At 68.6% G+C, this 444911-nt stretch carries 441 protein-coding genes, 11 tRNA genes, 2 pseudogenes and 1 riboswitch; of the genes and pseudogenes, 263 read left to right on the top strand and 191 right to left on the bottom strand.

Going from position 1 to position 444911, the window contains the following annotated elements; translation table 11 throughout:
* Positions 1–11: 11 nt before the first annotated feature.
* Complete coding sequence (locus tag ACGFH6_RS19905; protein WP_393385646.1) at positions 12–1088, bottom strand: ABC transporter ATP-binding protein; 1077 nt, start codon at positions 1086–1088, stop codon at positions 12–14.
* Positions 1089–1280: 192 nt separating this feature from the next.
* Between ACGFH6_RS19905 and ACGFH6_RS19900 the strand changes: the two genes are divergently transcribed.
* The 3 genes from ACGFH6_RS19900 to ACGFH6_RS19890 all read left to right on the top strand — a co-directional run bounded on the left by ACGFH6_RS19900 (position 1281) and on the right by ACGFH6_RS19890 (position 4005).
* Positions 1281–1847 (top strand): transcriptional regulator, encoded by a 567-nt coding sequence (locus ACGFH6_RS19900; RefSeq protein WP_238164455.1) that lies wholly within the window; start codon positions 1281–1283, stop codon positions 1845–1847.
* The gene (locus ACGFH6_RS19895; protein WP_393385643.1) at positions 1840–2673 is read left to right on the top strand and encodes an SRPBCC family protein; all 834 of its coding nucleotides are present in this window, start codon (positions 1840–1842) and stop codon (positions 2671–2673) included. Before ACGFH6_RS19900 ends, ACGFH6_RS19895 begins: the two co-directional genes overlap by 8 nt.
* 114 nt (positions 2674–2787) lie before the next feature.
* On the top strand, positions 2788–4005 hold the full coding sequence (locus ACGFH6_RS19890; protein WP_393385640.1) for an MFS transporter: 1218 nt from the start codon (positions 2788–2790) through the stop codon (positions 4003–4005).
* Between the two features lies 1 nt (position 4006).
* On the opposite strand, the gene ACGFH6_RS19885 is transcribed toward ACGFH6_RS19890, so the two are convergent.
* From ACGFH6_RS19885 to eboE, 3 genes are read right to left on the bottom strand one after another with little or no spacing between them, the layout of a single operon-like run.
* Positions 4007–4783: a helix-turn-helix domain-containing protein gene (locus ACGFH6_RS19885; protein ID WP_393385637.1), complete on the bottom strand. Its 777-nt coding sequence runs from the start codon at positions 4781–4783 to the stop codon at positions 4007–4009.
* Positions 4780–5565, bottom strand: coding sequence for an SDR family NAD(P)-dependent oxidoreductase (locus ACGFH6_RS19880; protein ID WP_393385635.1), 786 nt, complete (start codon positions 5563–5565; stop codon positions 4780–4782). Before ACGFH6_RS19880 ends, ACGFH6_RS19885 begins: the two co-directional genes overlap by 4 nt.
* 19 nt (positions 5566–5584) lie before the next feature.
* A complete protein-coding gene (gene eboE / locus ACGFH6_RS19875) occupies positions 5585–6790 on the bottom strand; it encodes a metabolite traffic protein EboE (protein ID WP_393385632.1) in 1206 nt (401 codons plus the stop codon).
* Between the two features lie 197 nt (positions 6791–6987).
* On the opposite strand from eboE, the gene ACGFH6_RS19870 reads away from it, so the two are divergent.
* From ACGFH6_RS19870 to ACGFH6_RS19805, 14 genes are read left to right on the top strand one after another with little or no spacing between them, the layout of a single operon-like run.
* Positions 6988–8031 (top strand): ABC transporter permease, encoded by a 1044-nt coding sequence (locus tag ACGFH6_RS19870; RefSeq protein ID WP_393385629.1) that lies wholly within the window; start codon positions 6988–6990, stop codon positions 8029–8031.
* Positions 8028–9134: a substrate-binding domain-containing protein gene (locus ACGFH6_RS19865; RefSeq protein WP_393385626.1), complete on the top strand. Its 1107-nt coding sequence runs from the start codon at positions 8028–8030 to the stop codon at positions 9132–9134. Before ACGFH6_RS19870 ends, ACGFH6_RS19865 begins: the two co-directional genes overlap by 4 nt.
* Positions 9131–11716 (top strand): ATP-binding cassette domain-containing protein, encoded by a 2586-nt coding sequence (locus ACGFH6_RS19860; protein ID WP_393385623.1) that lies wholly within the window; start codon positions 9131–9133, stop codon positions 11714–11716. Before ACGFH6_RS19865 ends, ACGFH6_RS19860 begins: the two co-directional genes overlap by 4 nt.
* A gap of 42 nt (positions 11717–11758) precedes the next feature.
* Positions 11759–12823, top strand: coding sequence for an alcohol dehydrogenase catalytic domain-containing protein (locus ACGFH6_RS19855; RefSeq protein ID WP_393385620.1), 1065 nt, complete (start codon positions 11759–11761; stop codon positions 12821–12823).
* 24 nt (positions 12824–12847) lie between these two features.
* Entirely contained in the window at positions 12848–13300 is a 453-nt protein-coding gene (locus tag ACGFH6_RS19850; protein WP_393385617.1) for a VOC family protein, read from the top strand.
* Positions 13301–13321: 21 nt separating this feature from the next.
* Positions 13322–14398: an SDR family oxidoreductase gene (locus ACGFH6_RS19845; RefSeq protein ID WP_393385614.1), complete on the top strand. Its 1077-nt coding sequence runs from the start codon at positions 13322–13324 to the stop codon at positions 14396–14398.
* Complete coding sequence (locus ACGFH6_RS19840; protein ID WP_393385611.1) at positions 14395–15375, top strand: zinc-binding dehydrogenase; 981 nt, start codon at positions 14395–14397, stop codon at positions 15373–15375. Before ACGFH6_RS19845 ends, ACGFH6_RS19840 begins: the two co-directional genes overlap by 4 nt.
* Complete coding sequence (locus ACGFH6_RS19835) at positions 15372–16430, top strand: zinc-binding dehydrogenase (RefSeq protein ID WP_393385608.1); 1059 nt, start codon at positions 15372–15374, stop codon at positions 16428–16430. The genes ACGFH6_RS19840 and ACGFH6_RS19835 overlap by 4 nt, the downstream gene beginning before the upstream one ends.
* Entirely contained in the window at positions 16427–17320 is an 894-nt protein-coding gene (locus ACGFH6_RS19830; protein WP_393385605.1) for an NAD(P)-dependent oxidoreductase, read from the top strand. Before ACGFH6_RS19835 ends, ACGFH6_RS19830 begins: the two co-directional genes overlap by 4 nt.
* 1 nt (position 17321) lies before the next feature.
* On the top strand, positions 17322–18695 hold the full coding sequence (locus ACGFH6_RS19825) for a M24 family metallopeptidase (protein ID WP_393385602.1): 1374 nt from the start codon (positions 17322–17324) through the stop codon (positions 18693–18695).
* The gene (locus tag ACGFH6_RS19820; RefSeq protein WP_393385599.1) at positions 18692–19756 is read left to right on the top strand and encodes a thiamine pyrophosphate-dependent dehydrogenase E1 component subunit alpha; all 1065 of its coding nucleotides are present in this window, start codon (positions 18692–18694) and stop codon (positions 19754–19756) included. Before ACGFH6_RS19825 ends, ACGFH6_RS19820 begins: the two co-directional genes overlap by 4 nt.
* Positions 19744–20721, top strand: a complete 978-nt coding sequence (locus ACGFH6_RS19815) for an alpha-ketoacid dehydrogenase subunit beta (RefSeq protein ID WP_393385596.1) — start codon at positions 19744–19746, stop codon at positions 20719–20721. Before ACGFH6_RS19820 ends, ACGFH6_RS19815 begins: the two co-directional genes overlap by 13 nt.
* Complete coding sequence (locus tag ACGFH6_RS19810; protein WP_393385593.1) at positions 20718–21674, top strand: 2-oxo acid dehydrogenase subunit E2; 957 nt, start codon at positions 20718–20720, stop codon at positions 21672–21674. The genes ACGFH6_RS19815 and ACGFH6_RS19810 overlap by 4 nt, the downstream gene beginning before the upstream one ends.
* On the top strand, positions 21671–23137 hold the full coding sequence (locus ACGFH6_RS19805; protein WP_393385591.1) for an NAD-dependent succinate-semialdehyde dehydrogenase: 1467 nt from the start codon (positions 21671–21673) through the stop codon (positions 23135–23137). Before ACGFH6_RS19810 ends, ACGFH6_RS19805 begins: the two co-directional genes overlap by 4 nt.
* Positions 23138–23140: 3 nt before the next feature.
* Here ACGFH6_RS19805 and ACGFH6_RS19800 read toward each other — a convergent pair whose 3' ends face one another.
* Positions 23141–23512 (bottom strand): hypothetical protein, encoded by a 372-nt coding sequence (locus ACGFH6_RS19800; RefSeq protein ID WP_393385588.1) that lies wholly within the window; start codon positions 23510–23512, stop codon positions 23141–23143.
* A gap of 99 nt (positions 23513–23611) precedes the next feature.
* Here ACGFH6_RS19800 and ACGFH6_RS19795 point away from each other — a divergent pair, with 99 nt between their 5' ends.
* Together ACGFH6_RS19795 and ACGFH6_RS19790 are read left to right on the top strand one after the other, a co-directional pair.
* Entirely contained in the window at positions 23612–24457 is an 846-nt protein-coding gene (locus ACGFH6_RS19795) for a phosphotransferase enzyme family protein (RefSeq protein ID WP_393385585.1), read from the top strand.
* Between the two features lie 38 nt (positions 24458–24495).
* Complete coding sequence (locus ACGFH6_RS19790; RefSeq protein ID WP_393385582.1) at positions 24496–25185, top strand: dienelactone hydrolase family protein; 690 nt, start codon at positions 24496–24498, stop codon at positions 25183–25185.
* Between the two features lies 1 nt (position 25186).
* On the opposite strand, the gene ACGFH6_RS19785 is transcribed toward ACGFH6_RS19790, so the two are convergent.
* The gene (locus ACGFH6_RS19785; RefSeq protein WP_393385579.1) at positions 25187–26119 is read right to left on the bottom strand and encodes an AraC family transcriptional regulator; all 933 of its coding nucleotides are present in this window, start codon (positions 26117–26119) and stop codon (positions 25187–25189) included.
* 90 nt (positions 26120–26209) lie between these two features.
* On the opposite strand from ACGFH6_RS19785, the gene ACGFH6_RS19780 reads away from it, so the two are divergent.
* Positions 26210–27055 (top strand): NAD(P)H-binding protein, encoded by an 846-nt coding sequence (locus ACGFH6_RS19780; RefSeq protein WP_393385576.1) that lies wholly within the window; start codon positions 26210–26212, stop codon positions 27053–27055.
* Positions 27056–27146: 91 nt separating this feature from the next.
* Here ACGFH6_RS19780 and ACGFH6_RS19775 read toward each other — a convergent pair whose 3' ends face one another.
* The 3 genes from ACGFH6_RS19775 to ACGFH6_RS19765 all read right to left on the bottom strand — a co-directional run bounded on the left by ACGFH6_RS19775 (position 27147) and on the right by ACGFH6_RS19765 (position 30194).
* The gene (locus ACGFH6_RS19775; protein ID WP_393385574.1) at positions 27147–28304 is read right to left on the bottom strand and encodes a hypothetical protein; all 1158 of its coding nucleotides are present in this window, start codon (positions 28302–28304) and stop codon (positions 27147–27149) included.
* 103 nt (positions 28305–28407) lie between these two features.
* Positions 28408–29223, bottom strand: coding sequence for an ABC transporter permease (locus tag ACGFH6_RS19770; RefSeq protein WP_393385571.1), 816 nt, complete (start codon positions 29221–29223; stop codon positions 28408–28410).
* Positions 29223–30194: an ATP-binding cassette domain-containing protein gene (locus ACGFH6_RS19765; RefSeq protein ID WP_393385568.1), complete on the bottom strand. Its 972-nt coding sequence runs from the start codon at positions 30192–30194 to the stop codon at positions 29223–29225. Before ACGFH6_RS19765 ends, ACGFH6_RS19770 begins: the two co-directional genes overlap by 1 nt.
* Before the next feature lie 88 nt (positions 30195–30282).
* Between ACGFH6_RS19765 and ACGFH6_RS19760 the strand changes: the two genes are divergently transcribed.
* Both ACGFH6_RS19760 and ACGFH6_RS19755 read left to right on the top strand, forming a co-directional pair.
* Positions 30283–31248, top strand: a complete 966-nt coding sequence (locus ACGFH6_RS19760) for a helix-turn-helix transcriptional regulator (RefSeq protein WP_393385565.1) — start codon at positions 30283–30285, stop codon at positions 31246–31248.
* The gene (locus tag ACGFH6_RS19755) at positions 31245–31829 is read left to right on the top strand and encodes a YdeI family protein (protein ID WP_393385563.1); all 585 of its coding nucleotides are present in this window, start codon (positions 31245–31247) and stop codon (positions 31827–31829) included. The genes ACGFH6_RS19760 and ACGFH6_RS19755 overlap by 4 nt, the downstream gene beginning before the upstream one ends.
* Here the strand turns inward: ACGFH6_RS19755 and ACGFH6_RS19750 are convergent.
* The 3 genes from ACGFH6_RS19750 to pip form a co-directional block, all read right to left on the bottom strand.
* Positions 31826–32551 carry a cupin domain-containing protein gene (locus ACGFH6_RS19750; protein ID WP_393385561.1) on the bottom strand — a complete coding sequence of 242 codons (726 nt, stop codon included), beginning with the start codon at positions 32549–32551 and terminating at the stop codon, positions 31826–31828. The genes ACGFH6_RS19755 and ACGFH6_RS19750 overlap by 4 nt on opposite strands.
* A 69-nt stretch (positions 32552–32620) precedes the next feature.
* Positions 32621–33430 (bottom strand): phytanoyl-CoA dioxygenase family protein, encoded by an 810-nt coding sequence (locus tag ACGFH6_RS19745; protein WP_393385558.1) that lies wholly within the window; start codon positions 33428–33430, stop codon positions 32621–32623.
* 46 nt (positions 33431–33476) lie between these two features.
* Positions 33477–34457: a prolyl aminopeptidase gene (gene pip / locus ACGFH6_RS19740; RefSeq protein WP_393385555.1), complete on the bottom strand. Its 981-nt coding sequence runs from the start codon at positions 34455–34457 to the stop codon at positions 33477–33479.
* A gap of 164 nt (positions 34458–34621) precedes the next feature.
* Here pip and ACGFH6_RS19735 point away from each other — a divergent pair, with 164 nt between their 5' ends.
* A complete protein-coding gene (locus tag ACGFH6_RS19735; RefSeq protein WP_393385554.1) occupies positions 34622–35530 on the top strand; it encodes a UbiA prenyltransferase family protein in 909 nt (302 codons plus the stop codon).
* Here the strand turns inward: ACGFH6_RS19735 and ACGFH6_RS19730 are convergent.
* Positions 35512–36384: a virginiamycin B lyase gene (locus tag ACGFH6_RS19730; protein ID WP_393385553.1), complete on the bottom strand. Its 873-nt coding sequence runs from the start codon at positions 36382–36384 to the stop codon at positions 35512–35514. The two genes, ACGFH6_RS19735 and ACGFH6_RS19730, sit on opposite strands and share 19 nt — an antisense overlap.
* A gap of 73 nt (positions 36385–36457) precedes the next feature.
* Between ACGFH6_RS19730 and ACGFH6_RS19725 the strand changes: the two genes are divergently transcribed.
* Together ACGFH6_RS19725 and ACGFH6_RS19720 are read left to right on the top strand one after the other, a co-directional pair.
* The gene (locus ACGFH6_RS19725; RefSeq protein WP_393385552.1) at positions 36458–37066 is read left to right on the top strand and encodes a TetR/AcrR family transcriptional regulator; all 609 of its coding nucleotides are present in this window, start codon (positions 36458–36460) and stop codon (positions 37064–37066) included.
* A 10-nt stretch (positions 37067–37076) separates the two neighbouring features.
* Complete coding sequence (locus ACGFH6_RS19720) at positions 37077–37844, top strand: SDR family NAD(P)-dependent oxidoreductase (protein WP_131511824.1); 768 nt, start codon at positions 37077–37079, stop codon at positions 37842–37844.
* A 10-nt stretch (positions 37845–37854) separates the two neighbouring features.
* Here the strand turns inward: ACGFH6_RS19720 and ACGFH6_RS19715 are convergent, their stop codons facing one another.
* Positions 37855–39372, bottom strand: a complete 1518-nt coding sequence (locus tag ACGFH6_RS19715; protein WP_393385550.1) for an LCP family protein — start codon at positions 39370–39372, stop codon at positions 37855–37857.
* Between the two features lie 104 nt (positions 39373–39476).
* On the opposite strand from ACGFH6_RS19715, the gene ACGFH6_RS19710 reads away from it, so the two are divergent.
* Both ACGFH6_RS19710 and ACGFH6_RS19705 read left to right on the top strand, forming a co-directional pair.
* Positions 39477–39959 (top strand): GNAT family N-acetyltransferase, encoded by a 483-nt coding sequence (locus tag ACGFH6_RS19710; RefSeq protein WP_393385548.1) that lies wholly within the window; start codon positions 39477–39479, stop codon positions 39957–39959.
* Positions 39960–40077: 118 nt separating this feature from the next.
* On the top strand, positions 40078–40893 hold the full coding sequence (locus ACGFH6_RS19705) for a DUF3152 domain-containing protein (RefSeq protein ID WP_393385546.1): 816 nt from the start codon (positions 40078–40080) through the stop codon (positions 40891–40893).
* Here the strand turns inward: ACGFH6_RS19705 and ACGFH6_RS19700 are convergent.
* Both ACGFH6_RS19700 and ACGFH6_RS19695 read right to left on the bottom strand, forming a co-directional pair.
* Complete coding sequence (locus tag ACGFH6_RS19700) at positions 40884–41249, bottom strand: VOC family protein (protein WP_393385544.1); 366 nt, start codon at positions 41247–41249, stop codon at positions 40884–40886. The genes ACGFH6_RS19705 and ACGFH6_RS19700 overlap by 10 nt on opposite strands.
* A gap of 74 nt (positions 41250–41323) precedes the next feature.
* The gene (locus tag ACGFH6_RS19695; protein ID WP_393385542.1) at positions 41324–41905 is read right to left on the bottom strand and encodes a MarR family transcriptional regulator; all 582 of its coding nucleotides are present in this window, start codon (positions 41903–41905) and stop codon (positions 41324–41326) included.
* 94 nt (positions 41906–41999) lie between these two features.
* On the opposite strand from ACGFH6_RS19695, the gene ACGFH6_RS19690 reads away from it, so the two are divergent.
* Positions 42000–42764: an SDR family NAD(P)-dependent oxidoreductase gene (locus ACGFH6_RS19690; RefSeq protein ID WP_393385540.1), complete on the top strand. Its 765-nt coding sequence runs from the start codon at positions 42000–42002 to the stop codon at positions 42762–42764.
* 209 nt (positions 42765–42973) lie between these two features.
* Positions 42974–43204, top strand: a complete 231-nt coding sequence (locus tag ACGFH6_RS19685; RefSeq protein WP_012924486.1) for a hypothetical protein — start codon at positions 42974–42976, stop codon at positions 43202–43204.
* A 243-nt stretch (positions 43205–43447) separates the two neighbouring features.
* Here ACGFH6_RS19685 and ACGFH6_RS19680 read toward each other — a convergent pair whose 3' ends face one another.
* Both ACGFH6_RS19680 and ACGFH6_RS19675 read right to left on the bottom strand, forming a co-directional pair.
* Positions 43448–43813 (bottom strand): VOC family protein, encoded by a 366-nt coding sequence (locus ACGFH6_RS19680; RefSeq protein WP_393385538.1) that lies wholly within the window; start codon positions 43811–43813, stop codon positions 43448–43450.
* Between the two features lie 79 nt (positions 43814–43892).
* Positions 43893–46550 carry an alpha/beta fold hydrolase gene (locus tag ACGFH6_RS19675; protein WP_393385537.1) on the bottom strand — a complete coding sequence of 886 codons (2658 nt, stop codon included), beginning with the start codon at positions 46548–46550 and terminating at the stop codon, positions 43893–43895.
* A 59-nt stretch (positions 46551–46609) separates the two neighbouring features.
* Between ACGFH6_RS19675 and ACGFH6_RS19670 the strand changes: the two genes are divergently transcribed.
* The 7 genes from ACGFH6_RS19670 (at position 46610) to ACGFH6_RS19640 (ending at position 51509) form a co-directional block, all read left to right on the top strand.
* The gene (locus ACGFH6_RS19670) at positions 46610–47251 is read left to right on the top strand and encodes a DUF998 domain-containing protein (protein ID WP_393385535.1); all 642 of its coding nucleotides are present in this window, start codon (positions 46610–46612) and stop codon (positions 47249–47251) included.
* Positions 47248–47697, top strand: coding sequence for a YdeI/OmpD-associated family protein (locus tag ACGFH6_RS19665; RefSeq protein ID WP_393385533.1), 450 nt, complete (start codon positions 47248–47250; stop codon positions 47695–47697). The genes ACGFH6_RS19670 and ACGFH6_RS19665 overlap by 4 nt, the downstream gene beginning before the upstream one ends.
* Positions 47697–48053, top strand: coding sequence for a YciI family protein (locus ACGFH6_RS19660; RefSeq protein WP_393385531.1), 357 nt, complete (start codon positions 47697–47699; stop codon positions 48051–48053). Before ACGFH6_RS19665 ends, ACGFH6_RS19660 begins: the two co-directional genes overlap by 1 nt.
* A 17-nt stretch (positions 48054–48070) precedes the next feature.
* The gene (locus ACGFH6_RS19655; protein ID WP_393385529.1) at positions 48071–49024 is read left to right on the top strand and encodes a GNAT family N-acetyltransferase; all 954 of its coding nucleotides are present in this window, start codon (positions 48071–48073) and stop codon (positions 49022–49024) included.
* 52 nt (positions 49025–49076) lie between these two features.
* Positions 49077–50189 (top strand): sensor histidine kinase, encoded by a 1113-nt coding sequence (locus ACGFH6_RS19650; protein ID WP_393385528.1) that lies wholly within the window; start codon positions 49077–49079, stop codon positions 50187–50189.
* Positions 50186–50839, top strand: coding sequence for a response regulator (locus tag ACGFH6_RS19645; protein WP_393385526.1), 654 nt, complete (start codon positions 50186–50188; stop codon positions 50837–50839). Before ACGFH6_RS19650 ends, ACGFH6_RS19645 begins: the two co-directional genes overlap by 4 nt.
* 61 nt (positions 50840–50900) lie before the next feature.
* Positions 50901–51509 (top strand): hypothetical protein, encoded by a 609-nt coding sequence (locus ACGFH6_RS19640; RefSeq protein ID WP_393385524.1) that lies wholly within the window; start codon positions 50901–50903, stop codon positions 51507–51509.
* Here ACGFH6_RS19640 and ACGFH6_RS19635 read toward each other — a convergent pair.
* Positions 51438–51944, bottom strand: a complete 507-nt coding sequence (locus ACGFH6_RS19635; RefSeq protein WP_393385522.1) for a M23 family metallopeptidase — start codon at positions 51942–51944, stop codon at positions 51438–51440. The two genes, ACGFH6_RS19640 and ACGFH6_RS19635, sit on opposite strands and share 72 nt — an antisense overlap.
* 364 nt (positions 51945–52308) lie before the next feature.
* On the opposite strand from ACGFH6_RS19635, the gene ACGFH6_RS19630 reads away from it, so the two are divergent.
* Genes ACGFH6_RS19630 through ACGFH6_RS19620 form a run of 3 tightly spaced genes read left to right on the top strand, consistent with a single transcriptional unit; the run spans position 52309 to position 54821 of the window.
* Entirely contained in the window at positions 52309–54048 is a 1740-nt protein-coding gene (locus ACGFH6_RS19630) for a histidinol-phosphatase (protein WP_393385520.1), read from the top strand.
* On the top strand, positions 54045–54617 hold the full coding sequence (locus ACGFH6_RS19625) for a hypothetical protein (RefSeq protein WP_393385518.1): 573 nt from the start codon (positions 54045–54047) through the stop codon (positions 54615–54617). Before ACGFH6_RS19630 ends, ACGFH6_RS19625 begins: the two co-directional genes overlap by 4 nt.
* Positions 54618–54638: 21 nt before the next feature.
* Complete coding sequence (locus ACGFH6_RS19620; protein WP_393385516.1) at positions 54639–54821, top strand: DUF5808 domain-containing protein; 183 nt, start codon at positions 54639–54641, stop codon at positions 54819–54821.
* Between the two features lie 6 nt (positions 54822–54827).
* Here the strand turns inward: ACGFH6_RS19620 and ACGFH6_RS19615 are convergent, their stop codons facing one another.
* On the bottom strand, positions 54828–57077 hold the full coding sequence (locus ACGFH6_RS19615; protein WP_393385514.1) for a HelD family protein: 2250 nt from the start codon (positions 57075–57077) through the stop codon (positions 54828–54830).
* Positions 57078–57248: 171 nt separating this feature from the next.
* On the opposite strand from ACGFH6_RS19615, the gene ACGFH6_RS19610 reads away from it, so the two are divergent.
* From ACGFH6_RS19610 to ACGFH6_RS19600, 3 genes are all read left to right on the top strand, one after another.
* On the top strand, positions 57249–58424 hold the full coding sequence (locus ACGFH6_RS19610; protein WP_393385513.1) for a M4 family metallopeptidase: 1176 nt from the start codon (positions 57249–57251) through the stop codon (positions 58422–58424).
* 45 nt (positions 58425–58469) lie between these two features.
* Entirely contained in the window at positions 58470–58997 is a 528-nt protein-coding gene (locus ACGFH6_RS19605) for an NADPH-dependent FMN reductase (protein WP_393385511.1), read from the top strand.
* 187 nt (positions 58998–59184) lie between these two features.
* The gene (locus tag ACGFH6_RS19600; RefSeq protein ID WP_393385509.1) at positions 59185–60189 is read left to right on the top strand and encodes an LLM class flavin-dependent oxidoreductase; all 1005 of its coding nucleotides are present in this window, start codon (positions 59185–59187) and stop codon (positions 60187–60189) included.
* Between the two features lies 1 nt (position 60190).
* On the opposite strand, the gene ACGFH6_RS19595 is transcribed toward ACGFH6_RS19600, so the two are convergent.
* Positions 60191–60697: an Lrp/AsnC family transcriptional regulator gene (locus tag ACGFH6_RS19595; protein WP_393385507.1), complete on the bottom strand. Its 507-nt coding sequence runs from the start codon at positions 60695–60697 to the stop codon at positions 60191–60193.
* A 133-nt stretch (positions 60698–60830) separates the two neighbouring features.
* On the opposite strand from ACGFH6_RS19595, the gene ACGFH6_RS19590 reads away from it, so the two are divergent.
* Positions 60831–61991 (top strand): trans-sulfuration enzyme family protein, encoded by a 1161-nt coding sequence (locus tag ACGFH6_RS19590; RefSeq protein ID WP_393385505.1) that lies wholly within the window; start codon positions 60831–60833, stop codon positions 61989–61991.
* Between the two features lie 49 nt (positions 61992–62040).
* Here ACGFH6_RS19590 and ACGFH6_RS19585 read toward each other — a convergent pair whose 3' ends face one another.
* The gene (locus ACGFH6_RS19585) at positions 62041–62619 is read right to left on the bottom strand and encodes a ClpP family protease (protein WP_393385503.1); all 579 of its coding nucleotides are present in this window, start codon (positions 62617–62619) and stop codon (positions 62041–62043) included.
* A 126-nt stretch (positions 62620–62745) separates the two neighbouring features.
* On the opposite strand from ACGFH6_RS19585, the gene ACGFH6_RS19580 reads away from it, so the two are divergent.
* The 4 genes from ACGFH6_RS19580 to ACGFH6_RS19565 are packed head-to-tail and all read left to right on the top strand — an operon-like array spanning position 62746 to position 65301.
* Positions 62746–63102, top strand: coding sequence for a helix-turn-helix domain-containing protein (locus tag ACGFH6_RS19580; RefSeq protein WP_393385501.1), 357 nt, complete (start codon positions 62746–62748; stop codon positions 63100–63102).
* 3 nt (positions 63103–63105) lie between these two features.
* Positions 63106–64089, top strand: a complete 984-nt coding sequence (locus ACGFH6_RS19575; protein WP_393385499.1) for a pyridoxal-phosphate dependent enzyme — start codon at positions 63106–63108, stop codon at positions 64087–64089.
* Between the two features lie 40 nt (positions 64090–64129).
* Entirely contained in the window at positions 64130–64903 is a 774-nt protein-coding gene (locus ACGFH6_RS19570) for a phosphotransferase family protein (protein ID WP_393385497.1), read from the top strand.
* A complete protein-coding gene (locus tag ACGFH6_RS19565; RefSeq protein WP_393385495.1) occupies positions 64900–65301 on the top strand; it encodes a GNAT family N-acetyltransferase in 402 nt (133 codons plus the stop codon). Before ACGFH6_RS19570 ends, ACGFH6_RS19565 begins: the two co-directional genes overlap by 4 nt.
* On the opposite strand, the gene ACGFH6_RS19560 is transcribed toward ACGFH6_RS19565, so the two are convergent.
* Positions 65285–66166 carry a hypothetical protein gene (locus tag ACGFH6_RS19560; RefSeq protein WP_393385493.1) on the bottom strand — a complete coding sequence of 294 codons (882 nt, stop codon included), beginning with the start codon at positions 66164–66166 and terminating at the stop codon, positions 65285–65287. The two genes, ACGFH6_RS19565 and ACGFH6_RS19560, sit on opposite strands and share 17 nt — an antisense overlap.
* A gap of 162 nt (positions 66167–66328) precedes the next feature.
* Between ACGFH6_RS19560 and ACGFH6_RS19555 the strand changes: the two genes are divergently transcribed.
* Positions 66329–67543 carry an MFS transporter gene (locus ACGFH6_RS19555; RefSeq protein WP_393386726.1) on the top strand — a complete coding sequence of 405 codons (1215 nt, stop codon included), beginning with the start codon at positions 66329–66331 and terminating at the stop codon, positions 67541–67543.
* 10 nt (positions 67544–67553) lie between these two features.
* Positions 67554–68480, top strand: a complete 927-nt coding sequence (locus tag ACGFH6_RS19550) for a DMT family transporter (protein ID WP_393385491.1) — start codon at positions 67554–67556, stop codon at positions 68478–68480.
* Here the strand turns inward: ACGFH6_RS19550 and ACGFH6_RS19545 are convergent.
* Positions 68405–69094: a TetR/AcrR family transcriptional regulator C-terminal domain-containing protein gene (locus ACGFH6_RS19545; protein WP_393385489.1), complete on the bottom strand. Its 690-nt coding sequence runs from the start codon at positions 69092–69094 to the stop codon at positions 68405–68407. The two genes, ACGFH6_RS19550 and ACGFH6_RS19545, sit on opposite strands and share 76 nt — an antisense overlap.
* A 50-nt stretch (positions 69095–69144) precedes the next feature.
* Between ACGFH6_RS19545 and ACGFH6_RS19540 the strand changes: the two genes are divergently transcribed.
* Positions 69145–70056, top strand: coding sequence for an SDR family oxidoreductase (locus tag ACGFH6_RS19540; protein WP_393385487.1), 912 nt, complete (start codon positions 69145–69147; stop codon positions 70054–70056).
* Here ACGFH6_RS19540 and ACGFH6_RS19535 read toward each other — a convergent pair.
* Both ACGFH6_RS19535 and ACGFH6_RS19530 read right to left on the bottom strand, forming a co-directional pair.
* Positions 70053–70853, bottom strand: coding sequence for an MBL fold metallo-hydrolase (locus tag ACGFH6_RS19535; protein WP_393385485.1), 801 nt, complete (start codon positions 70851–70853; stop codon positions 70053–70055). The genes ACGFH6_RS19540 and ACGFH6_RS19535 overlap by 4 nt on opposite strands.
* A 105-nt stretch (positions 70854–70958) precedes the next feature.
* Positions 70959–71555 (bottom strand): LysE/ArgO family amino acid transporter, encoded by a 597-nt coding sequence (locus ACGFH6_RS19530; RefSeq protein ID WP_393385483.1) that lies wholly within the window; start codon positions 71553–71555, stop codon positions 70959–70961.
* A 73-nt stretch (positions 71556–71628) separates the two neighbouring features.
* Here ACGFH6_RS19530 and ACGFH6_RS19525 point away from each other — a divergent pair, with 73 nt between their 5' ends.
* A complete protein-coding gene (locus ACGFH6_RS19525) occupies positions 71629–72516 on the top strand; it encodes a LysR family transcriptional regulator ArgP (RefSeq protein WP_393385481.1) in 888 nt (295 codons plus the stop codon).
* On the opposite strand, the gene ACGFH6_RS19520 is transcribed toward ACGFH6_RS19525, so the two are convergent.
* Positions 72467–73672: an FAD-dependent monooxygenase gene (locus ACGFH6_RS19520; protein WP_393385479.1), complete on the bottom strand. Its 1206-nt coding sequence runs from the start codon at positions 73670–73672 to the stop codon at positions 72467–72469. The genes ACGFH6_RS19525 and ACGFH6_RS19520 overlap by 50 nt on opposite strands.
* Positions 73673–73769: 97 nt before the next feature.
* Between ACGFH6_RS19520 and ACGFH6_RS19515 the strand changes: the two genes are divergently transcribed.
* Positions 73770–74354: a TetR/AcrR family transcriptional regulator gene (locus tag ACGFH6_RS19515; RefSeq protein ID WP_393385477.1), complete on the top strand. Its 585-nt coding sequence runs from the start codon at positions 73770–73772 to the stop codon at positions 74352–74354.
* A 1-nt stretch (position 74355) separates the two neighbouring features.
* Here ACGFH6_RS19515 and ACGFH6_RS19510 read toward each other — a convergent pair whose 3' ends face one another.
* Positions 74356–74859 (bottom strand): GNAT family N-acetyltransferase, encoded by a 504-nt coding sequence (locus tag ACGFH6_RS19510; protein ID WP_393385475.1) that lies wholly within the window; start codon positions 74857–74859, stop codon positions 74356–74358.
* Between the two features lie 72 nt (positions 74860–74931).
* Between ACGFH6_RS19510 and ACGFH6_RS19505 the strand changes: the two genes are divergently transcribed.
* The gene (locus ACGFH6_RS19505; protein ID WP_393385473.1) at positions 74932–76050 is read left to right on the top strand and encodes a calcium:proton antiporter; all 1119 of its coding nucleotides are present in this window, start codon (positions 74932–74934) and stop codon (positions 76048–76050) included.
* Here ACGFH6_RS19505 and ACGFH6_RS19500 read toward each other — a convergent pair.
* Together ACGFH6_RS19500 and ACGFH6_RS19495 are read right to left on the bottom strand one after the other, a co-directional pair.
* Complete coding sequence (locus ACGFH6_RS19500) at positions 76016–77482, bottom strand: ankyrin repeat domain-containing protein (protein WP_393385471.1); 1467 nt, start codon at positions 77480–77482, stop codon at positions 76016–76018. The two genes, ACGFH6_RS19505 and ACGFH6_RS19500, sit on opposite strands and share 35 nt — an antisense overlap.
* A gap of 144 nt (positions 77483–77626) precedes the next feature.
* Positions 77627–77983 carry a YybH family protein gene (locus ACGFH6_RS19495; RefSeq protein WP_393385469.1) on the bottom strand — a complete coding sequence of 119 codons (357 nt, stop codon included), beginning with the start codon at positions 77981–77983 and terminating at the stop codon, positions 77627–77629.
* Positions 77984–78130: 147 nt separating this feature from the next.
* Here ACGFH6_RS19495 and ACGFH6_RS19490 point away from each other — a divergent pair, with 147 nt between their 5' ends.
* Genes ACGFH6_RS19490 through ACGFH6_RS19480 form a run of 3 tightly spaced genes read left to right on the top strand, consistent with a single transcriptional unit; the run spans position 78131 to position 79627 of the window.
* Positions 78131–78562 (top strand): hypothetical protein, encoded by a 432-nt coding sequence (locus ACGFH6_RS19490; RefSeq protein WP_393385468.1) that lies wholly within the window; start codon positions 78131–78133, stop codon positions 78560–78562.
* A 2-nt stretch (positions 78563–78564) separates the two neighbouring features.
* The gene (locus ACGFH6_RS19485; RefSeq protein ID WP_393385466.1) at positions 78565–78987 is read left to right on the top strand and encodes a thiol-disulfide oxidoreductase DCC family protein; all 423 of its coding nucleotides are present in this window, start codon (positions 78565–78567) and stop codon (positions 78985–78987) included.
* Complete coding sequence (locus tag ACGFH6_RS19480; protein ID WP_393385464.1) at positions 78959–79627, top strand: TetR family transcriptional regulator; 669 nt, start codon at positions 78959–78961, stop codon at positions 79625–79627. The genes ACGFH6_RS19485 and ACGFH6_RS19480 overlap by 29 nt, the downstream gene beginning before the upstream one ends.
* Here ACGFH6_RS19480 and ACGFH6_RS19475 read toward each other — a convergent pair whose 3' ends face one another.
* Positions 79628–80134, bottom strand: a complete 507-nt coding sequence (locus ACGFH6_RS19475) for a DinB family protein (RefSeq protein WP_393385462.1) — start codon at positions 80132–80134, stop codon at positions 79628–79630.
* Positions 80135–80515: 381 nt separating this feature from the next.
* Here ACGFH6_RS19475 and ACGFH6_RS19470 point away from each other — a divergent pair, with 381 nt between their 5' ends.
* A complete protein-coding gene (locus ACGFH6_RS19470) occupies positions 80516–81961 on the top strand; it encodes a DEAD/DEAH box helicase (RefSeq protein WP_393385460.1) in 1446 nt (481 codons plus the stop codon).
* A 66-nt stretch (positions 81962–82027) separates the two neighbouring features.
* Here the strand turns inward: ACGFH6_RS19470 and ACGFH6_RS19465 are convergent, their stop codons facing one another.
* The gene (locus ACGFH6_RS19465) at positions 82028–82594 is read right to left on the bottom strand and encodes a CGNR zinc finger domain-containing protein (RefSeq protein ID WP_393385458.1); all 567 of its coding nucleotides are present in this window, start codon (positions 82592–82594) and stop codon (positions 82028–82030) included.
* A 69-nt stretch (positions 82595–82663) separates the two neighbouring features.
* On the opposite strand from ACGFH6_RS19465, the gene ACGFH6_RS19460 reads away from it, so the two are divergent.
* The 3 genes from ACGFH6_RS19460 to ACGFH6_RS19450 are packed head-to-tail and all read left to right on the top strand — an operon-like array spanning position 82664 to position 85380.
* On the top strand, positions 82664–83566 hold the full coding sequence (locus ACGFH6_RS19460) for a phosphotriesterase (protein WP_393385456.1): 903 nt from the start codon (positions 82664–82666) through the stop codon (positions 83564–83566).
* 20 nt (positions 83567–83586) lie between these two features.
* Positions 83587–83955: a DUF1304 domain-containing protein gene (locus ACGFH6_RS19455; protein WP_393385454.1), complete on the top strand. Its 369-nt coding sequence runs from the start codon at positions 83587–83589 to the stop codon at positions 83953–83955.
* Positions 83956–84000: 45 nt separating this feature from the next.
* On the top strand, positions 84001–85380 hold the full coding sequence (locus ACGFH6_RS19450; RefSeq protein ID WP_393385452.1) for an MFS transporter: 1380 nt from the start codon (positions 84001–84003) through the stop codon (positions 85378–85380).
* Here the strand turns inward: ACGFH6_RS19450 and ACGFH6_RS19445 are convergent.
* Positions 85370–86011 (bottom strand): LysE family translocator, encoded by a 642-nt coding sequence (locus ACGFH6_RS19445; protein WP_393385450.1) that lies wholly within the window; start codon positions 86009–86011, stop codon positions 85370–85372. The two genes, ACGFH6_RS19450 and ACGFH6_RS19445, sit on opposite strands and share 11 nt — an antisense overlap.
* Before the next feature lie 108 nt (positions 86012–86119).
* Positions 86120–86185, top strand: a riboswitch (cobalamin riboswitch).
* A 52-nt stretch (positions 86186–86237) separates the two neighbouring features.
* Here ACGFH6_RS19445 and ACGFH6_RS19440 point away from each other — a divergent pair.
* From ACGFH6_RS19440 to ACGFH6_RS19425, 4 genes are read left to right on the top strand one after another with little or no spacing between them, the layout of a single operon-like run.
* Positions 86238–86435 (top strand): CbtB-domain containing protein, encoded by a 198-nt coding sequence (locus tag ACGFH6_RS19440; RefSeq protein WP_393385448.1) that lies wholly within the window; start codon positions 86238–86240, stop codon positions 86433–86435.
* A 4-nt stretch (positions 86436–86439) separates the two neighbouring features.
* Positions 86440–87189: a CbtA family protein gene (locus tag ACGFH6_RS19435; protein WP_393385446.1), complete on the top strand. Its 750-nt coding sequence runs from the start codon at positions 86440–86442 to the stop codon at positions 87187–87189.
* Positions 87186–87755 (top strand): histidine phosphatase family protein, encoded by a 570-nt coding sequence (locus ACGFH6_RS19430; RefSeq protein WP_393385445.1) that lies wholly within the window; start codon positions 87186–87188, stop codon positions 87753–87755. Before ACGFH6_RS19435 ends, ACGFH6_RS19430 begins: the two co-directional genes overlap by 4 nt.
* Positions 87756–87811: 56 nt before the next feature.
* Positions 87812–88195 carry a hypothetical protein gene (locus tag ACGFH6_RS19425; protein WP_393385443.1) on the top strand — a complete coding sequence of 128 codons (384 nt, stop codon included), beginning with the start codon at positions 87812–87814 and terminating at the stop codon, positions 88193–88195.
* 23 nt (positions 88196–88218) lie between these two features.
* Here ACGFH6_RS19425 and ACGFH6_RS19420 read toward each other — a convergent pair whose 3' ends face one another.
* The 4 genes from ACGFH6_RS19420 to ACGFH6_RS19405 are packed head-to-tail and all read right to left on the bottom strand — an operon-like array spanning position 88219 to position 90837.
* Positions 88219–88596: a VOC family protein gene (locus ACGFH6_RS19420; protein ID WP_393385441.1), complete on the bottom strand. Its 378-nt coding sequence runs from the start codon at positions 88594–88596 to the stop codon at positions 88219–88221.
* A 40-nt stretch (positions 88597–88636) separates the two neighbouring features.
* Entirely contained in the window at positions 88637–89233 is a 597-nt protein-coding gene (locus tag ACGFH6_RS19415) for a methyltransferase domain-containing protein (protein ID WP_393385439.1), read from the bottom strand.
* Between the two features lie 37 nt (positions 89234–89270).
* A complete protein-coding gene (locus tag ACGFH6_RS19410; RefSeq protein WP_393385438.1) occupies positions 89271–90122 on the bottom strand; it encodes a fumarylacetoacetate hydrolase family protein in 852 nt (283 codons plus the stop codon).
* Between the two features lie 19 nt (positions 90123–90141).
* Positions 90142–90837, bottom strand: coding sequence for a GntR family transcriptional regulator (locus ACGFH6_RS19405; RefSeq protein ID WP_393385436.1), 696 nt, complete (start codon positions 90835–90837; stop codon positions 90142–90144).
* Positions 90838–90983: 146 nt separating this feature from the next.
* Here ACGFH6_RS19405 and ACGFH6_RS19400 point away from each other — a divergent pair, with 146 nt between their 5' ends.
* Positions 90984–92117: a mandelate racemase/muconate lactonizing enzyme family protein gene (locus tag ACGFH6_RS19400; RefSeq protein WP_393385434.1), complete on the top strand. Its 1134-nt coding sequence runs from the start codon at positions 90984–90986 to the stop codon at positions 92115–92117.
* On the top strand, positions 92114–92956 hold the full coding sequence (locus ACGFH6_RS19395; protein ID WP_393385432.1) for an amidohydrolase family protein: 843 nt from the start codon (positions 92114–92116) through the stop codon (positions 92954–92956). The genes ACGFH6_RS19400 and ACGFH6_RS19395 overlap by 4 nt, the downstream gene beginning before the upstream one ends.
* On the opposite strand, the gene ACGFH6_RS19390 is transcribed toward ACGFH6_RS19395, so the two are convergent.
* On the bottom strand, positions 92941–94050 hold the full coding sequence (locus ACGFH6_RS19390) for a DNA polymerase IV (RefSeq protein ID WP_393385430.1): 1110 nt from the start codon (positions 94048–94050) through the stop codon (positions 92941–92943). The two genes, ACGFH6_RS19395 and ACGFH6_RS19390, sit on opposite strands and share 16 nt — an antisense overlap.
* 12 nt (positions 94051–94062) lie before the next feature.
* Positions 94063–94527: a GNAT family N-acetyltransferase gene (locus ACGFH6_RS19385; protein ID WP_393385428.1), complete on the bottom strand. Its 465-nt coding sequence runs from the start codon at positions 94525–94527 to the stop codon at positions 94063–94065.
* Between the two features lie 127 nt (positions 94528–94654).
* On the opposite strand from ACGFH6_RS19385, the gene ACGFH6_RS19380 reads away from it, so the two are divergent.
* A complete protein-coding gene (locus tag ACGFH6_RS19380; RefSeq protein WP_393385426.1) occupies positions 94655–94969 on the top strand; it encodes a WhiB family transcriptional regulator in 315 nt (104 codons plus the stop codon).
* 284 nt (positions 94970–95253) lie between these two features.
* Here ACGFH6_RS19380 and ACGFH6_RS19375 read toward each other — a convergent pair whose 3' ends face one another.
* Positions 95254–96030 carry a phytanoyl-CoA dioxygenase family protein gene (locus ACGFH6_RS19375; RefSeq protein WP_393385424.1) on the bottom strand — a complete coding sequence of 259 codons (777 nt, stop codon included), beginning with the start codon at positions 96028–96030 and terminating at the stop codon, positions 95254–95256.
* A 62-nt stretch (positions 96031–96092) separates the two neighbouring features.
* Here ACGFH6_RS19375 and ACGFH6_RS19370 point away from each other — a divergent pair, with 62 nt between their 5' ends.
* Positions 96093–97019 carry a helix-turn-helix domain-containing protein gene (locus tag ACGFH6_RS19370; RefSeq protein WP_393385422.1) on the top strand — a complete coding sequence of 309 codons (927 nt, stop codon included), beginning with the start codon at positions 96093–96095 and terminating at the stop codon, positions 97017–97019.
* Between the two features lie 9 nt (positions 97020–97028).
* Positions 97029–97442, top strand: coding sequence for a PaaI family thioesterase (locus ACGFH6_RS19365; protein WP_360454014.1), 414 nt, complete (start codon positions 97029–97031; stop codon positions 97440–97442).
* 6 nt (positions 97443–97448) lie between these two features.
* On the opposite strand, the gene ACGFH6_RS19360 is transcribed toward ACGFH6_RS19365, so the two are convergent.
* The 3 genes from ACGFH6_RS19360 to ACGFH6_RS19350 all read right to left on the bottom strand — a co-directional run bounded on the left by ACGFH6_RS19360 (position 97449) and on the right by ACGFH6_RS19350 (position 100520).
* Positions 97449–97790: a zf-TFIIB domain-containing protein gene (locus ACGFH6_RS19360; protein WP_131511916.1), complete on the bottom strand. Its 342-nt coding sequence runs from the start codon at positions 97788–97790 to the stop codon at positions 97449–97451.
* Positions 97791–97865: 75 nt separating this feature from the next.
* Entirely contained in the window at positions 97866–98270 is a 405-nt protein-coding gene (locus ACGFH6_RS19355) for a nuclear transport factor 2 family protein (protein WP_393385419.1), read from the bottom strand.
* A 342-nt stretch (positions 98271–98612) separates the two neighbouring features.
* Positions 98613–100520, bottom strand: a complete 1908-nt coding sequence (locus ACGFH6_RS19350; protein ID WP_393385417.1) for a penicillin-binding transpeptidase domain-containing protein — start codon at positions 100518–100520, stop codon at positions 98613–98615.
* A 274-nt stretch (positions 100521–100794) separates the two neighbouring features.
* On the opposite strand from ACGFH6_RS19350, the gene ACGFH6_RS19345 reads away from it, so the two are divergent.
* A complete protein-coding gene (locus ACGFH6_RS19345; protein ID WP_393385415.1) occupies positions 100795–101124 on the top strand; it encodes an L-rhamnose mutarotase in 330 nt (109 codons plus the stop codon).
* Here ACGFH6_RS19345 and ACGFH6_RS19340 read toward each other — a convergent pair.
* The 6 genes from ACGFH6_RS19340 to ACGFH6_RS19315 form a co-directional block, all read right to left on the bottom strand.
* Positions 101121–102029, bottom strand: coding sequence for a TIGR03620 family F420-dependent LLM class oxidoreductase (locus tag ACGFH6_RS19340; RefSeq protein ID WP_393385413.1), 909 nt, complete (start codon positions 102027–102029; stop codon positions 101121–101123). The two genes, ACGFH6_RS19345 and ACGFH6_RS19340, sit on opposite strands and share 4 nt — an antisense overlap.
* Positions 102030–102063: 34 nt before the next feature.
* Positions 102064–102762, bottom strand: a complete 699-nt coding sequence (locus ACGFH6_RS19335; RefSeq protein ID WP_393385411.1) for a pirin family protein — start codon at positions 102760–102762, stop codon at positions 102064–102066.
* Between the two features lie 11 nt (positions 102763–102773).
* Positions 102774–103280: a DinB family protein gene (locus ACGFH6_RS19330; protein WP_393385409.1), complete on the bottom strand. Its 507-nt coding sequence runs from the start codon at positions 103278–103280 to the stop codon at positions 102774–102776.
* 112 nt (positions 103281–103392) lie between these two features.
* Positions 103393–104781 carry a S1C family serine protease gene (locus ACGFH6_RS19325; protein ID WP_393385407.1) on the bottom strand — a complete coding sequence of 463 codons (1389 nt, stop codon included), beginning with the start codon at positions 104779–104781 and terminating at the stop codon, positions 103393–103395.
* A gap of 101 nt (positions 104782–104882) precedes the next feature.
* Positions 104883–106559 carry a sensor histidine kinase gene (locus ACGFH6_RS19320; protein ID WP_393385405.1) on the bottom strand — a complete coding sequence of 559 codons (1677 nt, stop codon included), beginning with the start codon at positions 106557–106559 and terminating at the stop codon, positions 104883–104885.
* On the bottom strand, positions 106556–107248 hold the full coding sequence (locus ACGFH6_RS19315) for a response regulator transcription factor (protein ID WP_131364960.1): 693 nt from the start codon (positions 107246–107248) through the stop codon (positions 106556–106558). The genes ACGFH6_RS19320 and ACGFH6_RS19315 overlap by 4 nt, the downstream gene beginning before the upstream one ends.
* A 138-nt stretch (positions 107249–107386) precedes the next feature.
* Between ACGFH6_RS19315 and ACGFH6_RS19310 the strand changes: the two genes are divergently transcribed.
* Entirely contained in the window at positions 107387–108388 is a 1002-nt protein-coding gene (locus ACGFH6_RS19310) for an acetamidase/formamidase family protein (protein ID WP_393385402.1), read from the top strand.
* Here the strand turns inward: ACGFH6_RS19310 and ACGFH6_RS19305 are convergent.
* Together ACGFH6_RS19305 and ACGFH6_RS19300 are read right to left on the bottom strand one after the other, a co-directional pair.
* The gene (locus ACGFH6_RS19305) at positions 108381–109358 is read right to left on the bottom strand and encodes an LLM class F420-dependent oxidoreductase (RefSeq protein ID WP_393385400.1); all 978 of its coding nucleotides are present in this window, start codon (positions 109356–109358) and stop codon (positions 108381–108383) included. The two genes, ACGFH6_RS19310 and ACGFH6_RS19305, sit on opposite strands and share 8 nt — an antisense overlap.
* Complete coding sequence (locus ACGFH6_RS19300) at positions 109355–110263, bottom strand: DMT family transporter (RefSeq protein ID WP_393385398.1); 909 nt, start codon at positions 110261–110263, stop codon at positions 109355–109357. Before ACGFH6_RS19300 ends, ACGFH6_RS19305 begins: the two co-directional genes overlap by 4 nt.
* Before the next feature lie 62 nt (positions 110264–110325).
* Between ACGFH6_RS19300 and ACGFH6_RS19295 the strand changes: the two genes are divergently transcribed.
* Positions 110326–110817, top strand: a complete 492-nt coding sequence (locus tag ACGFH6_RS19295) for an Lrp/AsnC family transcriptional regulator (RefSeq protein WP_131364966.1) — start codon at positions 110326–110328, stop codon at positions 110815–110817.
* A 76-nt stretch (positions 110818–110893) separates the two neighbouring features.
* On the top strand, positions 110894–112105 hold the full coding sequence (locus tag ACGFH6_RS19290) for a pyrophosphate--fructose-6-phosphate 1-phosphotransferase (RefSeq protein WP_393385396.1): 1212 nt from the start codon (positions 110894–110896) through the stop codon (positions 112103–112105).
* Position 112106: 1 nt separating this feature from the next.
* Here the strand turns inward: ACGFH6_RS19290 and ACGFH6_RS19285 are convergent, their stop codons facing one another.
* Together ACGFH6_RS19285 and ACGFH6_RS19280 are read right to left on the bottom strand one after the other, a co-directional pair.
* A complete protein-coding gene (locus ACGFH6_RS19285) occupies positions 112107–112547 on the bottom strand; it encodes a low molecular weight protein-tyrosine-phosphatase (RefSeq protein ID WP_393385394.1) in 441 nt (146 codons plus the stop codon).
* 164 nt (positions 112548–112711) lie between these two features.
* The gene (locus ACGFH6_RS19280) at positions 112712–113098 is read right to left on the bottom strand and encodes a phage holin family protein (protein ID WP_393385392.1); all 387 of its coding nucleotides are present in this window, start codon (positions 113096–113098) and stop codon (positions 112712–112714) included.
* Between the two features lie 204 nt (positions 113099–113302).
* On the opposite strand from ACGFH6_RS19280, the gene ACGFH6_RS19275 reads away from it, so the two are divergent.
* The 8 genes from ACGFH6_RS19275 to ACGFH6_RS19240 are packed head-to-tail and all read left to right on the top strand — an operon-like array spanning position 113303 to position 122189.
* A complete protein-coding gene (locus tag ACGFH6_RS19275; RefSeq protein ID WP_393385390.1) occupies positions 113303–114343 on the top strand; it encodes a DUF4185 domain-containing protein in 1041 nt (346 codons plus the stop codon).
* On the top strand, positions 114340–115065 hold the full coding sequence (locus ACGFH6_RS19270; RefSeq protein WP_393385388.1) for a FadR/GntR family transcriptional regulator: 726 nt from the start codon (positions 114340–114342) through the stop codon (positions 115063–115065). Before ACGFH6_RS19275 ends, ACGFH6_RS19270 begins: the two co-directional genes overlap by 4 nt.
* Positions 115066–115086: 21 nt before the next feature.
* Positions 115087–116370 carry an ABC transporter substrate-binding protein gene (locus tag ACGFH6_RS19265; protein WP_393385386.1) on the top strand — a complete coding sequence of 428 codons (1284 nt, stop codon included), beginning with the start codon at positions 115087–115089 and terminating at the stop codon, positions 116368–116370.
* The gene (locus ACGFH6_RS19260; RefSeq protein ID WP_393385384.1) at positions 116367–117296 is read left to right on the top strand and encodes a carbohydrate ABC transporter permease; all 930 of its coding nucleotides are present in this window, start codon (positions 116367–116369) and stop codon (positions 117294–117296) included. The genes ACGFH6_RS19265 and ACGFH6_RS19260 overlap by 4 nt, the downstream gene beginning before the upstream one ends.
* The gene (locus tag ACGFH6_RS19255) at positions 117283–118092 is read left to right on the top strand and encodes a carbohydrate ABC transporter permease (RefSeq protein WP_393385382.1); all 810 of its coding nucleotides are present in this window, start codon (positions 117283–117285) and stop codon (positions 118090–118092) included. The genes ACGFH6_RS19260 and ACGFH6_RS19255 overlap by 14 nt, the downstream gene beginning before the upstream one ends.
* Positions 118093–118138: 46 nt before the next feature.
* Positions 118139–118930, top strand: a complete 792-nt coding sequence (locus tag ACGFH6_RS19250; protein WP_393386723.1) for an SDR family NAD(P)-dependent oxidoreductase — start codon at positions 118139–118141, stop codon at positions 118928–118930.
* Positions 118927–120141 carry an enolase C-terminal domain-like protein gene (locus ACGFH6_RS19245; protein ID WP_393385380.1) on the top strand — a complete coding sequence of 405 codons (1215 nt, stop codon included), beginning with the start codon at positions 118927–118929 and terminating at the stop codon, positions 120139–120141. Before ACGFH6_RS19250 ends, ACGFH6_RS19245 begins: the two co-directional genes overlap by 4 nt.
* The gene (locus ACGFH6_RS19240) at positions 120138–122189 is read left to right on the top strand and encodes a hypothetical protein (RefSeq protein ID WP_393385378.1); all 2052 of its coding nucleotides are present in this window, start codon (positions 120138–120140) and stop codon (positions 122187–122189) included. Before ACGFH6_RS19245 ends, ACGFH6_RS19240 begins: the two co-directional genes overlap by 4 nt.
* A 398-nt stretch (positions 122190–122587) precedes the next feature.
* Here ACGFH6_RS19240 and ACGFH6_RS19235 read toward each other — a convergent pair whose 3' ends face one another.
* Positions 122588–123256, bottom strand: a complete 669-nt coding sequence (locus tag ACGFH6_RS19235; RefSeq protein WP_393385376.1) for a GntR family transcriptional regulator — start codon at positions 123254–123256, stop codon at positions 122588–122590.
* A gap of 98 nt (positions 123257–123354) precedes the next feature.
* On the opposite strand from ACGFH6_RS19235, the gene ACGFH6_RS19230 reads away from it, so the two are divergent.
* Both ACGFH6_RS19230 and ACGFH6_RS19225 read left to right on the top strand, forming a co-directional pair.
* On the top strand, positions 123355–124479 hold the full coding sequence (locus tag ACGFH6_RS19230; protein WP_393385374.1) for a phage tail tip lysozyme: 1125 nt from the start codon (positions 123355–123357) through the stop codon (positions 124477–124479).
* Entirely contained in the window at positions 124472–125068 is a 597-nt protein-coding gene (locus tag ACGFH6_RS19225) for a PEGA domain-containing protein (RefSeq protein ID WP_393385372.1), read from the top strand. Before ACGFH6_RS19230 ends, ACGFH6_RS19225 begins: the two co-directional genes overlap by 8 nt.
* On the opposite strand, the gene ACGFH6_RS19220 is transcribed toward ACGFH6_RS19225, so the two are convergent.
* Entirely contained in the window at positions 125052–125924 is an 873-nt protein-coding gene (locus tag ACGFH6_RS19220) for a dimethylarginine dimethylaminohydrolase family protein (RefSeq protein WP_393385370.1), read from the bottom strand. The two genes, ACGFH6_RS19225 and ACGFH6_RS19220, sit on opposite strands and share 17 nt — an antisense overlap.
* Positions 125925–126090: 166 nt before the next feature.
* On the opposite strand from ACGFH6_RS19220, the gene hisC reads away from it, so the two are divergent.
* Positions 126091–127170 (top strand): histidinol-phosphate transaminase, encoded by a 1080-nt coding sequence (gene hisC / locus ACGFH6_RS19215; RefSeq protein WP_393385368.1) that lies wholly within the window; start codon positions 126091–126093, stop codon positions 127168–127170.
* The gene (locus ACGFH6_RS19210; protein ID WP_393385366.1) at positions 127167–127892 is read left to right on the top strand and encodes an SDR family NAD(P)-dependent oxidoreductase; all 726 of its coding nucleotides are present in this window, start codon (positions 127167–127169) and stop codon (positions 127890–127892) included. Before hisC ends, ACGFH6_RS19210 begins: the two co-directional genes overlap by 4 nt.
* Positions 127893–128046: 154 nt before the next feature.
* On the opposite strand, the gene ACGFH6_RS19205 is transcribed toward ACGFH6_RS19210, so the two are convergent.
* Positions 128047–128637 carry a hypothetical protein gene (locus ACGFH6_RS19205; protein WP_131364996.1) on the bottom strand — a complete coding sequence of 197 codons (591 nt, stop codon included), beginning with the start codon at positions 128635–128637 and terminating at the stop codon, positions 128047–128049.
* A 491-nt stretch (positions 128638–129128) separates the two neighbouring features.
* Entirely contained in the window at positions 129129–130070 is a 942-nt protein-coding gene (locus tag ACGFH6_RS19200; RefSeq protein WP_393385364.1) for an EamA family transporter, read from the bottom strand.
* 164 nt (positions 130071–130234) lie between these two features.
* On the opposite strand from ACGFH6_RS19200, the gene ACGFH6_RS19195 reads away from it, so the two are divergent.
* The 4 genes from ACGFH6_RS19195 to ACGFH6_RS19180 all read left to right on the top strand — a co-directional run bounded on the left by ACGFH6_RS19195 (position 130235) and on the right by ACGFH6_RS19180 (position 135451).
* Positions 130235–131434 carry a phytase gene (locus tag ACGFH6_RS19195; RefSeq protein WP_393385362.1) on the top strand — a complete coding sequence of 400 codons (1200 nt, stop codon included), beginning with the start codon at positions 130235–130237 and terminating at the stop codon, positions 131432–131434.
* Positions 131435–131775: 341 nt separating this feature from the next.
* Complete coding sequence (pdhA, locus tag ACGFH6_RS19190; protein WP_393385360.1) at positions 131776–132942, top strand: pyruvate dehydrogenase (acetyl-transferring) E1 component subunit alpha; 1167 nt, start codon at positions 131776–131778, stop codon at positions 132940–132942.
* A complete protein-coding gene (locus ACGFH6_RS19185; protein WP_393385358.1) occupies positions 132942–133919 on the top strand; it encodes an alpha-ketoacid dehydrogenase subunit beta in 978 nt (325 codons plus the stop codon). Before pdhA ends, ACGFH6_RS19185 begins: the two co-directional genes overlap by 1 nt.
* On the top strand, positions 133919–135451 hold the full coding sequence (locus ACGFH6_RS19180) for a dihydrolipoamide acetyltransferase family protein (RefSeq protein ID WP_393385356.1): 1533 nt from the start codon (positions 133919–133921) through the stop codon (positions 135449–135451). Before ACGFH6_RS19185 ends, ACGFH6_RS19180 begins: the two co-directional genes overlap by 1 nt.
* Positions 135452–135497: 46 nt before the next feature.
* On the opposite strand, the gene ACGFH6_RS19175 is transcribed toward ACGFH6_RS19180, so the two are convergent.
* Positions 135498–136424: an NADP-dependent oxidoreductase gene (locus tag ACGFH6_RS19175; RefSeq protein ID WP_393385354.1), complete on the bottom strand. Its 927-nt coding sequence runs from the start codon at positions 136422–136424 to the stop codon at positions 135498–135500.
* A 61-nt stretch (positions 136425–136485) separates the two neighbouring features.
* Here ACGFH6_RS19175 and ACGFH6_RS19170 point away from each other — a divergent pair, with 61 nt between their 5' ends.
* Positions 136486–137316: an EamA family transporter gene (locus tag ACGFH6_RS19170; RefSeq protein ID WP_393385352.1), complete on the top strand. Its 831-nt coding sequence runs from the start codon at positions 136486–136488 to the stop codon at positions 137314–137316.
* A 372-nt stretch (positions 137317–137688) separates the two neighbouring features.
* Here ACGFH6_RS19170 and ACGFH6_RS19165 read toward each other — a convergent pair whose 3' ends face one another.
* The gene (locus ACGFH6_RS19165) at positions 137689–139125 is read right to left on the bottom strand and encodes a S8 family serine peptidase (RefSeq protein WP_393385350.1); all 1437 of its coding nucleotides are present in this window, start codon (positions 139123–139125) and stop codon (positions 137689–137691) included.
* A gap of 285 nt (positions 139126–139410) precedes the next feature.
* On the opposite strand from ACGFH6_RS19165, the gene ACGFH6_RS19160 reads away from it, so the two are divergent.
* The 5 genes from ACGFH6_RS19160 (at position 139411) to ACGFH6_RS19140 (ending at position 144211) form a co-directional block, all read left to right on the top strand.
* On the top strand, positions 139411–140160 hold the full coding sequence (locus ACGFH6_RS19160; RefSeq protein WP_393385348.1) for a GntR family transcriptional regulator: 750 nt from the start codon (positions 139411–139413) through the stop codon (positions 140158–140160).
* Complete coding sequence (locus tag ACGFH6_RS19155; RefSeq protein WP_393385346.1) at positions 140157–141473, top strand: nitrate/nitrite transporter; 1317 nt, start codon at positions 140157–140159, stop codon at positions 141471–141473. Before ACGFH6_RS19160 ends, ACGFH6_RS19155 begins: the two co-directional genes overlap by 4 nt.
* Before the next feature lie 139 nt (positions 141474–141612).
* Positions 141613–142602, top strand: coding sequence for an ATP-binding cassette domain-containing protein (locus tag ACGFH6_RS19150; protein ID WP_393385344.1), 990 nt, complete (start codon positions 141613–141615; stop codon positions 142600–142602).
* A complete protein-coding gene (locus ACGFH6_RS19145) occupies positions 142599–143414 on the top strand; it encodes an ABC transporter permease (protein WP_393385342.1) in 816 nt (271 codons plus the stop codon). Before ACGFH6_RS19150 ends, ACGFH6_RS19145 begins: the two co-directional genes overlap by 4 nt.
* Positions 143415–143581: 167 nt before the next feature.
* Positions 143582–144211 (top strand): NYN domain-containing protein, encoded by a 630-nt coding sequence (locus ACGFH6_RS19140; RefSeq protein WP_393385340.1) that lies wholly within the window; start codon positions 143582–143584, stop codon positions 144209–144211.
* A 101-nt stretch (positions 144212–144312) separates the two neighbouring features.
* Here the strand turns inward: ACGFH6_RS19140 and ACGFH6_RS19135 are convergent, their stop codons facing one another.
* Entirely contained in the window at positions 144313–145665 is a 1353-nt protein-coding gene (locus ACGFH6_RS19135) for a serine hydrolase domain-containing protein (RefSeq protein ID WP_393385339.1), read from the bottom strand.
* An 86-nt stretch (positions 145666–145751) separates the two neighbouring features.
* Between ACGFH6_RS19135 and ACGFH6_RS19130 the strand changes: the two genes are divergently transcribed.
* The gene (locus tag ACGFH6_RS19130) at positions 145752–148991 is read left to right on the top strand and encodes a BTAD domain-containing putative transcriptional regulator (RefSeq protein ID WP_393385337.1); all 3240 of its coding nucleotides are present in this window, start codon (positions 145752–145754) and stop codon (positions 148989–148991) included.
* Here ACGFH6_RS19130 and ACGFH6_RS19125 read toward each other — a convergent pair.
* The 3 genes from ACGFH6_RS19125 to ACGFH6_RS19115 form a co-directional block, all read right to left on the bottom strand.
* Entirely contained in the window at positions 148978–149604 is a 627-nt protein-coding gene (locus ACGFH6_RS19125; protein ID WP_393385335.1) for a TetR/AcrR family transcriptional regulator, read from the bottom strand. The genes ACGFH6_RS19130 and ACGFH6_RS19125 overlap by 14 nt on opposite strands.
* Positions 149605–149728: 124 nt before the next feature.
* Positions 149729–150241 carry a DinB family protein gene (locus ACGFH6_RS19120; RefSeq protein ID WP_393385333.1) on the bottom strand — a complete coding sequence of 171 codons (513 nt, stop codon included), beginning with the start codon at positions 150239–150241 and terminating at the stop codon, positions 149729–149731.
* The gene (locus tag ACGFH6_RS19115) at positions 150238–150777 is read right to left on the bottom strand and encodes a DinB family protein (protein ID WP_393385331.1); all 540 of its coding nucleotides are present in this window, start codon (positions 150775–150777) and stop codon (positions 150238–150240) included. The genes ACGFH6_RS19120 and ACGFH6_RS19115 overlap by 4 nt, the downstream gene beginning before the upstream one ends.
* A gap of 223 nt (positions 150778–151000) precedes the next feature.
* Between ACGFH6_RS19115 and ACGFH6_RS19110 the strand changes: the two genes are divergently transcribed.
* On the top strand, positions 151001–151690 hold the full coding sequence (locus ACGFH6_RS19110; protein ID WP_393385329.1) for a DUF433 domain-containing protein: 690 nt from the start codon (positions 151001–151003) through the stop codon (positions 151688–151690).
* Between the two features lie 105 nt (positions 151691–151795).
* On the opposite strand, the gene paaK is transcribed toward ACGFH6_RS19110, so the two are convergent.
* Genes paaK through paaI form a run of 3 tightly spaced genes read right to left on the bottom strand, consistent with a single transcriptional unit; the run spans position 151796 to position 154740 of the window.
* On the bottom strand, positions 151796–153091 hold the full coding sequence (gene paaK / locus ACGFH6_RS19105; protein WP_393385327.1) for a phenylacetate--CoA ligase PaaK: 1296 nt from the start codon (positions 153089–153091) through the stop codon (positions 151796–151798).
* Between the two features lie 15 nt (positions 153092–153106).
* Complete coding sequence (gene pcaF / locus ACGFH6_RS19100) at positions 153107–154312, bottom strand: 3-oxoadipyl-CoA thiolase (RefSeq protein ID WP_393385325.1); 1206 nt, start codon at positions 154310–154312, stop codon at positions 153107–153109.
* Positions 154309–154740: a hydroxyphenylacetyl-CoA thioesterase PaaI gene (paaI, locus tag ACGFH6_RS19095; protein ID WP_393385323.1), complete on the bottom strand. Its 432-nt coding sequence runs from the start codon at positions 154738–154740 to the stop codon at positions 154309–154311. The genes pcaF and paaI overlap by 4 nt, the downstream gene beginning before the upstream one ends.
* A 73-nt stretch (positions 154741–154813) precedes the next feature.
* Between paaI and paaN the strand changes: the two genes are divergently transcribed.
* The 10 genes from paaN to ACGFH6_RS19045 all read left to right on the top strand — a co-directional run bounded on the left by paaN (position 154814) and on the right by ACGFH6_RS19045 (position 166904).
* Positions 154814–156493, top strand: a complete 1680-nt coding sequence (gene paaN, locus ACGFH6_RS19090; RefSeq protein ID WP_393385321.1) for a phenylacetic acid degradation protein PaaN — start codon at positions 154814–154816, stop codon at positions 156491–156493.
* Positions 156486–157871 (top strand): serine hydrolase, encoded by a 1386-nt coding sequence (locus ACGFH6_RS19085; RefSeq protein ID WP_393385319.1) that lies wholly within the window; start codon positions 156486–156488, stop codon positions 157869–157871. The genes paaN and ACGFH6_RS19085 overlap by 8 nt, the downstream gene beginning before the upstream one ends.
* Positions 157872–157884: 13 nt before the next feature.
* Positions 157885–158403, top strand: coding sequence for a flavin reductase family protein (locus ACGFH6_RS19080; RefSeq protein ID WP_393385317.1), 519 nt, complete (start codon positions 157885–157887; stop codon positions 158401–158403).
* Positions 158404–158412: 9 nt separating this feature from the next.
* On the top strand, positions 158413–159444 hold the full coding sequence (locus ACGFH6_RS19075) for a zinc-dependent alcohol dehydrogenase family protein (protein WP_393385315.1): 1032 nt from the start codon (positions 158413–158415) through the stop codon (positions 159442–159444).
* A gap of 205 nt (positions 159445–159649) precedes the next feature.
* A complete protein-coding gene (locus ACGFH6_RS19070) occupies positions 159650–160927 on the top strand; it encodes an ABC transporter substrate-binding protein (RefSeq protein WP_393385313.1) in 1278 nt (425 codons plus the stop codon).
* A 43-nt stretch (positions 160928–160970) separates the two neighbouring features.
* The gene (locus ACGFH6_RS19065) at positions 160971–161870 is read left to right on the top strand and encodes a carbohydrate ABC transporter permease (protein ID WP_393385311.1); all 900 of its coding nucleotides are present in this window, start codon (positions 160971–160973) and stop codon (positions 161868–161870) included.
* Positions 161871–161935: 65 nt separating this feature from the next.
* Positions 161936–162769, top strand: a complete 834-nt coding sequence (locus ACGFH6_RS19060; RefSeq protein WP_393386720.1) for a carbohydrate ABC transporter permease — start codon at positions 161936–161938, stop codon at positions 162767–162769.
* Between the two features lie 141 nt (positions 162770–162910).
* Complete coding sequence (locus tag ACGFH6_RS19055; protein ID WP_393385309.1) at positions 162911–164545, top strand: hypothetical protein; 1635 nt, start codon at positions 162911–162913, stop codon at positions 164543–164545.
* Positions 164546–164814: 269 nt separating this feature from the next.
* On the top strand, positions 164815–164958 hold the full coding sequence (locus ACGFH6_RS19050) for a hypothetical protein (RefSeq protein WP_393385307.1): 144 nt from the start codon (positions 164815–164817) through the stop codon (positions 164956–164958).
* A gap of 167 nt (positions 164959–165125) precedes the next feature.
* Positions 165126–166904, top strand: a complete 1779-nt coding sequence (locus ACGFH6_RS19045) for an NHL domain-containing thioredoxin family protein (protein ID WP_393385305.1) — start codon at positions 165126–165128, stop codon at positions 166902–166904.
* Positions 166905–166943: 39 nt separating this feature from the next.
* On the opposite strand, the gene ACGFH6_RS19040 is transcribed toward ACGFH6_RS19045, so the two are convergent.
* The 3 genes from ACGFH6_RS19040 to ACGFH6_RS19030 form a co-directional block, all read right to left on the bottom strand.
* Positions 166944–167192 carry a DUF6458 family protein gene (locus tag ACGFH6_RS19040; RefSeq protein WP_393385303.1) on the bottom strand — a complete coding sequence of 83 codons (249 nt, stop codon included), beginning with the start codon at positions 167190–167192 and terminating at the stop codon, positions 166944–166946.
* Positions 167193–167314: 122 nt separating this feature from the next.
* Complete coding sequence (locus ACGFH6_RS19035) at positions 167315–168085, bottom strand: DUF4097 family beta strand repeat-containing protein (RefSeq protein ID WP_393385301.1); 771 nt, start codon at positions 168083–168085, stop codon at positions 167315–167317.
* A 257-nt stretch (positions 168086–168342) separates the two neighbouring features.
* Positions 168343–170202, bottom strand: a complete 1860-nt coding sequence (locus ACGFH6_RS19030) for an acyl-CoA dehydrogenase (RefSeq protein ID WP_393385299.1) — start codon at positions 170200–170202, stop codon at positions 168343–168345.
* 93 nt (positions 170203–170295) lie between these two features.
* On the opposite strand from ACGFH6_RS19030, the gene ACGFH6_RS19025 reads away from it, so the two are divergent.
* Positions 170296–170817: a histidine phosphatase family protein gene (locus ACGFH6_RS19025; protein WP_393385297.1), complete on the top strand. Its 522-nt coding sequence runs from the start codon at positions 170296–170298 to the stop codon at positions 170815–170817.
* 1 nt (position 170818) lies between these two features.
* Here the strand turns inward: ACGFH6_RS19025 and ACGFH6_RS19020 are convergent, their stop codons facing one another.
* A complete protein-coding gene (locus tag ACGFH6_RS19020; protein WP_393385295.1) occupies positions 170819–171733 on the bottom strand; it encodes an endo-beta-N-acetylglucosaminidase H in 915 nt (304 codons plus the stop codon).
* A 310-nt stretch (positions 171734–172043) separates the two neighbouring features.
* Between ACGFH6_RS19020 and ACGFH6_RS19015 the strand changes: the two genes are divergently transcribed.
* From ACGFH6_RS19015 to ACGFH6_RS18980, 8 genes are read left to right on the top strand one after another with little or no spacing between them, the layout of a single operon-like run.
* Positions 172044–173342 carry an MFS transporter gene (locus ACGFH6_RS19015; protein ID WP_393385293.1) on the top strand — a complete coding sequence of 433 codons (1299 nt, stop codon included), beginning with the start codon at positions 172044–172046 and terminating at the stop codon, positions 173340–173342.
* Position 173343: 1 nt separating this feature from the next.
* On the top strand, positions 173344–174504 hold the full coding sequence (locus tag ACGFH6_RS19010) for an anhydro-N-acetylmuramic acid kinase (protein ID WP_393385291.1): 1161 nt from the start codon (positions 173344–173346) through the stop codon (positions 174502–174504).
* 15 nt (positions 174505–174519) lie between these two features.
* Positions 174520–175038: an AAA family ATPase gene (locus tag ACGFH6_RS19005; RefSeq protein WP_393385289.1), complete on the top strand. Its 519-nt coding sequence runs from the start codon at positions 174520–174522 to the stop codon at positions 175036–175038.
* 33 nt (positions 175039–175071) lie between these two features.
* Complete coding sequence (locus ACGFH6_RS19000) at positions 175072–176124, top strand: MerR family transcriptional regulator (protein WP_393385287.1); 1053 nt, start codon at positions 175072–175074, stop codon at positions 176122–176124.
* The gene (locus ACGFH6_RS18995; RefSeq protein WP_393385285.1) at positions 176121–177296 is read left to right on the top strand and encodes an MFS transporter; all 1176 of its coding nucleotides are present in this window, start codon (positions 176121–176123) and stop codon (positions 177294–177296) included. The genes ACGFH6_RS19000 and ACGFH6_RS18995 overlap by 4 nt, the downstream gene beginning before the upstream one ends.
* Positions 177293–177817 (top strand): AAA family ATPase, encoded by a 525-nt coding sequence (locus ACGFH6_RS18990; RefSeq protein WP_393385283.1) that lies wholly within the window; start codon positions 177293–177295, stop codon positions 177815–177817. Before ACGFH6_RS18995 ends, ACGFH6_RS18990 begins: the two co-directional genes overlap by 4 nt.
* A gap of 24 nt (positions 177818–177841) precedes the next feature.
* Positions 177842–178078 carry a hypothetical protein gene (locus tag ACGFH6_RS18985; RefSeq protein WP_393385282.1) on the top strand — a complete coding sequence of 79 codons (237 nt, stop codon included), beginning with the start codon at positions 177842–177844 and terminating at the stop codon, positions 178076–178078.
* Entirely contained in the window at positions 178075–178467 is a 393-nt protein-coding gene (locus tag ACGFH6_RS18980) for a type II toxin-antitoxin system VapC family toxin (RefSeq protein ID WP_393385280.1), read from the top strand. The genes ACGFH6_RS18985 and ACGFH6_RS18980 overlap by 4 nt, the downstream gene beginning before the upstream one ends.
* Positions 178468–178469: 2 nt before the next feature.
* On the opposite strand, the gene ACGFH6_RS18975 is transcribed toward ACGFH6_RS18980, so the two are convergent.
* Positions 178470–179159 (bottom strand): hypothetical protein, encoded by a 690-nt coding sequence (locus tag ACGFH6_RS18975; RefSeq protein ID WP_393385278.1) that lies wholly within the window; start codon positions 179157–179159, stop codon positions 178470–178472.
* A 92-nt stretch (positions 179160–179251) separates the two neighbouring features.
* Between ACGFH6_RS18975 and ACGFH6_RS18970 the strand changes: the two genes are divergently transcribed.
* Together ACGFH6_RS18970 and ACGFH6_RS18965 are read left to right on the top strand one after the other, a co-directional pair.
* The gene (locus ACGFH6_RS18970; RefSeq protein WP_393385277.1) at positions 179252–179851 is read left to right on the top strand and encodes a DJ-1/PfpI family protein; all 600 of its coding nucleotides are present in this window, start codon (positions 179252–179254) and stop codon (positions 179849–179851) included.
* Positions 179848–180324, top strand: a complete 477-nt coding sequence (locus tag ACGFH6_RS18965) for a MarR family winged helix-turn-helix transcriptional regulator (protein WP_393385275.1) — start codon at positions 179848–179850, stop codon at positions 180322–180324. Before ACGFH6_RS18970 ends, ACGFH6_RS18965 begins: the two co-directional genes overlap by 4 nt.
* Here ACGFH6_RS18965 and ACGFH6_RS18960 read toward each other — a convergent pair.
* On the bottom strand, positions 180302–182821 hold the full coding sequence (locus ACGFH6_RS18960) for a polysaccharide lyase family 8 super-sandwich domain-containing protein (protein WP_393385273.1): 2520 nt from the start codon (positions 182819–182821) through the stop codon (positions 180302–180304). The genes ACGFH6_RS18965 and ACGFH6_RS18960 overlap by 23 nt on opposite strands.
* A 99-nt stretch (positions 182822–182920) precedes the next feature.
* Complete coding sequence (locus tag ACGFH6_RS18955; protein WP_393385271.1) at positions 182921–185029, bottom strand: hypothetical protein; 2109 nt, start codon at positions 185027–185029, stop codon at positions 182921–182923.
* A 182-nt stretch (positions 185030–185211) separates the two neighbouring features.
* Between ACGFH6_RS18955 and ACGFH6_RS18950 the strand changes: the two genes are divergently transcribed.
* Positions 185212–185802: a TetR/AcrR family transcriptional regulator gene (locus ACGFH6_RS18950; RefSeq protein ID WP_393385269.1), complete on the top strand. Its 591-nt coding sequence runs from the start codon at positions 185212–185214 to the stop codon at positions 185800–185802.
* A gap of 2 nt (positions 185803–185804) precedes the next feature.
* Positions 185805–186557, top strand: a complete 753-nt coding sequence (locus ACGFH6_RS18945; RefSeq protein ID WP_393385267.1) for a CPBP family intramembrane glutamic endopeptidase — start codon at positions 185805–185807, stop codon at positions 186555–186557.
* Between the two features lie 76 nt (positions 186558–186633).
* On the opposite strand, the gene ACGFH6_RS18940 is transcribed toward ACGFH6_RS18945, so the two are convergent.
* Positions 186634–186707: transfer RNA gene (locus ACGFH6_RS18940), tRNA-Gly, on the bottom strand.
* A 331-nt stretch (positions 186708–187038) separates the two neighbouring features.
* Between ACGFH6_RS18940 and ACGFH6_RS18935 the strand changes: the two genes are divergently transcribed.
* Positions 187039–187482, top strand: a complete 444-nt coding sequence (locus ACGFH6_RS18935) for a MarR family winged helix-turn-helix transcriptional regulator (protein WP_393385266.1) — start codon at positions 187039–187041, stop codon at positions 187480–187482.
* A gap of 173 nt (positions 187483–187655) precedes the next feature.
* Entirely contained in the window at positions 187656–188231 is a 576-nt protein-coding gene (gene dcd, locus ACGFH6_RS18930; RefSeq protein ID WP_393385265.1) for a dCTP deaminase, read from the top strand.
* Positions 188232–188280: 49 nt separating this feature from the next.
* On the opposite strand, the gene ACGFH6_RS18925 is transcribed toward dcd, so the two are convergent.
* The 4 genes from ACGFH6_RS18925 to ACGFH6_RS18910 form a co-directional block, all read right to left on the bottom strand.
* Positions 188281–189762 carry a hypothetical protein gene (locus ACGFH6_RS18925; RefSeq protein ID WP_393385263.1) on the bottom strand — a complete coding sequence of 494 codons (1482 nt, stop codon included), beginning with the start codon at positions 189760–189762 and terminating at the stop codon, positions 188281–188283.
* Positions 189763–189900: 138 nt separating this feature from the next.
* A complete protein-coding gene (locus ACGFH6_RS18920; RefSeq protein WP_393385261.1) occupies positions 189901–190149 on the bottom strand; it encodes a hypothetical protein in 249 nt (82 codons plus the stop codon).
* Between the two features lie 88 nt (positions 190150–190237).
* Positions 190238–191068, bottom strand: coding sequence for a DUF4097 domain-containing protein (locus tag ACGFH6_RS18915; protein ID WP_393385259.1), 831 nt, complete (start codon positions 191066–191068; stop codon positions 190238–190240).
* Positions 191065–191811, bottom strand: coding sequence for a hypothetical protein (locus tag ACGFH6_RS18910; RefSeq protein ID WP_393385258.1), 747 nt, complete (start codon positions 191809–191811; stop codon positions 191065–191067). The genes ACGFH6_RS18915 and ACGFH6_RS18910 overlap by 4 nt, the downstream gene beginning before the upstream one ends.
* A 111-nt stretch (positions 191812–191922) precedes the next feature.
* Here ACGFH6_RS18910 and ACGFH6_RS18905 point away from each other — a divergent pair, with 111 nt between their 5' ends.
* Positions 191923–192717 carry an SDR family NAD(P)-dependent oxidoreductase gene (locus tag ACGFH6_RS18905; protein ID WP_393385256.1) on the top strand — a complete coding sequence of 265 codons (795 nt, stop codon included), beginning with the start codon at positions 191923–191925 and terminating at the stop codon, positions 192715–192717.
* Here ACGFH6_RS18905 and ACGFH6_RS18900 read toward each other — a convergent pair.
* The 5 genes from ACGFH6_RS18900 to ACGFH6_RS18880 all read right to left on the bottom strand — a co-directional run bounded on the left by ACGFH6_RS18900 (position 192714) and on the right by ACGFH6_RS18880 (position 199860).
* Positions 192714–193568, bottom strand: a complete 855-nt coding sequence (locus ACGFH6_RS18900) for a discoidin domain-containing protein (RefSeq protein ID WP_393385254.1) — start codon at positions 193566–193568, stop codon at positions 192714–192716. The two genes, ACGFH6_RS18905 and ACGFH6_RS18900, sit on opposite strands and share 4 nt — an antisense overlap.
* Positions 193565–195106, bottom strand: a complete 1542-nt coding sequence (locus ACGFH6_RS18895; RefSeq protein ID WP_393385252.1) for an alkaline phosphatase D family protein — start codon at positions 195104–195106, stop codon at positions 193565–193567. The genes ACGFH6_RS18900 and ACGFH6_RS18895 overlap by 4 nt, the downstream gene beginning before the upstream one ends.
* A 162-nt stretch (positions 195107–195268) precedes the next feature.
* Entirely contained in the window at positions 195269–196060 is a 792-nt protein-coding gene (locus ACGFH6_RS18890) for a hypothetical protein (protein WP_393385250.1), read from the bottom strand.
* 79 nt (positions 196061–196139) lie between these two features.
* Complete coding sequence (locus ACGFH6_RS18885) at positions 196140–198305, bottom strand: (Fe-S)-binding protein (RefSeq protein WP_393385248.1); 2166 nt, start codon at positions 198303–198305, stop codon at positions 196140–196142.
* A 103-nt stretch (positions 198306–198408) separates the two neighbouring features.
* On the bottom strand, positions 198409–199860 hold the full coding sequence (locus ACGFH6_RS18880) for a GAF domain-containing protein (RefSeq protein WP_393385246.1): 1452 nt from the start codon (positions 199858–199860) through the stop codon (positions 198409–198411).
* An 82-nt stretch (positions 199861–199942) separates the two neighbouring features.
* On the opposite strand from ACGFH6_RS18880, the gene adh reads away from it, so the two are divergent.
* Together adh and ACGFH6_RS18870 are read left to right on the top strand one after the other, a co-directional pair.
* On the top strand, positions 199943–201466 hold the full coding sequence (gene adh / locus ACGFH6_RS18875) for an aldehyde dehydrogenase (protein ID WP_393385244.1): 1524 nt from the start codon (positions 199943–199945) through the stop codon (positions 201464–201466).
* Between the two features lie 4 nt (positions 201467–201470).
* Positions 201471–201848: a DUF779 domain-containing protein gene (locus ACGFH6_RS18870; protein ID WP_393385242.1), complete on the top strand. Its 378-nt coding sequence runs from the start codon at positions 201471–201473 to the stop codon at positions 201846–201848.
* A gap of 45 nt (positions 201849–201893) precedes the next feature.
* Here ACGFH6_RS18870 and ACGFH6_RS18865 read toward each other — a convergent pair whose 3' ends face one another.
* The 6 genes from ACGFH6_RS18865 to ACGFH6_RS18840 are packed head-to-tail and all read right to left on the bottom strand — an operon-like array spanning position 201894 to position 208456.
* The gene (locus ACGFH6_RS18865; RefSeq protein ID WP_393385240.1) at positions 201894–202379 is read right to left on the bottom strand and encodes a hypothetical protein; all 486 of its coding nucleotides are present in this window, start codon (positions 202377–202379) and stop codon (positions 201894–201896) included.
* A gap of 16 nt (positions 202380–202395) precedes the next feature.
* Positions 202396–204876, bottom strand: coding sequence for a GH116 family glycosyl-hydrolase (locus tag ACGFH6_RS18860; protein ID WP_393385238.1), 2481 nt, complete (start codon positions 204874–204876; stop codon positions 202396–202398).
* Positions 204860–205492: a hypothetical protein gene (locus tag ACGFH6_RS18855; RefSeq protein ID WP_393385236.1), complete on the bottom strand. Its 633-nt coding sequence runs from the start codon at positions 205490–205492 to the stop codon at positions 204860–204862. The genes ACGFH6_RS18860 and ACGFH6_RS18855 overlap by 17 nt, the downstream gene beginning before the upstream one ends.
* On the bottom strand, positions 205489–206301 hold the full coding sequence (locus ACGFH6_RS18850; protein WP_393385234.1) for a carbohydrate ABC transporter permease: 813 nt from the start codon (positions 206299–206301) through the stop codon (positions 205489–205491). Before ACGFH6_RS18850 ends, ACGFH6_RS18855 begins: the two co-directional genes overlap by 4 nt.
* Positions 206298–207164, bottom strand: a complete 867-nt coding sequence (locus tag ACGFH6_RS18845) for a carbohydrate ABC transporter permease (RefSeq protein WP_393385232.1) — start codon at positions 207162–207164, stop codon at positions 206298–206300. Before ACGFH6_RS18845 ends, ACGFH6_RS18850 begins: the two co-directional genes overlap by 4 nt.
* A complete protein-coding gene (locus tag ACGFH6_RS18840; protein WP_393385230.1) occupies positions 207161–208456 on the bottom strand; it encodes an ABC transporter substrate-binding protein in 1296 nt (431 codons plus the stop codon). The genes ACGFH6_RS18845 and ACGFH6_RS18840 overlap by 4 nt, the downstream gene beginning before the upstream one ends.
* Positions 208457–208756: 300 nt before the next feature.
* Here ACGFH6_RS18840 and ACGFH6_RS18835 point away from each other — a divergent pair, with 300 nt between their 5' ends.
* From ACGFH6_RS18835 to ACGFH6_RS18825, 3 genes are all read left to right on the top strand, one after another.
* Positions 208757–209953 carry a hypothetical protein gene (locus ACGFH6_RS18835; protein WP_393385228.1) on the top strand — a complete coding sequence of 399 codons (1197 nt, stop codon included), beginning with the start codon at positions 208757–208759 and terminating at the stop codon, positions 209951–209953.
* Between the two features lie 88 nt (positions 209954–210041).
* A complete protein-coding gene (locus ACGFH6_RS18830) occupies positions 210042–211040 on the top strand; it encodes a hypothetical protein (RefSeq protein ID WP_393385227.1) in 999 nt (332 codons plus the stop codon).
* 93 nt (positions 211041–211133) lie between these two features.
* Positions 211134–214064, top strand: coding sequence for a M36 family metallopeptidase (locus tag ACGFH6_RS18825; protein ID WP_393385225.1), 2931 nt, complete (start codon positions 211134–211136; stop codon positions 214062–214064).
* 57 nt (positions 214065–214121) lie between these two features.
* On the opposite strand, the gene ACGFH6_RS18820 is transcribed toward ACGFH6_RS18825, so the two are convergent.
* Positions 214122–214664 (bottom strand): helix-turn-helix transcriptional regulator, encoded by a 543-nt coding sequence (locus ACGFH6_RS18820; protein WP_393385223.1) that lies wholly within the window; start codon positions 214662–214664, stop codon positions 214122–214124.
* A gap of 116 nt (positions 214665–214780) precedes the next feature.
* On the opposite strand from ACGFH6_RS18820, the gene ACGFH6_RS18815 reads away from it, so the two are divergent.
* Both ACGFH6_RS18815 and ACGFH6_RS18810 read left to right on the top strand, forming a co-directional pair.
* The gene (locus ACGFH6_RS18815; protein ID WP_393385221.1) at positions 214781–215611 is read left to right on the top strand and encodes an SDR family NAD(P)-dependent oxidoreductase; all 831 of its coding nucleotides are present in this window, start codon (positions 214781–214783) and stop codon (positions 215609–215611) included.
* Positions 215608–216438, top strand: a complete 831-nt coding sequence (locus tag ACGFH6_RS18810; protein ID WP_393385219.1) for an SDR family NAD(P)-dependent oxidoreductase — start codon at positions 215608–215610, stop codon at positions 216436–216438. The genes ACGFH6_RS18815 and ACGFH6_RS18810 overlap by 4 nt, the downstream gene beginning before the upstream one ends.
* A 69-nt stretch (positions 216439–216507) precedes the next feature.
* Here ACGFH6_RS18810 and ACGFH6_RS18805 read toward each other — a convergent pair whose 3' ends face one another.
* Positions 216508–217515, bottom strand: coding sequence for a LacI family DNA-binding transcriptional regulator (locus ACGFH6_RS18805; RefSeq protein ID WP_393385217.1), 1008 nt, complete (start codon positions 217513–217515; stop codon positions 216508–216510).
* A gap of 116 nt (positions 217516–217631) precedes the next feature.
* Between ACGFH6_RS18805 and ACGFH6_RS18800 the strand changes: the two genes are divergently transcribed.
* Genes ACGFH6_RS18800 through ACGFH6_RS18790 form a run of 3 tightly spaced genes read left to right on the top strand, consistent with a single transcriptional unit; the run spans position 217632 to position 220016 of the window.
* Entirely contained in the window at positions 217632–218549 is a 918-nt protein-coding gene (locus ACGFH6_RS18800) for an amidohydrolase family protein (protein ID WP_393385215.1), read from the top strand.
* A complete protein-coding gene (locus tag ACGFH6_RS18795; RefSeq protein WP_393385213.1) occupies positions 218546–219109 on the top strand; it encodes a cysteine dioxygenase in 564 nt (187 codons plus the stop codon). The genes ACGFH6_RS18800 and ACGFH6_RS18795 overlap by 4 nt, the downstream gene beginning before the upstream one ends.
* Positions 219110–219137: 28 nt before the next feature.
* Positions 219138–220016, top strand: coding sequence for a GNAT family N-acetyltransferase (locus ACGFH6_RS18790; protein ID WP_393385211.1), 879 nt, complete (start codon positions 219138–219140; stop codon positions 220014–220016).
* A 61-nt stretch (positions 220017–220077) separates the two neighbouring features.
* Here the strand turns inward: ACGFH6_RS18790 and ACGFH6_RS18785 are convergent, their stop codons facing one another.
* Entirely contained in the window at positions 220078–221190 is a 1113-nt protein-coding gene (locus ACGFH6_RS18785) for a TIGR03118 family protein (protein WP_393385209.1), read from the bottom strand.
* 118 nt (positions 221191–221308) lie between these two features.
* Here ACGFH6_RS18785 and ACGFH6_RS18780 point away from each other — a divergent pair, with 118 nt between their 5' ends.
* Positions 221309–221704 (top strand): RidA family protein, encoded by a 396-nt coding sequence (locus ACGFH6_RS18780; protein WP_393385207.1) that lies wholly within the window; start codon positions 221309–221311, stop codon positions 221702–221704.
* A 438-nt stretch (positions 221705–222142) separates the two neighbouring features.
* Here the strand turns inward: ACGFH6_RS18780 and ACGFH6_RS18775 are convergent, their stop codons facing one another.
* Positions 222143–222766: a hypothetical protein gene (locus ACGFH6_RS18775; protein ID WP_393385205.1), complete on the bottom strand. Its 624-nt coding sequence runs from the start codon at positions 222764–222766 to the stop codon at positions 222143–222145.
* A gap of 305 nt (positions 222767–223071) precedes the next feature.
* On the opposite strand from ACGFH6_RS18775, the gene kdpF reads away from it, so the two are divergent.
* From kdpF to ACGFH6_RS18745, 6 genes are read left to right on the top strand one after another with little or no spacing between them, the layout of a single operon-like run.
* The gene (gene kdpF / locus ACGFH6_RS18770) at positions 223072–223161 is read left to right on the top strand and encodes a K(+)-transporting ATPase subunit F (protein WP_130442715.1); all 90 of its coding nucleotides are present in this window, start codon (positions 223072–223074) and stop codon (positions 223159–223161) included.
* On the top strand, positions 223161–224822 hold the full coding sequence (gene kdpA, locus ACGFH6_RS18765; RefSeq protein ID WP_393385203.1) for a potassium-transporting ATPase subunit KdpA: 1662 nt from the start codon (positions 223161–223163) through the stop codon (positions 224820–224822). The genes kdpF and kdpA overlap by 1 nt, the downstream gene beginning before the upstream one ends.
* Before the next feature lie 50 nt (positions 224823–224872).
* Entirely contained in the window at positions 224873–226909 is a 2037-nt protein-coding gene (kdpB, locus tag ACGFH6_RS18760; protein WP_393386717.1) for a potassium-transporting ATPase subunit KdpB, read from the top strand.
* A gap of 13 nt (positions 226910–226922) precedes the next feature.
* Positions 226923–227552 (top strand): K(+)-transporting ATPase subunit C, encoded by a 630-nt coding sequence (gene kdpC / locus ACGFH6_RS18755; protein ID WP_360449977.1) that lies wholly within the window; start codon positions 226923–226925, stop codon positions 227550–227552.
* 12 nt (positions 227553–227564) lie between these two features.
* Complete coding sequence (locus tag ACGFH6_RS18750; RefSeq protein WP_393385200.1) at positions 227565–230138, top strand: DUF4118 domain-containing protein; 2574 nt, start codon at positions 227565–227567, stop codon at positions 230136–230138.
* Positions 230135–230812, top strand: coding sequence for a response regulator (locus ACGFH6_RS18745; RefSeq protein WP_393385198.1), 678 nt, complete (start codon positions 230135–230137; stop codon positions 230810–230812). The genes ACGFH6_RS18750 and ACGFH6_RS18745 overlap by 4 nt, the downstream gene beginning before the upstream one ends.
* A 106-nt stretch (positions 230813–230918) precedes the next feature.
* Here ACGFH6_RS18745 and ACGFH6_RS18740 read toward each other — a convergent pair whose 3' ends face one another.
* Entirely contained in the window at positions 230919–232754 is a 1836-nt protein-coding gene (locus ACGFH6_RS18740; protein WP_393385196.1) for an APC family permease, read from the bottom strand.
* A gap of 93 nt (positions 232755–232847) precedes the next feature.
* Entirely contained in the window at positions 232848–234077 is a 1230-nt protein-coding gene (locus ACGFH6_RS18735) for a hypothetical protein (RefSeq protein ID WP_393385195.1), read from the bottom strand.
* 108 nt (positions 234078–234185) lie between these two features.
* Here ACGFH6_RS18735 and ACGFH6_RS18730 point away from each other — a divergent pair, with 108 nt between their 5' ends.
* Positions 234186–235028: a hypothetical protein gene (locus ACGFH6_RS18730; RefSeq protein ID WP_393385193.1), complete on the top strand. Its 843-nt coding sequence runs from the start codon at positions 234186–234188 to the stop codon at positions 235026–235028.
* Positions 235029–235091: 63 nt separating this feature from the next.
* Here ACGFH6_RS18730 and rpmG read toward each other — a convergent pair whose 3' ends face one another.
* Positions 235092–235259, bottom strand: a complete 168-nt coding sequence (gene rpmG / locus ACGFH6_RS18725; RefSeq protein ID WP_131363661.1) for a 50S ribosomal protein L33 — start codon at positions 235257–235259, stop codon at positions 235092–235094.
* A 108-nt stretch (positions 235260–235367) separates the two neighbouring features.
* Here rpmG and ACGFH6_RS18720 point away from each other — a divergent pair, with 108 nt between their 5' ends.
* The 3 genes from ACGFH6_RS18720 to ACGFH6_RS18710 all read left to right on the top strand — a co-directional run bounded on the left by ACGFH6_RS18720 (position 235368) and on the right by ACGFH6_RS18710 (position 238491).
* Positions 235368–236471, top strand: coding sequence for a CobW family GTP-binding protein (locus tag ACGFH6_RS18720; RefSeq protein WP_393385191.1), 1104 nt, complete (start codon positions 235368–235370; stop codon positions 236469–236471).
* Positions 236468–236713, top strand: a complete 246-nt coding sequence (locus ACGFH6_RS18715) for a type B 50S ribosomal protein L31 (protein ID WP_393385190.1) — start codon at positions 236468–236470, stop codon at positions 236711–236713. The genes ACGFH6_RS18720 and ACGFH6_RS18715 overlap by 4 nt, the downstream gene beginning before the upstream one ends.
* Positions 236714–237069: 356 nt before the next feature.
* Positions 237070–238491, top strand: coding sequence for an aromatic amino acid lyase (locus ACGFH6_RS18710; protein ID WP_393385189.1), 1422 nt, complete (start codon positions 237070–237072; stop codon positions 238489–238491).
* An 88-nt stretch (positions 238492–238579) separates the two neighbouring features.
* On the opposite strand, the gene ACGFH6_RS18705 is transcribed toward ACGFH6_RS18710, so the two are convergent.
* From ACGFH6_RS18705 to ACGFH6_RS18695, 3 genes are read right to left on the bottom strand one after another with little or no spacing between them, the layout of a single operon-like run.
* Positions 238580–239338 carry an IclR family transcriptional regulator gene (locus ACGFH6_RS18705; RefSeq protein ID WP_393385187.1) on the bottom strand — a complete coding sequence of 253 codons (759 nt, stop codon included), beginning with the start codon at positions 239336–239338 and terminating at the stop codon, positions 238580–238582.
* 24 nt (positions 239339–239362) lie between these two features.
* On the bottom strand, positions 239363–239557 hold the full coding sequence (locus tag ACGFH6_RS18700; protein WP_393385185.1) for a hypothetical protein: 195 nt from the start codon (positions 239555–239557) through the stop codon (positions 239363–239365).
* On the bottom strand, positions 239554–240450 hold the full coding sequence (locus ACGFH6_RS18695) for a GNAT family N-acetyltransferase (protein WP_393385183.1): 897 nt from the start codon (positions 240448–240450) through the stop codon (positions 239554–239556). Before ACGFH6_RS18695 ends, ACGFH6_RS18700 begins: the two co-directional genes overlap by 4 nt.
* 104 nt (positions 240451–240554) lie before the next feature.
* Between ACGFH6_RS18695 and hutH the strand changes: the two genes are divergently transcribed.
* From hutH to ACGFH6_RS18645, 10 genes are all read left to right on the top strand, one after another.
* On the top strand, positions 240555–242111 hold the full coding sequence (gene hutH / locus ACGFH6_RS18690) for a histidine ammonia-lyase (protein ID WP_393385182.1): 1557 nt from the start codon (positions 240555–240557) through the stop codon (positions 242109–242111).
* A 16-nt stretch (positions 242112–242127) separates the two neighbouring features.
* The gene (gene hutU, locus ACGFH6_RS18685) at positions 242128–243783 is read left to right on the top strand and encodes a urocanate hydratase (RefSeq protein WP_393385181.1); all 1656 of its coding nucleotides are present in this window, start codon (positions 242128–242130) and stop codon (positions 243781–243783) included.
* Between the two features lie 149 nt (positions 243784–243932).
* Positions 243933–244934: an ABC transporter ATP-binding protein gene (locus ACGFH6_RS18680; protein ID WP_393385180.1), complete on the top strand. Its 1002-nt coding sequence runs from the start codon at positions 243933–243935 to the stop codon at positions 244932–244934.
* Entirely contained in the window at positions 244931–245587 is a 657-nt protein-coding gene (locus ACGFH6_RS18675; protein WP_393385179.1) for an ABC transporter permease, read from the top strand. The genes ACGFH6_RS18680 and ACGFH6_RS18675 overlap by 4 nt, the downstream gene beginning before the upstream one ends.
* Before the next feature lies 1 nt (position 245588).
* Positions 245589–246239, top strand: a complete 651-nt coding sequence (locus ACGFH6_RS18670; RefSeq protein WP_393385178.1) for an ABC transporter permease — start codon at positions 245589–245591, stop codon at positions 246237–246239.
* Positions 246240–246337: 98 nt separating this feature from the next.
* Positions 246338–247267 (top strand): ABC transporter substrate-binding protein, encoded by a 930-nt coding sequence (locus ACGFH6_RS18665; RefSeq protein ID WP_393385176.1) that lies wholly within the window; start codon positions 246338–246340, stop codon positions 247265–247267.
* A gap of 17 nt (positions 247268–247284) precedes the next feature.
* Entirely contained in the window at positions 247285–248457 is a 1173-nt protein-coding gene (locus tag ACGFH6_RS18660) for an allantoate amidohydrolase (protein WP_393386715.1), read from the top strand.
* Positions 248454–249764, top strand: coding sequence for a formimidoylglutamate deiminase (locus ACGFH6_RS18655; RefSeq protein WP_393385174.1), 1311 nt, complete (start codon positions 248454–248456; stop codon positions 249762–249764). The genes ACGFH6_RS18660 and ACGFH6_RS18655 overlap by 4 nt, the downstream gene beginning before the upstream one ends.
* On the top strand, positions 249761–250924 hold the full coding sequence (gene hutI / locus ACGFH6_RS18650) for an imidazolonepropionase (protein ID WP_393385173.1): 1164 nt from the start codon (positions 249761–249763) through the stop codon (positions 250922–250924). Before ACGFH6_RS18655 ends, hutI begins: the two co-directional genes overlap by 4 nt.
* Positions 250925–251134: 210 nt before the next feature.
* Positions 251135–251527 (top strand): phosphoribosyltransferase family protein, encoded by a 393-nt coding sequence (locus ACGFH6_RS18645; RefSeq protein WP_393385171.1) that lies wholly within the window; start codon positions 251135–251137, stop codon positions 251525–251527.
* Here the strand turns inward: ACGFH6_RS18645 and ACGFH6_RS18640 are convergent, their stop codons facing one another.
* Positions 251528–251992 (bottom strand): GNAT family N-acetyltransferase, encoded by a 465-nt coding sequence (locus ACGFH6_RS18640; RefSeq protein ID WP_393385169.1) that lies wholly within the window; start codon positions 251990–251992, stop codon positions 251528–251530. It abuts the gene before it with no gap.
* A 244-nt stretch (positions 251993–252236) separates the two neighbouring features.
* Here ACGFH6_RS18640 and dnaK point away from each other — a divergent pair, with 244 nt between their 5' ends.
* The 5 genes from dnaK (at position 252237) to ACGFH6_RS18615 (ending at position 257298) form a co-directional block, all read left to right on the top strand.
* Positions 252237–254102, top strand: coding sequence for a molecular chaperone DnaK (gene dnaK, locus ACGFH6_RS18635; protein ID WP_393385168.1), 1866 nt, complete (start codon positions 252237–252239; stop codon positions 254100–254102).
* A complete protein-coding gene (grpE, locus tag ACGFH6_RS18630; protein ID WP_393385166.1) occupies positions 254099–254815 on the top strand; it encodes a nucleotide exchange factor GrpE in 717 nt (238 codons plus the stop codon). Before dnaK ends, grpE begins: the two co-directional genes overlap by 4 nt.
* Before the next feature lie 27 nt (positions 254816–254842).
* Positions 254843–256012 carry a molecular chaperone DnaJ gene (dnaJ, locus tag ACGFH6_RS18625; RefSeq protein WP_393385164.1) on the top strand — a complete coding sequence of 390 codons (1170 nt, stop codon included), beginning with the start codon at positions 254843–254845 and terminating at the stop codon, positions 256010–256012.
* Positions 256012–256467, top strand: a complete 456-nt coding sequence (locus ACGFH6_RS18620) for a heat shock protein transcriptional repressor HspR (protein WP_131363688.1) — start codon at positions 256012–256014, stop codon at positions 256465–256467. Before dnaJ ends, ACGFH6_RS18620 begins: the two co-directional genes overlap by 1 nt.
* A 294-nt stretch (positions 256468–256761) precedes the next feature.
* Positions 256762–257298, top strand: a complete 537-nt coding sequence (locus ACGFH6_RS18615; RefSeq protein WP_393385162.1) for a GNAT family N-acetyltransferase — start codon at positions 256762–256764, stop codon at positions 257296–257298.
* Positions 257299–257367: 69 nt separating this feature from the next.
* Here the strand turns inward: ACGFH6_RS18615 and ACGFH6_RS18610 are convergent, their stop codons facing one another.
* Positions 257368–260988, bottom strand: a complete 3621-nt coding sequence (locus ACGFH6_RS18610; RefSeq protein ID WP_393385161.1) for a S8 family serine peptidase — start codon at positions 260986–260988, stop codon at positions 257368–257370.
* A 186-nt stretch (positions 260989–261174) separates the two neighbouring features.
* Between ACGFH6_RS18610 and clpB the strand changes: the two genes are divergently transcribed.
* Positions 261175–263757 (top strand): ATP-dependent chaperone ClpB, encoded by a 2583-nt coding sequence (gene clpB, locus ACGFH6_RS18605; RefSeq protein ID WP_393385159.1) that lies wholly within the window; start codon positions 261175–261177, stop codon positions 263755–263757.
* Between the two features lie 38 nt (positions 263758–263795).
* Here clpB and ACGFH6_RS18600 read toward each other — a convergent pair whose 3' ends face one another.
* Positions 263796–264356 carry a dihydrofolate reductase family protein gene (locus ACGFH6_RS18600; RefSeq protein ID WP_393385157.1) on the bottom strand — a complete coding sequence of 187 codons (561 nt, stop codon included), beginning with the start codon at positions 264354–264356 and terminating at the stop codon, positions 263796–263798.
* A 76-nt stretch (positions 264357–264432) separates the two neighbouring features.
* Here ACGFH6_RS18600 and ACGFH6_RS18595 point away from each other — a divergent pair, with 76 nt between their 5' ends.
* A complete protein-coding gene (locus ACGFH6_RS18595) occupies positions 264433–265032 on the top strand; it encodes a hypothetical protein (RefSeq protein WP_393385156.1) in 600 nt (199 codons plus the stop codon).
* A 13-nt stretch (positions 265033–265045) separates the two neighbouring features.
* Here ACGFH6_RS18595 and ACGFH6_RS18590 read toward each other — a convergent pair whose 3' ends face one another.
* A complete protein-coding gene (locus tag ACGFH6_RS18590) occupies positions 265046–265501 on the bottom strand; it encodes a GNAT family N-acetyltransferase (protein WP_393385154.1) in 456 nt (151 codons plus the stop codon).
* Positions 265502–265598: 97 nt separating this feature from the next.
* On the opposite strand from ACGFH6_RS18590, the gene ACGFH6_RS18585 reads away from it, so the two are divergent.
* The 3 genes from ACGFH6_RS18585 (at position 265599) to ACGFH6_RS18575 (ending at position 267246) form a co-directional block, all read left to right on the top strand.
* A complete protein-coding gene (locus tag ACGFH6_RS18585; RefSeq protein WP_393385152.1) occupies positions 265599–266171 on the top strand; it encodes a hypothetical protein in 573 nt (190 codons plus the stop codon).
* A 36-nt stretch (positions 266172–266207) separates the two neighbouring features.
* Complete coding sequence (locus ACGFH6_RS18580) at positions 266208–266558, top strand: ArsC/Spx/MgsR family protein (protein WP_393385150.1); 351 nt, start codon at positions 266208–266210, stop codon at positions 266556–266558.
* A gap of 88 nt (positions 266559–266646) precedes the next feature.
* Positions 266647–267246, top strand: coding sequence for a hypothetical protein (locus tag ACGFH6_RS18575; RefSeq protein ID WP_393385148.1), 600 nt, complete (start codon positions 266647–266649; stop codon positions 267244–267246).
* Positions 267247–267384: 138 nt separating this feature from the next.
* On the opposite strand, the gene ACGFH6_RS18570 is transcribed toward ACGFH6_RS18575, so the two are convergent.
* Entirely contained in the window at positions 267385–268536 is a 1152-nt protein-coding gene (locus ACGFH6_RS18570) for a pyridoxal phosphate-dependent aminotransferase (RefSeq protein WP_393385146.1), read from the bottom strand.
* Positions 268537–268575: 39 nt separating this feature from the next.
* Here ACGFH6_RS18570 and ACGFH6_RS18565 point away from each other — a divergent pair, with 39 nt between their 5' ends.
* On the top strand, positions 268576–269124 hold the full coding sequence (locus ACGFH6_RS18565) for a TIGR03086 family metal-binding protein (RefSeq protein WP_393385144.1): 549 nt from the start codon (positions 268576–268578) through the stop codon (positions 269122–269124).
* Here ACGFH6_RS18565 and ACGFH6_RS18560 read toward each other — a convergent pair.
* Positions 269121–269549: a MarR family winged helix-turn-helix transcriptional regulator gene (locus ACGFH6_RS18560; protein WP_393385142.1), complete on the bottom strand. Its 429-nt coding sequence runs from the start codon at positions 269547–269549 to the stop codon at positions 269121–269123. The two genes, ACGFH6_RS18565 and ACGFH6_RS18560, sit on opposite strands and share 4 nt — an antisense overlap.
* 95 nt (positions 269550–269644) lie before the next feature.
* Here ACGFH6_RS18560 and ACGFH6_RS18555 point away from each other — a divergent pair, with 95 nt between their 5' ends.
* Positions 269645–271180 (top strand): MFS transporter, encoded by a 1536-nt coding sequence (locus tag ACGFH6_RS18555; RefSeq protein WP_393385140.1) that lies wholly within the window; start codon positions 269645–269647, stop codon positions 271178–271180.
* Here the strand turns inward: ACGFH6_RS18555 and ACGFH6_RS18550 are convergent.
* From ACGFH6_RS18550 to ACGFH6_RS18540, 3 genes are all read right to left on the bottom strand, one after another.
* A complete protein-coding gene (locus ACGFH6_RS18550; protein WP_393385138.1) occupies positions 271140–273098 on the bottom strand; it encodes a glycosyl hydrolase family 28-related protein in 1959 nt (652 codons plus the stop codon). The genes ACGFH6_RS18555 and ACGFH6_RS18550 overlap by 41 nt on opposite strands.
* A gap of 78 nt (positions 273099–273176) precedes the next feature.
* Positions 273177–273881 (bottom strand): FadR/GntR family transcriptional regulator, encoded by a 705-nt coding sequence (locus ACGFH6_RS18545; protein ID WP_393385136.1) that lies wholly within the window; start codon positions 273879–273881, stop codon positions 273177–273179.
* 111 nt (positions 273882–273992) lie between these two features.
* On the bottom strand, positions 273993–274661 hold the full coding sequence (locus ACGFH6_RS18540; protein ID WP_393385134.1) for a pyrimidine 5'-nucleotidase: 669 nt from the start codon (positions 274659–274661) through the stop codon (positions 273993–273995).
* A gap of 50 nt (positions 274662–274711) precedes the next feature.
* On the opposite strand from ACGFH6_RS18540, the gene ACGFH6_RS18535 reads away from it, so the two are divergent.
* On the top strand, positions 274712–275476 hold the full coding sequence (locus tag ACGFH6_RS18535) for an SDR family NAD(P)-dependent oxidoreductase (RefSeq protein WP_393385132.1): 765 nt from the start codon (positions 274712–274714) through the stop codon (positions 275474–275476).
* 32 nt (positions 275477–275508) lie between these two features.
* Here the strand turns inward: ACGFH6_RS18535 and ACGFH6_RS18530 are convergent, their stop codons facing one another.
* Both ACGFH6_RS18530 and ACGFH6_RS18525 read right to left on the bottom strand, forming a co-directional pair.
* Positions 275509–276408, bottom strand: a complete 900-nt coding sequence (locus ACGFH6_RS18530; protein WP_393385130.1) for a LysR family transcriptional regulator — start codon at positions 276406–276408, stop codon at positions 275509–275511.
* Positions 276365–276685 (bottom strand): hypothetical protein, encoded by a 321-nt coding sequence (locus ACGFH6_RS18525; RefSeq protein ID WP_393385128.1) that lies wholly within the window; start codon positions 276683–276685, stop codon positions 276365–276367. The genes ACGFH6_RS18530 and ACGFH6_RS18525 overlap by 44 nt, the downstream gene beginning before the upstream one ends.
* Before the next feature lie 99 nt (positions 276686–276784).
* Between ACGFH6_RS18525 and ACGFH6_RS18520 the strand changes: the two genes are divergently transcribed.
* Positions 276785–277720: a LysR family transcriptional regulator gene (locus tag ACGFH6_RS18520; protein ID WP_393385126.1), complete on the top strand. Its 936-nt coding sequence runs from the start codon at positions 276785–276787 to the stop codon at positions 277718–277720.
* 8 nt (positions 277721–277728) lie between these two features.
* Here the strand turns inward: ACGFH6_RS18520 and ACGFH6_RS18515 are convergent, their stop codons facing one another.
* Both ACGFH6_RS18515 and ACGFH6_RS18510 read right to left on the bottom strand, forming a co-directional pair.
* The gene (locus ACGFH6_RS18515) at positions 277729–278553 is read right to left on the bottom strand and encodes an aldo/keto reductase (RefSeq protein ID WP_393385125.1); all 825 of its coding nucleotides are present in this window, start codon (positions 278551–278553) and stop codon (positions 277729–277731) included.
* Positions 278554–278612: 59 nt separating this feature from the next.
* Positions 278613–279692 (bottom strand): winged helix DNA-binding domain-containing protein, encoded by a 1080-nt coding sequence (locus tag ACGFH6_RS18510; protein ID WP_393385123.1) that lies wholly within the window; start codon positions 279690–279692, stop codon positions 278613–278615.
* A gap of 45 nt (positions 279693–279737) precedes the next feature.
* On the opposite strand from ACGFH6_RS18510, the gene ACGFH6_RS18505 reads away from it, so the two are divergent.
* Positions 279738–280739 carry a hypothetical protein gene (locus ACGFH6_RS18505; RefSeq protein WP_393385121.1) on the top strand — a complete coding sequence of 334 codons (1002 nt, stop codon included), beginning with the start codon at positions 279738–279740 and terminating at the stop codon, positions 280737–280739.
* 2 nt (positions 280740–280741) lie between these two features.
* Here ACGFH6_RS18505 and ACGFH6_RS18500 read toward each other — a convergent pair whose 3' ends face one another.
* The 3 genes from ACGFH6_RS18500 to tdh form a co-directional block, all read right to left on the bottom strand.
* Positions 280742–281575 carry an SAM-dependent methyltransferase gene (locus ACGFH6_RS18500; RefSeq protein ID WP_393385119.1) on the bottom strand — a complete coding sequence of 278 codons (834 nt, stop codon included), beginning with the start codon at positions 281573–281575 and terminating at the stop codon, positions 280742–280744.
* 107 nt (positions 281576–281682) lie between these two features.
* Positions 281683–282864, bottom strand: coding sequence for a glycine C-acetyltransferase (locus ACGFH6_RS18495; RefSeq protein WP_393385117.1), 1182 nt, complete (start codon positions 282862–282864; stop codon positions 281683–281685).
* A complete protein-coding gene (tdh, locus tag ACGFH6_RS18490; protein WP_393385115.1) occupies positions 282864–283913 on the bottom strand; it encodes an L-threonine 3-dehydrogenase in 1050 nt (349 codons plus the stop codon). The genes ACGFH6_RS18495 and tdh overlap by 1 nt, the downstream gene beginning before the upstream one ends.
* Positions 283914–284020: 107 nt before the next feature.
* Here tdh and ACGFH6_RS18485 point away from each other — a divergent pair, with 107 nt between their 5' ends.
* From ACGFH6_RS18485 to ACGFH6_RS18455, 7 genes are all read left to right on the top strand, one after another.
* Positions 284021–284641 carry a class E sortase gene (locus ACGFH6_RS18485; RefSeq protein ID WP_393385113.1) on the top strand — a complete coding sequence of 207 codons (621 nt, stop codon included), beginning with the start codon at positions 284021–284023 and terminating at the stop codon, positions 284639–284641.
* 28 nt (positions 284642–284669) lie between these two features.
* A complete protein-coding gene (gene pyrE, locus ACGFH6_RS18480; protein WP_393385111.1) occupies positions 284670–285215 on the top strand; it encodes an orotate phosphoribosyltransferase in 546 nt (181 codons plus the stop codon).
* Positions 285215–285931 (top strand): DUF3137 domain-containing protein, encoded by a 717-nt coding sequence (locus ACGFH6_RS18475; protein ID WP_393385109.1) that lies wholly within the window; start codon positions 285215–285217, stop codon positions 285929–285931. The genes pyrE and ACGFH6_RS18475 overlap by 1 nt, the downstream gene beginning before the upstream one ends.
* Positions 285932–285995: 64 nt before the next feature.
* Positions 285996–286811 (top strand): LemA family protein, encoded by an 816-nt coding sequence (locus tag ACGFH6_RS18470; protein ID WP_393385107.1) that lies wholly within the window; start codon positions 285996–285998, stop codon positions 286809–286811.
* A 216-nt stretch (positions 286812–287027) separates the two neighbouring features.
* On the top strand, positions 287028–290003 hold the full coding sequence (locus ACGFH6_RS18465) for a BTAD domain-containing putative transcriptional regulator (protein ID WP_393385105.1): 2976 nt from the start codon (positions 287028–287030) through the stop codon (positions 290001–290003).
* 79 nt (positions 290004–290082) lie between these two features.
* Positions 290083–290502 carry a hypothetical protein gene (locus ACGFH6_RS18460; RefSeq protein WP_393385103.1) on the top strand — a complete coding sequence of 140 codons (420 nt, stop codon included), beginning with the start codon at positions 290083–290085 and terminating at the stop codon, positions 290500–290502.
* An 86-nt stretch (positions 290503–290588) separates the two neighbouring features.
* Positions 290589–291440: a hypothetical protein gene (locus tag ACGFH6_RS18455; protein ID WP_393385101.1), complete on the top strand. Its 852-nt coding sequence runs from the start codon at positions 290589–290591 to the stop codon at positions 291438–291440.
* On the opposite strand, the gene ACGFH6_RS18450 is transcribed toward ACGFH6_RS18455, so the two are convergent.
* The gene (locus tag ACGFH6_RS18450) at positions 291430–292122 is read right to left on the bottom strand and encodes a DedA family protein (protein ID WP_393385099.1); all 693 of its coding nucleotides are present in this window, start codon (positions 292120–292122) and stop codon (positions 291430–291432) included. The genes ACGFH6_RS18455 and ACGFH6_RS18450 overlap by 11 nt on opposite strands.
* 33 nt (positions 292123–292155) lie before the next feature.
* Between ACGFH6_RS18450 and ACGFH6_RS18445 the strand changes: the two genes are divergently transcribed.
* The 3 genes from ACGFH6_RS18445 (at position 292156) to ACGFH6_RS18435 (ending at position 294339) form a co-directional block, all read left to right on the top strand.
* The gene (locus ACGFH6_RS18445; protein WP_393386714.1) at positions 292156–292815 is read left to right on the top strand and encodes a TrmH family RNA methyltransferase; all 660 of its coding nucleotides are present in this window, start codon (positions 292156–292158) and stop codon (positions 292813–292815) included.
* On the top strand, positions 292815–294050 hold the full coding sequence (locus ACGFH6_RS18440; RefSeq protein WP_393385097.1) for an alpha-amylase family protein: 1236 nt from the start codon (positions 292815–292817) through the stop codon (positions 294048–294050). Before ACGFH6_RS18445 ends, ACGFH6_RS18440 begins: the two co-directional genes overlap by 1 nt.
* A gap of 100 nt (positions 294051–294150) precedes the next feature.
* Positions 294151–294339 carry a hypothetical protein gene (locus ACGFH6_RS18435; RefSeq protein WP_131363744.1) on the top strand — a complete coding sequence of 63 codons (189 nt, stop codon included), beginning with the start codon at positions 294151–294153 and terminating at the stop codon, positions 294337–294339.
* 150 nt (positions 294340–294489) lie between these two features.
* Here ACGFH6_RS18435 and ACGFH6_RS18430 read toward each other — a convergent pair whose 3' ends face one another.
* From ACGFH6_RS18430 to ACGFH6_RS18405, 6 genes are all read right to left on the bottom strand, one after another.
* Positions 294490–296220, bottom strand: a complete 1731-nt coding sequence (locus ACGFH6_RS18430) for an FAD-dependent oxidoreductase (protein WP_393385095.1) — start codon at positions 296218–296220, stop codon at positions 294490–294492.
* Positions 296217–297086, bottom strand: coding sequence for an intradiol ring-cleavage dioxygenase (locus ACGFH6_RS18425; protein ID WP_393385093.1), 870 nt, complete (start codon positions 297084–297086; stop codon positions 296217–296219). Before ACGFH6_RS18425 ends, ACGFH6_RS18430 begins: the two co-directional genes overlap by 4 nt.
* An 11-nt stretch (positions 297087–297097) precedes the next feature.
* Entirely contained in the window at positions 297098–298294 is a 1197-nt protein-coding gene (locus tag ACGFH6_RS18420; RefSeq protein ID WP_393385091.1) for a thiolase family protein, read from the bottom strand.
* Positions 298291–299340, bottom strand: coding sequence for a maleylacetate reductase (locus ACGFH6_RS18415; protein ID WP_393385089.1), 1050 nt, complete (start codon positions 299338–299340; stop codon positions 298291–298293). The genes ACGFH6_RS18420 and ACGFH6_RS18415 overlap by 4 nt, the downstream gene beginning before the upstream one ends.
* A 63-nt stretch (positions 299341–299403) precedes the next feature.
* A complete protein-coding gene (locus ACGFH6_RS18410; RefSeq protein ID WP_393385087.1) occupies positions 299404–300183 on the bottom strand; it encodes a CoA-transferase subunit beta in 780 nt (259 codons plus the stop codon).
* On the bottom strand, positions 300176–301009 hold the full coding sequence (locus ACGFH6_RS18405; protein WP_393385086.1) for a CoA transferase subunit A: 834 nt from the start codon (positions 301007–301009) through the stop codon (positions 300176–300178). The genes ACGFH6_RS18410 and ACGFH6_RS18405 overlap by 8 nt, the downstream gene beginning before the upstream one ends.
* 63 nt (positions 301010–301072) lie before the next feature.
* On the opposite strand from ACGFH6_RS18405, the gene ACGFH6_RS18400 reads away from it, so the two are divergent.
* Positions 301073–301855 (top strand): IclR family transcriptional regulator C-terminal domain-containing protein, encoded by a 783-nt coding sequence (locus ACGFH6_RS18400; protein ID WP_393385084.1) that lies wholly within the window; start codon positions 301073–301075, stop codon positions 301853–301855.
* 102 nt (positions 301856–301957) lie between these two features.
* Here the strand turns inward: ACGFH6_RS18400 and ACGFH6_RS18395 are convergent, their stop codons facing one another.
* Both ACGFH6_RS18395 and ACGFH6_RS18390 read right to left on the bottom strand, forming a co-directional pair.
* On the bottom strand, positions 301958–302356 hold the full coding sequence (locus ACGFH6_RS18395; protein WP_393385082.1) for a VOC family protein: 399 nt from the start codon (positions 302354–302356) through the stop codon (positions 301958–301960).
* A gap of 142 nt (positions 302357–302498) precedes the next feature.
* Positions 302499–303518, bottom strand: a complete 1020-nt coding sequence (locus ACGFH6_RS18390; RefSeq protein ID WP_393385081.1) for an SIS domain-containing protein — start codon at positions 303516–303518, stop codon at positions 302499–302501.
* 139 nt (positions 303519–303657) lie between these two features.
* Between ACGFH6_RS18390 and ACGFH6_RS18385 the strand changes: the two genes are divergently transcribed.
* Together ACGFH6_RS18385 and fbaA are read left to right on the top strand one after the other, a co-directional pair.
* Positions 303658–304377: a GntR family transcriptional regulator gene (locus ACGFH6_RS18385; RefSeq protein ID WP_132156117.1), complete on the top strand. Its 720-nt coding sequence runs from the start codon at positions 303658–303660 to the stop codon at positions 304375–304377.
* Between the two features lie 201 nt (positions 304378–304578).
* Complete coding sequence (gene fbaA / locus ACGFH6_RS18380; RefSeq protein ID WP_393385079.1) at positions 304579–305604, top strand: class II fructose-bisphosphate aldolase; 1026 nt, start codon at positions 304579–304581, stop codon at positions 305602–305604.
* An 87-nt stretch (positions 305605–305691) separates the two neighbouring features.
* On the opposite strand, the gene ACGFH6_RS18375 is transcribed toward fbaA, so the two are convergent.
* From ACGFH6_RS18375 to ACGFH6_RS18365, 3 genes are all read right to left on the bottom strand, one after another.
* Entirely contained in the window at positions 305692–306666 is a 975-nt protein-coding gene (locus ACGFH6_RS18375) for a type IV toxin-antitoxin system AbiEi family antitoxin domain-containing protein (RefSeq protein ID WP_393385077.1), read from the bottom strand.
* A gap of 68 nt (positions 306667–306734) precedes the next feature.
* Complete coding sequence (locus ACGFH6_RS18370; RefSeq protein ID WP_393385075.1) at positions 306735–307493, bottom strand: GNAT family N-acetyltransferase; 759 nt, start codon at positions 307491–307493, stop codon at positions 306735–306737.
* A 12-nt stretch (positions 307494–307505) separates the two neighbouring features.
* Positions 307506–307955: an HNH endonuclease gene (locus tag ACGFH6_RS18365; RefSeq protein ID WP_131512166.1), complete on the bottom strand. Its 450-nt coding sequence runs from the start codon at positions 307953–307955 to the stop codon at positions 307506–307508.
* Between the two features lie 145 nt (positions 307956–308100).
* Between ACGFH6_RS18365 and ACGFH6_RS18360 the strand changes: the two genes are divergently transcribed.
* From ACGFH6_RS18360 to ACGFH6_RS18350, 3 genes are all read left to right on the top strand, one after another.
* On the top strand, positions 308101–308508 hold the full coding sequence (locus ACGFH6_RS18360; RefSeq protein ID WP_393385074.1) for a DUF3151 domain-containing protein: 408 nt from the start codon (positions 308101–308103) through the stop codon (positions 308506–308508).
* Between the two features lie 43 nt (positions 308509–308551).
* Positions 308552–309298, top strand: a complete 747-nt coding sequence (locus tag ACGFH6_RS18355; protein ID WP_393385072.1) for a 2-phosphosulfolactate phosphatase — start codon at positions 308552–308554, stop codon at positions 309296–309298.
* A 155-nt stretch (positions 309299–309453) separates the two neighbouring features.
* Positions 309454–310656: an MFS transporter gene (locus tag ACGFH6_RS18350; RefSeq protein WP_393385070.1), complete on the top strand. Its 1203-nt coding sequence runs from the start codon at positions 309454–309456 to the stop codon at positions 310654–310656.
* Here ACGFH6_RS18350 and ACGFH6_RS18345 read toward each other — a convergent pair.
* On the bottom strand, positions 310640–311461 hold the full coding sequence (locus tag ACGFH6_RS18345) for a DUF6597 domain-containing transcriptional factor (protein WP_393385068.1): 822 nt from the start codon (positions 311459–311461) through the stop codon (positions 310640–310642). The genes ACGFH6_RS18350 and ACGFH6_RS18345 overlap by 17 nt on opposite strands.
* Positions 311462–311518: 57 nt before the next feature.
* Between ACGFH6_RS18345 and ACGFH6_RS18340 the strand changes: the two genes are divergently transcribed.
* The 3 genes from ACGFH6_RS18340 to ACGFH6_RS18330 all read left to right on the top strand — a co-directional run bounded on the left by ACGFH6_RS18340 (position 311519) and on the right by ACGFH6_RS18330 (position 313502).
* Complete coding sequence (locus ACGFH6_RS18340) at positions 311519–312004, top strand: VOC family protein (protein ID WP_393385066.1); 486 nt, start codon at positions 311519–311521, stop codon at positions 312002–312004.
* A 95-nt stretch (positions 312005–312099) separates the two neighbouring features.
* Positions 312100–312795: a phosphatase PAP2 family protein gene (locus tag ACGFH6_RS18335; RefSeq protein ID WP_393385064.1), complete on the top strand. Its 696-nt coding sequence runs from the start codon at positions 312100–312102 to the stop codon at positions 312793–312795.
* A complete protein-coding gene (locus ACGFH6_RS18330; protein ID WP_393385063.1) occupies positions 312795–313502 on the top strand; it encodes a phosphatase PAP2 family protein in 708 nt (235 codons plus the stop codon). The genes ACGFH6_RS18335 and ACGFH6_RS18330 overlap by 1 nt, the downstream gene beginning before the upstream one ends.
* On the opposite strand, the gene ACGFH6_RS18325 is transcribed toward ACGFH6_RS18330, so the two are convergent.
* Entirely contained in the window at positions 313487–314299 is an 813-nt protein-coding gene (locus ACGFH6_RS18325; protein ID WP_393385061.1) for a DUF1206 domain-containing protein, read from the bottom strand. The two genes, ACGFH6_RS18330 and ACGFH6_RS18325, sit on opposite strands and share 16 nt — an antisense overlap.
* 74 nt (positions 314300–314373) lie before the next feature.
* Here ACGFH6_RS18325 and ACGFH6_RS18320 point away from each other — a divergent pair, with 74 nt between their 5' ends.
* The 4 genes from ACGFH6_RS18320 (at position 314374) to ACGFH6_RS18305 (ending at position 317728) form a co-directional block, all read left to right on the top strand.
* Complete coding sequence (locus ACGFH6_RS18320; protein WP_393385059.1) at positions 314374–315327, top strand: diacylglycerol/lipid kinase family protein; 954 nt, start codon at positions 314374–314376, stop codon at positions 315325–315327.
* A gap of 367 nt (positions 315328–315694) precedes the next feature.
* Complete coding sequence (locus ACGFH6_RS18315) at positions 315695–316975, top strand: adenylosuccinate synthase (protein WP_393385057.1); 1281 nt, start codon at positions 315695–315697, stop codon at positions 316973–316975.
* A gap of 67 nt (positions 316976–317042) precedes the next feature.
* Positions 317043–317324 (top strand): hypothetical protein, encoded by a 282-nt coding sequence (locus ACGFH6_RS18310; protein WP_393385055.1) that lies wholly within the window; start codon positions 317043–317045, stop codon positions 317322–317324.
* Complete coding sequence (locus tag ACGFH6_RS18305; RefSeq protein ID WP_393385053.1) at positions 317321–317728, top strand: PIN domain-containing protein; 408 nt, start codon at positions 317321–317323, stop codon at positions 317726–317728. Before ACGFH6_RS18310 ends, ACGFH6_RS18305 begins: the two co-directional genes overlap by 4 nt.
* Positions 317729–317737: 9 nt before the next feature.
* Here the strand turns inward: ACGFH6_RS18305 and ACGFH6_RS18300 are convergent, their stop codons facing one another.
* A complete protein-coding gene (locus ACGFH6_RS18300; protein WP_393385051.1) occupies positions 317738–319678 on the bottom strand; it encodes a protein kinase in 1941 nt (646 codons plus the stop codon).
* A gap of 126 nt (positions 319679–319804) precedes the next feature.
* Between ACGFH6_RS18300 and ACGFH6_RS18295 the strand changes: the two genes are divergently transcribed.
* Both ACGFH6_RS18295 and ACGFH6_RS18290 read left to right on the top strand, forming a co-directional pair.
* Positions 319805–320125, top strand: a complete 321-nt coding sequence (locus tag ACGFH6_RS18295; protein ID WP_393385049.1) for a DUF1330 domain-containing protein — start codon at positions 319805–319807, stop codon at positions 320123–320125.
* A 77-nt stretch (positions 320126–320202) separates the two neighbouring features.
* Complete coding sequence (locus ACGFH6_RS18290) at positions 320203–320802, top strand: DJ-1/PfpI family protein (RefSeq protein WP_393385047.1); 600 nt, start codon at positions 320203–320205, stop codon at positions 320800–320802.
* On the opposite strand, the gene ACGFH6_RS18285 is transcribed toward ACGFH6_RS18290, so the two are convergent.
* Positions 320799–321503: an SDR family oxidoreductase gene (locus tag ACGFH6_RS18285; RefSeq protein WP_393385046.1), complete on the bottom strand. Its 705-nt coding sequence runs from the start codon at positions 321501–321503 to the stop codon at positions 320799–320801. The two genes, ACGFH6_RS18290 and ACGFH6_RS18285, sit on opposite strands and share 4 nt — an antisense overlap.
* Before the next feature lie 91 nt (positions 321504–321594).
* Between ACGFH6_RS18285 and ACGFH6_RS18280 the strand changes: the two genes are divergently transcribed.
* Together ACGFH6_RS18280 and ACGFH6_RS18275 are read left to right on the top strand one after the other, a co-directional pair.
* On the top strand, positions 321595–322182 hold the full coding sequence (locus ACGFH6_RS18280) for a TetR/AcrR family transcriptional regulator (protein ID WP_393385045.1): 588 nt from the start codon (positions 321595–321597) through the stop codon (positions 322180–322182).
* A gap of 268 nt (positions 322183–322450) precedes the next feature.
* Entirely contained in the window at positions 322451–323650 is a 1200-nt protein-coding gene (locus tag ACGFH6_RS18275; protein ID WP_393385043.1) for an alginate lyase family protein, read from the top strand.
* A gap of 95 nt (positions 323651–323745) precedes the next feature.
* Here the strand turns inward: ACGFH6_RS18275 and ACGFH6_RS18270 are convergent, their stop codons facing one another.
* Positions 323746–324561 (bottom strand): siderophore-interacting protein, encoded by an 816-nt coding sequence (locus ACGFH6_RS18270; RefSeq protein WP_393385041.1) that lies wholly within the window; start codon positions 324559–324561, stop codon positions 323746–323748.
* 112 nt (positions 324562–324673) lie between these two features.
* On the opposite strand from ACGFH6_RS18270, the gene ACGFH6_RS18265 reads away from it, so the two are divergent.
* From ACGFH6_RS18265 to ACGFH6_RS18255, 3 genes are read left to right on the top strand one after another with little or no spacing between them, the layout of a single operon-like run.
* On the top strand, positions 324674–325750 hold the full coding sequence (locus ACGFH6_RS18265; protein WP_393385040.1) for a FecCD family ABC transporter permease: 1077 nt from the start codon (positions 324674–324676) through the stop codon (positions 325748–325750).
* The gene (locus tag ACGFH6_RS18260) at positions 325750–326790 is read left to right on the top strand and encodes a FecCD family ABC transporter permease (protein WP_393385038.1); all 1041 of its coding nucleotides are present in this window, start codon (positions 325750–325752) and stop codon (positions 326788–326790) included. The genes ACGFH6_RS18265 and ACGFH6_RS18260 overlap by 1 nt, the downstream gene beginning before the upstream one ends.
* A 3-nt stretch (positions 326791–326793) precedes the next feature.
* Entirely contained in the window at positions 326794–327723 is a 930-nt protein-coding gene (locus tag ACGFH6_RS18255; protein WP_393385036.1) for an ABC transporter ATP-binding protein, read from the top strand.
* Here the strand turns inward: ACGFH6_RS18255 and ACGFH6_RS18250 are convergent, their stop codons facing one another.
* From ACGFH6_RS18250 to ACGFH6_RS18235, 4 genes are all read right to left on the bottom strand, one after another.
* On the bottom strand, positions 327724–328236 hold the full coding sequence (locus ACGFH6_RS18250) for an MBL fold metallo-hydrolase (protein ID WP_393385034.1): 513 nt from the start codon (positions 328234–328236) through the stop codon (positions 327724–327726).
* 39 nt (positions 328237–328275) lie between these two features.
* Entirely contained in the window at positions 328276–328896 is a 621-nt protein-coding gene (locus ACGFH6_RS18245) for a hypothetical protein (RefSeq protein WP_393385033.1), read from the bottom strand.
* Between the two features lie 166 nt (positions 328897–329062).
* Positions 329063–329434 carry an FKBP-type peptidyl-prolyl cis-trans isomerase gene (locus ACGFH6_RS18240; protein ID WP_393385031.1) on the bottom strand — a complete coding sequence of 124 codons (372 nt, stop codon included), beginning with the start codon at positions 329432–329434 and terminating at the stop codon, positions 329063–329065.
* A gap of 105 nt (positions 329435–329539) precedes the next feature.
* Positions 329540–330409, bottom strand: a complete 870-nt coding sequence (locus ACGFH6_RS18235; RefSeq protein WP_393385030.1) for an alpha/beta fold hydrolase — start codon at positions 330407–330409, stop codon at positions 329540–329542.
* A 678-nt stretch (positions 330410–331087) separates the two neighbouring features.
* Between ACGFH6_RS18235 and ACGFH6_RS18230 the strand changes: the two genes are divergently transcribed.
* Positions 331088–331729 carry a hypothetical protein gene (locus ACGFH6_RS18230; protein WP_393385028.1) on the top strand — a complete coding sequence of 214 codons (642 nt, stop codon included), beginning with the start codon at positions 331088–331090 and terminating at the stop codon, positions 331727–331729.
* Between the two features lie 6 nt (positions 331730–331735).
* Here the strand turns inward: ACGFH6_RS18230 and ACGFH6_RS18225 are convergent, their stop codons facing one another.
* Positions 331736–332587: an SMP-30/gluconolactonase/LRE family protein gene (locus tag ACGFH6_RS18225; protein WP_393385026.1), complete on the bottom strand. Its 852-nt coding sequence runs from the start codon at positions 332585–332587 to the stop codon at positions 331736–331738.
* A gap of 307 nt (positions 332588–332894) precedes the next feature.
* Here ACGFH6_RS18225 and ACGFH6_RS18220 point away from each other — a divergent pair, with 307 nt between their 5' ends.
* Positions 332895–333410, top strand: a complete 516-nt coding sequence (locus ACGFH6_RS18220) for a hypothetical protein (protein WP_393385024.1) — start codon at positions 332895–332897, stop codon at positions 333408–333410.
* A 313-nt stretch (positions 333411–333723) separates the two neighbouring features.
* On the opposite strand, the gene ACGFH6_RS18215 is transcribed toward ACGFH6_RS18220, so the two are convergent.
* The 3 genes from ACGFH6_RS18215 to ACGFH6_RS18205 are packed head-to-tail and all read right to left on the bottom strand — an operon-like array spanning position 333724 to position 336955.
* Positions 333724–335136, bottom strand: coding sequence for an ABC transporter substrate-binding protein (locus ACGFH6_RS18215; RefSeq protein WP_393385023.1), 1413 nt, complete (start codon positions 335134–335136; stop codon positions 333724–333726).
* Between the two features lie 20 nt (positions 335137–335156).
* On the bottom strand, positions 335157–336008 hold the full coding sequence (locus ACGFH6_RS18210; RefSeq protein ID WP_393385021.1) for a carbohydrate ABC transporter permease: 852 nt from the start codon (positions 336006–336008) through the stop codon (positions 335157–335159).
* Positions 336005–336955, bottom strand: a complete 951-nt coding sequence (locus ACGFH6_RS18205; RefSeq protein WP_393385019.1) for a carbohydrate ABC transporter permease — start codon at positions 336953–336955, stop codon at positions 336005–336007. The genes ACGFH6_RS18210 and ACGFH6_RS18205 overlap by 4 nt, the downstream gene beginning before the upstream one ends.
* A gap of 77 nt (positions 336956–337032) precedes the next feature.
* Between ACGFH6_RS18205 and purD the strand changes: the two genes are divergently transcribed.
* The 10 genes from purD (at position 337033) to ACGFH6_RS18155 (ending at position 347194) form a co-directional block, all read left to right on the top strand.
* Positions 337033–338310, top strand: a complete 1278-nt coding sequence (gene purD / locus ACGFH6_RS18200) for a phosphoribosylamine--glycine ligase (RefSeq protein ID WP_393385017.1) — start codon at positions 337033–337035, stop codon at positions 338308–338310.
* 76 nt (positions 338311–338386) lie between these two features.
* On the top strand, positions 338387–338986 hold the full coding sequence (locus tag ACGFH6_RS18195; RefSeq protein ID WP_393385015.1) for an RNA polymerase sigma factor: 600 nt from the start codon (positions 338387–338389) through the stop codon (positions 338984–338986).
* On the top strand, positions 338983–339891 hold the full coding sequence (locus ACGFH6_RS18190) for a hypothetical protein (RefSeq protein ID WP_393385013.1): 909 nt from the start codon (positions 338983–338985) through the stop codon (positions 339889–339891). The genes ACGFH6_RS18195 and ACGFH6_RS18190 overlap by 4 nt, the downstream gene beginning before the upstream one ends.
* 19 nt (positions 339892–339910) lie before the next feature.
* On the top strand, positions 339911–340342 hold the full coding sequence (locus tag ACGFH6_RS18185; RefSeq protein WP_393385011.1) for a glutaredoxin domain-containing protein: 432 nt from the start codon (positions 339911–339913) through the stop codon (positions 340340–340342).
* Positions 340343–340356: 14 nt separating this feature from the next.
* Positions 340357–341793: an adenylosuccinate lyase gene (purB, locus tag ACGFH6_RS18180; protein WP_393385009.1), complete on the top strand. Its 1437-nt coding sequence runs from the start codon at positions 340357–340359 to the stop codon at positions 341791–341793.
* A 3-nt stretch (positions 341794–341796) separates the two neighbouring features.
* Entirely contained in the window at positions 341797–342153 is a 357-nt protein-coding gene (locus ACGFH6_RS18175) for a hypothetical protein (protein ID WP_393385008.1), read from the top strand.
* 1 nt (position 342154) lies between these two features.
* Positions 342155–342568, top strand: coding sequence for a hypothetical protein (locus ACGFH6_RS18170; RefSeq protein WP_393385006.1), 414 nt, complete (start codon positions 342155–342157; stop codon positions 342566–342568).
* A 67-nt stretch (positions 342569–342635) separates the two neighbouring features.
* Positions 342636–343868, top strand: coding sequence for a glycosyltransferase (locus tag ACGFH6_RS18165; protein ID WP_393385004.1), 1233 nt, complete (start codon positions 342636–342638; stop codon positions 343866–343868).
* Between the two features lies 1 nt (position 343869).
* Entirely contained in the window at positions 343870–345849 is a 1980-nt protein-coding gene (locus ACGFH6_RS18160) for an ArnT family glycosyltransferase (RefSeq protein ID WP_393385002.1), read from the top strand.
* A 922-nt stretch (positions 345850–346771) separates the two neighbouring features.
* Positions 346772–347194 (top strand): hypothetical protein, encoded by a 423-nt coding sequence (locus tag ACGFH6_RS18155; RefSeq protein WP_393385000.1) that lies wholly within the window; start codon positions 346772–346774, stop codon positions 347192–347194.
* On the opposite strand, the gene ACGFH6_RS18150 is transcribed toward ACGFH6_RS18155, so the two are convergent.
* The gene (locus ACGFH6_RS18150) at positions 347172–347759 is read right to left on the bottom strand and encodes a TetR/AcrR family transcriptional regulator (RefSeq protein ID WP_393384998.1); all 588 of its coding nucleotides are present in this window, start codon (positions 347757–347759) and stop codon (positions 347172–347174) included. The two genes, ACGFH6_RS18155 and ACGFH6_RS18150, sit on opposite strands and share 23 nt — an antisense overlap.
* Before the next feature lie 51 nt (positions 347760–347810).
* Between ACGFH6_RS18150 and ACGFH6_RS18145 the strand changes: the two genes are divergently transcribed.
* A complete protein-coding gene (locus ACGFH6_RS18145; RefSeq protein ID WP_393384997.1) occupies positions 347811–348884 on the top strand; it encodes an FAD-dependent monooxygenase in 1074 nt (357 codons plus the stop codon).
* A 32-nt stretch (positions 348885–348916) separates the two neighbouring features.
* Positions 348917–349792, top strand: coding sequence for a phosphoribosylaminoimidazolesuccinocarboxamide synthase (locus tag ACGFH6_RS18140; RefSeq protein WP_393384995.1), 876 nt, complete (start codon positions 348917–348919; stop codon positions 349790–349792).
* A 96-nt stretch (positions 349793–349888) separates the two neighbouring features.
* On the opposite strand, the gene ACGFH6_RS18135 is transcribed toward ACGFH6_RS18140, so the two are convergent.
* The 4 genes from ACGFH6_RS18135 to ACGFH6_RS18120 all read right to left on the bottom strand — a co-directional run bounded on the left by ACGFH6_RS18135 (position 349889) and on the right by ACGFH6_RS18120 (position 352996).
* On the bottom strand, positions 349889–350377 hold the full coding sequence (locus ACGFH6_RS18135; protein WP_393384994.1) for a hypothetical protein: 489 nt from the start codon (positions 350375–350377) through the stop codon (positions 349889–349891).
* A 98-nt stretch (positions 350378–350475) separates the two neighbouring features.
* A complete protein-coding gene (locus ACGFH6_RS18130; protein ID WP_393384992.1) occupies positions 350476–351804 on the bottom strand; it encodes an FtsX-like permease family protein in 1329 nt (442 codons plus the stop codon).
* The gene (locus ACGFH6_RS18125; protein WP_393384990.1) at positions 351801–352478 is read right to left on the bottom strand and encodes an ABC transporter ATP-binding protein; all 678 of its coding nucleotides are present in this window, start codon (positions 352476–352478) and stop codon (positions 351801–351803) included. Before ACGFH6_RS18125 ends, ACGFH6_RS18130 begins: the two co-directional genes overlap by 4 nt.
* Positions 352475–352996: a PadR family transcriptional regulator gene (locus ACGFH6_RS18120; RefSeq protein ID WP_393384988.1), complete on the bottom strand. Its 522-nt coding sequence runs from the start codon at positions 352994–352996 to the stop codon at positions 352475–352477. The genes ACGFH6_RS18125 and ACGFH6_RS18120 overlap by 4 nt, the downstream gene beginning before the upstream one ends.
* 114 nt (positions 352997–353110) lie before the next feature.
* On the opposite strand from ACGFH6_RS18120, the gene purS reads away from it, so the two are divergent.
* From purS to ACGFH6_RS18095, 5 genes are all read left to right on the top strand, one after another.
* Positions 353111–353365, top strand: coding sequence for a phosphoribosylformylglycinamidine synthase subunit PurS (gene purS / locus ACGFH6_RS18115; RefSeq protein WP_131359615.1), 255 nt, complete (start codon positions 353111–353113; stop codon positions 353363–353365).
* Positions 353362–354033 (top strand): phosphoribosylformylglycinamidine synthase subunit PurQ, encoded by a 672-nt coding sequence (gene purQ / locus ACGFH6_RS18110; RefSeq protein WP_393384986.1) that lies wholly within the window; start codon positions 353362–353364, stop codon positions 354031–354033. The genes purS and purQ overlap by 4 nt, the downstream gene beginning before the upstream one ends.
* Positions 354033–356090 (top strand): hypothetical protein, encoded by a 2058-nt coding sequence (locus ACGFH6_RS18105; RefSeq protein WP_393384984.1) that lies wholly within the window; start codon positions 354033–354035, stop codon positions 356088–356090. The genes purQ and ACGFH6_RS18105 overlap by 1 nt, the downstream gene beginning before the upstream one ends.
* A gap of 1 nt (position 356091) precedes the next feature.
* Positions 356092–358353 (top strand): phosphoribosylformylglycinamidine synthase subunit PurL, encoded by a 2262-nt coding sequence (gene purL, locus ACGFH6_RS18100; RefSeq protein WP_393384983.1) that lies wholly within the window; start codon positions 356092–356094, stop codon positions 358351–358353.
* A 70-nt stretch (positions 358354–358423) separates the two neighbouring features.
* Positions 358424–358915 carry a DUF1707 domain-containing protein gene (locus ACGFH6_RS18095; RefSeq protein WP_393384981.1) on the top strand — a complete coding sequence of 164 codons (492 nt, stop codon included), beginning with the start codon at positions 358424–358426 and terminating at the stop codon, positions 358913–358915.
* A gap of 21 nt (positions 358916–358936) precedes the next feature.
* Here ACGFH6_RS18095 and ACGFH6_RS18090 read toward each other — a convergent pair whose 3' ends face one another.
* Together ACGFH6_RS18090 and ACGFH6_RS18085 are read right to left on the bottom strand one after the other, a co-directional pair.
* Positions 358937–359788 carry a hypothetical protein gene (locus tag ACGFH6_RS18090; protein ID WP_393384979.1) on the bottom strand — a complete coding sequence of 284 codons (852 nt, stop codon included), beginning with the start codon at positions 359786–359788 and terminating at the stop codon, positions 358937–358939.
* Positions 359775–360383, bottom strand: a complete 609-nt coding sequence (locus ACGFH6_RS18085; RefSeq protein WP_393384977.1) for an RNA polymerase sigma factor — start codon at positions 360381–360383, stop codon at positions 359775–359777. The genes ACGFH6_RS18090 and ACGFH6_RS18085 overlap by 14 nt, the downstream gene beginning before the upstream one ends.
* A gap of 70 nt (positions 360384–360453) precedes the next feature.
* On the opposite strand from ACGFH6_RS18085, the gene ACGFH6_RS18080 reads away from it, so the two are divergent.
* Both ACGFH6_RS18080 and ACGFH6_RS18075 read left to right on the top strand, forming a co-directional pair.
* A complete protein-coding gene (locus ACGFH6_RS18080; RefSeq protein WP_393384976.1) occupies positions 360454–361011 on the top strand; it encodes a GNAT family N-acetyltransferase in 558 nt (185 codons plus the stop codon).
* A complete protein-coding gene (locus ACGFH6_RS18075; protein ID WP_393384974.1) occupies positions 361008–361664 on the top strand; it encodes a hypothetical protein in 657 nt (218 codons plus the stop codon). Before ACGFH6_RS18080 ends, ACGFH6_RS18075 begins: the two co-directional genes overlap by 4 nt.
* Here the strand turns inward: ACGFH6_RS18075 and ptsP are convergent.
* From ptsP to ACGFH6_RS18040, 7 genes and pseudogenes are all read right to left on the bottom strand, one after another.
* Positions 361643–363244, bottom strand: a complete 1602-nt coding sequence (gene ptsP / locus ACGFH6_RS18070; protein WP_393386711.1) for a phosphoenolpyruvate--protein phosphotransferase — start codon at positions 363242–363244, stop codon at positions 361643–361645. The two genes, ACGFH6_RS18075 and ptsP, sit on opposite strands and share 22 nt — an antisense overlap.
* Before the next feature lie 66 nt (positions 363245–363310).
* Positions 363311–363532: pseudogene (locus tag ACGFH6_RS18065) on the bottom strand (HPr family phosphocarrier protein); the annotation flags it as partial.
* Positions 363533–363583: 51 nt separating this feature from the next.
* Positions 363584–363994: pseudogene (gene dhaM, locus ACGFH6_RS18060) on the bottom strand (dihydroxyacetone kinase phosphoryl donor subunit DhaM); the annotation flags it as partial.
* Positions 363991–364611 carry a dihydroxyacetone kinase subunit DhaL gene (gene dhaL, locus ACGFH6_RS18055; protein ID WP_393386709.1) on the bottom strand — a complete coding sequence of 207 codons (621 nt, stop codon included), beginning with the start codon at positions 364609–364611 and terminating at the stop codon, positions 363991–363993. The pseudogene dhaM and the gene dhaL, both read right to left, overlap by 4 nt.
* Positions 364612–364613: 2 nt before the next feature.
* On the bottom strand, positions 364614–365618 hold the full coding sequence (gene dhaK, locus ACGFH6_RS18050; RefSeq protein WP_393384973.1) for a dihydroxyacetone kinase subunit DhaK: 1005 nt from the start codon (positions 365616–365618) through the stop codon (positions 364614–364616).
* Between the two features lie 45 nt (positions 365619–365663).
* Positions 365664–366902 (bottom strand): MFS transporter, encoded by a 1239-nt coding sequence (locus ACGFH6_RS18045; protein WP_393384972.1) that lies wholly within the window; start codon positions 366900–366902, stop codon positions 365664–365666.
* A 57-nt stretch (positions 366903–366959) separates the two neighbouring features.
* Positions 366960–367520, bottom strand: coding sequence for an RNA polymerase sigma factor (locus ACGFH6_RS18040; protein ID WP_393384971.1), 561 nt, complete (start codon positions 367518–367520; stop codon positions 366960–366962).
* Between the two features lie 61 nt (positions 367521–367581).
* Between ACGFH6_RS18040 and ACGFH6_RS18035 the strand changes: the two genes are divergently transcribed.
* Positions 367582–369129: a protein kinase gene (locus ACGFH6_RS18035; RefSeq protein ID WP_393384969.1), complete on the top strand. Its 1548-nt coding sequence runs from the start codon at positions 367582–367584 to the stop codon at positions 369127–369129.
* A 107-nt stretch (positions 369130–369236) separates the two neighbouring features.
* On the opposite strand, the gene ACGFH6_RS18030 is transcribed toward ACGFH6_RS18035, so the two are convergent.
* Positions 369237–370439, bottom strand: a complete 1203-nt coding sequence (locus ACGFH6_RS18030; protein ID WP_393384968.1) for an MFS transporter — start codon at positions 370437–370439, stop codon at positions 369237–369239.
* A gap of 65 nt (positions 370440–370504) precedes the next feature.
* On the opposite strand from ACGFH6_RS18030, the gene ACGFH6_RS18025 reads away from it, so the two are divergent.
* Positions 370505–371242 (top strand): ArsR/SmtB family transcription factor, encoded by a 738-nt coding sequence (locus ACGFH6_RS18025; RefSeq protein WP_393384966.1) that lies wholly within the window; start codon positions 370505–370507, stop codon positions 371240–371242.
* Here ACGFH6_RS18025 and ACGFH6_RS18020 read toward each other — a convergent pair.
* Together ACGFH6_RS18020 and ACGFH6_RS18015 are read right to left on the bottom strand one after the other, a co-directional pair.
* Positions 371239–371949: a hypothetical protein gene (locus ACGFH6_RS18020; protein WP_393384964.1), complete on the bottom strand. Its 711-nt coding sequence runs from the start codon at positions 371947–371949 to the stop codon at positions 371239–371241. The two genes, ACGFH6_RS18025 and ACGFH6_RS18020, sit on opposite strands and share 4 nt — an antisense overlap.
* Positions 371950–372079: 130 nt before the next feature.
* The gene (locus ACGFH6_RS18015; RefSeq protein WP_393384962.1) at positions 372080–372802 is read right to left on the bottom strand and encodes a hypothetical protein; all 723 of its coding nucleotides are present in this window, start codon (positions 372800–372802) and stop codon (positions 372080–372082) included.
* Positions 372803–373179: 377 nt separating this feature from the next.
* Here ACGFH6_RS18015 and ACGFH6_RS18010 point away from each other — a divergent pair, with 377 nt between their 5' ends.
* From ACGFH6_RS18010 to ACGFH6_RS17995, 4 genes are all read left to right on the top strand, one after another.
* Positions 373180–374466, top strand: coding sequence for an ABC transporter substrate-binding protein (locus tag ACGFH6_RS18010; protein WP_393384961.1), 1287 nt, complete (start codon positions 373180–373182; stop codon positions 374464–374466).
* A 115-nt stretch (positions 374467–374581) separates the two neighbouring features.
* Positions 374582–375523: a carbohydrate ABC transporter permease gene (locus ACGFH6_RS18005; RefSeq protein WP_393384959.1), complete on the top strand. Its 942-nt coding sequence runs from the start codon at positions 374582–374584 to the stop codon at positions 375521–375523.
* Positions 375520–376347, top strand: a complete 828-nt coding sequence (locus ACGFH6_RS18000; protein WP_360456407.1) for a carbohydrate ABC transporter permease — start codon at positions 375520–375522, stop codon at positions 376345–376347. Before ACGFH6_RS18005 ends, ACGFH6_RS18000 begins: the two co-directional genes overlap by 4 nt.
* Before the next feature lie 2 nt (positions 376348–376349).
* Positions 376350–380189, top strand: a complete 3840-nt coding sequence (locus ACGFH6_RS17995; RefSeq protein ID WP_393384957.1) for a hypothetical protein — start codon at positions 376350–376352, stop codon at positions 380187–380189.
* A gap of 20 nt (positions 380190–380209) precedes the next feature.
* Here the strand turns inward: ACGFH6_RS17995 and ACGFH6_RS17990 are convergent, their stop codons facing one another.
* The 7 genes from ACGFH6_RS17990 to ACGFH6_RS17960 all read right to left on the bottom strand — a co-directional run bounded on the left by ACGFH6_RS17990 (position 380210) and on the right by ACGFH6_RS17960 (position 385344).
* Positions 380210–381046 (bottom strand): GNAT family N-acetyltransferase, encoded by an 837-nt coding sequence (locus ACGFH6_RS17990; RefSeq protein WP_393384956.1) that lies wholly within the window; start codon positions 381044–381046, stop codon positions 380210–380212.
* 59 nt (positions 381047–381105) lie between these two features.
* Positions 381106–381540, bottom strand: coding sequence for an ester cyclase (locus ACGFH6_RS17985; protein ID WP_393384955.1), 435 nt, complete (start codon positions 381538–381540; stop codon positions 381106–381108).
* Positions 381541–381557: 17 nt separating this feature from the next.
* Entirely contained in the window at positions 381558–382130 is a 573-nt protein-coding gene (locus tag ACGFH6_RS17980) for a YceI family protein (RefSeq protein ID WP_393384953.1), read from the bottom strand.
* Positions 382131–382172: 42 nt separating this feature from the next.
* Positions 382173–383336: an RNA polymerase sigma factor gene (locus ACGFH6_RS17975; protein WP_393384951.1), complete on the bottom strand. Its 1164-nt coding sequence runs from the start codon at positions 383334–383336 to the stop codon at positions 382173–382175.
* Positions 383333–383659, bottom strand: coding sequence for a YciI family protein (locus ACGFH6_RS17970; RefSeq protein WP_393384949.1), 327 nt, complete (start codon positions 383657–383659; stop codon positions 383333–383335). The genes ACGFH6_RS17975 and ACGFH6_RS17970 overlap by 4 nt, the downstream gene beginning before the upstream one ends.
* 64 nt (positions 383660–383723) lie before the next feature.
* Positions 383724–384239 carry an NADAR family protein gene (locus ACGFH6_RS17965; protein WP_393386702.1) on the bottom strand — a complete coding sequence of 172 codons (516 nt, stop codon included), beginning with the start codon at positions 384237–384239 and terminating at the stop codon, positions 383724–383726.
* Positions 384240–384318: 79 nt separating this feature from the next.
* Positions 384319–385344: a phosphotransferase enzyme family protein gene (locus tag ACGFH6_RS17960; protein WP_393384947.1), complete on the bottom strand. Its 1026-nt coding sequence runs from the start codon at positions 385342–385344 to the stop codon at positions 384319–384321.
* Between the two features lie 40 nt (positions 385345–385384).
* Between ACGFH6_RS17960 and ACGFH6_RS17955 the strand changes: the two genes are divergently transcribed.
* Positions 385385–386242 (top strand): phosphotransferase family protein, encoded by an 858-nt coding sequence (locus tag ACGFH6_RS17955; RefSeq protein ID WP_393384945.1) that lies wholly within the window; start codon positions 385385–385387, stop codon positions 386240–386242.
* Between the two features lie 4 nt (positions 386243–386246).
* Here ACGFH6_RS17955 and ACGFH6_RS17950 read toward each other — a convergent pair whose 3' ends face one another.
* Complete coding sequence (locus tag ACGFH6_RS17950) at positions 386247–386894, bottom strand: alpha/beta hydrolase (protein ID WP_393384944.1); 648 nt, start codon at positions 386892–386894, stop codon at positions 386247–386249.
* Positions 386895–386980: 86 nt separating this feature from the next.
* Between ACGFH6_RS17950 and ACGFH6_RS17945 the strand changes: the two genes are divergently transcribed.
* The gene (locus tag ACGFH6_RS17945) at positions 386981–387472 is read left to right on the top strand and encodes a DinB family protein (protein WP_393384942.1); all 492 of its coding nucleotides are present in this window, start codon (positions 386981–386983) and stop codon (positions 387470–387472) included.
* Positions 387473–387480: 8 nt separating this feature from the next.
* Here ACGFH6_RS17945 and ACGFH6_RS17940 read toward each other — a convergent pair whose 3' ends face one another.
* Positions 387481–388908 carry a family 43 glycosylhydrolase gene (locus ACGFH6_RS17940; protein WP_393384940.1) on the bottom strand — a complete coding sequence of 476 codons (1428 nt, stop codon included), beginning with the start codon at positions 388906–388908 and terminating at the stop codon, positions 387481–387483.
* A gap of 127 nt (positions 388909–389035) precedes the next feature.
* Here ACGFH6_RS17940 and ACGFH6_RS17935 point away from each other — a divergent pair, with 127 nt between their 5' ends.
* From ACGFH6_RS17935 to ACGFH6_RS17865, 15 genes are all read left to right on the top strand, one after another.
* Positions 389036–389278 carry a hypothetical protein gene (locus ACGFH6_RS17935; protein WP_393384938.1) on the top strand — a complete coding sequence of 81 codons (243 nt, stop codon included), beginning with the start codon at positions 389036–389038 and terminating at the stop codon, positions 389276–389278.
* Positions 389279–389353: 75 nt separating this feature from the next.
* Positions 389354–391996 carry a hypothetical protein gene (locus ACGFH6_RS17930; RefSeq protein ID WP_393384936.1) on the top strand — a complete coding sequence of 881 codons (2643 nt, stop codon included), beginning with the start codon at positions 389354–389356 and terminating at the stop codon, positions 391994–391996.
* A 47-nt stretch (positions 391997–392043) separates the two neighbouring features.
* A complete protein-coding gene (locus ACGFH6_RS17925) occupies positions 392044–392667 on the top strand; it encodes an excalibur calcium-binding domain-containing protein (RefSeq protein WP_393384935.1) in 624 nt (207 codons plus the stop codon).
* A gap of 260 nt (positions 392668–392927) precedes the next feature.
* Positions 392928–393161, top strand: a complete 234-nt coding sequence (locus ACGFH6_RS17920) for a hypothetical protein (protein WP_360445576.1) — start codon at positions 392928–392930, stop codon at positions 393159–393161.
* 184 nt (positions 393162–393345) lie between these two features.
* Positions 393346–394719: an FGGY-family carbohydrate kinase gene (locus ACGFH6_RS17915; protein WP_393384933.1), complete on the top strand. Its 1374-nt coding sequence runs from the start codon at positions 393346–393348 to the stop codon at positions 394717–394719.
* Positions 394716–395333: a histidine phosphatase family protein gene (locus tag ACGFH6_RS17910; protein ID WP_393384930.1), complete on the top strand. Its 618-nt coding sequence runs from the start codon at positions 394716–394718 to the stop codon at positions 395331–395333. The genes ACGFH6_RS17915 and ACGFH6_RS17910 overlap by 4 nt, the downstream gene beginning before the upstream one ends.
* Positions 395330–396130: a DeoR/GlpR family DNA-binding transcription regulator gene (locus tag ACGFH6_RS17905; RefSeq protein ID WP_393384928.1), complete on the top strand. Its 801-nt coding sequence runs from the start codon at positions 395330–395332 to the stop codon at positions 396128–396130. Before ACGFH6_RS17910 ends, ACGFH6_RS17905 begins: the two co-directional genes overlap by 4 nt.
* A gap of 11 nt (positions 396131–396141) precedes the next feature.
* The gene (locus ACGFH6_RS17900; protein WP_393384926.1) at positions 396142–397602 is read left to right on the top strand and encodes an FGGY family carbohydrate kinase; all 1461 of its coding nucleotides are present in this window, start codon (positions 396142–396144) and stop codon (positions 397600–397602) included.
* Positions 397599–398624 carry a 2-hydroxyacid dehydrogenase gene (locus ACGFH6_RS17895; protein WP_393384925.1) on the top strand — a complete coding sequence of 342 codons (1026 nt, stop codon included), beginning with the start codon at positions 397599–397601 and terminating at the stop codon, positions 398622–398624. The genes ACGFH6_RS17900 and ACGFH6_RS17895 overlap by 4 nt, the downstream gene beginning before the upstream one ends.
* Before the next feature lie 19 nt (positions 398625–398643).
* Positions 398644–399339, top strand: coding sequence for an MgtC/SapB family protein (locus ACGFH6_RS17890; RefSeq protein ID WP_393384923.1), 696 nt, complete (start codon positions 398644–398646; stop codon positions 399337–399339).
* 81 nt (positions 399340–399420) lie between these two features.
* Positions 399421–400260, top strand: a complete 840-nt coding sequence (locus tag ACGFH6_RS17885; protein ID WP_393384921.1) for an inositol monophosphatase family protein — start codon at positions 399421–399423, stop codon at positions 400258–400260.
* Positions 400257–401210, top strand: a complete 954-nt coding sequence (locus ACGFH6_RS17880; protein WP_393384919.1) for a carbohydrate ABC transporter permease — start codon at positions 400257–400259, stop codon at positions 401208–401210. The genes ACGFH6_RS17885 and ACGFH6_RS17880 overlap by 4 nt, the downstream gene beginning before the upstream one ends.
* The gene (locus tag ACGFH6_RS17875) at positions 401207–402022 is read left to right on the top strand and encodes a carbohydrate ABC transporter permease (RefSeq protein ID WP_393384917.1); all 816 of its coding nucleotides are present in this window, start codon (positions 401207–401209) and stop codon (positions 402020–402022) included. The genes ACGFH6_RS17880 and ACGFH6_RS17875 overlap by 4 nt, the downstream gene beginning before the upstream one ends.
* Positions 402019–403353, top strand: coding sequence for an ABC transporter substrate-binding protein (locus ACGFH6_RS17870; protein WP_393384916.1), 1335 nt, complete (start codon positions 402019–402021; stop codon positions 403351–403353). The genes ACGFH6_RS17875 and ACGFH6_RS17870 overlap by 4 nt, the downstream gene beginning before the upstream one ends.
* Positions 403350–404027, top strand: a complete 678-nt coding sequence (locus ACGFH6_RS17865) for a glycerophosphodiester phosphodiesterase (protein WP_393384914.1) — start codon at positions 403350–403352, stop codon at positions 404025–404027. The genes ACGFH6_RS17870 and ACGFH6_RS17865 overlap by 4 nt, the downstream gene beginning before the upstream one ends.
* Before the next feature lie 49 nt (positions 404028–404076).
* Here the strand turns inward: ACGFH6_RS17865 and ACGFH6_RS17860 are convergent, their stop codons facing one another.
* Complete coding sequence (locus tag ACGFH6_RS17860) at positions 404077–404400, bottom strand: hypothetical protein (protein ID WP_393384913.1); 324 nt, start codon at positions 404398–404400, stop codon at positions 404077–404079.
* A 208-nt stretch (positions 404401–404608) separates the two neighbouring features.
* Here ACGFH6_RS17860 and ACGFH6_RS17855 point away from each other — a divergent pair, with 208 nt between their 5' ends.
* Entirely contained in the window at positions 404609–405904 is a 1296-nt protein-coding gene (locus tag ACGFH6_RS17855) for a Gfo/Idh/MocA family protein (RefSeq protein WP_393384911.1), read from the top strand.
* 1136 nt (positions 405905–407040) lie between these two features.
* Here the strand turns inward: ACGFH6_RS17855 and ACGFH6_RS17850 are convergent.
* Positions 407041–407421 (bottom strand): VOC family protein, encoded by a 381-nt coding sequence (locus ACGFH6_RS17850; protein WP_393384909.1) that lies wholly within the window; start codon positions 407419–407421, stop codon positions 407041–407043.
* A 28-nt stretch (positions 407422–407449) separates the two neighbouring features.
* Between ACGFH6_RS17850 and ACGFH6_RS17845 the strand changes: the two genes are divergently transcribed.
* Positions 407450–407794 carry a VOC family protein gene (locus ACGFH6_RS17845; protein WP_393384907.1) on the top strand — a complete coding sequence of 115 codons (345 nt, stop codon included), beginning with the start codon at positions 407450–407452 and terminating at the stop codon, positions 407792–407794.
* 10 nt (positions 407795–407804) lie between these two features.
* Here the strand turns inward: ACGFH6_RS17845 and ACGFH6_RS17840 are convergent, their stop codons facing one another.
* The 3 genes from ACGFH6_RS17840 to ACGFH6_RS17830 are packed head-to-tail and all read right to left on the bottom strand — an operon-like array spanning position 407805 to position 409588.
* Positions 407805–408437: a hypothetical protein gene (locus ACGFH6_RS17840; RefSeq protein ID WP_393384906.1), complete on the bottom strand. Its 633-nt coding sequence runs from the start codon at positions 408435–408437 to the stop codon at positions 407805–407807.
* 45 nt (positions 408438–408482) lie between these two features.
* Positions 408483–408899 carry a hypothetical protein gene (locus ACGFH6_RS17835; RefSeq protein ID WP_393384904.1) on the bottom strand — a complete coding sequence of 139 codons (417 nt, stop codon included), beginning with the start codon at positions 408897–408899 and terminating at the stop codon, positions 408483–408485.
* Positions 408896–409588 (bottom strand): GntR family transcriptional regulator, encoded by a 693-nt coding sequence (locus ACGFH6_RS17830; protein WP_393384902.1) that lies wholly within the window; start codon positions 409586–409588, stop codon positions 408896–408898. The genes ACGFH6_RS17835 and ACGFH6_RS17830 overlap by 4 nt, the downstream gene beginning before the upstream one ends.
* Before the next feature lie 120 nt (positions 409589–409708).
* Between ACGFH6_RS17830 and ACGFH6_RS17825 the strand changes: the two genes are divergently transcribed.
* From ACGFH6_RS17825 to ACGFH6_RS17795, 7 genes are all read left to right on the top strand, one after another.
* The gene (locus ACGFH6_RS17825; protein ID WP_393384900.1) at positions 409709–412423 is read left to right on the top strand and encodes a UxaA family hydrolase; all 2715 of its coding nucleotides are present in this window, start codon (positions 409709–409711) and stop codon (positions 412421–412423) included.
* An 11-nt stretch (positions 412424–412434) separates the two neighbouring features.
* The gene (locus ACGFH6_RS17820) at positions 412435–413325 is read left to right on the top strand and encodes a fumarylacetoacetate hydrolase family protein (protein WP_393384898.1); all 891 of its coding nucleotides are present in this window, start codon (positions 412435–412437) and stop codon (positions 413323–413325) included.
* On the top strand, positions 413322–414773 hold the full coding sequence (locus tag ACGFH6_RS17815) for an aldehyde dehydrogenase (NADP(+)) (protein WP_393384896.1): 1452 nt from the start codon (positions 413322–413324) through the stop codon (positions 414771–414773). The genes ACGFH6_RS17820 and ACGFH6_RS17815 overlap by 4 nt, the downstream gene beginning before the upstream one ends.
* The gene (locus ACGFH6_RS17810) at positions 414770–416626 is read left to right on the top strand and encodes an IlvD/Edd family dehydratase (protein WP_393384894.1); all 1857 of its coding nucleotides are present in this window, start codon (positions 414770–414772) and stop codon (positions 416624–416626) included. The genes ACGFH6_RS17815 and ACGFH6_RS17810 overlap by 4 nt, the downstream gene beginning before the upstream one ends.
* Before the next feature lie 86 nt (positions 416627–416712).
* Positions 416713–417969 (top strand): DUF2088 domain-containing protein, encoded by a 1257-nt coding sequence (locus ACGFH6_RS17805; RefSeq protein WP_393384892.1) that lies wholly within the window; start codon positions 416713–416715, stop codon positions 417967–417969.
* Positions 417966–418832 (top strand): U32 family peptidase, encoded by an 867-nt coding sequence (locus ACGFH6_RS17800; RefSeq protein WP_393384890.1) that lies wholly within the window; start codon positions 417966–417968, stop codon positions 418830–418832. The genes ACGFH6_RS17805 and ACGFH6_RS17800 overlap by 4 nt, the downstream gene beginning before the upstream one ends.
* The gene (locus tag ACGFH6_RS17795) at positions 418829–420208 is read left to right on the top strand and encodes an FAD-binding oxidoreductase (protein ID WP_393384888.1); all 1380 of its coding nucleotides are present in this window, start codon (positions 418829–418831) and stop codon (positions 420206–420208) included. Before ACGFH6_RS17800 ends, ACGFH6_RS17795 begins: the two co-directional genes overlap by 4 nt.
* Before the next feature lie 360 nt (positions 420209–420568).
* Here ACGFH6_RS17795 and ACGFH6_RS17790 read toward each other — a convergent pair.
* The 13 genes from ACGFH6_RS17790 to ACGFH6_RS17730 all read right to left on the bottom strand — a co-directional run bounded on the left by ACGFH6_RS17790 (position 420569) and on the right by ACGFH6_RS17730 (position 425266).
* A tRNA-Tyr gene (locus tag ACGFH6_RS17790) sits at positions 420569–420652 on the bottom strand.
* A complete protein-coding gene (locus ACGFH6_RS17785) occupies positions 420649–421056 on the bottom strand; it encodes a methyltransferase family protein (protein ID WP_393384886.1) in 408 nt (135 codons plus the stop codon). The genes ACGFH6_RS17790 and ACGFH6_RS17785 overlap by 4 nt, the downstream gene beginning before the upstream one ends.
* 17 nt (positions 421057–421073) lie before the next feature.
* Entirely contained in the window at positions 421074–421910 is an 837-nt protein-coding gene (locus ACGFH6_RS17780; RefSeq protein ID WP_393384884.1) for an alpha/beta fold hydrolase, read from the bottom strand.
* Positions 421911–422003: 93 nt separating this feature from the next.
* Positions 422004–422076: transfer RNA gene (locus ACGFH6_RS17775), tRNA-Glu, on the bottom strand.
* A gap of 36 nt (positions 422077–422112) precedes the next feature.
* Positions 422113–422201 (bottom strand) — tRNA-Ser (locus ACGFH6_RS17770).
* Positions 422202–422852: 651 nt separating this feature from the next.
* Positions 422853–424049 carry an RtcB family protein gene (locus ACGFH6_RS17765; protein WP_393384882.1) on the bottom strand — a complete coding sequence of 399 codons (1197 nt, stop codon included), beginning with the start codon at positions 424047–424049 and terminating at the stop codon, positions 422853–422855.
* Positions 424050–424077: 28 nt separating this feature from the next.
* A tRNA-Ser gene (locus ACGFH6_RS17760) sits at positions 424078–424169 on the bottom strand.
* 6 nt (positions 424170–424175) lie between these two features.
* Positions 424176–424248 (bottom strand) — tRNA-Gln (locus tag ACGFH6_RS17755).
* Between the two features lie 36 nt (positions 424249–424284).
* Positions 424285–424731 carry an HNH endonuclease gene (locus ACGFH6_RS17750; RefSeq protein WP_131359720.1) on the bottom strand — a complete coding sequence of 149 codons (447 nt, stop codon included), beginning with the start codon at positions 424729–424731 and terminating at the stop codon, positions 424285–424287.
* A 70-nt stretch (positions 424732–424801) separates the two neighbouring features.
* A tRNA-Leu gene (locus tag ACGFH6_RS17745) sits at positions 424802–424878 on the bottom strand.
* 70 nt (positions 424879–424948) lie between these two features.
* Positions 424949–425022 (bottom strand) — tRNA-His (locus ACGFH6_RS17740).
* Between the two features lie 2 nt (positions 425023–425024).
* Positions 425025–425098 (bottom strand) — tRNA-Arg (locus tag ACGFH6_RS17735).
* A gap of 92 nt (positions 425099–425190) precedes the next feature.
* Positions 425191–425266: transfer RNA gene (locus ACGFH6_RS17730), tRNA-Pro, on the bottom strand.
* 840 nt (positions 425267–426106) lie between these two features.
* Here ACGFH6_RS17730 and ACGFH6_RS17725 point away from each other — a divergent pair.
* Both ACGFH6_RS17725 and ACGFH6_RS17720 read left to right on the top strand, forming a co-directional pair.
* Positions 426107–426179, top strand: a tRNA-Thr gene (locus ACGFH6_RS17725).
* A 224-nt stretch (positions 426180–426403) separates the two neighbouring features.
* Positions 426404–428065 carry a tyrosine-type recombinase/integrase gene (locus ACGFH6_RS17720; protein ID WP_393384879.1) on the top strand — a complete coding sequence of 554 codons (1662 nt, stop codon included), beginning with the start codon at positions 426404–426406 and terminating at the stop codon, positions 428063–428065.
* Positions 428066–428738: 673 nt separating this feature from the next.
* Here ACGFH6_RS17720 and ACGFH6_RS17715 read toward each other — a convergent pair.
* A complete protein-coding gene (locus ACGFH6_RS17715; RefSeq protein WP_393384877.1) occupies positions 428739–428867 on the bottom strand; it encodes a hypothetical protein in 129 nt (42 codons plus the stop codon).
* 716 nt (positions 428868–429583) lie between these two features.
* Between ACGFH6_RS17715 and ACGFH6_RS17710 the strand changes: the two genes are divergently transcribed.
* The 4 genes from ACGFH6_RS17710 to ACGFH6_RS17695 all read left to right on the top strand — a co-directional run bounded on the left by ACGFH6_RS17710 (position 429584) and on the right by ACGFH6_RS17695 (position 432946).
* Positions 429584–430477, top strand: a complete 894-nt coding sequence (locus tag ACGFH6_RS17710) for a hypothetical protein (protein ID WP_393384876.1) — start codon at positions 429584–429586, stop codon at positions 430475–430477.
* A gap of 347 nt (positions 430478–430824) precedes the next feature.
* The gene (locus ACGFH6_RS17705) at positions 430825–431220 is read left to right on the top strand and encodes a hypothetical protein (RefSeq protein ID WP_393384874.1); all 396 of its coding nucleotides are present in this window, start codon (positions 430825–430827) and stop codon (positions 431218–431220) included.
* A gap of 254 nt (positions 431221–431474) precedes the next feature.
* Positions 431475–432002, top strand: coding sequence for a hypothetical protein (locus tag ACGFH6_RS17700; RefSeq protein ID WP_393384872.1), 528 nt, complete (start codon positions 431475–431477; stop codon positions 432000–432002).
* Between the two features lie 797 nt (positions 432003–432799).
* The gene (locus tag ACGFH6_RS17695) at positions 432800–432946 is read left to right on the top strand and encodes a hypothetical protein (protein WP_393384870.1); all 147 of its coding nucleotides are present in this window, start codon (positions 432800–432802) and stop codon (positions 432944–432946) included.
* A 209-nt stretch (positions 432947–433155) separates the two neighbouring features.
* Here ACGFH6_RS17695 and ACGFH6_RS17690 read toward each other — a convergent pair whose 3' ends face one another.
* From ACGFH6_RS17690 to ACGFH6_RS17680, 3 genes are all read right to left on the bottom strand, one after another.
* Complete coding sequence (locus tag ACGFH6_RS17690) at positions 433156–433719, bottom strand: hypothetical protein (protein ID WP_393384869.1); 564 nt, start codon at positions 433717–433719, stop codon at positions 433156–433158.
* A gap of 313 nt (positions 433720–434032) precedes the next feature.
* Positions 434033–434410, bottom strand: coding sequence for a PH domain-containing protein (locus ACGFH6_RS17685; RefSeq protein WP_393384867.1), 378 nt, complete (start codon positions 434408–434410; stop codon positions 434033–434035).
* Between the two features lie 434 nt (positions 434411–434844).
* Entirely contained in the window at positions 434845–435105 is a 261-nt protein-coding gene (locus ACGFH6_RS17680) for a hypothetical protein (protein WP_393384865.1), read from the bottom strand.
* A gap of 590 nt (positions 435106–435695) precedes the next feature.
* Here ACGFH6_RS17680 and ACGFH6_RS17675 point away from each other — a divergent pair.
* Positions 435696–438683 (top strand): NACHT domain-containing protein, encoded by a 2988-nt coding sequence (locus ACGFH6_RS17675; protein ID WP_393384863.1) that lies wholly within the window; start codon positions 435696–435698, stop codon positions 438681–438683.
* Between the two features lie 524 nt (positions 438684–439207).
* Here the strand turns inward: ACGFH6_RS17675 and ACGFH6_RS17670 are convergent.
* From ACGFH6_RS17670 to ACGFH6_RS17660, 3 genes are read right to left on the bottom strand one after another with little or no spacing between them, the layout of a single operon-like run.
* Positions 439208–439828, bottom strand: a complete 621-nt coding sequence (locus ACGFH6_RS17670) for a DUF6000 family protein (RefSeq protein ID WP_393384861.1) — start codon at positions 439826–439828, stop codon at positions 439208–439210.
* Between the two features lie 48 nt (positions 439829–439876).
* A complete protein-coding gene (locus ACGFH6_RS17665) occupies positions 439877–441952 on the bottom strand; it encodes a tyrosine-type recombinase/integrase (RefSeq protein WP_393384859.1) in 2076 nt (691 codons plus the stop codon).
* Complete coding sequence (locus tag ACGFH6_RS17660) at positions 441949–443094, bottom strand: tyrosine-type recombinase/integrase (protein WP_393384857.1); 1146 nt, start codon at positions 443092–443094, stop codon at positions 441949–441951. Before ACGFH6_RS17660 ends, ACGFH6_RS17665 begins: the two co-directional genes overlap by 4 nt.
* Before the next feature lie 90 nt (positions 443095–443184).
* Between ACGFH6_RS17660 and ACGFH6_RS17655 the strand changes: the two genes are divergently transcribed.
* The 4 genes from ACGFH6_RS17655 to ACGFH6_RS17640 all read left to right on the top strand — a co-directional run bounded on the left by ACGFH6_RS17655 (position 443185) and on the right by ACGFH6_RS17640 (position 444850).
* Positions 443185–443658, top strand: a complete 474-nt coding sequence (locus ACGFH6_RS17655) for a hypothetical protein (RefSeq protein ID WP_393384855.1) — start codon at positions 443185–443187, stop codon at positions 443656–443658.
* Complete coding sequence (locus tag ACGFH6_RS17650; protein WP_393384854.1) at positions 443658–444185, top strand: DNA cytosine methyltransferase; 528 nt, start codon at positions 443658–443660, stop codon at positions 444183–444185. Before ACGFH6_RS17655 ends, ACGFH6_RS17650 begins: the two co-directional genes overlap by 1 nt.
* A 139-nt stretch (positions 444186–444324) precedes the next feature.
* Positions 444325–444621, top strand: a complete 297-nt coding sequence (locus ACGFH6_RS17645) for a hypothetical protein (RefSeq protein WP_393384852.1) — start codon at positions 444325–444327, stop codon at positions 444619–444621.
* Positions 444622–444625: 4 nt separating this feature from the next.
* Positions 444626–444850 (top strand): DUF3970 family protein, encoded by a 225-nt coding sequence (locus ACGFH6_RS17640; protein WP_393384850.1) that lies wholly within the window; start codon positions 444626–444628, stop codon positions 444848–444850.
* Positions 444851–444911 lie beyond the last annotated feature (61 nt).

The following is a 444911-nucleotide window of genomic DNA, read 5'->3' as shown; positions in this document are numbered from 1 at the left end:
CAGCACGGTGATCAGGCGTTCAGCCGCTCCTCGGTGGAGGACGAGAACAGGTGCAGCTTCTCCGGGTCCGGAGCCAGGTGAATCAGGCTGCCCTTCTCGGCGTTCTGGCGGGTGCTGATCCGGGCGATGATCTGCTGGTTCCCGGTGTGCTCCGCGGTGCCGTACAGGAACGCGTCGGAGCCGAGCTCCTCGACCACCGCGACCGTCACCGGCAGCCCCTCGTCGGCGAAGTGGAGCGCCTCCGGCCGGACGCCGATGGTCAGCGTCTTGTCGTCGCCGGCCTTGGCCAGCAGTGCGCGGTCGATCGGCACCAGGTAGTCACCGATCAGCGCACCGCCGTCGGTGATCTTGGCCTCGATCAGGTTCATCGCCGGCGATCCCATGAAGCCGGCCACGAACTTGTTCCGCGGCTTGTCGTACAGGTTCAGCGGGGTGTCGACCTGCTGCAGTACGCCGTCCTTCAGTACGGCGACCCGGTCGCCCATGGTCATGGCCTCGACCTGGTCGTGGGTGACGTACACCGTGGTGACGCCGAGGCGGTGCTGCAGCTCGGCGATCTGCGTGCGGGTCTGGACCCGGAGCTTGGCGTCGAGGTTCGACAGCGGCTCGTCCATCAGGAAGACCTGCGGGTCACGGACGATCGCGCGGCCCATCGCGACGCGCTGACGCTGACCGCCGGACAGCGCCTTCGGCTTGCGGTCGAGGTACTCCTCGAGGCCGAGCAGTTTGGCCGCCTCGGCGACGCGCTTGGCCCGCTCGTCCTTGTGCAGGCCCTGCATCTTCAGGGCGAAGCCCATGTTGTCGGCGACCGACATATGTGGGTACAGCGCGTAGTTCTGGAACACCATCGCGATGTCGCGCTCTTTCGGCGGGCTGTTCGTGACGTCGCGATCGCCGATGTAGATGGATCCCTCGTTGACCTCTTCGAGCCCGGCCAGCATCCGCAGTGCGGTCGACTTCCCCGAACCGGATGGTCCGACCAGCACCATGAACTCCCCGTCCTCGATGTCGAGGTCGAGCTTGTCCACGGCGGCGATGTCGGTGCCCGGGTAGACCCGGGTGGCTCCCTTGAACGAGACAGTTGCCATGTCGCGCTTCCTTCCTTCGCCGGCAGGAACGTGCCGGACGATCCGTAGCAAAGGCCCCAGGTCTGGGGTGGCTTGCCTTGGTGACGCATCACCGAGGCACTCAGTAGAACGAGCAAGTACTCGTTTACATTCCCGGCCGATGGATTCGCAACACCATTGACAAGCAAGTTTTTTACGTACAAACTTTTTTGTGTGATCAGAGACGTGATGCACCTGGAGCAGCTCGAACAGGCCGAGGCGCTGTTCAAGCCGCAGCGGATCGAGGTGTTGCGGCGGCTGGCCGAGCCGCACACCTGCGGCGAGGTGGCCGAACAGCTCGGGCAGACTCCGCAGCGCGTCTACTACCACGTCAAGCGCCTCGTCGAGGCGGGGCTGGTGACGCAGGTGGACGAGCGCAAGGTGCGTGGCGTCCACGAGGGCATCTACCAGGCGACCGCGCGCTCGTACTGGCTGTCCCCGCGGCTCGTCGGCCGGATCGGCGGCCTCCGCCGGACCCAGGACGAACTGAGCCTCGGCTACCTACTGGACCTGATGGAAGAGGTCCAGACCGACATCGCCGCGCTGGACCGGACAGCTCCGGAGCTGCCGTCCATCGGGGTTTCCGGTGAGATCCGGGTCCCACCGGACCAGCGGCGCGAGTTCTTCCAGGACCTGCGCAGCACGCTGCAGGACCTGTTCGAGCGCTACGGCGGCTCCGAAGGCGATGCCTTCAAGCTGGCCGTGGCGTGCTACCCCAAGGGAGACCAAGACCATGACTGAACCGCTCATCCTCAAGGTTCGCGCCCAGGCCGGCATCGACGACGTACGGCAGGCGCTGACCGACCCGAAGGCCCTCGACCTCTGGCTCGGCGAGCACTCGAACGTCGACCTGCCCGCGACCTTCGAGTTCTGGGGCCGCTACATCCCCGAGGGCGACGCCCCGCACCAGCGTGTCCTCGGGTACGACGGCCGGACGCTGAAGCTGGCGTGGACACTCGGCGGTGAGGAGACCACCACCGAGATCGCGCTGACGGCCGAGTCCGACGACGCCACGCTGATCCAACTGACTCAGAGTCACTTCGACTTCGCCGACGCAATCAGCCGGGCGTCGATCCGCGGCGTACTGCAGACGTTCTGGTCCCTCGCGCTGGCCAACCTGGTCGACCACCTGGAAGGGCGCGCACTCACCACCCGGCCGGACTTCACCTCGGCCGAGTTCACCGGGGAGGCGCTGATCGACGCGCCGGTCGCCCAGGTGTACGAGTCGCTGACCACCTCCGAGAAGGCGTCGGCGTGGTTCGGCTACCCGGTCGGGATCGAGCCGCACGCCGGCGGCCGGTTCGCGATGGGCGGCTTCGACGCGGGACCCGGCGCCACGGTCGTCGGAGTCGTCGAGGGTCGCAGCATGTCCGTCGACTGGGGTGACTCCGGCATCAGTACGTGGGAACTGGCCGAGTCCGACGGCAAGACCCGGCTCACCTTCGTGATGAGCGGGTTCGACGAGGGCAACCCGCCGTACGCTGCGTGGCTCGGCTGGCTCAGCGGGGTCGCCGCGCTGCGCCGCTTCAACGAGCAGAAGGACTGGCAGTCCATCTGGGTCGCCTAGAAGACCTGGAACAGACGAAAGTTCCGAACCGACGATCGAGCAGGGCGGTCAGCGCCCTGCTCGATCGCGTTTGAATCGGCCGATGGCGAGCGTGAGGCTGGGAGCATGTCCGTTATGACCAGTTCGGGGGCGTCCAGCGGCGCCCGCGTCCGGTTCGCGCATGCGCCCGGGTTCTGGGTGATCGCCGCGGCGTTCCTCATCGCCTTGGCGTTCTCCACCGTGCCCACTCCGCTCTACGCCATCTACCAGCACCGCGACGGGTTCCCGACGTACGTGATCACGGTGATCTTCGCCAGCTACGCGATCGGGGTGATGGCGGCGCTGTATCTGGCCGGGCATGTCAGCGACTGGCTCGGCCGGCGCCGCATCGCGCTGCTCGCCGTACTGGTCGAGGTGGTGTCGGCGGTGATCTTCCTGATCTGGCAGGACGTGCCCGGTCTGCTGATCGCTCGCTTCATCTGCGGGATCGGTATCGGTGTGCTCACCGCGACCGCGACCGCGCATATGTCCGAGCTGCGGCAGATCGCTCGTCCCGCGGAGGACCCGAGCCGGTCGGCGCTCATCTCGAGCATGGTGAACCTCGGTGGGCTCGCGTTCGGTCCGTTGGTGGGTGGACTGTTGGCGCAGTACGTGGCGTCACCGCTCGAGCGCCCGTACGAGGTGTTCCTGCTGCTGTTGCTGCTCAGTGCGGTGGGGATCGCGTTGGTGCCGGAGACCGTCGAGCGGCCGGAAGTCCGGCCGGCTTATCGGCCGCAGCGGGTGGCTGTGCCGTCCGCCGCGAAGCCTTTGTTCTTCGCGTCGGCGATCGGGGCGTTCGCAGCGTTCGCGGTCTTCGGGCTGTTCACCTCGCTGGCTCCGACGTTCCTCGGCGGGGTGTTGCACCACAGGGCGCCGTTGCTGGCCGGGGTGGTGACGTTCGTGGTCTTCACCGCCGGCGCGGTCAGCCAGGCTGTGTTCGTCCGGTTCGAGCGCGGCCGCCAGCTCCGGATCGGTCTCGGCCTGATGTCGTTCGGGCTGATCGGCGTCGCGATCGGCGGCCTGATCCCCAACCTCGCGGTGTTCGTCGCCGGCGGCGTGATCGCCGGGGCCGGTGCCGGCCTCGTCTTCCGCGGTGCCGTAGCCACCGCCGCCTCGCTTGCGGGCCCCACCTCCCGCGGCGAAGTCCTCGCCGCCCTCTTCCTCATCGCGTACGTCGGCCTCGCGGTCCCCGTTCTCGCCATCGGCCTGGGCATCGCTCTCCTGCCGGCCCAGGTCGCCCTGCTGGTCTTCTCCGCGATCATTCTGCTCCTGGTCAACGCCGCCGTACTCCGGATGCTCGCGGCCACCAGGTAGGTCAGTTGTGGTCGTGGTGGACGAACCAGATGCCGCGCGCCGGGACGCTTCCGAGGTTCCGGAACAGGTGCGGGACGCTCGAGTTCAGCCCCAGTGACTCACCGGCGTGCAGCATGAAGGTCTCGAAGCCGAAGGTCACCTCGAGCTCGCCTTCGATCAGGTAGCCGTACTCGAACCCGTCGTGGCGCAGCATGCGTTCGTCGTTCGTCGAGCTGGACCCCGGTGGGTAGACGATCTCGATGAAGTCCAGTTGGTGGGCGGTGTTCGTGGCCAGCTGCTCCCAGACCACCCCGGTGTCCATCACCAGCCGGGTCCGGTTGCCCGGTGACGTCACAGACAACCGGCCCATGCTCCCGCTGTCCTCCCAGACGTGGTCGAGCGAACCCAGGTCCGAACGCCGGATCGGCTCCGGCTCCTCATCGGCCGGAGTCGGTCCGCTCTCCTCTTCCGGCGTCGCGACGTCCGGCTCCGCCGGGGCGGGCGCGGAGGAGGTGCCCTCGAAGAGGTGGTCGATGGAGACGTCGAGGGTCTGCGCCATCGAGTACAGCGTCGCCACCGACGGCTGCGACTTGCCGTTCTCGATCTGCGACAGGAACGACGGGGAGACGCCCAGCCGCCGGGCCAGCTCGCGCAGGGTCATGCCCGACTTCTGCCGTGCCGTCCGCAGCCGGAGCCCGAGGTTCACCGCCGTCGCGTCGTCCGGACTTCGCGGTACGAGAGGTGAGGTCACTGCGGCTCCTTCGGTGATGGTGGTGGGGTCGTTCTCGGTCGTGCTCACACCAGCACCATGCCTCCGTCGATCATGATCACCTGGCCGGTCAGGTAGTCGGAGTCGGCCGAGGCGAGGTACAGCGCGGTGCCGAGGATGTCCTCGCCGGTGGCGACCCGTCCGCGCAGGATGCCGGCGGCGAAGTCGGCCATCGCCTGACCGGGCTTGTCCGCGTCGCCGATTTTCATCAGATCCTCGTCCAGCTTCGTCCACAGCGGGGTGTCCACCACGCCCGGGGCGAAGGCGTTGCAGGTGATGTTGTGCTCGGCCAGTGCCCGGGCCGCCGCCTGGGTCAACGCATTCACCGCGAACTTGCTCGCGCAGTACGGGGCGAACGAGGGAAATCCCTGCCGACCCGCGATGGAGGACGTGTTCACGATCTTGCCCTGCCGGAGGGGCACCATCCTGCGGGCCCCCTCCTGGATGCCGATCAGCGTGCCGAGCGCGTTCACGTCCATGATGGCGTGCCAGTTCTCCTCGGTCACATCCATCAGGTGCATGGGCTGGTTGAAGCCGGCGTTGTTGAAAAGCACGTCCAGTCGCCCGGTCTGCTCGACGAACGCATCGAAGGCGGCGCTGAACTGGTCGCGCTTGCTCACGTCAGCGGTGAGCGGGATTCCGGTCGACCCGGCCGCGGACAGCTCGGCGCAGACCGCCTTCGCTGCCTCGGTACTGCGGTCGAGGACTCCGATCGTGGCGCCCTCGCGTGCCAGGCCCAGGGCGAAGACGCGGCCCATGCCGCTGCCCGCACCGGTGATGACGATGTTCTTGCCGGCCACTCTTCCGGACATGCGCTGCTCCTCGTTCCTGTCAGTTCGCGCCGAGAGTGTCGCGGACCCAGTCGATCTCGCGGCTGACGTACTCGTCGATGTCCCCGGTCTTCAGGTGCTCCGGCAGCACGTCCCAGGTGTAGGTCTCGATCTCCAGGTGGTCCGACAGCGGCGTACGCCGGTGCAGGTCCAGCGCGGCCTCGATGGACGAGCGGGTGGTCCGGAAGCCACCGATCTCGTCGAGGAAGACGGGTACGTGGAAGTGGGTCCGCCACTCCCGCCGGCCACCCGGGGCGTCGTACCAGGCCTCGATCGCGTCGCCGAGGTTGAGGAATCGGGTGAGCTGCCCGTCGCGGCGCTCGGTGGTCTGGCTGAGGTAGATCGTGTCGGTGAACTGCTTCAGGTCCTGCACGGTCTCGGCCGTGACCTCGGGGACCCAGAGCGCCGCGGCCTCCTGCAGCTTGAAGATCGGGATGCCGGCCGCGACCAGTGACTCCAGCGCGGCCGGGATGTCCTCGAACTCCACCGACTGGTGTCCGATGTCGAAGACAACACCGAGATGGCGCCGGACCAGTCCGACCGCAGCCGATACCGGGACCGACGCGAGCTTGGCCAGTTCCTCGGTGCCGGCGCGGGAGTAGATCCGTTCCTCGAAGTAGCGCACCGTCTCCTCGGTGGTCTCCAGGAAGCAGAACGGTTCCGGTTCGAGCGACAACTTCACCAGGCGACCGGTACGTCGTTCCACGTCGACCAGATGGGCGACAACGCGGAGTAGGTTCGTGGTGAAGCGGTCGATGAACGCGGGCCCGTCGACGTTCGGGCGGAACGCCAGCGGAGCGGTCTGGATCGACGGCTCGACGTCCGGCTCGGTGATGTCCACCAGTACGTCGGCGACGCCCATCGTGTAGCGGGTGCGGTCCTCGGTGGCCCAGTCCGGCTCGTACACCTGCTCCATCACCGACCGGCCTTTGAAGGGGCCGTGCGGGAACGCGTTGACGGTATAGACGTACAGGTCCTGTGAGCGAAGGAAGCCGAGGAAGTCGGCCCGCTCAGCAGGTTCGGCCAACAGGGTCGCGACCGAGGCGCCGGACAGCCGCAGCGACAGTCCCATCGGTGCATCCGGCGACACCCTCGCCTTCACCGCCGGAACGTGCCGGGTGACGCTGTCCCGCATCTCGGCCCAGGTGTCGCCGGGGTGGACGAGGGTCGAGTAGGTCAGGTGGCCGAGCCGGTCGCTGAGCTTCATGGGGTCGCTTTCGGGCCGAATGGATGATCAGTAACACTGAACAGCAAGCGATGTAACGGCGTCAAGATAGGCCCGCTTGTTCACTAATTGTCAGTTTTGACGGTGTTTCAGGAAGTTTTCACCGACATCTTGTGAACACATCGAGCCATATGTACAGTCCCAGCAAACATCGGCCCTGGAGACTGTGAGGTGGGAGTATGGCCGTCGAGGCACCCGAGCACCGCGCGATCGACGCCGGGCCCCGGTTCCGCGTCTCTCGCGGACTGCTGACCGTCAGCGCGGCGCTGATCCTGCTCGCCGTCGCCAGCGCTGTGCTGGCTCCCACGAGCGTGGACCACAGTGCGCTGCTCGGCATGCTGCCGTTCGCGGCCGTGCTGGCCATCGTCGGTATCGGGCAGACGCTGGTGGTTCAGCAAGGCGGCATCGATCTGTCGGTTCCCGGCGCGGTCTCGCTGGCAGTCGTCATCACCACTCATCGGCCGGCCGGGGACGACGGCAAGCTGCTCGGCGCGCTGGTCTTCGGGCTGGTGGTCGCGATCGGGTTCGGCATCCTCAACGGGGTGCTGGTCGGCTGGCGCCGGCTCAACCCCATCGTCGCCACTCTCGGTGTGAACGCCCTGATGTACGCCGCCGTCCTCAGCATCTCGGGTGGTTCGCCCCGGCGTACCACTGCCCTGCTTCGCAACGTCGCCGGTGGCGTCACCTTCGGGGTGCCGAACTCCGTCTACATCGCGGTCGTCGTGGTCGCGGTCGCGGCAGTCGTCATGAAGACCACCATCGGCGGCCGTCGCTTCGAGGCGATCGGAGCCAACCCCGTCGCCGCTGCCGCCACTGGCCTGCCCGTCACCTGGTACCGCGCCGGCGCGTACGTGTGGGCACAGATCCTGTACTGGCTGGCCGGCGTACTGCTGGCCGGGATCATCGCCCAGCCGACCGCGTTCCAGGGCGACGCCTACCTCCTGCCGTCGGTCGCCGCGGTGGTGCTCGGCGGTACGTCGTTGCTCGGCGGCCGCGGCTTCCTCGTCGCCACCGCCATCGCCGCGGTCTTCCTCAGCCAGCTCGAGCAGTTCGTCCTCGCGCTCGGTGTCTCGTTCGCGATCCGGACTCTGGTCGAAGCGGCCGCTCTCACCGTGGGCGTCGCGCTCTACACCGTCGACTGGGCCGCCGTACGCCGCCGGCTCACGTCCACCCCTCAGCTGCCCCTCAGCACGGCAAGTTCCAGGAAGGGAACCTCGTCATGATCCGATCCGCTCGCCGCGCGCGCCTCGTCGCGCTGCTCGGTGCCGGTGCCGTCGGTCTCGCTCTCGCGGGCTGCGGCGGCTCCGGCAACGCAGACACCTCCACCAACGCAGCCGCCGCCGGCGACGCTCCCTCCTGGTGTGGGAGCAAGAAGGCCGTCCTCGGCATGACCGATGGATTCGGTGGCAACAGCTGGCGACTCGTCACGACCGCGGCCGCCAAGGCGGAGGCGGCCAAGTGCCCGAGCATCACCGGCTTCGAGTACGCCGACGGCCAGGGGGACACGCAGAAAGCCATCGCCGACATCCAGGGGATGGTGGCCAAGGGTGTGAACGCGCTCGTGGTCTTCCCCGACGCGGGTGAGGCCGTACTGCCGGCGATCCGCAGCGCCTACAAGGCCGGTGTCGTGACCGTGCCCTACCGGGTCGACCCGGGTGGCAAGGCCGGCGAGGACTACGACGTGTTCGTCGACACGAACTTCGCCGACGCCGGCAAGAACTGGGGCGACTGGATCAAGAAGATCCTGCCCGACGGTGGCAACGTCCTGTTCCTCAGTGGCCCGCCCGGGAACAGCCAGGGCCGCAAGGAAGCCGAAGGGCTGCACTCGGTACTCGATGCCGGCGGCAAGTACAAGTTCATCGGCGAGCAGCCGTTCGAGGTCACCAACTGGGATCCGGCCGAGACGCAGAAGGTGCTGACCGCCGCGATCTCGCAGAACGCGGACATCGACGTGATCGTCTCCGACTTCGGTCCGTCCCTGGTCGGCGCGCTGCCGGTGTTCGAGCAGAGCGGACGCTCCATCCCCGCCATCGCCGCCTCCGACGGCAACGTCCTGTCCTGCTTCTGGCAGGACCACAAGGCGAAGAACCCGGACTTCAAGCTGTTCACGGTCTCGACCCAGAACGACCACTCGCGGCTGGCCGTGCAGCACGCCGTCGCGCGGGCGACCGGTGGCGAGGTCCCCGCGTCCTCGACCTTCCCGTCGGTGGTCTTCGAGGACTCGACCTCCAAGGACAAGCCGGTGCAGTGCAAGCCCAACCTGCCCGATGACGTCTACCTGTCCGCGGAGATGACCGGCGAGGAGCAGGCGAAGCTCCTCAAGTGACCAGCGATCGAACCCCTCACCCGGAGGACGCTGTGGTGATCAACGAGACGAAAGTCGCCCCGGAAACGACCGTCGGCGACACGGCAACCGCGACGCGGCCCACGCTGTCTCTGCACGGCATCTACAAGTCGTACGCCGCGGTCGCCGCACTGGCCGACGTGTCCCTCGAGGTCAGGCCCGGCGAGGTGCACGCGCTGCTCGGCGAGAACGGTGCCGGCAAGTCCACTCTGATGGGAGTGGCTTCCGGCACCACCACGCCGGACCAGGGCACCATCGCCGTACTGGGTGAGACCGTCGACGAGCTCACGCCCGGTCGGGCGTCCGAGCTGGGGATCGCCATCGTGCACCAGCATCCTGCGGTGCTCCCCGACCTCACGGTTGCGGAGAACATCGCGGTGGCGGTGCCCGGGCGCTTCCTCGACGACGGGCCCGACCGGCGCGCCGCGATGCGGGCGCTGCTCGAACGGGTCGGGTGCACCGCACATCTGGAGGACCGGGTCGGTCACCTCAGCATCGCCCAGAAGCACCTGCTCGAGCTGGGCAAGGCGATGGCGATGAAGCCGCGGCTGCTCATCCTCGACGAACCGACAGCCCCGCTGGGCAAGGAGTCCGTCGGGCGTCTGTTCGACCTGGTCCGCTCCGCGGTCGCACAGGGAACTGCCGTCGTCTACATCACGCACCGGCTCGCCGAGGTGCGCGAGCTCGCCGACCGGGTCACCGTCCTGCGGGACGGACATCATCGAGGGACGGCGGTGGTCGCCGACGTCACCGACGAGGAGTTGCTGGCCATGATCGTCGGCCGGCAACTGGAGTACACCTTCCCCGCCAAGCGTCTGGGCGCGGACGACGAGCAGCCGGTGCTGACCGTCGAAGGCCTGTCGGGTGACCGGTTCTCCGACGTCTCCTTCACCGCGCGTCGCGGCGAGATCATCGGTGTCGCCGGGGTCGTCGGGAACGGCCAGAGCGAACTCCTCCGCGCTCTGGCCGGCCTCGACGGACACGGCGGCACACTGACCGTCGACGGCGCCCGGCTCAGTCACCGGCAACTGCTGCGGTCCTCGGCGTACCTGCCGGCCGACCGGCATCAAGAAGGACTGATGATGTCGCTGTCGGTGCGGGAGAACGCCGCACTCAGTGCGCTCGATCGGCTCGGTCCGTCCCGCTTCGTCAACCGGCGGTGCGAGGTCGAGCTGGTCGGCGCCGAGGTGGCCGGGCTCGCCGTGAAGACGGCGACGCTCGAGTCGCCGGTCACCAGCCTGTCCGGTGGCAACCAGCAGAAGGTCGTCCTCGCCCGGTCGCTGCTGTCCAAGCCGGCCATCCTGCTCGCCGACGAACCCACCCAGGGCGTCGACGTCGGTGCGCGCGCCGAGATCTATCGCATCCTGCGGGAGGTCTCCGACAGCGGCGTACCGGTCATCGTCGCGTCCTCGGACGCCAAGGAGCTCGAAGGACTCTGTGACCGGGTCATCGTGCTGTCCCGCGGACACGTGGTCGCGTCGCTGGCCGGTGCCGAGGTGACCGAGGAGCGGATGGTTCGCGCCGCGGTCGAGTCGACCACTCACACCCGCACCGAGGAGCAGCGCGCCGCTGGACACCGGCTGAGTCCGCGGTGGCGGCGGAAGCTCGAGGGCGACTACGCCCCGGTCCTGATCCTGGCCGCCGTGATGCTCTGCCTCGGGGCCTACATCTACTCCCGCAATGAGCGCTACCTGCTGCCGTTCAACGTCACCTCGGTGATGCTGCTGGTCAGCGCGCTCGGCTTCATCGCGCTCGGTCAGACGGTGGCGCTGATGACGGCCGGCATCGATCTGTCGGTCGGACCGCTGGCGGGATTCCTCGTCGTGGTCGGTTCCTTCTTCCTCACCGAAGGACACTCCGGTACGGCGGTGATCCTCGGACTGGTCCTGATGGCCGCGCTCGCGGCTCTCGCCGGATTGGTCAACGGCTCGCTGATCAGATTCGGGAAGTTCACCCCGGTCGCGGCGACGCTGGCGACGTACATCGCCCTGCAGGGGTTCAGCTTCCTGTTGCGGGACAAGCCCGGCGGGCTGATCAGCCGGACGGCGACCGACCTCATCACGACCACGATCGGCCCGGTCCCGTTGGCCTTCGTCGTACTGGTCCTCATCACCTTCGCGATGGAGTTCCTGCTCCGCACCCGCCGGTGGGGACTGAACATCCGCGCGGTCGGCTCGGACGAGGAGTCCGCGCGGCGGCTCGGTGTGCGCACCACCCGGACGGTCGTGACCGGGTACGTCGTCGTATCGCTGTTCACCTTCCTCGGTGCCCTGATCCTGCTGGCCCAGCTCGGCGTCGGCGATCCCGCTCAAGGAATCGGCTACACGCTGACCAGCATCACCGCGGTGGTCCTCGGTGGGACCAGTCTGCTGGGCGGCCGCGGCACCTTCGTCGGCACTCTGCTGGGCGCCGGCCTGATCGTGCAGCTCCTCAACGCGACCACGTTCCTCGGTCTCACCCAGACCTGGCAGTACCTCTTCCAGGGCGCACTGATCGTGATCGCGGCCCTCGTCTACAGCCAGGTGCGAGGTAGCGGCCGCAAGGCCGAGGGCGTCGCACACTGACCGCACGGGATCTCCCGTCGCCGACTACGAAAGGACATCGCCGTGCGAGCAGCGCGTTACTACGGAAAGCAGGACATCAGGGTGGAGGAGGTCGCCGAGCCCCACGTGCGGGAGGCTGACGACGTACTCGTCGAGGTCCTGTACTGCGGCATCTGCGGGACCGACCTGCACGAGTACGCCGTGGGTCCGATCGTCACTCCGACGACTCCGCATCCACTGACCGGGGTGACGCTCCCACAGACCCTCGGACACGAGTTCTCCGCCCGGGTCGCCGCGGTCGGCGCCGCGGTCCGCGAGGTGAGCGTGGGGGACCGGGTCTCGATCATGCCGGCCATCGTGTGCGGCCGCTGCCGGTACTGCCGTCGCGGTCAGGGACACCTCTGCGTGCAGTTCGCCTGCACCGGCCTCAGCGCGGAGACCGGTGGCCTCGCCGAGTACGCCGTGGTGAAGGAGTACCAGGTGGCCAAGCTTCCCGACGAGGTCTCCGATCTCGAGGGTGCGATCATCGAGCCCGCGGCGGTCGCGGCGTACGGCGTCGAGCGGGCCGGGGTCACCGGCGGCGACATCGTCCTGGTCACCGGCGCCGGGCCGATCGGCATCCTGTCCGCGATGTACGCCGCCGCGGTCGGGGCATCGACTGTGGTCATCTCCGAGCCGAACAAGAACCGCTCAGCGCTGGCCGCGTCCCTCGACATCGGCCCGGTGGTGGACCCGACCACCGGCGAACTCGACGAGGTCGTCGGCCGGCTCACCGACGGCGACGGCGTCGACCTCGCGATCGAGGGCTCCGGCAGTACGCCGGGCCTCACCTCGTGCGTCGAGCAGACCCGTAAGCGCGCCGCCATCGTCCAGACCGGGCTGCACACCAAGCCGGCAACGCTCGACGCGATGGCGCTGTCGGCGAAGGACCTCACCCTGTACGGCAGCTGGTGCTGGTGGATGACCGACTGGCCGCGGATCATCCGCATGGTTGCCTCCGGCACGTATCCGGTCGGCCGGGTGGTCACCGCCGAGATCGGTCTGGCCGACGTGGTGACCAAGGGCTTCGACCCGTTGATCGACCCGCAGGGAGACCAGCTCAAGGTGCTGGTCCGCTCCGCTTCCTGACCCTCCCTCCCGAAGGAGAATCCGATGAGTTCGTTCGGCGACATGCACCACGTCGGCATCACGGTCCGCGACCTCGAGGCCTCGCTGGCCTGGTACGAGCGGATGTTCGGGCTGAAACCCGAGTTCATTGCCCATGGCACCGGTCCGGAGCTGTCGGCGGCGGTCGGCGTACCGGACACCAAGCTGCGGTTCGCGTTCCTGCGCTTCGGCAGTTGCGTGGTCGAGTTGCTCCACTACGACAACGACCGGGAGGACACCTTCGACCGCTCCAACGCCGACGTCGGCAGTGCCCATGTCTGCATCGACGTACCGGATCTGCAGGCGGCGTACGACGACCTGCGCGGCAAGGGCGTGGAGTTCCTGGCGCCGCCGCTGCACATCGACGACGGGCCGCTCGAAGGCTGTGCCTTCGTCTACTTCAAGGACCCCAACGGCGTGACGCTCGAGCTCTTCCAGAGCAACGGCCGCGGGCACTGATCCGGACGAGGAGCAGCACCGATGAGTGAACGCCGCGCGCTGGTCGTCGGCGCCACCGGTCTCACCGGCCGGAACGCCGCCGAGCAGTTGGCTCGATCCGGCTGGCAGGTGACCGGGGTGTCCCGCAAGCAGGGCATGGACACCGAGGGTGTACGCACGCTCAGTGCCGACATCACCGACCCGATGTCGATCGCCGCGGTGGCCCGCGAGGTCCGGGCCACGCACCTCTTCTACTGCACGTGGTCGCGGCAGGAGACCGAAGCTCGCAACATCGAGGTGAACGGCGCGATGCTGCGCAACGTCCTCGAGACCGCCGGCCGGACCGGCACGCTCGAGCACGTCTGCCTGGTGACCGGGCTCAAGCACTACCTCGGCCCGTTCGAGGCGTATGCCCAGAACCCCGCCAAGCCGCCGTTCCACGAGAGCCAGCCGCGACTGGACTACGAGAACTTCTACTACATCCAGGAGGACATCCTCTGGGACGCGGCCGCACGGTTCGGCTTCGGCTGGACGGTGCACCGGCCGCACACGGTCATCGGCTACACCCTCGGCAACGCGATGAACATGGGCGTGACCCTGGCCGTCTACGGCACCCTCGCCCGGGAGACAGGCATGCCGTTCGTGTTCCCCGGTTCACCCGAGCAGTACGACGGGACGACGGACATCACCGATGCCCGGCTGCTGGCCGAGCACCTGGTCTGGGCGGCCACCACCCCAGCTGCGGCGAACGAGGCGTACAACGTCACCAACGGCGACACCTTCCACTGGCGGCAGATGTGGGAGGCGGTGGCGGCCGGCCTCGGAGTCGAGCCGGCGCCGTACCCCGGACATCCGGCTCCGCTCGAGGACCGGATGATCGGCGCCGGGGCGATCTGGCGGCGGATCGCCGGCCGGGACGGACTCATCGAACCCAACGTCGACCGACTGGTCTCCTGGTGGCACACCGACAGTGACCTCGGCCGGACCGTCGAGACCCACGCCACGATGGCCAAGAGTCGCGAGGCCGGATTCAGCCGGTCACAGGACAGCACGCAGTCCTTCCTCGACCTCTTCGACCGGCTGCGCGCCGAACGCGTCATTCCGGCGGTCGAAGCATGAGGGCCGTCCAGTTCCAGGCCGTGGACACGCTGGCCCTGGCCGACCTCGACATACCGCGGATCGGCGCCGACGAGATCCTGGTCGCGTTGAGGTCGGTGGGGATCTGCCACTCCGACTTCGAACTGCTCGGAGGGCGCTACATCATCCCGTTCGGGTACCCGATCATCCCCGGCCACGAGTGGTCCGGTCAGGTGGCCGAGGCCGGCCGGGACGTGACCGGGTTCGCGCCCGGCGACCGGGTCCTCGGCGAGTGTGTGATCGGCCCGGAGCACTTCGGCTTCTCGATCTCCGGTGCCGCGGCCGAGTACTTCGTCGCCCGGCCCGAATGGCTGCACAAGGTCCCGGACGAGCTCACCGACAGCCAGGCCGCGCTGGTGGAGCCGTTCAGTTGCGCGTACTTCGCGACGATGCGGGCCGGCAACGTCAACGCGAGCGACACCGTCGTCGTCTTCGGCGCCGGCCCGATCGGGTTGAGCTGCGTGGCGGTTGCCGCCACGATCGGCGCCCGGGTCATCGCTGCCGAACCCGACAAGACGCGCGGCGACCTGGCTCGCCAGCTCGGTGCCGAGGAGGTCGTCGACCCGACGTCGGACGGCTTCACCGATCAGGTGCGGGAGCTGACCGGTGGCCGGGGCGCCGATGTGGTCATGGAGGCATCCGGTCAGCCGGCCGCGATGGCAGCCACGTTGGAGGTCGCCGGATTCAACGGCCGGCTGGTCAACATCGGAATCGACGTCGGTCGCAGCGCCACCGCGAAGCTGGGCCTGATCCAGTCCAAGCAACTCCAGATCCGCGGCACGATCGGGTCGCCGGGCGTCTGGCCGGAGACCCTGCGGTTCCTGGCCCGGACCGGTCTCGATCTCACGCCGATGATCACCAGCCGGTATCCGCTGGACCGAGCTCCGGAGGCGTACGCCGCGGCACGACGTACCGGCGAGAACGTCAAGGTGCACATCGAGAACGGTGGTGCCGCGTGAAAGCCGTCGTCCTGCACGCAGCCGGGGACCTTCGCATCGAGGAGCGCCCCGAACCACCGTCCCCCGGCCGCGGTGAGGTGATGCTGCGCGTCACCCGGGTCGGCCTGTGCGGCACCGATGTCAGTGAGTACACAGCCGGACCGATGATGACTCCGCTGGAGACGCGGCACCCGAACTCGGGCGTACTCGGACCGGTGGTGCTCGGCCACGAGTTCATCGGCGTCGTGGAGAGCGACGGCGAACGCTTCGGAGCCGGTGACCGGGTCGCGGGCGGCGCGGGCGTCTGGTGTGGAACGTGCGCATGGTGCGAGCGCGGCCAGACCAACCTCTGCCAGTCCTACTGGACCTACGGCCTCTCCGCCGATGGTGGGCTGACCCAGCACCTCACCGTTCCGGAGGCGATGCTGCACCCCATCGCACCACACGTTGCCGACGACAACGCTGCGCTCGCCCAGCCGTTGGCGGTAGGCCTGCACGCGGTCGGCCGTAGCCGGGTCCGCGCCGGCGACGTCGTGGTCGTGCATGGTGCCGGCGCGATCGGATCCTTTGTGATCGCCGGTCTGAAGGCCGCCGGTGCTGGGGCGATCGTTGCCGTGGACATCGATGCCGGCAGGCTCGAGACGGCGGCGAAGCTCGGCGCCGACGTGACCGTCGACGCCTCCTCGACCGATCCGCTCGACGTACTGCGCGAGCTGACCGGTTCCGCGTTGGCCGACGTCAGCGTGGAGGCGAGCGGCGTACCCGACGGGCTGACTCGCGTGCAGCGGCTGACCCGGCGTGGGGGCACCGTTCTGCTGGTCGGCCTGCCCAAGGGGCAGGTGTCGTTCGTCGCCAACGACCTGATCCTCCGTGAGATCGACGTCATGACCACCGTGGCGCATGTGTGTGACCAGAACCTGCCGGCTGCCCTGGCGCTGTTGGCTGAGCGCGACCTGGCGTCGCTGCTCGTCGAACGCGTTGTACCTCTGGACCGGGTGGTCGAGGAGGCGTTCACAGCGATGGCCGCCGGCACCGCGCGGGGAAAGTTCCTCGTTGACCCGCAGGAGTGGTCATGACACTTCGGGTCGGTTTCTGCGGGCTCGGCCGGATGGGCACCGAGATGGTCACTGCCCTGACCCGGCAGGGGTTCGCGGTCACGGTCTGGAACCGGACCGCGGCACGTGCGCTGGCGGCCGCTGAACTCACCGGAGCCGAGGTGGCGGACACTCCTGCGCTGGCAGCCGAGAACGCGGATGTCGTGATCACGATGCTCACCGACGGCGACGCCGTACTGCGGACCCTCGTCGATGTGCTTGCCGAAGCCCGGCCGGGGCTTGTTGTCGTGGACTGCTCGACCACCGGCGCGGAGGCGGCTCGTCAGGCTGCGGATCTGTGTGCCGCCGCGGGCGTGGGGTTCGTCGACTGTCCGGTGAGTGGCAGCACAGTTGTAGCCCGGGAAGGCAAGCTCGGACTGATGGCCGGTGGCGACGCCGCCGTGATCGACCAGGCCCGTCCGGTCCTCGATGCGCTCGGCACGGTCGTACACGTCGGACCGACGGGTGCCGGCGCCGCCGCCAAGGTGGCCGTCAACGCCTTGCTGCACACCTTCAGCACAGCGCTGGCCGAGTGCCTTGTCACCGCCCGCGCCGCCGGCGTCCCACCTGCCGCGCTCTTCGACGTCCTCGCGGTGGGCGTGCTCTGGAACCGCTTCCTCGACTACAAGCGACCCGCCTTCACCGACCCCGATCAGACGGCGGTCGCCTTCGACCTCAGTACCGCGACCAAAGACCTGGGCCTCGCGGCCCGCGCCGCCGATGACGCCGGCCTGCGGGAGTCCGTCGTACGGCGGGCGCTGGAACTGCACCGGCAAGCACTGGACGACGGACTCGGCGACCGGGACATGGCCGCGATGACGGCCTGGTTCGCGGCCGTCGCCGAGCCGGCCGGCGAAACAGAAAGGAACTGACGTGGGTATCCACACCTATGGCACGAACGCGGTCGACTGGGAGCAGCGGCTCGACCTCGACCGGTTGCGCACCGAGCGGCTGGCCAAGCTCCGGGCCGAGCTGGACCGCTCGTCGCTCGGCGCCCTGCTCGCGTTCGACTTCCCCAACATCCGCTACATGACCGCGACCCACATCGGCACCTGGGCGAACGACAAGCTGATTCGCTTCTCGCTGCTGGTCCGCGGTGCCGAGCCGATCATCTGGGACTTCGGGTCCGCGGCCCGGCACCACCAGCTCTACAACCCCTGGCTCGATCACGCCGGACCCGAATCGGCCGACGCCGTCCACGGCCCGCACCACGGGGCTTCCAAGCCGGGTGGCGCCCGGGCCGGTATCTCCACGCTGCGCGGCGCCTTCCACCCGGGCGCGGGCATCGCCGAGGAGGTCGCGCGCAAGATCAAGTCCGAGCTGGAGCTGCACGGGTTGCTCGACGAGCCGCTCGGAGTCGACGTCATCGAGCTGCCGATCCTGGCCGCGCTCCAGCAAGCCGGCATCCAGGTCACCGACGGCCAGCAGGTCTTCCTCGAGGCCCGGCGGATCAAGACCAAGGACGAGATCGGGCTGCTCACCCAGGCGGCCTCGATGGTCGACGCCGCCTACGACCAGCTCTACGAGTTCCTCCGCCCCGGCGTCCGGGAGAACGAGACCGTCGGACTCGTCAGCAAGGCCCTCTACGACATGGGTTCGGAGTTCGTCGAGGGTGTGAACGCGATCAGCGGCGAGCGGTGCGCCCCGCACCCGCACGTGTACTCCGACCGGATCATCCGCCCCGGCGACCCGGCGTTCTTCGACATCCTGCACAGCTACCTGGGCTACCGGACCTGCTACTACCGCACGTTCGCTGTCGGCAGCGCCTCCCCGGCCCAGCACGACGCGTACAAGATCTGCCGGGAGTACATGGATCAGTCCATCGCACTGGTGAAGCCCGGAGCGACCACCGCCGACATCGTCTCGATCTGGCCGACCGCGCAGGAGTTCGGGTTCGCCGACGAGGAGGCCGCGTTCGCTCTCCAGTACGGCCACGGCGTCGGGCTGTCGATCTGGGAGAAGCCGATCTTCAGCCGGCTGGTCTCGCTCGACCACCCCGAGGTGCTCGAAGAGGGCATGGTCTTCGCGCTCGAAACCTACTGGCCGGCCAGGGACGGCTGGTCCGCGGCCCGGATCGAGGAGGAACTCGTCGTCACGGCCGACGGCTGCGAGGTCATCACCAAGTTCCCCGCCGAGGACCTGCTCGTCGCCGGCAAGCGCTACTACACGACCGGCGGGATGCTGCCGACCCGGCGTGAGTCGCAGTCCCACCTGAACACCCCCGTCTTCAACGGAGAACTCGTATGACGCTGCCACTCGAACGTCATGCGTACGGCGAGCACGACATGGTGCTCCCGGCGGGCAGCCAGACCAGGTACGACGACGCCGAGATCGACCGGGACACCCGGCTGCTGATGTACCGGCGGCTGCAGGAGATGCGCCAGTTCGAGAAGCGCGCGTACGACCTGTTCATGCAGAACCTGGTCAAAGGCACCACCCACCTGTCCCTCGGGATGGAGGCGGTGGCGACGGGCTTCGGTACGGCGATGCGCGCGGACGACTACACGTTCGCGACGTACCGCGGACACGCACACACCCTCGCGCGCGGCGTACCGATGGAAGGCGTCCTCGCCGAGCTCCTGGGTCGCTCCAACGGGCTGCTCGGCGGCAAGGGCGGATCCATGCACCTCACCAGCGTCGAGCACGGCGTGATGGGTTCCTACGCGATCATCGGGGCGCACCTGACGATCGCGAACGGCGCCGCCTGGTCCGCGCAGTACCGGGACAGCGGTCAGGTCGCGGTCTGCTTCTTCGGCGACGGCACCACCAACATCGGTGCCTTCCACGAGGCGCTCAACTACGCCGCAGTCTTCAGCCTGCCGGTCGTCTTCGTCTGCGAGAACAACCAGTACATGGAGTACACCGCGATCGCGGACATCACCGCCGTACGGCGTCCGGCGGCGGACCGGGCCAGCGCCTACGGTCTCGAACCGGTGGTTGTCGATGGCAACGATGCGGACGGTTGCCTGCTCGTCGCGCGCGATGCCCTCGCGCACGCCCGCTCCGGGCTGGGGCCGGTGCTCGTCGAGGCTCTGACCTATCGGCACGGCGGTCACTCGCGGGCCGATCCCGGCAAGTACAAGCCGTCCGGGGAGCTCGAGGCGTGGCTGGAGCACGACCCGCTGAAGGTCTACCGCGGCCGGCTCGACCGGCTCGGGTTCGCCGCCGCGGAGCTGGACGAGATCGAGCGCCAGGTCGGCGAGGCCGTCAACGCGGCGACCGAGGCGGCCAAGAACGGACCGTTGCCGGACCCGGCATCGGCGTACACCGACGTGTGGGCGGACGGAGGACACTCGTGGCGCAACTGACCTATCGGGATGCGGTGGCCCGCGGCATCGCGCAGGAGATGCGGAGCGATGAGCGGGTGGTGCTGGTCGGCGAGGACGTGGCGGGTTCCGGTGGCGTGTTCAAGACGACCGTCGGGTTGCTCGACCAGTTCGGCCCGCGCCGGGTGATCGACACCCCGATCTCCGAGCAGGCCATCCTGGGTGCGGCCATGGGTGCCGCGATGACCGGACTGCGGCCGATCGCGGAGATCATGTTCTCCGACTTCTTCGCGGTCTGCTGGGACCTCGTGGTGAACCAGATGGCGAAGACCCGCTACATGACCAACGGGCAGGTCACGATCCCGTTGGTGGTGAAGAGCGGCAACGGCGGTGCGCTGCGGTTCGGCGCGCAGCACTCGCAGTCGATCGAGAACTGGGCGATGGCGGTGCCGGGGATCAAGGTCGTCACTCCGTCCTGCCCGGAGGATGTCGTCGGGCTGATGGCGGCTGCGGTGCGCAGTGACGATCCGGTGCTGTTCTTCGAGCACAAGGGTCTCTACGCCAGCAAGGGCGAGGTGCCGGACGGCGTGATCGAGGACGTCCTCGGTACGGCGAAGGTCCGGCGGTCCGGCGATGACGCAACCATCGCGGCGCTCGGGCTGATGGTGCCCAGGGCCCTCGCGGCCGCCGAGCAACTCGCGGAGCGTGGCATCAGCTGCGAGGTCATCGACGTACGGTCGCTGATCCCGCTGGACGCTCGGACGATTCTGGAATCGGTCGGCCGGACCGGGCGGTTGTTCACCGTGGAGGAGAATCCACGCGCCCTCGGCTGGGGTGCCGAGCTGGCGTCGATCGTCAGCGACGAGGCGTTCTGGGACCTCGACGGACCGGTCGTACGGATCACCACCCCGCACGTGCCGCTGCCGTCCGCGGACTCGCTGGAGGATCTCGTCATCCCGTCGGTGGATCGCATCGTCACCGACATCGAGAAGGCGATGCAGGCGTGAGCGTCACTGCGCACCGGCACCGGGACAGTCCGCGGGTACGCCGCCTGGCCCGCGAGCACGGTGTCGACCTCGACCGCATCCGGCCCTCCGGTCGCCACGGCCGCGCGACAGCGGCCGACGTACGGGCGTCCGTCGCTTCTGCGGATCCGGAGGTCGCGGCCCCGGTGGTCGCGGCCCGGGTGGTCGCGGCCCCGGCAGGCTCGGTGTCGGCGGGTTCGGTGCCGGTGCGGGTCGAGCGGTTGTCCCGGCGGCGGAAGGTCATCGCCGAGCGGATGCACCGATCGCTGCTGGAGTCGGCGCAGCTCACCACCGTCGTCGAGGCCGACCTCACCCAGGTGTCCACCGTCCGCGCAGCGGTGAAGGACGAGTTCCACAGCAGGTACGGCGTTTCGCTGTCGGTGCTGGCCTTCGTCGCCGAGGCCGCGGTACGAGCGCTCGTCGATCATCCGGTGATCAACGCCCGACTGGACCTGGCGGCCGGAACGGTCACCTATCCGTCCTCGGTCGGCCTGGGGATCGCGGTGGACACCGAGGAAGGACTGGTCGTCCCGGTGATCCGCGGCGCCGACGATCTCAACGTCGGCGCGCTCGCTCGCCGGATCGCCGACCTCGCGGCCCGTGCCCGGAGCGGTACGGCGGCGGCCGACGACTTCTCCGGCGGGACGTTCACGATCACCAACACCGGCAGCCGGGGCGCGTTGTTCGACACACCGATCCTCAATGCTCCCGAGTCGGCCATCCTCGGCCTCGGAACCGTTGTACGCCGGCCGGTCGTCCTCCGCGGCGGCGACGGCGAGGAACTGATCGCGATCCGGTCGATGGCCTACCTGGCGCTCACCTACGACCACCGGTTGGTGGACGGCGCCGATGCCGCTCGCTACCTGGCGTCGGTCAAGGAACGACTCGAGAACCCCGCCCGGTCCTGGGAGGACAGCGTGGGGGTCGCACGATGAACTCACTGACGACACACGAGCGGTCCGTCGTTTCGGCCGTGCCCACCGGGTTGTGGATCGGCGGCGACGTCGTGCCCGGGTCCCGCGGCACTCTCGACATCCATGACCCGGCGACCGGCGACGTACTCACGGAGGTCGCCGATGCCGGCGTGGACGACGCTGTGGCTGCGCTCGACGCTGCGGTCGCCGTACGGCGCGACTGGGCGCGGACCCCTCCACGTGAGCGCGGCGAGATCTTGCGGCGGGCCCACCAGTTGATGACGGCGCGGGCCGATGCGCTGGCGCTGTTGATGACGCTGGAGATGGGCAAGCCGCTGGCCGATGCCCGGGCGGAGGTCGCGTACGCGGCCGAGTTCCTGCGCTGGTACAGCGAGGAGGCGGTGCGCATCGCCGGCCGTTGGTCGGTGGCGCCCGATGGGAACAGCCGGCTGCTGACGATGAAGCAGCCGGTCGGTCCCTGCCTGATGATCACGCCGTGGAACTTCCCGCTGGCGATGGGCACCCGCAAGGTCGGGCCCGCGGTCGCAGCCGGCTGCACGATGGTGGTGAAGCCGGCCGCGCAGACGCCGTTGTCCATGTACGCCTTCGCAGCGCTGATGAAGGAGGCGGGACTGCCGGACGGCGTACTGAACGTCGTGACCGCATCGCGCAGCGGCGAGGTGATGGAACCGCTCATCCGGGATCCGCGGCTGCGCAAACTCACCTTCACCGGATCCACCGCCGTCGGCCGGAGGCTGGTCGAGCAGTCGGGCACTCAGTTGCTGCGGGTCTCCATGGAGCTGGGCGGCAACGCGCCGTTCCTGGTGCTCGCTGACGCCGACCTCGATGCGGCTGTCGACGGGGCGATGGTGGCGAAGATGCGCAACATGGGGGAGGCCTGCACCGCCGCCAACCGTTTCCTCGTCCACGAGTCCGTCGCCGACGAGTTCGCCGGCCGGCTGGCGAACCGGATGGCGTCGCTCCACGTGGGCCGGGGCACCGAGCCCGGCGTACAGGTCGGACCGCTGATCGACGAACCCGCGCAGGACAAGGTCAGCGAGCTTGTCCAGGAAGCGGTCGACGGCGGCGCGAAGGTCCTCACCGGCGGCGGCCCGGCCACGGCACCCGGCTGGTTCTACCAACCGACCGTTCTCACTGACGTGGCGCCCGACGCGGACTGTCTCCGCGAGGAGATCTTCGGCCCGGTGGCTCCGGTCACGCGCTTCGCCACCGTCGACGAAGCGCTCGACTTGGCCAACGACACGGAGTACGGCCTGGTCGCGTATGCCTACACCCGCGACCTCTCCACCGCACTTCGCCTCTCCGAGGAACTGGACACCGGCATGGTCGGCATCAACCGAGGCGTCATCTCGAACGCCGCCGCCCCCTTCGGCGGCGTCAAACACTCCGGCTACGGCCGCGAAGGAGGCCCCGAAGGAATCAACGAGTACCTCGAAACCAAGTACGTCGGCCTCAACACCTAAGCCTCACCACAGCTCGTCGAGTCGCCTGACCCGCCGACGAAAGCGCCGGGCGTCGCGGCGTGGAAGCTTGTGTTCGACGGTGGTGAGGATCTGCTGGACCTCGATCAGTGAGGGGCAGCATTCCCACACGCCGCAGCCCTCGTCGTACCTGTAGTCGTGGATGCGGTGATACGGGGAACGGACGAAGCGCTCCCAGATGCGCAGGGCGTCTGCCGCGGCTCCGGGCCAGAGGCGGGTGTGCTCGAGGTACGCGAGAACTGCGCGTCCATGGGGAGACAGGCCCGGGAGGTTCGAGATCCTGATGACTTCGGTCGGGTGGGTGCGCAGCCGGAAGTGGGCGTCGGCGCGGACCCGTCCTGGTCGCCTACGCGGCATGGACCTTTCGTGTGGTGAGCATGACGTCCATGCTCCCACGGCCTCAGGTGGCGAGAAAGTCGGCTGACAGATGGGGGTGGGGGCTGCAAGCTGTGGGGCATGGTGCTGGTGGCGGATCTGGAGAGGGACTATGGGGTCGTGGTCTCCGGACTGCGACCGCACGCGGGTGGGTTCGAGAGTGACTGCTGGGTGGCGGACGACACCTGGTTCGTCAAGATGTGGAAGAAGCCGGGCGTACCGACCGGCTTGAGGATGCTGCATGAGCTGCAGGCCCTCGGTCTTCCGGTGCCGGAGGCGATTCCGGCGGTGTCGGGCGAGCTCTACGCGGTCTGCGCGGGCCGGCCGTACGCCGTCTTTCCTTACGTCCACGGTCGAGTCGGGACCGTGGACGATTGGCAGACGACCGCGCAGGCGCTGAGGCAGCTCCATGAGCTCGACGTCCGGGTTGATCTGCCGCCCGCCAGCATGGACGAGCGACACGTCCGGACGCTGGCCCAGCGGCTCGATCACCCGTGGATCGTGGATCGGCGCGACAAGGTGGATGCGGCGGTACGCCGGCTGGACGCCGCGATCGAGCGGGCGCGGGCCAAGACGGTGCCGGAGATCATCTGCCACCTCGACTTCGGCGTGCACAACCTGCTCCTGGACGACGACGGTCAGGTCGCGGCAATCCTCGACTGGGAACAGGCCGTCATCGGCCCCCGGGAGCACGACCTGTGGATCGCGGGGGACCTACCAGAGCTCGAATCCTTCCTCGACGAGTACGGCGCCTACGACCTCGACCTCGATCACCTCGAGTACGCACTCCTGGCCCGAGGTCTCCGGGACATGGCCGCCCGCGTCCTCAACGACGTCGACCGCCCGGGCGTCGACACCTGGGGGTTCGACCGAATCGCCAGGCTGGACAGCGATCTCAAGCGCTTCCGCCCGTACTGCGCTGTCTGAACAGACATGGCCGGACCGATGCGCCTTAGGATGCGCGCATGGGTGTGACTGTGACGGTCGACGAGCAGGACGCTTACCTCGCGCGGGTGGGGCGGGCCGGGATGTTGATGCTGCCGATGATCACCGGGATCGGTGAGCAGGTCCGCGCGTGGGCCGACGAGCTCGCGGCCGAGGGCATCACCGCGCTGGCCTGGGATCCGTTCAAGGGACGGAGTACCGACAACGCGACGCGGGAGGAGCTCGGCGGGTTGGCGGGTGAGCTCGACGACGAGGTGGCGCTCGCCGAGCAGGCCGCGCTGGTCGACTACATGTTCGGCGAGCTCGGGTGCAGCAAGGTCGGGGTGATCGGCTACTGCCTGGGCGGGCGGTTCGCCCTCCTGCTGGCGGCGCGCGATCACCGGCTGGCGAACGTCGTCGCCTTCCACCCGACCGTGCCGTCGCAGCGACCGCCGCATCACACGTACGACGCGATCGCCGAGGCTACTGGGATCGCGGCACCGGTGCTGGTGAGCTACCCGAGCGCGGACGCCGCCGTACCGAATGCCGACTTCGAAGCACTGCAGACCGTCTTGCAGGCGAGGCCGACGGGCGCGACGTTCGCGCAGTACTTCCCCGGTGCGGACCACGGCTTCTCCGACAAGGGGCGTCACGACAAGGAGGTCAACGCCGCCGCCTACCGGCTGGCGTGGCCGCAGGCCCTCGCCTTCATGCGGACAACGACGAGCTGACTCACGCCGCGCGGCGGTGAGCGGTTGGCGTCGTACCGCGAACGCGTTTGAAGGCGACACTCAGAGCGAACGCGTTCGCGTACCCGACCCGTCGCGCGATCGTCTCGACGGTGTCCTTGGTCGCGCGCAGCTGATCGGCCGCCAGCGTGATCCTCCACCCGGTCAGGTAGCTCATCGGCGCCTCGCCCACGAGTGCGGTGAACCGGCGCGCGAGCGACGCCCGCGACACCCCGACCCGATCCGCGAGCTCCGTGACATTCCACGGGTACGCCGGATCCTCGTGCAGCAACCGCAGCGCCGTACCGGCCACCGGATCGGTCTGCGCCTGATACCACCCCGGCGCCTGGGACTCCGGCCGCGCGAACCACGCTCGCAAGGTGGTGATCAGCGCAAGGTCGAGCCACCGGTCCAGCACACTCTGCTGCCCAGGCGCGTCCCGCTGGATCTCCCCGATCACCATCTCCGTCACCGGACCCGCGATCTCCGCGGCGGGTACGACGAGCACCGGCGGAAGCGCCGTCACGAGTCGCCGACTGACGTCACCCGCCAACTGGTAGGTGCCGCTGGCAACCATGACGGCGCCGGACGCGCGACTGCCGTACGTCCGCACCCCGAGCCGGGCGGAGTAGTCGACCGGTGCCCCGGGCAACGGCTCGCAGACGCCGCCGGGATGGATCCGCAACTGTGGCGCGGTCTCGACGCTGTCGCCCACGACGTACGGCGATGATCCGGTGAAGATCGCGACATCTCCCTCGTCCATCCGCATCGGCTCGATCCCGTGGCGAGTGACCCAGCCCGACCCGCGAACCAGGGTGGCCAGCGCCAGCGGCGCCTCGTCCCGGATCTCGATCGCCCACGGCGGATCCAGGATCGTCAGGTTGAACACGCCGTCCCGGGCGCGGGTCCCGGCCAGCAGGTCATCGAGCACGTCCATGTCCGCAGCGTACGCCATGTGAGCGCCTCGGACATCAAATTGCGCCGAACAACCATGGTTCGTCTCATCGAATCCGGCTGAACTAGAGCCATGACAACGACACCGATTCTCATCCTGGGTGGTAAGGGCAAGACTGGCCGCCGCGTCGTCGAGCAGCTCGAGACCCGCGGCGTCCCGTACCGGCTGGCGTCCCGGTCGAGCGAGCAGCGCTTCGACTGGTACGACGACAGCACTTGGCCGGAAACGATCGCCGGCGCCGGCACGGCGTACCTGGCGCCGCCGGTCGGGCCGACCGGACTCGCGCAGGCCGGCCGGTTCATCAAGGAGGCTGCGGCCCAAGGTCTGCGCCGCGTGGTCCTGCTGTCCGGCCGCGGCGTCGGCAGCCCCGGCCGCGACTTCGCCGTGTACGACGGTCAGCTCGACCTGGAGCACGCGGTGCAGGCGAGCGGCGCGGACTGGACCATCGTCCAGCCGGCCTGGTTCGCGCAGGGCTTCAGCGAGGACTTCCTCCGGTACCACGTCCAGGCCAGCGAGATCCGCGTCTCCGCGGGCACTGGTGGCGAGGCGTGGATCGACACCAACGACGTCGGCGACGTGATGACCGCCGCATTGCTCGACGAGTCGTACACCGGCCAGGTGATCGCGGTGTCAGGTCCGCGCCCGCTCACCATGACCGAGGTCGCCGCCGAGCTCTCGGCCGCCACCGGCCGTCCGATCGACTACGTCGACATCGAGCCGGACGTCCACGTCGAGGAGCTCCGCGAGGACGGTCTGCCCCAGGAGGACGCCGAGGCCGTCCGCGACCTGTTCGCCGTGATCCGCAACCACCGCTCGGAGTACGTCTCGGACGGAGTCCAGCAGGTTCTCGGCCGGCCGCCGCGAGACTTCGCCGACTGGGCTCGCGAGACCGCGGCGACCGGCGTCTGGGCGGAGTGAACCGCCAGCACTCCACAATCGATGCTTCGCGGGTGATCGCACGCTCAGGCGACCACCTGCGAAGTCAGTTGTGGAGTGCTGGCGGTCCGGGTCAGTGCTGCATCGCGGTCCACTCGTCGTGAGTGAGTTCCTTGATCTCGCCCGTGCCGGCCTTGGGCTGGACCGTGGTGCCTCCACCGACGGCCCCGCCGCCGAAGATCAGGCTGGCCCAGTTGTTCTGGGCGGTCAGCGACGTCGTGGCGTTGTCGTCGTTGATGTCGGCCGCGGTGGTGTCCGCGGTGTCACCGTCGCAGTTCCAGTCGATCGGGCCGCTGGCCGCGCCGGACGTCGTACGGTTGGAACCGTTCGGGCACTTCCACATCGTCTTGAAGGCCGACGCGGAGCTACCGAGGCCGGCGGACTCCTTCAGGCTGGCCTCGTTCAGTGCCGGCGGGGCGACGTTCGAGTAGCCCCAGTACAGGCTCCCGTCGGACTTCAGAACGCCGCCGAGCTGGAAGAAGTAGTTCATCACGCTCAGGTAGTTCGGCTTGTAGTTCACGTTGTCGGTGCCGCCGTGCTTCAGGCCGATGTTGTGGCCGAACTCGTGCACGAACGTGCCGACGTTGTAGTTGTCGGTCGCGTTCCAGCTGCACTTCGGGCCGACCGTGACGATGAACGTGTCGTTCGGGATGTTGAAGGCCTGGCCGCTGCTGCAGCCGCCGTCGTAGCTGTCGCCCCAGATCATGTAGTAGAAGACGGCCTTCCGCACCGAGGCGAAGTTGGCGGCCTTGATCGCGTTGGTCTGGGTGGCCGACGGGTTGAGGTCGGCGTCGTACGGGACCTGGTTGCCGCCGCCGAGGTCGTACTTCGTTCCGCGGGCGGATCCGGCGTCGAGGTGGACCCGGATGCCGGTGCTGCCGTCCGGGTTGCCGACCGGGGCGGTGGCGTAGACCTGCACGATCCGGTCGAGCGCCGCCGCACTGGCGAGCCGGCCGTCCATGTAGTCCATCTCGACGAACAGGTCCTTCTTGTTCGGCGTCGCGCCCATCGCGGGCAGGTCGACGTCGACCACGCCGTCGCCGTTGGCGTCGTACCCGTTCGTCTCCCAGGTGTCGGGGAGGGCGTCGCCGTCGGTGTCGGTCGCGGCCTGGACAGCCGGGGCGCGGGCTCCGTCGGGCGAGGGAGGTACGGCGGCCGCCGCGCTCGTGGCGGCGAGCGCGGCGACGGCCAGGGAACTGAACATGGTCAGAAGCGCAGGGCGGGGCCTCATCAGATCTCCTTGTGGGCGGTGGGTGATCTGCCCGCTACCGTAGGTGATCCGCTGAGGTTTGCGCGGCCCAGCCGGGTCACTGACCCAATTGGGCCAGCCTGGATCAGCCGGCCGAGCGGAGCATCGACCGGATGCCGACGGTCAGCCCAACGGCGGCGGTCACGATCGCGGCGACCCAGCCCCACAGCACCGCGGTGGTCAGTACGTCGCCGGAGAACAGTGCCCGTTCCGCGTCGACGACGTACGAGAGCGGGTCGAACTTCGCAGCGACCTTCATCCAGCCCGGCCCGGTCTCCAGCGGCAGCAACATCCCGGACAGGATCATCACCGGGAACAGGAACGTCTGCTGCACCACCCAGAACATCCAGTCCTGCTTGCGGACCGCGATCGCCAGTGCGTAGCTGAACGCGCCCAGCCCGATCCCGAACACCGCCAGCAGCGCCATCCCGACCACCGCGCCACCGAGGTGCAGGTCGAACGCGAACGGCGTCATCACCGCGATCACGATGACCGCCTGGCCGAACAGCGGCACCATCTCCTTCAGTGCCCGGCCGATCAGCAACGACGACCGCGACAGCGGCGTGACCAGCATCCGTTCGTGCGCGCCGGTCTGGAACTCGAACAGCAGGTTCGCGCCGGTGGTCGAGGTACCGAACAGCGTCGTCATCACCAGGATCGACGGCACGAACCACTGCCAGACGCCGTCGCCGAACGTACCGCCCATCGACCCGGACAGCAACGGCCCGAACAGGACCAGGAACACCAGCGGCTGGATCATCCCGAACAACAAGGAGAACGGATCTCGCAGCACCGGCTTGAGTTCGCGTGTCATGACGATCCGGATATCGCGCACCAGGCTGCGCGCCGGCTGGTCCTGAGTCGCGGCGAGGTCGACGGTGGACAGGGTGAGCGTGGTCATCAGGCGGCCTTTCCGTTGGTCTCGGCTTCGCGCAGGCTGCGGCCGGTGAGGTTGAGGAACACGTCATCGAGGGTCGGGCGATGCACCTGCGCCGCCGCGATCGGTACGCCGTACTGCTGGGCTGCTGTGATCAGTTCGGGCAGCGCTGCCGGTCCGTCCGCGACCCGGACACTGAGCTCGTCGCCGACGGCAACCACTTCACGGGCACCGGGCAACTTCTCGGCCAGCTCGGCCAGCTTCGAAAGGTTGCTTGGGGCAACGGTGATGGCGAGCCGGTCGCCGGCCAGCTTGGCCTTGAGGGCGTTGGCGGTGTCGTCCGCGATCACCTCGCCGTGGTCGACCACGACCACCCGCTCGGCCATCGAGTCGGCCTCGTCCAGGTAGTGCGTGGTCAGCACGATCGTCATCGAGTACTGCTCGCGCATCCGCAGGATGTGGTCCCACAGGTTCGCGCGGTTCTGTGGGTCGAGACCGGTCGACGGCTCGTCCAGGAACAGCAGTTTCGGCGCATGAACGAGTCCCATCGCGACATCGAGCCGGCGACGCTGGCCTCCGGACAGTTCGGACACCTTGCGGCCGGCGAGTTCGGTCAGCTCGAGCGCTTCCAGCAGTTCGCCGGTACGACGCCTGGCGGCAGGCCGGTCGAGTCCGTAGATGACGCCTTGACCGACCAGTTCGTCGCCGGCCCGCTGGTTGTGGCCCGCGCCGTTGCCCTGGCCGACGTACCCGATCCGGCGGCGTACCTGGCCGGGCTGCGCGGTCACGTCGTACCCGGCGACCGTCGCCGTCCCCGACGTCGGGGTGATCAGGGTGGTGAGCATCCGCAGCGTGGTGGTCTTGCCGGCGCCGTTCGGGCCGAGGACGGCGACCAGTTCGCCGGGCTCGACGTCCAGGCTGATGCCGCGGACCGCGTGCACTGTCTCGGTACGGCTCACCACGAAGTCGCGGGTGAGCTGTCGGGTGCTGATCACGATGTCTCCTTCGGTCTTGGCTTGATGCCTCAGACATTTCCAGCAGTAGCGGACAGGTTGTGGCCGCTACTACTGGCAATCTGGAGTCATGTCCGAAACCTCGGCCCGACTCCTCTCGCTGCTGTCCCTGCTGCAGGCCCGCCGCGACTGGCCGGGCGCGCTGCTGGCCGAACGACTCGAGGTCAGCCCGCGTACGGTCCGCCGCGACGTCGACCGGTTGCGCGACCTCGGCTACCCCGTGCGCGCGTCCAAGGGACCGGACGGCGGCTACCGCCTCGATGCGGGGGCGGACCTGCCGCCGCTGCTGTTCGACGACGATCAGGCGATCGCGGTCGCGGTCGCCCTGCAGACCGCGACCACCACGGTCACCGGGATCGAGGAGGGCGCGTTGCGCGCGCTCGCCACGGTCCGCCAGGTGATGCCGGCCCGGTTGCGCCAACGCGTCGACGCACTCCAGGTCACGACGGTCGACAAGTACGCCGACAGACGTCGTACGGCGGTCGACTCGGACCAGCTGATCGCGGTCGGCATGGCGGTCCGGGCGCACGAGGTACTGCGCTTCGACTACGCCTCACCGGGTGCGTCGGACGAGTTCGTCCCGCCCCGGAAGGTCGAGCCGCATCATCTCGTGACGTGGGGTGGGCGGTGGTACATGGTCGGCTGGGATCTCGGCCGGAAGGACTGGCGGACGTTCCGGGTGGATCGGATGACGCCGAAGACGCCGACCGGTCCGCGGTTCACGCCGCGTGAGCTGCCCGCGCCGGACGTCGCGACGTACATCTCCGGCAAGTTCAAGGGCCGGGGTCAGTTGCCGTGCACGGGCGAGGCGATCCTGCAGGCGAAGGCGTCCGACATCGTCCAGTGGGCCGGCGGTGGGGCGATCGTCGAGGAGGTCACGGCGTCGAGTTGCCGGCTGACCCTGAGCAGTTGGTCGTGGACCGGACTGGCGGCGACCTTCGGCATGTTCGAGTGCGACCTCGAGTTCGTCGGCCCGGCCGAGCTGATCGACGCCGCCCACCACCTCGCCGCCCGCTACACCGCGGCCGCCTCATGACGGCCGAGCTGATCGTCGCGGACGCGGCCGGCTGGCACGACTGGCTCGCCGAGCACCATCGTGAGCCCGACGGCGTCTGGCTGGTGCTGGCGAAGAAGAACGTGACCACGCCGACGAGCCTCACCTACGACCAGGCGCTCGAGGAGGCGCTGTGCCACGGCTGGATCGACGGTCAGCGCAAGAGTCGCGACCAGCACACGTTCATCCAGCGCTACACGCCGCGGCGGTCGCGCAGCCTGTGGTCGCAGCGGAACGTCGGCCTCGTCGCCCGGATGGAAAGCGAGGGCCGGATGCTTCCGGCCGGCCGCGCCGAGGTCGAGCGAGCCAGGGCGGACGGGCGCTGGGACAAGGCGTACGGCGGCTCGAGTGCGCTGGAGATCCCCACGGACCTGGCCGAGGCATTGGCCGCGGAGCCGCAGGCCCAAGCGATGTTCGAGATCCTCACCAGTGCGAACCGCTTCGCGGTCGTCCACCGGGTCAACGAGGCGAAGCGGGCCGACACCAGGGCGAAGCGGATCGCGCTGTACGTCGAGCAGTTGGCGCGTGGCGAGACGATCTATCCCCAGAAGCGGACGCTTTAGAGCATGTCGAGTGTCGCGTCCTGGCCTTTGGTGAGCGGGAAGTAGGCCAGGAACGTCACCCCCTGCTCTTGGCCGTCGAAGTGGGAGATGCGGTCACTCGCCGGCTCGTAGAACACGTCGCCCGGCTGGAGAATGCGCGGATCGTCGTCGCCGACCTGGTACTTGACCGAGCCGGTCTCGATGCTGCCGAACACCGGTCCGTTGTGGACGTGCGCGCCTGCCACGCCGTTCGGCTCGATGGTGATCCGGCGAACCTCGACCCGCCGTACGGCGAGATCGTCCGGCAGTTCCTGGTCGAGCACGACGGCTCGGCTCACGGCTGCCACTTCCGGCTCGCCAGGCAGCGTCCCGACCCTCTCGCCGAACTCGGCGCACTCGCCCTCGTGCGGGAGGTGCTCGATCGCCAGATGGGTCATCGAGGACGTCGTCCTGGCGCCGTGCCAGTGCCACTCGCCGGGCTTGATCCGGACGCGATCGCCGGTCCGGATCGCCTCCACCGGGCCGCCCTTGCGCTGGACCAGACCGATGCCCGCGGTCACGACCAGCACCTGCTCACCGTCGTGGCGATGCCAGCGGGTGCGCGCGCCCGGGGCGAACGTGACGCTGTCGATCTGCGTCGACGGCGCCGGGCCGGGTCGTACGACGCTCTCGATCCAGGCCTCGCCGGTGATCCAGGCGTCGGAGGCGACGGTGCGGGGAAACGGTGGGCGATCGATGTCCATGCCGAGATCGTACATACCAATAGGTACAGAGTGCACGCGCTTTTGTCCGGCCGGCTCCCGGGCGACCTGTCAGTACAGAACCGGGTTCAGGGGTGAGGAGATCGGCTCGCCGGGCTCGTTGCCAGGCATCCAGGTGGCGAGGTCGGCCTCCTGGAAGCTGTTGACCGGCGGGGCGATCTCCATGGCGGCGTCGACGTAGATGATCGTCATCACCCGCCGCGGTACGTCGGTCGTGTTCGGCGGCGCGTGGTGGAAGGTCCAGCCGAGGTGGTAGCTGACCTCGCCGAGCTCGTACGGCTCGGAGACCTCAGCGAAGTTCTGCTCGGCCAGCGCCTGCTGCAGGACTTGTTCGGACTCGTCGCTGATCGGCAGGTCCCGGCCGTGCTCGAAGACGTGGCTGCCCGCGGCGAACGACAGCGGGCCCATCTCCATCGGCGTCTCCTGCAGTGGCACCCACACCGTCACGCACCGGTCGGTCGCGAACGGCCAGTAGTACTGATCCGCATGCCAGGGTGTGACGCCACCGCCGGACTCCTTGTAGAGCGCCTGGTCGTGGTACAGCCGGACCGACTGGACGCCCAGCAGTTGCGCCGCGATCCGGGCCAGCCGCGGTGAGGAGACGAAGTCCAGCACCTGTTCGCTGTCCTGCCACAGGTTCATCACCTGCAGGAACGCCTTCCCGTAGGTGTCGCGCTCGTCCAGCGGGAGGTCCTGGGTGTTCAGTTCGATCACCTTGCCGGTGATCTCCGGCTCGTACGCCGCAATGGTCTCGGGGCTGAGCACGTTCTTCAGCTTGACGAAGCCGTGCTCAGCGAAGTGCGCGATGTCGGACCGGCTGAGGGTGTAGTCGGTCACGAGCTCTGGGCGGGTCAGAGTCATGCCACCCAAGGGTTCCGGGGTGAGTAATCGTTGTAAAGATCAGTGATCAAATCTTTGCCCTGTCGTGCGCGTGCTGGCGCTGATCGGCGAACCGGTCCAGCGCTGCCAGGATCAGCTCCCGCATGCCCACTCCGCCGGCGCCGTGGCCGGCCTGTTCGAGCAGGTGAAGCTCCGCGTCCGGCCAGGCCTGCGCCATCCGCCAGGCGATGTCCGGCGGGCTGCTGATGTCGAGCCGCCCGTGGATCAGAACCCCGGGAATGCCGGCCAGCTTCCCGGCCTCGCGAACCAGCACGTCCTCCTCCAGCCACGCCGCGTGACCCCAGTAATGGGTGACGAGCCGGGCCAACCGCATCCGGATGACAGGGTCGTCGTACCGCGGGTCCGGCTTGTAGTTCGGGTGTGTCGCGATGTGGGTGTCCTCCCAGTCGCACCAGGCTCGGGCGGCCTTCTCCCGGACGGCGGGATCCGGGTCGTGCAGCAGTCGGCTGTAGGCGAGGGCCAGGTTCCCGTCCCGCTGGTCCGCGGGAACGACGTCGCGGAACCTCTCCCATTCCTCGGGGAAGACGCGGCCCATGTCCCGGGTGATCCACTCGACCTCACGCCGGGTCGTGTTCGTGACGCTGAACAGCACGATCTCGGACACCGACTCCGGGTGCTGTTCGGCGTACGCGAGACCGAGTGTCGCGCCCCAGGAAGCGCCGAGCAGCAGCCACTTGTCGATGCCGAGCTGTTGGCGGAGTTGTTCGAGGTCTGCGATCAGGTGGGCGGTCGTGTTGGTGCTCAGGTCCACGTCCGGCTCGGCTGCGTCCGGCGTACTGCGGCCGCAGTTCCGCTGGTCCATCAGGACGACCTTGTACTTCGTCGGGTCGAAGTACCGCCGCCACCACGAGCCGGCGCCGGACCCCGGGCCACCGTGGATCACCACCGCGGGCTTGCCGTCCGGGTTGCCGCAGACCTCCCAGTAGACGCGGTGCCCGTCGCCGACATCGAGCATCCCCTGGTCGTACGGCTCCGTCTCGGGATACATGCACGCTCCTCCGGCCAGATATAACAGCGCTGTTGCATCAAACATAACAGCACTGTCAGATTTCGGGAGACGCAGGTGGGATGCGCCACAGTCACCCGTGCGCGTGAGGCGGTTCACTCCTCGGGTGGAGGTGTGGTGGGCCGGGGTGGGTGGACAGTGATGGTGTGACCACGTCGGTGGCGGTTCGGACGGTCGGGCCCAGGGTTCGCGATGTCATCGCGGTGGGCCGGCCGGCCTTCTGGGCAGTGTCGGTGGTTCCGTACTACGTGGGCATCCTGCTCGCGACGCACCGCCTGGTGCCGCCGCTCGAGGAGTGGCCTCGGCTGATTGTCGGTGCGGTGGTGATGGGGCCGCTGGTGTGGCTGGCGGTGCTGGCTGTGAACGACGCCTACGACCTGCCCAGCGATCGCCTCAACCCGCGCAAGGCGAAGTCCCCGCTCCTCGACGGACGGATCACGCTGCGGGCGGCCAAGCGTCTCGCGTTCGCCGCCGCGGTCGCGGCCGTCGGGGTCAGCCTGCATGTCGGCATGGTGTTCGCGCTCGGGGTCCTGCTGGCAGTGCTCCTCGGGTATGCCTACAGCGTCCCGCCGATCCGGCTGAAGACTCGCGCCGGCTTCGACGTCGCGGTCAACGCCCTCGCCCTCGGTGCGTTCGGGCCGCTCGCCGGCTGGGCCGCGATCAACCCCGACCTCGGCGACTTCCCGTGGCTGATGGGCCTGCAGGGAACCCTCGCCGCAGTGGGCCTCTACCTACCAACAACTCTCGCCGACCTGGATGCCGACCGAGCCGCCGGCTATCACACGATCGCGGTGCGCTTCGGCGCCCGGACGACGTACCTGATCGGGTACGGCGCCTGGATCGCGGCCGCAACGCTCTCGGTCGTGCTGGCCGCGACCGGAACGATCATCCCGCGCAGCATGCTCCCGTTGGAGTTGGTGATGGTGCCGGTCCTGGTTGCGGCGTACCCGAAGCTGATCGGTCCGCGGCAGTCGTTCAAGGGGATCATCGTGCTCGCGTCGCTGTTCCTCCTCCCGTGTGGCACGTTCGCCCTGACCTACACCGGCGTCCTCTGAAAGTGGGCGAGGGAGCCCGACTCCAACGCTGTCCAGACCGAGCCGTCGGCGTCGACCGCCAGACCGTGCGGCTCGGAGCCGTCGCCTAGCGGGACCTGAGTGATGAGGTTGCCGTTGGCATCGAGTTGGGCCAGGGAATGCGTACCCCACAAGGTGATCCAGCAGCCGCCGTCGTCGGTCGCCACGACCGCGTGGGGCTTGGATCCTTCGGGGAGTGGGAACTCCTCGATCGTCCCGTCGGTTGCGATCCGCCCGGCCCGGTCGGCGAGGATCTCGACGAACCACACTGCGTCGGGTCCGGCGCTGATCCCCACGGGTCCTGCGGCCGCGGTCGGCAGGGGATAGGTCGTGACCTCGCCGCTCGTGGTCATCCGGCCGATCGCGTTGCCTTGGTTGAGTGTGAACCACAGGTCGTCGGTGGCGGTGATCATCGCCGGGAATCCGCCACTGGTTCCGATCGGGTACGTCGTGACGTCGCCGTCGACGGTGATGCGGGCCAACTGATCCGCGTTCATCAACGTGCACCACAAGGCGCCGTCCGGTCCCACACACAGGCCGTACGGCGCCCCGGCCGCCGCGAACCCCGAGATGTTGCCCTCAGCATCGATCTTGCCGATGTGGTCGTCTCCGTTCCGAGTGAACCAGACGGCGCCATCAGGTCCTGGCACGATCACACTCGGCCGCGAACCAGATGCATCGAGATCGAACCGATCACCAGGAGCCCGGTCCGCGGGTCGCGAAAGGCGCGCGACCACGCCGGCGTGGACCAGTGTCGTCCACACCGCGCCGTCGACGACGGTGACGCCGTACGGGCCCTCGTTCGGGCCGGCGACGGTGAACTCAGTGAGTGACAAGGCAGATCACCTTCAGATCGGGGGGCGCTGGCGGTGTTCACTAATGCGACTGATGTTGCATTAAGATGGTGTCATGACGGATGCGGCACGCGCAAGCAGGCCGGGCGGACGTACGGCGCGGGTGCGGGCGGATGTGCTCGCGGCGGTCGAGGTCGAGTTGGCCGAGCACGGGTACGACGGGTTGACCATCGATGCGGTCGCGGCGCGGTCCGGCGTCCACCGGACGACTGTCTATCGCCGGTGGAAGACCGTTGCGGGCCTGCTCGTCGATCTGCTCCAGGCCGGCGCGGATGATGCCTGGGCGCCTGCCGACACGGGCTCGCTCGAGGGCGATCTGATCGCGATCAACCGCGAGGTGTTCGCCGCGCTCACCGCCCGTCCGTCCGTCACCCAAGCGGTGATCGCAGCCTCCTTCCGTACGCCGGAGGCCGCCGAAGCCCTCACCCACTTCTGGACCGACCGCTACGCCCGCACGGAGACCGTCGTACGCCGGGCCGTCACCCGAGGCGAGGTTCCCTCGTCAACCGACCCGCACCAGGTGGTCATGACCGCAACCGCCCCGCTCTACCACCAACTGGTCCTCCTACGACAACCCATGAGCCAGGCCATGGCTGTCCACTATGCGCAGGTAGCCGCCGCGTCCGCCCGGGGCGGATTAGGGTCAGGGGACGGGCGAGCGTGAGGAGACTGTGTTGACTGGACGGTTGGCGAACGAAGTTGTGCTGGTAACGGGGGCTGCTCGGGGGATCGGCCGAGCGGTGGCGGTGAAGGCGGCTGCCGAAGGCGCGGCCGTGGGGCTGGTCGACGTACTGGCGGATCAGTTGACCGCAACGACCGCGGAGTTGCAGGAGTCCGGGGCGAAGGCCGCAGCCGCGGTGGGGGACATCACCGACGAGGCCTCCGTACGGCACGCGGTGGACAAGCTGACGAACGACCTCGGGCAGCCGGTCACCGTGCTGGTCAACAACGCCGGCAAGAACGCGTACGCCGACGCGACCAAGATGACCGTGGACGAGTGGGACAGCGTGTTCGACGTGGACCTGAAGGGCGCCTGGCTGATGGCGCGACAGGTGCTCCCGGCAATGATCGCGAACCGGCACGGGTCGATCGTCAACATCGCGTCGATCCACTCGCAGCTGACCACCGCGGGGATGTTCCCGTACGCCGCGGCGAAGTCCGGCCTGGTCGGGATGACCCGGTCACTCGCGCTGGATGTTGCCGAGCACAACGTCCGGGTGAACGCGGTCAGCCCGGGCTACATCGGCACCGACCTGCTCGAGGAGTTCTTCGACACGATCCCGGGCGAACGCGAGAAGGCGCTCGGCGTCCACCCGCTCGGCCGGATCGGTACGCCGGAGAACGTCGCGGAGGTGGTCTGCTTCCTGGCCTCCGAAGCCGCCGCCTTCGTCACCGGCGCCAACTGGGCCGTCGACGGCGGCCTCGGCGTCCGCTACGCCTGACCCCCGGCCCTCAGTTGGTCGGGTGGTAGGCGCAGTCGTCCGCCAGGTCCCCAGGAGTGGTCTTGGTGGTCGTCGGCTTGCCGGTCGGCTTGCGAGTAGGTGCCGTCGTCGGGTGCGGCTTGGGGGCCGCTGCCGGGTTCAGGGCGCGCTTGATGATCTCGCGCATCCCCGCGTAGTTCGGGTTGCGCCCGTTCGGGAAGTTCTTCTTCTTGTCCAGGTCGATGTTGGTGATCTTCGCCGACTTCACCCGCTGGCCGAGGGTGACGAACTGCGGCAGCAGGTTCTGCGGAATGTCGGTCCGGATCAGTTGCTCGCCGGCCTTCGCGATCGACTGGTAGTTGGCGAGCACGTTCTGCGGGGTCGCACGCTCGACGATCGCCTTGATCGTGCAGCGCTGCCGGGCCTGCCGGGCCAGGTCCGCGCCGGGCACCCGGTAGCGGCCGCGGGCGAACCACATCGCGTCGAAGCCGTTCAGCTCCCGGTCCGGCCCGGGCTGCAGGTAGCGGCTCGGCGGGATCTTCTTGTCGTCGTCGCCCCCGACCGGGACCGGGTAGTTGATGTTGACCTTGATCCCACCGAGCGCCTGCACGAGTTGCGAGAACCCGATGACGTTGATCTGCACGTAGTAGTGCAGCTTCAGCCCGACCGCCTCACCCACCGACAGCTTGAGCACGTCGGCGCCCTCGTTGTCCGACGGGCCGAGGATGCCGGGGTACTTCTGCGGGATCATCCGGTACATCGCGTCCAGGTAGTAGTCCGACTGCTCGCTGTCGCCCTTCCGCGGATCCCAGAACCCGGTCGGATACTTCTCGTGCAGCGGTGAGTCGGCCGGGAACGGCATCCGCATGAAGTTTCGCGTCAGCGAGATCAGGGCGGTGTCACCGGTCTTGGTGTCGATGCTGGCCACGATGACGGTGTCGGTCCGCGCGCCGTCCCGGTCCGCGCCGTCGTCCGCGCCGAGCAGCAGCACGTTCAGCCGCGGGAACTGGTCCCAAACGTTCTTCTTCGCGGTGATCGTCGGCCGGGTCTGGCTCTTCGACTCCTCCCCGCCGAACACCTTCTGGACCAGGCTGCGCTGCGCCATCAGGGTCTCCGCGCCCATCGCCGTACTGGCCGCCATCCCGAAGCACACCAGCCCGATCACCAGCGACCCGAACATCCGCGCACCGGGCCCCGCGGCCAGCGGGCGCAACATCTTGTACGACGTGATCAGGACGACGACCCACAGGAGCGCGACCGCGGCCAGGCCGGCGACCATCCACAGCAGCAGGGTCGGGTCGAGGGCCCACGCGATCACGTCGTCCCGGCGCTTCAGGCCGACGTACGCCGCTGCGGCGTACCCGGCGAGGCTGAGCATCGTCACGGCGGTACCGAGGCGGACCCGGCGGGCGACCAGGTACGCCGTCCCCGGGAGAAGCGCCCCGAGGACCGCCAGACAGGCAGCGGCGACCGAGGTGTGCCGGCGGGGCCTTGCTCTCCGGGCGCGGGTGGAGCCAGAGGCGCGGCGGGCTCTGCTGCTCGAGGACATGGGCTCCACTCGGCGGTCGACGGCAGGACAGGTGGACGCGTCCCCGGTGCGCGTCCACTTCCTTCGATTCACCCGGGCGGCAAAAAGTTGGCATGATCTTCCAGGTGACCGACATTCAGGTACGAAGGGCGAAGCCGGACGACGCGGAGGCCTTGGTCCGGCTCCGTGGACTGATGCTCGCCGCGATGGGCACCGACATCGGCGGACCGGACGCTCCCTGGCGGCCGATCGCGCTGGCCTGGTTCGCCGAGCGGCTCGCGGCCCCCGACACGTTCGCGGCGTACGTCGTGGACGACCCGGCAGTTGGCGTGGTCGCGGGCGCGGCGGGCGACGTACTCGTCCACCCGCCGGGCCCCAAGGACCTCACTACGTACCGCGGTCACCTGTACAACGTCAGCACCGAGCCGGACTTCCGGCGCCGAGGCCTGGCGCGGGCGTGCGTCGGCGCGCTGATGGACTGGTTCCGCGACGAGACCCCTGTGGGCGTGGTTGAGCTGAACGCGACCGATCTGGGCATCGAGCTCTACCGGGAACTCGGCTTCAGCGAGTCCCGCTACCCGGCTCTGCGTCTGCACCTGACCCGCTGACCCGCCACGGCATCATCCGGCGAATCTGGCTTCACCTGTGGATGAGAAGGGTTTCGGGGCACAGTGGCAAGAGGAGAGTGAGAAGACGCCCGCCGGGGTGTCGTGAGGAGCTCACCGGATGCGCCGCTGGAGTGTTGTCAGGACGATCGGGCTCGCCGCCGCTGTGGTGGTCGCGATCGGGGCCCTGTACGAGCTGCCGGCCAGCCCGTTCGCCCGCCACGGCTACCCGTCGAAGCCGGGTGCCGAGAGCGCGCAGGCGTCCGCGCAAGGCGTCGTACCGCAACTGTCCAGAACGGCTGCACCTGGTGAGACGCCGGTGCCGGCCAAGCCGAAGCCGGCGATCAGGTACCCGATGCGCGGGCCGCAGTCGTACGCCGTTCTGCCCGAGAATCCGGCGGTGATCGGGCGGGCCGGGACCTTGCTGACGTTCCAGATCGCGATCGAGGGTGGCATCACGGGGATCGATCGCGCTGAGCTGGCGCGCTTCGTGCGGGCGACGTACGGCGCTCCGCAAGGCTGGGCGTCGCAGGGGCAATGGCGGTTCCGGCAGGTCGGGCCGGGCGAGACGCCGGACTTCAAGCTGATGCTGGTCACGCCGGAGACGCGCGACACGATCTGCGGTGCCGCGCCGGATCGCTACACCAGTTGCCGGATCGGGGACCGCGTTGTCCTCAACGTGGCCCGCTGGGTGCACGGCGTACCGGACTTCGGTGCATCGCTGACGACGTACCGGCAGTACATGATCAACCACGAGACCGGGCACCGGCTCGGCCGCGGCCACGAACTCTGCCCGCGCCCGGGCCAACCGGCCCCGGTCATGCAGCAGCAAACCCTCGGTCTCCACGGCTGCACGGCGTACGCCTGGCCGTACCTCAACGGCGTGCGCTACAAGGGCCGCCTAGGTCAGTACGACGACCCGATTCCTCACTCCTGAATGATCGACAAGACGTTTCCGGCCGGGTCCTTGAACCAGGCGATCAGTGGGCCGACGCCACGGTAGACACCGAGTTCGTCCTGGTCGTCGTTGTACCGCTCGAACGTCACGCCGCGATCCGTCAGCTCACGCGCGGTCGACGTGATGTCCTCGACGGGGAAGTTGAGGACGGTGTACTCGGCCGGCACGTGATCCTGCTTCGGGTAGACGAGGATCGGGATACCGCCTGAGATCCGCAGCTGCAGCATCCCGTTCTCCTCGCCGACGGTCAGACCCAGCGTATTTCCGTAGAACTCCTTCGCGGTCGCGATGTCGTCCACGGAGAACCCGCTGAACGCCTTGGTGTCCTTGAACATCTCGAACCTCCTGGTCGACTTCCTGATATCAGGTACGTCGAGGCTGTCGACGGCTCTTCGACACCGCGGCGAACTCAGTTGTGCAGAGCCACCTGTGGGATCGCCTGCGTGACGGTGGCCGTGACCGCGGCGGATTCGAGGCCGTCGGCAACGGTGTGCAGGAGACGGACCAGGTGGGCCGCGTCGGTCGGGCCGAGAATCCCTGTGATCACGTCGAGAACGCGGACCGTCAGGCCGTCGAGCTGTGACAGCCGCGCCTGACCCAGCGACGTCACCGTGAGCCGCGGGGTGGTCCGGACCATGCCGAGGGCCTCGAGCTCGGCGATCGCCAGCTCCGCCTCGCCGGGCGTCGTCCCGACCTGATCTGCGACTTCGCCGGCGGTGCGGCGGCCGTTCGCGATCGCGTTCAGCATCAGCGCGGCCGGCATCTTCATCCCGACCGCGTCCTGCAGGCCGAGGATGAGTGGGTGCGCGTGGCCGCGGACTCGCTCGACCGCGTCGAGCAGACGGAGCGCGTCGCCGACATTGCCGATCAAGTGCTCGGTCTGGACAGCCTCGAGGCCGTTGGGTTGGACCCGATCGGATGGTTGCACGACTCCGTCGGCCACTCTTTCAGGGACCGCCAGTGCCTTCGTTCCAGCGTCTTCGATGGTCACGTCTCCAGCGTACGGAGTCGTTCCGACAGCCCGGCGTGTCGTTCCTGAGGAAACCCTATGAATCTGAACGCCTCGATCATCTACCCTCGCGAGCATGCGGTTGAACGGCAAACGGGCACTGGTGATCGGTGGAGGCGGCGGCGGGATCGGACGCGCCGTCAGTGCGGCTTTCGGGGCCGAGGGGGCAGCGGTGGTCGTCGCGGACATCGACCTCGGCCGGGCCGAAGAGGCGGCCGAGGCGCTGCGGCAGCGCGGCGCTACGGCGTACGCCGTGACCGGGGATGTCCGTTCGCTGCCGGACGTCGAGGCGATGGTTGCCGGAGCGGTCGAACAGCTCGGCGGGCTCGACGTGCTGGTCACGGTGGTCGGCGGGCAGGTCGCGTTCGTGCCGGCGGTCAAGCTGCACGAGATGGCCGACGAGGACTGGGACACCATCTACGAGGTCAACCTCCGCTACGTGGCGCGCGCGGTCCGGGCAGCGCTCCGGGTGTTCCTCGACCAGGGCACCGGCGGCGCGATCGTCAGCGTCGGTTCGGTGACCGGCTTCATGGCGGCACCGCACCAAGCGGCGTACGGCGTGATGAAGGCAGGACTCCTCAGCCTGGCCCGGACGGTCGCTGCCGAGTACGCCGGCGACGGCATCCGGATGAACGTCGCGGCGGCCGGTGCGATCGCGACCGCCGTGGCCAACGCGAACGTGGACGCCGAGGTCGTCGAGGAGATCCCGGTGGGCCGGTTCGGCCGATCGGAAGAGGTGGCTGATGCTGTTGTCTACCTGGCCTCGGACGCCTCGGCGTACATCACCGGCCAGCAGGTCGTGCTGGACGGTGGCGTCTCCGTGCGCGGGCCGTTCGACTGACGATCACGACAGTCGAAAACCTGCTCGAAGAATTGGGTCCTGCCCGGTCTCGAAAAAGTTTGCCCGCAGCCGGACAAATCGCGATCGAGGCGTGACTTAGCGTCCGCGTCCTCCGTTGGATCTGACGTGACGGTGAACACACGGCGCACCGGCACCGCGCTCGCTCCGCGTTCCCAGGCCGCACATCTCGAAGACAGCCAGGAGGACCAGTGACAACCGCCACCGCCACCCAGACGTCTGAGCGCCGACGCGTCCGAGTCTGGTTCGGTGAGCACGTGATCGCCGACTACAACGCCGAGCCGGCGTTGGCCGAACGGTACGCACACGCCATGAGCCGTCGCTTCGCCGGACTTCGGGTCACCAACGACCCGATGCCCGCCGTGGACCGGCTCCCCGACCCCCTGCCCGGCGAGCGCATGTGGGACGTAGCACCCCGCTGAGAAAGCCCCCGGTACCTTCTCGCGTTCCGTTTCTCACCAGACAACCCACCCGGAAACGCGGCCGGTCGAGAACCTCACCTCGATCACCTGAAGGCATCGGTGCCGGCGGCAAGCGAGTGTGGGCGATCTGCCCCTCGCTTGCCGCCGTTTCTCCCCTGCACACATGCGCCTGACAGCACCACCTGACACCGAGAACCACGTCCGCACCGGGATCCCCAAGGTCCGGTGCGGACGTTTCGTTGGTCAGAGGTTGGCGTAGTACTCGGGCCGCATCTGGATCAGCTGGACATAGTTGCCGTCCGGATCGATCAGCGTCGCGAACCAGCCGACGCCGCGGTCCTCCGGCTGGACCAGCCACTCCACCTCGAGAGTGCGCAGGTGCGCGGCCGTCGCCTCGATGTCGTCGACGGCGAAGTTCACGATGCACCGGCCGGGCTCGGCGGTCTTCACGGCGACGTCGTCGCGGTGCTCGACGACCAGGCCGAACCCGCCGAGGTTCAGGTTGCCGTAGCCGTCGACCTCCGCGTGGAAGCCGTCGCGGTACCAGGCCTTCAACCGGTCGGGGTCGGCACTGCCGAGCAACATGCTGTTGAGAACGGGCTGAGCCACGGTGTCTCCTGTGTCCGTCGAGCTGCCGATCAGCTCACACGTCCGGTACGTCGGAGTCACCTCGGCCGTCTCGACATCCTCAGCTCCCGGCGATGAACTCCGCCACGATCGGGCCGAGCACCTCCGGGTCGACATCGTGCGGCTGACCGTCCATTGTCAGCCGCCGGCCTTGCGGCAGCAGGTCCGCCACGATCTGCGCGGTGTTGCGCCGCCACTCCCGGCTCTGGCCGCCGTCGATCACCAGCGTCGGCACGGTGATCGCGGTCGCCCAGTGAGCCGGGATCGTGAAGTCGTCCATCAGCAGTACGTCGTACGCCAGCGTCGGAGCCAGTGCCTCGAGGTCCTTCCACAGCGGGGCGTTCCGCAGCGGTGCGACCACCTCGGCCGGCATCTCCACGGCGGTCACCAGGAACAGTTCGGTCGCGTCGCCGTACCGGTCCTGCGCGACCAGCTCTTGCAGCCGGTTCGCGAGATCGACCGGCACAGATCGGGTGTCGTCCAGGATGAACGGCGGTTCGATCAGCAGCAGCCCGCGGATCGGAACCCCCTGCGCGGCGGCCTCCGCCGCGAACACGGCACCCGTCGAGACACCCAGCGCGTACGCCGAACCTCCCACGACGTCGACGACCGCGGCCAAGTCCTCCAGCTCACGCTCGACCGCCCACGGCTGCACGTCGCCACTGTCCCCGCGGCCACGCCGGTCGTACGTCGCCACCGTGAACCCGTCGGCCAACCGTTTCGCCAAGGGAGTGAACGTCCGCCGGTCGTTCAGCGCCCCACCGACGAGCACGATCGCCGGACCGCTGTCGCCGTACACCTCGACCACGATCGGTGTCCCGTCGCGCGACACCACGGTCTCGATGCGCGGCCGCAACGCCGCGGTGGAGGGAGATCGCTGCGGGGCGGACTCGCCGTACAGCCCACCCAAGTAGGCGAACAGGTCGCTGTGTCCGTACAGCCGGGGTTCGGTGTGCTGAGCCAGTCCCTCGAAGTACCGCTCGTACCGCCGCCGCGTCGCGTCGACCTCGCCGGCATCGTCCAACCGCTGCAGGCAGAACGCGCGGACAGTCTCCAGCAACCGATAGCGCGACCCCGACGTTCCATCCACACGCACGACCAGCGACCGGTCGACGAGCCTGGTCAGAAGCTCCGCAACCTCAGCCACCGGTACGTCGTCACCCGCGCACACCGCCTCGGCCGCGGCCAGCGTGCATCCGCCAGGATGTGGTGCGAGCCGGCGCAGTACGGCGCGTTCGGGTTCGCCGAGCAGGTCCCAGCTCCACTCGACCATCGCTGACAGGGTCTGCTGCCGATCCGGCAGACCGCGCTGGCGGTACCGGTTGTCGAAGCGGTCGACAAGGTCGTGAACGTCCATCGCGCCGACCCGGATCGCGGCCAGTTCCAGTGCAAGCGGCAAACCGTCCAGCCGCTGGCACAACGCGATGACCGCATCGGTGTTGTCAGCGGTCAGCCGGAAGCGCGGATCGGCGGCCTCGGCGCGGGCGACGAAGAGTTGGACCGCCGCGCTGTCGGCCGCGTCGGTGCCGGCTGTCGGCAGGTCCAACGGAGGGACCGGCCGCCGGTGTTCGCCGGCGATCGACAGGGGTTCGCGGCTGGTGGCGAGAATCCGCACACCCGGCGAGCGCAGGAGTCCGGTCGCAACCTCCGCGGCCGCCTCGATCACGTGCTCACAGTTGTCGAGGACAACAAGTACGTCGGCACCCGGCTGCACGGCCGCCTCGACCAGCGTCGACACCTCGCGCGCGGAGGCTCCCGGCTCGAGCGCGGCCAACTCCACCAGCCAGACCCCATCGGGTGAGTCGACGCGGCGAGCGGCCGCGAGGGCGAGGCTCGTCTTGCCGACCCCACCCGCGCCGGTCAGCGTCACGAGCCGCGCGGACTCGAGCTGCTCCACCACGTCGTCGACCGCCGCGTCCCGGCCGATCAGTTCCGTGAGCCCGGCCGGAAGGTTGCTCTTCGTCGCGGCCGTCGCAGCCGGCTCCTCGGTCAGGATCTCCTGATGCAGCGCTATCAGCTCTGCGCTCGCATCGAGCCCGAGCTCGTCCCGCAACCGATCCCGAAGGTCGCCGTAACTCTTCAACGCCTCGGCCTGCCGCCCGGACCGATGCAGCGCCTTCATCTGTACGGCGCGCAGCCGCTGCCGCAACGGGTGACGCGCGACGAGCTCCGCCAGCTCGGCGACCAGGTCCTCGTGCTCACCCAGCACGAACCGCGCTTCGGCGTACGCCTCCTGGACCGCGAGCCGCTCCTCGTCGAGCCGGTCGATCGTCGCCCGGGCGAACGCTTCCTGCGCCACATCGGCGTACGCCGGACCGCGCCACAGCGTGAGCGCGTCGGCGAGGGTGGCGGCGCGCATCCGGGCGCTGCCGGTCTGCCGGGCGCGAGTGGCGAGGGCACGGAACCGGCCCGAGTCGACCGCCTCCGGTGCCACCGCGATCAGGTAGCCGGCTGGTCCGGTCCGCACGAGGTCTCGAGCCCCCGGCTCGGCGTCCTCCAGCGCCCGCCGCAGTTGGGAGACCCGGGTCTGCAACGTCGCGGTCGGGTTGCCGGGTAGCTCGTCACCCCACAGATCGTCGATGAGCGTCGTCACGGCGACCGGGCGACCGGCGTGCAGCAGCAGGTCGGCCAGCAGCCCCCGCACCTTGCGATCAGGGATCCGCACCGCCTGGCCGTCGTCGGTCCACGCAGTGACCGGGCCCAGCACGCCGAAACGCATGCGCCTCAGACTAGATCTTCCAAAGGTTTTCTGAAGTGGTCCGCTCCAGGCTTGCCGCCATGACGACCATGACGAAGCAGTCCGCACCACCACTCCTGCTCGCCGGCGCGATCGCCGGCCCGCTGTACGTCGGCATCGGCACCATCGAGGCGATCGTCCGCGACGGCTACGACATCCGCAGGCACTCGCTGAGCCTGCTCGCGAACGGCACCGGCGGCTGGATCCACTCGACGATGATGGTCGTGACCGGCCTGCTCACCGTCGTCGGCGCGCTCGCGCTGCGCCGCGCCGGACTCCGATCCCGCTGGGCCGTCGGCGGCCTCGTCGTGTACGGCGCAGGCGTCGCCGCTGCCGGTCTGATGCGGGCCGACCCGGCCGACGGCTTCCCGATCGGTACGCCCGCCGGAATCCCGGACAGCGTCAGTTGGCACGGGTTCGGCCATGTCATCGCCGGGTTCATCGGTTTCATCGGCCTGATCGTCGCCTGCTGCGTGCTCAGCCGGAGGTTCGCCCGCCAGAACGAGCGAGGCTGGTCCCGCTTCTCCCTGGTCACCGGTGTGGTCTACTTCCTCAGCCTCGTCGGCCTGTCCACCGGCGGCGGCAGTACCGTCGGCAACCTCGGGTTCACCGTCGCCGTGATCCTCGGCTGGACCTGGTTGACCCTCCTGATGCTCCACGCTCGGACGGAGGAGGTCCGATGAAGTTCACTGCCGAACTCTTGTCCACGGGCAAGAACACCGCCGGCTTCGAGGTACCCACCGATGTCGTCGAGGCGCTCGGCGGCGGCGGTCACCCGAAGGTCAGCGTCACCGTCAACGGCTACACCTTCCGCACGTCGATCGCCCGGATGGGTGGCCGCTACCTGCTGGGTTTCAGCGCCGAACGTCGTACCGAGGCAGGCGTCGTACCCGGCGGGGTGATGGAGGTCGACGTCGAACTCGACACGGCCGAGCGGGTGCTCGAGGTCCCCGAGGAGCTTGCGGCCGCGTTGGCGGCGGACGGGAAGGCCAAGGAGTTCTGGGAGACGCTGAGCTACAGCAAGCAGCAGTGGCACGTGCTGCAGGTGACGTCCGCGAAGACCGACGCGACCCGGGAGCGCCGGATCGAGAAGTCGATCGGGATGCTGCGCGAGGGCCGGGCCCGCTGATGCGGTTCATCGCCGTACTGCGTGCCGCCGAGGACCACGGGTTTCCACCGCCGGAGCTGGCGGAGGGGATCGCCGCCCTCGGCGCGGAGGCGGTCCGGAGCGGGGTGCTGGTCGACACCGCCGGTCTGTTGCCGGTGGCAACCGCTACCAGGGTCGCCGTCTCCGCCGGGACGCTGACCGTCAGTGACGGACCGCGAGACGACGCGCTGCCGGTCGGCGCGTACGCGGTCTACGACGTGGCGAGCCGCGACGAGGTCGTCCACTGGACCAAGCGTTTCATGGACCTCCATCGCCGGACCTGGCCGGGCTGGGAAGGCGAGTCCGAGATCCGCCAGGTCTTCGGCCCGGAGTCCTGACCCTCTACTGTTGCGGCGTGGACTGGCCGGCTGGGGTGACGACGGGACCGATCCGGCCTGAGGATGTGCCGGCCGTGGTCGAGGTGGCGAACGCGATCGCCGCGGCCGACGCGACTGGCGAGTACGTGACCGTCGAAGGCATCACCGAGGCCCTCGAGGACGCCGACTCGCTGGCCGTGTGGCTTGACGGCCGGCCGGCCGGTTACGGCCTCGCGCCCGAGCCGCACGTGCGCGACGGCCAGGCCATCGTGAAGGTGAGGGGCGGCGTTCATCCGGAATCGCGGCGGACAGGCCTAGGTGGTCCGCTGCTCGATTGGCAGGTAGGACGTGCTCGTGAGTGCGGCGCAGACCTCGTCGACGTCGAGGTCCAGGCCGCCAACCCCGGCGCCCTCGCCCTGGTGGCGAGCCGCGGCTTCGAACCGGTCCGCTACTACGCCTTGATGCGGCGCTGGTACGACGACCAACCGGTGCCGCTGACGCCCTTGCCCGACGGTTGTGCGCTGATCGGATTCGATCCCCGCGACGACGAGAACCTCCGGCTCGCGCACAACGAGATCTTCGTGGACCACTGGGGATTCGCGCCGAAGAGCGAGGACGACTGGAAGAAGTGGTTCACCGGCAACCGTCACTTCCGGCCGGCACTGTCGCGGATCGTCGTCGACGGGGATCGGATCGCGGCGTACGCGCTGGGGTACGAGTTCCCGGTCGACACCGAGAAGACCGGCGTACGCGAGGTGTGGATCGGGCAGGTCGGGACTCGGCGGGAGTATCGCGGCCGTGGGTTCGCCCGCGCGGCGGTGAGCGCCGTACTGCGGGTCGGCCAGGAGTCCGGTTTCGAGCGGTCCTCGCTCGGTGTGGACGCCGACAGCCCGACGGGCGCCGGCCGGCTGTACGAGTCTCTCGGCTTCACCGCCATCTCGAGCGAGATCCTGCACCGGCTCTCACTCGTACGACGGAGTGCGCCGGACTGATCTCCGTCGTGGGAGCCAGGTCCGCGGGACCCGGGTGAGACAGACTGAGACGATGGGAGGACTCGAGCGGCTGGGCATCCCCGGTCCACGCACGCGGGATCGGGTGATCGACGTCGCCGTCGTGCTCGCGGTCGGCGTCGCGGCCTCGGTGCCGTTCATCGGCCGCGAACCCGGAGCCGTCACCGCGCTCGGTGTCGTCGCCAACCTGGCCACCGTGATCCCGCTGCTCTGGCGGCGCCGCTGGCCGTTCGGCGTGATGGTCGTGGTCGGTGCGGCCGCGGTGCTGGTCTCGCTCCACCATCGACCGGGCCAGAACCTGCAGTACGGCGGCCTGGTCGCGATCTACACGCTCGCCAGCCTCGGCCACAAACAGTGGCAGCGGATCGGGCTGCTCGTCGTCATCCTGGTCACGTTCCCGCCGGCGTCGCTGCTGCTGAAGCACAACGACCTGGACGAGTTCATGTTCACCTTCCTGCTTCCGGTAGCCGCCTTCCTGGCCGGCTCGCTCGAGCGCAGTCACCGCGAACGCGCCGCTCAGCTCGAGCGGGAGCGTTTGTCGGAGGCCGCCCGGGCCGCCGCCGAGGAACGGGCCCGGGTCGCCCGCGACATGCACGACATCCTGGCCCACGCGGTCACGCTGATGGTCGTCCAGGCCGAGGCGGGGCCGGTCGTCGTACGCACCGATCCGGACCGGGCCGAACGCGCCTTCGACGCGATCGCCGACGCCGGCCGGGACGCGATGATCCAGCTCCGCCGGCTGCTCGGCGTACTCAAGGCGGGCGAGGACCGGGCGCCGCAGCCGACGCTGGCTTCGCTGCCGGACCTGGTGACGGGTACGGCGTCGTTGGAGGAGACCGGCGGACGACGCGCGATGGCGCCGGACACCGAGGTCGCGGTGTACCGGATCGTCCAGGAGGCGCTGACGAACACGGTGAAGCATGCGCGCGCCACGCGGGTCGCCGTACGGCTGGACTGGTCGGAGGCAGGGTTGGAGCTGTCGATCACGGACGACGGGATCGGCGCCGAGGTGTCGGCGGGCGGGCATGGGCTGGTCGGGATTCGCGAACGCGCCGCTGCCTGTGGTGGCTTCGCGGAAGCCGGGCCGCTGGGTGGTGGCGGGTTCGAAGTGCGGGCCAGATTGCCTTATCTGGAAGGGGTTTCATGATCCGGGTGGTGCTGGCCGACGATCAGGAGCTGGTCCGCAGCGGTTTCGCGATGATCCTGGACGCTCAACCCGATATCGAGGTCGTCGGTGAGGCGGCCGATGGTGCCGAGGCGGTCGAGCTTGTCCGGGCCCTCACGCCCGACGTAGCTCTCCTCGACGTCCGGATGCCGCGCGTCGACGGCCTCGCCGCGGCCCGCACGATCTGCGCGGGCACCCCGACGAAGGTGGTCATGCTCACCACCTTCGACTCCGACGACTACGTGTACGACGCGTTGTACGCCGGGGCCAGCGGGTTCCTGCTGAAGGATGTCCGGCGGGACGACCTGGTGCACGCCGTACGCGTTGTGGTGGCCGGCGAGTCTCTGCTCGCGCCGAGCGTCACCCGTCGCCTGATTGCCGATCTGACCCGGAGCCGTCCCCGCAGTACGCCGGCCGCAGCGCTCGACGTACTCACGAGCCGCGAGCGCGAGACTCTCGTGCTGCTCGCTCGCGGCTTGTCGAACGCCGAGATCGCGACCGCCCTGACTGTCAGCGAACACACCGTCAAGACCCACGTCAGCAACACCCTCACCAAGCTCAACCTCCGCGATCGGGTCCAGGCCGTCATCGCGGCGTACGAGACTGGGCTGGTCACTCCCACGAACCAGTAGTTGCCGGAAGCTCCCTCTTGTCGGCGATGTGGTGGGTGGTCGTGGTGACGACGCTGGAGGAATGAAGAGACTAGGAATGATCGCGGCCGGACTGCTGGTTGCCTACGGCATCATTCGGTTGATCGAGGGGATGGACGGCTCGCACGGGCCGGGACTGGGGTGGACGGCCGGACATCTGCTGTTCCTGGCCGGGATGCTGGTGTTCGCTGTGGTGCTCGTCCTCGCTCGCGGCGAGCTGATCCGGCGACGCGGCGTGGGGACAGCGGCTGTGGTGGTCGGGCTGTTGGGAGTGGCGGCGTTCGTCCGGGTGATCCTGGTGGACCTCATGGTCGGCTTCCGCGCCGAGGACCGGGCCGGTATGTCGCGGATCAGCGACGAGTACGACCGCTGGCCGGGCAACCTGGACATCTACGAACCGCTGTCCACCGTCGGCCCCGCGTTGTTCCTGGTCGGACTGCTCGCGTTGGCGGTACTCCTCGTGCTCGACCGCCGCCTGCCGGTCTGGTCACCGATCCTGCTGGCGGCCGGCTTCGCCGTCATCACCGCCAACCTGGACCTGATGCCGCTCGGCGGCCTGCTCCTGGGCGCCGCCTTCGCGTCAGCAGTACGACCGGCACCCACGGTCGACGCCGTACGCACGCCGGACCTTGGCAACCGACGAGACGGGTGACAGCTGCCCACCGCCGTTCCAGCTGGCCAGGAAGGGCTGTGGTGGCGCAGCCCCCCGCCGGATCCACCACTTGCCCGGAGCCGTCGGCCAGCTGATGCCGAAATGCAGATGCGGTGGCGTCCCACGAGCACTCCCGGTCTTGCCGGTCAGCCCCAGAGTCTGCCCGGCCCGGACCGTCAACCCCGGCCGGATCCCGCCCGCGATCGCCGACAGATGAGACCCGTAGTACCGAACCCCGTCCACTCCCACAACGGACACCGACAGCCCACCCCGGTCCCGCCCCACATTCGTCCTCGCATCCCACCCGTCCACCCGCGTCACCTCGTCCACCCGCCCATCAACCGGCGACACGAACCGGCACCCCACCGCCGCAAAGATGTCCGCCGCCGGATAGTCATGATGACTCCCCGAAGCATCCCCCCGACAACCCCCCACCGGAAACACATACCGAACCCGCGCCGTCGTCGGAGCCGTCGGTGACGGCTCGGTGCGGGTAGGTGTGCTGCTGACCTGTACGGCAGGGGAACGCTCGGGCGGGCGGGTCGACAGCCAGAAGACTCCCGCTGCGACGACAGTCACCACCGCCGCCACGATGCACGCCCACACGGTCCGGGTCACAGGATTCCGTTGCGGTCAGCATCAATACGGTGCGGATGGATACGGCTCTCCGTTCGTGGATCGCCCCATTGAAGCCTTGTCCCTGTGCGCTGTCCATGGGTCGAGGTTCACCGGGAGAACATCTGGTGGTCATCGGGGTGGGTGATGATCCGGCCGGATCCGGTTTCCGAGAGGACATGTGATGGGGCACTCGCACGACCACGGGCATGGGCACGGGCACTCGCATTCCCACGATCACCATCAGCCGAACAGTGAGTTGGATGCGTCGACGTTGGCGGCGTTGGACGAGTCGGTGCCGGACAGTGACTTGTCGCCGACCGAGGTCTCGCGGCGTGCGTTGCTGCGGTCGGCCGGCATTCTCGGCGGTACGGCGGCCCTCGCCGTGACCGGTGCGGGAGCCGCGGCGGCCGCGACGAGCGCGCAGTCCTCGGCGGGCTGGGTCTTCCATCAGGGCAAGCGTCCGAACGTCTGGCTGGCCGGTGACCACCACATCCACACCCAGCTCAGCTCCGACGGCATGTACCGGGTGATCGATCAGGCTCGGCACGCGACGGCGTATGGGCTGGACTGGCTGGTCATCACCGACCACGGCGGCGCGACGCACGCCCGGATCGGCGTCGACCTGGTCAACCCGCAGATCAAGGCGGCCCGCGCCGAGTTGCGCGACACGCTGATCTTCCAGGGCCTGGAGTGGAACATCCCGGCCGCCGAGCACGGCACGGTCTTCGTCGCCCCGGGCAGCCGGGAGGTCGACGTACTGAAGCAGTTCGAGAACAGCTACGACGGCAGCGTGAAGAACGCGGGCGCCAACACGCCCGTCAACGAGGCCCTCGCGGTGTCCGGCATCCAGTGGCTCGGCCAGCAGGTCGACAAGCGCCGGGTCGCGGACGCGCTGTTCCTGGCCAACCACCCGGCCCGCAACGGCATCGACAGCCCGCACGAGATCCGCAACTGGCGCGACGCCGACCCGCGGATCGCGGTCGGGTTCGAGGGCGCACCCGGGCACCAGGCGGCCGGTCTGCCCGCCGGGATCGGCGCCGCGAGCGCGCGCGGCTTCTACGGCAACGCGCCGAGCGCGAACTCCTTCCCCAGCTACCCGGCCGAGTCGTACCGGACCTGGGGCGGCTTCGACTGGATGACCGCGACCGTCGGCGGTCTCTGGGACAGCCTGCTGGCCGAGGGCAAGCCGTGGTGGATCAGCGCGAACTCCGACTCGCACGTGAACTGGAACGAGACCGCTCGCCGTCCCGACGGCTCCGACCAGGCCCAGTTCGACCGCGACGGCCGCTACATGGACCCGGTCTACGGCAACACGGTCAACCGCACCGCGGGTGACTTCTGGCCCGGGTTCTACAGCCGCACTCACGTCGGTGCCGACCGCCGCGATTACCTCGCGGTGATGGAGGGCCTGCGCAACGGCCGTGTCTGGGTCGACCACGGCGGCCTGGTCAAGGGCGTCGAGGTCGAGGTCCGCGAGGTCGGCAAACGAGACGGCGAACCGCTCGGTGGCGCCCTCGTGGTCCGCCGGGGCCGTCCGATCGAGCTCGTCGTCCGGATCACCGCGCAGACGATGCCGAACTGGGCGAACTTCGTGCCGACCCTGAACCGGGTCGACGTGATCAAGGGCTCGGTGACCGGGCCGGTCAGCGACCGCGACACGCTCAGTACGCCGAACACCAAGGTCGTCCGGCAGTGGGACACCTCCGGCCGGCGCGGCAACTTCGAGCTGGTGTACCCGCTGGGCCGGGCCGAGGAGCCCTGCTACCTCCGGGTCCGCGGTACCGACGGCCACCGCAGCCAGCCCGGGTACCTCAGCGCGGCGGTCGACCCGGCCGGTCCGGCCCTCGACGTGGTCGGCGACGCGGACCCGTGGGTCGACCTGTGGTTCTACACGAACCCCATCTGGGTGCTGCCCAGGTGATCATCGCCATCGACGCGGACAGCCGGGACACGGCCGCGGCCGACCACCTGCTGTACGACCTCCTCGACGCCATGGACCAACCGGTCGTCGCCTGCACCCACATGGTGTCGGGCGGCGACCGTCCGCACGTCGCGGTGTCCCTGACGAGTACGGCGGACCTCGCCCAACCGGTCCGGGACCACCTGGCCGGGCAGAACGTCGGCCTGGCCATCACCCGCCCGGGCGCGTCCGAACCGGAGCTCGCCGGGCCGAGCCAACTCGTCCGCGGTGCGTACGTCGCCGCCGTCGAAGCTGCCCTCGGTACGGCGGGCCGCGCGGTCCGCTGGCCCGGACACGAACTGGGCCACGGCGTCCTGCCGGCCGCGGAACTCCGCACCCGCTGCAACATCGACCACCTGGAAGCCGTCGGCGGTCAGCCGGTCGCCGACGACGCCATGGTCGACACCTGCGACTTCCTCCGCCCGCTCCGCCGCGACGGCCGCCTGGTCCTCCAGCTCCAGCCCGCCGCCGGCAACGTCCTCATCCCGTTCGAGCTCCAGCACCAGCAACAGTGCTGCGCCGACCACTGAACGGCGAGCTACCGTCGGAGTATGGGCGATAGGACAGGCAAGTTCCTGGGCATCCCGTACGACTGGCGCCGCCCGACGCTGGACCGCACGAGGTCACGATGGTGGAATCCCGACGAGCCGCGGCTGTTCACGCCGAAGCTGCTCGGCTGGGGCTACGACCTCAACTTGGCGCGGCTGTTCGGCCGCCACCCCAAGAAGAACTGACCGGGCTCAGCGCCGCACGTCCCACGCGCCGGAATCCCGCAGTACGTCGGGAAGCTCGCCGATGACCCCCAGTCGCTGGGTGCACCGGGTGAGCGCGACGTACAGGTCACGCAGACCACGCGGGGACTCGATCACGATGCCGTCGGGGTCGACGACCAGGACCGAGTCGAACTCGAGGCCCTTGGCTTCGCGAGCACTCAGAACGATCACGTCGAGGTCGGCGACCGCTTCCTGGACGAGCTCGAGCCGGCTGCGCGACGTGATGATCCCGACCTGCCCGTACGCCGACTCCTCGGCCGCGACCTTGTGGACGTACATGGCCTGGTCCGACGCCGGGATGTCGGCGTGCCACGGTTTCACGTCGGTCGAGCGCACCGACTGCGGCGCCTTCGCCGACGGGTCGACCTCGTGCAGGACGTCACTGGCCAGGTCCATCACCTCGGCCGGCGTGCGGTAGTTGAGCGTCAGCTCGGCCAGCCGCCAGCGATCGCCGAACGTCTCGCCGAGCGCGGCCGACCAACTCGTTCCGCCGCCGATCGACCCGGTCTGGGCGACGTCGCCGACCACGGTCATCGAACGCAGCGGGCAGCGGCGCGCGATCGCGCGCCACGCCATCGGTGAGAGCTCCTGCGCCTCGTCCACGATCACGTGCCCGTACGTCCAGCGCCGGTCCGCCGCGGCCCGGTCCGCGAGCGTGCGGTCGTCGTCCGCCTCGTAGCGTTCGGCCAGCGCCTCGGCGTCGAGGATGTCCTTCGCGGTCAGGATCTCCGCATCGTCGTCCTCGTCGAAGTCGGTGGACCCCGAGCCGCTGAGAACGTCCAGTGCTCCTTGCGCGTAAGAGATCGCCCGCGCCCGAGCCGCCCGTTCGCGCGCCGCCTCGGTCCCGTCATCGCCGAGCAACTCGGCGGCCTCGTCGAGCAGCGGTACGTCGGACGGACTCCAGTCGGCGCCGTAGCGCAGCAGATGCTCGCGCTCGAGCCCGCTCAGTTGCGGCGCGGCCAACGCCAGACGGTCCTCGTCGCCGTACAGGTCCTCGAGCAGCTTCTGTGGGCTGAGGAGTGGCCAGAGCTGATCGAGCAGCGCCTGGACTGCCGGCTCGGCCAGGACCTCCTTGCGCAGCTCGGACAGCTCGTACTCGTCGAGCAGGTTCTCCCCGTCGTACGGGTCGGTGGCGACCAGGTCGGCGTACTGATTCGTCAGGTGGTCGACCATCTCGGTCAGGAAGAACGGACGGGCTTGGTTGTGGGTGAGGTTCCGGGCGCGAGCCCGCTCGCGGATCTCCAGGCACACCGTCGGATCGAGCCGAAGTACGGTCCGGTCGACGGTGACGTGGACGGGGCGCTCCGGGATCCACTCCCGGTCGTCGACCGCCTTCGCGATCACGTCGGCCATCACCGGGCGGCCCTTCACCTCGGCGCTCTCGGCCGTCTCCGGGCGGGTCGCGGTCAGGCCCGGGTACAGCTCGGCGACGGTGACCAGGCGGACGCCGTCCTCGCCGAGCGACGGCAGCACCTGACCGATGAAGTGCAGGAACGCCGCATTCGGCCCGACCACCAGAATTCCGCGCTTTTCCAGTTGTTCACGGTGGGTGTAAAGGAGAAATGCCGCGCGGTGCAGCGCGATCGCGGTCTTGCCGGTGCCGGGACCGCCCTGGACGACCAGGATTCCGGGCAGCTCGGAGCGGATGATCCGGTCCTGGTCGGCCTGGATCGTCTGCACGATCGACTCCATCTGGCCGGTCCGCCGCGCGTCCAGCGCCTTCAGCAGGACGGCCTCGCCGATCACGCCGGTGCCGGGCTTGGACGCATCGGCCGCGGTCCGGCCCAGGTCGAGTTGCTCGTCCTGGACGTCGACCACCTTGCGCAGCCGGGTCTGGATGTGCCGGCGCCGGACAATGCCCTCATTCGCCACCGCGGTCGCGATGTAGAACGGCCGGGCCGCGGGCGCACGCCAGTCGACCAGCAGGGATTCGTAGTCGTCGTCGTGCAACCCGATCCGGCCGAGGTGCAGGATCTCACCGTCGGCCGCGTCCAGCCGGCCGAAGTACAGCCCCTCCTCGGCCGCGTTCAGCCGGGCCAGCCGCGCGTTCAGGTCGCGGATCCGGCCGTCGCGCTGGTGGAGTGCCTGAGCGTTGCGGGTCTGGACCAGTTGCTCGTCCTGCTTGCGCTCCTCGGCCCGCTCGCGCTCGGTGTCGAGCGCGGCGTAGAACGTCGTCAGGTGACCCTGTTCGGCCTGCACCGGATTCGGCAATTCCATCCCCTTGTGATAAACTACGCGCGTTGGTTCCCAGAGGTCATTTCTGACGCATTCTCTGGTAGCAGCCATACAAATCCTTGAGTTTATCCTCCTTCCCGGCGTTTTTGTACTGCCGCAGTTTTTCCGGCCCGTCCCCTGTCCCCGGATCGGCCGGTCGGGCACGATCGGAGGATGGTGTTCCACTCCATCGTCCCGCCGTACCTGCTCGAGCAGCTCGAGCAAGCCGTGGACGACCCCAGCCTCCGCGCCCGCTTTCGCCAGTCGCTGCAGCACGACGCCGTACTGCGAACACGCCCGGCGGCTGGAGCCGCTGCCGCCGAGCCTGCAACCGATGCGGGCGGACCGCAACGCGCCGTGTACGACGCGGAGCACCGGACGGACCTGCCGGGTACGCCGGCGCGTGCCGAGGGCGAGGATCCGGTCCAGGACGAGTCGGTGAACCAGGCGTACGACGGGACCGGCGCGACGTGGAGGATGTTCAGCGAGTGCTTCGGCCGTGACTCGATCGACGGCGCCGGGCTGGCGCTGACGTCGTCGGTGCACTACGACCGCGGCTATGCGAACGCGTTCTGGGACGGCGCGCAGATGGTCTTCGGTGACGGCGACGGTGAGATCTTCGGCGGATTCACCGAGTCGGTCGACGTCACCGGGCACGAGTTGACCCACGGCGTCACGCAGTACACCGCGAACCTCGCGTACGAGGGGCAGTCGGGCGCGCTGAACGAGAGCATCTCCGACGTGTTCGGCTCGCTCGCGAAGCAGCACAACCTCGGCCAGAGCACCGAGGAGGCCGACTGGCTGATCGGCGCCGGGCTGTTCCGGCCGGGCGTGCAGGGTGTGGCGCTGCGCTCGATGAAGGCACCCGGCACCGCGTACGACGACCCGCGGCTCGGCCGCGATCCGCAGCCGGCTCACATGTCGGACTACGTCGAGACCGAGGACGACAACGGCGGCGTACACATCAACTCGGGGATCCCGAACCGGGCGTTCTACCTGACCGCTGCGGCGATCGGAGGCAACGCGTACGACGACGCCGGCAAGATCTGGTACTCCGCGCTGACATCCGGCACGCTCTCCGAGACGGCGACCTTCGCCGACTTCGCAGCGGCCACCCAGGCGGCCGCGAGCGAGCTCTTCGGCGACGACTCCAGCCAGCTCGCCGCGGTCACGGAGGCTTGGCAGACCGTCGGCGTCCTCACGGCGGAGTCGTTGCCCGCTGAACCGTCTGGTGCCAAGCAGGCCGAGTCGGGAGTGCGCGCCGAGTCCGAGTCGGAGGGACTCATGCGCGCCGCCAAGTCGGGCCTGCCGTCCAGCAGTCCGCCCGCGCCACCCCCTTCCAAGGACTGAGCGGAGCTTGACCTCAAGTCAAGTTGAGGTATTAGCGTCCTCGACGTGACTGTTCATCCGCTGCGGCTCGCGCTGCTCACGCGCAACGTGGACGCCGGGCGGTTCGGGACACTGGTCACGCGGTGGTTCGCGCGCGAGGTCGAGCGCACCGACGAGTTCAAGCTCGACCTGATCGACCTCAGCGCCGTACCGCTCACCGAACTGCCGCGGCGGATCGAGGACGCGGACGCTGTCGTGATCGTCGCGGCCGAGTACAACCACGCGTACCCAGGCGACCTGAAGGTCGCGATCGACGCGGTTCGCCGGCCCTGGTACGCCAAGCCGATCGCCTTCGTCGTGTACGGCGGCCGATCGGGCGGACTGCGCGCCGCCGAGCAGCTGCGACTGGTCTTCGCCGAACTTCATGCGGTGACGATCCGCGACTCGCTGGGTTTCCACGAGGCCGACTTCACCCTGGCCGGCGAACCCACGGACGCGACCACCCCGGCTGCCGCGTCCGCGCTGCTCCGGCAGCTGGCTTGGTGGTCCCGATGTCTACGTGACGCCCGCGCAGACACGCCGTACCCAGCCTGACCTCCCTCCCACTCCCGCGTCGCAGTACCTCCCCGTCTGGTGGGTCCACCCAGCAGCTCAGAGGTTGGCCACCTGCACGCAGCTGGCCAACCCGCCCTCCGATGGGTGAACCCAGCAAACGGGGATGGGCGGGGGTGGAATAGCAGGCGAGACCCGGCGGTTGCGACCTGAGGTGAGCTCCGAACCGATGCCCCTGTCCGTGCTCGACCTTTCGCCGGTACCGACGGGATCGCGACCGTCGCAGGCGCTGCACGAGACGCTCGAACTCGCGCGCACCGCTGAGGCCGCCGGGTACCACCGCTTCTGGCTGGCGGAGCACCACAACATCCCGAGCGTGGTCAGCACGAGCCCGGAGGTGATGATCGCGGCCGTCGCCGCGGCCACCTCCACCATCCGCGTCGGCTCCGGCGGCATCATGCTGCCGAACCACTCACCGCTCAAGGTCGCCGAGACGTTCCGCGTCCTGGCCGGTCTGTACCCCGATCGCATCGACCTCGGCATCGGCCGCGCGCCCGGGACCGACCAGCGCACCGCGCTCGCGCTCCGCCGCAGCCGCGAGGCGCTCGGCGCCGACGACTTCCCCGAGCAGTACGCCGAGCTGCGCGCGTACGCCGAGGGCTTCCCGGCCGGCCATCCGTTCGCGCCGATCTCCGCGCAACCGAGCGACGTACCGCTGCCGCCCGTGTGGATCCTCGGCTCCAGCACGTACGGCGGTCAGGCCGCGGCGGCACTGGGGACCGGGTTCGCGTACGCCGGTCACTTCGGGACTCTGGATCCGGCCGGCGTGATCGCGTCGTACCGGGAGATGTTCCAGCCGTCGGACCAGCAGACCGAGCCGCACGCCATCCTCGCCCTGGCCGCGATCGTGGCCGGCACCGAGGAGCGCGCACAGCAACTGGCGCGGGCCAACGCGCTCTCCATGCTCCGGCTCCGCTCCGGCCGACCAGGTCCGCTGCCCTCGCCGGAGGAGGCCGAGGCCTACCCGTGGTCGGACGCCGAGCTCGCCGCGGTCGAGGAGTGGGCCGGGCTCGTCTCGGTCGGCACGCCCGACCAGGTCGCCGCCGACCTCTCCCGCCGGGCCACCTCCGCCGGTGCCGACGAACTCATCATCACCACGAACATCCACGACCCCGCCGAACGCCGCCACTCGTTCGACCTCCTCGCGACCGCCTGGGGCCTGAAGCCCCGCTGAGTCAGCCGGTCCCGCGGACGTGTTCGAAGATCAGGCTGGTTTCGGCGTGCACAACCGCAGGGTCGGCGGTCAGGTGATCCAGCACGAACTCGCGGAGGGCGTCCGGCGAGGGCGCGGACACGTGCAGCAGGTAGTCGTTCGCGCCGCTGACGTGGAAGAGCGACAGCACGCCCGGTAGCGCCGGGACTTTGCTGCGGAAGCGGTTGATCTCGTCCCGCGAGTGCGCGCCGATCCGGATCGCGATCAGGGCCTGCAGCGGCTGACCGAGCGCCGCCAGGTCCACGTCGGCGTGGAAGCCGCGGATCACCCCGCGCTCGCGCAGCGACCGTACGCGGGTCAGGCAGGTCGACGGCGCGATCCCGGTCGCTTCCGCCAGCGCGTTGTTCGGCATCCGCCCGTCGGCGGTGAGCAGCCGGACCAGCTCCCGATCCACCTCGTCCAGCCCGCCGGGCCCGGATCCGGGCGCGGCCCGCGGCGCCGGTCCGGGGCTCCGACGATCCTTCGGCATGGCACCACTGTAGGGCTCCTCCACAGAATCCACAGCGTGTGGATGAGCCTGTGGATGAATTTTCTTCGGAACTATTGCGGTTGATCTGCAGAAGATTCCATCCTCGGTCACGCCCAGCGTCCGAGGAGGCTCGATGACCCAGCTCGACACCCGGTCGGTCCACGCCGGCCGCGACGACCTGACCGCCCTCGGCGTCCACGTGCCGCCGATCGACCTGTCCACGACTTATCCACTGCCGGATGTGGACAGCGGTGGGACGTCGTACGACGCGCTGGCGCAGGGCAACGGCCCGGACGGCGGCAGCCTCGTCTACCAGCGGCTGTGGAACCCGACCGTCGCGCGCTTCGAGAACGCTCTGGCGGAGCTCGAGCAGACCGATGGCGCGGTCGCGTTCGGCAGCGGCATGGCGGCGCTCACCGCCTGCCTCCTCGCTACGGTCGCGGCCGGCAAACCGCACGTGGTCGCCGTACGCCCGCTGTACGGCGGCTCCGACCACCTGTTATCCACAGGCCTTCTGGGTACGACGGTCAGCTGGGTCGACGTCACCGGGATCGGTACGGCGATCCGGCCGGACACCGGACTGGTGATCGTGGAGACGCCGGCCAACCCGACCGTGGAGCTGGTGGACATCGCAGCGGTGGTCCGGCAGGCGGACGACGTACCGGTGCTGGTGGACAGCACGTTCGCGACCCCGGTGCTGCAGCAGCCGGCTCGGCACGGGGCAAGCCTGGTGTTGCACTCTGCAACGAAGTACCTCGGCGGGCACGGCGACGTGATGGGTGGCGTCGTCGCGGCCGGCGTGGAGTGGATCGGCCGGCTACGGCAGATCCGCGCAGTGACTGGTGGCCTGCTGCACCCGTTGGCGGCGTACGAACTGCACAGGGGACTGCAGACGCTGCCGGTGCGAGTGCGGGCGCAGCAGGCGACCGCCATCAAGGTGGCGGACTGGCTCACCGCCCAGCCCGCCATCGAGAAGGTCCACTACCCCGGCCTGTCCGATCCCCAAGAACTGATCGGCCGCCAGCAATCCGGTCCAGGCGCCGTCCTGGCGTTCACGCTCGCCGGCGGCTACGAGCCGGCGGCCCGTGTCGCCGGCGCTCTCAAGCTGATCACTCACGCGGTGTCGCTGGGCGGCGTCGACACCCTCATTCAGCACCCGGCCGCGCTCACCCACCGCTTGGTCACACCCGAGGCGAAGCCGAGCGATGGCCTCCTCCGCCTGAGCCTGGGACTGGAGGATCCCGAGGATCTCACCGCCGACCTGGCCCAGGCCCTAGCCACCACCCCCACCTGACCCACACCCACCCTGACCTGGGCTCGTCTTTCACTCTCCTGTTCCGCCGTCAGGCCGGAACAGGGGTCGGACGCGTGAGCACTCGGTCGATGATTCCGTAGTCGCGGGCGGCGGTTGGAGTGAACCAGCGGTCGCGGTCGAAGTCGGCCTCGATCCGGGGTAGCGGCTGCCCGGTCCGGTCGGAGATCAGCCGCGCCAGGTCCTCCCGGGCCTTGATCGCCTGCTCCGCCTGGGTCTTGATGTCGCTCGCCGTACCGCCCATTCCCCCGGTCGGCTGGTGCATCATGATCCGCGCGTGCGGCAGGGCGTACCGCTTCCCCGGCGTACCGCAGGTCAGCAGCACCTGACCCATCGACGCGACCATCCCCATCGCGTACGTCGCGACGTCGTTGGTGATGAAGTTCATCGTGTCCAGGATCGCCAGCCCGGCCGAGACCGAGCCGCCGGGCGAGTTGATGTAGAGCGAGATGTCAGCCTTCGGATCCTCGGCGTTCAGCAGGATCAGCTGGGCGCACAGCGCGTTGGCGTTCTCGTCCTTGATCTCGTCCCCGAGGACGAGGATGCGCTGCCACAGCAGCCGCTCGTAGATGTGGCTGTCCAGGTTGTTCGGAAGCTGAAACTGACTCATGCGTCCAGCCTGCGGCGAACCGGCCGGAACCGGGCCGGAATCTGCCCGTGGCAGATCTGCCCGCCGCAGACCTCGGCGAGATGGCACACTCGTTACAGGACTTCATGATGCGAGGAGGGCCACGACGTGTTGCTACGCCAGGTGATAGGGAACGTCTTCCGCCGGTTGCGGCGCGAGCGGGGCATCACCCTGCGTGAGCTCGCCGAGCTGGCCCAGGTGTCGGTGCCGTACCTGTCCGAGATCGAGCGCGGCCGCAAGGAGCCCTCCTCGGAGATCCTCGCCGCGATCTGCCGGGCACTCGACCTCGATCTGTCCGACCTGCTCGCCGAGGTGCAGTTCGACCTGGCCACGGTGGTCCGGTCCACGCTGCCGGTCCGCCTGCAGACGGCGGCGATCCGGGTCGAGCAGTCCAGCCCGCAGCGCATCACCTCGTCCCCGCAGGCCTACTACAGCACGGCACAGGCATTCGCACTGGTCGCCTAGTTGGTGCGCTGGTACAGCAACGCGTCTGCCCAGGCCTGGCGTACGACGCCTGCACCGGCTGAGGTGCAGGCGTTCCACCAGAGCCTGCCCGGCTACCGTCCGACTCCGCTGACGCCGGTCCCCGCACTGGCGTCGGAGCTGGGGGTCGGACAGGTTCTCGTGAAGGACGAGTCGCAGCGGCTCGGCCTGCCCGCGTTCAAGGCGCTCGGCGCGTGGTGGGCGATCCACCGTGCGTTGCAGGAGCGCCCTGGTCCGGTGGAGCTCGTCACCGCGACCGACGGCAACCACGGCCGGGCCGTCGCGCGGCGGGCCGCCATGCTCGGTCTGCCGTCACATGTGTTCGTACCGGACGTGGTGAGCGACAAGGCGATCGACGCGATCCGCGCCGAGGGTGCGACCGTGACCGTCGTACCTGACTCGTACGACGCCGCGGTCGCCGAGGCGGCGGCGTACGCGGGAGCTGAGCGGCTGCTGATCCAGGACTCTGCGTGGCCCGGGTACGAGGATGTGCCCCAGCACGTGGTCGACGGGTACTCGACGCTGTTCCGCGAGATCGAGGTCGAGCCCGATCTGGTCGTCGTACCGATGGGCGTCGGGTCGATCGCCCAGGCAGCGGTCACACACTACCGCAGTGGCTCGTCAACTACGGCTGTGCTCGGTGTGGAGCCGGCCAGCGCATCCTGCGTCACCACCAGTCTGCTGGCTGGTGAGCTGGTCACGGTGCCGACCGGCAAGACAGTGATGGCCGGCCTGAACTGCGGTACGGCGTCAACCCTCGCTTGGCCCGTACTACGTGCAGGCCTCGACTACGCGGTGACAGTCGACGACGATGCCGCCCTGCAAGCAGTAGCTGACCTGCGCGGAGCCGGCATCTCGTCCGGCCCGAGCGGAGCCGCCACCCTGGCCGGACTCCGTGCGGCCCGAGAGAACCTGGATCTGCGGCCCGACAGCACAGTCGTCCTGATCAGCACGGAGGCGGCGCACTAATTCAGGTTCGGCCGGGGACGATCCCGCCTAGCCTGACGTGGTGCCGAACCATGTGAAGCGCCGGTCACCGGCGGAACCGGGGTCGATCCCCGCGGTCCTGAACATCTTCGAATCCGAGGTCCGGTTCTATCGGGAGATTGCGCCGGTCGTCGGCGTCCGGGTGCCTGCCTGCTACGAGTCCGAGGCGAACGCCGAGGGGACGCTGCTGGTGCTGGAGGACCTCTCCGCCTGGGAGCCCGGCGCCGAGCCTGTGGCGGGTGCCAAGGCTCTGCGTGACCTGCACGACCGGTGGATCGGTCGTGCGCACTTGGAGTGGCCGTGGCTGCGGCCACTCGAAGCCGGTGCGGACCTGGTGGCAGCCCTGTTCGATCGGACCTGGCCCAGACTGGCTACGCGCTCGGATCTGTCCGCGCCGGTGCGTGAGGCGGGGGAGCGGCTGGTGGGTCACGTCCTTGACGCTGAGCGCGATGTCGCGCAAGCCGGTGAGCTCACGCTGGTCCACGGCGATGCATCGGCTCAGAACCTGCGGACCGCACCGGACGGCGTGGTTGCGTTCCTGGACTGGGAGGACGTGTCAGCGGCGCCGGGTGCGCTCGACCTGGCGTGGTTCCTGCTGTCGTCGGTGGAGCCCGAGCGCTGGACTGAGGCGGTGGACGCCTACGGGACGAGCCATGGCCTGGCAGAGGCCATGCCGTCGACGATGGTCCAGGGCTACCTCACGATGGCGGACTACCCGGACGGCTCGGAGCCCGCCGCTGGCTGGAACGCCCGCCTTGAATCGGCCGCTGCGCTGCTCGCACGGGGTCGCGTGTGACTGCACGCTACGTGGTGCGGTTTCCGGTCGACGATCAGGAGTTGTCGACCCTGCACGCTCTCGCCTTCGGGAGTGAGGTCACCGTGCAGCCGTGGGCCGCACGGCTGGAGCGGCACGCCCTCACCTGGGTAGGGGCCTTCAGCAACGACCAGCTGGTCGGATTCGTGCAGGTGTGCTGGGACGGCGGCGCTCACGCGTTCGTGCTGGACACCGCCGTCCATCCGGAGCACGGTCGGCAAGGAATCGGCAAGCAGTTGGTGCTGACCGCCGCCGCGGAGGCGAAGGCCGCCGGGTGTGAATGGCTCCACGTCGACTTCGAGCCACACCTGACGGCCTTCTACCTGGACGCGTGCGGGTTCCGCCCGACGGATGCAGGTCTGCTCAAGCTGCGGGGCTGATCGCGGTCAGGCGCTCGGTGGACACGCACGACGTCAGGCAGCGCTCCTTCTGGTCGCCGAGCAGGTCCGCGGTCCAGGTGGTGAAGCCGCCATCACCCAGGCCCTCTCCGTCGCAGCCGATGCCGAGCGCCGTACCGGAGTAGTAGTTCTCGCTCTTCGTCCGCTCGGTGTCCTCGGTGAGGCTGATCTTCAGCGCCGGCCGGACCGTGTCGTCGATCCGCTCGCGCACCGCGGACGGCCTGAACATGGTGAAGCTGAGATCGGCCGTGTCACCCAGTACGTCGTGCCAGAACCGCAGGTGGTCGATCAGCAGCTCGGCCTCGGTCCGGCCCGAACCGGTGTCCCGCGCACTCGAGACCAGCACGAACAGCTGGAAGTGCGCGAACATGCCCGGCCCCTCGAACGGCTGCGCGCGCAGCACCCGCTGGCACGCGGCCAGGTCCACCCGGGCCTGCCCGGCACGACGTCGTACGGCGGCCTCGATCGCGAGCTCGTTCGTCGGGTCGCTGGCGACCTCGGTACCGCGGATCGTGCTGACGACCTGGTTCTGGTTGATGGTCGACATCGCGGAACACGTGCCGAGCGGAGTGACCGGGGACAGCTCGATGCCCTCGAACCGGGCCGGCAGGCGCTCCCACAGGCGCTGCTGGGTCTTCACCAGCTGCCGGGGGTCGGCAGGCCCCGGTCGCACGAACCGGTCCTGCTGCCACCGCTGCAGCAGGCGGGCCGGCGTCACCTTGGCGGCTCGCCGGCGGTTCACGTCCAGCAGGACCGACTGCAGTTCGGACTGGCTCAGCCCGTCGACGAGGGCGTCCCGGCTGCCATCCGGCAGCTTCGCCCAGAACCGTTCGCTGACATCTCCCATCGCTCTACTCTGACGGACCCGTGTCCCGGACCGCTCCTCATTTTGCGCGGCGGTTGTCCACAGCTCGCAGAAATGACCTGCCCGGCGCGGTGATTTCGCCGTATCTTTCAAGACATGAGATTCACGAGCCCGCATCTTTGACGCACTGACCGCCCCGACCGCCTGCCGACCAGTCTCTCGGCGCGCATTGTCGCGTTCGAGGCGCTGCAGGACTTCATCCCGCTGTATCCGCTGTACCAGTTGCTGTTCGCCGATCACGGCCTGTCGGCTGCCCAGATCTCGACGCTGTTCGTCATCTGGTCGACGACCGGGTTCGTGCTCGAGGTGCCGTCGGGCGCCTGGGCGGACACGTACTCGCGGCGCAAGCTGCTGGTGCTCGGTGCGCTGATCAGCGGGCTCGGGTACGCCGCCTGGATCACGCTGCCGTCGTTCGCCGGCTTCGCCCTGGGATTCGTGCTGTGGGGGACATCCTCGGCTCTGATCTCCGGCACCTTCGAAGCCTTCGTGTACGACGAACTGGTCGCTCGGGACCGCGCTGGCCGCTACGCGAGTCTGCTCGGTCGGGCCAGGTCGGCCTCCTTCCTGGCGAACCTCGCGGCCACCGCCCTGGCGACACCGCTGTTCGCGCTCGGTGGCTACACCTTGGCCGGCGTCTTCAGTGTGCTCAGCTGTCTGGTTCAGGCCGTCGTCGCACTGACCCTTCCGGAGGCGCCGCCGGCCGAAGCAGCCGCCGACGACGGCTCCGAATCGACGGGCGCAGCGTTCGCGTCGTACCTGGCCATGCTGCGGTCGGGTGTGACGGAGGTGCTGACCGGCCGGACGGTGCGCCGGGCGGCCGGCCTGGTCGCCGTGCTCATGGGCTTCATGGCGTTCGACGAGTACTTTCCGTTGCTCGCCCGCGAGGCCGGTGCGGCCACCGGCGTGATCCCGTTGCTGATCGCCGGTACGGTCGCCGCCCAAGCCATCGGCGGCGCGCTGGCGGGAGCGGCGTACAAGTTGCCAGAAGCAACTTTTGCGATCGGTCTGGGGGTGACCGCGGTGCTGATCGCCTGGGGTTCGCTGAGCCGGTCGGCCTGGGGCTTCATCCCGATCGCGGTCGGGTACGGCGTCATGCAACTGGTCATCGTGGTCTCGGAGGCGCGCCTGCAGGACTCCATCACGGGACCGGCGCGCGCCACGATCACCTCGGTCTCCGGCTTCTTCTCGGAGGTGTTCGCGATCGCGGTCTTCGCGGGGTTCGCGCTCGGTTCGCTCTGGTTCAGCATGGCGATCCTGGTCGCCGCTCTCACCGTGCCGGTGCTGCTGACAGCGTTCGTCGTACCGCTGGCCCTGCCGTCGCCCGTCAATTCGGTGTCCGCCGAAGCGACAGAGACCTAGTCTCACGTGCATGAGGAAGCAGGGTGTGCTGGCCGCGGGTGCGGCGGCGGTGACGGTGGTGTTGTGGGCGTCGGCGTTCGTCGCGATCCGCCATGTCGGTCAGGAGATCTCGGCGGGCGCCCTGTCCCTGGGCAGGTTGCTGGTCGGCAGCGTGCTGCTGGGCGTCTTCGTGTTCACCCGGCCACGCCGCTGGCCGGCGAAGGGCGACTGGAAGCTGCTGCTGGTCTGCGGTCTGCTCTGGTTCGGTCTCTACAACCTCGCGCTGAACGAGGCCGAGCGCCGCCTCGACGCCGGCACGACCGCGATGCTGGTGAACATCGGTCCATTGCTGGTCGCACTGCTCGCCGGTGTCCTGCTGCACGAAGGATTCCCTCGTCAGTTGGTGATCGGCAGCGTTGCGGCCTTTGGCGGCGTGGTCCTGATCGGCCTGTCGTCGTCCAGCGGCAGCGCGGAGACGCGGGGTGTCCTGCTGTGTCTGGTGGCTGCGGCGGCGTACGCGATCGCGGTGGTCTCGCAGAAGCCACTGCTGTCTCGGTTGCCCGCGCTGGAGGTGACCTGGCTGTCCTGCGTGATCGGTGCGATCGCCTGTCTGCCGTTCGCGCCGACGCTCGTGCGGGAGACCGCCGACGCGCGACCGTCGACGATCTGGTGGATCGTCTTCCTCGGCGCGTTCCCGACCGCGATCGCGTTCACCACCTGGGCTTATGCGCTGGCTCGTACGACGGCCGGCCGGATGGGCGCCACGACGTACCTGGTCCCGCCGCTGACGATCTTCCTCGGCTGGCTCCTGCTCGACGAGAGCCCTGCACCGCTGGCCTACCTCGGCGGTGTCCTGTGTCTGATCGGCGTGGCGATCTCGCGCTACCGGCGACGGGTGGCGGCGATGCCCGCCGTCAGCGTGGCCAGCCCGGACTCGAACCCGCTGTCGAAGTCGTAGGCGAGACCCTCGGGGCCGAGCTCACCGACGACCCGCGCGAGTACGGGCGCCTTGCCGGCGGGCAACCGCTCAACGCGGGTGATCAGATCGGGCGCGAGGTCGAAGTTCTCCGTGCGGACCGACGCCTCGCCGAGCGAGAAGCCGTGGATGAAGTCGACCAGGGTGTTCGCGGCCTCGAAGATCTGCCGCGGTGACAGCCCCGCCCGGTCGAGCGCGCGGTAGAACGGCTCCACGACCACCACCACGACCGCCGACACCGCGGACGTGTCCGACAGCACCTGGAGCGCGAGGTTCGGGTGCGCGCGGAGAGCGTTGCGATAGCCCCGGGCGGCGTCCTTCAGTTGCTCGTCCCACGGCACGGAATCACCGGGATCGGGTTGCTCGAGTCCCGCGAAGACCAGCTCCGCCAACCCGGCCAGCACGGCCGCCTTGTTCGGCAGGTGGTGGTACAGCGACATCGGGTTGACCTCGAGGGTCGCGGCCAGCCGCCGCATCGTCAGCGCGTCGATCCCCTCGTCGTCCACGATCCGCAGGGCCGCGGTCAGGATCGCCTCGCGGCTCAGCCGTTCCTCCCCGGCACGAGGCCGTCCGGACCGCTTGCCCGCGTTAACCATACGTCGTATGATACATAATCATACAGCGTATGGAAGAAGGAGGCGGGCGGATGAAGCCGTTGGCGGGCAAGGTGGCGCTGGTGACCGGGGCGACCCGGGCGGCCGGGCGGGGGATCGCGGTCCAGCTCGGCGCGGCCGGCGCGACCGTGTACGTGACCGGCCGGACCACGCGGGCCGGTCGCTCCGAGATGAACCGGCCGGAGACGATCGAGGACACCGCGGAGCTCGTCGACCAGGCCGGCGGCCACGGCATCGCCGTACCCGTCGACCATCTCGTCCCTGAGCAGGTGCGCGATCTGATCGACCGGATCGAGGGTGAGCAGGGCGCGCTGCACATCCTGGTCAACGACATCTGGGGTCAGCACGGCGAACCCGAATGGGACAAGACGGTCTGGGAGAGCAACCTCGACGACGGCCTGCGGCTGCTGCGGCTCGGCATCGACACGCACGTGATCACCAGCCACTACGCGCTGCCGCTGCTGATCAAGTCACCCGGTGGCCTCGTCATCGAGATGACCGACGGCACCAACGACTACAACGCGCACACGTACCGGGTGTCGTTCTTCTACGACGTCGCCAAGGGTGCGGTCGGCCGGATGGCGTTCGCCCTCGCGCACGAACTCGACAAGTACGAGGCGACCGCCGTACTGCTGACGCCCGGGTGGCTTCGATCCGAGGCGATGCTGGAGGGCTTCGGCGTCACCGAGGAGACCTGGCGCGAGGCGACCGAGCGGATCCCGCACTTCGCGATCTCCGAGAGCCCGTCGTACGTCGGCCGCGCGGTGGCCGCGCTGGCGGCGGACCCCGACGTACGCCGCTGGAACGGGAAGTCCACGTCCAGCGGTGAACTCGCGCAGGTCTACGGATTCACCGACCTGGACGGGAGTCGCCCGGACGCGTGGCGCTACATCGTCGAGGTCCAGGACCCCGGCAAGCCGGCGGACACCACCGGCTACCGCTAGAGCTTGTACGGCGGGCAGACCGCACTGCCGTCACCAGGCGTCGCCATCGGACGCACCTCGCCGGACAGCGCCGCATGCGGATGCGCGGCCGCGATCGGGATCCCCGACGCGGCCGCCAACGCGAGCACCTCCCGGCGTGATGTGACTGCTTGCGCCGGATCACGCTCGTACACGTAGGTGAGCTCGGGCCACCGCGCCTGCGCCGGATGCACCAGCACGTCACCCCCGAGCACGGCCCGCTCGGTCACCACCGACTGATGCCCGGGCGTATGCCCCGGAGTCGGCACCAGCCGCATCCCCCGCATCCCCACCTCACCGTCCACCATCCGCAACTGACCCGCCTCCACCACCGGCCGGATCATCCGCTCGTACGTCGCCCCGCCGCGCACATGCTCCAGCTCATCGCGCTGTACGACGTACTCCGCCCGTGGGAACCGCGGCGCCGACCCCTCCGCACTCCACCCCACGTGATCCAGATGCACATGCGTCAACACCACCGCGTCAACGTCATCCACACCCACCCCGGCCGACTCCAGCAGCCCCGGCAACCGCCCAGCCACCCCCAACCACTCAGCCGCCTCGCCACCAGCCGGCCCGACTCCGGCATCCACCAGCACCACCCCGGCATCGCCAGTCACCAAGTAGCTGTGGAAGTGCAGGAGCCACCCGCTGCCCGACACGTTGCCCGGCATCACGTCCGCAGTCCACGCGGCGTGCTCCTTCCCCCAACCAGGCAACGCATCCGGCACGCTCTCGGGAAACACCGCCACCGCATCGCACAAGACGGTCACGTCCACGCTCGATCCCCTCCTCCCCGCAGAAGTACCGCAACGAGGGGGTCAGCGGAACAGATACGCGTTGACCATCGTCTCCCCGGCCGCGCGCCGGGAACGGTTGCGTCCTCAGGGGAGGAGGAGCCAGGTGGCGAGGGTTGCCATCAGGAGGGCGATGGCGGTGTCGAGGTACTGCCAGGCTCGGGGGCGGGTGAAGACGGGGGTGAGGGTGCGGGAGAAGAAGCCGAGAGAGAAGAACCACGTGAAGCTGGCGGTGACGGCGCCGAGGCCGTAGAACCAGCGGCCGTCGGGGCCGCGCTGGTTGGCGAGGGAGCCGAGGAGGACGACGGTGTCGAGGTAGACGTGGGGGTTGAGGTAGGTGAAGGCGAGGCAGGTCAGTACGACGCTGTGGAGTGCGGTGGGGGCGTGGTCGGCGGGGCTGATGGAGCCGGGGTTGAAGGCTCGCTTCAGGGCGAAGGCGGCGTACAGGTAGAGGAAGGCGGCGCCGCCGTACTTCGCCACCTCGAGGGCCGGCTGGCTGCGCGTGAGAAGGGCTCCGAGACCCGCGATGCCGCCGGAGATCAGCAGCGCGTCGGACAACGCGCAGGTGAGGACCACCGGCAGGACGTGCTCACGGCGCAGGCCCTGGCGCAGCACGAAGGCGTTCTGGGCGCCGATCGCGACGATCAGCGACAAGGACGTGGCAAAGCCGGCGAGGAGGGGCATGCCTCGACGGTAGGCAGCGGATGGCCGGACAAACCAGCTAAAGATTCTGAAGCAGCATTAGGATTGCTTCATCATGCAGTTCGACTCCGCACAGCTCGAGACGTTCGCCGCCGTCGTCGACGAGGGCAGTTTCGACGCGGCGGCGCGGCGTCTGCGGGTGACGCCGTCCGCGGTCAGTCAGCGCATCAAGGCGTTGGAGAGCCGCCTCGGTCAGGTGGTGGTGATGCGCGGCAAGCCGGCGCGTCCGACCGCGGCCGGCGAGGCGCTGCTCCGGCTCGCGCGGCAGGTCTCGCTGCTCGAACTGGAGGCGATCGTCGCGGTCCGCGGCACCGTCGAGGCGCTCCGGCTGCCGATCGCGGTGAACGCGGACTCGCTGAACAACTGGTTCCTGCCTGCGATGCTCGACCTGTCCCAGAGCCTCGACGCCAGGTTCCTGGTCCACCAGGAGGACGAGGAGCACTCGGCCGAGTTCCTCCGCAACGGCACGGTCCTGGCCGCGGTGACGGCCGATCCGCGGCCGGTCCAAGGCTGCCGCGTCGTACCGCTGGGCAAGATGCGGTACCTGCCCGTCGCGACTCCCGAGTACGCCGCGCGGTGGCTGGCCGGCAAGCCGCTGGCGGACGCGCTCGCCGAGGCACCGATGGTGATCTTCAACGCCAAGGACGTGCTGCAGCACCGGCTGATCCGCAAGGTGACCCGGCGCCGGATGGACCCGCCGACGCACGCCGTGCCGGCTCCGGGCGCCTTCCACCAAGCCGTCCGGATCGGCCTCGGCTGGGGCATGATCGAGGACGAGATCGCGGAGCCCGAGCTGGCCGCCGGCCGCCTGGTGGATGTTGCCCCCGGCAAGTACATCGACGTGCCGTTGTACTGGCAGCACTGGAAGCTGGAGTCGCCCATCCTGGACGCACTCACGGCCGCGGTGCTGCGGGCCGCCGCGGCAGGTCTTCGTACGTCGTGAGCTCGATCGCGTTGCCCACCTTCAGTGGCATCTCGTCGATCAGCCTCCGCCACGGCAGGTACGGCAGCGTCCGGAAGGTCAGGTTCCGCAGCAGCATGAACCACTTGCTCCCCGGGATGAACCACCGCGCACCATCCACCCCTTGCTTCTGGCAGGCCGCGACGAATCCGCGCATCCGTACGTCGTACTCGCGGAACGCCACCGTGTGGTCGCCGGCGGCCGCGTGCAGTTCACCGGCCAGGACGTACGCCCCGACGATTGCCAGGCTGGTGCCCATCCCGGACAGCGGCGAGGCGCAGTACCCGGCGTCGTCGACCAGCGCGACGCGGCCGCGAGAATAGCTGTCGAGCTTGATCTGACTGATCGAGTCGAAGTAGAAGTCCGGCGCGGTCCGCATGCCGTCGAGTAGTCGCGGGACCTCCCAGCCGATGTCGGCGAACCGCTCCGCGACGATCGTCTGCTGCGCCGGTACGTCGCGCCGGTCGTAGCTCAGCGGCTCCGACGCGAAGTAGAACAGCGCCTTCGCCTCGGCGTTGTCCCGGGCGCTGCAGGTGCCGACCGTCTTGCCCGGCTCGGTGAAGATCCGCCCGGTGTGGTCGAGCCCGAGATGGTTCTCCACCGTGAACACCGAGGCGTAGTACCCGAGGTCATGGACGTACGACGACTCCGGGCCGAACGCGAGCCGCCGGACGTTCGAGTGCAGACCGTCCGCACCGATCACCAGGTCGAACCGCCGCCGCAGTCCGCTCTCGAAGACCACGTCGACGCCGGACTCGTCCTGGTCGAGCGAGGCGATCGAGTCGTCGAACAGGTACTCCGTCGTGGCCGCGGTCAACTCGTACAGGATGTCGACCAGATCGCCGCGAAGGACTTCCAGTTCACCGCTGAACGCCTCCGGGGTGGTGGACGCGACCGCCTTGCCAGCCTCGTTGACATAGACCATCGAGCCCATCCGGGTCGCCCGCCCCTCGACCTCGGCCAGGATGCCCATCCGGTCGAGCACCTTCAGCGAGGCGCCGCGGAAGTCGACCGCGTAGCCGCCGGGCCGCGGCGCCGGCGCGCGCTCGACCACGGTCGTGGTGAAGCCGTGGCGGTGCAGCCAGTAGGCCAGGGCGGGACCGCCCACGCTCGCACCGGATATCAGAACCGTCCTCATCAGAAGCCTCCACAGGTTGTCGTCGCCACGACTGTACGACGGTCTTAGACATTTGTACAAGACATTCGTATGAGACGTGCGTGCTAGGGTGGCGGGCATGGGTAACCGGGAGGCGCTGATCGAGGGCGCGAAGACCTGCCTGCTGGAGAAGGGCTACAGCCGGACCACCGCGCGCGACATCGCGACCGCGGCCGGCGTCAGCCTGGCAGCGATCGGGTACCACTTCGGCTCGAAGGAAGCGCTGCTCAACGAGGCGATGCGCGAGGCGCTGATCGGGGAATGGGCCGCCGAGGTGGGCGGTGCGATGGCGGCGCGGGAGGCCGGTGGCGGTTCCCGGGAGCGGTTCGTCGCGACCTGGCGCCAGGTCGTCGAGAGCCTGTCGAACCCCCGGTTGCGGGCCTTGTGGGCGACGCAGTTCGAGGTGCTCAGCCTCGGCGCGAGCCACCCCGAGTTGGTGGCCGAGCTGTCCAGGATGCAGGGCGAGGCGCGCGAAGGTCTGGCGCAGATGTTCGGGACGGTCGACGCTGACAGCGACCCTGAGACGGCTCAGGCCGTCGGATCGTTCCTGCAGGCGCTGATGCTGGGCGTGGTCGCGCTGCACCTGTTCGACGCGGACAGCGCCCCCACCGGTCAGGAGCTCGCGCGGTCGATCCGGCTCGTCGCGGATCGACTCGAAGGCTGAGTTACAGCGGGCGGTGCATCACGTGCAGGCCGACGTACCCGTGCTTGGGGTGGTCGAACGCCTCAGGCACCGTCCCGATGATGGTGAAGCCGAGCGCCTGCCACAGGTGTACGGCGGACTCGTTGGTCTCCACCACCGCGTTGAACTGGATCGACCGGAACCCTTCCCGGGCGGCCCAGTCGATCATGTCATGACCGAGCAGGCGGCCGACGCCCTTGCCCCGGGCCGCCGCGTCGACCATGAAGCTCGCGCTGGCGACGTGCGATCCCGGACCCGGGCGGTTCGGGTACATGTTGGCGGTGCCCAGAACGGTGCCGTCGGCATCGACCGCGACCGTGGTGCGGCTGCGCGCTGCACTCGACGGTGACATCCAGAGCGGCCGGGCCTGCTCCTCGGTCAGCTCCGGGTCGTAGGCGTACGTCTCCCGCGCGGTGACGATCTCGTGGAAGAACGGCCAGATGGCCGGCCAGTCGGCGTCGGTCGCGGTCCTGATCTGCACTGTCATGGTGCGAGAAGCATCACCCGTCAGGCGGCGGATGCCAACCGGATATCGCCGTACGCCATAAACTTCTCGGGGATGACAAACACCGTGGTCCAAGGGTTGCCGCGCTGGAGTCTGGCCGTGCCCCCGCTCGCTCTCGTCGTCCTGGTCCTGTCCTGGGGTCGTGACCTGGGTGCCATCCTGCTGATCCTGGTCTGCGCCGGTCTGGGCGCGGCAGTGATCGCGGCCGTCCACCACGCCGAAGTGGTCGCGCACCGCGTCGGTGAACCGTTCGGCACGCTGATCCTCGCGCTCGCGGTGACCGTCATCGAGGTCGCACTGATCGTGACGCTGATGGCGTCCGGCGGCGACAAGGCCGCGTCGCTGGCGCGGGACACGGTGTTCGCCGCGGTGATGATCACCTGCAACGGCATCCTCGGGCTGTCACTCGTCGTCGGCTCGCTGCGGCATCACGTGCAGGACTTCCGCGTCCGTGCGTCGACCGGTGTGCTCGCGGTGATGACCGCGCTGGTGACGCTGAGCCTGGTGCTGCCGACGTTCACGACCAGCGCGCCGGGGCCGCAGTTCAGCACGGCTCAGCTCGCGTTCGCAGGTGTGGCGTCACTCGTGATGTACGGCGTTTTCGTCTTCGTCCAGACGATCCGGCACCGGGACTACTTCCTTCCCGTCGCCGACGCGGAGACCGAGGGCGAGGGCGAGGACGTGGAGAGCGAGGAGGTGCACGCGGCCGCGCCGAGCGGGAAGGTCGCACTGCTCAGCCTTGGCCTGCTGTTCGTCTGCCTGATCTCGGTCGTCGGCCTCGCCAAGACGGTCTCGCCGAGACTTGAGTCCGCGGTGGAGTCGGCCGGTGCACCCGTGGCCGTGGTCGGTGTCATCATCGCGCTGTTGGTGTTGCTGCCGGAGACGGTTGCCGCAGTACGCGCCGCACTGCGGAACCGCCTCCAGACCAGCGTGAACCTGGCTCTCGGCTCGGCGCTGGCCAGCATCGGCCTGACCATTCCGGCGATCGCGGTCGCCTCCATCTGGCTGGACGGCCCGCTGGTGCTCGGCCTCGGTGGCATGGAGATGGTGCTGTTCGCGCTGACCGTGGTGACCAGCATTCTCACCCTCGCCACCGGCCGGGCGACCCTGCTTCAGGGCGCCGTCCACCTGATGGTGTTCAGCGCGTTCCTGTTCCTTGCCGTAAGCCCTTGAGGTAGTCGATCACTGCCTGCTTTCGGTCGTCCTCGGCCCAGCTGTGTTCGGCCCAGCCGAGCGCGGGCCCGCCGTACGAGGGATCACGCAGTTCGGGGTCGGCGCCCAGCTCGACGAGCTTCTTGACGGTGTCGAGGTGGCCGTTGATCGCGGCTTGGTGGATCGGTGCGGACCCCGCCATCACGTTGAGGTCGAAGCCGAGGTTCTTCAACGGCTCCAGAGCTTCGGTCCGGCCGATCTCGGCGGCCCGGAGGGGAAGGTACGGATTGCGCGCGATGGCTCGCGAGATCAGTTCGGGGCTGACGGCCGGGGTCTCACCCCGCATGACGGCGGCGAAGACTTCGTGGACGTCGTCCAGTGGCGCCGCACCGTGAGCACGCAGCAGCTCCGCGATCTCAGTGTGCCCCTGGACGGCGGCGAACTCGTAGGCGCGATGCCCACCGAAGCCCGGATGCTCGGTACCACGTCCCTCCGGATCGATGCCTTGAGCAAGCACCAGCTCGGCCCGGTGCAGCAGGCCTGTCGACGCCGCGAAGACCAGCTCGTCCTCCAGGAGCTGCCGCGGTGTCGGGTGCGCGGTCGTCATCCGCTCATGCCACGGACCGCCGTCGCCCTTGCCCAGTCCGTACTCGAGCAGGAGCTCCAGGTGGACGTCGTCGTACGGCGGAGGGCAACCGGGACCGCAGTTGTACATGGTCTGGCTGTCGTTCGGATCGGCTCCGGCGTCCAGCAGCAACCGGGCGAGCTCCACCCGGTTGCGATGCGGTGGCTGATCGCCTTCACCACGACCGAACGCCCCGGTCAGGGCAGTGAACGGTGACGGCATGCCCTGCCACAGGTAGCCCGCGTTCGGGTCGGCGCCATGCTCGAGGAACAACCGCGCGATCTCCACCTGATGCGGTACGTCGAGCCGCCCGTAGGTGATGTAGAGCAACGGTTGCCAGCGGTACGGACCGCCTTCCTCCCTCGCCTGCCAGGGATCCGCCGCAAGAACCGCGCGTACGGCGTCCAGCTCGCCGGCCACCGCCATCGTGTAGATGTTGCTCCGGGCAACCTCTGGGAACTGTTCGAGCAACTGCTCCGCGGACCGCTGCCGGGCCGGATCGTCCTGCCCGTAGTGCAGCGTCGCGAGCCGCAGGAACTCCTCGGCGCGTTGCTCCGGGGTGTCGAGCGGACCACCGATCGACTGGCGGTGCGGGGAGCGGCTGTACTGGTCGACCAGCTCCAGATGCCGGACGATCCGCGGCCAGCTGGGGAACCCGTAGCTGCGGGCGATCACCAGTTGCGCGTCGGCCAGCGACTGCACGGGATGGAACTGGTCGGCCAGGGCGACGGCCTCGTCGTCCCCGGCGCGGACCTGCTTGAGCAGCGTCTTGGCCTGCTTGCGCAGGTGGTCCAGGTGCGGGTCGTTCGGGAGATTCCGGGTCGGCATCGCGACCTCCTCTCTACGAGCCTGCTGTCCGCGTCGTCAGGCGAGAAAGGAGGTGAACAACAACCACACATCTCAGTGATCAGGTGGGCTGAGCCCTTCCCGCGGACCGGTGGCACCCTGAGTGCCTACCGGCACGGTAACCCATCACGGCCTCTCCATCCACCACTCGGTGAACTCGTGGGCGCGGTCGCGGGCGAGGCGGATCACCCACAGGTTGCTGAACTCGCTCGGCGGCTGGGTCTGGTACGTCGTCCAGCCGCGGACGAACCCGACACCGTCGCCGAACCCGAGGACCTCGTACTCGAACCTCGTCTCACCCGGTGCGTCCGCCACCTCGAGCCAAGCCGCGACGATCGCCTCCCGGCCCACCACCGGCTCGTCGTCCGGGCGGCGGTACCACAGCGCGTCCTCGGTCCAGAGCGCCGCGATGTGGCCCGGGTCGTTCGACTCCCAGGCCTTCCGGTACTTGGCGACCCAGCGGTCGAGATCCTTCTCCCGCACGGTCAGACGATCCTCGGCATGCGGCCATCCTGCCCCAGCGCGAGACCCAGCTCACGTCATCGCCTACTTGAACATGTTCAAAAGTCGGTCGTACGCTCGGCACGTGACCAAATTTGAACGTGTTCAGTTTGTGAGGACGTGGTGAGCATGACCGTGACGACGTACCTGATCTATCTGCTGGTCTCGGTGCCGTTGACGATCTGGGTGGCCCGGACGCTGAGCCACAACGGCCGGATCTTCCTGATCGACGTGTTCCACGGCAACGAGGACTTCGCCGACGCTGTGAACCGGCTGCTGGTGGCCGGGTTCTACCTGGTCAACCTGGGGTTCGTGACGCTGTTCCTGCGCGCCGACAAGGTGGTCGTCGACGCTCGCGGCGTGTTCGAGCAGCTGAGCGTGAAGCTCGGCATCGTGATGCTCGTCCTCGGTGTGCTGCACCTGATGAACGTCTGGATCTTCAACATGATCCGCCGCCGCAGTCAGCTCGAGCGCATGACCAACCCGCCGGTTCCGCCGAACGACGTGCTCCCGGCCCACGCGGTGACCGCGGCCGACGCACCGGTGCACTACGGCTACTGACCATGCGCGAGCTCACTGTCCTGTACGACGCCCAGTGCGGTCTGTGCCGCCGGTTCAAGGAATGGCTGGCGGCCCAGCGGCCGGCGTCCAACGGCAGGGGCGGGGTGGTGCGCCTGCGGTTCGTCGCGGCGGGGTCGGCGAACGCGCGGGCGCTCTACCCCGCGCTGGACCACGCGGCCACGCTGCGCGAGGTGACGGTGGTCGCCGACGACGGGTCCGTGTACGTCGGCGACCGCGCCTGGATCGTGTGCCTGTGGTCCACGTGGGAGCATCGGCACACCGCCGTACGGCTGGCCAGTCCGGCGATGCGGCCGGTGGCGCGGGCGATCGTCCAGGCGGCCGCCGGGCTGCGGAGCTGGGCGAGTGTGCGCGATGGAGGTGACTACGCTGACGGATGTGACGGAAAGTGCGACCACCAAGGGTGAGCAGACCCGGGAGCTGATCCTGTCCACCGCGCTGCGGCTGTTCCGCGAGCAGGGGTACGGCAAGACGACGATGCGGGCGATCGCCGCCGAGGCGGGCGTCTCGGTCGGCAACGCTTACTACTACTACGGCTCCAAAGAGCACCTGATGCAGGCGTACTACGACCACCTGCAGGTGCAGCACGTGGAGGCCGTCGAGTCGGTCCTGGCGACGGAGAAGGCCTTCGTCCCGCGGCTGACCGGCGTACTGCGGGCCTGGCTGGAGGTGTCCGCGCCGTACCACGAGTTCGCCGGCACGTTCTTCAAGACAGCGGCGGAACCGAAGAGCCCGCTGTCGCCGTTCAGCGACCAGTCGCGGCCCGCACGGGAGGCGAGTGTCGAGCTGTTCCGCCGGGTCGTGGACGGCTCGGACCTCAAACTGCCGGCCGACCTGAAGGCGGAGCTGCCCGAGCTGCTCTGGCTGATGCAGATGGGGATCGTGCTGTTCTGGGTGCACGACGACAGCAAGGATCTTCGTCGTACCAAGGCACTGATCGACCGGTCCGTCCCGCTGGTCGACCGGCTGCTCCGGCTGACCCGCATCCCGGGCGTCCGGGGCGTGACCAACGATCTGGTCGGTCTGATCCGGTCGATCAAGCCCTGACTACTCTCCGGTCAGTCCGTCGATGCGTTCGCGGAGGAGGTCGGCGTGGCCGTTGTGGCGGGCGTACTCCTCGATCATGTGGATGTAGAGGTAGCGGACGGAGTACTCACCCTCGTGGCCCGGGCGCAGGAACGTGTCGTCCAGGGTGTGGCCCGCGGCGATCTCGCCGGATGCCTTCACGATCTCCCGGAACTCCGCGAGATCGTGCTCGGCCCGGACCGGGTCGACCAGGTCGAAGTCGCCGTCCGGATGTTCCGCGGTCCAGTACTTCGCCGGCGCCGGGAGCTGGGCGAGGGCCCGGTGGAACCAGTACTTCTCGACCTCGCTCAGGTGCCGGATCAGCCCGATCAGCGAAAGGCTGGACGGATCCACACTGCGCTGGACCAGTTGCTCCCCGGTCAGTCCGGACACCTTCCACAGCAGCGTGCCACGGTGGAAATCCAGGAATCCCTGCAGAAGCTCACGTTCGCCGCCGGCGGTCGGTGGATCCACCCGGTTCTCAGTCATCACTGTGCACAAGCTAGCCGTGTGACGAGCGTCCTGTGAACAAACCGGCGCGGCGCGGACCCTGCGTGACGTAGACTGTCTGTGACGGCCCGCCCAGTTCTGCCTCGGGCCGGAGCGCCTGTGACAGAGCGCTAGCAGTCGACCACCACGCGCCGCGGCCGATGAACGGCCGCGCCGGGCAGGACGACCCCCGACTTTCTGGAGTACTACATGGCGGCCCGCCGCCCGACATCAACGCAATCTGCCCAAACACCCTCCACCTCCCGTCCCCGCCGGCGTCGCCGTTCCGACGGCGCCCCGCGGCCGAAGGTTGCTCAGAGCAACAAGGCCGTCACGCGGGAGGCCTACGAACAGGTCGCGGAAGTAGTTGTCCCGGACAACTTGACGTTCGCGGACCTCGGCGTACCGGCGTCCCTGGTGGCCGCGCTCGCGGCGACCGGGGTGACCAAGCCCTTCCCGATCCAGGCGGCGACGCTGCCGGATGCCCTGGCCGGCAAGGACGTCCTCGGCCGCGGCCGGACCGGATCCGGCAAGACCTACGCCTTCGTGCTGCCCGTGCTGGCCCGGTTGGCCGCCGGCCGGACGAAGCGGCGCCCGAATCATCCGCGCGCACTCATCCTGGCGCCGACGCGCGAACTGGCCACCCAGATCCAGGCGTCCATCACGCCACTGACCGACGCGCTCGACCTGCGCACGATGACCATCTTCGGTGGCGTCGGCCATGGTCCGCAGATCACCGGACTGCGCAAGGGTGCCGACATCGTCGTCGCCTGCCCGGGACGGCTCGAGGACCATCTCCAGGCCGGGCACGTGAAGCTCGACGCGGTCGAGATCACTGTGCTCGACGAGGCCGACCACATGGCGGACCTCGGCTTCCTGCCCGCGGTACGGCGGATCCTCGAGGCGACCCCGGCAGGAGCGCAGCGGCTGCTGTTCTCGGCCACGCTGGACGCGGGCGTCGATGTCCTCGTGCAGCGGTTCATGACCGACCCGGTCACGCACAGCGTGGACTCGGCGCAGTCGCCCGTCTCGAAGATGACCCACCACGTGCTGCACGTCCAGCCCGACACCCGGCTCCCCGTGCTCGTCGACTTGACGGCGGCACCGGGACGGTCGCTGGTCTTCACCAGGACGAAGTACGGCGCGAAGTCGCTGACCAAGAAGTTGATCGCGCAGGGCGTGCCGGCGGTCGAACTGCACGGCAACCTGTCCCAGGGCGCCCGCACCCGGAACCTCGAAGCCTTCTCGGAGGGTACGGCGAAAACCCTGGTCGCCACCGACATCGCGGCCCGTGGAATCCATGTCGACGACGTTGCGCTGGTGATCCACGCGGATCCGCCGATCGAGCACAAGGCGTACCTGCACCGCTCCGGCCGGACTGCCCGCGCCGGCGCCGAGGGCACGGTCGTCACGCTGATGACCGACGCCCAGGTGCGCGACGTACGCGACCTGACTCGCAAGGCCGGTATCGCGCCGACCATCACCAAGCTCACCACCGGCGACCCGCTGCTCTCCGAGCTGGCTCCGGGCGAGCGCACCTTCGTAGCTCCGCAGCTCGCAGCCGCCGCTCCAGTCCGTTCGTCGAACGGCCGAGGTTCGGCGGAGTCCGGCTCCGCCGGCCGTGGTGCGGGCGGTCGTGGTGCCGGGGGTCGTGGTGATCGCCGGCGTGGTGGCCGAGGCGCTCAGGCGCCCGGCGCAGGCCGTCCGGGCGGCGCAGCCTCCTCAGGGTTCGCCAAGCGCTCGGCTCCCGCGGCCGGCTCGACCTCGCGGTCGGGCGGAGCGGCCGCGTTCTCCGCCGGCACCCGCGCCTCGCGCAGGAGCCGCTGACTCGGACTCCTCGACCTCCGGGGAACCGCCGAAGTTGCTGCAGGCAACCGTCGGTCGGGCTGACTCTCAGTCAGCCTGGCCGGCGGTTTGTGCGTGTTTGCGGGCCCGGTGGGCTCGGACCCGGCCTCTGGTGGCGCAGGCGGGGTTGGGGCACCAGCGGCGGCGCCCGGTGGGGTCGGTGAACACGCCGCGGCAGTCGTGTTCGGGACAGGCAGAAAGGAAAGCGCGCTCGGGGCCGGTCAGGTGATCGACGGCCTGACGGGCGATGCGGGACAGCGCGTCCGCCGTCGTCCGTGGACGGGAGCGTTCGAGCCGATCAGTCACCGCCAGCACCGGCGAGTCGGACTCGAGAAACGTCGCGAGCGCCTCCACCGCCGCCGCATCAGGCGGTGCGCCGTCCACCGTCGCGAGCGCGATCGGTCGCAGGATCTCCCGTAGCTCCCAGCCCCGCTGGAGGTCCGCCGACGTCACCTTCCGCACCGGCCGCAGTTCGACCAGGTCGAGCCATTCCGTGAACCGCTCGACCGTCGGCACCCGCTCCACCGGATTCTCCCCGAAGTGCGTCCCGCGCGTGGCGAGCAGGTTCAGCCACGTCGCGCCGAGATCCAGCCTGAACTCCATCCGATCAACCACCTGGACATCGTAACGCCTCGGCCGTTACGTTAGTAACGGTTCAACCGTTACATTGAGAAGGGAGTCCCAGTGATCCGCACCGTCACCGGTGACATCCGGCCGGACCAACTCGGCGTCACCGACTCGCACGACCACCTGTTCTTCAGTACGCCGTTCCTCGCCGGGCAGGAGCTGGACGACGTGGACGCGGCCCTCGCCGAGACGCGGGCCTTCGCCGCGGCAGGCGGACAAGCGATCGTGCAGTGGACTCCGCATGGGCTGGGACGCCGAGCCGAGGCGTTGCCCGGAGTCTCAACCACCACAGGCGTTTCGCTGATCGCCGCCACGGGACTGCACCGCGCCGAGCTCTACCCGGACGGCTTCGTCGACCAGGTTCGCCCGAGGCTGGCCGAGATCTTCCACACCGAGCTGACCGTTGGCATCGGCAACAGTCCGGTTCGCGCCGGTCTGATCAAGGTGGCCGGTGGTTTCCATGTGCTCGATTCCCATGCCCGCTGGGTGATGCGGGCCGCCGCCGAGGCGCATCACGCGACCGGCGCCCCGATCGCGATCCATCACGAACTCGGGACCGCCGCGGACGCCGTACTCGATCTGCTGGTCGACGAACTCGCGGTACCGCCTGCCAGTGTGCTCCTCGGGCACCTGAACCGCTTCCCTGATCATCGTGGGCATCTCGAGTTGGCCGAGCGGGGTGCGTGGCTGGCGTTCGACGGGCCGTCGCGGGCGAATCACGCGACCGACCCGTGGCTGATCGACTGCCTGGCCGCGCTCGCCGACGCGGGGTACGCCGACCGGCTGCTGCTCGGCGGCGACACGACGACCGCTCGTGCGCGCGGCGCGACCGGTGAGGGCCCCGGCATGCCGTATCTGCTGACCCATCTCCGGCCGCGGATCGCGCGCCGGCTGGGTGCCGAGGTGGCGGACGCGGTCTTCACCGCCAACCCTGCTCGCGCCTTCGAGTGGAGCAGCTGAGAACCCGGTACGTTTCCGGCATGAGCGTTGTCGCGCAGGTTTTCGTGGCACTGGCCGGGGTCTTCCATGTCGCGGTGTTCGCCTTGGAGAGCCTGCTGTTCCGCAAGCCGAGCACGTATCACCGGTTCCTGATCAAGGACGAGACGGAGGCGGCGACTGCTCGGCCGTGGGCCTTCAACCAAGGCTTCTACAACCTGTTCCTGGCCATCGGCGCGATCGGCGGCCTGATCTGGGGCGGGGACAAGGGCCATGCCATCGCGCTCTTCAGCTGTGCGTGCATGGCCGGTGCCGGAATCGTCCTGATCGCCTCAGACCGCCGGATGGCGCGAGCCGCGGCCACCCAGGCGGTTCCGCCGATCCTTGCCCTGGTGTTCGCAGCGGTTCTCTGATTCAGGGTTGACTTCAAGTGCCCTTGATGTCTGAGGGTGCTTGGCATGACCATTACTGCCGAGCCCACGGTCGACCAGGGCACCCCGACCCCGTCCGGCGGCGTTCTCGCGCCGCAGTACCGCGCGCTGACGGTCGGGATGGTCGCGTTGATCACCCTGGTCGCGTTCGAGTCGCTCGCCGTCACGACCGCGATGCCGACCGTCGCACAGGCGCTCGACGGACTCAGCCTGTACGCACTCGCGTTCGGCGGACCGCTCGCCTCCGGCGTGATCGCGATGGTCGTCTCGGGCACCTGGAGTGACCTCAAGGGCCCGACCCGCCCGCTCTGGCACGGCACCGCCTGGTTCCTGGCCGGTCTGATCATCGCCGGCCTGGCTCCGACCATGGAGGTCCTGGTCGTGGGCCGGATCATCCAGGGCTTCGGCTCAGGTCTGCTCACCGTCGCGCTGTACGTCGTCGTCGGGCAGCTGTACCCGGCCCGGTTGCGGCCGCGCATCTTCGCCGCCTTCGCGACCGGTTGGGTCGTCCCCTCGCTGGTCGGTCCCGCGATCGCGGGCCTGATCGTCGAGAACGCCAGCTGGCGCATCGTCTTCCTCGCCGTGCCGGCCCTCGCGATCCCGGCGGCGCTGGTGATGCGGCCGGGGCTCAGAGGCAGCACGCACGAACCCCTCCCGGGACGGCTGTGGGACAAGCGAGCGCTGTGGGCGGTCGCAGCCGCGGTCGGGGTTGGTCTGCTCCACTACGGCGGCCAGCAGCACGGCGTACTCCAGCTCGCGTTGCTCGCGGCCGGGCTCGGCGGCGTCGTCGCCTTCGCGCCGAAGCTGTTGCCGCGTGGAACCTTCACCTTCGGACGCGGCCTGCCGTCGGTGGTCGCGCTGCGCGGGCTGGTCGCCGCGTCCGGCTTCGGTGCCGAGGTGTTCCTGCCGCTGATGCTCACCCGTGAGCGCGGCCTGTCCCCGGCCGTCGCCGGTCTGGTGCTGACCGTCAGCGCACTCAGCTGGACCGCGGCCTCGTGGTACCGCGGCCGCCCGAACCAGCCGTTCTCGCACTCGGTCTTCCTGCAGGCCGGCATGGTCGCGATCCTGCTCGGCATCGTCACCGCCACGCTGACCCTGAACGACAACGTGCCGGTCGTCGTCGGCATCCTCGGCTGGAGCCTCACCGGACTCGGCATGGGCACAGTCTTCCCGACGCTGTCCGTACTCGTGCTGGACTACTCCGAATGCGAGGAGCAGGGCGCCAACAGCTCGGCCGCGCAGCTGAGCGACTCGTTGGCCACAGCAACGATCCTGGCGATCGGCGGGTCGCTCTTCGCGGCACTCGAACCGCATTCCGCGCTGACGGCGTACCTCGTTGCCTTCGGTCTGCCCGCCGTGCTCGCGCTGCTCGGTGTCCAGGCGGGACGGCGTACCGCTACTCCTTAGAGCCGGTCACGGCGATGCTGGCGCCGAGGCCGATGATCATCAGACCACCGGTGCCGCCGACCAGTTCGAGCCGGCGCGGCGAGCGGGCGAACCACTCGCGCGCCGTGCCGGCCACCACGGCCCAGACGCTGTCCGAGCAGAGCGCGATCAGGATGAACACCAGGCCGAGGACGAGGATCTGGAGCCAGGCCGGGCTGGCCGCGCCCTTGTCGACGAACTGCGGCAACGCGGCGGCGAAGAAGACCGCGGTCTTGGCGTTGGTGACTCCGACCAGGAAACCCTGGCGCATGGCCCGCCGGCTGTTGCCCGGCTTGACCCCGCTGGTCATCGCCTCGACCAGCGACTTGCGGGTGCGGAAGGCGTGCACCCCCAGATAGATCAGGTACGCCGCGCCCGCGAGCTTCACCACGGTCAGGGCGATCGCACTGGCCGCGATCAGTGTGCCGAGTCCGAGGGCGACCGCGACCAGCATCACGGCGGCCCCGACGGTGTTGCCGACCATGGTCAGCACCGCTTCCCGGCGGCCGACCGCGAGGGCCCGGCCGACGATGAACAGCACGCTCGGACCGGGGACGACGATGATGATGAAGGCGGTGATCGCGAAGGCGACCAGGTGGTGAGCGGACGGCATCTGCCCAGGGTAGGTCCGGGGGTGGGGAACGTCACCCGGCCGTCCCACGCGTTGACCCCTGTCGATCCCCACCGCTACGGTTCGGGGGACAACCTGCGGTGCCATGAGGGAAGCCGGTGAGAGTCCGGCACGGCCGCGCCACTGTGAGCGAGCTCAGCTCGTGAGTCAGGACGCTCGGGCACCAGCAGCCTTTCGAAGGGGACGCGCACTTCCCCAGGAGGTTCAGATGGCAGCTCCTGCCCGCTCGGTCGCCGTACCGGCCTATTCACCCCGGCTCCTCGCCGCCGCCGTGCTCAGCATCGGCGTACTGCTCCTGCTCGGCTACCTCGTCATGTTCGACCAGGGCGCGGTGTCGCACTCGGGCATGTACCTGCACGAGTTGATGCACGACGGTCGCCACCTGCTCGGCGTGCCCTGCCATTAACCCCATGCGCACCTTCGGATCGCTCCTGGTGCGCGGACTGATCATCGGACTCTTCGCCGGCCTGCTGGCCGGAACGTTCGCGTACGTGACGGGCGAACCGCACGTCGACGCCGCGATCGCGATCGAAGAGGCCGGTGCCGCGCATACCCACGACCACGGCGGCGGTGCCGAAGCCGCCGCCGAAGAGGAACCGCTCGTCAGCCGCGATGGCCAGAAGGCCGGGCTCTTCCTCGCGACCACCCTGTACGGCGTCGCCCTCGGCGGGATCTTCGCCGTCGCCTTCACGCTGCTGCGGCGCAAGCTGCGGACCGAACGTGACCCGTACGCCGCTCTCGGCCTGGCCGCTGCCGGCTTCGTCGGGATCGTGCTGGTCCCGTTCCTCAAATACCCACCGAATCCACCCGCGGTCGGCGATCCGGACACGATCACCCGCCGTACTGTGACCTATCTGCTGACGCTCGTGATCGGACTGCTCGCGATCTGGGCCGGTGTGGCGGCGTCGCGGTGGGCCGCTCGGTACGGCGACGTCGCCCGGCTGGCCGGCGGCGTGGCCGCCTTCCTCGTCACGATCGTGATCGCGTACCAGATCCTGCCGTCGATCAACGAGGTTCCGGGGTCGTTCCCCGCTACGCTGCTGTGGCAGTTCCGGTTCGCCTCACTCGGTACGCAGGCGACGCTGTGGCTCCTGCTCGGATTCGGGTATGCCGCCGCGGTGGACCACCGGCTGTCCCGACAGAAGGTGGTAGCCGCTTGACGGCGTTGACGCTGGTCGCACATGCCCTGACACCCGCACTGCGTGGACTCGTGCTCGGCGGCGACGCCGAGCCGGATCCGGCCGGTCTCGCCGCGGCTCGCGAGCTGAAGGTCGAGGGCACGCGTGAGCTGTCGGCCGACGCGGTCTTCGCCGGCCCTGAGGTGGCCGCCGTACGGACCGCGGAGGCACTCGGCCTGACGCCGGTCGTCGAGCCGGCGCTGCGCGACCGCGAGTACGGCGACTGGTCCGGACGCGGACTCGAGGAGTTGCTCGGGGCCGATCCGGAGCGTGTCACGGCATGGCTGGAGCGTCCGCACACGGCCACGCCGGGCGGCGAGTCGGAGAACGACGTACTCACCCGGGTCGCCGACTGGCTCGGTGATCTCGGTGAGCAGTACGGCGAACGGCGTACCGTCGTGGCCGTCGTCCACCCGGCCGTGGTGCGGGCGGCCGTCCTCTACGTCCTGGACGCCCCGGCCGAGTCCCTACGCCACGTCGACGTCCGGCCCCTGGCCCGCGTTCGTCTCTCCCTGCACGAGGGTTCTTGGTCGCTGGCCTTCGGGTGAACGGCGAATCGCGGTCTGGCGTCGCCAGAGTGTCCGCCAAGGTGTAAGACCGGGATATGACGCTCACCGAAGCCCGCGACTTCCTCCGCTCGGAACTGCTCGCGGTCGCGGCGATCGTCGTCCCGGGCCAGATACCGACAGTCACGCAAGACGTCGGCCCGATCAGCCAGGAAGCCTTGTCGGACGACCGTGGCCCGGAATCGGTCTGCACGATCACCGTCGAAACCGGCGACCCGACCTCGCCCGACCCCGAGGCCCAGATCGGCTTCGCCGCCGAAACCCTCGACGGCCGCGGCTGGAAGGTCGAGGTCGCCCCGGTCGAAGCCGACCACCACCAGCTCACCGCGAACCGCGACGGCTACGACCTCACCGTGGACGCCAGCACCACAGACTGGCGCCTGACCTTCACCGGCCAAACCCCCGTCACCGACGACCTGTGAGCCAACTGGGCACGGCCTGACGGTCAGCTGGTGGCGGCTCGTTCGGCGGCGCTTCGGAGTACGCAGAACTCGTTGCCTTCAGGGTCGTGCATGACGACCCAGCCGGTGCCGTCGGGTTCGCGGTGGTCGCCGGCGATGGTGGCGCCGATGGTGAGCAGCCACTCGACCTCCGCGTCGCGCGGGCCGTCAGGTTCGAGGCAGAGATGGACGCGGTTCTTGACCACCTTCTCGTCGTCGTTCTGGCCGAAGAGCAGCGTCATCGAGTCCGTGACGACCGCGGCGTACGGGTCGTCCGGCGCGTCGTCGTCGGGGCGCGGCACTCTCAGCACCTGCAGCCAGAAGCCGGCCAACTCGTAGGGATCGTGGGCGTCGAAGGTCACCGTGCGGACGTGCGAAGTCATACGCCGAGCGTCGCGTACGCCGGGTGCCAACGCCACCGGATTACCTACGGAACATCAGGCACTCGTCGGGGATGGCGGAGTCGAGGTACGGCGTGAAGCCGGCCGAGACCGCGATCGCGGTGAGTCCCTCAGGCAGCCATCGATGGACGTAGATGTTCATCGGGTGGCCGCCGTACCCGGAGGTCTTGTGCGTCGACTCCTCACCGACGTGGAAGCCGACCAGCAGGACCCCGCCGGGCCGCAGGACGCGGTAGAACTCGGCAAAGGCCTGCGGGACCACGTCGCGCGGCAGGTGGATGACAGACCACCACGACACCACTCCGCCGAGCTCGCCGTCGGGCAGGTCCAGCGCGGTCATCGAACCGACCCGGTAGTCCAGACCGGGATGGTCCCGCCGGGCGACCTCGATCATCCCGGGGGACAGGTCGATCCCGATCACCGGCAGACCACGGTCGGCGAGCAGGCCGACGACCCGGCCCGGTCCGCACCCGACGTCCAGCACCGGCCCGCCGTCGGCGAGCTTCCCGAACAGGTCGAGAGTCGGAGCCTCGAACGGCGGGCCTTCCTGCACGAGCTCGGCGTAGGAGACGGCGACAGTGTCGTACGACGTCCGGATGTCGGCGAGATGATCGGTCACCCGGCCGACCCTAGGGCCGGCCGGGGACAGTTTCGGATCAGGCCTTTCCGAGGGTCTGCTTCTGCCGGCCGAGGCCCTGGATCTCCAGCTCCATCGTGTCGCCGGGCGCCAGGTACGGGAACCGACCGGACAGCGCGACACCCTCCGGGGTGCCGGTGTTGACGATGTCGCCCGGGTCGAGCGTCATGTACTGCGACAGGTCGCGGATCAGGGCCGCGACGCTGAAGATCATGTCCCGGGTGTTGGAGGCCTGCCGCGGCTCACCGTTGACCCAGGACTTCAGGTCGAGGTTCTGCGGGTCGCCGATCTCGTCGGCCGGGACCAACGCCGGGCCGAGCGGGTTGAACGTCTCGCAGCACTTGCCCTTGGACCACTGGCCGCCGGACTGCTCGAGCTGGAAGGCCCGCTCGGACACATCGTTGGACACCGCGTACCCGGCGATGCACGCCAGCGCTTCCGCGTCGGAGTCGACGTACCGCGCCTGCTTGCCGATGACGACGGCGAGCTCGACCTCCCAGTCGGTCTTGGTCGAACCGCGCGGGACGAGGACGTCGTCGTACGGGCCGACGACCGTGTTCGGGGTCTTGAAGAAGACGATCGGCTGCTTCGGCGGCTCGGCGCCGGACTCGGCCGCGTGGGCGGCGTAGTTCTGGCCGATGCAGACCACCGCGCCAGGCCGGGCGATCGGGGCGCCGATCCGCAGCCCCTCGACGTCGACAGCCGGCAGGTCGCCTGCCTGGAGTGCGGTGCGGGCCCGGGCGATGCCGTCGCCGGCGAGGAAAGCGCCGTCGATCTCGGCGGTAACGGAGCTCAGGTCGTGAACGGTGCCGTCGGCGGCGCGCACGTACGGGCGCTCCTCACCGACCGCGCCGAGGCGCAGCAGTTCCACAAAGATCTCCCTGGGTGAGTCATTCCTGGTCGAAGATCGGCCGCAACCGGGCCCGGGAGGCCTCGATATGCGCCCGCATCGCCGCGGCCGCCTCCTCCGGGTCGCCCTTGCGGACGGCGGTCACGACAGTCTTGTGCTCCCGCAACGCCTTTGTCGCGATGCCGCCACCGTAGTACAGCCGGAACAGGTGCAGGTGGCAGTGTGTCCGCGCAAAGGACAGCCGGGCCGTCTCGTTGCCGGACAACTCCAGCACCAGGTCGTGGAAGCGCTGGTCGTGCGCCGCCATCGCCCGGTAGCTCTCGTACGCCGGGCGGTCCGGTACGTCGGTGTAGCTCAGCATCTCGGCCTTGAGGCGGGCCAGGTCCTCGGCGCCGGCCCGCTCGGCCGCTCGGCCGGCCGCCCACGGCTCGATGTGCAGCCGGTACTCGAACAGGTCGTCGAACTCGTCCCGGGTCAGCCGTGACGACACCCGGTAACCGCGCAGCGGCTCCTTGATGACGAGTCCGTCGGACTCCAGCCGCGCCAGCGACTCCCGGATCGGGGTCTGGGAGATGCCCAGTTCGCGGGTCAGCGCGTCGATGTTCAGCCGGGTGCCCGGCTGCACCACGCTGTCCATGATCAGGCCCTTGACCGTCTCGTAGACGTCGTCGCTCAACACCTGTCGCTGGGGCAGGCGCGAGAGCTGCCCCGCCAGACCCACATGCGCATCCGTCACCGTCGCTCCTCCCGAAGCCCAAGCCTCGATCCGTGGATCGAGGCCAATTCTGCCCGACCCGCATCGTTACCTGGACGAGTCTTGACGCGTCCAGTGTGAGGCGGCAGCATCAGGTTGGCAATATCCTATAGGATCTGGAGCCGCCCATGACCACGCTGTCCCGCCGGATCGCACCAGTCGGGCTTCCGGCCGGTACGACGGTAACCCGGGCCGAGGCGTTCCTGGTGGACCTGGAGGTCGAGACGGTCCGGACCGACGCCGTGCAGTCCTTCCTGAAGCAGGAGACGGTCTTCGTCGAGCTGGAGACCTCGGACGGAGCGGTGGGACTCGGATACTCCTACACGATCGGCACGGGCGGCACCGCCGTACTGGCGCTGCTGCGAGATCACCTGCTGCCGCGACTGGTGGGTGCCGACGCGCGGAATGTCGAGGGGTTGTGGTCGGATCTGTTCTGGTCCACGCACGCCACGACGGTCGGAGCGATCACCTCGCTGGCCCTGGCCTCGGTGGACACCGCGTTGTGGGATCTGCGGTGCCTGCGCGCCGGTGAGCCGTTGTGGCGGCTCGCAGGCGGGTTCCGGCAGCAGGTCCCGCTGTACGACACCGAGGGCGGTTGGTTGCATCTGACAACCGATGAGCTCGTCGCGGGCGCGCTGGTGTCGCAGCGGGCGGGCTGGCCGGGGGTCAAGCTCAAGGTCGGCAAGCCCCGGGTCCACGAGGACCTCGAACGGCTCCGGGCGGTCCGGGACGCGGTCGGTCCCGCGCTGGACATCATGGTCGACGCGAACCAGTCGATGACGTACGCCGAAGCCAAGCGGCGGGCCGCCGCGTTCGAGGCCGTGGATCTGTCGTGGTTCGAGGAGCCGCTGCCGGCCGACGACCTGACCGGCCACGTCCGGCTCGCCGAGTCGACGTCGATCCCGATCGCGGTCGGCGAGTCGCTGTACTCGATCTCGCAGTTCCGCGAGTACGTCGCCGCCGGTGGCGCCGGGATCGTCCAGGCCGACGTGGCCCGGATCGGCGGGATCACGCCGTGGCTGAAGGTCGCGCACCTCGCCGAGGCGTTCAACCTCGAGATCTGCCCACACTTCCTGATGGAACTGCACGTGAGTCTGACGGCCGCCGTACCGAACGGACGGTACGTCGAGCACATCCCGCAGTTGCGGGCGATCACACGGTCCGAGATGGTTGTGGTGGACGGACACGCGGTCGCGCCGGACGCGCCCGGGTTGGGTATCGAGTGGGACCGGGACGCGATCGACGATCGGAGAGTGGCATGAGCAGAGTCGATGCCCATCACCACGTCTGGGATCTGACCGTCCGTGAGCAGAGCTGGATGGCCGGCCCGGAGCTGGACCCGATCCGGCGCAACTTCGCCGTCGAGGACCTGGCTCCATTGGCCGCGGCCGCGGAGGTCACCGCGACAGTGCTGGTGCAGACCGTCGGGCTGGTGGAGGAGACGGCCGAATTCCTGGAGGTTGCTGCGAGCAACGAGCTGGTCGCGGGAGTCGTCGGCTGGGTGGATCTCACCGCCGACGACGTGGCGACGGCGTTGTCCGGGCTGTTGGCCCGGCCGGATGGCCTGTATTTGAAGGGAATCCGCCACCAGGTCCACGACGAGCCCGACGTCGACTGGCTTCTCCGGCCCGAGGTCCGGCGCGGCCTCGCCGCAGTCGCCGACGCCGGTCTGGTCTACGACCTCCTGACCAAGACTCCACACCTCCCGGCCGCCATCTCGACCGCTCGCGCGTGCCCCCAGCTGACCTTCGTCGTCGACCACATCTCCAAGCCCGTGATCGGTGAGTCCCTGGAGCCGTGGGCAAGTCAGCTGCGTGAGCTGGCAGCGCTGCCGAACGTCACCTGCAAGCTCTCGGGGATGGTCACCGAGGCCTCCTGGACCGACTGGAAGCCGGCCGACCTCCAGCCGTACGCCGATGTCGTACTAGATGCCTTCGGCCCCGACCGGGTGATGTTCGGCTCCGACTGGCCCGTCTGCCTGCTGGCCGCGACGTACGCCCAGGTGGTCGAGACAGCGGAGACTCTGACAGCCGGGCTGAGTCCCGCGGAGCGCGAAGCGGTCTTCAGCGCCACGGCTACCCGCACCTACAAGCTGTCCTGAGGTGGGGCGAACTCGACGCGGACGCCGAGGAGGCGGATAGGGCGGCGGAGTTCGAACTTCTCCAGCAGGGTGAGGGCGGTGGCGGCGATGACCTCGGGGTCCTGGGTGATCTCCGGGAGCTTGCGGCTCTTGATCGGGGTGTAGAAGCTGACGAAGCGGACCTTGACCCAGATCCGCTGGATGCTGCGGCCCTCGGCGACCACGTCCCGTGTCACCTCGACCGCGATCCGGCGCAACTGCTCCTCCACCTCGGCGCGTTCGACCAGATCCTCCGCGAACGTCTCCTCGCGACTGCGCGACACCGGTTCGCGCGGTACGTCGGTCACCTGGGTGTCCCCGAGTCCGCGACCCAGGGCGGCGTACCAGGCGCCCATGTTCGGGCCGAACCGCTTCCGCAGTACGTCGACGTCCGCGGCGGCCAGGTCGGCGACGGTGAAGATACCGAGCTCGTTGAGGTTGCGTTCCATCCGGCTGCCGATGCCCCACAGTTCACGCACGGCCCGGTGGTCCATCACCTCACGCCAGTTCGCGCCGGTCAGCCGGAAGACGCCGTCGACCTCACGGTGCCGCACCGCGCCATCCGCCGTACTGGCGTCCTCGAACGGCGTCGCGTGCGACCGCGGCTGCTTCGCGAACGTGGTCGCCAGCTTGGCGCGGGTCTTGTTGTCGCCGATGCCGACCGAGCAGGTCAGCGTGGTCCGTTCCGCGACCGCCGCGCGGAGGTCGGCCGCGAGCTGCTCCGGGTCGTCGGTCTCCGCGCCGACGAAGCACTCGTCCCAACCCCACACCTCGACCACGACCGGGAACGACCGCAGCGTGTCCATCACCTCGGTCGACGCCGCCTCGTAAGCGGCCGGATCTGACGGCAGGAACACAGCCTGCGGGCACTTCTTGTACGCCGCCCGCACCGGCATCCCCGAATGCACGCCGTACTCACGCGCCTCGTACGACGCGGTGGCGACGACCTGCCGCGGTTGGGTCGGATCCCCGGACCCGCCGACGACCACCGGCAGACCGCGCAGCTCGGGTCGCCGCCGGATCTCCACAGCGGCGATGAACTGATCCATGTCCACATGCAGGACCCACCAGGTCATCGCGGCCCCACGTCAGAGTTCCTTGCGCATCTGCTGCGAGGTGACGGTGTAACCGAGCGAGTTGTAGAGGCTGATCGCCGTGGTGTTGTTGCCGAACACGTTCAGGTCCAGCTGGGTGTACCCGAGCTGCCGGCACTCCTCCTCGCCGGCCAGCATGATCGCCCGTCCGTAGCCCTTGCCGCGGTGGCGGGGGTCCACCTCGATGCCGTAGATGAACGGGATCCGCGGCTTGGTGCTGATCCACAGGCTGCCGATCGCCTGGTCACCGTCACAGGCCATCCAGATCAGGTTGTTCTCGCTGGCGCGACCGTCGGGGAGGAGCTTGTCCGTCTCGCGATGCGCGAACTCGAGCGCCTCCGCGGCGTTCAGGCCACGGGCCGGTCCGATGCCGGCGGCGAACGACTCGGCGTTGCGGTCCTTCCACTGCTGGAACTCGGTCTCGGTCATCTGGCGGAGGGTCACCGGAGGCGTGGTCACGTGCTGACGATAGCCCTGGGGTTTGCGGTCGGGTACCAGGACCAGTGCCCGCGGTTGTGGATCCAGCCGCGGCGGACCGATCAATGCCGAGGTGTCACACCATGACTGCGCAGCCGAGGAGCCCGTCATGAGACGGCGCAAACCGCCCGCCGGGGCGGTGGCCAAGGCCCCGGAGGGCCTGCCGTCGCCGCTGCTCGAGAACTGGGCCTGGCAGGACCAAGCCGCCTGCGCCGAGGTCGACCCGGAGCTGTTCTTCGCCGCGGAGTCCGAACGCGGCCTGCGCAAACACGCGCGCGAGGTGGTCGCCAAGGCGCTCTGCCGGACCTGCCCAGTACGGCGTGAGTGCCGCGAACACGCCCTGATCGTCGGCGAAGCGTACGGCGTCTGGGGCGGCACGACCGAAGAGGAGCGCGAGCCGGCCCTCCACGGCCGCCGCCACTAGCCTCGGCCGCGACCAGTCCATCGGCGGATCCGTCGCGGTACAGAACCGTCTCTCGTGCGACTGTCCGTAACTACGCTTTCAGGCGTGAACATGCACCGGCTCGGGGAACCTGTCCAGCCCTACGATCAGAACTAAATCCGTTGGCCAGGTCCTTGACTGTAGCTCCGGGATCACCAGAAGGTCGGGTGTCCGCAGTGCGGATTGCGGACCGTCGTCGTCTTGGTCAGGGAGTTCGTCATGACAGGTGTGAAACCGGCCAAGGCGCGATGAGCGGATCTTGCGCTTCAGCCCGCCTGGGTGTTGCGGACCTCCCGGACGTTCTCGGTCCGGCCGTGGTCCATGCCGAGCTCGCGCTCCCGCGCGATCATCGCGGCAGGCCGGAAGTTGAGGATGTACGCACGGCGCTGAGTGCCGGTGGTGTTGCCGCGCGAGTAGTGCAGAGTGCGCCCGCCGTGCGCAACCGCGGACCCTGGTGGGAGCGGCACCGGCGTCGCGCCCGGCTGGTCCTCCGAGCAGTCGCACTCGATCGCGCCGCCGGCGCCCGAGGACCGGTGCGGCCGAACCGGTCCGCGGTGAGAGCCCTGGACGTACCACATGCAGCCGTTGTCGACGGTTGCGTCGTCGAGCGACACCCAGATCGACGCGGCACGCTCGTCGGGAAGGTCGACCCAGTAGCCGGCGTCCTGGTGCCAGGACGTCGGCGTCGCCGTGTGCGGTGCCTTGGCGATCAGCATGTCGAAGTCCAGTACGGCGTCCGCGCCGATCAACTCGCGGGCTATGGCCAGCGCGCGATCGTGCAGCGGCAGCGACGTGAGCTCCGGGTACAGGTCGGAGGGCCACATGATCTGCGTGATGTTCTCGGTGGGACCGGTCGATCGGGCCCCCGCACCGAGGTCGGATCGCTTGTCGCCGGCAACGATCTCGCCGGACAGGAACCGGTCGTAGATCGCCCGGTAGAGGGCCACGTCGGCGGCGCTGAGCAACCCGTCCAGGACGACGTACCCGTCGCGGTCGAAGAGCTGCGCGATGTCAGATCCAGCTGAGACTGTCGAGTCGGTCATGGACACCATCCTCCGGGCGTACGCCGGCGATCGCGTTCGGAAATCGCCACCGGTGAATCGCCATGGCTGACAGGCCGTCGGACGTCCCCGACGTCGAGTCGACCAGTGAACGCGAGATCGTGGACCTGCGCGGCCTCGGTCCGTTCGTCAGTCTCGGCCGCTACCACTACCTGGTCGCGCACGAACCGCTGCCGGAGCAGCGACACGACACGTTGCTGGTCCTGGCGCTGCCACTGCGGAACGGCATCAACTTCGTGATCGACGGCTCTATCGTCAGCGCTGGTCCCGGCCAGGTGCTGCGGATCCGTCCGGGTGCCGGCTACCGGACGGGGACCGGTACTCAACCGCGTGGCGACCTGCTGTGGCTCATCCTGCGCAGCCGTGGTGAGGCCGGGCAGCCGCTGTCGCGGATGATCGACGAGCTGTGCCGGGCCGATCGTGATGTGTGGCCGGCTTCGCCGCTGAGTATCGACCTGTTGTCTCGGGTGCTTTCCTCGTCGAGTGCTGAGGACTGGCTGACCGGGGTCTGGCGCGAGTCCCTGTGCACAGCCGCGGTGATCGAACTGGTCCGCGGCCTGTCGGAGCGCGATGGCGACACCGCTGAGCATCCGGGTCTGCGGCGGGCGCTGCGGTGGTTCGAGGACCACTTCGAGGAGCCGGTGACAGCCGCTCAGCTCGTCGAGGTGTCCGGGATGTCCGGGACCCGCTTCAACGAACTCTTCATCGAGTCTTTCGGCACCAGTCCCAAGGACTACGTCCTGCGCGCCAAGGTCGCACAGTCCGAACGGTTGCTGGCCGGGAGCGCCGACAGCATCACGGAGATCGCGCACCGGCTCGGTTTCTCGTCGAGCCAGTACTTCGCCTCGGTGTTCCGGCGGTATCTCGGGGTTTCGCCCAGTCAGTACCGCCGCCGCGAAGAACTGCTGCGGGCGGCAGCGAAGTTCACTGGCATGAGATTTGGTGGCGGTGGGTCGCCACCGGCTGGTTAGCCTGTCGGCATGGAGCTGACGTTCGAACTGGCCGAGAAGGTGCTCGCCGCGCAACCGTTCAGTGTGCTGCTCGGCGCGCGGCTGACCGCCTTCGGCGACGGTGCCGCGACTCTCGAGCTGGACATCCGGGACGAACTTCGGCAGCAGAACGGCTTCCTGCACGGCGGAGTCCTCGGTTACGCGGCCGACAACGCGATCACCTTCGCCGGCGGTACGGCGCTGGGCCCGGAGGTGCTGACCGGTGGGTTCACGATCAGCTACCTCCGTCCGGCCCAAGGCGCCGTACTGCGAGCCGAGGCGACGGTCGCGCACGCCGGCAGCCGGCAGGCCACCTGTACCTGCCGGCTGTCGACCGTCGACGAGTCGGGCGACGTCACCCTGTGCGCGATCGCCCAAGGCACCGTCATCGCCCTCCGCCGCTGACCGCTATCAGTCGAAGAGTTCTTCCAGGAAGGACTTCTTCTTCTTGCGCGGGTACTGCTGGTTCCCGTAGCGCGGGTCGTACTTGCGATCCTTGTCGTACCGCCGGTCGTCGTCGTACCGCCGGTCGTTGTCGTAGCGTCGATCGTTGTCGTAGCGGCGGTCGTCGTACCGCTTCTCCTCGTGGCGCGGCTGCGGGCTGTTGTACTCGAGCTCGGCATCCACCAGCCGCTCCAGTTCACCCCGGTCGAGGAAGATCCCGCGACACTCGCCGCACTGGTCGACGGTGACGCCGCTGCGTTCGTAGGTGCGCATCGCGCCTCGGCACTTGGGACAGGTCAGGCTCTCCATCCAGCAACCCTAAGTGACGAAATCGCCGGAACGCCGGGCTTTCAGGGAACTCTCAGGGTCTTCGGAGCACAACTCTCAGGAGATTCGATCAGTCCCCGATACAACCCGCTCCACAAGGTGTTCCCGCCCGGCGGGCGGGTCGTACGGCTCGGGCCAGAAATCCGTGATCCGGGTGATCAGCCCGTCGTCGAGCTCGAGGTACACGAGCCCAACCATCTCCTCGTCACCCACGGTGAAGTTCATCGATCCCGCCGCGCTGGTCCCGTCCACGATCAGTCGCGTCACGGTGGCGGTCCAGTCGCCCGGATACTCGCGGTTGAACCGCAGGTACTTCGCCCGCCCCACGATCCGTTCCCGAGTCTGCGGCAGCTCGTAGACCACGTCCGCGCTCAGCAGTTCCCCGAACGCGTCCCACTCCCGCCCCGCCATCGTCGCGAAGTACTGCGAAACAACACCGCGAGTCCGCTGCGTCTCGTCCATGCCCAGACGCTATTCGGCCCCGCCGACACTCCTCCGGTGGTGCGTGCGCCGCGTGCCCTTCCTTCGACTTGAGCGTACGAGCGCCGAATGGGGCGGGCGGAGGTTATCCGGGTCTCATGTCTGGTGGTGTGCAGTTGGACAGGAGGTATCCGGTCGGCGGGTAGTGCAGTTGAGCGTGCGTGAGTTCTGTGTACGGAGTATCGCGGGTGCACTACCTGTCGAGCTGTCCTCTCCTGTCGGCATCGAGTCGTGGATTCAGTGCGAATCGGCTCGGTTCGGGGACCTCGATTCACGACTCGACGACCCCCGGCGATCCGCGACCTGGTGCCGGGTGGTCACAGCTCACTTCGTGTGGCTGAGGAAGTTTTGGACTATGGGGCCGGCTGCCTTCCCGCCGGAGGCGCCGCCTTCGACGATGACGGCGAAGGCTACGTCGCCGCGGTAGCCGACCATCCAGCCGTTGGTGACGACCTTCCCCTTCTGGACGACCTCAGCGGTACCGGTCTTCGCGCCCACCGCACCGTTACCCGCCAGCAGATGCGCGGTGCCGTTGGTGACGGTGGTCCGCATGAAGGTTCGCAGCGCCGCAACGGTTGCCGCAGGCAACGGAGAGGCGGCTGCCCCGGCGGCGTCCTTGCCCGGCACCAGGACCGGCTTCATCGCGGTCCCGTGGTCGACCGCCGCACCGATCAGCGCGACCGCCAGCGGGCTCGCGGTGACCGTGCCCTGACCGATCATCGAGGCCGCCTCGGCGGTGTCGTCCTTCGGCGCCGGCACCGAACCGCCGTACGCCGAGATCGACAGGTCGAGTTCACGCCCGATGCCGAACATCGCCGCGGCCTTCGTCATGCCGTCCTTCGGCAGCCGCCCGTGCTGCGAGATGAACGCCGTGTTGCACGACTCGTTGAACGCCTTCTGCATCGTGCCCGCGCCGTACGCCGCCAGCCCGTCGTAGTTCTTGAACGACTTGCCGAACACGTTGATCGTGTTCGTGCACGGCAGCGTGGTCGCCGCGGTCTCGCCGCTGCCCAGCAACGCCGCCGACGTGACGATCTTGAACGTCGACCCGGGCGCGTACCGGCCCTGGAAGGCGCGGTTGTAGCTGGCCGGCGTCGGCCCGTTCGCCGCCGCGAGGATCTGACCGGTCGAGGCCTGGACGGCGACCAGCGACGCCGGCAGCTTGCTCGTCGCCAGCGCTGCCTCGGCCGCCTGCTGCATCTTCGTGTCCAGCGAGGTCTTCACCGGCTTGCCGACCGTGCCCTGCTGGCTGAAGACCGTCTTGATCGTCAGCTTGGTCTTGCCGTCCCGCAGCGTGACCGTCCCACCCGGCGTACCGGCGAGCTGCTGCTGGAACGCGTACTGCAGGCCCGTCGTCCCCACCTGGTCACTGGCCGACGCGCTCGGGCCGGCGTTCTTCAGCGTGTCCTCGGTCGCGGTCCGCATGGTGCCGATGATCGATCGCGCGAACGTCGGCGTCGCCGCCAGCGACTGCGTCCCGCCCATCGTCAGTACGCCGGGCAGCTTGCCCATGATCGGCCGCAGCCGGTTCCACTCCGCGGACCGGATCGTGATCGCCTCGACGAACTGCCCGGCCGGCGCCGCCTTCGCCCGCGCAGCCAGCTTCGCGCCGTCCACATCGAGGTTCTTCGTGAAGGCGGCGTACGTCGCCGGCGTCGCGACGGTGCCCGACGTCACGCCGACGATGACGACCGGACGGTTCGCCGTCAGCGCGGCGCCGTTGCGGTCCAGGATCGAGGCGCGCGCGGGCAGCGCCCGGACCCGCTTGAGGTAGTTCGCATCCCCGAGTCCCGGGTAGATGGTGTCGCCGGAGGCCTTGATCTTCCACGCGTCGCCGGCCTTCACTGCGATCGCCGTACTGGTCCACTTCATCGTGCCGATGCCGCGCAGGTCGGCCTCGACCGCCAGGTCCTGCGTGCAGTTGCTGCCGTCGGTGCACTTCGGGTCGCCCTGCGGCGTCACCTTCACCGTGTTCGCGATCAGTGCGCTGTCCACGTCGTCGAGCCGCTTGCCGAAGACCGTCGGGTTGTCGGTGAACGCGGCCGCCGCGTCCGGCTTCCCGTCCGGCGCCCAGGCCTGCACCCAAGCGTCGGCGAACTGCTTCACCACCTCGGCGGACGCCTGCTTCTCGTCGTTCGGGTCCGGCTTCCCGCCTGCTCCTGGTTTGCTGTCGGAACAACCAGCGGTGATCAGCAGACTACTCAAGCAGACGATGGCAGCGGTTCGCTTCACGTTTCCAACTCTCGCACGACGACGGATGGACACCTGGGACAGTCTTCGGCGTGTGGCTGTCAGCCACGAGGGCGAAAGTACTCAACCCATGCAAGTACGACGCCGGTAGCCCCGCCGGAGTTGGCCCAGGTACGCCGTTCGTCCGCGCCGGGTCGGCCGTGGATCGCCAGGACGAATCAGGACCGAGACGCAGCGTGAATCACCGCGCCGGAGGTCTACCGCGATCGCGGAACGCCGTGAACACAGGGTCACCACCGGCGTATTCTGCTCCTTTGTGACCCGCCTTGCTCTGCACAGCCGGCTGATTCCCGGCACCGAAGAGGCCTACGAGCTCGAGCACGCTCGCGTCTGGCCGGAACTGATCACCGTGATGCACGCCGCCGGGATCTCCGACTGGTCCATCTGGCGCAGCGGCAGCGATCTGTTCCACCTGGTCGAGTGCGACGACTTCGAGGCCGCCACCGCACAACTGCGCGACGACCCGGTCGACCAGCGCTGGCAGCAACACATGAGCCAGTTCGTCGCAGGCTTCGCCCAGAACCCGGAAGGCGTCGCCGGCCAGTCCCTACGCCACGTCTGGACAATGAGCGAGCAGACTTCCTAAGGCAGAGCGGAGCGCAGCTCGGCCAGTTGGTCGACGATGCCGGTCAGATCGTGGGCGATCGGCTGGATCAGTACGTGGTCCGCACCGGCGTCGAGGTGCTCCCGCACTCGGGCCGCGATCGCATCGGGACCGCCGTACACGAACAGCGCATCGAGCAATCGGTCACTTCCGGCGTCGTCCGGAGCGAAGCCGAGCCGCCGGAAGTTCGCGACGTACGGCGACGGCTTCGAGAAGTCGGTCAGCGAGCCGTAGATGCCGCGGATCAACTCTCGCCCGGCGGCCGGATCCTCGGTGAGGACGACGGCCTGCTCGGGGATCAGCAGCTTGCCGGAGCCGAGTTCGGCGCGGGCGAAGGCGGTGTGCTCGACCGGGACGAGGAACGGGTGCGCCCCGTCGGCCAGTTCGGCAGCCAGAGCAAGCATCTTCGGACCGAGGGCGGCCAGGACGCGCGGATAGTGCGTGTCCGGTGGTCCGTCCACCTCGTCCATCCGGGTCAGGTAGTCACGCATCCGGCTGAGCGGCCGGTCGAAGGTCTCGCCGAGCCGGTCCACCACGACCGGCGCACTCACCCCGACGCCGAGCACGAAGCGATCCGGGTACGCCGATGCCAGTGTGGCCGCACCACCGCGCATGGCTTCCGGAACGCGGGCCCACAGGTTCGCGATCCCCGTGCCGACGACGAGCCGCGCACTGTTCGCCAGGAACTGTCCGTGCCGGGCGAAGGCCTCGCCGCCGACGAGCCGCTCGCCCGTCCACAACGATCCGTAGTCCAGTGCCTCGATCCGCCCGACCTCGTGGGCGATCACGGTGGCCGGACTCGCGTCGACGACCATTGGCGGCACCCACACCCCGACGCGTCCCGCTCGCCGTACGAACCCGTCGACCACATCCGCGCGTGTGTTCACGCATCGGACTATACCGGAGGGTGCCTCCGTTTTGTCAGGTCATCTCCCACACGAGCAACTCGGCGCCGTCCGGGCCGGCGGTGATGCGGGCTCCGTCGAAGGCGGTCAGGCGCGCGGCGTCCGACGTACCCAGGTCGCCGGCGCCCTCCAGGGTCGCCGTTCCCTGAGCGACGAAGAGATGGACGTACGGCGCGGATGGCAAGGCAACCGTGACCCCTGGGACCAGCCGGGCGACGGACATTCCGGCGGAGCGCTGGTTGATGCGGATGGCGGCGCTGGCAGCGTGCTTCGGCAGACCGGACGCGACGGGGACGAGTTCGCCGGTCGTCAGATCGATCTCGCTCTGCTGGTACGACGGCGGCAGGTCGAGTTCGTCCGGGCGGACCCACATCTGCACGTAGTGGACCGGCTCGGCGCCGTCGTTGCGTTCGGAGTGCCGGATGCCTGACCCGGCGCTCATCCGCTGCGCCAGCCCCGGGTAGACCACGCCGCTGTGTCCTTGCGAATCCTGGTGCGCCAGAGCACCACGCAGTACCCAGGTGACGATCTCGAGGTCCTGGTGCGGGTGCGTGTCGAAACCGGTGCCGGGGGCAACCGTCTCGTCGTTGTGTGCGAGCAGGAACCCGAACCCGACGTTCGCCGGGTCGTAGTGCGGCCCGAACGAGAACGAGTGCCGGGAGTCCAGCCACTCACTCGCGGTCTGGAAGCGATCGTCGGCCCGCCTGATCTCCACACTCACAAGGTCTAGTAATACCCCTTCTGGCCGTCGAGCAGCTCGCGCATGGTGTCGAGATGGCCGACGTGGCGGGCAGTCTCCTCGAGCATGTGGAGCAGCATCCACCGGAGCGTGGGCTGGTAGTCCGCGTCCTTCCCGACCTCGTCGAGCGAGTGCGCCGCGACGATCTCGTTCGATTGCGCGCACTGCGCCTCGAACTCGTCCAGCAACTGAGCCAGCGGTACGCCGTCCACCCGCATGTCGGCGTTCTCCGGCTCCTTCTGGAACTGCGGGTTGCCTGCCTCCGGCTCGCCCAGAAAGATGACGTTGAACCAGCAGTGCTCGGTCCATCGCATATGCGACACCAGTCCAGCCGGCGTCATCAACGGCGACTCCGGAAACACCACCCGATGCTCGTCCGCCTCCGGCAGCCCGTCCAGCTTCCACCGCACCAGGGCCCGCTGCAGATCCAGCCACCCGATCAACTGTGTGCGCTCATCAGCAACAAGGGGCGGCCGTTCCCGCGAAAGAGTCATGGCCGGACGCTAACGTGCGCCCCCTGCCACCGCACCGCATTTACCCACGAATAAGGGACTGCGGCCGCTCGGTGGGCGGCCGCAGTCCCAACCAGGGAGGAATGCCGTGGTGTCAGCCGGTCGGGTTGCCGTTGTCGGACCCGAGGGTGGCGGTCACCGACTGGGCCTTTCCGTTGCGGGTGAAGTCGATCTTCACCTCATCGCCCGGGCGGTGCGAACGGACCGCGGCGACCAGCGCGTCCCCTGACGAGATCGCCTTACCGTCCACAGCGGTGACCACATCACCTGCTTGCAGACCGGCCTTGTCCGCCGCACCGCCGGACGTTGCCTCGCCGAGGCGTGCCCCTGAAGAGAGCCCGTCGGAAGACTGCGCGTCGCCGACCGTCACTCCGAGCCGTGCATGCGTGGCCTTGCCCTTGGCCACCAGCTCGTCGATGATCGGCTTGGCCTGGTCGATCGGGATAGCGAAGCCCAGGCCGATGTTGCCGCCTTCGGATTGTCCCGATCCGCCGGCGGTTTTGATCGCGCTGTTGATTCCGACCACCTGGCCGGCGAGGTCGATGAGGGCGCCGCCGGAGTTTCCGGGATTGATCGCGGCGTCCGTCTGGATTGCTGGGAAGACTGTCGTACTGTCCTGCTGCTCGTCGCCGGAGGTGACCGGGCGGTTCAGCGCCGAGACGATCCCGCTCGTCACGGTCGCCTCGAGGCCGAACGGCGAACCGATCGCCACCACGCCCTGCCCGACGCCGAGCTTGCCGCTCTGCCCCAGAGTCGCCGGGGTGAGGTCGGTCGCGTCGGCGTGGATCACGGCCAGGTCGGTCAACGGGTCGGTGCCCTTGATCGTGGCCGGTACGGTCCGCCCGTCGTTCAGCATCACGGTGATCTGCGCACCGGGGCCGCCGCCGGCGACCACGTGGTTGTTGGTGACGATCAGGCCGTCCTTGCTGATCACGATGCCGGACCCGGTCGCCGCGCCCTGCTGGGACGCGACGGCGATCTTCACCACGCTCGGCAGCACCTTCGCGGCGGCGCTCTGCACCGAACCGTCCGGAGCCGCGGCAGGCGCGGCCTGGTTGCCGTTCAGCGGCGCCGTCACCGACGGCGTCGCGCTGGAGTCATTGGTGGCCGAGTACACAGCCGCACCGCCTACGCCGCCCGCGGCACCGACCAGAAGCGCGGTCAGTGCCACCGCCGCCAGGCCACGCCGTTTCGGCTTGGCAGGCTCCGGCTGGTGTGCCGGCTGCGGGCCGAAAGGCGGCCAGTTCGATCCGGGAGGCGTCCCCTGATGCGTCCCCGGCGCTCCGAACTGCGGGTAGGCACTCCCACCTGAAGGGTGCTGACCCGGTCGCTGCTGACCACCGAGCGGCGCGAACTGCTGCTGCTGGTGCTGTCCGTAACCAGACAGCGGCAACTGCTGCGTCCGGTCCGGCCCCTGTTGCTGTGGGTTCTGGCCGGGCTGGTTCTGCGGCTGTTGCGGCTGGTGCGGCTGGTTCTCGGTCATGAGAAGTACTGTGCGGGCTGGACCTGAGAAGGCCCTGAAGATCCCGTCAAAGCAGCCGAAGAACTCCATGAAGATCCCCTGAAGGATCAGTCAAGGCGCTGTCAGCGTGTCTGCGTGGCCGCGTGCGGCAGCCACAGCGTGAACTGCGCACCGGCGCCCGGCACGTTGCGGGCGTAGATCATCCCGCCATGCTGCTCGGCCGCGTGCTTCACGATCGCCAGCCCCAGCCCCGAACCGGGCCTGCTGCGCGCCTCACTGGACCGGTAGAACCGCTCGAACACATGCGGCAGGTCCGACTCGGCGATCCCCGGACCGGAGTCCGTGACAGTCAGTACGCCGTCCAGCAGCCGGACCGTGACGAGTCCGGACGGTCGCCCGTCGCTGTGCAGAGTGGCGTCCTCGGGGGTGCTGTACTTCGCTGCGTTGTCGAGCAGGTTGGTCACTGCGCGTCCGAGCAGCCGTTCGTCACCCCACACCGGGAACGGTGTGAGCTGGACGTCCCACTCCAGCCCCGGCGCACGGCGCCGTACCTTGATGACGGCGTCCTCGACCACGTTGGACAGCTCGATCAGCTCGGCGTTGCGGACCTGTGGTGTGTCGCGGGCCAGCTCGGTGAGGTCGCCGATCAACGTGGTCAGCTCGTCCATCTGTGCGCGTACGTCGTCCAGCAGTTGCTGCCGGTCCTCGGGCCGGAGGCCACCACGCTTGTCCGCCTGGGCCAGCAGATCGAGGTTGGTGCGGATGCTGGTGAGCGGCGTCCGGAGTTCGTGCCCGGCGTCGCCGACCAGCCGTCGCTGCCGGTCCTGTGATCGGGCCAGAGCCGCGAGCATCGCGTTGAAGGCCTGGGCCAAGCGGGAGATCTCGTCCGATCCGGACACCGGGATCGGCTTCAGATCCTCGGTCTGCGCCACATGCTCGGCCGCACCGGTCAGCCGAGCGAGTGGCCGGAGTCCGGACCGCGCGATCGCGTTGCCGGCCAGCGCCGCACCGATCACGCCGATCAGGCCGAAGGCCCACAACACCACGCCGAGGTTGTGCAGCGTCCGGTCGATCGGGGCCAGCGACTGGGCTACCACCAGCGCGGCAGGCTGGTAGAGCTCGGGATCGGCCTGGCAGTTGACGCCCAACGGGCAGTAGTGCGCGGGTACGGCGACCACGCGGAAGTGCGAGCCGCCGTTGCGGACGCCGACGGTCCGCAGACTGGCCTCGTTCCCTTGCGCCTGGGCTATCGCGATCTCGTCGGGGCCCATCGGTGGGACCGGGCTGTTCGCCGCCCCGAACGTCTCGCCGTCCGCGCCGATCATCCCGACCCGGATGTCGCTCAGACCGAGCGCGTCGGAGGAGACGGTCCGCAGGTTCTGCAGGTTGGTCAGCACGCCCTTCTGCGCGGCCTGGGCGACCCGGTTGGTCAGGCTGTCGTCGAGGTTCTGGTACATCTGCTGGCGCACGGTCATGTACGCCGCGATGCTCACGATCGCGACGGCCAGACCGACCGCCACCGCGGCCAGCAGGGTGACGCGGGCGTGCAGGCTGAGGGTGTGGACCTTCTCCTGCCACCAGTCCTGGGTCCGGGCCGCGGTCGCGACCATCCGGTTCCCGTTGCCGTTGGCAACAGGCTGAGCGGGCTGACCAGGCTGGCCGGGCTGACCCGGCGGAACGGGCTGTGGTACCGGTCCGGACGGCTGCGGTTGGGGTGAACGCGGCGCAGGACCGGACTGAGCGGCGCCCGGCGGACGGCCGGCGTACGAGGGGAAGTCGTCGGGGTGTTGCTTGCTCACGGTGGGGTGTCTCTCAGCACATAGCCGATGCCGCGGACGGTGTGGATCAGCCGGGGAAGGTTGTTGACCTCGGTCTTACGGCGCAGATAGCCGATGTAGACCTCGAGGGAGTTGGCGGTGGTCGGGAAGTCGTAACCCCAGACCGCGTCCAGGATCACCGCGCGCTCGAGCACCCGGCGCGGGTTGCGGATCAGCAACTCGAGCAGGGAGAACTCGGTCCGGGTGAGGGGGATCGGTACGTCGCCGCGGTGCACCTCGTGCGCGTCCACGTCGACCACTAGGTCGGCGTACTGCAGGATCTCGCCGCGCTGGCCGCCCTCGCCGGGCGTGGTGCTGCGGCGGAGCAGGGCGCGCAGCCGGGCCAGCAACTCCTCGAGTGCGAACGGCTTCGTCAGGTAGTCGTCGCCGCCGGCGTCCAGGCCGTCGACCCGGTCCGCGACCGCGTCCCGGGCGGTCAGCACCAGGATCGGGATGTTGTTGCCCGCGGCCCGCAGGGCCTTCGTCGTCTCCAGGCCGTCCAGGCGCGGCATCATCACGTCCATCACCACGACGTCGGGCTCGACGTTGCCGATCACGGCCAGCGCCTCGGCGCCGTCGGAGGCCGTCACCACCTCGAAGTCGTTGAACTCCAGGGAACGGCGCAGCGAGTCCCGGACGGCCCGGTCGTCGTCCACCACCAGTACGCGCATCGTGCTCCCCGCTCGTCCTGAGTCCGGACAGCCCGGAATGACCGTCCGCGTGTCGAGATTAGGCCGTCTCTGTGAGAATCGCCTGAGAACCCGCTGATCGCTCGCCCATTCCCGCCGTACGCCGTAGGTTGCTGACTCGTGGACATCCTCGACTTCAGCCCCGAGCCCGAGCAGTTCGCCTGGACCTTCGGCGGGGTTCCGCCGGTACGCCGGGTCAAGCCGGGCACCGCCCTGCGGTTGTGGACCGAGGACGCGTACTGCGGCACGCTGCGCAGCACGACGGACCTCGCCAGCGCCTCACTGAAGATGCCGTTCGTGAACCCGCAGACGGGCCCGTTCTACGTCGAGGGCGCCGAGCCCGGGGACACCCTGGTGCTGCACTTCGTCGACCTGACGCCGGCCCGGACCTGGGGCGTGTCAGCGACCATCCCGTACTTCGGCGGCCTGACCAGCACCGACCGGACAGCGACGCTGCAGGACCCGCTGCCGGAGCGGACCTGGATCTACGAGGTCGACTCGGACAAGCAGACCGTCGGGTTCCAGGCGCAGGGCAGCGACCTGGAGCTCGCGCTGCCGATGGAGCCGATGCTGGGTACGGTCGGTGTCGCGCCGGCCGCGGGTGAGGCGCGATCCTCGCTGGTCCCGGACATGTTCGGCGGCAACATGGACACGCCGGAGATGCGGGCCGGTGCGACCTGCTACCTCAACGTGAATGTCGAGGGTGCACTCTTCTCGGTCGGCGACGGGCACTACCGCCAAGGCGAGGGCGAGTCCTGCGGGACCGCGGTCGAGGGCGCGATGAACGTCGTACTGATCGTGGACCTGGTGAAGACGCCGGGACCGGTCTGGCCGCGGATCGAGAACGACGAGTACCTGGCCGTGGTCGGGTCGAGCCGGCCACTCGAGGACGCCTGGCGCGCCGGGCAGGTCGACATGGTGCACTGGCTCGGTTCGCTGTACGGGCTGGACAAGCTGGACGCCTACCAGTTGCTCAGCCAGATCAGCGAGGTGCCGCTGGCCAACGTGGTCGACGTGAACTACAGCGTGGTCACCAAGGTCCCGAAGCGCCTGCTGCCGGCCGCGGACGTCTACACCGGCATCCACCAGCACCTGCGCGAGCTGGCGGCCACCCTCAGCTGAACGCCGGCACGACCTCCTCCGCGAACCGTTGCAGCGGTTCGTGGTCGTACGCGACGCCCGGGATGTAGACGATGACGTACTCGACGCCGGCGTCGGCCAACTGCTCGATGTGCGCGCTGAGCTCCTTGGTCGTGACGATTCCGGCGCGAAGGTCCGGCGGACCACCACCGGCGCCGATCTCGGTGAACTCCTGGACGCTGTAGCGGCCACGGGCCTTCGCCGTCGCGGTCGCCGGATCGGCGCCGGATGCGATCGGGAACACGTTGATACTGGTCGATTTCACGATCTCGTCGTAGTCCCGGCCGAGCTCGTCGCAGTGCGCGCGCAGTACGGCGAGCTTCTGCTTGACCAGCTCGGGTTTGCCACTGCCGAAGTTGCAGGCGTCGGCGTACTTGGCGACCAGCCGGAGGGTGACCTTCTCACCGCCGCCACCGATCCAGAGCGGTGGCTGCCGGCGTGGCTCGACGTACGGCCGGTCGACCGAGTGGTACTTGCCCTGGAAGACGACGTCCTCCTCGTGCCATAGCCGGTGGATCACCTCGACGGCCTCGGTGAACGAACCCATCCGGTCCTTGAGTCCGGTCCACGGGTACCCGTAGGCCTTCCACTCGTGCTCCGACCACCCGGCGCCGATCCCGGCGTACAGGCGGCCGTGGCTGGCGACGTCGACGGTGGCCGCGATCTTCGCGTACAGCGCGGGGTTGCGGTAGCCGTTGCAGCCGACCATCTGGCCGATGTTCACCCGCTGGGTGTCGCGGGCGAGAGCCGCCGTCGCCGTCCAGGCCTCGAAGACGGTCTCGCGGACCGGCTCGGGGACCGTGTGGAAGTGGTCGAACAACCAGATCGAGTCCCAGGGCCCCGCGTCGGCGGCGCGGGCGACAGCCGTCATGGCCTCCCACTGCTCGACCGGGTCCTTGATCTCGACCAGGTCCATCCGCCAGCCCTGCGGTACGAAAACGCCGAACTTCATCGGATCCTCCCGGTACGACGTGAGATCGCGACGCCGGTGAGACACAAGGCACCGCCGGCCAGTGCGAGCAGAGCGGGTGTCTCACCGAGGAAGAGCCAGCCGAGGGCGATGGCGACGACCGGTACGGCGTATACCGTCGCGCCCATCTTGCCCGCGCTGGTCCGCCGGAGAGCGAACGCCCAAGTGGTGAACCCGAGCGCGGTCGGGAAGACCGCCAGGTACACCGCCCACCAGATCGTCCCGGCGCTCGCGGAACCGAGTTCGTCGATCAGGGTGGGAGCGAACGGGAGGCAGACGACCGCGCCGATCGTGCAGGCGAGCCAGGTCACCTCTGCCGCCGGGAGCCGGCTCAGCAGCGGCTTCTGCGTCACCACGCCGATGGCGTACGACGCGGCCGCGGTGATGCAGAGGATGACACCCCAGGTTTCCGCTCGGCCGGTGGAGGTCGACGTACCGATCAGCACGATGCCGCCGAACGCGACGAGGCTGCCGAGGATGACCTGGCGGGGGAAGCCTTCGCCGAGAGTGAGACCGGCGAGCAGGGCGATCAGCAGCGGGGCGATGTGGACGAGCATGGCCGCGGTGCCGGCGTCGAGGCGACGTTCGGCCTCGTTCAGTGTGAGGTTGTAGACGCCGAACCAGAGCAGCCCGCAGGCCAGCAACTGCGGCCAGTCTCGCTTGCCCGGCCACCGGCGTTCGGGGACTTCACGCCGGGGACGGAGGAACAGGAACGCACCGAGAAGTACGCTGCCGAGGCCCAGGCGGATCAGGGCCAGGGCACCGGCGGAGAACTCGGTGCCGACATGCCGGATGGCGACGAACGACGAGGCCCAGAGCACGACCGTCACGGCCGCTGCTCCGGTCGCCAGCCCTTTCTGGGGCGGTGCTTCCACGATGGTTGCCACGTGATTACCCTAGAAATCGCATCCGCCGTTTCCCATGGCGAAACGAGCCAAGGAGCCAACTGATGGTTGCTGGAACGAACGCAGAAGGCGTGCAGTCCCTTCAAACTGAAAAGCCGCTGCTCGATGCCCTGAATGTTCGACTGCTGACCGAGCTGACAGCCGATCCGCGGCTGCGCACCACCGAACTGGCGCGCCGGCTCGGAGTCTCGGCGCCGACCGTGCGCGAGCGGGTCACCCGGTTGGAGGAATCCGGCGTGATCCGCGGCTACCGGCTCGAGGTCGACCCGGCCGCGCTCGGGCTGCCGGTCGCGGCCTGGGTGCGGCTGCGTCCCGGTCCCGGTCAGATCCCGAGGGTCATCGAGCTGGCCGCGCGAACGCCGGAAGTCGTCGAGTGCCACCGCATCTCCGGTGAGGACTGTTTCCTGATGCGCGTCCAGGTCGCCGCCATCGCCAGTCTCGAGGACGTGCTCGACAAGTTCCTCGTCCACGGCCAGACGACCAGCTCCTTCGTCGTCTCCACCCCGGTGCCGCCCCGCTCGGTGCCGCTGGAGTGAACCCCAACCACCGCTGAGAGTGGTCTGCCTCACTAGGCTGTTGGCGACTTCAGCGACCTCTGGAAGGACCTGGACCATGGCTGCCGACAAGTCTGTCCGCAGAGTTGCCCTGCTCACCGCCGGCGGGCTCGCGCCCTGCCTGTCGTCCGCCGTCGGCGGGATGATCGAGCGCTACACCGAGGTGGCGCCCGACGTCGAGATCATCGCCTACCTGAACGGGTACCACGGCCTGCTCAGCGGCCGGTACGTCGAGGTGACGCCGGAGGTACGGGAGAAGGCGTCCGTGCTGCACAAGTTCGGCGGCAGCCCGATCGGGAACAGCCGGGTCAAGCTGACCAACACCGCCGACCTGGTCAAGCGCGGCCTGATCGCCGAGGGCCAGAACGCGCTCCAGGTCGCGGCCGAGCGGCTCGTCACCGACGGCGTCGACGTACTGCACACGATCGGCGGTGACGACACCAACACCACCGCGGCGGACCTGGCGGCGTACCTGCACGAGCACGACTACGACCTGACCGTGGTCGGCCTGCCGAAGACGATCGACAACGACGTGATCCCGATCCGGCAGAGCCTGGGTGCGTGGACCGCGGCCGAGCAGGGTGCGCTGTTCGCCCGCAACATCATCGGCGAGCACAGCTCGAACCCCCGGATGCTGATCGTCCACGAGGTGATGGGCCGCAACTGCGGATGGTTGACCGCGGCAACGGCCCGGGAGTACCGCGACTGGTGGAAGCAGCAGGAGTGGAACCCGGGCATCGGCCTGGACGCGGCCGGCTGGGACGTGCACGCGGTGTACGTGCCGGAGGAGACGATCGACCTGGACGCCGAGGCGGAGCGGCTCGGCAAGGTGATGGACGAGCACGACTGCGTCAACATCTTCCTGTCCGAGGGTGCCGGCGTGGAGTCGATCGTGGCCGAGATGGAGGCCCGCGGCGAGAAGGTCGGCCGGGACCCGTTCGGCCACGTCAAGCTGGACACGATCAACCCGGGTGCCTGGTTCGCCAAGCAGTTCGCCGAGCGGATCGGCGCCGAGAAGACGATGGTGCAGAAGAGCGGCTACTTCAGCCGGTCGGCCGCGGCCAACGACCGCGACCTGGCCCTGATCAAGGAGTGCACCGACTACGCCGTCGACGCGGCGCTGCGCGGCGAGAGCGGTGTGGTCGGCCACGACGAGGGGCGCGGCGACGAGCTGCGCGCGATCGAGTTCCCGCGGATCGCCGGCGGCAAGAAGTTCGACCCGGGCGTCGACTGGTTCGTCGCCTTCAAGTGGGAGATCGACCAGCCGTAGGTCAGGCCCTGGTCCGGAGGCGGTCGACCCAGGCGTCGGCCGCCTTCTCGATCTGCGCGAGGACGTCGTCGAACCCCTCGTCGTCGCCGTAGTACGGATCGGGTACGTCGACGTCCGCGAACAACTGGATCGGGACGGCCGCACGACCTCGCCGGGTCAGCGCGGACAGGTGTCCCGAGTCCATCGCGAGGACGAGATCGCGCTCCGCGAACCACTCGGCCCGGAACTGCCGGGCCCGATGCGGACTGCCGTCGTACCCGCGCCGGCGCAACGCGGCCGCGGCCCGCAGGTCCATCGGGTCGCCGGCATGCCACCCGCCCGTGCCCGAGCTGGTGACCTGCACGTCGTCGATCCCCGCCTCCGCGAGCTTCGCCCGCAGCACGACCTCCCCGATCGGCGACCGGCAGATATTCCCGCTACAAACGATCTCGACCCGTCTCACCTAGTGCTCCCCACCGGGTGTCTCTTGGCGCTTCTGGCGCCCAGGCACGCACCTCGCGGCACTTGAGGAGCATCCACGATGTTCCGCATCGAGGACGCTCCTCAAGCACCGCGATGCACGCACCTGAACACCAGAATCACTCAAGGAACACCCGGCGGGGAGCACTACTTGATCTCCGCCTTGTCCGGGAGGACGGCGTTGATGATCACCCCGACGACGGTGATGATGAACGCGCCGAGCAGCGCGTTCCAGAAGCCGTCGACGTGGAACTGCACGTCCAGCTTCCCGGTGATCCACGAGGTGAGCAGCAGCATCACCGCGTTGATGACGAAGGTGAGCAGCCCCAGCGTCAGGATGATGAACGGGAGCGACAGCAGCTTCACCACAGGCTTCACGATCGCGTTCACCACACCGAAGATCGCGGCGACGATGAGCAGCGTGAGGATCCGCCGGCCCGTGGTCGCACCCTGCAGAGTGATCCCGGCGACGATCCAGCTGGCGATCGCCAGCGCGACCGCGTTGGCGAGCAGCCTGATGACCAAGTTCTTCATGCCGTCGATCCTCCCACCCGGGCGGTAGCACGCAGGCCCGGCGCCACCCTGATCCGACCCCTGACCTTGACACACTAATGACCAAGTGATCTGATCATTTTCATGTTTCGACGTCGGTGGGTAGCTGCGGTCGGAGTTGTGTCGTTGACCGCTGGAGCAATCACGTCGCCTGCGGTTGCCTCCGGGACACCGGATTGCAGCGCGGTGCGAACCAACTGGTCGGCGACCGCGCAGCCGCACGCCGCGCCCGAGTCGCTGCTGAACGCCTACAGCAACACCGGCAAGGGCTGGACCGGTGCGGACAGCACCTATTCGGTCCAGCTGCCCGGCGGCCGGACCGCGTGGATCTTCTCGGACACGTTCCTCGGCCCCGTCAACCCGGATGGCAGCCGTCCGGCCACGACGCCGTTCATCAACAACTCGTTCGTGGTCCAGCAAGGCAAGACGCTGAAGACCGTCACCGGCGGTACGTCGGCCAACCCGACGGCGCTCCTGCCACCGCCCGCCGACGGCTGGTACTGGGTCGGCGCGGCAGCGACCAGCCACGCCGGCCGGTACCTCGACGTCACCGCACTGCGGTTCGAGAAGACCGGTCCGGGTCAGTGGGACTGGCACTGGGCCAGCAACTACCTCGCGCGGTTCGACAGCAAGACGCTCAAGCTGCGCTCGCTCACCCCGCTCCCGTCGGCCGCCAACGTGCAGTGGTCCGCCTGGCTGCTGAGTGACCGCGACTACACCTACATCTACGGCGTCGAGGACCTGGGCAGCTCGAAGTACCAGCATGTCGCGCGGGTCCGTGGCGATGACCTGACCGCGAAGCCATGGGAGTACTGGACCGGCTCCGGCTGGTCGGCGGACGAGACCGCCTCGGCCCGAGTGCTGGAGGGCGTCGCCAACGAACACAGCGTGACGCGCTGGCACGACGGCTACGTGCTGGTCACCCACGACACCACCGAGCTGTTCAGCAAGCGTGTCCTCGGGTACTTCTCCTGCTCGCCGACCGGTCCGTTCGTCAAGCCGGTCGAGCTCTACCAGACCCCGGAGACCGGAGCCACCGGGAGCTACGGGAACGCCAACATCATCACGTACAACTCCCACGACCACCCGGACCTGCGCCGCGGCAACACGCTCCTGGTCAGCTACAACGTCAACAGCCTCGACGCCAACACCGACCTGTACGCCGACGTGAGCATCTACCGGCCCCGGTTCGTCGGAGTGACGCTGACCCCGGCGGGAGCACAGTGAGCTCGTCGGGTGGCGTCGTACGCCGGAGCCTTCTCGACGACCTGGCCGCGTCGATGCTGGGGCTGATCGCCGACCGCAAACTGTCGTCCGGTGACCAGTTCGAGTCGGTGCGATCGCTGGCCGACCGCTTCAAGGTCGCCGTACCGACAGTGCGGGAGGCGCTCCGCCGGCTGGAGGCCACCGGCGCCGTCGAGCTTCGGCACGGATCAGGCGTGTACGTCGGTCCGCACGTCGGCCGGCTGGTTCTGGCCAACCCGCTGGCGCCGACGCCGTCGGCGGACCGCCTGGTCGAGTTGCTGCAGGCGCGGGCGCTGATCGAGCCACCGGTCGCCGCGGTGGCCGCCCGGGTCCGCACCGAGGCCGCACTACGGCAGATGGAGCGTGACCTGGCCGCTGCCGCCGAGCTGGTCGAGACCGGCGACCACGCCCAGTTGGCCGAGGTCAACATGGACTTCCACCGCTCGCTCGCGCAGGCGTCCGGGAACGCGACGCTGGCCGAGGTGGTCGAGTCCGTGACGGTCGTCAACGTCCGCGAGCAGTTGGAGATCCTGCACATCCACGGCGACCGGCAGACCGATCTGGACGAGCACCGGGCCATTCACGCGGCCGTCCTGGCCGGAGACTCCGAGCTGGCCGAGCGGCTGACCCGCGAGCACCTCGACGGAGTCCTTGCTGTCATCAACGAACGTGTCAACCCGCCCCAAGACCCCAGCACCCCCTGAGAGCTGAGAGGACGCACCACCATGCGACGCATCACCAATCGGAAAGCACTGACCGCTCTGGCGGTGGCCGGCGCGCTCATGCTGTCCGCCTGCGGGGGCAATGGCGGCTCGAATGCCGCCAAGGGCGAGGACAAGCCGGTCGACTCGCTGAAGTTCTACAACGACAAGGGCGGCTGGAAGGACGCCTTCGTCCAGGTCGGCGCCGCCAGCAAGAAGGACGTCGGGGTCGGGATGGAGCCGGTCGGCTACTCCGACTCCAACACCTACACCGCGTTCATCCGGTCCTCCTTCCGGACCAAGGAGAAGGCGGACCTGTTCAGCTGGCACACCGGCAAGGAGCTTCAGGATCTGGTGGACCAGAAGCTCGTCGCCGAGACCACCGACCAGTGGACCAAGGCAGTTGCTGACGGCAACATCCCGGAGCAGCTGAAGCCGTACTTCACCTTCGACGGCAAGCAGTACTGTCTTCCGCTGCTGGCGGGCTACTGGGTGATGTACTACAACAAGGCCGTCTTCAAGAAGGCCGGGATCACCGAGACCCCGAAGACCTGGCAGGAACTGATGACGGTGGCCGACAAGGTCAAGGCCGTCGGCGTGAAGCCGTTCTACCAGACCAACATCCTGTTCAGCTTCGTCTGGTTCGAGACGCTGCTGGCCGGCAAGGACCCGGACCTGTACGACGCCCTGGCTACCGGGAAGGCGAAGTACACCGACCCGGGTGTGGTCGAGGTGATGAACGAGTGGAAGAAGATGATCGAGGCCGGCGACTTCAGCGACCCGGGCTCGAAGACCGAGCCGCAGGCGCAGCTGAAGAGCGGCGCCGTGGGAATGATCAACTTCGGCACCTGGTTCAGTGGCAACCTGAACACGCTGAAGATGAAGGCCGGCACGGACTACGACTTCTTCCTCATCCCGAACGTGAATCCGTCGCTGCCCAAGACCTCGATGATCTTCGAGACCGGTCCGGTCTGCTCGGCCGCCGCGAGCGACCACGCCTCGACGGTGAAGAAGTGGACCGACTGGTGGGTCACGCCGCAGGCGCAGACCGCCTGGGCGAACGCCCGCGGCGACCTGTCCTTCAACCCGAAGGCCGAGGTCAAGGACCCGGGCCTGGCGAAGCTGAACAAGGACGTCGGCGGTGACGGCTACCGGCTGATCAACCGCTGGTTCGAGGCCACGCCGGTGCCGGTGGCGAACAAGGCGCTCGAGGTGTTCGGCGCGTTCGTCACCAAGCCGGGCGACCCGATGCCGGGCCTGCAGAAGATCCAGGCCGAGGCGGACGCCTACTGGGCCAAGCAGAAGTGACCTCGACCATCGAGCGGCCGGCACCCGTCAAGCGCCGCGCGACTGGACAGCAGTCGGCGCGGACGGGTGCCCGGGCTGCGCCACTGTTCGGCCTGCCGGCCGTGGCCGTGGTCGCACTGCTGCTGTACCTGCCGTTCCTCTGGACGACGTACGTCAGCTTCACCGACTACGACGGCCTGGCCTCACCGATCTGGTCCGGGCTGGCGAACTACAAGGCGATGTTCAGCGACCCGGATCTCACCGGTGCGCTGGTCAACACGCTGCTGTGGGTCGTCGGCATGGTGACTCTGCCGGTGGTGCTCGGGCTGCTGATCGCCGTACTGACCTATGGGCACAAGTGGGGCACCTGGTTGCGGTTGCCGTTCCTGCTGCCGTACGCGATCTCCGGTGTGGCCGTGGGTGTCATCTGGGGCTTCGTCCTGCAGCCGGACGGCGCGCTCGGGCAGATGCTGGGGTTCTTCGGCCTCCCGGGTGCGCACACCGGCTGGCTGCAGGCCGGTCCGGGCAACACGCTGATGATGATCGTGGCCGTGACCTGGCAGGCGGCCGGTGTGAACGCACTGCTGTTCGTGGTCGGGCTGCAGTCCATCCCGGCCGAGCCGCTGGAGGCCGCCCGGCTGGACGGTGCGGAGGGCTTCCGGCTGTTCTGGCACCAGCTGTGGCCGCAGTTGCGGCCGATCACCACGGTCGTCATCGGCCTGTCGATCGTCGGCAGCCTGAAGACGTTCGACGTGGTGTGGGTGATGACGCAGGGCGGCCCCGGTACGTCGTCGGAGACGCTCGCGCTGTCCATGTACAAGGAGACGTTCGTGCTGAACGACTACGGCCAGGGCGCCGCGATCGCGTTGTTCCTGAGCCTGGTCACCTTTGCCGCGTCGATCCTCTATCTCCGCTACCAGTTGGGAGATTCGCGTGAGCAGGGTTAAGACTCCGTTCCTCGTCGTCCTCGGGCTGATCTGGCTCGCGCCGGTGTACCTGCTGATCGTGAACGCGTCCAAGGCCGTCGACGGGTACGACGCGGCGACCGTGTGGAAGCCGGCCGGGTTCTCGCTGTTCACGAACTTCGCGGACGCGTGGAACAAGGCGGCACTGGGCGACACGCTGGTGGCGACGACGCTGTACAGCGTGATCGCGCCGGTGCTCGCGGTCCTGATCGGCGCGGCCGCCGGATACGCGATCGTCGTACTGAAGCTGAAGCGCGGGTTCCTGTGGTTCGTGTTCATCTTCGGTGGCACGATCTTCCCGCTGCAGATGATCCTGATGCCCCTGTTCTCCGGGTACGCCGACTCCGGCCTGTACGACACCCGGGTCGGGATGATCGTCGTCTACACCGCGATCAGCGTGCCGTTCTCGGCGTTCGTGATGCGGAACTTCTTTACCGGGATCGCGCGGAGCGTGTTCGAGGCCGCGGTGGTCGACGGCGGCGGACTGTTCCGGATCTTCCGCAGCATCTACCTGCCGATGGCGGGTTCGGCGCTGGCCGCGATCTTCATCCTGCAGGCGACGTTCGTCTGGAACGACCTGTTGCTCGGCCTGACCTTGAGTCAGTCGGAATCGGTCCGCCCGATCATGCCCGCCCTGACCGGCCTGCAGAGCACGTACGGCGGCGCCGCCCTGCCCACCGTGCTGGCCGGCGGGCTGCTCGTCTCGCTCCCCACCGTGATCTTGTTCCTCGCCGCCCAACGCTTCTTCTCCCGGGGCCTCGCCCTGGGCCAGTTCTGAAAGGACACATATGCCGCACGATCCTGGCGCCACCTTCGGTGGCGAAGTGCAAAGCGCCGCCTCCGGCGGCGGGGGTGGGGGGCGCCGCACAGTCGTGGTCACGGGTGGGGCTGCCGGGATCGGACGGGGTGCTGTGGAACGGTTTGTCGCCGCCGGTGATCAGGTGGTTGCCCTGGACCGGGATGCGGATGCCCTCGGTGCCCTCGAGGACGAGCTGGGTGTTCGGGGGATCGCGGTCGATGTTGGTGACCGGGGTGCCTTGGCAGGAGCTGCGGAGCAGCTCGACAGCGTGGATGTGTTGGTGTGTGCGGCTGGGATCCAGCGGTACGGGACTGTTGTCGACACACCGCCTTCCGTCTTCGATGAAGTGATGGCGGTGAACGTCGGCGGGGTGTTCTTCGCCTGTCAGGCGTTTGTGCCGAAGCTCCCACGCGGCGGGAGCGTTGTGGTGGTTTCCTCGGTGCAGGCCTACGCCGCGCAGACGAGTGTGGCGGCGTACTCGATGGGGAAGGGCGCGTTGCTCAGCCTGGTGCGGGCGATGGCGGTCGACCACGCCGCGGACGGGATCCGGGTGAACGCGGTCTGTCCGGGCTCGGTCGACACCCCGATGCTGCGGACGTCGGCGGCACAGTTCGGTGGCGGGCGATCGACCGACGAGGTGGTCGCCGAGTGGGGTCGCTCGCATCCGCTCGGCCGGGTGGCGACACCCGGAGAAGTTGCCGAGGTCATCCATTTCCTGGCCTCGCCGGGTGCCGCGTTCGTCACCGGCGCGGATGTGAAGGTGGACGGCGGGCTGACCGCCGGACTGGCCGTCGTACTGCCGGAGGACGCCAAGTGAAGATCGTCGACATCCGCGCCACCACCGTCACGATGCCGCTCGAGGCACCGCTGCGGCACAGTAACGGCGCGCACTGGGGACGGTTCGTCCGGACCGTCGTCGAGGTCGAGGCCGACAACGGCCTGATCGGCCTGGGCGAGATGGGCGGCGGCGGCCAGAGCGCCGAGGCCGCCGTCACCGGACTCAAGCCCTACCTGATCGGCCATGACCCGGCCCGAACCGAGGCGTTGCGCTGGATGCTCGCCAACCCGACCGCGAGCCTCTACAACAACCGGACCCAGCTGCTCGCCGCGATCGAGTTCGCCTGCCTCGACCTGCAGGGCCGGGAGCTCGGCGTACCCGTGCACGAACTGCTCGGCGGCAAGGTCCGCGATCGGGTCGAGTTCGCCAGCTATCTGTTCTTCCGGCACCCGGCCGACGACGGCACCGGCGAGATCCGGACTGCCGAGCAACTGGTGGACCACGCGCGGTCGCTCGTCGACGAGCACGGCTTCCGCGTCCACAAGCTGAAGGGCGGCGTGTTCCCGCCGGACTACGAGCGGGAGTGTTTCCGCGCGCTCGCCGAGGCGTTCCCCGGGCATCGGGTCCGGTTCGACCCGAACGGCGCGTTCAGCGTCGAAGAGGCGATCCGGTTCGCCCGCGGCATCGAGGACCTCGACAACGACTACCTCGAGGACCCGACCTGGGGCCTGAACGGCATGCGGCGGGTCCGCCAGAACACCCCGATCCCGCTCGCCACCAACACCGTGGTCGTGAATTTCGAGCAGCTCGCCGCGAACGTGCTCGACCCGGCCGTCGACGTCATCCTGCTGGACACCACGTTCTGGGGCGGTATCCGGCCGTGCATCAAGGCGGCCGGCGTCTGCGAGACCTTCCAGCTCGGGGTTGCCGTGCACTCCTCCGGCGAGCTCGGCATCCAGCTGGCGACGATGCTGCACCTGGGCGCCGTGGTTCCGAACCTGGCCTTCGCCGCGGACGCGCACTACCACCACCTGCGCGACGACATCATTGTCGGAGGCAAGCTTCCGTACGACGGCGGGACGATCGCCGTACCGGAGGCTCCCGGGCTCGGGGTCGAGCTGGACCGCGACAAGCTGGCCGAGTACGCCGAACTGTTCCGCGAGCTCGGCCCCTACCCGTACGACCGTGACCCGGCCAGGCCGGACTGGTACCCCCTGCTCCCGAACACCGATTGGGCCGATCCTTCGTGACCATCCCGCGCAGCGCCGATCTGGCGAGCGACGTTCTGACCCACACGTACGACGACATGTTCAACCCGCCCGGGCTGACGAACTTCCTCGGCACCGCACAGGTCGATCTGGACGTGTTCGCGGTCCGCAGCGTGAACTTCCCGCCGTACTCGCACGGCGACTGCATCACCGGTCAGCTGTACGTCGACGGCCGGCTGGCCCGGTCGTACGGCGGCACGGTCGAAGTGGTGTGGCGGCCGGACTGCGTGGTGCGGTCGACGACGGTCGACGGGCTCGACCTGCGGTCGACCACCGCGTGTGCGCCCGGTCGCCCGGCGGTCGTCGTACAGCTGGAGGTTTCCGGGACACCAGGGCGCTCGGTGCGTCTGGGTCTTGCACTGGACAGTACGGCGACTCGTTCGCCGAGCGGCTGGCTGAGGCCGGAGCCGCCGTCGGAGCCGAACACATTGCGTGCCGACGGCGAACGTGTCGTCGGAACAGGGGAGTCCGGGTCCGCGGTGAGTGTGCAGGGCCTCGACGTACCGGGTGCCGTGGACCGGTCGATGCTCGAAGCAACGATCACGCTGGACTCGTCGGGTCGTGGCCGGTTGGCGTACGTCCATGTGCTGGCGGGTGACCTGGCTGAGGCTTCCGCGCATTTCGAGGCGTGTGTGGCCGACGTACCCGCGGTGATCGAGGACGCGGAACGCCTGTGGGACAAGGCGTTGGCGGATGCGTTCGACCCTTCGAGTGATGGCTTCAGTGGGTCGCTGCCGATTCTGGAGACGTCGAACGAGGCGTTGCGGAAGCTGTACTGGTGGGGCGTGCTCGGGGTGATCTGGTTCCGGCGGGACAACCCGGCCAGCGTGCTCGGACGGACCTACGACACGTTGATGCCGCGGTACTGGCAGACCACGACCTTCATCTGGGACTACAGCCTCTCGTCGCTGACCCACGCGCTGCTCGACCCGGCGCCGATGCGCAAGCACATCGAGCACTGGATCGACCTCGACACCCACGCGCACTTCGGCACCGAGTGGCTCACCGGCGGGCCGGTCGGGTACTGGTACTCGGTCAACGACTTCGCCATGACCCGACTGGTGCGGGACTACGTCCGTTTCACCGGGGACGCCGGGTTCCTGGACACCGAGGTGGGCCGGGAAGTGGCGCACAAGCCGGTCGGCGAGCATCTGCACGACTGGGCCACAGCCTGGCGCGGACTGCGCGGCAAGCACGCGCTGGCGGACTACGGCGGCATCGACAACCTGATGGAGTGCGTCAGCAGCTACGTGCACGAGGTCGCGAGCTTCAACGCTGCCAACGTGTGGTGCATGCGCGTCGCGGCCGAGGTGGCTTCGCGCTCTGGTGACGAGGATCGGGCGGCGTTGCTGCGCAAGGAGGCCGACGAGCAGGTCCGTCACCTCAACGAGCTGTACATCGAGGGCAGAGGCTTCTGGCACGCACGGCAGCCCGACGGCGCGATGATCCCGGTGCGGCACTGCTACGACTTCAACATCGTCGGTACGACGATCGCCGCCGACCTCTCGGAGAACCAGCGGACCGAGATGGTCGACTTCTTCCAGCGAGAGCTGCAGACCCCGACGTGGATGCGCGCACTCTCGCCGTACGACGCCGACGCGGCCTTCAGCGTGCGGCCGGATCACCAGTGGAACGGTGCCTATCCGGCTTGGCCGGCTGATGCCGGTCGTGCGTTGTTCCAGCTGGGGCGGGCGGACGTCGTACTCGAGTGGCTGCCCGGCCTGGCGAAGTCGGCCAACCAGGGGCCGACAGGTCAGGCGCACTTCGTCGAGGAAGCGGCTCCGCCGATGGCCGGTGGTGCGCGCAAGTCGCCGCCGCAGTTCCCGTACCTGATCGATTGGTCCTGCTCGTCGTCCGGCTCTTGGGTGAGCCTGGTCCTGGAGGGTGTCTTCGGTGTCGAGGTCGGCCTCGACGGCACGGTCACCGCGAACCCGCAGGTCGCCGCCCTGGACCCCGACGCCCGCCTCACCGGCCTCCGCGTCGGCTCCACCACCTACGACATCACCGCCACCGGCGCCCAGATCGCCTGAACGCTCTCCGCCCCCGTCTCATGGGCGGACCCATCCCACATGGGGGCCGACCCACCGAATCCGGCTGACCACCCCCGCCCCGCCCATCCACCCGTCCCGCGCTGGTGGGTCTACCTATGAGCGTGTGGGTTGGCCAGGCGCGTGCGGTGGGCCAACCCACCCGCGGATGGGTCCACTCACCAAATCCGGCTGGCCACCCCGCCCCGCCCGCCCACCCGTCCCGCGCTGGTGGGTCTACCTATGAGCGTGTGGGTTGGCCAGGCGCGTGCGGTGGGCCAACCCACCCGCGGGTGGGTCCACCCACCAGAGCAGGACGGGACTGGGCGGGTCGGGCGTGGGTCGGGCGAGGGCAGGGTGGGCGAGGGGAGGGCAGGGTGGGCGAGGGCGGGGTGGGGTGGTCAGGCGTGGGGTAGGGCGATGGCCTCGAGGAGGGACTCCTCGGCGCCGGCGAGGTGACGGCGGAGCTCCTCGACGCATTCGTCCAGCTCGCCGCGTTCGAGCAGCCGGACCAGCTTGCGGTGGGACGCGACCTGTTGGCGCGCGTCCTGCCGCAACGCGTCCACGCGGGCCAGTGCGAGTCGTGCCTCGCCGGTGACCGAGTCGGCGGTCGCGATGAGCCGCTCGCTGCCGGTGAGCGCGACCAGGCTGCGGTGGATCGCCAGGTGCGTCTCCGTCATCGCCTCCGGGTCCGCGCCGTCCTTGGCGGTCGCGGCGAACGTCCGCATCGCCTCCCGGACCCGCTCGCGCGCGGCCTCGTCCGCGTCGAACCAAGCCCGGATCCCGGCCGACTCCAGCACGAACCGGGCCCGGCAGATGTCCGCCACCGCGTCCGGGTGCAGGATCGCGACGCTCACGCCCTTGTTCGGCTCGCGGACCGCCAGGCCCTCGGTGACCAGCATGGTCATCGCCTCACGAACGGTGCTCCGGGCAACGCCCAGTGCCTCGGCCAGCGGCTGCTCGCGCAACGGCGTACCGGGCTCGAGGTCGCCGGCGAACAGGGCGGAGCGCAGGGCATCGACCACCCGGTCCACTGTCGTCGAGCGATCCACTCGCAGCCGTTCGTACATAGGGAGATTCTCGTCCAGGCAGGGTCCGTTGTCGCGCCCGGCACCCCCCTGTGGATAACTCGCGACGCGTAGAGGCCCCTTTCAGGCAGGATTTTCGGGTGGGTGACATCAAGGTCGTGCCGATCATCGGCGGCGTCGTGGCGGCGCTGTTCCTGCCGCTGCTGATCGTGCTGGCGCTGATCGTCGTCGGCCTGGCCGGGATGGATACGGCGCAGGCGCAGTGCGATCCGACCGGCCTGACGGGCAAGGGCAATCAGCAGCAGGCCTTCAACTTCTTCGTCTCGGCCGGCTACAGCAAGGAGCAGGCCGCGGGCGTGATCGGCAACCTGATCACCGAGTCCAGCGTCGAGCCCACACTGCGGCAGGGCGATCTGCCTGGGATGGTCACGCATCCGGCTGACGTGGTCGACAGCTCGCTCGGGTGGGGCCTGGTGCAGTGGACTCCGGCGGGGAAGCTGATCAAGCCGGCCCGGGACGCGGGAGTCGACGACGCGACGATCGAGTCGCTGGAGTTCCAGCTGGACTTTCTCAAGGACCAACTCGAGGGTGACGGGCCGGTGCCGGAGAAGGCCGCTGGTGACCAGCTGAAGGCCGCCACGACCGTCGACGAGGCGACGTTTGCCTTCGGCTACCACTTCGAGCGCTTCGCTGATCGCGACGACCTGGCTGGTGCCAACTGGGCCCAGCGCAAGGCGGACGCCCGCACCGTCCTGGAGCGGTACGGCGCGGGCTCTCGCGGAGGCGACTGCGCCAAGGCCGGGGACGGTGACATCGTGCAGGCCGCGCTCACCCTCGCCTGGGACACCCCGGGCCACGGCCACGACCCGAAACCGGGGTATGCGGCGGCCGAGGCGGCGTACAACGGCTCCAAGGGGTACGACGAGTTGACCGACTGCGGTGTCTTCGTGGCGACCGTGATGGTGATGAGTGGAGCCGACACGGACTACGTACGCCGGCTGACCAGTAGCCAGCGGGAGTACGTGCGATCTTCCGCGAAGTACGAGGTGTTCGAGGACCTGACCAACGAAGGGCAGTTGCGACCCGGCGACATCTTCGTGCACGACGGGCACACGTTCATCTACACCGGCAACTACACCGGCGGCGACGGGAAAACGTATAACGCGGCGTCGGCCTCGCTGACCGAGCATGTGCCGGAGGCGTCGCGCGTGTACTTCTCCGACTCGCGCGGCCACTACACCGTCGCGCGGAGGTCAGATGGCTGAGAAGTTGTGGATCGCCTTCGGTGTCATCGCGTTGTTGATCGGTGGCTTCGTGGTGTTCCGTGGGGACGCGGAGCACACGCTGACCATCACGTCGATCCCGAGCGACCTCACCCTGACGCTGGACGGCCGGCAGATCCCGGCGAACGGCGACGTCGCGGTGAAGGCCGGCCGGCACAGGTTGATCGGCGAGCGGCACAGGTTCGAGACCTACACCGAGACCGTCGAGGTTCACGCGGACGCCGGTTACAAGATGTACTTGTTCGCCAACGACGCCGAGGGCCGAGCCTGGGAGACGGCTCATCCCGCCCAGGTGCTGGAGACGGAGGCCGACGCCGGCCGCCGGTTCGACGAGCTCAATGGACGGCTCGAGGCGAAGTACCCGCTGCTGCGGGAGCTGCCCTTCGTCGGCCGCGGCTTCACCATCGACCAGGGCGTCTCCCGGGCTCATCCGGGAGACCCCGAGCACCTCGCCTTCTACATCAAGCTGACCTATCCCGAGGGACGCAAGAACGCCCACGACTGGCTCACCGGCCACGGGTACGACCCCGACGACCTCGAACTCGTCTACACGGTCAGTCCGGGAGGATGAGCTCGCCGCCCGGGGTGGTGATGGAGTGCAGCGGGAAGTCGAGCGGGTTGGTCAGGCACCGGGCCGACCCGCCGGCCTTGTGGAACTCGGTGAGGTCGAGGACGACCACGCGCAGTCCGAGTCCGGTGAGTACGTCGTGCAGGCGCGACGAGCAGGCCGGCATGATGATCGTCTCGTTCACCACGATCGAGTTGCCGCTGAACGCGAACGCCTCGTCGTCGGTCAGCACGATCGGGTCCGGCACGAGGTCGAACAGCGCCGTCTGGCTCGCCGCGTCGAACGCCGCCGGGTAAACCATCGCGTGGGTGCTGTCGACCGGGCAGAACGGCAGGTCGAGGTGGTACATCCCCTCGTGGGCGATCCGCAGCCCGCGGACGCGGACGTTCCACTCGGTGGCCAGGTGCTTCAGGGCGTCCGCCTCGGTGCGCGGACCGTAGCCGACGACCAGGCTGTCGCCGAACACGAACGCGTCGCCGGACTCGAAGTGCGGCCCGACTCCGTCGCTGCCGGGCCGGCCGAGTGCGAACCCCTGCCCGGCGAACCAGTCACCCGCGGTCAGCGACTCTTTCCGGCGCGGCTCGAACCGCATGTGCGAGAGCATCGCCCGGCCGTCCGCCGCCGCGAGGCCCAGGTTCATCGCGTAGACCATGTCCGGCGAGTCCGGCCGCTGCGGCAGCACCTCGACCTCACCGCCGGCGTCCACGATCGCCTGCCGCAGCGAGTCCCACTGCTTCAGCGCCAGCTCGGGATCCGGCTGGTCGTTCGTCGACATGTAGGGGTTGATCACGTAGTCGATCCGGAAGTGGTCCGGACGGACCATCAGATACCGGCGACCCCACTCCAGCGGCTGACCCATGAACACCCTCCGATGACTGTTGAGACCTGCTGCCAGATCCCCTGATTGTCCGACAATCAGTCAGTGTGCAGTCCAGAATCGGTCCGCGCAACATGGGCATTCGCGGGGCCTCCGGTGTGACCCGGTCAGGGTGGCCGGAGGGTGCGGTAAGGATTAACCTGCGGGCATGACCCCTGACAACGAGGTTCGCTTCCGCGGGTGCCTTGACGACGTGGCGGCTTACAAGCCCGGTCGTCCGCCCGCGCGCTCCGACGGCCGGCCGACGTACAAGTTGTCCAGCAACGAGAACCCGTACCCGCCACTGCCCGGCGTACTGGCCGCAGCCACCGAGGCCGCGGCGCAGATGAACCGCTACCCGGACATGGGTGCGGTCGACCTGCTCGAGGCCTTGTCGGCACGGTTCGGCGTACCGGTGAGCGACCTCGCTGTCGGGACCGGGTCCGTCGCGCTGCTCTACCACCTGCTGCAGGCCGCGGTGTCCGAGGGTGACGAGGTGGTCTACGCCTGGCGCTCGTTCGAGGCGTACCCGATCGCCGTCCAGCTGACCGGCGCGACCTCGGTCCAGGTTCCGCTGACCGCCGACGCGCGGCACGACTTCAAGGCGATGGAGGCCGCGATCACCGAGCGGACCAAGGTCGTCCTGGTCTGTACGCCGAACAACCCGACCGGCCCGGTGGTCCGCGGGGACGAGTTGCTCGCGTTCCTGGACGCCGTACCGCGGGATGTCCTGGTCGTGCTGGACGAGGCGTACCGCGAGTTCGTCCGAGAGCCGGGTGTCGTCGACGGTGTCGAGGTGTATCGGGACCGGCCGAACGTCGTCTTACTGCGGACCTTCTCCAAGGCGTACGGGCTGGCCGGCTTCCGGGTCGGCTATGCGATCGGACACCCCGAGGTGGTCGCCGCGATCCGGAAGTGTGCGTTGCCGTTCGGGGTCAGCCACGTCGCGCAGGCCGCCGCGATCGCGTCGCTGGCCGTCGAGGACGAGTTGCTGGAACGAGTCGAGGCGCTGGTTGGCGAGCGGACCCGGGTCGTCGAGGAGCTGCGCGCCGCGGGTTGGGACGTGCCCGATTCGCAGACCAACTTCGTCTGGCTGGAGCTCGGCGAGGACACCATCGCGTTCGCCGAGGCGGTGCAGGCCGAGGGAGTCTCGATCCGTCCGTTCGCCGGTGACGGCGCCCGGATCTCCATCGGTGAACGTGAGGCGAACGACCTCTTCCTCGCGGTCGCGCGCGACTGGCGCAAGTGACGTCCGCGGCCAGGTCGCTGATCTGGATCTCGGGCGCATCGGCCGGGATCGGTGCGGCGCTGGCCGCGGCCGTGCCGTACCCGGACGCACGGGTGATCGACCTGTCCCGGCGCGGCGGAGGTCCGGCGGAACACTTCAAGGCCGACCTGTCCGATCCGGCCGACTGGGAGCGCGTCGAGAAACACTTCGAGGCGGAGCTCGCCGGGTACGACGGTGGTCGGGTCGTCTTCGTCCACAACGCCGGGACGATCACGCCGATCGGCCCGGCCCACGCGGTCGACAGCGAGGCCTACTCCAGAGCCGTACTCCTGAACTCGGTCGCACCGCAGGTGCTCGGCCGAGCCTTCCTGACCGCGACCGCCGGGCTGAGCTGCGAACGCCACCTGGTGATGCTGTCCTCCGGCGCCGCCAAGACGCCGTACGCCGGCTGGTCGTCGTACACCGCGGGCAAGGCGGCCGTCGAGCAGTGGGTCCGCACAGTGGGCGCGGAACAACCCCCTAACGGCTGCCGCGTGATCGCGGTCGCCCCTGGCGTGGTCGACACGGCCATGCAATCCGAGATCCGTTCCACCGACGAAGAGGCCTTCCCCTCCGTAGCCCGCTTCCACGCCCTCAAACAGTCCGGCTCCCTGACCACCCCCGAGACCGCCGCCACCGGCATCTGGTCCCTCCTCACCCGCGACCTCCCCAACGGCTCCTGCGTAGACCTCAGACACCTCTAGACAGGCGAAAGCCCGGCCCGCGCTGGGACGGGGGCCGGGCGTGATGCGGCGCCGGGAGGAGTGAGGCTTGCTCCCGGCGCCGCGGATGGTGCTACCGAATCAGTCACCCCACCGAGGTGGCTCTTTCGGGTCCTGCATCACTGACCAGGGAGGGTCAGTTGTTCTGCGCCGAGTCCTGCTCGCAGGTCTTCAGGGTGTCAACGGAGTTGCCGTTGTTGCCCAGGCCCAGGACGCCGCTCAGGTTGGTCAGCGGAACGTTGCCACCGATGCCGGTCGCCGACACCTCGTTGTGGCAGGCCTGGAACGGGCCGACGTTGTTGCGGCTGACGGACAGCACGCCGTTGTCGCCCATCTTGTACCACTTGCTGTTGGCCTGCTTCGAGCCCTGCTCGCAGGTCTTGACAGCGGTGACCGAGTTGCCGTTGTTCCAGAAGCCGACGACGCCGACGACGTCGCTGGCCGGGACGTTGCCGCCGATGCCGGTGCCCGAGCCGAACAGGTGGCAGGCCTGGAACGGGCCGACGTTGTTGTCGTCAACGGCCACGAGGCCGCCGTCCTTCTTCACGCCGTACCAGCCCTTGTGGCCGTAGGCCTTGCTGGCCAGCGACGCGGCGTCGGCCAGGCCGGTGTCCTGAGCCTTCTGCTGCGTGTCGTCGAGAACGTTCGCGCTCACAACGGTAGCCAGGCCCAGCGTGGCGACAGTCGCCACTGCCGCGGCAGCGGCGATCTTGCGAGTTACCTGCATTATGCCAGGTTTCCTTTCGGGTTTGACGGATTCGTCTTAGTGGTAACGACACCTGGCGGGACCGGTTACAAACTTTTTTGTCAGCTATTGCGTCCGTGCGCGCCCCCATAGGTGGGACGTGATGAGTTCCCTGACGGCGCAGCAAACCCGCTCTGACCAGGCAACTTGCCGCCGGCGAGGGCTGTCGCCGAACCGATCGGCAGTTGATGCGGAATCGGCCGTAACCGAACCCGGAGTACGTCGTTGAGTCTGCGCGGGTGACGGATCAAACCCGGTGAATCGGAAGATTGTTTTCGGTGGGCTCGGTGGTCGCCGAACGAGCAATACCATGATGAATCGGAAATCGTTGAACCATTGCCGGAGTTTCGCGCCGTGTTTTTTCGGGGCAGGGTGCCGGCCGGCAAACCATGGCCCGCTGCCGCGCGCATCGGCAGCGGTGGGAGACCCGGGTCCTCAGGGGCCCGGGTTCTTCCGTCTGGAGGAAGAAGCCGTCAGGTCCGCAGTCGCCGCTCGGCGGTGACCACGAGCGCGACGCCGAGGATGATCACCGCGCCGCCGAGCAGGATCTGCCAGGTGATGTGCTCGTCGAGGATCAGCCATCCGAGCAGTACGGCGACCGCCGGGTTCACGTACGCGTAGGTGCCGATCAGCGAGATCGGCGCGTTCGCGAGCAGGTACGAGTAGGCGGAGTACGCGAGCAGCGAGCCGAACACGATCAGGTAGCCGAGCGCCAGCCAGCCGGATCCGTCGATCCGGTCGAGGTGCAACCGGCCGGGCTCGCCGCGGACCACGCCGATCAGGACCATCGCCGTACCGCCGAAGACCATCTCGTACAGAGCAGTCACCAGCGGATCGCGCGGCAGGCCGAGGCGCGGGGCGAACCGCGAGCCGGTGGCCCAGCAGATCGTGCCCACCACCAGGATCGCGACCGACAGCGGCTTCGCGCTCGTGTTGCCACCGGACAACGCGAGCAGCGCCGCCCCGCCGAATCCGATCAGTACGCCGAGCCACGTCAAGCCGCGTGGACGCTCGCCACCGCCGACGCGCAACAGCATCAGCCAGAGCGGGATCGCGGCCACCAGCAGCGCCGCCAGGCCCGACGGCACGGTCTGCTCCGCGATCGCGACCGCACCGTTGCCGAAGGCAAGCAACAGGATGCCGACCGTGGCCGCGCCGAGTGCCTCCCGGCGGGTGATCCTCAGCCGCCGCCAGCCCGACTTCAGGCTGAGCGCCGCGGCCAGCAGCAGGGCCGCGGTGAGGAACCGGGTCGCCATCCCGAGCATCGGCGGGATCTCCGCGTCCACAACCACCCGGATGCCCAGGTAGGTCGAACCCCAGACGACGTACACGACCGCGAGCGCGGTCCAGATCATCGCGCTCGAGGCGGGCCGGGCGCCGGCGTCGGGCACTGCGGCCGGGGCAGATGCGGCCATCCGGAGCCTCCTCGGCTGTCAGGGGTGTCATGCAAAGACGATGCTTACGCTAAGCGGGCGGGCGTCGCCGCGCAAGCCGGTTTCCAGTCAGCAATCCGCTGTTTCCCGCCAGTCCATCAGCACCGGGCAGTCTGCGCCGTACTGCCGATGGTGAGGAGAGTTGGATGCGGATCGCCGGTGTCACGCTTGCTGCGATGGTCGTCACGCTGGGTGTCCAGCCGGCGTATGCCACTGGGCTCACGGAGGTGACCGCGGTCGCCGAGACCGCGCCGAACTGGGACGACGAGGCCGGCGGCAACGCCAACGCCGACGACCCGGCCATCTGGATCGACGTCAAGCACCCCGAGCGCAGCGTCGTCCTCGGGACGCTGAAGAACGGCGGGCTGACCGTGTTCGACCTCGCCGGCAAGGAGGTCCAGCACATCGCGACACCGCCTCCGCCTGCGCCGGGTCAGGAGCCGGGACGCTTCAACAACGTCGACCTGGTCGGCAACCTTGCGGTCGTCACCGACCGCGGCCGCGACCAGCTCAGGACGTACGCCGTCAAGGCCGGGCGACTGACCGACGTGACGAGCGCCAAGGCGCCGCTGGTGTTCAGCAAGGACACCGACGAGGTCCAGGACCAGCACACGGCGTACGGCTTGGCGGCCACCGAGATCCACGGACAGCCGGTCGTCGCGGTGACGCGGCGCAGCGAGACCCGGGTCGGCTTCTTCCGGCTCGTCCCCGACGGCCACGGCAAGATCACCTATCGCCCGATCGGCAACGTCGACCTGCCGAGCAGCTTCCGGCTGAGCGACGGCAGCACCTGGTCGCCGTGCGAGGAGCCCGGCGACCGCCCGCAGCTCGAGGGCATGGTCTTCGACCGCACCACCAACGACCTGTACGCCGCCCAGGAGGACGTCGGCGTCTGGCGCATCCCGCAGCATGGCAAGCCCGAGCTGGTGGAGAAGGTCCGCGAGTACGGCCAGCCGGCGGCGTACGACGAGGAGACCGAGGAGTGCGCGCCGACCGGGCCGGTCAGCCGGGAGGCCGGGAAGTACCTCAGCGCGGACGCCGAGGGTCTGACGATCGCCTACGAGCACGGCAAACGAATCATGTACGCGTCCAGCCAGGGTGACTCGACGTTCGCGTCGTACCGGATGGACGGGCGGCGGCTGGTCTACCGCGCCGGCTTCCAGGTGGTCGACGGTCCGGCGGCCGACGGCGTACAGCACAGTGACGGTGCGGCGGTGACCACGCATCCGCTCGGGCCGCGGTTCCCGCACGGTCTGTTCGCTGTGCATGACGGCGAGAACACGCCTGGTGACGGTGATCGCGAGGGCACGAACTTCAAGCTCGTCCGGCTCGAGAAGCTGCCCTGATCGCAACGCAGTTGTGACAGATGCTGTCGGGGCTGCAGGTTTCTGTAATATGAGCGTGGAGATATGACCAGTGGGTGGACTGGTGTCTCGTGCCAGGACCGGTTTCGGTACCGGCGTACCCGCGAGCGTCCAGACAGTTAGCCGGATCAGGCACCCGCTGGGTACGGTGTCCCGCAAGTAATACAGCCAGGCAGGCCGGTGAGGAGGTCTACTGGTAGTAGTGCCAGTGCATCAACCCTGGATCCACGCGGTCCTGCCTGCGAAGCCTCACCCGGCTGAAGGGGCCGGCCCGCGCAACGTTGCGGTCGCGGCGATCCCGCGCTCGAACCCGAGGAGTGCATGTGAGTGAGTCGGTGCCGGGGATCACCCCGGAAGTGTTCGCGCCCGTCGAGGCGCCGGTCAGTCCGCCCCAGGCCTCCGAGGAGGTCGAGTTCGTCCAGCTGCTGACGCCCGAAGGTGAGCGCGTCGAGCACCCGGACTACTCGTTCGACCTCGACGACGAGGCGATCAAGGGCTTCTACCGGGACATGACCCTGGTCCGCCGGATCGACACCGAGGCCACCGCCCTGCAGCGGCAGGGTGAGCTCGGTCTCTGGGCGTCGCTGCTCGGCCAGGAGGCCGCGCAGATCGGCTCCGGCCGCGCCCTGAACTCCAAGGACATGGTCTTCCCGACCTACCGCGAGCACGGCGTCGCCTTTTGCCAGGGCGTCGACCCGCTGCGGCTGCTCGGTCTGTTCCGCGGCGTCGACCAGGGTGCCTGGGACCCGCGCGAGAACAACTTCCACCTGTACACGATCGTGATCGGCGCGCAGACGCTGCACGCGACCGGGTACGCGATGGGCCAGCAGCGTGACCACGCCATCGGCGACGCCGAGAACGGCGAGGCGACGATCGCGTACTTCGGCGACGGCGCCAGCAGCCAGGGCGACGTGAACGAGGCGTTCATCTGGGCCTCGGTCTTCAACGCGCCGGTCGTGTTCTTCTGCCAGAACAACCAGTGGGCCATCTCCGAGCCGATCGACCGGCAGACCCGGATCCCGCTGTACCAGCGCGCGGCCGGCTTCGGCTTCCCCGGCGTCCGCGTCGACGGCAACGACGTACTCGCGACGTACGCCGTCTCCCAGCAGGCGCTGAAGCGGGCCCGGGAAGGCAGCGGCCCGACCCTGATCGAGGCCTACACGTACCGGATGGGTGCCCACACCACCTCCGACGACCCGACGAAGTACCGCCTCAGCGAGGACCTCGAGCACTGGAAGCTGAAGGACCCGATCGAGCGGGTCCGCGCGTACCTGACTCGCACCGCCGGGGTCGACCACGACTTCTTCGACCAGATCGACGCCGAGGCCGACGAGGTCGCCGCCACGCTGCGGGCCGGCTGCCTGTCGATGCCTGACCCGGAGCTCACCGACTTCTTCGACACCGTGTACGTCGAGCAGACGCCGCAACTGGTCGAGCAGAAGGCACAGTTCGCCGCGTACGCCGCTTCGTTCGAAGGCGAGGTTCGGTGATGACGAAGATCACTCTCGGCAAGGGCATCAACGCCGGCCTCCGGGCCGCGATGGAGGCCGACCCCAAGGTCGTCGTGATGGGCGAGGACATCGGCAAGCTCGGCGGGGTCTTCCGGGTGACCGAAGGACTGCAGAAGGACTTCGGCGAGGACCGGGTGATCGACACCCCGCTGGCCGAGTCCGGCATCATCGGGACCGCGGTCGGCCTGGCGCTGCGCGGGTACCGGCCGGTCTGCGAGATCCAGTTCGACGGGTTCGTGTTCCCGGCGTACGACCAGATCATCAACCAGGTCGCGAAGATGCACTTCCGATCGCACGGCCGGATCCGGATGCCCGTCGTGATCCGGATCCCGTACGGCGGCGGCATCGGCGCGGTCGAGCACCACTCGGAGTCGCCGGAGACGCTGTTCGCGCACGTGCCCGGTCTCAAGGTGGTGTCCTGCGGCGACCCGGTCGACGCGTACTGGATGATCCAGCAGGCGATCGCCACCGACGACCCGGTGGTGTTCTTCGAGCCGAAGCGCCGCTACCACGAGAAGGCCGAGCTGGACGAGTCCGTGCCGCCGGCGCTGCCGCTGCACCAGGCAAAGGTGGTCCGCGAGGGCACTGACGCGACGCTGCTCTGCTACGGGCCGATGGTGAAGACCTGTCTTCAGGCCGCCGAGGCCGCGGTCGAGGACGGCCGGCAGCTCGAGGTCGTCGACCTGCGCACGATCTCGCCGTTCGACCTGCCGACGATCTTCGCGTCGGTGAAGAAGACGCGGCGGGCGATCGTCGTGCACGAGGCGCCGTACACGCTCGGCCCGGGTTCGGAGATCGCGGCGCGGTTGAGCGAGGAGTGCTTCTACCACCTGGAGGCGCCGGTACTGCGCGTCACCGGGTTCGACACCCCGTACCCGCCGTCGCGGATGGAAGAGGACTACCTGCCGGACCTGGACCGGGTGCTCGACGGTGTCGACCGGGTGATGGGGTACTGATGGGCATCCAGCACTTCCGCCTCCCCGACGTGGGTGAGGGTCTGGTCGAAGCCGAGATCGTCAGCTGGAAGGTCAAGCCGGGCGACACGGTCAAGCTCAACGACACCGTGGTCGAGATCGAGACCGCCAAGTCGCTGGTCGAGCTCCCGGTCCCCTTCGCCGGCACCATCGCCGAACTCCTCGTCCCTGAAGGCGAAACGGTCCCGGTCGGCACCCCCATCATCGCCGTCCAAACCGACTCCGCGGGCGACGAGACCCCACCGGCCGACGCCGGCGCCGAAGACCTCGTTCCCACGATCCCCGAGCCCGACAACGGCGGCCGCACCGCCATCCTTGTCGGCTACGGCCCCCGAACCACCGAAGCCAAACGCCGCCCCCGCAAGGCTCCCGCAGCCTCCGCCAGCTCGGCGCTGGCTCCACCTGCGGGCGGTGCTGCCCCCGCTTCAGCCCCTGCCCCAGCAGCAGTCGCTCCGGCAGCAGCCGCCCCAGCGGCGGCAGGAGCGGTGCCCGCTCCGGGTGGCTTCGCTCCGGGCGGAGCAGCCTCGGCTGCCAGTGCCGCAGCTCCGAGCGTGTCTGCGCCTACGGCGCACCTCGCGACTGATGCGCCTGGCTCCTCCACTTCCGTTGCCGGAGGCAACGGGGCGGCAGTCCATGTGCTGGCCAAGCCTCCGGTGCGGAAGCTGGCGAAAGACCTGGGGATCGACCTTGGTGTCGTGGTGCCGAGTGGCCCGGGTGGAGTGATCACTCGGGCTGACGTCGAGGCACATGTCGCGAGCGCACAGGCTGCTCCTGCTGCGGCTCCGGTGGTTGAGGTTGCGCCGGTGGTTGGTGGGCGTGGGGATACTCGGGTGGCGGTGAAGGGTGTGCAGAAGGTGATGGCGCAGGCGATGGTTGCCAGTGCGTTCACCGCGCCGCATGTGACCGAGTGGATCACCGTGGACGTCAGCGCCACCATGGAGCTGGTCGACCGGCTCAAGGGTGACAAGGCGTTCCGGGACCTCAAGGTGTCGCCGTTGCTGATCGTCGCGAAGGCGGTCACCCTGGCAGCCCGTCGTACCCCGGTCATCAACGCGGCCTGGGACGAGCCGGCGCAGGAGATCGTCTACAAGGGCGCGGTCAACCTCGGCATCGCCGCGGCCACCCCGCGCGGCCTGATCGTGCCGAACATCAAGAACGCCGACGCCCTCACGTTGCCCGAGCTCTGTGCGGCGCTGAACGACCTGGTCGCCACCGCCCGCGAGGGCAAGACCCAACCGGCGGATCAGGCCGGCGGTTCGTTCACCATCACCAACGTCGGCGTCTTCGGCGTCGACGCGGGGACGCCGATCATCAACCCGGGCGAGGCCGCGATCCTCGCCTTCGGCGCGATCCGCAAGCAGCCGTGGGTGGTGGACGACGAGATCGTCCCGCGCTGGATCACCACGCTGGCGCTGTCCTTCGACCACCGCCTGATCGACGGCGAGAAGGGCTCCACCTTCCTCGCCGATGTCGCCGGCATCCTCGAGGACCCCGCCCGCGCCCTGATGTTCTGAGTACGCCGCAAGGCCCGGGTGGACCCACCACCCGGGCCTTCGCACGTCACCGCAGTGTGAGCACCAGCTTCCCGGTCACCCGACCCGCCTCGCCCAGGCGGTGTGCGGCCGCCACCTCGTTCAGCGGGAACGTCCGCTCGACCTGCACCCGGAGCAGCCCGCGCTCGACCAGGTCGGTCAACCCGAGCAGCCCGATCCGATCCGGCTCGACCAACATCTCCGCAGTACGTACGCCGCGCGCCTCGGCATCCCGCCCAAGCTCCTCCGGGACCCCACCGAGTACGGCGACCAGCAGCCCACCCGGTCGCACGAACTCCAACCACCGCCGATCCGATTCGGTCCCCGCCAGCCCGACCACCAGGTCGAGCTCCCCGGGGTCAGCCGCCGGATCGTGGTAGTCGAGCGGCCGATCCACCCCGATCGACCGCAAGAACTCATGCTTCCCCGCACTCGCGGTCCCGACCACCTCAGCCCCACGAGCCTTGGCGATCTGCACCGCCAGATGCCCGACCCCTCCCGCGGCAGCATCAACCAGCACCCGCTGCCCAGCCTGTACGTCGGCCACTTCGACCACGCACTGCCACGCGGTGAGCCCGGCCAGGGGCAACCCAGCCGCGTCGACGTACGACATCCCCGCCGGCTTGCGTACGAACTGCCGCGACGGTGCCGTCACGTACTCCGCATAAGCCGCGGCCTCCCGCGGGAACCACGGCATCCCGAGCACCTCGTCACCGACCGCAACCCCGCTGGCTCCCACGCCGAGCTCGACCACCACGCCCGACACGTCCCAACCGAGCGTGTACGGCGGCTTGCCCAGGTACACCTCCTCCGCGCGGGTCACCCAGTCCACCGGGTTGATGCCCGCCGCATGCACCTCGACCAGCACCTCGGTCGGTCCCGGCACCGGCTTCTCGACCTCGGTCAGCTCGAGAACCTCAGGCCCGCCGAACTTCCACTGCCTCACAGATCGCATGCCTACAGCGTCTCAAGGCATAGGCGCAGGGCGGAGGTTGTCCGAGTGAGAGGGTGTAGCGGTGCTGGTGTTGATGGTGGTGCTCGGGGCGGCGGTGCTGCACGCGACCTGGAACGCGATGGCGCATGGTGCGCCGGACCGGGTCGCTGGGCTCGCACTGTTCGAGCTGGCCGCGGGGATCATCGGGCTGATCGCGGTGCTCGTGATGGGCCTGCCGCCGGACGGCACCTGGGGTTACATCATCGCGTCGGCCGTGCTGCACCTCGCGTATCTGGGTGGACTGCTCGCGTCGTACCAACTGGGTCAGTTCAGCCAGATGTATCCGCTGGCCCGGGGTACGTCGCCGTGGGTGGTGGCAGTGGTCTCGATCGTCGTACTGCATCAGGCATTGGCACTGGTCGAGTTGGCCGGGGTGCTGTTGATCTCCGCGGGGCTGATCGCGCTGGTGTTCATCGGGCGGCCGGGGCGGCGGCAAGCACCGGCGCTGCTGGCGGCCGTCGGCACCGGGCTGACGATCGCGTCGTACACGGTGGTGGACGGGCTGGCGGTCCACAAGATGCCCGTACTGACTTATATGGGCTGGGTGTTCATGCTCCAGGGTTTCCTGATGCCTCTGGTGGTGCTCGCCTGGCGCGGTCCGGGCGTGCTGAAACTGCCGCGCTCAGCGGTCCTTTCCGGGCTCGCCGGCGGTGTGGTGTCGATGGTCGCCTACGGGCTGGTCCTGTGGGCGCAGACCCGCGGCACGCTCGCCGCCATCGCGGCCCTCCGCGAAACCAGCATCATCTTCGGCGCCATCATCGGCGCAGTCTTCTTCGGCGAACGCTTCGGCCCCCGCCGCGCAATCGCCGCAGTCGTCGTGGTCGCCGGCATCGTCCTCATCAGCACAAGCTGACCGAGCGGCAGTAACCGGCGGACGTCCAAGCCCTCACAACCGTGACTTCGCAGAGGTGGTCCCGCGGGCCGGCGCCCGACCCTCGCGAATGTGATGGCCTGCACGTCCGCCAATTCACATGGGCCCGCCCCCGGACCACGGTCCGGGGGCGGTGTGCGCAGGGCGCCGCCACCCGACGATTTGAACGGACAACCCCTCAAGTGCCCCCTTCTCCCCTCGAAATACGAGCACAGAAGGGGCAAGCCGAGGGGTTATCCGTTCAAATGGGCCTGCCTCCGGGACCACGGTCCGCTGAAGGGGCGCGTGGTCGGCCGCGTGGTTCGGGGCGTAGCTGAGTGGGGGTCCTGGGCGGAGGACCCCCACTCGGACCGGTTAGCGATGTACTGCGTCGAGGGCGTCGGCGATGCCTTCACCGAAGAAGGCGTTGTTCGCGGTCGTCCCGGTGCAGCGGGCGTCCGGGGTGGTCGGGCAGGCGGTGTCGTCCGCCTCCTTGCGCAGTGCTCGCTCCAGGTCGCTCGGGCTCCACCACGGGTGCGCCGACTTCATCAGCGCGGCGATACCGGTGACGTGCGGCGACGCCATCGACGTACCGCTCATGTTTCCGTAGCGGCCACCCGGCAGGGTGGACAGGATCGAGCTGCCCGGGGCAGCGACGTCGATCTTGTTCAGGCCGAAGTTCGAGAAGCTACTGCGCGCCCTGGCCTGGGTCGTGCTCGCCACGGTGATCACACCGGGCAGCTCGGTCGGCATGTCCAGGCAGCTGTTGTTGATCTGCCGGGGGACCGGGGTCGAGTCGTTCGGGCTGCCGTTGTCGGTGGTCTTGTTGGCCAGGTCGTAGTTCGAGTTGCCGGCGGCCGCGACGGACAGCACTCCACGACCCGTCGCCCAGTCGTACGCGCGCCGCACCGCTTCCTGGACCGCGCCCTGGTCACCGTTGTCCTTGCACCAGAACTCGAACGGGTCGATGAAGTAGCTGTGATTGGTGATGTCCATGTGGTGCTCGGCGGCCCAGACGATGCCACAGATCGAGTACTCCGGGTAGATGAAGCCGTCGTCGTTGACCACCTTGACCGACGCGATCCGCACGCCGGGAGCGACACCGACGATGCCGACGCCGTTGCGGGCCGCGGCGACCGTCCCGGCCACGTGCGTGCCGTGGGAGCTGGTGGTCGGCCGCCAGGCACCCGCGGTGGTGTCCGGTACGCCGTTGTTCACGCAGTTCACCGAGTCCTCGGCGTCGAAGTTCGGCGCCAGGTCCTGGTGGGTGTCGTCCACACCGCTGTCGTTGATGCCGACCAGCACGCTGCGGGAGCCGTCGGTGACCGCGTGGGCCTGGTCCGCCTTGATCTGGACCATGTCCCACTGGTCGACCTCGCGCGGATCCGGCACCGGCGCCGCTTCGGCGTCCTCGACCGACTTCACTCCGGCGGCGGACTTCGCCGTACCGACCGGGCCCTCGCTGACCGCGGCGGTGCGGGTCGCGCCGACCGACTGGACCTCTCGCCCGTTGTGGCCCGCGCGCACGTCGGTGCGGAAGTCCGGGTTGGTCGACTGGGCGATCACCACCCCGAGCTGGCGGTACGACGTCACCACGGTCCCGCCGGCTGCCTTCACGGCGAGCTCGGCTTTGCGGACGTGACCGGGAGAGGCCTTGGTGTTGACCACGTAGTTCATCAATGGCCCGGGCGCCGCCGCTGACGCCTGGTCGGACGGAACGGCGTGGGCGGTGGCGGCACCGAGTGTCGTCAGGGTGAGCGCAGTGGCAGCCAGACCGGCTGTCCACCGGCGCGGACGGGAGCTTCGGGACACGCTGCCTCCTCGGAGCGGGGGGCCTGGGTGAGGTCGGGCCAGGCTCGGTATCCCGAGACTCTAGAGCGGATCGCGAACCCGTGGAGTCCTTCATCGACAACGCAGGGGAAACCCTCCACTTGTCACTACCTACAGTCCATCCGTTCACGCTCAGTTGCCCACATGCTGTGGATCGGCCTGTGGATAACTCGTGGACAAGCTGGGGAATACCTGGCCGCGGCGGTGGATTAGGGGTGTGTGTAGGATAGATACAACAGAGATACCGGTCGTATGGGTGGGAGTTCAGTGACTAGCGGGGTGCCGGAGAACGGGCCGGCAGTGTCGACGCCGAGGTCGGCGCTGGAGTTGGGCGAGGAGACCGCGGAGATCGCCCGGGTGGTGGTCGAGGCGGCGCCGGGGGTGGAGAAGATCCCGGCCGCCGAGCGGGTCTACGCCTACGTGAAGGCGGCGATCCTGGACCGGGTCTACCCGGGCGGCGAGCTGCTCACCGAAGGTGAGCTGGCCACCGCGGTCGGGGTGTCGCGGACGCCCGTGCGCGAAGCGTTGCTCCGGTTGGAGGAGTCCGGCCTGGTGAAGCTGTACCCGAAGAAGGGTGCACTCGTTCAGCCGGTGCTGCCGCAGGAGATCGACGATGTCCTGGAGGCCCGCGAGCTGCTCGAGACGCACGCCGCCGCGAAGGTCTGGCCGCGGCGCAAGCAACTCGTCGAGACCCTGACCCAGCGCGTCGACGAGATGCGCGAGCACCGCCGCAGCGGCGACGCGAAGAGCTTCCTGGAGGCCGATCGTGCGTTCCACGAGGCCATTGTCGGTGCCGCTGGCAACCAAATCCTAGCCAAGCTCTACAACAGCCTGCGCGACCGCCAGGTCCGGATGGGCGTGCCCGGCATCCAGATGCAGCCGGCCCGGATGGACAAGTCGATCGCCGCGCACCAGGAGATGATCGACGCCCTCGGCGGGAACAGCGTGAAGCGGTTCCGCGAGCTCGTCGTCGCCCACATCGACTCCGCCTCGGCGGACCTGCGGAGTTCGCGTTGACCGAACTCCTCTTCCCCCTCGGCGGACGTCGCGCCTGGGCGGTGTGGACCACTGCTGTCCTCACCTACCTCGTGACCGTGCTGCACCGTGGCTCGATGAGCGTGGCCGGCCTGCAGGCCGCCGAGCGCTTCCACATCTCCGCATCCGCGCTGGCCAGCTTCACCGTCGTACAGCTGACCGTGTACGCCGCCATGCAGGTGCCGGTCGGCGTACTGCTCGACCGGTACGGCTCCAAGCGGCTGCTGATCACCGCGTCCGGACTACTGTTCGTGGCGCAGACCGCGTTCAGTCTGGTCGACTCCTACCCGGCTGCGCTCGCGGCCCGCGCCGTACTGGGTGTGGGCGACGCACTGGTGTTCATCAGCGTGCTGCGGGTCGTCATGTCGTGGTTCCCCGCGTTGCGGCAGCCGGTGATGTCACAGGCGACCGGAATGCTCGGTGGTCTCGGCGCGATCGTGTCGACTGTGCCGATGTCCGCGGCCTTCCATGCTTTCGGCTGGACGACCACCTTCGCCGCTGCCAGTGTGCTCAGTCTGGTGACCGGCGTACTCGTCCTCTTCCTGATCAAGGACACGCCGTACGACGAGCCGCTGCACCGGACCAAGCAATCGGTCACCGAGGTGCGGCACAACCTGCGGCGGGCGTGGAAGGAGCCGGGCACCCGACTGGGGCTGTGGACCCATTTCACCACCAGCTTCTCCGGCAGCACCTTCGGACTGCTCTGGGGCTTCCCGTTTCTGGTGACCGGTGAGGGGCTGGCGCCGACGACTGCGGCGGCGATGCTGGTCCTGCCAGTCCTGGCAGGCCTCTGTTACGGCCCGCTGGTCGGTCGGTACGCCGCTCGGTTCCCGTTCTACCGCTCGTGGATCGTGCTGGCCGTGATCGCGGGGTCGGTGACGATGTGGACCGTCGTACTGCTCTGGCCCGGTCAGGCACCGCTGCCAGTGCTCCTGCTACTGATCGTCGTCCAGGCGGCTGGTGGTCCCGGGTCGATGCTCGGACTGGACTACGCCCGTACGTTCAACCCATCCACGCGGTTCGGGGCGGCGAACGGGATGGTCAACACTGGTGGGTTCATCGCCACGCTGCTGTGTATCGGCATGGTCGGCATCCTGCTCGACGCCTCGTCGGGCGGGGCGCCACAGACCATCACCGACTTCAAGTGGGCGCTGGCCTTCCAGTACGTGCTGTGGGCGATCGGCACCCGGCAGATCCTCAGGTACCGGCGTAAGGCCCGGGCCACGCTGGCCCGGTACAACCCGGAGATCTACGAGGCGCTGCGGGCCAACCAGGTCGTACCGCTGAAGGGCTAGGTCGTGTCTGCTGTCCCGCGGACACGACCTGTGCCAGCGGCTGGCATGCCCTGAGATGGCCTGACAGCCGAGTGCCAGGGCGGTGCCAGAGCGGTTCGGCACGGTAGTCCCAGTGAAGTGATTCCACTGGGAGGAACCGATGACCACAACGAACCAGGTCGCCATCGAAGCTGTTGGCTTGGTCAAGAAATATGGCAGCACCACCGCCCTGGCCGGCGTCGACCTGAGTGTGCCGACCGGCACCGTGCTCGGGGTCCTCGGGCCGAACGGGGCCGGCAAGACCACAGCGGTCCGCATCCTCGGCACCCTGCTCCGCCCCGACTCCGGCCACGCCACCGTCGGCGGGTACGACGTCGTCCGCGAGGCCGGCCGGGTCCGCGAGATCATCGGGCTGACCGGGCAGTACGCCTCGGTCGACGAGGACATGTCCGGCCGCCGGAACCTGATCATGATCGGGCGGCTGCTCGGCCACTCGCGGGAGCGGTCCCGCGCCAAGGCGGACCAGTTGCTGGAGCGGTTCGAGCTGACCGACGCCGGTGACCGGATCGCGAAGACGTACTCCGGCGGTATGCGCCGGCGTCTTGACCTGGCCGCGAGTCTGGTCGGCGACCCGAGCATCCTCTACCTGGACGAGCCCACCACCGGTCTCGACCCGCACGCCCGCAACGGCGTCTGGGAGACGATCCGCAACCTGGTGCTCGACGGGACCACGGTGCTCCTCACCACGCAGTACCTGGAGGAGGCCGACGCACTGGCCGACTCGATCATGGTGTTCGACAAGGGCCGGGTGGTCGCCTCCGGCCGGCCGGCCGAGTTGAAGGCCCAGGCCGGCAAGCAGTCGCTGGACGTCAGTCCGGCCGAGCCGGCCCACCTCGAGCGGGTCGCGGCGATCGTCGCCGAGTCGGTCGGCGTACGCCCGACCGTGGACGTGGTGAACGCCCGGGTGAGCGCGCCGGTCACCGACGGTTCGTCGATGCCGGTCGTGGTACGCCGCCTCGACGAGGAAGGCATCGCGGTCACCGAACTGGCGCTGCGGCTGCCCAGCCTGGACGAGGTCTTCCTCGCCCTGACCGGGCACACCGCCGAAGAGAAGAAGTACGACGCTGTCCTGGAAGGAGCGGGCCGATGAGCACCGCCGTTGTCGATGCACCGGCCCACGCGGGCCGCCGTACCAATCCGTTCGCCTGGGTGCAGCAGAGTCTGACCCTGGCCTGGCGCAACGTCGTCCGGATCCGGCAGAACCCGGAAGCCCTGGCGGACGTGACGTTCCAGCCGATCATCTTCCTGGTGCTGTTCCTGTTCGTCTTCGGCGGCGCGATCGCCCAGGGCGGGACGTGGCACGACTACCTGCCGTACCTGCTGCCCGGTCTGCTGGTGCAGACCGTGGTGTTCTCCACGATGGGCACCGGGGTGGCGCTGAACGACGACTTCGCCAAGGGAGTCTTCGACCGGTTCCGCAGTCTGCCGATCGCCCGGATAGCACCGTTGGTGGGTGCTGTTCTCGGTGATGCGGTGCGGTACACGCTGTCGATCGTGATCCTGATGGGGACCGGGTTCGCGCTCGGGTTCCGGTTCGGGAACGGGGTCGGGAACGGCCTGCTGGCGATGGTGATCGTGCTGCTGTTCGCACTGTCGATGTGCTGGATCTGGGTCTGGCTCGGGCTGACCCTGAAGACCGCGCAGGGTGTCCAGGGCGTCGCCTTCCTGGTGATGTTCCCGCTCACCTTCGGCAGCAACGTGTTCGTCCAGACGAGCACCCTGCCGGGCTTCCTGCAGGCCTTCGTGAACGTCAATCCGGTCAAGTACCTGGTCGACACCATGCGAGCCCTGATGCTGGGCGGCGACCTCCAGAAGCCCCTCCTCATCACCTTCGCCTGGATGATCGGCCTGGTAGCAGTCTTCGCCCCCCTAGCCATCCGCGCCTACCGCCGCCGCACCTGACCCCAACCCACAAAAGGGGCCGGGGGACCACCCCCGGCCCCTTCCATCTGCGTCATCTGACGTCTCTTCCGGCCTGCCCCGGCCAGGCCGGGGCAGATCGAACGGAGTTGTCCACAAGGGGAATCTTCCGTGCGGGGAACCGTGGTGCGCGTGGCTAGCCTGAGGCGGTGCGGATCAACGTGTATGTCGATGGGTTCAACCTGTACTACGGCTGCCTCAAGGGGCGGCCGTACAAGTGGTTGGACCTCGAGAGGATGTGTGGTCTGTTGCTCCGCCGGTTCGAGGTCGGGCGGATCCGGTACTTCACAGCGCACGTGAAGGAGCGGCCGGAGAATCTGCAGGCGCCGGTTCGGCAGCAGGCCTATCTCCGCGCCCTCGGCACTCTGCCCAGCGTCGAGATCCATTACGGCAGCTTCCTCACCAAACCCACCCGCATGCTGCTGGCCAACCCGCCGAGCTCCGGACCACGGACCGTCGAGGTGATCAAGACCGAGGAGAAGGGCTCCGACGTCAACCTGGCGACCTACCTGCTGGTGGATGCGTTCCGGGACGATGCCGAAGCCTTCGCCGTCGTGAGCAACGACTCGGATCTGACCGAGCCGATCAGGATCGTTCGGCATGAGCTCGGGAAGGTCGTAGGCCTGCTCAACCCCCAGCCCGTGCCCAGTCAGCGGCTCATGCTCTGCCGGCCGACCTTCGCGAAGCAGATCCGGGCCGGTGTGCTGGGCGCCAGTCAACTACCGGCACAGGTGGTGGACGGGTCGGGCGCGGTGATTCGGAAGCCTGCTGGGTGGTGAAAAAGCAGAAGCCCCACCGGAGTGGGGCTTCGCACCCAGCCACCGAGGCGACTGGGGGGATGGTCACAGGCTAGCCGATGGGTCGGGTCCCGGCAAACGGGTCAGTTGGGGAGGTGTTGGCCGAAGGCTAGGGGTTGGCGGGTGCAGAGGTAGGTTGCCCAGTGCAATTTTGTGGGGGTGCCGGTGGTGTCTCGGGTGATGCGGAGGAGTTCGCCGGTCTCGCGGCCGGAGACGGTGCGGTAGGTGTCCTCGGAGATGCGGGCGAAGACGGCCGGCTTGATGTGGTCGGGGGCGCCGAGGCCGGCCGCCTCGAGGGTGCCGGACTTGACCGAGAAGATGAACGGGCGGCCCTCGGAGAACCACGTGCCGAGGACACCTTCGAGCTCGGCCGGTACGGCGTCGCCCGGCAACCACGGGTCGGCGGGCAGCGGGTCGTCCTCGAGGACCTTGATCACCAGATCGGTGGCCAGCGCGCTCGGGGCCGGCGACGACGTCGAGTTGAACAGCGCGATCCCGGCCGTGCCGGACGGGCGGTGGACGAACGTCGAGGTGATGTGACCGGGCATGCCGCCGTCGTGCCCGACGAACACGCGGTCGCCGAGACGCAGCAGCATGAAGCCGAGCCCGAACGCGAGCTGCCACCGCTCCATGTCCGCCATCAGCTGCACCTGGCACATCTCGTCCACGGTGTCCTTCGACAGCACCTCATCGACAGGATCGGCCACGAACCTGGCCCACTTGGCCAGGTCCTCCGCCGTACTCGCCAGACCGCCGCAGGCGTTCAGCGCACCGAGATCGAGCAGCTTCTCCTGCACCGGTACGTCGCTGTACGGCGGCACGTAGTACCCGGTGGCCGCCGGTCCGCCGTCCATGCCGACCGTCGTACGGCGCATCTCCAGCGGGTCGAGGATCCGGGCCTTGATCGCGTCGTACCAGGGCCGGCCGTCGATCCGGGCGACGATCTCGCCGAGCATCGAGAAGACCAGGTTCGAGTAGTGAACCCGGTGGTGCGGCTTGCCGACCCGCTCGGCCTCGTTCCAGCCCGACACCAGCTCCTCGCGGTCCGGGAACTTCATCAGGTCCCAGACGTCGCCGACCGGCTCGCGCTGCATGCCGCTGGCGTGGCTGAGCATCTGCCGCACGGTGATGCCCTCGTGCTTGCTCTCCGGGATCAGCTTCTCGACCGTGTCGTCCAGGCTGAGCTTGCCTTCGTCGCGCAGCGCCATGATCGCGACCGCGGTCAGCGTCTTGCTCTGCGACGCGATCAGGAACTGCGAGTCCGCCGTCGGTGGCACCCCGGGCGACCCCAGGTCGGCCGATCCGGCTCCCTGCGACCAGGCCAGCGATCCGGCCCGGGCCACGGCCCCGACGACGCCGGGCACCCGTCCCTTGGTCTGCCGTTCGGAAACGATTCGAGTGAGAGCGGTCTGTGTACCCGCGGCGATGTCAGTCACGACTGCCGAGACTATGCGAAGGACGTGACAAAAGGCAGGGGGATTTGGACGGCCTCATGTGCGAGGCTGGAGGTGTGCGCATAGCGGTGCTTGGGCCTCTCGCGATGTGGGCGGCCGACGGGACTCCGCTGGACGTCCGCGGGGTCCGGCTGCGCGGATTGCTCGCCCGGCTCGCGCTCAGCGCCGGCCGCCCGGTGAGCGTCGAGACGCTGGTCGACGGACTGTGGGGCAGTGAGGCTCCCAGCGCGAACGCCCTGCAGTCGCTTGTCTCCCGCCTGCGCGCCGGCCTGCCCGCGACCGAGTCGAGCATCTCGGTCCAGTCCGGCCCGGCCGGCTATACGCTGACCATCGGCACCGACTGTGTCGACGCCCTCCAGTTCGAGGACCTGGTACGCCGGGGCCGCGGGCTGATCGGCTCCGATCCGGAGAAGGCGCACGCGCTGCTCACCCAGGCGGAGAAGCTGTGGCGCGGCGAAGCGCTCGCCGACCTCCGCGACCTGCCGTTCGCATCGGTCGAGGCCGACCGGCTGAGTGAGCTCCGGCTCGCCGCGGCCGAGGATCTCGCCGAGGCCGCCGTCCGCTGCGGTCACGCCCGCGACCGCATCACCGAGCTCGAAGGCCTCGCCGTCGCCCATCCACTCCGCGAGCGCGTCCACGAACTGCTGATCAGAGCCCTGTACGCCGATGGCCGGCAAGCCGAGGCGTTGGCGGCGTACGAGCGCGTCCGGGCAACCCTCGCGGACGAGCTCGGTGCGGACCCCGGCACCCGTCTGCGCGAGCTGCACGTCGCCGTACTGCGTGGGGACTCGGTGGACCCGGTGGCGACCGACGGTGTCGTGCCGGCGACGACGGCTGCCGCGCCACACAGCAACCTGCGTGCACCGATGACCAGCTTCGTCGGCCGCCGCGAGGACGTGACCGAGCTGGAGCGACTGCTGAACAACGGGACGCGACTGGTGACCATGGTCGGTCCTGGTGGCGCCGGGAAGACCAGACTGGCGACAGAGACCGGACGGTCCCTCGTTGCGCAGAGCGGCGACGGCATCTGGTTCGTCGAGCTCGCGCCACTCGGCGACGCTGCGGAGGTCGCGCCCGCAGTCCTGTCCGCGCTCGGCGCGACCGAGTACATCGACACTCCGCAGAGCGCTCTGGGGGCACCGAGGCGGCTTCCGGCGTCGAAGGCCGCGACCGAGCGGCTGGTGGACGTCATCGCGGACCGCCGGGTCCTGCTCGTGCTGGACAACTGCGAGCACCTCGTGCACGAGGTCGCCGCCCTGGTCGACTCGTTGCTCGCGGCCTGCCCGCGACTGCGGGTGCTGACGACCAGCCGTGAGCCGCTGAGCATTCCCGGCGAGCTCCTGCACCCGGTCGGCCCGTTGGGGCTCCCGCCCGAGGATGCGGTCGACGACCAGTACCCGGCGATCCAGCTGTTCGTCGACCGGGCCCGCGCCGTACGACCGGACTTCGCCCTGATCGACGCGAACCGGGGAGCGGTCGCGGAGATCTGCCGCCGGCTGGACGGCATGCCACTGGCGATCGAGCTCGCGGCGGCACGGCTGCGCGCGCTCACGCCGGAGCTGATCGTGGAGCGGCTCGCCGACCGCTTCCGCTTGCTGACCAGCGGATCGCGGACCGCGCTGCCCAGGCACCAGACGTTGCGCGCGGTCGTGGAGTGGAGCTGGGAGCTGCTCGATCCAGACGAGCAGGCGGTGGCCCGACGGCTGTCCCTGTTCTCCGGCGGCGCGACCCTGGAGGCCGCCGAGCAGGTCTGCAGCGACCGCAACCTGCCGCCCGACGCGATTCTCGGCGTACTGGCGTCTCTTGTCGACAAATCGCTCGTGGAAGCGGCGGCCGGCGAGCGCTCGGTGCGGTACCGGATGCTCGAGACGGTTCGGGCGTACGGCGCCGAGCAGCTCGAGCTGGCCGGTGAGCGCGAGCGCTTCCGGCACGCACACACGATGTACTTCAGCCGGTTGCTGCGGCAGGCCAAGCCGAAGCTGCGGACCGGCGAGCAGATCCAATGGATCGCCCGGCTGACCGCGGAGAACGAGAACCTGCTCGACGCGCTCCGCACTGCGATCGACACCGGCTCGGCGCGCGTCGCCGTCCAACTCGTCTCGGTGCTGGGCGAGTACTGGAACATGAGCGGCCGTCCGTCCGAAGCGGTCGGCTGGATGCAGGCGGCGCTCGCCGTACCGGGACCGACATCGCCGCACGATCGGGCGATGGCCCTGATGCTGTACTCGATCGGCACGCTGTCCATCAGCGAGGATCCGGGCGCGAACTTCCACCAGGCGATCCGCGGGCTCGCCGAGGTGCGGTGGCTGAGCCGGCGTCATGAGCACGTCGCACAGTCCGGGGTCGGGATGTTCACGAACGCCGTGTGGGCGATGATTCGCCGGGACAAGGCCGCGTCGTTCCGCGAGCTCGAGGCGGCCCGCGAGCACGACGACCCCTGGACCCGGAACCTGGCCGTGATGATGACGGCGATGTTCCGCGAGAACGACGGCGAGGTCGACCAGATGGCGGCCGACCTGACCGTGGCGCTGGACGGCTTCCGTCAGATCGGCGATCGCTGGGGTACGTCGATGGCCCTGCGCGGACTGTCGAGTTTCCAGGGCAGCCGCGGCGATCACGAGAGCGCGCTCAAGTCGCTGGACGAGGCCCTCAGCCTGATCGGTGAGCTCGGCACGACCGAGGGAGTGTCCCAGCTGCTCGGCCAGAGTGCGGCGGAGCGGCTCGAGCTCGGCGACATCGACGGCGCTCGTGCGGACCTGGCCCGAGCGATGCAGCTGGCCGAGGAGACGGGGTCACGGGGCGGTCAGGGGATGGCGTACCTGGGCTTGTCGCGTGTCGCCTATCGGACCGGCCGGCTGGACGAGGCCAAGGAGCTGGGCGAACGGGCGTACTCGATGCTCGACCTCGAGATGGAGCGGATGGCGCCGCAGGGCCAGGCGATGATGCTGGCGAACCTCAGCCGGGTGCATATCGCGCGCAACGAGCTCGACGAGGCGCGCCGCTACGGCAAGCAGGCGATCGAGCTCGGTCTGTCCGCCGACGACATGCCGGTGGCGTCGATCATCGTCGAGGTCCTGGCGGACGTGGAGGAGTTGGCCGGCGAGCCCGAGCTCGCGGCCCGGACCCTGGGCATGGCGGCCGCGATGCGCGGGCTGCGGACGGTCGCCGACGCCGACGTCCGGGCCGCGTTCGACCGGCTGCAAGAGGCCCTGGGCAACGATGCGTTCGACGCCGCGTACGACGCCGGCGCGTCGCTGCCCCGGGACCAGGTGGTGCTCGAACTGCGGAAGCGGGTCAGCTCGTCATGAGCTGAACGGCCAGCTCACGCAGGGACTGCTGCACCGTCTGTTCGGGCGGTCGCGGGTCGGTCAGCATCCAGTCGTAGACCACGGTGTTCACCGCGCCGAAGAAGGCCAGCCCGAGGAACCGGAAGTCCTTGGGCTTGATCTCGCCGCGGCCGACCGCGGTCTCGCCGAGGTCGTTCACGCTGCCGATCAGCAGCTCCCGGAAGGCGATCCGCTGCTCCTCGACGGCGGGACTGGTACCGACCACTTCGACGAACGAGATCCGCGCCTGCCGCAGGTCGGCCATGATCGTGCGCAGGTAACTGTCGACGGCCGCGGAGATCCGCTCGCCGACCGGCCGGTCGGCGGTCCGGCGCAACGCGTCGCCGGTGGTCCGCACCGCCGTTTCGATCACCTGCGCATGCACCGCGAGCAACACGGCTTCCTTGTTCTGGAACTCGTGGTAGAAGTGGCGGGTGGAGACTTTCGCCTGTGTACACAGGCGTTCCACCGATGTCGCGGGATAGCCTTCGGTCCCGAACAACTCCAGCGCGGCGGCGAGCAGTCGCTCCCGCCGCGCAGCCTTCCACTCCTCGACGGACCGCCCGGAATAACGGCGTACGGAGGGTTCCCTCATCACACCTCTTGTCGCTACCCCGTGCCAGATGCCGGACATCCTATCCACCACTCGGCGCCGCTGTAACCGGGTTACCGGGGAGGGTGGTCATCGGGTGAAGACCACCCACCCCGGAGTCCTCGGATCAGTTCAGCTTCTCGTAGCCGGTGGTGCCGTCCAGCAGTTCCCGGATGATGTCCAGGTGCCCGAGGTGACGGGCGGTCTCCTCGATCATGTGGCAGAGGATGTACCGCATCGACGCCTGCCCGGAGTCACGGACCACGGCCCGTTCGACGTCACCCAGGTCGAAGCCGGCGATGATCTCGTTCGATCGGGCGCATTCGGCGTCGTACTCGTCGAGCAGTTGGGCGAGCGGTACGTCGTCGACGAACATCTCGGCGTCGGGATGCCCGCCCTCCTTCCACGGAGTCTGCCCCTCGTCCGGCGTACCGAGGAGGTTCTCGGTGAACCAGGAGTACTCGATCCAGCGCAGATGCGCGACCAGCCCGGCGACCGTCGTGAGCGGCGACGTGGGCAGCAGGCTGCGATGTGCGTCGGCCTCGTTCAGACCCTCGCACTTCACTCGCACCAGCGAGCGCAGATGACCGAGCCAGCCGGTCAGCTGGGTCCGTTCGTCCGCTGTCAGTGGCGGCCTCATGCCGGGTCCTCGTTCGGACGGGTGTAGCCGGTGGTGCCGTCGAGGAGTTCCCGGATGATGTCGAGGTGGCCGACATGGCGCGCGGTCTCCTCGATCATGTGGCAGAGGATGTAGCGCAAGGACGCGGCATCACCCTTCGCGGCGTACGGGCCCTGCTCGAGCGCATCCAGCGAGTGCGTGGCGATGGTCTCGTTGGATCGCGCGCACTCGGCGTCGTACTCGTCCAGCAGTTGGGCGATGGGTATGTCGTCGACGAACATCTCGGCGTCGGGGTGACCGCCTTCTGTCCACGGGGTCTGGCCGGTGTCGGCGACGCCGGCCAGGGCGAGCTGGAACCACGAGTACTCGTTCCAGCGCAGATGCGCGACCAGGCCGGCCATCGTCATCAGCGGCGACGTCGGCAGAAGCTTGCGGTGGGCATCTTCTTCGCCGAGCCCCTGGCACTTCATCCGGACGAAGGAACGTTGCAGGTCGAGCCATCCGGTCAGCTGGACGCGCTCGTCGGCGGTCAGCGGCGGACGCTGTACTTCGGTCATTGAAAGCTCCTGTACTGAAGTGGAGCCGCCCGGTCTCAGCCGCGGGTACGGCGGACGGGCAGCACGACGGTCGAACTCGACATCGCGCTCACCTCCTCTCCGCCGCCGGGGGATGCCGATCCCTCCGGCAGGCAGCACGATACACAGCCGGGATCCCGGCCGGAAACCCGGTTTCTGGCACTCTGGTGCTTGAAAGCGCCCGCACCGCGCGAAGAGGTGAGACGTGGATCCACGGTTCGACCTGCCGCTGTACACACGTGCCGAGGTGGCGCTCCAACTCGGGTTGCCCGCGACGACGCTGGGGGACTGGTTGCGGTCGGGGGCGCTGGAGGCGGGCAGCGGTGGACGCGGGGAGCCGACGATCACCTTCGCCGGGCTGGTCGAGACGCATATGCTGCGACAGCTCAGGTACGCCGGGCTGTCGCTGCAGGCGATCGGTGAAGCGGCGATCGCGCTGCGGTCCCGCGCCGGGCGGCACTACCCGCTGGCGTGGTCCGGGCTGGCGCACGACGGCCGGGATCTGCTCGTCGAGATCGCCGCCGAGGGCCGCGAACAGGGCTGGGAACGCATCCGCGACAGCCAAGGCGGTCTGCCCGGCGTCCTTCGCCGGGGATCGGCCGCGATCGGCTGGGCCGACGACGGGTACGCCGCAACGCTGCGGCTGGTCATCTATCACGATGTGGATGTCCTCGTGGATCCGGAACGAGCCGGCGGCCAGCCGCTCGTCGAGGGCTCCGAGGTCCGCGTCGAGGACGTCATCGATCGGGTCCGCACCGGGGCGACGTACCGCGAGATCGCCGCCAAGTTCAACCTCGAAGACTTCGAGGTCGAGGCCCTGGTCCGCCCCCACATCCGCCCACCCGCCTTCCGCAAGGCCGGCCACCCACGATCCCAGGCCGACGCATTGCTGTGAGTGGGACATTTCGACAGGACGTGGTGGGGGCAGGTGCTGCCATCGCCGCGTGGATACGCTCGCCGGTCGGCCGCTCCGCGCGACACCTCCTGTCGAGCCGTACGCCTACCGCTCGTCCTTGATCCGTTTCGCCTTACCCAAGGACCGTTCGAGGGCGTGCGGGGCGAGGACCTCGACGGTGGCGGTGACGCCTACTCGGTCTTTGATGCGGCGGGCGAGTTGAGTGCCGGCGGTGGCGGGGTCGGTGAGGCCGGGGGCCCCTTCGACCTGGACGGTGAGTTCGTCGAGGCGGCCGGGGCGGGTGAGGACGCAGAGGTAGTGCGGGGTCAGGCCCTCGACCAGCAGGATCTGTTCCTCGATCTGGGTGGGGAACACGTTGACGCCGCGGACGATCATCATGTCGTCGGTGCGGCCGGTGATCTTCTCCATCCGCCGCATCCCCGGCCGTGCTGTCCCCGGGAGCAGCCGGGTCAGGTCCCGTGTGCGATAACGTAGTACCGGAAAGGCTTCCTTGGTCAGCGTGGTGAAGACCAGTTCGCCGACCTCGCCGTCCGGCAGCACCTCGCCGGTCACCGGGTCGATGATCTCCGGGTAGAAGTGGTCCTCCCAGATGTGCAGGCCGTCCTTGGTCTCGACACATTCCTGCGCGACACCCGGACCCATCACCTCGGACAGGCCGTAGATGTCGACGGCGTGCATCCCGGTCCGCTGCTCGACCTCGGTGCGCATCTGTTCGGTCCACGGTTCGGCGCCGAAGATGCCGATCCGCAGCGAGGTGTCCCGCGGATCCAGGCCACGCGCCTCGAGTTCGTCCACGATGGCAAGGAAGTACGACGGGGTGACCATGATGATCCGGGCACCGAAGTCACGGATCAGGTCGACCTGCCGTTCGGTCATCCCGCCGGACACCGGTACGACGGTGCACCCCAACCGCTCGGCGCCGTAGTGCGCCCCGAGGCCGCCGGTGAACAGACCGTAGCCGTAGGCAACATGGCACACATCGCCCGCACGCCCACCGGCCGCCCGGATCGACCGCGCCATCAGGTCCGCCCACGTATCCACATCCCGCCGCGTGTACCCGACCACCGTCGGCCGTCCCGTCGTACCCGACGAGGCATGCACCCGCACCACCTCGGACCGCGGTACGGCGAACATCCCGAACGGATAGTTGTCGCGCAGATCCGCCTTGGCCGTGAACGGCAACCGGCCCAGGTCCTCCAGCGACTTCAGGTCGCCCGGCGCGAAGCCGACCGAGTCCAGCGCCGCCCGATAGTGCGGGACGTTCTCGTACGTCGTCCTGATCGTTGTCTGCAGCAACGACAGCTGACGGGACCGGAGTTCGTCGACGGACAGCCGTTCACCGTCGTCACGCAGGTCCTCGGGACAGGGATCGCCGAGCATCACACCACCTACCGATCAGGGACGGGCGAGCAGGGTCGCGATGCCCTGACCCACTCCGATGCACATGGTTGCCAGCGCGTACCCGGCGTCGCGGTGGCGAAGCTCCAAGGCGGCGGTGAGAGCGAGGCGAGCGCCGGACATCCCGAGGGGGTGGCCGAGGGCGATGGCGCCGCCGTTCGGATTGACGTGCTCGGCGTCGTCGGGGAGACCGAGCTCGCGCAGTACCGCCAGCGACTGGGATGCGAACGCCTCGTTGAGTTCGATCGCGCCGATGTCGGACAGTGCGACGCCGGTGCGGGCGAGCAGTTTGCGGGTGGCGGGCGCCGGACCGATGCCCATGATCCGCGGCGGCACGCCGGCGGCCGCCGTACCGGCGATCCGAGCCAGCGGCGTGACGCCGAGGCGATCGACCGCGTCGCCGCTCATCACCAGCAGAGCCGCCGCGCCGTCGTTCACGCCCGACGCGTTGCCGGCGGTGACCGTTCCCGGCGTGCGGAACGGAGTCTTCAACCCGGCCAGCGCCTCCAGGGAGGTCTCACGCGGGTGCTCGTCGGTATCGACGACCGTCACCGCACCCCGCTTGCCGTGGACCTCGACCGGGACGATCTCCTCGGCCAGCCGCCCGTTCGCCTGGGCCTTCGCGGCCCGCTGCTGGCTGCGTAGCGCGAACAGATCCTGGTCCTCGCGAGAGACGCCGAACTCCGCGGCCACGTTCTCCGCGGTCTCGGGCATCGAGTCGATCCCGTACTGCGCCTGCAGGACCGGGTTCACGAACCGCCAGCCGATCGTGGTGTCGAAGATCTCCGCCTGCCGGGAGAACGCGGTCGTCGCCTTCGGCATCACGAACGGCGCCCGCGACATCGACTCGACCCCGCCGGCGATCACGATCTCGTTGTCGCCGGCAACGATCGACCGCGCGGCCGAGGCGACCGCGTCCAGACCGGAGCCGCAGAGCCGGTTGATCGTCGACCCCGGAACCTCGACCGGCAGACCGGACAGCAGCACCGCCATCCGGGCCACGTTGCGGTTGTCCTCGCCGGCCTGGTTCGCACAGCCGAGGATCACGTCGTCGATCAGCGAAGGATCGAGCGAGCTGTGCCGGGCCAGCAACGCGGACACCGCGTGCGCGGCCAGGTCGTCGGGCCGGACAGTCGCGAGCGCACCGCCGTACCGTCCGATCGGCGTACGCACGCCGTCGACCAGGAACGCCGCACGGGTCATGACTCCTCCTCCGAGGCCAGGATCGTGCCGGACAACTGCCGGCTGCGGCCGCGGAACTCGGCGATCACCTCGTCGCCGCGCCGGACCGTCACGTCGTAGATCGCGTTCCGGCCGAAGGCGGTGCGCTCCTGGGCCTCGGCGACCAGCAGGTCCCCGCGCCGGGCCGGGGCGACGAAGACGATGTCGCAGGCCTGCGCGACGGTCACCTGGTTGCGCGAGTTGCAGGCGAACGCGAACGCGGAGTCGGCCAGGCTGAACACGAATCCACCATGCGCGATCCCGTGCCCGTTGACCATGTCCTCGCGCACCGGCATCTCGAGCCGGGCCGTGCCCTCGCCGACGTCGACCAGCCGCATGCCGAGGCCGGCGCTGGCGGTGTCCTCCGCCCACATCGCCGCGGCCACTCGGGCCGCCAGCTCGTCACCCATGGATTCGCCTCATCGAGAACTACTGTTGTGACAACCTATCTCTGATTGTGCCGTTGACTGTAACATCGCAGCCATGACCACCACCGGTACCGATCGGCTCGCCACCCACCGCGAACGCTTGGACGCCGCCATCGCGGCCATCCGCGGCCGTGGTTACCACTCCGCCTTCCCGGAGTCTCCCAGTCCCCGGGTGTACGGCGAGACGGCGGCCGCCGACGGCAAGGCCGCCTTCGAGGCCCATCTGAGTACGACGTACGCCCTGGACACCCCGGGATCGCGGGGCACGGTCGTCACCGAGCAGTCGCCGTTCGGGATCACCATGGACGTGGCTTACCCGCGGACGGTCGAGGACGGGCTGGACGAGCTGATGGCGGCGGCTCAGCAGGGCATCTCCGACTGGCGCAAGGCCGGGATCGACGCCCGGACAGGCGTCACGCTGGAGATCCTCGCCCGGCTGCACCAGCGGGTGTTCGAGCTGGCCAACGCGGTCCAGCACACCAGCGGGCAGGCGTTCGTGATGGCGTTTCAGGCCGGCGGCGCGCACGCGCTGGACCGGGCGCTGGAGGCGGTCGCGTACGCCTACGAGGAGATGAACCGGTACCCGGCCGAGGCCACCTGGGAGAAGCCGGCCAAGGGCAACCCGATCCGGATGGAGAAGACGTTCACCGTCACCGGCCGCGGTGTCGCGCTGGTGATCGGCTGCAACACGTTCCCGACCTGGAACTCGTGGCCCGGCCTGTTCGCGTCGCTGGTCACCGGCAACGCCGTCGTGGTGAAGCCGCACCCGCTCGCGGTCCTGCCGCTGGCGATCACCGTCGAGGTCTGCCGCGAGGTGCTCGCCGAGGCCGGCTTCGACCCGAACCTGGTCACCGTGGCCGTGGAGCGCGCCGGCGACGGCCTGGCCAAGCCGCTGGCCCAGCGGCCCGAGGTCAAGCTGATCGACTTCACCGGCGGCAGCGAGTTCGGTGAGTGGCTGGAGCAGAACGCGACCCAGGCGACCGTGTTCACCGAGAAGGCCGGCGTCAACGCGGTCGTCATCGACTCCACCGACGCGTTCAAGGCGCTCTGCGGGAACCTCGCGTTCACACTGTCGCTGTACTCGGGCCAGATGTGCACCACCACCCAGAACATCTTCGTCCCGGCCGGTGGGATCGAGACCGACGAGGGGCACAAGTCCTTCGACGAGGTCGGTGCGGGCATCGCCGGCGCGATGGGCAAGCTGCTCGGCGACGACGCCCGCGCGGTGGAGATCCTCGGCGGGATCGTGAACCAGGCCGTGATCAGCCGGCTCGAGCTCGCCCCGGAGTACGGCGAGGTCGTGCTGGAGTCCCGGGCGATCCAGCACCCGTCCTTCCCGGACGCGGTGGTGCGTACGCCGCTCCTGGTTGCGATCGACGCCAAGGACGAGGAGGTGTACGGGCACGAGTGCTTCGGGCCGGTGTCGTTCCTGGTGCGGACCGCGGACACCGCGGAGTCGATCGACCTCTTCCGGTCGACCGTCACCGAGGGCGGCGCGATGACCGCCGGGATCTACTCGACCGACCCGGGGGTGCTCGACCAGGCCCGCGACGCCGCACTCGACGCCGGGGTCGCCCTGTCGGAGAACCTGACCGGCCAGGTGTTCGTCAATCAATCGGCTGCTTTCAGCGATTTCCACGGCACCGGCGCGAATCCGGCCGCCAACGCGACATACACCGACGGCGCATACGTTGCGAGTCGCTTCCGCGTCATTCAATCTAGGCGTCATGTCTGACGCTCCGGATTCCGAGAACCTGCGCGAAGTACTCGCCTACTACGACACCTGGCTGGCGTTCAACCAACGCTTCCAGCGGGTGCCCGGGGTCCAGGTCGCGGTGTACGCCGGGAACGGCGTCGCCTTCTCGGCGGCGTACGGAATGGCGGACGTGGAGGACGACCTACCGCTGACCGAACAGCACCTGTTCCGGATCGCGTCGCACTCGAAGACGTTCACCGCGACGGCCGTGTTCCAGCTGGTCGAGCACGGTCGGCTGCGGCTGGACGACAAGGCGTCGCAACACGTCACGGAGATCCTCGGCACGCCGCTGGGCGAGCGGACCGTCCGTGAGTTGCTGGCGCACGCCGGCGGGATCACCCGGGACAGCGACGCGGCCGACTGGTGGCAGCTCGCGACCAAGTTCCCGGACCGTGACGAGCTGCTGGAGGTACTTCGGCAGGAGTCGTCGGCCGTGCTGCCGGAGAACGAGCGCTTCAAGTACACGAACATCGGGTACGGCCTGCTCGGTCTGGTGGTGGAGGCCGCGTCCGGGACGTCGTACAACTCCTATGTCCAGACCGCGATCGTGGACAAGCTGGGGCTGTCCGGACTCGGGCCGGAGCTGGATCCTGCCCGGCTGACGGAGTACGCCGCGGGCTACAGCGCCCTGTCGTACGCCCCGGACCGGGTCCCGATCGAGCACGTCGACACCCGGGCGCTGGCCTCGGCGACCGGCTTCTTCGGCAACGCCCGGGATCTGGTCACCTACTTCTCCGCGCACCTGCCCGGCGACGACCGGCTGCTGACGGACAAGTCGAAGCGCGAGATGCAGCACCCGCTGTGGCAGACGACGCGGGACGACTGGCCGCGCTACGGGCTGGGTCTGGACATCGTGAAGACCGGCGACCGGCAGCTGTTCGGGCACGGTGGCGGCTACCCGGGGCACACCACCCGGTCCATGGTCGACGGGTCCGCCCGGATCGCGGTCTCCGTACTGACGAACTCGATCGACGGTCCGGCCGGGCCGTTCGCCGAGGGATTCTTCCGCCTGCTCGATCTGGCCGAGTCGAAGGATCGCCCGGCCGACCCGGCCGATCTGGCCCGCTTCACCGGTCGGTACGCCAACGTCTGGGGCGTCAGCGACATCGTCCTGCTCGGTGGCCGGCTCTATGCCCTCGATCCGGCCCAGGGCAATCCGGCGGACAGGCCGACCGTGCTGGAAGCCGACGGCGACACGCTGCTCGTGACCGACGACTCCGGAGCCGGCACCTACGGGCAGCGGTACAGGTTCACCTTCGACGCGGACGGACGGCCCGACACGATCCGCGGCGCCCACGGCCTGCTCGTCCAGCCCATCGACCGCTTCACCCTGCCGCCCCGCGTGACCGCGCGGTAAGTACCGTGCGGGTATGACGATCCACGGCGATCACCCGTTCTTGCCGCCTGAGTCCGAGCGCAGCCCGGTCCGCCGGCTGCGTGGGCGGCTGCCGTCGCCGGTCGGCCTGTGGACCAGCTCGTACGACGGGAAGCGCGCGGGGCTCACGGTGTCGTCCATGCTGGTCGCCGACGGCGAGCCCGGCTACGTGATCGGCTTGATCGATCCCGACTCGGACCTGTGGGAAACGTTGCGTCAGGCAAGGACCGCGGTCGTCGCCTTGCTCGGCGCCCCGCATCAGCAGCTCGCCGACGCGTTCGGCTACGTCGCGCCGGCTCCGGGCGGCCCGTTCCGGCTGATCGACTGGACGGACACCGAGTGGGGCCCGGCTCCGGTCGGTGTCACCACCTGGGCCGGCTGCACCCTGGCCACGCCCGATCCGCCCGAGGTCGGCTGGGCTCTCCAGGTCCAGCTGGAGATCGTCCATGTCGAGCTCGCCGCCGACGAGGTCCCACCCCTGGTCCACCGCAGGGGCCGCTACAGCACGGCTTAAGCTGGCAGCATGCGTGCCACGATGATTCATGCCCCGTTTGACATCAGGCTGAGCGACGTCCCGGATCCGGCCATCGACGGGCCGACGGACGCGCTGGTGAGAATCGTTGCCTCATGCATCTGTGGCTCGGACCTGTGGCCGTACCGGGGCGAGAACCCGGTCACGGAGCCGCGGCGGATCGGGCACGAGTTCGTCGGGATCGTCGAGGAGGTCGGCGCCGAGGTGCGCACGGTCAAGCCCGGCGACTTCGTGATCACGCCGTTCGTGGTGAGCGACGGCACCTGCCCGAACTGCCAGGCCGGGTACCAGACCGCCTGCCAGAACCGGGTCGGCTACGGCACCGACCAGGCAGACGGCGGCCAGGGCGAGTACGTCAAGCTCCCGTTCGCCGATGGCACGCTGGTGGCGACGCCCGAGCCGCCGGACGACTCGCTGGTCCCGTCGCTGCTCGCTTTGTCCGACGTGATGGGCACCGGCTGGCATGCCGCCCGCGCTGCGCGCGTGAAGGCCGGCGACACCGTGGTCGTGGTCGGTGACGGAGCCGTCGGACTGTGCGGCGTACTGGCGGCCTCGCGGATGGGGGCGGAGCGAGTCGTTGCCTTGTCACGGCACGAACCACGTCAGAAGCTTGCCGTCGAGTTCGGTGCCACGGACATCATTTCCGAACGCGATGACGCGGCGCGGGACGCCGTACTCGAACTGACCGGTGGTGTCGGTGCTGACGCGGTTCTGGAGTGTGTCGGGACCGGACAGGCGATGACGACCGCGTTCGATGTCGCCAGGGCCGGGGCGATGGTCGGGTTCGTCGGAGTGCCGCACGGGGTGGAGCCGCCGATCGGTGTGATGTTCCGGCGCAACGTCGGTCTGGCCGGTGGAGCAGCGCCCGTGCGTGCCTACCTGCCGCAGTTGATGGCCGACGTACTGGCGGGCGAGATCGACCCGGGCAAGGTCTTCGACGTCGAGATGCCGCTGGCGGAAGTGGCCGAGGGCTACAAAGCCATGCACGAGCGGCGGGCGATCAAGGTTCTCCTGCGTCCGTAGGAAAGTTTCGCGCAACGCGACTGCTCATGGTGCCCGATCGGGCGCCGGATGTGCGCGCTCTCACACTCGTGCGGCGCGCGGGGTCACGGCTGCGCAACGCGCCTGCGCGGAGCGTTGACACTCGGCGGGCCGCGTGCCCAGAGTTGGGCCGTCAAGGGGGCATCGTTGTCACAGGCGGCTCCACCCAAGTGATCGGAGAGTGAACATGCGTGGTCTGAGCAAGACCCTCGCGGTGCTGAGTGCGGCGGGTCTTCTCGCGGTCAGCGCCTGCGGGAACAGCGACGACGGTGGCGGCGGGGGAGACTCGGCGGCCAGCAAGGACGTGACCGTCTTCACCTGGTGGGCAGATGGCGGCGAGAAGGCCGGCCTGGACGGCATGGTCTCGGTGTTCAACACCGACTGCAAGGATTTCAAGTTCGTCAACTCCGCGGTCGCGGGTGGCGCCGGGTCGAACGCCAAGCAGGTGCTGGCCAACGACCTGCAGGCGGGCAAGCCGCCGTCGACGTTCCAGGCCCACGCCGGCGCGGAGCTGAAGGACTACATCAACGCCGGGCAGGTCGACGACGTCAGCCAGCTGTACAAGGACTACGGGCTGGACAAGGCCTTCCCGCAGAACCTGATCGACAACCTCACCGTCGACGGCAAGATCTACTCGATCCCGGCCAACATCCACCGGGCGAACGTGGTCTGGGCCAACCCGACCGTGCTGAAGAAGGCCAGCATCGACGGCACCAAGGCGCCGGCCAGCGTGGACGCGTGGATCGCGGACATGGACAAGCTGAAGGCGGCCGGTGTGAAGGCGCCGCTGGCGATCTCCAAGGGCTTCGCGCAGGAGATGCTGGTCGAGGCCGTGCTGCTGGCCGACCTCGGTCCGGACAAGTTCAGCGGTCTGTGGGACGGGAAGACCGACTGGGCCGGCGCGGACGTGACCGCGGCGCTGGACAAGTACAAGAAGCTGCTGACCTACACCAACGCGGACCGCGAGGCGATCGACTGGCCGGACGCGCTGGGGTACGTGAACAAGGGCCAGGCCGGCTACACGCTGATGGGTGACTGGGTCGCCGCGCAGCAGCTGGCCGACAAGGTTCCGGACTCCGCGTACACCTACTGGCCGGCTCCGGGGACGGCGGGGACCTTCCAGTTCCTGGCGGACTCGTTCACGCTGCCGACCAACGGTGCGGACCCCGACGGTGCGAAGTGCTGGCTGAAGACGGTCGGTTCGGCCGAGGGCCAGAAGGCGTTCAACACCAAGAAGGGCTCGATCCCGGCCCGCTCGGACGCGAAGCCGGAGGACTACCCGAAGTACCAGCAGACCGCGATGGCCGACTGGAAGTCCGACAAGATCGTCCCGTCCTGCGCCCACGGTGCCGCGTGCACGCTGGGTCAGAACAACGACATCCTGTCCGCGCTCAGCCAGTTCAGTGGCAGCCCGGACGTCGCCAAGCTGCAGTCCGCCATCGGCGCTGCGATGAAGACGAACTGATGCCGATCGAGTTGCGGACCGGTCGCGGGCCGGAGGACTGAGCATGCACGGAAGAATCCGCACCTGGGGTCCTGGCGCCCTGGTGCTCCTGCCGACCGTGCTGCTGCTCGGGTACTTCGTCTACGGGCTGATCGCCTGGACCTTCAACACCTCGCTGACCGACCGGCACACGGCCCGCAAGGGCACGGTCCACTATGTCGGGTTCGAGAACTACACGAACCTGTTCAGCGAGGACCGGTTCCTCAACTCACTGAAGAACCTCGGCGTGCTCACGGTGGCGTTCATCGTGGGCACGCTGATCTTCGGCGTGCTCTGGGCGCTCCTGCTGGAGAAGGGCGTGCCCGGCGAGTCGGTCTTCCGGTCGATCTACCTGTTCCCGATGGCGATCTCGATGATCGCCTCGGGCGTCGTCTGGGGCTGGTTGCTGAACCCGTCCCAGGGTGACGACGCACGCGGGCTGAACCGGCTGTTCTCGATTCTCCATCTGAACTTCCTGGAGAATCCGTGGTGGACCGCGGGAAGCCGGTGGACCACGATGATGGCCATCGCCCTGCCCGCGGTCTGGCAGTTGTCCGGGTACATCATGGCCCTGTTCCTGGCAGGCTTCCGGGGGATCCCGCCGGAGCTGCGTGAGGCGGCCCGGGTCGACGGCGCGTCGGAGTTCAAGCTGTACCGGCACGTGCTGTTTCCCCAGCTGTCGCCGATCGCCCTGTCGGCGCTGATCATCCTCGGCCATATGTCGCTGAAGCTGTTCGACCTGATCTACGCGATCACCGGGCCGAACCAGTTCCGCACCGAGGTGCCCTCGATCTACATGTGGAACACCTTGTTGCGCAGTGACCAGGCCAAGGCGGCCGCGATCGCGATCGTGATGCTCGCGGTCGTCGCCGTACTCGTCATCCCGTACGTCGCGTACACCGTCCGGCAGGAGAGTCAGGAATGACCGCCGTAGAGGCCGCGACCGGCCAGGCCGCCGCGGCGATCAGCCGGAAGCCGCAGAAGCACGGAATGATCTCGGACGGATCGACCCGGCGCAGCCGGACCGTCCGGTATCTCCTGCTGCTGCTCTTCTTGCTGTTCGTGCTGACCCCGGTGTACGTCGTGGTGATCGGCAGCTTCAAGACGTCCGCCGACACCACCGCCGCCGCGCAGTGGTCGTTGCCGACGACCTGGACGCTGGAGCCGTGGCGCAAGGCCTGGGACGTGCTGCAGCCGTACATGCTCCGCTCGCTGTCGCTGGCGATCCCGGCCGCGATCATCTCGTCGATGATCGGGTCCGTGAACGGGTTCGTGCTGGCCCGCTGGCGGTTCCCGGGCGCGAACATCGTGTTCGCGTTCATCCTGTTCGGGATGTTCATCCCCTACCAGGCGGTCATGCTGCCGCTGCGGACGACGTTCACCGAACTGGACGTCACCCGGGGCGTGCCGACGCTGATCATCGCGCACTGCATCTACGGCATCCCGATCTGCACGCTGATCTTCCGGAACTACTACGCCACGATCGTGCCGAACGAGATCATCGAGTCGGCCCGGGTGGACGGCGCCGGGCTGATCCAGACCTACCTGCGGATCATCCTGCCGATCTCGATCTCCGGGTTCGTGGTGACGCTGATCTGGCAGTTCACCTCGGTCTGGAACGACTTCCTGTTCGCCCTGTTCCTGACCCAGCAGAACAACGGCCCGGTGACCCTGGGCCTGGCGGCGCTGGCCGGCGGGCAGAAGGTCGACTACGCGGCCAGCATGGCGGGCGCGCTGATCACCTCGCTCCCGACGCTGCTGGTCTACATCCTGCTGGGCCGCTGGTTCATCGGCGGTCTGATGGCGGGAGCCCTGAAGGGCTGACCGGCGGTACGACGTACGACGCGGCCCGTGCTACTCCAAGCACGGGCCGCAGTCGTTCCGTGACGGCGTGTCGAGCGTGTTGTCCACAGGACGCGCGCAGGGGCCTGCGGCGGACCGGGACCGGACGGTAATGTCGCGGACGTGACCAAGTCACCGCGAGGCCGGGACGGACGGCGCAGCCACCTGCGGCTGGTCGATTCGGCGCCGGGCCCGACCCACGGACCCACGGCTGGTGTCGACGTCGACACCACGCCGAGCGTCGCCGTGCTGGAAACCCTGCTGGAAACGCTCTCCCTCGACCTGGCCGCCGCGCCGCCGGCCCTGCACCCGGTGATCGCCGAGGCTTCCGTCGCTCGGTCGGCGGCGATGCTCGCCGACCAGCTCTGGCCGGCCGGCAGGCCGGACGAGATCGGCGAGGTCGAGCGGTTCTTCTGGGCCGATGCCGCGCGGGTGCTCGGTGAGCGCCGCGACCTCGAATCCTTTGTCCTGCTGACGAGTCTGGCCCGCACGGTCGGTCCGGCCGGCCGGTTGCCGCTGCAGCGGGCACACCTGTCCAGGTTGCGCACCGAGGCCGAGGTGCCGGAGTGGGTGACCCGGATCGCCGGGTTCCGGCTGACCAGCGCGATCGTGTCCGAGGACATCAGTGGTGACGGGCTGAGCGTCGTACTGGACTACGACGACGACCACCATCCGCACACCGTGGTGGTGTTCATCGACAACAACCTCGGCGCGATCGTGAAGGACGTGTTCGTCGGGCCGCCGGTGGACCGGGTGCTCGAGGCGTACCAGCGCGGCGGCCGGGTGACGATCCGTTCGGTCCGCCCGCCGACCGCGGCCGGGATCATCCTGCAGGCGCTGGGCGAGACCAACGACTACGACGATCCGCCGGTCAGCGAGGACTTCGAGTTCTTCTCGGCCCTGCTGGTGAACCGGCTGACCCAGTTGCCGGAGCGCCCGATCCGCCCACCGGTCCGCCCACTGCTGTCACCGAGGCAGCGGGATCAGTTGGTCGACGATTTCCTGGAGTCGCCGTACGGCGCGGGCCTGTCCGGGGACGCGGCGGACATCGTGCGGCTGTGGATCGACCATGCGGTGGACCACACCGTCGGCGGTCCGCTGCGGGTGAGCGCCGTACTGGTCGAGCTGTTCCTGGCGCACTGGCTGCCCCGCAAGGTGCTTGCCGACAGCACCTACTTCGAGGCCGTGCCGGTGGTGGTCAAGGCCTGGCTGGGGTTCGCGGGGGACCGGACGCAGTTGGCGCTGGACGCCATCGACGAGGCTGTCGACGCGGTGGACGTGTGGACGCCGGCGCTGGAGGCCGCGGCGATGGTCGACCCGGTCGGTTCGAAACCGGGCGAGCGGGTCTTCCTCGACGACACCACCAACGACCTGGAGGACGCGTACCGGGCCTTGTCGGGTCTCGGGTCACCGCCACAGCCGGATCTGCACGGACTCGACAAGTCCCAGGCCGCCACCCTGTCCGTCCTCGCCCCGCACGCCTGGCTGATGGCCGGCGAGACGCTGGGCAACGCGTACGCGCCCGACGCCTTCGACATCGCCGAGCGCCTGGTCCGTGAGGCCCCCGACCTGCTCGCCAAGGCCCGCCTGTCCACCTGGCCGCGCGCCATCGTCTGGCTCCTGGCCCACCGCCACCGCCTGGTCGGCCCCGGCGAACCCCTCACCCCCTACGCCCTCGCCGCCGACCTCTCCTCATCCCCCGCCACCCTCCGCAAAACCGCCAAACTCCTCACCGACACCCTCGTCCTACCCCGCTGACCCACCACCCCACCCCACTCCGCCCGTCCCGCAACCGCCCGCCTACGTCTCGCGGCCTCCGCCGTGCGCCGCAACCGCCCGCCGTACGTCCCGCGGCCTCCGCCGCGCGCCGCAACCGCCCGCCGTGCTGACCCACCGCACCACCCACCCCACCCCGCCTCGGCAGCCGCCCGCCTCCGTGCCCGCAACCGCCGGCCGCCCGCACACCCCGCCCGGCACTTCCCTGCATTCCACGGGATATCCGCTGGTGTTGTGGGTTCTCTGTTCGTATGACAGGGGAGAAGGCACAACTCGAGGGGATATCCGGTCGCCGGCACACCGGTCAGCAGCGTGCGTGGGAGCTGGAGGTTCTGCTGGTTGATGTGTGGGTCGTCGGCCTCGGCTGGGGTGGGAGCGTGCGGATGGACGGGTAATGGTGGGCCGACAGGTAGTGCAGTTGAGCGTTCGTGCGTTTCTGTGTACGGCGTATCGCCGGTGCACTACCCGTTGGTCGGTACACCACCGGCGGGGAGGCGGGTGGGGACGGTCCGCAGGCTGGGCCGCCCGCGGGCGTTCTTGAGCCGCGGCGGAGAATGGCGGCATGCATGTGCGTGCGCCGGAGCTCAAGGGTCGTGGATGGTTGAACACGGGAGGGCGGGAGCTGTCGCTCGCGGACTTCCGGGGGCGGTTCTTGTTGCTGGATTTCTGGACGTTCTGCTGCATCAACTGCCTGCACGTGCTGGACGAGTTGCGGCCGCTGGAGGAGAAGTACGGCGACGCGCTGGTGATCGTGGGGGTGCATTCACCGAAGTTCGCGCACGAGGGCGAGGAGGCGGCGGTCCGCTCCGCCGTGGAGCGGTACGAGGTCGGCCACCCGGTGCTCGACGACCCCGAGCTGGTGACATGGCAGAACTACACCGCCCGGGCCTGGCCGACGCTGGTCCTGGTCGACCCGAACGGGTACATCGTCGCGCAGTACTCCGGTGAGGGACACGCGCACGCCCTCGACGCCCAGCTGGCCGAGCTGATCGAGGAGCACGAGCGCGCCGGCACGCTGACCCGGGGGAAGTCGCCGTACGTCGCTCCCGCGCCGGAGCCCACCGACCTCCGCTTCCCGGCCAAGGTCGTTGCCCTGGACAAGGGTTTCCTGGTGGCCGACGCCGGGAACCACAGCATCGTCGAACTCGCCGAGGACGCGACCACCGTCGTACGCCGGATCGGCACCGGGCACCGTGGATTCGCCGACGGCGAGGCACAGGCCAGCTTCTCCGAGCCGAACGGGCTGACGCGGCTCCCGGCCGAGGTCGCGACCAAGCTCGGGTACGACGTCGTCGTCGCCGACACGGTCAACCACGCGCTCCGCGGCATCGACCTGGCCAGCGGCCGGGTCACCACCTTGGTCGGCACCGGCAAGCAGTGGATGGACGGCGATGGGACCGACGTCCTGAGCTCTCCGTGGGACCTCGCCTGGTGGCAGGACAAGGTCTGGATCGCGATGGCCGGAGTCCACCAGTTGTGGACGTACGACCCGTTCACCAAGGTCACGGAAGTTGCCGCCGGCACCACCAACGAGGGGCTGAAGGACGGCGCCCCGGCCGAGGCGTGGTTCGCGCAGACCAGCGGCCTGGCGGCGGACGGGGACCGGCTCTGGCTGGCCGATTCCGAGATCTCCGCGCTGCGCTGGATCGACACCGAGGTACACACCGCCGTCGGCACCGGCCTGTTCGACTTCGGCCTGCGCGACGGCAAGGCGAGCGAAGCCCTGCTCCAGCATCCGCTCGGCGTGACGGTCCTCCCGGACGGCTCGATCGCGATCGCCGACACCTACAACGGCGCCGTACGACGCTATGACCCGCGCACCGATGTGGTCGACACGATGGTCACCGGACTGGCCGAGCCCAGCGGTGCTGTTGTCGTGGGCAACGAACTGCTGGTGGTCGAGTCCGCGGCCCATCGGCTGACCCGGATCCCGCTGGGTGCGTCGGCGAAGGCGGACGAGTTCAGCACCAGGACCCAGCGGCCGCCGATGGACGTCACGGGTGGGGAGGTGACGCTGGAGGTCGTCTTCACGCCGCCGCCGGGGCAGAAGCTGGACGATCGGTACGGACCGTCGACCCGGTTGCTGGTGTCGTCGACGCCGGAGAACCTGCTGCGTGAAGGCGCCGGCGACTCCATCGAGCTGAGCCGCCGGCTCGTCATCGACGAGCGGGTCGGGGACGGCGTACTGCACGTCGCCGTCCAGGCGGCGTCCTGCGACGACTCGGCCGAGGTCGAGTTCCCGGCCTGCCACATGCACCGCCAGGACTGGGGCGTCCCGATCCGCGTCACCCCGGATGGCGCGGCCCGGCTCGAACTGGTGCTATCCGGCGGAACGGTCTAACCACCGGCCCCGGGCATGCACAACCCGGGGGAAGCGGTCCTACTCCTTGATGTCGCGGTGGTGTTCCTCGACGACGCGGTACTCCTCCTCGACCGCGGGGTCGATCGCGTCGGTCTCGACGCGACGGCGCCGGTTGGTGATGTAGAAGGAGAGCACGATGCCGGCCAGGCCGGCGAGCATCAGGATGTAGCCCACGACGGTCAGGTCGACGGCCTCCCACGAGTCCCGGACCGCGAACGCCAGAATGGCGCCCACGACCATCAGAAAGATCCCCACACCGATGCTCATCCGAGCCTCCTCGTGAAGTCGCCCGTACACCCTCGACGCTACTCCGCGTTGGCGGCGTTATCCATCAACGCCCGATGTCGCCTGCGCCACCCCATCTGTACCCGGAGCGTAAACACGGACGGTCAGCGCGCCTGGAGGTCGATGTCGCCGGAGGTCGTGGTCGCCTCGAGGGTGTGGGACCCGTCGGCGTCGTCGCCGAGCTGGTTGTCGACCTCGCCGCTGCGGGTCTCGGTGCTGACCTTGTAGCCACCCGACGGCGCCGAGATCTCGATGTCGCTGCTGGTGCCCTTCGCCCGTACGTCGTTCGCCTCGGTCAGGTCGAGCTGGATGTCGCCGGAGGTGGTCTCGACGTTCACCGGGCCGCCCTTCAGGCCGCGCGCCTCGATGTCACCGGAGTTCGCCGTCACGTCCAGCTTGCCGGTCACGTCCGACACCTCGACGTCGCCGGAGGTCAGGTCGAGCTTCACGTCACCACTGATGTCGCTGAGTTCGACCTTGCCGGACGTGGACTTCGTGTCGACGCCGCTGACTCCCGCGATGGACACGTCACCGCTGCCGTTGTGGCCGATCACCTTGGTACCGCGCGGGACCGTCACCTCGAAGTCGGCGCTGCACTGCCAGCCGCAGTCGCCATCGAGCTTCAGCGTGCCGTTGTCGACGGAGTACGCGTCGCCGTGCTTCCAGAGCCAGTACTTGCGCTTCTCCTGCACGGTGGTCTGGTCGTCGCCGGAGACCCTGATCGTGACGTCGGCGTTCTTGGCGGACAGCTCGACCGTGGTGATCCGATCGTCGATCGTGTGGGTGTCGTCGGAGTCCCGGTCCCCGAAGGTCCAGAACGCCAGTCCCGCCGCGACCACCAGAAGCACAGCCCCCAGTTGCTTGCTCTCCGCCATCGTCCGCCTCTTCTTCTGCTGTCCCGCCCACGTTGTCCGCTCGACAGTAGGCCGACCGGCGGTGCCGCAGGATCCGGCATATCCCCCGAGGCGTCCCTGAGGGCTTCCTGAGGTCACCCCTGGCGTACGGCGGGGGACAGGGGACGGCCCTGGCTCGGACAGGGGAAGCCAAGCCAGGGCCGTTGTGTTGCCACGGGCAGAAACGCTCCTACAAACAGTGGTTCCTCACCAGGGCAGATCGTGAGGAGGGGTTCGGGTCAGAAGGCGGACTCGGGCAGATCCATGATGTCGAGATCGGTCAGCTCGGCCTTGATCCGCTCGGCCCGGACCGTCGGCATGGTGGAGCGGACGAACCACTGGGCCGCGGCCACCTTGCCGGTGTAGAAGTCCTGGTCGGCGGCGGAGAGCTCGCCACCCAGCTTGTCCAGCGCGACCTCGGCCTGCCGCAGCATCAGCCAGGAGCAGACCACGTCACCGAGGACATACAGCAGCCGCGACGTGTTCAGGCCGACCTTGTAGATGTTGCGCGGGTCGCCGTTCTCCGCCTGCGGGTTGCTCGCCATCAGCGCCTGGCCCATCACACCCAGGATCTTCTGCGCGTCTTCGAGGCCCTTCGCCAGCAGGCCGCGCTCCTCCTTCAGCCGGCCGTTGCCGGCCTCGGAGGCGACGAAGCCCTGGATCTGCTCGGCCAGGTGACCGAGCGCCTTGCCCTGGTCCTTGATGATCTTGCGGAAGAACAGGTCCTGGCCCTGGATCGCCGTCGTGCCCTCGTACAGGGTGTCGATCTTGGCGTCCCGGACGTACTGCTCGATCGGGTAGTCCTGCAGGAAACCGGAGCCACCGAAGGTCTGCAGCGACTCGGTGCCGAGCAGGGTCCACGACTTCTCCGAGCCGTAGCCCTTCACCAGCGGCAGCAGCAGATCGTTCACGCCCTCGGCGACCACGTCGTGCTCACCCGCGTACCGGGCCTGCTCGGCGCGGTCCTGGTACGTCGCCGTGAACAGCACCAGCGCCCGCAGCGCCTCGGCGTACGCCTTCTGGGTCATCAGCGACCGGCGGACGTCGGGGTGATGGGTGATGGTGACCCGCGGCGCGTCCTTGGCCGGCTGCGTCAGGTCTGCGCCCTGCACTCGCTCCTTGGCGTACTCCAGTGCGTTCAGGTAGCCGGTGGACAGGGTGGCGATCGCCTTGGTGCCGACCATCATCCGCGCGTACTCGATCACCTGGAACATCTGCGCGATGCCGTCGTGCACCTCGCCGAGCAGCCAGCCCTTGGCCGGTACGCCGTCGCCGAAGGTGATCTCGCAGGTGGTGGACACCTTGATGCCCATCTTCTTCTCGACGTTCGTGACGAAGGCGCCGTTGCGCTCACCGGTCAGCTCGCCGGTCTCCAGGTCGAAGTCGTACTTCGGGACCACGAACAGGCTGAGGCCCTTCGTGCCCGGACCACCGACGCCGTCGATGCCCTGCGGCCGCGCCAGCACCAGGTGGATGATGTTCTCGGTCAGGTCGTGCTCGCCCGAGGTGATGAACCGCTTGACGCCCTCGATGTGCCAGCTGCCGTCCTCCTGCAGGGTGGCCTTGGTGCGCCCGGCACCCACGTCGGAACCGGCGTCCGGCTCGGTCAGCACCATGGTGGCGCCCCAGCCGCGCTCGATGATGTGGTGCGCGATCTTCTGGTCCCGCTCGGTGCCGTTGCGCCAGAGCACGTGCGCGAAGTTCGGGCCGGCGGCGTACATGTGCACCGGCGGGTTGGCGCCGAGCACGAGCTCGGCGGCGGCCCAGCGCAGCGACGGCGGGGTCGGCTGTCCGCCCAGCTCGGCCGGCAGCTCGAGCTTGAACCACTCGGCGTCCATGTAGGCGTGGTAGCTCTTCTTGAACGCCTCGGGCATCCGGACCTCGTGGGTCTCGGGGTCGAAGACCGGCGGGTTGCGGTCGGCCTCGGTGAAGGACTCGGCGAGCTCGTGCTTGGCCAGCCGGTCGATCTCCGCCAGCACCTCACGCGCGGTGTCGACGTCCATGTCGGCGTACGGGCCCTGCCCGAGCACCGCGTCACGGCCCAGGACCTCGAGCAGGTTGAACTCGATGTCCCGCAGATTCGACTTGTAGTGGTTCACAGGGTTCCCCTACCTCTTCGCAGCGCAATACTCACGAGTAACTTAAGTATATACCGGCCGGTAACGAAGGCAAAGTGAGATTAGGTGTGAGGTGTGACCACACGACTGATCTACGAGACCCACTCGATCACCCTCGACAACGAGCGCGGCATCTCGACCGGATGGCTGCCCGGGCAGCTGTCGCAGGCCGGGATCCGGGAAGCGATCGCGATCGGCCCGCGCCGGCGCGACGTCGATGTCGTCTTCAGCTCCGACCTGCGGAGGGCCGTCCACACGGTCGAGCTGGCCGGCCTGAGTGCGCCGCACTTCCAGGACTGGCGGCTGCGCGAGTGCAACTACGGCGAGCTGAACGGAGCGCGGTCGGGCGCGCTCGAGCCGCGGGGCGAGCGCGTCGACACTCCGTTCCCCGGCGGGCAGAGCTACGCCGACGTCGTCGAGCTGACCCGGTCGTTCCTGGCCGACGTCAAGCGCTGGTACGACGGCCGGAAGGTGCTCGTGGTCGCGCACTCGGCGAACCGGTGGTCCTTCGAGCACCTTCTGGGCAGTCGCGCGCCGATCGAGGAGCTGATCGCCGCCCCGTTCAACTGGAAGCCGGGCTGGGAGTACGAGTTCTAGTTCACGGCGTGTACACCGCGGCGCTGCCGTAGAGCTTCTGGGTGAACGCCGAGATGTAGGTGTGGGTGTCCGCCGACGTCAGGTTGTAGGTGAGGAAGACGCCGTACCCCTCGTCGACCGTGCGCTGCGCCAGGCTTGCCGCGGTGGAGGAGCTCGTCGCGGTGTACGAGACGGCGGCCGGGGAGAGGCGGGCCTTCGACGTCGGGCCGCTCGGGACGCCCCACGTGCCGTAGTACGGGTTCCAGGCGTAGTCGAAGGTGTTGGCGATGCTCTGGCCGTTGTAGGTCAGCCGGTCCGAAGCCGGGCCGATGTCGTAGAGCGTGATCAGCTTGTTCGGCAGCTTCTGGCGGAGGGCCTGGACCAGGTAGACGAAGGAGAAGTCGTTCGGCTGGCCGGTGCCGTTGTTGCCGTACTCGGCGTACTCGTCGTCGAAGTCGATACCGTCCAGGCCATACTGGTTGACCGCGTCGGCGAGCTCCTGGGCGAACGCGTCGGCCGCCTGCCGGGTCGGGAAGTTCGCGAAGCCGGCGCCCTGGTGGTTGCCGAGGATCGACAGCAGGACCTTGATGCCCTTCTGCTGCAGCGGCCGGACCTGGGTGGCCACGTTGTCGAGCACGTTCTGGACGTTCTCGTTGAAGGACAGGTAGGCCTTCGAGCCGTCGTAGTTGATGTTGGCCGCGAAGATCACCGCGACGTCGAACACCTGGGCGCCGCCGCTGGCCAGCGTGTACTTCGCGACGTTCGTCATGGGTTCGTTGTTGACCTCGACGTAGACCACCGAGATCGGGCCGTTCTTCCGGGCCCGGCACCGTTTCGGCTGCGCCTGGGCCGGCAGTGCGACCCCGGTGGTGGCCGCCGCGGTGCCTACGGCCAGGGCTGACAACAGGGTCCTTCTCCGCATGAGCTGTGGACTCATCGATCGACTCCTCGTCAAAGGTGGGCGGTGCGCTATAGCGGTTAAGTCCAGTTCGCCGCCTGGCGGAACCCGCAGGCGGCGAGTGGAGATAAACCGGTATAGCGTCACTGATCATTGATCGGTGCTCACTCGGTGTCAAGGCCTCACCGGGACGGCAGCGGCACGTCGATGATCGGGCCTGGGTATGCAGGATGACACCGGCGGCGCGGGGAAGGTTGCATCCCGGGGTCGCGGTACTGGTGACTAATAGACCAAGATGGATCCAGGGGGCGGGAGAAACCTACGGGGGCAAAGAGGAGAGGACCCCGAGGTGAGCACTCCAGCAGCAACCGGCCAGGTCGGCGCGGCGCGGACGCGGCGATCACTGGTCGCCGGGACGGTCGGGAACTTCGTCGAGTGGTACGAGTTCGGCGCCTACGGCTTCTTCGCCACCGTGATCGCGGCGAACTTCTTCAGCAGTACGTCGACCAGCGACGCGGAGAGTCTGATCAAGACCTACGCCTCGTTCGCGCTGGCGTTCTTCTTCCGTCCGATCGGGGCCGCCGTGTTCGGCCGGGTCGGCGACCGGATCGGCCGGCGGCCGACGCTGATCCTGGTGCTGCTGCTGATGGCCGGGTCGACCACGCTGATCGGCGTACTGCCGACGTACGAGACCATCGGCGCGGCTGCGCCGTGGCTGCTGACGCTGGTGCGGGCGCTGCAGGGGTTGTCGGCCGGTGGCGAGTTCGGTGGCGCGGTGTCGATCATGACCGAGTTCGCGCCGAAGACGAAACGTGGGCTGTACGGCGCCTGGCAGTCGTTCACGGTCGCGCTCGGACTGCTCGCGGGAGCAGGGCTGGCGGCGATCCTAGCGACGACGTTGAGCGCGGAGGCGCTGAACGACTGGGGCTGGCGGGTGCCGTTCCTGGTCGCGCTGCCGCTCGGTCTGGTGGCGCTGTGGCTGCGGCTCAAGCTCGAGGAGACGCCGAACTTCGCGCGGGTGCAGGAGCGTGAACCGGAGCCGGCCGCGGCGGGTGAGGTGGCGAAGGCGATTGCCCTGGGCATCGGTCGGTTGATGGGCTGGTCGGCGGCCGGCTACACGTTCCTCGTGGTGATGCCGTCGTACCTGCAGGCCACGCTGAACGCGACGTTCCAGCAGGCGCTGGTCGCGACGGTGCTGGCAAACCTCGGGTTCGCGCTGTCGATCCTCCCGGCCGGGTGGTTGAGCGACCGGATCGGGCGGCGGCCGGTGATGGCGACCGGCGCGGCGCTGGTCGTCGTACTGGCGCTGCCGTTGATGAATCTCTTGCAGGACAGGGAATCCGGGAACGCGGCCAAGGGGATCGCGGTGTTCGTGGCCGGGCTGGTTGTCGGGCTGATGGCCGGGCCGGGGCCGGCGATGCTCGCGGAGATGTTCCCGACCCGGGCTCGCTACACCGGCCTCGGGCTGGCGTACTCGCTGTCGAACGCGGTGTTCTCCGGGTCGGCCGGGCTGATCATCACCGAGCTCATCAAGCGGACGGACAACATCGATATCCCGGCCTGGTATGTGATGGTGACGTGTGCAGTGAGCGTGGGCGCGCTGCTCACCTTGCGCGGCGACGATCACCGACGGGAGTTGCGAGACTGACATGCGAGTCATCGGCCTGATGTCCGGGACGTCGTACGATGCCATCGACGCCGCTGCTGCGGACCTGCGGTTGGACGGCGACGAGTTGGTGCTCACCCCGCTCGGGATGCTCAGCCAGCCGTACTCGGACGACCTGCGCACCGCCGTGGCCGGGTCGTTGCCACCAGCAAGTACGTCGATGGAGCAGGTCTGCCGGCTGGACACGGGGATCGGGCAGGCGTTCGCCGACGTCGCTCGGCAGGCGGTCGAGCAGCTGTGCGGCGGGTACGCCGACCTGATCGTGTCGCACGGGCAGACGGTGTTCCACTGGGTCGACGGCGGATCGGTCCGCGGGACGCTGCAGTTGGGGCAGCCCGCATGGATCGCGGAGGCGACCGGCATCCCGGTTGTCTCGGATCTACGGGCGCGTGACGTTGCGGCGGGCGGCCAGGGTGCGCCGCTGGTCAGCATCATCGACGTGCTGTGGTTGCGCGGGCGGTCCGGCGTACCGATTGCCCTGAATCTCGGCGGGATCGCGAACATCACCGTCGTCCATGGCGAACCTGTTGCCTTCGACACCGGCCCGGCGAACGCGTTGATCGACGCGGTGGTTGCCGAGCTGACGGGCGGGCGGCTCGGGTTCGACGCGGATGGAGCGATGGCTGGACGTGGGCGGGTGCAGCCGGAGCTGTTCGCGCGGTTGATGGCCGAGCCGTACTACGAGCGGGCGGCGCCGAAGAGCACCGGGAAGGAGTTGTTCAACCTCTCCTACCTCGCTCGGGCCCTGGAAGGGCTGCCGGATGTCCCGGCCGACGACCTGGTCGCGACGGTGACCGCGTTGACGGCCCGGACCGTGGCGGACGCCGTACGACGGTATGGCGGGACCGAGGTGATCGCGTCCGGTGGCGGGATCCGCAATCCGGTGCTGATGCATCTGCTGGCGGGTGAGCTCGGAGCGGTGCCGTTGCGCAGTACCGACGAGCTGGGGTTGCCTTCCGCGGCGAAGGAGGCGTACGCGTTCGCCGTACTCGGGTTCCTGACGGCTCACGGGCTCGGTGGGACGGTGCCGAGCTGCACGGGCGCGCGGCACTCGAGCGTGCTCGGGTCGATCACTCCCGGCATGGCCGGCCTGCCAACGCCGGATCCCGACGTACGGCCTCCCGTGCGTCTCCTGATCGAGTGACCCCACACTAGGACTGTGACGAGGTTGTTCGTGGTGACAGGTGCACCCGGGGCCGGGAAGACGACGGTCGTGCCGGAGTTGGTCCGGCTGAGCCCGGGAAACATGGTCGTGATGGACATGGACGAGTTACTGGACGATCACGGCCGGTTGCTCGGGATCAACATCGCCAGTCCGACCGCGGCGCCGATCTGGCCGGCGTACAACGCGCTGTGGCTGCGCATCACCGAGCTGATCAGGCGGTCCGGGATCCCGGTCCTGCTGCTGTCGCCGTTGTTGCCGGCGGAGCTGCCGGAGGGCAGATGGCTGCATCTCGACTGCTCGGAGGCAGTACGGCGCAAGCGGCTGGCCGGGCGCGGCTGGTCCGAGGCGCAGATCGAGGAGGCGCTCGCGGACGCGGCCGAGATCCGCAAGCACGTGCCGCGGTCGGTGCGTGGCGATGTCTCGCCGGAGCGGTCCGCGAGGAGCATCCTCGACTGGATCCGCGGCGAGCGGTTCGGCAAGACGCTGAGCCTGTGGGGGCGGCTGCGGAGTTGACCTTCGAGTTGGTTCAGGGCTGAGGGTCGCGGCATGACTTCGAGGTTGACGATCAGTGAGTTCGCCCGGCTGGTGGGATTGGCGCCGAGCGCCCTGCGGTTCTACGACGACTGCGGCCTGCTCCCGCCCGCGTCGGTGGACGGCTCCAACGGCTACCGCTACTACGCCCCGTCCCAGCAATCCCGGGCCCGGCTCCTGCGCGACCTGCGGGAGATCGACCTGCCGTTGGCCGAGGTCCGCCTGGCCCTGGATGCCGATCCGGCGGAGTTGGCGGGTCTCGTGCGGGCGCACCTGCGTACCGTCGAGGCCAAGACAGCCGCCGCCCGTGCCGCGGCCGACCACCTCCTCACCCACCTCACCGCTGACCACACCCGGGTCGTCCTAGGCGGCCCCGAAATCGCCAGCGCCATCCGCCAGGTCGCCCCCGCCGCGGCAAACCACACCACCACCCCGACTCCCGAGGCGTCGGCGGCCGTGCTGGCTGCGCTCGACTGTGTGTTGGTCGAGGTGGGGGCGGATGAAGTGGCGTTCGTGGCGACGGATCGGTATCGGTTGGCGGTGCGGACCGTGCGGCCGGTGGAGTTTGGTGGGGCGGCGGGACGGGTGCTGGTGCGGGCGGACGAGCTGGCTGGGCTGAGCCGGTGGGCGGCGGCAGGTGAGGTGGTGGAGCTCGAGATCCGGGGCGAGGGTGCGGCGATCGTGCGGGACGGGGAATCGCGCGAGATCGCGGTGGTGGACGCGGAGTACCCGGCGTACCAGGGAATCCTCGACGGGCTGGCGCCACCGGTGTGTCGGGTGGTCGTGGATCGGGCGGCGTTGCGGGCGGCGCTGGAGGGTCGTGAGGTTGTTGCCTTTGACATCGGTTCCGGAGAGTTGCGGATCGATGGTGGCGAGCCGCTCGAGGTGGTCGGGTCAGGCGAGGCGCGGATCGGGTTCACCGCGTCGTTGCTGGCGGCGGCACTCGACGTGAGCGTCGGTCCCGACGTACTGCTCGAGATCTGCGCTCAGGACCGGCCGGTCGTCGTACGTTCGGCCGACCAGGGCACGTTCACCACGCTCGTCATGCCCGTCCGGCTGGACGGGTGAACCGGAGCTACTACGGCTGGCTGGCAGGCTCCACACTCTCGGCGTTCGGCGACAGCGCGCTGTTCTTCGCCCTCGGCTGGGCGGCGACCGGGATCGCGCCGCACATCGCCGGGCTCGTACTGACCGCCTTCTCCCTGCCGCGCGCCGTACTGCTTCTGCTCGGCGGCGTCCTGGGCGACCGCTGGGGTCCGCGCCGCATGCTGCTCGTCTGCTCGGCCGTCGTCGGCAGCTGCTGTTTCGCCCTGGCCGCCGTCGCCTCGAATGTCACCGCTGGGCTGCTGTTGGCGACCGCAGCCGCAGTCGGGACGGTCGACGCGTTCGCACTGCCCGCAGCGGGTGCTCTGCCTCGGTGGTTCGTCACAGAGGAAGAGCTGCCGAGGGCGATGGCTCTGCGTACGTCGGTCACGCAGCTCGTCACGCTCGGGGCCGGTCCGATCAGCGGGGTGATTGTTGCCTTTGTCGGTCTGGTCGGTGCGTTGGTGGTGGATGGGCTGACGTTCGCCGTCCAGTTCCTGGTGCTGCTCGCGATCAGACCGCCGTACGACGTGAGTCCTCAGAGCGCACCGCAGTCGGTACTGCGGGAGGCGGGAGACGGGATCCGGGTTGCTTGGCGAGATCCGGTGCTGCGGAGTGTGCTACTGGTGGTCGCGTTGGTCGCGGCGTTCGTGCTGCCGGTGCGGTCGTTGTGCGTGCCGTTGCTGGCCCGCGCACACGGTTGGTCCGCGTCGGAGACCGGTCTGGTTGTCGGTGTGGGCGTGGCCGGCGGGTTGATCGTGACCCTGCTCGTTGCGCGGTTCGGAACGTTCGCACGACCGGGGCTGGCCGGCGGGCTGGGGTGCTTGCTTGCGGCGGCCGGGATCGCGGGTCTGGGTGCGGCGACGTCCGTTGCGGTCGCGGTCGGTGTCACGTTCGTCCAAGGTGTTGGCGTCGGGATCTTCACGTCGCACATCGCGCCGGTGTTCGTCCGCAGTACGCCGCGGTCGCACCTCACCCGGCTGCAATCGCTGCTGTCGTTGGCGCAGACCATCCCGCTGCTGGGCTCCACCAATCTGCTGGCGACACTCGACATCCGGGGTGCGTTGGTCCTGTCCGCGGCCGTGACTGCGGTCGCCGGGATCGCACTCCTCCGCCTCGAACCGATCGCCGCGGCGGAGCGTCGTACCGCACCATGACGATCATCTGGGTGAACGGGACGTTCGGGGCGGGGAAGACGACGACGGCCGGGAAGCTGGTCGAGCTCACCGAGGGGATCCGGCTGTTCGACCCCGAGTACGTCGGCTACATGTTGTCGGCGAACCTGAAGGACCACCAGTTCACCGACTTCCAGCAATTGCCGCCGTGGCGCACCCTCGTCCCCGTCGTCATGGACGAGGTCGCCCGCTTCACGGGCCAGCACCTGGCCGCCGTACAGACGGTCCTGGTCGAGGACTACTGGCGCGAGATCTCCACCGCCCTCCACACTCTCGGCCACACCGTCATCCACGTCCTCCTCGACGCCGACGCGGAAACCCTCCACGCCCGCATCGACGCCGACCCCGAAGGCAAAGACATCCGCCCCTGGCGCCACGACCACGTCGCCGAATACCAAGCCGCCCGAACCTGGCTCCTCCCCACCGCCGACCTGCTCATCGACACCACCAAACACTCCGCCACCTCCACCGCCACCCAGATCAAGGAGTCGTTGGCGCTGTAAGACGTTGTGTCTTACATTGGGTGCATGGCAGACACCATCACGATTCGCACGGATGCGGAGACCGAGCATGCGCTGGACGTGCTGACGCACGACGGTAGTTCGCGATCGGCAGCGATCAGGCTGGCTGTGCTCGAGGCCGCTCAGCGCAGAGAGCGTGCCGCTGCGATGCGTCGCTCAGTACTCCGGATGCCCCTCGGCGAGCCCGACGGTGTGGATGTTGCCGCCGAGATCTCGCGCGACCGGGAGGGCGAGCGCGGATGATCTACCTCGACTCGGCCGCCATCGTGAAGCTCGTGCACGCCGAGTCCGAGTCACAGGCATTGCGCGACTGGCTCGACGAACGAGCCGACGTCGGATGGGTGAGTTCGGTGCTGACCGAGATCGAGTCGACCCGGGCGCTGGCCCGGCATGCACCCGAAGCCGTCACCCGGCTCCAGTTGGTCCTCGACCTGATGGACTTGGTGGATCTGGACGCCGGCATTCGCATCCTCGCGCAGACCGTGAAGCCGGCAACCGTCCGCAGCCTGGACGCGATCCACCTAGCCACCGCCCTCCGCATCGACCCTCAGATCACGGCGTTCGTCACCTACGACAAGCGCTTGGCCGACGCCGCCCGCTCCGCGGGCCTGACGGTCGACCTACCGGCCTGAGCTCAGTTCCTGGGCTCCAGGGGATACGGGGATGGGCCGGTGAAGTGGCGCGGGTCGCCGTACTCGAGGTTGTCCTGCCCGCCGAAGTTGGTGTGCAGGAACTGGTGGGATGACTCGGCCCGGCTGAAATAGCCGGCTCCGTACGGCGCGAAGGCCGGCCCCGCGTCCCAGTACGGGACCCGGTGACCACTGCGTTCGGCGTACCGGATCAACGGCTCCGTGCCCGCCGTGATGCGAGCGGCATCGTCTGCGCAGGCGGGGAGCTTCCGGGTTCCGCGTCCTGGCTCTGTCCAGAGCACGTCGGTGAGCGACGGACCATGCTGTGGGTTGAAGAAGCACGGCAGTCGACGTTCCGGCACCGGTCGGCCCGCGATCGTCGACGTGTGGCGCAGTACGTCGTACTGTGCGTCCGCCAACTGTCGGGTGATCGCGCCGACCGCAGCCGGATTCTGGAGATCTCTGCTCGCCTCCAACGCGACCGAGTACGCCCGCCCTGCACTTTCGTAGTCGGCTGAGTCGCTCCCCGCGAGCTCCCGATACTGCTCTCCGAACCGAGCAACATCGTCCGCCACCATCACGCGCAACGACTCCAGTTGTTCCGCTACCTGCCGCAGCCGCAGGTGGTGACGCCACGCGAGCCACCCTGCGATTGCGATCCCTGCTACCCCCAGGCTGATGTACAGCCACAGCATCTTGTCACCGTACGACGATTCCGTGGAGATGAGGAGTGGAGATACCGTTCAAGTCATTGACAACATGTTGTCGTTATGACAGTGTGTTGTCTATGAGGACAGCATATGTGGCGGTGTATGAGACGTGGGCGGACTGGGAGATCGGGCATCTGCTGGTCGAGTTGCGGACGGGGCGGTTCACCGGGGTGCCGTGGACGGTGGTGACTGTGGGGGAGACGGTTGAGCCGGTGGTGACGATGGGTGGGCTGCGGATCGTGCCGGATGTGGCGCTGGCCGACGTTGAGCCGGATGAAGGGGATCTCCTGGTGCTGGCGGGCTCGGGGCAGTGGGACGACGGGCGGGGGGACCAGTTCGCGAAGTTGGCGCAGCGGTTCCTCGATGCCGGGATTCCGGTGGCGGCGATCTGTGGCGCGACGGCGGGGCTGGCGCGGGCTGGGTTGCTGGACGAGCGCAAGCACACCAGCGCGGTGAAGGAGTACCTGCAGGCCACCGGCTACCAGGGCAGTGACAACTACGTCGACGAGCGAGCGGTGGTCGACGGTGATCTGATCACGGCCGGACCGGACTCGCCAGTGCAGTTCGCGCGGGCGACACTGCAGCGGCTCGGCCTCGCGGACGACCGCAAGCTGGATGCGTACGAAGGCGTGTTCCACCGCGCCGACCCATCGGCGTACCCGATCCTGGTCGGATGACGGTTCCACCTCGCAAGGATTGGCCGCAGCCGGGGCCGGCGACGGAAGGTGGTGTGCTGTTGACCGACGTCATCCTCGCCACCTTCCGGCTGAACGCCCGGCTGATGGAGGCCGCCCAGGACCTGGCCGCGCACGGCGGGCTGACCGCCGCGTGGTGGCAGGTCCTCGGCGGCGTCCTGGACGAGCCGAGGTCGGTCGCCGAGGTCGGCCGCATCATGGGCGTCAGTCGGCAGGGGGTCCAGCGCATCGCCGACCTGCTGGTCGAGCGCGGTCTCGCCGAGTACCAGCCGAATCCGGCGCACCGCCGCGCCAAACTGCTCGCCTGTACCGAGGCCGGCTACTGGGCGATCCGGCAGATCGCCGTCGCCCAGCACCCGTTCGCCGCCAAGCTCAGCGATGACATCGCCCTCGACGACCTGCGGACGACGCTCGCCACCATGCGGACGCTCATCACCAGGCTGGAAGAAGCTTGACCGTCAGACTGCGCCCATAGGTGTGCCGCGTCGTGAACGTCAGCCGCGTCCCGGTCACAGTCCGCACGACCTGCACGCCGGGATCCGCGGACTCCGGCCGGAGGTACTGCGCCCACAGGTTCACCGTGATCGTGTCGCGCTGCGTGGTCGGGTCCGACACAGCGACCGTCGTCGTCCGATCGGTACGCCGTTGCAGCAACACAGACGCAGGCCCGTCGATCGTCAGCCCTGGCAGGTTGTGATGACCGGCCGTGAACGTGTTCGCACCGGTCAGCCGCAGCCCGAGATGCTGAATCGCCTGCAGTCGTGAGGTGTTCGACAGTACGGCGATCCGCCCGTGCTGGTAGCCGCGCAACGCGGATTCCGTTGCGTTAGGCACCAATGCGTACGCGAGCGACCGGGTCGCCCGGGCCGGTTGCGAGACGGTCAAACCAAACACCTGCTTGGTCACCGCCGTGTCCGGGTTCGAGGTCCGCACCACTCGCCGGCTCCGCGTGACCTCCTCGAGTCCGACCGACACCTGACTCGGCTGCAGGAAGTAGTACCCGAGCGCAACCCCACCATCCGTGTACCGCAGCCACCGCGGATCCGTCGTACCCGTCCCGGTCCATTCCCGGCCGTCCCGTCGTACGCCGGTGATCGCGACCGGCGCGCCCTGCGCCGCGATGCGAGTGTCGAGAGTCGTCGTCACCGACCGATCCTTGTCGCCGACACCGGCCGCCAGAACGACGATCTCGTCGTCCAGCATGAACCACGACTTGGTCGCCGACGCGTTCCGGTAGACCACGAAGTCGTCCGGCAGGATGTCGCGCGACGCGTAGGCGAAGTCGTCCGACTGCACCCACCCGGTCGCGCCGTACGCGCCGAGCGTCGCGCCGCCGGAGTACACGTTCGTCCCGACCGGGAAGTACACGTAGGTGTTCTGCGACTCCGACGACGAGGTGAAGTTCAGCGGGTGCGAGGGGTTGTCGTAGTACGGCGTTCCGTAGAGCTCCGGGACCGTCTTGCGGGTCTCCACCGGCGCGGTCACACCGCCGAGCGCGTACGGCGAGACGGTGGTGAAATAGTCGATGCCGAACGCCTGGGTCTGGTCCTGACCGGCCAGGTAGAGGTAGTGCGCTCCGTCGCCCTGGAACCACGGCATCAGGTTCTCGCCGCTCATGTACTCGTACTTGCTGATCCGCTCCGAGTTCCGCGCCAGTGCGAACGCGAAGCCGGGCCGCCGGTGCACGGTCCGGTCCATCGCGTTGAACGCCGTACTGCTCGCCGCCGGGTTGAGGTCGGCCGGGACGATCGCCGGGTCAGCCTGGATGTCGGCGTACCGGGCGACGCTGACCGGTGAGACGAAGCTGGTCGGGTTGATCGTCGGTCGCGACGTGAACTTCGCGAACGACTTCAGCCGGGCGGCGTCGTCACCCACGGCGTAGTCGGCAAGGTCGACGATCGCCTCCACCACAACGGCGACGTCGGAGTACCCGGTGGCGGTCCGCGAGACCGCGCGGCCCTTGACGATCTCCATCATCCAGCCCTCGAAGATCAGCGGCGCGAACCCGTCCTCGACCCAGCCCTGGACCACGCCGACCAGGTCGTCGCCCTGCGCGTACTCCGTCCCGTCGAGCACCTTGATCGTCTGCACGACCCGGCTGAGCAGGCCCTTCCCGTACGAGCCGGTGTAGGCGACGGACGCGTGCTGGATGAACGCGCCGTCGGCGTAGTACCCGTCGGTGACGCCGTGCTGGAGGTTGTACGGATCGACGGTGGCGAAGACGGTGAACTGGTCCTGCAGCGCCTTCCGGATCCGCGCGTCGTCACCCGTGAGTGCGCCCTGCAGCACCCGGTTCGCGGTGATGTCGACGAGGTTGGCGCCGGTGTGGAAACGCGAGTCCAGGTCGACGTCGCCGTCCTTGCCGTTGCGCAGGTACGCGTCCATCGAGGCGACGTACGGCGTGACGAGTTCGGCCGGCGCATCGATCAGGGCCAGCGTCTTCGACACGAACGTCGAGATGCCGATCTCCCAGGTGAACCAGTTGCCGTAGTACCCCTTCGACTGGTCGCCGTAGTAGTTGTCGTGCAGCCAGCCGAGCTTCTCGGCGACGCGGTCGCGGACCTGCTCGTTGCCCTGCAGATCGGACGCCGGGCCGGGACGCCTGAACGCGAGCGCGATCTCGTAGAGGTGCTGGTACGACGCGCTGAGGTTCGGGTCGCTCGTGCCGAGGGGGAGACCGGCGAACAGCTCGCCCGCGCCGGCGGTGTCCAGCGCCGCCAGCCAGGTCCGGGCAGTGTTGTCGAGGCTGGCGAGCTTGGCCGCGACCTCGGGACGCGCGTTGGACTCCGGCGTACCGGCGTAGATGCCGATCGCGTTGGTGAGCAACTGGGCGGGCTCGGCGTCCATCGCGGTCATGGTCTCGGCCGCGCGGGCGGCGGGTGCGGGGTTGACCGCGGTCAGCAGAGCGGTGGCGGGTACGAACGACAGCAGGCGGCGACGGGTGATGTCCACTGGTACTCCCGGGCGGATGGGAAAAACCTCACGCCCGGAGTCAACCAGCCGGAACTATCCTTCAGCAACCGCTTGCCGCCGACTAAATCGGAACGCGGCTCAAGACCCTCCGGCGCCGACCAGCTGCCCGTCCATCGAGAGGATGCGGATGGTGCCGCCGCTCGCCGTGGTGGGGATGACCAGCGCGACCTGGTGCAGATAGTCCTGGTGCAGGGTCTGGGTGTACTTGACCATGCTGCTGAACGCGGTCGCCTCGCCGCTGGTCCAGTACGCGTTCGAACCCGGCTCGACGCGCTGCAGGTACTGCTCGGTCAGGGCCAGGAAGACCAGCGCCTCACCCGACGACGTGATGAAGGTCAGCGGGTCGCCGGACGGAGTGAACGTGTCCGAGACACTCGCGATGTACGACTCCTTGGTGTCCGCGATCTTGGCCTTGGCCCGCTGCTCGAGGAGCTTCGCCGCCCCCGGTGAGGGGACGAAGTGCTTCGCCTGCGCGGACTTGGCGCCGCCGGACAGGTACGCCGCGAGGTTGGTGGCAGCGGAAGTCGGCAGGCTGTAGAGCTTGTCCAGGTCGGTCTTCCGCGGCGTCCGCAGACCCTCCATCGGCGGCAGTTTCATCGAGGCCGACGGGTAGACCGAGTTCGTCAGCAGCCACGGCGTACCCGCGCTCTGCCGCTGCCAGACGCCGAGCTGGCGGCTGTCCGGCTCACCGGAAACGCCGGAGCTGACCACGAACCGCATCGGGTACGACCCGAACTCCGGCGCGCCGATCTGCGGATCGGTGTAGGTGAACGGCTTGGTGGAGTCCTTGCCGGTCGCGTCGAGCTTGCGGCCGATGACGAATCCGGCCCGGGTCTGCGCCAGGGTCGGATCCGCCTCGATCGTCTCGGACAGCTTCGCGTCGCGGTTCTCGTTGGCGCGGTTGTTGAGCTGGTTGTACTTCGCGACGACAGCCTGCGCGTCGGCGAGCGTGACGGCCGGGCGGGTGTCGGAGGCGACGAGGCTGTTCTTGGCCGGGAGCAGACCGCAACTCGTTGTTGTGAGCAACAAAGCTCCGCTGGCCAGGAGCGCGGCCGTCCTCCGGACCGCCTCGTCGCTCTTCTCGAACTCCGGCGACTCCACCAGGGACACCGTCTCCGGCTCGACCACCGGCTCCTCGTACGGCGACTCGTCGTACGCCGGGCCGCCTGCGCCGACCGGGGTGAGGAGGGCGGGTGACTTGGCGCGCGCGACGGCGGCGGGGGACATCAGCATCGGGGCGGCCGGGATGGGCTGCTTGGCCGGCTTCGGCCCGGGCCGCGGGTAGGTGATCGCCGGGAGGCAGACGGGGATCTCCTCGGTGATCGGTTCGTCGGCGGGTGCGCGGTACGCCGGGGGGTCGGTCGCGACCGGCGCGAACGGGCTGACCCGCTCGGGCGCGAACGGCGACACCGGCTCGGCGACCGGAGCGGAGGCGACCGGCGCGGCGGCGACCGGAGCGGAGTTGGATGGAGCGGAGTTGGACGGCGCGGGGTTGGACGGCGCGGAGGTGGGCGAGGCCGGCGCGGTCCGAGCCGGGGCCGGGACGGAGGCGATCCGCGCGGGTGTGAACGTTGGGACCGGCGCGGCCGGGCGGCGGACTGCGAGGGCCAGGCCGAGGGCGAGGAGGACGGTGCCGGCGCCGAGGACCAGCAGGCAGATGCCGAAGCCACGGTGCACCTCGACGCCGAAGCGGACGTCGGCGCCGACCGCCGGGCTACCGTCCGCGTTCATCACGACGACGTCGAACTTGCCGTCCTCGATCGGCCAGGCGATCGACCGCGGACCGTTGCCGCCGGACTTCGCGACCCACCAGTCGAGCTCGCCCGGCGGTGTCAGCCGCGGGATGCCGCCGCGCATCTGCTGGGTGCTGAAGGTGGACGGAACGTCGTACCGGATCACGCGCGTGTGGGCCGCGCCGGCCAGGTAGTTGGAGACGTCCAGGTCCTGCCCGACGCCGACGAACACGGGCTTGTTCCCGGTCGCGGTCACGTGCAGGGTCGGGCCGTGCCGGTCCAGCAGGTCGGGCGCGGTGATGACGGCCAGGCCCTCGCTGGTCAGCGGCTGACTGCCGGTGGAGATCGTGTTGTCCGGGCCGACCAGCCAGAAGGCGGCCGCGGCTCCGGCGAGGGTGACGACCAGGCCTATCAGGGTCAGCAACAGACCCAAGGCGGTGCGGGCGAAACGCATGAAGAGGCTCCCGTTGGTACGACGAACCCAGTCCGCGGCGGGTGGACCGGGCAACGAGCAGCCACGCGGGCCCTCTCCGGGTCCCGCTGTTCACCCGTTGCCATTGACTAACTGATCCAACAAGGATCTGTTACTGTCTCGCCATTAACGAATGACGGTTCACAAACTCGGGGATGGTGAGGATGGCTCGGCCGCGGCTGGTCAGCGACGACGGGATCCTGGACGCCACTCGTCAGGTCCTGGCCGAGCTCGGACCGGTGAAACTGACGCTCGCGGCGGTCGGTTCCCGGGTGGGTCTGGCGGCGCCGACGCTGGTGCAGAGGTTCGGCTCCAAGCGCGGTCTGCTGCTCGCCTCGGCCGCCCGGTCGCCGGTCATGGTGCTGCGGGCGGCGGAGGAAGCCGAGGCGCGCAACACCTCGCCGCTGGCGATCCTGCGGGACTTCGCGCTGACGGCCGTTGCCCACATCAAGCACCGCGAGGAGCTCGGCAACGGGCTCGGGTTCGTCCAGCTCGACGTCGCCGACCCGGAGTTCCGGGAGCACGCGCTGGCGCACTCCGCCGCGATCGTCGACAGCTGCGCCCGGTTGTACCGCGCGGCCCAGGACGCCGGTGAGCTGCGCCCGGATGCCGACGTACCGGCTCTCGCTCGCCACACCCTTGTCTGTTTCAACGGCGCGCTGCAGGTCTGGGCGGTGAACGGCTGGGGCTCGCTCAGCGAGTTCCTCTCCGAGCAGCTGGACCTGATGCTCGCGCCCTACCTCGCCCAGGAGTGACGATGTTCTTACGCGTACTGGTGTTCTATCTGGCCACGATGGTTTTCAGTGGAGTGCTGAACGCGATCCAGGCCGCGGCCGGTCCCGACCCCGACCTGATCCAGCTGGTGCAGTTCGCGCCGGCGCTCGGGGTCGGCGTGATGTTCCTGCTGTTCCGTCGTACGACGCGTGTGCAGGCCCGGTTCACGCCGGTCGCGGTGGCGGCCGGCCGGAGTGCGTTGGTCGTCGGCATCGTGATCGCGGCGCTGCTCGCGTCGGTCCTCGTCCACGTGATCGCCGGCCGCAGCTGGCGAGCCGAAAGTCTGCCGTTTCCCTTGGGAGTGCTGGTGATCACGATGATCGTCGGCGCGGCCGGTGAGGAGCTCGGTTGGCGTGCCTATCTCCAGCCCTACCTACAGACCCGCTTCCCGGTACTGCGTTCGTCGCTCATCGTCGGCGTGCTCTGGGGCTTCTGGCATGTCGGCGGGTTCGCGCACGGCGTCGTCTACATGGGCTTGTTCGTGGTGATGGCGACCGCGCTCTCGGTGGTGATGGGCGCAGTCCTGCAGTCCGCTCGCGGTACCAACCTCGCCGTCGCGACGGCCGCGCACGCCGCGGTGAATCTCGGCCTGATCCTCCTGTTCACCGAGGAGGACGGCGACCTCTTCCCGATCGCCGTCCTGGCCGTCGTGTGGACGATCGCCGCGATCCTCACCCACCGATCCACCGCCCGCAAGCCCGTCCGCAGTCCGTTGATCGGGGCAACGGTCTTGTAGGTCAACCGTTTGAGTAGGAGCGTGAGGCAAAGGAAAAGTCCAGGTCACGAAGCGACCTGGACTTTGTTCTGACAAGTGGAGCGGGTGACGGGAATCGAACCCGCACTGTCAGCTTGGGAAGCTGATGTTCTGCCATTGAACTACACCCGCACTGCCTGGCGGTGGGACCAGCAGGCGGAGAAGAGCATAGCCGATCGGGCGGGCCGCGGGCACGCCGGGTCCGGCGCGGCGGCCCGCTGGTTGCTGCCGGGTCAACCGAACGGGACGAAGACGATGCCCGGTGCATCGAAAAGACGCGTGCGGGCGGTTTGCGCGAGGGGTTCTTGGGGAGTTTTCCACAAAGGGCACGCTCAGGACTGGGCAGGTTGGTCATCTTCTGGCAGATTAGAACGCGTTGCCGGGGGCAACATTTGACGCAACGTGAGGACACGGTCCTCGGGACCGGACAAGATGGTTGCGGGGCAACTGGATGAAGGGGTGAATGGTGGCAACAGACACGAGTGACGCGCTGGAGAACCTGGAGAAGGAGCTCGTCACGATGGCGCGGCGGCTGCGCAGCCTGCAGCGGACGCTGTCCGACGAGGCGCACCCGGACCTGGAGCCGGCGCAGTACGCGTTGCTGAACCACGTCGAGGAGTTGGCGCCGGTGCGGATGGCCGACCTGGTAGCGGCGCTCGAGGTGGACAAGGGCCCGGTCAGCCGGGCCTGCGCACGGCTGGAGGAGGAGGGCCTGCTGAAGCGGGCCGCCGACAAGTCGGACGCGCGGGCGACTCTGCTGACCCTGACCGCGGCCGGTAAGCGGAAGCTGACGGCGGCCCGGAAGAAGCGGCACAAGGTGATCGAGGATCTGCTGAAGGACTGGTCGCCGGCGCAGGTGAAGACCTTCGCCACCCAGGTGTCGAAGTTCAACAAGCTGGCCGACTGATCGTTGCCTGAGGCCCGGGTTTCGGTGCGCCGCAACGGTGCCGGAACCATCGCCGGGACGGTCTGGTGGTGAGGTCACGCCGGGGAGCTGAGGGCTCCGGACGATCCGCCACCAGGCACCCGAACGGGCCGGCAGAACTGGGCGGAGACGCAGCACGCTGCTAAGTTCCTGTCGTGCTGCTCTCCGACCGTGACATCTTGGCCGAGCTCGACGCGAAGCGGGTCCAGCTGGACCCGTTCGATGCTGCGATGGTGCAGCCGTCGAGTGTCGACGTGCGGCTGGACCGGTTCTTCCGGGTGTTCGAGAACCACAAGTACCCGCACATCGACCCCGCCGAGGAACAGCCCGACCTGACCCGGCTGGTCGAACCGGAGGGCGAGGAACCCTTCATCCTGCATCCCGGTGAGTTCGTGCTGGGATCGACGTACGAGCTGGTGACGCTGCCCGACGACGTGGCGGCGCGGCTGGAGGGCAAGTCCTCGCTGGGCCGGCTGGGACTGCTCACCCACTCCACCGCCGGGTTCATCGACCCGGGCTTCTCCGGGCACGTGACGCTGGAGCTGTCGAACGTGGCGACACTGCCGATCAAGCTCTGGCCCGGGATGAAGATCGGCCAGTTGTGCTTCTTCCGGCTGTCGTCGCCGGCCGAGCACCCGTACGGCTCGGCGAAGTACGGCTCCCGCTATCAGGGCCAGCGCGGCCCGACGCCGTCGCGGTCGTACCAGAACTTCCACCGCACCGACGTCTAAACAGACGAAGGCCCCGACCAGTTGGTCGGGGCCTTTCGGTCCGATGGCGTCAGCCGATCGCCTTCTGGACGACCAGCACCGTCTCCGTCGACATCGGGGCCTTGTCGCCCGGCTCGAGCAGGTAGACGCTTCCGTACGTCGAGACCATGCTGGGCGACTTCGGCTCGCCGTACAGCAAGGTCGTGTCGCCGAAGCCGCCGATGTTGTCGGAGGACGACGAGCTCTCGGTGGGCGTCGACTCCGACGGTGTCCCGGAGGGCGTTCCGCCGTCGCCGGGGGTCGGCGTCGGCGAGGCGATGTCCTGACCGGTGGCGGCGTCCATCAGTACGGCGTCCTTCTCGGCCTGGGCGTACACCACGCCGTGGAAGACGGTGGTGACATTCGGTACGACGCGACTGGCCGAATCGTTCGTGTAGCCCCAGACCTTCTTGCCGGTGCTGTCGTCGAAGCCGATGATCTCGACCGACTCCAGCTGGCGCGAGCCGCTGCAGACGACCGAGTTCTTCTGGTCACCCCGGCACTCGTAGGAGACCGAGTTCATGTTGTCCTTCAGCGTCGACGTCAGCGTGGTGAAGGCGCCGGTGGCGACGTCGACGGAGTACACGCTCGACGAGTAGTAGCCGTCCAGCTTGCCGGGCGGCGCCGGGACGTACACCGAGCCGGACAGGTACGCCCGCCTGGCGCCGAAGCCGGCCGGCCGGAGGTAGTTCGCCTTCACGGGCGTCTTCTTGGTGACCTTGCCGGTGGTGGCGTCGGCGGTCGCGATGGTCAGGTCGGTCGCGCCCTCCTGCCCGTCGCCGACGGCGCCGGCCATCTTCCCGTCGAGCAGGCCGGCGACGGCGAAGAACGGCGTCACCGTCGACTTCTTCGCCTTCGGGTCGGCGAAGACGGTGAAGGTGCCGGCCTTCTTCGCGTTCTCCGCGGAGCCGGCCGAGACGGCGACGGCGATCTGTCCGGTCGCGGCGTCGTACGCCTCGCTGACGATGTCCTTGCCGCCGTTGTCGGGGCCGAGGAGTGGCGTGAGGTCGACGGGGATCGAGGTGATGACCTTGCCCTCGGTCGGATCGATCCACTGGAACAGGACCTGGCCGCGCGCCTTCTGCGTGCCGCTGCCCTGGACCCGCTCGACATAGACGACTCCGATGACCTCCTTGCCGTCGAGCTGCACAGCCATCGGGCTGCTGGAGCCGGAGGTCGTGGTGGTCGTGTCTTCCTTGGACAGGACCTGCCAGGAGTGGGCGCCGGTCACGTTGACGCCGGTGATGCCGTTGGCTCCCGCGTAGAGCGAGGTCTGCCCGACGATGCCGGCCCGGATCGTGTAGTCGTTGTCTCCCGGCACCTGCGGCTCGGCGATCGCGGCGACCGGGGAGAAAGCCTTGGGTGGGTCGAACGAAGGGACCTCGGGTGTTGCCGGACTCGATGCCGACTGACCGCCGTCGCCCGCGGTGGGATCGGAAGCCTTGTCGTCCCCGCCGCTGCAGCCGGCCAGCAGCACGACCGCAGCGGTTGCGGTGATCAACGGACGCAACATCGTTGTTTCTCTCCCCAGTTGTGAACCAAGAGTGACGGCGTGAACGCTAGCAGCGTCCGCAGGTCCGAACCGTCACCAAACCCAGACGTTGCAGCAAGTTGCAAAGTGCGGCGGCCGCGCCGTTGATCGGCGAGCCGGTCATCGGACGACCGACAGGCCGGTACCGCGGTGGCCGGACTGCGGCTCGGCCAGGCGGCGCTGCGAGTCGAGGCGGCGCTGCGGGTCCAGGCGGTCGGCGATCCGGCGCAGTACGCCGGCCAGCTCGTAGCGGGGTCCGCTGGTGCGGGTCCGGGTGGCCTTGCGTCCGTGCCGCTCGGCGCGGACCTCGGCGGCGCGCAACTGCTCGTTGACGCGGTGGCGGGCTACCTCTTGGTGTTCGGTGATCATCGTCCTGCTCCCCTCTGGATGGTTTTCGGCAATGCTTCGCCCAGGTCCCGCCGGGCCGTTGCCGGCGGGACCTCCTGGGTGATGGGTGTCAGACCTTGGTGACGGTGATGTCGCCGGAGACGGTGCGGGCCCGCAGCATCAGCGCGCGGTCGCCCTCGGCCGGCTTGTCGCTCGGCTCCAGATCGCACCGGATCCGTCCGGTGACCGTCTTCAGGTCCAGGTATGTCGGGACGCCGTCGGGTACTCCGATGTGGACGTCACCGCGGGCCGTCTCGGCCTGGATGCTCGGCGCGTCGGCGATCTCGACCGTGACGTCGCCGGAGCCTGAGGTGGCGACCGAGTGGTCGCGGATCCGCTCGATGGTGATGTCACCCGAGCCGACCTTGACACTGGCGGGTCCGGCCACGTCGCCGACCCGGACGTCGCCGGAGCCGGTGCTCAGCCCGACCGCGTCGCCGGCCTCGCCGATGTTGATCGCGCCGGAGCCGGTGCTGCCCCGGACGGCGCCCGCGACGTACTCGGCCCGGACGTCGCCGCTGCCGGTGTTCACCGCGAGGTCACCCTCGACCCGGTCGAGCCGGATGTCGCCGGAACCGGTCGACAGTCGCGCGGTGGCCAGCGGCGCCCGCGAGCTGATGTCACCGGAGCCGGTCTTGATCCGGGCCTCCATGGTCGCCGGAGTGGCGATCCGGACCTGGATCTCCGGTCCGCGGCGGACATTGCGCGGGCCCTCGACGATCAGTTCGCCGTCGCGGACAGCGACGAGCACGTCGTCCTCGGTGCCGCTGTCGACCTCGATCGAGACCATCGTCTCGGTGCCGTCGGCCGGCACGATCTCGACCAGGCCGGAGCCGATCTCGATCCGGAGCTTCTCGATCTTGGTCGCGTCCTCGGCGAGTTGCTGGCTGAAGCCGCTCACTGGGCCCACCCCGTCATCCGCTGGCCCGGGCCGTGGCCGCCACGGCGACGACGGTCCTTGTCCCGGTCACGGTCGTCACGGTTGCGGTCGCGGCCGCGCCGGCCGCGCTCGGGTCCGAAGACGCCCTCCTCGCCGAAGGGGCCACCGGGGCCGAACACACCGTCCGGTCCGAAGACTCCGTCGGGTCCGAGCGGACCGTTGGGACCGAGAGGTCCGTCCGGACCGAACACACCACGCGGCGGGCGCGGGGGGCGGGGCGGGCGGTTGCCACGGCGGTTCCGGTCGCCCAGCTCGGTCATCACGGTGCGCATCAGCCACGCGTTCGAGGAGATGCCCTCGGCCGCGGCGGCCTCGTCCACCTTGTTCTTCACCGACATCGGCAGCCGCAGCGTGATCCGCGCGGTCGGCTCGTCGGCGTCCAGGGTCACCTGGTCGGTGTCCTCGGTCTCGGTGTCGTCGTCGGTGTCGTCGTCCGCCTCGTCGGGGCCGGTCAGCTGGCTCGGAGCCGGCGTGACCACGAACTCGGGACGGCCGCCGGCCATCCGGAGCTCGACCGAACCGGGGGACAGCTCGCGGCTGATCTCCCCGGCGGCGTCGGACAGGGCTGAGATGAGGGCCAGGCGGCCCGCGTCATCCAGCGTGGCCCCGAGGCGCTGCGCCACGGAGCGAGTTTGATCGTCGGCCAGGGCGGTGGCGTTCTCCACGCTTCGCCGGACCGATTCGAGATAGTGGTCAAGTTCCATGCCATGAACTATGACGTCATCGTGACGTCACTGTCAACCCCTTCTGATGTCATGGCGTCGTCATCGTGGCGCCAGGGCAGAATGTGGGCCAGTCGGAGACAGGGAGGAACAGTGTCCAGAGGAGTACTCGTCACAGGCGCGTCCAGGGGTGTCGGCGCCGCGGCCGCGCGGGCGTTCGCACGGGCCGGCGACCGGGTCGTGCTGCACTGCCGAGGTGCGGTCGACCGAGCCGAGGAGGTGCGTGCCGGGCTCCCCGGCAGCGGCCATGCGGTGGTCACCGCGGATCTCGGCGACTCGGCCGCAATCCCTTCCCTGGTTGACGAATCGGCCGCTGTGCTCGGCCGGATCGACGTATTGGTGAACAACGCGGCGTTGTTCGTCGACGAGCCGGTCGCGGGGTCGCGCCGGATCGGGCATCCGCTCGCGGAGACGCCGTACGACGAGTGGGTCGCGGCCTGGCGTCGTACTCTCGCGGTGAATCTGGAAGGGGCGGCGCACGTGAGCTGGTGCGTGGCTCGGCAGATGCTGGACAAGGAGCCTGTGGAGGGCGGCCGGCGGGGCGTGATTGTCAACGTCGGGTCACGCGGAGCCTACCGAGGCGAGCCTGACGTGCCCGCGTACGGCGCTGCGAAGGCCGGATTGCACGCCCTCGGGCAGTCGCTGGCGGTATCGCTGGCGCCACATGACATCACCGTGACGTCAATTGCGCCCGGATTTATCGCCACGGACATGACCGAGTCGTTCCTGGCCGGTCCCGGCGGCGACGCGATCCGGGCGCAGAGCCCGTTCGACCGCGTCGCCACCGCCGAGGAGGTGGCCGACGCGATCTACTGGCTCGCATCCCCGCAAGCAACCTGGTCCAGCGGCTCCGTCCTGGATTTCAACGGAGCGTCGTACTTGCACTAGTTCCCGTAGGCCTCGAGTTCGACTATGCGGGAGTAGGCGTGGTCGTTGCTGTCCAGGCAGAGGATGCGCACGGCGTCCGCCTGGACCGGATCGAACGTCGACGTCACGTGCCCGGCGGTGTTGCCCCGGACCTGGGCGACGGTCTGCCAGTCGCCGCTGCCGCTGCGGACCTGGACGTCCCAGTCCCGCAACCCGTTGGTCAGGGCCGGGTACTTGGCCGAGTCGAGCGTGTAGAGCTCGACCCGGTTGATCGTGGTCGGCGCGGCCAGCGCGACGTCGTAGTTGTCCGGGAAGACTGCGCGGGTGCCGTCGTTCCAGCCGGTCAGGGTGTCCCAGTGCTCGGAGTCCTTGTCGCCGTCGACCGCGCCGCAGAGCGTGAAGTTGCCGTGCGTCGACGACGCGGCCGCCTGCTCGCCCAGCGCGACGTTGCTGCCGGGATCCTTCGAGGGCAGGGGATTCACCGTGACCGGGACGGTCAGCCGCGACTTGTCGACCTCGAGGTCGATCGTGTAGCTGCCGGGCTTGGTGTCACGCGGCACGCGGACCTCGACCGGTGCGGACACCGGCTGGTCGGGGTCGACGGCCGGGAGCCAGGACGAGAACAGTTCCCGGGACAGTTGCAGTGGACCGGACGGGTCGAGGGTGAGGTCGGCGTACCGATCCTCGCTGCCGGTGTTGGTCATGGTCAGTGTCAGGTTGCCGGGGAAGCAGGGCAGGCCGACCACGCTCAACTGCTGCGGATCGGTACTGACCTGGACGCCGGATGTTGCCTGGGGCATCGAGCTGGACGTGATCAGGGTTGCCGCCGCCAGGGCCCCGAAGGCGATGGCCGGCTGCCAGCGAATGCTCATGCCTGTACCTCCGAGATGCCTGGGCGGCCGTCCTCGACGAAGAGTTTGGCGCGGGTGCTGACGGCGCCGTTCTGGACGCTGACCTTGTCGACGACCCGGTAGTCGGAGATCCACCGCTGTGGGGTAATGCTGCAGCTCACGTACCCGCGCTGGAAGTTCCCGTACTTCATGTGCGGGTTCTCCTTGAGCAGGGTCGCGCCCCCGGGGTCGAGGTCCATGCCGTCGATCCCGGACGTGATCGACGTACCGACGAACTCGGCGCCGACGGTCGCGGACGCCGGATCGGTGAAGTCGAGCTTGAGGTCCGACGCGACGCTGCGGTGCAGGTCGCCGGCGATCGAGACCAGGTTGCGGACCTTGCGTTGTGCGGCGCCACCGAGGACCCGGTCGCGGGAGGCTTCGTAGCCGTCCCAGGTGTCCATCGGAACCAGGACGTCCGGGCCGTCCTTGGTGTCGAGGCGGGCGATCGCGGTCTGGTGCGCCATCACGTTCCAGCGCGAGCGCGAGGCCGTCCAGCCGTCGAGCAGCCACTTCTCCTGCGCGGCACCGGTGATCGTGCGGGCCGGGTCCTTGGTCTCCGGACCGGGCGCCTTGGTGCCGTCGCCGTACGCCTGGTCCGAGCGGTACTGCCGCGTGTCGAGCACGCTGAACTCCGCGAGCCGGCCGAACTGGAACCGCCGGTAGAGCTGCATGTCCGGGCCCTTCGGCAGCTGCGCGAGCCGGAGCGGCATGTGTTCCCAGTACGCACGGAACGCGTTGGCGCGCCGTACCAGGAACTGCGCGGGTGGTGCGCTCGGGTGCGCCTCGTCGGCCCAGTTGTCGACCACCTCGTGGTCGTCCAGCGTGACGATCCACGGCGCGACCGCGTGAGCCTGCTGCAGGTCCGGGTCCAGCTTGTACGCCGCGTACCGCTGGCGGTACTCGTCCAGCGTCACGCACTGCTGCGTGATGTAGGGCTCGTTCGAGTCCGGCCGGATGCCCCGGTCGATGCCGAACTCGTAGATGTAGTCGCCGAGGAAGAACACCACGTCGTGGTCCCGCTTCGCCATGTCGGCGTACGCCGTGTACCAGCCTTCCCAGATCGCCTGGCAGGACGCGAAGGCCAGCGACAGGCTGGAGAGGTTCGCGTCCGCCGGCGGTGCGGTCTTGGTCCGGCCGACCGGGCTGAACCGTCCGTTGACGCGGAAGCGGTACCAGTAGTGCCGCCACGGACGCAGTCCTCGTACGTCGACGTGCACCGAGTGACTCGCCTCGGGTCGCGCCTGGGTGGTGCCATGACGCACGATCCGGCGGAACTGCTCGTCCTCCGCGACCTGCCACTGGACTTCGACCGGGCGGCGGTCCATCCCGCCGAACGGCGCGAGCGGATCCGGCGCGAGCCGGGTCCAGATCACCACTCCGTCCGGCAGCGGGTCGCCTGAAGCGATCCCGAGGGTGAACGGGTCCCGCCGGTCGGTGCGGCCGGTGGCGCCGGCCATGGCGCTCCCGATCTCGGGAAGACTGCCGGTCAGCGCCAGTCCGGCCGCCGCTCCGGTCAAGGTCAGAAAGGTTCGTCGAGTACTACCCACACGCAAGCTCATCGGCACCAGCCCACCCGATCATCCGTCGGTGATCACTTCCGGAACAGGTAAGTTTCTACCTGCGTAACATGAGGTTACGAGAAGTTCTCACCGACGAATGTGATCTGACCGGATCCGGCCTCAGCGAGAAACGACCTTGCTCGCGGGCGGTGCGGTGATGTGAACCGCCTTGTTGTAGTCGGTCATGTTCATCACCATCGACACGCCGCCGAGGGCGAACGAGATCCGGCGGACCAGATGGGACTTGTCCATCCACATCGAGTACGTCAGCGTCTTCGGCACACCCGCCGGGACCTTCTTGCCCTGCGCCGCCAGTGCCTTCGCGGTGTTGACGCTGACGCCGTACCGGTCGAGCTTCTCACCGCCGACGGTCTCGGTGCGGACGAACTTGACGCTGACCACGTTCGAGTTGAAGGACTTGAAGATCTTGGTCGGGTCGCCGCCGTCGAGCAGTTCACTCAGCTCGCTGTTCGCGCCGGACTTGAACTTCAGGTACTTCCCGGTGGGCGTCACTCCCGGGATCGACACGTAGCCGGTGTCCTTCACCACGACGAACTTCGCGGTCTCGCCCTGGAAGGCCGCGCCGGCCATCGTCATGGACATCGCCACCGGTTTCGCGGTCTGGACCCCGTCCATGGTCAGCAGCGTGGCGCCGTTCGCGGTCATCTTGCCGGTGATGCGCCAGGACTTCTGCTTGGCGATCGCGCTGGTCATCGCCGGGACGAAGCTGACCCGGTTGAGGTGAGCGACAGGAGCCGCCTGCTGCGGCGCGGCGGTGTTGGTGGCGACCGGCGCGCTGGCCGGTGCCGATGGTTTGTAGCCGGTGGCCTCGGGCTTGTCGTTGCCGCAGGCGGCGAGACCGAGGGCGAGTGGTACGGCAGCGACGGCGGCCGTCGCGGCACGGAACTTCATGCTGTTTTTTTCCTCCACAGGTGATTCGAGCCGTCAGATCTTATGGTCTGGACCGCCTGAGGAGGAAGAGTTTTACAGCTCAGCTTTCCCCACGTTTTACAGAGGCGAGCAGCAACTGCGCGACGTCCTGGACCTCGACGGATTCGCGGGCGGTGCCGTCGGCCTGCTGGGCGGTGAGGCCGTCGGACAGCATCACTCGGCAGAACGGGCAGCCGGTCGCGATCTTGTCCGCGCCGGTGCCGACCGCCTCGGTGGTCCGGTTCAGGTTGATCCGGCTGCCGATCTTCTCCTCCATCCACATCCGGGCGCCGCCGGCACCGCAGCAGAACGACTTGGTCTTGTTCCGCGGCATCTCGGCGTACTCCGCGCCCGGGATGATGTCGAGCAGTTCGCGCGGGGCGTCGTACACCTGGTTGTGGCGGCCGAGGTAGCACGGGTCGTGGTAGGTGATCTTCTGGCCGTTGAGGGTGCTGTCGGCGGGCGCGACCGGGGTCAGCTTGCCCTCCCGGACCAGGCGGTTCAGCAGCTGGGTGTGGTGGATGACGTCGAGCTCGACACCGAGCTGGGAGTACTCGTTCTTCAACGTGTTGAAGCAGTGCGCGCAGGTGGACACGACCTTCTTCGCGCCGGTCTCCTTGAAGACCTCCGCGTTCTGCATCGCCAGTTGCTGGAAGACGAACTCGTTGCCGGACCGCCGGGCCGGGTCACCGGTGCAGGTCTCGCCGTCGCCCAGTACGGCGAAGCTGACGCCGGCGATGTTCAGCAACTCCGCGACCGCCTGCGTGGTCTTCTTCGCACGGTCCTCGAACGCGCCCGCGCAGCCGACCCAGAACAGGTACTCGACCTCGTCCAGGGTCTCTGGGGCATCAGGGGCCGCACCGCCGATCTGTTTGACCTCGAACGGCAGGTCCTTGGCCCAGTCCATCCGGCCGGACGGATTCATGTTCCACGGGTTGCCCTTGTTCTCCAGGCCCTTGAACAGGCCGTTGAGCTCGGACGGGAACGACGACTCGATCAGCACCTGGTAGCGGCGCATGTCCATGATCGCGTCCACGTGCTCGATGTCGACCGGGCACTGCTGCACGCACGCACCGCACGACGTACACGCCCACAGCGCGTCCTCGTCGATGACCGCGACATCAGCGGGACCGACCAACGGCTTGTCCTGCTCGGCCAGCACCAGCTCGGGCAGTGACTTGCGCTCGTCGTCGGACGACGCCAGCAGGTACGGCGCTTTGGCGTAGGCGTGTTCGCGCAGGCCCATCATGATCAGCTTCGGCGACAACGGCTTCTCGGTGTTCCAGGCCGGGCACTGCGACTGGCACCGGCCGCACTCCGTGCAGGTGGTGAAGTCGAGCAGGCCCTTCCAGGTGAAGTCCTCGACCTTGCCGACACCGAGGGCCGCGTCCTCATCGAGCTCCTCGATGTTCTCGAAGTCGATCGGCGCGCCGTTGACCATGATCGGCTGCAGGGCGCCGAGCGCCGTACCGCCGTCGGCCTTGCGCTTGAACCAGATGTTCGGCCAGGCAGTGAACCGGTGCCAGGCGACCCCCATGGTGGCGTTCAGCGAGATCGTGATCATCCAGGCGAACGAGATCAGGATCTTGATCATCGCGACCAGGTAGACCGTGTTCTCCAACTGGGACTCGCTCAGTCCGCCGAAGAGTGCCTGGCCGACGAAGAACGTGGTCGGGAAGTGGAACCGGCTGCCCGCGCCAAGCTCGTACTCCAGGCCGCGCAGCAACAGGATGCAGATCAGTACGCCGAGGATCGTGTACTCGACGTAGTACGCCTGCCAGGCGGTGGAGCCGAAGAACCGGCTGTAGCGGCCCTTCTCGCCCTTCGGCAGGTTGCGCAGCCGGATCGCCATCAGCCCGATGATCGAGATCAGGCCGGTCCAGGTGAGGAACTCGGTGACCCACTCGAAGACGAACCAGTGGCCGATCACCGGCAGCGCGTAGTGCGCGTCGAACAACTGGCCGAACGCCGTCACCAGGGTGAGGAACAGTCCGATGAAGCCGAACGCGACGAACCAGTGCAGTACGCCGATGCGGCTCCACTGCAGCATCCGGGTATGGCCGAGCGACTCCTTGACCAGTGTGGTGGTGCGCTGCCCCGGATTGTCGGTCCGCCCGGCCGGCTGGCCGAGCTTGATGACGGACACCATGTGCCCGATCGTCTTGCCGAACAACGCGACCCCGACCGCGGCGACCGCGAGCGAGACGACGATGGCGAGGATCTGCATACCAGCGATGTTATTGGTTGGTTACCCGCGAGTCATGTCGGTGTAGGGCTCGTCACGCCAGAGATGTGATTGTGGCCTCACCGATACAGAGGTTCGACCGGTTCTAGTCGACCAACCGTTCCAGCCGGGCGGCGACCGCGGCGCGCCGCGGGTCGTCCGGCGGGAGGCCGGCGTCGAGGGCTTCGAAGATCTCCTGGTCCTCGGCGCCGGTCGGCGTCTGGGCGAAGCGCCACGTCAGCTCGGGATCTTCGGCGTCGAGGACGGCCCGGCGGAAGGTGGCGTCGAGTTCATCCCGTTCGGCGCGTAGGGCCGGGGCATCGGAGCGAGCCAATAGGGGACCGGCGTACAGGTCCAGGGCCGCGTGCAGATCGCCGTCCTGGAGAGCCGTCCGTACGTCGGTCACGTCGCCGGTGACATCGGCGACGATCCGGTACGGCTTGGTGTCGAGGACGCCGCCACCGAGGAGATTGCGCAGTCGGTGCATCTCCGCGCGCACCGTCGTCGGATTGCCTTCGTCGCCGTACAACTGCAGCATCAGTTGCTCGGCGGTCAGTCCGGACGGATGCAGGAGAAGCAGTGCGAGTACTTCGGCCCGCCTCAGCGTCAGCGCGATCTCTCGCCCGCCGACGACCGCGATCGGCTGACCGGCGCCGAGCACCTTCAGCCGGAGTGACGGCCGGCCGCGGCGGACCGGTGTACCGGGGATGCGGAGCAGGAAGCCCTCGTCGAGTGGTTCGATCACGCCCTCGCGTCCGTCGCCGAGGTCGATCCGGTCGGCACCGTCCGGCACGACGAGCCGGTCGGGCAACCACTCGAGCGGCTGCACCGCGAGCACCCTGCCGGTCGGAGTCAGCAAGGCACCGGGCGCGTCGCCGAGCGCCATCAGGTGGCGCATGTTCCGGGCGCGCAGCATCTCGTCGGCCGCGGCCATCCGGACCCGCAGCTGTCCCTCCGCGAGCTGAGCAGCGGCGGTGACCAGCGCGACCATCGCGGGGTGGACCGTGCGCAGCGGACCCGAGACGTCCACCGCGCCGAGCAGCTTGCCGGTGTCGGGGTCGTGGACCGGCGCGGCCGCACAGGTCCACTCGTGAATCCGGCGGACCAGGTGCTCGGCCGAATGGATCTGGACCGGCTCCCCGACCGCGAGCGCCGTACCCATGCCGTTGGTGCCGATCTGATCCTCCGACCACACCGCTCCCTCCGACAACGCGATCCGGTCGGCCTGCCGTCGTACGTCGGCCGAACCCTCGCGCCACAGGATCGTGCCCTGGGCGTCGGTGATGATCATGATGTGCGACGCCTCGTCGGCGATCGTGGTCAGCGTCTGCCGCAGCACCGGCAGCACCGCGCGGAGCGGATGGTTCTCCCGGATCGACTCGACGATGTCGTGGTCGACGATCACCGGCGGCGCGTCCAGCTCGGGATCGACCGCGGCCGCGAGCGACCGTTGCCAGGACGCGGCGACGAGTGGGCGCGGCGCGTCCGGTGCACGGTTGCCGCCGAGCACGTCGTCGTACAGCTGGCTCAATCGGCGGGCCTGCTCCGGTGAATCCATGCCGCCTCACTTCACGCTGCAACGTCGGTGCAACGTCGGTCGACCTAGGTTCGGTCCACCGTCGGGTTTCCAAGGAGGACCTATGACGATCTTCGCAGCTCCCGGGCAGGATGGCAGCCCGGTCACGTACAAATCCCGCTACGACCACTTCATCGGTGGCGAATGGGTGCCGCCGGCAAAGGGCGGGTACTTCGAGAATCCCACGCCGGTCACCGGCGAGAACTTCACCGAGATCGCGCGCGGTACGGCGGATGACGTCGAGCGTGCGCTCGACGCCGCCCACGGTGCCGCGCCGGGCTGGGGACGGACATCGCCGGCCGATCGCGCGAACATCCTGAACAAGATCGCCGACCGGATCGAGGCCAACCTCGAGCTGCTCGCGGTCGCGGAGACGTGGGACAACGGCAAGGCCGTGCGCGAGACGCTGGCCGCGGACATGCCGCTGGCGATCGACCACTTCCGGTACTTCGCCGGCGCGCTGCGGGCTCAGGAGGGGTCGGTATCGGTGGTCGACGACGACACCATCGCGTACCACTTCCACGAGCCGCTCGGCGTGGTCGGGCAGATCATCCCGTGGAACTTCCCGATCCTGATGGCGACCTGGAAGCTGGCGCCCGCGCTGGCGGCCGGCAACGCCGTCGTACTGAAGCCGGCCGAGCAGACGCCGGCGTCGATCCACGTGCTGCTCGAGCTGATCGCCGACCTGCTGCCGCCCGGCGTACTGAACGTCGTCAACGGGTTCGGCGTCGAGGCCGGCAAACCGCTTGCCTCAAGCAACAGAGTCGCCAAGGTCGCGTTCACCGGTGAGACCACGACCGGCCGCCTCATCATGCAGTACGCCTCGGAGAACATCATCCCGGTCACGCTGGAGCTCGGCGGCAAGAGCCCGAACGTGTTCTTCGACGACGTCGCGGCGGCCAAGGACGAGTTCTACGACAAGGCGCTGGAGGGCTTCACGCTGTTCGCGCTGAACCAGGGCGAGGTCTGCACCTGCCCGTCCCGGGCGCTGATCCAGTCGTCGATCTACGACGAGTTCCTCGGCGACGCGACCGCGCGGACCCGGGCGATCAAGCAGGGCAACCCGCTCGACACCGACACGATGATGGGCGCACAGGCCAGCAACGACCAGTACGAGAAGATCCTGGCCTACCTGGACATCGGCAAGGCGGAGGGCGCGAAGGTCGTCACCGGTGGCGCGAAGGCGGAGCTGGACGGCGACCTGGCCGGCGGGTACTACATCCAGCCGACCATCTTCGAGGGCGACAACAAGATGCGGATCTTCCAGGAGGAGATCTTCGGGCCGGTCGTCTCGGTGACCCGGTTCGACGACTACGCCGACGCGATGAAGATCGCGAACGACACCCTGTACGGCCTCGGCGCCGGGGTCTGGTCGCGCGACATCAACACCGCCTACCGGGCCGGGCGGGAGATCCAGGCCGGCCGGGTCTGGACGAACTGCTACCACGCCTACCCGGCGCACGCGGCGTTCGGCGGCTACAAGAACTCCGGCATCGGCCGGGAGAACCACAAGATGATGCTCGACCACTACCAGCAGACCAAGAACCTGCTGGTCAGCTACAGCCCGAACAAGCTCGGGTTCTTCTGAGCCGATGGTCGAGAAGGTTCTGCTCTCGGACGAGGCGGCGGAGCTGCTCCGCCGTCTCACCGCGATGCACGGTCCGCTGATGTTCCACCAGTCCGGTGGCTGCTGCGACGGCAGTTCGCCGATGTGTTACCCGGACGGGGAATTTCGAACGGGGTCGGCGGACGTGCATCTCGGCGATCTGGTCGTCGACGGCCTGGACAAGCCGATCGCGTTCTGGATGTCGGCGAACCAGTACGAGTACTGGAAGCACACGCAGCTCACCGTCGACGTGGTGAAGGGCCGCGGCAGCGGGTTCTCGGTGGAGGCCCCGGAGGGCGTCCGCTTCCTGATCCGCTCCCGTCTCTTCACCGACCAGGAGTACGCGGCCCTCGACTTCCCCTGACCGAGCCCCGGCCGTCCGGTGGCGTTGCCGGACGGCCGGTGCTCTTCATTCGCCGAGTACGGCGCGGTAGATGGCGGAGCTGTCCGCGTCCGGGCACTCCTGCTTCAACCGGAGGATGGTGAGGCGCTGCTCGGGTGTGCAGTCGCGGAGCCGGAGGGCAGCGGCGACGTGGGGACGGTCCACGACATGCAGCCAGAAGGTCAGGTCGATCTTCCAGGTGTCCGTGTGCAGGACTGCGTAGAAGCGCTCGTCGGTGATCGCGGAGGTCGGGCGGCGGTCGCCGCGCTCGTCGCGGAAGTCGACCGTCTGGAGGTCCGCTCGCTGGGCGAGCGTGGTGAGACCGGTCAGGACGGTCACCGCGGTGGCATCGGGGGCGTCGAACATGATGTCGAGGTCTCGGACGACCATGAGTCCGGAGAGCGCGCTGCCGATCAGCACCGGCGGCCACGGGAACGCGGTCTGCAGGTCGAGGCGCGAGAACAGTTGCTGAGCCTCGGCCTGTAGAGCCTGTGCGCGTTCGACGAGCGACATGGCTCGACGGTAGGGGTCAGGGCGTTGTGACCACCAAGGGTTTTCCGGGTGTGGCGGACTGGCCGACGGGTAGGGCGGTGCCGTCGACCTGGAGGGTGTGGACGTCGATGGTGCCGGTGTGGCAGGTGAGGGTGACGGTGGGGCCCGACTTCGTGGCTACACCCCAGCCGGTGGGGGTGACGAAGGGGGTGCTCCAGTCGCCCTTGGCGCGGGCGATGTCGAGCGGGGCGAAGGTCAGCGTGGCGGTGAGGGCGTTGTAGCGGTAGCCGGTGAGGGCTTCCAGGACGGACCAGCCGGCGGCGTTGCGGATGTAGTGGTCGCCGCACTCGATCGGGTTGAACGGGTTGCGGCGCGTGCCGTCGTACCGGTTCCACAGACCTTGGAGGATGCTGAGGCCCTCGTCGACGAGGCCTTCGTAGAGGCAGTGGGCGGCGACTTGGTACTCCGATCCGGTCCACACCTCATCGCAGTAACGGGTGGGTACGTCGGGACGCCCGCCGTGCGGCCAGGTGGCCATCAGGAGTCCTGTGTCGTCGCCGTCGGCGAACACGCGGTACGGGTGCTCGAAGTCGGCGAAGCCGGTGCGCAGGTTGTGCCGCAGTACGTTGCGCAGCGCGGTCTTCACGTGGTCCTTCGGCAGCAGGTAGCCCAGGTCGAGCTGGTGAGCCCACCACTGCCCGATCAGCTGATCGGCCAGGCACCCGTCGCCCCATTGGAAGTCCGGCTTCTCCTCCGGCGAGAGGATCTGCCGGTAGTACTCGCCGGTGTAGAGGAGTTCGTCGTACGCCTTGCTGCCGGCCTCGAAGAGCGTGCGGTACTCCTTCGCGTCCTCACCCAGCAGCAGCGCCATCTCCTCGGCCGCGCGCAGTGCGGCCAGCCACAGCGTGCCCATGAACGAGTTGACGCCACACAGGTCGATGTCGTGCGTGCTCGGCTGGATGCCACGCAGTACGCCGGTGCCGTCCGCGTCCCACTTGGTGCGGATGTGAGCGAGCAGTCGCTGGACGTTCGGCCAGCGGTCCCGCAGCCACTCGAGTCCTGCCCCGTGCCGCACCTCCCGGTACGTCTTCAGCACGTTGCCGAGCATGCCGTCGAGGGCCGGCTCCTCCGGACCGCCGATCGCCACGTCCCACAGTTGCCGGTGGTACGTCGGTGCAATCACCCGGTGCGGGATGTACCCCTCGGGTGCCTGCATCACGTCGTACTCCGTGTCCCGCATGTTCCGCTCCAGCGCCGGGAACAGTCTGGACAGCGTCTGCTCGTAGTTCCAGACGTGGGTGCAGTTGAGCGGGCAGGAGCCGCCGTACCGGCCGCCCCACATCACCGTGGACGCGCCGAGCACGCCCTCGAAGCCGAGCACGGTTCCCTCGGCGGTCTGGAAGACAGTGGGGCTGCGTACGTCGGCAGCCAGCGCAGCGAGCCGTGATCCTGCCTCACCAGGCAGTGTGCTCGTCTCGAAGGCGTCGGCCCAGGCAGTACTGAGTGCCTGCAACGATGTCCAGCGTGCGATGAACGACTCGGCCACGGCGACGGCGTCCGGCGTACGACGGGTGTACGCGTTGCCGAGCCAGAAGCGGCTGTGGCCGTAGTCGTGCCGCGGTCCGAACTGGTTGAAGTCGACATATCGGTTCGGGAAGTGCCACGCGATCAGGAACCGAACCTGCGTCGTCTCACCCGGGTCGAGGTGGAACGGCACGGCCAGTCCGCCGTTCCACGTCGTCCCGGGCGCACTGGCCCCGCTGACCGGCGTCGCGGGACCGTTGAGGAAGGCAACGAATTCCCCGGGCCGGGACCACTGTGCGCAGGTCAGCGCGTCGGCGCCGTCGGTGGTGAGCACCAGTTGTCCCGCGCCGGGGTGGTCCGCGGGCAGCGTGGTGTTCTCCATGACCAGCGAGGTCCAGTCGTCGTGCCGCCGGACCCGGTTGGTGTTGCCGCCGTACAGGCTGTTGGCGACACCGTCGATCGGCGTGACGCCGTCCCAGCCGACCGAGTTCTGCAAGGCACCGGCGAGCTTGCCGTGCACTGCGATGGCTCCGGGGTTGCGCAGCGTGAACGTGAACGCGGCCACGGGCTGAGAGCTCGCCTCGGCGTCCGACGGCACCAGTGGGTTGAACACGTCCATGCTGACGGAGATCGGTAGGTCGGTGTCGAAGTCGACACGTGCGCCGGGGTAGGTGGCGGTGACCGTCGGCTCGCCGAACGGCCGGAGCGACTCCTGCAGCCGGGCCTCGCCCGCCGGTACGACGTCGTCGGTGACCAACGGGGTGCCGGAAGGACTCGACGAAGGCCCTTGCAGCACACGGATCTCGTCCACTGGCGGCTCGACCCGCGAGAGCCGCAGCGCGAAGAAGCTGTCCGGGACATGTCCCTCGTGGTTACCGATGTTGTGCAGCTGCCACTGCCGCAGCGCACCGTTGCCGGCCAGGGCGAGCGTGCCGGTGCCCAGACCGCCCAAGGGCAGTGCGAAGTGCCGAAGTTCGTCACCGGTGTAGCGCATGATTCTCCGTCCATGTACCTGCGGAGGCGAACAACGCCACCGGGCCGGGGGCAAGCAGAAGCAGTGAGGCGGTCACCGACGTACCGAGCAGCAGCGCGACAAAAGCCAGTGCGAGAACGCCGAGCGGGACAAGTGGTGCACGAGCGACCAGGCTCAGGGCGGTGAACCACAACGCCTTGCCTCGCAGCCGACCGGTGACGCGGAGGCTGAACGCGTAGCACGAGGCAAGCACGGCGAGGACGGTCGCACAACCGCTGACGGCCAAGGGGATCGCGAAGATCGGACCGTTGTAGAGCTGTCGGTTCAGCAGCGCAAGGGCGCCGACGGCGGCCGGGACCAGTCCGATCTCGAGACCCGCGGCGGCGTGGTGCTTCAGGTTGCGCAGTAGGAAGAGCACTCCGCCGCGGCCGTCCCGGACCACTGAGTCGGCAGTCGCTACGACCGCCGCCCAGACCGGTCCGACCAGCACCGCGCCAAGCAGCACGCTGACCGGTGAGAGCCCAGGCATCAGCAGCACCACGAGCCCGGACGCCGTACAGACCATGACTCCGGCGGCCGTGATGAAAGGCAGTTCGTGCCAGAGGGCGCGGAGTGCGGCAGGTAGGTGGTCGGTCATGCGCGCAGGCCGGTGGTCGCGATGGAGGCGATGAACGAGCGCTGGAAGATCAGGAACAGCACGAGGATCGGCAGCACCACCAAAGTGATGGCCGCGAACAGCACCACGGCCGGGCCGCCGCCCATCGCGCCCTGCAGCGAGACGAGGCCGACCGGCAGCGTCATCTTCTCCGGTGACGACAGGAAGATGTACGGCCAGAAGAAGTTGTTCCAGGACGCCTCGAAGACGAAGATCCCGAGCGCGGTCAGGCCCGGCCGGGCCAGTGGCAGGATCACCCGGAACAGGATCCAGAAGTGGCTCGCGCCGTCCATGATCGCGGCCTCGTCCAGCTCGCGGGGGATCGACGCGATGTACTGCCGCAGGAAGAAGATCCCGAACACGTTCACCAACGCCGGCAGCCAGATCGCCACCGCCGTGTCGACCAGGTGCAACCAGCGCATCATGATGAAGATCGGTACGACGGTCAGCTGCACCGGTACGACGAGCGCCGCCAGCAGGACCGAGAAGATCTGGTCCCGGCCCGGGAACCGCAACCGCGAGAAGGCGTACGCGGCCAGCGCACTGGTCAGCAGTGCACCGGCGGTCGTGATCACCGCGATCTGCAGGCTGTTCCAGGCCATCCGCGCGAACGGGATCAGCTCCGGCACCTGCTGGAAGTTCTGCAGTGTCGGCGGGTGCGGGATCCACTGCGGCGGCAACTGGAACGCGTTGATCGGTTCGGCCAGTGCGGTGACGATCAGCCAGACCAGCGGCGCGATCATCAGCAGCCCGCCGAGCACCAGGACGAGGTCGAGCAGCCGGCCCTTCACAGGTGCACCCACCGGCGGCTGAGCCGGAACTGGAGCCCGGTGACGATCATGATCACCACGAACAGCACCAGCGAGAGGGCGGCGGCGTACCCGATCTCGAAGGACTGGAAGCCCTTCTCGTAGGTGTACTGCACGATGCTGCGGGTCGCGCCGTCCGGGCCGCCCTGCGTCATGATCACCATCGGGTCGAAGATCTGGAACGCGCCGATGAACGTGATCACGGTGGCGAAGAAGATCGTCGGCGACATCACCGGCAGCGTCACGCTCCAGAACCGCCACCACGCGTTCGCGCCGTCCACCCGGGCAGCCTCGTGCAGCTGGGCCGGCACGGTCTGCAGGCCGGCCAGCAGGATGATGAACGTGTAGCCGATGGTGTGCCACCAGTCGACCACGATCAGCGTCGGCAGCGCCCAGGTCGGCGACGCCAGCCAGTTGGTCGTCGCCGAGAGGTAGTGGTTCGCCAGACCGAAGGTCGGATCCAGTACGTACTTCCAGATCAGCGCGACCGCGGCCCACGAGACCAGGAACGGGAAGAAGAACGCCGTCCGGACGAAGTACTTCGTTCCGCGGGTCATGGTGCGGTGGACGCCGAGCGCGAGCAGCATGCCGATGCCGATGTGCGTGATCACCGAGGAGATCGCGAACACGAACGTGTTGACCACGGCCCGGATCGTCGCACCGTCGGTGACGAGCTGGCGGAAGTTGTCCAGCCCGGCGAATTCCGGCGTACTGAGCAGATCCCAATGGAACAAGCTCAAACCGAACGCGGCGACCAGGGGCGCGGCGACGAAGACGAGAAAGAGCAGTACGGCGGGACTGATGAACAGATAGCCCGGCAACCAGTCTCGCCGCTGAGGTTTCAAACGAGTCCTTCGAGCGCGGTCTGCGCCTTGCCGAGCGCGTCGGCCGGCGACGCGTTGCCGGTCAGCACCTGCTTCCAGCCGTCCTCGACCGCCTTCTGCACCGCGGCGCCCTTGTCCGGCGACGGGATCGGGGTGGCGTAGCTGAGCGCCTGGTAGAGGTACTCCGTCCCCTTCGGCGCGTCGGTGAGGAAGGACTGGCTGTTCGCGATCGACTTGCGAGCCGGGACGATGGTGCCGCCGAGTTGCGCGAAGAACGACGAGCCCTCGGTGGAGATGAGGAACTTGATGAAGGTCCAGGCGTCGTCCTTCTTCTTCGACGCCTTCATGATCGGGTAGCCGTTCCAGCCCACCGGTGAGCCCTGCTCGACCTTGGTCGGCCAGGGCACGATGCCCATCTTCGCGGTCGCCTTCAGGTTGCGGATGCTGATGATCGGCCAGCGCCCGCCGCCGAACATCGCCAGCTTGCCCTGCGCCGCCGCGGTCGTCGCGTCGAACGTCCCACCGGGCGGCGGTGACAGCTTGTCGGCGACCAGGGCCCGGTTGAACTCGGCCGCTTCGATCGCCTTCGCGTCGTTGTACGTCGGCTTGGACCAGTCGTCACTGAAGCTGCTCGTCCCGTTGGTGAGCAGCCACGGCATGATCGCCGCGAAGTACTCCGGGCCCGCGGCGTACCCGAACGCGCCGGTCTTCGCCTTGATCTGCTCACACGCGTGCCGGAAGTCGTCCCAGGTCCACTTCGCCGTCGGCTCGGGTACGCCGGCCTTCGCGAACAGGTCCTTGGAGTACCACATGCACATCGTGTTGAACTCGCCCGGCAGGTAGTAGGTCTTGCCGTCGGTGGAGCTGTACTTCTTGTTCCACTCGATCAGGTTCGGGTCCATGTCGGCGTAGTACTCGTCGATCGTCGACTTGTCCTTGGTGATGTAGTCGTCGAGCGGCGCGAGCAGGCCCTTGGACGCGAACAGCCGCTGGCCCTCGGTGGCCACCTGGATCACGTCCGGCACCTGGCCGCCGGCCAGCCGGGTCGAGAGCTTGTTGAAGAAGTCGCCCCAGTTCGACAGCGGGATGCCCTCGGCCTTGAGCTTGATCTCGGGGTGCTTCTCGCTGAACTTCGCGAACAGCTTGTTCCAGGTGGCCTGCTGTTCGGCCGTCCCCATGTAGACGAACGACAGCTCCTTGGTGCTCGATCCACCGCCGCCGTCACTTCCTCCGCAGCCGGCCAGCGCGGCGGCGAGCGCCGTACCGCCGGTCGTCTGGAGGAAACGTCGCCGGCTGAGCAGGGACTGGTCCATCGGAACGCCTCCTGGGGCGGGAAATCGATTTCTCGACAGCATAGGCCCGACGGCCGAAACCGTGTCAAGGCCGGGTCGCGGAAAAGTCAGGGGGAATCCTTCACCGCCGTCCGGCCGCGGAACTTCGCGTCAGGACAGGGAAAACCGCGCGGCCCGCCGGTCAACCCATGACATTTGTCGTGGGTCCGATCGCTGGTCCGCGGTCCCTGCCCGGGCAGACGATTCCGGAACCAACCCATGCCGGTCTCCGCCCCGCCGAACGGGTCCGGGGCGGAGGCCTGCCCAGCTCGAGGAGTTCTGTTGAGGCAACGGATTCTCGTGTCCGCCCTGGGCGCCGGCGCACTGGCCGTCGCAGGGCTGACAGCACAGGGGGCCGTCGCGGCCCCGACCCCGTACACCGTCGGAAAGCATGCCGCCAAGGTCTGCTCGGCCACCAAGGCCAAGCACACCGCGAGCTGCCACGCGATCAAGCTGGTCGACGCCGTGGGCGTGGCACCGGCCTCCGCGACACCCCCGTCGACCGGACTCACGCCGTCCGGTCTGCGCGACGCGTACAAGCTCAACGGCCTGAGCGCCGGCGGGCGCACGGTCGCGATCGTGGACGCCTACGGCTACCCGAACCTGGAGCGCGACCTCGGCGTCTATCGATCCCAGTTCGGGCTGTCCGCGTGTACGACGGCCAACGGCTGTCTGCGGGTCATCGACCAGAACGGCGGCACATCGTTGCCGCGGTTCAACGCCGGCTGGGCCGGTGAACAGGCGCTCGACGTCGATGCGGTGTCGGCCGCCGCGCCCGACGCGAAGATCGTGGTGGTCCAGGCCAAGTCGGCCGGCTTCGCCGACCTCGGTGCGGCCGTGGTGACCGCGTCCAAGCAGCCCGGGGTCGTTGCCATCTCGAACAGCTACGGCGGTGGCGACGCGTCCGACGCCACCTACGGCACGTACTACAACCACCCGGGCATCGCCGTCACCGCATCCACCGGTGACGATGGCTACCAGGGCGGCAGCTACCCGGCGTCCTCGTCGTACACGACGGCCGTCGGGGGTACGTCGCTTGTTGCCGCCAGCAACGCACGGGGCTGGAGCGAGACCGTGTGGAGCGGTGCCGGCTCCGGCTGCTCGACGTACAACACCGCGCTGAGTGGCGCGGCGTCGTTCAACACCGGGTGCTCGAAGCGGGCGATGGCCGACGTCTCCGCTGCCGCCGACCCGGGCAAGGGTGGCATGGCGATCTACTACCCGACCAGCAAGACGGCGTCGACCTGGGCGCAGTTCGGTGGCACGAGTGAGGCTGCTCCGATCATCGCGGCGGTCTACGCGCTGTCCGGCAACACCAGCGGCTACGCGAACGCGCTGCCGTACGCTCACCCCGGCTCGCTGTTCGACGTGACAAGCGGCAGCAACGGCAGTTGCCCGACGACCCAGTGGTGCAACGCCCGCACCGGCTGGGACGGCCCGACCGGTCTCGGTACGCCGAACGGCGCCGGCGCCTTCTGATCGAACGAGCGGGGGTGGACTCAGGTCCACCCCCGCTCGTGGGGCTGACGCTCCTGACCCCACACCGCGCGGTGCCGAGGATCGAGATATGACGATCCTTACCGCCCGCCGGGACGCCGTACCCACCCTTCCGGACTCATCGACGCGGCTGCATCGGCCGTTGCTCTGGGTCGCGATCGCACTCGCCGCACTGGTTCCGGTCACGATCGGCGGTGCGCTGCTCGACGACCGGATCCTGCTCGGTCATCCGATCTGGATGAAGCCGCTGAAGTTCGCGATCAGCCTGGCGCTGTACTGCGGCACGCTGGCCTGGATGCTGACACTGCAGAAGCGGGCCCGGCGGCTCGGCTGGTGGATGGGCACGATCGTTGCCGTCGGCGTCGCGGCCGAGATGGTCCTCATCATCGGACAGGTCGTGGTCCGCGGCCGGCAACTGCACTTCAACGTGTCGACACCGGCCGACCAGTTGATCCACAACATCATGGCGAGCACGATCTATCTGGTCTGGGCCGCGGTCCTGGTGATCGCGATCCAGTTGCTGTTCGACAAGCCCGGCGACCGGGCGTTGCGCTGGAGCATCCGGCTCGCCCTCGGTACGACGCTGGCCGGCATGCTGCTCGGCAATCTGATGTTCCGCGTCACCCCCGCACAGCAACGCGAAGCGGCCGCGGCCGGTCAGCAGTTGCACCTCGGTTCGCACGGCGTCGGCGTCGGCGACGGCGGCCCTGGGCTGCCGATCACCGGATGGAGCACGCAAGGTGGCGATCTGAGGATCGGCCACTTCCTCGGCGTGCACGCACTGCAGGCGATCCCGTTGGTTGCCCTGGGCCTCGTTCTGCTCGCCCGCCGCTTTCCGGCGCTGCGTCCCGAGGGTGCCCGTACCGCCCTCGTCGCGGTCGCCGCGGCGTCGTACGCCGGCCTGATCTGGCTAGTCACCTGGCAGGCCGAACGCGGCGAATCGATCGCCCACCCCGGCGGCGCGACACTCACCGCAACCGGTTGCTGGCTGGGTGCGATGATTTCACTGTCGCTCCTAGTACTGTTCCGTGCACGAAGGACAACCCTCGTCTCCTCGCGAATCCGGTGAAATCTCTTCCCCGGACTGTCCGCCAGGCTTAAGGTCAGGCGCGGACGGATCGTGGAGGGCGACCCGCGCAGACACTTTTGATGGAGCGTTTCTGTGACCACATCACGCAGACGGCGGGGGCTCTTGGCAGTCACCGCGGTCTCCGCCGCCACTGTGCTGGCCGTGACCGCCGCCGGCGGCGCCACGGCCGCGCAGACGGCCGGCCCCAACGAGGGCAAGGGCAAGGCCGCCCAGGCCGAGAACACCAAGAGCAAGGAGCGGAAGGGCAACTACGACGCCCGGACCCCGAACGCCAAGACCACCACCACCCGCTCCGCCAAGGTCGCGGCCCAGGAGTCGGCGGCGTCGGAGAAGTTCCGGAACTCGCTCGGCACCCAGGGTGTCGTCGAGCTGGACCCGAACACCGGGACCCCGGCCCAGGTCTCCAAGCTGAACGGCTTCCTGACCGGCAAGAGCGCGAAGAAGGCGACCGACGTCGCGCTGGGCTACGTGAAGGCGCACCCCGAGGTCTTCAAGCTCACCGCCGCGGACCTCGGCACGCTCAAGCTCCGCAAGGACTACGTCGACGACCTCGGTACCCACCACATCTCGTGGGTCCAGACGGTCGACGGTGTCGAGGTGTTCGGCAACGGCCTGAAGGCCAACGTCACCAAGCACGGCGAGCTGATCTCGCTGATGGGTTCGCCGGTCGCCGGACTGGCCACCCAGGCTCAGGCCCGGTCCGCCGCGGCCGCGCCGAAGGTGTCCGCCGCCGCGGCCCGCACCGCCGCTGCCAAGGACATCGGTGGTACGGCGCAGTCCGCGACCGCGAAGTCCGCCGGTACGGCGACAACGTGGAGCAACGGCGACACCGCCAAGCAGGTGTGGTTCCACACCGCCGACGGGCTGCGCAAGGGCTGGCTGACCTACGTCAACGCCGGCGGCATGAAGATCTACAGCCACGTCATCGACGCCCAGACCGGCGCCCTGCTCTACCGCAAGGACCTAGTCAGCGAGGGCAACGGCGACGCGCTGGTGCAGGACAACTACCCGGGCGCCGCGAAGGGCGGCACGCAGCGGGTCGAGAACCTGATCTTCAACAAGTGGCTGCCGAAGAACGCGAAGACCCTGCTCGAGGGTACGTCGGTGGCCGCCTGGGCCGACGTGAACGACGACAACCGGCCGAACACCGGTGAGACGGTCAAGGTGCCGGGCACCAAGACCGGCGCCGAGTACAAGCTGGTGCCCTTCCAGAACAACTCCTCCTCGCTCTGCTCCGCGTCGTTCATCTGCACCTGGGACCCGGCCAAGCCGGACTCCTGGAAGACGAACATGAACCAGGACGTCACGAACGCGTTCTACCTGGCCAGCAACTTCCACGACTGGCTGGCCAAGCCGCCGATCAGCTTCACCCCGGCGGCCGGTTCGTTCGACGCCGCGGGCGGCGACCCGGTCCTCCTGAACGCGCTGGACGGCGCGGCGACCGCTGCCAACGGCGGACCCGACGCGAACCACATCGACAACGCGAACATGTCGACCCCGCCGGACGGCACCCCGCCGACCATGCAGATGTACCTGTGGCACTTCCCGGGGACGACGGACGCGCAGGACCCGTTCGTGCCGGCCAGCGGTGCGAACGACGCGAGCGTGCTGTACCACGAGTACACCCACGGTCTGTCCAACCGCCTGGTCGTCGACGCCACCGGCAACTCGACGCTGAACAGCATCCAGGCCGGCTCGATGGGCGAGGCGTGGAGCGACTTCTACGCGATGGACTACCTGGTCTCGCACGGTCTGGAGAAGGACACCACCGCTCCCGGTGAGGTCCTCGAGGGCAAGTACGTCGCGGCTGGTCAGCTGTTCCGCACCCAGGCGATCGACTGCCGGGTGAAGGCGGTCAGCCCGAACTGCATCCAGCCGGACGGCTCGAAGGGTGGCTACACCTACGGCGACTTCCCGACCATTGGTGGGACGCCCGAGGTGCACTCGTCCGGTGAGGTCTGGGCCCAGACGCTCTGGGACCTGCGGGAGCGCTTCGGCCGTAGCTACGCGGTCAGCCTGATCACCCGTGCGATGGAGCTGTCGCCGGCCGACCCGACGATGCTCGACATGCGCAACGCGATCGTGCAGGCCGACCTGGTCGCCAGCGGCGGCAAGAACGCCGACACCATCTGGACCGTCTTCGCCAACCGTGGCATGGGCTGGTACGCCGGTGTCGTCGACGGCGGCGACTCGTTCCCGGCGGAGGACTTCCACAAGCCGCCGACGGGCGCGACCACGACGCTCAGCGGCACGGTTCTGGACAAGGACACCGGTGCTCCGGTGGCCGGCGCGCTGGTGTACATCGGCGGTCACTCCTCCGGCTACGCCGGCGACTACGCCGCCTCGACCAACTCGAAGGGCGAGTACAAGATCACCGGTGTCGCGCCGGGGACCTACCCGAAGGTCGTCCTGTCGGCCCCGGGCTACGAGCTGCTGGTCCAGTCGGCGACGGTCGCCAAGAACGGCTCGAAGTCGAACTTCGCGCCGCGCCGCAACTGGGCCGCGTCGTCCGGTGGCGGTTCGGTGGTCGACTTCAACGGTCCGGACTTCACCCCGGACTGTGGCCCGGCGATGGCGATCGACAACGCGCAGGGCACCGGCTGGGGCAGCACCACCGGTGACGACGCCGGCACGCCGACCAACCAGATGATCGAGAAGCACATCGACATCAAGTTGTCCGGCAAGGTCAACGTCTCGGCGTTCAACGTCGACCCGTCGAACGTCTGTGGTGACCCCGGCAGCTCCTCGACCGGTGGCTACCGGATCGAGACGTCGGTCGACGGCACCACCTGGGCGGTCGCCCAGCAGGGCACCTTCACCGCGGACAACCGGGGCAAGTACAACCTGCTCACCCCGACCGGCAACGCGACCGGCGTCCAGTACGTCCGGTTCGTGATGACGAGCCCGCAGGTGCCGGACTTCGCGACCAACTGCCCGGACGGTGCGTTCGGCGGTTGCCAGTTCACCGACATGACCGAGATCCAGGTCTTCGGTACGAAGTAACCCGCACCACCCGCGAAGGCCGGTCGAGCATCCCGCTCGGCCGGCCTTCCGCCGTTCTCAGTGGTCCTTCGACGGCTTCGCGGGCGGGACCGTCTGGGCCCATTCGGCCCACTCGGCCAGAGCGGAGTACAGGCGGATGCCGGCTTCGACGGTGACCCGCATCGACTGGGTCTGCGGGCTGTAGCCGAAGTCGCCGCGGTCCTTGGCCGCCGCGTACTGGCGGTACTGCTCGGCCAGTTCGGAGTAGAACCGTGCCTCGGACTCGAGGTGGCGTTGCAGGTCGTCGGCGTCCATCAGCCAGAAGAACAGTGACCTGAGCAACGGCTGCAACCGCATGGTGTGGTCGACCTCGACCTCGGTCAGCCAGCGCTTGACCTCAGCCAGCCCGGCGTCGGTGATCCGGTACGCCTTCCGCCGGCGCGGTCCCTCGCTCTCGACCTCGACCAGGCCTTCGCCCGCGAGCTTGCCGAGCTCGGCGTAGATCTTCGGGTGCTGTGCCGGCCAGATCGAGCCCAGGACCTCGGTGAACCGCCGGGCCAGGTCGTACCCGCTGGCGGGCCCCTCGGCGAGCAGCCCGAGCAGCCCGTGCCGCAACGACATCGCGCGCCTCCTTCGGTCTCGTCGGAACATCTTGACATGTCCCCGGGGACATGTGCATGCTCTCATATGTCCCTAGGGACATGTCCTGAGGGCCATTTGATCGTGAGGGAGTCGGAATGTCTGACAGTCGTGCAGTACTCATCACCGGCTCGACCGGCGGCATCGGAGCGGCGACGGTCGCGTTGCTCCGTCGCCGCGGCTTCACCGTGTACGCCGGGGTGCGCGGGCGGGCCGGGTTCGGTGAGGGAATCCGGGAGGTCACGCTGGACGTGGCGGATCCGGAGAGTGTCGCGGCCGCAGCCAAGCAGGTGGCCGCGGAGGTCGGCGGCCTGCGGGCGGTGATCAACAACGCCGGAGTGATCGTGCAGGGACCGATCGAGCTGGTGCCGGCCGACGAATGGCGGCGGCAGTTCGAGGTGAACACGCTCGGCCCGGCCTCCGTCGTTCGCGAGTTCCTGCCGCTGGTCCGCGCCGGTGCGGGCCGGATCATCAACGTGAGTGCGCCGACCGGCCGGGTTGCGATGCCGCTGCTCGGTGCGCTGTCGGCCAGCAAGGCAGGACTGGAGGCGCTCTCGAACGCACTCCGACTCGAGCTCGCCGCGTGGAACATCCCGGTCGTGGTGGTCGAGCCAGGATCGACGGAATCCGCGATCTTCACCAAGGCAGGAGCGGCCGCGCAGGAGGCGCTGGAGCGAACGGACGGCGACCGGGTGGCGCTGTACGGCGCCCATCTGGCCGCCTACGAGAAGGCGAGCGCACGCTTCAAGCCCGGCCCAGCCGAGAAGGTTGCCGAGGTCATCGTTCGTGCGGTCGAGGCGCCGCGGCCGAAGCGTCGCTACACGGTCGGTGACGCACGCACGCTCGCGGCGGTCCTCACCAGGTTGCCGGTAGGACTCAGGGAGCGTGCGCTGAGCAGTGCCCTTGGGTTGAAGGGAATCAAGGCGTGAGCGTCGTCGTCCTGGTCGGTGCCACCTCGGGGCTGGGGCGGCGAGCGGCTGAGCAGTTGGCGGCCGATGGTCATCGGCTGTTCCTGGTCGGGCGCGACCCGGAACGCGCCACCGACCTGGCCAGGCGATTGCCAGAGGCGACTGTTGTCACCGCAGACATGTCGGTGCGGGCCGGCGTCGAACTGGCGACAGCGGCGATCACGGCCGGAACCGAGCGGATCGACGTACTGGTGAACAACGCCGGGGTGATGACGCCTACTCGTCAGGTCAGTGCCGAGGGCATCGAACTGAACCTCGCCGTCCATCACCTGGCGCCGTGGTCGACGACCGCGCTGTTGCTGCCGCTGCTTCCGCCGGGTGGCCGGATCGTGAACGTGAACTCCGAGGGGCATCGGTCGCCGATGCGCGGTGGCGCGGTCCGGATCGATCCGCGGCGGCTGGCGGACGGGCCGGCGGAGTTCGATCCGTTCCTCACCTACAGCAGGACGAAGTTGGCCAATCTCTTGTTCACGTACGAGTTGCAGCGCCGCCGACCGGACCTGAGTGTGGTCGCCGTACATCCGGGTGTGGTTCGGACGGATCTCGGGCGGCAGTTCCCGCGGCTGCAGGTCGCGGCCGTGCAGGCCTTCGCCCTGCCGGCGCGGCGCGGTGCCGAGCCGGTCGTGCAGTTGGCCGTCGGTCCCGAGGCGCCGACCGGGTACTACGACCGGTTCCGGCCGGTGCGGTCGTCGGCGATCTCGTACGACGAAGACCTGGCCCGACGGGTCTGGGCGGCAACCGAGGAACTACGGCCGCATGCCGCTGCCTTCCCACATCCTGGACGATGAACAGTAAGTGCAGTGAATTAGTCTAGTTTCGAGCGCGTGGAGATCGCAGTCGGCAGGTCGTCGCGTCGCTCAGGTGGGCGGCGCGGCGACCGAGCCGCGCTCGATCAGGGTCGGGGCCACCGTCGTCCGACGGACTCGGCGGTTGGTGTCGACCGCGGACGTGACGCGCGCGACGACGTCCGCGACCAGCTCCGCGAGCGGCCAGTGGAACGTGGACAGTGGCGGCGTGAGCAGCTGCGACATCGGCTGGTCGTCGTACCCGAGCAGGGACAGGTCCTCCGGGACGCGGAGGCCGAGCTCGCGGCTGGCGGCGTACACGCCGAAGGCCATCGAATCCGCCAGCGCGAGGATGCCGGTCGGTCGGTTGCTGCTGGTGAGCAGCTCGCGGGCGACCTCGGTCGCGCCGGCCAGGTCGTGCGGGCACTGCAGGATGCGGACCTTCAGCTTGAGGTTCACGCCGATGCGCTGAGCGATCTCCTCGGCCGGCCGCTCGACCTCGAACCGGCGGGTCGGGCTGAGGACCGCGACGCGTCGGTGGCCGGCCTCCGCGAGCCGGCCGAGCGCGATGCTGACGCCGGTCTCGTTGTCGAACACCACCTCGGACTTCGCCTTCGCGCCGGGCAGTGCGTCGCCGATCGCGATCACGGGCGCCTGCTGCGCGATCGCGGCCCAGCCCTTGGCGGCCGGGTTGATCGGGATCACCACGATCGCGTCGGCGCGGTGGTCGACCAGATGCTGGGCGAGCTCGAGCTGGCGGTCCGCGTCGCCGGCCGAGTCGATGATCCAGGCGTTCCGGTCCGGGGCGAGCAGCTCCCGGCCGAGCGCGGCGGCGAGCCGTTGCTGCCAGAGGTCCTCGAGCGACGCGCACAGTACGCCGATCGAACCGCTCCGGCCGGACGCGAGCGCCCGCGCCACCGGGTCGGCCTGGTAGCCGAGTCGGTCGGCGGCGTCCTGGACCCGCTGTCTGGTCTCGGGAGTGCCGTGCAGGCCGCGCAGCGCGTAGGACACGGCCGCCATCGACAGGCCGGTCTCCGCGGCGATGTCCTTGAGGGTTGGCCTGCGGCCGGTTCCGGACATGATCAGCACCCTAGACCGCCCCGCGGACAGAAACTTGACAAGTCTCGCATTGAAGCGCTTCACTCTAAGAATCCTGAAGCGCTTCAATCTGATCAAACCGCCGGGAGGAGGAGCCGATGATCGACGTCCATCAGCACCTCTGGCCGGCCGAGTTCGTCGACCGGCTCCGGGCCCGCTCCGAGCCGCCGTACCTCGACGGCTGGACGCTGCACACCGCGACCGAAGCGCCGTACGAGGTCGATCCGGCCGCGCACGCGGTGGACAAGCGGGTCGCCCTCGAGCAGGACGCCGGTACGACGCTCGCGGCGGTGTCGCTGTCGAGTCCGCTCGGCATCGAGCAGCTCCGCGACAACGCGCTACTCGATGCGTGGCATGCGGGTGCGGCCGCGCTGCCGGAGCCTTTCAAGGCTTGGGCTTCGGTGAGTTTGATCAAGCCTGACGTCGACGGCCTCGGCGTACTACTGGCCGACGGTTTCCTCGGACTGCAGTTGCCGGCGCATGTACTCGCGACGCCGGCCGGGTGGGCCGAGGTCAGCGAGTTGCTCGCTGTCGCCGAGCAGTCGGACAAGCCGATCCTGGTCCACCCGGGCACGGCCCGGACCGACTGCGAGGTGCCCGGGTGGTGGGCGCCCGTCGTCGACTACGCCGGCCAACTCCAGGCCGCATGGTGGGCCTGGCACGCGTACGGCGGCCGCCACCAGCACCCGCGACTGCGGTTGTGCTTCGTGGCTGCGGCCGGACTGGCTCCTGTGCACCACGAACGGCTGGCCGCCCGCGGCGGCCGGCTCGGCACCATCGACCCCAACCTGTACGTCGACACCTCGAGCTACGGCCCGCAGGGGATCGACGCGGTCGCGCGGGTCCTCGGCATCGACCAGGTCGTGCACGGCACCGACCGGCCGTACGCCGGGATCACCGACCTCCGCCAAGGCGACGCCGCGACCGCGGTGATCCGCCACGCCAACCCACACCGGCTCCTGTACGGCGTCAACCCCGGGGCCGGGCAACCATCTCCTGAGAGGGGAGTGCAGTGACTGCTCAGCCGATCACCGACGTTCCGAACGTCCCGGCGCGCCAGCCCAGCCGGCTAGTGGATCTCAACAACTGTCTGTCGCTGGACAACCTTCCGGGCCGCGACCTGGACGCCGCCGAACTGTCCGAGCTGGCCGCGTCGGTTGCCGCGCAGCCGCACCTGTGGGAGGACAAGGTCGCCTACAGCGACGAGGAGCGGGTGTTCGCCTCCCTGCATCGGGACGCGAACGTCGACGTCTGGCTGATCTGCTGGACGCCGGTCAACGACACCGGTTGGCACGACCACGACGTCTCGTCTGGCGCGGTCGCGGTGGCGAAGGGCACGCTGGTCGAGCACAACCTGGCGATCGGCACCGACTCGGTCGAGACCGAGGTGACGGCCGGCGACGTCTACGGCTTCGGCCCGGACCACATCCACCGCCTGACCGGGCTGGACAAGGGCAGCATCACCGTTCACGCCTACAGTCCGCCGCTGTGGCGCATGGGCCAGTACTCGGTCAAGGACGGCGTACTCCGCCGCATCTCCGTGTCCTACGCCGACGAACTCCGCCCGCTCGACTGAGCCCCCATTCTCTGACTAAAGTCAGAGAATGGAGATCGCCGCGGTCAGAAGGTTCAACCGGATCGTCACCGAGCGCGTCGGCGCGCTCAACGACGCCTACCTGTCCCGGGACCGTCCGCTCGGGCAGGCCCGGGTGTTGTGGGAGATCGGCGCGGACGGGTGCGACGTACGAGCGCTGCGGACGCGGCTCGGCCTCGACTCCGGGTACCTCAGCCGGTTGCTGCGGTCGCTCGAGGAGGACGGGCTGGTCCGGGTCGAGCAGAGCGGTGCGGACGCGCGCGTACGGATCGCACGGCTGACCAGGACGGGTGCGAAGGAGCGGCGGCTGCTGGACCGGCGGTCCGACGAGTTGGCCGGGTCGATCCTGGCACCGTTGAGTGAGCGCCAGCGCGATCGGCTCGTCGCCGCGATGGACGAGGTGTCACGGCTGCTGACCGCATCGATGGTCGACGTCGGCATCGTCGATCCGCGGCGGCCGGAGGCACAGCTGTGCCTGCGCTCGTACTTCGACGAGTTGGGCGAGCGCTTCGACAACGGGTTCGATCACGTGCGCAGCATTTCGGCGGAGGACGCCGAGCTGACGTTGCCGGCCGGCCTGCTGCTGGTCGCGACGCTGCATGCTGAGCCGATCGGCTGCGGTGCGTTGAAGCTGCACGGTGAGGAGCCCGCGGAGATCAAGCGGATGTGGGTTTCCCGCGATGCCCGCGGTCTGGGGCTCGGACGCCGGTTGCTCACCGAGCTCGAACGCGAGGCGGTCGCCCGCGGTGCGAACGTCGTACGGCTGGAGACCAACCGTGCTCTGACCGAGGCGATCGGGCTGTATCGCGCGTCGGGCTATCAGGAGGTGTCCGCGTTCAACGCGGAGCCGTACGCCCATCACTGGTTCGAGAAGTCGCTCAAGGCCTGAGAGGGCGTCTGAGAACCCTGAGTGTCCGGGGAGGCCCCGATCTCCCCGGACACCAGGTGGACTACGGCTTGCGGAGTACGCCGATCAGGCCGTGGGTCTCCTGGTCGAGACCCGCGGAGAACCAGAGGGCGTCGGTGCCGCCGATGGTCGCGGTGCCCTGGAGCAGAGCCCAGAGGCCGTCGATCACGAGCGTCTTGCCGGCCGGGGTGCGGACCTGGCCGTCGGACTTGTAGCGACCGTGCGACTTCGGCTGCAGGATGTTGATGCGGCCGTCGCCGAAGTTGCCGACCAGAAGCGTGCCGGCCGGCTGACCCCAGGCGGCCGGAGCCAGCGCGAGGCCCCACGGCGCGTTCAGCGAGTCGCGGGAAGCGACGCGGCTGACGAACTTGCCGTCCACCGTGTACTGGTCGACGAAGCCGAGCCCGCGGCCGGCGACGCTGCGGCCGGTCTTCGGGTCGGGCTTGGCGTAGGCGACGAAGATCTTCCCGTTCAGCGTCTGCACGTTGAAGGGCGCGTAACCCTTCGGCAGCGAGCGGTCACGGAACGCCCACCACGGCAACTTGACCGGGTTGAAGGCGTTGTCGAACACGTCGATCCGGCCCTGCGCGAAGTTGGCGGCGTACAGCTGGTCACCGGTGCTCGCCGTTGCGACGGCCAGCCCGGTGTAAGCGGCGCCCGGGGTGGTGGCGACGATCTGCGCCGCACCGATCGTCGGGCTGACCGGCGGACCCCAGGCGGCGATCTGGCCGGTCAGGGTCGCGAACATGAACCGGGCCGGAGCGCTGACGGTCCCGTTGCTGAGGACGAAGCCGGTGCCCGGGTTCGAGACCTGACCGGTCGGCAGCGGCACCGTCACCCGGACGGTGGGCACCTTGGTGATCGTGGTCGAGCCCGGCGCGGACGAGTAGAGCGTGGAGCTCGACGTCCCCTGGTTGGACACCCACAGCGGCGTCGTCGCGCCGAGTGAGAGGCCCCACGGGTTGACCAGGTCCGGGTCGGTCAACACTGCCTTGCCGGGGAGGTCGGAGGCGAGGTTCACCTGCTGTACGGCGAGATACGTCGAGGATGCGTGGTGGTCTTGATGCGCACTGGCGGTCGCTGGGGCGACCAGCGCGAGACCACCGATGAACGCGGTCGCAACAGCGAGTGGACGGCCCTTCGAGCGAAGCGACATGTCACTTTCCTGTCGGTTGAGGTGCGGAACACCATCGATACGGCCCGATGGGCTAGGCGGTTCAATCCGGCGCAGGGTAGACATGGGCAAGCAGCAACGTGGGAGGGGGAAGGAAACTGTGGCGGAGCTTGCGATCCAGCAGCTGAACCCGGCGATCCTGCCGCCGGCGACGGGGAACTACACGCACGGCGTGGTCGTCGGTGGGGCCGAGCGGACGGTGTTCGTCAGCGGTCAGGTGCCGTGGGGCAACGAGCACGGCCGAGTGCCGGAGAGTTTCGAGGCGCAGTGCCGGATGGTCTGGCGCAACGTGCTCTCGGTCCTCGCCGAGGCGGGCATGGGGGTGCTGAACCTGGTGAAGGTGACGACCTACCTGTCCGACCGGCAGTTCCGGGCGCTCAACTCGAAGATCCGCGAAGAGGTCCTCGGTCAGCACGCACCCGCGCTGACCGTGGTCATCTGCGACATCTACTCCGAGAACTGGCTCCTCGAGATCGACGCGATCGCGATGGGTTAGGCGTCCGACGGGGACACACGGACAGGAGGTGTCGAGCGATCGGCGCGTTGTCCAGGTGCTGCTGAGCGAGCCGAGTGCGTGGTCGGCAAGACACCTCCTGTCGAGCTGCACGTGCCCTACCGACCCGCCTCGCGCACCTCCCGGCTCAGCGCTCCGATCCGGCTCCGCGCATGGGCACCTCCCGTCTCTGCGCACCGGCCTGGGCCCTTCGCTCTGCCGGTCATTTCGACGGACAACCCTTGAAGTTGCCGGTTGTCAGCCCGGAATTTGGGGGTACAACCGGCGATTTCAGTGGATAACCCATGAAATGCTCAGTGGCGGGGGAGCGGCTGAGGTGCGAGGGGGCTCGGTGGGATCAACCTCAGGAGCGGGGGGCAGGTGGGTCGGGGGTGACGGTCCCGGCTGGTGCGCGGGACCGTCGGACCCGAAGGTGTTCGGCTAGGCCCAGGTCTCGGCGTGGGTGGCGACGCCGTTCGGCGCGATGAGCTCGGTGACGACGTCCTCGGCGTCGGCGTCCAGCGGCTCGAACGGAAGCTCGGGTACGACGTACGCGCGGGCGCCGGCGACCATCTCGATGCCCGGGAGCTCGAACCAGGCCTCGCCGACCTCGCGGCTGATCTCGTAGATCGCCTGCTCGGCCGAGTCCACCGGCTCGTCCTCGCCGCCGTCGTCCAGTTCGGCCGGGTGCCGTTCCTGCGCCGCCCGGCCGGCGTCGAGCAGGGCTTCCAGGTCGACCACGCGCAGGTCGAACCGCGACACCACGCTGATCACCTGATCCTGCTCGGCCTCTTCGTCGTCCTCGTCGTCGACCGAGTCCTCGAGCAGCAGCGGCGCCGTACCGGTGTGCTCGAAGACCGCGTCGTTCCAGCCCTCGACGAGTTCCTCGAGGGCGGCGTTCTGCTCGTAGAGCGCGGACTGCTCCTCGGTGCCGGTCATCGCGAGCAGGGCGTCGGTGTGGGCCTGGAGGCGCTCGGCCAGCCGGCGGCTCGCCTCGGCCAGCGCCTCCCGGGTCTGCGCGGAGAAGAACTGCTCTGCGGGGGCGGTGATGTCGACTTCAGTCACGTGCTGTTCTTTCCCTTGTCTGTGCGTGGGGCTGGAGCTGGGATTGCCAGGCGTAAGTATGCGGACAGAACGGCCACGGGCGAAGTCCGGTCCGGAATACGTTCCTGTGAGAAGCCTGTGAGAGCTGTGAGAGCGGGTGTGAGAGGCCTGCGAGAACACTCCTGAGCAGGCAACGAGCGGTGTGCAGTGGCTTCATGAGCACTTTAGCTGTGAGGCGGCGCCGTCATGTCTGACGTCATCTATCTCGCCGTCACCGTCGTCGTCTTCGCGGCCATCTGGTACGCGCTGCGTGGAGTGGAGAAGCTGTGAGCGCCGAGAACATCGCCGGCCTGGTGGTCGCCGCGGCCCTGGTCCTCTACCTGGTCGCCGCCCTGATCTTCCCCGAGAGGTTCTGATGTCCGACACTGCGGCCGGCCTGTTGCAGGTCGGCTTCCTCATCCTGTGCCTGGCGGCTGTGTACCGGCCGCTGGGTGGCTACATGGCCCGGGTCTACTCGTCCGACAAGGACCTGCGGATCGAGCGGGCGACGTACAAGATCTTCGGCGTCGACTCGAAGGCCGATCAGACCTGGGGCGTCTACGCCCGGTCGCTGATCGCGTTCTCCGCACTCAGCCTGATCCTGCTGTACCTCCTGCAGCGGCTGCAGAGCCACCTGCCACTGTCGCTCGGCCTGCCGAACGTGGAGTCGGGGCTGGCGTTCAACACCGCAGCCTCGTTCGTCGCGAACACGAACTGGCAGTCGTACTCGCCCGAGGTGACGATGGGCCACCTGGTCCAGTTCGCCGGCCTCGCGGTGCAGAACTTCCTGTCCGCGGCCGTCGGCATCGCCGTCGCGGTCGCCCTGATCCGCGGCTTCGCGCGAGCCAAGACCGACCGGCTCGGCAACTTCTGGGTCGACCTGACCCGGACCACGCTGCGGGTCCTGCTGCCGATCGCGATCCTGGGCACGCTGGTCCTGGTCGCGATGGGCGTCGTGCAGAACTTCTCCGGCGGCCACGAAGTGACGTCGGTGGTCGGCCAGGCCCAGACCATCCCGGGCGGCCCGGTGGCCAGCCAGGAGGTCATCAAGGAGCTGGGCACCAACGGCGGCGGCTTCTACAACGCCAACTCCGCGCACCCGTTCGAGAACCCGAACGGTCTGTCGAACCTGTTCGAGATCTTCCTCGAACTCGTCATCCCGGTCGCCCTGACCCGGACCTTCGGCCTGATGATCAAGGACAAGCGGCAGGGCTACGCGATCCTCGGCGTGATGGCCACGCTCTGGGCCGCCTTCACCTTCTCGGCGACCTTCTTCGAGAACCAGGGCGCCGGTACGGCGACCCAGGCCGCGGGTGCCGCGATGGAGGGCAAGGAGACCCGCTTCGGCGAATGGGCCTCCGCACTCTTCGCCACCACGACCACCGGTACGTCGACCGGCGCGGTGAACTCGGCGCACGACTCGTTCACCCCACTCGGCGGCGGTACGACGCTGTTCCACATGATGCTCGGTGAAGTCTCACCGGGTGGTACCGGCACCGGTCTCTACGGCATGCTCATCCTCGCCGTCCTGGCCGTGTTCGTCGCCGGACTGATGGTCGGCCGGACGCCGGAGTACCTGAAGAAGAAGATCACCGCGCGCGAGATGAAGCTGGTCTCGCTGTACATCCTGACGACGCCGACCGTCGTACTCGTCGGTGCTTCCCTGGCGATGGGGCTGGCGGTCGCGCGGGCCTCGATCTTCAACACCGACAGTCCCCACGGGTTCTCCGAAGTGCTGTACGCGTTCACGTCGGCCGGTAACAACAACGGCAGCGCGTTCGGCGGTCTCAGCGCGAACATCCCGTTCTACAACACCGCCCTCGGGCTGGTGATGCTGCTCGGCCGGTTCGTCCCGATCGTGTTCGCGCTGGCGCTGGCCGGCTCGCTCGCCCAGCAGCAGCCGGTACCGGTGACCCAGGGCACCCTGCCCACCCACAAGGCCCTGTTCGTGACGCTGCTCGTCGGCACCGTCCTGATCGTGACCGGCCTGACGTATTTCCCCGCTCTGACTCTAGGACCCCTCGCGGAGGGACTGTGACCACGCTAGTGAAGACCCCTTCCCCGGGTGCCAAGAACGACACCGGGAAGGTGGAGAAGAAGGCACCGTCGGGTCTGTTCGACCCGAAGATGCTGCTGACCTCCCTGCCGGACGCGCTGCGCAAGCTCGACCCGCGGGTGATGGTGAAGAACCCGGTGATGTTCGTGGTCGAGGTGGGTGCGGTCGCGTCGACGATCTTCGCCTTCACCGACTCGAGCGTGTTCGTCTGGTGGGTCGTGGTGTGGCTCTGGCTGACCGTGATCTTCGCCAACCTGGCGGAGGCCGTCGCCGAGGGCCGGGGCAAGGCCCAGGCCGAGACGCTGCGCCGGGCCAAGACCGAGACCACCGCACGCCGGCTGCTCGGCGACCGCGAGGAGCAGGTCCCCGCGACCCAGCTCCAGCTCGGCGACCTGGTCGTCGTCGAGGCCGGTCAGATCATCCCCGGCGACGGCGACGTCGTCGAGGGTGTGGCGAGCGTCGACGAGTCGGCGATCACCGGTGAGTCGGCGCCGGTCATCCGCGAGTCCGGCGGTGACCGGAGTGCGGTCACCGGCGGCACCAAGGTGCTGTCGGACCGGATCGTCGTGAAGATCACCACCAAGCCCGGTGAGAGCTTCATCGACCGGATGATCGCGCTGGTCGAGGGTGCGTCGCGGCAGAAGACGCCGAACGAGATCGCCCTGAACATCCTGCTGGCGAGCCTGACCATCGTGTTCCTGGTCGCCACGGTCACGCTGCCGACGTTCGCGGCGTACGCGAAGACGGATCTGAGCATCGTCATCCTGGTGGCGCTGCTGGTCTGTCTGATCCCGACCACGATCGGCGCACTGCTGTCGGCGATCGGTATCGCCGGCATGGACCGGCTGGTGCAGCGCAACGTGCTGGCGATGTCGGGCCGCGCGGTCGAGGCCGCGGGTGACGTGAACACGCTGCTGCTGGACAAGACCGGCACCATCACGCTGGGCAACCGGCAGGCGTCGGAGTTCATCCCGGTCCAGGGCGTGACGGACACCGAGCTGGCCGATGCGGCCCAGCTGTCCAGCCTGGCCGACGAGACGCCGGAAGGACGGTCGATCGTCGTACTGGCGAAGACCGGCTACGGACTGCGCGAGCGGCACACCGGAGAGTTGCCGCACGCAACCTTCGTCGAGTTCACCGCGCAGACGCGGATGAGCGGTGTGGACGTGGACGGCCGGCAGGTCCGCAAGGGTGCGGCCGGTGCGGTGAACGCCTGGATCCACAGCCACGGCGGCAGTGCCGACCCGAAGCTGGGCGACATCGTCGACGGCATCTCCGCGTCCGGCGGTACGCCGCTGGTCGTGGCCGAGAGCGTGAACGGGACAGCCCGGGCGCTCGGGGTCATCCACCTCAAGGACGTGGTCAAGGAAGGCATGCGGGAGCGGTTCGACCAGATGCGCGCGATGGGCATCCGGACCGTGATGATCACCGGTGACAACCAGTTGACCGCGAAGGCGATCGCCGAGGAGGCCGGGGTCGACGACTTCCTGGCCGAGGCGACGCCCGAGGACAAGATGGCGCTGATCAAGAAGGAGCAGGAGGGTGGCCGGCTGGTCGCGATGACCGGTGACGGGACCAACGACGCCCCCGCGCTCGCCCAGGCCGACGTCGGCGTGGCGATGAACAGCGGGACGTCGGCGGCCAAGGAGGCCGGCAACATGGTCGACCTCGACTCCAACCCGACCAAGCTGATCGAGATCGTCGAGATCGGCAAGCAGTTGCTGATCACCCGTGGTTCGCTGACCACGTTCTCGATCGCCAACGACGTGGCGAAGTACTTCGCCATCCTGCCCGCGCTGTTCGCGGCGGCGTACCCGGGGCTGGACAAGCTGAACATCATGGGGCTGCACTCGCCGGAGTCGGCGATCGTGTCCGCCGTCGTGTTCAACGCGCTCGTCATCGTGGCGCTGGTCCCGCTGGCCCTGCGCGGCGTTCGCTACAAGCCGTCGTCGGCCTCGGCGATGCTGCGGCGCAACCTGCTGGTGTACGGCGTCGGCGGCCTGATCAGCCCGTTCATCGGTATCAAACTACTGGACCTGGTGATCTCGCTGATCCCCGGTCTGCGTTGAGAGGTAGTTGTTCATGGCAAGCAATCTGCCCGGCTCGGTCCGGCAGTTCGGGGTCGCTCTGAGGGCACTGCTGTTCTTCACGGTGCTGCTCGGTCTCGCGTACCCCTTGGTGATGACCGGTGTGTCCCAGGTGGTGTTCCACGGCAACGCGAACGGCTCGATCGTTCAGGTCGCCGGCAAGGACACCGCCTCGGACCTGATCGGTCAGGCGTACACCCAGGACAGTGGGAAGAAGGACGCCGACGGCAACGCGATCATGGTCGCGGACCCGAAGTGGTTCCAGACCCGGCCGTCCGCGGTCGACTACGACGGGAAGGGGAGTTCGGCCTCGCAGCTCGGACCGAACAACTCCGACCTGCTGGCGATGGTCGAGGAGCGGCGGAAGACGGTCGCGGCGCTGGAGGGTGTCCAGGAGTCCCAGGTCCCGCCGGACGCGGTGACAGCCAGTGGCAGCGGCCTGGACCCGGCGATCAGCCCGGCGTACGCCGCTCTGCAGGTCAACCGGGTCGCGCGGGAGCGTGGCCTGGACGTCGCCAAGGTCCAGCAACTGGTCAAGGAGAACACCAAGGGCCGCGCCCTGGGCTTCCTGGGCGAGCCGTACGTCAACGTCGTCACGCTCAACAACGCGCTGGCGTCGAACTGAGATCATCGGAGTATGAGTAAGAGCGGCCGTGGGCATCTGCGGATCTACCTGGGTGCCGCGCCCGGCGTCGGGAAGTCCTACAAGATGCTGGGCGAGGGTCAGCGCCGGCTGGCCCGGGGCACGGACGTCGTGGTCGGATTCGTCGAGACCCACGGCCGCGAGCACACCGCGGAGATGCTCGAAGGACTCGAGATCGTCCCGCGGCGGATCATCGACTACCGCGGCGCCAGTTTCACCGAGATGGACCTCGACGCGGTGCTGGCCCGGCGGCCGGAGGTGGCGCTGGTCGACGAACTGGCGCACACCAACGTGCCGGGCAGCCGCAACGAGAAGCGCTGGCAGGACATCGACGAGTTGCTCGCGGCCGGGATCGACGTGATCTCGGCGGTCAACATCCAGCACCTCGAGTCGATCAACGACGTGGTCGAGAAGATCACCGGCGTACCGCAGCAGGAGACGGTCCCGGACCGCGTGGTCCGGGCCGCCGACCAGATCGAGCTCGTCGACATGACTCCGGAGGCGCTCCGCCGCCGGATGGCCCATGGCAACGTCTACTCGGCGGACAAGATCGATGCTGCCCTGGGCAACTACTTCCGGGTCGGCAATCTGTCCGCCCTGCGCGAACTCGCGCTGTTGTGGCTCGCCGACCGGGTGGACGTGGGCCTGCAGCAGTACCGTGCCCAACATGACATCGACTCGACCTGGGAAGCCCGGGAACGTGTCGTGGTCGCCCTCACCGGCGGCCCCGAGGGTGGGACCCTGATCCGGCGTGCCGCCCGCATCGCCGCCCGGTCCTCCGGTGGAGACCTGCTCGCCGTTCATGTCGCCCGCTCCGACGGGCTGACCGGCGCCGACCCGAAACGCCTCGCCGAGCAACGCATTCTGGTCGAGAGCCTCGGTGGTACGTACCACCAGGTCGTCGGCGACGACGTCCCGGCCGCGCTGCTGACCTTCGCCCGGGCCGAGAACGCGACCCAGCTGGTCCTCGGCGGCAGCCGCCGCTCCCGGTTCGGCGCGCTGACCGGTCCAGGGATCGGTACGTCGACCATCCGGGACTCCGGCGACATCGACGTTCACATCGTCACGCACTCGCAGATGGGCCGTGGCAGGCTGCCCCGGTTGCGCGGCAGCCTGTCCACCCGGCGCAAGGTCGAGGGTTTCGTGCTGGCCGTCGTACTGCCGCCGCTGCTGGCCCTGCTGCTCGGGTTCGGCGGAGACAGCCTCAACCTGACCAGCAACGTCCTCGCCTTCCTGCTGGCCGTGATCGTGGTCGCGCTGGTCGGTGGATTGTGGCCGGCCATGGTGACCGCTATCGGTGGGACCGTCGTACTGAACTACTTCTTCACACCGCCGACGCGCACGTTCACGATCGCGGAGCTGAACAACGTTCTCGCGCTGGCGATCTTCGTGCTGGTCGCGGCGATGGTGAGCTCGGTCGTCGACCGGGCCGCCCGCCGGACCAGACAGGCAGCCCGCGCAGCCGCCGAGTCGGAGACCCTGGCGACACTGGCCGGGTCCGTGCTGCGTGGTGAGACCGCGCTGCCGGCGCTGCTGGAGCGGGTGCGGGAGGCCTTCGGGATGACGAGCGCCTGCCTGATGGAGCGAGTCGACGACGACGAGCTGACCGAGGTCTGGCGGCCGATCGCCTCGGCCGGTACGCCGACCTGCCGCCGGCCCGAGGACGGCGACGCAGAGATCCCGGGGCGGGACGACCTGGTCCTGGTGCTGCAGGGCCGGCAGCTCGCGGCGGACGAACGCCGGCTGGTCGGTGCGTTCGCCGCCCACGCGGCCGCCCTGGTCGACCGGGCCAGGCTGAGCGCGGCGGCCGCCGAGGCCAAACCGCTGGCCGAGGCGGACAAGCTCCGTACGGCGCTGCTGCGCGCGGTCGGCCATGATCTCCGGTCCCCGCTGGCCTCGGCGAAGGCGTCCGTGACGAGCCTGCGCAGTGACGATGTCGACTGGAGCGAGTCGGAGCGGGCTGAGCTGCTGGAGACAGCGGACGAGTCGCTGGACCGCCTGTCACGTCTGGTGGACAACCTGCTGGATCTCAGTCGCTTGCAGGCCGGCGTACTGCCCGTCTTCACCCGGCCGATGGCGCTGGACGAGATCGTGCCCGGCGTACTGGCCGAGCTCGGTGACCAGAGCGAGAAGGTCACCGTCGACATCCCACACACGTTGCCTCTGGTCGAGGCCGACCCCGCGCTGCTGGAGCGGGTGGTCGCGAACCTGCTCGCCAACGCGATCCGGTACTCGCCGCCCGGCCGCGCGCCGTTGATCACCGGAAGTGCCCTGGGGGACACCGTCGAGATCCGGGTGATCGACCGCGGACCGGGCATCCCGCGCGAGGACCGGACCCGGGTGTTCGCGCCGTTCCAGCGGTTGGGCGACACTGACAACACGGTCGGCGTCGGTCTCGGGCTGGCGCTGGCGCGTGGCCTCGCCGAGGCGATGCACGGCACCCTGCAGCCCGAGGACACTCCGGGTGGTGGGCTGACGATGGTGGTCTCGATCCCGACCGCGAACCTGCGGCCGGCCGACGCGCCGATCCCGGGATCGCGCGAACGCTCCGAGCCGGAGGCTTTATGACCAGGGTGCTTGTCGTCGACGACGAACCGCAGATCGTGCGGGCGTTGCAGATCAACCTGAAGGCCCGCGGCTACGAGGTGCATCTGGCCGGCAACGGTACGGCGGCGTTGAAGGTGGCGGCGCAGCACCCGCCGGAACTGGTCATCCTCGACCTGGGGTTGCCGGACTTCGACGGCGTCGACGTGATTCGCGGCCTGCGCGGCTGGACCGAGGCGCCGATCCTGGTGCTGTCCGGCCGGACCGACAGCACGGACAAGGTCGAGGCGCTGGACGCCGGCGCGGACGACTACGTGACCAAGCCGTTCGGGATCGACGAGTTGCTCGCCCGGATGCGCGCCGTACTGCGGCGCAGCAACATCGCCCAGGACCAGCCGGTGGTGACCGTCGGCGGGATCCGGGTCGACCTGTCCGCGAAGCGCGTCACCCTGGAGACCGGTGAGGACATCCGGCTCACCCCGACCGAGTGGCACCTGCTCGAGGTCCTGGTCAGGCACCCCGGCAAGCTGATGTCGCAGCGCCAGCTCCTGACCGAGGTCTGGGGGCCCGGGTACGAGAACGCGAGCGGCAACCTGCGCTTCTACATGGGCCAGCTCCGCCGCAAACTCGAGGCCGACCCCGCCCGGCCGAAGCACCTTCTGACCGAGCCAGGAATGGGCTACCGCTTCGAGCCCTGATCCGTACTCAAGGACGGGTAGTGGTTGGCCCAGCGGGGTCGGCCGGCTGTGCCCAGGCGGCCGACCGGATATGCGTAGACGACTACGTCCCGTTCTTCGGCACGGTTCACACGCTGGTGCGGCTGATGGTGACCAGGGTCGGGGTCGGGGGGAGCGGAGACTCGTCGTCGTGGATGCGGAAGCGCATGCGGCAGACGACGGCGTTGGTGTCGCGGCGGAGGGCGTGGGCGAGCATGGCGCCGCGCTGGTTCTGCAGCAGACGTTGCCAGAGGTGCTCGGGTTCCACTTCGGGGATCAGCACGAACACCGTCTCGATCTGGGTGTGCTGGATGTACTTGATGATCGGGTCGGTCAGCCGGCGACGGTCATCGGCCAGCGCGACCAGCGGTACGCCGGGACTCCAGCGCTCCCAGTCCGTGATCAGCCGGTTGAACGCCCGGACGTCGTCCGGATCGCTCGCGTTCACCGCGTGCACGGCGACCACGTCGTGGCCGAGACCGGACGCCACCGAGATCGCTTCCCGGGTCAGCTTGCTGACGCCGTTGACCGGTACGACGACCCGCGACCGCCGCGCGGCCGGCTGATCCGGCACCCGGCCGAGCTCGAGCCGTTCGCCGATCCGCCGGTAGTTCCGCTGCACGATCTGCATCAGCACCACTAGCGCGGGCAGCGTGACCGCGATCAGCCAGGCGCCTTCGGTGAACTTCGACGCCGTGACCACGATCGCGGCCACACCGGTGAGGATCGCTCCGAAACCGTTGAGCGCCAGCTTGAACTGCCAGCGGACCGGACGGCAGTGCCACCAGTGCCGGACCATGCCGGCCTGGGACAGCGTGAAGCCGACGAACACACCGATCGCGAACAGCGGGACCAGCGTGTTCATGTCGCCGCGCGCCGCGATCAGCAGCACCGCCGACACCAGCGTCAGGAAGCCGATCCCGTAGCGGTACACCTGCCGCTGCCCCCGCAGTTTGAAGACATGCGGCACGAAATGGTCTTTCGCCAGCAACTGCGCGAGTACCGGGAGTCCGCCGTACGACGTGTTGGCGGCGAGCGCCAGCAGGACCACGGTGGAGGCCTGGACGACGTAGTACCCGAAGCCATGGCCCAGTGAGGCGTCGGCGAGTTGGGAGAGCACCGTCACGCCGTCGACCGGCTTGATCTCGAACTTCTTGATCAGCACCGCGAGGCCGATCAGCATCGTCGCGAGCAGAACGCCGAGTGCGAGCTCGGCCCGTTGGGCCAGGATCACCCGCGGTTTGCGGAAGCTCGGGACGGCGTTCGCGATCGCCTCGACCCCGGTCAGTGCCGCGCAGCCGTTCGCGAACGCCTTCAGCAGCAGGAGAACACCGATGGTGTGAATCTGACCGGCCTGCTCCGCGCTCGTGGTGGTGACCGCGGCTTCGCCGCGGAGCAGACCGGCCAGAATCACTGTCAGGATGGCCGCCACGAACACGGCCGTGGGCAGGACGAACATCCGCGCGCTGTGCGCGACGCCCTTCAGGTTGACCGCGGTGACCAGGGCCAGGACCACCAGCGCGATCCAGACCCGGTAGCCGTACAGTCCCGGGACGGCGGACGTCAGTGCGGCGACGCCGGCGGCGACCGACACGGCGACGTTCAGCACGTAGTCGATCACCAGCGACGCCCCGGCGACCAGGCTCGCGCGCCGGCCGAGGTACTTCTTCGCGACGCCGTACGATCCGCCGCCGTTCGGGAAGGCGGCGATCACCTGCCGGTACGACAGCACCAGGACGAGCAGCAACGCGGCGATCGCCAGCGTCACCGGCAGGGTCAGGCCGATCGCGGTCGCACCGCCGAGGGCGAGCACCAGCACGATCGCCTCCGGCCCGTAGGCCACCGAGGCCATCGCGTCCAGCGACAGCGCCGCCAGACCGCCGATCACTCCGAGCCGGTGCCGTTCGTCCGAGGTGACAGTCACCCGCTCACTCTCACGCCCCGCGGCCGCTCCGACACCCGTCCCTCATGACATCCTCACAGCCCCGAGGCGAACTCCAACAGCCGCCTCACGCGGTCAGTACGCGCGGATCCCTTCGACCTGGAGGGAGACGATGTTGGGGTTGTTGCCCGCATGCCCCCGGCCGCCGCTGCCCGGCAGGATCGCCAGGTGGACCCCGGCCAGGTCGGTGTGGTGCGTCTTGCCGTCCAGGTGGTCCCCGATCCACTGGCGGACCTCCGCCGAGGACTCGCCGAGGGCGAGGTCGGCGGTCAGTTGGAGGTGCGCGAGGATCCGCGCGACCATCGCTTCGTTCACGTTCTTGCCGAACCCGACGTACGCGTTGATCCAGGATGCGTTGCCGCCGACCGTGTCGCAGTACCCCTTCTGCTCCTGGGCCGTCCCGCAGATGCTGAACGAGTCGATCGAGTACACCTCGGTCCCTCTGGTCTGGGAGCAGCCGGTGACGTGGATCTCCGGCTTGACCTTGCAGGTGAATCCCTTGCTGCGCGCGGCCTGGGTCACCTTCGCCACGGTGGCCTTGGTCTGGCCGTCCAGCAGGATCTTCGGGCTCGTCCCCTTCGCGGTCAGCGTCAGGTCGTGCCGCGTGCCCTCGCTGTCGTGGCTCTGCCGCGCCTTACCCCAGCCGATGCGTGGTTCCCGCTCCTTGGAGGTGCGCAGGATCGCGGCGTCGGCGGGCGGGAGCAGCTTCGAGGTGACCGCGGTCATCGCCGCTTGGTAGAGCTTGGGTGTCTCGCTTGCCTGATCGAAGGTGTCCACCTTGAGGTGCGCGTAGGTGACCGCGTTGTCCTGCGCCTGCAAGGTGACGATCTGATCGCCGTCGGACAGTGCCGGCTCGGCGAAGCACCGGACCACCAGCACCGGCGTGGTGAGGCTGTCGGTGCAGGCGAAACCGGCTGAGGTCAGCGAAGAGACGACCGCGTCCAGCTTCTCCGGGCGGCCGGCACCGGCCGAGGGACTGGCCGACGGTTCGGTCGATGCCGACGGCTGGGTGCTGCTGGATGTCGGTGCGGGGTCGGCCGCGGTGTCGTCGCGTGACTGGACGATGAGGAAGGTCCCGACCGTCGCGAGGATCGCGAAGACGAGGCCGCCGACAACGATGCCGGTCAGCAACCCTCGCCGCGGTCCGCGCCCGGGCGGCGGTGGCGACGGGTACTGCGGCTGCTGCCATTGCTGCTGGTACTGCGGTGGCCACTGCTGCTGGTAGGGAGGCTGCTGCTGGTACGGCGGTTGCTGGGGCTGCTGAGGCGGGCCGGGAGGACCCCAGTTCGACTGGTCCGGGCTCATCGTCGGTCTCCCTCCCGTGGCTTCGGCGACAGGATGGCACGGTGGTGGGGGCAGCGGATGTCCGTTTCGTTCAAGACCGAAGGGTGGTTCTGCGGGAAAGTAGAGCCCATGGACACCTTCACCGCTGGTCGTGATTTCGTACGCCGGGAAGCCCGGCTGGTCGAGAATCGGCTGTTCGCCGCTGTCTTCGAGGACGCCGATCCGCAAGGGGTGGTCGAGGCGCTGCGCGGCTATCAGAACGCCGACGGCGGCTTCGGCCACGGACTGGAGCCGGACAAGCTGGTCCCGGACAGTCTGTCGCTGGACGTGGAGGTGGCGTTCAGCACTCTGCTCGCCTCCGGCGCCAGGGACGACGAGATGGTTCGCCGGGCGGTCGACTGGCTGGCCGCGACCGCGACCGCCGACGGCGCGGTCTCGCTCTGCTCGCCGGCCATCGAGGGGTATCCGCGAGCCGAGCACGTGTCCGAGTGGACCTACCAGCCCAGTATCAACCCGACCGCGGGACTGGTCGGGCGGCTGTACAAGCTCGGCTTCGAGCACCCGTGGCGCGAACACGCAGGCAAGTGGTGCGCGGCCCAGCTGGCCGAGGCTCTCCCCGAGGACGCCCACGGGCTGCATGAGGCGCTGGAGTTCCTGGAACACACCGACGACGTCGACCTCGACCGCGTCCGCGAGTGGCTGCCGAAGCTCCAGCACTTCCGCGCCGACGCGGCGGACCCGTCGTACGGCGTGACCCCGCTGCACCTGGCGCCGACGCCCGACAGCGTCTGGCGGCCGCTCTTCGACGACGCGCAGATCGAGGCCCACCTCGACCGCCTGATCGCGGACCAGCAGCCGGACGGCGGCTGGGCGATCACCTGGGAGCCGCCGAGCCAGGCCGCCACCCTTGCGTACCGCGGCATCCTCACCGTCGGCGCACTCCGCACCCTGAAGGCCTACGGCCGGCTCTGACCGGCCCTCGAACGCACGACGGCCCTCCACGAAATTCGTGGAGGGCCGTTGACGTTTGTGCTTTTACCGCTCTTCGCGGAAGTCGACGTGCAGGCGGACCGCCGGGTCGTACTTGCGCATCACCAGGCGGTCGGGGTTGTTCCGCCGGTTCTTCCGGGTGACGTAGGTGAACCCGGTCCCCGCCGTACTGCGGAGCTTGACGATCGGGCGGAGGTCGTTGCGCTTGGCCATACTGTCCTTTCCTGGATCACCTGGCGGGTGACCCTCACCGGAGTGAACGCCGGTAGGGTGACCGCTATTCCAGCGTTGGTTATCGTTTTCAACAAGGCGGGAGTCTGGATGCTACCGGTGACGCTGCTGACGGGCATCGACGAGCCGTTCCGGGCGGCGGTGGCCGGCGATCTGCTGGCCGCCGCGGGCCAGGCCGGCGTGCTGGTCGAGTACGACGTCAGCGGCCTGGCCGGTGGGTCGGTCGTCCGGATCGCGCGGACCGCGGACGGGGTGATCGACCGGGAGGTGATCCGGATGGAGCACCCGTGCGTCTCCTGCGCGCTGCGCGACTCGCTCGTCCCGCTGCTGGTCAGCATCGCCGCGGTCGAGCGGTACGACGTCGCGATCGTGTCCGTCCCGGGCGCCGGGGACACCAAGGCGCTGGCCACTGAGATCGCTCGGGACGCGGCCGGGGAGCTGCTGACCGTGTCGATCATCACGTCGATCGACACCGTCAGTGTGGTCGGCGACCTGACCGGGGAGCAGTTGATCCAGGAGCGCGGCATCCCGACCGCCACCGAGGACGGCCGGGCGATCGCCGAGGTGATCGTGCGTCAGTTGGAGTACGCGGACGCCGCCGTACTGAGTGGCGATGACGAGACGGCTCGAGCGCTGGTACAGGCTGTCAACCCTCGGCTACTCATCCGGACCACACCGGCCGGGCTGCTCGGCGTACACCTGCATGATCCGGACGCGGCGGCGTCGGCGGAGTCCGGTGCGATCAGTGCGCCGCTGGAGGGTGGGCCGGTGCAGACCTTCGTCTGGCAGTCGGACAGGCCGTTCCACCCCGAGCGGCTGTACGACGCCCTGGAGGATCTGGTCGCCGGTACGGCGCGCGGCCGAGGGACGGTGTGGATCGCGACCCAGCACCGCCACCGGCTCAGCTGGGACAGCTTCGGCACGAACATCGCGATCGGGGTGCTGGGTCCGTGGCTGGCCGATCTGCCGGCCGACCGGTGGTCCGCGGTCGGGCAGCAGCACCAAGCCCGCTCGGCCCTCGAGTGGCACCCCGAGCACGGCGACCGGGCGTCGTACCTGTCCTTCACCGGCATCGGTCTGGACGTCCGGGAATTACGGGAGCGCCTGGATGGTTGTCTCCTTCGTGCGGATGAACCGGTCCACCCCTTGACCGATCCGTTCGCCCCTTATCTGGAAGGAAGTGCGGCAGCATGAAGAAAGACATCCACCCCGACTACCGCCGGGTCGTCTTCCGGGACAAGTCCGGCAACTTCAGCTTCCTCACCGGGTCGACGCGCGAGAGCAACGAGACGGTCGAGTGGCACGACGGCAACACTTACCCGGTGGTCGACGTCGAGATCTCGTCCGCGACGCACCCGTTCTACACGGGCCAGCAGCGCGTGATGGACACCCAGGGCCGGGTGGAGAAGTTCAGGCAGCGCTACGGCCAGAAGTAACTCTGGTCTTTCCAGCCCACCCGAACTCCGTTGCTGGAGCCGGGTGGGCTTTGTACTGCTCGCCACATGCCGATCACGCAGTACTCCGCGCCTCCGCCAGCCGTCCGACGCCGGCCCTCCCGGTCACGGTCGTCGCGTTCGTGGGCGTGCGGCTCGACAGCTCGACAGGAGGTGTCCGCGGACACGCCGGTGTGTAGGGCGGGCGTGAGCCTGGCCGGGCGTCTGCGGAGAGGACACCTCCTGTCGAGCCGCACGGGATCCCGCCGTCAGGCACTGGGACTCGCTGTCTCGGATCTCAGACGTCCACCGGTGCGCGGCGGCTGTCCGGGAGCCGTGGGCGGTCTCACACTGGGCGCATGGAACCGGTGGAGCTCTCGGGTGCTGGGCTGACGCCGCTGGAGGCCGTCGCGCTGGCGCAGCGGCGGACGGCCGTGCGGTTGAGCGACGACGCCCGGAAGCGGATGAGTGAGTCGGCGGCGGCCGTTGTCGAGGTGGCCCGGCGGCGGCCGGTGTACGGGCGGACCACCGGGGTCGGCGCGAACCGCGACGTGCTGACCACGGACCCCGAGCACGGCGCCCGGTTGCTCGGATCGCACTCCACCACCGGTACGACGTCGTACCCGAAGGACGTGGTCCGGCTCGGACTGCTGATCCGGGTCAACCAGCTGGCGGCCGGTGGGTCCGGGCTCGACCCGGACGTTGCCGACGCGATCGTTGCCCTGCTCAACGATGGTGAGCTGCCGGATCTGCATCGTGGCGGTGCGATCGGCACCGGGGATCTCGGGCCACTGGCCGAACTCGGGCTCGCACTCGGCGAGGTCATCGACGGCACCAGCGCGCTGCCTCTGCTCTCCAGCAACGCGATCACCCTGGCCGAGTGCTGTCTCGCGTACGTCGAGGCCAGCACGCTGATCAACGTCGTACCCCTGGTCGGAGCGCTGTCGCATGTCGCGCTCCGGGGCAACGCCGAGGTGTACGACGTCCGCGTGCACGAGGCCCGCCCGCAACCCGGTCAGGTGCGCGTGGCCCGGCGGATGCGCGGGCTGCTGGACGGCCTGCCGATCCCGCCGGCCCGGATCCAGGACCCCTTCGGCCTGCGCGCCTTCGCGCAGGTGCTCGGCCCGGCCGTCGACCACGTAGATGCCCTAGGCAACAGCTTGCGGATCGACATCAACGCGTCCGCGGAGAACCCGCTGGTGGCCGGGGACACCGTGCTGCACAACGGCAACTGGCACGCGATGCCGATCGCCCTTGCCCTCGACTCGCTCCGGCTCAGCCTGCACAGCGTCGCGACCCTGTCCACGTCGCGCGTCGCGAACCTGGTCGACCCGGAGTACACCGGCCTGAGCCGGTTCCTCGCCAGCGGTGCGGAGGCGAGCTCGGGCGTGATGATGATCGAGTACGTCGCCCACGATGCGCTGGCCGGCGTCCGGTCCGCGGCCCAGCCGGCCACCCTCGGTACGGCGACCTTGTCCCGCGGAGCCGAGCACCACGCCAGCTTCGCGCCACAGGCCGCCGTACTCAGTGCTCAGCTCCTCGACGCGCTCCGGGAAGTGCTGGCCAGCGAACTCGTCACCGCGGTGCGGGCGATCCGGCTGGCCGGGCTGACACCTGAAGACCTCGCACCGGCGGCGGTCGGACCGTGGCTCGCGGACGCATTCGCCGCGCTGCCGCCCGATCTGACCGACCGGTCGCTGCGGGAGGACCTGGAGATCGCCCGTGGTCTGATGACGCAGTGGGGCGATCGCCAGGTCGAGCATCCCGCCGAGTCGGGCTAGAACAGTTCTCCTCGATGTCACCCGCAGTCACCGTTGTCGAGCAACCGGTCATCGGCGAACGGTCGAACCGCTGCGCTGGACGGAGAGATCAGCCGTGCAGGCGGCGGGTCAGGGCTGCGGCTGCCTGGCGGATCCGGTGGGCCAGGAGGTGGCGTTCGGACGGGGGTACGGCGTCGGTGCGGAAGGTGACGCTGATGGCGGCGGCCGGGTGGCCGGCGTGGTCGACGGCGGCGCTGGCGACGGAGGCGACGCCCGGGGTGATGAAGGAGTCCTCGACCGCGTAGCCCTGGCGTTTCTCGTCCGCGAGGAGCCGGCGCAGCTGGGTCAGGGTCTGCGGGCCGTGATCGGTCCGCCGGACGAAGCTCTCCGGGTTGGGGAAGAGCGCGCGGACCTGGGCCGGCGGGAGCTCGGCGAGCAGAGCGCGGCCGGAGGCGGTGAGGGTGGCTGGGAGGCGTACGCCGACGTCCGTGACAAGGGTGACCGGACGAGGCGGCTGTTCTTTCAGCAGGTAGACGAGCTCGCGCCCGTGCAGTACGCCGAGGTGCGCGGTCTGGCCGACCTCGGCGACGAGCTGAACCAGCAGCGGACGCGCCAGCCGCTCGAGCGGATCGTGCCGGAGGTACGCCGACCCGATCTCGAACGCCGCGACGCCGAGCCCGTACCGCTTCTCCTCCGGGAGGTGCACCACGAAGCCCTCGTCGATCATTGCCCGCAGCAAGTGGTACGTCGACGAGCGCGGCAGGCCGACCGCGGAGGCGATGCGCTCCATCGGCACCGGACCGGGCTGGGTGGCCAGGAACGTCAGCACCCGCAGAGTGCGGGTCGAGGCGGGAACGTTGCCGCTCACAACGGCAGGGTAACCGCCCCGGTCTCAGATTCCGGACGATTGGTGCTTCTTGGCGCGGCTCCGCTTCAGCCAGAACCGCACTGCCTCGCCCGCGACCGCGAGCGCGAACAGCCCGCCGGTGATCGCCCAGTCGATGTCCTCGTCGGCCCCGGACAGGAGGATCCCGACGCCGACCGACACGACGGCGAAGAACAGCAGCGAGATGATCAGCCGGTTCACAGCGCCTTCTCCGCGGTCCACGAGGCACCCGTCACCCGGTAGCCGAGCCACTCGTTCACGGCGAGCATCGGCGCGTTGCCCGCGTCGTTCCCGGTGTGCGCGGTGACGAACCCCGCGTCCCGGGCTCGCGCCAGCGCCGTCGACTTCACCACCTTCGCCAGCCCACGTCCGCGCGCGGCCGGGATCGTGCCGGTCAGGTTCGACCAGATCACCCGCCGGCCCGGATCCGCCGTCGTCGTCACGAACGACAGCACGGTCTCGCCGTCGATCACCGCCGCGCTCAGGTCGCGGCGCAGGTCCGGGTGATTCCAGGCCGTCGCAAGCCAATCGTCGTACGGCGGTGAATCCGACAGACCACTCGGATCGCCGTCGGCGACGGCCATCGAGGCGAGCCAGATCTGCCGCGGCTCCACCTGGTCGTAGTCGACGACCCGCAGGCCGTCGGGCGCGGGCAATGGCGCGGGTACGGCGCTCAGGTCGGCGCTGGAACGGCTCATCCGGCGACCGATGACGAAGCCGCGCTTGGTCGCGAACTCCTTCGACGCATCGTCGTCGCTGACCACGACCAGCAGGGATGCGGCACCGACACGCGCCGCCTCGGCGCCGATCGCGTCGGCCAGCGCGGAACCGATGCCCAGCCGGCGATGCTCCGGCGGCACGTGCACCGTGATCCGGACCCGCGGCTTCTCCTGCTCAGGATCGGGGAGGTACACGTTCCCGTAGCCGACCACGTCCGGTCCGTCGACGGCGATGAGCACGACCCTGGTCGAGCTGTTGCGCAGCCCGGCCTCGACCCCGCGGGGCGTCATCACCAGTTGCGGCATCACGGCGGCCCAGACCCGGGCGATTCCTACCGCATCCTCCGGCCCCGCCGTCCGGATCTCGAACACCATTCCTTGACTCTAGTGGGACGCAGGGTCCATGGATGTCTCAGATTCGAGACAGAAAGTGCACGGCGCTGCTGTCGGTTCCGGGTGCCGCGCGGTGCAATGAGCAGGTGAACGAGGTGAAGAACACAGCCGAGGTGATCGTCGGCACCGGACCGCTGGCTCCCGCCGACGTGGTCGCGGTGGCGCGGTACGGCGCGCGGGTACGGATCGACGACCAGGCGCTGGAAGAGATCGCGAAGTCGCGCGCGGCGATCGAGGCCCTGGCCCACGCGGACACTCCGCACTACGGAGTCTCGACCGGCTTCGGCGCGCTCGCGACCCGGCACATCGCGCCCGAGTTGCGGGCCCAGTTGCAACGCAGCCTGGTCCGGTCGCACGCGGCCGGCTCCGGACCCGAGGTCGAGACCGAGGTCGTCCGGGCGCTCGCTCTGCTGCGCCTGTCCACCCTCGCCACCGGCCGCACCGGCGTGAAGGTCGAGACGGCCCAGGCGTACGCCGGCCTCCTCAACGCCCACCTGACTCCGGTGGTCCACGAGTACGGCAGTCTCGGCTGCTCCGGTGACCTCGCGCCGCTGTCCCACGTCGCGCTCGCGGTGATGGGCGAAGGCCCGGTGCGTGATGCCGAGGGCAACCTTCTTCCCGCGGGCGAGGCGCTGGCGGCGCACGGACTCACACCGGTCGTGCTGGCAGAGAAGGAAGGCCTCGCGCTGATCAACGGCACCGACGGCATGCTCGGCATGCTGGTGCTCGCGCTGGCCGACCTCGACCGCCTGTTCAAGACCGCGGACATCGCCGCCGCGATGAGCGTCGAGGGACAACTCGGCACCGACCGGGTGTTCGCCGAGGACCTGCAGGCGCTGCGGCCGCACCCCGGCCAGGCCTTCGCCGCCGCCAACCTGCGAGCGATCCTCGCCGACAGCGCCATCGTGGCCAGCCACCGCGGCCCGGACTGCAACCGCGTCCAGGACGCCTACTCACTGCGGTGTTCGCCGCAGGTGCACGGCGCGGCCCGGGACACCGCCGACCACGCGGCCACGGTCGCCGGCCGCGAGCTCGCCGCCGCGATAGACAACCCGGTCGTCCTGCCCGACGGCCGGGTCGAGTCGAACGGCAACTTCCACGGCGCCCCGGTGGGATACGTGCTCGACTTCCTCGCGATCGCCGTGGCGGACGTGGCCGGCATCAGCGAACGCCGTACCGATCGCTTCCTCGATGTCGCGCGCAACCATGGGCTGAACGCCTTCCTGGCCGACGATCCCGGTGTCGACAGCGGCCACATGATCGCGCAGTACACGCAGGCCGCGATCGTGTCCGAGCTGAAGCGGCTCGCCGTACCGGCCAGCGTGGACTCGATCCCGAGCAGTGCGATGCAGGAGGACCACGTCTCGATGGGCTGGTCGGCCGCACGCAAGCTGCGCAAGGCGATCGACGGGCTGCAGCGGGTCCTCGCGATCGAGATCCTCACCGCCGCCCGGGCCCTCGACCTGCGCGCCCCGCTCACCCCGGCCCCGGCCACCGCCGCCGTCCGGGACGCCCTGCGTGAGTACGTCGAGGGGCCGGGCACCGACCGCCATCTGGCTCCCGAACTCGAGCACTCCGTCCGCCTTGTTGCCGACGGCACCTACTTGTCCGCAGTCGAGGCCGTCACCGGCCCCCTGTCGTAGAAAGGCTGGATCACCCATGTCCGGACCCCGTCCTGTGCGCGCACCCCGCGGCACCACCCTGACCGCCCGCGGCTGGCAGCAGGAGGCCGCGCTGCGGATGCTGCAGAACAACCTCGACCCCGAGGTCGCCGAGCACCCCGACGAGCTGGTCGTGTACGGCGGTTCCGGCAAGGCGGCGCGGGACTGGAACTCGTTCGACGCGATGGTCCGGACACTGACCACGCTGAAGGACGACGAGACGATGCTGGTGCAGTCCGGCCGGCCGGTCGGCGTACTGCAGACGCACGAGTGGGCGCCGCGGGTGCTGATCGCTAACTCGAACCTGGTCGGCGACTGGGCCACCTGGGAGGAGTTCCGCCGGCTCGAGGCGCTGGGGCTGACCATGTACGGCCAGATGACGGCCGGGTCGTGGATCTACATCGGCACCCAGGGGATCCTGCAGGGCACGTACGAGACGTTCGCCGCGGTCGCGGCGAAGAAGTTCGGTGGCACGCTGGCCGGCACGATCACGCTGACCGCCGGCCTCGGCGGCATGGGCGGCGCGCAGCCGCTGGCCGTCACGATGAACGACGGCGTGGCGATCTGCATCGACGTCGACTCCTCCCGGATCGACCGGCGGATCGAGCACCGGTACCTCGACGTTCGCGCCGACTCGCTCGAGGACGCGCTGCGGCTCGCCGAGGAGGCCAAGAAGGCCCGCCGGCCGCTGTCGATCGGTGTCCTGGGCAACGCCGCGGTGATCGTGCCGGAGCTGCTCGAGCTGGGCGCGCCGATCGACATCGTCACCGACCAGACCTCGGCGCACGACCCGTTGATGTACCTGCCGGTGGGGATCGACTTCGACGACTGGTCCGCCGCCCGCGAGAAGGACCCGGCCGGCTTCACCGAGCGCGCGCAGGCCTCGATGGCCCGGCACGTCGCCGCGATGGTGGGCTTCCAGGACGCGGGTGCGGAGGTCTTCGACTACGGCAACTCGATCCGCGACGAGGCGCGCAAGGCCGGGTTCTCCCGGGCGTTCGAGTTCCCCGGCTTCGTCCCGGCGTACATCCGGCCGTTGTTCTGCGAGGGCAAGGGCCCGTTCCGGTGGGCGGCGCTGTCGGGCAACCCGGCCGACATCGCGAAGACCGACGCGGCCATCCTCGATCTGTTCGGGGACAACGAGCACCTGACCCGCTGGATCAAGATGGCCGGCGAGCGGGTCGCGTTCCAGGGCCTGCCGGCCCGGATCTGCTGGCTCGGCCAGGGCGAGCGGGACAAGGCCGGCGTCCGGTTCAACGACATGGTCGCTTCGGGTGAACTCGAGGCCCCGATCGTGATCGGCCGGGACCACCTGGACACCGGCAGTGTGGCCTCGCCGTACCGCGAGACCGAAGGAATGCTGGACGGCTCGGACGCGATCGCGGACTGGCCGTTGCTGAACGCAATGGTGAACGTGGCCAGTGGCGCGTCCTGGGTGTCGATCCACCACGGCGGCGGCGTCGGCATCGGCCGGTCCATCCACGCCGGTCAAGTATCGGTTGCCGACGGCACCGACCTGGCCCGGCGGAAGCTGGAACGGGTACTCACCAACGATCCCGCGATGGGTGTCGTCCGGCACGTGGACGCGGGCTACGACAAGGCCGCGGAGGTCGCGGCCGAGCAAGGCGTCAGGATCCCGATGCAGGAGTCCTGAGCGGGGACCATGTGACAGCGTGCGACCATGGCATTCTCTATCGTTATGGTGCACTTTCCCGGGGACCGGAAACCGGGCGACCGCGTGGTTTCGGTCTCCGGTTCCGCTAGGGTCTTTCGGGCGACCGACGACGAGCGCGAAGGGGCGCCATGATCGAGTTCGAGGACGTCACCAAGCGGTATCCGGACGGCACCGTGGCCGTCGACAACCTGTCCCTGCGGATCCCGAGCGGTCAGATCACCGTGTTCGTCGGGCCTTCGGGCTGCGGCAAGACCACGTCGTTGCGGATGATCAACCGCACGATCGAGCGCACCGGTGGGCGCATCTCGATCGATGGTGAGGACATCAACAGCAAGGACGCCGTGACACTGCGGCGCGGCATCGGCTACGTGATCCAGCACGCCGGCCTGTTCCCGCACAAGACGGTGGTGGACAACGTCGCCACGGTGCCGAAGCTGCTCGGCTGGGACAAACGCAAGACCCGCGCCACCGCGATGGAGTTGCTGGAGCGCGTCGGCCTCGACCTCAAGCTGGCCGAGCGGTATCCGAGCCAGCTGTCCGGTGGCCAGCAGCAACGAGTCGGCGTTGCCCGCGCGCTCGCGGCCGACCCGGCGATCATGCTGATGGACGAGCCGTTCAGCGCCGTCGACCCGATCGTGCGCAACCAGCTGCAGGAGGAACTGCTCCGGCTGCAACGCGACATCGGCAAGACCATCGTGTTCGTCACCCACGACATCGACGAGGCGATCAAGCTCGGCGACAACGTCGCCGTACTGCGCACCGGCGGCAAGCTCGCCCAGTTCGCGCCGCCGCCCGAGTTGCTGGCCAATCCGGCCGACGACTTCGTCCGCGGGTTCGTGGGCCAGGACCGTGGTTATCGGGCCCTCACGTTCGTGCACCCCGACAAGCTGCCGCTGAAACCATTGCCGTCGAATCTCGTGCTGGACAACGGCGCGCCGGTCGGCTGGCGGATGAACGGCTCGGACGAGTTGTCTCCGCTCGGTGCCGTGTTCAAGCGCGGTGACTCGTTGCGTGCCGCACTCGACGCCGTCCTGACGTCCCCGTCCGGCTGCGGCGTCTGCGTGGACGACGACGGTCGCGCGGTCGGGGTGGCCGACCAGTCGACGGTCGCGGAGGCCCTGCGGTCATGACGTGGGTCGGCGACAATCTCGGGCTGATCTGGGAACAGTTCCGCGAGCACGTCTATCTGGCGATCCTCCCGGTGCTTCTCGGGCTGCTGATCTCGGTGCCGCTGGGTTATGTGGCGACCCGGTTCGGCTGGCTGGCGAACCCGCTGGTCGCCTTCGGCGGCGTGCTGTACTCGCTGCCGTCGATCGCGCTGTTCATCGTGCTGCCGGCGATCCTCGGCACCAAGGTGCTGTCCACGGTCAACATCATCGTGGCGCTCACCATCTACACCGTGTCCCTGCTGATCCGGAACGTGATCGACGGACTCCGGTCCGTGCCGCCCGAGGTGAGACAGTCGGCGATCGCGGTCGGGTACAGCCCGTTGCACCGGCTCATCGCGGTCGACCTGCCGATCGCCGTACCGGTGATCTTCGCGGGACTGCGGGTCGTCACGGTCGCGAACATCTCGATGGTCAGCATCGGCGCGGTGATCGGGATCGGCGGCCTGGGCGAGTTGTTCACGCTCGGCTTCCAGAAGGACTTCCTGACCCCGGTCGTCGTCGGCGTCCTGCTGTCGCTGTTGCTGGCGCTGGTCGCCGACCTGGTGATCGTCATGCTGCAACGGATCCTGACCCCATGGGCGCGCGTCACCGTCTCAACGGGGGAGGTGGCCTGACATGTGGGAATACCTGAGCGACTCCTACAACTGGTCCGGACCGGAGGGGATCTGGACCCGGATCCTGCAGCACATCTGGTACACCTTCGCCGCGCTCGGGCTGTCGGCGGTGATCGCGCTGCCGATCGGACTGCGGATCGGGCACACCCGGCGGGGGACGTTCCTCGCGATCAACCTTGGTAACGCGGCCCGCGCCCTGCCGAGCCTCGGGCTGCTGATGCTCGCGGTGCTTCTGACCAACCAGATCGGGTTCCTGCCGGTGCTGATCGCGCTGGTCGCCCTCGGCATACCACCGATCCTGGCCTCGACGTACGCCGGTCTGTCCGGTGTCGATCCGGCCACGATCGACGCCGCCCGGGGGATGGGGATGACCGGCCGCGAGATCCTGACCAAGGTGGAGATCCCGATCGCGATGCCGCTGATCATCTCCGGTCTGCGCAGCGCGACCCTGCAGATCGTGTCCACCGCCACGATCGCCGCGCTGGTGGCGCTCGGCGGTCTGGGACGGTACGTCGTCGACGGGCTGAAGCTCCGCGACTTCCCGCAGATGTTCACCGGCGCGCTGCTGGTCGCTCTGCTCGCCATCGCACTGGACGCACTCTTCGCGCTGATCGGCCGGTTCGCCGTGTCCGACGGGCTGAAGACCGACTGACTGTCCGAGGTATCTGATGAACTTGACGAACCTATGAACCGCCCCATCGAAACATCCGCCGGTTCCTGCCGGTGGCTGACGAGACACTGGAGGCTCTCGTGTTGAGATCCACACTCATCCGTACTGCGATCGCCGGGGTGGCGGTGCTCGGCCTGGCCGGTTGTGGGGGTGGGGGCGACCAGCTCGGCGACAACGACGCGGGGTCCTCGCCCGCGCCCTCCAAGGTCAGCAGCATCACCGTCGGCTCCGCGGACTTCTCCGAGAGCCAGCTGCTGGCCGAGATCTACGGCCAGGCGCTGGCCGCCAAGGGCATCGAGGTCAAGAAGAAGCCGAACATCGGCAACCGCGAGACCTACATGGCCGCGATCAAGGACGGTTCCGTCGACCTGGTGCCGGAGTACACCGGCGCCGCGCTGGCGTACTTCGACAAGAACTCCAGCGAGACCACCGAGGACGGGGCGTACGACGCGCTCAAGAAGGCGGTCACCCCGGGTCTGGAGGTGCTGGACAAGTCGCCGGCCACCGACGAGGACACCATCGTGGTCACCAAGGCGACCGCGGACAAGTACTCCCTGAAGTCGCTGGCCGACCTGAAGCCGGTCGGCAAGGAGATGATCGCGGGCGGTAGCTCGGAGTTCAAGGTCCGTGACGCGGGTCTGAAGGGCCTGAAGGAGAAGTACGGCGTCGAGTTCAAGCAGTACCTGCCGCTGGACGCCGGTGGTCCGCTGAGCCAGAAGGCGCTGCTGGACAACAAGATCCAGCTGACCAACCTGTTCACCACGCAGTCGGTGATCAAGGAGAAGGGGCTGGTCCAGCTCGACGACCCGGAGAACATCCTGCCGCCGAACAACGTCGTTCCGCTGATCCGGACCGACCACAAGTCCGACGACGTCGCGGCCACCCTGAACGCGGTCTCGGCCAAGCTCACCACCGACTCCCTGACCGAACTGGTCAAGCGGATCGACGTCGGCAAGGAGAGCGCGGACGCGGTCGCGAAGGACTGGCTGGCGCAGAACCCGCTGTCCTGACCTTGAGCTTCGAACAGATGTGGGCGGCGCTGGCCGCCATCGGCAGGGACCCGTCCACGGGCGGCTACCACCGAGGCGGCTGGACCCCCACCGAACGCACGGCGACGCACTGGTTCCGGGACCAGTGCGCCGCCCGCGACCTCACCCTGGAATCCGACGGCCTGGGCAACCTGATCGCCTGGTGGGGTCCTTCCGACCGGCCGGGTGTCGTCACCGGAAGCCATTTGGATTCGGTGATCGACGGTGGGGCTTTCGACGGTCCGTTGGGGGTGGTTTCGGCGCTGGCCGCTGTGGATCTGTTGAGGAAGGACGGGTTCACGCCGTCGGTGCCGATCGGGGTGGGGGCGTTCGTCGAGGAGGAGGGGTCGCGGTTCGGGATGCCTTGTCTGGGGTCTCGGGTAGCGGCCGGCGTGTTGCCCGCCGAGAAGGCGCTGGGGTTGAAGGACCGCAGCGGCGTGACTCTCGCGCAGGCCTTGGAAGCGGCGGGGACGGATCCGGCTGGAGTCGGACCATCGGCGTTCCTCGACCGGATGGGCACGTTCATCGAGCTGCACGTCGAGCAGGGCCGCGGACTGACGGCGCCGGTCGGTGTGGCGAGCTCGATCTGGCCGCACGGCCGCTACCGGTTCACCTTCAGCGGCGAGGCCAACCACGCCGGTACGACGCTGATGGAGGACCGGCACGACCCGATGCTCACCTACGCCATGACCGCGCTCGCCGCGAACAAGCAGGCCCGCCTGGCCGGAGCCCGCGCCACCTTCGGCCGGGTCTCCGTCGAGCCCAACGGCACGAACGCCGTACCGTCCCAGGTGACCGCCTGGCTGGACGCCCGCGCCGCGGACGACGCGACCCTGAACTCGTTGCTCGCGGCAATCACCAAGCAGGCCACCGAACGCGCCGAGCGGGACGGTACGACGCTCACCGTCACACCCGAGTCCGTCTCACCCATCGTGGACTTCCCAGCCGGCCTCCGCGACCGCCTGGTCGGGGTACTGAACGGAGCGCCCGTGCTCCCGACCGGCGCCGGCCACGACGCCGGCGTGTTCTCGGCCGCCGGGATCCCGACCGCGATGCTGTTCGTGCGGAACCCGACCGGCATCTCGCACTCCCCGGCCGAGCACGCGGAAGAGGACGACTGTCTGGCCGGCGTCGAGGCCCTGGCCGCCGTACTGAGGGATCTCGCGAAGTGACGTCGTACTGGTGTGCGCGGGCTTTGCTCCCGGGCGGCATCGCCGACAACGTGCTGGTGACCATCGCCGACGGACGCTTCACGTCGGTCGAGGCCGGCGCGGACCCAGGCCACGCGACCAGGCTCGACGGCCTCGTCCTACCGGGCCTCGCGAACTGCCACAGCCACGCCTTCCACCGTGCGCTGCGCGGCCGGACGCAAACCGAGCGCGGGACGTTCTGGACGTGGCGCGAGCAGATGTACGCCGTCGCGTCGATGCTGACTCCGGAGTCGTACTACGCCCTCGCGCGCGCCGTGTACGGCGAGATGCTGCTCGCCGGCATCACCGCCGTCGGCGAGTTCCACTACCTGCACCACGCCCCCGGCGGCCGCCGGTACGACGATGCGAACGCGATGGGTACTGCGCTGATCGCGGCGGCCCGCGACGTCGGCATGCGCATCACCCTGCTGGACACGTGCTACCTCGCCGGTGGGATCGACCAGCCGCTGAACTCGGTCCAGGAGCGCTTCAGCGACGGCGACGCCGCGAGCTGGGCTGCCCGCGTCTCGTTGCTCGCCGGATCCGACGACGTCGTGATCGGCGCGGCCGCCCACTCCGTCCGGGGCGTGCCGCAGGAGCAACTCGGTGCGGTCGCTTCGGCGTTCCCCGACGTACCACTTCATATTCATCTGTCCGAGCAGGTTGGGGAGAACGCCGCCTGCCTGGACGCGTACGGCCGGACGCCGGCGCAGGTGCTCGACGAAGCCGGGTTCCTCAGTGGCCGGACGAGTGCCGTCCACGCGACGCACCTGACTGAGGTCGACGTCGGCCTGCTGGGCAGCTCGGCGACGTACTCCTGCTTCTGCCCGACCACCGAGCGGGACCTGGCCGACGGCATCGGTCCGTCGGTGGCGCTGCGCGATGCCGGATCGCCGTTGACGCTCGGGTCGGACAGCCACGCGGTGATCGATCTGTTCGAGGAGATGCGCGCGGTGGAGCTGGACGAACGGCTCGCCTCGCGGGAGCGCGGCCACTGGTCCGCGTCGGAGCTGTTGAAGGCCGCGACGACCGACGGTCACCGGTCGATCGGGTTCGCCGATGCTGGCGTGATCGAGGTGGGGGCGCGCGCCGACCTGGTCGCCGTACGGCTGGACAGCGCTCGTACGGCGGGCACCGGAGGGACCGTGGAGACGGCGGTCTTCGCGGCCTCGGCCGCGGACGTGTCCGACGTGATCACCGGTGGCCGGCTTGTAGTTGCTGGAGGCAAGCACATGACGATGGACGTGGCGGCCGAGCTGACCGCCTCGATCGCGGCGGTGACGGAATGACCTCGCTGCTGCTGACGGGCATCGGTTCGTTGGTGACGAACGATCCTGCCCAGGGTGGCTTGCTCGGCGAGGTGCGGGATGCCGCGCTGGTGATCGAGGGCAGCACGATCGCGTGGGTCGGGTCGCGGCGGGAGGCGCCGGCCGCGGACGGCGCGATCGACGTCGGCGGGCGCGCGGTGATCCCGGGGTTCGTCGACTCGCACGCGCATCTGGTGTTCGCCGGTGACCGGGCCGAGGAGTTCGCCGCCCGCATGACAGGTACGCCGTACTCCGCCGGCGGGATCCGGACGACGGTCGCGGCGACCCGGCAGGCGAGCGATGAGCAGCTGACGGCGAACGTCGCCCGGCTGGTCACCGAGATGCGGCGGCAGGGGACCACGACACTCGAGATCAAGTCCGGGTACGGGCTGACCGTCGCGGACGAGGCGCGGGCGCTGGAGATCGCGGGACAGTTCACGGACGAGACGACGTACTTGGGTGCGCACGTCGTACCGGCCGAGTACGCCGACGACCCCGCGGGCTATGTGTCGCTGGTGACCGGCCCGATGCTCGAGGCGGCCGCCCGACATGCCAAGTGGGTCGATGTGTTCGTGGAGCGGGGTGCATTCGACGAAGACCAAGGCCGGGCGATCCTCGAGGCCGGCCTGGCTCGCGGTCTGGGTGCCCGGGTGCATGCGAACCAGCTCGGCGAGGGCCCTGGTGTCCAGCTGGCCTGCTCGGTCGGCGCTGCCGCGGCTGACCACTGCACCTACCTCACCGACGCGGACGTCGACGCCCTCGCGTCCAGTGGTGTCGTCGCCGGGCTCCTCCCCGCGATCGAGTTCTCCACGCGGTCGCCGTACCCGAATGCCCGCCGCCTCATCGACGCCGGCGTCACCGTCGCCCTCGCGACCGACTGCAACCCAGGCTCGGGCTACTCCTCGTCGATGCCCTTCTGCATCGCCCTCGCGGTCCGCGAGATGCACATGACCCCCGAAGAAGCCCTCTGGTCTGCTACCGCCGGCGGCGCCGCGTCCCTCCGCCGCACCGACATAGGCCACCTCACCCCAGGCGCCCAAGCCGACCTCACCGTCCTCGACGCCCCCACCCACCTGCACCTCTCCTACCGCCCCGCCGTACCCCTCGTCTCACGCACCTTCGTGGGCGGCCGGCCGGTGTGATTGGCCTGGTGGTTCGGCAAACCGGATGCGGGCTGGACCGGCAGCCGTCACCCTGGGGGTATGGACGGGGAGCTGAGGGTGCGGTTGCGGGACGCTTTCACGTGGCGGACGGATCGGGGCGTGTGAAGTAACTACGCCGACGTCACCGGGTGGTGGCGCGACGCTGAGCTGCTGCGTGAGCTCGGGCCGGCGCTGGGGAGCCTGTACGACGTGACGCCGACGGTCGTGCTGGGGCCGGTTTCGCGTGGTGCGTTGGTTGGCGCGTTGACGGCGGCCGCTCTTGGGGTCGGGTTCGTGGAGATGCGGAAGAACGCTGGGCCGGCGACCGACAGCGATCGGTGGGTGCAGCGGACGACGGCACCGGACTACCGCGACCGCCACGTCGTGTTCGGCTTCCGCCGGGATCTGGTCCGGGCTGGTGACCGAGTGCTTCTGGTCGACGACTGGGCGGATACGGGTGCAACCGCGGTCACTGCCCGCCAGTTGGTGGAGGACAGCGGCGCGCAGTGGATCGGTGCGGCCTGCATCGTCGATGGCCTCACCGATGCCAGGTTGCGCCACGACCTCCCACTGCGGGCGCTGCTCAACATCCGAACGCTGTAATCAGAGGTCTTTGGCCATGAGCGCCATGGTGGCACCGGTGGGCAGGCGCTGCTTGCCCACCTCGGTGTACCCACGGGAGGCGTGGAAGCCGAGACCGGCCGGGTCGGGCGGGTCGGAGCGGACCCGGGCGACAACCCGGTCGAACGGCTTCGCGGCCCGCTCGATCGCGCGGTAGACCGCCGTGCCGATCCCGCGGCGGCGGCGCTCCTCGGCGACCACGATCCGCTCGACCAGCAGGAACCGGTCGGCGTACGTCGCCGCGAACCATTCGAACTCGAGACCGTCGTACGCGGACCCCGGCGTGAAGGTGAGGACGAAGCCGACCGGGCGGGTGTCCTCCTCGACAACGACAGCATGAGCGGCGATCAGGCGGAGCCAGTCCAGCCGGGCAGGTCCGAGCGGCTCGACCAACCCTTCCGCGGTGGCATTCAAAGCAAGCACCGCGGCGTCGTCAGCGGTTGTCATCGGGCGGAGCTTCACGGTGAACACCCTCCCACGGAAAGCCTTGTCCACGGCAGGGGTCAGTTCGGGTCCACCCTGGCCGGTCCCTGGCCGTGACCCGGAAATTCGAGGCTCGTCTTGGGAATGACCCACGGGTTGTGCAATGTTGAGCCAGGTGTACTCAAGTTTGTTCAGTCACGGATTTGAATCCGAGGCGGTCGAACGGCAACATTGAGTCCGCATCACTCAACTTCGTGGAGGTAAGCACATGGCCCGCGCGGTCGGTATCGATCTCGGTACGACGAACTCCGTCATCGCCGTACTGGAAGGTGGCGAGCCCACCGTCATCCCCAACGCCGAGGGAGCGCGCACGACGCCCTCGGTGGTGGCTTTCGCCAAGAACGGCGAGGTCCTGGTCGGCGAGGTGGCGAAGCGCCAGGCCACCACGAACGTCGACCGCACCATCCGCTCCGTCAAGCGCCACATGGGCGAGGACTGGAGCGTGAACATCGACGGCAAGAAGTTCACCCCGCAGCAGATCAGCGCGTTCGTGCTGCAGAAGCTGAAGCGGGACGCCGAGGCGTACCTCGGGGAGCAGGTCACCGACGCGGTCATCACCGTGCCGGCGTACTTCTCCGACGCGCAGCGCCAGGCGACCAAGGAGGCCGGCGAGATCGCCGGTCTGAAGGTGCACCGGATCGTCAACGAGCCGACCGCGGCTGCGCTGGCCTACGGCCTCGACAAGGGCACCGAGCAGACCATCCTGGTCTTCGACCTCGGCGGTGGCACGTTCGACGTGTCGCTGCTGGAGATCGGCGACGGCGTCTTCGAGGTGAAGGCGACCAGCGGTGACAACCACCTCGGTGGTGACGACTGGGACGCCCGCATCGTCCAGTGGCTGGTGACCCAGTTCAAGAACAAGAACGGCACCGACCTGTCCGGCGACAAGATGGCCATGCAGCGCCTCACCGAGGCCGCCGAGAAGGCCAAGATCGAGCTGTCCGCCGCGGCTGAGACCACCATCCACCTGCCGTACCTGAGCCTGACCGAGTCGGGCCCGCTGCACCTGGAGGAGAAGCTCTCCCGGGCCGAGTTCCAGAAGATGAGCAACGACCTGCTGGAGCGCGCCCGCGCCCCGTTCAAGGCCGTCATCAAGGACGCCGGCATCGACGTGTCGAAGATCGACCACGTCATCCTGGTCGGCGGTTCGACCCGGATGCCCGCGGTGGCCGACCTGGTCAAGGAGCTGACCGGTGGCAAGGACCCGAACAAGGGCGTGAACCCGGACGAGGTCGTGGCCGTCGGCGCCTCCCTGCAGGCCGGTGTGCTGAAGGGTGAGGTCAAGGACGTCCTGCTGCTCGACGTGACCCCGCTGAGCCTGGGGATCGAGACCAAGGGCGGCGTGTTCACCAAGATCATCGAGCGCAACACCACGATCCCGACCAAGGGCTCGGAGATCTTCACCACGGCCGAGGACAACCAGCCGTCGGTGATGATCCAGGTCTACCAGGGCGAGCGGGAGATGGCGCGCGACAACAAGTCGCTCGGCAACTTCGAGCTGACCGGCCTGCCGCCGGCGCCGCGCAACGTGCCGCAGATCGAAGTCACCTTCGACATCGACGCGAACGGCATCGTGCACGTCAACGCCAAGGACCTGGCCACCGGCAAGGAGCAGCGGATGACCGTCACCGGCGGTTCGGCGCTGCCGAAGGACGACATCGACAAGATGGTCCGCGACGCCGAGCAGTACGCCGAGGAGGACCGCCAGCGCCGCGAGGCGGTGGAGAGCCGCAACCAGGCCGAGGGGCTGGTCTACCAGACCGAGAAGTTCCTGTCCGAGAACGAGGACAAGGTCCCCGACGACGTCAAGACCGAGGTCAAGGACGGCGTCGCCGAGCTGAAGAAGGCCCTCGAGGGTGAGGACGCCGACGCGATCAAGGCCGCGTCGGAGAAGCTCGCCCAGTCCAGCCAGAAGATGGGTGCCGCGATGTACGCGAACGCCCAGGCTGCCGGCGGCGGCTCCGAGGAGAGCGCGACGGCGGACGACTCGGCGAGCAGCAGCAACGACGACGACGTCGTCGACGCCGAGATCGTGGACGAGGACCGGCCGCAGGACAAGACGGAGGACAAGTGACGGATCGACCGACTGGCAGCGAGTTCGGCGACGGCGAGCCCGTCGTCCGGGACAAGCGCCGGATCGACCCGGACACCGGCGCGCTGCGGGAGCCTGCGGAGACATCCGCGGCTCCCGCACCGGGCCCCCAGCCGGGCATGCCGGGCACCCCGGGCGCACAGCCGCCGCGGGATCCTTCGGACTTGATCGGCCCGTCTGCCCAGGAGGCTCTGTTGACCGAGGCGCTCGCCGAGCGTACGGCGGACCTGCAGCGACTGCAGGCCGAGTACGTGAACTACAAACGCCGGGTGGACCGGGACCGGGAGGCGAGCCGCGAGCTCGTCATCGGCACGGTGCTGACCGAGTTGCTCGGGATCCTGGACGACATCGGCCGGGCCCGCGAGGCCGGCGAGCTCGAGGGCGCGTTCAAGGCGGTCTCGGAGTCGCTGGAGCGGGTCACCGAGAAGCTCGGCCTGGTGCGGTTCGGCGAGAAGGGTGACACCTTCGACCCGCGCATCCACGAGGCCCTGCTGCACAACTACTCCGACGAGGTGGACGGCCCGACCGCGACGATGGTCATGCAGCCGGGCTACCGCCTAGGGGAGCGGGTCCTGCGGGCGGCCCGGGTGGCCGTCTCGGAACCGACCGAGCAACTACCCGGTGACGCAGTGCAGGACGGCGTACCGGTGGAGAGTGCAGATGACGACCAGGCCGCGGACAAGTCCGCGGAGTAGGCGACACGGCTGGAGGGGAGGCGTCGGATGAGCACGAAGGACTGGCTCGAGAAGGACTTCTACAAGGTTCTCGGCGTCTCCAAGACCGCCGAGGCCGATGAGATCAAGAAGGCCTACCGCAAGCTGGCGCGCAAGTACCACCCCGACTCCAACGCCGGGGACGCCAGCGCCGAGGCCAAGTTCAAGGAGGTCTCCGAGGCGTACGACGTCGTCGGCGACCCGAAGAAGCGCAAGGAGTACGACGAGGCACGCCGGCTGTTCGGCAGCGGCGGCTTCCGGATGCCGGGTGGCAGCGGACAGGGCGGCGGGTTCAACTTCGACGTCGGCGACCTGTTCAACCGCGGCGGCAGTGGAGGCAGCGGTGGCGGCCTCGGCGACATCCTGGGCGGCATGTTCGGCGGTGGCGGCCGGACCACGACCACCTCGTCGACGGCGCGGCCGCGGCGCGGTGCCGACATCGAGACCGAGGCGTCGATCGAGTTCGCCGAGGCCGTGAACGGTGTCACCGTGGCGTTGCGGATGACCAGTGACGAGCCGTGCAAGACCTGTCGCGGTACGGGCGCGAAGTACGGCACGGTGCCGAAGGTCTGCCTGAAGTGCGAAGGCACGGGCATGCAGACCTCGGTCCAGGGCGGCGTGTTCGCCATGACCGAGCCGTGCACCGAATGCAAGGGCCGCGGCCTGGTCGTCGACCAGCCGTGCGAGACCTGCCACGGTTCCGGCCGCGGCCAGTCGAGCAAGACCATGCAGGTCCGCATCCCGGCGGGCGTGCAGGACGGTCAGCGGATCCGGCTGAAGGGCAAGGGCGCGGCCGGCGAGCGAGGTGGCCCCGCGGGCGACCTCTACGTCACCGTGCACGTGCACACCCACCGGATCTTCGGCCGCCAGGGCGAGCACCTGACACTGAACGTCCCGGTGAGTTTCACCGAGGCGGCGCTGGGTGCCGAGATCAAGGTGCCGACCCTGGACGGTATGCCCGTCACGGTCCGGATCCCTGCTGGTACGGCGAACGGCAGCAAGCTGCGCGTCCGTGGCAAGGGCTCGGTCCGGCGGGACGGTACTAAGGGCGACCTGCTGCTCACCATCGAGGTGCAGGTGCCGCACGAACTGACCGAGGAGCAGCGCGCCAAGCTGCAGGAGTTCAACTCGGCCTCGGAACACCCTGACCTGCGGGCCGGGCTGTTCGGGAGTTCCTGATGGGCCTCCCGTTCAGCCAGGTGCCGACCTGGGACGACCGCACCCCGATCTATGTGATCTCGGTGGCGGCCCAGCTGGCCGGCATGCACCCGCAGACCCTGCGCCAGTACGACCGGCTCGGCTTGGTCACGCCGAGCCGGGCGTCCGGCCGCGGCCGGCGGTACTCGGCGTACGACGTGGCGAAGCTGCGCTACGTGCAGCACCTGTCCCAGGAAGAGGGCGTCAACCTGGCGGGAATTCGGCACATTCTCGCGCTACAGTCCGAAGTGGAGGACCTGCGCAAGCGGGTCAACCAGCTACTGGCAGAAGTCCAGCGGGGTGTGGGTGTGTCCCGGCAGAGCAGCAGCAGCCGGGTCTTCTCGGCCGGTCCGGCCGGCGACGTGATCGCCATGGGCCGGCAGCAGACCACGACCCGGTGGATCCGGACCCAGCCGCTCGAGCTGGGACCGCGCTGACCGGCGCCGCCACACCGGCCACGGGTCAGCCGCTGACCCCCTCCGACCACCGGAGATGTTCCGACCCCCCTCGGAGCCTCCGGTCCGTGGAGGCCGTCGTCCCCCCGACGCCTCCACCGCCGAAGGTGTGCTCTCCCCCCAGCACCCTTCGGCCCCCGCAGGGTGGTCCGTTCCAGGACCGCCCTGCGGCTCGATCACAGCACCAGCCCCCGGCCGGTCCGGGGGCTTCTCGCGTTCATCTGCCGGTCACCCGCGACCCTCGTCTCCCTTGGCCCGGCGGCATACCCTGGCGGGGTGACGCTGAGCCTGCAGACGGACCGGCTGCTGATCCGGGACTGGGAAGAAGACGACGCCGACGCCGCGCTCGAGATCTACGGCTCGCCCGACGTGGCGCCCTGGTTGTCGCCGGCCATCGACAAGGTGACCGACGTGGCCACCATGCGCATGATCCTGCAGGCCTGGATCGAGGCCCAGCCGAACTTCGTCCCACCGGCCGGCCGGTGGGCGATCGCCCGCCGCGACGACGGCGAGGTCGTCGGTGGCCTGCTGATCCGGCTGCTGCCGCCGTACGAGGAGGATCTCGAGATCGGCTGGCAGTTGCGTCCGAGTGCCTGGGGCAACGGGTACGCGACCGAGGCGAGTCGCGCGTTGATGCGGTGGGCGTTCAAGGACGGCTCGACCGACGAACTGTTCGCCGTCGCCCGCCCGAACAACCGGCGAGCCATCGCGACCGCCGCCCGGCTCGGGATGGTGTGGGTCGGCGAGACCGACAAGTACTACGACCTGACACTCCAGGTCTATCGCATCCGCGCGGCCGAGTTCCCCAAGTGATCCAGTAGCCGGCCACGTGGCGGCCGGGCGGCGATGAATGGGGGTGGCCGCTGGCCACCCCCATTCGCGCTACCTCAGGCCGTAGGCCTTGGTGATCTCCTGGACCAGCTTGTTGCCCTTGGCATCAACAGCGGTGATGCGGAAGGACGGTGAGTGCTTGGCCGTGACAGTCGTCGTGTACTGCGCTGAGCCGGTCTGCCGCAACGGCAGTCGGGTCCACTGCTGACCGTCGTACGACAGCTCCAGCTGGACGGTCCCGAACTTCGCCGTCTGAGAACCTGCCTGGTGTCTCACACCGAGCCGGACCTCAGTGGGCTTGCCGGACGGCACCCTGCTGAGCGGATCCGCGGCCGGCACATCCAGGTCGGCCAGGACGAGCGGCATGACCTCGTTCTCACCGCCCTGCGAGCGGAACGTCCACTCGGACTGCACCCGGGTCGAGTACTGCCAGAACTCGTGCTCCCGTGCGGTGTCCATCGTGATCTTGTAGTCGGCGCTGTCGGCCGGCACATCGGCCCACAGTGCGGAGGCCTGCTCCGACGCGACCACGAGACCATTGCGCTCCACCGTCAGCACCGTGCCTCCGAAGTCGATGTCACCCATCTCGTCCGATCCGTGCCGGTACGGGTTGATCACGACGGACAGCCCACCGTCCGAACGTTGTACTCCGGCAAGTGGCGTCGCGGCCACCGGGAGGCCGGAGTTCTGCACCGGTGCTACCCAGCGCGCCGACGTGTGCTGACCGGCGCGGTAGACGCGCTCGGTGCTGGACACGCCCATCAACTGGTCTCCGCCGTTGTTGAGCGCCAGTGTGCTCGACCAACGGATCTGGTCGTTGCCGAGGATGTACGACGTACGCCGGGCCGGAGTGCTGAACGTCGGTGCGAGCCACCCACCGAAGGTGAAGCCCGCAGGCGTGGTGGCGTACCTGGTCTCCGAGGTGGGCATGCCGTCCGTGTGCGACCCGAATACCTCGTCGACCCGGGCGAACTGGTTGGGCTGGGCCGTGACCGTCGGGTTGGCGGGCACCTGGTTCCGCCAGGGGATCGCCAGGTCGTAGACGTACGGCGTCGCAGCCTGTCCGACGATCCGGACCGTGCCCTGGTACTCGAGCAGGCGACGGACCGTCTCCCGAGAGGTGCGCATCGCGGGGATGGTGGCCGCCTCGCCTTCGCCGGTCGCCCAGAAGGCGCTGACTCCGTTCTCGCCTGCCACATCGGGGTTGTAGAGCAGTGCGGCCGCTGCGCCCGCGTCCTGGGCGGCCTTGACCAGCTTGCCGTTCCAGTCCTCGTCCTTGAACTTGATCACCGCGAGCTTCCCGCGCACGTCCTGCGGGTCCTCGCTGACCTGGAGGTCCTTCACCCCGGTGAACCGCGGACCGAAGTAGTAGTCGAGTACGGCGTACTGGTCCTTGCCGGCAGTGATCCGGTACGGCGGAACTTCCAGTCGCGACGCGGTGGCGAACTCACTCGTCCCGGTGGCCGGCTTGCCGACCGGAGTGGCGGTGAAGACCCGCGGTGCGCCGGTGGTGCTGATGGAGTTGCCGCCGGTGGGAATCCCGGCGGTGTTGAACCGGGTGTAGTCCGCACCGCGCTCGCGAGCCGTCAGACCGGATTGGCCCTTGACCTTCAGGTCCACCGGCTTGCCGCGCCGCGCATCGAGGGTGACCGTAGCGTCCTTGGTGAGGTTCGCCTCTGGGCCGACAGCCAGGTCGAAGTGCTCCAGCTCTGAGTCGGTCGCTTCGCTGAAGAACATCACGCTGGCCTCGTACCTGCCCGGTGAGAGCCGGGCGGTGGCAGTGCCGTTCTGCATGATCACGCCGCCCGGGATGTTGACCGGATCGCCGTCGAGTCTGCTGATGGCCACCTGACCGGCACCGGGTGCGCCGGTGCGGGTGATGCCCTTGATGGTCAGGTTGTAGAGCTCAGGCTCCGCGTACCAGCCGTACGTCGTGACGATCGGGTCCGCACCTTCGGCGGTGGCGCTGATCCGGCCGGAGAAGGTGCCCGGTCCAGCGGCAGCGCGGTTGGCGGTGACCGTCACTGTGGCTTCGCCGTTGGCCGGGACAGTGAGATGGTCGGCGCTGAGCTTGACGGTGGCCGGACCGGCGGTCAGCTGCAGCGAGACCGCCGTACTCGTGGGGTTGCGGTAGGTCAGGACGCGGCTGACCTCGTCGTCAGCCGGGTAGGGCCAGCTGAGGAGGCCGAGCTCCAGCTCACCGGAGTCCACCGTCAGACCGGTGTCGGTGGCCTGGTCCGCGTCTACTCGGCCGGCGCCCTGCTCGGCGACGGTGTTGTTCGGTTGCGGATCCGCAGTGGAGATCAGGCGTTCGCGGAGCTGGCTGAACGACCAATCCGGATGTGCCTGCGCCAGCAGGGCCGCCGTACCGGCCACATGTGGCGTGGCCATCGAGGTGCCGCTCAGCTTGGTGTAGTGGTCGTCGACTGGTTCACCGAGGCTGGTTCCGGCTGCGCGAGCTGCGACGATGTCGGTGCCTGGTGCCGAGATCTCCGGTTTGAGCGCGCCGTCGCCGGACCTCGGGCCGCGGCAGGACCTGTCGCTGACCGAACCGTCGCGCAGCAGGTTGCCGACGGCCAGCGCGTCGTCGGCCGCCGCGGGGGAGGTGACGGTGGAGGACTCAGGTGCGAAACAGTTGCCTGCAGCAACGACGAACAGGGTCCCGGTGTCGCGGCTGAGCCGGTTGACCGCCTGGGACAGATCGTCCGTGCCGTCGCTCGGCTCCTGGCCGCCCAGGCTGAGGTTGACCACATCCGCGCCCTGGGCAGTGGCCCATTCCATCCCGGCGATGATCCCGGAGAACTCACCGCTGCCGTAGTCGTCGAGGACCTTGCCGTTCAGCAGCGTGGCCTCGGGGGCGACGCCCTTGTACTTGCCACCCGACGCGGCGCCGTTTCCGGCCGCGATGCTGGCGACGTGCGTGCCGTGGCCGTAGTGGTCGCCGGCGTCCTCGGTGGGAGTGAAGTTCTGCGCTGCCGCGATGCGGCCGGCGACATCCGGGTGGCCGGCGTCGATGCCGGTGTCCAGGATCGCGATCTTCGACCCCTTGCCGGTCAGGCCGCGCTCCCAGGCCGCGGGCGCGCCGATCTGCGGCACGCTCTGGTCGAGGCTGACCGTGACCTTGCGGTCCAGCGTGACGCGCTCGACCTGGGGGTTCTTCCAGAAGGCGGTGGCCTCGGTCTTGGTGATTGCCGCAGCACGTGCGCCGATGCTGTCGAGCGTCCGGGTCCTGGCCGCTCCCGGGATCGTTGCCTGCTTGGCGCGCGCCGTCGCGGTGGCCTCGGAGCCCGCGTAGTGGACGATCACTGGCATCGTGGACGAGTGGGCGTCGTCACGCTGCTCCGCGATCAAGGTGGTGACGTCGAACAGGGTCCGGTCGAGCTTGCCGCTGGTGACATCCGCAGCGGCTGCCGTCGGTACGACGTACGTGTGGCCGCCGGACAGCGTGGTGATGGCGGAGTCGGAGATGCTGTGGCGGTCCGGCTCGAACACGATCGCCGGCGGGCGGCCGGCGTACTGGGTGACCTGGATGCGATCGCCCGTGATCAGCGTGATGCGGGTGGTGGTCGCCGCGGTCGCAGGGACTGGGTTGGCGCCGGCAGGCAGGGCGACGGTGCCGCTCAGTGCGACGGCTACGCAGAGGAGTGGAATGGTCCAGCGGTGTCTTCGCAAGGGAGAGCCTCCGGGGCGGAACGGGCAAAGGGTTTCCAGGACGGAGGACGCCCTACCGAGGCCGAAGGTTCTGCCCCGACCCTGAGATTTCCCCGGGATTTCCCAGAGTTGAGTGGAATGGACTCAAGTTTGGATAGGTTGTACCCAGTGTTTGCTGTTGCTTGAGCTTGAAAGGCTGGAACCTCTATGGACGTTCAGCGGTTGACGACGCTGGCCCGGGAAACCCTGTCGGTCGCGATCCGCCAGACCTCCTCGGCGGGCAATCCGACCGTCGAACCCATTCATCTGCTGTCCGCACTGCTGGCGCAGCCCGAGGGGACGACCGTGGGCCTGCTCGAGGCCGCCGGCGGTGACCTCGACGCGGTACGCCGCCGGACCGCCGAGCAGCTGAGCCGCCTGCCGAAGGCGAGCGGTGGCAGCGTGCAGGCGCCGAGCCTGTCGCCGAAGACGAGCGACGTGTTGAGCCAGGCGGAGCAGCGGGCTCTCGGGCTCGGGGACGAGTACGTCTCCACCGAGCACCTGCTGATCGCGCTGGCCACCGTCGAGGGCAACGCCAAGACCGCGCTCGGGGTCACCGCCGACGCGCTGCTGCAGGCGTTCGACCAGATGCGTGGCAATCGCCGGATCACCTCCCCGGAGGCCGAAGGCACCACCAAGACGCTGGAGAAGTACGGCGTCGACCTGACCGAGCGGGCCAAGGACGGCAAGCTCGACCCGGTGATCGGACGTGACTCCGAGATCCGCCGGGTCGTCCAGGTGCTGTCCCGGCGTACCAAGAACAACCCGGTCCTGATCGGTGAGCCCGGCGTCGGCAAGACCGCCGTCGTCGAGGGGCTGGCCCAGCGGATCGTGGCCGGTGACGTGCCCGAGTCGTTGCGCGGCCGGCGGCTGATCAGCCTCGACCTGGGCGCGATGGTCGCGGGCGCGAAGTACCGCGGTGAGTTCGAGGAGCGGCTGAAGGCCGTACTCACCGAGATCAAGGACTCCGACGGCCAGATCATCACCTTCATCGACGAGTTGCACACCGTCGTCGGCGCCGGTGCGACCGGCGACAGTTCGATGGATGCCGGCAACATGCTGAAGCCGATGCTGGCCCGTGGCGAGCTCCGGATGATCGGTGCCACCACCCTGGACGAGTACCGGACCCGGATCGAGAAGGACCCGGCGCTGGAGCGACGCTTCCAGCAGGTGTTCGTCGGTGAGCCGTCGGTCGAGGACTCGATCGCGATTCTGCGCGGTCTGAAGGAGCGGTACGAGGCGCACCACAAGGTCGCCATCTCCGACTCCGCCCTGGTTGCCGCGGCCACCCTGTCGCACCGCTACATCACCGGCCGCCAGTTGCCGGACAAGGCCATCGACCTGGTCGACGAGGCCGCGTCCCGGCTGCGGATGGAGATCGACTCGTCCCCGGTCGAGATCGACTCGCTCCGCCGTACCGTCGACCGGCTGAAGATGGAGGAGCTCGCGCTGTCGCGCGAGGAGGACCCGTCCAGCCAGGAGCGACTCGGGCGGCTGCGCGCCGACCTCGCCGACCGCGAGGAGGAACTGCGTGCACTCGAGGCCCGCTGGGAGAAGGAGAAGTCCGGCCTGAACCGCATCGGTGAGGTCAAGGAGCGCATCGACGAGCTCCGCGGCCAGGCCGAGCGGGCGCAGCGCGACGGCGACTTCGAGACCGCCTCCCGGATCCTGTACGGCGAGATCCCCGAGCTGACCAAGGAGCTGGAGAGTGCGTCCGAGGAGCCCGAGGTCGCCGAGGGACCGGACGCGATGGTCAACGAGGAGGTCGGCCCGACCGAGATCGCCGAGGTGATCGCGATGTGGACCGGCATCCCGACCGGCCGGTTGCTCGAGGGCGAGACCGGCAAGCTGCTCCGGATGGAGGACGAGCTGGGGCGCCGGCTGATCGGCCAGCGCGAGGCGGTCAAGGCCGTGAGTGACGCCGTACGGCGTGCTCGCGCCGGCATCTCCGACCCGGACCGGCCGACCGGTTCGTTCCTGTTCCTGGGGCCGACCGGTGTGGGTAAGACCGAGCTGGCCAAGGCGCTCGCGGACTTCCTGTTCGACGACGAGCGCGCGATGGTCCGGATCGACATGTCGGAGTACGGCGAGAAGCACAGCGTCGCGCGGCTGGTCGGTGCACCGCCCGGCTACGTCGGGTACGAGGAGGGTGGCCAGCTCACCGAGGCTGTCCGCCGCCGTCCGTACTCGGTGATCCTGCTCGACGAGGTGGAGAAGGCGCACCCCGAGGTCTTCGACATCCTGCTGCAGGTGCTGGACGACGGTCGCCTGACCGACGGCCAGGGCCGCACGGTCGACTTCCGCAACGTGATCCTGATCCTGACCAGCAACTTGGGGTCGGCGTACCTGGCGGACCTCGGGCTGGACGACAAGGCCAAGCGCGACCAGGTGATGGCGGTCGTGCGGCAGTCGTTCAAGCCGGAGTTCATCAACCGGCTGGACGAGATCGTGCTGTTCGACGCGCTCGGCAGCGAGGAGCTGACCCAGATCGTCGCCCTGCAGATCAAGGCGTTGCAGCGCCGTCTGGCCGACCGCCGGATCACCCTGGACGTCGACGAGGGTGCGATGGAGTGGCTGGCGATGACCGGCTACGACCCGGTGTACGGCGCTCGTCCGCTCCGCCGGCTGGTGCAGTCTGCCATCGGTGACGAGCTGGCCCGGAGTCTGCTCAATGGCAGTGTCCGGGATGGCGACACCGTCAACGTCACCCTGAACGAGGCGAAGGACGCCCTGGACGTCAGCCCCGCCTAAGAGCTGGGCCGGCCTTGCGCCGGCCCAGTTTTGTCTTCTCAGGCCGGTTTGTACGTCAGAGCGATGACGCCGGTCGGAAGCGTGGTCTGGCTGACCAGCTCAAGCTCGGTGCGCGGCGCGCCGTCCGGGAACAGGCGGGCGCCGGTGCCGAGGACGAGCGGATGCACCATGATGTCCAACTCGTCGACGAGCCCGTTGCGCAGCAGGCTGTGCAGGAGCGTCGGGTTGCCGTACATGATGATGTCCCCGCCGGGCTCTGCCTTGATCCGCTTCAGTGCCTGGATCGCGTCGCCTTCCAGCAGCGACGCGTTCCAGGTGAGTTCCCCGGTCAGTGTTGTGGAAGCCACCAGTTTCGGGATGCTGTTCAGGCGTTCGGCGTACGGGCCTGACGCGTTTCCCCAGGCAGCCGAGAACATCTCATAGGTACGCCGGCCGCAGAGGAAGTAGTCGCATCCCGACAACTTCTCCATCGACCGCCGGACAGCTTCGTCACCGAAGTACGGGCCGGCCCAGCCGCCGTACGGTGTCCCGCCGAAACCGCCGGGGTCCTCGGCCACACCGTCGAACGTCATCAGCGCCGAGGCAATGATCCTGCGCATGGTTCCCCTTCCAGGAGGTTCGTCTCACACGTGTAGACCGCGGATCTGCCGAAAAGGAATCGGGGAGAATGGGCGGGTGACACGGGCTGACTGGGTGAACACCACGCACGACTGGGCTGAATCGGTGGATCGGGAGCACCTGGCCCGGATCCGGGGCGACGTCGAGCGGTACGCGCCCGGCGGTCTGCTTCACCTCGTGCTGGAGGTCGTTGCCTACCCTGACGACGAGGCCGAATCCTCCGGGCGACGCGGTGCCTGCAAGGTCACGCTGCACGCCGATGGCTCGATCACTGTCGCGGACGACGGGCGTGGGACGGACACCCGTGTCGACGAACACGGTCGACCGATCAAGAAGCCGGTCATGGCCACGCAGGACCTTCGCTTCTTCGAGGACCCGGCCGCACCGCTCCTCCCCGACGGGCACCCGCGCCGGGGAATGTCAGTGGTCGCCGCTCTGAGCGATCGCCTGACCCACTCCAACCGCCGCCTCAACGGCTCCTGGACCCAGCACTACGAGTACGGCGTACCGGTGACTGACCTCGACCCCGTCGACTCGGACGGCACCACGGGCACCTCGGTCCACTTCCAAGCCCTCGCGTTCGCCCCACTCACGCCGGCCGATCTACGTCCCCACCTGACCTTCCCCCACCTGGACATCACCCTCATCGAGTCCTAGGGGCCGAGCGCGCCTACAGGTTCTTGCGGAGGAAGTAGTTCGTGTGGCCTGGTGGGTAGTCGCGTTTGACGCCGTACTGCTCGTACCCGGCCTTGCGGTAGAAGTCCGGTGCCTGGAAATCGAAGGTGGTGACGTCCGACCAGCGGCATCCACGGGACCGGGCTTCCGCCTCGATCGCTTCCAGCAGGGCGGTCCCGATGCCTTGGCCTCTCGCGTTCGCGTCGACCCACATCGTGTCGATCGTGAGCCAGTGCCAGCTCCGCTCCACCCGCCCCGCGCAGCCGCCGAGGAGTGATCCGTCAGGTCCGAGGGCGAACACCTGCACCGGTTCGGACTTCAGGTTCGCCGGTTCGAACCGCTCCCGGACCACCGCGGACCGTTCCTTGTTGTACTCGACCAGTCGGTCGACCAGGTCCTCCTCCAATTCCGGATCGACACCACTCCGCAGCTCGAATTCGGCAGCATCCACACCGCCACCATCACCTTCGGCTCCGTTGACGGGCAACAGAATTTGGGGGATCTGCGAGGATCAGGGGTGGGGGCTGGTGGAAGGAACTCTTCAGAGCATGACCGAGCAACAGGGCGACGAGCCGGGACGGGCCGAGCAAGGGCCTGGTCCGTATCGCGGTGTCTTCGGCTCACCCGGAGATGTCGCGGGTCCGCCGTCGCCTGGCGGGACGCCGTACGGTGACCGACCTGGAGCGTACGGCGACCGGCCGGGAGCATACGGCGGTGTGTACGGCGCGGGCCCGGCGGCGTACGCGCCGGTGGCTCCGCCCAAGCAGGTGACGATCGCCGCGGTCATCTCGCTCGGCCTGGGCGTGATGAGCCTCCTGCTCGCCGGTCTGGCGTTGACCTCTGCAGGTGAGCAGATCTCCGAGGTTCTCACCGGCACGAAGGATGCGCAGGGCGTCGCCGTGGCGGCGGCCGTGATCTGCGCGTTCGTCTACATCCTGCCGGCGATCTTCGTCCGGAAGCGTCGCGCGTGGGCCCGAGTCATGCTGATCGTGGTCGCCGCGATCGGCATCGTGGGTGGAGTGGTGGCGCTGCCCAGCGGCATCCTCGGGCTGGCGATTCACGGCACACTGCTGTTCCTGATGCTCCAGCAGCCGACCAAGCTCTGGTTCCACCACCGCTGACGCGTCCCCCACCGCTGACCCCGAAGGACTTCATCCGTGGAGATCTGGATCAACCCGGCCTGTTCCAAGTGCCGCACCGCCACCAAGGCCCTCGACGAGGCCGGCGTCACCTACACGGTCCGCCGCTACCTCGACGACCCGCCCACCGCGGCCGAACTGACCGAGGTCCTGGCTCGCCTCAACCTCGAGCCTTGGGACCTCGTCCGCCACAACGAACCCGACGCCAAACCCCTCCGCGACCTCCCCCGAAACGCCGCCAACCGCCCCGCCTGGATCGAAGCGATGGTCACCCACCCCATCCTCATCCAACGCCCCATCCTCACCGCCGACGACACCACCACCGCCGTCGCCCGAGACCCAGAAACCCTGTCCCGCTTCCTCCCCTGACGATCTGCCCCACCCTGCCCCCACCTGCCCCACAACACCTGCGGACAGAGCCCGCGTGGCGCCGCTGGATTCATGAACAATCCCATGAATGCCGAGCACGCCCCCGCCCGAGTTCAGCCTGTCCGCCTGGGTCGACGAGTCCGCTGTCATCGGACCGGTCGGGGGCTCCGGCACCTACACGATGGCGGCAGTCGTCGCTGATCCCGGACAGTGCGATGACCTGCGCCGCGAGGTGTCTGCTCTGATGATCAAGCCCGGCGTCAGACTGCACTGGGTCGCTGAGTCGGTGAAGCGACGGGACCTGATCGCGGAGGCCGTTGGGCGCCTGGACATCGCCGCGATCCTCACGGTGGGTACGCCGATGGATCGGTCCCGGCAGGAACGCGCTCGCCGGTGTTGTCTCGAGCGGCTGCTGCACGAGTTGGATCAGTTCGGTGTCTCCGAGGTACGGCTGGAGTCCCGCGCACTTGCACAGGACAAGCGCGACCTGCGACTGGTCGACAGTGCGCGTCGCAAGAGACTGATCACACCCGGATTGCAGGTCGGGTTCGCCAAGCCGTCCGCCGAGCCGATGCTCTGGCTGCCGGATGCCGTCGCGGGGGCGATGTCTGCGCTCGTACTCGGTGAGGATCGTTGGCTGACGGCGATGACCGACGTGGTCACGATCCACCAGGTGGTCGTCCGTTGAGACTGGCCCGGAAAACGCGAAAGCTGGGGCCCGTCATTCCGGCGGGAATCCCAGCTTCACTTCTCACCCGGCAGCGCGGGGCGAGCTGGTGCCAGTCTCTCACACGCGACCGGCCGCTGTCCTGTTCCTCCGCTGAGGTCAGAGGTTTTGGAGGCGGGTTAGGGCTTCTTTGAGGATGTGGGGTTGTTTGCAGAAGGCCCAGCGGACCAGGGGGCGGCCGGGGGCTGGGTTGTCGTAGAAGACTTGGTGGGGGATGGCTACGACGCCGGCGCGTTCGGGGAGCATGCGGCAGAAGGCGATGCCGTCGGTGTGGCCCAGTGGGCGGATGTCGGTGGTGACGAAGTAGGTGCCGGCCGGGCGGTGGACCTCGAAGCCGAGGGCGGCGAGGCCGTCGCAGAGCAGGTCGCGGCGCGACTGCAGGTCGGCGCGCAGGGCGTCGAAGTACTCGTTGCCCAGGGCAAGCGCATTCGCGACGGCCGGCTGGAACGGCGCTCCTGAGGTGAAGGTGAGGAACTGCTTCGCGGTCGTCACCGCGGTCACGACCGAAGGCGCACCGGTGACCCAGCCGATCTTCCATCCGGTGACCGAGAACGTCTTGCCCGCGCTGCTGATCGATACGGTCCGCTCGGCCATTCCGTCGTACGACGCCAGTGGTGTGTGCCGTAGGCCGTTGTACACGAGGTGTTCGTAGACCTCGTCGGTGATGACGACCAGGTCGTGCTCGATCGCGACGGCGCAGATGCCGCGGAGTTCGTCGTCGGTGAGGACGGTGCCGGTCGGGTTGTGCGGCGAGTTGATCAGCAGCACCTTCGTGCGCGGAGTGACGGCGGCGCGGAGTTCGTCCAGGTCGAGGCGGTAGTCGGGGGCGCGGAGCGTGACCGGCACGCGGCGGCCGCCGGCGAACGCGATCCCGGCGGCGTACGAGTCGTAGTACGGCTCGAGCGCGATCACCTCGTCGCCCGGCTCGACGAACGCGAGCAGCGCGGCGGCGACCGCCTCGGTGGCGCCCGTGGTGACGAGGACCTGGGTGTCCGGGTCGTACGACAAGTCGTAGAACCGCTTCTGGTGGTCGACGATGGCCTGCCGCAACGCGGGGATGCCGCGCGCCGGCGGGTACTGGTTCGCGCCGGCCCGGATCGCCGCGATCGCGTCCTCCAGCAGCGAGTCGGGTCCGTCGGTGTCGGGGAATCCCTGCCCGAGGTTCACCGATCCGGTCGCCACCGCGAGCGCCGACATCTCGGCGAAGATCGTCGTCCCGAGCCCGTCCAACCGCACAGCGTGTTCGCGCATGCCCCGACCCTAACCCCCTCCACGCGGCAAGATCGTGCTGTGCGGAACGACGAGCGGCTGACCCTCCTGGCGAACGCCGTACACATCACGCAGGAACTGCTCGATCACCTCAGCCCCGCGGACCTGACGCGGCCCACGCCGTGCGGCGAGTACGACGTACGCCGCCTCCTGGAGCACGTGATCGGCTGGCACCAGGTCTTCGCAGCCTGCGCGGTCGGGCACGAGCCGCCGCTGGCCGATGGATCGCCCACCTACACGCTCACCGACGACCCTGCCCGTGACCTCCGCGAAGCCGACCTGGTCACCCACCTCAGTCAGGCCCCGGCCACGATCGAGCTGCCGTACCGCGGCGAAACCCCGGTCGAGCTCCTCGTCGAGGAACTCGTCGCCGAGACCGTCATCCACAGCTGGGATCTCGCCACCGGCCTCGGCCGATCGATCAGGTACGACGACGCGACCGTTGCGCTCGCGCACTCCGGGCTGACCAGGATGCTCGGTGAGTCCTTCGCGGAGGAGGGCTTCCGGCCGCCGACCGATCTGACGGCGTCGACCGAGTTCGAACGGCTGCTGGTCCGCAGCGGCCGCTAGCCGGCGTTCTCGACCATGTGGTGCAGCCACGCGCGAGCGGCCGCGCGGTCGGCATCACTGAACGACGCCTCCAGATCCTCCTCGACCTTGCGAACGGCCGGACCCACATCGATCAGCCGTTGCTCGCCGCCCGGGGTGAGGTGGACCTGCTGGGTACGCCGGTCCTTCGGGTTCGGCCGCCGTTCGAGCAGCCCGGCGCGCTCCATCCCGCTGATCAGCTCGTTCGCGGACTGACGCGCCGTACCCACCTCGCGTCCGACCTCGGCGACGGTCTGCCCCGGCGCCCTCGAGACCAGCACGAGTACGCCGTACTGCTGCACGGACAGCCCGTGCTCGTCGAGGGCGTCGGCGAGCGCGGAGCGCATGCTCAGCCAGGCGTGCCGGACGAGGAAGGTCACGCAGCCGGTCGGGTCGTCGTGGTCCATGAACCCAATTCTGCCGATAAATATGATTGACAGGTTCCTGACAATCGAGAGAGACTCGAAACCTCGTCAGGGTCCTGTCAATCATAGGAGACTTCGTGTCCTCGATCGAGCCCGCGCGGCAACGCCGCATCCTCACGATCCTCGTCGTGTCGTCCCTTCTCATCTGGATCGACTCCACCGTTCTGGGCATCGCCCTCGAACGACTCGCCGACCCCGTCGAAGGTCTCGGTGCCACGCCGGGCCAACTGCAATGGGCGATCGGCATCTACTCACTGCTCTTCGCCACCGCACTCTTCGCGGCCGGCGCACTCGGCGACCGCTACGGTCACCGGACTGTCCTGATGCTCGGTCTGGTCGTGTTCGGCGCGTCGTCCGCGTGGGCGGCCTGGGCGGACAGTCCGACCTCACTGATCGTCGCCCGCGCAACCATGGGCCTCGGCGGCGCGCTCCTCGGGCCGACCTCGATGGCCATCATCGGTTGGACCTTCCCGCCCGAGCGGCGTGCTGGTGCGATCGCCGTCTGGTCGTCGGCGGCCGGTCTGGGGGTGGCTGTCGGTCCTGTGCTCGGTGGCCTGCTGATCGACCACTTCTGGTGGGGATCGGTGTTCCTGATCAACCTGCCGATCGTCGCGGCCGGTCTGCTCGGCGCCCGCCTCGTCCTCCCGAACCCCAGAAGCCCGCAGCGACGACGGCTCGACCCGCTCGGCCTCGGCCTGTCGACGCTCGGTCTGCTCGGCGTGTCCTACGGTCTGATCGAGGGCGGCCACCAAGGTGGCTGGAGTCGCTGGCAGGTGTGGGCGAGCATCGCCGCCGGTCTGGTCCTGCTGGCCGGATTCCTCTACTCGGAGTGGCGTGAGCACGAGCCGAGCTTCGATCCCCGGCTGTTCCGCAACCGCCGCTTCGCGGCCGGCAACCTCGTGCTCGCCGGAGTGTTCCTGACGCTGACCGGTCAGAGCTTCTATCTGGCCTTCTACCTGCAGGGTGCGCGTGGCATGAGCGCGCTGACCGCCGGTCTGATGTCGTTGCCCAGCGCGGCAGGCGTCGTACTGGGCTCACCGCTCGGTGCCCGGCTGGCCGGTCGCTTCGGTGTCGCGAAGGTCTGCGGTACGGCGTTGGCCGCGTTCGCGCTGTGTCACGCGCTCAACCTCACCTATCTGGTCGACACCTCGCTGGTGTGGGTCGGTGTGGTCGGCGCTCTGGCCGGGCTGGCGATCGGTGCGACCGTGGCTCCCACGACGGCGGCAGTGATCGCGACTCTGCCGATGGATCGCATCGGTGCGGGGTCGGCGGTCAACAATGCGATCCGCCAGGTCGGCAGTGTTCTCGGTGTCGCCGTACTCGGCACGATCGTGTCGTCGACGTACCAGCACGCGATCGCGCCGTCGCTGGCCGGTCTGCCGGCCGACGCGCGGGACGCGGCCTCGGTCTCCGCCGAGGCCACGCGACACGCGGCCGGAGCCATCCATCGCCCGGATCTGGTCGGCGCCGCGAACGACGCCTTCCTGCATGCGATGCACACAGCCGCCGTGGTAGCGGCCTGCTTCACTCTCGCCGGGGCGATCGTGCTGACGCTGGCCTTCCGGCAGCGGGTCAGTTCCACGCCGAAGGTGGCGGAGGTGGTACGACGGTAGGCCGGTCCTCGCACCAGGTCGCACCGGACCACCCGCCGTCGTTCCCGCCCAGCAGACGTACGTCGAACTCGGGTGGACCGTCGAAGTGGAACGTGCCGCAGTTGTTGACGAACGGAGCGCCGGCATTCCGCGCGTCGACATTCTCGAACGTCGCCCAGCCCCCAACCCGGGCGTTCACCACGTTCGTCCCGGTGCCGTCGACCTTGATGTTGCGCACGGCAACGTTTGTGATCGCGTAGTCGTCCTTGACCGGCCAGTCGACGACGAACATCATCGCGTTGTAGGTCGAGTCGAGGAACGAGCTGTCGGTGATCTCGATCGTGCCGGACATCGTCGACTGCAAGGCGTACAGCCAGATCGCGCCGAGGCCGAGATCCCAGTTGAGGTCGCGCGGACCACCCCGGACCGTGGTGTTCCGGGCGAACCGCAGCGTCCCCTCGAACGGCGTCGCGTTGAACCGCGAGCCGGCGTGCAGGGTGCTGCCCTCGCGGATCGGGTCGGCGACCAGGTTGTCGGTGACCGCGTTGTCGCGGCCGCCGTAGATGGCGATGTTGTTGGCGAGGACCGGCGTCTGGACGGTGTTGTGGTCGTACACGTTGTCGTGGTTGACCAGGCCGTCGGGGTTCGACTCGGACCACATCGCCAGGCCGTCGTCGCCGCTGTTGCGGACGAAGTTGTTGGTCGCCCGGACGTTCGAGACGCCGAGGTGCAGGTTCATCCCGTCGGCGACGGCGTCGGTGATGATGTTGTTCCGGATCAGGACGCCGTCCATCGGTCCGTCCAGCCAGATGCCGACCTTGGTGTGGTGCAGGTACAGGTTCTCGATCGTCGACCCGCCGCCGATCGCGCCACCGATCCCGTTGACCTGGTCGGTGTCGATGCGTTCCCGTACGTCGCTCTCGATCGCGAAGCCGGACAGGTGGACGCCGGTGCTGCCGCCATCGCCGGCGTACTTCCCGTAGAAGCCGGGGGCGCTGTGCACGGACTTGTCGGGCGCGGGTTCGTCGAGTGGCAGGACCTTGCCTTTGATGATCGTCCACCAGTTGCCGGCGCCGCGGACCGTGACCTGGTCGACGACGATGTGCCGGTTGACCTGGTACGTGCCCGGCGGGATGAAGACCGAGAGGCCGAGGCGCTTGGCCAGGGCGATGGTGCGTTCGATCGCGGGGGCCGCGTCGTACCGGCCGGTGGGGTCGGCGCCGAACAGCCGCACTGAAAGGGATCGGGGTGGTTGCTTGAGCGGTGCTTCGACGAGCTCGAAGTCGGCCAGGTCCACGACGTACCAGGCGGCTGGCGTGTTCCGCGGTACGGCGAAGCGGACGCGGTCGCCGGCCTGGTAGGTGTGGTCGAGCAGGAGCCGTTGTTCGTCGTAGAAGTGGTTCGGGCGGAACGGCTTGGCGACCGGGTCCGGTTCGGGCTTCCACCAGCCGGGGATCGGGTCGACGTTCGGGTCGTTGGAGAACGGATACATCCCGTACAGCCAGGCGTACTCCGATGTGAGTGTCATCGTGCGCTTGTGCTTGCCGTTGACGGTGACGTCCAGTGGGGCTCGGAGGCCGCCGCCTGTCGGCGTGTCCGGGATGCTGTAGCGGAGGGTCAGCGCGTTCGCTGGCCGGGTCAGCGTGAATTCGACGTACTGCTTGGGTTGCAGGCGTACGGCGGTGCGTCCGGAGGCCTCGGCCGGCAGGGTGTAGGCCTCGCGGCTCGGGCCGATCTTCTCGCCGGTGAAGTAGGCGTTCTCAGCCTCCTGCTCGAGGAACGGGACCTGCGCGCCGCGACCGGCGACCAGGGCGGGGTCGAGTCCGGCCCGGGTGATGCGGGGAGCTGGGCGGGTGGCGATCGCTGGGGTGGTCAGGACGGCGGCGAGAAGGGCGGTCGTCAGTACGACGGCCAGGGTGCGCAGCTGTGATCGGGACATTGGCGGATCCCTCCGAACGAATTGTCTGGAGGGTATGTAGATCTGCGCAAGATGTCGACAGGCAGGAGAAAATTTCTGTCAGTCGGTGGGGAGTTCGGGTTGGGGGGCGGGGCGGAGGGCTCGGAGCCAGAGTTCGGTTTGGGCTATGTGGGCCGAGGCGGCGGTGGCGGCGGCCGACGGGTCGCGGCGGGCGATGGCGGCGAGGATGGCGCGGTGGCCGCGGTCGCTGGTCTGCTTGATCGCCGCGAAGTCGTCGCCCGGCTCGAAGATGCGGTAGTGACCGCCGCGGCCACGGATCACGCCGGTCAGCGCGGTGACGGTCGGGTTGCCGCCCGCCGTACAGATCGCGCCGTGGAACTCGGCGTCGAGTTGCTGGATCTCGGTCGCGTCAGTGGTCGACTCGAGCCGATCGAGGATCTCGCTGAGCTGCGCGGCCAGCTCCGGATCCTGCCGCGCGGCCGCCGCGGCGGTGGCGTGCGCCTCGAGCACCCGCCGTACCTCCAGCAACTCGAGCACCCCCTCGAGCGGGATCAGCTCGACCGACAACGAGAACCGGCTGATGATCTCCGCCGGATCCAGCGCCGACACGTACGTGCCCGAGCCGTGCCGCGACTCGATCACGCCGAGCGCCGCCAGCGAACGAGCCGCCTCACGCAACGAACTGCGGGACACCCCGAGGTGGTCGCACAGCTCCGGCTCCGGCGGGAACTTCGCCCCCGGCCCGAGCCGGCCGGATGCGATCATCTGACGCAGGCCGGCCAATGCCTTGTCGGTGGCTGCCATTCGCTACCTCCCCTGTCCCCGCAGACTCAGGTGTGCAGCGTAAGTCCTCAGACCACTCGCGGTCACATCGCCCGGTTAACGGGGGTCGTACGGCGAGGCAACGCCAACTCGTCAGATGTCAGCGGGCGCCACCATGGACCGGAGAAGGGCCGGCAGATCCCACGTGTGCCACTGCCGAGGCGCGATCCGCCGGTACTGCGTCCCGTCCGCGAACGGCTCGGCCGACATCCATACGGTCGTCATCCCGCGCTCGTACGGAAGGGTGAGGTTGACCTCGAGATCGTCGACCATGGCCGCCCGGGTGGGGTCGATCGCGAAGCGGGTCAGGAACGCGTCGAGGCTCTCCGGATACGGCTTCGGAATCAGGTCGCCGGCCAGGATGTCGAAAACGCCGTCGAAGTGGGTCGTCAGCCCGAGGCGCTCGAGCGCCTGCTCGGCGTGGTAGACCGAGCCGTTCGTATAGACGAATCGACGCCCAGGCAGCGCCTGCAACGCGGTGGCAAGAGTCGCGTCCGGGGTGAGCACCGAATAGTCGATCCGCCGCTCGAAACCGAGGAACTCGTGCGGGTCGATGGCGCGCGTGATCATCGCACCGCGCAATGAGGTGCCGTACTGCGCGACCAGTTCGGCCTGGATCCGCCGGGCGCCGATGAGGTCCGTGTCGTAGAAACCTGCAACGGTCGACAGGATGCCGTGCGTGAGTTGCGCGGCGAGTGCGGAGTCCGCCGGGTACAAAGTGTTGTCCAGGTCGAGGATCCAGGTGTCGAGGTCCGGCCGCATCTGGCCAGGGTAATGACAGACTGGGTGCGTCACCGACGGGAGGATCGAACGTGCCGACTGCGCTCATCACCGGACCTGCGACCGGGATCGGCCGGGCCTTCGCCGACAAACTGGCGGTGGAGGGATACGACCTGGTGCTGGTGTCGCGGGACGAGGCGCGGCTCAAGGAGGTCGCGGCCGACCTCACCCGCCTGCATGGCGTGGCCTGTGAGGTGATCGCCGCCGACCTGACCGATCGGGACGACCTGGCCAGGGTGGAGGAGCGGTTCCGGACCGGGCCGATCGAGGTGCTGGTGAACAACGCCGGCTTCGGGCAGAAGAAGCCGTTCTGGGCGAACTCGGTCGAGACCGAGGAGAAGCAGTTCGACCTGCTGGTGCGCGTCGTCCTGCGGCTGACGCACGCCGCCGTACTCCCGATGATCGAGCGGGGGTCGGGTGCGGTGATCAACGTGTCGTCGGTGGCCGGGTTCCTGCAGCGCGGTCCCTACAGTGCGCACAAGTCGTGGGTGACGACCTTCTCGGCCGGCCTGGCGATCCAGTTGCACGCCAAGGGGGTCGCCGTGATGGCGTTGTGCCCGGGCCTGGTGCACACCGAGTTCCACGACCGGATGGGGATGGACAAGTCGGTCATCCCCTCGTTCATGTGGCTGGACGCGACCGACATGGTCGACGCCGCCTGGAAGGACCTCATGCGCGGGAAGGCGATCTCGATCCCGAGCCTGCGCTACAAGCTCCTGATGGCCGCCGCCCGCTACACCCCACGCACGCTCATCGCGCGCCTTTCCACCGTCGGCCTGGACGGCCGTCGCCGCTGACTTTGGTGGCCTGCGGCAACGATTCTGGTGCGTCAGAGTTTCTCCGCGACCTCGGTGAGGACCGCGAGAGTGGCGGTGACGAGTGGGTGATCGGCACGACCTGGGCGGACCGCGGCGTACACCCGCCGGGTGGGGACGGGGTCGGGGAGCGGGCGGATGAGCGCGAGGGTTGGAGTCGGTACGGCGAGACGTGGGACCAGTGACACCCCACCGCCGGCGGCGACCAGCGCGGCGACGGCGCGGAAGTCGTCGGACTGATGGACGACGCGCGGCTGGAAGCCGGCTTGTTCACAGGCCAGCACGACCACATCCCGGATCGGATTGCCGGGCGCGGTCATCACCCAGTCGTCGCCTGCGAGCATCGCCAACTCGACGGTGTCGTGGGCCGCGGCCGGATGTGACGGCGGCAGTACGGCGACGAAAGGCTCGGCGTACAAGGGGATCCGGACCAGGCGCCGGTCGTCGGGGCGCGGCGAGCCGCGGTGTTCGACCGCGATCGCGATGTCGACGTCGCCGTCCAGCAACTGGGTGATGCCCTGATGCCCTTCGGCATCACGGATGACGAGGTCGAGGCCGGGGTTCGTGGCGCGGAGCCGGGCGAGGGCGGGCGCGACCAGCAGACTGATCGCGGTGGCGAACGCGGTGATGCGGACCTCGCCGGTGCTGCCGTTCGCGTGCAGCCGCATCGCCTCTTCGGCGCGCTCCACCTCGGTGAGGATGCTGTCGGTGTGGGTCAGCAGCAGGCGGCCGGCCGAGGTGATCGCGACCCGGCGGCCGCGACGTTCGAGCAGTTCCTGGCCGACCTCGGACTCCAGTGCGGCCAACTGCTGCGAGACCGCCGAGGGCGTCAGGTGAAGCACCTCGGCGGCCGCAGTCACGGTCCCGTGATCAGCAAGCGCGCGCAGCACTCGCAGTCGTCGTACCTCGATCACGAACCTCAGCTTCGCACAGCTCCATGGCAGACCTGTTCGGGCCGGCCGTGGATGAGACCAGCGTCAGCGCCGGCGCCGCTACCTCGGCGACGGGTGCCACCTCGGCGACGGGTGCCGCCTCGGTCACGGTGGTCGGCCGCTGCATCATCCGCCGTAAGGCGCGCAGCGGGCGCCGGCGTGGACCGCGCCGTATGTGCGGGACGACCGGTGCGTTCGGCATTGCTGAGTGGGTCTGCTCGTGGATCGACTTGACCACGGAGAAGGGGACGTAGTGCATGGTGGTTTCCTTTCGACCCTTCAACGGTAGGAACCGGACCCTCTATACGTCCAATGGATTCTTTTCGCAGAGTTGATGTGTTTGGTGCATGATCTCTTCATGGAGCTACGCCAACTGAGGTCGTTCGTGGTCGTCGCCGAGGAGATGAACGTGGGCCGGGCGGCGACCCGGCTTCACCTCACCCAGCCGTCGCTCAGCCGGCAGATCGCCGCGCTCGAGCACGATCTGGGCGTCGAGTTGTTCGCCCGGGTCCGGCGGCGCTTCGTGATGACAGCGGCGGGGGAGACGTTCCTGGCCGAGGCGAAGGATCTGCTGCGGCGCGCCGACGAGGCGGTGCGGGCAGCGCAACGGACGCAACGCGGAGAGCTCGGGACGCTGCGCTTCCGATTCGTGCAGTCGGCGACGTTCGAGGTACTGCCGCGGATCCTGGGCGCCTTCCGCGCCGCGTACCCCGAGGTTGTGCTCGACCTGGAGTCGCTGACGACCTTGCGCCAGACCGAGGCGCTGCGGGACGGCCGGATCGACGTCGGCCTGCTGCGTCCGAACACACCGGCGGCTGGGGCAGGTACGTCGCACCGAACGTCAGGTGAGCAAGCTGGCGGGACGGCCGTCGTACAGCTGGCTCCTGGGCTGTCGTCGCGGGTGGTGTCGTCGGATCCGCTGGTCGCGGTGCTGCCGGCGCGGCATCGGCTGGCCAAGCGCAAGCGTTTGCGCCTCGAGGAGCTCGCCGGGGAACAGTTCGTGTTCTACTCGCGGGCCAGTGGACCAGCGGTGCACGACACGATCGTCAGCTTCTGCCGGGCGGCCGGGTTCACGCCCCGGGTCGAGCAGGAGGCGGTAGATGTGCAGACGATCGTCTCGCTCGTGGCCGCCGGGCTCGGGGTGTCGTTGCTGATCAGCCCGACGCCGCCCTCGAACCCGGACGCGGTCGTGTACCGCGAGTTGTCCGACGACCTACCACCCTGGCAACTCTCCGTAGTCTGGTCGCCGGACAACCGATCACCGGTGCTGGCCCGGTTCCTGGAAGTGCTCTGAGAGCAGGCTCAGCCGAAGACGTCCGGGTCGCCGCCGGTGCGGACGCCGGTCTCGAGGTCGGCGATCGTGGCCATGTCGTCGTTGTCCAGCTGGAAGTCGAACACCTGGAAGTTCTCCTGGATCCGGCTCGGCGTCTTCGACTTCGGGATCACCACGTTGCCGAGCTGCAGGTGCCAGCGGATGACCACCTGCGCGGGCGTCTTGCCGTGCTTGTCCGCCAGCGTCCGCAGCGCCGACTGCGAGAGCAGTTCGCCCTGCGCCAGCGGACTCCACGCCTGGGTGACGATGTCGTTCTCGGCGTTGAACGCGCGCAGTTCGTCCTGCGGCAGTGCCGGGTGCAGCTCGATCTGGTTCACCGCGGGCCGGATCCTGGTCTCGTCGAACAGCCGCCGCAGCGCCGGCTCGTGGAAGTTCGAGACGCCGATCGCGCGGACCCGCTTGTCGGCGTACAGCTGCTCGAACGCCTTCCAGGTGTCGACGTACTTGTCCCGCTTCAGCGACTGCCAGTGGATCAGGTACAGGTCGACGTACTCGAGGCCGAGCAGGTCGATGCTCTTGTCGAACGCCTTCAGGGTGGTGTCGTAGCCCTGGTCGTTGTTCCACAATTTGGTGGTGATGAACAGTTCGTCGCGCGGCAGGTCCGACGCGGCGATCGCTCGCCCGACGCCGGCCTCGTTGCCGTAGGCGGCCGCGGTGTCGATGTGCCGGTAGCCGGCCTCGAACGCGGTCGTGACGACGTCGGTGACGATCTCGTCCTCGACCTGCCAGACCCCCAGGCCCAGCTGCGGGATCTCGACGCCGTTGTCCAGAGTGATGGTGGGGACTGTGCTCATTTGTCTATTCCACCGGGTCCACTGGTTCTGGCCCAGTCATCCGACGTGTGACAACAACCTCATTCACCCGCCGTAACCACGGCATACGTCTTCGCGTCCGGCTCCAGGAACCGCAGCAGCGCGGTCCCTTCCCGCTCCAGCTCGGTCAGCGTCTTCTTCAGCGTGCGGCCGAACGGCGTCAGCGTGAGAGTGGCCACACCACGCTTCTTCTCGGCGTTCCACAGCCCGGCGACCAGGCCGTCGACCGTGTACGTCGACTTGATCCGCAGGTTCTTGGTGAACACGGCCGGCCGGTGCTCGTCGGCGATGATCCGCTCGCGTTTCGCGTGCGCCAGCAGCAGATTGTCGAACTCCGGCAGGAACCGCACGGGGACCGCGGTGTCAGGATCCGGCCGCGGCGCATCCGGTACGTCGTACAGCGTCTTGCCGGCCTCGTCGGTGAACGTCTCCAGGTCGAGCGCGTCGAAGACTGGCTTCGCCTTCTGCAGTCCTGACCAGGTCTGGAAGTCGGCGGGTGTGGCCGGACCGAAGGCCTGCAGGTATCTGGTGACGAGCTCCTGGGCTTCTGCCTTCGCGTGGAGCTTCCCGCCGATCCAGTCCTCGGCCGGAGTGAAGCGTGCGTTCGCCGGCCAGCTCCAGCGGGCGTCGGTCGGGTACATCACCAGCGGGACCAGCATCCGGGTGCAGAACCCGAGCGCCCGTTCGTTCACCGCCGGGAACTCCTGCTGCAGCGCGTCCCGCACCTCGGTGAACGTCAGCGGCTCCTTCGCGAGCAGCTTCCGCGCTGTCGCGACCACCTTGTCCGGCTCGAGTCCTTCGCCCCGATCACCGAGCACCCGCAGCCCGGCCTCGAGCACTGGCGCGACCGTAGTCCGGAACCGCAGGTAATCCGCCGCGGTCACCAGATGCAAGGTCCCGCGGAACATAGTTGCCCGCACCACCTCACGCCCATGCACAGCCGCGTCGAGCTGCCCCTCCTCGAACCCACCGACGCGCGACCACAACCCGACGTACGGATGCTTCGGCTCCTGCCCCTGCATCCCCACCAACCGCCCGACCGCGTCCACCACCGACACGTCCGCCCGCTCCACCAACATCTGCCGAGCCAACGTCGCCCGCCCAACCGCCCGCCCACTCATCACCACCATCCCCGCATCCTGCCGGACCCCATGGACAATTGCGCAGTGATCAACCGACTGAGAAGACGACGCGGCCGGAACAACCGCACACCGCTGACCGTGACCCACGTGGGCCGGCTGTCCACGGATCACGCCGGCGACGAACTCGTGAGCGTGTCGATCGGTCCCGACGGCGAGGCCGTCGCGCTGTGGGCCGGACCCGCGGATGCCGCCGTCTTGCAGGATCGTGAGGTCGCGCCGAGCGGCGCCAGCTTTGCGGTAGACCGGCTGGACGAAGCCGTGACGGTACGAGTGTCGGTTCACACGCCGCGATTGACGCAGCAGCTGTCGATCCCGGGCCTCCGGTTCACGTACCCCGTGGTGCAGCCAATGCCGGGTGGCGCCTTCCTGGTGGTCGGGCCACGTGTACGCCGTGGGACGGACGGCACGCCGCCCAACGCCGTGGTCTACGACGCCGCCGGACAGGTGGTGGCCGAGGGACTGCTGGGCGACGGCATCGAACATGTCCAGGCCACACCGTCAGGCAACGTCTGGGTGGGGTACTTCGACGAAGGGGTGTACGGCAACTTCGGGTGGGGAGACGGTCCTGGCACGGAACCGATCGGTTCCGACGGCCTGCTCCGGTTCACGCCCGAGCTCACCCTCGACTGGCGGTATCACGCCGAGGGCGACACTGATCCGATCAGTGACTGCTATGCGCTGAACGTCGCCGGGGAGTCCGCGTGGGCGTGCTACTACACCGGCTTTCCCCTGATCGCGGTACGTCGCGACGAGGTGCGCTCGTGGCGCAACACCGTCGAAGGCGCGTCTGCCATCGCCGTTCACGAGGACCGGGTCGCGCTCTATGGCGGGTACGGCGAGAACTCCGATCGGCTCGTGATCGGCCGGATCGGTGCTGATGCCGTCGAGGTCGAGCGCGAACACCAAGTGGTACTGCCTGGCGGCAGTCCGATCTCCGCCATCGATGTGTCCGGACGCGGCTCGACGCTGAACCTGTTCGCCGGACCTGACTGGTACCGCCTCGACCTCGCCGACCTGGTCGGCTGAGGTCAGGGTTTGCGGGCGACGCCTACCCAGAGGCTGCAGGAGATGTCGGTGAAGACGCCCTTGGCGACCAGGGCGTCGGTTTCGTCGTCGGGGTGCCAGCGGAAGGGGGCGGAGACGCCGGGCTCGACCAGTTCGAGGCCGTCGAAGAAGCGGGCGACCTCCTCCTTGCTGCGGACCTGGGCGTCGCCGCCGTCGGCCTTGTAGACCTGGATCGCCTGCTCCCACAGATCGGGGGCGAAGTCCGGAGTGCAGTGCGAGAAGATCAGGTACGACCCCGACGCCAGCGGCTCCAGCAGCTCCTTGACCAGGTCGTACGGCTTGAGCCTGTCGGGCAGGTAGTGGAAGACGCCGACCAGGCTCAGCGCGACCGGCTTGCTCAGGTCGAGCAGGTCCTTCACCTCGTCCGAGCCCATGATCGACTGCGGTTCGATCACGTCGGCGTCGAGGTACGCCGTCCTGCCCTCGGGCCGGCTCGTCATCAGGGCGCGGGAGTGGGACAGCACGATCGGGTCGTTGTCCGCGTAGACGACGTGCGCCGACGGCACGGTCTCCTGCACGACCTCGTGCAGGTTCGGGCTGGTCGGGATGCCGGTGCCGATGTCGAGGAACTGCGTGACGCCCTGCTCGGCCACGTAGCGGGCCGCGCGGTGCATCCACATCCGGTTCGACATCGCTGCCGTACGGAACCCGGGGAACGCCTCCAGCAGATGCTCCGCGGCCTGCCGGTCGACCGCGAAGTTGTCCTTGCCGCCCAGGAAGTAGTCGTAGACGCGGGCCGGGTGCGGCCGGTCCATCCCGAGCCGTTCGGTCAGGGTGGATTCGTCGCTCTCGGCCATCGAGTAACTCCCTACTCCGGTGCTGTTGAGTACGGAGCGATCGTAGCTGATCTGCGACAGTACGTGACTGGCAGCGTGCCAACCTTTTCCTGAATCGAAGGTAGTTCTCAGGCCAGCGCGGCGCGGGCTTCGATGAAGGCGGCGATGGCGCGTTCGACGTCCTCGGTGGAGTGCGCGGCGGACAGCTGGACGCGGATGCGGGCCTTGCCGTGCGGTACTACGGGGTAGGAGAAACCGATCACGTAGATGCCGAGGTCGAGAAGCTTGTCGGCGAGGCGGCCGGCCTGCGCGGCGTCGCCGATCATCACCGGCGAGATCGGATGGTCGCCCGGGAGTACGTCGAAGCCGGCCTCGGTCATCCTGGTGCGGAAGAGCTTGGTGTTGGCGGCCAGTTTGTCGCGCAGAGTGCTCGAGCCGCCGATGAGTTCGAGGGCCTTCAGCGAGGCCGCCGTGACCGACGGTGCGAGGGAGTTGGAGAACAGGTACGGCCGGGACCGCTGCCGGAGCAGTTCGACGATCTCGCGCCGGCCGGACACGTAACCACCGGATGCGCCGCCGAGCGCCTTGCCCAGGGTGCCGGTGACGACGTCGACCCGGTCCTTCACCCCGAACAGGGACGGCGTACCCGCGCCGTCCGATCCGACGAAGCCGACCGCGTGCGAGTCGTCGACCATCACCAGGGCGTCGTACCGCTCGGCCAGGTCGCAGATCTCGTCGAGGGGAGCGACGTACCCGTCCATGGAGAACACGCCGTCGGTGGCGATCAGCCGGTAACGGGCGTCGGCGGCGTCCTTGAGCTGGGCCTCCAGGTCGGACATGTCGCGGTTCTTGTACCGGTAGCGCTTGGCCTTGGACAGCCGGATGCCGTCGATGATGCTGGCGTGGTTGAGCTCGTCGGAGATGACCGCGTCCTCGGCGCCGAGCAGAGTCTCGAACAGGCCGCCGTTCGCGTCGAAGCAGGAGCTGTAGAGGATCGTGTCCTCGGTGCCGAGGAAGGTGCTCAGGGCACCTTCCAGGTCCTTGTGGATCTGCTGCGTCCCGCAGATGAACCGTACCGATGCCATCCCGAAGCCCCACTGGTCGAGCGCCGCGCGGGCCGCCGCGATCACCTCGGGGTGGTCGGCCAGGCCGAGGTAGTTGTTCGCGCAGAAGTTCAGTACCTCGTTGCCCGAGGCAACCGAGATCAGGGATTGCTGGGGTGAGGTGATCACCCGCTCGGACTTGTACAGCCCGGCATCCCGGATCTCGCCGATGGCCGCCGTCAGGTCGTCCCGCATCCGCCCGAACATCAGTGCTTCTCCTCCAGGGATTCAGTGGTCCAGTCCATGATCACCTTGCCGCAGTGGCCCTGCCGGGCCACGTCGAAGGCCTGCTCGAAGTCGGCGTACCCGAACCGGTGGGTGATCACCGGGGTCAGGTCCAGGCCGCGTTCCAGCATCACCGACATCGAGTACCAGGTCTCGAACATCTCCCGGCCGTAGATGCCCTTGATCGTCAGCATGTTGAGCACCACCGTGCTCCAGTCGATCGCGATCTCGTCCGCCGGCAGCCCGAGCATCGCGATCCGGCCGCCGTGCGTCATGTTCGCCAGCATGTCCCGCAACGCGGCGGGCTTCCCGGACATCTCCATGCCGACGTCGAAGCCCTCGCGCATGCCCAGGCTCCGCTGCGCGTCGGCGATGGTCTCCGAGCCCACGTTCACCGCGCGGGTGACGCCGATCTTGCGGGCCAGATCCAGCCGGTACTCCGACAGGTCGGTGATCACCACGTTGCGCGCACCGGCGTGCAGCGCGACCGCCGCGGCCATCACCCCGATCGGCCCGGCGCCGGTGATCAGCACGTCCTCGCCGACCAGTGGGAACGACAGAGCCGTGTGTACGGCGTTCCCGAACGGGTCGAAGATCGCCGCGACGTCCAGGTCGACCGGGTCCTTGTGGACCCACGCGTTGCTCGCGGGCAGGGCGACGTACTCGGCGAACGCGCCCGGCACGTGGACGCCGAGGCCGCGGGTCTTGATGCACAGGTGCCGGCGGCCGGCGCGGCAGTTGCGGCAGCGGCCGCAGACCAGGTGGCCCTCTCCGCTGACCAGGTCACCGACCGCGACGTCGCGGACACCGACGCCGATCTCGACCACCTCGCCGCAGAACTCGTGCCCGGTCACCATCGGCACCGGCACGTTCTTCTGTGCCCACGGGTCCCAGCTCTGGATGTGCAGGTCGGTGCCGCACAGACCGGTGCGGAGCACCTTGATCAGTACTTCGTCGGCCTCGATCTTCGGCTCCGGGACGTCCTGCAACCACAGACCGGGCCGGGCCTCAGCCTTCACCAGCGCCTTCACGCGCACCTCCACTGACGACGATCGTCCACATCGTCGTCCCGGGCAACCACCGGCGTCCATCGACACGTCGTACACAGCCTGTGCAGTTCAACTGCATACTTGTCGCCATGCGGGGGATCGTGCGGGGGCTGGGGATCGTCCTGCTCGTGGCGGGGGTCGGGCTGCTCGGGTGGGTCGGCTGGCAGGACTTCGGAACCGGCGTCACGTCGAACCGGAAGATGGGCGAGGCGGAGGACGCGCTGCGAGCGCAATGGAAGACGCCTGCGCCGGTCGAGCCGACGACCGGCGAGCCGATCGTGTTGCTGCGGATCCCGAAGTTCGGCGACGACTGGGAGAAGCCTGTCGTGGAAGGTGTCGGCACCGACGACCTGGCGAGCGGCATCGGGCACTACCCGCAGACGCAGCTGCCCGGCCGGCCGGGGAACTTCGCGATCGCCGGCCACCGGGTCACGCACGGTTCGCCGTTCCGGAGACTGCTCGACCTGGGCAAGGGTGACCAGGTGATCGTCGAGACCACGGACACTGTCTATACGTACGAACTGGACGGCTCGCCGCGCGACCTGACCGTGAAGCCGACCGACACCTGGGTACTCGAACCGGTGCCCGGCAAGCCGCGGGAGCCCGCGACGAAGTCGATCATCACCCTCACCACCTGCCAGGACCTCTTCCACTCCCCGGACCGCTCGGTGGCCTTCGGACACCTGATCCGGGCGAGCCAGAAATCCTGAACTGCCTCGTCATCTAAGCTCGACGCCTATGAGCTACGACCGGGACGGACTGCTGGAGCAGGTGAAGTCGAAGGCCATCGTGCACGGCCGGGTGACGCTGGCGTCGGGGAAGGAAGCCGACTACTACGTCGACCTGCGCCGGATCACGCTGGACGCGGCCGCGGCGCCGCTGATCGGCCCGGCGATGCTCGAGCTGACCAAGGACCTGGAGTACGACGCCGTCGGCGGACTGACCCTCGGCGCCGACCCGGTCGCGATGTCGATGCTGCACGCGGCCGCGCAGCAGGGCCGGATGCTGGACGCCTTCGTCGTACGGAAGGCCGAGAAGACGCACGGCCTGCAGCGCCGGATCGAGGGCCCGGAGGTGAAGGGCCGCCGGGTGCTCGCGGTCGAGGACACGTCCACCACCGGCGGTTCGGTGCTCACCGCGGTCGAGGCGCTGCGCGAGGCCGGGGCCGAGGTGGTCGCGGTCGCGGTCATCGTCGACCGATCGACCGGCGCGCAGGAGAAGGTCGAGGCCGAGGGCCTGCCGTACCGGGCGGTGTTCGGCCTCGAGGATCTGGACCTCGGCTGATGAACATCAGCCCGGTTCTGCTGGTCCTGATCGCACTGGTCGTCGCCGGCGGCATCTTCTACTTCAACTACCTGGCCGCGAAGAAGCGGCGCGAGCTGTTCGCCGGGTTCGCCTCGCAGCAGGGCTGGTCCTACCTGCCCGACAACAACGCGCTGGCCGGGCAGTGGTCGGGTACGCCGTTCCAGACCGGTGACAACTGGCGGGTCAAGAACGTGCTGTCCGGTGCGTTCAACGGCCATCAGATGGTTGCCTTCGACTACAGCTACCAGACGCATTCCACCGACTCGAAGGGCCGTCGTACGACGACCACCCACAAGTTCGGCGTGGTCGTGGTGCAGCTGCCGGGCGCGCTGCCGCACCTGGAGGTCACCCACGAGGGGATCTTCGGCGGCGTGGTGGCGAACGCGCTCGGGTTCCGCGACCTCCAGTTCGAGAGCGAGCAGTTCAACCGGGCGTTCCGGGTGAAGGCGGACGACGAGCGGTACGGGCACGCGGTGGTGACGCCGCGGATGATGGAGCTCCTGCTGGCCCGCGGCGAGATCGGCTGGCGGATCGAGGGCAACTCGCTGCTCGGCTGGGACAAGGGCGATCACAACCCGACCGAGGTGATGAACCGCCTCACCCTGCTGCAACAGGTGCTCGAGCAGGTCCCGCCGTACGTCTGGCGCGACTATGCCGGCGTCGACCCTCGCGTACAGCCACCACAGGGCTACTGACAGTACGGCGGCCCCGAGGACCCGTAGAGTCGCACGCAGCATCACCGACACTCGGGAGCAGGGCATGACCTTCGTCATCATCGCGGTCGTCGCGATCATCGTGATTCTGGGAATCGCACTGATGGTCTCGTACAACCGCTTCGTCAAGCAGCGGAACCTGATCCAGGAGTCCTGGCGGCAGATCGACGTCGAACTGCACCGCCGGTACGACCTGATCCCGAACCTGGTCGAGACCGTCCGGGCGTACGCCGCGCACGAGCGGCACGTCTTCGAGGAGGTCGCCCGGCTGCGGACCCAGGCGGTGAACGTGCAGGGCGCGCCGCCGGAGCAGCGGGCCGCCGCGGAGGGCGAGCTGTCCGGTGCGCTGCGTCAGATGATGATCTCGGTCGAGGCGTACCCGCAGCTGCAGTCGAACCAGAACTTCCTGAACCTGCAGCGCGAGCTGACCGACACCGAGGACCGGATCGCGGCCGGCCGGCGGTTCTTCAACGCGAACGTCGGCGACTACAACACCCGGGTCGAGGCGTTCCCGTCGAACCTGATCGCGAACGGCTTCAAGTTCGACAAGGCCGGGTACTTCGAGGTCCGCGACGAGCAGGTGCGGGCGGTGCCGCAGGTGTCGTTCGGCACCATCGGCTCGGTCGCCGGTGAGCAGGCGCCGCCGCAGATGCAGGCGGGGCCGCAGTCGTCGGGCCAGATCCAGCCGGAGATTCCGGGTGAACAGGGCAACTATCAGGGCCAGCCGCAGATGCCGGTCTACCAGCAGCCGGGTCAGCCGCCGTACCAGGGCCAGCCGCAGGCGCAGCCACCGGTGGGCGGCCCGCCTGCGGGTTCCCCCAGCCCGCAGGACGGACAGCCGCCGTTCACCGGTGGCCACTAGGCACCGGTTCCCCGTAGTCCAGGACCCCCGAACCAGGACTCCCTACCAGTGCCAGGCCCGGGTGCGACGGCGGTCAAGTCGCCACTCCCGAGCCCTGCCTCCCCCCGGTACCTGAGTCAACTGTGACCGAGTGAGATACATCCGGCGTACATCGGCCTTCCCGCCGGGCACGGGGGATGAAACCATAGGTCGGTTCATCACGGAGAGGGCACAGCAGTGGACAGTCTGAGGTACGCAATCCTCGGACCCCTGCGCCTTGTTCACGTCCAGGGCCAGCCGCTGCGCGCCGCCAAGCCGCGGCAGTTGCTGGCAACGTTGCTCCTGCACCCCAATCGGTTCGTCTCGACCGATCTGATCGCCGACGCGCTCTGGGAGAACAGCCCGCCGCGGTCCGCCGTGGCGAACATCCGGACGTACGTCCGGGCGCTGCGCGGCGTCCTGCAGGAGGCCGGGTTGCCGGCGCCGATCGACACCTCGGCCGCCGGGTACAGCATCGAGGTCGGCGTCGACGAGCTCGATGCCAGCCTGTTCGAGACGCTGCTGGCCGAAGGCGGCCACCTCCGCGACGCCGGCGACAGCCGCCATGCCATGCAGGTTCTCTCCCGCGCCTACTCGCTCTGGCGCGGACGACCACTCGAGGGCCTGCCGATTCCCGCCGCCTGGGAGGGCTCGATCGCCCGCCTGGAAGCACAGCATCGCGGCTTGGTGGACACCCTGCTCGACCTGCGGCTGGAGCACGGCGACGCGAGTGGTGCGGCCGTCCTGCTCAGCGCGCGACTCACCGAGGACCCGTACGACGAGCAGCTGTGGCGGCGGCTCGTCGACGCGCTCCTGGCCGCAGGTCGTGTCGGCGAAGCGCGGGCGGCGTACGGCAAGGCGGTCCAGACCCTCGCCGACGAGCTCGACATCAAGCCAGGCCCTGAGCTCGAAGCCGCCGGCGCCCGCGCCGAGAACGGCCGCTCCGCCAACTGGCCGAACCCAGGCATCCCCTCGGTCCGTACGGCGGAACCCGAGGTCGCACAACCGGGTCCGATGGCGGCGCCCGAGCTGACCGATCCGCAGCGGCCGCCGAGTCAGTTGCCGCTCGACCTGGCAGACTTCAGCGGCCGGGAGGAGCACCTGGAGCAGCTGCGCGACCTGGTCTGCGGCCGCGATCCGGTGCGTCCGCCGATCGCCGTCATCTCCGGAGCTCCGGGCACCGGGAAGACATCTCTGGCCGTCCGGCTGGGTCACCTGGTCCGGGATTCGTTCCCGGACGGGCAGATCTATCTGGACATGCACGGCGCGACGCAGCCGCGTGATCCGGCCGGAGCACTCACCGACGTACTGCTCAGCCTCAACCTGCCCGACTTCGCGATCCCGGCCGACCCGGAGCGCCGGTCGGCGATGCTGCGGTCCGAGCTGGCCAGCCGCCGGGTGCTGATCATCCTCGACGACGTCGCGACGGCCGGCCAGGTGACTCCGCTGATGCCGGGGACCGGTGCGTCCGCGGTCGTCGTCACCAGCCGGAACCGACTGATGGATCTGGCCGGCGCGGACAGTCTGCCGCTCGACACCTTCGACGACGGCGAGGCGGCCGAGCTGCTCGAGCTGGTCGCCGGTGCCGGCCGGGTCGACCGTACGTCGACTGCCGCCGAGGAGATTCTGACCGCCTGCGGGAACCTGCCGCTGGCGATCCGGATCGTCGGCAGCCGGCTGGCGCAGCGGCCGGACCTGAGCGTGCGTGAGCTCGCCCGGCGGCTGGGCGACGAGACCTCGCGCCTGGACGAGCTGAGCATCGGCGAGCTCGCCGTCCGCACCAGCGCCGACCTCAGCTACGACGCACTCAGTCCGGAAGAGGCCCGGCTGTACCGGCTGATCGGTCACTTCGCCGTCGGCGTCTTCTCTGCTCGCGCGTTGGAGGCGGTGGCCTCGCCGGCCTCGGTCCGCCGCAGCCTGGACCGCCTGATCGAGGTCAACCTGGTCCGGATCAGCTCGGTCGACCACCGCGGTACGGCGCGTTACCGGGTCCACGACCTGCTCCGGCTGCATGCGATCGGTGTCGGCGACGAGGAGCAGAAAGCGCGGGCGGTCCGGGATGTCGAGACTGTGCTCGACGCGATCCTGAACAAGATCCGCCGGGCCAACGCCGCCTTGAACTTCGAGTACTTCGGTGTCCTCGAGCACTACGGCCCGTTGGACGCTCCCGATCCCGCGCCGTTCACCGAGACGGACGCGATCGCGTGGTTCGACAGTGAGCGCAGTACGTTCGTGCCGTCGATCCGTGCGGCGGCGCAGAACGGTCTGCACGACTACGCCTGGCGGATCGCCTGCGCGTGGGCGCCGTACCTGGACATGCGGGCCGGGTTCGACGACTGGCACGGATCGCACCATCAGGGCCTGCTCAGTGCGATCTCCTGTGGGGATCGCCGCGGTGAGGCGATCATGCACCGCAACCTCGGCCAGCTCGCGCTGTACCAGGACGACTGGGACACCGCCTGGCACCATCTCGACGAGGCCGCGCGCGTGTTCGGCGAGATCGGGGACCGGCTCGGGACTGGCGTCACCGCGGTCGGGATGGGCACCTGGCTGCGCGAACGCGGCCGGCGCGACGAGGCACTGGTGCAGTACGAGGCCGCGATCGAGGCGTTCCTCGAGGCAGGCAACGCGAACGGCGAGGCACTGGCGCGGACCGCGGCCGCGAACATGTGGCTGCGCCGCGGCGACACCGACACCGCCGGTCGTTATCTCGCCCAGGCGTTCCTGCTCGCAGTACGGCGGGTCGACAGCCACCGTGAGGCGAAGGTACGGCGCCGGATCGCGGCGCTCCGGGTGCACCAAGGGCGGTCCGAGCAGGCTGTGCGTCAGTTGAGGCGTGCGCTGGAGATCTTCAACGGCATGGGTGACGACCACTGTGCTGCGTACACGAGAGCCGAGCTCGGTAAGGCGTTGGTGGCGCGCGGCGAGGTGGCGGCGGCGCGGAAGATGCTGCTGGATGCGATGGATATCGGACACCGGCTGGGCGATCGCAGCGTCGAGGGTCAGGCCGCGCAGCAACTCGGACAGCTGTATGTGTCCACGGGCAATCTCGACTCGGCCCGGCGTACGCTCGACCGCGCAGCGCGGGTGTGGCTACAGGCCGGTAATGACGAGCAGGCAGCCGAGTGCCGCCGCGAACTGGCCGCCTTCGACACCGGAGTAGCCGCCGGCTGAATGTACGGCGGCTGTATCCGGCTTCGGCAGACTCGCTTGCACACGGCGGCACAGGCCGGCGGTTCGGGGGAGTCGGGGGATGGAACCTATGGCCTGGGGGGAGGCAGCTGTGGAGCGCCGGATCGTCCCGCGGGTGGCGAACCCGCGGGACACCGAGTCGGCGCTGAACTGGCAGCTGGAACGGGTGGGATCGACGGCGTGGCAGGACTGGACGCTGAAGTTCCAGCGGATGGCCTTCGGTTATGCGCACGACAGCGGCTGGCAGGATTCGGCCGACGCGGTGCGGTGGCTCGACCACCATGCCCTTCTGCACGAAGGGACGGCGCCACGGGGGGCGCTGGTCTGGTACCAGGCGGTTGACCGGATCCGGGTCGCCTGCGCGGTCGGCTCCGGCCAAGTGGTCGGTCCGCTGCCCGCCGGTTCGGTAGAGGTCGCGACGCTCACCGACCTGAGCACCGACTGGGTATGGTCAGACCCGCACTTCCCCTTCGCCCACTGACTCGCCCACTGAGGAGCACCCCGATCGACCGACCAGTCACCGTCGACGGCGACTGGAGCGTCGTGCGGTGCGCCCGCGGCACGGTGGTGACCAGCCCGTCGGTCGACCGCAGCCTGGACAGACCCGTCGTACTTGCTGAGCAGCCGTACGTCCTGCCGCCAGACCTGGCCGCGATCAAGCCCGAGGTCCTCGCGCTGGACCGGTCAGGCCCGGGCGCGCCGTCGTTCAACGGCCTGAACGCCGGCCTCAGCGAAGACCTGGATCCCGACGGCGGCAAGATCCGCCTGCAGCCGGTCCACTACTTCGACACGATGGCCTCCACCTACCTCGCCGGAGAGCAGTGGCGGACTGGCACGCTTGCCGGAGTCAGCGCCGACATCACGCACCACCTCTTCACCGCAGACGGCCGGCTGGTCCCACTGAGCAAGAACGACCTCAGCAACCAGATCGGCGTCTCGACAGTCGCGCTCACCTCCGACGGCTGGATGCTCCTGCTCCACCAGGGCATGGGCTCCCGATCTTCACCCGGTCTGGTCGCCCCCAGCGGCTCCGGAAGCCTGGAGCCGAAGGACATCATCGGCAAGACCCGCCTCCCCGAGGCAGTCTCCACCGGCATGGAACGCGAACTCCGCGAGGAACTGGGCCTCCTCACACCCGCCATGCGCAAGATCCCCATGGAAACCACCGTCCTCGGCTTCGCCCGCTGGCTGGAGAAGGGCGGCAAACCCGAGTTCTACGGCACCACCCGAATCAACGCCGCCATGTCCGACCTCGACCTACGCATCCACGAGTCCGAGCTCGAGTACGTCGGCCAGCACGAACCCATCCCTCCTCGAGATGTCGCGCGCCTCCTCGCCGGTGACCCCTTCAGCACGCTCGGCCGCGGAGCCTTGTCCGTCCCCCTCGAAATGTGCCTCGGGCTGATCGTCAGTCGTTGATGTGGTTGGTGGTGGCGGCGTGCTTCGGGGGTGTTGGGGGCTGGGTGTGGCGGGCGCGGCGCTTGGCCAGGAGGTATTCGACGGCCATCGGGATCAGCGAGATCAGGACCAGCAGGATCAGTGCCGATTCGAGGTGGTCGTGGATGAACTTGACCCGGCCGAGCGCGTGGCCGAGCAGGGTGATGCCGGTCGCCCAGAGGACCGCGCCGATGCCGGTCCAGAGGAAGAACTTGCGCGGGTCCATCTTGCCGGCGCCCGCCACGATCGTGATGAACGTCCGCACGATCGGCACGAATCGCGCCAGCACCAGCGCGCGCGGCCCGTACCGCTCGAAGAACTCGTGCGTCTGCTCGATGTATCTCGGTTTCAGGAACCGCGCGTTCGGGTTCTTGAACAACGTCGTACCGAGGACGCGGCCGATGTAGTAACCGGACACGTTGCCGAGGAATGCCGCGACAGTCAGGATCACACAGGCCAGCCACAGCGGTACGTCGATCGTGCCGTGCGCGATGAACAGGCCGACGGCGAACAGCAGTGAGTCACCGGGCAGGATCGGGAACAGCAATCCGCACTCGATGAACACCACCGCGGCCGTGCCCCAGAGGGCCCAGTCACCCAGCCAGTTCAGCAGGTACTCCGGGTCCATCCAGTTCGGCATCAGCATCGCGACAAGAGGAAGCACGCGGACAGGGTAGCGTCCCCAGCTGTGCAGGAGCTGAGTGGCGAGGAGAAGAGAGACCTGATCGGAGCCGACCTGGTCGGGCCGAACGAGGTCGGAGTCGGCCCGTGGCAGGGCGACTGGCCCGACGATCCGCGGCTGGACCCGGAGCTGCTCGCGTCCGGTGACCGGCGCAATGTGGTCGACAAGTACCGCTATTGGACACTCGACGCGATCGTCGAAGACCTGGACCAGCAGCGGCACCCGTTCCACGTCGCGATCGAGAACTGGCAGCACGACCTGAACATCGGCTCCGTGGTCCGGACGGCGAACGCTTTCCTGGCGGCCGAGGTTCACATCGTCGGCAACCGGAAGTGGAACCGCCGTGGCGCCATGGTCACCGACCGCTACCAGCACGTCCGCCACCACCCGCGCCTTGAGGACCTGGCGTCGTACGCCGCCGAGCGGGATCTCCCGGTGATCGGGATCGACAACCTGCCCGGCTCGGTCCGGCTGGAGACGTACGACCTGCCCGCCGGATGCGTGCTGCTGTTCGGTCAGGAGGGACCCGGGCTGACCGCCGAAGCGCACGCGATCTGCGCCGACGTGCTGTCGATCGCGCAGTTCGGATCCACCCGGTCGATCAACGCGAGCGCGGCCGCGGCGATCGCCATGCACGCGTGGGTCCGTCGCCACACCTTCGGTCAGGAGACCTGATGTGGGCTGACCACGTGATCTGGTGGCAGGTCTACCCGCTCAGCTTCGCCGGCGCGGAGAAGACCGCGGGTACGTCGGTCGTGCATCGCCTGCCCCAGTTGGAGAACTGGCTCGACTACGCGGTCGAACTTGGTTGCTCAGGGCTCCTACTTGGCCCGGTGTTCGCCGCGGAGACGCACGGCTACGACACCATCGACCACTTCCGGATCGATCCCCGGCTGGGTGACGACGCGGACTTCGACCGCCTGGTCGCGGCCGCCCACGAACGGGGTCTGCGGATCGCGCTGGACGGGGTGTTCAACCACGTCGCGCGGTCCTTCAACGGACCGGACGAGTGGTTCCGGCGTCGCCTGGACGGATCGCTCGACAGTTTCGAGGGCCACGACCACCTGGTCGCGCTGGATCACAGCCGGCCCGAGGTGGCGCAGTACGTCTCCGAGGTGCTCGGGCACTGGCTCGAGCGAGGTGTCGACGGCTGGCGGCTGGATGCGGCGTACGCCGTACCGCCCGGGTTCTGGCAGGCGGCCCTACCGCGGGACCGATTCCCGCAGGCGTGGTTCTTCGGTGAGGTGATCCACGGCGACTACGCCGGGTACGTCACGGAGAGCGGGCTGGACTCGGTGACACAGTACGAGCTGTGGAAGGCGATCTGGAGCTCGCTGAACGACGGCAACTTCTTCGAGCTCGCCTACGCCCTCGAACGGCACGATGCGCTGCTGGACACGTTCGTGCCGCAGACGTTCGTCGGCAATCATGACGTGACCCGGCTCGCGACCCGGCTGGACGACGAGCGGCACCTCGGTCACGCGCTGGCGATCCTGTTCACCGTCGCCGGCGTGCCGAGCGTGTACTACGGCGACGAGCAGGCCTTCCGCGGGCTCAAGGAGGATCGCGAGGGAGGCGACGACGCGATCCGGCCGGAGTTCCCCGCGACGCCCGGCGGGTTGGATCCGTCCGGCGGGTCGACGTACGAGCTGCATCAATGGCTGATCGGCGTACGGAGGCAGCACGCGTGGCTGACGCGGAGCCGGACGAAGGTCGAGCATCTGACGAACCGGGCGATCGCTCTGCGGTCTGCCAGTGGCGACGACTCGGTGCTGCTTCTGCTGAACGTCTCGGACGAGGCCTACGACTTTCCGGTGGAGGCCGGTGATCCGCGTACTGTGCCGGCGCACAGCTGGAGATTGTTGACGGAACGCGTAACCCCCGGCGAGGGTGCCGCGTTGTCTCAGTGACAGAAGTGAGGCTTCTCGACCAAAGTCAGCCCCAACTCGGGCGGGGCGGCACGCATCGTCGGTGTCGTACTGGGTTTGTGACGGGAACAGGGGGTAGTTGATGAGTTCTCTGTGGGACGAACTGATTCATGAGCTCGGGACCGTGCGCGCCCTGAGCGCTGCTGCACTCGAGGCGCGCACGGAAACGTCGCGGGTGGCGCTGATCACCCTCCTTGACGCCGAGACCGCCGAGATCTCGGCGATCCTCGACCAGATCCTGCGGGAGGCCCAGCAGACCTCAGCGGCCTAGGGCGTGTCTGACGGCCCCCCGCCTACTGCGCGGCACTCGGCACGGCACCTCGCCGCGCGTGAGCAAAGGCCACGATGCGCCGCATCGAGACCTTCGCTCCCGCACGCCGATGCACCGCACCGAGCACCTGCTCGCTACGGCGCGGGACCGTCAGACACGCCCCAGCAACTGCGCGAAAGCCTGCTGAAGGGTCTCGGTGGCGTCGGGAAGCTCGGACGCGCGGAAGGCGATGTGCGCGTCCGGGCGGACCAGGAGACAGCCGTGGTCCGGGATCTCGCGTGCCCGCGACCAGTCGCCGTACAGGTCCTCCAGCTCGCGGCCCGGCCCGATCACGTACGGCTCGATCGGTACGCCGAGATGCTCGGACACGGACTGTGCGGCCTTCACCCAGGCCTCGCCACCGATGCCGGTGAGCAGCGTGAACCGGCCCTTGCCGACCACGTCGAGGGTGCTGACGGTCTCCGAGCCGCGGGTCAGCCAGCAGTGCGGGATCCGGGCGCCCGGCCAGGTCGTCGGGTGGTAGTACAGCTCGGCATCCCGCTCGTACGCCGGCTCCGGCGTACCGTCCGGAATCACGGCGGCCGAGTGGTACCGCTGGCCGAGCTCGACGCCATGAGCGTTGAACTCGTAGTCCTTGAGCTCGATCGCGGTCCGCAGTTCGTCGCGCTGGGCGGCGCCCTCCGGGGTGTCGTCCTTGCGTGACTCGATCGTCCGCCCGGCCGGCGCGTCCGGCGTCATCCCGAGCGCGCGGAAGATCTGGCCGAACTGGGTGCGGCTCTTGTTCGCCCGCTCGACGATCTGCTGCGCGATCGGCGTCCGCTCCGCGTCGTACGTCTCCAGCAGGCTCGGATCCGCCTGGCCGCGCAGCACCAGCGCCAGCTTCCAGGCCAGGTTGTACGCGTCCTGGATGGACGTGTTCGAGCCGAGCCCGTTGCTCGGCGGGTGCCGGTGGATCGCGTCACCCATGCAGAACACCCGGCCGTTCGAGGCCTTCTCGGCGTACATGTGGTTGACGCTCCACACCGACGTACTCTTCAGCTTCACGTCGATCGTGTCGTCACCCACCAGGTTGTGCACGATCTCGGTCGCCATCGCCTCGTCGACCACCGGCGCGGGCTGGGAGATGTCGTAGCCCCAGACGATCAGCCACTCGTTCCACGGCCGGACCATCCGCACCAGGCCGGCGCCGATGCCGCCGATCTGTGCACCCGGCTGGAGCACCCAGTACAGGACGCTCGGGCGGTGAGCGACGTACTTGGACAGGTCGGCCTCGAACACGATGTTCATCGAACCCTCGATGTCCATCGCGCCCGCCATCGGCAGCCCGATGTCCTGCGCGACCTTGCTGCGCCCGCCGTCCGCGCCGATCAGGTACTTGGCGCGGATCTGGTACGTCTCCCCGCTCAGCCGGTCGCGGACCGTCGCCGTGACCCCGTCATCGTCCTGCTCCAGCGACACGTACTCCGTGTCGAACCGGACTCGCGCACCACGCCCGGCCGCCGTACTCACCAGGATCGGCTCGAAGAGCGTCTGCGGCAGGTCGCAGGGGAGGGTCGGGCTCGCCTCGGTGTAGTCGGCCAGCCGGCGCGGGTGGGTGCCCCAGGTACGGATCCGGCCGATCTCCTCACCGGCCAGGCTGGTGCAGAACGCGGTCTGCCCCATCAGATGGTGCGCCGTGCCCTTGTCGATGATCTGGTCCTCGATGCCCATGTCGCGCATCAACTCGACCGTGCGCTGGTTGGTGATGTGGGCCCGCGGAGTGTTGGCCGTCCACCCGTAGCGGGTCAGGACGATGTTGTCGATGCCGTACGTCGACAGGAACAGCGAGGCGGCGCCACCGGCAGGACCGGTGCCCACGATGAGAACATCCGTCGTGATCACTGCCCGGCCTCCTCGGTGGTCGCGAGAATCAAGTCGTAGTCGACGGTGTAGAAGGGTTCGTCGAAGGTCCTGCCATCCGGCGCCGTACCGGCCGGATGCTCGACGAAGTCGGCGATCAGCGAGTCCTTGACGCCGAAGACCGCGTCGTTCGCGAGGTACTCGTCACCCCTCGCGAACACGTGGGTGATCAGTCGGGCGTAACCAGGTGCCGTCACCATGAAGTGGACGTGCGCCGGCCGCATCCAGCCGCGGCCGGCCGCCCTCAGCAGCTCGCCGACCGGACCGTCGTCCGGGATCGGATAGGCCACCGGTCGCACTGCCCAGAACGAGTAGTTGCCCTCGGCATCGGTTGTCAGATGGCCGCGGTTCTGCGGGCCGTCGGTGTCCTTCTGAACGTCGTAGAAGCCGTCCTCGTCGGCCTGCCAGGTCTCCACCAGCGCTCCGGGGATCGGCTCGCCCTTGGTGCTCAGGACCCGGCCGCTCACCAGGCACGGATGCCCGGGAGCGCCGTTCGAGATGTCCCCGCCGAGTTCGACCGCGGGCGAGCCCTCGACGAAGAACGGCCCGAAGACAGTGGACTCGGTGGCACCCGTCGTCTTCGGGTTGCCGAGGCCGACGGTGAGCATCGAGAGCCCGAGGACGTCGGCCAGCAGGACGAACTCCTGTCTGGTGCCCGTCGAGATCTGCCCGGTCCGGGTCAGGAAGTCGATCGCGGTGAAGTACTCCGCCTCGGTCAGCTTCACCTCCCGCGCGAACTCGTGCAGGTGCCGCACCAGCGCGCTCATCACCACCTTGGTCCGCGGGTCCGGGCTGCCGTCGAAGCTGGCCACCACCGCATCGGTCAGGTCGTCGCCTTGCAGATCCATCCGGTTGCTCCTCATGCCTCGATCACCATCGCCAGGCCTTGGCCGACGCCGATGCACAACGTCGCCAGGCCGAAGCCACCGCCGCGCCGCTTCAGTTCGTGCGCGAGAGTGGTCAGAATGCGGGTTCCCGAACTGCCCAGGGGATGCCCGAGCGCGATCGCCCCGCCGTTCACATTCACCTTGTCCCGGTCCAGGCCGGGCCATTGCTGCAGGCAAGCAAGACTCTGGGCCGCGTACGCCTCGTTGAGCTCGACCAGGGTGAGGTCGTCCCAGCCGATGCCTGCCTTCTTCAGCGCCTTGTTCGACGCCTCGACCGGTCCGATCCCGAAGTACTGCGGATCCACCGCGTGCACTGCCCTGCTGACGATCCGCGCCATCGGGGTCAGGCCCAGCCGGCCGGCGGTTTCCTCATCGGCGATCAGTACGGCGGATGCGCCGTCGTTCAACGTGGACGCGTTGCCGGCGGTCACCGTTCCCGACCCGTCGGTGCGGAAGGCCGGCTTGAGTTTGGCCATCACCTCGGGGGTGCCGCCGTCGCGGATCGACTCGTCGCGAGTGAGCGGCTGGCCCTTGATGGCGAGGCGTTCCCACGGCACGATCTCCGCGTCGAAGGCGCCCGCCGCCCACGCCTTCGCGGCCTTCTCGTGGCTCTCCAGCGCGAACAGGTCCTGCGCTTCGCGGGTGACGCCGAACTTCTCGGCCAGTCGTTCGGTCGCTTCGCCGAGCGAGATCGTCCAGTCCTTCGGCATCCTCGGGTTGACCAGCCGCCAGCCGAGGGAGGTCGACTCGGCGGTCATGCTGCCGTGCGGGTAGGCACGTTCGGGCTTCGGGAGCACCCAGGGCGCGCGGCTCATCGACTCCACGCCACCGGCGATGACCAGGCTGGCGTCGTTCGTCTCGACCGCCCGGGCTGCCTGGATCGCGGCTTCGAGTCCGGATCCGCAGAGGCGGTTGACCGTCGTACCGGGGACGCTGGTGGGGAAGCCGGCCAGGAGTGCGGCCATCCGGGCGACGTCGCGGTTCTCCTCGCCGGCGCCGTTGGCGTTGCCGAGGATGACATCGTCCAGCTCGGCGGGGTCGATGCCGGTGCGGGCGGCGAGTTCTTGGAGGGTCGCCGCGGCGAGGTCGTCGGGACGGGCTGCCGCGAGCGCGCCGCCGAGTTTGCCGACGGGGGTGCGGACCGCGTCCAGCAGGAAGGCGGATCTCATCGGGTCGCTCCTTCGGGCCGGGTACCGGCCCATGCGCGGGTGAGGATGTCGTGCAGGAGCTCGGGCGGAGCTCCCTGGAACGTGCGCGCGGCTTCCTCCGCCTGGTCCTCGGCCAGGCCGAGGTCCTTCAGGTTGGTGGAGATGCCGGCGTCGGTGAACAGGTCGTACAGCCCGGTCGCCAGGTCGTCGGTCCCGAGCGCCGCCTCGAGCCGCGCCTTGGCCTGCGGTACTTCTGTTGCCTTCACGCGGGTCACCTGCGGCAGAACCGCGGCGTGGGTCTCGGCGTGCGGGAGGTTGTAGGTGCCGCCGAGGAGATGACACAGCTTGTGGTGCAGCCCGGTGCCGGCTGTCGCCAGTGCGGAGCCTCCGAGGCAGGCGCCGTACAGAAGGTTGCTCCGGGCATCGATGTCGGTGGGATCCTGGCGGATCGCTCTGAGTCCTGCCGCGAGGGCTCGTGCTCCTTCGACGGCTGTTGTCTCGGTGATCGGGTCGGCCTTGGGTGTCCACACCGCCTCGACGCAATGTGCGATCGCATTCGCCACACTCGCCGCCGTCACCTTCAACGGCAGATGCTGACTGAGCACCGCGTCGTACACCACAACCTTCGGCAACACCTTCAGATCGGTGCCGGTGGTCTTGCTCCCGCCGGACGTCTCGCCCCAGACCGGGGTCATCTCGGATCCGGCGTACGTCGTAGGAACGGCGACGATGGGGAGCTCTCGCGTCAGAGCTACTGCCTTCGCCAGGCCGATCGCCGAGCCACCGCCGATCGCGACCAGCCCGTCGGCGTCGATCTCCCGCGCCTTCGCTCGCGCGTTCTCCGCAACCTCGGTCGGCACGTGCTGCGTCACCCCGTCGATCCGGCCCGCGAATCGATCCTTCAGCTCGACCTCGACCACGTCAGCCGCGTCCCGCGCCGAATTGGTCGCCACCACCAGGGCTCGCCGTACCCCGAGCGACTCGACCTCGGCCGCCACCTGATCGAGCGATCCCGCACCGAACACCACCCGCCCGGGAAAGAACGTGTGCACGAAGTTGCTCGTCATCCACGACCACCCCGTACGCCACAGTCACCGGCGGGCCCAGCGACGTACCGGACTCGAACCACCTCAGGCATCGACGGCCTCCCGATCGCGGAGACGGCGCAGTGCTGTCAGCTCCACCTCGGACGGCGGCTCGACAGACTTGATGCTGTCGGCAACCTTCAGCGGCCAGCCGGTCGCTGCACGCGCCTGCTCGACGGTCACCCCCGGGTGCAGACGGGTCAGCGTCAGCTCGTTGGTGTCCGGGTCGGGCTCGAGTACGCCGTGGTCGGTGATGACCAGGGTCGGACCGGCGCCGGGAGCCTGGCGTTCGCGGCCGGTCGGTCCGTACCCGACCGAGGTCACGAAGTCGACCTGCTCGACGAACGTCCGCGGCGACTGCTTGACGATCACGATCACCCGTCCGGCCGCCGCCGCGATCTCCGGCGCACCGCCCGCACCCGGCAGCCTTGTCTTGGGGTCGCTGTGCTCGCCGATGACGGTCGTGTTGATGTTCCCGAACCGGTCGATCTGCGCCGCGCCGAGGAACCCGACGTCGATCCGTCCGGCCCCGACCCAGTAGTTGAACATCTCCGGCACCGACACCACCGCGGTCGCCGTCGCGGCCAGATCGTCATCCCCGATCGACAACGGCAGCCGGCGCGGCTTCGCGTCGATCGCCCCGGATTCGTAGACCAGCCGGCAGTTCGGCGCATGCGTCCGCCGCGCCAGGTTCGCAGCCAGATTCGGCGGCCCGACGCCGACCAGGCACACATCCCCGTCCCGAAGTTCCCGGGCCGCCGCCACATTCATCATGTCCGCGGAGTTCCACTCAGCCGTCTGCGCAACGGCGTCCTGCTCACGCATGCGCGGTCACCTCTTCCTGGGCCGCCGGCAGGCCGTTCTCCTCGGCCCACCGCAGGAACGCCGCACGATCCCGCGACACGGCATCCCACCGCTGGTAGAAGTCGTTGTCGCGCCCGGAGTACCCGGCGGCGTACGACGGCCAGGCCCCACCTGGTACGACGCTCACCGCGGACAGCACCCAGTTCGGCAGGATCACCGCGCCGGTGTGCTCGGGGAACTCGTCGACCACCTCTTCGACCGTCACGATCGCCCGCTCCGCCGCGAGCACCGCCTCGCGCTGCACGCCGGTGATGCCCCAGAGCATGACGTTCCCGTCCCGGTCCGCCAGTTGCGCGTGGATCACCGTGACATCGGGGTTGACCGCCTTCACCGCGGCCAGTTCCTCCCCGGTGAACGGACACGTGACCCGGCTGATGATGTCCCGCTGCTCCTCGAGATCCGTGCCGCGGTATCCCCGCAGCACGGCGAACGGCAGCCGCGCGGCACCGGCGACGTACGCATTGGCCAGACCGGCGTGGCTGTGTTCGTGGACGACGAGCCGATGCGGCCAGTGCTTCTCGACCGCGTCGCGGAGCCGGTGCAGTGAACCGACACCCGGGTTGCCGCCGTACGAGAAGACGAGCTCGTCCGCGACGCCCAGCCCGATCAGCTGGTCGTACACGAGGTCGGGCGTCATCCGGACCAGGGTCAGGTGGCGCCGGCCCTGCCGGGCGATCTCGTGCGCGGCCGCGAACGGGATGAGGTGGGTGAAGCCTTCGAGCGCCACGGTGTCACCGTCGTGGACGTGCGCCGCGATCGCTTCGCTGAGAGGAACTGGACTTGGCATGCGGGCTCCGCTAGGATTTCGCTGAGCGAAAAGTTCTTCTTTCAACGAAAAGTAGGCTAGCCGATGGCTGGTGAGACGTCTACCGGGACCTTCCTGCAGGGGCTCGAGCGTGGGCTTGCGGTGATCCGTGCGTTCTCGGCGGACGCGCCGTCGCTGACGCTCAGCGAGGTGGCGCGCGACGTCGGGATCACGCCGGCGACGGCGCGGCGGATCCTGCTCACGCTCGGCGAACTCGGGTACGTCCGTAGCGACGGACGGCGCTTCTCGCTAACCCCACGCGTGCTCGCTCTCGGCTGGGCGTACTTGTCGTCTCTCGACCTCGGCGAGCTCGCGGGACCGTTCATGGAGGAGCTCAGTGCGAAGACGCGCGAGTCCTGCTCGATCGCGACGCTCGACCTGCCGGACATCGTGTACGTGGCCCGCGTTCCGACCAGCCGGATCATGACCGTCGCACTCGGGGTCGGCGCGCGGCTACCGGCGTACCCGACCTCGATGGGTCGTGTCCTGCTGGCAGGCCTGCCGGAGGAGGAGCTGACCACTTACCTGTCGACGCTGGACGCCGAGTCGCTCACTCCTCGGACGGTGACGTCGGCGGACAAGCTCAGCGACAGCATCAACCGCGCCCGCGTCGACGGGTACGCCCTCGTCGATCAGGAGCTCGAGCTCGGCCTGCGCTCGATCGCCGCCCCCATCCGCAACGCCCGCGGCCGAACCATCGCCGCCCTCAACGTCTCCGCCCACGCCTCCCGCTCCACCCCGGCCAGCCTCCGCACCGACGTCCTCCCCCACCTCCAGTCAGCCGCCGCCCAAATCACCACCGCCCTGACCCACCGCGGCCACCTCTAAACCACCGCCGGCCAACATCTGACCCACCGCGGCCACCTCTGACCCACCGCCGGCCTGCCTCTGACCGACCGCGGCCACCTCTAACCCACCGCGGGCCCGTCTCTAGCTCTTCAGTTCGGCGAGGATCTCGAGGTAGTGCGGGTTGTTCATGATGCCGATGATGTTGCCGAACGGGTCGACCACGAACGCCGTGCGGAAGCCGGAGTTGTTGCCTCGCTCAACGATTCCCTCGAGCAGCGTCGCCCCGTGCGCCAGCAGGTGCTCGAGCTCGCCCTCGAGGTCGTCGACGTGCCAGTGGACGATCGCACCGGCCGGGCCGTGGCTGACGTCATGCCGTGCGTACTTCGCGTCGACGATCCCCAGCTCGCACTGGAAGTCCCCGAACCGGAACTCGACGTACGCCGGCTCCTCCGCCGACGGCACCGCGTAGTACGCCTCGATCCCCAGCAGCTTCGAGTACCACTCCCGCGCCGCCTTCACGTCGTCGGCGAAGAAACTCACGGTCGCAAACCCTCGCATCATCGTCCTGCCCCTTCCTCGGTTGCTCTTGAGGACAACCCTCCCAGCCAAACTGCTCACCAAATGAGCACTTTTCCAGGAGATCTTCGAAGGGGGTGCCGAGGAGTTGCGGGCCCGACCCGGGTCAGTCGGTCTGGGTGACCTTGCGGAGGCCTCGCGGGGCGTCGGGGTTCAGGCCCAGCTTGCGGGCCAGGGACTCGATGGCTCGTTGGGCCGGGATGACCAGGGCCAGGGGAGCCAGGGTCTCGGGGAGGTCGGGGCCCGGCAGGTTGACGTCGCAGCGGGCGGCGAAGGTGGGGTCGCCGCCGATGCCGAGGATCTTGCTGCCCTTCTCGCGAACGATGCCGGCCAGCTCGATCATGCCCGGGAGCGCCGGGCCTTCGCCGGCCGCGACCAGGATCGTGACCAGGTCGGCGTCGACGACCGCGATCGGGCCGTGCTTCAGGTCGGCGTACGAGAGGCCGCGGACCGGCTGGAGGCAGGTCTCCTCCAGCTTGAGGGCGACCTCGAGCGTCGTACCGAACGTGAGCCCACGCCCGCTGGCCAGTACGTCGTGCGCGCCGGCGAGCAGATCCGCAGCGGCCTCGACGGAGTTCTCCAGCATCTTCGTCGCGGCGTCCGGGACCCGGGCGATATCCGCGTCCAGCGTCCCCGGCCTCTGCGCGAGCGCGTCGACGGCGACAGTGATCGCCGCGAGCTGCGTGGTGTAGGTCTTCGTGGCCGGCACCGCGAGCTCCTTGCCGGCCTGGGTGATCAGGGCGACGTCGGCGGTCGAGGCCAGCGGGCTGTCGGCGTCGTTCGTGATCCCGACGATCGCGGCGCCGTTGCGCTTGGCCCACTCGGCGGTGTCGACGATCTCCTGGGTCGCACCGGACTGGCTGACCGCGACCACCAGCGAGTTCGACAGGTCGAGGTTGGCGCCGTACAGCGTCGCCACCGACGGGGCGGCGAGTGAGGCCTGCCGGCCGGCGTGGATCTCGGTCAGGTAGCGGCCGTACACGCCCGCGTTGTCCGACGATCCGCGCGCCACGAAGATCACGTGCCGGCGCCCCGCGGCCAGCCGGGTGATGTCGTGCCGCCGCGGCAGCACATGCTCGAACGTCGCGGCCAGGGCGGCCGGCTGCTCGGCGATCTCGCGCGCCATCTGGGTTTCCTGAGCGGGGACAGACACCACTGCGATCACTGGTCCTATCTGGTCTTAACAGGTATGCTGCGCACGATAGCAGTGAGCGGCGCTCCGGGGCACCCCCGAGGCTCGCCCAGGTCTGGAGGATCGAGAAGCGATGGTGGCGACCAAGCGGGCCCAGGTCCGATCCGTACTGGAACGGCTGATCGATGTCGAGCTGCATCCAGGGGATCCGATCCCCTCCGAACGCGCCCTGGTGGACAAACTGAACGTCTCCCGGGTGACCGTCCGGCAGGCGATCAGCGACCTGGTCGAGTCCGGCGCGCTGGAACGCGTGCACGGCAAGGGCACCTTCGTCACCGGGCCGCAGGTCGACTCCCAGCTGCACCTCACCTCGTTCTCCCGGGAGATGCGGGCCCGCGGCCTGGAGCCCGGCACGGTGGTGCTGTCGGCCACCGAGATCGAGGCCTCCGACGAGACCGCGAAGGGTCTCCGGGTCGCCAAGGGCACCAAGGTGATCCGGGTCGAGCGGCTGCGCACCGCCGACGCCTCGCCGATGGCCTACGAGGTCGGCTACTACCCGTCCGCGCTCTTCCCCGGCCTGCTCGGCCGTGAGCTCGGCACCCTGTACGACGTCTTCGCCAGCGAGTACGACGTCGTCGTCACCTCCGGTGAGCAGACCGTCCGGGCGGACAACGCCGACGGTCACGTCGCCCGGGTCCTCGGTGTGGCCAGGCGGGCACCCCTGCTGGTCCTCGAGCGAACCACCTTCGCCGGCCGCAAGGTCGTCGAGCTGTCCTGGTCGGCCTACCGGGCCGATCGCTACCGGCTGCACATGGCCCTGACCCCGCGGGGCCCGCGATCCGGGTCGGCCTGAGTGGCCGCGGCCGGACCCCGGACGGACATCCGGCCGCAACGAACTGGATCCGTCCTGTTCATCAACTGGTCTACATCCCTGCCGATCGCTCCCCGGCCGCCCGGCCGGTCCGGCAGGCGGGCCGCCGGATACGACGAGGTACCGGGCGGCAATACTGGAGCTCGACCCACAAGAACTGTGTTGTGAGGAGTACCGCGAGACATGCCTATTGCCACCCCTGAGGTCTACGCCGAGATGCTGGACAAGGCCAAGCAGAACCGCTTCGCCTACCCGGCCATCAACGTCAGCTCCTCGCAGACGCTGATCGCCGCGATCCGCGGTTTCGCCGAGGCGGGCTCGGACGGCATCGTCCAGGTCTCCACCGGCGGCGCGGAGTACCTGTCCGGCTCGACCGTGAAGAACATGGTGACCGGCTCGGTCGCCCTGGCGGCGTACGCGCACGAGGTCGCCAAGAACTTCCCCGTGAACATCGCGCTGCACACCGACCACTGCCCGAAGGACAAGCTGGACGGCTTCGTCCGGCCGCTGCTGGAGATCTCGGCCGAGCGCGTCGCCCGGGGCGAGAACCCGCTGTTCCAGTCGCACATGTGGGACGGCTCGGCCGTGCCCCTGACCGAGAACCTCGAGATCGCCAAGGACCTGCTGGCCAAGACTGCCGCGGCGAAGATCGTGCTGGAGATCGAGGTCGGTGTCGTCGGCGGCGAGGAGGACGGTGTCGCCAACGAGATCAACGAGAAGCTCTACACCACGGTCGAGGACGGTCTCGCCACGGTCGAGGCGCTGGGCACCGGCGAGAACGGCCGCTACATCACCGCGCTGACCTTCGGCAACGTGCACGGCGTCTACAAGCCGGGCGCGGTCAAGCTGCGGCCGGAGATCCTCAAGGAGATCCAGGACCAGGTCGGCGCGAAGGTCGGCAAGGAGCGCCCGTTCGACCTGGTCTTCCACGGCGGCTCCGGCTCGACCCTGGAGGAGATCCGGGCCGCGGTCGACCACGGTGTGATCAAGATGAACGTCGACACCGACACGCAGTACGCGTTCACCCGGCCGGCCGCCGCGCACATGTTCACGAACTACGACGGTGTGCTGAAGGTCGACGGCGACGTCGGCAACAAGAAGGCCTACGACCCGCGCGCGTGGGGCAAGGCGGCCGAAGAGGGCATGGCCAAGCGCGTCGTCGAGGCCTGCGAGAGCCTCCGCTCGGCGGGTACGGCGATCAACGCCTGAGGCTTGGTACTGAACACCTGACATCTGTTGCTCCTGACAGATCTGGGGTTTCGAGGGGCTCACCGCCGAGTGCGGTGGGCCCCTCACTCACATCCGGGCACGGACGAGGTCGAACCGGCGGACGCCCGTACGGCGGGATGCTCGGGCGAAGGTGGAACGGACACGGTCGATGACGGCCGCTGGATCGTTGAGATCGGCCCAGGGGATCCAGCAGTGCTCGATCGGCAACGGGGCGGACGGGTCGGGGAGTGGGGTTGGTGCGGCTGACTCGTCCTGGTCCGGCACGAAGTCGTCGTACCAGAAGGGAAAGCGCGGCTCGAACTCGAGCACTGTGCGTTCTTCCGGGAACCAGAGGGACGTGGTCTCCGGCTGACCGGGGTCGGGGGTGTCCGCGTCTGGGGCCGGGAGCGGGGATGGGGTCGGGAAGCCGGCTCCGGCGAGGATGAAGCGCAGCCGTGATTCGGCCACCGACGCCGAGTTCGTGCAGGCGAGGGACGTGATCTCGACCGAGCGTTCATTGCCGTGGTCGTGGGCTGCGCGTTTCAGCGAGCGTCTGGTGACGAGACCGGCGTACAGCGCGGCGTCGGCCAGGACCACAGCCTGCGTCTTGGGCGCGGTCGCCGCCACCTCCGCGATCGCGCGGGCGGGGGAGACCATGCGGAGCTTGTTCCACAGTTGGATGCCTGGGCCGACTGGGTCGCGGATGTGACGGTGCACGCCGCCGACGCAGCCCGGGCGACCGGCGGGCGCGGTCACGTGCACGCGGGACAGGTCGAGCCCCCAGACCGGCAGGGCATGCAGGGCCGCGGCGGATTGATGACTGGCATAGACGTTCGGCCCGCCGGAGCGGAGAACGCGCGACACCTTCCGCAGATGCAGGACTTCTTCAGTGATCAGGATGAGCGACCGGCGCTCGGCATACGTGCCCGGCCGGATCCGGCGCCAGCCACCGGTGTCCAGCAAGGAGTCGATATCCGGATCGGGGTAACCACAAGCCCGAGCGTCAGCCCGAGTGAACACGCCACCCCGAATCGAGGCCATCACGGCAAGTTGAGGATTCATGCCCTAGAACCTGCCGCGATCAGCCCCCTTCGCGGACCACGACTTCGAACCTGTGGAGAACCTGGGGATCACAGCCGATGCCGAACCCACACGTTCGGCTCCACATACACAGCAAAACCAGCCGCAACATCGCACCGCACGGAGACGAGAGCACCTGGAACCTCGACCGGGGCGTCCTGGTCGAACGGCAAGCCGGTCCACCGCCGCCATTCCTCCAGCGACCCGGCGACTAGCCAGGACGTCGGAGCCAGGCCGACGATCTCCCCGCCGGCCCGGACATGCGTCCGAAGCCACGGGTCGAACGGCATGCCGTCCGTGCGAGTCCGGGCGGCGTACTCCTGCATGGGTGTACCGGGCTCGAGGTGTTTACGGCTCGGTCGGACGGGCGCATGGAGCTGCCCGAGTCCAAGGTCGGTGGCAGCGTCCCGGAGGGCGGCCAGGAGGTGGCCGGCTACGCCCTGGCCTTGGAGGTCTTGGGCGACGCTGATGTTGAGCGCGCAGGCGACGTCCGGTTCGAGTCCACGCCGGGCGTCCGCGAACGCCCAGACTGCCTGCTCCCACCCTCCGGCCGGGAGCTCCGCGCGACTCGTCAGCTGTACGGCGTGGGCATCGCCGACGACCACGCCATCAGTTGTCGCCACCAAGCAGGTCGTTGGGAACGTCTCGAGCGTCTGCCAGAAGTAGGCCTCGGACACCCGGTTGTGGCGCATGAACTCGGGCCAACCCGCGACGTCGACCTCTGCCCCGGCCAGTTCCGGCCGCTCGGCCACTGTGGTGATGTCCAGGAGTTGCCCGGACGGTAGTTCAATGCGCCTGGCAACGGGCATGAAAAAAGCCCGTCATGTCTGTATGACGAGCTCTGCGCGGGTTGGAACCCAGGGTTGCCAGAGGAGCGGCATGCCGGCCTCGGCGGGTGTGCGGTTGCCTTTCCGCTCGTTGCAGGTGGCATGGGCGGCCACGGCGTTCAGCCACTCGGTGCGGCCGCCCCTGGATCTGGGTTGAACATGATCCATGGTGTCGGCGTTGTCCAGGCCGCAGTACGCGCACCGGAACTTGTCACGCCGGAGCACACCGTGCTTGCTGTACTTCATCCGCCCGGCCGCGTAGCGCCAGTGGGTGACGACGTACCGGACCAGGCGCAGAACCCGCGGAACCGGAAAAGGGCCGATGGTCCGCTCTCCGTGCGCCTCTTCCACCACTGCGACCTCTCGGACCAGCATCCGGATGGCGTGCTGGATCGAGACGGTGTGCAGCGGCTCGTATGACGCGTTCAGGACTATGACGCTCATCCGGTGCCTCCTTCCGGCCGTAGCTGGGAACCACGGCGGCATTGACGCAGGGTCTCAAGCATCCGTGGCCGGTCGGTGAACGGTCAACGGATTTCGTCAGACGGTCACGTGCCGGTTCGGCTGCGTGATCGGCGAAGATGTGCTTATGGAATTGAACAATCTGCTCTCAGGTCCACCCGAGACACTACTCCCAGTAGACCCGGCCGCGGCGGAACTCGCCGCCGGGGCAGCTGCGGCGGACGTCGCGGCCAAGTTCCCCACGTCCTCGCTGGCCTGGGGCGTGCTGGCCGAGGCGGCCCTGGCGGACGGCCGCACGATCGAGGCTTACGCCTACGCCCGGACCGGCTACCACCGCGGCCTGGACCTGCTCCGGCGGAACGGCTGGAAGGGCCACGGCCCGGTCCCGTGGGAGCACGAGCCGAACCGCGGCTTCCTGCGCTGCCTCGCCGCACTGGGCAAGGCGGCCGCGCTGATCGACGAGAAGGACGAGGCCGAGCGCTGCGCCACCTTCCTTCGCGACTCGTCACCCGCCGCGGCCGATGCGCTGAGCTGAAACCTGGTTGTCGGGCTGGTGACTCGGCGGCATGATCCGTCGGGTGACCAGCCCGTATGCGCAGGACGGATACAGAGTCGGCTTCGACTGGGGACCGGTCGGCGCGAAGGTGGTCGCCGGCAACCTCGTGGCTGTCGTGGACGTGCTGTCGTTCACCACCGCCGTGACCGTCGCCGTCGATCAAGGCATTGACGTGTACCCGTACCGCTGGCGCGACGAGACGGCCGTTGCCTATGCCAAGCAGTACGACGCTCAGCTCGCGGTCGGCAGGTCCGATGCGGGTCCGGGTGACATCAGCCTGTCGCCGGTCACCATCCGTCAAGCGCACGGGGTCGAGCGGCTGGTGCTCCCCTCGCCCAACGGCTCGACAATCTCGCAGCAGCTCAGCGACAGCGGTGCCACCGTGATCGCGGTGTCACTGCGCAACCGGGCTGCCGCGGCCGCTTGGGTGAGTGAGCGGTGCGCCGAGAAGCCAGACCTCAAGGTGGTGGCGATCGCGGCAGGGGAGCGGTGGACCGACGGATCGCTCCGGCCGGCAGTCGAGGACCTCTGGGGTGCCGGTGGGTTTCTGAGCGCCCTGCAGGTGGGTGAGTTGTCGCCGGAAGCCCGAGCGGCGGTGGCGGCGTACGACGCTGTCGCAGACGAGCTGCCCACACTGCTGTACGACTGCGCCGGCGGTCGCGAACTCACGCAGTACGGCTACCCGGACGACGTCGCGATCGCGGCGGAGGTCGACACCAGCCAATCCGTTCCCGTTCTGAGGGACGGTAAGATGAGCGCGTCAACCTGAGCTACGACGTTACTGCCCGTTGATAGAGCCGGTAGGCGGCGCGCGTCCCCGCTTCCTGCCCGAGATATGGACGGTTGTAGGCGGACTCGGACAGACCGGTGCAGCAGGACGCCCACGGTCGGTCCCCGCCCCTCCGGGCAGCGGAAGGTACTACCGTGCCGGCACTCACCGGACGGATCCGCACGCCCGCAGCGACCTACGCAGAAGTACTGCGTACTCCGGGGGCGTGGAAGTTCTACCTAGCAGCGGCACCGGCTCGCATCGGTATCGCCATGACCAGCCTGGGCATCGTCTGGCTGGTCCACAGTTCCACCGGCTCGTATGCCGCGGCAGGCAGCGTGACAGGTGGCTTCGCAGTCGCTGAGGCACTGGCGGGTCCACAGGTCGCACGCCTCATCGACAAGTACGGGCAGACCCGCATGCTGCCGATCACGCTGCTGGCGCACGGCCTGGCGGTGGCTCTGCTGATCGGCCTCACGCTGCAGTCAGCGCCGCTCCCGGTGCTGGTCGCTGCTGGCGTCCTCGCCGGCGGATCGCTGCCGCAAGTAGGCGCGCAGACCTCAGCCAGGTGGTCGCATGCTCTCCGCGGTAGGCCCGGGCTGTCCTCGGCATACGCGCTGGAATCACTCGGCACAGGCGTCGCCTTCATGGTCGGCCCAGCTCTGATAGGTACGGTCAGTAGCCTTGCGAGTCCGGTCGCCGGATCGATCCTCGCCACGACTCTGCTGCTGGCCGGCGGGCTATCGCTGTCTGTGCAACGCAGTACGGCGCCGCCACCGGCAGTGCATGCGCGTGGAACCGGCAAGGCGCGGCTGATGCGTCCGACCTTCCTGGGCCTGATCGGGACCAACATCGGCATCGGTCTGTTCTTCGGCAGCATGCAGGTCTCGGTGACGGCGTACGCACTGAGCACCGGCAGCCCAGGACTCGCCGGACCGCTCTACAGCGTGACCAGTCTGGTCAGTCTGTTCGCCGGACTGGCTTACGGCGCACGGCGTTGGCGTACTCCACCGCTGACCCAGCTAGCCATCGCGCTGGCGGGTCTGGCGTTGAGCTGTCTGCCACTGCTCGTCGTCGACTCCCCGCTCCAGGCAGGTCTCGCGTTAGCCCTTCCAGGCTTGGCGATCGCGCCGTTCCAGATCCTGTCCGCGGTACTGACGCAGGCAGAGGTGCACCCCGCCGTACTCACGCAGGCCTTCACCTGGCTCAACTCCGGCTGCGCCGCGGGCATCGCATTGGGCGCAGCCTTCGCAGGCCGCATCGTCGACGCCCACGACCCGCACTACGGCTTCCTCCTGGCGTTGCTCTCAGCAACAGCCGCGGCCGCGGTCGCCGTCGCACTCAGGATTGGTAGGTGATCTGGCGTTCGGCTGCGGCTCGGGCGGCGTATTCGGCTGGGGTCAGGCCAATTTGTTGCTTGAACTCCTTGGAGAAGTGGGCCTGGTCGAAGTAGCCGAGGGAGGCGGACAGTTCCGCGAGCTCGGCTGCTTCGCCCTCTGCCAGGAGCTCGGCGCCGTCGTGCAGGCGGTAGCGGCGGAGCACCCACTTCGGGCCGACGCCGACGTACCGGCGGAAGAGTCGTTGCAGGGTGCGGATCGGGATGTCGAACTGCTCGGTGATCTGGTCCACCCGGGCCACCGAGCGGTCGGCCGACATCGCGGTCACGATCTCCCGGACCAGCTCGTACGACGGGTCCGGCGGAGCGAGGTGATCGCGCAGGAACGCCTCGAACACCGCACGCCGCCGTACGTCGGACTCCTCGGCGAACATCAGGTCCGCGAGCCGGTCGCCGTCCGGGAACACGGCGGTCAGCGGCAGCACCTGGTCGCGGAACGACGCCACGTCCAGTCCGGTCACCGCACCGAACCCACCGGCCCAGAACTTCACCCCGAACGCTCGCCCGCGGCCGACCAGTTCACGCTCGAACTTGTGGGTGCAGACGCCGTTCACGAACGCGCCACCGGGCTGCTCGAAGGTGACGTTGACACTCGGGAACGGCAGCACCTCGGCCGTGTACGGCTCGTCCAGGTCCCACTCGACGATCCAGTACCACTCCACGAAGCGGCCGACCTCCGGCCCTGCGGCGAGGCGGTGGAGCGAGCGGTGCCGGGCCTGCTCACGCGGATGCAGGATGCCCTTCTCGCTCTCCGGCGGAGTCGTCACCAGTGGCTGTCGCTTTCTTACAAGACCGGTACGGCGGTCAACGGATTGACTACCGACATGACGGAGAACACGGTAAACCCCATCCCCGACGGTTATCACTCGCTGACCCCGTACCTGGCTGTGCCGGACGGCCCGAAGGCGATCGAGTTCTATGTCGAGGTGTTCGGGGCCGAGGTGATCAGCCGGCAGGACATGCCGGACGGGCGGGTCGGTCAGGCGGAGCTGAAGTTCGGGAACTCGATGCTGCAGTTGAGCGACCAGATGCCGCAGATCGGGCTGCAGGCACCGAACGGCGAGTGGGTGCACTCCTCGCTGGTCCACTACGTGCCCGACGTGGACGCGACGTACGCGAAGGCGGTCGCGGGCGGGGCGAAGCCGGTGGAGGAGGTGCAGACGTTCATGACCGGCGACCGCTTCGGCACCGTGATCGACCCGTTCGGCCACCGCTGGGCGATCCTGACGAAGGTCGAGGACGTGTCCCCGGAGGAGGCCGACCGCCGGGTGAAGGAGTGGCTCGCCTCCAACCCGGACGATCTGCAGTAGGCGGCCCGGGCCAAGTCGACATCTTCTGCCTTGGCAAGTGGTGTAGGGCGCGCTGAACCGCGAGCTCAAGCCGCCGGCAGTGTAAAGATGCCGTCATGGACCCCGCCGCCGTCTCCCCCTGGCGCCGACTGACGCGGGCGGTCGTCTATGCGGTTGTCGTCGCCGTCCCGCTGGCGATGCTGGCGTTCCTCGTCCGCACCAAGTACGACCCGCTGGTGACCTTCGACGAGGACCTTATCGTCGCCGCAACCGACTACACCCGCGGCCACCCACGGTTCCGGTCGTTCGTCGAGACGTGGGAGATGATCAGCCAGCCCTGGGTGATGTTCCTGGTCCTGGGCCTGCCGGTGAGCCTCTACGTCTGGTTCGGCAAGCACCTGCGGACGCGGGCCTGGTGGGCGCTGGCGACGATGGCCGCCGGCTGGGCGATCGCGGCCCTGCTCAAGCTTCTCGTACGCCGTGCCCGCCCCGAGATCGACGACCCGATCGCCCAGCACGCCGGGTTCTCCTTCCCCTCCGGTCACGCCACCAACAACGCCATCGTCGTGACCGTGGTCGTTCTGTTGATTTGGCCCCTTGTGGGTACCGGTATCCGGAGGCTGCTGGTCGGCCTCGGTGCGGTTTGGGTGCTCGTGACGTGTGCCGACAGGCTCTACGCGGGCGCCCACTTCCTGTCCGACGTCATGGCCGGTGTGCTGCTCGGGTGCGGGCTGACGGCCGCGTCGTACGCGGGCTACATGGGCTGGAGGCCGCCGACCCCCACCGACAGCACGACGGAAGGTTCAGACTGATGGCGTTCCTCACCCGCTGGCAGGAAGACACGTCCAGACCCACCGCCAAGGAGGCGGGCCGTGACCTGGCGGTCCGCGCACTCGCGCCTCTCGTGGTGTGGTGGTTGGTCGTGGTCGGGATGGGATGGCTCCTCACCGACGGCCCGCTCAAGGAACTGGGCGTCTCCGAGGACAGCGTCAGCAAGAGCTTGGAGTCGTCACGCGCGGGGTTCGGTGACGCGGTCACGCTCTTCTTCTCGTGGACGGGCGCGACGGTCAGCATCATCGGCGTGTGCCTGGTCGTGGTCGTGCTGGTCTGGCGGCGGACCAAGCAGTGGTGGTTCGCGGTCGTGCCGCTCATCGCGATCAGCCTGCAGGGGATCGTCTTCTTCTTCACCCAGCTCCTCATCGTCCGCGAGCGCCCCGACGTCGAGAAGCTGGACAACTCGGCGCCGACCTCCAGCTTCCCGAGCGGGCACACCGGTGCCGCGACCGCGCTGTACTTCACGCTGGGGCTGATGGCCCTGCGGATCACGAACCCAGTGCTCCGCGGTGTGGTGGTCACCGTGTGCGTGGCGATCCCGTTCCTCGTCGCGACGGCGCGGCTCTACCGGGGCATGCACTTCGTCAGCGACGTGGTGGTGGCCGTCGTCAACGGCTCGGTGGCGGCCCTGCTCGCCTGGTGCTGGCTGCGTCGCGGCGAGGTGGAGGATCAGACGCGCGCGTAGCGGGCACGCGCGAAGGAGTACACGCCGTAGGCCGCCAGACCGAGCGCGATGCCGAGCAGGATGACTGTGCCGGCGGGGAGGTCCCGCATCGATCGGAGCCCCCCGTCCAGGCCGGTAGCCTTGCCCGCCCGCTGCTGGATCGCGGCCGTGATGAAGAGGACGCCTACGGCGGCCAGCGCGATGCCCTTGCCGATGTAGCCGACCTTGGCGATGAGGACCACCCACCGGCCCGGGTGCTCCTGCAGGTCCGCGAGGAACCGTTCCCGCCAGCCCTTGTGCACGTGGTAGGCGGCGATGCCGATGACGGCGACGCCGACGAGACCGACGAGCACCCGGCCACCCGGTGCCTCCATCAGGGATGCCGTGAATTCCTTGGTCTGCTTGTTGCTCGACGTACTACCCCCCGAGGCGAACGTGAAGGACATCCAGGCGAGCGCGCTGTACAGCACGAGCTTGCCGGCGGCCTTCGCCTTGTCGGACGCCTCGTGCCGGGTGATGAGCTCGGTGAGCTGCCAGAGGGCGAGCAGGGTGAACCCGACCGCGATCACCCAGAGCAGGACCTGTCCCACCGGCTCCTGGGCGAGTGTTGCCAGCGCCCCTGACTGACTCGCCTCTTGTCCGCCGCCGCTGCCGAGAGCGATCCGTGCGGTCAGGTAGGCGAGCAGCAGGTGCAGGACGCCACTGGCGCCGTAGCCGAGGCGAGCCCCCCACTCGACCACGGGATGGTCACCGGCCTTGGCTGCGGCCCTCTTTGCCTCGCCGCTCACCTCACCGGCCGGATCGCCGCTGCTGTTCATGATGTTCTCCCTCGCCTACAGGTACCCAGGCACCGCCGCTGGTAAGCCCGCAGGCGCCGTGCAACAGTACGCGGATGACAGCTATGGGTCCTGAGGTCGTCGTCGTCGTCAACCCGACGAAGGTCGACCTCGCCGACGTGCGCGAGGTTCTCCAGGACGCGGCCACCGCGGCGGGCGTCGAGGCGCCGACGCTGGTCGAGACGACCGAGGACGATCCCGGCTTCGGCCAGACGCGCGAGGCCGTTCGCGACGGCGCCGTTCTGGTGTGTGCGCTCGGGGGCGACGGGACCGTGCGGGCGGTGGCGCAGGAGCTCGTGGGTACCGGCGTCGCGCTGGGTCTCCTTCCGGGCGGTACCGGGAACCTGCTGGCCCGCAACCTCGGCCTCCCGATCGACTCCCTGGCCGAGGCGGCCGCCGCGGCCTTCTCCGGCCAGGACCGCACGATCGATGTCGGATGGTTGGTCGTCGACCCCGACGAGGACCAGCGCGATGGTGACCTGCGCACCGGCGCGGACAACGTCCACTGCTTCACCGTCATGGCCGGGGTCGGTTTCGACGCCCAGATCATGAATGACGCCCCCGAGGGCGTGAAGGACAAGGCCGGCTGGGCGGCGTACGTCGCCAGCGGCGGCACGCATCTGAACGACGACCCGTTCGCGCTCGACCTGGTGGTGGATGGGCGCACCGCGGCCTCCGACCAGGCCCGCACGGTCGTGGTCGGCAACTGCGGCGAGCTCACTGGCGGCATGGTGCTACTGCCCGATGCCGAGGTCGATGATGGCCGGCTGGACGTGGCGACGGTCAGCCCCGACAGCCTGACCCAATGGATCGGAGTGGCCTCGCGGGTGCTGGCCGAGCGGGGCGACGGACCGTCGCTCCAGCGTGATCGGGGTCGTGACCTCACGGTGCGAGTCGACCCGCCACAGCTGTGCGAGGTCGACGGCGACGTACTGACCGAGGCGGGCCGGCTGCGCTTCGCGGTGCAGCCAGCCTGCCTCGTGGTGCGCGTCGGACGAGACACAGCCTGACGGCACGACGAGGGAGCAGAAATCAGACTGCACCTCGGAAGCGAGACTGTTCTCGTCAGAGAACGAGACAGCGGCCCGCCGGAACCGTCCCCTGCGGCAGTTTCGGCGGGCCGCTGACTAAGAGTGTGCACGCGATCACGCTGAATGGCAAGCCGTCGATTGATGAAACAACTACTTGAAGTGAGCGTTTCAAGACGGTGAGCGGTGGGCCGGCCGGTGGACCGGGGTCCGGTAGGCTTTGGTCGCAAGAGCCTGGATGCGTTGCCGGATGAATGTCCGGTGAACGTCTCCGGGCTTCACCGTTTCCAGCGTCCGGCAGTCGCGGAGTCGTGAGGCCGTCAGCCGGCGCGTGAAGAGGAGGGCTGAGATGCCCGCAATCGTGCTCGTCGGCGCCCAGTGGGGCGATGAGGGCAAAGGCAAGGCGACCGATCTGCTCGGCAACACCGGCGCCGTGATCGACTACGTGGTCAAGTTCAACGGCGGGAACAACGCCGGCCACACGGTCGTGATCGGCTCCGAGAAGTACGCGCTGCACCTGCTGCCGAGCGGGATCCTGACTCCCAGCGTCACCCCGGTGATCGGCAACGGGGTGGTGATCGACCTCAACGTGCTGTTCGAGGAGCTCGACGCGCTGCAGGCCCGCGGCCTCGACACCTCGCGGCTCGTGGTCAGCGCCGGTGCGCACCTGATCCCGCCGTACAACCGGACCCTCGACAAGGTGACCGAGCGTTTCCTCGGCAGCCGCCGGATCGGCACCACCGGCCGCGGCATCGGGCCGACGTACGCGGACAAGATGAACCGGATCGGCATCCGGGTCCAGGACCTGTACGACGAGAAGATCCTCGAGCAGAAGGTCACCGGCGCGCTGGAGCAGAAGAACCAGCTGCTCGTGAAGGTCTACAACCGGCGCGCGGTCGAGATCTCCGAGGTGCTGGACGAACTGCTCGGGTACGCCGAACGCCTCCGGCCGATGGTGGCCGACACCAGCCTGCTGCTGAACAAGGCGCTGGACGACGGCAAGACGGTGCTGATGGAGGCCGGCCAGGCGACCCTGCTGGACGTCGACCACGGGACGTACCCGTTCGTCACCTCGTCCAACGCGATCTCCGCCGGTGCGTGCACGGGTGCCGGCATCCCGCCGACCCGGATCGATCGCGTGATGGCGGTCGTGAAGGCCTACACGACTCGCGTCGGCGAAGGTCCGTTCCCGACCGAACTGCTGGACGCGGACGGCGAGTGGCTGCGGCAGCAGGGCGCGGAGTTCGGTACGACGACCGGCCGCCCGCGGCGCTGTGGCTGGTACGACGCGGTCATCGCCCGGTACGCCGCCCGCGTGAACGGCGTCTCCGATTTCGTCCTCACCAAGCTGGACACCCTGACCGGCCGCGAGAAGATCCCGGTCTGCGTCGCGTACGACGTGAACGGCGTACGGCACGAAGAGATGCCGATGACGCAGACGGACTTCCACCACGCGGTCCCGGTCTACGAGGAGTTCGACGGCTGGTCCGAGGACATCACCGGCTGCCGCACCTTCGAAGACCTCCCGAAGCAGGCCCAGACCTACGTCCGCGCCGTCGAATCCCTCAGCGGCGCCCGCATCTCCGCCATCGGCGTAGGCCCCGAAAGAACCCAGATCATCCAACCCTGACCTCAGTCTGCGGCCACCTCGCACGCCGGGGTGGCCAGCAGTCATACCGTGGTCATACCATGGGTTCGTGACGGTGAAGAAGAAGACTCTGTCGTTCGACGAAGAGCTGTGGTCGGCGGTGGAGCGCCGGGCTCGGGAGGCGAACACGACGCCGTCGGCGTATGTGAACGAGTTGGTCGCCAAGAACGAGCGGCTGTACCGGGGCCTGGAGGCGGTCTCCGCCTGGGAGTCCGAGCACGGCGCTCTGACTGCGGATCAGCTCGACTGGGCCGACCGGGCGCTGGCGGACGCTCAGCGCGAGGCAGCCGACGGCGGCGAGCCGGACGACGGCAAGGGCACGAAGGCGTGACGCAGTTGGTCTACGACGCCGGTGCTCTCATCGCGGCCGAGCGGAACGACCCGCGGCTCTGGGCGATTCATCTGCGCGCGTTGATGCGCGGTGTCGAGCCGAGCGTGCCCGCCGCGGTGCTGGCCCAGGTCTGGCGCGGACACAAGCAGCGTGGTCTGCGACGGCTGATCGACGGGTGTGACGTCGTACCGCTGACACAGGAACTTGCGACCCGGGTGGGCGAACTGCTGGCCGTCGCGGATCGGGCCGACGTAGTTGATGCTCAGGTAGTGGCGTGTTGCTTCGAGTCGGCGGCGACCTGTGTGACCTCGGATCGGTGCGACATCGCACATCTGGCGGAGGCGGCGCGTACCGGAGCCTGGCGTGGCAACACCCGCTGGAAGGTGCCGATCATCTCGCTCTGAACTCCGACGTCAGCGGCCGATGAAGGGGAGGTCTCGGATGAAGGGGGCGTCTCGGAGGTCGTTGAGGGTGGGGCGGTCGATGGTGGGGGTTTCGATGGGGGTGCGGGCCCAGGTGGAGCCTTCGCCCTGGGTGGCTTGGTAGAAGGTGAGGGCGCCGACCGCCAGGAGTACGGCGGCGATGGTCGCGGAGAGCCAGTGCCGGCGGAAGGTGTTGCGGGCGGCGATGTGCGCTCCGCGGCGCAGTGAGGTGCCGCCGGGGCCCCACCAGGCGGTGACCAGTGCGGTGAGTGCGGCGGAACCGAAGCCGAAGGCTGACAGCGGCTGCCAATCCAGATCGTTGGCTGTGGCGAGCACTCCGGTCACGACAACCCCGACAACACCGCCCATGACGACGGGCAGGATCAGGCACGGGAGTGTGACCAGACCCGCCATGACCAGCTGCAACGGTGTGGACGCCGCGGCGACCACGCTGTCGGAGCGGCCGGACCTACCGCGCATCTGACGGCGTCGCATGAGCGCAGTACTCGATCGGTCGACGGTCCGTGCGATCACGAACAGCACGATGGTGATGAGCGAACCCAGGCCCGGGTAGAGCGCAATCAGCCCGGTCAGCGCCACCATCAACCCGACGATGACCGCAGTGCGCTTCCCGGTCGGCGGAGTCTTCTCCGGCCGAGGCGCCTGTGGCTGCGGCGAACGCTCCTGCGGCCCAGGCTGCTGGTACGGCGGTCCGCCCTGCTGGTACGGCGCCGGCACCGGACTCTGCTGCTGGTACGGCGAGGGCGCCCCGTAGTACGGCGCGACGTCCTGCGGACCGCTCTGATACGGCAACGGCATCGCTGCAGGTGGCGCCGCGGTGGGCGTCGGGCTGTAGTTCACCGGATGAACCGGCGGGGAAGCCGTCGGCAACGGCTGAGCCGCCTTCTTGGCCGCAGCGGCCTCACGCAGCTTGTCGCGGATCGGAGCGAACGCCGACAGCGGCGGAATCACCGACGGCACGAGCTCCGCCACGTCAGTGGGTGAGTGCTCGTCCGACGGCATCTCACGAGTCAGCGCGGTCGGCGGGTTCAGCTGCACAGTCTCGGGCGCGGGCGTTTCTCGCGCCGGCAACGCGTCGCGGCCCTCGGCGTACCGGTTCAGCCCCTCCATGATCTCGACCCGCGTCGGCCGGTCGTTCTTGTCAGGCGCGAGCGCCGCGGCGAGCAGTGGCTTCAGCCGCGGGTCGAGTCCGTCCAGATCGGCCTGCCCGCTGTGCACGCGATGCAGCACAGCCTCGAACGGTCCTTTGCCGAACGGCCGCCGCCCGGTGGCCGCGAACGCCGCAGTGGCCGCCCAGCCCCACCAGTCCGCCGACTCCGACACCATCTCGCCCTCGATGAGCTCCGGTGCGAGGTAGCCCGGCGTACCGATCACCAGACCGGTCTGGGTGAGCCGCAGGTCGTCCGCGGCCTGCGCGATGCCGAAGTCGATCATCACCGGCTTGCCGTTGAACATCATCACGTTGCCGGGCTTGAGGTCGCGGTGGATCACGCCGACCTGGTGGATCGCCTGCAGCGACTCCGCCAGGCATCCGGCCAGCGGCAGCCACTTGCGCGGGGTCAGCGGCCCGCGTTCGTCGACCTGCTCGTCCAGCGGGCGTCCCGGCACGAACCGGGTCACCAGATAGGGCTGGTCGCCTTCCAGGTCGTGGTCGAGGATGCCGGCCACGCCGGGGTGACTCACCTTCTGCAGTGTGGTCGCTTCACGCTGCAACCGGGCCCGTGCGATCGGGTCGTGCGCGACGTGCGGGCGCAGTACCTTGAGCGCGACCTCCTGGCGCTCGGGTCCCTCGGCCAGGTAGACGACACCCATGCCGCCCTGTCCGAGCCGCCGGATCAACCGGTACGGCCCGACCCGTTCCTCCCCCACCTCCTCGACAGGCGCGGAAGGCGGTCCCCCTGTGGCTGACATGCCATCTACGGTACGTCGGCAGCAGACCAAGCCGGCGGGATGACGTCTGAGGTAATCGTCTCGATTCGGCTTCTGCCGGAGGCTTGTCGCAGCGGAATCGTCCGAAAGAATGAGGAGACAGTCACCATGACGGCGTACGCCATCGCCTACCTGCGCAACATCACCTTCGGCGCGGACATCATCGAGTACCTGCACCGCGTCGACGCGACGCTGGCGCCGTACGACGGGCACTTCATCGTGCACGGCGACGACGCGGAGCCGATCGAGGGCGAGTGGAGCGGCGCTCCGATCGTGATCGAGTTCCCCGACTACGACCGGCTGCGCGGCTGGTACGACTCGCCGGCGTACCGGGAGATCCTGCACCTGCGCACCGACAACGCCGACAGCACCGTCATCTTCGTCAAGGGGTGCGGGCGCGACCACAAGGCCACCGACGTGCTGGTCTGATCTTCGTGGCCAGATCCTTGCGAACATGGTCATCTCGGCCACTGGCTGGCGTCGCTGCCGGGCGGTTGGGTAGAGCCATGCGAATCGAGATGCTGGTGTTCGACGGTGTGGACGAGATGGACGTGATGGGTCCGTTCGAGGTCTGGAGTCATGCCCGGCGGCGGCCGGAGTTCGACATGGCGCTGGTCGGCCTGGACGGTCCGGTCGAGGTGACCGGGCTGCACGGCCTGCAGTTCAAGGCGCCGGAGGGTCTCGGGACCCCGGACGCACTCTTCGTCCCGGGCGGCGGGTGGATGAACCGGGCCGAGACGGGCTCGTGGGCCGAGGCGCGGCGCGGAGTGATGACGGCGAGGATCGCCGAACTCGCGCCGAGCCTCAGCCTGATCGCCTCGGTCTGCACCGGCGCGATGCTGCTCGCCGAGGCCGGGTTGCTGAAGGGCCGCCCGGCCACGACGAACCGCGGCGCCTGGGCCGAACTGGAGGCGTTCGGCGCGGACCTCAAGACGAACCGCGTCGTCGACGACGGCGACCTGATCACCGCCGGTGGAGTCACCTCCGGCATCGACCTCGCCCTGTACGTCGTCGAGCGGGTGTGCGGAGCGGATGTCGCCGACGGGATCGCGGGCGCACTGGAGTACACCCGCGACCGCGACGTCTACGTTGCCTCAGGCAACTAGGCCTGGACCAGCTCGGGGTAGAGAGCGGTCAGGTCTCCGGAGATCGCCGCCTTCGCGCCGCGGGCGGTGTCGTCGGCAAGTACCTCGTGGGCGCCGGACTCGATCCCGTCGAGTGCCTGCTTGGCGATGTCCTCCGGCCGGGACTTCGGTGCCGTGACGGCGGCCGCCATGTCGGTGTCGACGTACCCCATGTGCAGGCCGGTGACGCCGATGCCGCGGCCGAGCAGTTCGAGGCGGATCGCGTTGGTCTGCAGCCAGAACGCGGCCTTGGTGGCGGAGTAGGCGCCGTGCCGCGCGACCCAGGACAGCGCCGAGTGGGCGTTCAGGATGTGGCCGCCGCCGTTGCGCTCGATGATCGGGACGAACGCCTTGGTCAGCTCGAGCGGGCCGAAGAAGTTCGCCTCGAAGACCGCGCGGATGTCGTCGATCGGCGCATCCAGGTAGGTGTCCGGGGAGCTGGCGCCGGCGTTGTTGACCAGCACCGTCACATCGGGTGCGGCCGCGGCCAGCGCGTCGATCGATGCCTGGTCGGTGATCTCCAGCGGCAGCGGGACCACGCGTGGGTCCGTGCTCGGCTTGGGGGTGCGCGCGGTCGCGTAGATCTTCGCCACGCCGCGGTCGAGCAGGTCGTCGACGATCGCCTTGCCGATACCGCGCTGGCCGCCGGTGACCAGGACGACGGCGCCTTCGAGTGTGGTCATGTCGCTGCTCCTGAGGGTTGGAAACCGATCTGTTTCCATGACTGTAAACCGATCGGTTTCTGAAATCAAATCCAGCCGGTACCCTCGTTCCATGACCACCTCGACACCCCGCGAACGCCTACTCGAGGCCGCGGGCGAACTCTTCCACCGCGACGGCGTCAACATCGGAGTGGACGCGCTGTGCAAGGCGGCCGGGGTGTCGAAGAAGTCGATGTACCAGCTGTTCCGTTCCAAGGACGAGCTGATCGCGGAGAGCCTGGCCAGCCGCGGCCCGTCGTACCAGGCGTTGCTGCATCCGGGGCCGGAGGACGAGCGGCCGGCCCGGGACCGGATCCTGACGGTGTTCGAGCGGCAGGACGAGTTGGTTGCCCAGGGCGACTTCCTGGGCTGTCCCTATGTCAGTACGGCGGTCGAGTTGAAAAACCCGGAGCACCCGGGCTCGGTGGTCGCCCGGCACTTCAAGCAGCACCTGACCGACTTCTTCCACCGTGAACTGGTGAAGGCCGGTGCCGAGGATCCGGGCACGCTGGCGATCCAGCTGACGATGATCTTCGATGGCGCCAGCGCCAGGGCGGTCGTCCGCGCCCAGGATCTGGGCGGCATCGGCGTACTCACCGCTGCCGCGCTGCTGGACGCGGCCGGTGTGCGTTCGAGCGAGCTGGCGACCCAGGCGGGCTGACCCCACCAGGGTCATGGTGGGGGTCACGGAGTGTAGTGCCGGGGCGGCCGTGGCTGCGGTTCCGACGGTCGGGAACGGGCGTTGTTTCGTGGGACAGATCCTCGCTTTGTTCCACTGAGCTGGGAAGAGTCGTTCGGCTGTTCCACGGCGATTTCGTACCTGCTGGGATATTGACGTGCTCACCGTCCGTCGTCAAACTTTCGAAAAGACCCTGCGCTAGTGGGGGAAGCGCAGGTGTCTACCGCCCCGAAGAACAGGACATCCGCCCATGCGAAAGAAACCCCTGGTCCTGGCTGCTGCCTGTGCAGCGCTGGTCGCCGGGACACTCAGCAGCCCAGCAGTTGCCGCTTCGAAGGCCGAGCCCAGTGCCGTGCAAGCGCCCGCGACGTTCACCCACCCAGGTGTCGGATCGAGCCAGGCCCAGCTGGACTTCGTCCGGGCCAAGGTGCAGGCCGGCGCACAGCCGTGGACGAACGCATTCAACCAGGCCAGGAACAGTTCCTACGCGTCGTTGTCCCGTACGCCGAAGCCGCGCGCGGTGGTCGAGTGTGGGTCGTACTCGAACCCGAACTACGGTTGCACCGACGAGCGTGAGGACGCGATCGCGGCGTACACGGACGCACTGCTGTGGTACCTCACCCGTGACGATCGCTATGCACAGAAGGCGATCCAGCTGATGGACGCGTGGTCGGCGACGATCCGCGACCACACCAACAGCAATGCGCCACTGCAGACCGCATGGTCGGCGTCGTCGTGGCCGAAGGCCGCGGAGATCATCAAGCACGTGTACGGCAACTGGCCGAACGCGGGCCGCTTCGCCACCATGCTGCGCAACGTCTACCTGCCCGAGATCATCAACGGCTCGAACTCCAACGGGAACTGGGAGTTGAGCATGACCGAGGCGATCCAGGGCATCGGCGTGTTCCTCGACGACAAGGCCGTGTACGACAAGGGGATCGCGCTGTTCCGGCTCCGGGTGCCGGCGTACGTGTACCTGGAGTCCGACGGTGCGCTGCCGAAGACGGTGCCGAGCCAGCACCTCGACACCCGCGACAAGATCGTCAACTACTGGCAGAAGCAGGGCACGTTCGTGACCGGTCTGACTCAGGAGACCTGTCGCGACTTCGTCCACACCGGCTACGGCATCTCGTCGATCTCGCACGTACTGGAGACGGCGCGGATCCAGGGCATCGACATGTATCCGGAGTTCGGTGAGCGGCTGCGGCAGGCGCTCGGCTTCCAGTCCAAGTGGGAGCGCAACCTCGAGCCGGTCCCGTCCTGGCTGTGCGCGGGCACGCTGAAGCGCGGTCTCGGCCCGATCACCGAGGTCGGGTACAACGCGCTGCACACCCGGCTGGGGATCGCGATGACCAACACCCAGGTCATCACCGAGTCCCGCCGTCCGGCCGGGTCGAACAACCTCTTCGTCGCGTGGGAGACCCTCACACACGCGGAGAACCCGGCCTGACAAGCTTCCGGGAGGGCTGAACCATCTGCCCTTCAGCTCTCCCGGATCACCACCGGCCGGCCATGTCACCTCGATGTGGCCGGCCGTTGTCGTTGTCAGACCTGGGCCTCGCCGCGCTTCCAGTAGCCCTGGAACGAGATCGCCGGTTTCGGCATCCCGGCGGCGTTGACCAGGTGTCGGCGTACCGACTTGATCATCGACGACTCCCCGGCGACCCACGCGTAGTCGGCGTCGTACGGCAGCTCGGCGCCCTTCAGGGCCTCGAGCAACGAGTTCGGGGGCGTGATCCAGGTGATGTCCGCGCTGCCGGGTGTCGGCAGCGGCCGGATGTCGTCGGCGTCCGGCACCTCGACGAAGACGGTCGCGTGGGCGGTGGCGGGCAGCTGCTCGAGGATGCCGGCCAGCGCGGGCAGGGCGGTCTCGTCGGCGACTAGGATCCGGCGGACGCTCGTGTCCGGCGGGACGTAGTCGACGCCGGAGTGCAGCAGTCCCTTGATGCTGGTGGTGTCGACCGCGAACGGGAGGATCAGGCCGATCTGGTCACCCGGCTGCGCCTGGCTGACCCAGGCCGAGGCGGGTCCGTTGATGCCGTGCAGGACGAACTCGATGTCGAGTTCGGCGACCTCGGGCCGGAGCGCGCGGATGGTGTACGTCCGCATGACGAAACGTTCGTCGACCGGCTGGGCGCACCACTCCGGGTACCACTCGGGACCCGACGGCAGCTTGATCTCGCCACCGTTGGGCGGCGTCAGCAGCACCTTGATCCGCTGGTCCGGACCGGCGGTCACCACGTCGGCGATCCGCGGTGCGACGAAGGTCACGCGGCGCAGGTGCGGGCTCAGGTCCTCGACCGCCGCGACGGTCGCCAGCAGCGAGTCGAACTCGATCGGCCGCTCGAGCACTGTGGTCATGTCCGGTTTCTCCAAGGGCAGCGCAGGGGAGGCTCAGATGCGGACCCGTGGACGACCGGGTTATTCTGAGGCGTCTAGAGGTTAGCCTTACCTAAGAGGGTCTCAAAGTCCAATGCCTCCGCCCACCACTGTCGCCGAATCCCCCGGCCGTGACACCTCTGCTGTTGTTCCGTCACGCCCGCGGAGGACCCGACGGACCACGCTGGTCGCCGGGCTGATCGTGTGTGTGGCCGTGCTCGTCGTAGTGTCGTTGCTCAGCATTGCGGTGGGCTCGAAGCAGATCCCGTTCTCGACGGTGATCGATGCCCTGCGCCACTACAACGAGGCGAACACCGACCACGTGATCGTCCGCTCACTTCGCGTGCCACGGACCGTGATCGGTCTGCTGGTCGGTGCCGCGCTCGGGCTGTCCGGGGCTCTGATGCAGGGAGTCACCCGGAACCCGCTGGCAGATCCCGGCATCCTCGGCGTCAACGGCGGTGCCGCACTGTTCGTTGTCGGCGGCATCTATTGGTTCGGGCTGTCGAGTCTGACGGCGTACGTCTGGCTCGCTTTCGTGGGAGCGGCAGCGGCCTCGGTGGTGGTCTATCTGCTCGGGTCGCTCGGTCGTGAGGGGGTGACGCCGGTCAAGCTGGCGCTCGCCGGTGCCGCGCTGACGGCGATGCTCGGGTCGCTGACGACCGCGCTGCTGATCGGCGACGTCGACACCTTCGACCAGTTCAGGTTCTGGTCGGTCGGGTCGCTGGCGGGCCGCAGTTCGGACATCGCCGGGCAGGTCGCGCCGTTCATCCTTATCGGCATCGTGCTGGCGCTGGTGTCGGGCCGCGTGCTGAACGCGTTGTCTCTGGGCGACGACGTGGCGAAGTCGCTCGGTCAGCGGGTCGGGCTCGCCCGGCTGTTCGTCGCGGTGATCGTCGTACTGCTCTGTGGGGCTGCGACCGCCGTCGCGGGACCGATCGGTTTCATCGGGCTGACGATCCCGCACATGGCGCGGTTGGTGACCGGCCCGGACTACCGGTGGATCCTGCCGTACTCGATGGTGCTGGCGCCGATCCTGCTGCTCGCGGCCGACATCGTCGGCCGGATCGTCGCGCGGCCCGGTGAGCTACAGGTCGGCGTCGTGACCGCGGTCATCGGCGCGCCGTTCTTCATCATCCTGGTCCGTCGACGGAAGCTGGCGGATCTGTGATGACCACAGCCGAAGCAGTTCAGGTCATCAGCCGGGCGCGGGCGGCCCGGCAGGCGCGATCGCTGCTGGTGATCGTGGTTCTCGCGGCCATCGTGTTCGTGACCTTCTGCGTCTCGCTCTCGCTGGGTGACTTCAAGATCCCGGTCATCGACGTGGTGAAGACACTGTTCGGTGGCGGTGACAAGGCGACCGAGTTCATCGTCAACCGGCTGCGGTTGCCCAGGGCGCTCACCGGCCTGATGGTCGGCGCCGCGCTCGGCATGTCCGGTGCGATCTTCCAGAGCATCGCCCGCAACCCGCTCGCCAGCCCCGACATCATCGGCGTCACGTACGGCGCCAGCGCCTTCGCCGTCTTCGCGATCGTCACGCTGGGGCTCACCGGCGTCGCGGTCTCGGCGTTCGCGATCGTCGGTGCCCTGCTGACCGCGTTCATCATGTACGTGCTGGCCTGGCGGCATGGGGTGTCGAGCTACCGGCTGATCCTGATCGGCATCGGGATCGGTGCGATCGCCACGAGTCTGACGTCGTACTTGTTGACCAAGGCAAGGGTCGAGATCGCCCAGCAGGCGTTGATCTGGCTGACCGGCAGCCTGAACGGCCGGGACTGGTCGAACGTGCGGTCGATGGGGATCACCCTGGCGGTGCTGGCTCCGTTGACGGTGTACATGGTCCACCGGCTGCGGATTCTTCAGCTCGGCGACGAGACGGCGTACGGACTGGGGCTTCGGGTGGAGAGTTCGCGACTCGGGCTGATCGTGATCGGGGTACTGCTGGCGGCGGTCGCGACCGCTGCGGCCGGTCCGATCGGGTTCGTCGCGTTCGTCGCGCCGCCGATCGCGCGGCGGCTGACCCGGTCGCCGGGGCCGGCGATGATCGCGTCCGCGTTGCTCGGCGCGTTGGTGGTGGCCTTGTCCGATCTGATCGCGCAGCACGCCTTCGGGGACACCCAGTTGCCGGTCGGTGTGGTGACCGGCGTGGTGGGCGCGCCGTACCTGATGTTCCTGCTGGCCCGGTCCAACCGGGTGGGGAGTGGTGGCTGAGAGATGGAGAACCTTGTGGAACACAGCCTCGCCGCCGACGGCCTGGCGGTCGGATACGACCAGCGGGAGATCATCCACGACCTGTCGGTGCGGATCCCGACCGGGAAGATCACCGTCATCGTCGGCGCCAACGCGTGCGGCAAGTCGACGCTGCTGAAGACTCTGGCGCGGTTGCTGAAGCCGTCGCGCGGGAGCGTTCTGCTGGATGGCAAGAGCATTCAGTCGATCCCGACCCGTGAGGTTGCGACCAAGCTGGGACTGTTGCCGCAGTCACCGACCGCACCTGAGGGCATCACGGTCGCCGACCTGGTCGGCCGCGGGCGGTACCCGCGGACCCGGTGGATCCGGCAGTGGAGCAAGGCTGACGACGAAGCGGTCGCAGCCGCGATGACGTCGACCGACGTACTCGAGATCGCCGATCGGCCGATCGACGAACTGTCCGGTGGTCAGCGGCAGCGGGTCTGGATCGCGATGGCACTCGCGCAGGAGACAGACATCCTGCTGCTGGACGAGCCGACGACGTTCCTCGATCTGACCCACCAGTTCGAGGTGCTTGATCTGCTGGTCGATCTGAACAAGCAGGAGGACCGGACCATCGTGCTGGTCCTGCACGATCTCAACCAGGCGTGCCGGTTCGGGGATCACCTGATCGCGATGAAGGACGGCGCGATCGTGGCCGAGGGCAACCCTCGCGAGGTGATCACCGAGGAGGTCGTGCGGGACGTGTTCGGGCTCGGGGTGAAGATCGTTCCGGATCCGGTGGCGGGGACTCCGATGGTGGTTCCGATCGGCCGTCACACCACTCGCGCCGACACTCAGCCTGCCTCTCCCGCGATGTCCTCAGCGTCTTCGGCTGCTGGGGGCTCGCCGGCTGCGGCCGCGCTGGCGGCGTCCGCGGCTGCCAACGGGGTCTGTCGTCCTACCGACCGCTGATCACAGCGGGACGCGGAGGCCGTCGTACGCGACCTGCCAGGCGGTGAGGTCCGCGGCGAGTGCAGACTGCGACAGGTGGGTGAGGACGAGTTTGCGGCAGGTGAAGCGGGCGCGGTGCCGGGTCAGTTCGTCGAGGTCGAGGTGCCAGCGGATCGGGGTCGGGCTGTAGCCCTCGCAGAGGAACAGATCGACGTCGTCGGCCGCATCGATCAGCGCGTCGGTCCATTCGGTGTCGCCTGAGTACGCCAGCGATCCACCGGACGTTCGCAGTTGCACGGCGTACGCCGGGGCTCCGGATGCGTGGCGTACTTCGAACGGGGTGATCCGGACGTGGTCGAGTTCGTGTGGACGGCGGTCGTCGTGTTCGACGACGTGGACCTGGAAGCGGCGCTGGACCTCGGACGAGCCAGGGTAGAGCGTCTCCATCGCGGTGGTGAGCCGCTCACTGGTCCCGGGTGGTCCGACGACACGCCCACCCTGTCGTGGCGGGCTGCGACTGGCGGGTTGTTTCACCGATGGCTGGTTAGATCCGGTCAGTGGCGAAACAACCGGCTAGGGGGCTCGGTCTTCGGCGCGTACCTGGTAGAGGACCAGACCTGCCAGCAGCGCACCGAGAGTGCCCAGGGCCAGGTCGCCGAGGGTGTCGGTATAGGCGGACTGGAGTTCGGGAGAGCTACGGATGAAGGCGAAGTACTCGCCGACCTCCCAGACGACTGCCGCGGTCGCACCGAAACCCAGGGCCACGAAGGCGGTCAGGCCGCGGGAGAGATCGCGCGGCGCGAACGCGAGCAGGACGCCGGCCGTGAGGAAGCCCCAGAGGATGAAGTGCATGGCGTCGTCCCACCAGTCGACCGTGTCGAACAGGTTGAAGCGGTTGCCGATCAGGTCGATCAGCCACGGCAACGTCATCAAGAGGTCTGCTGTCCAGGGGAAGCGGTGGTGCAGTTTGCTCTTCGTCCGCCCGTACGCCCACCACCACAGCGGCAGGATCATCGCGCCGATCGGGTACACGATCAGCCGCGCGGTGGACGCCTTGCCCTTGATCCCGCTCAGGTCCGGCCAGATCAGTGCCGACAGCAACAAACCGAACAGCAGCACCTTCGCGGCCAGGGCGGCGTACCGCACCCAGCTCACCCGCGTCGCGGCAACTGTTGTCGCAGTCATCGTCGTCATGCCTCCCAGTCAAACCGACCGCTGGGCGAGGCGGATGAGTACAACTACGCGAAGGACCCCCGCGATGTCCGCCATTGTGACGGATCGCGGGGGTCCCGAACAGCAGGCGGCCTCGCCGGCCGGACGTACGGTCCCAGCCGGCTGAAGCTGAGGAGACGGGCCAGGCTCAGCTGACGCTGATCAGGTCCACGACGAAGATCAGGGTCTCGCCGGGCTTGATCGCGGCGCCGGCGCCACGGTCGCCGTACCCCAGGTGGGGCGGGATGACCAGCTTGCGCCGGCCGCCGACCTTCATGCCCTGGACGCCGGTGTCCCAGCCCTGGATGACCTGGCCGACGCCGAGCTGGAAGGCCAGCGGCGCGCCCCGGTTGTACGACGCGTCGAACTCCTCGCCGGTCGAGTGGGCCACGCCCACGTAGTGCACGTTCACCCGCGACCCGGCCTTGGCCTCGTCGCCGTCGCCCACGGTGATGTCGGTGATCTCGAGATCCGCCGGCGGCGGACCGTCCGGAAAGTCGATCTCTGGCTTCTCAGTCATGCCCACCAGCTAACCAGACCTCCGCCCGGGTCCGTGCGCCCAGGGTCCCCGCAGCCGGAACGTGCGTGCCTCGCGCCGCTGCGGAGGTACGCCGCCCCGTGCTGGCTACCGAGCGAGCACCTCGCGAAGCTTGGTCGCGAACTCCTCGGGTTCGCCGGGCTGGCCGTACTCGTTGCCGAGGAAGCCGCCGTGGTTGCCGGGGAAGACGACAGGCTGGAGGTTGAGGCGTGCGGCCACTGCCAGGCCGCCGCGACCGGCCAACTGGTTGCCGGACTCCTCGCCGACGCCGATGACCAGGCGGTCCTTGGCCTTGTCCAGGGCGTCGAAGTCGGGCTGGTACGACGTACAGCCGCGGATGTTCTGACCGAGGAGAGCGTCGTCGCGGGTGCCGTCGTCCTCGGTGGGGAGGCCGAACATGGCCGGATCGGGCGCCGGCTGCTGGGTGTAGTCGGCCGGGATCTCACCGTCGTAGCTGACGATCGCGATGAACTTCGCCATCCCGGCGCCCATGCCATCGCGCTGATAGGTCTGGTAGATGTCATCGCAGGCCGCCAGCGCTGCCTCGCTGTCCGGTACGACGCCTGCCAGCGGCGGCTCGTGCGCGACGAGGGTGTGGAGGAGGTCGGGACGCTTGGCGGCCAGGGCCAGCGAGTTCACCGCGCCGCCGCTGCTGGCGAACATGTCGACCGGGCCGACGTCGAGCGACTCGATCAGCGCGATGAGGTCGGCGGCGTGGTCGTCGGGCGTCAGTTCGCCGGCGCCGTCGCTGCGCACGCTCCGCTCCACCCCGCGCGGGTCGTAGGTGACGACCGTCCGGTCGGTGAAGTGTGACGCCAGGGTCGGGAAACCACTCGCACCCATCGGCGAACCGATCACCAGCAGCACCGGCTGGTCGCGATCGGCGAGATCACCGCGGACGTCGTACGTCAGGGTGGCTCCGGGGACGTCGAGCGTCCGGGTGACAGGGTCCGGCATGACAGCTCCTCTGGTCCGGCCCATCCCCACCGGTTGGGCCCGTGAGCTGAGCGTAGACCCGCTCCAGGTGACCGGAACAGGTACACAGAGTGCACCCATCCGGCACTAGTCCTGAATCCGTGGACCGGTCAACGTCGTCGTCCCGGATCAGCCGCCAGCCGGACTTGCCGACATACCGAGCAAACCGGAAGTGACGCGCTCCCACTGGCAGGTTCTGTCGCCGATAGCGCACTTGTTTGGGACCAGCGATGACATAACCCGCCAGCGGCTCATCGGACGCGGGCCTCCCGGATCAGCAGGCGCCGGGCTCCCCGGCACGGCACCTGCCGCTGGCCGGGGTGGGTGCGACGGCACTCCTCCGGCTGGTTCACGGGGGTGCCGGCGGCCTCCCCAAACTGGTTCTGGGAGATCAACATCCTGATCTGGGGAGCCGAACAGTCCGGATCGAGGTCGGGAGTCTCCCCGAACCCGGTGCACGTCCGGGCGTGGCGTCACAACGGCCAACGTGGTCCGCCAGCGGGCAGGGACCGCGCTACCGATGCCCGGAGCAACCAACTGGTGTCCACGGATTCAGGGCTAAACTCGCACTCTGTGCTGAAGAAACTCGCTGTTGTGACCGCCGTCGCTGTCCTCGTGGCCGCCGGGTCCGTCGTACACCCGCGGAGTTCCGATGCGAGCATGACGGCTGAGAACTACGGGCAGTACTCGCTGATGTTCGAGAAGTCGGCTGGGCAGTACTGGGCCGGTCAGGCGGCGGCGGGTCAGTGGGCGTGGACGCCGTTGAGCACTACCGAGTCGGACATCTCGTGGGGCGACCCGAAGACCTGGCCGCCGAAGTCCGCCGAGCACTTCATCCACGACGGCGAGTGGGTCCTCCTCGACGGCTACAACGACGGCGCCGGCCGCCCGCTCACCCAGATCCAGCGTGTCACCTCTGAGAAGATCGGCGACGCCGACTGCAACAACCTGCAGCCGATCCCGTCGGCCGGCGGCCGCCAGCACTACGTGAAGTGGACCATCCCCACCACCGGCTACTGCCTGGACGCGTCCGGCACGATCAAGTCCCCGAACGGCTCCACGACGGTCAACTTCCGCCACCTGCAGAAGTGGCTCCCGCCGCACCCCTGCTCCAACCCGTACTTCACCGGCCAGACCTGCATCACCCAGTTCGAGCAGTGGTGGGACGACAACAACCACACCTACTCCCTCCAGCTCTCCCGCACACTGGAGATCGCCCGAGGCAAAGGCATGGCCTTCACCAACCGCACCACCGTTCCCGTCGCCTGGAACGCCGACGCTCGGTACTACTGGCACTACTGACCCGAGTTACGGCCAGCCGGCGGGTGGGCGGGGTGCGGGGTGGGTGAGGATGCGGCCGGTGCGGTTGGAGAGTAGGCGGTCGAGGTTGGACTCGAAGGACTCCTGCATGTGCCAGTCCGCGGAGAGCATGTAGAGGGTGCGGCCGTCCGGGCCGCCGAGGGTGCAGGCGAAGCCGGCGTGCTCGAGTGTGACGGTCTCGAGGATCTCGCCGCCCTCGGCGATGCGGAGGCAGGCGGGGCCGTTGTCTGCCCAGCCGGGGGTCCAGATGGCGCCGTCGGCGTCCATCACCATTCCGTCGCCGGTGTGCGGTGCCCAGATCCGCCGGTTCGACAGTGCGCCGTCGGGTGAGACGTCGTACGCCGTCAGCGTCTGGGCGAAGGACTCGGCGATGACGAGGGTCGAGTTGTCCGGCGTGATCACCATGCCGTTGGGGAAGGCCAGTTCGTCGGCCACGCGTCGTACGGCGCCGTCGGGGGTGACCAGCAGGATGAAGCCTGGGCGCTCACCCTCGCCAGGGTGGAAGTCGCAGCCGCCGTTGACGTAGATGTTGCCGCGCCCGTCGACCACGATCTCGTTCAACCCGCCGTACGCCGAGAGGTCCGCATACACGACCAGGTCTCCAGATGGCTCCTGTCGCAGCACCAAACCCTCCGGGCCTGACGTCACCAACAACCGCCCATCCGGCAGCCAGTCGATCGAGAACGGGAGCGTGGTGGGAACCCGAGCCATCACCTCGCTCTCACCCGATGCGTCGACGGCCAGCACCTCCTGAGCGCCCCAGTTGGAGCACCACAACCGCCCGTCATGCCACCGCGCCGACTCCCCGATCACCAGCCCACTCATCAGCACCTCGGACATCACCACTCCTTCCGTTTACCCCTATACGAACGGACGACAACCAGATCGACAGCCCATTGGATACTTGTCGTTCCTGTCCGCTGAGCGGCAGTACGCGTGGCCGCTCCTGCGATCCGCCGAGCTGAGTGCGTGCGCCCATGCCAGCGCGGCTGGTGACGCTCGGCTCTGCGTCCTCCTGCTGCAATTTCTCCAACTCGGCGATCGCCACGTCTGGTTTCAGGATCCTTCAGACCAGGCCAGGGCGGGCACGTTCGCCAGCTCAGATCTGAAAAGATGCCTTGGACAACCGTTCTGGGATGGAGCATTCATGGGCGAGGCCGAAGACCGCGACTCCGTTGGGATCCAGCAGGAGCCGTTACCCGGCGGCAGTGGGGACGAGGGGAAGCGGCGGGACTTCAGGCTGATGGGATTTGCCGCTTCGCTTGCTCTGCTGGTCATGCTGGCGACGCCGTGGCTGACGACCTGGGACAACAACGGCAAGAACCCCACCAGGATCTATACCGCCATCAGTATGATCGAGCTACAACATGGTGTGGACGGCCCACGCTCGCCGATGGGTGGCGCGGGAACCCTTCTGTTCGTGGTCTATCTCTTGCTGACATTGGCCTGCCTGGTGTTTCCGGCAACGATCGTCGCAGTGGTCTGCAGTTGCCTGGGACCCGTGGTCACGGTCGTGATCATGATGATGAAGCCAGACTCGGATGCTCTGTTGTCCGGCGTTGTCAGTCACGTCGACTGGACCGGGGCACCGACAGTTGCCGTCGCAGTCTGGCTGGTGGCGGCGTTCGTCGCAGCGGCAGGCTGGTCCGCCCGGCGAACCTGACACTGCCTCCCCCGAGCGCCTCAGTCCTGTCCAGCGGGCGAGAACTCGCGGTCGTGATCTCAAGTCAGGGGAAGCGACCAGCGGCTGTGCTGGTGATCACCTGTGCCGGTGCAGTACGCCGGTCCACGGGTCTACTGAGGGTTCACATGACGGCGGATCCACAGTGCAGTCGCAAGCGGGCGACGCAGGAGCACGCGCAAGGCAAGGAATGGGCGGGTGGGAGCGGTCGCGAGCACGCGACGGCAGGAGCGCGCGTAGCGGACGCGTGGGGCCACACCAGCCGCCCGGGAAACCGGGCGGCTGGTGAGCTGACCTACTTCTTGACGGTTTTGTTGTACTGGTCGATCTGGGGCTTGATGGAGTCGGCGGCGGCTTTCATGGCCTGGGCCGGGTCGGTGCCGAGGACTGCCTTTTCGAGGCCGTCTTCGGAGGCCTTGCGGGCTTGGGGCATGACGCCGAGGATGCAGCCGGACGACGCGTTGGTCGGCTTGGTGTTGTGGAGTTGGGTGATCGCGGTGGTGAACTGCGGGTACTGCGCCACCCACGCCTTGTCCTCCGGGAGGTCCAGGGCCTTGGAGTTGATCGGGAAGTAGCCGGTGCCGGTGTGCCACGCGGCCTGCTGCTCCGGCGAGGAGGCGAACTTCACGAACTCCCACGAGGCGCGCTTCTCGGCGTCGGAGTGACCCGGGCCGTCGATCCACAGCGACGCGCCACCGATGATCGGGCCGCCGCTGTCGGAGGCGGTCAGGTGCGGGAACGGCGCGGTGAGCACGGTGAACTTGCCCTTCGCCGCGTCCAGGTAGCCGCGCAGCGATCCGGTCGACTCCAGGTGCATCGCCGACGTACCGGACTTGAACACGGCCTGCGCGTCGTCGGTCTTCTTGCCGGTGTTCGGCATCAGGCCCTGCTTGACCATCTGCTGGTACCAGGTGGCGACCTTGACGCCCTGCTCGCCGGCGAAGTTCACCTGGGTGGCCAGGTCCTTGCGGCCGTTGTCGTTGTCGCAGTACGTCGACCCGGACTGGGCGATCAACTGCTCGATGAACCAGCCGTAGATCGCGGCGTTGAAGCCGTACTGGACCGTCTTGCCGCCCTGCTTGATCGTCAGCTTCTTCGCGTCCGCCATGATCTCGTCGAGGTTCGCCGGCGGCTTGTTCGGGTCGAGGCCGGCCTTCACGAAGGCCTCTTTGTTGATGTACAGCAGCGGCATCGACGTGTTGAACGGCATCGAGTTCAGCTTGCCGTCGATCGAGTAGTAGTTGGCGATGTTCGGCTCGATCGAGTCCAGCGTGTAGCCGTCCTTGTCGGCGAAGCTCTGCACCGGCACGGTCTGCTTGGAGTCGATCATGAACCGCGAGCCGATGTCGTAGATCTGTACGACGGAAGGCGTGTTGCCCTGCTGCACCGACGTCTTGTACTTCGTGATCGTCTCGTCGTAGTCACCCTGGTAGACCGCGGTGACCTCGATCTTGCCGGTGTGGGCGGCGTTGAAGGCCTTCACCATCTTGTCGACGGCCTCGCCGTTGGCGCCCTTCATGCCGTGCCAGAAGGTGATCTTGGTGACGCCGGACGCCTTGTCCAGCGCGTCCGCGCCGGGCACGTCCTGGCCCCCGCTGCCGGAGTCGCCGGAGTCGTTGCTGCTGCTGCCGCAGCCGGCCGCCACCAGGGCGAGCACGGCGAGCAGTGAAGCGCCGATCGCCGTACGTCGTTGTCGGACTGATCGCATCACAGTCACCTCTCGAGGGATCATCGGATGGCGCCCGCGGTCAGTCCGCGGACGATGAATCGCTGGCCGAAGATCACGATGGCCAGGGTGGGCACGATGGACAGGGTGACGCCGGCCAGGATCAGGCCGGGGTCGGCCGCCTCGACGTCGTTGAGCTGGCTGATGCCGATCTGCAAGGTACGGCGGGAGGCCGAGTCGCCGATCAGCAGCGGCCAGAAGAACTGGTTCCACGCGGACAGGAACACGTACAGCCCGACCGCGGTCAGGGCCGGCTTGTTCAGCGGCAGCAGGATCCGGCGCAGGAACCGCCAGTGCCCGCAGCCGTCGATGGTGGCCGCGTCCCGCAGCTCGGTGGGGAACTGCAGGAAGGACTGCCGCAGCAGGAACACCCCGAACGCGTTCGCCAGGAACGGCAGCACCAGCGCGATCATCGTCCCCGCGTACGTCGCGGTGAGCCGTTGACCACCGAGCTCCCAGCCCGTGATGGTCAGGTAGTTCGGCAGCACGATCGATTCCCACGGCACCATCAGCGTGGCCAGGAACAACCCGAACAGCACCGAGCGTCCCCACATCTTCATGAAGGCGAACGCGTACGCCGCCAGCACACTGGTGATCAGCTGCGACACGGTGATGACCGACGTCTGCAGGATCGAGTTCAGGTACTGCGGCCCGATCGGGGTCCCGGACGACGACGCGCCCTGGTAGTTGCCGGTGAAGATCCCGTGCGGGAACAGGTCCGGCGGGTACGACGAGATCTGCCCGGGCGACATGATCGAGCCCGCGATCACGTAATACACCGGGAAGATGACCGCGAGGGCCGCGAGGATCAGGACGGCGTACGTGATCAGCCGTCCGGCGGTGAGTCGCCTCACTTGTAGTGCACCCGCCTCTCCAGTACGCCGAACTGGACCGCCGTGCAGACGAGCAGGATCACCAGCAGCACGATCGCCTGCGCGGACGCGGCGCCGAAGTCGCTCGCGTTGTTGGCGAAGGCGGTGTGGTAGATCGAGTAGACGAGCGTCTTGGTCGACTGCTCCGGGCCGCCTTCCGGCGTCAGGATCTTGATCTGGCCGAAGCCCTGCAGTGACTGGATCGTCGAGATCACGACCAGGAAGAACAGTTGTGGACCGAGCAGCGGGATGGTGATGTGCCACGACGCCCGCCAGCCGCCGGCGCCGTCCAGCGTCGCGGCCTCGTTGATCTCGGCCGGGATCGCGCCGATGCCCGCGGACAGGACCAGCACGTTGTAGCCGATGCTCATCCAGACCGTGGTGATCGCGACGCTGATCAGCGCCCAGGACGGATCGGTCAGCCAGCCGATCCGGTCCACGCCGAATCGGCCGAGCAGGCCGTTCGCGAGTCCGATCGCCGGGTTGTAGATGGTGGCGAAGATGACGGACGCGCTCGCGACCGAGAACGCGAACGGCAGCGCGAACGCGGTCCGGAAGATCCGGATCCCCTTGATGTGCTGCTCGAGCAGCAGCACGATCGCCAGGCCGCCGAGGACGCCGGGGATCACAGTCAGCAGCACGAACGCGAAGGTCACCCAGAGGATGTGCCGGAACTCAGCGGAGCCGAGCATGTCGCGGTAGTGCTGCAGTCCGACGAACGCATCCGGTCGGCCGAACAGGTCCGAGCCGTGCAGGGACAGCGAGACGGACTTGCCGAGCGGCCAGACGATGAAGAGTGCGAACACCACCAGGCAGGGCACGAGCATCAGCCAGGACAGCAGGGACGTAGGTGTGGGGCGGCGGCGCGCCGTGGCCGACACCGTGGTGGTCGGGCGGCTTCTTGCGGCCAATACCGTACGTGTAGTCAATCGCTTACCTCCAGTCAAGGCGCAGTCTTACACCGCCCGGGGGCCGTCCGGACCCGGGCACGCTAGGCTGAGGGCCCGTGAAGGTCTTGGTGGTCGGCTCGGGTGGCCGCGAACATGCACTGGTCTGGGCGCTGGCCCAGGACGCTGAGGTCGACGAGGTCGTCGCGGCCCCGGGCAACCCTGGCATCGCCGTGTTGCGTCCGGCGTACGACGGGCAAACGATTGTTTGCCGTTCGGTGGACATCTCCGACCACGATGCGGTCGTCGCGCTCGCGAAGGAGATGGGCGCCGATCTGGTCGTGGTCGGGCCGGAGGCGCCGCTGGTCGCCGGGCTGGCCGATCCGCTCCGCGACGCGGGTATCGCGGTCTTCGGGCCGTCCAAGGACGCCGCCCGGATCGAGGGGTCGAAGGCGTTCGCCAAGGACGTGATGGCCACGGCGAGCGTGCCGACCGGCCGGGCCTACGTCTGTACGACGCCCGAGCAGGCCGCGACGGCGATCGACGCGTTCGGGCCGCCGTACGTCGTGAAGGACGACGGGCTGGCCGCGGGCAAGGGTGTCGTGGTGACGTCCGACCGCGACGAGGCGGTCGCGCACGCGGCGGGTTGCGAGCAGGTGCTGATCGAGGAGTACCTCGACGGCCCGGAGGTGTCGCTGTTCGCGATCACCGACGGTACGACGGTGCTGCCGCTGCAGCCGGCGCAGGACTTCAAGCGCCTCGGCGACAACGACGAAGGCCCGAACACCGGCGGCATGGGCGCCTACACACCGTTGCCCTGGGCACCGGACCGGCTGGTCGAGGAGATCACCGAGAAGGTGCTCCAGCCGACGATCGACGAGCTGCGTCATCGCGGTACGCCGTTCACCGGACTGCTGTACGCCGGTCTGGCGCTGACGTCGCGCGGCGTCCGGGTGATCGAGTTCAACTGCCGCTTCGGCGACCCGGAGACGCAGGCGCTGCTGCCGTTGCTGAAGACCCCGCTGGGTGGAGTCCTGTACGCCGCCGCCACCGGGAAGCTGGCCGATCAGGAGCCCCTGGCCTGGCAGAACGGTTCCGCCGTGGCGGTCGTGGTCGCCGCGAAGAAGTACCCGGCCAGCCCGCGCAGGGGCGACGTCATCAGCGGCGTCGACCAGGCCGAGGCCGACGGCGTCCACGTCTTCCACGCGGGTACGGCGCTCGACGGTGACGACCTGGTCACCTCGGGTGGCCGCGTGCTCGCGGTCAGCGCGGCCGGCGAGGACCTGGACGAGGCTCGCCGGCGTGCGTACGCCGCCGTCGGCCAGATCCGGATCAAGGGCTCCCAGCACCGCACCGACATCGCTCTCAAAGCTGCTCGAGGCGAGATCACCGTCTGATCCGACGTTCCGCGGGAACCTCCTCGCTCCGGCCGACACAGACACAGTGCAAGGGTCGTGAGGCGGAGGGAGCGGCATGCAGGCGGTCTGGGACGGAGTGGTGCTGCCCGCGGGATCGGAGCGGCGGCTGTGGGATCGGACCGCGGACGGTGACGCGGAGGCGTTCGCGCAGCTGTACGACCGGCATGCTCGGGCCGTCTACAACTTCTTGCACCGCCGGACCGCGTCCTGGAGTGATGCCGAGGATCTCACGTCCGCGGTCTTCCTGCAGGCGTGGCGACGGCGGCACGAGGTGGTGCTCGACCGCGACTCCGCGCTGCCCTGGCTGCTCCGCACCGCCGATTACACGATGCGCAACGAATGGCGCTCGAAGTTGCGCTACCGCAAGGCTCTGGCCGCGGCCGAACGGTTGCCCACCGAGATCGACGACCACGCCGACGACGTGGCCGGCCGGCTCGACGACGACCGGCGGATCCGCGCGGCCCGCGAGTCGCTGAAACACCTGCGCGGCCATGAGCGCGAGATCGTCGAGCTCTGTGTCTGGGCCGGCCTGGACCAGGCGGCGGCCGCGGTCGCGCTCGACGTACCGATCGGCACGGTGAAGTCCCGCCTCTCCCGCGCTCGCAAGCGGCTGCGCGAACTCAATCTTCCGTCTGCTGTGGAGGACGACCGATGAACACACTGCCGCCCGAAGGGGATCTGCGCCCGGCGACGCGGGAACGCCAGCGCGCCGAGTTGATGGCCATCGTCGAGCGGGAGTCCGCCGGTGCCCGGCCACGGCGTCTGCTGGTTCCGTTGGCTGCGGCTGCAGCGATCGTTCTGGTCGCCGGCGCCGCGATCGCCGTACCGGCGCTCCGCGACAGGAAGTCGGATGGGCCGGCCGGAAACCCCACGCCCGTGGCGCTGGGGGTGCGCACGGCCTTCGAGCCGATGGGCCGCCCGAAGCAGGCGGCCTTGACCAGGGAGTGCGCGGAGAACAGGACCTACAGCCCGCCGGCGGAGCAGATCGCGGCGTTCCGCGCCCTGAACCCGCCGCCGGACGCGGTCGCCACTCAGTTCGTGGTCATGCACGCGATCGGTGACTGGAAATTCTGCGGGTACGACGCTAACGGCAAGCGGTCGACCGGAGGAACCTACAAACCGGGTGAGCCGATGGTGGACCCGGTAGAGATGCATGGCGCCGGTGGCGGGGCGTACGCCGAGGGTGTGGCTCGCATCACCATCACCCCGCTGAACGGACGTCCTTACGAAGCGGACCTGCAACACGGGTTCTTCTACGCGTCCGTGCCTGACGTGCCTTTCGCCGGGAAGGGCATCGACAGCACTCCGATGGAGTACATGGTTCGCGCGTACGACGCGAAAGGCGCGCTCATCTACACCGGCCCGAAGACCAGGGGTGAGCGCCAGGCCAGGGACGCTCGCTGCGTTGTGGACGCCACCGGCGAGAACTTCCTGCGGCCGTACCCGCCAGGCTTCAAGATCACCGACCGCGAGCTGAACCTCTCCACCGAGCACCCCGCGGCCGGCATGCCGGACCCCAAGACCTGTGTCCGCGCCCAGACGTGGAACTGGCTTCCCTGACGCCTGCGAGGATGGAGGCGTGCGTAACTGGAAGGTCGCCCTGTTCGCGCTGCTGATCGGGGTCGCGCTCGCAGCGTGGTCTGCGTCCCGTGGGTCCGGTGGGTACGCCGTCGTGCAGCTGGCGATCTTCGTCGTTCTCGCGTTCCTGTTCTCGCCGCTGGTGTTCCCGCGATCCGTGAGCACCGCCGAGGCGGCTGCCCGAGCCAAACCCGTCGTCTACTGGCGACCCGGATGCCAGTACTGCCTGCGGCTGCGTCTGGCGCTGATCGGCGTGGCCGGTCGAGCGTCCTGGGTCAACATCTGGGCGGATCCCGACGCCGCTGCCGTGGTGCGGGCGGTGGCGAACGGTAACGAGACCGTACCGACCGTGGTGGTGGACGGCGTCAGCCGGGTGAATCCCGGGCCGCGGTGGGTGCGGGAGCGGCTGCGTACCGGACCCGTGGGCGAGTAGCGGACAATAGACGGGTGTCGAAGCCCAGCAAGCCCCGGATTCCCAATGTTCTCGCGTCGCGCTACGCCAGTGTGTCGATGGCCCAGCTGTGGTCGCCGGAGTACAAGATCGTGCTCGAGCGGCGGCTGTGGCTGGCGGTGCTGAAGGCTCAGAAGGAGCTCGGGGTCGCGGTGCCGGACGGGGTGATCGAGGACTACGAGCGGGTGCTGGAGCAGGTCGACCTGGAGTCGATCGCGGCCCGCGAGCGGGTCACCCGGCACGACGTGAAGGCGCGGATCGAGGAGTTCAGCGCTCTCGCCGGGCACGAGCACATCCACAAGGGCATGACGAGCCGGGACCTGACCGAGAACGTCGAGCAGCTGCAGATCCGGGCCGGTCTCGAACTCGTCCGGGACCGCGCGGTGGCGACCGCCGTACGGCTGGGTCAGAAGGCGGCCGACCACGCGGCGCTGGTGCTGACCGGTCGCTCGCACAACGTGGCCGCTCAGGCGACCACGCTGGGCAAGCGGTTCGCGTCGGCCGCGGACGAGCTGCTGGTCGCGATCGCCCGGATCGAGGAGCTGATCGAGCGGTACCCGCTCCGTGGCATCAAGGGTCCGGTTGGTACGTCGCAGGACATGCTGGACCTGTTCGGCGGCGACCCGGCGAAGCTGGACAAGTTGGAGAGCGACATCGCCCAGCACCTCGGGTTCAGCCGGACGCTGACCAGCGTCGGCCAGATCTACCCGCGGTCCCTCGACTACGAGGTCGTCTCGGCGCTGGTGCAGCTCGCCGCCGGGCCGTCGAGCCTGGCGACCACGATCCGGCTGATGGCTGGGAACGAGCTGGTCACCGAGGGCTTCAAGGAGGGCCAGGTCGGCTCGTCGGCGATGCCGCACAAGATGAACACCCGGTCCTGTGAGCGGGTGAACGGTCTGGCGGTGATCCTCCGCGGGTACGCCTCGATGGCCGGCGAGCTGGCCGGCAACCAGTGGAACGAGGGCGACGTCTTCTGCTCGGTGGTACGCCGGGTCGCCCTGCCGGACGCGTTCTTCGCGCTGGACGGGTTGTTCGAGACGTTCCTGACCGTGCTGGACGAGTTCGGGGTGTACCCGGCCGTGGTCAGCCGCGAGCTGGAGCGGTACCTGCCGTTCCTGACCACGACCAAGGTGCTGATGGCCGCGGTGAAGAACGGCGTCGGCCGGGAGACCGCGCACGAGGTGATCAAGGAGCACGCGGTCGCCACCGCGCTCGACCTGCGCAAGGGCCTGGCGGCGAACGACCTGTTCCGCCGGCTCGGCCAGGATGGCCGTCTCGGCCTGACCGAGGACCAGATCGTCGGCATCGTCGGGGAGCCGCTGTCCTTCACCGGCGCAGCGGTCGCGCAGGTCGACGCCGTGGTCGCACAGATCGACGACCTCGCCAAGCGCTACCCCGACGCCGCCACCTACACGCCAGGTGACATCCTCTAGCTCGTGTTCGAACCGCTGACCTGGGTGCTGGTGGGCCTCTCGCTGGCCGCGATGGTGTACGCCATCGTGCTGGCCGCGCTGAACAAGCGGATCAACTGGACGTTGCTGGCGGTCCTCGGCGTGATCGAGGTCGGCCTGCTGGCCCAGCTGGTCATCGGCCTCGTGCAGCTGGCCGGGACGTCCCGCGATGTCTCCAGCCCGTTCTTCATCGGCTATCTGATCGGCTCGCTGATCATCCTGCCGATCGGTGCGCTGTGGGCGCTGGCGGAGAGCAGCCGCTGGGGTGCCGGCGCGCTGGCCGTCGCCTGCCTGGTGATCCCCGTGGTCGAGTTGCGCCTGTACGAGATCTGGACCGCCTGACATGACCGACCCCGTCGAGACCCAGCATGATCCCGAGGCGACCAGGCATGGGCCTGGCCGGATCCTCATTCTGGTGTACGGCGTCTTCGCGCTGTCCGCCACCGCCCGGGCCGGCGTACAGATCGCGACCCAGTTCTCCGAGGCGCCGATCGCCTACGTGTTGTCGGCGGTTGCCGCGATCATCTACTGCGCCGCGACCTTCGCGCTGGCCAAGGCGACGAAGGTCTCGCGCCGGGTCGCGACCGCCGCGATCGCGATCGAGCTGATCGGTGTTCTCGCCATCGGCGCCTTCAGCTACGCCGCCCCCGACGACTTCCCGGACGCAACCGTGTGGTCGCACTTCGGCCAGGGCTACGGCTTCGTCCCGGTCGTGCTGCCGGTGCTGGGCCTGCTCTGGTTGCGCCGCACCCGCTGAAGATCTCCCAGGGAACTGCCAGCCGGGCGCAGGGGTTGGCCAAGGTTGGGCGGACAGCATCGGTGGCATGCAGATATCCGGTCACCCCAGGGTCGAGATCGTCGTACCCGCCAAGAATGAGGAGAACGACCTCGGCCCGAACATCAGGCGACTGCGTGAGTTCCTCGACACCGCCTTCCCGTTCCCGGCCGAGGTCTGCATCGCGGACAGCGGAAGTACCGACGCCACCTATGAGATCGGCGCGCTGCTGGCCGCCGAGCTACCCGGAGTCCGGGTCGTCCGGCTCGAGCAGTCCGGTCGCGGCCGCGCGCTGAAGCAGGTCTGGTCCGAGAGCACCGCCGAGGTGCTCGTCTACATGGACGTCGACCTGTCCACGAACCTGAACGCCCTGCTGCCGTTGGTCGCACCACTGTTCGCGGGGCACAGTGACATTGCCATCGGCACCCGGTTGTCGAACGGCTCCCGAGTGGTACGGCGGCCGAATCGGGAGTTCATCTCGCGCTCGTACAACCTGTTGCTGCGGGCAACCTTGAGTGCGCGGTTCTCCGACGCCCAGTGCGGGTTCAAGGCGATTCGCGCCGACGTCGCCCACGAGCTGCTTCCGCTGATCCAGGACACCAGCTGGTTCTTCGACACCGAGCTGCTCGTGCTGGCCGAGAAGGCCGGCCTGCGGATCCACGAAGTACCCGTCGACTGGATCGACGACCTGGACTCGCGGGTCGAGATCGCCAAGACCGTCGGCGAGGACCTGCGCGGGATCGCCCGGCTGACACGTGACCTCGGTCGCGGGCGGATCGCTCTCGATCCGGTCCGCCGGGCCTATGGCCGTCCGCGGATCCTCGATCCCCGGACGGCGCTGGCCGCACGGGTACTGCGCTTCTGCGCGATCGGTGTGCTGAGCACAGCGGCATACGCGCTGCTCTATCTCGTACTGCGGCAAGGTATGCCGGCCCAGGTGGCGAACCTGCTGGCGCTGCTGATCACGGCCGTGGCCAACACCGCGCTGAACCGGCGGATCACCTTCGGGGTCACCGGCGTGGAGAACCGTTGGCGACATCAGTTGCGCGGACTCGTCACGTTCGGGATCGGCTGGAGCCTGACCGCGTCGTCCCTCTGGCTGCTGCACACCGCGGTTGCTTCACCGCATCAGGCGGTGGAGATCACCGTCCTGACCATCGCGAACCTCGCCGCGACCGTGGTCCGGTTCAGCCTCTTCCAGGCCTGGGTCTTCGACGACGACGCACCCACCCTGCCCACCTTCGAACCCCCCGCGGTTCTCGACCAGACCCGGAGCAACTGACATGGCCACCATTACTGATCCCGTCGAGACGTCCCCACGCCGCGCCGGACCACAGTCGGTCGCCACCCAGTACACGATCGGCCGGGACAAGATCCTGTACGGCGGCCTGCTGGCGCTGACCGCGATCGCGTACCTGTGGGGACTGTCCAAGAACGGCTACGCCAACGAGTACTACGCGGCCGCTGTACAGGCCGGGTCGACCAGCTGGAAGGCCTGGTTCTTCGGGGCGTTCGACGCGTCGAGCTTCATCACCGTCGACAAGACCCCGGCCGCCCTGTGGGTGATGGGACTGTCCGGGCGGATCTTCGGCTTCAACACCTGGAGCATGCTGGTCCCGCAGGCGCTGATGGGCGTCGCGAGCGTCGGCTTCGTGTACGTGTCCGTGCGGCGGTGGTTCTCCGCGAACGCCGGGCTGCTGGCCGGTGCGATCCTCGCGATGACGCCGGTCGCCGTACTGATGTTCCGCTTCAACAACCCGGATGCGCTGCTGATCCTGCTGCTGTGTGCGGGTGCGTGGGCGGTGACGCGGGCGATCGACTCCGAGAAGCACGCGGCGCGGTGGATGATGCTGGCCGGGGCATTGGTCGGCTTCGGCTTCCTGACCAAGATGCTGCAGGCGTTCCTGGTCCTGCCGGCGTTGGGGTTGGCGTATCTGGTCGCCGGCAAGCCCGCGCTCGGAAAGCGGGTTGTGCACAGCGTGCTGGCGCTGGTCTCGCTGATCGTGAGTGCCGGATGGTGGATCGCGATCGTGGAACTGCTGCCGGCATCGGCCCGGCCGTACATCGGTGGCTCCTCGACGAACAGCATTCTCGAGTTGACGCTCGGCTACAACGGGCTCGGGCGGTTGAGCGGGAACGAGACGGGCTCTGTCGGCGGCGGTGTCGGCAATCCGGGCTGGGGTGGTGCTACCGGACTGCAGCGGTTGTTCGGTGGTGAGTTCGGTTCGCAGATCGCTTGGTTGCTGCCGGCTGCTCTGCTCGCGACGATCGTGCTGGTTGTTGCTGCGGGCAAAGCTCCGCGGACGGATCGGACCCGGGCGTTCGCTCTGATCTGGGGTGGCTGGCTGGTGGTGACCGGGCTGGTGTTCAGCTACATGCAGGGGATCATCCACAGCTACTACATGATCGCGCTGGCGCCGGCGATCGGTGCGTTGATCGGAGCGGCGATGGACGTGCTCTGGCGGCGACGGTCGGAGTGGTTGGCTCGGGCAACACTGGTCGGTGGGATCGTGCTGACCGCTGGGTGGAGCTTTGCGCTGCTGAACCAGAACTCGTCCTGGCATCCGTGGCTGCGATGGGTGGTGCTGCTGACCGGCGTACTCGGAGCTGGTGCCGTGTTGTTGCTGCCGGAGTTGGAGTTGCACAAGATGGCGGCTCGGCGGGCCGGGATGTTCGCGGCCGTGCTGCTGGCGGTGAGCGCGCTGGCCGGGCCTACGGCGTACTCGGTCGAGACGATCAGCACGGCGCACGCCGGTGCCCTTCCGTCCGCTGGGCCGTCGGGCTCCGGTGGGATGGGCGGTGGGCCTGGTGGTGGCTTCGGCGGCGGACGTCAGATGCGTACGCCGCCTGGCCAGACCGGCAACGGGGCTGCCGGGACCGTGCGGGGTGGTGCCGGTGGATTCCTCGGTGGCGGTGGGACCAGTGGAGTTTCGAGTGAGCTGGTGACGCTGTTGCAGCAAGGGGCCAAGGGCTACACCTGGGCGGCTGCCGCGGTGACGGCGAATGGCGCCGCACCACTGCAGATCGCGTCGGGCGAGCCGATCATGGCGATCGGTGGGTTCAACGGGACCGACCCGGCGCCGTCCCTCGCGGAGTTCCAGGATCTGGTTGCCCAAGGCAAGATCCACTACTTCGTCGGCAGCGGTGGTGGCGGCTTCGGCGGCGGCCGCGGCGGCACCTCCAACGAGATCGCCACCTGGGTAGCCGAGAACTACGAGGCCCAAACCGTCGGCAACACCACCATCTACGACCTCACAACCTGAACAGGAGCACGACGATGACACAGCACCCCACCTACCCAGCGGGCGCCGATCCCGAGAACCAATGGCAAACAGCCCGAGCCGCCACCAACCCACCCACCCCACCACCAGCCCACCCCGCCCCGCCGGCGGGACCCGGCACCGGCTCGCCGTACGCGAGCGAACCGCAAGCGGCGGCGCACCCGTCCACGCCACCGGTGGCGGGACCCGGCACCGGCTCGCCTTACGCGAGCGCGCCGCAAGCGGCGGCGCACCCCTCCGCGCCACCGACGCAAGGCGCGGGCTCGGCGGATCCCGCCGCGCCGTTGGGATCCGGAGCCGGCGCGTCACACCTAGGTGCGCCGCCGGCGGCGGGTGCTCTGGGGGCGCAGCCCTTTTCGTCACCGACCCAGCCGACGGCGTCGTGGGTGGCGGGTGTGGGGGAGGGGAAGAGCGGGGGGCGGCCGGGCAACCTGGTGTTGGCGGGGGCTGGGTCTTTGCTTGCGGTGCTCGCGTTTCTTGGTGGGATGGCGGTTGGGCACTCGTGGGACGGCACGGCCACACAGCAGAACCAGTTCGGGCCCGGTGGTGGCCGACAGTTCCCGGGACAGGGCACAGTCCCGGGTCAGCAGGGCCAAGGCACCCAGCCCGGGACCGGCACTCAGCCCGGGACCGGCGCTCAGCCCGGGACTGGCACTCAACCGGGGACCGGTTCGCAGCCTGGGACCGGCACTCAGCCGGGGACAGGGAGCGGTGGTCAGACGCAGACGAGTTGATGGTTGACGGGAGCAGCCCGGCGGGCCTCGAGCGGACACTCGGCTCGTCGGGCACCGTCGTGATTTCGCTCAGTGAGAGAGGCAACCAAATGGGGCGGACTGTCGGCGACGGAAGGTGACGACACGCGCAGACGGTTCGGCTTGGGGGTGGGTGGGGTAGGGATGGGGGCGTGGAATGGTCGAACGTCACCTGGTTCCTGACCGCCCTCGGGGCGGTCGTCGTACTACTGACGCGCGTCCGGCTCGGTGGAACGGTGGTGGACGGCACGGGCCATGGCGCCGGCCGCCACGGGTATTCCGCTGTCCTGCTGCGACTTCACACCACCGTCGGCGTGCTGACACTGCTCGTGTGGATCGTTGCCCTGGTCACCGGCCGGCAGGAGATCGCCCTCCTGGCCCTGGTCGGATGGTGGCTGCTGGCAATCGTCGGATTGTTGCTGCTGGCCCGTTGGCTGCCGAGTGGCGGCAAACATTCGGAGGACGCGGCAACAGACGCCTGGGGCTCCGGCGCCGGTCTGTCCCTGCTCGGCCACGTCGGGATGGTCATCGGCGTCGGCTACTTCACCTTCGTCACGCTGACGGATCGCCTCTGAGCCCGTCCAGCAGCGCGGCGATCGACCGCCGTACGCCGGCCTCGAAGTCCTGCTGTGACAGTGTGGCACCGGCTCCGGCGACCCGGTCGTACAGCAGGCCGTCCATCATCGCGGCCGCCGGCCAGGCGGCTTCGTCCGGCTGCGGGATGCCCAGCATGTCAAGCAGCTGCGCCAGGCCCACCCGCAACTGCCGTCCGCCCTCGTCGATCGCCGCCCGCAGTTCGGGCTGACGACTCGCCTCCAGTGACAGTTCGTAGCGCGCGACCAGGTCGTCCGGCCGGTCTCGCGCCAGCCCGATCGTCAACCCGATCAGGATGTCGAGCGGCCCGTGGTCGGCGTCCGGTGGCAGTGTCGCCAGGTCCCGGCTGACCATGCGGTTCACGCAGGCCGTCAGCAGCGCGCTCCGGGTGCGCAGGTAGTACGACGTGGATCCCGGCGGCAGCCCGGCCTCCGCGTCGACCGCGCGGTGAGTCAGCCCGCGCAGGCCCCGGGTCGCGACGAGGTGGATCGCGGCGTCGGCGATGGCGTCCCGGCGATCCGCGCCCAGCGGAACCTGCTTCGTCACGTCGGCAGTCTCCCATTCCGTCTCGCACTCTACAGGTGTAGAGTATCGCCCATGAGTACGGCGATCGTGGTGGGAGCGGGAATCGGCGGGGTCACGGCGGCCGTCGCACTGCAACGGTGCGGATGGCAGGTCTCGGTGCTGGAACGGGCGCCTGAGCTGGGCGAGGTGGGTGCCGGGATCTCCGTCTGGCCGTCGGCGGTCGCCGTTCTGGAGGAGCTCGGGGTCAAGGGCGTCGAGAAGGCGGCCGTGGTCTCCAAGCCGGCCGGGATGCGGAAGCCGAGCGGCCGCTGGGTGCTGGCGGCGGCGGACCTCGGCGTCGAGATCCCGGTGATGATCCACCGCGCCCAGTTGCACGAGCTGATCACGGCCGAGTTCGGCCCGGCCGTCACGGTCCGGACCGGGTACACGGTCACGAAGATCAGCCAGGACGAGACCGGCGTGACGATCAACGACGAGCTACGGGCCGACCTGGTCGTCGCGGCCGACGGGATCCGCAGTGTCGTCCGGGGCGCGCTCTACCCGCAGTACGAGGGACCGCGGTACTCCGGGTACACGGCGTACCGGGGGATCGCCGACCTCGAGGTCGACGACGGCGGCGGTGAGACGTGGGGACGCGGGAGGCGGTTCGGTTTCGCGCGGCTGATCGACGGGCGGATCTACTGGTACGCGACCGCGAACCAGCCGGCCGGCCACGGCGGCGATCACGCGGCGGTGAGCGAGGCGTTCGGCGATTGGCACGACCCGATCCCGAAGCTCCTTGCCGGCACCGCGGACGTGCTGCACAGCGACATCTACGACCTGCAGCTGCCGCTGGTCCCGTTCGTCCATGGTCGCGTGGTCCTGCTCGGCGACGCCGCCCATGCGATGACGCCGGACCTCGGCCGCGGTGCGTGCTCAGCCATCGAGGACGCCGGCGCCCTCGCCCGCCACCTCCACGAGACCCCCGAGCTCGCCACCGCCCTGAACGGGTACGGCGCCGAGCGGCGCCCCGCGACGACCAAGCTGGTCAAGCGATCGCGAGCCATCGGCCGAGTCGGCCAACTGGAGAACCCGCTGGTGCGCGCCCTCCGCGACGGACTCTTCACCGTCGGCGGCAAGGTGGCGTCGCTGCGGAGGCGGAAGTAGGGCCAGAGCCGGCGGATGGAAGAATCCCTGGGGTGACCACATCTCCTCAGGCAGCCGAGATCGCCGGTGCGAAGCACATCCACTCCGGAAAGGTCCGCGATCTGTACGAGCTGGATTCCGGCGAGCTGCTGATGGTGGCGAGCGACCGGATGAGTGCGTTCGACTGGATCCTGGAGACGCCGATCCCGGACAAGGGCAAGGTGCTCACCGCGATGAGCCTGTGGTGGTTCGAGCAGCTCGACGTACCGAACCACATCCTGTCCACCGACGTACCGGCCGAGGTCGCGGGCCGTGCGGTGGTGTGCGAGAAGCTGGACATGTTCCCGGTCGAGTGCGTCGCCCGCGGCTACCTCAGCGGCACCGGGCTGCTCGACTACAACGCCACCGGCGCGGTCTGCGGTATCCCGCTCCCGGCTGGGCTGGTCGAGGGCTCGCGGCTGGTCGAGCCGATCTTCACCCCGGCGGCCAAGGCCGAGCTCGGCGAGCATGACGAGAACGTCTCGTACGACGCTGTGGTCGCGACCGTCGGCGCGGACGTGGCGGCGGCGCTGCGGGACCTGACGCTGGACATCTACACGCGGGCGCATGCGATGGCGGAGGAGCGCGGGATCATCCTGGCCGACACGAAGTTCGAGTTCGGTGCCCGGGCGGACGGCACGATCGTGCTGGCCGACGAGGTGCTGACCCCGGACTCGAGCCGCTTCTGGCCGGCCGACCAGTGGTCGCCGGGCAAGCAGCAACCGTCGTACGACAAGCAGATCGTCCGCGACTGGCTGCAGTTCGAGTCCGGCTGGGACCGCACGTCCGGCGACGCCCCGCCCCCGCTGTCCGACGAGGTGATCGAGCGCACCCGTTCGGCGTACATCGGGGCGTACGAGCAACTGACCGGCCGGAAGTTCACAGCCTGACCCGAACCGCCACGCCATCACAATGCGCGCCGCAGGCCGCGCTTACGGGGGAGCCGCTCTCGGGAGGCCAATTGTGATGGCCTGGCGGTCCGGCACTCAGAAGAGGCCGACCCCCAAGGCCAGGGTGATGAAGCGGGCGGCGCGGCCGGCCAGGGTGGAGAGGGCGAAGGTGAGGACGCCCATCCGGGAGGCGCCGCCGATGAGCGCGACGCCGTACAGCGGCGGGATGCCGACCGAGGCGCTCAGCAGAGTGACCGGGACGCCCCAGCGGCGGTCGCTCATCGCGTCGAGGAGCCGCTTGCTGACGTCGCGGTTCCACTGCACGAACCGCCCCCAGCGGGTGTCGAGGTTCACCGGCTTGGGTTCCTTGGACATCCGGTCGGCGTACCCCGGGCGGTAGCGGACGGCGAGGAACATCGCGACCTTGCCGAGAGTCTGGCCGACCGAGACCCCGATCGCGGCGACCACAGGGTCCAGCGCACCGGAGACGCCGACGCCGAGGACATATGCCTCCGCGTTCATCACCGGTATGACGGCGGACCCGATCCCGAATCCGACCGCCAGCGCCAGCTGCCACACCCACATGCATGGAAGCGTAGGCGGCGGACCACAGTCCGGGCAGTGGTGCCTGCACCACTTCAGGGAGGAACCCGGGGCCCCTCAACCCCGGATCCCGGCTCTCCCTAGGTGGTGCGCAGGTTGGCGGGGTCGACCGCGTCCCGCACCTGACCACTCAGTACGCCGCTCGCCAGCGCCGCCACCAGCCAGGCCAGTACGCCGGCCACGCCGGCTGCGACCAGGACGAAGACGACCAGGGAGGACGTTTGTGCGGCGGGGTCGAACCGGGCCTGGAGCCGGCAGGCGAGCCCACCGCCGATCAGCACGCCCGCACCGACGGCCACCGCGGCCGGGCCGGTCAACTGGATCCGCACAGACCGCAGGACCTGCGCTGCGCCCAGCCCGAAGACGTTGAGCGCGGCCAGCTGGCTTCGCTGGTCGAGCAGGTCATCGGCCGCTCCCGCCAGGATCGCCACTCCGGCTGCCAAGGCCGCGAACAGGCTCAGCAACGCGACGGTGCCGAGGCCGGTGAGGACGAAGTCGTCATTCGCGGTCGAGTCGAGCTGACTGAGCTGATAGTCCCGGCCGATCGCCAGCACCGCCCCGCCGACCCCACCGCAGACAACCAGGAGGGCCAGCATGCGCCCAACGGCCCTCGCGGTGTGGAGCAGCCGGCCGCCGGCCAGCATTCTGACCGGGTCGCCCGACCGCTCCAGCCGTCGGCCGTACGCAGCAGCGGCGACAGGCGCGAATCCGGACGCCGCCAAGAGGACGCCAGCGGCCTGGACGAAGATCAGCATCCTGCTGATCGGCATCAGGCTCAGCACGACCAGAACTGTTCCGACGGCGCCGATCGTCACGTACCTGCCTTGCCAGGCTGCTCGGTCCGGTTCACTCTTCGGTTCGGTCGAGAGCTGCCGACGGAGGAGACCGCCGGCGCCCGCGGCCACCAGCGCGAGCACGACAGCGAGAACGGGCCAGGCCACCAGGTCACCCAGAGCCGGCGCCGGAAGCACGCGGCCCACCTGCGGCAGAGACTGCAGGACAGCCGCCAACGCCAAGTACACCGGCCCGGCAAGTACACCACCGAGCAGACCGCTGAGGCCGGCTTCGGTCGCGCCGATCAGCCGCACCTGACCGGGCGTCGCACCGCCCAGTCGCAGTGCCGCCAGTCGCCGGTCGCGAGCCGCCGTACCGAGTCGGAGCGATTGGAACGCCAGGGCGCAAGCGGCAGCCGCCAGGAGTACGGCGGCTGTCACGACGCCGGAGCGTAGGCCGTCCTCGGTCAGATAGCTGCTGTACGTCGCACTGTCGACACTGCCGAGTCGCACGATGCGTTGGCCGGCCAGGAGGAAGACTCCGGCCATGGCGACGGCCGCGACCAGCAGTGTGGATCGGCGCCGGTCGGTGGACGACTTCGGCCGGGCCAAGGTGATCAGAGTCGTGAGGGTCATGACAGCCTCACCTCGTGCTGGACGACGCCGTCCCGCAACCGGACCTCTCGATCGGCGTAGGCGGCGACCAGGTTGTCATGCGTGACGATCACCAGCGCAGCGCCGCCGTCGCGGGCGGAGGCGACGAGCAGTTCCATCATCTGCTCGCCGGCGCGGCTGTCGAGACTGCCGGTCGGTTCGTCGGCGAACACAACTGCCGGGCCGGTCACCAGCGCCCGCGCTACGGCCGCACGCTGGTTCTGGCCGCCGGACAGTTCGCTCGGCAGGGCCTCGCTGTCCGCTGCCACACCGACCCGCTCCAGCCAGCCGAGCGCTGCCCGGCGCGCGGCCGCGGCATCATGCCCTTCCAGCAGCAGCGGCAGGGCGACGTTGTCCTTCAACGACAGGTCGGGCACGAGCTGGCCGAACTGGAGCACGATGCCGACCTGAGTACGGCGTACTCGCGTCCGCTCGGCCTCGGAGAGCTCGGCGAGGTTGCGGCCGGCCAACTCCACCGTGCCCGCCTGCGGACGGAGGATGCCGGCAGCACAGTGCAACAGGGTGGACTTGCCGCAGCCGCTGGGCCCGGTGACCGCCACGATCTCGCCGGGGTCGACCCGCAGCGAGACGCCGCGTAGGGCGACATCACGACGGTAGGCGTACTCCACCCGCTGGATGTCCAGGGCGTCGGTCATCGACTGGTCTCCTTCTGCTCGGTGATCCGGTCCAGCGCCCGGTCCAGCCAGCGCAGGTCTGCGTCCAGGTGCAGTGCCAGGTAGTCACGCACCAGCCAGGACGACGAGTCGCCCCCGGCTTCGGCGGACTTGAGCTCGCGGATCCGGTGTAGATAGATCGCCCGCTGCCGGGCCAGGTAGGCGGACGCGTCCTCGCCGGTCCGGATGGTCGCCACCACCTTGCGGACCATCTCGTCGACGCCTCCGGGGGAGGGCTCGATCGGCTCGGCGAGCCAGCGGGCCAGGTGCTCGCGGCCCTTCTCGGTCAGTGCGTAGACGGTCCGCTCCGGACCGCCTTCGGACGCCCGGCCGACCACCTCGACCAACTCGTCGCGCTCCAGCCGCCCGAGCGTCGTGTACACCTGCCCGAATGCCAGCGGACGGCTGTCCGGGAACCAGGAGTCGTGGCCGCGCTTCACGTCGTACCCGTGCGCCGGACCGGCGGAGAGTAGTCCCAGAACGAGCTCGGCGGTTGCCATGACCAGGACTATACACTGAGTGTATGTACTGAGTGAATAGTCCGCGATGCGGCGTTCTGGCGCCCGGTCGGTAGGATTCAGGGCGTCACGCCGGAACGAAACCTGGAGTAGTCAGTGGCTCGCGTTGTCGTCGACGTCATGCTCAAGCCCGAGATCCTCGACCCGCAGGGCAAGGCGGTGCACGGCGCGTTCGGCCGGCTCGGCTTCGACGGCGTGGCCGACGTCCGGCAGGGCAAGCGGTTCGAGATCACCCTGGACGGCGAGGCGACCGAGGAGCGGGTCGCCGAGATCCGCAAGGCCGCCGACACGCTGCTGGCCAACCCGGTGATCGAGGACTACACCTTGCACGTCGAGGGCGACGCGCAGTGAAGATCGGGGTCGTCACCTTCCCGGGTTCGCTGGACGACGCGGACGCCCGCCGCGCAGCCGCGGTGGCCGGCGCCGAGCCGGTCGCCCTCTGGCACGGCGACGCCGACCTGCACGGCGTGGACGCGGTCGTCCTGCCGGGCGGCTTCTCGTACGGCGACTACCTCCGCGCCGGTGCCATCTCCCGGTTCGCGCCGGTGATGGAGACCATCATCAAGAAGGCCCGCGAGGGTTTGCCGGTGCTGGGGATCTGCAACGGCTTCCAGGTGCTGTGTGAGTCGCATCTGCTGCCCGGCGCGCTGATCAAGAACCACCACCGCAAGTTCATCTGCAAGGACCAACCGCTGCGGATCGAGAACAACCGCACCGCCTGGACCAGCGATTACGACGCCAACCACGAGATCACCATCGTGCTGAAGAACCAGGACGGTTCGTACGTCGCCGACGAGAGCACACTGGACCGGCTGGAGGGCGAGGGCCTGGTCGTCGCCCGCTACCTGGCCGAGAACCCGAACGGCTCGTACCGCGACATCGCCGGGATCACCAACGAGCGCGGCAACGTGGTCGGCCTGATGCCGCACCCGGAGCACTGCGTCGAGACACTGACCGGCCCGACCACGGACGGCCTGGGCTTCTTCACCTCGGTGCTGAAGGCCGTCGTCTCCAGCTGATGAAGTCGTCAGGAGTGTGGCGCCTGCTGGCCCGCACTCTCTTCCTCACCACGGCGATCCTGATCGTCGCCGCCGGTACGGCGAACGCGCAGCCGGCGAGCCTGATGGCCAAGGTCGTGGTGATCGGCGTACCGGGACTGACCTGGAACGACGTGAAGGCCTCACCGGAGCTGACCGCGCTGGTGAACCAGTCCAACGTCGGCTCGATCACGGTGAAGACGGCCGGACCGCACACCTGTCCGGTCGACGGCTGGCTGACGATCAGCGCCGGCACTCGGGCCTGGGGGAGCGTCGCCGACGAGCCCTGCGGTGAGCTGCCGGCGGTCACGGACGGCAAGGTCGCAGGCTGGCAGACGTACGTCGTCCGGCAGGCCGAGCACCACACCGGCGCGCCCATCGGCCGGCTCGGTCAGACCGGCTACCCGATCTGTGGGTTCGGTCCGGGCGCCGCGATCGCGTTGGCGCGGACTGACGGCTCGGTGACGAACTGGCAGCCAGAGCTCGACCAGACCCGGTTGGCGAGCCCGGCGTGCGGTGACGCGGTCATCGACGCCGGGGCGCTGCCGCTACGGGAGGGGCGGGCCGAGGCCCGCAAGAAGGTTGCGGACCTCGTCGCCGACGCCCGGGCGGCCGGAGGGTGGGTTCTGCTCGTCGGTGTCAGCCAGGAGTTGGCCAACTCGCACCAGGAGCCCCTGGTCGCCATGCAGCTCCCGCCGGACAACGGACCGCGGTGGCTGACCAGTGACAGCACCCGTCGGCCCGGTCTGATCCAGCTGACTGACATCACCGCGACGATCCTCAAGGGCCGAACGGCCGCCGAGGTGGATCCCGCCGGAGCGGAGAAGGCCGGTCCGCTGGACGGGAACGAGATCCATTTCACCGGTGACGTGCACACCGACGCGGACGCGATCATCGAGAACCGGCTGGACACCAACCAGCGGTTCGAGCAGCCACGGCCGATGCTCGTCGCGGTCTCGATGACGATCCTGGCCGCGGAGCTCCTCGCGCTCGCCTGGTTCTGGTTCACCCGCAGCCCGCGTTCCCGGCGTACTTTCGTCTTCACGCTGCTCACCCAGGGCGGGTTCTTCATCGCGGTCTTCCTGTCCACCGCGACGGTGTGGTGGCGCTGGCCGGCGCCCGGATTCTCCTTGTACTGCGTGGTTCTGGGGATCAGCGCGATCCTCGCGGCGCTGTCCCAACTGGTCCTGAAACGCTACGCGTTCCTGGGGATCACGCTGGCGGCGTACCTGATCCTGCTGGTGGACGGCGTACTGGGGACGCCGCTGCAGTTCGGCAGCATGTTCACCGACGGGCCTGTGATCGGCGGGCGGTTCTACGGCTTCGGCAACTCGACGTTCGCGACGCTGGCGGTTGCTGCGCTCGTCACCGCCGGGTGGGCCGCGCAGAAGCTGATCGACAAGAGCAGAGTGCAGGCCGCACTCGCTGTTCTCGCCATCGGCGGCGCTGCGATCGTGGTGGACGGCAGACCGGGCTGGGGGACCGACTTCGGCGGCATCATCGCTCTCACACCGGCTGTGCTGCTGATGGCCTGGCTGACCTGGCGCGGCAGCATCTCGCTGCGTGCACTGATCGGTGTGGGTGTTGCCGGCGTACTGGCGGTGTCGGCTGTCGCGTTCCTCGACTACCTGCGGCCCCCGGACCAGCGGAGTCACTTCGGCACGTTCGTGGCCCGGTTGCTGGACGGCGACGTGAGCGACGTACTGATCCGCAAGCTGGACATGGCGGTGCAGTTCTTCACCGGGCCGGCCGGCTGGGCCATGCTCGTCGGTGTGGTGCTGGCCATGCTGGCCACCGTGTTGCCGGACCGGGTGCCGTTCCCGGCGTACCGGACCTTCTACTCGAGTCTGCCGATGATCCGGCCGACTCTGCTCGCCCTGTCGGCCTGCGGTCTGGTCGGCATGCTGCTGAACGACGCCGGGGTCGCACTGCCCGCGATCATGGCCGGCTTCGCCGTACCACTGCTGGTGGCCCACCTGGTGGCCTTCGAGCAGCCCGCTACCGTTTCACCTGAGTCCCACCTAGTGCAGGAGTCCTGAAGTGTCTACCGACACCGTTAGCAACGCCACCAGTACCCCGGACGTCGAGCAGCCGTGGGCCGAGCTCGGTCTGAAGCCGGACGAGTACCAGCGGATCCGCGACATCCTGGGCCGGCGTCCGACCAGCTGCGAGCTGGCCATGTACTCGGTGATGTGGAGCGAGCACTGCTCGTACAAGTCGTCCAAGGTGCACCTGCGCAAGTTCGGTGACATCCCGCAGGAGACCCCGGCCGGCAAGATGCTGGCCGGGATCGGCGAGAACGCCGGCGTGATCGACATCGGCGAGGGGTACGCCGTCACGTTCAAGGTCGAGTCGCACAACCACCCGTCGTACGTCGAGCCGTACCAGGGCGCGGCGACCGGGGTCGGCGGCATCGTCCGCGACATCCTGGCGATGGGCGCCCGGCCGGTCGCGGTGATGGACCCGCTGCGGTTCGGCCCGCTGGACGCGCCGGACACCAAGCGCGTGCTGCCCGGCATCGTGTCGGGCGTCGGCGGCTACGGCAACAGCCTCGGCCTGCCCAACGTCGGCGGTGAGGTCGTCTTCGACCCGACGTACCTCGGCAACCCGCTGGTCAACGCGCTCTGCGTCGGCGTGATGCGGCACGAGGACCTGCACCTGGCGAACGCGACCGGTCTCGGGAACCAGATCATCCTGTACGGCGCCAAGACCGGTGGCGACGGGATCGGCGGAGTGTCGGTGCTGGCGTCGGAGACGTTCGCCGAGGGCGGTCCGACCAAGCGGCCGGCGGTCCAGGTCGGCGACCCGTTCATGGAGAAGCTGCTGATCGAGTGCACGCTCGAACTGTTCGCCGCGCGAGTGGTCGAGGGCATCCAGGATCTCGGCGGCGCCGGGCTGTCCTGTGCGACCTCCGAGCTGGCCAGCGCGGGTGACGGCGGCATGTACGTCTCGCTCGACAAGGTGCCGCTGCGGGATGCGTCGCTCGCGCCGGAAGAGATCCTGATGAGCGAGTCGCAGGAACGGATGATGGCGGTCGTCACGCCGGACAACGTCGAGGCGTTCCTGAAGATCTGCGCGAAGTGGGACGTCCAGGCCGACGTCATCGGCGAGGTCACCGGCACCGGCCGGCTCGAGATCGACTGGCACGGCGAGCGGGTGGTCGACGTACCGCCGCGGACCGTCGCGCACGAGGGACCTGTGTACGAGCGCCCGTACGCGCGCCCGGACTGGCAGGACGAACTGCAGGCCGACGGTGCGGAGAAGTTGCCGCGCGCAACCACCCCGGAGGACCTGCGGGACACGTTGCTGAAGCTGGTCGCGTCGCCGAACCTCTGCGACAAGTCCTGGGTCACGGACCAGTACGACCGCTACGTGCTCGGCAACTCGGTGCTCGCGCAGCCCGAGGACAGCGGGATGATCCGGGTCGACGAGACCAGCGGCCTCGGGGTCGCGGTGTCGACCGACTGCAACGGGCGGTTCGCCAAGCTCGACCCGTACACCGGCGCGAAGCTCGCACTGGCCGAGTCGTACCGCAACGTCGCCACCACCGGTGCTCGGCCGATCGCGGTGACCGACTGCCTGAACTTCGGCTCGCCCGAGGACCCGGCGGTGATGTGGCAGTTCGCGGAGGCGATCCGCGGCCTGGTCGACGGCTGCATCGAGCTCGGCATCCCGGTCACCGGCGGCAACGTGTCGTTCTACAACCAGACCGGCGAGACCCCGATCCTGCCGACGCCGGTGGTCGGCGTCCTCGGTGTCATCGACGACGTCACCCGCCGTACGCCGATCGGCTTCACGGCCGAGATGGAAGGCCACCAGCTGTACCTGCTCGGTGAGACCGAGGAGGAGCTGTCCGGGTCGGAGTGGGCGCACGTCGTCCACGGCCACCTCGGTGGGCGGCCCCCGGCGGTCGACCTGGCCGCGGAGCAGCAGCTGGCCGACATCCTGATCAACGCGTCCCGCGACGGCCTGATCGACGCGGCGCACGACGTCAGCGACGGCGGTGTCGCGCAGACTCTGGTCGAGTCGGCGCTCCGCGGTGGCGTGGGTGCCCGGGTCTGGGCGCCGGACGGGCTCGACCCGTTCCTGTTCCTGTTCGCGGAGTCGGCCGGCCGTGCGGTCGTCGCCGTACCGCGCACCGAAGAGGTCCGGTTCACCGACATGTGCACCGCACGCCGCTTCCCGCACGCGAAGATCGGCGTCATCACCGGCGACTCCCTGGACGTCCAGGACCAGTTCGAGCTCCCGCTCACCGAGCTCCGCACCGCCTGGACCCAGACGCTGCCGGCCGCCCTCAGCTGACCAGCCGCTCGAGGACCCGGCCGCTGCCCGGTCGTCTGGCACACTCGAAAGGACGAGTGAGGTGAGGCGGATGGTGGAGCAGCGGCCGGCTAAGCCGTCTGTGGGCGACCTGATCGGGTTGGCCTCGGCGGCCGGGCAGGAGGCCCGGGTGGCGGCGGCCCGGCGGCGAGTGGCGAACATCCGGCTGACCGACGAGGAGCGCCGGATCTGTACCGACGACCTGGCCGAAGCGTTCGCTGTCGGGCGGCTGGACGAGGACGAGTTGCACCGACGGGTGGATCGGCTGAACGAGGCCGTCACGCACGGCGAACTGCAGCCGATCTTCGCCGGTCTGCCGGCGCCGTCGCTGTACCAGGTCGAGCCGCGCAAGACCGGCCGGTGGCGCTGGGCCGCGTTCGTCGGTGCGGTCTGGCTGGCTCTGCCGTTCTTCCTGCTCGGACTGGTCTTCCTGGTCTTCGGTCGCGAGGTCGCCGCCGCGATCTTCGGCCTGCCCGCGATCCTCTGGACCCTCGTCGCCTACCGCTGGGCCGCCGGCAAGACGAAACGCTCCCGCCGGACCTGAGGCCCGGCGGGAGCGGTTCGGTCACTTCGCCGGTGCAGAGCCGATCCAGAGCAGGACGACTCCTGGCGAGTGCGGCTGAATTTCGTGGACGTACCAGTCGCCCGGCGCGGGGTCGACATCCTTGGCGGTGGCGACGCCGTTGACCAGCTCGGTCTTGGAGTTGAGGTAGCCGCCGATAGCCACGCCGCGCGCCGCGATCAGCTTCTGTACCTCGGCCACGCGCTTGTTCTTGTACGACAGGCCCGCCAGCTCCTCCCCAGGAGCGCTGGCGTCGCTCGGAATGTACTGGTACAGCTCACCAGGCCGCGCGGCCCGGCCGAACATGATCTCCGCGGTGCCCTTGAACTTCTTGCCCACTTCCACGCCGTACTGGCAGCCCGGGTCGCTCGCGTTCTGTGTCGCCGGGCAGTTCTCACCCGGCTTGAGCAGGCCGAGTTCCGACCCGTCGCCGCTCTCGTTGTACAGGTAGGTCGCGTACTTGCCGACGGCCGTCGGCGCGACCGGGACCATCTTCACCTTGATGTCCAGCCCGAGCTTCTTGAACTGCTGGTTGTAGGCCTTCGGGTCGGCGTTCTGGTCGATCACCCGGACGATCAGCCGGTCGCCCTGGTCTGTGACGGACAGCGCCTGCGGCAGATCCTGGCCGGGCAGGTCGACCACGGTCGCAGCGACCACGCCGGCGATCAGGAGGCTGCAGGCGGCCGCCAGGAGTACGCTGGGCCGCGTCGAGCGGCGGCGGCTGTCCAGGCTGACGACCGACTCGTCGGAGCCGTTGGTGATGTTGGCGGACAGTTCGGACCAGGCCGCATCGGTGATCTCATGGTTGGGGCGGGCCAGGCCGCGGACGGCGGCGTCGATGTCAGGCGTCTTCATGTGAGGTCTCTTCCGTGAGGGCGACCAGCTTCCGGTTCGCCAGCGGGGCGGTGAGCAGCTTGGCGAACCGTTTCCGGGCGCGGTGCAGCCTGATCCGTACGGCGTTGCGCGTGATCCCGAGTACGGTCGCGATCTGGGCGGTGTCGAGGTCCTCCCAGGCGACCAGGGAGAGCAGTTCCCGATCCTGCTCGGGCAGTGCGCTGAACGCCCGCGCGGCAGGGGTGTCGTCGGGCAACGACCGATTCGTCCCGTCCGGCTCGGTGAGTTCCTGGCGCAGCTTGGTCGCGAGTGCGTGCCGGCGTCCCTCGCCTCTGCGGTGATTGGCCAGCACCCGCCGCGCCACGCCGTACAGCCAGGGCCTTGTCTGGACCCCTGAAGGGACGTCGTCGAGCCGTCGCCACGCGATCAGGAACGTGTCCGCGAGCAGGTCGGCGGCGTCGTGGCCGCTGTCGGTCCGGCGGTGCAGGTAGCCGAGGACGGCCTCCCGGTGCGCGCCGAACAGCTCTTCGAACCGGTCCCTGCGTGGATCCGGTGGTGGGTGCACGGCTCCCTCACTCACCGGCCCTGCCCAGGCCTTGATCGGTGTCTGCGTCATACCCGGTAGATGTCCGGCAACGGTCCGACCCATTTCACCGCACGGGTATTGCGGAACTAGCCTGTGGGGCGTGGAGGCTGTGTTGCGGGTCGCGGTGCGGGCGGATGGGCCCGCAGTGGCCGAGTTGGCGCGCGCCTCGGTGCGGGAGCTGTTCCCGGCGTACTACGACCCCGCCCAGACGGCCAGCGCCGCGGAGCACATCACCACGCTCGACACCGCGCTGATCGACGACGGGACCTACTACGTGCACGAGGCCGGCGGGGAGATCGTCGCGTGCGGTGGCTGGAGCCGGCGGAACAAGCTGTTCAACGCCAGTACGGCGGGGGCCGACGCGCGACTGCTCGATCCGGCGACCGAGCCGGCCCGGATCCGTGCGATGTTCGTCCGCAGCGACTGGACCCGCCGGGGCCTGGGCCGGGCGATCCTGGACGCCTGCACCGATGCGGCCCGGGCCGAGGGTTTCACGCAACTGGCGCTGATGGCGACGCTGCCCGGCGTACCGCTCTACAAGGCTTTCGGATTCACCGAGGTGGAGTCCGCCGAACTTCCCATGCCCGACGGCGTCGTCCTCGGCGCCGTCGCGATGGAACGCCCAATCGACCTGCCCGTGAAGGAGAAGTCCGTATGACCGCAGGCACCACTGTCGCCGCGCCGGACGGCACCGAGGTCGTCCTCGGTGAGATCGGTACGCGCGTCCTGCTGAAGAACTCCCGGGTCCGCGTCTGGGAGGTCTCGCTCGCGCCGGGCGAGGCGCAGGGCTGGCATCTGCACCACAACCCGTACGTCGTGCTGTGCCTGTCCACGTCGCCGTGTCACATGGACTGGCTCGACGGCAGCCCGGCCCGGCAGCTCAACGAGACCGTCGGTGGTTCGGTCTACCGTCCGGTGTCGCCGGTCCACATGCTCACGAACGACGGCGAAACGCCGTACCTGAACCGGCTGATCGAGGTGCTCGACCTTGGTGAGGAGGCCTCGGGCGATCCGTACTTCCTGGTCTCCGGCGTCCCTTCGGAGGCGGGCTTCGAGCAGGTGGGCGAGGTCCCGGCGAAGGTGGTCGTGGACGAGGACGACGTCCGCGTGCAGCACGTCACGCCTGACGCGGGGGAGTCCTACACCTGGCACACCGGCGCGTACCCGGCGCTCGTGGTCGACCTCGATCTGGAGCATCCGGACGTCACGTACGTCGAGCCCGGCGAGTCCTACACGCTGCCGACCAAGCCGACGCGGACGTCCGGCTTCAACCTGGTCGAGCTGCGCTACTACAGCAAGCCACGCACCTGAGCGGCGTCCCGGGCGGCCAGCACCGCGGCAGTGTCGATCTGGTGGAGATCTGCGCGCCGTAGACGTTCCTTGACCAGCGGAACCTGCGGACCGACCGCGCTGAGCTCGTCCACGCCAAGAGCAGCGAGGAGTACGGCGGCCTGCGGATCGCTGGCCAGATCACCGCAAACAGCTACTCGTACGCCGGCTCGTCTGACCACGTGGTCGATCAGCTGCAGTACGGCGGGGTCGAGGCCATCGGCCAGTGGCGCGACCGCGGTGTTGGTGCGGTCGGCGGCGGTTGTGTACTGCGTGAGGTCGTTGGTGCCGATACTGACGAAGTCCAGGCCGGCCGCGAGGGTGTCGATCCGGAGCGCGGCGGCCGGCACCTCGACCATGATGCCGACCTCCAACCCGTCGGGCCGCGGACCTCGTTGGTCGAGCTGGTCGAGCGCCCAGGCGACCTCGTCCGCGGTCGTCACCATCGGGAACATCACGTGCACCGGTGTCTCGGCCGCGACGCGGCGTACGGCTTCGAGTTGGTCCCGCAGCAGCTCAGGACGGCGACGGAAGACCCGGAGGCCGCGCTCACCCAGGAACGGGTTCGGCTCCTGGTCCTGCGGCAGGAACGGCAGCGGCTTGTCGCCACCGATATCCCAGGTCCGGATGGTGATCGGCTTTCCCTGCAGGGCTTGGGCGATCGCACGGAACTGCTCGGCCTGCTCGTCGATGCTCGGCGCCGTACGCCGGTGGCCGAACAGGACCTCGGTCCGCACCAGCCCGGACCCGTCCGCACCGCGCGCGTCCACAGCGTCCTGCACCGACCCGACGTTCACCAGTACGGCGATCGTCCTGCCGTCCACGGTCGTCGCCGGCTGATCGGCCTCCGCGAGCGCACGCTCCCGCTCGGTCTGCCGCTCGGTGATGGTCCGCCGGACCGCGTCCTCGTCCGGCGAGACCTCGAACGAGCCTGCCCGCGCGTCGAAAGCGACCGTCGCTCCGGCCGGTACGTCGACGTCTCCGATGCCGGTGATGAGAGGTATGCCGCGCGATCGAGCCACGATCACCCCGTGACCGGTCGTCCCGGCCGCCCGCACCGCGATCCCAGCGACCTTGGCGGCGTCGAGAGTGGCCGCCGTCGCGGCGTCCAGCTCAGGCACGACGAGGATCCCGCCGTCGGCCGCTTCGTCGACGGTCGCTCCCGTCAGAGCCCGCAGTACCCGATCCCGAACGGCTCGGACGTCTTGCGCGCGTTCCCGCTGGTACGCGTCGTCCAGGCCCTCGAACGTCGTCGCCAGGTCGTCGTACGTCTGCTTCCACGCGACCGGGGCCGACGTACCTGCGGCGATCGCGGCCCGGATTTCCTCGATCGGCTTGCGATCCTTGAGAAGCGCGAGATGTGCCTCGAAGATCCCGCCGAGCTCGCCGCTGCGCTCCCGAAGGTGCCCCAATTCCTCGGCAACCGTCGCCATCGCGTCCTCGAGCCGCGCCCACTCGTCACCACTGGCGACGTAACCGCTCACGTCCACCTGCGCCCCGGCAACAACCGCCGGTCCCAGGGCCACATCCAGCCCGGACCCGCCGGGGGAGGTCGCTGCCACTCCGACGCTGTCGGTAGCGGCGGTCGTGGCCGGCTCGTCGCCGAAGTTCTCGGAAGCCAGCTTGCCGATCGCCGCGAGCACCTCGGCGGCCTGCTGGCCGCTCGCCCCGACTCGCAACCGGTGACCTTGCTGGGCGTTGAGCGTCGCGACCATGCTCAGACTGCCCGCGTCGATCGGCCCTCGCCCGGTGTCCAGATCTGTCAGCGTCACCACAGCATCGAACGAGTTCACCAAGCCGACCAGCCGGGCCGCGGGCCGCGCGTGCAAGCCGTGCTCGTTGCTGACAACAACCTCCTGCGCCTGGTCGGACTCCGCTGCGACGGTCGTCTCAGCGGCCCCACCTCCGCCAAGATGATCCTGCTTGCCGAGCAGTCCGCGCTCGGCTTCGGCCGCGACCGTGTCGAGCGAGGCACCGGTGGACGCGGTGACGACCGCCGCCACCAACCCCTCGACCAGCGGCGCACTCGTCAGTCTCACGTGCGAAGCGACGTCGGGATCAACGAACTCCAGTGCCAGCTCCGCACTCAGCACCGCGCTGCCCAGGTCGAGCAGCACGAGTACGCCGTCCGGGCTGTCCGCCGTCATGATCGCCTCGGAGACCGCCATCGCGTCCGTGCCGAACGTCGTCGCATCCAGCCCGGCCGCGACCGCGATCACCGGACGGTTGTCAGCGGCAACCATCTCCGAGGCGAGCCCGACCGCCGCGGTCGCCAGCGCGTGGCTGTGCGACACGACCACGATCCCGATCATGCGAGGGTGCGGGCAGCCGACTCCAGCAACAGTGTGGTGCTCGTCGCCCCCGGGTCCTGATGACCGGCGCTACGCTCGCCCAGGTAGCTCGCGCGACCTTTCCGAGCGACCAGCGGGACCGTCGCGTCCCGGCCCTTTGCGGCCGCTTCCGCCGCCGCGGTGAGGGCACCGGCGAGATCCGCCCCGCCCGCGACCGCGGCGTCGTACGCGTCCAGAGCAGGCGCCCAGGCGTCGTACATGGTCTTGTCGCCGAGCTCGGCCTTGCCTCGTTGGAGGATGCCGCCGACGCCCGCCTTGAACGCCTCGCCGACCGTCGCCGGGGTCAGGTCGGCGCCGGCCAGCGCGGTCCCGAAGCGGAGGAAGAACGTGCCGTACAGCGGCCCGCTCGCCCCGCCGACCTTGCTGACCAGCGTCATCCCGGCCTTCTTCATCAGCTCGTCGACCGTCGCGAAGCTGGTCTCGTCCAGCAGCGCGACGATCGCCTGGAAACCACGGTCCATGTTGGCCCCGTGGTCCGCGTCGCCGATCGCCGAGTCCAGCTCGGTCAGGTACGCCGCGTTGTCGTGCAAGGAACTCGCGGCATCACGCAGCCAGTTGACGAAGTTGTCGACTCCCATGCTCACGCGCCCCAGCGTAGGCCGGGGGTGTTCACCGGTGCGTCCCAGAGACGTACCAGTTCGTCGTCCACCTTCAGCAGGGTGACCGAGCAGCCGGCCATCTCCAGTGAGGTGATGTAGTTGCCGACCAGCGAGCGGGCGACGGTGATCCCGGCCCGGTCGAGCAGTTGGGCCACCTCGTTGTACATCAGGTACAACTCGATCAGCGGCGTACCACCCATGCCGTTCATGAAGGCGATCACGGAATCGCCTTGCTGGTAAGGAAGATCGGACACCACCGGGTCGACGAGCATGGCGGCGATCTCGCGCGCCGGTGCCAGCGGCAACCGTTGCCGGCCGGGCTCGCCGTGGATGCCGATGCCGACCTCCATCTCGTTGTCGGCCAGGTCGAACGTCGGCTTGCCCGCCGCCGGGACCGTGCACGAGGTCAGCGCCATCCCCATGCTGCGGCCGTTGTCGTTGACCTTCTTGGCGAGATCCGCGACCTGCTGCAGCGGCTGGCCCTCCTCGGCGGCCGCGCCGACGATCTTCTCCAGCAGCACCGTCACACCGACGCCACGGCGGCCGGCGGTGTAGAGGCTGTCCTGAACGGCGACGTCGTCGTTGGTGACGACCGAGAGCACCTCGGTGCCCGCGTCGGCCGCGGCCAGCTCGGCGGCCATCTCGAAGTTCATCACGTCACCGGTGTAGTTCTTCACGATGTGCAGTACGCCGGCGCCCGCGTCGACCTCCTTGGTCGCCGCCATCATCTGGTCCGGCACCGGCGAGGTGAACACCTCACCCGCGCAGGCCGCGTCCAGCATCCCGAGCCCGACGAAGCCGCCGTGCATCGGCTCGTGCCCGGATCCACCCCCGGAGATCAGTCCCACCTTCCCCGGCCTCGGTGCGTCCTTGCGGTACACGATCCGGTTCTCGTGATCCACCCGCAACCGATCCGAATGCGCTGCCTCCATCCCCCGCAGCGCCTCACTCACAACATCACCAGGTTCGTTGATGAGCTTCTTCATGCCACCCATCTGAGCACACGCCCGCCCGGAACGGGAGCCCCCTGCTCAGACGGTCGCCGTGGCCTTCACCTCGGACAGCAACGGAATCGACCGGATCGGTCGGCTCAGCGTGAGCAGAAGAGACGCGACAGTGAGGATCGCACCCAGAACGCCCACCGCGGTCCGGTGCCCGAAGCTCGCCAGCATCACGCCGCCGAGGGCCGGAGCGAGCGGCTGGGAGCTGGTGGCAAGGAACATGACGGCACTCTGTGCCCGGCCTTGCAGATGGTCCGGTGTGATCAGCATCTGGTAGCCGAACAGACCTGAGTTGAGAGCCGGGAGCAGGAGCATCGCCAGGGAGAGCAGCACGATCAGTGCGGCAGGTGCACTGGTGAACGCGGTCGCGGTGAACGTGCACGCGACGATCCACGACCCGACGATCGCGATGGCGCCGGTGCTGAACATGGCCAGCAGTTTCGGGGTGAGGATGGCGCCGAGCAGTCCGCCGAGACCCATGCCGGTCTCCAGCAACCCGATCACCGACGGCCGGACGCCGCGCTGCTGCAGGTCGAGGATAAGGACCAGGATCGTCCCGTTGGCCGCGAAGTTCAGTGCGGTGGCGACCAGCGCGATCGTGCGCAGGGCGGGCTGCGCGAACAGCCAGGTGATACCGCCACGGATGGAGCGCAGCATCGGCTCGGGCTTGGCATCGTGGGTTTCGGGAGCACCCAGGGGGCGGCGGATCAGCGCCAGCAGCATGGTCATCACCAGGTACGACACTGCGTCGATCGCCACCGGGACCACGCGGCCGACGGTGTAGAGGAGCCCACCCAGCGGGGCACCGGCCAGACCAGCGACGTACCCACGGCCCTGGCTGGCGGCGACGGCGGTGCCGATGTCGTCAGGTGGGACGATCTGCCGGAGGGCCGCGGTTTCGGCCGGTAGGAAGAAGGCGGTGCTCACGCCGCTGCACAGGGCAACCGCGATCAGATGCCAGATGGTCAGCCGGTCCAGCCAGCCGGCGACGGCGACCGAGCCGTACAGTACGGCGCCTGCCGTGCCGCAGCTGATCAGAACCAGGCGGCGGCTCGTTCGGTCGACCAGGGCGCCGGCCGGCAAGGAGGACAGGGTGGCGCCCAGGGCGTACGCCGCTCCGACGAGACCGGCCTGCGCCGGAGAGCCGGTGATCGCCATGGCGAGCAGCGTGAAGACGAAGGTGCTCATCGCCGAGCCAAGGGCGCTGATCGTCTGACCGCTCAGCAGCTTGAGGTAGTCACCGTTGCGCAGTAGCCCCCGACCCGACATAACTCGGAGATTAGGTCGCTACCGGGTCAACTATGGTCGGCTTGCAGGTTGCTGCAGTCAGTCCTTCGGGCGCAGGAGCGGCCGGACGACCTCGCGGGCGTCGTGGATGCGGGACTTGACCGTGCCGAGCGGGGCGCCGACCTCGGCGGCGATCTCCTCGTAGGAGAGGCCGTAGACGTCGCGGAGGACGAGCGGAGTGACCATCTGGGGCCGGTCGCGCTCCAGGGTCTCGAGCGCCTCGAGCAGGTCCAGGCGGGTGCCGGCGATCACGCTGGTGGTGCGGGGGTCCGGCCTTTCCATCGTCTCCGGGTTGTGCGCGGCCTGGGCGGTGCGCTTCAGCTTGCGGTACGTCGACCGGGCCGAGTTCGCCGCGACCGAGTGGACCCAGGTGGAGAAGCTGCTCCGGCCGGAGTACGTGTGGATCTTGGTCGCGATGTTGAGCAGCGCCTCCTGGGCCGCGTCCTCGGCGTCGGCGGAGTACGGCAGCACGCTGCGGCAGATGCGCAGTACCCGCGGATGGACCAGCCTGAGCAGGTCGTCCATCGCGTTCTTGTCGCCTCCCTTGGCCCGTTCGGCCAGGGCTCCGAGGTCGTCCGTCGGGCTGGTGCTCTCGCTCATCTGCGCCTTTGCTGTCCTTCCGCCCCCGGCAGGGGACTCCCAGTGATCCATAATGCCTTGTATGGGGGTCCCGACCAGACTTGGCCGCTACGTCGTGCGCCGACGCCTGGGCTCAGGCGGTTTCGCTACGGTATGGCTTGCTCACGATGAGCAACTGGATGCCGAGGTCGCGATCAAGGTGCTCGCGGACAACTGGGGCCACGACGACTCGGTCCGGCGCCGGTTCCTCGAGGAGGGCCGGTTCCTGCGCCGGGTCGAGTCCGAGCACGTCGTCCAGGTGCACGACGTCGGTGAACTCGACGACGGCCGCCCGTTCCTCGTGCTCACGTACGCCGATCGCGGCACGCTGGCCGACCGGTTGAAGAAGCAACCGCTGCCGCTGGCCGAGGCGGTCGACGTCGTCGTCCAGGTCGGCCGCGGCCTGCAGGCGCTGCACCGACGCGGCCTGCTCCACCGCGACGTGAAACCGGCGAACGTTCTGTTCCGCAGCACCGACGAAGGCGAGCGGGCCGTCCTGTCCGACCTGGGCCTCGGCAAGTCGCTGGACGAGGTGTCACGGATCACAATGCCCGGCGGCACCCCGTCGTACGTCGCCCCGGAGCAGGCGATGGGTGAGCGGCTGGACCAGCGCGCCGACCAGTACTCCCTCGGCGCCGTCGCGTACGCCGCTCTGACCGGGCGGTCACCGCACCAGCTCGACGGCCTGGGTGCGGCCGGCCGGGTGGCGGCGCCGCCACCGCCGAGCTCACTCGGGTTCGAGTTGCCGGAGCAGGTCGATGCCGCGATCGTGCGCGCCCTGGATCCGGATCGCGAGAAGCGCTGGCCGGATGTGCAGTCCTTCACCCGTGAGCTCGTCGGGGGCCTGGACGAGACCACCCACGGGTTCGTCCCCGCGTCGTACGGCATCCGCGACACCTCCGTGGCCGACAGCCCGGCGGACGACAACGAGACGACCGCCTTCAGTGACGCCAACAAGCCCACGATCGTCAAGCCGGCGCCCGAAGAGCCCGAGGAGACAGCGCCCGCGGTCGCATCGGTCGAGCCCGCCACGGAGCCCGCGGTTGCTCCGAAACGCAAGCGGCGCCGAGGTCGATGGGTGCTCGCTGCAGTGCTGGCGCTGATCGTGGGCGGTGGGGTCGGCTTCGGAGCGCAGCGCTACCTGTCCGCGCGCGAGGTCGTGCCACTGTCTTACAGCTGGGTCAACCTGGAGATGCCCAAGGGCTGGGCCAAGTCGGTCGCCGACGCGGACTGGCAGCCGCCCGGCACGACCAACTCCTATCCGGCGCTCCGGGTCAGCCAGGACCCGAGCTGGTCGACGAGGTCGCCCGGGGTCTTCATCGGCATGACCGACGCGCAGGTCGTGCGCCTGTCGGTCGGCAGCGGCAAGTCGTTCGGCTGTGTCGCCGACGAGGAGGTCAAGACCTCGACGGTCAACGGTTCCGCGGTGACCGAGCGGTTCTCCACCGGCTGCGGCGACGGCAGCAGTATGCTCCTGCAGCGAGTCGTGGACACGGGGACCACCGGCTCGATGCTCGTTCAGGTCCTGGTACCGGCCGATGGCCGCGACCGGGCCCTCGAGATCGCCCACTCGGTGTCGTTCACCGGCTGACGAGCGCTTCTGTCCTGCTCGGTCCCGAGGAAGTCCCTGGTGTTGCGTTTCGCGTTCGATCGGCTGCGGCCGTCGCCTGCCCTGATCCAGTCCACCCGCCGCGGCTTCTACCGACTCCGCTCCACCATCTTCCGAGCCATCTGGCCAGTTGACTGATCCCGGGTCCGAGTACCGCGCCCGATGGTCAGCCAGGTGATGGCCAGGGCGAGTAGCCAGAGGGTGGTGCCGAGGTAGGCGAGGGTGTGGAGGCCGGTGATCATGCCGGCGGGGCTGCCGGCGATTGCGCCGTACAGAATGATGCCGACGGCACCGAATGCCTGCCGGCAGGTGTTGTTGACGCCGCTGGCGAATCCGGCGCGATCGGGTGGCAGTGAGGCGACGGCCGCGTTGACGACGGCGGCGGTGAGGAAGCCCATGCCGATGCCGAGGCCGAGCTCGACGGGGACGAGTTCGCGGTAACTGCCGTGGACCATAAGCAGGCAGGCCGATCCGGCCGCTCCAGGGACCAGGCCGATGGTCATGGGCAGTCGGGGTCCATAGCGGGCGGTGATGCGGCCGGACACTGGAGCGAGTACGGAGAGCGGCAGGAACAAGGGGATGAGCTCGAGACCGGCCCGGAACGCTTTGTGGCCAAGGTGTTCCTGCAGATACAGCGTCAGCACGAGGATCGTGCCGAGGCCGACCAGATTCATCAGGCCGGCGGTGACATTCGCGCCGACGAAGTCCTTGCCGATGCGCAGTGGGCTCCGCGTTCCCTGCCTGGCCGAGTGATGGTCAGGGATCAGGCGGAAGGCCAGTGGCAGGCCGACGGCGATGATCGGGAGGTTGATCAGGAAGACGGCCCGCCATCCGAGGCCACTGACCAGTGCACCACCCAGCAATGGGCCGGATGGTAGCGAGAGCGCTCCGGCGCCGGCCCAGATGCCGACCGCACGTGCCCTTGCCGCACGGTCGACGTACAGGTCGGTGATGACGGCCAGCGTGCCGGGGAGGAGCAGCGCGGCGCCGATGCCTTGTACGGCGCGCGCTGCCACGAGTAGCTCGATGTTCGGCGCCAAACCACAGCCCAGCGAGGCCAGACCGAACACAGCGAGGCCTGCAAGTACCACGCGCCGGTGGCCGATCCGGTCGCCCAGTGCACCGCAGACGAGGAGTAGCGCGGCCAGCGCGATCATGTAGCCGTCGACGACCCACTGCTGCCCGGCGAGCGTCGTACTGAGGTCGATCCGGATGTCCGGAAGGGCCACGTTGACCACGGTGACGTCGAGTTGGACCAGGAAGATCCCTACACAGAGGAGGGCGAGGAGCATGTGTTCCAACCTCGCACCGAATCACTTCGGGTTGCGTCGAAGTGTGACGGTGTGAGCATGGAGACATGGAGTTCACCGGGGATGCTGATGTGGCCCGCGCGGCCGCACTGCTGGCTGAGCCGGCCCGCGCGAAGGTGCTGATGGCGCTGGCGGACGGCCGGGCGCTCCCCGCGTCCCTGCTCGCGACAGAGGCCGGTGTGTCACCGCAGACGGTCAGCTCACACCTCCACAAGTTGCTGGACGGCGGTCTGCTGGAGATGGAGCGCTCCGGGCGGCACAGGTACTACCGGCTCGCCGGTCCCGAGGTGGCCGCGGCGGTGGAAGCCGTGGCACGCATCGCCAAGCCGCAGCCGATCAACTCGCTCCGGCAGAGCACCCGGGCCGCGGCACTCCGCGAGGCGCGTACCTGCTACGACCACCTGGCCGGCCGGCTCGGCGTTGCTCTGCTGGAAGGCTTGGTACGACGAGAGGCACTGGTGCGGACTGACGGCGGAACCGGCACGGACCGCCGGCCGGAGGACCCGCTGGCGCAGCAGCTACCGGATGGGCCGTACGCGTTGGGACCTGCGGCTTCCGAGGTTTTCGGCGAGCTGGGTGTCGACCTGTCGGAGAAGGCATCCGGCCGGCGGTTGCTGAGGTTCTGCGTCGACTGGAGTGAGCAACGGCATCACCTGGCCGGTCGCCTCGGTGCGATGGTCGCCAACGCAACGCTGGAACGGGACTGGGTACGCCGAAGGCCCCGCCAACGGGCAGTCGACCTCACCGACGCCGGTCGGCACGCTCTGGGCGACCTGCTCGGTTAGGGCGTGTCCCGGCGTACGACGCTCTTCGACGCGTGGTCGAGAACATCCATCAACGCGTCCTTGTCCTGCGGGAGACCGGTCGAGCTCATCTCGATCGCGCAGAGGCCACTGTCGTCGGCGACCCAGCGGACGATGACGTACCGGAGCACCCCTTCGGATGACTGCGACTCCGGCGGAAGATACGTGTAGGCGAGCGTGGCCTGGTCGTCCTCCACCTGCTGGGAAACGATCGTCAGCAGCTGGTTCTTGTCGAGTGCGTTGAGGTCCTTGATCCGCGCGGCCATCGACGCGGCCGGGGGACGGCTGATGGTGAAGCCGGCCTCGATACGGATCCAGCGCTTCGAGGTCGGATCGGTGAACCGGGCGTAGTTGGGCGGATCGGGCTGGGTGATCCGCCAGTTGTACGGCACCCGGGCGCTGACGTGGGACTTGACCACGAGCTCCGCGGTGAACGACCGGGTCCGGTAGCTGAGGTCGTCCGCCTGCAACGCGGGCCTGTTGTCGGGCTTGGGTGTGCGCGTCGGCGCAGTGGCCGTCACCGAAGGCGTCGGTGTCGTGGTCCCGAGCGGAGCCGCCGCGCCGGACGCCACCGCGGGCTGCGCCTCGCCGATCAGCAGTCCGATCCCGTATCCGCCCGCGCCTCCGAGGGCCGTGATCACCACGAGCCCGGATCCCAGCAGGGCGCCAACAGTCCCCCGACGAGCCACGCCTGCCTCACCTCCCCACTTGAAGCCCTACTTCAATGACACTTCAGCACGCCGCAAAGGTTGCGGCCGTCCGGTAACGATTCCATGAAAAAGCTGCCCGTCCGGGCAACAGACCTCCGATGGCACCGGCTCAGCCGGTCTCGCGAACCGACTGGGTGGCCCGGAGCAGGACCTCGCCCAGCGCGTCCGAGTCGTCGGGCAGGCCGGTGATGCTCATCTCCACGTTGGCCAGGTCGTCACCGTTGGTCGAGACCCACCGGACGATCACATAGCGCAGGGTGTCGGTCGGAATGTAGGTGTAGACCAGCGTCGAGACCGTCCGCAGCTGGTCGTCGTCGCCCACGATCTGCTCGGTGGTCTGGGACTGGATCTGCAGGTCGTCCTGCGGCGGCAGGCTCTTCTTCAGGTCGATGATGAGGCCCGCCAGCGCGTCCTTGGTGGGGATCGGCGGGCGGTTCGCCTCCACCCGGACGCCCCGCTCGTTGCGGGGATCGAGGTACTTGACCTCGGCCGGACGCTTCGGGTCCGTCTTGAAGTGCCAGCCGTCCGGTACCTCGATCGCCATCTGCACCGACTGGTAGTCCTTCGGCGAGACCGTGAACGTACGCCGCCGGAAGCTCACGTCGGTCTCGAGCGGCGGGATCGTGTTCGGCACCGGAGTCTTGACCGGCAGCGGGGGATCGGACGGTGTCTGGGACGGCGTCGGCCCGGCCGGCGTCACCTGACCGAGCGGGGCCGCATCACCGGAGGCCGTCGCCGCCGGGATGTCCCAGCGATCGCCGGCGAAGTAGCCGCCGGCCGCCCCGAGGACCGTGATCAGCAGCAGAACGATGACCAGAATCGGACGTTTCACCGGCCCACCGATCCGCGGTTCGGCGCCGGCTCGGTGGCGTCGAGGAGGGCGTCGTACGGCGGGACCCGGAGGCTGCCGGAGGGTCGGCTCGAGGGCAGGCTGCAGCGTCCGGGCAGCCGCGGAGCGTACGGCGGGCTGACCGGTCGGGCGCAGGCGGTCGCGGACACATCCTCATCTTCTCAGGCGACCCGGGCACGGACCCAAAACGTGTGATCCGGTTTTCCCGCCGACCCGAACTGAATCCTTTCAACGAGGTCTTGACACCTCTTCGGGGCGACCGTAGCGTCCCGCGTGAAAAAAGTAACACGAATGCGCGATTACTTCACATCTCACAGCGGTACTTCGAAGGCGGCTCTCGCCTCGCTCAGGAGGAACACATGGCACTCGATCAGACCGTCAGCCGGCGGCGTCTCCTGCAGCTGATGGGAGGCGCCGCCGCGGTCGGCACACTGGCGGCCTGCGGAGGCAACGGCGGCGGCTCGTCGTCGTCCGGCGGGCAGCTGAAGGTGATCGGCGCCGGCAGCCAGGAGGCCGGCCTGCGCAAGGCCCTCGACGACTACAAGAAGGCGAACCCCGACTTCGACTTCAACCTCTCGTTCTCGCCCGCCGACCAGTTGCAGACCGCGCTCCGCGCCCAGCTCGCGGCCGGCAACGCGCCCGACATGCACGCGGTCTACCCGGGCAACGGCAGCGCGATGTCGATGGTCCAGCTCAGCAAGGCGAACCTGCTCACCGACCTCAGCGCCCAGTCCTGGACGCAGAAGATCCCGGAAGGCTTCAAGGGCGCCTTCCAGCAGGACGGCAAGACGTTCATCTTCTCGCCCGGCACCAGCGTGCTCGGCGCGATCTACAACAAGAAGGCGTTCGCCAGCGCCGGCGTCGAGCCGCCCACGACCTGGTCGGAACTGCTGACCGTCTGCGACAAGCTGAAGAAGAAGGGCATCGTCCCGATCGCGCTCGGAGCGCAGACCCCGTGGGTCACCCAGCTGATCGACTACGCGCTGGTGCCCGGCACGGTCTACGCGAAGAACCCGGACTTCGACGACAAGATGATCGCCGGCAACGCGTCGTTCGGCGACTCCGGCTGGGCCGACGCGATGGACAAGTACCTGGAACTGCAGAAGAAGGGCTTCTTCAACGACAACCCGAACGGGACGACGTACGAGCAGGCCACCTCGATGGTCGGCACCGGCAAGGCCGCGATGGCCGTGCAGGTGTCCGCGGTACTGCAGGCGTTCCGGGACGCGTCGCCGTCGCCGGACGACCTCGGCATGTTCCCGTTCCCGGCCACCGACGTTGCGGCCGACAACTGGATCCCGGGCGGCATCGTGGTCGGCATCGCGGTCAGCGCGAAGAGCAAGAAGGCCGAGCAGGCCAAGAAGTTCATCGAGTACTGCGGGCAGCCGGAGGTCGTGAGCGCCTGGTCCCAGGCGGTCGCCTGCGTTCCGCTGTACTCCGACGGCGACTCGAAGGTCGACCCGGTGCTGACGTCGTTCCTGCCGTACCTGAAGGACAACAAGGCCGTGCCGTTCATGGACCAGCGCTGGCCGAACGCCGAGGTCCAGCCGACCCACTTCGCCGTCGTCCAGGAACTCCTCGGCGGCAAGACGACGGTCCAAGGCGCACTGAAGAAGATGGACGAGGCCTACCGGAAGACGGCATGACGGCGCTGATGCCGCGCCTCCGGCGCGGCGGGTCATGGGGCTGGTACTCCCGTCCTTCCCTCGTCACTCCGGTCGCTTCGCTCCCTGCGCTCCTCAGTCCAGGACGGGAGGCCCCATGACCGTCACCGCTCCGCCGGTTGCGCCGGTACGGCGGGAGGCTTCGAAACCACCGCGGCGGCGGGGCGGCGGGGTTGCGCCGCCGTGGTTGTTCGCAGCGCCGGCCCTGGTCGTCTACGCGCTGGTGATGCTCTACCCGAGCATCGTCGGCGCGGGATCGGCGTTCACCGACTGGTCCGGCGTCGGCGAGGCACGGTCGTTCGTGGGCGTGGACAACTTCAAGCAGTTGGTGCACGACGACCAGGCGCTGGGGGCGCTGCGGAACACGTTGTTGCTGACCATCGCGATCGTCGTCGTACAGAACGGGATCGGCCTGCTGCTCGCCCTCGGCGTACACACGAACATCAAGAGCCGGATGGCGTTGCGGGTGATCTTCTTCGCGCCGGTCGTGGTCAGCCCGGTGATGGTGTCGTTCCTGTGGAAGTACGTCTACAACCCGGCGCCGGACGCGGGCCTCAACGCGGCCCTGAACGCGATCGGGCTCGGTGGTCTCCGGCAGGACTGGCTCGGGAACCCGTCGCTCGCGATCTGGTCGGTCGCGTTCACGGTGATCTGGCAGTGCGCGGGGTACTCGATGGTGATCTTCCTGGCCGGGCTGGAAGGCGTACCGCAGGAGTTGCACGAGTCCGCGATGGTGGACGGTGCCGGGACGGTCGCGCGGTTCCGGCACATCACCTGGCCGCTGCTCGCGCCGGCGGTGACGATCAACGTGATGCTGTCGACCGTGGGTGGGCTGACGTTGTTCACCCAGATCATCGCGATGACGAACGGCGGGCCCGGGTACGCGACGGACACGTTGTCGACCGTTCTGTACAAGCAGGCCTTCGTGTACGGGAAGTTCGGTTACAGCACGGCCGTCGCGCTGGTCCTGGCGATCTTCGTCGCGGCGGTCTCGTTCATCCAGATCGGGTACCTGCGATCGAGGGAGACGGCGGCATGAGGACCGGCTATCGTCCGCGCACGTTCGTGCTCGAGATCGTCATGGTCGCGGTGGCGATCGCATTCCTGTTCCCCGTCTATGCGCTGGTGACGCTGGCGTTCAAGGATCCGCAGCAGATCGCGAACAAGCCCCTGTCACTGCCTTCGCCACCGTCGGTCGGCAGCTTCGGGGAGGCGTGGCAGTCCGCGTCGCTCGGATCGGCGTTGCTGCACAGCACGTTGATCACTGTCGCCAGTGTGATCGTGCTGATCGTTCTCGGGTCGCTGGCGGCGTACTTCCTCGCCCGCACCGTGACGCGGCTCAGCTACAGCCTCTACATCCTGTTCCTGGTCGGCATCATCCTGCCGTTCCAGCTCGGGATGATCCCGCTGTATCAGCTGGTCAACGACATGGGTCTGCTCGGAACGTACCAGGGCATGATCCTGTTCTACACGGGCATCCAGTTGCCGTTCACGGTGTTCCTGTACACCGGGTTCATCCGCTCGCTGCCGGCCGACTACACCAACGCGGCGCTGATCGACGGGGCCTCGCACCTGCAGGCGTTCGCGCATGTGATCTTCCCGCTGCTCCGGCCGATCACCGGGACCGTGCTGATCCTGAACGCCGTACACATCTGGAACGACTTCTTCACCCCGCTGCTGTATCTGGGCGGCTCGGGCCGGGAGACCGTCCCTGTCCGGGTCTTTGCCTTCGTCAACGAATACACCTCCGACTACGGGCTCGTCGCGGCCGGTCTCGTTCTCGCGGCGCTGCCGATCCTGGTCGTCTTCCTGATCCTCCAGCGGTACGTCATCCGCGGCTTCTCCAGTGGTCTGAAGGGATAACTGTGGCTCTCCCCGAGCGCCTGGCGTCGATCCTCACCGATCCGACCAGGGCCTTCTCACCTGCGCCCCTGTGGTGGTGGAGCGGTGAGCCGCTCGACCCGGCACGGCTGCGCTGGCAGCTGGAGCGGTTCGTCGAAGGTGGCGTGTACCAGCTCGTCGTCATGAACCTGGCGCCGGCCGGGACCGACCACGGCTGCGACGCCGACGACCCGCCGTTCTTCTCCGAGGGGTGGTGGGAGATCTTCCTCGGCGTCTGCGACGACGCTTCGGAGCTCGGGGTGTCGTTGTGGTTCTACGACCAGTTGGGGTTCTCCGGGGCGGACATCCAGGCGCGACTGGTAGCTCGGCAGCCTGCCTTTGCGGGTCGTCGTCTGCAGCGGCTGACCGTGACTGGCACCGGTCGGTTGGTACTCCGTTGCCCCGCCGGGGGCCGCGTTCTGGCGGCTGTGCTCGGCTCCGAGCCTGTGCCGGTCGTTGATGGCGTTGTCGAGTGCGAGGCTTCTTCCGAATCGCGCCTGTCCTTGTTCTACGAGACCGATCACGGGTTCGACTACCTCAGTCCGTCCGCGTGTGCCGCGTTGCTCGACCAGGTGCACGGGGAGTTCGAACGACGGTTGGGGGATCGCCTCGGCCAGGTGGTCGTGGGCTCGTTCCAGGACGAACTGCCATCCGTGCCGACCTGGTCTGCCGACTTCGCCGAACGGTTCGTCGCGCGTTACGGGTACGACGTTCGCGAGCATCTGGCTGCTTTGTGGGATCTCGACGTACCGGATGGTGCTCGCGTACGGCGGGACTATCACGCGTTGCGGGCTTCGCTCTCGGAGGAGGCGTTCTTCCGGCCGCTGCACGAGTGGCACGAGAAGCACGGGCTGATCGTCGGGTGCGACCAGCAGGATCCGGCGCGGGCCGGACGTCCGGTCGAGGGCGTGGAGTTGTACGCGGACTACGCGCGTACGCACCGGTGGTTCAGCGCACCGGGGTCCGATCATCACGGCGATGCTCGGATCCACTCATCGTTGGCGCATCTGTACGACCGGCCGCGGACCTGGATCGAGGCGTTCCATTCCACGGGGTGGGGCGGAACGTTGGAGGAGACGTTCGACTGGTTGCTGCCGTGGTTGCGGACCGGCGCGACGCTCTACAACCCGCATGCCGTCTACTACACGACCCGCGCCGGCTGGTGGGAATGGGCGCCCCCGGCAACGGATTGGCGCCAACCGTACTGGCGCCATCACAAATCCTTCGCCGATGCGGTGACGCGGCTGTGCGCCGTGCTGTCGCTGGGGCGGCATGTTTGCGATGTCGCCGTGCTCTTCCCCACGACAACCGCTCAATCGGACACCTCGTTGAGCGGCCCTGGGCCAGCTGCCTTGCGTGCTCAGGAGACCTATCGCGAGCTGATCGGTGACGCCACCTGGTTCGCCCCGGTGCCCGGCGTACTCGACCGGGCGCGGATCGACGCCGACGTGATCGACGACGAATCGTTGGCAAACGCAGAGGTGCGTGCCGCTGCCCGCCCGCGGTTGTGCGTTGCCGACGAGTCCTACGCCGCGGTGGTGTTGCCTGCGGCAACTGTGCTCGAGGACGAGGTGGCGGGGCGACTCTCCGAGTTCGTCGTCGCCGGTGGGCTGGTAGTTGCTGTCGGCACCGTTCCGCCCGGCCTGCCGGAGGGCGTCGTACTCGTCTCCGCGGCCGCCGAGGTCCCCGAGGAGCTCGGGAGGTTGCAGCGACGGGTCGAGGCCGACGTGCCGGTGCTGGCTCGCGAGGTCGACGGTTCGTTGGTCGTGTTCGTCACGCCCACGGAATGGAGTGCGACAGAGATCGCGGGACCGCCGGTAGGGCGCGGGATCAGTCATGAATGGGCGAGTGTCGGCTACACCTTCGATCCTGGGCGCTATCGCCGCGAGGTCGTCGTACAGGTCCGCGACGTACCGGGACCGCCGCTGCTCGTGGATCCGTTCGGTGGTGAGCCTCGAGCCCTTGCCCACAAGGCTGTCGGCGACCTGACCGAGGTCGTCGTACCGTTCGACGCCGGTCCCGCGGCCCTGCTGGTGTTTGCCTCGGGCAACCCATCGGCGTCTCTCGACGTCCCGATGGTGCGGGAGGTAGAGACACTGGAGGGCGATTGGGACGTGGCGCTGATCCCGACGCTCGACAACAGGTGGGGCGACTTCGCCTGGCCGGCCTCGCCGTCCTCGGGTTCCGTGGTCGAGCGGTGGGCACTCGAGCACCGTGTCGAGGGCTTCGGCGACTGGCGACCGGCCCACGCGACGTTCGGGCCGCACGGCCTGATCGACGGCCGGCCGATCGAGTACTCCGAGAAGCTCGGCATCCACAAGGACCCGATCCACCATCACGCACTCGGTCCGAAAGGCCACGTCCCCGAGGACTTCCTCGACTTCGGCTCCGTGTCCGCCGGCGACACCGTGACCTTCACCGCCGCGTTCACGGTGGAGGCTTTTGAGACCACGGTCGTTGTCGGCGCCGCCGCGGCCAAGGAGCTCCTGATCGACGGCAGTCTCGTCCCGATCACCGACTTCGGCGGTCACTTCGCGTCGGGCGCCGTCAGCCTCGCAGCCGGTCCACATCACCTCGAACTCCGGTTGACTCCCGAGGTGGATCTCCACCTCCGCGCGAATGTCGCTTTCGTCCGCGACGTCACGTCGTACCGCCGCCCTGAATGGATCGCTGTGGACGAACCGCCGGAACCCGGCACCGCGATCCGCTACACCACAACCGTCGTACCGGGAGACTGCTCCGAGCTGACCCTGACGGCGTGGGGCTCCGCGAAGCTGTTCGTCAATGGTGCGGAGGTCGGGCGGCAGGGCGGGTTCATGCCGTACGAACGCACAACGCCGCGAGTCCGCCGGTACGACGCTTCGTCGGCGCTGCATCCGGGGGCCAACACGATCGCCGTCGAGGTCACTCAGCCGACCCCGATCCTCGTCGACGGCTTGGCCATCAGCGACCACCATTGGCAGGCTGAGATCGCGGACGCCGTCGTACCAACAGTCCGGCGCCGGCCGCAACACCGTGCCCTGGCCGACCTGTACCTGACCCGCCGACCACACCCGTTGCCCGCCGCTTCCTGGCTCGACGGCACCCCGACGACTGCTCTCGAGTCGTCCGCGGTCGTGCCCGTGACGTTCGCCGTACCGCGGTCGGCTCCGGAGCGCATCGAACACCTCCGCTTCGACCTCCCACCAGGCACGACCCGCCTCGAGCTCGACGTGGTCGGCGAAGCAGTCCTCACGATCGACGGCACCGAACTCACCACCACCGGCCAACCCTCCGCCGCCGACCCCACCGGCACCGGCCAACCGTCCGCCGCCGACCCGGCCGGACAACCGTCTGCCGGCGTCCCCATCGGCGCCGGCCACCTTGACGTCGCCGTACCTGCGGGCTCCCGCGTCGGGTGGCTCACTGTCCTCACCCAACCCGGCTTAGAGGCCGGCGCCGCCCTCGCCGGACCCATCCGCGCCCACGTCGGACCCGGCCGCATGTCCCTCGGCAACTGGGAAGACCAGGGCCTGTCGGAGTACTCCGGCGGCGTCCGCTACACCCGCGAACTACACATCCCCGAGGCCCGCGATCTCCAGCTCGACCTAGGCCGTGTCCGCGGCACCGCCGAGGTCTTCCTCGACGGCATCTCCGTAGGCACCCGCTTCTGCACCCCCTACACCTACAACCTGCCCGCCACCCCCGGCGGCCCCCACACCCTCACCATCGAAGTCTTCAACACCCTCGCCCCCCACCTGAACGCCACCAGCCCCACCCACTTCATCTTCCCCACCCAAAAAACCTCCGGCCTCCACGGCCCAATAACCCTCAGCACCAGCTAGTTCCCCACGCCCGACGCGCGTCACTCCTTCGTCGCTTGCTTGCGCGGCTCCCGCCCGCCGGGGAGGAGGAAGCGTTGGTAGGTGGTGAAAGGGGTGAAGCCTGTTCGGTGGTAGACGGGGGTGCCTGATTCGGTGGCTTGGAGTACGACGGTGTTGGCGCCGTGGTCGAAAGCCAGGCGGGCGGCTGTGGCGGTGACGAGGGTGCCGAGGCCTCGGTTGCGGGCGGTGGGAGTGGTTGCTACCCAGTAGATGCCTGCGGTGCTTCCGTTGTGGATGACCATCGCGCAGGACGCGGGCGTGCCGTTCACTCGCGCGACTACGGCGGTGACGTTGCGGGCCAGCAATGCATCCGGGGAAGCGAACTGATCGACCGCCTCGGCGGCCCGGCCACCGTCGACGAAGACGTCGCGGTGTACTGCGGCGAAGTCTTCGGAGTCGGCACGGTCGGTCACCCGCACCAGCTCGACATCGGCGGATACGGCGGGCTCCGGTGGCGGTGTGCGTAGTGCCATGCCTGGCGCGGTGGACCGGAGTTCGAACCCGCGGGCCCGGGTCTCCTCAGCCAGGTCCTGGTCTCGATGAGTGGCGACCCACAGCACCATGGCCCGATCATGCGCCGCCCCGAACGCGCGGGCTTCGTCCAGGACTCGGCCAGGGGCGGTATCGGGGTTCACTCGCATCGCCGTGTTGTGGAACGCCCCCGCGAAGTCGGTCCTGGACGCCACCAGCAGAGTGCCCGCGCGTCGAGTCGTCACGGCCCCATCGCCGTACCGACCAAAATGCTCGAGCGCCGCCTCGACATTGCGGTCCGCCGCCGCACACAGGTCGATGTCGTCCCCGCTCCCAGCAGTACGCATGATTCAGGACACTAGTGCCCGCAAGCCGCGCGACGAGCCGCGGCTTGCGGGCGCTCTGGTCAGGGGGTGGGGATGGCGCCTAGTTGGCGTAGCTGGGAAAGGGTGTCGACTACGCCCCAGGTCTTGGAGATTCGCCCGCCGGTGACGCGGAAGATCATGATCTCCTTGTAGGTGATGCGTCTTCCGGTGGGCGCGATGCCCATGAAGTCGCCCTCGTGAGTGCCGGTGACGGTATTGCGGCAGACGAGTTTGTCGCCTTCTGCGATCACGTCCTCGACGTGAACGTCGAGGTCGGGGAACGCGTGCAGGAGCAAGGACCAGACCTGCTTCACGGCCTCGACGCCGGTGGCGTCGATCGGCAGCGGAGTGCCGAGCTCGACGTTCGGGTCGAAGAGTTCGTCGATGGTCTTCGCGATGACGTCGGGATCGGTGCTGTTCATCGCTTCGTGCAGACGGGCGAAGATCGCCTTGGTGGTTTCGGTGGTTTCTGACATGGGGTTCTCCTGGATGGTCATTTCTGCAGGACTGCCTGGATCTCGAGGGTGATCGACACCTTGTCGCCGACCACGACGCCGCCGCCGTCCATCGGGATGGTGTTCGTCATGCCGAAGTCGCGCCGGTTGATCTGCGCGGTCGCCGAGAAGCCGGCCCGCTGTCCGCCGAACGGGTCCGCGGTGAAGCCGTTCACCTCCACGGCGAGCGGTACCGGACGGGTGACGCCGTGCACCGTCAGCTCACCGTCGATGATCCAGCCGTCGTCGGCTGCACGGACGGCGGTGGAGCGGTAGGTCATCGTCGGGTACTTCTCGACCTCGAGGTAGTCCGCGGTCCGGAGGTGGTTGTCCCGCGGTTCGTAGCCGGTCTCCAGCGACCCGAGGTCGATCGTCGCGGTGACCGACGAGTCCCGCGGATCCTCGCCGGTCACGATCGTGACGTCGTACGTCGTGAACCAGCCGCGGACCTTGGTGACCATCAGGTGGCGGGCGGAGAAGGCGATCTCGGAATGTGCCGGGTCGGCTGTCCAGGTGCCGGGCAGATACCCCGGGATCAGTTCGTGGGCAAGGTTGGAAAGTTGGTCGCTCATACCCAGGTGACGAACGAACGATCGCCCTGGGGACAGCGCGGATCAGAGTCGTTCGAGCTGCCGGGCCAGGAACCGTCGTTCCGGTGTCGTGGTGGCCAGATCGAGCGCGCGCCGGTACGACGCTCTGGCCTCGGCGTCGCGGTGGAGACGCCGAAGCAACTCGCCGCGGGTCGAGTGGAAGTAGAGGTAGCCGTCCAGCTCGAGGCGGTCGACCGTGCGCAGCGCCTCGGCCGGGTCACCGGCCTGCGCGACCGCAACGGCGTAGTTCAGCTCGACCACCAGGGAGCTGGTGAGTTCGACCAGGCGCCGGTACAACGTGGCGACCTGGGGCCAGTCGATCTGTTCCCGCGTCTGGAGGGATGCGATCGCGGCTTGTACGACGTACGGTCCGCGGCCGCCCAACGCGATCGCCTGGTCGAGCAGGGCCCGGCCGGCCGCGAGTTGAGGCCTGTCCCAGAGTGAGCGGTCCTGGTCGTCGAGCAGTACGAGATCCTCACCGGAGAAGCGGGCTCGGCGCCGGGCGTGGTGGATCATCATCAGCGCGAGCAGCCCGTGAACCTCCGGCTCATCCGGCATCAGCGCGGTGAGCACCTGCCCCAGGCTGATGGCCTCGGCGCCGAGGTCGACGCGACCGCTGTAGCCCTCGTTGTAGATCAGGTAGATGACGGCCAGCACAGCGTCGAGGCGGTCCGGCAGCAGGTGTGCGGCAGGGACAGCGAACGGGATGCCGGCCGCCTTGATCTTGTTCTTCGCGCGGGTCAGCCGGCGCTTCATGGTCTCCTCGGAGACCAGGAACGCCCGGGCGATCTCGGCGGTCTGCAGGCCGCCGAGGGCACGTAACGTGAGCGCCACCTGGCCTTCGAGCGGAAGAGCCGGATGACAGCAGGTGAAGATCAGCTCGAGCCGTTCGTCCTTGATCGCGGTGTCGTCGAACTCGTCCATGACGACCTCGGGTACAGGTAGCAGGTGGATCTTCTCGGCCAGGGTGCGCTCCCGGCGGATCCGGTCGATCGCGCGGTTGCGCGCCGTGGTCGTCAGCCACGCTGCCGGGCTGGACGGCGTACCTTCCGTCGGCCAGCGGTGGGCCGCGATGACGAACGCCTCCTGGACGGCCTCCTCGGCCTTGTCGAAGTCACCGAGGAACCCGACCAGCGAGGCAAGTACCCGGCTCCACTGCTCGCGGAACACGTCCTCGAGCGTGCTCAACGGCGTACCACCGGCCTGATCTCCACGCCGCCGCCGAGCCGGGCCGCGGGGATCCGGGCCGCGAGGTCGATCGCGTCGTCCAGGTTGGCCGCCTCGATGACGCAGAATCCGCCGAGCACCTCCTTGGTGTCCGCGAACGGGCCGTCGGTCGTGAGCGTCCGCCCACCGGCCACCCGCACACTCGTCGCCGTCGCAGCCGGGGCCAACTGCGCCATGTCGACGAAGCGGGAGTCATGGGCCAGTTCGGAGTACTCCGCGTGCACCTCGTCCGGCGGCGCCGCGTCGTACTCAGCCTCGTTGTAGACAATCAGGGCGTACTGCATCACAACCTCCAGACAGTCGTCTCTCACCCCCCTGACGAACGACCGCCCAGAAATGCGACACGATCTACTGCGCGAGCTCGGAGCGCGCCTGCATGAGAGCGAACCCGAGGAGGTTGAGCCCGCGCCAGGACGCGGGCTCACCGGCCCGCGGATCGTCCGCCGCGAGCCCGATCCCCCAGATCCGGTCGAGCGGACTGGCCTCGACCAGCACCCGGTCCTTGGTGTTGACCAGGTACGTCCGAAGCTCAGGATCCTGCCCGAACTTCGCCACGCTGCCGGCCACCACGATCCCGAACCGCTGCGCTGTCCAGACGTTCTCGTCGAACCCCCGGATCTCCCGCCCAAGCGCCTTCGCGGCCCCCGGGCTCGGCGCGGCCAGGATCTTCGCCAGCGTCTCGTCATCCCCGAACAGCCGAGCCTTCCCAGCCATCATGTAATGCTCCGCGCTCGCGTAGTCGACCCCGTCCACACTGAACCGCGCAGGCCGCCACTGACTAAGACACCCGGCCCCAACGCTCCCGTCCCGCTGCCCCCGATGCCCCCAAAAGAAGAGGAACTTGACCCGCTCGCCCTCCGCCATAAGTCGCTGAAGTTCCACAACGTCGCTCGGCATCCGACCAGCCTGGCAGTGGACCGGCCGGGTTGCCACCAGGTTTCGGCTAGGTCTGGTCTTGGGTGTCGGTGAGGTGGGACAGGAGGGTCAGGGCTGCTTGGTGGCGGGCTTGGGCGTAGGTCTTGAGGGTGGGGGTGACTGCGGTTGGGTCGGTCAGGGGTTCGGTCAGGGGATAGGTCGAGGCGAGGGTGTAGGCGCAGCCGACGGCGACTGTGGAGGTCAGGTCGTCTGGACGGGCGGCCGGGTGTTCGTCTCGGTAGGCCGCAAGGAGGTCGGGCAGGCCGGTGATCCACTGGTCGCCGAGGAGGATGGTCCGGGGGTCGCAGCCGATGCGGGCGATCTCCCAGGAGACGTAGCGGGGAGTCGGCGGCATGAAGTCGATCACGGCTGCAACGTCGTCGCCGCGCAGCATCAGGTTCGGCGAGGCGAGGTCGCCGTGGACGATCTGCTCGGTGAGCTTGGGCAAGCGCGCCAGGATCGCATCGACATTGTGCAGCAGTCCCCGCCGCTGCTTCGCCGCATCCAACGCCCACTCCTCGAACGGGCTGAGTGTTCCGCGTCGGCTGTACTCCGTGATCAGCCAGTCGAACCGCGCACGGGACCGATCCGCGTCCCTCAACCCGGCCGCGGGGCGCACCGTGGGCGCGGCCGCCGGGTGATCGGCGAGGCGGCGGTGAAGCCGGCCGAGTACGGCGCCAACCGCCTGCCACCGCCCGCCGGTGAGTCCACCTTCGGCGGTCTCGGCATCGGCGACGTACTCCCAGACGGACATCGGCAATGGACCCGCCACTTCGATCAGTTCGCCGGCACGGGTACGACGTACGCCCGGCACCGGCACGCCTCCGGCTCGGGCGAACTCGGCCAGTTCGACCGCAGCCCGTTCGCTCTGCAGGACTGTGCGGTCGCAGTAGACCTTCGCGAACCACTGATCACCCTCGTGATCGGTGATGCGGAAATTCAACGTCGCCGTCCCCGCGGCGATCCTGGTGATCTCGGCCGGCTGCATGCCATAGGCAACGATCAACGTGTCGGCCACCAGCTGCTCGTCCGTGAGTCCTGACGGCTCGCGCATGAGCCCCACTCTCTCACGCGGCCGGACGGTAGACTCCGGCATGAGGGAAAGCGACATGCGCATGCTGGACTGGGCGGCCGCAGCGGTCGGCTCGGGTGCCAGGATCATCGACGTACGGACGCTCCACGATGGCCAAGGGCCGTGGCGGCTGAGCATCGAACACCGCGGTCGTACGGCGGCCTTCGTACTGCGGGCACCGACTCCGCGGATCGGCGCCGCCATGGTTGCCACCGCTGCCGCCGCACTGGAGGTGGCCGAACGGCATGGGCTCCCTGCGCCGCGCCTGGTCGACGCCGACCTCCGGGGCGAGGTGCCGACGACGCTCGAGACCCTCGTCCCAGGGACGACAGCATGGCCGACTCCGTCCGTTGAACGGTTGCGTGCTGCCGGTGCCGCGCTCGCTCGTGTGCACACCGTCGAGATGCCTCCGAGCGACGACCTGCCGTTCCGCCCGCGGCCGATCGCTGTGGACGACTTCGCCGGTGATCGCCGCCGTGGCCGGATGCCGACGACACCGCTCCTGAAGGCGGCCGATGAACTGGTCACGGCGATCGACAGTCCGCCAGAGGAGAACGTCTTTCTCCACGGCGACGTCTGGCCCGGCAACCTGATCTGGTCCGGTGATGAGGTCGCGGCATTCATCGATTGGAAGACCGCAGGCGTCGGCGCACCGGGGGTCGACCTGTGTGAGCTCCGCAAACAGGTCGCGATCACCTTCGGACCGGATGCGCCCGATCACGTCCTCGACGGTTGGCAACGCGCAACCGGCACCAAGGCGAACGACGTTGCCTACTGGGACGCCGTAGCCGCCCTCAACACCCCCACCGAGCTGGACGGAGCCCCGACTCCCCGCCGCGACGCATTCCTGCAGGACGCAATGATTCGGTTGGCGCGTTAAGGCTTCATTGTCCGAACGCCCAGGCCGCCATCAGCGGGAGTTCGTCCCGCCAGAACGGATCACCGTGCCCTCCTGCCCGCTCGGTCATGACGACGTCGGCGTTTGCGTCGCGCAGCGCCTCCGCCCAACGGGCCGCGTTCTCTTGGAAGAACGGCTCTTCCGTGCCCGCGACGAGATAGGTGCGTGGCAGTGAGGTCTGCATGTCGCCGGGCGGCTTGTAGCCTCCGCCGGGAGACGCGCTGAAGATCGCGCCGTAGATGTCGGGATGGCGAAGTCCGATGGCGAGTGCCAGTTCGCCGCTGGCCGAGACACCGAAGACCGCCGTACGTGCGGCGGGCAAGGCGACGCCGAAGCGTGACTTCGCCCAGTCGCGGAGGTCCTCGACGAAGAACGTCTCGTGTGCCGCGAACCGTTGCGCGTCGAAACCCGGTGAGTACTCGTAGAGCCGCTCCATCTCGTCGTCCAAGCGGTGTGCGGCGACGATCATCGTCGGCGGTACGTCGGCCGCCTCGTTGAGGAACGCGCCCCACTGCGAGATCAGCTGACCGTCGCCGGCGTACACGACCGCCTGGGGCGTTTCGGATGGGACGTACGCCGTGACCTGCCGGCCACCGTCGTACTCGAACGTCTCGGTGACGAACTCGTCCGGCATCGTGCGCCTCCTGGTTGGTAGCGACTCATGGCCAACCTAGTCCCGCGAGAGATCACAGCGACGGTGCGCGTAGCTACGATCATCTGGTGACTCGCCGATTCCCACCGGCTGCGGCTGACGAACGCACGATGCTGACCGGCTGGCTGGACGTGCAGCGTGCCACGGTCAGGCTGAAGTGCGCCGGCCTGACGGACGAGCAGGCTCAACTCGCCGTACTGCCGTCGTCGCCCCGGATGACTGTGAAGACGCTGGTCGCGCACCTGCGCTGGGTGGAGCTGTCCTGGTTCGAGACCAGCTTCCTGGGTGCGCGTGAGTTGGCTGTCCAAGACCCTCTCGAGCTCCCGCAACCGCCCGGCGCCTCACTCGATGAACTGCTGGACGAGTACGACGAGCAGTGCGCCCGATCCCGCGAGATCGTTGCCGCTCACGAACTCGACGAACTCGAGGCTTGGGCGCCCGAAGGTCTGGATCTTGTGTCACTCAGGTGGATCATCACCCACCTGCTCGAAGAAACCGCGCGCCACCTGGGCCACCTGGACGCCCTCCGGGAACTGACCGACGGCATCACCGGCTACTAGCCCGCTGCCTAGTACACCTCGATGCGGTCGAGGCTGATGATCGTGCTGCCGGAGGCTGGGTTCTTGTCGCCGGTGACCCGGACCTTCAGGGTGTGCGGGCCGGCGGGGAGGGTCGGCGTGGTGTAGATGAGTTGTTCGCCGACGCGGATCGAGCTGTAGTAGTCGATCCGTTGTTCCGGACCCCCGTCGACGGAGATGCCGGCGATCCCGTTGCCGGTGTCGACGACGCTGAGGAGGGCGGCTTTGGTGCCGGTGAAGCGGATGGTGGCGGACGCGTCCCGTTCACCGCTCCAATGGTCGTTGCCCCAGAAGCATTGGTTGCCGCAGCCGGAGCCAGAGTTCCAGTTACCGGCGTACTCGACCTGGTTGAGCCCGGTCCCGGTGTCGAAGTCGTTGATCCAGTAGTTCGACGAGCCCGGATCACCCGACGGCAGGGTCTGAGTCGCGCCGGCAGCCAGCGGCCGCCCGAGGTTCGGCGTGCCGTCGGCGTTCCAGCCGATCTTCTGTACGCGCGTGGTCCGGAAGGAATACGTGTAGGTGCTGGTGTTCTTGCCGTGGTACGCAATCCAGTCCTGCGTCCCGTCGGGCGACTTGAAGAACGAGTGATGACCCGGACCCCAGACCCCGGTCTGGTCGTTCCGGGAGAAGATCGGCCCGGCGTGCTGCACCCAGTTCGACGCGACCATCGGGTCGGCGCCGTTCGCGATGCTCTTCATCCACAACTGGTAGTCCGGCTTGCCGGTGTCGCAGGTCGAGTAGGTGAGGAAGGTCCGCGTGGCGCCGTACAGCGGGGTCGGCCCCTCTCGCACCTCGCTGCACCCGCCGTCCGCCGGGATCGCCACGCGCGCGCCGGTAGACGTCCACGGGTTGCTCATCCGGACGATGTAGAGCTGCGCCGGCCCACCCTGACCGCGGCCGGGCCCGGTCCAGACGAAGTACTGCTGCCCGTTCACCGTGATCGGCTCGCCGTCGATCGCGTACTCGCCGAAGTCCGCGATCTTCGCCTTGAAGTTGTACGGCCCGAGCGGATCGTCGCCGGTGGACTCGAGCACGTACATCCGGTGGTTCGTGTCGACCCCGTCGGAGGCCGTGTAGTAGATGTACCAGCGCCCGCCGACATGCCGGAACGCCGGCGCCCACATCTGCGTGTTGCGGCTGGTGTCGGTGTCCCGCCAGACCACCTGCTCCGGCTGGACGAGCAGCGTCGCCAGGCTCGGTGACGACCAGATCCCGATCCGGTCGCCGCGCGTGGTCGCGACGTAGTACTTGCCGTTGTAGAACATCAGCGACGGATCCGCCGACGGGTTCACCGGATTCCGGAAGTTCTGTGACGCCACCACGCTCTCCTGTCGCTCGGCGGCTGGAGCGGTGGTGGCCAGGCCGCCGGTCAGCACGACGGCGAGCATGGTGCAGAGGACGGGGCGGAGGAACCTCATGTCGCACCTCTTCCAAGTGGACCTGTCGGTAGTTCTATGCCGCCTCTACCAACGTTGTAAACCCTTCCTACCAGGATCGAATACCACCCGCCGGAACCGGCCGCGCGGGGCGGGCGTCGTACCCGGCATGAAGCTGAAGGTTCGGGTCGTGCACTACCGATGTCAGGGGCGCGACTGCTGGTACGCCGACATCGACGACGCCGACGACCGGCAGCCGGACGACCCGTTCTGGTACGCCGACGGCTGCCGCACTCAGGCTGACGCGATCACGGCCGCGTGCGCCCAGCTCGCGGTCCTCGACCAAGCGGTTGCCGCAGGCACGCTCCCGCGCCGCATCAGCGAGACCCGGTCCCGGACAGCAGCCGCCTAGGGCCTGAGGTCAAGGCTCGGCAACTACTCGGCCGCATCTCTGGCCGGGCGTGTGACGGCACGGCATCATGGGGCGATGCTCGGGGAATCGGCAGGCACCAAAGGCGACGCCACGATCGAGCAGATCGGCCGGCGCCGGACCTTCACCGGAACCCTGCAACTGGCGGTCGTGCTCGCCGTGGTCCAGTGGCCGATGCGCGACGCCGTCCACGACGCGGCCGGCTCGGCGCTCGGCTGTGAGGTTCCGGCCCGGCTGTCGTTGCTGGTCGATGCGACGTTCATCCTGGCCTACGTCTACGCGGCGTTCCAGGCCTACACGTACGTCAGGTTCCTCGATCGTCAGTCCTGGAAGCAGATCGCGGCCATCGGTTCGTGGCTCGTCTTCGGTGCGGCGGCGCTGGACGTCGTCGAGGACATCCGGCTGTGGACCGAGTTCGGTCCGACGAGCCCCTGCGCGGATCTGTCGACGGGCTGGCTCACCTGGCTGATGCGGGCGGTCGGCCTGGCCGGGGCGCTCGTCCTCGCCGTCTGCTACTTCGCCACCAGTCGCTTCGGGCAGCGGAAGCTGTACGGCGTCCAGCTCGAACCACCGGTGACGTTCAAGCGGATCACGGAGGAAAGCAAGGACGCGGGCCGGCTCGTGATCACCTGCTCGGGCGGCGGCATCCGGTCGGCGTCGTTCTGCCTCGGCGCGCTGCAACTCCTGCGGGAGAAGGGGTTGTACGACAAGGCGTCGACCGTGATCGGGGTCAGCGGTGGCGGATACATGGCGGCCGCGTTCCACATCCTCCGCAAGTCCTGCACCGATCCCTTCTCGTCGGGATCACCCGAGCTCGCCCGGCTGCGCCGGCAGACCCGCTATCTCTTGCAGGGCGGTCGCGCGATGTTCCGGGCCGCGCTGTCGGTGCTGTTCGGACTGGTCGTCAACCTGCTGCTGATCGGGATCACGCTGCGCGCGATCGCCTGGGTGCTCGGCTGGTTCCTGGCCGACCAGCAGGTGGTCGTGGCCGGATACACCGAGATCCACGTCGACCTGCGCCCGCACGGCTCCTGGCACTTCATCGGGCTCTCGGTCGCCCTGCTCGCGATCAGCGCCGCGATGTTCGTGGTGGAGAAGGTCTGGGACCGCTGGGCCAGGATGCCCGACGTGGTCCGGCGGGTGCTGACGACAATCGGCAACTTCACCCTCTGGTACGGCGTGCCGGTCGCCGTACTGCTGCTCGGCGTACCGGGAGGCCTTTATCTGCTGGGGAAACTCCCCGGCGACTCGAGCCTGCCGTCGGCCTTGCTGGCGTTGGTCGACCCCACGAAACAAGGGGTGGCGTCGTTCACTGCGCTGGTCCTCGTCCTGATCGGGCTCGGCAAGTCGGTGTGGAACGGCCTCGCGGTCGAGGCGAAGGCGGCGACCGGGGTGCGCGCACGGCTGCTCGCGTTCGCGCGGACCAAGCTCGCACCTTGGTTGGCCAGCGCCATCATCGTGGTGTCGGCGGTCATCGTGCTGCTGCGCTGGACCGGTGGTTACGCGATCGACAGCTCCTACCAGGCCGACTGGAACGTCGCGCTGATCCTCGCCGCGATCGCGGTCGCGATCAAGGTGCTCACCGACGCGAACCGGACCTCGCTGCACTCCTTCTACCGGGAGCGGTTGTCGCGCGCTTTCCTGGTGAGGCGGAAGGACAACGGCGCCGCGGTCGCGCTCGAGTACCACCTGCGGTTGCGGTTCTCCGACTGGGCGACGCCACCGAACGGCGGGCCGCAGCTGGTCATCGCGGGCGTGGCGAACGTCGACGACGCGGACTTCGTACCGACCCAGCGGGACTGCGTGCCGTTCGTGTTCGATCCCGAGCAGATCGGGATCGTCGGGGACCGGTCGCTGCCGGACGGCGGGCGGCGGCAGACCGCGGACTACGAGCGGGAGGCCGACGTACTGACGCGGGAGGTGACGGTCCCGGCTGCGATGGCGATCAGTGGTGCCGCGCTGAGCCCGCTCACCGGCCGCGTGAACGCGCGGACCAGGCCGGTCCGGCTGCTGCTCGCCGTACTCAATGCGCGCCTGGGCGTGTGGCTTCCGAACCCGTATTGGAACAACCGGTCGGGACCCGCGTTCCCCGAGGTCCACGGCCTCGTCCCGAAGGTACGGCGGTACGTCGGCAGCGTGATCGACAAGCCCGGACCGTACCGGCTGCTGCGGGAGGCGATCGGGTCACCGTCGATGTACGACCGGCGGATCTACGTCACCGACGGCGGCCACTACGACAACCTCGGCCTGGTCGAGGCGCTGCGCCGCGAGCCGGCCCAGGTGATCGTGATCGACGCGTCGAACGACGCCGAGGACCGGTTCACCGCGCTGGCCGAGGCGATCGCGACCGCGCGGATGGACCACGGGATCCGGATCGACATCGACCCGTCGCCGATGATCCGCGGGTCGAAGCCGCGAGCCGACCGGGCCTGGGCGTACGGCATCGCGACGCACCCGGTGAAGGACGGCGAACAGACGCCGTACAAGACCGAGATCTTCTTCGTGAAGGCGCTCCTGGCCGGGGCGCTGGACTGGGACGTCGAGCAGTACGCCGTCGAGCACGCCGACTTCCCGCGGCGGACCACCAACGACCAGTTCTACGACGAATGGGACTTCGAGGCCTACCGTGCCCTCGGCTACGCCCTGACCCAGTCCCTCACCGACCACCACCGGGTCCGCGACCGCCTCGACGATCTGTAACACTCCGTCACCGTGACTGGATGTAACCCCCGAGGGGGGAACTCACCATGTCAACATTCAACTCACCGCCGGGGTGGCCGGCACCACCGGCACCCGACTGGCAACCACCGCCCGGCTGGCAGCCGGACCCGGCCTGGCCGCCCGCACCGCCGGGATGGAGTTTCTGGCTGAACGCGCGCGGGCTGCGGTCCCGCGGGCCGAACGGGCGGTACGGCGCCGAGCCGCCGGTGAAGCTGGTCGCGGGGTGGGTGGCCGGTGGGGTCGCGTTCCTCGTCATCCTGGCCGCGATCGGCGGGAGCAACGGCGCTTCGTCGAGTGCCGCTCCGACGGCGCCCCGCACCACCGTGACGGCGACCGTGCCCGGGCCGACCACGACGGCGACTGTCACCGTGCAGCAGACCGTTCCGGGGCCGACGGCAACGGTCACGCTGCCGCCGCTGCCGGCCAGGACCGTGACGGTGAAGGCGCCGAAGGCAACAGTCAGTGCTCCGGCGCCGTTGGTGCGGTCGACCCAGACTGCCAAGCCGAAGAGGACGACAGCACCACCTGCCGACGTGTACTACGCGAACTGCTCGGAGGTCCGGGCCGCGGGCAAGGCGCCCTTGCACACCGGGGATCCCGGCTATGCGTCGCACCTCGACCGGGATCACGACGGCGTCGCGTGCGAGTGATCACGCCGCGTTGCCTGTGGATAACCAGGGGTGTGCTGTGGACAAGGCAACGATCGCGGGTGCTGATGCACGTGCAGTCCGGCTGGTGAGCGGACGGTTGCCTGCCGCTCCGCAGCGGTGATCTGATGGGTGGCTGTGCGCCGAAACTTTACGAAAACTTAGTCGTAACCACCGGCGCGCCAGGTCGTTGATCAGTCAGACAGTTTGTGAGCAAGGGATCGCTGGGGTCCATCGCGCTGGGGAACTGGGAAGGACCGCCCGTGCACCGATTCAATCCACCACCTGAGTGGCCCGAGCCGCCGAGTGACACCTGGCGTCCGCCGCCGGGCTGGGAGCCCGACCCGGAGTGGCCGGACGCGCCGGCCGGCTGGGGCTTCTGGCTCAACCGCAGCGGCCGTCCGTCCCGCGGTCCGATCGGCGCCTACGGAGCCATCGACGCCGGCCGCCTCGAGCTGGCCACCGTCGACCCGGCCCTTGTTCTGATGCACTCCTGACAGCTACCTCCTCCTGGCCCAGGCGCAGCCGGCGGGAGGACCGGCTCCCGCATGCTTCCCAGATGCGGGAGCCGCGGTGTGTTCCGGGGAGGTGTGGCCGGGATCGGACGGAGGGCTGGCGTTCTCTTATCGTCTTCTGATGTTATGTTATCAGCGTAGATAACACTCAGTCGGGAGGCGGCACGTGGCAGGACCGGCCTGGATCGGCGTCGACCTCGGCACGCAGAGCGTGCGCGCAGTACTGGCCGACTCCGACGGTACTGTCCTGGCCCGCGCGGCCCGGCCACTGACCAGCCACCGCGACGGTGTCCGGCACGAGCAGGACCCGCGGAGCTGGCTCGACGCCGTGGACTCCAGCATCGCCGAAGTCGCACCGCACGCGGACCAGTTGGCCGGCATCGCGATCTGTTCGACCTCCGGCACAGTCCTCCTGACCGACCGTTCCGGCCGCCCGGTGACTCCCGCTCTGATGTACGACGACGCCCGCGCGGCCGACCGTCGCGTCCAGATCGTGGACGCCGACCCGGAGCGCTGGGCCACCTCGATGCAGCCCACCTGGGCGCTCCCCAAGATCCTCTCGCTGGTCGCTGACGGTTACGACCTCGCCGACCACCGCATCGTCCACAGCGCCGACTTCGTGGCTGCACACCTGGTCGGTCACCCGGTCGCCACCGACACGAGCCATGCCCTCAAGACCGGTTATGACCTGGTCGCCGACACGTGGCCGACCGCGGCCTTCGACAAACTCGGCCTGCCCCTCTCCGCCTTCCCCGAGGTCGTCCTCCCGGGCGCCGAACTCGGCCGGACTCCGGCCGGCGTCCCCGTCTACGCCGGCATGACCGACGGCTGCGCGGCCCAGATCGCCGCCGGCGCACTCGCCCCCGGCGCCTGGAACTCGGTCCTCGGTACGACGCTCGTCCTCAAGGGCGTCAGCAAGGACCTCCTCGACGACCCGACCGGCGCGGTCTACAGCCACCGCCACCCGGACGGCGGCTGGCTCCCCGGTGGGGCATCGAGCACCGGCGCGGGCGTCTTGACCGAACTGCTGCCCGGCGAAGATCTCGACGCCTTCGACCAGGCCGCGCGTGAACTAGGCCCGATCGATGCGGTCATCTACCCGCTGACCAAGACCGGTGAGCGGTTCCCGTTCGTGGCGCCGCAGGCCGAGCGGTTCACCCTCGGCGACGCCTCCGGCAAGCTGCGGACGTACGCCGCAGTCCTCCAGGGTGTGGCCTTCATCGAACGACTCGCCTTCGAGCACCTGGTCGGCCTCGGAGCCGACCCTGTTCGCTCCGTCTCTCTCACCGGCGGCGCCATCCGCAGCGGCTACTGGAACCAGCTTCGTGCCGACGTCCTCGGCGTACCCGTCGAACTCCCGGCGGCCCCGGACCCGGCGTACGGGATGGCGGTCCTCGCGGCCTCGGCCGGCGGCTCGCTGACCGAGACCGCCGGCCGGATGGTCCGGGTCGAGCGCGTCCTCGAGCCGCGACCGCAACCACTCGACACGTTGTACGGCGAGTTCGTCGCCGAGCTGGACTGGCGGGGGTACCGCGGATGAGGACGACGATCGTTCTGGCCCGGCACGGCCGGACCGCATGGCACCACGGCAACCGCTACACCGGGTCGACGGACCTGCCGATCGACGAGGTCGGCGTTCAGCAGGCGCGGTTGCTCAAGGAGTGGGCGTCCGGCTACGCGCCGGACGCTCTGTGGTCGTCCCCGATGCTGCGCGCCCGGCAGACGATCGCGCCGATCGCCGAGGCGCTCGGTCTCGAACCGACCGTCGACGCGCGGCTGCGCGAGGTCGACTTCGGTTCGGCCGAGGGCAAGATGCTGAGCGAACTTCCGCCGGTGGTCGCCAAGGCGTTCGAGCTGGACCCGGTCAAGGATCACTTCCCGGGCGGCGAGGATCCGGCCGAGGCGGCGGACCGGGTGCACGAGGTCTTCCATCAGATCGGCAAGCAGCACGAAGGCCGCAAGGTGCTGGTGCTGGCGCACAACACGCTCATCCGGTTGCTGGTGTGCCGGGTGCTCGGACTGCCGTTGAGCGAGTACCGCAGACTGCTACCTGCGCTCGGTCCCGCGGCGCTGGTGCGTTTCCGCTGGCAGGACGGCACAGTGGGTCTCGAGGCGTACAACGTTCCCGCTGTCCGAATGGAGACCCTGGCATGACATCCGATGTCGACGGTGACACCACCGAACTGAGCCGTCCCGCCCGCCGGCAGGCCGAGATCGCGGCGTACGTCGTGAAGCACGGCTCGGTCTCGGCCAACGACCTGGTCGAGGCGTTCGGGGTGAGCGTGATGACGGTGCACCGCGACCTGGACGAGCTCGAGCGGCAGGGCGTGGTGCGCAAGTACCGCGGCGGGGTCAGCGCGCAGCCGACCAGCGTCTTCGAGAGCAACGTCGCGTACCGGCTGAACACCGCGACCGCCGAGAAGGCCGCGCTGGCCCGGCACGCCCGCGCCATGATCGAGCCCGGGATGTCGGTGATGCTCGACGACTCGACCAGCGCGCTCGCGTTGGTCGACCTGTTCGAGGACATCACTCCGTTGACCGTGGCAACGAACTTCCTGCCCGCGATCAACAGGCTGACCGAGTTGCGCGACGTCACCCTGCTCGCTCTCGGCGGCCTGTACTCCGCGACCCACGACTCGTTCGGCGGGATGCCGTGCGCGGAGGCGGTCGAGGCGCTGCACACGGACCTGCTGTTCTGCTCGGTGTCGGCGGTGTCGGCGACGCACGCGTTCCACCAGGAGGAGGAGATCGTCCTGGTGAAGCGAGCGATGCTGCGGTCGGCCAGGACCAAGGTCCTGCTGGTCGACCACGGCAAACTCCAGCGCACCGCCCTGCACCGCCTCGCCCCACTCACCGACTTCGACGTCGTAGTCGTCGACGAGAAGACCCCAGACGATTTGATCCAGCCGTTGCGCGACCACGGCGCCACGGTGGAGGTCGCCAAACTCTAGGAGGGGAGCGTATGGACGTCGGAGTCGACGTTGGCACCACTATCACCAAGGCTGTCGCGTTCGACGACGACGGACGGCCGATAGCCGAGGCCTCCCGGCCGACCAGGCTGGTCCGGCCGGCGATCGGGCGATTCGAGCACGAGACGGCCGAGATCGTTGCCTCGGTCAACGAGGTGGTCAACGAGCTGGCCGGCACGGTGGGCGACCGCCCCGGCGTCCTGGCGATCACCGCCCAGGGTGACGGCCTCTGGCTCGTCGACGCGGACGGTACGGCGGTCCGCCCGGCGATCTCCTGGCTGGATGCCCGCAGCAGTGCGATCCTCGAGCGCTGGACCGGCGACGGCGTGGCCGAACGCGTCTTCCGCCGCTCCGGCAACCGGATGTTCCCGGGCGCCTCCGGTCCACTGCTGGCCGCGGTCCACGCCGAGGAGCCCGACGTCATCGAGCGCGCCGGGACAGCGGCGTACTGCAAGGACGTCGTGATGCAGCAACTCACCGGCGTCCGTGCGACCGACGTCTCGGATGCCTCCGCGCCCTTCCTCAACCCCCGCACGAACCAGTACGACGAAGAAGCCTTGAAGGCGACGGGCCTCTCGGAGCTGAGCCACTTGCTCGCGCCGGTCGAGCCCGCCGGACCCGTCGGCGAACTACGCGACGACTCCACCGGCATGGCCCGCGGCACCAGGGTCTCCTCCGGCCCCTACGACCTCCCAGCGGCGGCCGCCGGCGCCGGCGTCCAAGACCCCGGCGATGCCTTACTTACTGTCGGTACGACGCTCGCCTGCCAAGTCGTGACGCGAGAGCTCCCCGTGGACGGCGAACCGGCGGGGTTGTTCCTCGGCACCTGGACCCCCGGCGTCTGGTTGCGCGCGATGCCCGCGATGGTCGGCACCGCCGCACTCGACCGAGTCCTCGCACTCGTCGGTGCCGGCACAGACCGACTGCCCGAGCTGCTCGCCGAGAGCCCGGTCGGCGCCCAAGGCGTCACCGTGCTGCCTTACCTGTCCGAGGCCGGCGAGCGCGCGCCGTTCGTCGACACCCGGGCGCGAGGCACGATCGACGGGATCTCGCTGTCCACGACCACGGCGGACCTCGTGCGCGCAACCTGCGAAGGCATCGCGTACGCCGCTCGGCACTGTCTCGAGGCCGCCGGCTGGAGCGGCCGCGTCACAGTGTGCGGTGGTGGCGCCCGCAGTACTGAATGGACACAGATCCTGGCCGACGTGCTGAACGCGCCGCTGCACACGGCCGAGGCCGAGCAGGTCGCGGCCCGGGGTGCCGTGATCTGCGCCCGCCGCGCGGTCGACCCGGACAGCGCCGACGGCTGGATCGCCGAGACCCGTCAGGTCGATCCCGATCCCGCCCGCGCCGCGTTCTACGCCGAGGGGTACGCCCACTACCTGCGCCGGATCGAGGCAGCCCGCCCGCGCTGGTCTGACCCAGCACCAACCTTCACCTCAGGAGTTCGATGAGAACCATCACGACATTGCTTGCCGGCGACCACTTCGTGCGCAACGATCTGCTCGCCACAGCATTGTCCTCCGTCCAGAACGTCACGTTCGACTTCCGTGAGGTCACGCTGCCGTGGCCGCTGACGCCGTACGGGCGGGTGGCCGAGGTGGACGAGGCGAGCGACGCCGAGGATCAACTGATCGCGGCGTTGCCCGGAGTCGAGATCGCGGTCACCCAGATGGGCCCGTTCACCGAACGGGTCCTGGACGCCGCACCGGACCTGCGCTTCCTGGTCGTCTGCCGCGGCGGCCCGGTGAACGTGAATGTGCCCGCAGCCACCAAGCGCGGCATCATCGTCGCCTCCACCCCCGGCCGCAACGCGGTCGCCGCCGCCGAGCACGCGGTCGCGATGATGATGGGTGCCCTGCGCAACCTTCCGCGGCTGCAACGGACGCTGGAGCAGGGCGAGTGGCGCAGCGACCTCTACGCGTACGACGAGTGTGGCCTGGAGCTGGACGGGGCCACGGTCGGCCTGGTCGGGTACGGCGCGATCGGGCAGCGCGTCGCCCGGGTGATGCTTGCCTTCGGCGCCGAGGTCCTCGTGGTCGACCCGGCGATCGATCCGGCCAAGGCGCCGGCCGGCGTCGAGGTCGTCGAGTTGGACGACCTGCTGCGGCGGTCGGACGTGGTCAGCCTGCATGCGCGGCTGACCGACCAGACCCGCGGCATGATCGGTGCCGAGCAGATTGCCCTGATGCCACGAGGCGCCGTACTCGTGAACACAGCGCGTGGTGGGTTGCTCGACTACGACGCGACCGTGGACGCGCTGGAGTCGGGTCAACTCGGTGCGGCCGCCTTCGACGTCTTCCCGGTTGAGCCGGTGCCGGCCGGTGCACGCCTGCTGACAGCACCGAACGTAGTCATGACGCCACACCTCGCCGGTGCGACCAAGCAGACCGCCCTCCGCGCCGGCTCGATCGCCGCCGAATCCGTAGCGGCGTACCTGGCCGGGATCGACCCGGTAGGACTGGTCTCAGCGTAGGTAGGGAACTGGGAACTCGATGCAACTCCTAACATCCACCACCTGGACCGAGCTCCTGTTGCTGCTGGTCGCGTTCGTGCTGTCGATGGTCATCGGCATCGAGCGGCAGTTGCAGCAGAAGAGTGCGGGGATGCGGACGCATACCCTGGTCGGCACCGGGGCTGCTCTGTTCACGCTGGTGTCCGGCTTCGGCTTCGACGCCGTCCTGGGGACCGAGGTCAACCTCGATCCGTCGAGGATCGCGGCGCAGGTCGTGTCCGGCGTCGGGTTCCTCGGCGCCGGGGTGATCTTCATGCGCCGTGACGTGGTCCGCGGGCTGACCACCGCGGCGACGATCTGGATGACGGCCGCGATCGGAATGGCTTGTGGTGCGGGGATGCCGGTGCTGGCTGTGGCCGCGACCGTGCTGCACCTGGCCGCGGTCGGCCCGTTCGGCCGGCTCGGCCGCTTCCTGCCGTCGCCGGACCGCCGGCGCATCGTGACTGTTCGCTACGAGGACGGTTCCGGCGTACTGCGGGCGATCCTGGCGACCGCGACATCGATGGGTTTCGAGGCGTCGGTGCTCGGAACCGACGTGCACCGGGAGGCCGGCCGGCCGCAGGTACGGGCGTCGATGCGGTTCACCGGCCGGCCCCCGTTGCAGAATCTGGTGCTGGCGCTGGACGACCTCGACGGGGTCACCGGCGTCCGCCTGCGAGAAGACGTCGACGACTGAGTTGCCTGATCGTTGTGAAGTCAGTGAGAAAATCACATAGATTCTCTATACGTCACCATAGAACGATGATAATTTCGCGGCGTGCTTAACACTCCGCCCCTCACTGAGCTGCAGACGCTGGCCCTGCGGCTGGCCGCCGCGGCCGGCGAGGAGTTGCTGGCGCGCCAACCAGGTCTATCCATTGACGCCGTCGGTGTCGAGACCAAGTCCTCGGCCAGCGACCCGGTCAGCGCCGCGGACCGCGCCTCCGAGAAGCTGATCACCGACGGCCTCAGCGCGGCGCGGCCCGGTGACGGTCTGCTCGGCGAGGAGGGTACGGCGCGGGCCTCGGAGACCGGTCTGACCTGGGTGATCGACCCGCTGGACGGGACCGTGAACTACCTCTACGGCCGTCTCGACTGGTGTGTCTCCATCGCGGTCGAGGACGAGGCTGGTGCACTGGTCGGCGTGGTTCACCAGCCGCGCACGGGCATCACCTGGTCCGCGATCCGCGGCGAGGGCGCGTGGCGCGACGACTTCCGCCTGGGCGCACCGCGCGACGTGGTCCCGCTCGGCCCGCCGCGCGACGTCGTACTCGCGTCGGCCCTTGTGAGCACCGGCTTCTCGTACCTGCCCGAGCGTCGCGCCGAACAGGCCGACCACCTGCTGCGCGTGCTGCCCGCCGTACGGGATGTGCGCCGCGGTGGATCGGCCGCCCTCGACCTGTGCTCGGTCGCCGACGGTACGGCGGACGCCTACTACGAGCACCTCATTCAGCCCTGGGACATCGCCGCCGGCGCCCTGATCGCCCGCGAAGCGGGTGCACAGACGATCGGCGGACCCGGGACCGCACTACCGCAAGGCATCCTCGCGGCCGCGCCCTCCCTGGCTGCCGCGCTGGTCGAACTGTTAGCCCCGTCAACCCCGAGGAGGCCGGTGTGACCGCACTGGACCTGCCGGTCCGGACCCATCCGGACGAACGCGTTCTGGCCGGCGACGCCGACAACCACCGGCGCCGCAGACGCCGCCGCGAGTACGGCCTGTTCGCGCTGCTGGTGGCGCCGAACCTGATCGTGATCGCGGTCTTCGCGTACTGGCCGATCATCTACAACGCGTTCCTCAGCCTGACCGACTGGAACATGATCGCGGCCCGGCCGACGTTCGTTGGTCTGGCCAACTACGCCCGGACCCTGTCCGATCCGGCGTTCCACAAGACGCTGTGGATCACGCTCGTGTTCACCGGCCTGATCGTGGTCGGCAGCCTGGTGATCGGCCTCGCGCTGGCGTTCCTGTTCAACCTGCCGCTGAAGGGCCGGGGCGCGGTCCGGACGATGGCGTTCGCGCCGCACGTGCTGTCCGGTGCGGCGGTCGCCACGATCTGGGCGTTCATGTTCGACCCCGGCTACGGTCTGCTGCGGGCGTTGATCGAACCGCTCGGCGCCGAGCCACCGGACTGGATGAACAGCTCCGACTGGGCGCTCCCAGGACTCGTCATCGTGTACCTGTGGAAGAACGTCGGCTTCGCCGCGCTGATCTACCTGGCCGGTCTGCAGGGCCTGCCGAAGGACCTGGACGAGGCGGCCGCGATCGACGGCGCGAGTACCTGGACGAGGTTCTGGGCGATCAAGCTGCCATTGCTTGCCCCGATCACCTTCTTCCTGCTGATCACCACGGTGATCGGCACGTTCCAGGCGTTCGACGTGATCGCGGTGATGACCGGTGGTGGCCCTGGTGATGCCACCACGACGCTGAGTTGGTCGATCTACAACGAAGGCTTCCGGGCGTTCAACGCGGGCCGCGCGGCGACGCTGTCGATCATCATGTTCGTCATCCTGCTGGTCGTGACCACCGTGCAGGCCCGGGTGATGGAGAGGCGGGTGCACTACCGATGAAGACTCGAGCGATCCAGTACGTCGTACTGATCGGGGTGGCGGCCGTGTTCCTCGGCCCGCTCTACTGGCTGATCAGTACGACGGTGAAGCAGCCGGCCGAGATCTACCAGTGGCCGCCGTCGTGGTGGCCGGACCACTTCACCTGGGAGAACTTCAAGCTGGCCTGGGAAGCGGCGCCGTTCGACCGGTTCTTCCTGAACTCGACGATCACGACGGTGCTCGGCACCCTGCTCAAGGTGACGAACGCGGTGCTGACGGCGTACGCCTTCGCCTACCTGCGGTTCCCGTTCAAGAAGGTGCTGTTCTTCGGGGTGCTCGGCGCAATGATGGTGCCGGGACATGTGACGCTGCTGCCGAACTACCTGACGGTGGCGACGTTGGGGTGGATCAACACCTATGCGGGTCTGATCATCCCGGGCATCGGGTCCGCGTTCGCGACGTTCCTGATGCGCCAGCACTTCCTCACCCTGCCGACCGAGGTGACGGATGCGGCCGCGGTCGACGGGGCCGGACACCTGCGGACCCTGTGGCGCGTCGTACTGCCGATGTCGCGGCCGATGCTGGTCACGGTCGTGGTGATCACCGCCGTGGAGGAGTGGAACAACTTCGTCTGGCCGCTGATCGTGACCAACTCGGCCTCGATGCGGACGCTGCCGATCGGCCTGCTGATCCTGAAGACCGAGGAGGGCGTGGCGAGCTGGGGCACGATCATGGCCGGCACCTTGATGATGCTGGCGCCGATGCTGGTGATCTTCCTCATCGCGCAGCGCTACATCGTCGGCGGGCTCACCCAAGGAGCGTTGAAGGGATGACGATGCCCACAAACATGCGCCGCAGGATGTTCCTGGGACTCGCGGCCGGTACGACTCTGGCCGGCTGCGGCTACCGGTCCGTCGACGCGGAGTACTCGCAGCCGCCGGGTGCGGTGCCGGCGAAGTACGGCAACCGGGTCCGGGTCGTGTTCTGGACGTCGTACGGCGGCGCGAACGGCAAGGCGGTCGACAAACTCGTTGCCAAGTTCAACGACTCGCAGCAGGACGTGTACGTCGAGGTGCAGTTCCAGGGCAGCTACGACGACGTGGCCCAGAAGGTCGCGGCGGCGCTGGTCGCCAAGCAGGCACCGGACCTGGCCATCCTGTCCGACGTGACCTGGGAGCGGTTCTTCCTCAACGACGCGCTGGAGCCACTGAACAGCTACTTCACCGACGGCTTCGGACCGGCCGTGTTCCAGCAGAAGCTTTTCGGCGAGTACGTCGTGAAGGGGCAGAGCTGGGCGGTTCCGTTCGCCCGCAGTACGCCGATCCTCTACTACAACAAGGACGCGTTCGCGAAGGCCGGCCTGCCGGACCGGGCGCCGCGGACCTGGAGCGAGCTGCGGTCCTGGGGGCCGGAGCTGTCAAAGGTGCAGTCCGGTGGACGGTCCCTGCGCACGCTCGCGCTCGCCAAGGTCGACGGCGACTGGCAGTTCCAGGGCAACGTCTGGCAGTTCGGCGGCGCGTACTCCAAGGGCCTCGACGTCACCATCGACCAGGATGGTGCGGTCGCGGCCGGCGAGTGGCAGCGGCAGATGGTGCACGTGGACAAGCTGGCCTACATGGCCCACAGCCCGAGCACCGACTTCGCCAACGGGCTGGTCGCGATGATGCAGGAGTCGACCGGTGGCCTGAAGAGCATGACCAGCAAGGCGAAGTTCCCCGTCGGTGCCGGCTTCATCCCGTCCGAGGTCGCGTCCGGGCTCGCCACCGGTGGAGGCGGCATCGGGATGATGCGCAACATCTCCACCGAGCGCAAGCAGGCCGCCGCGACGTTCCTGGCCTTCCTCGCCCAGCCGGAGAACTCGGCCTTCTGGACCGCGCAGACCGGGTACCTCCCGGTGGTCGACAAGGCCCGGGAGAATCCGGATCTGAAGAAGCTGATCGCCGAGCAGCCGAACTTCGGCGTCGCGATCGCGCAGCTCACCAACGCCCGGCAGCAGGACGCCATCCGGCTCTACGGCCGGAACGCGAACGTCGCGATCTACACCGGGCTGCAGCAGATCTACGCCGACAACACGGCGGTGAAGAAGGTGTTCGGCTCGGTCGCCAAGCGGCTCGAGGCGATCGGCGACGAGGTCAGGCGACTCTACGAGGAGAAAGTTCTGTGATCATCACCGGCCACCGTGGCGCGCTCGGTACCGAACCCGAGAACACGCTGCGGTCCTTCCGGCGGGCGGTCGCCGACGGCTGCGACGAGATCGAGCTGGACCTGCGGGTCACGGCCGACGGTGAGCTCGTGATCATGCACGACGCCACCGTCGACCGGACGACCTCCGGGTCCGGCGAGATCGCCGCGCTGTCGTACGACGAGGTGCGGTCGCTCGACGCCGGTCTCGGTGAAGTGGTGCCGACGTGGGCCGAGACGACCGCCGAGATCGGCATCCGCTTCCAGGCCGAGGTGAAGGCGGTCGACGCCATTCCGCTGCTGGTCGAGTCGCTGCAGGCGGATCCGTCGCTGGCGGCGCGGACGCTGGTCACGTCGTTCCATCCGGAGATCCTGCTGGCGGTACGGCGCGCGATGCCGACCGCGTCGACCGGCCGGATCTTCGGGCGTACTCCTGCGATCTCCGACGTACTCATGCTGACGAAGGAGGCCGACGCAGGTACGGCGCTCTGCGGGATCGCCGGCCTGACCGCGGACGGTGTGGCGGAGCTCCAGGCCACGGGGCTGGAGGTCACCGCCTGGCCGGTACCGGACCAGGACACCCTGGTCCGGGCAGCGGCCCTCGGCGTCAACGGCATCACCACGGACAACCCGCACCTGCTGCGCCGCGTCCGCTAGGCCGTGTTGCCAAAGGCATTGCCCGCGCGCACCACGAAGCGTCTACTGGTCAGCTGGGATCGGTGAACGAGATCGGCTTGCCGGTGGCCTGGGCGTAGGCGATCTCCCTGCTCGTGGACTCGCCGATGTACCCGCCTGGGTTCACGACCAGAACCCGGTCAGCCAGGTCGATCTTGCGCAGGTGGAGGGCGTCCAGCGCGGTCTTCTGCTCGTTGGTGAGCAACTCGTCTGCTTCGTGATCCTCGGCGGGCCGGAAGACGCCTGGCGCGACGACGATGACACCTGCGAAGGTCAGATCACGGTTCGCCGCGCGCATCTCGTCCACGAACCGGGTGGAGCCGCAGATGCAGACAATCTCAGGTCGGTCGGGCACGGCTCAGTCCTTCGGGTCGAACGGGAGACCGTCGGTGTGCGCGTAGACATCCCAGACGGGCATACGAGCCGGCAGTTTACGCAGCGAGGTGGACACCACGCGGCTGCACCGTCGCCGGCGGGAGGCCTGGACCGCGTGGTCTGGATCACACATTCCAACGTCTGAATTTGTTCTTCCGTGGAAGAAAAATGTGTGATTGCCTATCCGCATGGGATTCAGCATCGGTGTGGTCGGCGCCGGCCAGTTCGCCCCTTCGTTCCTGCGGCTGTGGTCCGCGCACCCGGACGTGTCCGACGTGCGGCTGACCGACGTACTGCCGGAACGGACCGCCGAGATGGCGGCCAAGCAGGGCATCTCGATCACGTACCAGTCGTTCGAGGAGATGCTCGCCTCCGACGTGGACGCGGTGGCGATCTTCACCCAGCGGTGGCTGCACGGCGAGATGGCGATCCGCGCGCTGGAGGCCGGCAAGCACGTCTACTCGACCGTCCCGATGGCGATCGAGGCGGACCAGATCGCCCGCATCATCGAGCTGGTCAAGGAGACCGGCCTGACCTACATGATGGGCGAGACCAGCTTCTACTACCCGTCGTCGGTGTACTGCCGGCAGAAGCTCGCCAACGGTGAGTTCGGCCGGGTCTTCTACTCCGAGGGCGACTACGTCCACGACATGGACCTCGGCTTCTACGCGGCGTACCAGTACAGCGGCGGCGACGACTGGAAGAAGACCGCGTCGTTCCCGCCCATGCTCTACCCGACGCATGCCGTCGGCAACGTTCTCTCGGTGACCGGCCAGCACGCCACGCACGTGTCCTGTATCGGTGTGAAGGACGACCGCGGCGACGGCGTCTTCGACAAGGACGTCAGCCAGTTCGACAACGACTTCAGCAACGCCACCGCGCTGTTCAAGCTGGCCGACGGCGGAGTGATGCGGACGAACGAGATGCGCCGCGTCGGCTACCCGTCGCACATCCGGGAGTCGCGGCTGCGGGTGTTCGGCACCGAGGGGAGCTTCGAGCAACTCGCCACCACCACGGTCTGGCAGACCAAGGAGGGCGTCGAGGACATCAGCCAGCTGATGGAGACGAAGCCGAGCAGCTCTCTCGAGGATGCCGACCTCGCCAACGTCGACCCGGCACTGCGGGACGCGTTCCGGTCCGGCCTCTCCCCGGTGCACGACCGCAGCCGCCTGCCCGCCGAGTTCGACGGCATGCACAACGGCCACGAGGGTTCACACCACTTCCTCGCCGACGACTTCGTCCGCGCGGTCGCCGACAAGACCCTCCCACCCGTCAACGCCTGGGTCGCCGCCCGCTACACCCTCCCCGGCATCTACGCCCACCAGTCCGCCCTACAGGGCGGCGTACAACTAGAGATCCCCGACCACGGAACCCCCCAGCCTGAACACCCCCGGGAGCACGTCCCGTCTGCTCTCCGCACCCCGCCAGCATGCACCCCAGCAGCTCCGAGCAACCGGGGAGTACGCACCACTGGGGTGCTGTGAGCAACCCGGGAGTACGCACCACTGGGGTGCTGTGAGCAACCCGGGAGTACGCACCACTGGGGGCTGTGAGCAACCCGGGAGTACGCACCACTGGGGTGCTGTGAGCGACCCGGGAGTACGCACCACTGGGGGCTGTGAGCAACCCGGGAGCACGCACCACTGGGGTGCTGTGAGCAACCCGCGAGTACGCACCACTGGGGGCTGTGAGCAACCCGGGAGCACGCACCACTGGGGTGCTGTGAGCGACCCGCGAGTACGCACCACTGGGGGCTGTGAGCAACCCGCGAGTACGCACCACCGGGGGCTGTGAGCAACCCGCGAGTACGCAGCACTGGGGTGCTCAGAGCAACCCGGAGCACGCACCCCCGGGTGCTCCCGCACTCGCGGCCCCCGGGTGCTCCGCCCGCTCCTCCGTCGCGACCGCTTTGCGCGCTCCCACCCACCCTCCGCGCATCCCCGGTGCGATCCTGGCCGGCTCATCGCCGGTGGTGCGCGGATTCCTGCCGGCTACCGCCGGCGGCGTGCGGGCTGGTCGCGCCCACCCAGCCGGCGTGCGTCTCGCGGGAGCTTCTCCGGGAGCACACGAGTGGGCGAGCCCTCGTGTGCTGCCGCGGCAGCTCCTCCGCCGACCGTACGTGTGGAACCGCCGCGCGGCAGCTGCTTCGCCGACCGTACGGGTAGGACGACCCGCGTCCGCTCGTTCGTCGCCGCCTAGATGTACTCGGGCCGGCGCTGGACCGCGGACAGGATATGGCGACCGCGGACAGGAAATAACATGTCCGCGGTCACCACAAGCTGCCTGCGGCACGACCCTGCCACCCTGACCGCGCCGCCGTCCTGACCGCGCCGCGCTGACCGCGCCGCCGGTCGCCATGTCCTGGCCGAGTCGAGCTGGCGGGCTCGGCAGGGGGTTGGCAGCCCGCGGGTGCGCCGATCATCGGAAACTCTTCGTCGCTGGGTGCACATTTGTTTCCGAAGATCGCGATGATCGGCGCCGTCGTCGTCCAGCATCAAGAACCGGCACCCTACAACCCCGGCGACCACTACCCGCCGCCCGGACTCACAGAGCACGACCAGACCGCCACACCCCCAAGACCACAGCGCTCGCCTGTCACCAACCTCATGACCGAGTACACCTAGAGGTAGTTGCTGAGTTCGATCAGGTTGTGGTCGGGGTCGCGGAGATAGACGCTGAGGATCGGGCCGGTCGCGCCCGTGCGCTCGATCGGGCCTTGCTCGATCTCGACGCCGTGAGCGATCAGCTCCGCGCGTACCTGCTCGATCGGGTCGTCCACGATGAAACACAGATCGGCGGTGCCTGCCCCCGGATGCCGCGCCTTCGGTTCGAACTCATGTCCGACCTGATGCAGGTTGATCTTGCTCGTTCCGAAGCCGAGTGCCCGCCGCCCGCCGGTGAACGTGATCGGCTCCATCCCCAGCACCCGCTGGTAGAAGTCCACCGTCACGTCCAGATCGGCCACGGTCAGGACCAGGTGATCCAGTCGATTCACCTTCATACCCCCAACCCTATTTGTAGGATCCGGTATGGCTCTGGACTTGTTCGCCGGGATCTCGGTCAGTGACTACGCGGCCGCGGTCGACTGGTACACGAAGCTGCTGGGCGCGCCGCCGAGTTTCCTGCCGAACGACATCGAGGCGGTCTGGGAGGTCGGCGACCACCAGTTCCTGTACATCGAGGTGGTTCCCGAGCACGCCGGCCACGCTCAGCACACCCTCTTCGTCGAGGACTTCGAAGCCCGGATCCAGGCGATCTCCGACCGCGGCATCGAGCCGGCCAAGCGCGAGACCTACGAGAACGGCGTACGCCACGTCACCTACTACGACCCCGACGGCAACGAGATCTCCTACGGCGGCGCCCCACTGGAGTAACGCCGGTTGTTCAGGGTTCGTGGTCGGCGCGGTGGCGGACTAGGTCGGGGAGGAAGTTCTCCAGGTTGCCGATCTCCTCGATGTGGTGGCGGATCCAGGCTGCGAGTTTCGGGGCGGGGAACGCGCGGGTGTGCGCCATGTTGTTGAGGTACAGACCGCCCAGCAGCGTGGTGTCGCCCAGTGTGAGGCGGGTCGTGTAGCGGCTGCCGCCGTGGTACGGCTCGAACTCGTTCTCGAGCCGGACGATCGACGTACCGAGGATGCGTTTGGAGATGATCGCGAACTGCTGGTCGACCGTTTCGACTGTCACCTGGAGATCGATCAGCTTGGCGAGGTCACGGCCCAGCGCCTCCTTGATGTGCAGCCGGGCGCCCGGAGCGACCACCTTGCCGGGGGTCGTCAGCTCGTACGAGATGTGGTCCAACGGGTGCCAGACGAGGTACCGCGGCCAGACCGCCCCGGCGTACCGCATCGTCCCGGGCACGTGGCCGTACCACCAGGCGAGCATTTCCGGCGTCACCTGGTCGAGCGGCGCGTGCCGGATCGTGACGACGGTCCGCCCGCCGTGGGGTGACGTCGACACCTGCGCCGACTCCGTCGGCCGCAACGGCCACAGAACAGGCCGCGGAGCAGGGAGATCCACAGCATCCATCCCCCCGCCGTGCCCCAACCCCATCACCGCAAACCCTCAGTCTCGAACCGCGATCCGATCCACCAATTCCCACGCCAGCACACGTACGTCGACCACCGTCCGCCCCTCGAGTTCGGCCCGCAACAACCGGTGGATCCCGTCGAGGATCGTGACCCGTCCGTCCGGTCGGCGTACGACGTCCAGCGGGTGACTCAGGTCGGCCGCCATCGTCCGGTCGTACTGCTCGCGGTACCGCATCGGATCATCCGCGACCTGGTACGGCGTGACCTGGAACGGCCGGCCGTCGTACGCCCAGAATGGGAGGTCGAGATGCCCGGCGAGCTCAGACAGTGGAACGCGAAGAGTCGGCAGTTCCAGCTGGTGGAGGAGCGAGAGGTCCCAGTGAAAGTCGAGGATGTACGACGACAGCTCGGGCGGGACCTGATCCGCCAGGGGGAAGGGACGGCGGGTCACTCGTAGATCTTGCGCAGCCGGAGCGTCATCGAGTTCTCGATGTGTTGGGTCATCGCGGACTCGGCGGCGGCGGGGTCGCCGGAGGCGATGGCGTCGACCAGCGTGCGGTGTTCGGTGAGGACCTCAGGGCCGATGTCGCGGTCGTAGTGGAGGCGGAAGATGTGCAGGTGGCAGTGGGTGCGCTCGAACGCGAGCCGGACCTGCTCGCTGCCGGACAGCCCCGCGATCAGGGAGTGGAAACGGTTGTCGTGCGCGGTCAGCGACTTGTAGCCGGCGTAGTCGACCGACGTCGGCTCGACCGCGTTCGCCAGCTCGGTCCGCAGCCGGTCGCGCCCGTGGTCGTCGATCAGCTCGGCCGCCCGCCGTGCCGCCCACGGCTCCAGCAGTAGCCGGAACCGGTACAGGTCGTCGAACTCCTCCAGCGTGAGCAGCGGTGTCGCGCGGTACCCCTTGAGCGGCTCCTTGACCGCCAGTCCCTCCGACTCCAACCGCGCCAGCGCTTCCCGCACCGGTGTCGACGACACCTGGAACTCGCGCGCCAGCCCGTCGATCGAGATCCGCGCGCCGGGCCGGATGACGTGGTCCATCAGCATCGTCTTGATCGCCTCGTACACGTCGTCGGCGAGCATCTGCCGCCGGAGCAGCCGCCGGTCCTGCGGCGCCACGGTCCCGAGGGTGGGTTCCGTCATCGGCTCTCTCCGGATCCTGGTCGCGGTCTTGACCCGGCCGGTCGTCTTCGGCAGGGTGGCACTGTAATCATGCATCATGCACGATTCGACCCGGGCTAGCTACGGGAAGGCAGAAAACGAATGGTGAGGTTCGAACAGGTCGGAGTCCTGCCCGAGCCGGGGGACAACGTTGCAATCGCCTCCCGCCGGCTCGAAGCCGGGACGGAGATCGAGCTCGGCGACGCTGTGGTCGCGCTGCCACACACCGTGCTCGAAGGGCACCGCTTCGTAGTCACCCCTGTGGCTCCCGGTGAGGCGCTGACCTCCTGGAACACCCCGTTCGCCCGCGCTTCCCGCGATCTGGTCCCGGGCGACTACGTGTGTACGCCGACCAGCCTCGCGGCAGTCACCGCCCGCGGGGTCGAAGGTCTCCCGGACGAGCCGTCGGCTACGAACGAGCCGCTCGACCCGTACGAGCTGGACGAGTCCGCCCTGAACTTCGGCGCGCAGGTGACCAGCGTCGAGCAGCCCGGAACGTTCCTCGGCTACCCCCGCGAGCAGGGCCCGGCCGGCACCCGCAACCACGTCGTCCTGATGGCGACCAGTTCCCGCAGCAGTGGGTTCGTCACCGAGCTCGCCCGTCGCTTCGACGGCGCGGCCGCCGGGGACGGCGTCGTACCCGTGGCTCACACCGAGGGCGGCGAGGACGAGGCCCCGAACAATCTGCATTTCCTGCTCGCGACGCTGGCCGGCTTCACGCTGAACCCGAACGTCGGCGCCGTACTGATCGTCGACACCGAGGACGACGTGGTGTCCGGCCAGGCGATCAAGGACTTCATGGCGGAGCACGACTATCCGTCGATCAAGGTCCCGTACGCGTACTTCACCCGCAGGGCCGGCTTCGAGCACGACCTCTCCGAAGCCGGCGCGCTGGTCGAGCCGTGGCTGCCGGTCGTGGACGCCCAGCAGCGCGAGGAGGTCCCGCTCGCCGACCTCAAGATCGCCTTGCAGTGCGGTGGATCCGACGCGTTCTCGGGGATCTCCGCCAACCCGCTGGCCGGTCTGGTCGGTGCGGAAGTGATCAAGCACGGTGGCGCCGCCGTACTCGCGGAGACCGACGAGCTGATCGGCGCGGAACCCTACGTGCTGAAGAACGTCCGCGACCTCGCGACAGCTCAGCGGTTCCTTGCCACCATTCGCTCGTTCAAGGAACGCGTCGGCTGGCACGGTCACACAGCGGAGGGCAACCCGTCCGGCGGCAACGTGTACCGCGGCCTCTATAACATCGTCCTCAAGTCGATCGGCGCCGCGCGGAAGCTGCCACGCGAAGTGCGGCTGGACCACGTGATCGACTACGGCGAACCGCTGCCCGGCAACGGCTACATCTTCATGGACAGCCCCGGCAACGACCTCGAGTCGGTCGCGGGCCAGATCGGCAGCGGCTGCAACCTGATCTTCTTCACCACCGGGAATGGCTCGATCACGAACTTCCCGTTCGTGCCCACGCTGAAGTTCGTCACCACCCACGACCGGTACGAGCGCCTGCACGCCGAGATGGACGTGGACGCGGGCCGCTACCTCACCGGTACGCCGATGGCCGAGCTGACCGCGGACACCTTCGACCTGACCGTCCGCGTCGCGTCCGGCGAGCTGAGCGCGGGGGAGCGGGCAGGCCACAGTCAGGTGTCGATCTGGCGGAACTGGAAGCAGAGCGGTCCGCGCGAAGGCATCTCGATCACCACCGACGGCCGGATGAGCCGCAAGCTCGTCGACCTCCCGGCCGAGGACCGTGACGCTCCGCTGGACGGTCTTTCGCTCGCGGGTCTTGGCTCCACCGACCGGACTGCCGTACGGCTGTTGCAGGTTGACAACCGGTTGGTGCCGGAGGCCGTGGGGCTGATCCTGCCGACCAGCTTGTGCTCGGGGCAGATCGCACTCCGGCTCGCGGCGCAAGGTGAACTGGAGAAGTGGGCCGGCGACGCGGTCACGCGGATGGTCGCGCTGCCGCACACCGAGGGCTGCGGCAGCAGTGGCGGTGCTTCCGAGGAGACGTTCGCGCGCACGATGCTCGGCTATCTGCTCCACCCCAACACGCGGATGGCGCTACTGCTCGAGCACGGCTGCGAGAAGACCCACAACGACTACTTCCGGTCGCGCCTGGTCGAAGCCGGCGCCGACCCGTCCCGCTTCGGCTGGGCGAGCATCCAGGCCGACGGTGGCCTCGATGCGGTCGGCGCGAAGGTGCGCGACTGGTTCAACAGCTTCGACCTGGACGCTCCGGTCGAGCACGCCGGGACCCTCGGCGACCTCACCATCGGGTTGGAGGCGCGTGGCCCGCTGACCTCCGAGACCGCGGAGGCGCTGGCGCTGGTCGGTCGCGACATCGTCGGCTCTGGTGGATCCGTCGTCCTCTCGTCCCGCGGCGGACTGCTCGCGCACGATGTCTTCCGTCGTACGGCGTTCGGCTCTGACGCGGCCGTGGGGCCGACGATCGCGCACGGCCAGCGGTTCGCGGTGCCGGGGTGGCACGTGATGCGGATGCCTGGCACGGACTGGATGGAGACGGCGACCGGCTTCGGTGCGTCCGGCGTCCAGCAGATCCTCGCGCACGTTGCCGGCGGCACCTTGTCCGCACAGCGGTTCGTCCCGGTCGTTGAGTTCAGCAACGATCCCGAGACGGTGGCGAAGTACGGCGACGACCTCGACGCGGTGGCCACCGGCAACGCCGCGGACCAGGCCCGGATCGGTCTGGACACCATCGCTGCGGTGGCGAGCCGGCAGTTCGTTCCCAAGGCGGTTGCGTCAGGCAACGTCGGCTTCCAGATCACCCGCGGTCTCCTCGGCACCTCGATGTGAAAGGCAGCTCTATGCATTTGGTCCGTTACCAGTCCCCGGACGGTCGGCCCGTCGTCGGTGTGCGTACCGATGACACCGTGGCGCCGGTCGAAGGCGTCGGCAGCTTCGCGGAGTTGCTGCGGCTCCCGCTCGACGACCTGAAGACAGCGGTCGCCAAGCTCGGGGAGCCGGTCCCGGTCGACGGCCTGAAGTTCCTGCCGCCTCTCGACAGGCGGGGTGAGGTCTGGTGTGCGGGCGTCACCTACGAGCGGTCGCGCGGTGCCCGGATGGAGGAGAGCACCGAGCAGTCCGTGTACGACAAGGTCTACACGGCCGATCGGCCGGAGCTCTTCCAGAAGGCCCCGGCCTGGCGCGTCGTGGCCGACGGGGAGCCGGTCGGCATCCGGGTCGACTCGGGTCACGACGTACCCGAGCCCGAGCTCGCGGTCGTCGCCAACAGCCACGGCGAGATCGTCGGCTTCACGGTGTGCAACGACATGAGCTCGCGCTCGATCGAGGGCGTGAACCCGCTGTACGTGCCGCAGGCCAAGCTGTTCGCCGGTGGTTGTTCGCTGGCGGTCGGCGTCCGGCCCGCCTGGGAGGTCGCGAACCCGAAGGACCTGAGCATCGACCTGGTCATCGAGCGCGACGGCGACGAGGTGTTCGCGGGTACGACGTCCACCGCGAAGCTGGTGCGGGAGCTGCAGGATCTGATCGACGCCCTGTTCGTGCCGAACGACTTCCCGGACGGCGTGATCCTGGCGACCGGCACCGGGATCGTGCCCGAGCTGGACTTCGCGCTGGCCGAGGGCGACGTCATCACGATCACGATCGCCGAGCTCGGCACGCTGACGAATACGGTGGCCGTCGGCCGGGAACCGTTCGCGTTCCTGGCGACCGACAACCTGGAGGAGAAGCGATGATCCCGGACACCACCCCCGCCGAGCTCGAGCAGGCGCTGGCCGGCGCAGCGGCTGCCGCACCGGCGCTGGGCGCCGCGGAGCCCGCTGTACGGGCCGGGTGGATCCGCACGGTAGCGGACGCCCTCGACGCGGCGGCGGACGAACTGGTGCCGATCGCGATGCGGGAGTCGTCGCTCCCGGAGGCGCGGCTGCGGGGCGAGGTCGCGCGGAGCACCGGCCAGCTGCGGATGTTCGCCGAGGTGCTGGAAGAAGGTTCGCTGCTCGAGGTCATCATCGACACGGCGGACGCTCAGGCGAAGCCGGTACCGCGTCCGGATCTGCGCCGGGTCCTGGTGCCGCTCGGACCGGTGCTGGTGTTTGCCGCCAGCAACTTCCCGTTCGCCTTCAGTGTCTGTGGCGGTGACACCGCCTCTGCTCTGGCTGCCGGGTGTCCGGTGATCGTCAAGGCGCACCCCGGTCATCCTGAGCTGTCCGCGCGGACCGCCGACGTGATGATCGCGGCGCTGGCCTCGGCCGGTGCTCCGGCTGGTTCGTTCGGTCTGATCCAGGGCTTCGACGTCGGCGTGACCGCGCTGAAGGACCCGCGGATCACGGCGGCCGGCTTCACTGGCTCGGTCCCGGCCGGCAAGGCGCTGCACGAGATCGCGGTCACCCGGCCGGAGCCGATCCCGTTCTACGGGGAGCTCGGCAGCCTGAACCCGGTCTTCGTCACCCAGGCCGCGATCGATGCCCGGGGCAAGGACATCGCGACGGGGTACGTCGGCTCGTTCACCCTCGGCGTCGGTCAGTTCTGCACCAAGCCGGGACTGCTCTTCCTGCCCGCCGGTCATGATCTGCAGGACGAGTTGGCGTCAGCGGTCGGTGGAGTCGCCGAGGCGCCGATGCTGAACGACCGCATCAAGGACGGCTTCGGTTCAGGCCTCGACCGCCTGCAGAAGGTCGACGGCATCCGGGTCTGGGCCTCCGGTGGCGCGACGTTGCTGCAGACAACGGTCCCCGAGCTGCTCGCGCGTCGTGACGAGATTCTCGAGGAGTGCTTCGGGCCGGTCTCGATCGTTGTCGAATACAGCGGCGTGGAGGAACTCCGCGCTGCTGTCGAGGCCTTCGAAGGCAATCTGACCGCGACGCTGCACGCCGAGTCGTCTGACACCGAGTTGGCCGCGGAGCTGCTGCCGTTGCTGACGGCAAGGGCTGGACGGGTGCTGTGGAACGGCTGGCCGACCGGTGTGGCCGTGTCGTGGGCACAGCACCACGGCGGGCCGTTCCCGTCGACCGTCGGCTCGATCCACACCAGCGTCGGCGTGACCGCGGCCCGCCGGTTCCAGCGACCGGTTGCCTACCAGGACACGCCGGATGCGGTGCTGCCCGACGTACTCAAGGATGCGAACCCGAGCGGTATCAGCCGCCGGGTGAACGGGACCGTGACTACAGGTGAGGTGTCTCGATGACCGATCTGCCACCGACCAGCGACCCGCGCGACGCCTCCGTGCCGCCGGGCAGCGGGGATCCGACGCCGGAGAAGACCGGCACGACCGGCGAGCCGGAGCGTCCCGACGCGCCGATCGGGCGGCGGAGTTTCGACCACTGGTTCGGTGAGAAGGACCGCAACGGCTTCATCCACCGGTCCTGGATGCGTGCGCAGGGCTTCTCCGACGAGGTGTTCGACGGCCGCCCGGTGATCGGCATCTGCAACACCTGGTCCGAGCTCACCCCCTGCAACGCGCACCTGCGCCGGCTGGCCGACTCGGTGAAGCGCGGCGTCTGGCAGGCCGGCGGGTTCCCGCTCGAGTTCCCGGTGATGTCGCTCGGCGAGACCATGCTCCGGCCGACCGCGATGCTGTTCCGGAACCTGCTCAGCATGGACGTCGAGGAGTCGCTGCGCGGCAACCCGATCGACGGGGCCATCCTGCTGACCGGCTGCGACAAGACCACACCGGGCTCGATCATGGGCGCCGCGAGCGTCGACCTGCCCACCCTGGTGGTGACCGGCGGTCCCATGTTGAACGGTAAATTCCGCGGCTGCGACATCGGCTCGGGTACGGCGGTCTGGCGGTTCACCCAGGACCGCAACGCCGGCCGGATGACCGAGGCCGACTACGCGGCGGCCGAGTCCGGGATGTCCCGCAGCAACGGACACTGCATGACCATGGGGACGGCGTCCACGATGGCGTGCATGGCCGAGGCGCTGGGCCTGCAGCTGACCGGTTCCGCGGCCATCCCCGCGGTCGACTCCCGCCGCTACTCGATCGCTCAGCAGGCCGGTCAGCGGATCGTCCAGATGGTCCACGAGGACCTCAAGCCGAGCGACATCCTGACCCGTGACGCCTTCGCGAACGCGGTCCGGGCGAACGCGGCGATCGGTGGCTCGACCAACGCGGTCATCCACCTGCTCGCGATCGCCGGCCGGGTCGGCGTCGACCTGACGCTGGACGACATGGACGAGTGGGCCCGCGGCGTGCCGTGGCTCGTCGACCTGCAGCCGTCCGGCAAGTACCTGATGGAGGACTTCTACTACGCCGGCGGCCTGCCCGCGGTGATGAAGGAGATCCTGCCGCTGATCAAGGCAGACGCGATCACCGTGACCGGCAAGACCATGGGCGAGAACGTCGCCAACGCGGAGCGGACCGACTGGAGTGGTCAGGAGGGTCAGCCGGCGACCGCCGTGATCAGGCCTGTCGGCGATCCGCTGGGCAGTGGCGCGGGAACCGCCGTACTGAAGGGGAATCTCGCGCCGGACGGTGCCGTGATCAAGCAGTCCGCGGCGTCCGAGCGGTTGTTGCAGCATCGCGGTAAAGCACTGGTGTTCAGCAGCATCGAGGAGTACGACAAGGCCGTCGAGGACCCGGATCTCGACGTCGACGAGGACACCGTGCTGGTGCTGCAGAACTCCGGCCCGCGGGGCTACCCGGGGATGCCCGAGGTCGGCAACATGACCATCCCGCGCAAGCTCGCCGAGATCGGTGTCGACGACATGGTGCGGATCTCGGACGCCCGGATGAGCGGTACGGCGTACGGCACCGTCGTACTGCATGTCACGCCGGAGGCGGCTGTTGGTGGGCCGTTGGCGTTGGTGCGGACCGGTGACTGGATCGAACTGGACGTGCCGGCGAGGCGGTTGCATCTGGACGTGCCGGACGAGGAGCTGGAGAAGCGGCGCGCCGACTGGCAGCCGCCGACGCCACCGACCGACCGCGGCTGGGCACGGCTGTACGTCGACCACGTGACCCAGGCCAACCAGGGCTGCGACCTGGACTTCCTCATCGGCCGGACCGGTTCGGCCGTAGCCAGGCAGAGCCACTGATGACATCCGCACAACAACCCCCGAGCGAAGCGAGAGGTTCGTCTTGGGGACCTTTCGAAGCGATCCGGGGGCTCCGGCCCACCGGTGTGATCCCGCAGGTCACGCCGATCCGCCGGTTGCTCTCGGACGTCCCGACCTCGGCAGATCCGTACGCCGAAGCGCAGGCAGCGCTCGAACCCCTGCGATCCCGCATCGCACCTGATGCGCGGATCGCCGTGACCGCGGGCAGCCGTGGCATCCACGACCTCGTCCCCGTGGTCAAGGCGGCCGTCGACTGGCTGAAGTCGGTGGGCGCCGCGCCGTTCGTCATCCCCGCGATGGGATCGCACGGCGGCGCGACCGCTGACGGTCAGAAGGAGATGCTCGCCGGGCTCGGCATCACGCCGGAATCCGTTGGCTGCCCGATCGAGGCGACCATGGAGACGGTGGTCGTCGGCACGCTGTCAGACGGCACCGAGATCCACCACGATGCGATCGCCGCCAAGGCGGACGGCGTACTCCTGGTGAACCGGGTCAAGCCGCACACCGACTTCCGCGGCCCGATCGAGAGCGGGATCGCCAAGGTCCTCGCGATCGGCCTGGGCAACCACGTCGGTGCGGCCTCGCTGCATGCCGGCGGCATCCCGTCACTCGGTGGGAACATCGAGGCGGCCGCCCGCATGGTCGTTGCGCAGGGCAAGATCCTTGGTGGGCTGGCGATCCTGGAGAACGCGCGGGAGAAGACCGCCGCGGTCGAGCTGCTCGAGCCGGACGGTATCGCTGGTGTGGCCGAGCAGGCGTTGCTGCAACGGGCCGGCGGCCTGCTCGGCCGGTTGCCGTTCGACGAGCTGGACGTGCTGGTGATCGATGAACTGGGCAAGGACAAGTCCGGGGCCGGCATGGACACGAACGTGATCGGCCGGTGCTGGGTGCACGGGATCCCCGAGTTCGAGTCGCCTTCGATCGCGACGATCAGCGTGCACTCGCTCACCCCGGCGTCGCACGGGAACGCGTCCGGTCTCGGCCTGGCCGACGTCATCCCGGCGCGTCTGCTGGAGCAGGTCGACTTTCGGGTCAGCTATGTCAACGCCCTGACGTCCGGCGCCGGGGGAGCCCGCCGCTCCCGGTTGCCGATGGTGATGGAAGACGACGAGGCCACCGTGCTCGCCGCCGCGACGATGTGCGGCCGGCGCGACTGGTCCGAGCTCCGGCTGGCCCGGATCAAGGACACCTTGTCCCCGAACGAGTTGATGGTGACGCCGGCACTGCTGACCGAGGTGAGTGACCGCTTCGACCTGGAGATCACCGGGCCGGCGCGGAACCTGACAACGGCCGGCCGGCTCGGAACCTGGAGTGACGCATGAACCTTCGCGAGGCACACGCACTGCTGGCCGATCGTGGCTTCCGCCCGGGCGGCGCGTCCGCGCGGACGTTCCCGGACGGGGCGCCGTACAAGGTGGAGATCCCTTCGTGTGAAGGGCCGCGGGTGATGACCGCGGTACTGGAGGAAGCCAAGACCCGCGGCGTACGGATCGACCGGGTGTCGCAGGGCAGCGGCGTGATGATGCTGACCGACGGCGAGATCGAGGAGATGCTCTCGCTCGGTACGTCGGCCGGAGTCGAGGTCTGTCTGTTCCTCGGCCCGCGCGGTGCGTGGGACATCGGTGGTCAGGCCAAGGTCTCCGCCGCTGTCGGCGGTGTTGCGCGGGGCAACGAGATGGTTGCCGCGTCGCTCTGTGATGCGTTCCGGGCCGTCGAGCTCGGGGTGCGGAGCCTGCTGGTCGGGGACATCGGCGTACTGGAGATCCTCGGTGAGCTGAAGGTCGACGGGTCGTTGCCGTCGGACCTGGTGCTGAAGACGTCGGTGCTGATGCCGTTGCCCAATGCCCCGACTGCTCGGTTGTACGAGCGGTTGGGCGCGACGAGCCTGAACGTGTCGACCGACCTGCCGGTGCCGGTGCTGGCGGAGATCCGGTCGGTGACATCGGTGCCGATCGACATGTACATCGAGGTCCCTGACGATCAGGGTGGGCATGTGCGGTTCTACGACGTACCGGAGATCGTCCGGGTCGCGGCGCCGGTCTATCTGAAGATGGGTCTGCGGAACGCTCCGAACATCTATCCGGTGGGTGCGCATCTCACCGGGACGGCGGAGGCGCTCGGGCGGGAACGGGTACGGCGGGCGGAGTTGATCCTGCGGCTGCTGGCCGAACAGGATGAGGCATGACGCCTGCTGATCCACTCGTCGCCCGGTTGCGTTCGTCGCTGGGCGACAAAGCGGTTGTCGACGATCCCGACGTACTGGACAGTCATCGCAATGACCACGCGACCTTCTGTACGGCCGGCGTACCGCGGCTGCTGGTGCGGCCGTCGTCGACCGCTGAGGTCTCGGAGGTTCTGAAGGCTGCTGGGTCGTTCGGTGTGCCTGTGGTGACGCAGGGAGCCCGGACCGGGTTGTCGGGTGCGGCGAATGCGGTGGACGGCTGTCTGTTGCTGTCGACCGCGCGGATGAACCAGATCCTGGAGGTCTCGGTCGAGGACCAGGTCGCCGTGGTGCAACCGGGTGTGGTGAACGCCGACCTGTCCCGGGCTGTGCTCGAGAAGGACCTCTTCTACCCGCCGGATCCGTCGTCGTGGGAAATGTCCACGGTGGGTGGCAACATCGCGACCAACGCCGGCGGGCTGTGTTGTGTGAAGTACGGCGTGACGTCGGACTTCGTGCGTGGACTGGAGGTGGTGCTCGCGTCGGGCGAGGTCGTCCGCACCGGCCGGCGGTCGGCGAAGGGCGTCGCCGGGTACGACCTGACGCGGTTGATCGTCGGATCCGAAGGCACGCTGGGCGTCGTCACCGAGGCGACGCTCGCGCTGCGGCCTGCCCCCGAAGCCTCGTTGACCGCGGCGGCTACCTTCCTGTCCATCGAGGAGGGGATCGCTGCCGCGGCGGCGGTCATGTCCTCCGGCCTCCGCCCCTCGCTGCTCGAATTCCTGGATCGTCCGACCTTGCGAGCCATCCAGGACTATCGCGACATGGGACTCCCCGCCGACGTCGGATCGATGCTGATCGCGCAGTCCGACCGCGGCCGGCGGGCCGCGGAGGACGTGGCGCGCATCGCGGCGATCTGCACCGAGCACGGCGCCATCGACGTCGCCGAGGCGTCGGACGCCGAGGAGTCCCGGATGCTTCTCGAGGCCCGTCGCCTGGTCAACGCAGCCCTCGAACCCCTCGGTGTCACTCTCATCGACGACGTCGCCGTACCGCGCTCGAAGCTGGTCGCGCTGCTCCGCGGCATCGCCGAGATCGGCACGAAGTACGACGTACTGATCTGCTGTCCCGGCCACGTCGGCGACGGCAACATGCACCCGACCGTCGTCTTCGACCGCGACGACCCCGACGCCGAAGCCCGCGCCCTGCAAGCCTTCGGCGCCGTGATGGAACTGGGCCTGTCGCTCGGCGGCACCATCACCGGCGAACACGGCATCGGCAAACTCAAACGCCACTGGCTCGCCCAGGAACTGGGCCCGGTGGGTTTGCGTCTGCAACGCGAGATCAAGGCCGTTTTCGACCCCGGCAACCTTCTGAACCCCGACAAACTCTTCCTCTGAGTCCCCCTGCCCGGAGTCGAACCAGGAACCCGGCCTTCGGAGAGCCAGGCGAGAAATCCGTCACCAGGGGGATTCGGGTACGCCGCCTGTCGGGGCGGCGTACCCGCAGCGATTACTCCTCGACCGAGACGACGCGGACCCAGTCGGAGCAGTCGGCTTCACACCAGACGTGATCGCCACGGTGGGCGATCCGATCACGCTGTACATGCCCACAGGCCAGGTGCACCCGGCGCAGCGCATGACCCTGCTTCACTGGAGCACCGGTCCTACCGCCGGGCACTCGCTTCCTGTTCCTGAGGTCGGCCATGGCCGGTCCTCCTCTCTTCTCATGTTGTTTGTTGCCCAAGGCATCCTTGTGCGTGCAGGAGACAGGATTCGAACCTGCTCAGCCCGAAGGCGACGGGATTACAGCCCGCCCCGCCTCTCCCGCGGCGGCGCTCCTACAGGTATCGGCGGACTGCTTCGCAGTACTGCCGAAATTCGTCCGGGAACCTTTCGCTCAACCGGAGTTCCTCACCGACTACGTCCCGGTGCATCGCCGCGGCGGCCAACGGCAACGTCGCCAGCACCCATCCGGACCGGGTGAGAAGGCCGACTCCCAGGTGCAGCAGGGTGCAGCCGACGTACATCGGATTGCGGCTCACGCCGTACACCCCGGTCGTCACCAGCTCGTCCGGCTCTGCGAGCTCCGTCCGTGCGGCAGCTTTCACGGCGGCCGCAACGATCAGGCTCCCGGCTCCAACCGCTGCCGATCCAGCCGCGCGCCGGCGCATCAACCGCCACGGGCGGACCTGCTCGAGCGCGATCCCGGCCGCGATCCCCGCCAGGCCGGCTTCGGGAATCGGCACATTCCGCAGCGCGGCGGTCAGACCGGCGTTCGTAGTACTTCCTCGATGGCGCGCGTGAAGGCACCCGGTTGCTCGATGTGCGGGACGTGTCCGGCCGCATCGATCACCTGCAACGGCCAGCCGAGCCGAGCCCCCGCTTCCTCCGCAAGCGCCAGCGGTACGAATCGGTCCTGCGCTCCCCAGACCAACGTTGTCGGCACGTCGATGAGCTCGTGGACCTGTTCGGTACCTGTTGCCACCAGTTGGCGCATCGTCCGCTTGACGTGTGGCATACGTGCGCGGCTCCGCGTGTAGGCGGTGAAGGCGTCGAGCCAGTCCGGGTCCCGCTCGCGGACACGGTCCAGGTTGGCGAACGCCCAGCGTTCGAACCTCTCCATGTTCCGCTCGGAAGGCCGAACCGCGAACCTGACCGCCATCACCCGAAGTCCAAGTGGCATCCGGTACGCCCCGACTCCCGGCGCACCGTAGAGCACCAACCGCTGGAGCAGCTCTCCACGTCTCCCCGCGTAGCGCGCCGCCAGCGTCCCTAGCAGTGAATGCGCGACCAAGGTCGGCGCCCCGTCACACGTCAACCGAAGCAGATCGGTGAACCATGCGTCGAACGTCGCGGTATCCAGGCGCTCAACCGGATCAGACTCGCCAAGCCCCGGTACGTCGGGAACGACGAGCCGGTGCTCCTCCGCCAACCGGGAGATCACCGGTGCCCAGTAGATCCCTCCACACTCGATTCCCCCGTGCAGCAAGACCAGCGGCGGGCCATCGCCACCGACGAGCATCGTCGTCGGAACACCGCCGACCTCGACCCGCCGCTCATCGACAGCAAGCCCTCGCAGCAACCGCGCCCTGTCATCCATGGCTCACCTCGGTACCAACCGTAGGCACTGGCTACTCGCTTCCGCTTCCGAAGAACCACGCAACCAGGTCGGCCAGGCCTGCGCAGAACCACGTACCCCGTACCGGATTCGAACCGGTGATCTTCCGGATGAGAACCGGACGTCCTGACCACTAGACCAACGGGGCCTGGCAGGGGCGGCCGGTCCATCCCGGCCGCCCCAGCGGTGAGAGTGAGATTCGAACTCACGGACCAACCGAAGCCGATCGACGGTTTAGCAAACCGCTGCCCCTACCCACAGGCGGACCTCACCTCGAACCGTGCATGACGACAGGAGGTACTCGCTGGGGCCACCCGTCGCTCGCCTGACGACGCCGGACAGATTCATCCGACGTCCACTACCTCCTGTCCTGACGTCCGCCGACCACACCGAGCCAACGCACCACGCACCTCACTACCCCAACTCCGCCACACGCTCCCCGACCCATCCTCGACCTCCCTGCCCACCGGCGGACGTCCCGTCCGCCAGATCCTCCGCGCCAACCGACGGCCCTTGGCGCCCGCTGCCGGACGTCCCGTCCGCCGCCAGATCCTCTGCGCCAACCGACGGCCCTTGGCGCCCGCTGCCGGACGTCCTGTCCGCCGGCAGATCCTTTGCGCCCGCCGGCGGACGTCCTGTCCGCCGGCAGATCCTTTGCGCCCGCCGGCGGACGTCCTGTCCGCCGGCAGATCCTTTGCGCCCGCCGGCGGACGTCCCGTCCGCCGCCAGATCCTCCGCGCCAACCGGCGGACCTTGGCGCCCGCTGCCGGATCTCCGACTCCGCCGCCCGCCGTCTCCCCTGACGACGGCGGGCGGCGCATCTTGTGGATAACCCCCACGTCCTCAGCCCTCGCACTTGTACGCTTAGTGCAAAGGAAGAGGCGCACGGCAGGCAGGCCCACGACCGCGGACCCGCCCACCGCTTCAGCCCTTCACGCAGATGACCTGCTTGAGGTGGGCGACGACCTCGACCAGGTCCGACTGGGCGGCGATGACGGACTCGATGTCCTTGTACGCCGCGGGGATCTCGTCGATCACCCCGGCGTCCTTGCGGGACTCGACCCCCGTGGTCTGCGCGACCAGGTCGTCGACCGTGTACCGGCGCTTCGCCTCGTTACGGCTCATCCGCCGGCCTGCCCCGTGCGAGGCCGAGTAGAACGACCGCTCCGACCCAAGACCGCGGACGACGTACGACCCCGTGCCCATCGACCCCGGGATCAGCCCGAGGTCCCCGCGCCCGGCCCGGATCGCACCCTTGCGGGTGACGAGCAGGTCGAGCCCGTCGATGCTCTCCTCGGCCACGTAGTTGTGGTGGCACGAGATCGGCTGCTCGAACCGCACCTCCTGCTCGAACGACTCCCGCACCGCCTGCATCACCAGCGCCAGCATCACCGCACGGTTGCCCGACGCATACCGCTGCGCCCACGTGAGGTCCCGCCGGTACGCCTCCATCTCCGGCGTACCCGACAGGAACACCGCGAGATCACGGTCCGGCAGGTCCGCGTTGTGCGGCAGGTCCCGCGCGATCCGCATGTGCCGCTCGGCGAGTTCCTTGCCGATGTTGCGGCTGCCCGAGTGCAGCATCAGCCACACGCGGTCCTCGTCGTCGAGGCAGACCTCGATGAAGTGGTTGCCGCCACCCAGCGAACCCATCTGCTTCTTCGCCTTCGACTCCCGGTCCTGCACCCCGTCGTGCAGGCTGGTGAACGACCCCCACAGCCGCTCCCACCCCCGCGGGTCCAGCCCGAGCCGCCGGATGCTCACCGGGTCCTCGTGCGCCCGGAACCCAACCGGTACGGCGGCCTCGATCCGCGAACGGATCGCCGACAGGTCATCCGGCAGGTCCGCGGCCGTCAGCGAGGTCAGGACACCTTCCATCCCGCACCCGATGTCGACCCCCACCGCGGCCGGCGACACCGCCTGGTACATCGCGATCACCGACCCGACGGTCGCACCCTTGCCGAGGTGCACATCCGGCATCACCCGGACGCCGTACACCCACGGCAGGGCCGCGATGTTCCGCAGCTGCCGCAGCGCCTGCGCACCCACCTCGTGCTCCTGCGCCCACATGAGCGTGGAGCTCTTGGCCCCGCTCAGCTCCACCGGAAACTCCACGTTCATATCCTCACCCTCCTCGTTCGTGTGCATGCGGTGGAAGTGGGACTCGAACCCACACATCCGGTGAAGGATCGACCGTTTTCGAGACGGCTGCCGGTAGGCCAACGCTCGGCTTATTCCACCTGAGAGCTGCCAGAGCAGGGCTCGAACCTGCGGGACCTCGGGTCAGAACCGAGGGTGGGTCACCGTCGCCCACCTGGCATCACGCTCCGGCGCGACACCCGGCTGGGTGTTCGCGTCAGAGCGCCAACTCGGCACGGGAAGGGATCCACGGCTGCCACAGCAGCGGCATACCGGCCTCTTCAGGCGTGCGTGAGCCCTTCTTCTCGTTGCAGGACGAGTGTGCGGCGACAGCGTTCAGCCACTCGCCGCGTCCGCCGCGCGACCGCGGAACCACGTGGTCCATCGTCGTGGCACCGGGCTTACCGCAGTAGGCGCAGGTGTACTTGTCCCGCTTCAGTACGCCGGCCCGTGTGTACTGCAGCCGGCCGGACGCGTACCGCCACTTCGTCACGACGTACCGGACGAGACGCAGTACCCGGGGGAGGGGGAATGGTCCGATGCTCGCGCCGTCGTGCGCTTCCTCGACAACGGCGACCTCCCGGACGAGCATCCGGATGGCGTGCTGGACCGACACGACATGCAGTTGCTCGTACGAGGCGTTGAGCACGATCACACCGCTCATGTGGTTCCTCCTCCCATCCAGTGTGCCCGACAGCTCGCGGTCAGGTCGGGTGATCTCGGTGTCGGTCGTGTGGTGCGGCCCCAGGGATTCGAACCCTGAACCTCCTGGTCCTAAGCCAGGCGCCTCTCCCAATTGGGCCAGAGCCGCAGGTACTGCGTTCTGTCACGTACGGCGACCGGACGGGGGTAACTGGACCCGGCCGGCCGGCGTACCTGAGGGTGTCCGGCGGGGCTCGAACCCGCTTCCTCCGGGTCCACATCCCGGCGCGTCGCCCGCTTCAGCCTCGGACACAGCACGCCCGGCAGGACTTGAACCTGCACGCTCCTGCTTCGTAGGCAGGTGCTCTCTCCGGTTGAGCCACGGGCGCTGAGCGCCCTGCGCCGGATGTGATGCGAATTTCCGTCGCAGGGCACGTTCGTGGCGCCCGCTCGGCCGGTAGCAGAGCATCCTGCGGGCGCCTGGTCCAGCTGGAGGGACTCGAACCCCCGTCGTCCTCATCCCAAATGAGGTGGCCTGGCCACTGGCCCACAGCTGGTGACGTCCCCGGGGCGTTGCGAGCCCCAGGGACGGGTGCCCGAGCTCGCCCGGCTCGTGTGAGCCGGCGGTCCGGGCGTCTTCCCCGGCGCACGGGCGGCGCCGCAGGGAAGGTCTCCCGGGCCGTCGGTGACCCGGGAGAAAATGCGATGAATGTCCAGTTGTCAATTGTTCGAGTCGGTATCCGTGAATACCGGAAAAGCATCGGTGGAAGGAATCGAACCCTCGTGACGCGGGTTTGGAATCCGGTCCGCAACCATTGCGCACCGACGTGGTGAAATGGGGCAAAAGGAAAAGAGCCGCCTGCTGCCGGTGGCCCGGCTCAGACGGCTCCTGGGATGATCTCCCGATGGAGATCACACAGGTGGGCCGCCCGGACTCGGGCTCAGTTCGGTCCCGCTGAGCTGGTGATAGAAGGCATCGATGTGCACTGATCGCAGGCACGCCGACAAAGCCATGGCATCCAACCGCCAGGCTTTCCTCGGGTTCCACTCTCGGTACACGATCACTCCTAGGTCTGTAGTCCTTGCGGGGATTAGTCTGGCGCATCCCTCACAACCACGTCAACGCATTTGCCGTTTCAATTGTTCCCACGCTATTTCCTGCCCCTTCCGACGTACCCAACCCCAGACAGGTTCCGCCGCCATCCACCGACCGCCCGACGTACCCCCACCTCCACCACTACCGACTGCAACCACCCCCTGACCGCCCACCCCGGCCCAGGCCCCTCAGCCACCCCCGCCAGGCCGCCCCCCGACCCCCTCGGCTCCTTCGATCCCTATCCGATTCGGAATCACCCCCACCCTCCCGCTACACTCTTGCCTCGGCGTCCGCGCCACCCGCCGCCTTAGCTCAGTCGGCAGAGCGTCTCACTCGTAATGAGAAGGTCGTCGGTTCGATTCCGACAGGCGGCTCAGTGAGAACCCCCAGGTCAGAGGCCACTTTCTGACCCTGGGGGTTTCTTCTTTCCCCCGCCCGTGGTGCGGGTCGTGGTGCGAGCCGGTCGTAGGCTGCGCAACGTGGCCAAGGACAAGGCGAAGCCGAAGCGTCAGCGCGGCCAGATTGAGACGTTGCCGTCCGGCTCGCTACGGATCAGCGTTTACGCCGGTCGGATCCGATCTCGAAGGACCGGGTCTACTTGAGAGACACCGTGCCGGCCGGGCCGAACGCGGAAGGTCAGGCAGAAGCGGTGCTCGCACGCTTCCGGCTGGAGGTCTACGAACGGCGCCATCCCCGGACGGACGCGACCGTCGAGCAGCTCCTGGAGCGGCACCTGGCCGACGCCAAACTCGGGTTCAAGACGAAGAAGAACTACCGCAGCCAAGCCGACAAGCACATCATTCCGTTCATCGGTCGGCAGAAGGTGCGCGCGATCGACGCCGACGTGACGGACTCGTTCTACTCCGAGTTGCGGCGGTGCCGGGACCACTGCGACCGGCAGCCCAGGACCGATCACCGAACCGATCGAGCACACGACTGCGACGAGCGTTGCAGGCCTCACGCATGCGAGCCACTCAGCGAGTCGAGCATCCTCTACATTCACCAGATCCTCAGCGGGGCATTCCGGCGCGCGGTCCGCCTGAAGTGGGTGACCATCAACCCCATTGACTTTGCCGAGCCGCCGTCGCCGCCGAAGCCGAGGCCGAGGCCGCCATCCGTGGAGGACGCCGCGGCCATCGTCAATGAAGCTTGGAAGGATCCCGATTGGGGCGCACTGATCTGGTTAACCATGGTGGCTGGCAACCGGCGAGGCGAGCTTTGCGGTATCCGTTGGAGCCACGTCGACCTCGAGAGGGGGGTTATCCATGTCCAGCGTGCGATTGGGCAGTATGGCAAGGAGACATGGGAGAAGGACACTAAGAATGAGGACGACCGACGGATCGTCCTCGATCCCGAGACCATCATGGTGCTGTCTGAACATCGAGCCCGCTGTGATCAGCGTGCACGTGAACTCGGCACCAGGCTTGCGCGCGACGCGTTCATGTTCTCCCGGGACCCATTAGGAGCGACCCACCTCAAGCCCGATTCGGTCACTCAGCGGTACAGCAGACTGGTCGCTCGACTTGGGATCGACACCTCAATCCACAAGCTCCGTACGTACAACGCAACCGAGCTGCTGTCGGCGGGCGTGGACATCCGCACGGTCGCGGGCCGCCACGGCCACGGTGGTGGTGGAGCCACGACGGGGCGGCATTACTCGGCCTGGGTATCGGAGGCCGACCAGCGTGCCGCCGGCACGGTGACACCACGGATGCCAGCTCGGCCGCGCATTGCGGACCTTCCCCCGAAAGTGGAGTTCGATCCGAAGCACCCCTTTGAGAAGCTGGCGATTGAGCTGCGCGATCGCATCTACGCTGGCACGCTAGTCATGGGGTTGCCGATTCCGTCGGTCAAGGAGATCGGCCGACAGAACGGCGTATCGCCTTCGACGGCGCAGCGTGCCGTGCAGCTGCTCAGCGAGTGGGGACTCGTCCGGGTCGAGCCCGGACGGCCGACCCTTGTCGCTCCCCGGTCAGCGGAGACTTCAGCTGTCGGCGACCCCGAGTCGCCGGTAGGTCAGCCTGCTCAGATCATCGTCGAAGCTGAAGCGATTGAGCTGGAGGTCCGCAGGCTTGGTGCCACGGTAGCCAGCCTGCATACTCAGGCCAGTCCGGGGGACACGAAGTCGCTGCACCGGCTGCTAGTTGGTGCTGTAAAACGCCACGGCTCCAAGCCTGGCGAGATCGACGACTTCGAGTTGATCGTCCGTCGACCTGGCGACAACGCGATTCTTACTACGTACGTGGCGCTCGCGCCGTGATCCGACGCAACACCAAGCGACGCGCCAGCCAGGGATTTATGTGTCCGACGGCCGTTGCCACAGGGCCGACTTCAGGCTCCGGGAATTCGTGTCTCGACCCGATCTGGCCCCCTCGTCCAGCACCATTGACTCCAGTTGGGCCCACGAACGGTCCCACGCCGTCCCTCGCGAGACTCTGCCGTCGGCGCGGGCATTCAGCACTACTGACGATCTGTTGCGCGAAGGATGACCAGCGTTTCCGACGTGCAGCAGAAGCCCACCTCTACGAAGTGCGCGCCGGTAGTGCCGGCAGCAGAGCGGCACCTTGTGGCTGCACAGCACGGGTTGTGCGTGGCCCGCCTGGTCACGTCTTGTGGGCAGCGCTGGCCAGGCTCTTCAGAGTGGCCTTCCCGATGCCTCTTCCGGGCACGACGCGCTCGGATGACGTGATAGTCGTTCGTTGCCTTCTGCAACCGAGGCTCGGCCTCGGTGCGCAGCCTTCGACATCCTGAAGTCGATCTCGCTGAGCACGGCCTCGGCCCGTGTCAGCTCCAGCCAGGTGTCCCACCGGCGACCGAGGTGGTACATCAGGCGGCTCATCGGTGGGTCTCCCACTCGGGCACGGCGTGCCGGTCGCCTGCCAAGCACCGTTCGCTTCGCCGGGAGCGGCCCTTCCGTGGTGCTGGTGCCGTGATCAGGTGCTGATCTTGAATTTCGCCGACGTCACCAGCTCGGCCAGCTGGCGGGTGGTGAACACCGGTTGCGTCAGCGACGATCGCCCCGGGTGGTCGCTGTACGGGCCTCGGCTGGGTTGAGCAGCCATACACGATCCCGCGCTATCAGCGGCTCGGTTTGGCGAGAGCCGGCTTGGCCGTGCTGCGCGCCGAACTTCCTCGGCTGGCGTGGCACACCCTCGGTGGCCACTTAGGCGAATCGCGCCAGGTCTGGGGCGAGGTCGGAGAGGGGGTGCCTGGCGGCGGGGAGCCGGCAAGTTCAATGACAGATTGCGCTGCTGTCACCTCAGTCCGCGGTTCCTCGGAGAAATTAGGCGCCGCAAGGTGGTCGCGATCAAACAGGTAGGTCGCACTGCGCAGGTGGTGTCCTGCTCAGCTGTACCTGTTGCGGTTCTTACGCCTTGTCGGCATCTGTCCCTCGCTCATCGTTTGGGTGTTATCCGCAATGTGTATGCCTTGGGTCAATCCACTGATTGAGACTCCGGTTGCAGATACGGGTCAGCTGGTCGCCCACCGTGCGAGATTCCATGGGAACTCCGGCGCATGGTGTGCAGACGTCTCGACGGGAAGCGTGCGCGGGGAGTACGACTGTCATAGGCAACGTCAATCACAATCCGCAGGCCAAGTAGCGAGGGCGAATCGCCGCAGAAGTAGCAACGCCTGGGAGTGGCCGCCGGAGGGTGCAGTCGCAGCCTGCACGGTCTGGGTGACCCGGGGGGCCGCAATGATGAACCGCACACGCAAAGTGGCCGGCGCAGCGCGCCGCAGCGAAACTAGTCACAGCCCAGTTGCGTGGTCGTCAATCGTGGACTGGGTAGTTGCAGTCGTCCCGCTCTTTGGCGTGCTGACGGCGCTCGCAGTGTGGTTTGGGTTCCAGATCGTGAGCAGCAGGGTGCTGTACTTCGGGATTGATCCGAGTGTGCTCGGATTCAGCACGGCCGACTTCGTGCTGCGTTCCGTGGCTGCGCTTCTCCGGCCGATGGTCTACCTACTGGTCGGAATTCTTGCGGTCATTTGGCTGCACGTTGGTGTGACCTGGCTGCTGCGACGAGGGGAGCATGGTGGCACTCTGCGGCGAAGACGTGGTCTGCAGACCGCCGGTGCGCTGGCGATAGTCGTCGGATCCATTCTGGTCGTTCGGGGTGCTTCGGTTTACGGAGGCGGCGTCACTAGCGACTACTCATTTGGGGCCCAATGCGAAGACGCGTCACTCGGCCACTGGTGGCGACCGTTGGTACTGCCGACTGGTGTCGTCCTTATCATCTACGGGAGTTGGCTGCTCAGACAGCTGGCGCAAGGCGCATCCGTTATCCCTCCAGCCTGGCACCGCCTGATGCACGTGGTCGCGTCCGCACTCGTGCTCGTCGGCACGTTCTGGTCGTTCTCCCTTTACGCACACGCCGCCGGAGCGCTGGAATCACACGGCTTCACGTGTCACGGCTTCGACAAGCTCGCAGGCGTCGCGATCTACAGCACCAAACCGTTAGACCTGCCAGCGGAGGACGGTCTAGAGGCATTGCAGATTGGCAACACGGCCTCGAAGTACCGCTGGCAGTACAGCGGTCTGCGGCTTCTCATCCGCAGTGACGACAGGTACTTCCTCCTGCCGAAGAACTGGCGGGGCCAGGGCGATGCCGTGATTGTCCTCGCCGACACAACTGACCTTCGTTTCGAGTTCTCACCACCGGGAGTGCTGTGATGCCAAACCGTCGATCCATGGCCCTAGCGTCCGTCTTCGCCCTGCACGTGGTCGCGCTGGGAAGTTGCAGCGACGCCGGAGGGGACCAGAGCGGCAGACAGCCAGGTCTTCCCCAGACATCGGTCGCCGCTCCCTCATCTGGTGGTCAGCCGTCTACCTCGAACCTCGCGCCGCCCACCACCGCGCTTCCTTCGGCTTCGGGGTCAGCCACTGGGGCAGGCTCGCCCACGGGGCCGTCCACGGGCCAGTCCGCGCCGACATCAGCGTCCTCTTCAGGGCTGCCCACGGCATCCGACTCGCCGGCATCGCCGACCGAGCCACCGTCCGAGCCGCCAAACTCTGGGAACGTGAAACCACCGGTTCCCGGAGGAGACGGGTTTAAACCGATTATCATCGGTGTGCCTATTGAATTCGGGGCCGTGAATGTCCTCAGCAGCCACACCAAGGACGGCTCGGTTAGCAACCCGGAAGACGATCGAGGTAACCTTGCTGTCCGAATCCTCGCAGTCGAGATTGTTTCGGATAATCCGCCGTCCCCGTTCAGCGTTCGCGCAGGTACCTGCGCGGGAGTCCTTGTCGAGGGAGCCGCGTGCCATTTCAAAGTGACGTTTAGTCCGGGCAAGGTGGGTAAGTTCACAGCGAGTGTCGGGATCGAGTGGGAGTATGCGTTCTACGCTGACACAGGCTATTGGAACGCGGCATTCGTCACAGGTGCGGCTAAGCAACTGGAAGTTGGCCGCTGATCCAAACAGTGCGCGGACAATTGGCGGTCTAGGAGGTGCTCGAATGGTGGACCTGCGGGTTAAAAGGGGCAATGATGGCGTATGAACCAGCCACTCTGGGCGGCAATGCCCCCGGTTTGAAGGGCTTCCGAGCACACCAGACGACTCGCATTGACTCCATTTCGCACCACGTTTGATCCCACGACATCCTGCCCCTTCGCCGGGACACCGCGGCGTCAGTCCCCGTTGCCCCAGACCCGAGGTAGCTTTCAGTGATGGATTCGACACCTGACGGCGCACCCGACTGGGACGCTGTGCGCCAGCTCTTGTCTTCGACGACAGACGTTGGCCGCGTGTCCGGACGTCGGCCGCTGCATGATCTTCTTCGCTGGATCAGCCGCGGCCGGCTCGGACACCGTAGAGACTGGCCAGTGATTCCCCGGCTGCCCAATCCCTGGCAGGACACGATCACCGCCGAACGCGTTGGCTGGCGTCAGCGTGCAGCCAACCTCGCAGATCCCGAAAACCGAGAGGGCGAATTCGTATTCGCCGTTGACTACCGCGTCTGCCGCCGATGCAGTCTCGGCTGGGTCGAACAGCCGTACACCATCCCGCGCTATCAGCGCATGGGCATAGCCAGCGCCGGCCTATCCGCTCTGCGCGACGAGCACCCCGGCGTGGCATGGCACACCCTCGGCGGCCACCTCGGCGACGCAAGCAAGTTCTGGTCCGCCGCCGGCGAAGGGGTGCCGGGCGCATACCGCCCGCGCGGACTGTGTAAGCACGTCCGTCCAGGAGGCTGAGTGCCGCCCACGCGGCGCCCCAGTGCCTATTACATCCGCAGTCATACCGTCGAGTTGTGGACAACTCCGCGCACCGCCAGATCTAGCCCAAACTCTTGAGGTGTCGTCAGGCCGCGACCCCGGCGCCACCGACGGGTGGAGCCGCCGCCCGCATTGCGTCGAGGTGCGAGGCCCCGCCGGCAGGCACGAGCCGCTCGCGAACACTCCAGACTCAACAGACACTGACGGCAGCAAGGTCTTGCATCGCTTTCCTAAACCATGTGCCGCAGGTTCGAATCCTGCCGGGGGCACCCACCAAACGTGCAGGTCAGGGGACGATCGGGCGCAGAGAGGCCCATGAGAGACCGGCGATCGCGGGGCCAAACGTGGGGCCGAAGTCGTGGCGACTCGTGTTGCCTGCAGTGGATACAGCTCGAAGTCGCTCCTTCCTTGTCTGTGGTGGCGGATAGCTTGGAGAGGTGGAGTTGACCTCTGGACCCGGCCGGCTGGGAGGCCGTAGGCCAGCTCGTGTCCTCGAAAGACGACGTCGGCCGCGTATCCGGCCGGCGTAGACGCGGTCGTTCTGGATTCCCTCATCGATCGAGTCCCGGCTCTAGCCTGACGCCGGGAGCTCGACAGACGGGTTCCGATCATGGACAGCGACCACCAGCCGCGGCCGACTGCTCGCCCCGCGGCCGCCGACCCGGACGGGCATCGGTCAGGTCGGGTACACCGACGGTCAGCCCGTACGATGCGTGCGACTAGCTGTAACGCCGAGCCCAGCGATCGCGATCATCTGAAGAAGGGGGAAGCATCAAGTGGACATCGTCGTAGCCATTATCAGCGGCGTGGTGAAACTGACCATCGCAATGATGCAGATCCTGGCCAAGCTCGTCATGTTCGGCATCCGCGAAACGCAGCGAGCCATCGCCCAAGCCCAACGCAACCAGGCGCGTAAGCGGTAAGCCCGGAAACACACACACCCGAATACCCAGCAACGCCCGGAACCGATGTCCGGGGTCGTTCTGTGTCTAGTTGTCCGACCAGAGGCCTCTCTGACCGACTCGACGCACTCTGTTAGACACGTTTTCATGGCGCGAACCATGGCCCGCGGGTGCCCAGTACCAGTTCCTGCCGGAACCTGCGCCGGCGATGCGTCCCCTCCCTGCCATGTTCAGCCCTCGTACGGCTCACCGCCGAAGGCTGCGGCGTATGCCGTGGCCTTGGACGGCTTGATGCCGCCTGCGACTCTCAGCAGCGCTGATCCGTTGAGGAAGTCGTACTCTGCGCCGAGCGTGGGCGCTCCTTTCAGGATTTCCTGGATATATGCCGCGCGGGCTTTGGCATCGTCGGCCGTTGGCCAGATCTCAATCGTGGCGCCGCAATCCACGCCAAGCTCGGTGCAGGTGATGGTGCGGTCATACAGGACGGAGGCGTCGGTGTAGCCGTTGGGCCGGCCGATCTTGTCGTTCGGGTCGTTGTCCTCGGTGATCTGGATGATCCGCGTGACGGTCGACACGGCTGCCTTGATGACCGTGGCATGCTGCTTCGCCGACCTAGCTACGGCTGTTGGCGAGGCACTTGATGGCGGAGGTGGCGTAGTCTGAACGTTCTCGCGCACGGTGGTCGGCGTTTGCACCACCGGTTCGCTATCGCCAGCCCCGCCACCACCACACCCCGCAATCCCCAGCAGCCCGATCACTGCCGCCGCGGTGATCGCGTTGACTCGCTTTCTCATGGTCCCCCTTCGTGCCGCGTAACGCGTGGGCGCAGGCGCTCACTCGAGACGGCTAACGGCTAATGCTTGGCAGCCACCCAACTCATTCTGCAGGCCGTCGAGGCCACAGCCGGCTCAGCAACGAGTTGATCGAGCTCGCGAAGCGGCTTGTCGAAGATGCCTTGATAATTGCTGCTCTGTCGCGACTCGGCAGTACCGACGGCAACGTCTGACTGCGGAGGAACATGTTGCCGGTAGCGTTTCGTACATCCTGGACCGAGTGACGTATGCACAAGATGGTCGCAAGCCTCGCTCGCCGGGACCATCGCCAGTCCTATCGGCCGGAGAGTTGGAGCATGTTCCAGAGGATCACGTTGTGGGCGTGCACGGCCTTCTCCTCGCCCCGGAACCGGACCTCATAGGTCTTACCGCCGGTATCGATCGCGACCGTGCTCGAGGAGGCGAACTTCCCAAAGACGTTCTTGTCGGACACGTAGGAGACTGACTTGATACGGCTATATGGAATGCTGGTCACGGCGGCCTGCTTCCCGACGAATGAGTTGTCCTGGATGACGACCCGGGTATTGGTCAGCCCAATGAACCCGGTGCTGCCGCCGGTTGCGTCGTACACCGCGACAATCGTCTCCCCCTGCAGGAGTCCTGCAGTAATCTTGTCAAGTTGATCTCGCTTGTCGAAGATGACGTTCGTCATGATCAGTCCCTCGCCGTTGGTGCGTTGTCGGTCTCGGGTCATTCAGATGCAGTCTAGGCACACCACAGGGTGGCAGTCGCCGAACGGTTCGAAGGAGACGCCAATCCGGGCCGACGGCGGAGTTTCGAGCATGGCGTGAGTATGGGCCGTTGGTCAGCTCAATCATGAACGGTCATCGCTCGAGGCCGTTGACATACTCCGCGCCTGCGGGACCGGGGCGCACGGTGGAAAGGGTGTGTGACGCAGTGACCACGGCCATTGATTGGCACTCGTAGGAACCAGCGGATTAAAAGGCTGCGCGATGGCATCGACTCTGCCATCTCTAGGCGTCGGGAGTGCCGCCGCCAGTCCGTCTGGACACGTCTGCCAGCACAGGTTGACCCCAGTTCGCGTCATGGAGCGAGCCACACCCGCGCTCAGCGGGGTCGTTGTGCCTACAGGTCGCCTGCCTGGTCGGTGCACAAGGTGTGGATCGCGGCGATGGCAACCACCTTCGCCGTCTTGATCTGCTCTGCGGACTGACGAGCCTTCGTCATGTTGTCGACAAGGAACTGCACCGAGCCGGGCTTGTCTCGGAACGCCTGGCACGTGGTGTGACCCAGCCTGACCAGCTCGGGACGCGCGAGCACGAGCTCGGGCATCTCGCCCATCACCTCAAGGACGAAGGCGGACTCCGCGGCCGCCTCCGGCGCCACCGCTGAGGTCGTGGCCGGATCGGTCGCAGGCGCGCTCGCGACGGGCGCCGGTGCCGACGGTGGTGGACGCCTGCGGTCTATCTGCCTCTCCACAAGCTGCCAGGCCGCCGGTAAGCGCGACGGTAGCGGCTGCCCACAGGACTGCCTTCATGATGAGATCCCCCACTGATGAACGGGCCACCCCTGACCCAACGTCAGATCATGCATTGCGCACCTACGCTCTGTCGAACGCCCGGCCAGGTGACGAGCCGACGGACAGCCGGCTCTACGAACTGATGCACGAATTCACCCAGCAGAACCCCGGCCAGTTTCAGATTATTGCCGTCGACCACGCCACGGCGGCGGCTGTGCCCCTCGGCGACACTGACTACACCTCCGTCGCGCATGCCAAATTTGGCTCAGCTCAGCCTGGGCGTACCGCGGGGAGCGAGCGCGCCATCTTTGCCGGCGGACGCCCCTCGGAGACGGCGAGAGCGTCAGAGTCGACAAGAGCTCGACGATTCCGGCCGCAATGGACTGGCATGTTCTCGGCTGCCGCTGTCGCCTGCAGACATGGCACAGCCGCACCGATTGAGGGCTATCGTTCCGCCATGGGAGAGCTGATTTCGGGCACTGTCGCTCAGGTCGCGGGCGGAGTTGCGCTGACCGCAGGGAGCAGAGGACTTCGGTGGCTTCGACTCGCAGGGCGATTCGAAGCAAGTTGGCTGCACCTCGCGGACGATCTCGCTGAACGCTCGCTGACAGCGCCACAAATCGCTGACGTCGAGAGTTTCCTGCGCTCACCGTCGGTTCGACCGATCCTGAGTCTCCTAGCGGTTTCCCTGCTAGGTCCGCCGGAGTCGGATACCGATAAGACGTTGGGAGTTGTCAAGACGTCCTTTGTCAAGGCCGCCGAGAAGTGGAATATCGATTCTCCGGAGAAATGGCTCAGAGCAGCCCCTCTGGTGTGGGCACGGATCGTTTCCTTGTTGGAAGATGGTCTCTCGGCTGTGAATGATGAAAAGGTGGCCGACGAGGCGTCTCAGTTTTCCAGATTCGTTGCGACGCCTCTGCGGGTTCGTCGTAAAGGCAACGAGCTAACGGCCTACGTCAGCAGAATTGCTGCACTCGCAAGTGATATTGAGCAATTGGCAGAGCTTGAGGAGCTGTATGTAGCCCTGCTGGAGCGCGTGGATAACCGCCAACCGCCTCCTATTCTGACCCACACAGATGTCGACACAGCAGCCGATTTCGCGCGCTTATATATTCCGAGGGTGGTCTACCGGGAAGATGGCGGTGAAGAGAGCTCGGAAACTCTAATGGCAAACGGCTCGCCGTATAGAGTCGTTCTCACCGGAGCTCCGGGAGCCGGGAAGACAACATTCGTCTCCCATCTCGTATACGGCTTGTCGCATGGCGAGGAGATCCCTCGCATCACTCTCGCCATACGCTGCAGGGACTATCTTCGCGAAGGTTGGTCAAGTTCCCTGACCGAGTACTTAGCCAAGATGCTCCACCGTGTGTTTGATATGCATGAAAGCGCCGCCGCGTTGCGAGGCCTGCTGCTCCTAGGGCGAATTGAGTTAATTGTTGACGGGCTTGACGAGATCGCCAACATCTCTACCCGCGTGGAAATGGTTGAACGCATCGAAGGGCTATGTCGAGCATATCCGTCAACTTCAATTCTTGTGACCTCTCGTGAAATTGGCTATCAGCGGGCAGCGCTGGATAAGCGAATCTTCCAACACTACAAGCTCAAGGAATTTACGGAAGCACAGGTTGCGGACTATGCAGCCCGTTGGTTCTCGCTAGTCGAGCGGCCAGAGCTCACCGAACCCTTCATTGTCGAGTCGCAGACCGTCACGGATCTCAGGAGTAATCCGCTTCTATTATCACTCCTCTGCATCCTGTATCGCGCCAGAGGATCGATTCCACGTAAGCGCCGCGATATCTATGGGAAATGCGCTGAGCTCCTCTTCATTAGATGGGACGCGCATCGCGGGATATCGCAAACCGAAGATATGCCTGCCTACGGTCAACGGTTGATGCAAGAGATCGCCCGGTGGGTCTATAAATCTAAAGCGGCTCAGGCTGGACTTGAAGAGAAGGTGATCGTTAAGGCGATCGGCCGCTATCTCGCCGATATTGCCGGGATCGACGAGTTGGAGGCGAAGACTCGCGCCGCTGACTTCCTAGAATTCTGCGCGGGCCGGGCCTGGCTGCTCGCAAAGATCGGTACAAGCGAGCACGGTGAGCGAATATTCGGCTTCTCACACAGGACTTTCCTAGAATATTTCACGGCTGAATCGTTATGTCGTGCGGCGACCAACGCGAAGGCTGTCGCCAAAGACATCACTGCAGCATTTCGCGCCGACCCTACCTCGGTCTTACCGGAGCTTATGATTCAAGCATACGACGACAAGGAAGACGGGGGAGGCTGGCGAGTATTCGAGGAAGTCTGCGAAAGAAGCGAGAACAGTGCGCTGCCAATTCGCCTGATCGATGGCACGCTGCTTCCGCAGCGTAGTCGGGAGCGGGCTTTCAACATGCTGTGTGACGATTGGTCCTCACGTCGCAGGATTAGCCTTGAAACGTTCGTAGCTCTACTGAATCTTAACCCGGATGCTCGATCGCACTTCACTTCCGAGTACCTGGTCGACAATCGCGTTGCGCAGAGGATGTTCATCGATGGGTGGGCGACTCTGGAACTTACTGACCAAGCAGGATGGTTCCGTGACGAATGGGGTTCACAAGCGCGCAGGATGCAGGAGGTAGCCGCTTCAACGGCGAGTAGTTTCGGCCCGGAATCGACAGCCTTGTCCTGGTTGGCGCTCTCAGGGCAAGTGAACGAGCCGGCCAGGTTTACACCGTCCGGACTTATCGTCGCTAAGGGACAGTTCGGAATCTGCTTAGGAGCCGTATGGTGGACTATTGAGCATCATCTTCTCGGTGCGCCGACGACGGACACTCAGCTGAACCTTCTTCAGCGATGGATTCAGGCCGTTGCAGCTGGCAATGCTGTCGATATCCTGTCTGAAGGCGTGTTCCGCCGTCTTCTGACGGACAGACTCGATCGAGTCGGCCCCCATGATGGGGTGTGGACTTGTGAGTCCAGCGTGGTCAGAGAAGCACTGCTTGCGTCGCTGTTAATATGTAGTGAGACAGTCCTGCCGCCAGCGAGCCTTGGGCCGATCGTAAGCGCATGTTACGGGTTTGATGTCGGTCAACTTGTCTTACGGCGGCGCGCGCCTAGAAGGAAAAGGAACCTGAAGGATCTCGACGAGTCGATCCCGGGCTGGGTAAAGTCATGGTGCTTGGAAAAGATAAGTTTGGTTTACACGGGGCGGGGTCCGGTGTGGGATCCGGCCAGGGGCGGCTGGGTCGCCGATGAGGGTTTGCAGAAGCCTTCATCGCACGCGGGCGGTCCCGAGGACCTGGACGAGTGGGAAGAATCCAATCTGACCGAGAGCGACATGGACCGGCTTGCTGACCGTGCTGCGCGCGATCTGGATCCGCGTGCAGAGGGCGATGCCGAGGAATATCTCCAGTCCGAGATTGACAACGCCGGCCTACCTGACGATGACGCCGCCGAGGGCTAACTGGTTTCATGCGAGACGCAGTCGGAGGCAAAGGTTCAGAAGGAGCTCGACAGGCTGACCCGCCTGATCTGGAACCCGGTGCTGGGCCGCCTGTATGAGCGCGGAGGGACGCGAAGGGCGCCGAACGTTGGTCCATCGCGTAGGCCCCGCCAGATACCTACCTGAGCGATTAACGGCGACTTATGACGGGCAATCTGGGTCACATGGCGGGATGACACCTACCATGTCTGGGACCGTCTGTTAGGTCGCTTGCCGGCCCATGCTCGACGGTGAGGGACAGGTCGAGCCAACGGCGTTTGCGCACCAGTTGGCCAGGGTGGCGTCGTCATGCCGCTTCGTGCGGGGATAGCGTGCACCGTCGGGATCAGCCCGCTCTACCTCGCGGACGTGATCGATCAGCCTTGCTGGGCCAACCTTGTCCAGCATGTCCAGGTATTCGGGCTTATCTGGACACTTTCGGGGCCTATGGGTCCGTTCGCGGCTGCTGGAAATTCCTTGGCTACTCGTGTCCCGGGCGTGTCGCGTTAGTTGTCAATGCGCATGAGCTGATCGGCGAGGGCGCAGAGCGCCGCTGTTCTGCGGTGGCATTCGTCGGGGTCACGGTCTGCGAACGCGGAATGGTGCCATGGTCCGTCGGGAGACAGGAACCGGTGGGCGCGGTTGGTGCCGAGCTTCTCGTCGAGGTGCAGAAGCGACCCGATGGCCCGGTCCTGGTCGTAGTGGCAGTCGGTCCTGGGCAGGTAGTGCTCCAAGTAGGCCGCAAGGATGTCGGCGTCCTCTGGCTGCTCGAACCGGGCGAGGGCAAAGCAGTATCCCTGGCCGGCGTAGGTGAGCTGGCTCTCAAGGAGCAGTTTGCCGAGGATCTGCCGGAACTTGACGCGCCGGTCAAGGCCTATGAGCCAGGCCGCAGTGAGCCGGGCGCGCCATTCACTGGAGAGCAGCTTCTCGAGGTCTTCGTCGCTGATCTGGCGTGCGTCCTCGGCCAGGGCTCCGCCGAAGGCCTCGCGGTCGGGTTCGTTCTCCTGCAGGAAGTTGGCGTTCAGGAGCTTCAGGTAGCGCGACTCACCTGGCTGGTCGACGGCCCAAATCACGTAGCGGCGAATGGTATCGACGATTTCAGGGTCGTGGGGCGACCGAATGGTCATGTGGACATTCTTACCTTGGACGCGGGCTGGTGGCCAAGCGCGGTGATGTCACTCATCAGCCTCCTCCGGTTCTTCGAGTTCGCCCAGGAGCGCACGAACCCGTTCGGCGGTGCGCTGGTGCCGTTCGACCTCGCGGGCCCAGCCGCGGGCTTCGGCGTCGGCGGCGAGTTGCTGTTCGACGCAGAGCCGTTCGCGGAGCCGTGGCGCGTACTTGGTCGTGGTGAGGAACTTCGGGCAGGTCAGGTAGAGGTCACACTCGCATGGGCCTTCCTGCGGCAGTCGGAGGCAGTGGCCGAGTTCGAATTCGGTCTTGTAGAAGTTGGTCTTCAGCCAGTCCAGCGATTCCTGGTCGAGGCGGCCGGCGCGGATGACGTCGGCTTGCGCGCCGGCGAGGAGCGCGCCGGGCTGGAGGACGGCCTGGTAGTCGGCGAGCACGACCGGGTCGGAGATGTGGGCGTAGGTCATCGACATGCCGGCGCTGGCGTGGCCGAGGATTTTCATGATTGTGAGGGTCTTGGCGCCCTTCTCGGCGAGCTGGGTGCCGAGGGTGTGCCGGAACCGGTGCGGGTGGACCTGTGGTTTTCCGTCGGTGCTGAGGAGACCGAGCTGGGCGCAGGCCTGTTTGAGCGGTGCGGCGAACAGGTAGTCGGGGCTGGCGAGCCGGCCGTTGTGGAGGAACAGCCGGCGAACCGGCCGGGCGAGATCGGGGTCGTAGACGCCTCGGTCGGGCTGCTGGTGGCGGATGGCGGCGAGGGCCTGGATCGCGTCGGCGGCCTCTTGATGGATGGGGACGCTGCGTTCCTTGCGGGACTTGCCCGCGGCCAGGCGCAGGCGGGGCGTGCCGTCGGGGTAGGCGTCGAGGCAGTCGAGGTGCAGTTTGCGGATCTCGGTGCGCCGGGCGCCGCTCCAGCGCGCGATCAGCAGGGCGCAGCGTTGCAGCAGGCAGTCCAACTGTCGGATCTGTTCCATCAGCGGCTCGAGTTCGTGGGTGGGGATGTAGCGCGGGACCCGGGTGACGGTTCGTGGCACGTCGGCCGGGGTGAGCGGTGGCCGGACGGGGACGTCGTCCCATTCGGCCTGGGTTGCGTTGCGGAAGAACCTGGTGATCTGCCAGACGATGATGCGCTGGTAGCCGGGGGAGAGTTCTTCGGTGGGGTGCTTGACCTTGCGCTGGTGCTGCAGCCAGGCCAGGAAGTCCAGCAGGTCGGCGCGTTTGAGTTCGGCGAGGCTGTCCACGGCGGGCCGGGTCTCGGCGAGCCAGGCCGACAGTCGGCGGAGCGCCTGCCGGGTCTGCTCTACGGATGCGGGCCGGTCGAACAGGGCCCGCTCGGCGAGGTAGCGGTCCATCACCGCGAAGACGCGCGGCAGTGTGCTCAGCGGCTTCCGGGGTCTGGTGGCGTTCCGCTGGGGCAGGCGGTCGATGACGCCGGCGTGGAACATGGTCACGCCGGTCTGGAACGCCCAGGTGCCCCAGACCCTGGGTGCCGTTTCGAGTTTGTTGTCGTCGAGCGCGTCGTGGATGCCGGGGATCTGGTCGACCGTGCGGATCGCGTCGCGGAGCTGCTCGACGTCGTCGATGGTGATTGTGGACAGGTCCGGGTCGGCCCGGTGCAGGACCAGCCGGGAGACCGTCCAGTGCGTGCGGTGTCGGCAGTCCTTGAAGCCCAGCCCGAGCTCGGCCGATCGCTCAAGGAGCGCGTCGGTCTGCGCGACCAGCGGCAGGCCGAGGTCGTCGGCGATCGCCCAGGGCTTGAGCACGCCGATGCCCAGCAGCCAGCCCCAGTCGAGCCGCAGCCGGCCGGTCAGGCCGAGGTAGATGAGGTACTGCCGTGCGTTGACGTTGATCCAGCCGGCGGTGACGTCGTGCTCGGGTCCGGGTTGGCTTCGGCGGCTCTGCCGCTCGTTGTTGCGCCACCCGAGCCGCTCCCGCAGCGGGAGCTGCAGCCAGGCCTCCAGGTCGGGATAGCGGGCGACGAACCGGCGTTGCTTGAGCAGCAGGCGCTGGCGTCGGTCGGCGGACCAGCTGGTTCGGGTGAGGAAGGCCGCGTACTCGTCGTCGGGGCAGTGGGCCGGGATCTTGCCGGGGCGGGGGTGCTGTGATGGCAGCGGAGCGACGTTACTCACGAGCCGTCCCCGTCCCGGTGCTGGTCCACGGCGCGCTGGTAGTCGGCGAGCACCTCGGGGTCGCTGATCCGGGTGTAGATCTTGGTGGAGTCCGGGCTGGCGTGTCCGAGCCGGGTCATCAGGGTCAGGTCGCGCATGCCGCCTTCAGACATGCGGGTGGCGTGGGTGTGCCGCAGGCTGTGCGGTGTCAGCCAGGCGTCGCGAACCCCGGCGCGCTCGGCGGCCCGGGCGAACATCCGCACCAGGCCGTCGTAGCTGAGCGGCTCGCAGCGTCGCTTGCCGCGGCCGCCGACCAGGAACACCAGGGTCGTGTCGGCGTCCTGGGGGCGCTCGCGCAGCACGTAGTCGTTGACGGCCGGCAGCGCCCGGCCTTCCAGCAGGTCGACCACGCGATCGCGGCGGGACTTCTGCCGCACGCCTCGCGGATGGTCGTCGCGCCACCGCACGGTGATCCGGCGGCGGCCGTAGGAGATGTCCTCCAGGTGCAGGCCCAGGGCCTCGCCCGGCCGAAGCCCACCCTCGTGCATGAGTTCCAGCAGGGCCCCGTCGCGTCGGGTGCGCATCACCAAGATGAGGGCGCGGTAGGTGTCGTCGGAGATCGGTCGGGGCAGCGGCTCGGTGGTCTTGACTCGCAGGCTGCGCCGGATCGGACGCTGCTTGCCGGAGGTCAGCAGTGGTGGCTTCCAGCGATCCGGAACCCGCGCCGAGGCCAGATCGGTCTGCTTGAGCACGGGGTTCTCCGGACCGTGGTAGCGCTCGGTGGTGATCAGGAACTCGTAGAACGACGAGACCGCGCCGAGGATCCGGTTGCAGGTCCGCGGCGCCAGCAGCCGCCCACCGGCCGTCGTCGCCGACAGGTCCAGCCGTTGGGCCCGACGCGCCGACGGCATTCGGCGCAACGACGCGAGGAACTCGACCGCGCGAGCCGGCGTGAACTCGTCAACCGTCAGGTCCTGGTCGGTCAGGAACAGCATCAGCTTCTGCAGGTCGTAGGCGTAGGCCCGGACCGTGTTCGGAGAGAACCGCCGCACCGTCAGCGTCCTGAGGAACTCACAGACCTCCGACACCTCGTTGCCATCGGCATCGAGCAACAGGACCGCTGGCTCACCAGGATCCGAGTCCGTCACCTTCACAACACGCATGGCCGGAACGTAGTGCATCCGGCGCGACGATTCCGGACGCCAGAACGGTCGCCAACGAGCGGACAGCACGCAGATTGTCCAGATAACGGTGTGGCACACCTGCGCAAGACGAGCTGCCCGGACCTGAACCGATGGACCCGGCCGAAGGCGTGGTGCGAGGGCTGCGGCCAGCTGGTGCGGGCAATGCAGGCCTGGAAGAAGCCTGAACGGACCTGGGGCCGCTACCGCGCTCAGTACGTGTGGCGCTGCCCGAACGTCGCCTGCCGTAACCAGGTCGTGGAGCCGGGCTGGCTTCCGGCGGCAGCGGCGATCGACTGGAGCCTGACCGGCGTACGGATCGGAGACCGGGCCCGGCCGCTGGCCGACAAGACCATGTCCCGCATCCGCGCCGGACTCGAGCGGTACGTGAGGCCGGAGTTGCTGGTGCCGGTCGAGGGCCGCGACGGCAAGAGCGCCGCTCCGCTGTCGGAGGCGATGCGCACTATGACGACCCGCAACGAGACCGGCCTGCTGGTCCCGCGGGCGGTACCTGGAACGAGACCGCGACGACGCTGGCGGAGGTGATGCGGACCAGGACCACGCGTGAGTCCGAGGCGCTGGTGGTGCCGCTGCGCAACAACAACACCACGAAGAAGGCGACCGACCCGTTCGACACGTTCGCTGCCGCAGGCAACCACCACGGACTGCTGATGCCCTACTACGGCAACGCCACCAACCGCGCCACGAGCGAGCCGCACGGCACGTTCACCACCCGCGACCGGTACGCCCTGGTCATGCGCAACAACGGCACCCGCTCCACCGGCGCAGAGATGTGCACACCCGCCACCGAGACACTGCGGACCCTCACCACCGCCGGACACCAGTCAGTGCTAGAGCCGCAGACCGTCGCCGTTGAAGACTGCCTGTTCCGGATGCTGGAGCCCCACGAGGTCGCGGCCGGAATGGCGTTCACCGACGGATACGTGGTGCTGGGCAACAAGCGCGAGAAGGTCCGCCAGCTCGGCAACGCCGTCACCCCACCCGCCGCACGCGACCTCATCGCCGCCGTCGCCGAATCCCTCGGACACGACCTCACCGAACTCACCGCCTGACCGGACCGCAGTCGGCCGGACCTCGGTGGAAGGTCCGGCCCCTCGGCCGCCCGGCCGCTGACACGTAACCGTCAACCAAAGGGAGATCCCATGATGCTGTCCGCACCCCCCCGACGACAACGACCCGTACCTGGCCGAGTTGCCGCCGATCGTGGTCCTGACCCGACGATTCGACCACCAACGCGGCGCCGACTGGCCCGGGAACCGTAGCCTGGTCATCGAGGCCCGCCGCCACAGCGACGACAATCGCGTCTTCTCGCTGGGCTTCCCACCTGTGTGGGTCACTGACGGGATCGACGTCGAGATGGACGAAGGCCGCTGGCCGGCCGACGAGTTCCTCGCCTGGATCGACGCCGTACGACCCCACCTCATCGAGGCCGCCGCCCGCGCGACCGCGGTCAAGAACGCATCCATCGACACGAGCAGGAGCGAGTGAACCGATGACGATCAAGGTCCGGCTGTCCGGAGAACCCGACGAAATCACCCGCCTCGTGGACCACCTGCGCGACCACTTCGAGGTCGCGGGCAGCGACCGTGCCTACCCCAACCGCGGCTCCTTCGGCGTCCGCGTCTACCTCGAACTGCGCGAACACACCAACCGGAGCGCGCGGCAACGAGTGCGCACCGAACGAGTCCTCCCCGACCGCCGAGAGGTTGAACCGTGAGCACTTCCCCGCTGCGTCGGGCGGTCAGCGACCCCGAGCACCAGGTGCTGAGCCGGGCAGC

Origin of the sequence: Kribbella sp. NPDC049227 (assembly GCF_043197265.1) — a bacterium.
In the GTDB taxonomy this organism is placed as follows: Bacteria; Actinomycetota; Actinomycetes; order Propionibacteriales; family Kribbellaceae; genus Kribbella.
This window is presented reverse-complemented; position numbering and strand designations above follow the sequence as displayed.

Excerpts from the sequence above, each read along its gene's own strand:
- ACGFH6_RS19550 (WP_393385491.1), top strand. The coding sequence starts at position 67,554 with ATGAGGAAGCAGGGTGTGCTGGCCGCGGGTGCGGCGGCGGTGACGGTG.
- ACGFH6_RS19690 (WP_393385540.1), top strand. The coding sequence starts at position 42,000 with ATGCGGTTGAACGGCAAACGGGCACTGGTGATCGGTGGAGGCGGCGGC.
- ACGFH6_RS17670 (WP_393384861.1), bottom strand. The coding sequence starts at position 439,828 with ATGACCATTCGGTCGCCCCACGACCCTGAAATCGTCGATACCATTCGC.
- paaK (WP_393385327.1), bottom strand. The coding sequence starts at position 153,091 with ATGCTCGGCGATCCCTGTCCCGAGGACCTGCGTGACGACGGTGAACGG.
- ACGFH6_RS19180 (WP_393385356.1), top strand. The coding sequence starts at position 133,919 with ATGGGCATCCAGCACTTCCGCCTCCCCGACGTGGGTGAGGGTCTGGTC.
- ACGFH6_RS18980 (WP_393385280.1), top strand. The coding sequence starts at position 178,075 with ATGATCTACCTCGACTCGGCCGCCATCGTGAAGCTCGTGCACGCCGAG.
- ACGFH6_RS19640 (WP_393385524.1), top strand. The coding sequence starts at position 50,901 with ATGAAGAGACTAGGAATGATCGCGGCCGGACTGCTGGTTGCCTACGGC.
- ACGFH6_RS18560 (WP_393385142.1), bottom strand. The coding sequence starts at position 269,549 with ATGGACCACGACGACCCGACCGGCTGCGTGACCTTCCTCGTCCGGCAC.
- ACGFH6_RS17660 (WP_393384857.1), bottom strand. The coding sequence starts at position 443,094 with ATGCGTGTTGTGAAGGTGACGGACTCGGATCCTGGTGAGCCAGCGGTC.
- ACGFH6_RS19435 (WP_393385446.1), top strand. The coding sequence starts at position 86,440 with ATGCGCACCTTCGGATCGCTCCTGGTGCGCGGACTGATCATCGGACTC.
- ACGFH6_RS19010 (WP_393385291.1), top strand. The coding sequence starts at position 173,344 with ATGCGAGTCATCGGCCTGATGTCCGGGACGTCGTACGATGCCATCGAC.
- ACGFH6_RS19195 (WP_393385362.1), top strand. The coding sequence starts at position 130,235 with ATGCGGATCGCCGGTGTCACGCTTGCTGCGATGGTCGTCACGCTGGGT.
- ACGFH6_RS18145 (WP_393384997.1), top strand. The coding sequence starts at position 347,811 with ATGAGTACGGCGATCGTGGTGGGAGCGGGAATCGGCGGGGTCACGGCG.
- ACGFH6_RS17900 (WP_393384926.1), top strand. The coding sequence starts at position 396,142 with ATGGACGTCGGAGTCGACGTTGGCACCACTATCACCAAGGCTGTCGCG.
- ACGFH6_RS19880 (WP_393385635.1), bottom strand. The coding sequence starts at position 5,565 with ATGTCCGGAAGAGTGGCCGGCAAGAACATCGTCATCACCGGTGCGGGC.
- ACGFH6_RS19770 (WP_393385571.1), bottom strand. The coding sequence starts at position 29,223 with ATGACCACGCTCACCCTGTCCACCGTCGACCTCGCCGCGACTCAGGAC.
- ACGFH6_RS19750 (WP_393385561.1), bottom strand. The coding sequence starts at position 32,551 with ATGGACATCGATCGCCCACCGTTTCCCCGCACCGTCGCCTCCGACGCC.
- ACGFH6_RS18600 (WP_393385157.1), bottom strand. The coding sequence starts at position 264,356 with ATGCGCAGGATCATTGCCTCGGCGCTGATGACGTTCGACGGTGTGGCC.
- ACGFH6_RS18585 (WP_393385152.1), top strand. The coding sequence starts at position 265,599 with ATGACCGAGCAACAGGGCGACGAGCCGGGACGGGCCGAGCAAGGGCCT.
- ACGFH6_RS17815 (WP_393384896.1), top strand. The coding sequence starts at position 413,322 with ATGATCCCGGACACCACCCCCGCCGAGCTCGAGCAGGCGCTGGCCGGC.
- ACGFH6_RS18230 (WP_393385028.1), top strand. The coding sequence starts at position 331,088 with ATGACGGCTGAGAACTACGGGCAGTACTCGCTGATGTTCGAGAAGTCG.
- ACGFH6_RS19380 (WP_393385426.1), top strand. The coding sequence starts at position 94,655 with ATGAGACGGCGCAAACCGCCCGCCGGGGCGGTGGCCAAGGCCCCGGAG.
- ACGFH6_RS18830 (WP_393385227.1), top strand. The coding sequence starts at position 210,042 with ATGACGATCCTTACCGCCCGCCGGGACGCCGTACCCACCCTTCCGGAC.
- ACGFH6_RS18130 (WP_393384992.1), bottom strand. The coding sequence starts at position 351,804 with ATGACCCTCACGACTCTGATCACCTTGGCCCGGCCGAAGTCGTCCACC.
- ACGFH6_RS18265 (WP_393385040.1), top strand. The coding sequence starts at position 324,674 with ATGCCTCCGCCCACCACTGTCGCCGAATCCCCCGGCCGTGACACCTCT.
- ACGFH6_RS18870 (WP_393385242.1), top strand. The coding sequence starts at position 201,471 with ATGGTCGAGAAGGTTCTGCTCTCGGACGAGGCGGCGGAGCTGCTCCGC.
- dhaL (WP_393386709.1), bottom strand. The coding sequence starts at position 364,611 with ATGGGAGTCGACAACTTCGTCAACTGGCTGCGTGATGCCGCGAGTTCC.
- ACGFH6_RS18970 (WP_393385277.1), top strand. The coding sequence starts at position 179,252 with ATGAGGACAGCATATGTGGCGGTGTATGAGACGTGGGCGGACTGGGAG.
- ACGFH6_RS18370 (WP_393385075.1), bottom strand. The coding sequence starts at position 307,493 with ATGCCCGTTGCCAGGCGCATTGAACTACCGTCCGGGCAACTCCTGGAC.
- ACGFH6_RS19365 (WP_360454014.1), top strand. The coding sequence starts at position 97,029 with ATGGAGCTGACGTTCGAACTGGCCGAGAAGGTGCTCGCCGCGCAACCG.
- ACGFH6_RS17800 (WP_393384890.1), top strand. The coding sequence starts at position 417,966 with ATGAACCTTCGCGAGGCACACGCACTGCTGGCCGATCGTGGCTTCCGC.
- ACGFH6_RS19120 (WP_393385333.1), bottom strand. The coding sequence starts at position 150,241 with ATGAGGCCGCCACTGACAGCGGACGAACGGACCCAGCTGACCGGCTGG.
- ACGFH6_RS18160 (WP_393385002.1), top strand. The coding sequence starts at position 343,870 with ATGGCCACCATTACTGATCCCGTCGAGACGTCCCCACGCCGCGCCGGA.
- ACGFH6_RS18500 (WP_393385119.1), bottom strand. The coding sequence starts at position 281,575 with ATGGCCGAGAGCGACGAATCCACCCTGACCGAACGGCTCGGGATGGAC.
- ACGFH6_RS19505 (WP_393385473.1), top strand. The coding sequence starts at position 74,932 with ATGACAAACACCGTGGTCCAAGGGTTGCCGCGCTGGAGTCTGGCCGTG.
- ACGFH6_RS18320 (WP_393385059.1), top strand. The coding sequence starts at position 314,374 with ATGACAGCTATGGGTCCTGAGGTCGTCGTCGTCGTCAACCCGACGAAG.
- ACGFH6_RS19205 (WP_131364996.1), bottom strand. The coding sequence starts at position 128,637 with ATGCAGGTAACTCGCAAGATCGCCGCTGCCGCGGCAGTGGCGACTGTC.
- ACGFH6_RS18290 (WP_393385047.1), top strand. The coding sequence starts at position 320,203 with ATGCGAATCGAGATGCTGGTGTTCGACGGTGTGGACGAGATGGACGTG.
- ACGFH6_RS19305 (WP_393385400.1), bottom strand. The coding sequence starts at position 109,358 with ATGAAGTTCGGCGTTTTCGTACCGCAGGGCTGGCGGATGGACCTGGTC.
- ACGFH6_RS19490 (WP_393385468.1), top strand. The coding sequence starts at position 78,131 with ATGACCGTGACGACGTACCTGATCTATCTGCTGGTCTCGGTGCCGTTG.
- ACGFH6_RS17715 (WP_393384877.1), bottom strand. The coding sequence starts at position 428,867 with ATGGCTGCTCAACCCAGCCGAGGCCCGTACAGCGACCACCCGGGGCGA.
- ACGFH6_RS17855 (WP_393384911.1), top strand. The coding sequence starts at position 404,609 with ATGGGATTCAGCATCGGTGTGGTCGGCGCCGGCCAGTTCGCCCCTTCG.
- paaI (WP_393385323.1), bottom strand. The coding sequence starts at position 154,740 with ATGGGTGACGAGCTGGCGGCCCGAGTGGCCGCGGCGATGTGGGCGGAG.
- ACGFH6_RS17820 (WP_393384898.1), top strand. The coding sequence starts at position 412,435 with ATGCATTTGGTCCGTTACCAGTCCCCGGACGGTCGGCCCGTCGTCGGT.
- pyrE (WP_393385111.1), top strand. The coding sequence starts at position 284,670 with ATGAGCTACGACCGGGACGGACTGCTGGAGCAGGTGAAGTCGAAGGCC.
- clpB (WP_393385159.1), top strand. The coding sequence starts at position 261,175 with ATGGACGTTCAGCGGTTGACGACGCTGGCCCGGGAAACCCTGTCGGTC.
- hisC (WP_393385368.1), top strand. The coding sequence starts at position 126,091 with ATGACCCCTGACAACGAGGTTCGCTTCCGCGGGTGCCTTGACGACGTG.
- ACGFH6_RS19845 (WP_393385614.1), top strand. The coding sequence starts at position 13,322 with ATGAGTGAACGCCGCGCGCTGGTCGTCGGCGCCACCGGTCTCACCGGC.
- ACGFH6_RS18785 (WP_393385209.1), bottom strand. The coding sequence starts at position 221,190 with ATGTCGCTTCGCTCGAAGGGCCGTCCACTCGCTGTTGCGACCGCGTTC.
- ACGFH6_RS19370 (WP_393385422.1), top strand. The coding sequence starts at position 96,093 with ATGGCTGACAGGCCGTCGGACGTCCCCGACGTCGAGTCGACCAGTGAA.
- ACGFH6_RS17905 (WP_393384928.1), top strand. The coding sequence starts at position 395,330 with ATGACATCCGATGTCGACGGTGACACCACCGAACTGAGCCGTCCCGCC.
- ACGFH6_RS18840 (WP_393385230.1), bottom strand. The coding sequence starts at position 208,456 with ATGGACCAGTCCCTGCTCAGCCGGCGACGTTTCCTCCAGACGACCGGC.
- ACGFH6_RS18460 (WP_393385103.1), top strand. The coding sequence starts at position 290,083 with ATGGAACCTATGGCCTGGGGGGAGGCAGCTGTGGAGCGCCGGATCGTC.
- ACGFH6_RS18525 (WP_393385128.1), bottom strand. The coding sequence starts at position 276,685 with ATGCACTACGTCCCCTTCTCCGTGGTCAAGTCGATCCACGAGCAGACC.
- ACGFH6_RS18910 (WP_393385258.1), bottom strand. The coding sequence starts at position 191,811 with ATGGAACTTGACCACTATCTCGAATCGGTCCGGCGAAGCGTGGAGAAC.
- ACGFH6_RS17950 (WP_393384944.1), bottom strand. The coding sequence starts at position 386,894 with ATGCCGGACGAGTTCGTCACCGAGACGTTCGAGTACGACGGTGGCCGG.
- ACGFH6_RS19760 (WP_393385565.1), top strand. The coding sequence starts at position 30,283 with ATGTCCGAAACCTCGGCCCGACTCCTCTCGCTGCTGTCCCTGCTGCAG.
- ACGFH6_RS18990 (WP_393385283.1), top strand. The coding sequence starts at position 177,293 with ATGACGATCATCTGGGTGAACGGGACGTTCGGGGCGGGGAAGACGACG.
- ACGFH6_RS18025 (WP_393384966.1), top strand. The coding sequence starts at position 370,505 with ATGGAGTTCACCGGGGATGCTGATGTGGCCCGCGCGGCCGCACTGCTG.
- ACGFH6_RS19725 (WP_393385552.1), top strand. The coding sequence starts at position 36,458 with ATGACGGATGCGGCACGCGCAAGCAGGCCGGGCGGACGTACGGCGCGG.
- ACGFH6_RS19790 (WP_393385582.1), top strand. The coding sequence starts at position 24,496 with ATGGGTGTGACTGTGACGGTCGACGAGCAGGACGCTTACCTCGCGCGG.
- ACGFH6_RS18365 (WP_131512166.1), bottom strand. The coding sequence starts at position 307,955 with ATGAGCGTCATAGTCCTGAACGCGTCATACGAGCCGCTGCACACCGTC.
- ACGFH6_RS19515 (WP_393385477.1), top strand. The coding sequence starts at position 73,770 with ATGGGTAACCGGGAGGCGCTGATCGAGGGCGCGAAGACCTGCCTGCTG.
- ACGFH6_RS18920 (WP_393385261.1), bottom strand. The coding sequence starts at position 190,149 with ATGATCACCGAACACCAAGAGGTAGCCCGCCACCGCGTCAACGAGCAG.
- ACGFH6_RS18495 (WP_393385117.1), bottom strand. The coding sequence starts at position 282,864 with ATGTTCGGGCGGATGCGGGACGACCTGACGGCGGCCATCGGCGAGATC.
- ACGFH6_RS18325 (WP_393385061.1), bottom strand. The coding sequence starts at position 314,299 with ATGAACAGCAGCGGCGATCCGGCCGGTGAGGTGAGCGGCGAGGCAAAG.
- ACGFH6_RS18680 (WP_393385180.1), top strand. The coding sequence starts at position 243,933 with ATGATCGAGTTCGAGGACGTCACCAAGCGGTATCCGGACGGCACCGTG.
- ACGFH6_RS18510 (WP_393385123.1), bottom strand. The coding sequence starts at position 279,692 with ATGAGTGGGCGGGCGGTTGGGCGGGCGACGTTGGCTCGGCAGATGTTG.
- dhaK (WP_393384973.1), bottom strand. The coding sequence starts at position 365,618 with ATGAAGAAGCTCATCAACGAACCTGGTGATGTTGTGAGTGAGGCGCTG.
- ACGFH6_RS18190 (WP_393385013.1), top strand. The coding sequence starts at position 338,983 with ATGAACACACTGCCGCCCGAAGGGGATCTGCGCCCGGCGACGCGGGAA.
- ACGFH6_RS19560 (WP_393385493.1), bottom strand. The coding sequence starts at position 66,166 with ATGGGAGATGTCAGCGAACGGTTCTGGGCGAAGCTGCCGGATGGCAGC.
- ACGFH6_RS19830 (WP_393385605.1), top strand. The coding sequence starts at position 16,427 with ATGACACTTCGGGTCGGTTTCTGCGGGCTCGGCCGGATGGGCACCGAG.
- ACGFH6_RS19705 (WP_393385546.1), top strand. The coding sequence starts at position 40,078 with ATGCGCCGCTGGAGTGTTGTCAGGACGATCGGGCTCGCCGCCGCTGTG.
- ACGFH6_RS19375 (WP_393385424.1), bottom strand. The coding sequence starts at position 96,030 with ATGACCGACTCGACAGTCTCAGCTGGATCTGACATCGCGCAGCTCTTC.
- ACGFH6_RS18225 (WP_393385026.1), bottom strand. The coding sequence starts at position 332,587 with ATGTCCGAGGTGCTGATGAGTGGGCTGGTGATCGGGGAGTCGGCGCGG.
- ACGFH6_RS17970 (WP_393384949.1), bottom strand. The coding sequence starts at position 383,659 with ATGCAGTACGCCCTGATTGTCTACAACGAGGCTGAGTACGACGCGGCG.
- ACGFH6_RS18245 (WP_393385033.1), bottom strand. The coding sequence starts at position 328,896 with ATGACGACGATGACTGCGACAACAGTTGCCGCGACGCGGGTGAGCTGG.
- ACGFH6_RS19905 (WP_393385646.1), bottom strand. The coding sequence starts at position 1,088 with ATGGCAACTGTCTCGTTCAAGGGAGCCACCCGGGTCTACCCGGGCACC.
- ACGFH6_RS18985 (WP_393385282.1), top strand. The coding sequence starts at position 177,842 with ATGGCAGACACCATCACGATTCGCACGGATGCGGAGACCGAGCATGCG.
- ACGFH6_RS18330 (WP_393385063.1), top strand. The coding sequence starts at position 312,795 with ATGGCGTTCCTCACCCGCTGGCAGGAAGACACGTCCAGACCCACCGCC.
- ACGFH6_RS17990 (WP_393384956.1), bottom strand. The coding sequence starts at position 381,046 with ATGCGTACTGCTGGGAGCGGGGACGACATCGACCTGTGTGCGGCGGCG.
- ACGFH6_RS17960 (WP_393384947.1), bottom strand. The coding sequence starts at position 385,344 with ATGCGCGAGCCGTCAGGACTCACGGACGAGCAGCTGGTGGCCGACACG.
- ACGFH6_RS19820 (WP_393385599.1), top strand. The coding sequence starts at position 18,692 with ATGACGCTGCCACTCGAACGTCATGCGTACGGCGAGCACGACATGGTG.
- ACGFH6_RS17640 (WP_393384850.1), top strand. The coding sequence starts at position 444,626 with ATGACGATCAAGGTCCGGCTGTCCGGAGAACCCGACGAAATCACCCGC.
- ACGFH6_RS19540 (WP_393385487.1), top strand. The coding sequence starts at position 69,145 with ATGAAGCCGTTGGCGGGCAAGGTGGCGCTGGTGACCGGGGCGACCCGG.
- ACGFH6_RS18360 (WP_393385074.1), top strand. The coding sequence starts at position 308,101 with ATGGAATTGAACAATCTGCTCTCAGGTCCACCCGAGACACTACTCCCA.
- ACGFH6_RS19800 (WP_393385588.1), bottom strand. The coding sequence starts at position 23,512 with ATGCCGCGTAGGCGACCAGGACGGGTCCGCGCCGACGCCCACTTCCGG.
- ACGFH6_RS19865 (WP_393385626.1), top strand. The coding sequence starts at position 8,028 with ATGATCCGATCCGCTCGCCGCGCGCGCCTCGTCGCGCTGCTCGGTGCC.
- ACGFH6_RS19020 (WP_393385295.1), bottom strand. The coding sequence starts at position 171,733 with ATGAGTCCACAGCTCATGCGGAGAAGGACCCTGTTGTCAGCCCTGGCC.
- ACGFH6_RS19475 (WP_393385462.1), bottom strand. The coding sequence starts at position 80,134 with ATGACTGAGAACCGGGTGGATCCACCGACCGCCGGCGGCGAACGTGAG.
- ACGFH6_RS18240 (WP_393385031.1), bottom strand. The coding sequence starts at position 329,434 with ATGACTGAGAAGCCAGAGATCGACTTTCCGGACGGTCCGCCGCCGGCG.
- ACGFH6_RS18885 (WP_393385248.1), bottom strand. The coding sequence starts at position 198,305 with ATGCAGATCCTCGCCATCGTCGTCTCGCTCGCGGTCGCCGCGGTCGGG.
- ACGFH6_RS19390 (WP_393385430.1), bottom strand. The coding sequence starts at position 94,050 with ATGACCTGGTGGGTCCTGCATGTGGACATGGATCAGTTCATCGCCGCT.
- ACGFH6_RS18745 (WP_393385198.1), top strand. The coding sequence starts at position 230,135 with ATGACCAGGGTGCTTGTCGTCGACGACGAACCGCAGATCGTGCGGGCG.
- ACGFH6_RS18045 (WP_393384972.1), bottom strand. The coding sequence starts at position 366,902 with ATGTCGGGTCGGGGGCTACTGCGCAACGGTGACTACCTCAAGCTGCTG.
- ACGFH6_RS19040 (WP_393385303.1), bottom strand. The coding sequence starts at position 167,192 with ATGAGCATCGGTGTGGGGATCTTTCTGATGGTCGTGGGCGCCATTCTG.
- ACGFH6_RS18660 (WP_393386715.1), top strand. The coding sequence starts at position 247,285 with ATGTGGGCGGCGCTGGCCGCCATCGGCAGGGACCCGTCCACGGGCGGC.
- ACGFH6_RS18880 (WP_393385246.1), bottom strand. The coding sequence starts at position 199,860 with ATGGATTCACCGGAGCAGGCCCGCCGATTGAGCCAGCTGTACGACGAC.
- ACGFH6_RS18860 (WP_393385238.1), bottom strand. The coding sequence starts at position 204,876 with ATGCGCTACACCGGTGACGAACTTCGGCACTTCGCACTGCCCTTGGGC.
- ACGFH6_RS19425 (WP_393385443.1), top strand. The coding sequence starts at position 87,812 with ATGACGCTCACCGAAGCCCGCGACTTCCTCCGCTCGGAACTGCTCGCG.
- ACGFH6_RS18295 (WP_393385049.1), top strand. The coding sequence starts at position 319,805 with ATGACGGCGTACGCCATCGCCTACCTGCGCAACATCACCTTCGGCGCG.
- ACGFH6_RS18030 (WP_393384968.1), bottom strand. The coding sequence starts at position 370,439 with ATGCTCCTCGCCCTCCTCTGTGTAGGGATCTTCCTGGTCCAACTCGAC.
- ACGFH6_RS18040 (WP_393384971.1), bottom strand. The coding sequence starts at position 367,520 with ATGAGCGAGAGCACCAGCCCGACGGACGACCTCGGAGCCCTGGCCGAA.
- ACGFH6_RS17825 (WP_393384900.1), top strand. The coding sequence starts at position 409,709 with ATGGTGAGGTTCGAACAGGTCGGAGTCCTGCCCGAGCCGGGGGACAAC.
- ACGFH6_RS18010 (WP_393384961.1), top strand. The coding sequence starts at position 373,180 with ATGGCACTCGATCAGACCGTCAGCCGGCGGCGTCTCCTGCAGCTGATG.
- ACGFH6_RS19745 (WP_393385558.1), bottom strand. The coding sequence starts at position 33,430 with ATGACTCTGACCCGCCCAGAGCTCGTGACCGACTACACCCTCAGCCGG.
- ACGFH6_RS18255 (WP_393385036.1), top strand. The coding sequence starts at position 326,794 with ATGGAGAACCTTGTGGAACACAGCCTCGCCGCCGACGGCCTGGCGGTC.
- ACGFH6_RS19630 (WP_393385520.1), top strand. The coding sequence starts at position 52,309 with ATGGGGCACTCGCACGACCACGGGCATGGGCACGGGCACTCGCATTCC.
- ACGFH6_RS19125 (WP_393385335.1), bottom strand. The coding sequence starts at position 149,604 with ATGAGGGAACCCTCCGTACGCCGTTATTCCGGGCGGTCCGTCGAGGAG.
- ACGFH6_RS18965 (WP_393385275.1), top strand. The coding sequence starts at position 179,848 with ATGACGGTTCCACCTCGCAAGGATTGGCCGCAGCCGGGGCCGGCGACG.
- ACGFH6_RS18710 (WP_393385189.1), top strand. The coding sequence starts at position 237,070 with ATGGAACCGGTGGAGCTCTCGGGTGCTGGGCTGACGCCGCTGGAGGCC.
- ACGFH6_RS19585 (WP_393385503.1), bottom strand. The coding sequence starts at position 62,619 with ATGAGTCAGTTTCAGCTTCCGAACAACCTGGACAGCCACATCTACGAG.
- ACGFH6_RS19805 (WP_393385591.1), top strand. The coding sequence starts at position 21,671 with ATGAACTCACTGACGACACACGAGCGGTCCGTCGTTTCGGCCGTGCCC.
- ACGFH6_RS19780 (WP_393385576.1), top strand. The coding sequence starts at position 26,210 with ATGACAACGACACCGATTCTCATCCTGGGTGGTAAGGGCAAGACTGGC.
- paaN (WP_393385321.1), top strand. The coding sequence starts at position 154,814 with ATGACCACCACCGGTACCGATCGGCTCGCCACCCACCGCGAACGCTTG.
- ACGFH6_RS18135 (WP_393384994.1), bottom strand. The coding sequence starts at position 350,377 with ATGTGGGTGTGGCAGCTGGCGCTGGCGGTCGGATTCGGGATCGGGTCC.
- ACGFH6_RS19070 (WP_393385313.1), top strand. The coding sequence starts at position 159,650 with ATGCGTGGTCTGAGCAAGACCCTCGCGGTGCTGAGTGCGGCGGGTCTT.
- ACGFH6_RS17895 (WP_393384925.1), top strand. The coding sequence starts at position 397,599 with ATGAGAACCATCACGACATTGCTTGCCGGCGACCACTTCGTGCGCAAC.
- ACGFH6_RS18075 (WP_393384974.1), top strand. The coding sequence starts at position 361,008 with ATGACCGCAGGCACCACTGTCGCCGCGCCGGACGGCACCGAGGTCGTC.
- ACGFH6_RS18425 (WP_393385093.1), bottom strand. The coding sequence starts at position 297,086 with ATGGATCTGCAAGGCGACGACCTGACCGATGCGGTGGTGGCCAGCTTC.
- ACGFH6_RS17870 (WP_393384916.1), top strand. The coding sequence starts at position 402,019 with ATGACGATGCCCACAAACATGCGCCGCAGGATGTTCCTGGGACTCGCG.
- ACGFH6_RS19145 (WP_393385342.1), top strand. The coding sequence starts at position 142,599 with ATGAGCACCGCCGTTGTCGATGCACCGGCCCACGCGGGCCGCCGTACC.
- ACGFH6_RS19455 (WP_393385454.1), top strand. The coding sequence starts at position 83,587 with ATGAGCGTTGTCGCGCAGGTTTTCGTGGCACTGGCCGGGGTCTTCCAT.
- ACGFH6_RS18375 (WP_393385077.1), bottom strand. The coding sequence starts at position 306,666 with ATGAATCCTCAACTTGCCGTGATGGCCTCGATTCGGGGTGGCGTGTTC.
- ACGFH6_RS18300 (WP_393385051.1), bottom strand. The coding sequence starts at position 319,678 with ATGTCAGCCACAGGGGGACCGCCTTCCGCGCCTGTCGAGGAGGTGGGG.
- ACGFH6_RS18090 (WP_393384979.1), bottom strand. The coding sequence starts at position 359,788 with ATGAAGACGCCTGACATCGACGCCGCCGTCCGCGGCCTGGCCCGCCCC.
- ACGFH6_RS18195 (WP_393385015.1), top strand. The coding sequence starts at position 338,387 with ATGCAGGCGGTCTGGGACGGAGTGGTGCTGCCCGCGGGATCGGAGCGG.
- ACGFH6_RS18730 (WP_393385193.1), top strand. The coding sequence starts at position 234,186 with ATGGACACCTTCACCGCTGGTCGTGATTTCGTACGCCGGGAAGCCCGG.
- ACGFH6_RS19360 (WP_131511916.1), bottom strand. The coding sequence starts at position 97,790 with ATGGAGAGCCTGACCTGTCCCAAGTGCCGAGGCGCGATGCGCACCTAC.
- ACGFH6_RS17850 (WP_393384909.1), bottom strand. The coding sequence starts at position 407,421 with ATGAAGGTGAATCGACTGGATCACCTGGTCCTGACCGTGGCCGATCTG.
- ACGFH6_RS19420 (WP_393385441.1), bottom strand. The coding sequence starts at position 88,596 with ATGACTTCGCACGTCCGCACGGTGACCTTCGACGCCCACGATCCCTAC.
- kdpC (WP_360449977.1), top strand. The coding sequence starts at position 226,923 with ATGGCAAGCAATCTGCCCGGCTCGGTCCGGCAGTTCGGGGTCGCTCTG.
- ACGFH6_RS18415 (WP_393385089.1), bottom strand. The coding sequence starts at position 299,340 with ATGACGAGCAACTTCGTGCACACGTTCTTTCCCGGGCGGGTGGTGTTC.
- ACGFH6_RS19525 (WP_393385481.1), top strand. The coding sequence starts at position 71,629 with ATGCAGTTCGACTCCGCACAGCTCGAGACGTTCGCCGCCGTCGTCGAC.
- ACGFH6_RS19080 (WP_393385317.1), top strand. The coding sequence starts at position 157,885 with ATGACGATCCACGGCGATCACCCGTTCTTGCCGCCTGAGTCCGAGCGC.
- ACGFH6_RS18800 (WP_393385215.1), top strand. The coding sequence starts at position 217,632 with ATGATCGACGTCCATCAGCACCTCTGGCCGGCCGAGTTCGTCGACCGG.
- ACGFH6_RS18315 (WP_393385057.1), top strand. The coding sequence starts at position 315,695 with ATGCCCGCAATCGTGCTCGTCGGCGCCCAGTGGGGCGATGAGGGCAAA.
- ACGFH6_RS19840 (WP_393385611.1), top strand. The coding sequence starts at position 14,395 with ATGAGGGCCGTCCAGTTCCAGGCCGTGGACACGCTGGCCCTGGCCGAC.
- ACGFH6_RS18550 (WP_393385138.1), bottom strand. The coding sequence starts at position 273,098 with ATGTCCCGATCACAGCTGCGCACCCTGGCCGTCGTACTGACGACCGCC.
- ACGFH6_RS17795 (WP_393384888.1), top strand. The coding sequence starts at position 418,829 with ATGACGCCTGCTGATCCACTCGTCGCCCGGTTGCGTTCGTCGCTGGGC.
- ACGFH6_RS18520 (WP_393385126.1), top strand. The coding sequence starts at position 276,785 with ATGGAGCTACGCCAACTGAGGTCGTTCGTGGTCGTCGCCGAGGAGATG.
- ACGFH6_RS18820 (WP_393385223.1), bottom strand. The coding sequence starts at position 214,664 with ATGTCGTTGCGGCACGGGCTGCTCGGGCTGCTCGCCGAGGGGCCCGCC.
- ACGFH6_RS18035 (WP_393384969.1), top strand. The coding sequence starts at position 367,582 with ATGGGGGTCCCGACCAGACTTGGCCGCTACGTCGTGCGCCGACGCCTG.
- ACGFH6_RS18095 (WP_393384981.1), top strand. The coding sequence starts at position 358,424 with ATGGTGGAGCAGCGGCCGGCTAAGCCGTCTGTGGGCGACCTGATCGGG.
- ACGFH6_RS19485 (WP_393385466.1), top strand. The coding sequence starts at position 78,565 with ATGCGCGAGCTCACTGTCCTGTACGACGCCCAGTGCGGTCTGTGCCGC.
- hutU (WP_393385181.1), top strand. The coding sequence starts at position 242,128 with ATGTCCGGACCCCGTCCTGTGCGCGCACCCCGCGGCACCACCCTGACC.
- ACGFH6_RS18440 (WP_393385097.1), top strand. The coding sequence starts at position 292,815 with ATGTGGGCTGACCACGTGATCTGGTGGCAGGTCTACCCGCTCAGCTTC.
- ACGFH6_RS17935 (WP_393384938.1), top strand. The coding sequence starts at position 389,036 with ATGAAGCTGAAGGTTCGGGTCGTGCACTACCGATGTCAGGGGCGCGAC.
- ACGFH6_RS18120 (WP_393384988.1), bottom strand. The coding sequence starts at position 352,996 with ATGGCAACCGCCGAGCTCGTTCTGGGACTACTCTCCGCCGGTCCGGCG.
- ACGFH6_RS19590 (WP_393385505.1), top strand. The coding sequence starts at position 60,831 with ATGACCCAGCTCGACACCCGGTCGGTCCACGCCGGCCGCGACGACCTG.
- ACGFH6_RS18105 (WP_393384984.1), top strand. The coding sequence starts at position 354,033 with ATGAAGTCGTCAGGAGTGTGGCGCCTGCTGGCCCGCACTCTCTTCCTC.
- ACGFH6_RS18165 (WP_393385004.1), top strand. The coding sequence starts at position 342,636 with ATGCAGATATCCGGTCACCCCAGGGTCGAGATCGTCGTACCCGCCAAG.
- ACGFH6_RS19445 (WP_393385450.1), bottom strand. The coding sequence starts at position 86,011 with ATGCCGTCCGCTCACCACCTGGTCGCCTTCGCGATCACCGCCTTCATC.
- ACGFH6_RS18620 (WP_131363688.1), top strand. The coding sequence starts at position 256,012 with ATGGGCCTCCCGTTCAGCCAGGTGCCGACCTGGGACGACCGCACCCCG.
- ACGFH6_RS17980 (WP_393384953.1), bottom strand. The coding sequence starts at position 382,130 with ATGAGCGACCAACTTTCCAACCTTGCCCACGAACTGATCCCGGGGTAT.
- ACGFH6_RS18790 (WP_393385211.1), top strand. The coding sequence starts at position 219,138 with ATGGAGATCGCCGCGGTCAGAAGGTTCAACCGGATCGTCACCGAGCGC.
- ACGFH6_RS18720 (WP_393385191.1), top strand. The coding sequence starts at position 235,368 with ATGCTACCGGTGACGCTGCTGACGGGCATCGACGAGCCGTTCCGGGCG.
- ACGFH6_RS18285 (WP_393385046.1), bottom strand. The coding sequence starts at position 321,503 with ATGACCACACTCGAAGGCGCCGTCGTCCTGGTCACCGGCGGCCAGCGC.
- ACGFH6_RS18925 (WP_393385263.1), bottom strand. The coding sequence starts at position 189,762 with ATGTTGCGTCCGTTGATCACCGCAACCGCTGCGGTCGTGCTGCTGGCC.
- ACGFH6_RS19650 (WP_393385528.1), top strand. The coding sequence starts at position 49,077 with ATGGGAGGACTCGAGCGGCTGGGCATCCCCGGTCCACGCACGCGGGAT.
- ACGFH6_RS17985 (WP_393384955.1), bottom strand. The coding sequence starts at position 381,540 with ATGTCAGAAACCACCGAAACCACCAAGGCGATCTTCGCCCGTCTGCAC.
- ACGFH6_RS18545 (WP_393385136.1), bottom strand. The coding sequence starts at position 273,881 with ATGGCAGCCACCGACAAGGCATTGGCCGGCCTGCGTCAGATGATCGCA.
- ACGFH6_RS19545 (WP_393385489.1), bottom strand. The coding sequence starts at position 69,094 with ATGGTTAACGCGGGCAAGCGGTCCGGACGGCCTCGTGCCGGGGAGGAA.
- ACGFH6_RS19755 (WP_393385563.1), top strand. The coding sequence starts at position 31,245 with ATGACGGCCGAGCTGATCGTCGCGGACGCGGCCGGCTGGCACGACTGG.
- ACGFH6_RS18270 (WP_393385041.1), bottom strand. The coding sequence starts at position 324,561 with ATGACCACAGTGCTCGAGCGGCCGATCGAGTTCGACTCGCTGCTGGCG.
- ACGFH6_RS18865 (WP_393385240.1), bottom strand. The coding sequence starts at position 202,379 with ATGTCGCTCGTCGAACGCGCACAGGCTCTACAGGCCGAGGCTCAGCAA.
- hutI (WP_393385173.1), top strand. The coding sequence starts at position 249,761 with ATGACCTCGCTGCTGCTGACGGGCATCGGTTCGTTGGTGACGAACGAT.
- ACGFH6_RS19115 (WP_393385331.1), bottom strand. The coding sequence starts at position 150,777 with ATGACCGAAGTACAGCGTCCGCCGCTGACCGCCGACGAGCGCGTCCAG.
- ACGFH6_RS18805 (WP_393385217.1), bottom strand. The coding sequence starts at position 217,515 with ATGTCCGGAACCGGCCGCAGGCCAACCCTCAAGGACATCGCCGCGGAG.
- ACGFH6_RS17650 (WP_393384854.1), top strand. The coding sequence starts at position 443,658 with ATGCGGACCAGGACCACGCGTGAGTCCGAGGCGCTGGTGGTGCCGCTG.
- ACGFH6_RS18000 (WP_360456407.1), top strand. The coding sequence starts at position 375,520 with ATGAGGACCGGCTATCGTCCGCGCACGTTCGTGCTCGAGATCGTCATG.
- ACGFH6_RS19520 (WP_393385479.1), bottom strand. The coding sequence starts at position 73,672 with ATGAGGACGGTTCTGATATCCGGTGCGAGCGTGGGCGGTCCCGCCCTG.
- ACGFH6_RS19220 (WP_393385370.1), bottom strand. The coding sequence starts at position 125,924 with ATGGGTCAGCCGCTGGAGTGGGGTCGCCGGTATCTGATGGTCCGTCCG.
- ACGFH6_RS18515 (WP_393385125.1), bottom strand. The coding sequence starts at position 278,553 with ATGAGCACAGTCCCCACCATCACTCTGGACAACGGCGTCGAGATCCCG.
- ACGFH6_RS19395 (WP_393385432.1), top strand. The coding sequence starts at position 92,114 with ATGAGCAGAGTCGATGCCCATCACCACGTCTGGGATCTGACCGTCCGT.
- ACGFH6_RS19615 (WP_393385514.1), bottom strand. The coding sequence starts at position 57,077 with ATGGAATTGCCGAATCCGGTGCAGGCCGAACAGGGTCACCTGACGACG.
- ACGFH6_RS18735 (WP_393385195.1), bottom strand. The coding sequence starts at position 234,077 with ATGAGCCCGGACCAGTCGAACTGGGGTCCTCCCGGCCCGCCTCAGCAG.
- ACGFH6_RS19510 (WP_393385475.1), bottom strand. The coding sequence starts at position 74,859 with ATGACAGTGCAGATCAGGACCGCGACCGACGCCGACTGGCCGGCCATC.
- ACGFH6_RS18715 (WP_393385190.1), top strand. The coding sequence starts at position 236,468 with ATGAAGAAAGACATCCACCCCGACTACCGCCGGGTCGTCTTCCGGGAC.
- ACGFH6_RS17675 (WP_393384863.1), top strand. The coding sequence starts at position 435,696 with ATGGGAGAGCTGATTTCGGGCACTGTCGCTCAGGTCGCGGGCGGAGTT.
- ACGFH6_RS19795 (WP_393385585.1), top strand. The coding sequence starts at position 23,612 with ATGGTGCTGGTGGCGGATCTGGAGAGGGACTATGGGGTCGTGGTCTCC.
- kdpA (WP_393385203.1), top strand. The coding sequence starts at position 223,161 with ATGTCCGACACTGCGGCCGGCCTGTTGCAGGTCGGCTTCCTCATCCTG.
- dnaK (WP_393385168.1), top strand. The coding sequence starts at position 252,237 with ATGGCCCGCGCGGTCGGTATCGATCTCGGTACGACGAACTCCGTCATC.
- ACGFH6_RS18640 (WP_393385169.1), bottom strand. The coding sequence starts at position 251,992 with ATGACAACCGCTGACGACGCCGCGGTGCTTGCTTTGAATGCCACCGCG.
- ACGFH6_RS19610 (WP_393385513.1), top strand. The coding sequence starts at position 57,249 with ATGGTGTTCCACTCCATCGTCCCGCCGTACCTGCTCGAGCAGCTCGAG.
- ACGFH6_RS18275 (WP_393385043.1), top strand. The coding sequence starts at position 322,451 with ATGCGAAAGAAACCCCTGGTCCTGGCTGCTGCCTGTGCAGCGCTGGTC.
- ACGFH6_RS19440 (WP_393385448.1), top strand. The coding sequence starts at position 86,238 with ATGGCAGCTCCTGCCCGCTCGGTCGCCGTACCGGCCTATTCACCCCGG.
- ACGFH6_RS18695 (WP_393385183.1), bottom strand. The coding sequence starts at position 240,450 with ATGGTGTTCGAGATCCGGACGGCGGGGCCGGAGGATGCGGTAGGAATC.
- ACGFH6_RS17845 (WP_393384907.1), top strand. The coding sequence starts at position 407,450 with ATGGCTCTGGACTTGTTCGCCGGGATCTCGGTCAGTGACTACGCGGCC.
- ACGFH6_RS18340 (WP_393385066.1), top strand. The coding sequence starts at position 311,519 with ATGACGGAGAACACGGTAAACCCCATCCCCGACGGTTATCACTCGCTG.
- ACGFH6_RS18280 (WP_393385045.1), top strand. The coding sequence starts at position 321,595 with ATGACCACCTCGACACCCCGCGAACGCCTACTCGAGGCCGCGGGCGAA.
- ACGFH6_RS18575 (WP_393385148.1), top strand. The coding sequence starts at position 266,647 with ATGCCGAGCACGCCCCCGCCCGAGTTCAGCCTGTCCGCCTGGGTCGAC.
- ACGFH6_RS19185 (WP_393385358.1), top strand. The coding sequence starts at position 132,942 with ATGACGAAGATCACTCTCGGCAAGGGCATCAACGCCGGCCTCCGGGCC.
- ACGFH6_RS17890 (WP_393384923.1), top strand. The coding sequence starts at position 398,644 with ATGCAACTCCTAACATCCACCACCTGGACCGAGCTCCTGTTGCTGCTG.
- ACGFH6_RS19315 (WP_131364960.1), bottom strand. The coding sequence starts at position 107,248 with ATGCGCGTACTGGTGGTGGACGACGACCGGGCCGTCCGGGACTCGCTG.
- ACGFH6_RS17750 (WP_131359720.1), bottom strand. The coding sequence starts at position 424,731 with ATGAGCGGTGTGATCGTGCTCAACGCCTCGTACGAGCAACTGCATGTC.
- ACGFH6_RS17765 (WP_393384882.1), bottom strand. The coding sequence starts at position 424,049 with ATGAACGTGGAGTTTCCGGTGGAGCTGAGCGGGGCCAAGAGCTCCACG.
- ACGFH6_RS19295 (WP_131364966.1), top strand. The coding sequence starts at position 110,326 with ATGGTTGCTGGAACGAACGCAGAAGGCGTGCAGTCCCTTCAAACTGAA.
- ACGFH6_RS19675 (WP_393385537.1), bottom strand. The coding sequence starts at position 46,550 with ATGCGTTTCGGCGTGCTGGGCCCGGTCACTGCGTGGACCGACGACGGC.
- ACGFH6_RS17690 (WP_393384869.1), bottom strand. The coding sequence starts at position 433,719 with ATGAGAAAGCGAGTCAACGCGATCACCGCGGCGGCAGTGATCGGGCTG.
- ACGFH6_RS18420 (WP_393385091.1), bottom strand. The coding sequence starts at position 298,294 with ATGAGATCCGCCTTCCTGCTGGACGCGGTCCGCACCCCCGTCGGCAAA.
- ACGFH6_RS19045 (WP_393385305.1), top strand. The coding sequence starts at position 165,126 with ATGCATGTGCGTGCGCCGGAGCTCAAGGGTCGTGGATGGTTGAACACG.
- ACGFH6_RS17810 (WP_393384894.1), top strand. The coding sequence starts at position 414,770 with ATGACCGATCTGCCACCGACCAGCGACCCGCGCGACGCCTCCGTGCCG.
- ACGFH6_RS19225 (WP_393385372.1), top strand. The coding sequence starts at position 124,472 with ATGGCTGAGAAGTTGTGGATCGCCTTCGGTGTCATCGCGTTGTTGATC.
- ACGFH6_RS19265 (WP_393385386.1), top strand. The coding sequence starts at position 115,087 with ATGCGACGCATCACCAATCGGAAAGCACTGACCGCTCTGGCGGTGGCC.
- ACGFH6_RS19200 (WP_393385364.1), bottom strand. The coding sequence starts at position 130,070 with ATGGCCGCATCTGCCCCGGCCGCAGTGCCCGACGCCGGCGCCCGGCCC.
- ACGFH6_RS17930 (WP_393384936.1), top strand. The coding sequence starts at position 389,354 with ATGCTCGGGGAATCGGCAGGCACCAAAGGCGACGCCACGATCGAGCAG.
- ACGFH6_RS17875 (WP_393384917.1), top strand. The coding sequence starts at position 401,207 with ATGAAGACTCGAGCGATCCAGTACGTCGTACTGATCGGGGTGGCGGCC.
- ACGFH6_RS19715 (WP_393385550.1), bottom strand. The coding sequence starts at position 39,372 with ATGTCCTCGAGCAGCAGAGCCCGCCGCGCCTCTGGCTCCACCCGCGCC.
- ACGFH6_RS19355 (WP_393385419.1), bottom strand. The coding sequence starts at position 98,270 with ATGGACGAGACGCAGCGGACTCGCGGTGTTGTTTCGCAGTACTTCGCG.
- ACGFH6_RS17830 (WP_393384902.1), bottom strand. The coding sequence starts at position 409,588 with ATGACGGAACCCACCCTCGGGACCGTGGCGCCGCAGGACCGGCGGCTG.
- ACGFH6_RS19325 (WP_393385407.1), bottom strand. The coding sequence starts at position 104,781 with ATGACCGAGAACCAGCCGCACCAGCCGCAACAGCCGCAGAACCAGCCC.
- ACGFH6_RS19500 (WP_393385471.1), bottom strand. The coding sequence starts at position 77,482 with ATGCCGACCCGGAATCTCCCGAACGACCCGCACCTGGACCACCTGCGC.
- ACGFH6_RS18470 (WP_393385107.1), top strand. The coding sequence starts at position 285,996 with ATGACCTTCGTCATCATCGCGGTCGTCGCGATCATCGTGATTCTGGGA.
- ACGFH6_RS18945 (WP_393385267.1), top strand. The coding sequence starts at position 185,805 with ATGTTCTTACGCGTACTGGTGTTCTATCTGGCCACGATGGTTTTCAGT.
- ACGFH6_RS19620 (WP_393385516.1), top strand. The coding sequence starts at position 54,639 with ATGGGCGATAGGACAGGCAAGTTCCTGGGCATCCCGTACGACTGGCGC.
- ACGFH6_RS18005 (WP_393384959.1), top strand. The coding sequence starts at position 374,582 with ATGACCGTCACCGCTCCGCCGGTTGCGCCGGTACGGCGGGAGGCTTCG.
- ACGFH6_RS18900 (WP_393385254.1), bottom strand. The coding sequence starts at position 193,568 with ATGAGCATTCGCTGGCAGCCGGCCATCGCCTTCGGGGCCCTGGCGGCG.
- ACGFH6_RS18935 (WP_393385266.1), top strand. The coding sequence starts at position 187,039 with ATGGTGGCAACAGACACGAGTGACGCGCTGGAGAACCTGGAGAAGGAG.
- ACGFH6_RS19075 (WP_393385315.1), top strand. The coding sequence starts at position 158,413 with ATGCGTGCCACGATGATTCATGCCCCGTTTGACATCAGGCTGAGCGAC.
- ACGFH6_RS19400 (WP_393385434.1), top strand. The coding sequence starts at position 90,984 with ATGACCACGCTGTCCCGCCGGATCGCACCAGTCGGGCTTCCGGCCGGT.
- ACGFH6_RS19065 (WP_393385311.1), top strand. The coding sequence starts at position 160,971 with ATGCACGGAAGAATCCGCACCTGGGGTCCTGGCGCCCTGGTGCTCCTG.
- ACGFH6_RS17700 (WP_393384872.1), top strand. The coding sequence starts at position 431,475 with ATGGATTCGACACCTGACGGCGCACCCGACTGGGACGCTGTGCGCCAG.
- ACGFH6_RS17910 (WP_393384930.1), top strand. The coding sequence starts at position 394,716 with ATGAGGACGACGATCGTTCTGGCCCGGCACGGCCGGACCGCATGGCAC.
- ACGFH6_RS19000 (WP_393385287.1), top strand. The coding sequence starts at position 175,072 with ATGACTTCGAGGTTGACGATCAGTGAGTTCGCCCGGCTGGTGGGATTG.
- ACGFH6_RS18215 (WP_393385023.1), bottom strand. The coding sequence starts at position 335,136 with ATGCGATCAGTCCGACAACGACGTACGGCGATCGGCGCTTCACTGCTC.
- ACGFH6_RS18890 (WP_393385250.1), bottom strand. The coding sequence starts at position 196,060 with ATGAAGTTCCGTGCCGCGACGGCCGCCGTCGCTGCCGTACCACTCGCC.
- ACGFH6_RS18170 (WP_393385006.1), top strand. The coding sequence starts at position 342,155 with ATGACCGACCCCGTCGAGACCCAGCATGATCCCGAGGCGACCAGGCAT.
- ACGFH6_RS17955 (WP_393384945.1), top strand. The coding sequence starts at position 385,385 with ATGAGGGAAAGCGACATGCGCATGCTGGACTGGGCGGCCGCAGCGGTC.
- pip (WP_393385555.1), bottom strand. The coding sequence starts at position 34,457 with ATGTATCCCGAGACGGAGCCGTACGACCAGGGGATGCTCGATGTCGGC.
- ACGFH6_RS17965 (WP_393386702.1), bottom strand. The coding sequence starts at position 384,239 with ATGGCGGAGGGCGAGCGGGTCAAGTTCCTCTTCTTTTGGGGGCATCGG.
- ACGFH6_RS18385 (WP_132156117.1), top strand. The coding sequence starts at position 303,658 with ATGGTGGCGACCAAGCGGGCCCAGGTCCGATCCGTACTGGAACGGCTG.
- ACGFH6_RS17780 (WP_393384884.1), bottom strand. The coding sequence starts at position 421,910 with ATGGATGACAGGGCGCGGTTGCTGCGAGGGCTTGCTGTCGATGAGCGG.
- ACGFH6_RS19895 (WP_393385643.1), top strand. The coding sequence starts at position 1,840 with ATGACTGAACCGCTCATCCTCAAGGTTCGCGCCCAGGCCGGCATCGAC.
- ACGFH6_RS19290 (WP_393385396.1), top strand. The coding sequence starts at position 110,894 with ATGGCTGCCGACAAGTCTGTCCGCAGAGTTGCCCTGCTCACCGCCGGC.
- ACGFH6_RS19450 (WP_393385452.1), top strand. The coding sequence starts at position 84,001 with ATGACCATTACTGCCGAGCCCACGGTCGACCAGGGCACCCCGACCCCG.
- ACGFH6_RS18815 (WP_393385221.1), top strand. The coding sequence starts at position 214,781 with ATGTCTGACAGTCGTGCAGTACTCATCACCGGCTCGACCGGCGGCATC.
- ACGFH6_RS17685 (WP_393384867.1), bottom strand. The coding sequence starts at position 434,410 with ATGACGAACGTCATCTTCGACAAGCGAGATCAACTTGACAAGATTACT.
- ACGFH6_RS17925 (WP_393384935.1), top strand. The coding sequence starts at position 392,044 with ATGTCAACATTCAACTCACCGCCGGGGTGGCCGGCACCACCGGCACCC.
- ACGFH6_RS18410 (WP_393385087.1), bottom strand. The coding sequence starts at position 300,183 with ATGCGTGAGCAGGACGCCGTTGCGCAGACGGCTGAGTGGAACTCCGCG.
- ACGFH6_RS19035 (WP_393385301.1), bottom strand. The coding sequence starts at position 168,085 with ATGGCGGAGAGCAAGCAACTGGGGGCTGTGCTTCTGGTGGTCGCGGCG.
- ACGFH6_RS19850 (WP_393385617.1), top strand. The coding sequence starts at position 12,848 with ATGAGTTCGTTCGGCGACATGCACCACGTCGGCATCACGGTCCGCGAC.
- ACGFH6_RS19785 (WP_393385579.1), bottom strand. The coding sequence starts at position 26,119 with ATGGACGTGCTCGATGACCTGCTGGCCGGGACCCGCGCCCGGGACGGC.
- ACGFH6_RS19600 (WP_393385509.1), top strand. The coding sequence starts at position 59,185 with ATGCCCCTGTCCGTGCTCGACCTTTCGCCGGTACCGACGGGATCGCGA.
- ACGFH6_RS17940 (WP_393384940.1), bottom strand. The coding sequence starts at position 388,908 with ATGAGGTTCCTCCGCCCCGTCCTCTGCACCATGCTCGCCGTCGTGCTG.
- ACGFH6_RS18260 (WP_393385038.1), top strand. The coding sequence starts at position 325,750 with ATGACCACAGCCGAAGCAGTTCAGGTCATCAGCCGGGCGCGGGCGGCC.
- fbaA (WP_393385079.1), top strand. The coding sequence starts at position 304,579 with ATGCCTATTGCCACCCCTGAGGTCTACGCCGAGATGCTGGACAAGGCC.
- ACGFH6_RS18955 (WP_393385271.1), bottom strand. The coding sequence starts at position 185,029 with ATGCGTTTCGCCCGCACCGCCTTGGGTCTGTTGCTGACCCTGATAGGC.
- ACGFH6_RS18125 (WP_393384990.1), bottom strand. The coding sequence starts at position 352,478 with ATGACCGACGCCCTGGACATCCAGCGGGTGGAGTACGCCTACCGTCGT.
- ACGFH6_RS19330 (WP_393385409.1), bottom strand. The coding sequence starts at position 103,280 with ATGACTCTTTCGCGGGAACGGCCGCCCCTTGTTGCTGATGAGCGCACA.
- ACGFH6_RS19660 (WP_393385531.1), top strand. The coding sequence starts at position 47,697 with ATGCGGTTCATCGCCGTACTGCGTGCCGCCGAGGACCACGGGTTTCCA.
- adh (WP_393385244.1), top strand. The coding sequence starts at position 199,943 with ATGACGATCTTCGCAGCTCCCGGGCAGGATGGCAGCCCGGTCACGTAC.
- ACGFH6_RS19175 (WP_393385354.1), bottom strand. The coding sequence starts at position 136,424 with ATGCGATCTGTGAGGCAGTGGAAGTTCGGCGGGCCTGAGGTTCTCGAG.
- ACGFH6_RS19060 (WP_393386720.1), top strand. The coding sequence starts at position 161,936 with ATGATCTCGGACGGATCGACCCGGCGCAGCCGGACCGTCCGGTATCTC.
- ACGFH6_RS18570 (WP_393385146.1), bottom strand. The coding sequence starts at position 268,536 with ATGCGCGAACACGCTGTGCGGTTGGACGGGCTCGGGACGACGATCTTC.
- ACGFH6_RS18950 (WP_393385269.1), top strand. The coding sequence starts at position 185,212 with ATGGCTCGGCCGCGGCTGGTCAGCGACGACGGGATCCTGGACGCCACT.
- ACGFH6_RS18335 (WP_393385064.1), top strand. The coding sequence starts at position 312,100 with ATGGACCCCGCCGCCGTCTCCCCCTGGCGCCGACTGACGCGGGCGGTC.
- ACGFH6_RS19670 (WP_393385535.1), top strand. The coding sequence starts at position 46,610 with ATGACGACCATGACGAAGCAGTCCGCACCACCACTCCTGCTCGCCGGC.
- ACGFH6_RS19085 (WP_393385319.1), top strand. The coding sequence starts at position 156,486 with ATGTCTGACGCTCCGGATTCCGAGAACCTGCGCGAAGTACTCGCCTAC.
- ACGFH6_RS18390 (WP_393385081.1), bottom strand. The coding sequence starts at position 303,518 with ATGGCGCGCGAGATCGCCGAGCAGCCGGCCGCCCTGGCCGCGACGTTC.
- ACGFH6_RS19150 (WP_393385344.1), top strand. The coding sequence starts at position 141,613 with ATGACCACAACGAACCAGGTCGCCATCGAAGCTGTTGGCTTGGTCAAG.
- ACGFH6_RS18675 (WP_393385179.1), top strand. The coding sequence starts at position 244,931 with ATGACGTGGGTCGGCGACAATCTCGGGCTGATCTGGGAACAGTTCCGC.
- rpmG (WP_131363661.1), bottom strand. The coding sequence starts at position 235,259 with ATGGCCAAGCGCAACGACCTCCGCCCGATCGTCAAGCTCCGCAGTACG.
- ACGFH6_RS18975 (WP_393385278.1), bottom strand. The coding sequence starts at position 179,159 with ATGCTGTGGCTGTACATCAGCCTGGGGGTAGCAGGGATCGCAATCGCA.
- ACGFH6_RS18235 (WP_393385030.1), bottom strand. The coding sequence starts at position 330,409 with ATGCCGGACCCTGTCACCCGGACGCTCGACGTCCCCGGAGCCACCCTG.
- ACGFH6_RS19645 (WP_393385526.1), top strand. The coding sequence starts at position 50,186 with ATGATCCGGGTGGTGCTGGCCGACGATCAGGAGCTGGTCCGCAGCGGT.
- ACGFH6_RS18400 (WP_393385084.1), top strand. The coding sequence starts at position 301,073 with ATGGCTGGTGAGACGTCTACCGGGACCTTCCTGCAGGGGCTCGAGCGT.
- ACGFH6_RS19235 (WP_393385376.1), bottom strand. The coding sequence starts at position 123,256 with ATGTACGAACGGCTGCGAGTGGATCGCTCGACGACAGTGGACCGGGTG.
- dnaJ (WP_393385164.1), top strand. The coding sequence starts at position 254,843 with ATGAGCACGAAGGACTGGCTCGAGAAGGACTTCTACAAGGTTCTCGGC.
- ACGFH6_RS18855 (WP_393385236.1), bottom strand. The coding sequence starts at position 205,492 with ATGACCGACCACCTACCTGCCGCACTCCGCGCCCTCTGGCACGAACTG.
- ACGFH6_RS19665 (WP_393385533.1), top strand. The coding sequence starts at position 47,248 with ATGAAGTTCACTGCCGAACTCTTGTCCACGGGCAAGAACACCGCCGGC.
- ACGFH6_RS18085 (WP_393384977.1), bottom strand. The coding sequence starts at position 360,383 with ATGACGCAGACACCGATCAAGGCCTGGGCAGGGCCGGTGAGTGAGGGA.
- ACGFH6_RS18670 (WP_393385178.1), top strand. The coding sequence starts at position 245,589 with ATGTGGGAATACCTGAGCGACTCCTACAACTGGTCCGGACCGGAGGGG.
- ACGFH6_RS19280 (WP_393385392.1), bottom strand. The coding sequence starts at position 113,098 with ATGAAGAACTTGGTCATCAGGCTGCTCGCCAACGCGGTCGCGCTGGCG.
- ACGFH6_RS19870 (WP_393385629.1), top strand. The coding sequence starts at position 6,988 with ATGGCCGTCGAGGCACCCGAGCACCGCGCGATCGACGCCGGGCCCCGG.
- ACGFH6_RS18540 (WP_393385134.1), bottom strand. The coding sequence starts at position 274,661 with ATGCGGCCGGACCTCGACACCTGGATCCTCGACCTGGACAACACTTTG.
- ACGFH6_RS18485 (WP_393385113.1), top strand. The coding sequence starts at position 284,021 with ATGCGGGGGATCGTGCGGGGGCTGGGGATCGTCCTGCTCGTGGCGGGG.
- ACGFH6_RS19700 (WP_393385544.1), bottom strand. The coding sequence starts at position 41,249 with ATGTTCAAGGACACCAAGGCGTTCAGCGGGTTCTCCGTGGACGACATC.
- ACGFH6_RS18405 (WP_393385086.1), bottom strand. The coding sequence starts at position 301,009 with ATGCCAAGTCCAGTTCCTCTCAGCGAAGCGATCGCGGCGCACGTCCAC.
- ACGFH6_RS18435 (WP_131363744.1), top strand. The coding sequence starts at position 294,151 with ATGAGTTCTCTGTGGGACGAACTGATTCATGAGCTCGGGACCGTGCGC.
- ACGFH6_RS19530 (WP_393385483.1), bottom strand. The coding sequence starts at position 71,555 with ATGCCCCTCCTCGCCGGCTTTGCCACGTCCTTGTCGCTGATCGTCGCG.
- ACGFH6_RS18475 (WP_393385109.1), top strand. The coding sequence starts at position 285,215 with ATGAACATCAGCCCGGTTCTGCTGGTCCTGATCGCACTGGTCGTCGCC.
- ACGFH6_RS19050 (WP_393385307.1), top strand. The coding sequence starts at position 164,815 with ATGACAGGGGAGAAGGCACAACTCGAGGGGATATCCGGTCGCCGGCAC.
- ACGFH6_RS19595 (WP_393385507.1), bottom strand. The coding sequence starts at position 60,697 with ATGCCGAAGGATCGTCGGAGCCCCGGACCGGCGCCGCGGGCCGCGCCC.
- ACGFH6_RS18220 (WP_393385024.1), top strand. The coding sequence starts at position 332,895 with ATGGGCGAGGCCGAAGACCGCGACTCCGTTGGGATCCAGCAGGAGCCG.
- ACGFH6_RS18750 (WP_393385200.1), top strand. The coding sequence starts at position 227,565 with ATGAGTAAGAGCGGCCGTGGGCATCTGCGGATCTACCTGGGTGCCGCG.
- pcaF (WP_393385325.1), bottom strand. The coding sequence starts at position 154,312 with ATGACCCGTGCGGCGTTCCTGGTCGACGGCGTGCGTACGCCGATCGGA.
- ACGFH6_RS19775 (WP_393385574.1), bottom strand. The coding sequence starts at position 28,304 with ATGAGGCCCCGCCCTGCGCTTCTGACCATGTTCAGTTCCCTGGCCGTC.
- eboE (WP_393385632.1), bottom strand. The coding sequence starts at position 6,790 with ATGAAGCTCAGCGACCGGCTCGGCCACCTGACCTACTCGACCCTCGTC.
- ACGFH6_RS19890 (WP_393385640.1), top strand. The coding sequence starts at position 2,788 with ATGACCAGTTCGGGGGCGTCCAGCGGCGCCCGCGTCCGGTTCGCGCAT.